345 protein-coding genes and 9 pseudogenes (1 of these 354 running past the window's edge) are annotated in these 461,373 nt (G+C 71.0%); 178 read left to right on the forward strand and 176 right to left on the reverse strand.

The features are described from left to right. From OHA11_RS00650 to OHA11_RS00680, 7 genes are all read right to left on the reverse strand, one after another. Positions 1–7,792, reverse strand: partial view of a type I polyketide synthase gene (locus OHA11_RS00650; protein WP_266490870.1) — the 5' portion only. The gene continues 7,091 nt to the left of window position 1, outside the view; 7,792 of the gene's 14,883 nt are visible here — the first part of the coding sequence; it begins with the start codon at positions 7,790–7,792; its stop codon lies off the left edge, out of view. 177 nt (positions 7,793–7,969) lie between these two features. Further along, a complete protein-coding gene (locus OHA11_RS00655; protein WP_266490872.1) occupies positions 7,970–9,169 on the reverse strand; it encodes a cytochrome P450 in 1,200 nt (399 codons plus the stop codon). A gap of 44 nt (positions 9,170–9,213) precedes the next feature. Next, a complete protein-coding gene (locus tag OHA11_RS00660) occupies positions 9,214–18,618 on the reverse strand; it encodes a type I polyketide synthase (RefSeq protein ID WP_266490874.1) in 9,405 nt (3,134 codons plus the stop codon). Between the two features lie 9 nt (positions 18,619–18,627). Continuing rightward, positions 18,628–30,750, reverse strand: a complete 12,123-nt coding sequence (locus OHA11_RS00665) for a type I polyketide synthase (RefSeq protein ID WP_266490875.1) — start codon at positions 30,748–30,750, stop codon at positions 18,628–18,630. Positions 30,751–30,853: 103 nt separating this feature from the next. Then, complete coding sequence (locus OHA11_RS00670) at positions 30,854–41,680, reverse strand: type I polyketide synthase (protein ID WP_266490876.1); 10,827 nt, start codon at positions 41,678–41,680, stop codon at positions 30,854–30,856. Positions 41,681–41,685: 5 nt separating this feature from the next. Further along, on the reverse strand, positions 41,686–50,082 hold the full coding sequence (locus OHA11_RS00675; protein ID WP_266490878.1) for a type I polyketide synthase: 8,397 nt from the start codon (positions 50,080–50,082) through the stop codon (positions 41,686–41,688). An 80-nt stretch (positions 50,083–50,162) separates the two neighbouring features. Continuing rightward, the gene (locus tag OHA11_RS00680; RefSeq protein WP_266490880.1) at positions 50,163–50,585 is read right to left on the reverse strand and encodes an NlmOI; all 423 of its coding nucleotides are present in this window, start codon (positions 50,583–50,585) and stop codon (positions 50,163–50,165) included. A 345-nt stretch (positions 50,586–50,930) separates the two neighbouring features. On the opposite strand from OHA11_RS00680, the gene OHA11_RS00685 reads away from it, so the two are divergent. Next, positions 50,931–52,142: a cytochrome P450 gene (locus OHA11_RS00685; RefSeq protein WP_266490883.1), complete on the forward strand. Its 1,212-nt coding sequence runs from the start codon at positions 50,931–50,933 to the stop codon at positions 52,140–52,142. A 143-nt stretch (positions 52,143–52,285) separates the two neighbouring features. Here the strand turns inward: OHA11_RS00685 and OHA11_RS00690 are convergent, their stop codons facing one another. From OHA11_RS00690 to OHA11_RS00720, 7 genes are all read right to left on the reverse strand, one after another. Beyond that, positions 52,286–53,509: a cytochrome P450 gene (locus OHA11_RS00690; protein ID WP_266490885.1), complete on the reverse strand. Its 1,224-nt coding sequence runs from the start codon at positions 53,507–53,509 to the stop codon at positions 52,286–52,288. A 40-nt stretch (positions 53,510–53,549) separates the two neighbouring features. After that, complete coding sequence (locus OHA11_RS00695; RefSeq protein ID WP_266490888.1) at positions 53,550–54,539, reverse strand: 3-oxoacyl-ACP synthase III family protein; 990 nt, start codon at positions 54,537–54,539, stop codon at positions 53,550–53,552. Further along, positions 54,536–55,912 (reverse strand): crotonyl-CoA carboxylase/reductase, encoded by a 1,377-nt coding sequence (ccrA, locus tag OHA11_RS00700; RefSeq protein ID WP_266490890.1) that lies wholly within the window; start codon positions 55,910–55,912, stop codon positions 54,536–54,538. Before ccrA (OHA11_RS00700) ends, OHA11_RS00695 begins: the two co-directional genes overlap by 4 nt. 63 nt (positions 55,913–55,975) lie before the next feature. Further along, on the reverse strand, positions 55,976–56,113 hold the full coding sequence (locus tag OHA11_RS00705) for a hypothetical protein (RefSeq protein ID WP_266490893.1): 138 nt from the start codon (positions 56,111–56,113) through the stop codon (positions 55,976–55,978). Positions 56,114–56,312: 199 nt separating this feature from the next. Further along, the gene (locus tag OHA11_RS00710; RefSeq protein ID WP_266490895.1) at positions 56,313–56,885 is read right to left on the reverse strand and encodes a hypothetical protein; all 573 of its coding nucleotides are present in this window, start codon (positions 56,883–56,885) and stop codon (positions 56,313–56,315) included. 121 nt (positions 56,886–57,006) lie between these two features. Further along, the gene (locus tag OHA11_RS00715; protein WP_266490900.1) at positions 57,007–57,720 is read right to left on the reverse strand and encodes a hypothetical protein; all 714 of its coding nucleotides are present in this window, start codon (positions 57,718–57,720) and stop codon (positions 57,007–57,009) included. A 54-nt stretch (positions 57,721–57,774) separates the two neighbouring features. Continuing rightward, on the reverse strand, positions 57,775–58,845 hold the full coding sequence (locus OHA11_RS00720) for a protein kinase family protein (protein WP_266490902.1): 1,071 nt from the start codon (positions 58,843–58,845) through the stop codon (positions 57,775–57,777). 252 nt (positions 58,846–59,097) lie between these two features. On the opposite strand from OHA11_RS00720, the gene OHA11_RS00725 reads away from it, so the two are divergent. Beyond that, positions 59,098–60,753 carry a serine/threonine-protein kinase gene (locus tag OHA11_RS00725; protein ID WP_266490905.1) on the forward strand — a complete coding sequence of 552 codons (1,656 nt, stop codon included), beginning with the start codon at positions 59,098–59,100 and terminating at the stop codon, positions 60,751–60,753. 39 nt (positions 60,754–60,792) lie between these two features. On the opposite strand, the gene OHA11_RS00730 is transcribed toward OHA11_RS00725, so the two are convergent. Further along, complete coding sequence (locus OHA11_RS00730) at positions 60,793–61,473, reverse strand: hypothetical protein (protein WP_266490906.1); 681 nt, start codon at positions 61,471–61,473, stop codon at positions 60,793–60,795. A gap of 220 nt (positions 61,474–61,693) precedes the next feature. Between OHA11_RS00730 and OHA11_RS00735 the strand changes: the two genes are divergently transcribed. Together OHA11_RS00735 and OHA11_RS00740 are read left to right on the forward strand one after the other, a co-directional pair. After that, positions 61,694–62,242: a YciI family protein gene (locus OHA11_RS00735; RefSeq protein ID WP_266506840.1), complete on the forward strand. Its 549-nt coding sequence runs from the start codon at positions 61,694–61,696 to the stop codon at positions 62,240–62,242. A gap of 200 nt (positions 62,243–62,442) precedes the next feature. Further along, on the forward strand, positions 62,443–63,111 hold the full coding sequence (locus tag OHA11_RS00740; protein ID WP_266490908.1) for a hypothetical protein: 669 nt from the start codon (positions 62,443–62,445) through the stop codon (positions 63,109–63,111). A 33-nt stretch (positions 63,112–63,144) separates the two neighbouring features. On the opposite strand, the gene OHA11_RS00745 is transcribed toward OHA11_RS00740, so the two are convergent. Further along, on the reverse strand, positions 63,145–63,711 hold the full coding sequence (locus OHA11_RS00745; RefSeq protein ID WP_266490911.1) for a nucleoside deaminase: 567 nt from the start codon (positions 63,709–63,711) through the stop codon (positions 63,145–63,147). Positions 63,712–63,805: 94 nt separating this feature from the next. On the opposite strand from OHA11_RS00745, the gene OHA11_RS00750 reads away from it, so the two are divergent. After that, positions 63,806–64,783: an antibiotic biosynthesis monooxygenase gene (locus OHA11_RS00750; protein ID WP_266490914.1), complete on the forward strand. Its 978-nt coding sequence runs from the start codon at positions 63,806–63,808 to the stop codon at positions 64,781–64,783. 28 nt (positions 64,784–64,811) lie between these two features. Then, positions 64,812–66,176, forward strand: coding sequence for an FAD-binding oxidoreductase (locus OHA11_RS00755; protein ID WP_266490915.1), 1,365 nt, complete (start codon positions 64,812–64,814; stop codon positions 66,174–66,176). On the opposite strand, the gene OHA11_RS00760 is transcribed toward OHA11_RS00755, so the two are convergent. Then, positions 66,161–67,687, reverse strand: a complete 1,527-nt coding sequence (locus OHA11_RS00760) for an FAD-binding oxidoreductase (RefSeq protein ID WP_266490918.1) — start codon at positions 67,685–67,687, stop codon at positions 66,161–66,163. The genes OHA11_RS00755 and OHA11_RS00760 overlap by 16 nt on opposite strands. A 385-nt stretch (positions 67,688–68,072) precedes the next feature. Between OHA11_RS00760 and OHA11_RS00765 the strand changes: the two genes are divergently transcribed. Continuing rightward, positions 68,073–68,459: a hypothetical protein gene (locus tag OHA11_RS00765; RefSeq protein ID WP_266490920.1), complete on the forward strand. Its 387-nt coding sequence runs from the start codon at positions 68,073–68,075 to the stop codon at positions 68,457–68,459. Here OHA11_RS00765 and OHA11_RS00770 read toward each other — a convergent pair. Then, on the reverse strand, positions 68,443–68,904 hold the full coding sequence (locus OHA11_RS00770) for a hypothetical protein (protein ID WP_266490922.1): 462 nt from the start codon (positions 68,902–68,904) through the stop codon (positions 68,443–68,445). The genes OHA11_RS00765 and OHA11_RS00770 overlap by 17 nt on opposite strands. A 412-nt stretch (positions 68,905–69,316) precedes the next feature. On the opposite strand from OHA11_RS00770, the gene OHA11_RS00775 reads away from it, so the two are divergent. Further along, positions 69,317–70,453 carry a sorbosone dehydrogenase family protein gene (locus OHA11_RS00775; protein WP_266490925.1) on the forward strand — a complete coding sequence of 379 codons (1,137 nt, stop codon included), beginning with the start codon at positions 69,317–69,319 and terminating at the stop codon, positions 70,451–70,453. A gap of 57 nt (positions 70,454–70,510) precedes the next feature. Here OHA11_RS00775 and OHA11_RS00780 read toward each other — a convergent pair whose 3' ends face one another. Next, a complete protein-coding gene (locus OHA11_RS00780) occupies positions 70,511–70,879 on the reverse strand; it encodes a hypothetical protein (protein WP_266490927.1) in 369 nt (122 codons plus the stop codon). Between the two features lie 268 nt (positions 70,880–71,147). On the opposite strand from OHA11_RS00780, the gene OHA11_RS00785 reads away from it, so the two are divergent. The 3 genes from OHA11_RS00785 to helR all read left to right on the forward strand — a co-directional run bounded on the left by OHA11_RS00785 (position 71,148) and on the right by helR (position 75,777). Then, positions 71,148–72,536 carry a glycoside hydrolase family 43 protein gene (locus OHA11_RS00785; RefSeq protein ID WP_266490929.1) on the forward strand — a complete coding sequence of 463 codons (1,389 nt, stop codon included), beginning with the start codon at positions 71,148–71,150 and terminating at the stop codon, positions 72,534–72,536. Between the two features lie 350 nt (positions 72,537–72,886). Then, positions 72,887–73,453, forward strand: a complete 567-nt coding sequence (locus tag OHA11_RS00790; RefSeq protein ID WP_266490932.1) for a glycosyltransferase — start codon at positions 72,887–72,889, stop codon at positions 73,451–73,453. Positions 73,454–73,575: 122 nt separating this feature from the next. Beyond that, entirely contained in the window at positions 73,576–75,777 is a 2,202-nt protein-coding gene (helR, locus tag OHA11_RS00795; RefSeq protein ID WP_266490935.1) for an RNA polymerase recycling motor ATPase HelR, read from the forward strand. A gap of 124 nt (positions 75,778–75,901) precedes the next feature. Here the strand turns inward: helR and OHA11_RS00800 are convergent, their stop codons facing one another. The 6 genes from OHA11_RS00800 to OHA11_RS00825 form a co-directional block, all read right to left on the reverse strand. After that, complete coding sequence (locus tag OHA11_RS00800) at positions 75,902–76,327, reverse strand: VOC family protein (RefSeq protein ID WP_266490938.1); 426 nt, start codon at positions 76,325–76,327, stop codon at positions 75,902–75,904. Between the two features lie 433 nt (positions 76,328–76,760). After that, complete coding sequence (locus OHA11_RS00805) at positions 76,761–77,771, reverse strand: YdcF family protein (RefSeq protein WP_266490940.1); 1,011 nt, start codon at positions 77,769–77,771, stop codon at positions 76,761–76,763. 74 nt (positions 77,772–77,845) lie between these two features. After that, the gene (locus OHA11_RS00810; RefSeq protein WP_266490942.1) at positions 77,846–79,069 is read right to left on the reverse strand and encodes an ABC transporter permease; all 1,224 of its coding nucleotides are present in this window, start codon (positions 79,067–79,069) and stop codon (positions 77,846–77,848) included. Next, positions 79,066–80,052 (reverse strand): ABC transporter ATP-binding protein, encoded by a 987-nt coding sequence (locus OHA11_RS00815; protein ID WP_266506842.1) that lies wholly within the window; start codon positions 80,050–80,052, stop codon positions 79,066–79,068. The genes OHA11_RS00810 and OHA11_RS00815 overlap by 4 nt, the downstream gene beginning before the upstream one ends. A gap of 613 nt (positions 80,053–80,665) precedes the next feature. Then, the gene (locus OHA11_RS00820) at positions 80,666–81,505 is read right to left on the reverse strand and encodes a hypothetical protein (protein ID WP_266490944.1); all 840 of its coding nucleotides are present in this window, start codon (positions 81,503–81,505) and stop codon (positions 80,666–80,668) included. Positions 81,506–81,783: 278 nt separating this feature from the next. Next, a complete protein-coding gene (locus tag OHA11_RS00825) occupies positions 81,784–82,395 on the reverse strand; it encodes a snapalysin family zinc-dependent metalloprotease (RefSeq protein ID WP_266490947.1) in 612 nt (203 codons plus the stop codon). Between the two features lie 305 nt (positions 82,396–82,700). Between OHA11_RS00825 and mgrA the strand changes: the two genes are divergently transcribed. Continuing rightward, complete coding sequence (mgrA, locus tag OHA11_RS00830) at positions 82,701–83,744, forward strand: L-glyceraldehyde 3-phosphate reductase (protein WP_266490948.1); 1,044 nt, start codon at positions 82,701–82,703, stop codon at positions 83,742–83,744. A gap of 24 nt (positions 83,745–83,768) precedes the next feature. Here the strand turns inward: mgrA and OHA11_RS00835 are convergent, their stop codons facing one another. The 3 genes from OHA11_RS00835 to OHA11_RS00845 all read right to left on the reverse strand — a co-directional run bounded on the left by OHA11_RS00835 (position 83,769) and on the right by OHA11_RS00845 (position 88,092). Then, on the reverse strand, positions 83,769–84,191 hold the full coding sequence (locus OHA11_RS00835) for a VOC family protein (RefSeq protein ID WP_266490951.1): 423 nt from the start codon (positions 84,189–84,191) through the stop codon (positions 83,769–83,771). Between the two features lie 154 nt (positions 84,192–84,345). Further along, on the reverse strand, positions 84,346–86,997 hold the full coding sequence (locus tag OHA11_RS00840) for a M4 family metallopeptidase (RefSeq protein ID WP_266490953.1): 2,652 nt from the start codon (positions 86,995–86,997) through the stop codon (positions 84,346–84,348). 420 nt (positions 86,998–87,417) lie between these two features. Continuing rightward, positions 87,418–88,092: a maleylpyruvate isomerase N-terminal domain-containing protein gene (locus OHA11_RS00845; protein ID WP_266490954.1), complete on the reverse strand. Its 675-nt coding sequence runs from the start codon at positions 88,090–88,092 to the stop codon at positions 87,418–87,420. 135 nt (positions 88,093–88,227) lie between these two features. Between OHA11_RS00845 and OHA11_RS00850 the strand changes: the two genes are divergently transcribed. The 3 genes from OHA11_RS00850 (at position 88,228) to argG (ending at position 91,234) form a co-directional block, all read left to right on the forward strand. Next, complete coding sequence (locus OHA11_RS00850) at positions 88,228–88,806, forward strand: AAA family ATPase (RefSeq protein ID WP_266490955.1); 579 nt, start codon at positions 88,228–88,230, stop codon at positions 88,804–88,806. Between the two features lie 342 nt (positions 88,807–89,148). Next, a complete protein-coding gene (locus tag OHA11_RS00855; protein WP_266490957.1) occupies positions 89,149–89,721 on the forward strand; it encodes a hypothetical protein in 573 nt (190 codons plus the stop codon). Between the two features lie 58 nt (positions 89,722–89,779). Further along, positions 89,780–91,234: an argininosuccinate synthase gene (argG, locus tag OHA11_RS00860; protein WP_266490959.1), complete on the forward strand. Its 1,455-nt coding sequence runs from the start codon at positions 89,780–89,782 to the stop codon at positions 91,232–91,234. A gap of 77 nt (positions 91,235–91,311) precedes the next feature. Here argG and OHA11_RS00865 read toward each other — a convergent pair whose 3' ends face one another. Next, complete coding sequence (locus tag OHA11_RS00865; protein WP_266490961.1) at positions 91,312–93,306, reverse strand: hypothetical protein; 1,995 nt, start codon at positions 93,304–93,306, stop codon at positions 91,312–91,314. A gap of 242 nt (positions 93,307–93,548) precedes the next feature. Between OHA11_RS00865 and OHA11_RS00870 the strand changes: the two genes are divergently transcribed. The 4 genes from OHA11_RS00870 to OHA11_RS00885 all read left to right on the forward strand — a co-directional run bounded on the left by OHA11_RS00870 (position 93,549) and on the right by OHA11_RS00885 (position 98,695). Next, positions 93,549–94,547 (forward strand): LacI family DNA-binding transcriptional regulator, encoded by a 999-nt coding sequence (locus OHA11_RS00870; protein WP_266490962.1) that lies wholly within the window; start codon positions 93,549–93,551, stop codon positions 94,545–94,547. Between the two features lie 262 nt (positions 94,548–94,809). Next, positions 94,810–96,573 carry a glycosyl hydrolase family 28-related protein gene (locus OHA11_RS00875; protein WP_266490963.1) on the forward strand — a complete coding sequence of 588 codons (1,764 nt, stop codon included), beginning with the start codon at positions 94,810–94,812 and terminating at the stop codon, positions 96,571–96,573. Positions 96,574–96,644: 71 nt separating this feature from the next. Then, complete coding sequence (locus tag OHA11_RS00880; protein ID WP_266490964.1) at positions 96,645–97,274, forward strand: BlaI/MecI/CopY family transcriptional regulator; 630 nt, start codon at positions 96,645–96,647, stop codon at positions 97,272–97,274. A 482-nt stretch (positions 97,275–97,756) separates the two neighbouring features. Continuing rightward, positions 97,757–98,695 carry a TauD/TfdA family dioxygenase gene (locus OHA11_RS00885; protein ID WP_266490965.1) on the forward strand — a complete coding sequence of 313 codons (939 nt, stop codon included), beginning with the start codon at positions 97,757–97,759 and terminating at the stop codon, positions 98,693–98,695. A gap of 68 nt (positions 98,696–98,763) precedes the next feature. Here the strand turns inward: OHA11_RS00885 and OHA11_RS00890 are convergent, their stop codons facing one another. From OHA11_RS00890 to OHA11_RS00900, 3 genes are all read right to left on the reverse strand, one after another. Continuing rightward, positions 98,764–99,327, reverse strand: a complete 564-nt coding sequence (locus OHA11_RS00890) for a cysteine hydrolase family protein (protein ID WP_266490967.1) — start codon at positions 99,325–99,327, stop codon at positions 98,764–98,766. A gap of 97 nt (positions 99,328–99,424) precedes the next feature. Then, positions 99,425–101,476: an NAD(+) synthase gene (locus OHA11_RS00895; RefSeq protein WP_266490969.1), complete on the reverse strand. Its 2,052-nt coding sequence runs from the start codon at positions 101,474–101,476 to the stop codon at positions 99,425–99,427. A gap of 104 nt (positions 101,477–101,580) precedes the next feature. Further along, entirely contained in the window at positions 101,581–102,018 is a 438-nt protein-coding gene (locus OHA11_RS00900) for an Lrp/AsnC family transcriptional regulator (protein ID WP_266506844.1), read from the reverse strand. 150 nt (positions 102,019–102,168) lie between these two features. Here OHA11_RS00900 and OHA11_RS00905 point away from each other — a divergent pair, with 150 nt between their 5' ends. Further along, a complete protein-coding gene (locus OHA11_RS00905; protein WP_266490971.1) occupies positions 102,169–102,420 on the forward strand; it encodes a hypothetical protein in 252 nt (83 codons plus the stop codon). Between the two features lie 45 nt (positions 102,421–102,465). Here OHA11_RS00905 and OHA11_RS00910 read toward each other — a convergent pair whose 3' ends face one another. Then, positions 102,466–103,281 (reverse strand): SAM-dependent methyltransferase, encoded by an 816-nt coding sequence (locus OHA11_RS00910; protein ID WP_266490973.1) that lies wholly within the window; start codon positions 103,279–103,281, stop codon positions 102,466–102,468. Positions 103,282–103,438: 157 nt separating this feature from the next. Then, positions 103,439–103,999 carry an NUDIX domain-containing protein gene (locus tag OHA11_RS00915; protein WP_266490975.1) on the reverse strand — a complete coding sequence of 187 codons (561 nt, stop codon included), beginning with the start codon at positions 103,997–103,999 and terminating at the stop codon, positions 103,439–103,441. A 213-nt stretch (positions 104,000–104,212) separates the two neighbouring features. Here OHA11_RS00915 and OHA11_RS00920 point away from each other — a divergent pair, with 213 nt between their 5' ends. Then, entirely contained in the window at positions 104,213–104,719 is a 507-nt protein-coding gene (locus OHA11_RS00920; RefSeq protein ID WP_266490984.1) for an SRPBCC family protein, read from the forward strand. A gap of 20 nt (positions 104,720–104,739) precedes the next feature. Here OHA11_RS00920 and OHA11_RS00925 read toward each other — a convergent pair whose 3' ends face one another. Further along, complete coding sequence (locus tag OHA11_RS00925; protein WP_266490986.1) at positions 104,740–106,455, reverse strand: IlvD/Edd family dehydratase; 1,716 nt, start codon at positions 106,453–106,455, stop codon at positions 104,740–104,742. A 47-nt stretch (positions 106,456–106,502) separates the two neighbouring features. Between OHA11_RS00925 and OHA11_RS00930 the strand changes: the two genes are divergently transcribed. Both OHA11_RS00930 and OHA11_RS00935 read left to right on the forward strand, forming a co-directional pair. After that, on the forward strand, positions 106,503–107,351 hold the full coding sequence (locus tag OHA11_RS00930) for an IclR family transcriptional regulator (protein WP_266490988.1): 849 nt from the start codon (positions 106,503–106,505) through the stop codon (positions 107,349–107,351). Beyond that, positions 107,348–108,382, forward strand: coding sequence for a zinc-binding dehydrogenase (locus OHA11_RS00935; protein ID WP_266490992.1), 1,035 nt, complete (start codon positions 107,348–107,350; stop codon positions 108,380–108,382). Before OHA11_RS00930 ends, OHA11_RS00935 begins: the two co-directional genes overlap by 4 nt. Before the next feature lie 24 nt (positions 108,383–108,406). Here OHA11_RS00935 and OHA11_RS00940 read toward each other — a convergent pair. Beyond that, positions 108,407–108,685, reverse strand: a pseudogene (locus tag OHA11_RS00940) (substrate-binding domain-containing protein); the annotation flags it as partial. Between the two features lies 1 nt (position 108,686). Here OHA11_RS00940 and OHA11_RS00945 point away from each other — a divergent pair. Continuing rightward, positions 108,687–108,902, forward strand: coding sequence for a Gfo/Idh/MocA family oxidoreductase (locus tag OHA11_RS00945; RefSeq protein WP_266506846.1), 216 nt, complete (start codon positions 108,687–108,689; stop codon positions 108,900–108,902). A gap of 103 nt (positions 108,903–109,005) precedes the next feature. Here the strand turns inward: OHA11_RS00945 and OHA11_RS00950 are convergent, their stop codons facing one another. Both OHA11_RS00950 and nac read right to left on the reverse strand, forming a co-directional pair. After that, positions 109,006–110,025 (reverse strand): D-glycerate dehydrogenase, encoded by a 1,020-nt coding sequence (locus OHA11_RS00950; RefSeq protein ID WP_266490994.1) that lies wholly within the window; start codon positions 110,023–110,025, stop codon positions 109,006–109,008. Positions 110,026–110,174: 149 nt separating this feature from the next. Further along, positions 110,175–111,104: a nitrogen assimilation transcriptional regulator NAC gene (gene nac / locus OHA11_RS00955; protein ID WP_266490997.1), complete on the reverse strand. Its 930-nt coding sequence runs from the start codon at positions 111,102–111,104 to the stop codon at positions 110,175–110,177. A 322-nt stretch (positions 111,105–111,426) separates the two neighbouring features. On the opposite strand from nac, the gene OHA11_RS00960 reads away from it, so the two are divergent. The 12 genes from OHA11_RS00960 to OHA11_RS01015 all read left to right on the forward strand — a co-directional run bounded on the left by OHA11_RS00960 (position 111,427) and on the right by OHA11_RS01015 (position 121,587). Beyond that, on the forward strand, positions 111,427–112,209 hold the full coding sequence (locus OHA11_RS00960) for a LamB/YcsF family protein (protein WP_266490999.1): 783 nt from the start codon (positions 111,427–111,429) through the stop codon (positions 112,207–112,209). 1 nt (position 112,210) lies between these two features. Then, entirely contained in the window at positions 112,211–112,948 is a 738-nt protein-coding gene (locus OHA11_RS00965; protein WP_266491000.1) for an allophanate hydrolase subunit 1, read from the forward strand. Then, entirely contained in the window at positions 112,941–113,960 is a 1,020-nt protein-coding gene (locus OHA11_RS00970) for a biotin-dependent carboxyltransferase family protein (protein WP_266491003.1), read from the forward strand. The genes OHA11_RS00965 and OHA11_RS00970 overlap by 8 nt, the downstream gene beginning before the upstream one ends. A gap of 24 nt (positions 113,961–113,984) precedes the next feature. Next, positions 113,985–115,301 (forward strand): MFS transporter, encoded by a 1,317-nt coding sequence (locus tag OHA11_RS00975; RefSeq protein WP_266491007.1) that lies wholly within the window; start codon positions 113,985–113,987, stop codon positions 115,299–115,301. 75 nt (positions 115,302–115,376) lie between these two features. Continuing rightward, positions 115,377–116,120: an SDR family oxidoreductase gene (locus OHA11_RS00980; protein ID WP_266491009.1), complete on the forward strand. Its 744-nt coding sequence runs from the start codon at positions 115,377–115,379 to the stop codon at positions 116,118–116,120. Position 116,121: 1 nt separating this feature from the next. After that, a complete protein-coding gene (locus OHA11_RS00985; RefSeq protein WP_266491010.1) occupies positions 116,122–117,357 on the forward strand; it encodes an aspartate transaminase in 1,236 nt (411 codons plus the stop codon). A 49-nt stretch (positions 117,358–117,406) separates the two neighbouring features. Further along, the gene (locus OHA11_RS00990; RefSeq protein WP_266491012.1) at positions 117,407–118,081 is read left to right on the forward strand and encodes a 4-carboxy-4-hydroxy-2-oxoadipate aldolase/oxaloacetate decarboxylase; all 675 of its coding nucleotides are present in this window, start codon (positions 117,407–117,409) and stop codon (positions 118,079–118,081) included. A gap of 291 nt (positions 118,082–118,372) precedes the next feature. Continuing rightward, positions 118,373–118,894, forward strand: coding sequence for a DUF5994 family protein (locus tag OHA11_RS00995; protein ID WP_266491014.1), 522 nt, complete (start codon positions 118,373–118,375; stop codon positions 118,892–118,894). A 284-nt stretch (positions 118,895–119,178) separates the two neighbouring features. Beyond that, a complete protein-coding gene (locus tag OHA11_RS01000) occupies positions 119,179–119,346 on the forward strand; it encodes a hypothetical protein (protein ID WP_266491016.1) in 168 nt (55 codons plus the stop codon). 73 nt (positions 119,347–119,419) lie between these two features. Beyond that, a complete protein-coding gene (locus tag OHA11_RS01005; RefSeq protein ID WP_266491019.1) occupies positions 119,420–120,016 on the forward strand; it encodes a hypothetical protein in 597 nt (198 codons plus the stop codon). After that, on the forward strand, positions 120,013–120,792 hold the full coding sequence (locus OHA11_RS01010; RefSeq protein WP_266491021.1) for an ANTAR domain-containing protein: 780 nt from the start codon (positions 120,013–120,015) through the stop codon (positions 120,790–120,792). The genes OHA11_RS01005 and OHA11_RS01010 overlap by 4 nt, the downstream gene beginning before the upstream one ends. Positions 120,793–120,870: 78 nt before the next feature. Then, positions 120,871–121,587 (forward strand): GAF and ANTAR domain-containing protein, encoded by a 717-nt coding sequence (locus OHA11_RS01015; protein ID WP_266491024.1) that lies wholly within the window; start codon positions 120,871–120,873, stop codon positions 121,585–121,587. A 51-nt stretch (positions 121,588–121,638) separates the two neighbouring features. Here the strand turns inward: OHA11_RS01015 and OHA11_RS01020 are convergent, their stop codons facing one another. Next, positions 121,639–122,457 (reverse strand): SigB/SigF/SigG family RNA polymerase sigma factor, encoded by an 819-nt coding sequence (locus tag OHA11_RS01020; protein WP_266491026.1) that lies wholly within the window; start codon positions 122,455–122,457, stop codon positions 121,639–121,641. Between the two features lie 481 nt (positions 122,458–122,938). Between OHA11_RS01020 and OHA11_RS01025 the strand changes: the two genes are divergently transcribed. The 3 genes from OHA11_RS01025 (at position 122,939) to OHA11_RS01035 (ending at position 125,907) form a co-directional block, all read left to right on the forward strand. Next, positions 122,939–123,538 (forward strand): hypothetical protein, encoded by a 600-nt coding sequence (locus OHA11_RS01025; RefSeq protein WP_266491028.1) that lies wholly within the window; start codon positions 122,939–122,941, stop codon positions 123,536–123,538. A gap of 151 nt (positions 123,539–123,689) precedes the next feature. After that, entirely contained in the window at positions 123,690–124,268 is a 579-nt protein-coding gene (locus tag OHA11_RS01030) for an IS607 family transposase (RefSeq protein ID WP_266491030.1), read from the forward strand. Next, positions 124,261–125,907 (forward strand): transposase, encoded by a 1,647-nt coding sequence (locus tag OHA11_RS01035; RefSeq protein WP_266491033.1) that lies wholly within the window; start codon positions 124,261–124,263, stop codon positions 125,905–125,907. The genes OHA11_RS01030 and OHA11_RS01035 overlap by 8 nt, the downstream gene beginning before the upstream one ends. Before the next feature lie 121 nt (positions 125,908–126,028). Here the strand turns inward: OHA11_RS01035 and OHA11_RS01040 are convergent, their stop codons facing one another. Next, positions 126,029–126,340, reverse strand: a complete 312-nt coding sequence (locus tag OHA11_RS01040; RefSeq protein ID WP_266491034.1) for an ANTAR domain-containing protein — start codon at positions 126,338–126,340, stop codon at positions 126,029–126,031. Between the two features lie 504 nt (positions 126,341–126,844). Here OHA11_RS01040 and OHA11_RS01045 point away from each other — a divergent pair. After that, on the forward strand, positions 126,845–127,201 hold the full coding sequence (locus OHA11_RS01045; RefSeq protein ID WP_266491035.1) for a PRC-barrel domain-containing protein: 357 nt from the start codon (positions 126,845–126,847) through the stop codon (positions 127,199–127,201). 81 nt (positions 127,202–127,282) lie between these two features. After that, positions 127,283–127,453, forward strand: coding sequence for a hypothetical protein (locus tag OHA11_RS01050; RefSeq protein ID WP_266491038.1), 171 nt, complete (start codon positions 127,283–127,285; stop codon positions 127,451–127,453). Between the two features lie 76 nt (positions 127,454–127,529). On the opposite strand, the gene OHA11_RS01055 is transcribed toward OHA11_RS01050, so the two are convergent. The 3 genes from OHA11_RS01055 to OHA11_RS01065 form a co-directional block, all read right to left on the reverse strand. Continuing rightward, the gene (locus OHA11_RS01055) at positions 127,530–128,261 is read right to left on the reverse strand and encodes a TAXI family TRAP transporter solute-binding subunit (protein WP_323186501.1); all 732 of its coding nucleotides are present in this window, start codon (positions 128,259–128,261) and stop codon (positions 127,530–127,532) included. 358 nt (positions 128,262–128,619) lie between these two features. Next, complete coding sequence (locus tag OHA11_RS01060; protein ID WP_266491039.1) at positions 128,620–130,032, reverse strand: HAMP domain-containing sensor histidine kinase; 1,413 nt, start codon at positions 130,030–130,032, stop codon at positions 128,620–128,622. A gap of 11 nt (positions 130,033–130,043) precedes the next feature. Continuing rightward, positions 130,044–130,340 (reverse strand): winged helix-turn-helix domain-containing protein, encoded by a 297-nt coding sequence (locus OHA11_RS01065; protein WP_266506848.1) that lies wholly within the window; start codon positions 130,338–130,340, stop codon positions 130,044–130,046. On the opposite strand from OHA11_RS01065, the pseudogene OHA11_RS01070 reads away from it, so the two are divergent. Continuing rightward, positions 130,270–131,079: pseudogene (locus tag OHA11_RS01070) on the forward strand (amidohydrolase family protein); the annotation flags it as partial. The gene OHA11_RS01065 and the pseudogene OHA11_RS01070 overlap by 71 nt on opposite strands. Position 131,080: 1 nt before the next feature. Beyond that, positions 131,081–132,371, forward strand: a pseudogene (locus OHA11_RS01075) (MFS transporter); the annotation flags it as partial. A gap of 63 nt (positions 132,372–132,434) precedes the next feature. On the opposite strand, the gene OHA11_RS01080 reads toward OHA11_RS01075, so the two are convergent. Both OHA11_RS01080 and OHA11_RS01085 read right to left on the reverse strand, forming a co-directional pair. Continuing rightward, positions 132,435–133,562 carry a substrate-binding domain-containing protein gene (locus tag OHA11_RS01080; protein WP_266491040.1) on the reverse strand — a complete coding sequence of 376 codons (1,128 nt, stop codon included), beginning with the start codon at positions 133,560–133,562 and terminating at the stop codon, positions 132,435–132,437. Further along, positions 133,559–136,108: a SpoIIE family protein phosphatase gene (locus OHA11_RS01085; RefSeq protein ID WP_266491042.1), complete on the reverse strand. Its 2,550-nt coding sequence runs from the start codon at positions 136,106–136,108 to the stop codon at positions 133,559–133,561. Before OHA11_RS01085 ends, OHA11_RS01080 begins: the two co-directional genes overlap by 4 nt. Positions 136,109–136,448: 340 nt before the next feature. Between OHA11_RS01085 and OHA11_RS01090 the strand changes: the two are divergent. The 4 genes and pseudogenes from OHA11_RS01090 to OHA11_RS01105 form a co-directional block, all read left to right on the forward strand. After that, positions 136,449–136,631 (forward strand): annotated as a pseudogene (locus OHA11_RS01090) (sugar ABC transporter permease); the annotation flags it as partial. Between the two features lie 227 nt (positions 136,632–136,858). Then, entirely contained in the window at positions 136,859–139,129 is a 2,271-nt protein-coding gene (locus OHA11_RS01095; protein WP_266491043.1) for a PQQ-binding-like beta-propeller repeat protein, read from the forward strand. Between the two features lie 212 nt (positions 139,130–139,341). Then, on the forward strand, positions 139,342–140,040 hold the full coding sequence (locus OHA11_RS01100) for a response regulator transcription factor (protein ID WP_266491045.1): 699 nt from the start codon (positions 139,342–139,344) through the stop codon (positions 140,038–140,040). 209 nt (positions 140,041–140,249) lie between these two features. Then, positions 140,250–142,823 (forward strand): SpoIIE family protein phosphatase, encoded by a 2,574-nt coding sequence (locus tag OHA11_RS01105; RefSeq protein WP_266491048.1) that lies wholly within the window; start codon positions 140,250–140,252, stop codon positions 142,821–142,823. A 68-nt stretch (positions 142,824–142,891) separates the two neighbouring features. Here OHA11_RS01105 and OHA11_RS01110 read toward each other — a convergent pair whose 3' ends face one another. The 4 genes from OHA11_RS01110 to OHA11_RS01125 form a co-directional block, all read right to left on the reverse strand. After that, on the reverse strand, positions 142,892–143,647 hold the full coding sequence (locus OHA11_RS01110; RefSeq protein ID WP_266491051.1) for a YqjF family protein: 756 nt from the start codon (positions 143,645–143,647) through the stop codon (positions 142,892–142,894). Positions 143,648–143,784: 137 nt separating this feature from the next. After that, positions 143,785–144,216, reverse strand: a complete 432-nt coding sequence (locus OHA11_RS01115; protein ID WP_266491055.1) for a hypothetical protein — start codon at positions 144,214–144,216, stop codon at positions 143,785–143,787. A gap of 99 nt (positions 144,217–144,315) precedes the next feature. After that, the gene (locus OHA11_RS01120) at positions 144,316–145,809 is read right to left on the reverse strand and encodes a DEAD/DEAH box helicase (protein ID WP_266491056.1); all 1,494 of its coding nucleotides are present in this window, start codon (positions 145,807–145,809) and stop codon (positions 144,316–144,318) included. Positions 145,810–146,021: 212 nt separating this feature from the next. Continuing rightward, positions 146,022–146,225, reverse strand: a complete 204-nt coding sequence (locus OHA11_RS01125; protein WP_055614959.1) for a cold-shock protein — start codon at positions 146,223–146,225, stop codon at positions 146,022–146,024. Positions 146,226–146,558: 333 nt separating this feature from the next. Between OHA11_RS01125 and OHA11_RS01130 the strand changes: the two genes are divergently transcribed. Both OHA11_RS01130 and OHA11_RS01135 read left to right on the forward strand, forming a co-directional pair. Then, the gene (locus OHA11_RS01130) at positions 146,559–147,650 is read left to right on the forward strand and encodes a dihydrodipicolinate reductase (protein WP_266491058.1); all 1,092 of its coding nucleotides are present in this window, start codon (positions 146,559–146,561) and stop codon (positions 147,648–147,650) included. Positions 147,651–147,743: 93 nt separating this feature from the next. Next, positions 147,744–148,223, forward strand: a complete 480-nt coding sequence (locus OHA11_RS01135; RefSeq protein ID WP_266491060.1) for a carboxymuconolactone decarboxylase family protein — start codon at positions 147,744–147,746, stop codon at positions 148,221–148,223. A gap of 63 nt (positions 148,224–148,286) precedes the next feature. Here the strand turns inward: OHA11_RS01135 and OHA11_RS01140 are convergent, their stop codons facing one another. Further along, entirely contained in the window at positions 148,287–149,252 is a 966-nt protein-coding gene (locus OHA11_RS01140) for a YihY/virulence factor BrkB family protein (protein WP_266491062.1), read from the reverse strand. Positions 149,253–149,626: 374 nt separating this feature from the next. Here OHA11_RS01140 and OHA11_RS01145 point away from each other — a divergent pair, with 374 nt between their 5' ends. After that, a complete protein-coding gene (locus OHA11_RS01145; RefSeq protein WP_266491063.1) occupies positions 149,627–150,088 on the forward strand; it encodes an ATP-binding protein in 462 nt (153 codons plus the stop codon). Between the two features lie 13 nt (positions 150,089–150,101). Here the strand turns inward: OHA11_RS01145 and OHA11_RS01150 are convergent, their stop codons facing one another. Beyond that, positions 150,102–150,533: a PPOX class F420-dependent oxidoreductase gene (locus OHA11_RS01150; protein ID WP_266491064.1), complete on the reverse strand. Its 432-nt coding sequence runs from the start codon at positions 150,531–150,533 to the stop codon at positions 150,102–150,104. 238 nt (positions 150,534–150,771) lie between these two features. Here OHA11_RS01150 and OHA11_RS01155 point away from each other — a divergent pair, with 238 nt between their 5' ends. After that, positions 150,772–151,476, forward strand: coding sequence for a GAF and ANTAR domain-containing protein (locus tag OHA11_RS01155; protein ID WP_266491065.1), 705 nt, complete (start codon positions 150,772–150,774; stop codon positions 151,474–151,476). A gap of 69 nt (positions 151,477–151,545) precedes the next feature. Here OHA11_RS01155 and OHA11_RS01160 read toward each other — a convergent pair whose 3' ends face one another. From OHA11_RS01160 to OHA11_RS01170, 3 genes and pseudogenes are all read right to left on the reverse strand, one after another. Continuing rightward, the gene (locus OHA11_RS01160) at positions 151,546–153,210 is read right to left on the reverse strand and encodes a cellulase family glycosylhydrolase (protein WP_266506850.1); all 1,665 of its coding nucleotides are present in this window, start codon (positions 153,208–153,210) and stop codon (positions 151,546–151,548) included. Between the two features lie 220 nt (positions 153,211–153,430). Continuing rightward, positions 153,431–153,999, reverse strand: a pseudogene (locus OHA11_RS01165) (serine hydrolase domain-containing protein); the annotation flags it as partial. Positions 154,000–154,096: 97 nt separating this feature from the next. Beyond that, entirely contained in the window at positions 154,097–154,618 is a 522-nt protein-coding gene (locus tag OHA11_RS01170; RefSeq protein WP_266506852.1) for a DUF5990 family protein, read from the reverse strand. A gap of 148 nt (positions 154,619–154,766) precedes the next feature. Between OHA11_RS01170 and OHA11_RS01175 the strand changes: the two genes are divergently transcribed. Next, on the forward strand, positions 154,767–155,177 hold the full coding sequence (locus OHA11_RS01175; RefSeq protein ID WP_266491067.1) for a hypothetical protein: 411 nt from the start codon (positions 154,767–154,769) through the stop codon (positions 155,175–155,177). A gap of 118 nt (positions 155,178–155,295) precedes the next feature. Here OHA11_RS01175 and OHA11_RS01180 read toward each other — a convergent pair whose 3' ends face one another. The 3 genes from OHA11_RS01180 to OHA11_RS01190 are packed head-to-tail and all read right to left on the reverse strand — an operon-like array spanning position 155,296 to position 158,164. Next, positions 155,296–156,738, reverse strand: a complete 1,443-nt coding sequence (locus OHA11_RS01180; RefSeq protein WP_266506854.1) for an NAD-dependent succinate-semialdehyde dehydrogenase — start codon at positions 156,736–156,738, stop codon at positions 155,296–155,298. Between the two features lie 5 nt (positions 156,739–156,743). Next, positions 156,744–156,908, reverse strand: coding sequence for a hypothetical protein (locus tag OHA11_RS01185; RefSeq protein ID WP_266491069.1), 165 nt, complete (start codon positions 156,906–156,908; stop codon positions 156,744–156,746). Further along, positions 156,905–158,164 carry an aspartate aminotransferase family protein gene (locus OHA11_RS01190; RefSeq protein ID WP_266491072.1) on the reverse strand — a complete coding sequence of 420 codons (1,260 nt, stop codon included), beginning with the start codon at positions 158,162–158,164 and terminating at the stop codon, positions 156,905–156,907. Before OHA11_RS01190 ends, OHA11_RS01185 begins: the two co-directional genes overlap by 4 nt. 279 nt (positions 158,165–158,443) lie before the next feature. On the opposite strand from OHA11_RS01190, the gene OHA11_RS01195 reads away from it, so the two are divergent. After that, positions 158,444–160,153, forward strand: a complete 1,710-nt coding sequence (locus OHA11_RS01195) for a PucR family transcriptional regulator (RefSeq protein WP_266491074.1) — start codon at positions 158,444–158,446, stop codon at positions 160,151–160,153. Positions 160,154–160,160: 7 nt separating this feature from the next. Here the strand turns inward: OHA11_RS01195 and OHA11_RS01200 are convergent, their stop codons facing one another. From OHA11_RS01200 to OHA11_RS01215, 4 genes are read right to left on the reverse strand one after another with little or no spacing between them, the layout of a single operon-like run. Continuing rightward, on the reverse strand, positions 160,161–161,303 hold the full coding sequence (locus tag OHA11_RS01200; protein ID WP_266491076.1) for an XdhC/CoxI family protein: 1,143 nt from the start codon (positions 161,301–161,303) through the stop codon (positions 160,161–160,163). Then, positions 161,296–163,422: a xanthine dehydrogenase family protein molybdopterin-binding subunit gene (locus OHA11_RS01205; RefSeq protein ID WP_266491077.1), complete on the reverse strand. Its 2,127-nt coding sequence runs from the start codon at positions 163,420–163,422 to the stop codon at positions 161,296–161,298. The genes OHA11_RS01200 and OHA11_RS01205 overlap by 8 nt, the downstream gene beginning before the upstream one ends. Further along, entirely contained in the window at positions 163,419–164,411 is a 993-nt protein-coding gene (locus OHA11_RS01210; RefSeq protein WP_266491079.1) for a xanthine dehydrogenase family protein subunit M, read from the reverse strand. The genes OHA11_RS01205 and OHA11_RS01210 overlap by 4 nt, the downstream gene beginning before the upstream one ends. Beyond that, entirely contained in the window at positions 164,408–165,013 is a 606-nt protein-coding gene (locus OHA11_RS01215) for a 2Fe-2S iron-sulfur cluster-binding protein (protein ID WP_266491081.1), read from the reverse strand. The genes OHA11_RS01210 and OHA11_RS01215 overlap by 4 nt, the downstream gene beginning before the upstream one ends. Positions 165,014–165,241: 228 nt before the next feature. Here OHA11_RS01215 and OHA11_RS01220 point away from each other — a divergent pair, with 228 nt between their 5' ends. Both OHA11_RS01220 and OHA11_RS01225 read left to right on the forward strand, forming a co-directional pair. Next, positions 165,242–165,832: a TetR/AcrR family transcriptional regulator gene (locus OHA11_RS01220; protein WP_266491083.1), complete on the forward strand. Its 591-nt coding sequence runs from the start codon at positions 165,242–165,244 to the stop codon at positions 165,830–165,832. A 179-nt stretch (positions 165,833–166,011) separates the two neighbouring features. Next, positions 166,012–167,466 carry a glyceraldehyde-3-phosphate dehydrogenase gene (locus OHA11_RS01225; RefSeq protein WP_266491085.1) on the forward strand — a complete coding sequence of 485 codons (1,455 nt, stop codon included), beginning with the start codon at positions 166,012–166,014 and terminating at the stop codon, positions 167,464–167,466. A 625-nt stretch (positions 167,467–168,091) separates the two neighbouring features. Here OHA11_RS01225 and OHA11_RS01230 read toward each other — a convergent pair. Further along, entirely contained in the window at positions 168,092–169,291 is a 1,200-nt protein-coding gene (locus OHA11_RS01230) for a caspase family protein (RefSeq protein WP_266491086.1), read from the reverse strand. Beyond that, positions 169,288–169,689 carry a hypothetical protein gene (locus tag OHA11_RS01235; protein WP_266491091.1) on the reverse strand — a complete coding sequence of 134 codons (402 nt, stop codon included), beginning with the start codon at positions 169,687–169,689 and terminating at the stop codon, positions 169,288–169,290. The genes OHA11_RS01230 and OHA11_RS01235 overlap by 4 nt, the downstream gene beginning before the upstream one ends. Positions 169,690–170,496: 807 nt before the next feature. Here OHA11_RS01235 and OHA11_RS01240 point away from each other — a divergent pair. After that, a complete protein-coding gene (locus OHA11_RS01240) occupies positions 170,497–170,991 on the forward strand; it encodes a lamin tail domain-containing protein (protein WP_266491092.1) in 495 nt (164 codons plus the stop codon). A gap of 51 nt (positions 170,992–171,042) precedes the next feature. On the opposite strand, the gene OHA11_RS01245 is transcribed toward OHA11_RS01240, so the two are convergent. Continuing rightward, positions 171,043–171,846, reverse strand: a complete 804-nt coding sequence (locus OHA11_RS01245; RefSeq protein WP_266491093.1) for an SDR family oxidoreductase — start codon at positions 171,844–171,846, stop codon at positions 171,043–171,045. Between the two features lie 364 nt (positions 171,847–172,210). After that, a complete protein-coding gene (locus OHA11_RS01250; RefSeq protein WP_266491097.1) occupies positions 172,211–173,143 on the reverse strand; it encodes a zinc-binding dehydrogenase in 933 nt (310 codons plus the stop codon). 3 nt (positions 173,144–173,146) lie between these two features. Between OHA11_RS01250 and OHA11_RS01255 the strand changes: the two genes are divergently transcribed. After that, positions 173,147–173,320, forward strand: a complete 174-nt coding sequence (locus OHA11_RS01255) for a hypothetical protein (RefSeq protein WP_266491099.1) — start codon at positions 173,147–173,149, stop codon at positions 173,318–173,320. A 65-nt stretch (positions 173,321–173,385) separates the two neighbouring features. Beyond that, a complete protein-coding gene (locus OHA11_RS01260; protein WP_266491100.1) occupies positions 173,386–173,997 on the forward strand; it encodes a TetR/AcrR family transcriptional regulator in 612 nt (203 codons plus the stop codon). Positions 173,998–174,002: 5 nt separating this feature from the next. Here OHA11_RS01260 and OHA11_RS01265 read toward each other — a convergent pair whose 3' ends face one another. Together OHA11_RS01265 and OHA11_RS01270 are read right to left on the reverse strand one after the other, a co-directional pair. Then, entirely contained in the window at positions 174,003–174,884 is an 882-nt protein-coding gene (locus tag OHA11_RS01265; protein ID WP_266491103.1) for an NAD(P)H-binding protein, read from the reverse strand. Further along, the gene (locus tag OHA11_RS01270) at positions 174,881–175,261 is read right to left on the reverse strand and encodes a nuclear transport factor 2 family protein (RefSeq protein WP_266491104.1); all 381 of its coding nucleotides are present in this window, start codon (positions 175,259–175,261) and stop codon (positions 174,881–174,883) included. The genes OHA11_RS01265 and OHA11_RS01270 overlap by 4 nt, the downstream gene beginning before the upstream one ends. On the opposite strand from OHA11_RS01270, the gene OHA11_RS01275 reads away from it, so the two are divergent. Next, the gene (locus OHA11_RS01275) at positions 175,155–175,733 is read left to right on the forward strand and encodes a TetR/AcrR family transcriptional regulator (protein WP_266491106.1); all 579 of its coding nucleotides are present in this window, start codon (positions 175,155–175,157) and stop codon (positions 175,731–175,733) included. The genes OHA11_RS01270 and OHA11_RS01275 overlap by 107 nt on opposite strands. 107 nt (positions 175,734–175,840) lie before the next feature. Here the strand turns inward: OHA11_RS01275 and OHA11_RS01280 are convergent, their stop codons facing one another. The 3 genes from OHA11_RS01280 to OHA11_RS01290 form a co-directional block, all read right to left on the reverse strand. After that, positions 175,841–177,958, reverse strand: coding sequence for a DUF1996 domain-containing protein (locus tag OHA11_RS01280; protein WP_266491107.1), 2,118 nt, complete (start codon positions 177,956–177,958; stop codon positions 175,841–175,843). Between the two features lie 357 nt (positions 177,959–178,315). Further along, a complete protein-coding gene (locus tag OHA11_RS01285) occupies positions 178,316–179,521 on the reverse strand; it encodes a cytochrome P450 (RefSeq protein ID WP_266491109.1) in 1,206 nt (401 codons plus the stop codon). Between the two features lie 154 nt (positions 179,522–179,675). Further along, positions 179,676–179,918: a DUF6296 family protein gene (locus tag OHA11_RS01290; RefSeq protein ID WP_266491111.1), complete on the reverse strand. Its 243-nt coding sequence runs from the start codon at positions 179,916–179,918 to the stop codon at positions 179,676–179,678. Positions 179,919–180,167: 249 nt separating this feature from the next. Here OHA11_RS01290 and OHA11_RS01295 point away from each other — a divergent pair, with 249 nt between their 5' ends. Next, positions 180,168–182,972, forward strand: a complete 2,805-nt coding sequence (locus OHA11_RS01295; protein ID WP_266491113.1) for a SpoIIE family protein phosphatase — start codon at positions 180,168–180,170, stop codon at positions 182,970–182,972. Between the two features lie 18 nt (positions 182,973–182,990). On the opposite strand, the gene OHA11_RS01300 is transcribed toward OHA11_RS01295, so the two are convergent. Both OHA11_RS01300 and OHA11_RS01305 read right to left on the reverse strand, forming a co-directional pair. After that, positions 182,991–184,661, reverse strand: coding sequence for an MFS transporter (locus OHA11_RS01300; protein ID WP_266491115.1), 1,671 nt, complete (start codon positions 184,659–184,661; stop codon positions 182,991–182,993). A 126-nt stretch (positions 184,662–184,787) separates the two neighbouring features. Further along, positions 184,788–185,576, reverse strand: coding sequence for a PaaX family transcriptional regulator C-terminal domain-containing protein (locus tag OHA11_RS01305; protein WP_266491116.1), 789 nt, complete (start codon positions 185,574–185,576; stop codon positions 184,788–184,790). 150 nt (positions 185,577–185,726) lie between these two features. Between OHA11_RS01305 and OHA11_RS01310 the strand changes: the two genes are divergently transcribed. Beyond that, positions 185,727–187,388, forward strand: a complete 1,662-nt coding sequence (locus OHA11_RS01310; protein ID WP_266491119.1) for an acyl-CoA dehydrogenase family protein — start codon at positions 185,727–185,729, stop codon at positions 187,386–187,388. Between the two features lie 417 nt (positions 187,389–187,805). Next, the gene (locus OHA11_RS01315) at positions 187,806–188,015 is read left to right on the forward strand and encodes a heavy-metal-associated domain-containing protein (protein WP_266491121.1); all 210 of its coding nucleotides are present in this window, start codon (positions 187,806–187,808) and stop codon (positions 188,013–188,015) included. A gap of 68 nt (positions 188,016–188,083) precedes the next feature. Here OHA11_RS01315 and OHA11_RS01320 read toward each other — a convergent pair whose 3' ends face one another. Then, positions 188,084–189,553, reverse strand: coding sequence for an FAD-binding protein (locus OHA11_RS01320; RefSeq protein WP_266491122.1), 1,470 nt, complete (start codon positions 189,551–189,553; stop codon positions 188,084–188,086). A 192-nt stretch (positions 189,554–189,745) separates the two neighbouring features. Next, positions 189,746–190,756, reverse strand: a complete 1,011-nt coding sequence (locus OHA11_RS01325; protein ID WP_266491124.1) for a LacI family DNA-binding transcriptional regulator — start codon at positions 190,754–190,756, stop codon at positions 189,746–189,748. Positions 190,757–190,867: 111 nt separating this feature from the next. Here OHA11_RS01325 and OHA11_RS01330 point away from each other — a divergent pair, with 111 nt between their 5' ends. Then, entirely contained in the window at positions 190,868–192,022 is a 1,155-nt protein-coding gene (locus OHA11_RS01330; RefSeq protein WP_266506856.1) for a Gfo/Idh/MocA family protein, read from the forward strand. A 16-nt stretch (positions 192,023–192,038) separates the two neighbouring features. Here OHA11_RS01330 and OHA11_RS01335 read toward each other — a convergent pair whose 3' ends face one another. Continuing rightward, positions 192,039–193,466 carry a carotenoid oxygenase family protein gene (locus OHA11_RS01335; protein ID WP_266491125.1) on the reverse strand — a complete coding sequence of 476 codons (1,428 nt, stop codon included), beginning with the start codon at positions 193,464–193,466 and terminating at the stop codon, positions 192,039–192,041. Positions 193,467–193,546: 80 nt separating this feature from the next. Between OHA11_RS01335 and OHA11_RS01340 the strand changes: the two genes are divergently transcribed. The 7 genes from OHA11_RS01340 (at position 193,547) to OHA11_RS01370 (ending at position 200,176) form a co-directional block, all read left to right on the forward strand. Continuing rightward, positions 193,547–194,065, forward strand: coding sequence for a PadR family transcriptional regulator (locus OHA11_RS01340; RefSeq protein ID WP_266491127.1), 519 nt, complete (start codon positions 193,547–193,549; stop codon positions 194,063–194,065). A 66-nt stretch (positions 194,066–194,131) separates the two neighbouring features. Continuing rightward, positions 194,132–194,521: a signal peptidase I gene (locus tag OHA11_RS01345; protein ID WP_266491129.1), complete on the forward strand. Its 390-nt coding sequence runs from the start codon at positions 194,132–194,134 to the stop codon at positions 194,519–194,521. A 12-nt stretch (positions 194,522–194,533) separates the two neighbouring features. After that, on the forward strand, positions 194,534–195,259 hold the full coding sequence (locus OHA11_RS01350; protein ID WP_266491131.1) for a formylglycine-generating enzyme family protein: 726 nt from the start codon (positions 194,534–194,536) through the stop codon (positions 195,257–195,259). A gap of 254 nt (positions 195,260–195,513) precedes the next feature. Next, on the forward strand, positions 195,514–196,887 hold the full coding sequence (locus OHA11_RS01355) for a cytochrome P450 (protein WP_266491132.1): 1,374 nt from the start codon (positions 195,514–195,516) through the stop codon (positions 196,885–196,887). A 144-nt stretch (positions 196,888–197,031) separates the two neighbouring features. Then, positions 197,032–198,435, forward strand: coding sequence for a Si-specific NAD(P)(+) transhydrogenase (gene sthA / locus OHA11_RS01360; protein WP_266491133.1), 1,404 nt, complete (start codon positions 197,032–197,034; stop codon positions 198,433–198,435). Positions 198,436–198,588: 153 nt separating this feature from the next. Continuing rightward, a complete protein-coding gene (locus tag OHA11_RS01365; protein ID WP_266491134.1) occupies positions 198,589–199,209 on the forward strand; it encodes an L-threonylcarbamoyladenylate synthase in 621 nt (206 codons plus the stop codon). A 199-nt stretch (positions 199,210–199,408) separates the two neighbouring features. Further along, the gene (locus tag OHA11_RS01370; protein ID WP_266491136.1) at positions 199,409–200,176 is read left to right on the forward strand and encodes a sulfite exporter TauE/SafE family protein; all 768 of its coding nucleotides are present in this window, start codon (positions 199,409–199,411) and stop codon (positions 200,174–200,176) included. Positions 200,177–200,221: 45 nt separating this feature from the next. Here OHA11_RS01370 and OHA11_RS01375 read toward each other — a convergent pair whose 3' ends face one another. After that, the gene (locus tag OHA11_RS01375) at positions 200,222–200,905 is read right to left on the reverse strand and encodes an NUDIX domain-containing protein (RefSeq protein ID WP_266506858.1); all 684 of its coding nucleotides are present in this window, start codon (positions 200,903–200,905) and stop codon (positions 200,222–200,224) included. Between the two features lie 476 nt (positions 200,906–201,381). Here OHA11_RS01375 and OHA11_RS01380 point away from each other — a divergent pair, with 476 nt between their 5' ends. From OHA11_RS01380 to OHA11_RS01400, 5 genes are all read left to right on the forward strand, one after another. Further along, on the forward strand, positions 201,382–203,445 hold the full coding sequence (locus OHA11_RS01380) for a discoidin domain-containing protein (protein ID WP_266491138.1): 2,064 nt from the start codon (positions 201,382–201,384) through the stop codon (positions 203,443–203,445). 26 nt (positions 203,446–203,471) lie between these two features. After that, positions 203,472–204,158: a TetR/AcrR family transcriptional regulator gene (locus OHA11_RS01385; protein ID WP_266491140.1), complete on the forward strand. Its 687-nt coding sequence runs from the start codon at positions 203,472–203,474 to the stop codon at positions 204,156–204,158. A gap of 326 nt (positions 204,159–204,484) precedes the next feature. Next, positions 204,485–205,885: a cytochrome P450 gene (locus OHA11_RS01390; protein WP_266491142.1), complete on the forward strand. Its 1,401-nt coding sequence runs from the start codon at positions 204,485–204,487 to the stop codon at positions 205,883–205,885. Beyond that, positions 205,860–206,873, forward strand: coding sequence for a (-)-alpha-amorphene synthase (locus tag OHA11_RS01395; protein ID WP_266491144.1), 1,014 nt, complete (start codon positions 205,860–205,862; stop codon positions 206,871–206,873). The genes OHA11_RS01390 and OHA11_RS01395 overlap by 26 nt, the downstream gene beginning before the upstream one ends. 169 nt (positions 206,874–207,042) lie before the next feature. After that, positions 207,043–209,952 (forward strand): AAA family ATPase, encoded by a 2,910-nt coding sequence (locus OHA11_RS01400; RefSeq protein ID WP_266491149.1) that lies wholly within the window; start codon positions 207,043–207,045, stop codon positions 209,950–209,952. A 42-nt stretch (positions 209,953–209,994) separates the two neighbouring features. On the opposite strand, the gene OHA11_RS01405 is transcribed toward OHA11_RS01400, so the two are convergent. The 6 genes from OHA11_RS01405 to OHA11_RS01430 all read right to left on the reverse strand — a co-directional run bounded on the left by OHA11_RS01405 (position 209,995) and on the right by OHA11_RS01430 (position 215,646). Further along, positions 209,995–211,047: an alpha/beta hydrolase family protein gene (locus OHA11_RS01405; RefSeq protein ID WP_266491150.1), complete on the reverse strand. Its 1,053-nt coding sequence runs from the start codon at positions 211,045–211,047 to the stop codon at positions 209,995–209,997. Between the two features lie 16 nt (positions 211,048–211,063). Then, entirely contained in the window at positions 211,064–211,837 is a 774-nt protein-coding gene (locus OHA11_RS01410; RefSeq protein ID WP_266491152.1) for an ABC transporter permease subunit, read from the reverse strand. Further along, positions 211,837–212,769, reverse strand: a complete 933-nt coding sequence (locus OHA11_RS01415; protein ID WP_266491154.1) for an ATP-binding cassette domain-containing protein — start codon at positions 212,767–212,769, stop codon at positions 211,837–211,839. The genes OHA11_RS01410 and OHA11_RS01415 overlap by 1 nt, the downstream gene beginning before the upstream one ends. A gap of 76 nt (positions 212,770–212,845) precedes the next feature. Beyond that, positions 212,846–213,514, reverse strand: a complete 669-nt coding sequence (locus tag OHA11_RS01420) for a response regulator transcription factor (RefSeq protein WP_266491155.1) — start codon at positions 213,512–213,514, stop codon at positions 212,846–212,848. Continuing rightward, complete coding sequence (locus OHA11_RS01425; RefSeq protein ID WP_266491156.1) at positions 213,511–214,791, reverse strand: sensor histidine kinase; 1,281 nt, start codon at positions 214,789–214,791, stop codon at positions 213,511–213,513. Before OHA11_RS01425 ends, OHA11_RS01420 begins: the two co-directional genes overlap by 4 nt. 72 nt (positions 214,792–214,863) lie before the next feature. Beyond that, positions 214,864–215,646 (reverse strand): LysR substrate-binding domain-containing protein, encoded by a 783-nt coding sequence (locus OHA11_RS01430; protein WP_266491157.1) that lies wholly within the window; start codon positions 215,644–215,646, stop codon positions 214,864–214,866. Between the two features lie 37 nt (positions 215,647–215,683). Here OHA11_RS01430 and OHA11_RS01435 point away from each other — a divergent pair, with 37 nt between their 5' ends. The 3 genes from OHA11_RS01435 (at position 215,684) to OHA11_RS01445 (ending at position 218,050) form a co-directional block, all read left to right on the forward strand. Next, the gene (locus OHA11_RS01435; RefSeq protein WP_266491159.1) at positions 215,684–216,109 is read left to right on the forward strand and encodes a DUF5997 family protein; all 426 of its coding nucleotides are present in this window, start codon (positions 215,684–215,686) and stop codon (positions 216,107–216,109) included. A gap of 62 nt (positions 216,110–216,171) precedes the next feature. After that, complete coding sequence (locus OHA11_RS01440; RefSeq protein ID WP_266491161.1) at positions 216,172–216,882, forward strand: AAA family ATPase; 711 nt, start codon at positions 216,172–216,174, stop codon at positions 216,880–216,882. 139 nt (positions 216,883–217,021) lie between these two features. Beyond that, positions 217,022–218,050, forward strand: coding sequence for an LLM class flavin-dependent oxidoreductase (locus OHA11_RS01445; RefSeq protein WP_266491163.1), 1,029 nt, complete (start codon positions 217,022–217,024; stop codon positions 218,048–218,050). A gap of 17 nt (positions 218,051–218,067) precedes the next feature. Here the strand turns inward: OHA11_RS01445 and OHA11_RS01450 are convergent, their stop codons facing one another. Then, positions 218,068–218,376 (reverse strand): GNAT family N-acetyltransferase, encoded by a 309-nt coding sequence (locus tag OHA11_RS01450; protein ID WP_266491165.1) that lies wholly within the window; start codon positions 218,374–218,376, stop codon positions 218,068–218,070. Between the two features lie 131 nt (positions 218,377–218,507). Continuing rightward, complete coding sequence (locus OHA11_RS01455) at positions 218,508–219,305, reverse strand: VOC family protein (protein WP_266491178.1); 798 nt, start codon at positions 219,303–219,305, stop codon at positions 218,508–218,510. 364 nt (positions 219,306–219,669) lie between these two features. On the opposite strand from OHA11_RS01455, the gene OHA11_RS01460 reads away from it, so the two are divergent. The 3 genes from OHA11_RS01460 (at position 219,670) to OHA11_RS01470 (ending at position 222,618) form a co-directional block, all read left to right on the forward strand. Next, on the forward strand, positions 219,670–220,344 hold the full coding sequence (locus OHA11_RS01460; protein ID WP_266491179.1) for a response regulator transcription factor: 675 nt from the start codon (positions 219,670–219,672) through the stop codon (positions 220,342–220,344). A 9-nt stretch (positions 220,345–220,353) separates the two neighbouring features. Then, entirely contained in the window at positions 220,354–222,060 is a 1,707-nt protein-coding gene (locus OHA11_RS01465) for an ATP-binding protein (RefSeq protein WP_266491180.1), read from the forward strand. Positions 222,061–222,396: 336 nt separating this feature from the next. Continuing rightward, positions 222,397–222,618 carry a hypothetical protein gene (locus tag OHA11_RS01470; protein ID WP_266491182.1) on the forward strand — a complete coding sequence of 74 codons (222 nt, stop codon included), beginning with the start codon at positions 222,397–222,399 and terminating at the stop codon, positions 222,616–222,618. A 24-nt stretch (positions 222,619–222,642) separates the two neighbouring features. Here the strand turns inward: OHA11_RS01470 and OHA11_RS01475 are convergent, their stop codons facing one another. The 4 genes from OHA11_RS01475 to OHA11_RS01490 form a co-directional block, all read right to left on the reverse strand. Then, entirely contained in the window at positions 222,643–222,825 is a 183-nt protein-coding gene (locus OHA11_RS01475) for a hypothetical protein (RefSeq protein ID WP_266491185.1), read from the reverse strand. 83 nt (positions 222,826–222,908) lie between these two features. Beyond that, entirely contained in the window at positions 222,909–224,789 is a 1,881-nt protein-coding gene (locus OHA11_RS01480) for a cell wall metabolism sensor histidine kinase WalK (protein WP_266491186.1), read from the reverse strand. Next, complete coding sequence (locus tag OHA11_RS01485) at positions 224,786–225,484, reverse strand: response regulator transcription factor (protein WP_266491187.1); 699 nt, start codon at positions 225,482–225,484, stop codon at positions 224,786–224,788. The genes OHA11_RS01480 and OHA11_RS01485 overlap by 4 nt, the downstream gene beginning before the upstream one ends. 110 nt (positions 225,485–225,594) lie before the next feature. Continuing rightward, complete coding sequence (locus OHA11_RS01490) at positions 225,595–226,353, reverse strand: L,D-transpeptidase family protein (protein WP_266491189.1); 759 nt, start codon at positions 226,351–226,353, stop codon at positions 225,595–225,597. A gap of 474 nt (positions 226,354–226,827) precedes the next feature. Between OHA11_RS01490 and OHA11_RS01495 the strand changes: the two genes are divergently transcribed. From OHA11_RS01495 to OHA11_RS01505, 3 genes are all read left to right on the forward strand, one after another. Further along, the gene (locus tag OHA11_RS01495) at positions 226,828–228,126 is read left to right on the forward strand and encodes an endo-1,4-beta-xylanase (RefSeq protein ID WP_266506860.1); all 1,299 of its coding nucleotides are present in this window, start codon (positions 226,828–226,830) and stop codon (positions 228,124–228,126) included. Positions 228,127–228,433: 307 nt separating this feature from the next. Continuing rightward, complete coding sequence (locus OHA11_RS01500) at positions 228,434–229,585, forward strand: S1 family peptidase (protein WP_266506862.1); 1,152 nt, start codon at positions 228,434–228,436, stop codon at positions 229,583–229,585. A 272-nt stretch (positions 229,586–229,857) separates the two neighbouring features. Next, positions 229,858–232,305, forward strand: a complete 2,448-nt coding sequence (locus OHA11_RS01505; protein WP_266491190.1) for a GH92 family glycosyl hydrolase — start codon at positions 229,858–229,860, stop codon at positions 232,303–232,305. 61 nt (positions 232,306–232,366) lie between these two features. Here the strand turns inward: OHA11_RS01505 and OHA11_RS01510 are convergent, their stop codons facing one another. Continuing rightward, positions 232,367–233,194: a DUF1206 domain-containing protein gene (locus OHA11_RS01510; RefSeq protein ID WP_266491191.1), complete on the reverse strand. Its 828-nt coding sequence runs from the start codon at positions 233,192–233,194 to the stop codon at positions 232,367–232,369. 181 nt (positions 233,195–233,375) lie between these two features. On the opposite strand from OHA11_RS01510, the gene OHA11_RS01515 reads away from it, so the two are divergent. From OHA11_RS01515 to OHA11_RS01535, 5 genes are all read left to right on the forward strand, one after another. After that, complete coding sequence (locus OHA11_RS01515; RefSeq protein WP_266491192.1) at positions 233,376–235,052, forward strand: FAD-dependent oxidoreductase; 1,677 nt, start codon at positions 233,376–233,378, stop codon at positions 235,050–235,052. After that, a complete protein-coding gene (locus tag OHA11_RS01520; protein WP_266491193.1) occupies positions 235,049–236,497 on the forward strand; it encodes an ATP-binding protein in 1,449 nt (482 codons plus the stop codon). The genes OHA11_RS01515 and OHA11_RS01520 overlap by 4 nt, the downstream gene beginning before the upstream one ends. Further along, positions 236,494–236,844: a UBP-type zinc finger domain-containing protein gene (locus tag OHA11_RS01525; RefSeq protein ID WP_266491194.1), complete on the forward strand. Its 351-nt coding sequence runs from the start codon at positions 236,494–236,496 to the stop codon at positions 236,842–236,844. Before OHA11_RS01520 ends, OHA11_RS01525 begins: the two co-directional genes overlap by 4 nt. Before the next feature lie 148 nt (positions 236,845–236,992). After that, a complete protein-coding gene (locus OHA11_RS01530; protein ID WP_266491196.1) occupies positions 236,993–237,670 on the forward strand; it encodes a hypothetical protein in 678 nt (225 codons plus the stop codon). A gap of 138 nt (positions 237,671–237,808) precedes the next feature. Next, positions 237,809–240,862: a helix-turn-helix transcriptional regulator gene (locus OHA11_RS01535; RefSeq protein WP_266491198.1), complete on the forward strand. Its 3,054-nt coding sequence runs from the start codon at positions 237,809–237,811 to the stop codon at positions 240,860–240,862. Positions 240,863–240,941: 79 nt separating this feature from the next. Here OHA11_RS01535 and OHA11_RS01540 read toward each other — a convergent pair whose 3' ends face one another. The 4 genes from OHA11_RS01540 to OHA11_RS01555 form a co-directional block, all read right to left on the reverse strand. Beyond that, positions 240,942–241,781 carry an ABC transporter ATP-binding protein gene (locus tag OHA11_RS01540; RefSeq protein WP_266491200.1) on the reverse strand — a complete coding sequence of 280 codons (840 nt, stop codon included), beginning with the start codon at positions 241,779–241,781 and terminating at the stop codon, positions 240,942–240,944. Between the two features lie 49 nt (positions 241,782–241,830). Next, complete coding sequence (locus OHA11_RS01545; protein ID WP_266491201.1) at positions 241,831–242,613, reverse strand: ABC transporter permease; 783 nt, start codon at positions 242,611–242,613, stop codon at positions 241,831–241,833. Next, positions 242,610–243,368 (reverse strand): ABC transporter permease, encoded by a 759-nt coding sequence (locus tag OHA11_RS01550; RefSeq protein ID WP_266506864.1) that lies wholly within the window; start codon positions 243,366–243,368, stop codon positions 242,610–242,612. The genes OHA11_RS01545 and OHA11_RS01550 overlap by 4 nt, the downstream gene beginning before the upstream one ends. A 101-nt stretch (positions 243,369–243,469) precedes the next feature. Further along, complete coding sequence (locus OHA11_RS01555) at positions 243,470–244,447, reverse strand: ABC transporter substrate-binding protein (protein WP_266491204.1); 978 nt, start codon at positions 244,445–244,447, stop codon at positions 243,470–243,472. A gap of 350 nt (positions 244,448–244,797) precedes the next feature. On the opposite strand from OHA11_RS01555, the gene OHA11_RS01560 reads away from it, so the two are divergent. Together OHA11_RS01560 and OHA11_RS01565 are read left to right on the forward strand one after the other, a co-directional pair. After that, a complete protein-coding gene (locus OHA11_RS01560) occupies positions 244,798–245,688 on the forward strand; it encodes a PaaX family transcriptional regulator C-terminal domain-containing protein (RefSeq protein WP_266491206.1) in 891 nt (296 codons plus the stop codon). A 171-nt stretch (positions 245,689–245,859) separates the two neighbouring features. Then, positions 245,860–246,213 carry a hypothetical protein gene (locus OHA11_RS01565; RefSeq protein ID WP_266491208.1) on the forward strand — a complete coding sequence of 118 codons (354 nt, stop codon included), beginning with the start codon at positions 245,860–245,862 and terminating at the stop codon, positions 246,211–246,213. A gap of 104 nt (positions 246,214–246,317) precedes the next feature. Here OHA11_RS01565 and OHA11_RS01570 read toward each other — a convergent pair whose 3' ends face one another. Then, positions 246,318–247,097, reverse strand: a complete 780-nt coding sequence (locus tag OHA11_RS01570) for a DUF6624 domain-containing protein (protein ID WP_323186502.1) — start codon at positions 247,095–247,097, stop codon at positions 246,318–246,320. Next, complete coding sequence (locus OHA11_RS01575; protein WP_266491210.1) at positions 247,094–247,654, reverse strand: ATP-binding protein; 561 nt, start codon at positions 247,652–247,654, stop codon at positions 247,094–247,096. The genes OHA11_RS01570 and OHA11_RS01575 overlap by 4 nt, the downstream gene beginning before the upstream one ends. 153 nt (positions 247,655–247,807) lie before the next feature. On the opposite strand from OHA11_RS01575, the gene OHA11_RS01580 reads away from it, so the two are divergent. After that, positions 247,808–248,638: an SDR family NAD(P)-dependent oxidoreductase gene (locus OHA11_RS01580; RefSeq protein ID WP_266506868.1), complete on the forward strand. Its 831-nt coding sequence runs from the start codon at positions 247,808–247,810 to the stop codon at positions 248,636–248,638. A 35-nt stretch (positions 248,639–248,673) separates the two neighbouring features. Here OHA11_RS01580 and OHA11_RS01585 read toward each other — a convergent pair whose 3' ends face one another. Next, complete coding sequence (locus OHA11_RS01585) at positions 248,674–250,098, reverse strand: hypothetical protein (RefSeq protein WP_266491212.1); 1,425 nt, start codon at positions 250,096–250,098, stop codon at positions 248,674–248,676. Positions 250,099–250,343: 245 nt separating this feature from the next. Here OHA11_RS01585 and OHA11_RS01590 point away from each other — a divergent pair, with 245 nt between their 5' ends. From OHA11_RS01590 to OHA11_RS01605, 4 genes are all read left to right on the forward strand, one after another. Continuing rightward, a complete protein-coding gene (locus tag OHA11_RS01590; protein WP_266491215.1) occupies positions 250,344–251,210 on the forward strand; it encodes a helix-turn-helix transcriptional regulator in 867 nt (288 codons plus the stop codon). A gap of 3 nt (positions 251,211–251,213) precedes the next feature. After that, entirely contained in the window at positions 251,214–251,459 is a 246-nt protein-coding gene (locus OHA11_RS01595) for a DUF397 domain-containing protein (protein ID WP_266491216.1), read from the forward strand. 240 nt (positions 251,460–251,699) lie between these two features. Next, a complete protein-coding gene (locus OHA11_RS01600; protein ID WP_266491218.1) occupies positions 251,700–252,215 on the forward strand; it encodes a hypothetical protein in 516 nt (171 codons plus the stop codon). Between the two features lie 35 nt (positions 252,216–252,250). Further along, positions 252,251–253,060 carry an SAM-dependent methyltransferase gene (locus OHA11_RS01605; RefSeq protein ID WP_266491221.1) on the forward strand — a complete coding sequence of 270 codons (810 nt, stop codon included), beginning with the start codon at positions 252,251–252,253 and terminating at the stop codon, positions 253,058–253,060. An 86-nt stretch (positions 253,061–253,146) separates the two neighbouring features. On the opposite strand, the gene OHA11_RS01610 is transcribed toward OHA11_RS01605, so the two are convergent. The 3 genes from OHA11_RS01610 to OHA11_RS01620 form a co-directional block, all read right to left on the reverse strand. Beyond that, on the reverse strand, positions 253,147–254,544 hold the full coding sequence (locus tag OHA11_RS01610) for an FAD-binding oxidoreductase (RefSeq protein WP_266491223.1): 1,398 nt from the start codon (positions 254,542–254,544) through the stop codon (positions 253,147–253,149). Between the two features lie 116 nt (positions 254,545–254,660). Further along, the gene (locus OHA11_RS01615) at positions 254,661–257,261 is read right to left on the reverse strand and encodes an AAA family ATPase (protein WP_266491225.1); all 2,601 of its coding nucleotides are present in this window, start codon (positions 257,259–257,261) and stop codon (positions 254,661–254,663) included. A gap of 113 nt (positions 257,262–257,374) precedes the next feature. Then, positions 257,375–258,334, reverse strand: coding sequence for a chlorophyllase (locus tag OHA11_RS01620; protein WP_266491227.1), 960 nt, complete (start codon positions 258,332–258,334; stop codon positions 257,375–257,377). A 165-nt stretch (positions 258,335–258,499) separates the two neighbouring features. Here OHA11_RS01620 and OHA11_RS01625 point away from each other — a divergent pair, with 165 nt between their 5' ends. After that, positions 258,500–259,096, forward strand: coding sequence for a TetR/AcrR family transcriptional regulator (locus OHA11_RS01625; protein WP_266491229.1), 597 nt, complete (start codon positions 258,500–258,502; stop codon positions 259,094–259,096). 150 nt (positions 259,097–259,246) lie between these two features. After that, on the forward strand, positions 259,247–262,522 hold the full coding sequence (locus tag OHA11_RS01630) for a family 78 glycoside hydrolase catalytic domain (protein ID WP_266491231.1): 3,276 nt from the start codon (positions 259,247–259,249) through the stop codon (positions 262,520–262,522). Between the two features lie 64 nt (positions 262,523–262,586). Here OHA11_RS01630 and OHA11_RS01635 read toward each other — a convergent pair whose 3' ends face one another. Then, complete coding sequence (locus tag OHA11_RS01635; RefSeq protein ID WP_266491234.1) at positions 262,587–263,324, reverse strand: peptidoglycan-binding protein; 738 nt, start codon at positions 263,322–263,324, stop codon at positions 262,587–262,589. 179 nt (positions 263,325–263,503) lie between these two features. Next, entirely contained in the window at positions 263,504–264,250 is a 747-nt protein-coding gene (locus tag OHA11_RS01640; RefSeq protein WP_266491235.1) for a cyclopropane-fatty-acyl-phospholipid synthase family protein, read from the reverse strand. A gap of 381 nt (positions 264,251–264,631) precedes the next feature. On the opposite strand from OHA11_RS01640, the gene OHA11_RS01645 reads away from it, so the two are divergent. From OHA11_RS01645 to OHA11_RS01695, 11 genes are all read left to right on the forward strand, one after another. After that, complete coding sequence (locus OHA11_RS01645; RefSeq protein ID WP_266491237.1) at positions 264,632–265,888, forward strand: ATP-grasp domain-containing protein; 1,257 nt, start codon at positions 264,632–264,634, stop codon at positions 265,886–265,888. Continuing rightward, entirely contained in the window at positions 265,885–266,928 is a 1,044-nt protein-coding gene (locus tag OHA11_RS01650) for a DUF364 domain-containing protein (protein ID WP_266491239.1), read from the forward strand. Before OHA11_RS01645 ends, OHA11_RS01650 begins: the two co-directional genes overlap by 4 nt. Then, positions 266,925–268,010, forward strand: a complete 1,086-nt coding sequence (locus tag OHA11_RS01655; RefSeq protein WP_323186503.1) for a pyridoxal-phosphate dependent enzyme — start codon at positions 266,925–266,927, stop codon at positions 268,008–268,010. The genes OHA11_RS01650 and OHA11_RS01655 overlap by 4 nt, the downstream gene beginning before the upstream one ends. Beyond that, positions 268,007–269,107, forward strand: coding sequence for a mandelate racemase/muconate lactonizing enzyme family protein (locus tag OHA11_RS01660; protein WP_266491242.1), 1,101 nt, complete (start codon positions 268,007–268,009; stop codon positions 269,105–269,107). Before OHA11_RS01655 ends, OHA11_RS01660 begins: the two co-directional genes overlap by 4 nt. Then, positions 269,091–270,341 (forward strand): MFS transporter, encoded by a 1,251-nt coding sequence (locus tag OHA11_RS01665; RefSeq protein WP_266491244.1) that lies wholly within the window; start codon positions 269,091–269,093, stop codon positions 270,339–270,341. Before OHA11_RS01660 ends, OHA11_RS01665 begins: the two co-directional genes overlap by 17 nt. Then, entirely contained in the window at positions 270,338–271,117 is a 780-nt protein-coding gene (locus tag OHA11_RS01670; protein WP_266491246.1) for a class I SAM-dependent methyltransferase, read from the forward strand. Before OHA11_RS01665 ends, OHA11_RS01670 begins: the two co-directional genes overlap by 4 nt. A gap of 69 nt (positions 271,118–271,186) precedes the next feature. Then, positions 271,187–272,776, forward strand: coding sequence for an ABC transporter substrate-binding protein (locus OHA11_RS01675; protein WP_266491248.1), 1,590 nt, complete (start codon positions 271,187–271,189; stop codon positions 272,774–272,776). Then, positions 272,773–273,726: an ABC transporter permease gene (locus OHA11_RS01680; protein WP_266491250.1), complete on the forward strand. Its 954-nt coding sequence runs from the start codon at positions 272,773–272,775 to the stop codon at positions 273,724–273,726. The genes OHA11_RS01675 and OHA11_RS01680 overlap by 4 nt, the downstream gene beginning before the upstream one ends. Next, positions 273,723–274,595, forward strand: a complete 873-nt coding sequence (locus OHA11_RS01685) for an ABC transporter permease (protein ID WP_266491251.1) — start codon at positions 273,723–273,725, stop codon at positions 274,593–274,595. Before OHA11_RS01680 ends, OHA11_RS01685 begins: the two co-directional genes overlap by 4 nt. Continuing rightward, positions 274,592–276,190 carry an ABC transporter ATP-binding protein gene (locus OHA11_RS01690; RefSeq protein WP_266491252.1) on the forward strand — a complete coding sequence of 533 codons (1,599 nt, stop codon included), beginning with the start codon at positions 274,592–274,594 and terminating at the stop codon, positions 276,188–276,190. Before OHA11_RS01685 ends, OHA11_RS01690 begins: the two co-directional genes overlap by 4 nt. 120 nt (positions 276,191–276,310) lie before the next feature. Next, positions 276,311–276,487, forward strand: a complete 177-nt coding sequence (locus tag OHA11_RS01695; RefSeq protein ID WP_266491254.1) for a hypothetical protein — start codon at positions 276,311–276,313, stop codon at positions 276,485–276,487. Positions 276,488–276,516: 29 nt separating this feature from the next. On the opposite strand, the gene OHA11_RS01700 is transcribed toward OHA11_RS01695, so the two are convergent. Together OHA11_RS01700 and OHA11_RS01705 are read right to left on the reverse strand one after the other, a co-directional pair. Beyond that, positions 276,517–277,029 (reverse strand): hypothetical protein, encoded by a 513-nt coding sequence (locus tag OHA11_RS01700; RefSeq protein WP_266491256.1) that lies wholly within the window; start codon positions 277,027–277,029, stop codon positions 276,517–276,519. Positions 277,030–277,238: 209 nt separating this feature from the next. Continuing rightward, positions 277,239–279,458 carry a hypothetical protein gene (locus tag OHA11_RS01705; RefSeq protein ID WP_266491258.1) on the reverse strand — a complete coding sequence of 740 codons (2,220 nt, stop codon included), beginning with the start codon at positions 279,456–279,458 and terminating at the stop codon, positions 277,239–277,241. Between the two features lie 274 nt (positions 279,459–279,732). On the opposite strand from OHA11_RS01705, the gene OHA11_RS01710 reads away from it, so the two are divergent. Both OHA11_RS01710 and OHA11_RS01715 read left to right on the forward strand, forming a co-directional pair. Continuing rightward, on the forward strand, positions 279,733–280,545 hold the full coding sequence (locus OHA11_RS01710; RefSeq protein ID WP_266491260.1) for an SAM-dependent methyltransferase: 813 nt from the start codon (positions 279,733–279,735) through the stop codon (positions 280,543–280,545). Between the two features lie 305 nt (positions 280,546–280,850). After that, a complete protein-coding gene (locus tag OHA11_RS01715) occupies positions 280,851–281,588 on the forward strand; it encodes a DUF4142 domain-containing protein (protein WP_266491263.1) in 738 nt (245 codons plus the stop codon). A gap of 1 nt (position 281,589) precedes the next feature. On the opposite strand, the gene OHA11_RS01720 is transcribed toward OHA11_RS01715, so the two are convergent. Beyond that, the gene (locus OHA11_RS01720; RefSeq protein ID WP_266491265.1) at positions 281,590–282,096 is read right to left on the reverse strand and encodes a VOC family protein; all 507 of its coding nucleotides are present in this window, start codon (positions 282,094–282,096) and stop codon (positions 281,590–281,592) included. A gap of 170 nt (positions 282,097–282,266) precedes the next feature. Here OHA11_RS01720 and OHA11_RS01725 point away from each other — a divergent pair, with 170 nt between their 5' ends. Both OHA11_RS01725 and OHA11_RS01730 read left to right on the forward strand, forming a co-directional pair. Beyond that, complete coding sequence (locus OHA11_RS01725) at positions 282,267–283,283, forward strand: zinc-binding alcohol dehydrogenase family protein (RefSeq protein ID WP_266506872.1); 1,017 nt, start codon at positions 282,267–282,269, stop codon at positions 283,281–283,283. A gap of 39 nt (positions 283,284–283,322) precedes the next feature. Beyond that, positions 283,323–283,793 carry an N-acetyltransferase gene (locus OHA11_RS01730; protein ID WP_266491267.1) on the forward strand — a complete coding sequence of 157 codons (471 nt, stop codon included), beginning with the start codon at positions 283,323–283,325 and terminating at the stop codon, positions 283,791–283,793. On the opposite strand, the gene OHA11_RS01735 is transcribed toward OHA11_RS01730, so the two are convergent. Beyond that, positions 283,779–284,165, reverse strand: a complete 387-nt coding sequence (locus OHA11_RS01735) for a PPOX class F420-dependent oxidoreductase (RefSeq protein ID WP_266491269.1) — start codon at positions 284,163–284,165, stop codon at positions 283,779–283,781. The genes OHA11_RS01730 and OHA11_RS01735 overlap by 15 nt on opposite strands. Before the next feature lie 164 nt (positions 284,166–284,329). Here OHA11_RS01735 and OHA11_RS01740 point away from each other — a divergent pair, with 164 nt between their 5' ends. The 4 genes and pseudogenes from OHA11_RS01740 to OHA11_RS01755 all read left to right on the forward strand — a co-directional run bounded on the left by OHA11_RS01740 (position 284,330) and on the right by OHA11_RS01755 (position 287,235). Beyond that, positions 284,330–285,007, forward strand: coding sequence for a hypothetical protein (locus OHA11_RS01740; protein WP_266491271.1), 678 nt, complete (start codon positions 284,330–284,332; stop codon positions 285,005–285,007). A 32-nt stretch (positions 285,008–285,039) separates the two neighbouring features. Continuing rightward, positions 285,040–285,543 (forward strand): annotated as a pseudogene (locus OHA11_RS01745) (sortase); the annotation flags it as partial. Between the two features lie 250 nt (positions 285,544–285,793). Beyond that, positions 285,794–286,675, forward strand: coding sequence for an oxidoreductase (locus OHA11_RS01750; protein ID WP_266491272.1), 882 nt, complete (start codon positions 285,794–285,796; stop codon positions 286,673–286,675). Positions 286,676–286,695: 20 nt separating this feature from the next. Further along, positions 286,696–287,235 (forward strand): hypothetical protein, encoded by a 540-nt coding sequence (locus OHA11_RS01755; RefSeq protein ID WP_266491275.1) that lies wholly within the window; start codon positions 286,696–286,698, stop codon positions 287,233–287,235. Here OHA11_RS01755 and OHA11_RS01760 read toward each other — a convergent pair. Beyond that, complete coding sequence (locus OHA11_RS01760; RefSeq protein WP_266491277.1) at positions 287,225–288,217, reverse strand: alpha/beta fold hydrolase; 993 nt, start codon at positions 288,215–288,217, stop codon at positions 287,225–287,227. The genes OHA11_RS01755 and OHA11_RS01760 overlap by 11 nt on opposite strands. 285 nt (positions 288,218–288,502) lie before the next feature. Between OHA11_RS01760 and OHA11_RS01765 the strand changes: the two genes are divergently transcribed. Continuing rightward, entirely contained in the window at positions 288,503–289,900 is a 1,398-nt protein-coding gene (locus OHA11_RS01765; protein WP_266491278.1) for a S1 family peptidase, read from the forward strand. A gap of 203 nt (positions 289,901–290,103) precedes the next feature. Continuing rightward, entirely contained in the window at positions 290,104–291,360 is a 1,257-nt protein-coding gene (locus OHA11_RS01770; RefSeq protein ID WP_266491280.1) for a damage-control phosphatase ARMT1 family protein, read from the forward strand. A gap of 49 nt (positions 291,361–291,409) precedes the next feature. Here the strand turns inward: OHA11_RS01770 and OHA11_RS01775 are convergent, their stop codons facing one another. Together OHA11_RS01775 and OHA11_RS01780 are read right to left on the reverse strand one after the other, a co-directional pair. Next, positions 291,410–292,798, reverse strand: coding sequence for an MFS transporter (locus OHA11_RS01775; protein WP_266491281.1), 1,389 nt, complete (start codon positions 292,796–292,798; stop codon positions 291,410–291,412). Beyond that, positions 292,795–293,409 carry a TetR/AcrR family transcriptional regulator gene (locus OHA11_RS01780; protein WP_266491283.1) on the reverse strand — a complete coding sequence of 205 codons (615 nt, stop codon included), beginning with the start codon at positions 293,407–293,409 and terminating at the stop codon, positions 292,795–292,797. The genes OHA11_RS01775 and OHA11_RS01780 overlap by 4 nt, the downstream gene beginning before the upstream one ends. Positions 293,410–293,525: 116 nt before the next feature. Here OHA11_RS01780 and OHA11_RS01785 point away from each other — a divergent pair, with 116 nt between their 5' ends. From OHA11_RS01785 to OHA11_RS01795, 3 genes are all read left to right on the forward strand, one after another. Continuing rightward, positions 293,526–293,933, forward strand: a complete 408-nt coding sequence (locus OHA11_RS01785; protein ID WP_266491285.1) for a hypothetical protein — start codon at positions 293,526–293,528, stop codon at positions 293,931–293,933. A gap of 89 nt (positions 293,934–294,022) precedes the next feature. Further along, positions 294,023–294,679: a DUF3105 domain-containing protein gene (locus OHA11_RS01790; protein WP_266491286.1), complete on the forward strand. Its 657-nt coding sequence runs from the start codon at positions 294,023–294,025 to the stop codon at positions 294,677–294,679. 154 nt (positions 294,680–294,833) lie between these two features. Beyond that, positions 294,834–295,568 carry an ankyrin repeat domain-containing protein gene (locus tag OHA11_RS01795; RefSeq protein WP_266491287.1) on the forward strand — a complete coding sequence of 245 codons (735 nt, stop codon included), beginning with the start codon at positions 294,834–294,836 and terminating at the stop codon, positions 295,566–295,568. 116 nt (positions 295,569–295,684) lie between these two features. Here OHA11_RS01795 and OHA11_RS01800 read toward each other — a convergent pair whose 3' ends face one another. Next, the gene (locus tag OHA11_RS01800) at positions 295,685–297,019 is read right to left on the reverse strand and encodes a helix-turn-helix domain-containing protein (protein ID WP_266491288.1); all 1,335 of its coding nucleotides are present in this window, start codon (positions 297,017–297,019) and stop codon (positions 295,685–295,687) included. 136 nt (positions 297,020–297,155) lie between these two features. After that, positions 297,156–298,232, reverse strand: coding sequence for an IS630 family transposase (locus OHA11_RS01805; RefSeq protein ID WP_266491290.1), 1,077 nt, complete (start codon positions 298,230–298,232; stop codon positions 297,156–297,158). 500 nt (positions 298,233–298,732) lie between these two features. Between OHA11_RS01805 and OHA11_RS01810 the strand changes: the two genes are divergently transcribed. From OHA11_RS01810 to OHA11_RS01820, 3 genes are all read left to right on the forward strand, one after another. After that, positions 298,733–299,890: a helix-turn-helix domain-containing protein gene (locus tag OHA11_RS01810; protein ID WP_266491292.1), complete on the forward strand. Its 1,158-nt coding sequence runs from the start codon at positions 298,733–298,735 to the stop codon at positions 299,888–299,890. Between the two features lie 71 nt (positions 299,891–299,961). Next, positions 299,962–300,840, forward strand: coding sequence for a dienelactone hydrolase family protein (locus OHA11_RS01815; protein ID WP_266491295.1), 879 nt, complete (start codon positions 299,962–299,964; stop codon positions 300,838–300,840). A 249-nt stretch (positions 300,841–301,089) separates the two neighbouring features. Continuing rightward, positions 301,090–302,466: a S9 family peptidase gene (locus OHA11_RS01820; RefSeq protein ID WP_266491297.1), complete on the forward strand. Its 1,377-nt coding sequence runs from the start codon at positions 301,090–301,092 to the stop codon at positions 302,464–302,466. Positions 302,467–302,595: 129 nt separating this feature from the next. Here OHA11_RS01820 and OHA11_RS01825 read toward each other — a convergent pair whose 3' ends face one another. Next, positions 302,596–302,790, reverse strand: coding sequence for an antitoxin (locus OHA11_RS01825; protein WP_266491299.1), 195 nt, complete (start codon positions 302,788–302,790; stop codon positions 302,596–302,598). A gap of 110 nt (positions 302,791–302,900) precedes the next feature. Further along, complete coding sequence (locus OHA11_RS01830) at positions 302,901–303,620, reverse strand: ribonuclease H (RefSeq protein ID WP_266491301.1); 720 nt, start codon at positions 303,618–303,620, stop codon at positions 302,901–302,903. A 135-nt stretch (positions 303,621–303,755) separates the two neighbouring features. On the opposite strand from OHA11_RS01830, the gene OHA11_RS01835 reads away from it, so the two are divergent. The 5 genes from OHA11_RS01835 to OHA11_RS01855 all read left to right on the forward strand — a co-directional run bounded on the left by OHA11_RS01835 (position 303,756) and on the right by OHA11_RS01855 (position 307,417). After that, complete coding sequence (locus OHA11_RS01835) at positions 303,756–304,679, forward strand: MurR/RpiR family transcriptional regulator (RefSeq protein WP_266491304.1); 924 nt, start codon at positions 303,756–303,758, stop codon at positions 304,677–304,679. A gap of 308 nt (positions 304,680–304,987) precedes the next feature. Further along, entirely contained in the window at positions 304,988–305,377 is a 390-nt protein-coding gene (locus OHA11_RS01840; protein ID WP_266491305.1) for a hypothetical protein, read from the forward strand. Between the two features lie 189 nt (positions 305,378–305,566). Next, positions 305,567–306,304: a TetR family transcriptional regulator gene (locus OHA11_RS01845; RefSeq protein ID WP_266506874.1), complete on the forward strand. Its 738-nt coding sequence runs from the start codon at positions 305,567–305,569 to the stop codon at positions 306,302–306,304. Positions 306,305–306,435: 131 nt separating this feature from the next. Then, positions 306,436–306,819 (forward strand): Zn-ribbon domain-containing OB-fold protein, encoded by a 384-nt coding sequence (locus OHA11_RS01850; RefSeq protein WP_266506876.1) that lies wholly within the window; start codon positions 306,436–306,438, stop codon positions 306,817–306,819. Positions 306,820–306,907: 88 nt separating this feature from the next. Further along, on the forward strand, positions 306,908–307,417 hold the full coding sequence (locus OHA11_RS01855; protein ID WP_266491307.1) for a DinB family protein: 510 nt from the start codon (positions 306,908–306,910) through the stop codon (positions 307,415–307,417). Between the two features lie 102 nt (positions 307,418–307,519). Here OHA11_RS01855 and OHA11_RS01860 read toward each other — a convergent pair whose 3' ends face one another. The 7 genes from OHA11_RS01860 to OHA11_RS01890 form a co-directional block, all read right to left on the reverse strand. Beyond that, a complete protein-coding gene (locus tag OHA11_RS01860) occupies positions 307,520–308,626 on the reverse strand; it encodes a class I SAM-dependent methyltransferase (protein WP_266491309.1) in 1,107 nt (368 codons plus the stop codon). Next, positions 308,623–309,906: a glycosyltransferase gene (locus tag OHA11_RS01865; protein ID WP_266491312.1), complete on the reverse strand. Its 1,284-nt coding sequence runs from the start codon at positions 309,904–309,906 to the stop codon at positions 308,623–308,625. Before OHA11_RS01865 ends, OHA11_RS01860 begins: the two co-directional genes overlap by 4 nt. Further along, positions 309,903–310,811: an alpha/beta fold hydrolase gene (locus OHA11_RS01870; RefSeq protein WP_266491314.1), complete on the reverse strand. Its 909-nt coding sequence runs from the start codon at positions 310,809–310,811 to the stop codon at positions 309,903–309,905. Before OHA11_RS01870 ends, OHA11_RS01865 begins: the two co-directional genes overlap by 4 nt. Positions 310,812–310,814: 3 nt before the next feature. After that, positions 310,815–311,153: an acyl carrier protein gene (locus OHA11_RS01875; protein WP_266491316.1), complete on the reverse strand. Its 339-nt coding sequence runs from the start codon at positions 311,151–311,153 to the stop codon at positions 310,815–310,817. Next, positions 311,150–316,144, reverse strand: a complete 4,995-nt coding sequence (locus OHA11_RS01880) for a type I polyketide synthase (protein ID WP_266491318.1) — start codon at positions 316,142–316,144, stop codon at positions 311,150–311,152. Before OHA11_RS01880 ends, OHA11_RS01875 begins: the two co-directional genes overlap by 4 nt. Before the next feature lies 1 nt (position 316,145). Further along, positions 316,146–323,360, reverse strand: coding sequence for a type I polyketide synthase (locus OHA11_RS01885; RefSeq protein ID WP_266491321.1), 7,215 nt, complete (start codon positions 323,358–323,360; stop codon positions 316,146–316,148). Positions 323,361–323,916: 556 nt separating this feature from the next. Further along, a complete protein-coding gene (locus tag OHA11_RS01890) occupies positions 323,917–324,138 on the reverse strand; it encodes a hypothetical protein (RefSeq protein ID WP_266491322.1) in 222 nt (73 codons plus the stop codon). 430 nt (positions 324,139–324,568) lie between these two features. Here OHA11_RS01890 and OHA11_RS01895 point away from each other — a divergent pair, with 430 nt between their 5' ends. Beyond that, entirely contained in the window at positions 324,569–324,940 is a 372-nt protein-coding gene (locus tag OHA11_RS01895; RefSeq protein WP_266491325.1) for a nuclear transport factor 2 family protein, read from the forward strand. Positions 324,941–325,274: 334 nt separating this feature from the next. On the opposite strand, the gene OHA11_RS01900 is transcribed toward OHA11_RS01895, so the two are convergent. Both OHA11_RS01900 and OHA11_RS01905 read right to left on the reverse strand, forming a co-directional pair. Beyond that, complete coding sequence (locus tag OHA11_RS01900) at positions 325,275–326,714, reverse strand: M6 family metalloprotease domain-containing protein (RefSeq protein ID WP_266491327.1); 1,440 nt, start codon at positions 326,712–326,714, stop codon at positions 325,275–325,277. 187 nt (positions 326,715–326,901) lie between these two features. Further along, entirely contained in the window at positions 326,902–327,564 is a 663-nt protein-coding gene (locus tag OHA11_RS01905) for a TetR/AcrR family transcriptional regulator (protein WP_266491328.1), read from the reverse strand. Positions 327,565–327,720: 156 nt separating this feature from the next. Here OHA11_RS01905 and OHA11_RS01910 point away from each other — a divergent pair, with 156 nt between their 5' ends. Then, positions 327,721–328,971, forward strand: coding sequence for a YncE family protein (locus OHA11_RS01910; RefSeq protein ID WP_266491329.1), 1,251 nt, complete (start codon positions 327,721–327,723; stop codon positions 328,969–328,971). Positions 328,972–329,106: 135 nt separating this feature from the next. Here the strand turns inward: OHA11_RS01910 and OHA11_RS01915 are convergent, their stop codons facing one another. Both OHA11_RS01915 and OHA11_RS01920 read right to left on the reverse strand, forming a co-directional pair. Further along, positions 329,107–330,966: a cellulase family glycosylhydrolase gene (locus OHA11_RS01915; protein ID WP_266491331.1), complete on the reverse strand. Its 1,860-nt coding sequence runs from the start codon at positions 330,964–330,966 to the stop codon at positions 329,107–329,109. Between the two features lie 87 nt (positions 330,967–331,053). Then, positions 331,054–333,021, reverse strand: coding sequence for a translation factor GTPase family protein (locus tag OHA11_RS01920; RefSeq protein WP_266491333.1), 1,968 nt, complete (start codon positions 333,019–333,021; stop codon positions 331,054–331,056). Between the two features lie 350 nt (positions 333,022–333,371). On the opposite strand from OHA11_RS01920, the gene OHA11_RS01925 reads away from it, so the two are divergent. Next, entirely contained in the window at positions 333,372–334,475 is a 1,104-nt protein-coding gene (locus tag OHA11_RS01925; RefSeq protein WP_266491334.1) for an XdhC family protein, read from the forward strand. A 28-nt stretch (positions 334,476–334,503) separates the two neighbouring features. Here OHA11_RS01925 and OHA11_RS01930 read toward each other — a convergent pair whose 3' ends face one another. From OHA11_RS01930 to OHA11_RS01950, 5 genes are all read right to left on the reverse strand, one after another. Further along, complete coding sequence (locus OHA11_RS01930; RefSeq protein ID WP_266491336.1) at positions 334,504–335,442, reverse strand: aminoglycoside phosphotransferase family protein; 939 nt, start codon at positions 335,440–335,442, stop codon at positions 334,504–334,506. A gap of 87 nt (positions 335,443–335,529) precedes the next feature. Next, complete coding sequence (locus tag OHA11_RS01935; protein ID WP_266491337.1) at positions 335,530–336,045, reverse strand: metallophosphoesterase; 516 nt, start codon at positions 336,043–336,045, stop codon at positions 335,530–335,532. A 253-nt stretch (positions 336,046–336,298) separates the two neighbouring features. Continuing rightward, on the reverse strand, positions 336,299–338,800 hold the full coding sequence (locus tag OHA11_RS01940) for a SpoIIE family protein phosphatase (protein ID WP_266491339.1): 2,502 nt from the start codon (positions 338,798–338,800) through the stop codon (positions 336,299–336,301). A gap of 112 nt (positions 338,801–338,912) precedes the next feature. Beyond that, entirely contained in the window at positions 338,913–342,464 is a 3,552-nt protein-coding gene (locus tag OHA11_RS01945) for an AAA family ATPase (RefSeq protein WP_266491341.1), read from the reverse strand. After that, positions 342,457–342,846 carry a hypothetical protein gene (locus tag OHA11_RS01950; protein ID WP_266491342.1) on the reverse strand — a complete coding sequence of 130 codons (390 nt, stop codon included), beginning with the start codon at positions 342,844–342,846 and terminating at the stop codon, positions 342,457–342,459. Before OHA11_RS01950 ends, OHA11_RS01945 begins: the two co-directional genes overlap by 8 nt. 278 nt (positions 342,847–343,124) lie before the next feature. On the opposite strand from OHA11_RS01950, the gene OHA11_RS01955 reads away from it, so the two are divergent. Further along, entirely contained in the window at positions 343,125–345,293 is a 2,169-nt protein-coding gene (locus OHA11_RS01955) for a SpoIIE family protein phosphatase (protein WP_266491344.1), read from the forward strand. Between the two features lie 187 nt (positions 345,294–345,480). Here OHA11_RS01955 and OHA11_RS01960 read toward each other — a convergent pair whose 3' ends face one another. Beyond that, positions 345,481–346,818 (reverse strand): S1 family peptidase, encoded by a 1,338-nt coding sequence (locus tag OHA11_RS01960; RefSeq protein ID WP_266491346.1) that lies wholly within the window; start codon positions 346,816–346,818, stop codon positions 345,481–345,483. A 424-nt stretch (positions 346,819–347,242) separates the two neighbouring features. Here OHA11_RS01960 and OHA11_RS01965 point away from each other — a divergent pair, with 424 nt between their 5' ends. The 5 genes from OHA11_RS01965 to OHA11_RS01985 all read left to right on the forward strand — a co-directional run bounded on the left by OHA11_RS01965 (position 347,243) and on the right by OHA11_RS01985 (position 354,769). Further along, a complete protein-coding gene (locus tag OHA11_RS01965) occupies positions 347,243–347,938 on the forward strand; it encodes a type 1 glutamine amidotransferase domain-containing protein (RefSeq protein WP_266491347.1) in 696 nt (231 codons plus the stop codon). A 531-nt stretch (positions 347,939–348,469) separates the two neighbouring features. Beyond that, positions 348,470–348,685, forward strand: coding sequence for a type A2 lantipeptide (locus OHA11_RS01970; protein ID WP_266491349.1), 216 nt, complete (start codon positions 348,470–348,472; stop codon positions 348,683–348,685). Positions 348,686–348,802: 117 nt separating this feature from the next. Beyond that, the gene (locus OHA11_RS01975; RefSeq protein ID WP_266491351.1) at positions 348,803–349,609 is read left to right on the forward strand and encodes an HlyD family efflux transporter periplasmic adaptor subunit; all 807 of its coding nucleotides are present in this window, start codon (positions 348,803–348,805) and stop codon (positions 349,607–349,609) included. 47 nt (positions 349,610–349,656) lie between these two features. Continuing rightward, positions 349,657–351,873 (forward strand): NHLP family bacteriocin export ABC transporter peptidase/permease/ATPase subunit, encoded by a 2,217-nt coding sequence (locus tag OHA11_RS01980; protein ID WP_266506878.1) that lies wholly within the window; start codon positions 349,657–349,659, stop codon positions 351,871–351,873. A gap of 127 nt (positions 351,874–352,000) precedes the next feature. After that, on the forward strand, positions 352,001–354,769 hold the full coding sequence (locus tag OHA11_RS01985; protein WP_266506880.1) for an NHLP bacteriocin export ABC transporter permease/ATPase subunit: 2,769 nt from the start codon (positions 352,001–352,003) through the stop codon (positions 354,767–354,769). Positions 354,770–354,794: 25 nt separating this feature from the next. Here the strand turns inward: OHA11_RS01985 and OHA11_RS01990 are convergent, their stop codons facing one another. The 3 genes from OHA11_RS01990 to OHA11_RS02000 all read right to left on the reverse strand — a co-directional run bounded on the left by OHA11_RS01990 (position 354,795) and on the right by OHA11_RS02000 (position 356,686). After that, complete coding sequence (locus OHA11_RS01990; protein ID WP_266491352.1) at positions 354,795–355,325, reverse strand: SRPBCC family protein; 531 nt, start codon at positions 355,323–355,325, stop codon at positions 354,795–354,797. Between the two features lie 6 nt (positions 355,326–355,331). Then, positions 355,332–355,775: a helix-turn-helix transcriptional regulator gene (locus OHA11_RS01995; protein ID WP_266491353.1), complete on the reverse strand. Its 444-nt coding sequence runs from the start codon at positions 355,773–355,775 to the stop codon at positions 355,332–355,334. A 77-nt stretch (positions 355,776–355,852) separates the two neighbouring features. Then, positions 355,853–356,686 carry an alpha/beta fold hydrolase gene (locus OHA11_RS02000; RefSeq protein WP_266491355.1) on the reverse strand — a complete coding sequence of 278 codons (834 nt, stop codon included), beginning with the start codon at positions 356,684–356,686 and terminating at the stop codon, positions 355,853–355,855. Positions 356,687–356,811: 125 nt separating this feature from the next. On the opposite strand from OHA11_RS02000, the gene OHA11_RS02005 reads away from it, so the two are divergent. Next, positions 356,812–358,320 (forward strand): MFS transporter, encoded by a 1,509-nt coding sequence (locus OHA11_RS02005; RefSeq protein ID WP_266491357.1) that lies wholly within the window; start codon positions 356,812–356,814, stop codon positions 358,318–358,320. Between the two features lie 158 nt (positions 358,321–358,478). Here OHA11_RS02005 and OHA11_RS02010 read toward each other — a convergent pair. From OHA11_RS02010 to OHA11_RS02020, 3 genes and pseudogenes are all read right to left on the reverse strand, one after another. Then, positions 358,479–359,723 (reverse strand): annotated as a pseudogene (locus OHA11_RS02010) (ABC transporter permease subunit); the annotation flags it as partial. Positions 359,724–359,863: 140 nt separating this feature from the next. Then, positions 359,864–360,397: a GNAT family N-acetyltransferase gene (locus tag OHA11_RS02015; protein WP_266491359.1), complete on the reverse strand. Its 534-nt coding sequence runs from the start codon at positions 360,395–360,397 to the stop codon at positions 359,864–359,866. A gap of 66 nt (positions 360,398–360,463) precedes the next feature. Further along, a complete protein-coding gene (locus OHA11_RS02020) occupies positions 360,464–360,916 on the reverse strand; it encodes a hypothetical protein (protein ID WP_266491362.1) in 453 nt (150 codons plus the stop codon). Positions 360,917–361,210: 294 nt separating this feature from the next. On the opposite strand from OHA11_RS02020, the gene OHA11_RS02025 reads away from it, so the two are divergent. Continuing rightward, positions 361,211–361,663, forward strand: a complete 453-nt coding sequence (locus tag OHA11_RS02025; protein ID WP_266491364.1) for an STAS domain-containing protein — start codon at positions 361,211–361,213, stop codon at positions 361,661–361,663. A gap of 28 nt (positions 361,664–361,691) precedes the next feature. Here the strand turns inward: OHA11_RS02025 and OHA11_RS02030 are convergent, their stop codons facing one another. Next, positions 361,692–362,120, reverse strand: coding sequence for a MerR family transcriptional regulator (locus tag OHA11_RS02030; protein WP_266491365.1), 429 nt, complete (start codon positions 362,118–362,120; stop codon positions 361,692–361,694). Positions 362,121–362,359: 239 nt separating this feature from the next. Beyond that, positions 362,360–362,791 carry a subtilase-type protease inhibitor gene (locus OHA11_RS02035; protein WP_266491367.1) on the reverse strand — a complete coding sequence of 144 codons (432 nt, stop codon included), beginning with the start codon at positions 362,789–362,791 and terminating at the stop codon, positions 362,360–362,362. A 309-nt stretch (positions 362,792–363,100) separates the two neighbouring features. Here OHA11_RS02035 and OHA11_RS02040 point away from each other — a divergent pair, with 309 nt between their 5' ends. The 4 genes from OHA11_RS02040 (at position 363,101) to OHA11_RS02055 (ending at position 368,076) form a co-directional block, all read left to right on the forward strand. After that, complete coding sequence (locus OHA11_RS02040) at positions 363,101–363,727, forward strand: hypothetical protein (RefSeq protein WP_266491369.1); 627 nt, start codon at positions 363,101–363,103, stop codon at positions 363,725–363,727. A 308-nt stretch (positions 363,728–364,035) separates the two neighbouring features. Further along, positions 364,036–365,619, forward strand: a complete 1,584-nt coding sequence (locus OHA11_RS02045) for a cytosine permease (protein ID WP_266491371.1) — start codon at positions 364,036–364,038, stop codon at positions 365,617–365,619. A 99-nt stretch (positions 365,620–365,718) separates the two neighbouring features. Next, entirely contained in the window at positions 365,719–366,720 is a 1,002-nt protein-coding gene (locus OHA11_RS02050) for a hypothetical protein (protein ID WP_266491373.1), read from the forward strand. 186 nt (positions 366,721–366,906) lie between these two features. Beyond that, on the forward strand, positions 366,907–368,076 hold the full coding sequence (locus OHA11_RS02055; protein ID WP_266506882.1) for a lactate 2-monooxygenase: 1,170 nt from the start codon (positions 366,907–366,909) through the stop codon (positions 368,074–368,076). 35 nt (positions 368,077–368,111) lie between these two features. Here the strand turns inward: OHA11_RS02055 and OHA11_RS02060 are convergent, their stop codons facing one another. The 3 genes from OHA11_RS02060 to OHA11_RS02070 all read right to left on the reverse strand — a co-directional run bounded on the left by OHA11_RS02060 (position 368,112) and on the right by OHA11_RS02070 (position 371,227). Then, the gene (locus OHA11_RS02060; RefSeq protein ID WP_266491375.1) at positions 368,112–369,989 is read right to left on the reverse strand and encodes an RICIN domain-containing protein; all 1,878 of its coding nucleotides are present in this window, start codon (positions 369,987–369,989) and stop codon (positions 368,112–368,114) included. A 611-nt stretch (positions 369,990–370,600) separates the two neighbouring features. Continuing rightward, positions 370,601–370,978, reverse strand: coding sequence for a hypothetical protein (locus OHA11_RS02065; RefSeq protein ID WP_055617647.1), 378 nt, complete (start codon positions 370,976–370,978; stop codon positions 370,601–370,603). A gap of 3 nt (positions 370,979–370,981) precedes the next feature. Further along, positions 370,982–371,227, reverse strand: coding sequence for a hypothetical protein (locus OHA11_RS02070; RefSeq protein ID WP_266491385.1), 246 nt, complete (start codon positions 371,225–371,227; stop codon positions 370,982–370,984). A 197-nt stretch (positions 371,228–371,424) separates the two neighbouring features. Between OHA11_RS02070 and sigJ the strand changes: the two genes are divergently transcribed. Further along, a complete protein-coding gene (sigJ, locus tag OHA11_RS02075; protein WP_266491387.1) occupies positions 371,425–372,384 on the forward strand; it encodes an RNA polymerase sigma factor SigJ in 960 nt (319 codons plus the stop codon). Then, positions 372,381–374,153, forward strand: a complete 1,773-nt coding sequence (locus OHA11_RS02080) for a cytochrome bc complex cytochrome b subunit (RefSeq protein WP_266491389.1) — start codon at positions 372,381–372,383, stop codon at positions 374,151–374,153. The genes sigJ and OHA11_RS02080 overlap by 4 nt, the downstream gene beginning before the upstream one ends. On the opposite strand, the gene OHA11_RS02085 is transcribed toward OHA11_RS02080, so the two are convergent. Beyond that, on the reverse strand, positions 374,125–377,253 hold the full coding sequence (locus tag OHA11_RS02085; RefSeq protein ID WP_266491392.1) for a glycoside hydrolase family 2 TIM barrel-domain containing protein: 3,129 nt from the start codon (positions 377,251–377,253) through the stop codon (positions 374,125–374,127). The two genes, OHA11_RS02080 and OHA11_RS02085, sit on opposite strands and share 29 nt — an antisense overlap. 268 nt (positions 377,254–377,521) lie before the next feature. On the opposite strand from OHA11_RS02085, the gene OHA11_RS02090 reads away from it, so the two are divergent. Continuing rightward, positions 377,522–379,933: a SpoIIE family protein phosphatase gene (locus OHA11_RS02090; RefSeq protein WP_266491399.1), complete on the forward strand. Its 2,412-nt coding sequence runs from the start codon at positions 377,522–377,524 to the stop codon at positions 379,931–379,933. Between the two features lie 119 nt (positions 379,934–380,052). Here OHA11_RS02090 and OHA11_RS02095 read toward each other — a convergent pair whose 3' ends face one another. Further along, positions 380,053–382,581 carry a ricin-type beta-trefoil lectin domain protein gene (locus OHA11_RS02095; RefSeq protein ID WP_323186505.1) on the reverse strand — a complete coding sequence of 843 codons (2,529 nt, stop codon included), beginning with the start codon at positions 382,579–382,581 and terminating at the stop codon, positions 380,053–380,055. A 405-nt stretch (positions 382,582–382,986) separates the two neighbouring features. Between OHA11_RS02095 and OHA11_RS02105 the strand changes: the two are divergent. After that, positions 382,987–384,261 (forward strand): annotated as a pseudogene (locus OHA11_RS02105) (SLC13 family permease). Positions 384,262–384,473: 212 nt separating this feature from the next. Next, positions 384,474–386,357, forward strand: coding sequence for a glycoside hydrolase family 9 protein (locus OHA11_RS02110; protein ID WP_266491401.1), 1,884 nt, complete (start codon positions 384,474–384,476; stop codon positions 386,355–386,357). Positions 386,358–386,363: 6 nt separating this feature from the next. Here OHA11_RS02110 and OHA11_RS02115 read toward each other — a convergent pair whose 3' ends face one another. Continuing rightward, positions 386,364–387,266: a helix-turn-helix domain-containing protein gene (locus OHA11_RS02115; protein ID WP_266491403.1), complete on the reverse strand. Its 903-nt coding sequence runs from the start codon at positions 387,264–387,266 to the stop codon at positions 386,364–386,366. A gap of 64 nt (positions 387,267–387,330) precedes the next feature. Here OHA11_RS02115 and OHA11_RS02120 point away from each other — a divergent pair, with 64 nt between their 5' ends. After that, on the forward strand, positions 387,331–388,194 hold the full coding sequence (locus OHA11_RS02120; RefSeq protein ID WP_266491404.1) for a phytanoyl-CoA dioxygenase family protein: 864 nt from the start codon (positions 387,331–387,333) through the stop codon (positions 388,192–388,194). Between the two features lie 21 nt (positions 388,195–388,215). On the opposite strand, the gene OHA11_RS02125 is transcribed toward OHA11_RS02120, so the two are convergent. Both OHA11_RS02125 and OHA11_RS02130 read right to left on the reverse strand, forming a co-directional pair. After that, a complete protein-coding gene (locus OHA11_RS02125) occupies positions 388,216–388,863 on the reverse strand; it encodes an HAD-IA family hydrolase (protein WP_266491406.1) in 648 nt (215 codons plus the stop codon). Beyond that, positions 388,860–389,891 carry an NAD(P)-dependent oxidoreductase gene (locus OHA11_RS02130; RefSeq protein ID WP_266491408.1) on the reverse strand — a complete coding sequence of 344 codons (1,032 nt, stop codon included), beginning with the start codon at positions 389,889–389,891 and terminating at the stop codon, positions 388,860–388,862. The genes OHA11_RS02125 and OHA11_RS02130 overlap by 4 nt, the downstream gene beginning before the upstream one ends. A 280-nt stretch (positions 389,892–390,171) precedes the next feature. Between OHA11_RS02130 and OHA11_RS02135 the strand changes: the two genes are divergently transcribed. The 5 genes from OHA11_RS02135 (at position 390,172) to OHA11_RS02155 (ending at position 395,797) form a co-directional block, all read left to right on the forward strand. Continuing rightward, positions 390,172–391,095: an endo alpha-1,4 polygalactosaminidase gene (locus OHA11_RS02135; protein WP_266491409.1), complete on the forward strand. Its 924-nt coding sequence runs from the start codon at positions 390,172–390,174 to the stop codon at positions 391,093–391,095. Positions 391,096–391,107: 12 nt separating this feature from the next. Then, positions 391,108–392,430, forward strand: coding sequence for an ABC transporter substrate-binding protein (locus OHA11_RS02140; RefSeq protein ID WP_266491411.1), 1,323 nt, complete (start codon positions 391,108–391,110; stop codon positions 392,428–392,430). Positions 392,431–392,548: 118 nt separating this feature from the next. After that, the gene (locus tag OHA11_RS02145) at positions 392,549–393,517 is read left to right on the forward strand and encodes a carbohydrate ABC transporter permease (protein ID WP_266491412.1); all 969 of its coding nucleotides are present in this window, start codon (positions 392,549–392,551) and stop codon (positions 393,515–393,517) included. 86 nt (positions 393,518–393,603) lie between these two features. Next, positions 393,604–394,407 (forward strand): carbohydrate ABC transporter permease, encoded by an 804-nt coding sequence (locus OHA11_RS02150; RefSeq protein ID WP_266506886.1) that lies wholly within the window; start codon positions 393,604–393,606, stop codon positions 394,405–394,407. A 79-nt stretch (positions 394,408–394,486) separates the two neighbouring features. Continuing rightward, a complete protein-coding gene (locus OHA11_RS02155) occupies positions 394,487–395,797 on the forward strand; it encodes an alpha-glucosidase/alpha-galactosidase (protein WP_266491413.1) in 1,311 nt (436 codons plus the stop codon). A 31-nt stretch (positions 395,798–395,828) separates the two neighbouring features. Here OHA11_RS02155 and OHA11_RS02160 read toward each other — a convergent pair whose 3' ends face one another. Beyond that, complete coding sequence (locus tag OHA11_RS02160; protein ID WP_266491415.1) at positions 395,829–396,344, reverse strand: flavoprotein; 516 nt, start codon at positions 396,342–396,344, stop codon at positions 395,829–395,831. A 41-nt stretch (positions 396,345–396,385) separates the two neighbouring features. Then, positions 396,386–396,844 carry a nuclear transport factor 2 family protein gene (locus OHA11_RS02165; RefSeq protein ID WP_266491416.1) on the reverse strand — a complete coding sequence of 153 codons (459 nt, stop codon included), beginning with the start codon at positions 396,842–396,844 and terminating at the stop codon, positions 396,386–396,388. Positions 396,845–397,007: 163 nt separating this feature from the next. On the opposite strand from OHA11_RS02165, the gene OHA11_RS02170 reads away from it, so the two are divergent. The 3 genes from OHA11_RS02170 to OHA11_RS02180 all read left to right on the forward strand — a co-directional run bounded on the left by OHA11_RS02170 (position 397,008) and on the right by OHA11_RS02180 (position 399,072). Then, the gene (locus OHA11_RS02170; RefSeq protein WP_266491418.1) at positions 397,008–397,577 is read left to right on the forward strand and encodes a TetR/AcrR family transcriptional regulator; all 570 of its coding nucleotides are present in this window, start codon (positions 397,008–397,010) and stop codon (positions 397,575–397,577) included. A 265-nt stretch (positions 397,578–397,842) separates the two neighbouring features. Beyond that, complete coding sequence (locus OHA11_RS02175) at positions 397,843–398,475, forward strand: LysE/ArgO family amino acid transporter (RefSeq protein ID WP_266491419.1); 633 nt, start codon at positions 397,843–397,845, stop codon at positions 398,473–398,475. Between the two features lie 120 nt (positions 398,476–398,595). Then, positions 398,596–399,072 (forward strand): carboxymuconolactone decarboxylase family protein, encoded by a 477-nt coding sequence (locus OHA11_RS02180; protein WP_266491421.1) that lies wholly within the window; start codon positions 398,596–398,598, stop codon positions 399,070–399,072. Positions 399,073–399,081: 9 nt separating this feature from the next. On the opposite strand, the gene OHA11_RS02185 is transcribed toward OHA11_RS02180, so the two are convergent. Then, the gene (locus OHA11_RS02185) at positions 399,082–399,516 is read right to left on the reverse strand and encodes a nuclear transport factor 2 family protein (protein WP_266491423.1); all 435 of its coding nucleotides are present in this window, start codon (positions 399,514–399,516) and stop codon (positions 399,082–399,084) included. A gap of 203 nt (positions 399,517–399,719) precedes the next feature. Between OHA11_RS02185 and OHA11_RS02190 the strand changes: the two genes are divergently transcribed. Then, complete coding sequence (locus OHA11_RS02190) at positions 399,720–400,166, forward strand: nitroreductase family deazaflavin-dependent oxidoreductase (RefSeq protein ID WP_266506888.1); 447 nt, start codon at positions 399,720–399,722, stop codon at positions 400,164–400,166. A 441-nt stretch (positions 400,167–400,607) separates the two neighbouring features. Here the strand turns inward: OHA11_RS02190 and OHA11_RS02195 are convergent. Beyond that, a pseudogene (locus tag OHA11_RS02195) lies at positions 400,608–400,736 on the reverse strand (IS5/IS1182 family transposase); the annotation flags it as partial. A gap of 62 nt (positions 400,737–400,798) precedes the next feature. Between OHA11_RS02195 and OHA11_RS02200 the strand changes: the two are divergent. The 3 genes from OHA11_RS02200 to OHA11_RS02210 all read left to right on the forward strand — a co-directional run bounded on the left by OHA11_RS02200 (position 400,799) and on the right by OHA11_RS02210 (position 403,848). Continuing rightward, the gene (locus OHA11_RS02200; RefSeq protein ID WP_266491424.1) at positions 400,799–401,173 is read left to right on the forward strand and encodes a hypothetical protein; all 375 of its coding nucleotides are present in this window, start codon (positions 400,799–400,801) and stop codon (positions 401,171–401,173) included. 422 nt (positions 401,174–401,595) lie between these two features. Beyond that, complete coding sequence (locus OHA11_RS02205; RefSeq protein ID WP_266491426.1) at positions 401,596–402,456, forward strand: SAM-dependent methyltransferase; 861 nt, start codon at positions 401,596–401,598, stop codon at positions 402,454–402,456. 33 nt (positions 402,457–402,489) lie between these two features. Next, positions 402,490–403,848: an NAD(P)/FAD-dependent oxidoreductase gene (locus OHA11_RS02210; protein ID WP_266491428.1), complete on the forward strand. Its 1,359-nt coding sequence runs from the start codon at positions 402,490–402,492 to the stop codon at positions 403,846–403,848. 52 nt (positions 403,849–403,900) lie between these two features. On the opposite strand, the gene OHA11_RS02215 is transcribed toward OHA11_RS02210, so the two are convergent. From OHA11_RS02215 to OHA11_RS02245, 7 genes are all read right to left on the reverse strand, one after another. Then, positions 403,901–404,770, reverse strand: coding sequence for a LuxR C-terminal-related transcriptional regulator (locus tag OHA11_RS02215; RefSeq protein WP_266491429.1), 870 nt, complete (start codon positions 404,768–404,770; stop codon positions 403,901–403,903). A gap of 222 nt (positions 404,771–404,992) precedes the next feature. Beyond that, positions 404,993–411,787, reverse strand: a complete 6,795-nt coding sequence (locus tag OHA11_RS02220; protein ID WP_266491430.1) for a beta-ketoacyl synthase N-terminal-like domain-containing protein — start codon at positions 411,785–411,787, stop codon at positions 404,993–404,995. A gap of 8 nt (positions 411,788–411,795) precedes the next feature. Further along, on the reverse strand, positions 411,796–417,900 hold the full coding sequence (locus OHA11_RS02225; protein ID WP_266491432.1) for a type I polyketide synthase: 6,105 nt from the start codon (positions 417,898–417,900) through the stop codon (positions 411,796–411,798). 49 nt (positions 417,901–417,949) lie between these two features. Then, positions 417,950–419,608, reverse strand: a complete 1,659-nt coding sequence (locus OHA11_RS02230) for a PfaD family polyunsaturated fatty acid/polyketide biosynthesis protein (protein WP_266491435.1) — start codon at positions 419,606–419,608, stop codon at positions 417,950–417,952. A 375-nt stretch (positions 419,609–419,983) separates the two neighbouring features. After that, entirely contained in the window at positions 419,984–420,484 is a 501-nt protein-coding gene (locus tag OHA11_RS02235; protein ID WP_266491437.1) for a nuclear transport factor 2 family protein, read from the reverse strand. 450 nt (positions 420,485–420,934) lie between these two features. Next, positions 420,935–421,831 (reverse strand): hypothetical protein, encoded by an 897-nt coding sequence (locus tag OHA11_RS02240; RefSeq protein WP_266491439.1) that lies wholly within the window; start codon positions 421,829–421,831, stop codon positions 420,935–420,937. Continuing rightward, positions 421,828–423,057: an acyl-CoA dehydrogenase family protein gene (locus tag OHA11_RS02245; protein WP_266491440.1), complete on the reverse strand. Its 1,230-nt coding sequence runs from the start codon at positions 423,055–423,057 to the stop codon at positions 421,828–421,830. Before OHA11_RS02245 ends, OHA11_RS02240 begins: the two co-directional genes overlap by 4 nt. A 413-nt stretch (positions 423,058–423,470) precedes the next feature. Between OHA11_RS02245 and OHA11_RS02250 the strand changes: the two genes are divergently transcribed. Both OHA11_RS02250 and OHA11_RS02255 read left to right on the forward strand, forming a co-directional pair. Continuing rightward, a complete protein-coding gene (locus tag OHA11_RS02250; RefSeq protein WP_266491442.1) occupies positions 423,471–424,337 on the forward strand; it encodes a LuxR C-terminal-related transcriptional regulator in 867 nt (288 codons plus the stop codon). A gap of 206 nt (positions 424,338–424,543) precedes the next feature. Next, positions 424,544–425,011: a peroxiredoxin gene (locus OHA11_RS02255; RefSeq protein ID WP_323186506.1), complete on the forward strand. Its 468-nt coding sequence runs from the start codon at positions 424,544–424,546 to the stop codon at positions 425,009–425,011. A 19-nt stretch (positions 425,012–425,030) separates the two neighbouring features. Here the strand turns inward: OHA11_RS02255 and OHA11_RS02260 are convergent, their stop codons facing one another. Next, on the reverse strand, positions 425,031–425,423 hold the full coding sequence (locus tag OHA11_RS02260; protein ID WP_266491444.1) for a VOC family protein: 393 nt from the start codon (positions 425,421–425,423) through the stop codon (positions 425,031–425,033). Between the two features lie 383 nt (positions 425,424–425,806). On the opposite strand from OHA11_RS02260, the gene OHA11_RS02265 reads away from it, so the two are divergent. Beyond that, entirely contained in the window at positions 425,807–426,838 is a 1,032-nt protein-coding gene (locus tag OHA11_RS02265) for a 7-epi-alpha-eudesmol synthase (RefSeq protein ID WP_266491446.1), read from the forward strand. A gap of 62 nt (positions 426,839–426,900) precedes the next feature. On the opposite strand, the gene OHA11_RS02270 is transcribed toward OHA11_RS02265, so the two are convergent. From OHA11_RS02270 to OHA11_RS02310, 9 genes are all read right to left on the reverse strand, one after another. Beyond that, on the reverse strand, positions 426,901–428,157 hold the full coding sequence (locus tag OHA11_RS02270; RefSeq protein ID WP_266491447.1) for a cytochrome P450: 1,257 nt from the start codon (positions 428,155–428,157) through the stop codon (positions 426,901–426,903). Then, complete coding sequence (locus OHA11_RS02275) at positions 428,154–428,774, reverse strand: ATP/GTP-binding protein (protein WP_266491448.1); 621 nt, start codon at positions 428,772–428,774, stop codon at positions 428,154–428,156. The genes OHA11_RS02270 and OHA11_RS02275 overlap by 4 nt, the downstream gene beginning before the upstream one ends. Continuing rightward, the gene (locus tag OHA11_RS02280; protein WP_266491449.1) at positions 428,755–429,126 is read right to left on the reverse strand and encodes a DUF742 domain-containing protein; all 372 of its coding nucleotides are present in this window, start codon (positions 429,124–429,126) and stop codon (positions 428,755–428,757) included. Before OHA11_RS02280 ends, OHA11_RS02275 begins: the two co-directional genes overlap by 20 nt. Further along, entirely contained in the window at positions 429,123–429,533 is a 411-nt protein-coding gene (locus tag OHA11_RS02285) for a roadblock/LC7 domain-containing protein (protein WP_055611716.1), read from the reverse strand. The genes OHA11_RS02280 and OHA11_RS02285 overlap by 4 nt, the downstream gene beginning before the upstream one ends. Positions 429,534–429,538: 5 nt before the next feature. Then, entirely contained in the window at positions 429,539–431,170 is a 1,632-nt protein-coding gene (locus OHA11_RS02290) for an ATP-binding protein (RefSeq protein WP_266491452.1), read from the reverse strand. 400 nt (positions 431,171–431,570) lie between these two features. Then, positions 431,571–432,875 carry a crotonyl-CoA carboxylase/reductase gene (ccrA, locus tag OHA11_RS02295; RefSeq protein ID WP_266491454.1) on the reverse strand — a complete coding sequence of 435 codons (1,305 nt, stop codon included), beginning with the start codon at positions 432,873–432,875 and terminating at the stop codon, positions 431,571–431,573. 60 nt (positions 432,876–432,935) lie between these two features. Then, entirely contained in the window at positions 432,936–433,883 is a 948-nt protein-coding gene (locus tag OHA11_RS02300; RefSeq protein WP_266491456.1) for an alpha/beta hydrolase family protein, read from the reverse strand. 73 nt (positions 433,884–433,956) lie between these two features. Continuing rightward, entirely contained in the window at positions 433,957–438,180 is a 4,224-nt protein-coding gene (locus OHA11_RS02305) for a beta-ketoacyl synthase N-terminal-like domain-containing protein (RefSeq protein ID WP_266491457.1), read from the reverse strand. Then, the gene (locus OHA11_RS02310) at positions 438,177–439,907 is read right to left on the reverse strand and encodes a fatty acyl-AMP ligase (protein ID WP_266491459.1); all 1,731 of its coding nucleotides are present in this window, start codon (positions 439,905–439,907) and stop codon (positions 438,177–438,179) included. The genes OHA11_RS02305 and OHA11_RS02310 overlap by 4 nt, the downstream gene beginning before the upstream one ends. Before the next feature lie 240 nt (positions 439,908–440,147). Between OHA11_RS02310 and OHA11_RS02315 the strand changes: the two genes are divergently transcribed. From OHA11_RS02315 to OHA11_RS02330, 4 genes are all read left to right on the forward strand, one after another. Further along, positions 440,148–441,581: an MFS transporter gene (locus OHA11_RS02315; RefSeq protein WP_266491460.1), complete on the forward strand. Its 1,434-nt coding sequence runs from the start codon at positions 440,148–440,150 to the stop codon at positions 441,579–441,581. Positions 441,582–441,683: 102 nt separating this feature from the next. Then, on the forward strand, positions 441,684–442,937 hold the full coding sequence (locus OHA11_RS02320; protein WP_266491461.1) for a CdaR family transcriptional regulator: 1,254 nt from the start codon (positions 441,684–441,686) through the stop codon (positions 442,935–442,937). Positions 442,938–443,049: 112 nt separating this feature from the next. Next, positions 443,050–443,412 (forward strand): DUF1304 domain-containing protein, encoded by a 363-nt coding sequence (locus OHA11_RS02325; protein WP_266491462.1) that lies wholly within the window; start codon positions 443,050–443,052, stop codon positions 443,410–443,412. Continuing rightward, positions 443,409–443,975, forward strand: coding sequence for a TetR/AcrR family transcriptional regulator (locus OHA11_RS02330; RefSeq protein WP_266491464.1), 567 nt, complete (start codon positions 443,409–443,411; stop codon positions 443,973–443,975). The genes OHA11_RS02325 and OHA11_RS02330 overlap by 4 nt, the downstream gene beginning before the upstream one ends. A 49-nt stretch (positions 443,976–444,024) precedes the next feature. On the opposite strand, the gene OHA11_RS02335 is transcribed toward OHA11_RS02330, so the two are convergent. Continuing rightward, on the reverse strand, positions 444,025–445,050 hold the full coding sequence (locus OHA11_RS02335) for a GlxA family transcriptional regulator (protein ID WP_266491465.1): 1,026 nt from the start codon (positions 445,048–445,050) through the stop codon (positions 444,025–444,027). Between the two features lie 70 nt (positions 445,051–445,120). Here OHA11_RS02335 and OHA11_RS02340 point away from each other — a divergent pair, with 70 nt between their 5' ends. Continuing rightward, a complete protein-coding gene (locus tag OHA11_RS02340; protein ID WP_266491467.1) occupies positions 445,121–446,071 on the forward strand; it encodes an NADP-dependent oxidoreductase in 951 nt (316 codons plus the stop codon). Positions 446,072–446,210: 139 nt separating this feature from the next. On the opposite strand, the gene OHA11_RS02345 is transcribed toward OHA11_RS02340, so the two are convergent. Continuing rightward, positions 446,211–447,320 (reverse strand): NAD(P)-dependent alcohol dehydrogenase, encoded by a 1,110-nt coding sequence (locus tag OHA11_RS02345; RefSeq protein WP_266491470.1) that lies wholly within the window; start codon positions 447,318–447,320, stop codon positions 446,211–446,213. Positions 447,321–447,411: 91 nt separating this feature from the next. Beyond that, positions 447,412–448,869, reverse strand: a complete 1,458-nt coding sequence (locus OHA11_RS02350; protein ID WP_266491472.1) for an aldehyde dehydrogenase — start codon at positions 448,867–448,869, stop codon at positions 447,412–447,414. A gap of 105 nt (positions 448,870–448,974) precedes the next feature. On the opposite strand from OHA11_RS02350, the gene OHA11_RS02355 reads away from it, so the two are divergent. Together OHA11_RS02355 and OHA11_RS02360 are read left to right on the forward strand one after the other, a co-directional pair. Further along, a complete protein-coding gene (locus tag OHA11_RS02355) occupies positions 448,975–449,403 on the forward strand; it encodes a MarR family winged helix-turn-helix transcriptional regulator (RefSeq protein ID WP_266491475.1) in 429 nt (142 codons plus the stop codon). A gap of 187 nt (positions 449,404–449,590) precedes the next feature. Next, the gene (locus OHA11_RS02360) at positions 449,591–449,971 is read left to right on the forward strand and encodes an anti-sigma factor antagonist (RefSeq protein WP_266491476.1); all 381 of its coding nucleotides are present in this window, start codon (positions 449,591–449,593) and stop codon (positions 449,969–449,971) included. Positions 449,972–450,016: 45 nt separating this feature from the next. Here the strand turns inward: OHA11_RS02360 and tuf are convergent, their stop codons facing one another. Further along, positions 450,017–451,210 carry an elongation factor Tu gene (tuf, locus tag OHA11_RS02365; RefSeq protein WP_266491477.1) on the reverse strand — a complete coding sequence of 398 codons (1,194 nt, stop codon included), beginning with the start codon at positions 451,208–451,210 and terminating at the stop codon, positions 450,017–450,019. A gap of 273 nt (positions 451,211–451,483) precedes the next feature. On the opposite strand from tuf, the gene OHA11_RS02370 reads away from it, so the two are divergent. The 3 genes from OHA11_RS02370 to OHA11_RS02380 all read left to right on the forward strand — a co-directional run bounded on the left by OHA11_RS02370 (position 451,484) and on the right by OHA11_RS02380 (position 454,419). Then, entirely contained in the window at positions 451,484–452,131 is a 648-nt protein-coding gene (locus tag OHA11_RS02370; RefSeq protein WP_266491478.1) for a DUF4230 domain-containing protein, read from the forward strand. 231 nt (positions 452,132–452,362) lie between these two features. Further along, on the forward strand, positions 452,363–452,974 hold the full coding sequence (locus tag OHA11_RS02375) for a VanZ family protein (protein ID WP_266491479.1): 612 nt from the start codon (positions 452,363–452,365) through the stop codon (positions 452,972–452,974). A 176-nt stretch (positions 452,975–453,150) separates the two neighbouring features. Continuing rightward, positions 453,151–454,419, forward strand: a complete 1,269-nt coding sequence (locus OHA11_RS02380; protein WP_266491480.1) for a ricin-type beta-trefoil lectin domain protein — start codon at positions 453,151–453,153, stop codon at positions 454,417–454,419. A gap of 179 nt (positions 454,420–454,598) precedes the next feature. On the opposite strand, the gene OHA11_RS02385 is transcribed toward OHA11_RS02380, so the two are convergent. The 4 genes from OHA11_RS02385 to OHA11_RS02400 all read right to left on the reverse strand — a co-directional run bounded on the left by OHA11_RS02385 (position 454,599) and on the right by OHA11_RS02400 (position 456,845). Then, positions 454,599–454,970: a peptidase inhibitor family I36 protein gene (locus OHA11_RS02385; RefSeq protein WP_266506891.1), complete on the reverse strand. Its 372-nt coding sequence runs from the start codon at positions 454,968–454,970 to the stop codon at positions 454,599–454,601. A gap of 2 nt (positions 454,971–454,972) precedes the next feature. After that, positions 454,973–455,845 (reverse strand): hypothetical protein, encoded by an 873-nt coding sequence (locus OHA11_RS02390; RefSeq protein ID WP_266491481.1) that lies wholly within the window; start codon positions 455,843–455,845, stop codon positions 454,973–454,975. Positions 455,846–455,848: 3 nt separating this feature from the next. Continuing rightward, positions 455,849–456,223 carry a hypothetical protein gene (locus OHA11_RS02395; protein WP_266491482.1) on the reverse strand — a complete coding sequence of 125 codons (375 nt, stop codon included), beginning with the start codon at positions 456,221–456,223 and terminating at the stop codon, positions 455,849–455,851. Between the two features lie 385 nt (positions 456,224–456,608). Then, a complete protein-coding gene (locus tag OHA11_RS02400) occupies positions 456,609–456,845 on the reverse strand; it encodes a hypothetical protein (protein ID WP_266491483.1) in 237 nt (78 codons plus the stop codon). Positions 456,846–457,024: 179 nt separating this feature from the next. Between OHA11_RS02400 and OHA11_RS02405 the strand changes: the two genes are divergently transcribed. Together OHA11_RS02405 and OHA11_RS02410 are read left to right on the forward strand one after the other, a co-directional pair. Next, a complete protein-coding gene (locus OHA11_RS02405) occupies positions 457,025–458,062 on the forward strand; it encodes a PHP domain-containing protein (RefSeq protein ID WP_266506892.1) in 1,038 nt (345 codons plus the stop codon). A 427-nt stretch (positions 458,063–458,489) separates the two neighbouring features. Continuing rightward, positions 458,490–459,449, forward strand: coding sequence for an SDR family NAD(P)-dependent oxidoreductase (locus OHA11_RS02410; protein ID WP_266491484.1), 960 nt, complete (start codon positions 458,490–458,492; stop codon positions 459,447–459,449). Between the two features lie 87 nt (positions 459,450–459,536). On the opposite strand, the gene OHA11_RS02415 is transcribed toward OHA11_RS02410, so the two are convergent. Both OHA11_RS02415 and OHA11_RS02420 read right to left on the reverse strand, forming a co-directional pair. Beyond that, the gene (locus tag OHA11_RS02415) at positions 459,537–459,803 is read right to left on the reverse strand and encodes a hypothetical protein (RefSeq protein WP_266491486.1); all 267 of its coding nucleotides are present in this window, start codon (positions 459,801–459,803) and stop codon (positions 459,537–459,539) included. Positions 459,804–459,978: 175 nt separating this feature from the next. Further along, a complete protein-coding gene (locus OHA11_RS02420) occupies positions 459,979–461,271 on the reverse strand; it encodes an ROK family transcriptional regulator (protein ID WP_266491488.1) in 1,293 nt (430 codons plus the stop codon). Positions 461,272–461,373: the final 102 nt, after the last annotated feature.

Genomic DNA, 461,373 nt, shown 5'->3' on the forward strand with positions numbered 1-461,373 from the left:
CGTCGAGGACGGCGGCGAGGGTGTCGCGGTCGGTGACGTCACAGGCCGCGAACGACACCTCCGCACCCAACGCCCTGATTTCCTCGGCGAGTTCGGCCGCACCCGGGGCCGCGCCGCCGCGCCGACCCAACAGCAGCAGATGCTCGGCGCCCTCGGCGGCCAGCCTGCGCGCGAGGTGGGCGGCGATACCGCCGGTGCCGCCGGTGATCAGGACGGTGCCGTGCGGCTGCCACCGTCGCACCGGTACGCGCTCGGTGAGCGGCGCCCGCACCAGTCGGCGCGCGTAGGCGGCCGGGCCCCGGACGGCCAGCTGGTCCTCTCCCCCGGCCGCCCCGGCCAGCAGGGCCGTCAGCGAGGCCGCCGCACCGTCGCTCCACTCGGCCGGCAGGTCGATCAGGCCGCCCCACCGGTCGGGTTGCTCCAGGCCGACGACCTGGCCGAGCCCCCACAGCCGGGTCGCCTCGGCCCGTACGGCGTCCCCGCTCGACACGGAGGCACCGCCCCGCGTCAGCCACCACAGCGGCGCCCGCATCCCGGCCGCGTCCAGCTCGCGAACCACACCGAGCGCCTCCACGGCGGTTGTCGGCAGGCACACGACACCGTCGTACGTGCCCTCGCGCACCGCGTCGGCCACGTCGACCTCGGCACCGGCCGCGCGCAGCGCCTCGGCGACCTCGCGGCCGTCGCCCTCCGGGTCGACCAGCAGCCAGCGCCCGTCTAGCGCCGGGTTCCCGGTCTGCGTGAGCCGACGCCAGGTCACGCGGTAGCGCCAGGCGTCGACCGGGCGGCCGACCCCGGCGGTCGGGGGCATCTCCATCCAGTAGTGCTTGTGCTGGAAGGCGTACGTGGGCAGGTCGACGTCGTCTGCGTCCGGCAGGCAGGGGGTCCAGTCGACGGGGGCGCCGTGGACGTATGCCTCGCCGAGTGACAACAGCAGCCGCTGCGGGCCGCCTTCACCGCGGCGCAGGGTGCCGGTGACGGCGATCTGGCGGCCGTGGTCCTCGGCGGTTTCCTGGACGGCGCTGGTGAGGACCGGGTGGGGGGTGACCTCGACGAACAGGGTGTGTCCCTGTTCCAGCAGGGCCCGGGTGGTCTGCTCGAACTCGACCGGTTGGCGCAGGTTGCGGAACCAGTAGTCGGCGTCCAACCCCACAGTCTCCAGCCGGCCGGCGGTGACGCAGGAGTAGAACGCCACCCGGGACGGCTTCGGGGCAACGTCCTTGAGCAGATCCGCCAACTCCTGGCGTACGGCGTCGACATGGGCGGAGTGGGAGGCGTAGTCCACGGCGATCCGCCGGGCACGCACCCCGTCCTCCTCGGCCCACGCCAACAACTCGTCCAGCGCCCCGGGTTCACCCGCGACGACGACCGCCGACGGCCCGTTGACCGCCGCCAGATCGATCCGGCCGTCCCAGCGCTTGAGTTCCTCACGGACGAGGCCGGCGGGGAGCTGCACGGAGACCATGCCGCCCTGGCCCGAAAGCGCCAGGATCGCCCTCGACCGCAACGCCACCACCCGGGCACCGTCTTCCAGAGACAGTGCCCCGGCGACCACGGCCGCCGCGATCTCACCCTGCGAATGGCCGACGACAGCGGCCGGTTCGACGCCGTACGACCGCCACACCTCCGCCAACGACACCATCACCGCCCACAACACGGGCTGAACGACATCCACCCGCTCCAACTCACCCTGCAGGACGTCCTTCAACGACCAGTCGACGTACGCCGACAGCGCCTGCTCACACTCGGCCATGCGTGCCGCGAACACCGGGGAGGAATCGAGGAGTTCAAGCGCCATCCCCGCCCACTGCGAGCCCTGACCCGGGAACACGAACACCACACCACCAGTCCCCGCACGCCCCCGCACAACTCCCGGATCAGCCGAACCGTCCGCGACGGCAGCAACCCCGCGCTCCAACGCCTCCCGGTCCCCACCGACCACCACCGCCCGGCACTCCAACCCCGCCCGCGACACAGCGAGAGACGCGGCGACGGCGTCGTGAGACATTGCCTGATGCCCCATCAAGTAGCGGGAGAGCACAGTGGCTTGAGCCCGGAGTGCGGACTCCGTGTGACCGGAGAGAATCCAAGGAAGCGGGCCGGTGAGCGGATCGGGGCGAGGGTCTGCCTCGGGAGCCTGTTCCAGGATGACGTGGGCGTTGGTGCCGCTGATGCCGAACGACGAGACACCTGCCCGGCGCGGGCGCCCGGTCTCGGGCCACTCCCGCGCCTGAGTCAGCAGCTCCACCGCACCCGCCGACCAGTCGACTTGGCCGCTCGGCGCGTCGACGTGCAGGGTCTGCGGCAGGACCCCTTCCCGCAGCGCGAGGACGGTCTTGATCACGCCGGCCACTCCGGACACGGCCTGGGTGTGGCCGATGTTGGACTTCAACGAGCCGAGATGCAGCGGACGTTCACGGTTTTGGCCGTACGTGGCGAGCAAGGCCTGCGCCTCGATCGGGTCCCCGAGCCGCGTCCCGGTGCCGTGCGCCTCGACCGCGTCGACCTCGTCGGGGGTGAGCCCGGCGTTGGTGAGGGCCTGGGCGATGACCCGTTGCTGGGAGGGTCCGTTGGGGGCGCTGAGTCCGTTCGAGGCGCCGTCCTGGTTGATGGCCGAGCCACGTACGACGGCCAGTACCTGGTGCCCGTTGCGGCGGGCGTCCGACTGCCGTTCCACGACTAGGAAGGCGACACCCTCCGACCATCCGGTGCCGTCGGCCGCGTCGGCGAAGGCCTTGCAGCGGCCGTCGGAGGCGAGGCCGCCCTGGCGGTCGAACTCGTCGAAGGCGCCCGGGGTGGGCATGACGGCGACGCCGCCCACGAGGGCGAGGTCGCACTCGCCCCGGGTGAGGGCCTGTCCGGCGAGGTGCAGGGAGACCAGGGAGGACGAGCAGGCGGTGTCGACGGTGAGCGCGGGCCCTTCCAGGCCGAGGACGTAGGCGATCCGGCCGGACATGACGCTGCCGCTGTTGCCGGTGAGGAGGTAGCCGCCGGCCTCGCCGCCGTCGCCGAGGAGCGCGCCGTATCCGGTGGGGGTGCCGCCGACGAAGACGCCGGTGCGGGAGCCACGTAAGAACGCCGGGTCGAGCCCGGCGCGCTCCAGCGCCTCCCAGGAGACCTCCAGGAGCTGGCGCTGCTGAGGGTCCATGGCGAGGGCCTCGCGCGGGGAGATACCGAAGAACTCGGCATCGAAGCCCGTCGCGCCGGCCAGGAAACCGCCCTGGAGGCCGCCGGTGTCGCCCCAGGCGTCCCAGCCCCGGTCGTCGGGGGCGCCGCCGATCGCGTCGCGGCCCTCGGCGACGAGCCGCCACAGGTCGTCGGGGTTCGTCACACCGCCGGGGAGACGGCAGGCCATGCCGACGACGACGAGCGGGTCGTCGGCGTCGGCCTGCCGGACGGCGACGGTGCCGGCCAGCGGGTCGGCGCCGCCGTACAGCTCGTGGCCGAGGTGGGTGGCGAGGGCGGCGGGGTTGGGGTGGTCGAAGACGAGGGTCGCGGGGAGTTTCAGGCCGGTCGCGGTGTTCAGCCGGTCGCGCAGCTCGGTCGCGGTGAGCGAGTCGAAGCCGAGGTCGTTGAAGGCGCGCAGGTCGGAGACCTCGGCTGTGTCGGTGTGGCCGAGGACCGCGGCGGCCCGGGTGCGGACGAGGTCCAGCAGGGCGGCTCGACGCTCGCTCTCGGTGAGCCGGCCGAGCCGGGCGCGCAGACTGTCGTCGGACGGTCCCTCGGGGGCGTCGTCTGTTGCGCGCAGGGCCTCCGCCGCCTCGGGGATGTCCTCGATGAGCGGGCGGCGTCGGGCACCGGCGTAGACGGGGGCGAAACGGGACCAGTCGGTGTCGGTGACGGTCAGGGTCGGCTCGTCGTGCTCGACGGCCTCGCGCATGACGGCGAGGGCGAGCGCGGGGTCCAGCAGGGCGAGGCCCATCCGGGCGAGGGACTGTTCGTCGAGGTCGGCGCCCATGCCGCCGCCGCCCCAGATGCCCCAGGCCAGCGAGGTGGCCGGGCGCCCCGCGGCGTGCCGGGCCTCGGCGAGGCCGTCGAGGTAGGCGTTGGCGGCGGCGTAGGCACCCTGGGAGCCGCCGCCCCAGGCGGCGGCGCCGGAGGAGAACAGGACGAAGGCGTCCAGGTCCAGGTGTGCGGTCAGTTCGTCGAGGTGGCGGGCGCCGGTCGCCTTGCCGGTGAGGACCTCGTCCAGCTCCTCGGGGGTCAGGTCGCGCACCTTGGTGTAGCGGACGACTCCGGCCGCGTGGACGACGGCGGTGAGCGGGTGTTCCTCGGGGATGTCGGCCAAGGTCGCGGCGAGGGCGTCCCGGTCACCGGTGTCGCACGCGGCGAACGTCACCGACGCGCCCAACGCCTCAAGTTCCCTGCCGAGTTCGGCCGCGCCCGGTGCGGCGGCGCCGCGCCTGCTGGTGAGGAGCAGGTGGCGGGCTCCCTCGGTGGCGGCCCAGCGGGCCACGTTGGCACCGACGCCTCCGGTGCCGCCGGTGATCAGGACGGTGCCGCGCGGCTGCCAGCGCCGAGCGGGGGTACCTCCCGGCAGCGGGGCGCGCATCAGGCGACGGGCGAAGACCCCGGTGGTGCGTACGGCGAGCTGGTCCTCGCCTCCGGTGCCGCCCGCGAGGACGGCCGCGAGCGCGGCACCCGTGCCGCCGTCCCACAGGGCGGGCAGGTCGATCAGGCCGCCCCACCAGCCCGGCTCCTCCAGGCCGACGACCTGGCCGAGCCCCCACAGGCGGGTGGCGTCGGGCCGTACGGTGTCGCCGGGGGTGACGGCCACGGCGTGCCGGGTCAGCCACCACAGCGGGACCTTGGTGCCGGAGGCTCGCAGGTCCTGGACGAGGGCGACGGCGTCGGCGGGGCCCTGCGGCAGCGCCACGACGCCCGCGTAGTCGCCCGCCGCGCCGCGCGCGTCCGGCGCGGTCTCCACCTCGGCGCCCGCGTCCCGCAGGGCCTGGGCCACGGCCGACGTGTCCTCGGTGTCGGGCGTGACGAGGAGCCATCTGCCGGTCAGCTCCGTGCTGTCCGGCGCGGTCGGCCGCCAGGCGATGCGGTAGCGCCGCGCATCCTCCGGCCGGCTCCCGGCCGGGCTTCCCGGGCGCGGCCAGTACCGCCGGTGCTGGAAGGCGTACGTCGGCAGCGGCACCGGCCGCCCGCCGCCCCCGAGGACGGTGGCCCAGTCGACGCCCACGCCATGGACGTACGCCTGCCCGAGGGCCGCGGTCAGCGCCTCCCGTTCCCCTCGGTCCCGGCGCAGTGCCGGGACGGTCACGAGGTCGGGGACGGTGTCCCGTACGGTCGTCAGCAGCGAGCCGTCCGGACCGACTTCGAGCACGGTGGAGACGCCCTGTCCGGCCACGGCCCGGACTCCGTCGGCGAAGCGGACGGCGGCGCGGACGTGGCGTGCCCAGTACTCGGGGGTGGTCAGTTCCTCGCCCGCGATCTCACCGGTGATGTTGGAGACGACGGGGATGACCGGCTCGGCGTACGTCACTTCGGCGAGGACGCGCGCGAAGTCGGCCGGCATCGGGTCCATCAGTCCCGAGTGGAAGGCATGGCTGACGTTGAGTCGTTTCACTCGGCGGCCCCGGGCGGCGAACCCGTCGGCTGTTGCCTTCACGGCGTCTTCCTCACCGGAAAGCACCACCGCGCGGGGGCCGTTGACTGCTGCGAGCCATACGCCGGGGGTCTCCTGCACCTCCGTCTCCTCCGCCTCTACGGCCCACATGGCCCCGCCGGACGGCAGGGCCTGCATCAGGCGCCCACGCGCCGCCACGACCCGGCAGGCGTCCTCCAGTGACCACACCCCGGCGACGTACGCGGCCACCAACTCGCCCAGGGAGTGCCCGAAGACGACGTCGGCGTGGATGCCCCACGACTCCAGCAGGCGGTACAGCGCGACCTCGACCGCGAACAACGCGGGCTGTGCCAACCCGGTCTCCGCCAACTCCTCGGCCGTGCCTTCGAATACGGATTGCTTCAGCTCCAACCCGTCGAAAGCGGCGCACACTTCATCGAAGGCGGCGGCGAACACTTCGTACGCCTCGTACAACTCCCGCCCCATGCCGACCCGTTGTGAGCCCTGGCCGGAGAAGGCGACGGCCACTCCCCCGCCGGTGACGGTTCCCTGGACGAGGGCTGTGGTGTCCTCGGCGTCGGTCAGGGCCTTCAGGCCCCGGGTGAGAGCGGGGAGGTCGGTGGCGGTGAGGACGGCGCGGTGGTCGAGGGGGGTGCGGGTGGTGGCGAGGGCGTGGGCGAGGTCGGGGAGGGTGGGGGCGGGGGCGGGGTGCTCGGCGAGGTGGGTGAGGAGGCGGGCGGCCTGGGCGCGGAGCGCCTCGGGGGTGCGGGCGGTGAGGGTGACGGGGACGGCGGGGAACGTGCGGGCGGTCCGCGAGGGCTCCGGGTCAGGTACCGGGTCGGGTTCCCGGTCGGGTTCCGGGGCTTGTTCGAGGATGACGTGGGCGTTGGTGCCGCTGATGCCGAAGGAGGACACGCCCGCGCGGCGCGGGCGGCCGGTCTGGGGCCAGGGCTGTTCCTCGGTCAGGACGCGGACGGCGCCGGCGGTCCAGTCGACCTGGCGGGTGGGCTCGTCGACGTGGAGGGTGCGGGGCAGGACGCCCTCGCGTATCGCCATGATCATTTTGATGACGCCGGCGATGCCCGCCGCGAACTGGGTGTGGCCGAGGTTGGACTTGATGGAGCCGATCCACAACGGCCGCTCCTGCGGGCGGCCTCGGCCGTAGGTGGCGAGCAGTGCCTGGGCCTCGATGGGGTCGCCGAGCTTGGTGCCGGTGCCATGGGCCTCGACGGCGTCGACCTCGTCGGCCTGGAGCCCGGCGCCGGCCAGCGCGTCGCTGATGACCCGCTGCTGGGAAGGGCCGTTGGGGGCGGTGAGCCCGTTGGAGGCACCGTCCTGGTTGACGGCACTCCCCCGGACCACCGCCAGTACGTGATGCCCGTTGCGGCGGGCGTCCGAGAGCCGCTCCACGACGAGCACTCCGGCGCCCTCGCCCCAGCCGGTGCCGTCGGCGGCGTCGGCGAACGCCTTGCAGCGGCCGTCGGAGGCGGAGCCGCCCTGGCTGTCGAACTCGCCGTAGATGGCCGGGGTGGTCATGACGAGGACGCCGCCGACGAGGGCCAGGTCGCACTCCCCGGCGCGCAGGGAGCGGGCGGCGAGGTGGAGGGCGACCAGGGAGGAGGAGCAGGCGGTGTCGACGGTGAGGGCGGGGCCTTCGAGGCCGAGGGTGTAGGCGATGCGGCCGGAGAGGATACTGGCGGGCAGGCCGGTGATGGCGTAGCCGTCGGTGTCGTCGGGCGAGCCGGCGAGGAGGGCTCCGTATTCCTGGGGGGCGCCGCCGACGAAGACGCCGGTGCGGGAGCCGCGCAAGGACGCCGGGTCGAGCCCGGCGCGCTCCAGTGCCTCCCAGGAGACCTCCAGGAGTTGGCGCTGCTGGGGGTCCATGGCGAGAGCCTCGCGGGGCGAGATACGGAAGAAGCCGGAGTCGAAGTCGGCGGCGGAGGGCAGGAAGGCGCCCTGGTGGCCGGGGTCGTAGGAGGGCAGGTGCTGCCAGCCCCGGTCGGCGGGCGGTCCGGTCATGGCGTCGCGGCCTTCGGCGACCAGCCGCCACAGCGACTCGGGGCCTTCGACGCCGCCGGGGAAGCGGCAGCCGATGCCGACGACGGCGAGGGGTTCGGTGGCGGCGGAGGTGAGCTGCTGGTTGCTGCGGCGCAGCCGCTCGTTCTCCAGCAGCGCCGTGCGCAACGCGTCGATGGCCTCGTCGAGGGACGTGTTCATAGCCTTGTGGCTCCCTGGGTTCTGCCGCCCGGTGGTGCCGCCGGGGTACGAAGCGGACGGTCCGGTGCCTGATCGGACGCTATGGCCGCGATGGAGTGGTGTAACCCCCAGAAGAGGTCCGCCCGCCACCCCTATGGGCGGGGCGGAACCTCTAGGGGTGGGGGGCGACCTGCTGGATCACCAGGCCACGGGGAGCGCGAGGGCGCCGTGGACCATGTTGTAGCCGCGGAAGGCGATCTCGCCTCGTGGAACGGCGAGCCGGATGCCGGGGAAGCGGCGCAGCAGGGCGGTGAAGCCGACCTTCATCTCGATCAGGGTCATGGCGGCGCCCGGGCAGCGGTGCAGTCCGTGGCCGAAGCCGAGCTGCCGGCCCTGGGGGCGGGTCAGGTCGAGGCGGTCGGGGTCGGGGTAGTGGGCGGGGTCACGGTTGGCGGCGGCCAGGGCGGGGACGACGTACTCGCCCTTCTTGATGGTGACGCCGCCCAGTTCGATGTCCTCGGTGGCGGTCCGGCCGCCGGTGGCGGAGATGACGCTGAGGTAGCGCATCAGTTCCTCGACTGCGGTGTCGAGGACTTGGGGGTCGTCGCGCAGCAGGGCGAGCTGGTCGGGGTGGTCGAAGAGTGCGAGGAGGCCGAGGCCGAGGGTGTTGGCGACGGTGTCGAAGCCCGCGGTGAGGTGCATGTTGGCGATGCCGACGATCTCCGCGTCGGAGAGGTCGTCGCCGTGGTCGCGGGCGAGCATGCCGATCATGCCGTCGCCGGGTTCGTCGCGCTGGGCGGTGACGACGTCGAGCATGAACCGATGGGCGGCGGCGACGAGTTCCCTCGCCTCCTCGGCGGTGGCGGCGAGCCCGGGGGCCTGTTCGCTGATCCGCAGGTAGGTGTCGCGCTGTTCGTCGCTGAGGCCGAGGAGTTCGCAGATGGCGAGCAGCGGGAAGGGCGAGGCGAACGCGGTCATGAGGTCGGTGCCGGGGCCGCCGCGCTCCAGGGTGTCCAGGCAGTGCTCGGCGATCTTCTCCAGGCGGGGGACGATGTCCCGCATCCGGCGGGCGGTGAAGCTGCCGGCGACGGTGCGGCGCAGCCGGGTGTGGTGGGGCGGGTCCATGTTGACGAAGCTGCCCGGGGACACTTCGAGTCCGGTGTCGTCGACGCCGGGGAGCATGAGGGTGAGGGGGGTGAGGGCGCTGCTGAGCCGGGGGTCGTTGAGGACCTGGCGGACGTCGTCGTAGCGGGTGACGACCCAGATGTCGCGGCCGTCGATCATGCGGTACTTGGTGACGGGCTCCTGGCGCTGGGCGCGGCGCAGGTCGGCGCCGGGGTCGAAGGGGCAGAGGTCGTCCCGCTGGTAGGGCAGGGGGGTTTCCATCTCCAGGGGCATGGTGTGCTCCGTGATTGCCGTGGGGGGCAGGTGGGTCGGGTGGGTCAGCGGATTCCGAACTCGTCCCCGATGAGGCTGAGGAGTTCCGCGGTGCTGGCGCTGCTGAGGTCGCCGTCGGTGTCGGCGGCGCCGTCGGCGGGGGCTTCGAGCCGGGTGAGCAGGGCCCTTAGGCGTACGGCGAGTGAGGCGGTGCGGGCGGGGTCCTCGGCGGGGGTGTGCAGGGCCGCTTCGAGGGATTCCAGGGCGAGTTGGGCCGGGTCGGGGGCCTGTGCGGAGGCGAGGTCGAGTTCCTGGAAGAGGAGGTCGGCGAGGGCGGTGGGGGTGGGGTGGTCGAAGACGAGGGTGGCGGGGAGTTTGAGGCCGGTGAGGGTGGCGAGCCGGTTGCGCAGGTCGACGGACATGAGGGAGTCGAAGCCGAGGCTCTGGAAGGGTTTTCCGGGCGGTACGGCGCTGCCGGCGGCGAGTCCGGCGGCGGTGGCGGTCTCGGCGCGGACCAGGTCGACGAGGGCGGTGGCGCGGTCGGTGTCGGACAGCGGCAGGAGCCGTTCGCGCAGTCCGCCGGCCGGGATTGCGGGTCCTGTCGTGCCGCGGGGGGCGAGGCCGCGCAGCAGGACGGGGGTGGTGGGGGCATCGGTGTCGAGGACGGAGACGTCCAGGCGGACGGGGACGGTGGCGCCGGCGCCGGTGGTGACGGCGGCGTCCATCAGGGCCATGCCCTCGCGGGGGTCGAGCTGACGCAGGCCGATGCGGGCGATGCGCTTGAGGTCGCTCTCGCTGACGTTCGCGGTCATGCCGTCGCCGCGCTGCCAGGGGCCCCAGGCGAGGGCGGTGGCGGGCAGGCCGCCTGCGGCGCGGCGGGTGCACAGGGCGTCGGCGAAGGCGTTGGCCGCCGCGTAGTTGGCCTGTCCGGCGCCGCCCATGACGCCGGCGAGGGAGGTGAAGACGACGAACCGGTCGAGGTCGAGTCCTGCGGTCAGCTCGTCGAGGTGTTCGAGCGCCGCGGTCTTGACCGGCAGGACCGCGTCGACGTGCTCGGGGGTGAGGGCGGTGAGGGTGGCGTCGGCGACGGTGCCCGCGGTGTGGACGACGGCCCGCAGGTCGGGGGCGGTGTCCAGGAGGGCGGCGAGCGCGGCGCGGTCGGTGAGGTCGCAGGCGGCGGCCCGTACGGTGGCGCCCTGGGCGTCGAGTTCGGCGATCAGGTCGGTCATGCCGGGGGCGTCCGCGCCGCGCCGCGCGGCAAGCAGCAGGCTCCGGACGCCGTGCCGGGTGACGAGGTGGCGGGCGACGAGGCGGCCGAGGGTGCCGGTGGCGCCGGTGACCAGGACGGTGCCCTCGGTGGGCCACAGGGGCTCCGGGGCGGTCTCGGGCGGGGCGAGCCGGGCCAGCCGGGGGACGAGGACCTGGTCGTCGCGCAGGGCGATCTGGTCCTCGCCGAGGGCGATGGCCCGCCCCAGTGCCTGGCGCAGCCCGATGGTGGCGCCGGGCAGCCGGTCGACGAGCAGCACGCTCCCGGGGTTCTCCAGTTGGGCGGAGCGGGCGAGCCCCCACACGGCGGCGCCCGCCGGGTCGGCCACGGTGTCCTCCCCGGTGACCGCGCCGGAGGTGCACAGCACCAGCTGGGTGCCGGACAGGGTCGGGTCGGCGGCCCACTCCTGGAGGAGGGCCAGGATGGTGTGGACGGCGTCCCGGGTCGCGGCGGCGGTCGGCGCGGCGGGGGCCAGCGGGACGACGGCGAGGGCGGGCAGGGTGCTTTCGGCGCGCAACGCGGCGAGATCCGCGAGGTGTTCGACATCGTCCCCGAGCAACTCGGCCAGGCCGGGCATGGGTTCACCGAGGACGGCGATCCGGCCGAGCAGTGGCCCGGTGCCGGCCGGGGCCTGGGCGAGCGGCGTCCACTCGGTGCGCAACAGCCATTCGGGGCGCAGCCGCACGGTGTCGAGCTGTTCCGTGGAGGTGGCCCGCATGTGCAGGGCGGTGACGGTGAGGACGGGGCGCCCGTCGGTGTCGGCGAGGTCGACGGAGACCTTGTCCTCGGCCTCGTCGCGGATGTGGACCCGCAGGGCGGTGGCGTCCTGGGCGTGCCGGGTGACGCCGCGCCAGGCGAACGGCAGCAGGGGGCCGCTCGCGGAGGTGGCGGTGGGGCGGAAGCCGAGCGCGTGCATCGCGGCGTCGAGCAGCGCGGGGTGGACGGCGAAGCCGCCGCCGGCCGGTTCGGGCAGCCGTACCTCGGCGAAGACCTCGCTGCCGCGCCGCCACCCGGTGGTCAGGCCCTGGAAGGCGGGGCCGTAGGTGAAGCCGTGGTCGACGAGGTCGGCGTAGTAGGTGGACAGGTCGATGGCCTCGGCGTCGGCCGGGGGCCAGGCGGCGGGCGGCGTGCCCGGCCGCGGGGGTGCCTCGGTGAGGAGGGTGCCTTCGGCGTGGGCGGTCCAGGGGCCGTCGTCCTCGGTGCGGGAGTGCACGGTGACGGTGCGCGCTCCGGTCTCCTCGGGGCCCACGGTGACCTGGAGGCGGACGGGGGTGCCGTCGGGCACCGGGAGCGGGGCGGCGAGGGTGAGTTCGTCGAGGTGGTGGGAGCCGAGGAGCAGGCCGGCCCACAGGGCCAGCTCGACGAAGCCGGTGCCCGGGAACAGCGCGGTCTCCAGGACGGCGTGGTCGGCGAGCCAGGGGTGGGTGGTCGTGGACAGCTCGCCGGTGAACAGGGTGTGCCCGTCGGCGGTGGTGACGCGGGCGCCGAGCAGCGGGTGTCCGGCGCCGTCGAGGCCGAGGGAGGCCAGGTCGCCGGTGTGGGCGGGGCGGGGCTCGGGCCAGTAGCGGGCGTGTTGGAAGGGGTAGGTGGGCAGGGTGACAGTGCGGGCGCCGCTGCCGGTGAACAGGGCGGCCCGGTCGAGGTCCTGGCCCGCGAGGTGGACCCGGGCCACGGCCGTGGCGAGCGCCTGGTTCTGGGGTGTGTCCCGGCGCTGGGCGGGGACGCACACGCCGCCGTCGTCGAGGCAGCTCTGGGCCATGCCGGTCAGGACGCCGTCGGGGCCCGCCTCCAGCAGGACGGTGACGCCCTCGGCGGCGAGATGGGTCACGCCGTCGGCGAACCGGACCGCCTCGCGGACGTGCCGGACCCAGTACTCCGGGGAGCACGCCTGCTCGGGCGTGAGCGGGACGCCGGTAAGGTTGGAGACGACCGGGATACGCGGCGGGCACAGGTCGAGTCCGGCGACGACCGCCGCGAACTCCTCCAGCATCGGTTCCATCAGCGGTGAGTGGAAGGCGTGGCCGACTGTCAGGACCCGGGTGCGCGCGCCGTCCTCGGCGAACTTCTCGCGCAGGGCGGCCAGTTCGGTGGAGGGCCCGGACAGGACGACCGAGCCGGGTGCGTTGACGGCGGCGACGGTGACGTCCGTGCGGCCGTCGAGCACGGCCAGGGCCCGCTCCTCGTCGACGGAGACAGCCAGCATGCCGCCCCCTTCCGGGAGTCGCTGCATGAGCCGGCCACGCGCCGCGATCAGCGTGCACGCGTCCGGCAGGGACAGCACGTCGGCGACGTGCGCGGCGGTGATCTCGCCGACGGAGTGGCCCAGCAGGAAGCCAGGGCGTACGCCCCAGCTCTCCAGGAGGCGGTACAGGGCGGTCTCGAAGGCGAACAGGGCTGGCTGGGTGAACTCGGTGCGGTGGACCGTGTCGTCGTCCTCGGAGGCGAACACCACGTCGGCGAGCGGGCGTGGCAGCAGCGGGTCCAGGTGCAGACAGACCGCGTCGAAGGTCTCGGCGAACACCGGGTGGGCCGCGTACAACTCGCGTCCCATTCCCGGGTGTTGGGCGCCCTGTCCGGTGAACAGCAGCGCGAGTCCGCCTTCGCGGGCGGTGTCTCGCAGGAGCCCGGCGGGCAGTTCGCCGTTCGCGAGCGCGGTCAGCGCCGCCTCGGTCTCGGCACGGTCGTGGACGACTGTCCCCGCGCGGTGTTCCAGGGCGGCGCGGGTGGTGGCCAGCGAGTGGGTCAGGTCGGCGGTGGTGAGCGCCGGGTCGGCGGCGAGCCGGTCCAGCAAGCGGCCGGCCTGACCGCGCAGGGCGTTCTCGTCCTGGGCGGAGAGGAAGAGGGGCCAGGGGCGGGGGGCGGTCTCCTCCTGAGTCGCGGGGAGCTGCTCGGTCGGCGCCTGTTCCAGCAGGATGTGGGCGTTGGTCCCGCTGATCCCGAACGACGACACCCCGGCGCGGCGCGGTCGTCCCGTCTCGGGCCAGGGCCGCTGCTCGGTGAGGAGTTCGACGGATCCCTCCGTCCAGTCGATCTCCGGGGACGGCTCGGCGGCGTGGAGAGTCCTGGGGAGTTCGCCGTGGTGCAGGGCGAGGACGGTCTTGATGACGCCGCCGACGCCGGCCGCCGACATCGTATGACCGATGTTGGACTTCAACGAGCCGAGATACAGCGGGTGTTCACGCCCTTGGCCGTACGTCGCGAGCAGCGCGTGCGCCTCGATGGGGTCGCCGAGCTTCGTACCGGTGCCGTGCGCCTCGACGGCGTCGACGTCCTGCGATCGGAGCCCCGCGTCCGCCAACGCATCCTGGATCACCCGCTGCTGAGCCATCCCGTTGGGCGCTGTGAGCCCGTTGGAGGCACCGTCCTGGTTGATCGCGGAACCGCGTACGACAGCCAGCACGCGATGCCCGTTGCGTTCGGCCTCGGAGAGCCGCTCGACAAGGAGCACGCCCACGCCCTCCGACCAGCCGATGCCGTCGGCGGAGGCGGCGAACGCCTTGCAGCGGCCGTCGGCGGCGAGGCCGCCCTGGCGTTCGAAGTCGGCGAAGAGCGCGGCGTCCGGCATGACGCACACCCCGCCGGTCAGCGCCAGGTCGCACTCCCCCCGGCGCAGCGCCTGGGCCGCGTCGTGCAGCGCGACCAGGGAGGAGGAACAGGCGGTGTCGACGGTGACGGCAGGGCCCTCCAGGCCGAGGACGTAGGAGACGCGGCCGGTGATGACGCTGGTGGCGCTGCCGGTGACGGTGTAGCCCGCGAGTGCCTCCGAACCGGGCGGGAAGAGCAGGGAGTAGCCGAGTCCGGCGGCGCCGACGTAGACGCCGGTGCGGGTGCCGCGCAGGGCCGTCGGGTCGATGCCGGCGCGCTCGACCGCCTCCCAGGAGGTCTCCAGGAGCAGCCGTTGCTGAGGGTCCATGGTGAGGGCCTCGCGCGGGGTGATCCCGAAGAACGCGGCGTCGAAGCCGGCGACGTCGTCGAGGAAGCCGCCGCGCGCCGAGTCCTGGGCCCGCCAGCCGCGGTCGCGGGGCAGTCCGGTGATGCCGTCGCGGCCCTCGGTGAGCAGGTCCCACAGGTCCTCGGGGCCTTCGACGCCGCCGGGGAAGCGGCAGGCCATGCCGACGATCGCGATCGGCTCGTCGGCGGTGGTCCGGCGCCGCGCGGGTGCCGGTGCCGCGGGCTGTGCGTCCTGCGTGTCCTGCGTGTCGGGGAACAGTTCGGTGTACAGGGCCTGTACGAGTTGACGGGGCGAGGGGTGGTCGAAGACGAGGGAGACGGGGAGCCGCATGCCGCCGGCGGCGGCGAGCCGGTTGCGGAAGTCGACGGCGGTGAGGGAGTCGAAGCCCAGTTCCTTGAACGGCCGGGAGGACTGGACGGTCTCCGTGTCCTCGTGGCCGAGGGCGGCTGCCGCGGTGTCGCGGACCAGCCGGAGCAGGACCCCGGTGCGCTCGGTCTCGGTCAGCGGCAGCAGGCGTCCGCGCAGCGTCCCGGCGTCGGCGTCGTCGCCCGGTCCCGCCGCGGCGACCGTACGGCGCCGGGCGGGCCGGGGCGCCGCGGTGGGCTCCAGCCGGTCGAGGCGTTCGGCGGGCGGGGTGCCGTCGAGCAGCCCGGCCGGGCTCGCGGGGCGCAGCAGGAGGGCGTCGGCGGTGGCGACGGGTGCTCCGGTGGCGTCGGCGAGGAGCACGGAGACGGTGCTCGCGCCGGTGCGGGTGAGGCGGACCCTCAGGCGAGTGGCGCCGGTGGCGTGGACTTCGACGCCGCTCCAGGAGAACGGGACCGCCGGGTCGCCGTCGAGGGCCTGGAGGGCGTGCAGGGCGGCTTCGGCGAGCGCCGGGTGGAGGGCGAAGCGGGCGGCTTCGGGGCCCTGGCCCGCCGGCAGGGCGACTTCGGCGTAGGACTCGGTGCCGGTGCGCCACAGGGCGGTCAGCAGGCGGCGTTCGGGGCCGTAGGAGAAGCCGGCGGCGGCCAGGTCGTCGTAGAGCCCGGTCACGTCGGCGGGTTCGGCGCCGGGCGGGGGCCAGGCGGTGAGGTTCTCGGCGGGGGCGCCGGTCTCGGGGACGAGGGTGCCGGAGGCGTGCAGCAGCCAGGGGCCGTCCTCGTCGGGGGCGGCGGCCGTGGAGTGGACGGTGAAGGAGCGGCGGGCGCCCTCGTCGGCGCCGACCCGGATCTGGAGGGCGACGGTGCTGTCCGGGGGGAGGGTGAGCGGGGTGTGCAGGGTGAGTTCCTCGACGCGGCCGTGGCCGAAGGGGTCTCCGGCCGCGACGGCGAGTTCGACGAACGCGGTGCCGGGCAGGACGGGCCGGTCGCCGAGGGCGTAGCCGTCGAGCCAGGGGTGGTCGGGCGCGGAGATCCGGCCGGTGAGGACGGCGCCGTCGGCGTCGGCGAGCCGGACGAAGGCGCCCAGCAGGGGGTGGCTGAGAGCGCCCATGCCCGCGGTGGTGACGTCGGCGGTGCGGCGGCGGCCCTCGGGCCAGTGCCGGCGCCGCTGGAAGGGGTAGGTGGGCAGTTCGGGGAGGTCGCCGGGGCGGGCGGGGACGTCGGCGAAGACGCGGGCCCAGCGGGGGTCGGCGCCGCCGGTCCAGGCCTGGGCGAGGGCGGTGCGCAGCCGGGCCGGTCCGCCCTCGCCGCGGCGCAGGGTGCCGGTGACCGCGGCGTCGTGCTCCTCGGCCTCCACGCACTGCTGGACGGAGGTGACGAGGACGGGGTGCGGGCTGGGCTCGACGAACAGCCGGTGCCCGTCGGCGAGCAGGGCCCGCACGGCGTCGGCGAACCGCACCGGCTCCCGCATGTTGCGGCACCAGTAGGCGGCGTCGAGGCGGGCCGTGTCGAGGGGGCCGCCAGTGACGGTGGAGTAGAACGGCACCGGGCTGCTGCGCGGAGTCAACTGGGCGAGGTCCGCCATCAGTTGCTCGCGCAGGGCCTCGACGAACGGAGAGTGTCCCGGGCTGGCGGCGCCGGGGATGCGGCGGGCCTGTACGTCGTCGGCCGCGCAGGCGGTCACGAAGGCGTCGCAGGCGTCGGGGTCGCCGGTCAGGGCGACGGAGGCGGGTCCGTTGACGGCGGCGATCCACAGCCGGTCGGCCCACGGGGCGAGCCGTTCGCGGACCTGGTCCTCGGGCAGCAGCACGGAGGCCATGCCGCCGCTGACGGTGAGCGTGCGCAGGGCGCGGCTGCGCAGGACGACGACGCGTACGGCGTCCTCCAGGCCGAGCCCGCCCGCGAGGTGGGCGGCGGCGATCTCGCCCTGCGAGTGACCGACCACGGCGTCGGGCGTGACGCCGTACGCCTCCCAGGTGCGGGCGAGCGACACCATGACGGTGAACAGCACCGGCTGGATGACGTCGATGCGGTCGGGGTCGGCGTCCCGGGGTTCGCCGCGCAGGACGGACAGCACGTCCCAGTCGACGAGTTCCCGCACGGCAGCCGCGCAGGCGTGGGCGCTTTCCGCGAACACCGGTTCGGTGTCGAGGAGTTCGCGGGCCATGCCGAGCCACTGGGAGCCCTGGCCGGGCAGCACGAACGCGGTCCGGCCGGTCACCGCCGTGCCCTCGGTCACGGTGTCGTGCGGGCGGCCCTCGGCGAGCGCGGTCAGCCCGACGAGCAGGGTGTCCCGGTCGGCGGCCAGGACGGCGGCCCGGCGGCCGAGGGGGGTACGGCCGAGCGCGAGGGAGCGGGAGACGGTGTCGGCCGGGAGGGCGGGGTTGGCGGTGAGGTGGCTCAGCAGGCGGCCGGCCTGTGCGCGCAGGGCGGTGGCGCTCTTGGCGGAGAGGAGGGCGGGCAGCACCCCGGGGGTGCCGTCGGGGGCGTCCGGTGCGGCCTCCTCGCGCGGCGCCTGTTCCAGGATCACGTGCGCGTTGGTCCCGCTCACTCCGAACGACGAGACGCCCGCCCGGCGCGGTCCGGCCTCGTCGGACCAGGGCCGGGCCTCGGCGAGCAGTCGTACGGTGCCGGCGGACCAGTCGACGAACGGGGTCGGCTCGTCGGCGTGGAGCGTGCGGGGCAGGCTGCCCCGGCGGATGGCCTGGACCATCTTGATGATGCCGCCGACGCCCGCGGCGGCCTGGGTGTGCCCGATGTTGGACTTCAACGAGCCCAGCCACAGCGGCCGTCCGGCGGGGCGCGCGGTGCCGTAGGCGGCGAGCAGTGCGTCGGCTTCGATGGGGTCGCCCAGCCTGGTACCGGTGCCGTGTGCCTCGACGGCGTCGATGTCGGCGGGGGTCAGGCCCGCGTCGGCGAGGGCGTCGCGGATGACCCGCTGCTGGGAGGGACCGTTGGGGGCGCTCAGCCCGTTGGAGGCGCCGTCCTGGTTGACGGCCGTCCCCCGTACGACGGCCAGCACCGGATGCCCGAGGCGCCGGGCGTCGGAGAGCCGCTCGACGACGAGGACACCGACGCCCTCGCTCCAGCCGGCCCCGTCGGCGGCGGCGCCGAACGCCTTGCACCGGCCGTCGGGCGCCAGGGAGCCCTGCCGGGAGAGCATGACGTGCACGTCGGGCGTCGACATGACGGTGACGCCGCCGGCCAGCGCGAGATCGCACTCCCCCGCGCGCAGTGAGCGCACGGCCAGGTGCAGGGCGACGAGCGAGGAGGAGCAGGCCGTGTCGACCGTGACGGCCGGGCCCTCCAGGCCGAGGACGTAGGAGAGCCGCCCGGACAGCACGCTGTTGGAGACGCCGGTGGAGCCGTGGCCGTCGATGCCGCCCTCGACGGCGGTCAGCAGGCCGGCGTAGTCCTGCTGGGAGACGCCCGCGAACACGCCGGTACGGCTGCCCTTGAGGGCGCGGGTGTCGAGCCCGGCCCGCTCCAGGGCCTCCCAGGAGCTTTCGAGCAGCAGCCGCTGCTGGGGGTCCATGGAGTGGGCCTCGCGCGGCGAGATGCCGAAGAACGCGGCGTCGAAGGCGGCGATGTCGTCGAGGAAGCCGCCCTCGCGGACGTAGCAGGTGCCTTCCTTGGCGGGGTCGGGGTCGTAGAGGGACGCAAGGTCCCAGCCCCGGTCGGTGGGGAAGCCGGCGATGGCGTCGCGGCCCTCGTCGACGAGCCGCCACAGGTCGTCGGGGCTCGCCACCCCGCCGGGGTAGCGGCAGGCCATGCCGACGACGGCGATCGGTTCCCGGGCAGCCGACTCCAGCTCGCCCAGCCGCCCCCGCGTCCGGTGCAGTTCCGCGGCGACCTGCTTGAGGTAGTCGCGGAGTTCGTTGTCCTCAGCCATGCGAACCGTTCACTCCTTGCCGAGTTCGGTGCGGATGAAGTCCAGGAGCTCGTCGTCCGAGGCGGCGGCGAGCCGGGTGTCGACGTCGGCCTCGACCGGTGCCGGACCGGCCGCCCCGGCCTCGGCCAGGGCCCGCAGCCGTGCGGCGAACCGGGGCCGTTCGGGGTCGCCCGCGTCCAGTTCGGCGAACGCCGACTCCAACTGGCCGAGGAGGACGGGCAGTTCGGGCCGGGTGGCCTCGGTTCCCGTGCCGAGCCGCCGGTCGAGTTCCGCGGCGAGCGCGGTGGGGGTCGGGTGGTCGAAGACCAGGGCGGCGGGCAGCGCCAACCCGGTGGCCGCGGCGAGGGTGTTACGCAGCTCCACCGCGGTCAGCGAGTCGAACCCGACCTCGCGAAAGGCGCGATTCGGGTCGACGCCGTCGGCCGAGGGATGGTCGAGGACGGCGGCGGCGCGGGAGCGCACCAGGTCCAGCAGGGCGCGGAAGCGGTCCGCCGGGGCGAGGGCGGCGAGCCCGGTGCCGGGGACCGGGTCGACGACCGTACGGGCCGGTGCGGCACCGGCCGGGACCAGGTCGCGCAGGGCCGCGGGCAGTGTGCCGGCCTCGGCGCGCGCCCGCAGGGCGGTCCGGTCGGTGCGCATCGGCAGCAGGACGGCGTCCCGGGCCGCCCACGCCTGGTCGAACAGGTTCAGGCCCTGTGCGGCGTCCAGGGGCAGGACACCCGCCTTGGCCATGCGCCTGCGGTCGAGTTCGCCGATCCGGGCGCCCATACCGCCGCCGGTGCCCCACAGGCCCCACGCGAGCGAGGTGGCGGGCAGTCCGGCACTGCGGCGGGTACGGGCGAGGGCGTCCAGGACGGCGTTGGCCGCCGCGTAGTTGGCCTGGCCCGCGCCGCCCAGGGTGCCGACGGCCGAGGAGAACAGGACGAACCGGTCCAGGTCCAGACCCCGGGTCAGCTCGTGCAGGTGGTGGGCCGCGTCCGCCTTGGCGCGCAGCACGGTGTCGATCCGCTCGGCGGTGAGCGAGGTGAGGACACCGTCGTCGGTGACCCCGGCCGTGTGGACGACGCCGGTCAGCGGACGGTCGTCCGGGATGCCGTTGATCAGGGCGGCGAGCGCGTCCCGGTCCCCGGCGTCGCAGGCCGCGAACACCGGCCGGGCTCCAGCCTGTTCGAGGTCGGTGGCGAGTTCGTCGGCGCCCGGCGCGGTGGCGCCGCTGCGGCTGACCAGCAGCAGGTCCCGTATGCCGTGGACGCTCGCCAGATGCCGGGCGACGAGCGCGCCCAGCTCACCGGTCGCCCCGGTGATCAGCACGGTGCCGGACGCGCGCGCCTCGACGGCCGGTTCCGGGTCCGCCACGGTGAGCCGCAGCACGTGCGGCCGGCCCTGGCGGACGGCGAGTTGGGACTCGCCGCCCTGGTGGGCGGTGGCGATGGCGGACGCCAGCTCGGGCGCGTCCACGGTGTCGTCGTCGAGGTCGATCAGGAGCAGCCGGTCGGCGTGCTCGGCCTGCGCGGACAGCGCGAGCCCCCAGGCGGCGGCCCGCGCGGGCCCCCCGGTGGTGGCCCCGCCGGTCACCGTGATGACACGAGCCGCCGAGAGCCGCTCGTCGGTGAGGACGGCTTGCAGCAGCGCGAGCGCGTCGTGCGCGGAACGCCGTACCGCTTCCGGGCCGTCAGTGCCGGGTGCGGTCTCCAGTGCGAGGACGATCAACTCGGCGCCCTCCGCGACGGATTCGGGCCCCGCGTGCGCCGTACCTCCCAGCGCTTCGGCGAGGATCCCGGCCCGCCCTTCGGGCCTCCCGACGACCGCCCAGTGCGCGCCGGTCGCGGGCTTCTGCGGCTCGACCGGGCGCCACTCGGGCGCGTACAGCTCGGGGGTGTCGGGGGCGGCGGCGTGGCGGGTGGTCTCCAGCCAGTACGGCACGTGCTGGAAGGCGTACGTCGGCAGCTGGGCGCGGCGGGCTCCGGGCAGCAGCGCCGCCCAGTCGACGACGACACCGCGCACGTGCAGCCGCCCGAGCGCGACGGCCAGGCTCCGCGTCTCCTCCCGCCCGGTGCGCAGCGCGCCCAGGGCGAGCACGCCGGGGGCGGTGTCCTCGACGAGGGTGACGAGGGAACCGTCCGGGCCGAGTTCGAGGACGGTCGTGACGTCCTGGTCCCGCACGGTCCTGACCCCGTCGGCGAAGCGGACGGCGGCGCGGACGTGGCGTACCCAGTACTCGGGGGTGGCCAGCTCCTCCCCCGCGATCTCGCCGGTGACGTTCGAGACGACCGGGATCACCGGCGCCTCGTACGCCACGTCGCCCAGTACCTGGGCGAAGTCGTCCAGCATCGGGTCCATCAGTCCCGAGTGGAACGCGTGGCTCACCTTGAGCTGCTTCACCCGGCGGCCCTGAGCCGCGAACCCGTCCGCGACCTCCTTGACGGCGACCTCCTCACCGGAAAGCACCAACGCACGGGGGCCGTTGACAGCCGCGAGCCAGACACCGGGGGTGTCGGTCAGTTCGGACTCCTCCGCCTCCACGGCCCACATGGCACCGCCGGACGGCAACTCCTGCATGAGTCGGCCGCGTGCGGCTACGACCCGGCAGGCGTCCTCCAGCGACCACACCCCCGCGACGAAAGCGGCCACCAACTCGCCCAGGGAATGCCCGAGTACGACGTCGGGACGCACTCCCCAGGACTCCAGCAGCCGGTACAGCGCGACCTCGACCGCGAACAACGCGGGCTGGGCGAGACCGGTCTCCGCCAACTCCTCAGCCGTGCCGTCGAACACCGCCTCCCTCAGCGCCAACCCCTCAAAAGCGGCGCACACTTCATCGAACGCGGCGGCAAACACCCCGTACGCCTCGTACAACTCCCGCCCCATCCCCACCCGTTGCGACCCCTGACCCGAGAACACCACCGCGAGCCCCCCGTCCGCCGGGGTGTCGGTGACGGTGGGGCCGTCGGTGGCGAGGGCGGCGAGGGCCTGGTGGAGGCCGTCCCGGTCGGTGGCGGCGAGGACGGTGGCGGTGGGCAGGACGGCGCGGGTGGTGGCGAGGGAGCGGGCCAGGTCGCCGGGGGTCAACTGTGGGTGGACCGTGAGGTGTTCGGCGTGGCGGGCGGCCTGGGCGCGCAGGGCGGTGTGGTCCCAGGCGGACAGCACGATCGGTACAACACCGGCGGGAGGATGCTCGGTTGGGGCCTCGGCCTCCGGCTCCGTCTGCTCCCCCTGTTCCGCCTGTTCCGCCTGTTCCGCCTGTTCCAGGATGACGTGGGCGTTCGTCCCGCTGATACCGAAGGAGGAGACGCCCGCGCGGCGGGGTCGTCCCGTCTCCGGCCAGGGCTGGTTCTCGGTGAGCAGTTCGACGGAGCCGGCGGACCAGTCCACCTCCGGGGTGGGCTCGTCGATGTGCAGGGTCTTCGGCAGGAGGCCTTCGCGCAGGGCGAGGACGGTTTTGATGATCCCGCCGACGCCCGCGGCGGCCTGGGTGTGGCCGATGTTGGACTTCAACGAGCCGAGCAGCAAGGGCCGTTCGCGGTTCTGGCCGTAGGTCTCCAGGAGCGCCTGGGCCTCGATGGGGTCGCCGAGCCTGGTTCCGGTGCCGTGCGCCTCGACGGCGTCGACCTCGTCGGGGGCGAGCCCGGCGCCGGCCAGCGCGTCGTGGATGACACGTTGCTGGGAGGGGCCGTTGGGCGCGGTGAGACCGTTGGAGGCGCCGTCCTGGTTGATCGCGCTGCCGCGTACGACGGCCAGCACCGCGTGGCCGTTGCGGTGGGCGTCCGAGAGGCGCTCGACGACGAGCATGCCCGCGCCCTCGGCGAGGGCGAAGCCGTCTGCGGCGGTGGCGAACGCCTTGCTGCGGCCGTCGCGGGCGAGGGCCTGCTGGCGGCTGAAGCCGACGAAGGAGGAGGGTTCGGACATGACAGCCGCGCCGCCCGCGAGGGCCAGGTCGCACTCCCCGGCGCGCAGCGCCTGCACGGCGAGGTGCAGCGCGACCAGGGAGGAGGAGCAGGCGGTGTCGACGGTGACCGCCGGGCCCTGGAGGCCGAGGGTGTAAGAGATGCGGCCGGAAGCGACACTGGCAGCGGCGCCGGTGGCGAAGTAGCCCTCGACGTCGCCGACGGCGTCCAACAGACGTGTGGTGTGGCCCTGTTCGCTGATGCCGACGTAGACGCCGGTGCGGGAGCCGCGCAAGGTGGTCGGGACGATCCCGGCGCGCTCCAGGGCCTCCCAGGAGGTCTCCAGGAGGAGTCGCTGCTGGGGGTCCATGGAGAGGGCCTCGCGCGGCGAGATCCCGAAGAATCCGGCGTCGAAGAGGGCCGCGTCGTGCAGGAAGCCGCCCTGGTCGACGTAGCTGGAGTCGGCGGTGGCCTCGTCGGGGTCGTACAGCCGGTGCAGGGGCCAGCCCCGGTCGGCGGGGAAGCCGCTGACGAGGTCGGCGCCCTCGGTGACCGCCCGCCACAGCTCCTCGGGGGAGCCGATGCCGCCGGGGAAGCGGCAGCTCATGGCGACGACGGCGATGGGTTCGTCGCGGTCGGCGGCGCGGACCACGACTGGGGCCGCCGGGCGGTCCTGGGCACCGAAGAGCCTCTCGCCGAGGTAGGCGGCGAGGGCGGTCGCGGTGGGCTGGTCGAAGACGAGCGTGGAGGGCAGCCGGACGCCGGTCGCGGTGGCGAGCCGGTTGCGCAGGTCGACAGCGGTCAGGGAGTCGAAGCCGAGGTCGCGGAAGGCCCGTTTGGGGTCGACGGCGTCCGCGCCCGCGTGGCCGAGGACTCCGGCGGCGTGTTCGCGGACGAGGTCGCGCAGGGCGCGGGTACGGGCGCCCTGGTCGAGTCCGGCGAGGGTGCGGGCCAGTTCGGAGGCGGGGGCGGCGGCTCCGGCGGGCTGCTCGTCCTCGGACCGCGGGCGGGCCTCGGGGAGTTCGTCGAGGAGGTGGCTGGGGCGGCTGGTGGTGAAGACCTCGGCGAAGCGGGGCCAGTCGACGTCGGCGAGGAGCACGGAGACATCACCGTCGGCGAGGACGGTGCGCAGTCCGGCGACGGCCGTCTCGGGCTCGATGACGGGCAGGCCGGTCAGCCGCAGCTGGTCGTAGATGGTGTCGGAGACCATGCCGCCACCCGCCCAGGGACCCCAGGCGACGGAGAGCGTGGGGACGCCGTCGGCGCTGCGACGCTCGGCGCGGGCGTCGAGGACAGCGTTGCCCGCGGCGTAGACGCCGTGGTCGGCGGCGCCCCAGACGGCGGTGACGGAGGAGAAGTAGACGACGGCGTCCAACTGGGCCGGATCGAGGGCGGCTTCGACGTTGTCGATGCCGGTGACCTTGGCGGCCAGCACGGCGGTGAGGTCCTCGAACGGCGCCTCGGCGACGGGTCCGCCGACGCCGACTCCGGCCGCGTGGACGACGGCCCGGATCAGGTCGCCGTCGCGTTGGAGGTCGTCCAGGGTGGCGGCGACGGCGGCCCGGTCGGCGGTGTCGCAGGCGACGAGGGTGACCTTCGTGCCCGACTCCTCCAGTTCGGCGGCGAGTTCGGTGGCACCCGGCGCCTCGGGCCCCCGGCGGCTGAGCAGGATCAGGTGCTCGGCGCCGTCCTCCGCGAGCCAGCGGGCGATGTGCGTACCGAGGGCGCCGGTGCCGCCGGTGACCAGGACGGTGCCGTTCGGGCGCCAGCCGGGGTTGGGGTGGGCGGGCGGCCCGGTGTGGACCAGGCGGCGGGCGAGGACGCCGGCGGGGCGCAGGGCGACCTGGTCCTCACCGTCGACTCCGGCGAGGACGGTGAGGAGCTGGTCGACGGTGGCCGCGTCGAGGGCGGTCGGCAGGTCGATCAACCCGCCCCACTGGTGGGGCAGTTCGACGGCGGCGCAGCGGCCGAGCGCCCATACGGCGGCCTGCGCAGGGTCGGCGGGCCCGGCGTCGTCGGCGGTGCCCTGGGCGCCCTGGGTGAGGCACCACAGGGGCGCGGTGACGCCTGCTCTCACGAGCCCCTGGAAGAGGGCGAGCGTGGTGGCGAGGCCGGTCGGGACGTCGGGGCTCGCCGGGTGCGGGGTCGTGTCGGCGCCGGTCAGCGTGACCACGGCGGTCGGGGCGGCTTCGCGGATCCGGTCGGCGAGGGTGTCGGGAGTGTCGTACGGCGAGACGCTCAACACGACGGCGTGCTCGGCGCGTTCGCGGACGGCGCCGGCGACCTCGCTGAGCGCGGTCGTCTCCGGCACGGCGATCAGCCAGGTGCCCGGCAGGGTGGCGGGGGCGGCCGGGGTGGTGAGGGGGCGCCAGTCGACGGCGTAGCGCCAGGCGTCGATGGTGTCGCGCTCGCGTCGGCCCTGCCGCCAGCCGGCGAGCGCGGGCAGGACGGCCGTCAGGGCGCCGCTGTCGGGCAGGTCGAGCACGGTGGCCAGCGCTCCGGCGTCCTGGGCGTCGACGGCCCGCCAGAAGTCGTCGTGCGCCGGGTCGGCCGTTCCGGTGCCCGTGGGCAGGGTCTGTGGCCAGATGCGGGTGTGCTGGAAGGCGTAGGTGGGCAGGTCGACCGGTCGCGCGGGGCCTTCGGGGTAGGCGGGCGTCCAGTCGACGGGGACGCCGCCGACGCAGAGTTCGGCCAGGGAGGCGAGCATCCGGGCCGGTCCGCCCTCGTCGCGGCGCAGCGTGCCGGTGACGAGGGGTTCGACGTCGGCGTGCTCGGCGGTCTCGGTGAGCGGGGCGGTCAGCACCGGGTGAGGGCTGATCTCGACGAAGACGTGGTGTCCCGCCGTGAGAAGCCCGCTGACGGTCGGTTCGAGGCGGACGGTGGAGCGCAGGTTGCGGTACCAGTACTCGGCGTCCAGTCCGGCCGTGTCGAACAGCCCGGCCTCGACAGTGGAGTGGAACGGCACGGTGGCCGTCGTGGGCGTGATCCCGTGCAGCGCGGAGACGACCGCGTCCCGGATCTCCTCGACGTGCGCCGAGTGGGAGGCGTAGTCCACGTCCACCCTGCGGGCCCGTCCACCGCACGCGGTGACCTCGGCGAGCAGCTCCTCCGTGTCGGCGGGGGCACCCGCGACGACCACCGACGAGGGCCCGTTGACGGCGGCGATGTCGACGCGCCCGTCGGCCACGGCCTTCAGGGCCCGCGTCTCGTCGGCGGACATCTGGACGGAGACCATGGCACCCCGTCCGGAGAGCGCGAGGATGGCCTGCGAGCGCAGGGCGACCACGCGTGCGCCGTCCCGCAGGGTCAGCGCGCCCGCGACGACGGCCGCCGCGATCTCCCCCTGCGAGTGCCCGACGACGGCGGCCGGTTCGACCCCGTAGGACCGCCAGACCTCGGCGAGCGACACCATCACGGCCCACAACACGGGCTGGACTACGTCGACCCGCTCCAACTCGCCGTGCAGGACGTCCTTCAGCGACCAGTCGACGTACGCCGACAGCGCCCGCTCACACTCGGCCATCCGTGCCGCGAACACCGGGGAGGAGTCGAGGAGTTCAAGCGCCATCCCCGTCCACTGCGACCCCTGACCCGGGAACACGAACACCGGTCCGCGCCCGGTCGGCTGGGCACAACCCGTGGTGACGGCCGGGGCGGTGGCGGTGCCGTCGGCCAAGGCGCGTACGGCGGCGAGGAGTTCGGCGCGGTCGCGGCCGACGGCGACGGCGCGGTGTTCGAAGAGGGTACGGCTCGACAGCAGGGCCCGGCCGACGTCGGTCGCGGTGCCGGGGCTGGTGTCGAGGTGGTCGGCGAGGCGGGCGGCCTGGGCGCGCAGGGCCTCGGGGGTGCGGGCGGACAGCAGCCAGGGGCGCGGGGCCGGTTCCTCGTCCGGGGTCTCGGCGGGGGTGTCGGCGGGGATCTCGGCGGGGGGTGCTTCGGGGGCCTGTTCGAGGATGACGTGGGCGTTGGTGCCGCTCATGCCGAAGGAGGAGACGCCCGCGCGGCGCGGTCGGCCGGTCTCGGGCCAGGGCTGGTTCTCGGCAAGTAGTTCGACGGAGCCGGTGGTCCAGTCGACCTGCCGGGTGGGCCGGTCGGCGTGGAGTGTGCGGGGCAGGACGCCCGCGCGCAGGGCGAGGACGGTCTTGATGACGCCGCCGACTCCGGCCGCCGCCATGGTGTGCCCGATGTTGGACTTCAACGAGCCGAGATACAGCGGGTGTTCGCGCTCCTGCCCGTAGGTCGCGAGCACGGCCTGGGCCTCGATCGGGTCGCCGAGCCGGGTGCCGGTGCCGTGGGCCTCGACGGCGTCGACCTCGTCGGGCCTGAGGCCGGCGTTGGCGAGGGCCTGGGCGATGACGCGCTGCTGAGCGGGACCGCTGGGGGCGGTGAGCCCGTTGGAGGCGCCGTCCTGGTTGATCGCGGAGCCCCGGACCACGGCCAGCACCGGGTGCCCGTTGCGGCGGGCGTCGGAGAGGCGTTCGACGACGAGGACGCCGACGCCCTCGCCCCAGCCGGTGCCGTCGGCGTCGTCGGAGAAGGCCTTGCAGCGGCCGTCGGAGGCGAGGCCGCCCTGGCGGGCGAACTCCAGGAAGCCGCCCATGGTGTTCATGACGGTGACACCGCCCGCGAGCGCCAGGTCGCACTCCCCCGCGCGCAGTGCCTGCCCGGCGAGGTGCAGGGCGACGAGCGACGACGAGCAGGCGGTGTCGACGGAGAGGGCGGGGCCCTCCAGGCCGAGGAGGTAGGAGACCCGGCCGGAGACGACGCTGCCGGCCGTGCCGGTCATGACGTGGCCCTCGGTCTCGGGGGACGCGGCCAGCACCCCGGCGTAGTCGGAGCCCGCGGTGCCGGAGAAGACACCGGTTCGGGAGCCGCGCAGGGCGGCCGGATCGAGCCCGGCGCTCTCCAGGGCCTCCCAGGTGGTCTCCAGGAGTTGGCGCTGCTGGGGGTCCATGGCGAGGGCCTCGCGCGGGGAGATTCCGAAGAACCCGGCGTCGAACTCGGCCGCGTCGTGCAGGAATCCGCCCACTGTCGGGGCACCCGCGTCGATGCGGCGCAGGGCGGCGGTGTCCCAGCCGCGGTCGCGGGGGAAGGGGGTGATGCCGTCGACGCCGTCGGTGACCAGCCGCCACAGCGACTCGGGTCCGGTGACGCCGCCGGGGAAGCGGCAGGCCATGCCGACGACGGCGAGGGGCTCGTCGAGGAGTGTGGCGCGGGTGACGGCGGGCAGTGCGTCCGCGTCGCCGTTGAGGAAGGCGAGGACGGCTTCCGGGGTGGGGTGGTCGAAGACCAGGGTGGCGGGCAGGGCGCGCCCGGTCTCCTCGGCGAGGAGGTCGCGGAAGCGGACGGCGGACAGGGAGTCGAAGCCCAGCTCGTCGAAGGAGCGGTCGGCCGGTACGGCGTCGGCGCCCGCGTGTCCGAGGACGGCCGCGGCGGCGCCGCGCACGAGGTCGAGATCGGCTCCTTGGACGCGTGAGGCGGCCGGGCGGGGCGCGTTGAGGAGGGGGGCGGCGGGCAGCAGGCTCGCGGAGCCCGGGGTGGCGGGCAGCCAGTAGTGCTCGCGCTGGAAGGGATAGGTGGGCAGGGTGGCCCTGAGGTACGGGTCGGTGCCGGTGCCGAGGACGGCGACCCAGTCGACGGGGGCGCCCTGGATGTGGAGGCCGGCGAGGGCGGTGAGCAGGGCGGTCGGTTCGGCGTGGTCGCGGGGCAGCGCGGGCACGCAGACCGGGCCGCCCTCGGGCAGGCAGTCGCGGGCCAGGACGCTGAGCGCGCCGCCGGGCCCGATCTCCAGGCAGGCGGTGACGCCCTCGGCGGCGAGGGCGCGCACCCCGTCGTGGAAGCGGACGGCCTCCCGGACGTGCCGTACCCAGTACTCGGCGGTCCGCAGCTCCTCCCCCGCCAGTTCTCCGGAGACGTTGGAGACGACGGGGATCGCCGGGGCATGGTAGGTGAGCCCCTCGGCGATCCGCCGGAACTCGGCCAGCATCGGTTCCATGAGCGGCGAGTGGAAGGCGTGGCTGACCTTGAGGCGGCGGATGCGCAGCCCGCGTTCCGCGCACAGGGCGGCGGTCGCGTCGATGGCGGTCGCGGGGCCCGAAAGGACGGTGGCACGCGGCCCGTTGACGGCGGCCACGGCGAGCTGTCCGCCGGTCCCGGCCGCCTCCAGCAGCTCGGGCACCTCGTCCTCGGGCATCTCGACGGCGAGCATCGCGCCGCCCTCGGGCAGCGCCTGCATGAGCGTGGCGCGGGCGGCGACCAGGGTGCAGGAGTCGTCGAGGGAGAGCACCCCGGCGGTGTGCGCGGCGGCGAGTTCGCCGACGGAGTGGCCGAGCAGCAGATCGGGGGCGATCCCCCAGTGCTCCAGGAGCCGGAAGAGCGCGACCTCCACGGCGAACAGGGCGGTCTGCGTGTGGGCGGTGCGCCCGAGCAGTTCGTCGGATTCCAGCGCCTCGGCCAGGGGCCGCTCCAGCAGCGGGTCGAGGCGGGCGCGTACGGCGTCGAAGGCCTCGGCGAACACGGTGTGGGCGGCGTACAACTCGCGGCCCATGCGGGCGCGTTGGGCGCCCTGGCCCGTGAAGAGGAAGGCGAGTTTGCCGTGCGGGCGGGCCGTGCCGCGTACGGCGTGGGCGTGCGGGCGGCCCTGGGCGAGGGCGTCGAGGCCGGCGTGCAGCTCTTCGGGCGTGGTGGCGGTGACGGCGGCGCGGTGCGGGAAACGGGCGGCGGCCGGGGCGAGAGCGCGGGCCAGGGCGGGCGTGGCGGGGGCGTGGTCGCGGAGGAGGGCGGCGTGGTCGCGGAGGGCTTCGGGGGTGCGGGCGGACAGCAGGAGCGCGGTGGGGCGGCCGTCCGTCTCGGGGGCGGGGACCTGTTCGGCGTCCGGGACCTGTTCGGCGTCCGGGGCCTGTTCGAGGATGACGTGAGCGTTGGTCCCGCTGATGCCGAACGACGACACGCCCGCGCGGCGCGGACGGCCGGTCTCGGGCCAGGGCTGGTTCTCGGCCAGCAGTTCGACGGCACCGGTACTCCAGTCGACCTCGGTGGTCGGAGTCTCCAGGTGCAGGGTCTTCGCGAGGACACCGGCCCGCAGTGCCATGACGGTCTTGATGACGCCGCCGATGCCCGACACGGCCTGCGTGTGCCCGATGTTGGACTTCAACGAACCGAGATACAGCGGGTGTTCACGGTCCTGCCCGTAGGTCGCGAGCAGCGCCTGCGCCTCCACGGGGTCGCCGAGCCTCGTGCCCGTCCCGTGCGCCTCGACGGCGTCGATCTGACCGGGGCTGAGCCCCGCGTCGGTGAGGGCGGCGCGGATGACGCGTTCCTGGGCGGGGCCGTTGGGCGCGGTGAGGCCGTTGGAGGCGCCGTCCTGATTGACGGCGCTGCCCCGGATCACGGCGAGGACGGGCCGACCCTCGCGTACGGCGTCGGAGAGCCGGACCAGCACCAGCACTCCGGCGCCCTCGCCCCAGCCGGTTCCGTCGGCGGTGTCGGCGAACGACTTGCAACGTCCGTCGCCCGCGAGGCCGCCCTGGAGAAGGAACTCCTCGTACAGTCCCGGCGCGGCCATCACCGCGGCGCCGCCGACCAGCGCGAAGGAGCACTCGTGGGCGCGCAGCGCGCGGGTGGCGAGGTGCAGGGCGACCAGGGAGGACGAGCAGGCGGTGTCGACGGTGAGGGCGGGGCCCTCCAGGCCGTAGTGGTAGGAGAGGCGGCCGGAGGCGACGCTGCTGGTGGTGCCGGTGAGGATATGGCCGCGTACCTCGCCGAGAGCGACCTCGCCGTGCGGACCGTACTTCTGGTCGGTCAGGCCGACGAACACCCCGCCGTCGGTGCCCTTGAGGTCCGCCGGATCGAGTCCGGCGCGCTCGACGGCCTCCCAGGAGGTCTCCAGGAGCAGCCGCTGCTGGGGGTCCATGGCGAGGGCCTCGCGCGGGGAGATCCCGAAGAACGAGGCGTCGAACTCGCCGGCGTCGTAGAGGAATCCGCCTTCGAGGCGGACTCCGGCGTCGGCGAGGGCGCGGGTGTGCCAGCCACGGTCCTCCGGGAACGGGCCGATGGCGTCCCGGCCTTCGCGCACCAGGTCCCACAGAGCCTCGGGGGTGTCGGCCCCGCCGGGGAAGCGGCAGGCCATCGCCACGACGGCCACCGGTTCCTGGCGGTCTGACTCCAGTTCGCTCAGCCGGTTGCGGGTGCGCTGGAGGTCGGCGGTCACCCGCTTGAGGTAGTCAACAACCTTCTCGTCGTTCGCCACGGGTTCTCCGATGGGCCGCTTCGGTACAGGGGCAGGGGGTCGGGGCCGGGGGTCGAGGGTCGAGGCCGGGGGTCGGGGCCGGGGCCGGGGGTCGGGGTGCCGGTCAGGTGAGGTCGCCGAACTCGTTGTCGATGAAGGCGAGGAGTTCGTCGGCGCCGGCCTCGTTCAGAGCCGTCCCGTGCCCGTCCCCGTCCCTGTCGGCGGTGGTCGCGGTGAGCCGGGTGAGGATGCGGCGCAGTCGCTGGGCGGTCTCGGTGTGGGCCGGGTCGTCGGGGGTGAGCGCCTCGGCGGCCGTCTCCAGCCGGTCGAGGTCGCGGCGCAGTCGCTCGGCCGGGTCGGTCCCGGCGGGCAGCAGCAGCCGCAGCAGATGCTCGGCGAGTGCCATCGGTGAGGGGTGGTCGAAGACCAGGGTGGCGGGGACGGTGAGTCCGGTGGCCGCCGTGAGCCGGTTGCGCAGCTCGACGGCGGTCAGGGAGTCGAAGCCCTGGTCCTTGAAGGCCTGTTCGGGGTCGATGTCACCGGCGTGGGCGTGCCCGAGGACCTGGGCGGTGCGGTCGACGACGAGCGCGAGCAGCCGCGCCGACTGTTCTTCGGCGGGCAGCGCGGCGAGGGTCGTGCGCAGATCGCCGGTGTCGGCGGTACGGCGGGACGCGGCCCGGCGTGGGGGCTGCCCGAGGAGCGCGGTGAGCAGTGCGGGGGCGGGCTGCTCGCGGTGACGGGCGCGCAGCGCTGGCAGGTCCAACGGGGCGGCGGTGACCGCCGGTTCGGGCCCGGCGAGCGCGGCGTCGAACAGTGCGAGCCCTTGGGCGGTGGTCAGCGGCCGGGTGCCGGTGCGACGCAGCCGTTCGCGGTCCCGCTCGCCGAGGGCGGCCGTCATCCCGCTGGCCTCCTCCCACAGGCCCCAGGCGATGGCCGTGGCGGGCCTGCCCTCACCGGCGCGTTCGGCGGCGAGCGCGTCCAGAGCGGCGTTGGCGGCGCAGTAGTTGGCCTGTCCGGCGGCGCCGAAAGTGGCGGACGCGGAGGAGAACAGGGCGAAGAACGCCAGGTCGAGGTCTGCCGTCAGCTCGTGCAGATGGCGGGCGCCGTACGCCTTGGCATGCAGGACGCCGTCGATCCGCTCGGGCGTGAGGGCGGTGAGGACCCCGTCGTCGGTGACGCCCGCGCAGTGGACGACGCCGGTGAGCCCGTCGATCCCGTCCAGCAGGGCGGCCACGGCGTCCCGGTCCCCGGTGTCGCAGGCGGCGACGCGGACCTCGGCACCGGCGGCGGTCAGCTCGGCCAGCAGCTCCGCGGCGCCCCCGGCGGCGGTTCCGGAGCGCGAGGTCAGCACGAGCCGCCGTACTCCGTGCCGTTGGACGAGGTGGCGGGCGACGTGAGCGCCGAGGGTGCCGGTGCCGCCGGTGACCAGGACGGTGTCCAGGGCGGGGTCGGGGGCGGGGTCCGGGGCGGGGTCCGGGGCGGCTGGCAGGGTGAGGACGGCCTTGCCGACCAGGCGGGCTTGCGCGACGGCTCGGAAGGCCTCCGGAGCCTGCCGGACGTCCCAGGCGATGACCGGGGGCGGGGTGAGTTCGCCAGCCGTGAACAGAGGGTGCAGGTGGTCAAGGATCTCGCGGATGCGGTCGGGGCCCGCGTCCCCCAGGTCGAAGGCCCGGTAGACGACGCCCGGGTGCTCGGTGGCCACTTGGCCGGGGTCGCGCAGATCGGTCTTGCCGATCTCCACGAACTGTCCGCCGTGTGGGAGGAGTCGGAGGGAGGCGTCGGTGAACTCGCCTGTCAGGCAGTTGAGTACGACGTCCATGCCGGCGCCGTCGGTGGCGGTGAGGAAGGTGTCGTGGAAGTCGAGGGTGCGGGAGTCGGCGATGTGGGCGTCGTCGAGTCCGGCGGCGCGCAGCGCGTCCCACTTGCCGCGTGAAGCGGTCGCGAATACCTCCGCACCCAGATGCCGGGCCAGCTGGACGGCGGCCGTACCGACCCCGCCCGCCCCGGCGTGGACCAACACCCGCTGCCCGGACCGCAGTCGGCCCAGATCGACCAGCCCGTAGTACGCGGTGAGGTGGACGACCGGCGCGGCGGCGGCCTGGGCGAGACTCCAGCCGGCCGGCACCGGGGTCAAGAGCCGCTCTTCGGTGACCGCTTGGGGGGCGAAGGCGCCGTCGAGCATGCCGGTCACCCGGTCGCCGGGTGCGAAGCGGGTGACGCCGGGGCCGGTCTCCAGAACCACTCCGGCGCCCTCTATGCCGAGGTCGGCCGCGCCCGGGTACAGGTCGAGGGCGATGAGAGTGTCCCGGAAGTTGACGCCGGCGGCCCGTACAGCGATCCGCACCTCGCCCGGGGCCAGTTCATGCCCGGTCTGCGGGTCGGGGACGAGCGCGAGGTCACCGAACGAGCCACGCGGGACACAGTCCAGCCGCCACCGCCCGGCCGGGGTCTCCAGCGCCTCCACGCGGACGACCCGCTCCAACCGGCGTCCGTACAGGCTGCCCTGACGAACCGCCAGATCGGGTTCACCGACCGCCAGCAGCGCGTCGACCGGCAGCTCCCCGGCATCCGCGTCCACGAGCACGATCCGGCCCGGGTGCTCGGCCTGCGCCGCGCGCACCAGCCCGGCGGCAGCGGCGTGCGCGGCGTCCGGCGCGGCGGGGGCGGACTCGGTCAGCAGCCCGGCGGCCGGGACGGTGGCGGCCCGCCGGGTCACGAACAGCAGCGGTGCGTCGGTGGCTCGCTCGTCGGCAAGCCACTCCTGGAGCAGTTCCAGGACGCGCCCGGTGACAGTGCCGAGATCGCCGTCGGGGCACTCGGCGACCACGACATCGGCCGTCTTCTGGGGCACTCCCTCGGGTACGGCCAGCGCGGCCCAGCCCACCCGGTACAACACGTCCTCGTCGGCGCCGGTCGGCGCGGGCAGCCGCTCGGGGCTCGTCTCGCGCAGGACGAGACCGCGCACGGTGACCACCGGCGCGCCCGCCGCGTCCACGGCGGTCAGCGCGACCGTCCCGTCGGCGGCCCGGGTGATCCGGGCGTGCACGGCGTCGGCTCCGGCCGCGTGGATACGTACCCCGGTCCAGGCGAACGGCAGCCGGGGTGCGCCACCCGGTGGCAGGTCGACGCCGAGGGCGTGCAGGACGGCGTCCAGCAGCGCCGGGTGCAGGGCGAACCGGTTCGCGGCGGGCCGCTCGTCCTCCGGCAGCTCCGCCTCGGCGTACAGGGTGCCGTCCGGGGCCCGCAGCACCGTTCGCAGCCCCTGGAAGGCGGGCCCGTAGTCGAACCCGGCGTCGATCAGACCGGGGTAGAAACCGTCGAGCGACACGGACTCGACGCCGCTCTCCGGCCGGTCAAAAACCTCTCCGGCGCTGTCGTCGGCCGGGACGAGTAAGCCCTCCGCGTACCGGGTCCAGGGCAGGGTGTCGTCGTCGGCGACCGCGCGGGAGTACACGGCGACCGCGCGCCGCCCGTCCTCGTCCGGCTCGGCCACGGTGAGCCGGAGGTCGGCCGCCGCCTCGGCGGTGAGGGCAAGCGGGGTGGCGAGGGTCAGCTCGGCCAGCTCCGGGCAGCCCAGCCGCTCACCGGCCCAGCAGACGAGGTCGACGAAGCCGGTGCCGGGCAGCAGGGCGGTGCCCAGCACTCCGTGGTCGGCGATCCAGGGGTGCGTGGCCCGCGAGATCCGCCCGGTGGCGATCACCGCGCCACCGTCGGGCGAGGTGATCCAGGTGCGCAGCAGCGGGTGGTCGACGGCACCGACCCCGGCCGCCGCCAGCGCCCCGGCCGGTATTTCGGCGTGGGCGGGCCAGTAGCGGCGGTGCTGAAAGGCATACGTGGGCAGATCGGCCCGGCGGGCGCCCGTACCGGCGAACACCGCGCGCCAGTCCACGGCCACGCCCTGGACGTACGCCTCCCCCAGCGCGCCCAGCAGCGCCTCCGGCTCGCTGCGGTCCCGGCGCAGCACGGGCACCGCCGCCAGCCCCGGCTCGGTCTCCTGCACGAGCGCCAACAGCGAGCCGTCGGGCCCCAGTTCGAGGACGGTCCCGATGTCCTGTGCCCGGACGGCCCGGACCCCGTCGGCGAACCGGACCGCGGCGCGGACGTGCCGTACCCAGTACTCGGGGGTGGCCAGCTCCTCCCCCGCCACGTCACCCGTGACGTTCGAGACGACCGGGATCAACGGCGCCGCGAAGGACACCCCGGCGAGCACTTGGGCGAAGTCGTCCAGTATCGGGTCCATCAGTCCCGAGTGGAACGCGTGGCTCACCTTGAGCTGCTTCACCCGGCGGCCCTGAGCCGCGAACCCGTCCGCGACCTCCTTGACGGCGACCTCCTCACCGGAAAGCACCAGCGCACGGGGCCCGTTGACAGCCGCGAGCCAGACACCGGGGGTCTCCGACAACTCGGACTCCTCCGCCTCCACGGCCCACATCACTCCACCGGACGGCAGGGCCTGCATCAGCCGACCGCGCGCCGTCACAACCCGGCAGGCATCCGCCAGGGACCAGACGCCGGCGACATGAGCGGCCACCAACTCGCCCAGGGAATGCCCGAGTACGACGTCGGGACGCACTCCCCAGGACTCCAGCAGCCGGTACAGCGCGACCTCGACCGCGAACAACGCGGGCTGGGCGAGACCGGTCTCCGCCAACTCCTCAGCCGTGCCGTCGAACACCGCCTCCCTCAGCGCCAACCCCTCAAAAGCGGCGCACACTTCATCGAACGCGGCGGCGAACACCCCGTACGCCTCGTACAACTCCCGCCCCATCCCCACCCGTTGCGACCCCTGACCCGAGAACACCACCGCGAGTCCCCCGTCCGTGGCGGTGGTCACGGTGTCCGTGGCAGTGGCCAGGGTGTCGAGGGCGGCGCGCAAGTGCGCGGGGTCGGTGGTGAGGAGGGCGGCGCGGTGGTCGAGGGCGGCGCGGTGGGCGGCGAGGGTCAGGCCGAGGTCGGGCAGGGCGGGCGCGTCGCGGGCGTCGAGGGCGGCGCGCAGCCGGGCGGCCTGCGCCCGCAGGGCGGGGGCGCTGCGGGCCGACAGCAGGACCGGTACGGCGGGGAGCGTGCGGGTGGCCTCGGGCTCCGCGTCGGATGCGGGGGCCTGCTCCAGGATGACGTGGGCGTTGGTGCCGCTGATGCCGAACGCCGAGACGGCCGCACGGCGCGGTCGGCCGGTCTCGGGCCAGGGCTGCCGCTCGGTCAGGAGCGTGACGGCGCCGGAGGCCCAGTCGACCTGGCTGCTCGGCTCGTCGATGTGCAGGGTCTTCGGCAGGACACCCTCGCGCAGGGCGAGGACGGTCTTGATGACCCCGGCGACCCCGGCGGCGGCCTGGGTGTGCCCGATGTTCGACTTCAACGAGCCGAGATACAGCGGGTGTTCACGGTCCTGCCCGTAGGCGGCCAGGACCGCCTGGGCCTCGATCGGGTCGCCGAGCCGGGTGCCCGTCCCGTGGGCTTCGACCGCGTCGACCTCGTCGGGGGCGAGGCCCGCGTTGGCGAGGGCCCGGCTGATGACGCGCTGCTGGGCGGGGCCGTTGGGCGCGGTGAGGCCGTTGGAGGCGCCGTCCTGGTTGATCGCGGAGCCTCGTACGACGGCCAGCACACGGTGTCCGTTACGCCGGGCCGCCGACAGCCGCTCGACGACGAGGACGCCGACGCCCTCGCCCCAGCCGGTGCCGTCGGCGGCGTCGGCGAAGGACTTGCAGCGGCCGTCGGCGGCGAGGCCGCCCTGGCGGGTGAAGGACTCGAAGGCGGTCGTGGTGGCCATGACGGCGGCGCCGCCCACGAGGGCCAGATCGCATTCGCCCTCGCCCAGCGCGCGGACCGCGCTGTGCAGGGCGACCAGGGAGGAGGAGCAGGCGGTGTCGAAGGTGACCGCCGGTCCCTCCAGGCCGAGGACGTAGGAGATCCGGCCGGAGGCGACGCTGCCGACCGAGCCGGTCAGGGCGTAGTCCTTGCCCTCCTCGGTGGTGAGGGCGAGGGAGGCGTAGTCGAAGTTGCCCGCGCCGACGTAGACGCCGGTGCGGGAGCCGCGCAGGGCGAGCGGGTCGATGCCGCTGCGTTCGAGGGCCTCCCAGGAGGTCTCCAGGAGCAGCCGCTGCTGGGGGTCCATGGCGAGGGCCTCTCGCGGGGAGATGCCGAAGAACGCTGCGTCGAAGTCGGCGAGGCCGGGCAGGAAGCCTCCCCTCGATGTGGCGACGTCGAGAGCGGCGGGCCAGCCCCGGTCGGTGGGGAAGGCGCCGATTCCGTCGCGGCCTTCGGCGACCAGCCGCCACAGGTCCTCGGGGTTTTCGACGCCGCCGGGGAAGCGGCAGGCCATGCCGACGACGGCGACGAGGTCGTCGTCGCCCGGGTCCGGACGGGCGGCACGGGTCTCGGAGGCCGGGGCGGGCGGAGTGGTGGCGAGCAGGTGGGTGCGGAGGGCGGTGGCGACGGCGGCCGGGGTGGGGTGGTCGAAGGCGAGGGTGCTGGGCAGGGTCAGGCCGGTGGCGGTGGCGAGCCGGTTGCGCAGGTCGACGGCGGTGACGGAGTCGAGGCCGAGGTCGCGGAAGGCGCCGGTGGCAGTGACCGCGTGGAGGTCGGGGTGGCCGAGGGCGGCGGCAGCGGCGGTGCGCACGAGGTCGAGGAGGTGCCGGTCACGGTCGCGGTCGGTGAGGGGTGCCAGCTTCTCGGCGAGCGTAGGGCCGTCGGCCGAGGCCTGGGACGGTGCCGGGGCCGGGACCTGGGCGGTTTCGGGGATGTCGTCGAGGAGGGGGCGTCGGCGGGCCGCCGAGTAACCGGCGGCGAACGTCGGCCAGTCCATGGCGGTGACGGTGAGGGTGGTCTCGTCGGCGCCGACCGCGTCGAAGAGGGCGGTGAGGGCGGTGTCCGGGTCCATGCTCCGCAGGCCGACCCGGTCGAAGAGGCGCTGGGCGACGGCGTCGACCATGCCGCCGCCCGCCCAGCTGCCCCAGGCGACGGACGTGGCGGTGAGACCCCGCGCGCGGCGGTCGGCGGCGAGGGCGTCGAGGTGGGCGTTGGCGGCCGCGTAGGCGGCCTGGCGGGCGCCGCCCCAGACGGCGGCGCCGGAGGAGAACAGGACGAAGGCATCCAGGTCCAGGTGCGCGGTCAGCTCGTCGAGGTGGCGGGCGCCGTCGGTCTTGCCCGCGGCGGCCTCGGTCAGGCCGTCGGGTGTGGTGTCGTCGAGCCGGGTCAGGGCGGTGACACCGGCGGTGTGCACGACCGCGTGGGGCGGGTGCTCGGCGATGACGGCGGCGAGGGCGTCCCGGTCGCCCGCGTCGCAGGCGGCGATCGTCACCTCGGCGCCCAGGGCCCGCAGTTCGGCGGCGAGGTCAGCCGCTCCGGGCGCTTCGGGGCCGCGTCGGCTGGTGAGGACGAGGTGCTGGGCACCGTCGCTCGCGAGTCTGCGGGCGACGCGGGCGCCGAGGGCTCCGGTGCCGCCGGTGACCAGGACGGTGCCCCGGGGGGACCAGGCGGTGCCGGTGGGGCGAGGGGTGCGGGTCAGCCGCCGGACCAGCGGGCCGGTGGCGCGCAGGGCCCACTCCTGTTCGTCGCCGGGGGCGGCGAGGACGGCGGCCAGGGCGGCGGCGGTACGGGCGTCCAGGTCGCGGGGCAGGTCGACGAGCCCGCCCCACCCGTCGGCCCACTCCAGCCCGGCGACCCGGCCAAGGCCCCACACCTGGGCCTGTTCGGGTACGGCGCCCTCGGTGTCGGCGGTGGCGACGGCGCCCTGGGTGAGGGTCCACAGGGGGGCGTCCGTGTTCAGGGTACGCAGAGCCTGGACGGCGGTGAGGGTGGTGACGGTGCCGATGGGGACCGTGGGGTGATCGGGGTGAGGGCGGGTGTCGAGGGCGAGGAGGGAGACGACGCCGGTCGCGTCCGCGAAGAGAGCGGCGTCGGCGTCCTGGGGCACCGTCGGGCGGCGTACTTCGAGGGCGCCGTGTGCGGTGAGGACCTCGGCGGTCCAGTCGGCGGCGGCGCAGTCCTCGGGTGCGAGGAGGACCCAGGTGCCGGTGAGCGGACCGGCGGTGAGCGGGGCGGGCTTCCAAGTGACCATGTACCGCAGGGCGTCGGTGGCGGCGCGCTCGCGGGTACGGGTGCGCCAGGTCGCGAGGGCGCGGACGGCTCCGTCGAGGCCGTCGTCGTGCGGGACGCCGAGCTGCCGGCCGACGGCTTCGGTGTCGCCGCGGTCCACGGTCCGCCAGAGTTCGGCGGTGGCGGGGTCCTCGGCGGGGGCCGGGGCGGGGCGGTCCAGCCAGTGGCGGGTTCGCTGGAAGGCGTGGGTGGGCAGTTCGGTGCGGCGGGCGCCGGTCCCGGCGAAGAGGGCGGTGAAGTCGACGGGGGCGCCGTGTACGTGGGCTTCGGCGAGCGCCTCGGTGAACCGGCGGGGGCCGTCGGTGTCCCGGCGCAGGGTGCCGATCACGGCGGCGGGTGCCTCGGCGGTGTCCAGGGTGTCCTGGAGGGCGTGGGTGAGCACCGGGTGGGGGCTGGCCTCGATGAAGAGGGTGTGGCCGTCGGCGAGGAGGGCGTGGGTGGCCTCTTCGAAGCGGACGGTGTGGCGCAGGTTGCGGTACCAGTAGCCGGCGTCGAGGTGGGTGGTGTCGGCGCGGCCCGGCGTGACGGTGGAGTAGAAGGCGGTCGTGGCCCGGTGCGGGGTGACCGGGGCGAGGAGGGTGCGCAGTTCGTCCTCTACGGCGGTGACGTGGGCGGAGTGGGAGGCGTAGTCGACGGCGACTCGGCGGGCGCGGACTCCGTCGCGTTCGCAGGCGGCGAGAAGTGCGTCGAGGGCGTCGTCGTCCCCGGCGACGACCGTGGCGGCGGGGCCGTTGAGGGCGGCGACGTCGATCCGGCCTGGCCATTCGGCGAGGCGGGCGCGTACGGCGTCGCCCGGTTCGGCGACGGAGACCATGCCGCCGCGCCCGGACAGCGCGGTCAGGGTCCGTGACCGCAGGGCGGCGACGCGGGCGCCGTCCGCCAAGGACAGTGCCCCGGCGACGACGGCCGCCGCGATCTCTCCCTGGGAGTGCCCGACGACGGCGTCGGGGCGGACTCCGCAGGCGGCCCACAGTTCGGCGAGGGAGACCATCACCGCCCACAGGACGGGCTGGACGACGTCGACGCGGGTGAGCAGGCCGGCGGCGTCCTCGGCGCGCAGGACGTCGGTGAGCCGCCAGTCGACGAAGGCCGACAGGGCCTCCTCGCACTCGGCCATGCGGCGGGCGAAGACCGGGGAGGAGTCGAGGAGGTCGACGGCCATCCCGGCCCACTGCGAGCCCTGGCCGGGGAAGACGAGCACGGTGCGGGCAGGTCCGGCCGGGGTGCTGCCGTGGACCGTTCCGGCGGGCGCGGTGCCGTCGGCGAGCTGGTCGAGCAGCGGGGTCAGGGCCGCCAGGTCGGGGGCGAGGGCGACCGCGCGGTGCGGGAGGTGGGCGCGGGCGGTGGCGAGGGTCCAGGCGAGGTCGGCGGGCGGGGTTGCCTCGGAGAGGTGCCGGTGGAGGGCGCGGGCCTGGGCGGGGAGCGCGGCCGGAGTGCGGGCGCTCAGCGGGAACGGCAGCAGGGGCGGGGCGGTGAAGACGGGCGTCCCGGGGGCGTCCGGGGCGCCGGGGACCGTCGTATCGGCCGGGGCCTGTTCGACGATGACGTGGGCGTTCGTACCGCTGATGCCGAACGACGACACACCCGCGCGGCGCGGCCGGTCCGCCTCCGGCCAGGGCTGTGGCTCGGTGAGCAGCCGGATGCCGCCTGAGGACCAGTCGACCTCGCCGGTGGGCTCGTCGGCGTGCAGGGTCTTCGGCAGGAGGCCCTCGCGCAGGGCGAGGACGGTCTTGATGACCCCGGCGACTCCGGCGGCGGCCTGGGTGTGCCCGATGTTCGACTTCAACGAGCCGAGGTACAGCGGGCGTTCACGGTCCTGCCCGTAGACGGCGTGCAGCGCCTCGGCCTCGATGGGGTCGCCGAGCCGGGTGCCGGTGCCGTGCGCCTCGACCACGTCGACGTCCGCCGGGCCGATCCCGGCGTCGGCGAGGGCGGCGCGCAGGACGCGTTCCTGGGCGGGGCCGCTGGGGGCGCTCAGCCCGTTGGAGGCGCCGTCCTGGTTGACGGCCGTGCCACGTACGACGGCCAGCACCGGGTGCCCGTTGCGGCGGGCATCGGAGAGCCGCTCGACGAGTATCAGGGCCGCGCCCTCGGACCAGCCGGTGCCGTCCGCTCCGGCGCCGAAGGCCTTGCAGCGCCCGTCGGCGGCGAGGCCGCCCTGGCGCTGGAAGCTGAGGAAGGTCCCGGGGGTGGACAGCACGCAGACGCCGCCGACGAGGGCGAGGGAGCAGTCGCCCCGGCGCAGGGACTGGGCGGCCAGGTGCAGGGCGACCAGGGAGGAGGAGCAGGCGGTGTCGACCGTAACGGCCGGTCCGTCGAAGTCAAAGGTGTAGGCGATGCGGCCGGAGGCGACGCTGGCGGTGGTGCCGGTCAGGACGTGTCCGCCGACGTCGCCCTCGGCCTCGTCGAGGCGGGGGCCGTAGTCCTGGGCGACGAGCCCGGTGAAGACTCCGGTGTGCCGGGCGGCCGGGGAGCGGGGGTCGAGTCCGGCGTGCTCGAAGGCCTCCCAGGCGGTCTCCAGCAGGAGCCGCTGCTGCGGGTCCATGGCGGCGGCTTCGCGCGGCGAGATGCCGAAGAAGGCGGGGTCGAAGGAGGCGATGTCCGGGAGGAAGCCGCCGGGGTAGGAGTCGTCCCATCCGCGCCGCTCCGGGACCGGTCCGATGGCGTCGCGGCCCTCGGCGAGCAGTCGCCACAGCTCACGCGGCGAGTCGGCGCCGCCGGGCAGCCGACACGCGAGGCCGACGATCGCGAGGCGCTCGCGGGCGTCTTCCTCCAGCCGGTGCAGCCGTCCCCGCGTCTCGTGCAGCTCCGCGGTGACACGCTTGAGGTAGTCGACCAACCTCTCGGCTTCCGACATGTCCGTCATTCCTTGCCTTCCCGGCTGTTGGCTGTGAGGTCCTGGCCGGTGCCCTGGCCGGTGCCCTGGCCGAATTCCTGGTCGATGAAGGAGAAGATCTCGTCGACGCTCGCCGCCGCGAGCGCCTCGCGGACCCCGTCCGTTCCCTCCGTTCCCTCCGTTCCCTGCGCTCCCTCCGTGGTCCGGTGTCCGGCCGGGGTGAGGGTGGCGGCCCGCTCCTCGCAGCGGGTGAGCAGCAGGCGCAGCCGGTCGGAGGCGGCGGCCAGGTCGGCGGGTTCGGCGGACGCGGTGACGAGGCCGTCCAGCACCTCCAGCGCGTCGGTGAACGTGCCTTCGCCGGCCGCGGGGGCCAGGCTGTCGCGGAGGTGACGGGCGACGGCCAGCGGTGTGGGGTGGTTGAAGAGGAGTCCGGCGGGCATGCGCCGGCCGGCCGCCGTGGTGAGGCGGTTGCGGAGCTCGACGCCCATGAGGGAGTCGAAGCCGAGCTCCTTGAAGGTGCGCCCGGCCTCGACATGCCGACCGTCGCGGTGGCCCAGGACGGCGGCGGCGTGGCCGCGCACCTGTTCAAGGAGCAGGGCCTCCTGCTCCGGCGGGGACTTCCGGGTGAGCTGCCGGGCCAGGTCGGGGGCCTGTTCGGCGGTCGGGGACCGGTCGTCGGCCGTACGCCAGGCGGTGCCCGCCAGTTCGCGGTGGAGCGGCGACGCGGCGCCTTCGTGGGCGGCGTGCCGGATGTCGGGCAGGGACAGCGCGAGCGGCAGCAGCAGCGGGGCGACCGGGGCGCGCAGGGCGCTGTCGAGAAGGGCGAGGCCGTGTTCGGCGGTGAGCGGGAGGAGTCCGCCGCGCCGCATCCGCTCCAGGTCGGTGGCGGTGAGCTTGCTGGTCATCCCGCCGGTGGGCGCCCAGGGTCCCCAGGCGAGGGAGACGGCGGGCAGCCCCTGGACGCGGCGGTGGTGGGCCAGGGCGTCGAGGAAGGTGTTGGCGGCGGCGTAACCGCCTTGCCCGGCCGCGCCGGTGACACCGGAGACGGAGGAGAACAGTACGAACGCGGCGAGATTCTGGCCAATCGTCAGTTCGTGCAGGTGCCAGGCCGCGTCCGCCTTGGGCCGCAGCACCCGGTCGAGGTCGGCGGGGTCGATCGCCTCGACGACGGCGTCGTGGACGACTCCGGCGGTGTGGACGACGGCGGTCAGCGGATGCTCCGCCGGTACGGCGGCCAGGGCGGCGGCCAGCGCGTCACGGTCGGCGGTGTCGCAGGCGACGACGGTGAGCCGTACGTCGCCGGAGAGGCCGAGTTCGGCGGCGAGCGCGTCGGCGTCCCCGCCGCTGCGGCTGAGCAGCAACAGATGCCGCATGCCGTGCCGTTCGGCGAGGTGCCGGGTGACGAGGCGGCCGAGGCCGCCGGTGCCGCCGGTGATCAGGACGGTGCCGTCGGGGTCGAGGGCGACAGCGGGCTTCTGAGTGGCGGCGGGACGCGTCAGGCGCGGGGCGTGCAATCTGCCTGCGCGGACGGCGAGTTGGGGCTCGCCGGTGGCGTAGGCGGCGGGCAGCGCGGCGGCGGAGGCCGGGTCGTCGTCCAGGTCCACCAGGACGAAACGGCCGGGGTGTTCGGTCTGCGCGGACCTCAACAGGCCCCACACCGGCGCCTGTTCGGGGGCGCAGGGCCCGCCGTCGGGGGCGACCGCCCGCCGGGTGACGACGACCAACCGGGTGTCGGCACGGCGTTCGTCAGCGAGCCACGTCCGGGCGACGGCCAGTGCGCGGTGGGCCGCGCCTCGGGCGCCGTCCGCCCCGGTGGCACCCGGCTCGGCGCCGCAGCCGACGACCACGACGCCCGCGTCCGGCACACCCAGGTCCGGGTGGTGCACGGCACCGGGCAGGGCGTGCGGGGGCAGCGGCTCTCCGACGACCGCCCAGCGCGCGTCGGCCGTGGCATGCGGCGCCGCGACGGGCCGCCAGTGGAGGGTGTACGGCCGGTCGGCGCCGTACGGTCCACAGGCCGCGTCGGCATCGGCCAGGGGGCGCGGGGTGAGGGCGCCGACCGTGGCGACAGTACGGCCCTCGGGGTCGGTCAGGCGGATCCCGTCCGGGGTGATCAGCGCGCGCAGGGCGCCGGTCGGGCCCGTCGGCACGGTGACGTCCCGGTACTCGGCGCCGAGAGCAGGCGGCTTGTCGTCAGCTGTGTCGCCGACGGTTTCGTCAGCCGTGTCGTCGGCCGTGTCGTCGGCCGCGAGAAGCTGTTGGACGCTGTCCAGCAGGGCTGGGTGGAGGGTGAACCCCTCGTCCGGTACGGCGAGTTCGGCGCCGGTGACGTCGGCGTGCCGCCAGGCCGTGCGCAGGGCTCGGTAGGCGGGGCCGTACAGGGTGCCCGTGGCGGCGAGTCGGTCGTAGGGGCTGTCGGTGTCGAGCGGTTTGGCGTCCCGCGGTTCCCAAGACCCGTTCTGAGCCGGGGTTCTGGCCTCGGCGTCGGAGGCCAGGGTGCCCTCCGCGTGCTGGGTCCACGGAACGTCGCCGGGGGCCGGCCGAGTGTGGACGGTCAGCGTGCGCCGGCCGTCCGCCTCGGGGGCGCCCACCAGAACCTGGACGTCCAACGTGGTGTCCGCCGGGAGGTCGAGCGGTGCGGTGGGCCGCAGTTCGGCGACCCTGGTGGCGCCGGTCTCGCGGGCGGCGGTGAGGGCGAGATCGAGCAGGACGGCGTCCGGGACCAGGGCCCGGCCGCGCACGGTGCGGTCGGCGAGCCAGGCGTGGGTGGTGTGAGCGATCCGCCCGGTCAGCAGGGTCTGTCCGCCCGCGACCGTGGTGAGCGCGGTGAGCACCGGGTGGGTGAGCGCGGTCCCGCCGGTCGTCACCCCGGTCGCCGACGAGTGCGGGGCCAGCCAGTAACGGCGGCGCCGGAAGGCGTAGGTGGGCACGGTCGCGGGGTCGGCCGGGGGGTGCCCGGCGAAGACGGCGGCCCAGTCGGGGCTGTGCCCGGCGAGGTGCAGTCGGGCGAGCGCGCCGACTGCGGCGTCCGGCTCGGCGTGGTCACGGCGCAGCACCGGGATGGCAGCCGTCTCGCCCTCGAAGGCCTCCCGGACCATCGCCGTGAGGACACCGTCCGGGCCCAGCTCCACGAACCGGGTGACACCGAGCGCGCGCAGCCGCCGTACTCCGTCGTGGAACCGGACCGTGCCGCGCACGTGCCGCACCCAGGTGTCGGGGTCGCACAGCTCCTTTGGGGTCGCCTCCGCGCCAGTGAGGTCGCTGATCACGGAGAGCGTCGGTGGCCGGTAGTCGACGCCGGCGGCGACCTCCGCGAAGTCGGCCAGCATGGGCTCCATATGGGGCGAGTGGAAGGCGTGCGAGACCCGCAGCTCGCGGGTGCGCCGGCCGCGCTCCTTCCAGCGGGCGGCGAGGCCGCGTACGGCGTCGGCGTCGCCGGAGACCACCACGGAGCGGGGGCCGTTGACCGCGGCGAGCGTGAACTCACCGCCATGCCCGGCGAGTTCGGGCAGCAGCTCCTCCTCGGTGGCTTCCACGGCGGCCATGGCGCCGGTCCCGGGCAGGGCCTGCATGAGCCGTCCCCGGGCGGTGACCAGGGCGCAGGCGTCGGGCAGGGAGAGCACCCCGGCGACATGCGCGGCGGCCAGCTCGCCCACGGAGTGGCCCAGCAGGTGGTCGGGGACGATCCCCCAGTGCTCCAGCAGCCGGAAGAGAGCGACTTCGAGGGCGAACAGCGCCGGTTGGGCGTACCGCGTCTGGTCCAGCAGCCCGGACTCGTCGGCCAGCACCATCCGCAGGGGGTACGGCAGTCGCGGGTCGAGGTGTGCGGCGACCTCGTCGAGCGCGGCCCGGAACGCGGGCTGGGCGGCGTCCAACTCCAGTCCCATGCACGGACGTTGGCTTCCCTGTCCGGTGAACAGGAAGGCGGTGCGGCCCTCTTCGGCGATCGCGCGGGGTGCCGTCGGGGTCGAGTCGCCTTCGGCGAGGGCGGCCAGGTCGGCGTGGAGCCGCTCACGGTCGCCGGTGAGGACGGCCGCGCGGTACGGGAGGGCGGCGCGGGCGGTCGCCAGGGAGTGGCCGAGCGCGGTGAGGGGGGTGTCGTCCGTGAGGCGGGCGCGCAGGCGGGCGGCCTGGGCGCTGAGTGCCTCGGGGGTGGCGGCGGACAGGAGGAGGGGGACGGGGGCGGCGGTTTCGGGTGCGGCGGGGGGAAGTCGGGAGGCGGGGGCCTGTTCGAGGACGACGTGGGCGTTGGTGCCGCTGATGCCGAAGGAGGACACGCCCGCGCGGCGCGGGCGCCCGGTCTCCGGCCAGGCTCGGGGTGCGGTCAGCAGGTCGACCGCGCCGGAGGACCAGTCGACGTACGGGGACGGCTCGTCGGCGTGGAGGGTCTTCGGCAGCTCTCCGTGGTGCAGGGCGAGGACGGTCTTGATGACCCCCGCGACTCCGGCCGCCGCCTGGGCGTGTCCGATGTTGGACTTCAACGAGCCGAGATACAGCGGGCGTTCACGCCCTTGGCCGTACGTCGCGAGCAGCGCGTGCGCCTCGATGGGGTCGCCGAGCTTCGTACCGGTGCCGTGCGCCTCGACGGCGTCGACGTCCTGCGATCGGAGCCCCGCGTCCGCCAACGCGTCCTGGATCACCCGCTGTTGAGCCATCCCGTTGGGCGCTGTGAGCCCGTTGGAGGCACCGTCCTGGTTGATCGCGGAACCGCGTACGACGGCCAGCACGCGATGCCCGTTGCGCCGTGCGTCGGAGAGCCGCTCGACAAGGAGCACGCCCACGCCCTCCGACCAGCCGGTGCCGTCGGCCGAGGCGCCGAATGCCTTGCAGCGCCCGTCCGGTGAGAGTCCGCCCTGTCGGGAGAACTCGCGGAACAGTCCGGGGGCGGCCATCACGGTCACGCCCGCGACAAGGGCGCGGGTGGACTCGCCCCGGCGCACCGACTCGGCCGCCAGGTGCAGGGCGACCAGGGAGGACGAGCAGGCGGTGTCGACGGTGACGGACGGGCCCTCGCAGCCGAAGACGTAGGACAGGCGGCCCGACAGGACGCTCGCCGTGGTCCCGGTGAGCAGGTGTCCGCGCAGGTCGTCGGGGGCGTCGTACAGGCGGGGGCCGTACTCCTGGTTCATGGCGCCGACGTAGACGCCGGTGCGGGAGCCGCGCAGGGCGGTGGGGGCGATCCCGGCACGTTCCAGGGCCTCCCAGGCGGTCTCCAGGAGCAGCCGCTGCTGCGGGTCCATGGCGAGCGCCTCGCGCGGGGAGATGCCGAAGAGGTCGGCGTCGAAGTCGGCGGCGTCGGCGAGGAATCCGCCCCGGTGGCCCTCGGCGGACCAGCCCCGGTCCGCGGGCGGGGCGGTGACGGCGTCGAGGCCGTCACCGAGGGCCCGCCACAGCTGTTCGGGTCCATCGATGCCGCCGGGCAGCTGGCAGGCCATGCCGACGATCACGACGGGGTCCTCGGCGCCGGTGCGCACAACAGGCCTCGACCGGCGTGCCTCTGAGGATTCATCAGCGAGGTGACGGGCCAGCGCGGCCGGTGTCGGGTGGTCGAAGAGCAGGGTGGTCGGCAGGGTCCGGCCGGTGGCCGCGGTGAGCCTGCCGCGCAGTTCCAGCGCGAGGTGGGAGTCGAACCCGAGGTCCTTGAAGGTGAGTTCGGGTACGACGTCGGCGGTGCCGGGGTGACCGAGGACGGCGGCGGCCTCGGCGCGGACGAGGTCCAGGGTGTCGACCGGGGTCTTCGGGCGGACGACGGGCTCGGGCGCGGCGGCGCTCGTCGTCGGCGGCTCTTCGGCGGCCCCGGTCGGCGCGAGCCAGTGGCGGCGGCGCTGGAAGGGGTAGGTGGGCAACTCGACGTGCGCGTAGGGGCCGTGAAGGGTCCGGGTCCAGTCGACCGGGGTGCCGTGGACGTACGCCTGGGCGAGGGAGGCGGCCATGCGGTCGGGGCCGCCGTGGTCGCGGCGGAGGGTGGGCACGACGACGGGCCGGGCGCCCGCGGCCTCGGCGGTCGCGGCGATGGCGGGGGCGAGCACCGGGTGGGGGCTGATCTCGATGAAGGTGGTGTGCCCGGCCTCGGTGAGGGCGGTGACGGCGGGCGCGAAGGAGACGGGTTCACGCAGGTTGCGGTACCAGTAGTCGCCGTCCGGAACCGGGTCGACGGCACCGGGGGCGACCGTCGAGTGGAAGGAGATCGCGAAGGGGCGCGGGGTGACGTCGGCGAGGGCGGTGCGCAGGGGGTCGCGGATGGCCTCGACGTGGGAGGAGTGGGAGGCGTAGTCGACGGCGACGCGGCGGGCGCGGACCTCGTCGGCGGCGCAGGAGGCGAGGAGCGCGTCGAGGCCGTCGGTGGAGCCCGCGACGATCACCGAGTCGGGGCCGTTGACGGCGGCGACCTGGATGGCGCCGCCGAGCGCGTCGATCCGGGCGGCGACCGCCTCGGCGGGCTCGGTCACTGCGACCATGCCGCCGTGCCCGGACAGTTGGCGGCCGATGAGTTCGGCGCGGCGTACGGCGACCTTGGCGCCGTCCTCCAGGGAGAGTGCCCCGGCGACGCAGGCGGCGGCGACCTCGCCCTGGGAGTGTCCGACGACGGCGGCGGGCTCGACGCCGTACGCCCGCCAGACCTCCGCCAGCGAGACCATGACGGCCCACAGCACGGGCTGGAGCACGTCGACGCGGTCTAGGTCGGGGGCGCCGGGGGTCTGGCGGACGACGTCGGTCGGGTTCCAGTCGACGCAGGCGGTGAGAGCGCGGGCGCAGCGGTCCCAGGCGGCGGCGAAGGCGGGCTCGGTGTCGAGGAGTCCGGCGGCCATGCCGGGCCATTGGGAGCCCTGGCCGGGGAAGACGAAGACCGGTCCGGGGCCGGACTCGCCGGGGGCCGCGGTGGTGACGACAGCGGGCGAGGGACGGCCCTGGGCGAGCGCGGCGAGGGCCTCGCGGCGTCCTTCGGCGTCGGGGGCGAGGACCACCGCACGGTGGGTGAAGGCGGTGCGGGTGGTGAGCAACGCGTGGGCGACGGCGGCGGGTTCGGCGTCGGGGTCGGCGTCGAGCAGCTGCCGGGCCTGGTCGGCGAGGGCCTCGGGGGTGCGGCCGGACAGGACCCAGGGCGCGGTGGCGGGCCCGGCCGGGGCGTCCTGCGCCCGCTGTTCCCAAGAGGCGAGCACCACATGGCAGTTGGTGCCGCCGAGGCCGAAGGAGCTGACGCCGGCCAGCCGGGTGCCGTCCTCGGCTGGCCAGGGTTCGGTGGTGCGCTGGACGGTGAGGCCGAGGTCAGCCAGCGGGATGTCCGGGTGCGGGGTGTCGTGGTGGAGGGTGGGGGCGTACCGGCCGTCGCGCAGGCACAGCAGGGTCTTGATGAGGCCGGCGATGCCCGCCGCGCCTTCCAGGTGGCCGATGTTGGTCTTGACCGAGCCGACGCGCAGCGGCCGGTCCGCGGGGCGTCCGGCGCCCAGGGCGGCGCCGAGCGCGGCGGCCTCGACCGGGTCGCCGGTGGGGGTGCCGGTGCCGTGGAGTTCGACGTACTGGATGTCATGGGGGGCGACGCCCGCGCGCCGGCACGCGGCTTGGATCACCTCACGCTGGGCGGCGGCGTCGGGGGCGGTGAGGGCGGTGCCGCCGCCGTCGTTGTTGACGGCGCTGCCGCGGATGACGCCGTGCACCCGGTCGCCGTCGGCGAGGGCGCTCTCCAGCGGCTTGAGGACGACGAGACCACCGCCCTCGCCGCGGACGTAGCCGTTGGCGCGGGCGTCGAAGGTACGGCAGTGGCCGTCCGGGGAGAGTGCGCCCAGACGGTGCACGGCGAGGGTGCTGTCGGGTGCCAGCACGAGGTTGACGCCGCCGACCAGAGCGAGTTCGCACTCTCCGCGGCGCAGGCTCTCGGTGGCGAGGTGGACGGCGACCAGGGAGGAGGACTGGCCGGAGTCGACGGTCAGGCTGGGGCCGGTGAGGCCGAGGGAGTAGGAGAGACGGTTGGCGAGCAGGGAGCGCTGCCGGCCGGTGAAGGTGTGCGCGGTGACGGCGTCGGGTCCCTGACGCTGGGTGAGGCGGGCCCAGTCGTCGGCGAGGGCACCCACGAAGACACCGGCGGCGGTGCCGGCGAGTGCGGCGGGCAGGGTGCCGGCGTGTTCGAGGGCCTCCCAGCCGAGTTCGAGCAGCAGGCGCTGCTGGGGGTCGAGGGCGGCCGCCTCGCGGGGCGAGATGCCGAAGAAGGGCGCGTCGAAGATGTCGACGTGGTCGAGGAAGCCGCCGCGCGTGGGGATGCCGGGGTCGTCGGGCAGGATGTCGCGGCGGTCGGCGGGTACGTCGGTGACGGCGTCGCCACCGCGGGCGAGCAGTGCGGCGAATTCCTGCGGGGTGCCGGCGCCCGGCAGTCGGCAGGCGATGCCGACGACGGCGATCGCCTGGGTCTCCTCGAACGCTCCCGGCATCCGGGGGCCTCCCTGGGACGGGGCCCGGCGGTGGTCCCGGGTCCGGTGGGCTGTGGGGCGGGTGGGCCGGCGCCGGCGGGTCAGCGGCGGAATCGCACGATGTCCCCGGGGACGAGGTCCTCGCCGATGTAGACGTAGCCCTTCTTGAGGACGGAGCCGTCCTCGTCGATCTCGTAGTCGTCGACGAAGCGGTGGCGCCCGCCGAAGACGGAGCTGTCGCCGGTGATCCGGAAGTGGCCGTCCTCCCAGCCGGGGCTGGTGAAGGTGCCGTGGTGGCCCCAGTCGTCGTAGTAGAAGGAGACGAAGTGGCCCTCGATGTCACTCCAGCCGATCAGCCAGACGGCGGTGATGCCGGGGACGGGGATGTACTGGGTGATCTCGTGGAACCGGCCGTCGGCCAGGGCCTTGCCGGAGGAGGTGGCCCGACCGGTGGTGACCTGCTCGGTGGTCAGGTTCGTGTATTCCAGCCGGAATTCACCGAGGAGGAAATCGAGCTGCTTCATTTCCTCTGCTATTTCGTTCCGCTCCGGAAAGACGACATCTCCGCCGGCGGCGGGAACGGATTCCGGCGCGGTGTGGTCCATGGACTGAACAGACTGGTCGCTCATGAGTGAACTCCGAGGAAGTAAAGGGCAGCTGGAAAAAAGGGGCCGCTCCCGCCGTCCGGGACACGATCCACAAGCTATCGAACCGAGCGGTTGTCCAGGCAAGCCCGGACCGGCCGGTTAGGGGTGCCCGGGGTGCTTTTCCGGGGCCCCTTTAGGGGTGTCCGGTCCGGTCGGCACGTGGTTAATCTGGCCGCCGACGGGACGGGCTCACCGTCCGGTTCCCCTCCGAGGAGCAAGACGATGACCATCGAACAGCAGGATTCCGCCGGGCAATCCCAGGACGACTTTCCCTCGCTGCTTGCCTGGCTTTCTCAAAACCGCGCCGAACAACCAGTGCTCGCCGACGACGTGTTTCCCGGGCTCTGGCATCTGTTCCGCTATGCCGATGTGGAACGGGTGCTGTCCGACCCGGCGACATACTCCAGTGACATGTCGGCGATCATTCCGACGCATCCGGACACGGCCTGGATGGCGAAGGGGAATGTCGTCGGCATCGACCCGCCGATGCACCGCAGGCTCAAATCCCTGGTCAGCAAGGCGTTCACGCCGAAGCTGGTGGCCGGTCTCGAGCCGCGTATCACGGAGTTGACGACGGAGCTGCTCGACCAGGTGGCCGGGCGGGACGGCTTCGACCTGGTGGAGGCCGTCACGCATCCGCTGCCGGTGTTCGTGATCGCGGAGCTGCTGGGCATCCCGGTGGCGGACCGGTCGCTGTTCGAGAAGTGGGCGCTGAACTTCATCGCGGCCAACGGCGGCGCCGAGAGCGCGCTGCCGAGCGAGGAGAACGTGCTGGCGTTCGTGGAGACGGCCCGGGAGATGCGGGCGTACATGCTGGAGCATGTCCAGGACCGGCGCAGCACACCCCGCGACGATCTGATCGGTCAGCTGGTGAGCGCCCGCACCGAGGACGGGCAGCTCGACGACGACGAGATCATCGGCTTCGCCGGCACGCTGCTGATGGCGGGTCACATCACCACGACCGCCGTGCTCGGCAGCACGGTCCTGTGCCTGGACGAGAACCCGGCCGCGTTCGCCGAGGTGCGCCAGGACCGTTCGCTGATCCCGGCGGCGGTCGAGGAGGCGGTGCGACTGCGGCCGGCGTTCTCCCGGCTGGTGCGGATGACGACGGCCGAGTCGGAGTTCGCGGGGCGGACGATACCGGCCGGGCAGGTCCTCACCATGTGGACGGTGTCGGCCAACCGCGACCCGGAGCGCTTCGACTCCCCCGACACCTTCGACCTCCACCGCGACAAGTCCCGCCACCTGGGCTTCGGCCAGGGCCTCCACTTCTGCATGGGCGCCCCGCTGGCCCGCCTGGAGGGCCGCGTCGTCCTCAACCTCCTCCTGGACCGCTTCCCGAAACTGGCCGTCGCCCAGACCCCGGACGCGGTGGCGTACCACCACCCGAAGAACGTCGTGGGCCCCCGCCGCCTCCTCGTCACGACCACCTGACACGCGTTCCTCGTACGTACCTGGCGCCAAGCCCGCTTCCTCCGCGGGCCGGCGCCTTCGCGCGCTGTCTGCTTCCCGCACGCCCCCTCCCCGCATGACGACGCCCGCCGAAGCGCATCGGCGGGCGTCGGTGTCGGGGTCGGCTACCAGGCGGCGGGCATGCGGCCGATCTCCGGGTGCCAGGAGGGGTGCGGGTAGATGTCCTGGGAGGACTCGGTGAGGCGGAGGCCGGGGAGGCGGGTCAGGAGGGTGGCGTAGGCGACCTGGAGGCCGACCTTGGTGAGGTTGGCGCCGAGGCAGTGGTGGACTCCGGAGCCGAAGGCCAGGTGGCTGCGGCCCTCGCGCGTGAGGTCGAGGCGGTCGGGATCGGGGTATTCGGCGGGGTCACGGTTGGCGGCGGCACCGGCGACGACGACGCCCTCTCCCGCGCGGATCAGGCGCCCGCCGATCTCGACGTCCTCCAGTGCGACCCGCGGCATCAGGTCCAGCGGGCTCACCAGCCGGGTCAGCTCCTCCACGGCGGCGGGCAGAAGTCGCGGAGCGTCCCGTACGGCAGCGAGTTCGGCGGGCTGTTCCAGCAGCCTCAGCAACCCGATGGTGATCATCGCCTTCACGGGTGACTGCCCGGCGACGAAGATGACGAAGCAGAGTTTGACCAGCTCGTCCTTACTGAGTTTGCCGGTCTTCACATACTTCTCGACGACCCGGCTGACGGGATCGTCACCGGGCTGCGCCAGCTTGTCGTCGACGAACTTCTGAAAGTACTGCTGGAGCGCGACGATCTGATGGGCGATCTCCTGCCCGACGTCGCCGGTGTCGGTGGCCGAGCCGGAGGCCTTCTCCCGGACCTCGCGGCTGCTGACGAGCCATGCCTGGAGGTCGGCGTAGTCCATGCCGAGCGCCCAGCAGGTGATGGTGCCCGCGAACGGCTCGGCGAAGTCGGCCACCAGATCGGCGGTGTTCCCGCCGGCGGTCATGGCGTCGAGGAGTTCATCGGCGTGCTTCTGCATCGCCGGCCGCAGGTCCTCCGCCCGGCGCAGGGTGAACTCGCTGACGATCGCCCTGCGCTGCGCGGTGTGCAGCGGCGGGTCCAGGGTGTTCAGCAGCGGGAAGGCACGGAACCCTTCGAGGACTTCTGCGTAGATGGGGTATCCGGCGTGGGTGATGTCGGAGCTGAACCGGCTGTCGTGCAGGACGGCGCGGGCCTGCTCGTACTCGGTGATCACCCAGACACGTCCGCCGTGGTAGAGGCGGGCCGCCGCGGGGCCGTCGGCGGCCCGCAGGTCGTCGTACTCCTCGGGCGGCCGATAGGGGCACTTCCTCAGCCGGGGAAAGGACTCGTCCACGGTGGTCTCGGCAGGGGGCATAGGGGTTCCTTCAGGTGCGGAGAAACGAGGAGAGGCGGCGTCAGGCCGCCCAGCGCAGCAGACAGAGCCCGGCCGCCATGCCCGCTCCGAACCCGGCGAGCAGCAGCAGTTCGCCGTCGGCGATCAGGCCGTCGCGGGCCGCCTCGTCGAGGGCGACGGGCACCGAGGCGGCGCCCATGTTGCCGTACTTGACCAGCGGGGTGTGGGTACGGGCGCCGGTCAGGCCGCAGCGTTCGACGAGTTCCCCGAGGAGGACTCCGTTGGCCTGGTGGGGGACGAAGTGGTCGACCTGGGAGATCGTGGTGCCGGTGCGCTCCAGCAGCGGGGCGATCATGGGCGGCACATTGGTCATGACGAAGTCGGCGACGCCCCGGCCGGCCATGCGCAGGGAGTGGCCGCCGCCGTCGACGGTGTCGTGGGAGGCGGGGACCCGGCTGCCGCCGCCCTCGATCCAGATCAGCTCGTGGGCGTCGCCGCGCCCGGCGAGTTCGGTGCCGAGGATGCCGTAGGGCTCGGGGACCTCGCCGATGACGGCGGCTCCGGCGGCGTCGCCGAGGAGGACGGCGGTGCCGCGGTCGTCGTAGTCGAGGAAGCGGGAGTAGAGGTCGGCGCCGATGACCAGGGCGAGGGTGCCGGGGCGCTGGGCGACGAGGGCGCGGGCGATGTCGAGGGCGTAGACGAAGCCGGCGCAGGCGATGTTGATGTCGAAGCAGACCGCGCGGGTCGCGCCGAGGGAGTTCTGCACCAGGGAGGAGGTCGGGGGCAGCGGGGCGTCGCCGGTGGAGGTGGCCACGATCAGGTGGTCGACGCGGTCGGCGCTGACGCCCGCTCGCTCCAGGGCGGCGGTGGCGGCGTTGCGGGCGAGGTCGGAGGTGGCCTCGTGGGGGGCGGCGTAGCGGCGGCCGCGGATGAGGGTGCGGCGGCCGATCCACTCGGCGGTGATGTTCGGGACGCGGCGCGCGATCTCCTCGTTGGTGATCTCCTCCTTGGGCAGGTAGGAGCCGGTGCCGAGGATGCCGATGGCGGTCATGCGGTCACCGCCAGGGCGCCGGGCCCGGGGGTGGCGAAGGGGCGCAGCGGGTTGAGCCGCTCCTCGCCGATGCGGGCGCGCAGTTCGGGGTCGGTGACGCCGAGTCCGGGTTCGGGGGCCAGGCAGAGTACGCCGACCTTGCCGATGTGCTCGTTGAGCTGGACGAGCCGGGTGGCCTCGCCGACCTCGTCGAGGGGATAGAGGGTGGAGAGGGCGGGCATGACGCGGCCCTGGCCGAACAGGCGGGCGCACTCCCACTGTTCGTGGAGGTTGGCGACGTGGCTGCCGAGGATGCGTTTGAGTTTCATCCACAGGTACCGGTTGTCGTAGCGGTGCCGGTAACCGGTGCTGGAGCCGCAGGTGATGACGGTGCCGCCGCGCCGGACGGCGAGGACGGACATGCCGAAGGTGGCCTGGCCGACGTGGTCGACGACGATGTGCGGGTCCTCGCCTGTGGCGTCGCGGATGGCGCGGCCGAGCCTCTTGCCGTCGGTGATGGCCTGGGCGACCTCGTCGTCGCTGTCGCCGTCCCACTCGCCGAGTCCGAGTTCGCTGCGGTCGATGACGACGTCGCAGCCGAGGGCCCGCAGGGCCTCGGCCTTGCGGGCGGAGCCGACGACACCGACCGGTGTGCCGCCGCCGTTCTTGACGAACTGCACGGCGTAGGCGCCGGTACCGCCGGTGGCACCCCAGATGAGGACGATGTCGCCCTGCTTCATCCGGGCGCCCCGGTCGGAGACGAGCATCCGGTAGGAGGTGCCGGCGCAGGCGGGCACGGAGGCGGCTTCTTCCCACGTCAGATGGGCGGGCTTGGGGATGAGCTGGCTCGCGCGGGCGAGGCAGTAGTGGGCGATGCCGCCGTAGTTGGTCTCGTAGCCCCAGGCGAGCTGGTGCTCGCCGAGCATGCCGTCGCTCTGGGTGATGGCTTCCTGTTCATCGATGACGGCCGCGTTGACGAGGACGTGGTCGCCGGTCTTCCAGTGGCGTACGGCGGAGCCGGTGCGGACGACGACACCGGCCGCGTCGGAGCCGAGCACGTGGAAGGGCTGGTCGTGGCGTTCGGCCCAGCCGCCCTGTCTGCCGTACGAGCCGAGGAAGCGGAAGGTGGACAGGGGTTCGAAGGTGGCGGACCACACGGTGTTGTAGTTGATCGAGCTGGCCATGACGGCGACGAGAACCTCGTCGGGCGCGAGCTCGGGCATGGGGACGGGGCCGACCCGGAGGGTCTTGCGTACGTCCTTGTCCGCCACACCCTGGAAGACATCCACGTCCTCGACGCGCAGATGCGCTGCCGTGAACTCCTCCGGCAGAGCCGCGCGTTCGAGGTCCTGCGGGCTCGCACCCGCGAGGACCGCATCGGTGACAGAGGCCATGAATCCCTTCCTTCGGACAGGGGTTGATCGGTCACGGCTTTGGTTGATGCCCGTCCGCGGATTTCACTGTGCGATGGCCGTGCGGTTTTCCCCGCGATATACGACGACTTCTTCGCCGTCGATGTCGGCGAACTCACCGCCGTGCACGAGGTGTTCGCACACGCCGTGCACGAGGCGTTCACACCCCGCTCCCCTTTGCATCAATGCTCCTGTCCCCAAGGCGGAATCTAGGACAGGGAAATCCGCGAATTCATTTCCGAGGGAGACATATTTCCTACCGATGAGGTTTGCAGGGCCACCCGCGCCGGACAACCCCTATTCACGGGAGTGCCTCCAACAGGGGTGCCCTGCCCTCGACCCCAGACATGACGCGTACCGACTGCGCGAGTTCCCGCCGAACTCACGCCGCCGGTCGGATGCGGATGATGGCGGCCCCGTCAGCGACGCCGACAGTCTGCAGGCTCATTTTGTTGATGACTGCCTTGTCGCCCGGGTGACAGGTCCAAGACGCGTAGGCGGAGGAGTTCGCCGCCGGGCCGGTGAAACTGGACTCGCACCCACCGTCGCTGGAGAACTCCGGCTGGAGCAGCGGGGCGGCCATCGTGACCGTCTTGGCGTTGATCCCGGTCACCGCCAACGGGCCGAGGCCGAATCGGGCCGGCAGCGGCACCGTGGCCGAGACGGTCACTCGGATCTCGCAGGTGCCGTCCGCGCACGCCCGGGAATTGTCACCATCCGCCGGTGGCGCCGGTGGAGGTGTGGGTGACGCGGTGGGGCTCGTGGGAGTGCTGGAGACCGAGGGAGTGGCGGGGGCCTTGGGCGGGGCCGAAGTCGGCGTGGCGGTGCGGTCGGTGGCCGGCTCGATCGATGAGCACGACGCGACGGCCGCCGTCACGGCCACGGAGAGGAGGACGCGGGTGAGCAGGATGCGGGTGAGCAGGCGGGGACGGGTAACTGACGGCGCGTGGGTCATGCGGGTATTCAACGGGGAGTGTGCAGGGACCGGTCCCGGCTCCGGATGACCCGGCGGGTTCCCGGGCCGTTGGCGGCAGTGGATCGGTCCTGGTTACCGTGTATGAACGGGGAGTTGAGGCTTACTCGATCTCCCGGAAAGAGGGACCGCCCTGCGCGAGGAAGACCTTTTCGTTCACCCAGCGAGGCGCATCACCGCCGGTATCGAGATACTGGCATTCGTACCCGGTGTCATCGTCGACCGTGACGGTCTTGAGGGACGGGATCCGGTCGCAGCGCATTTCCTTCGCGCTCTTGTGACGCAGCTCCCAGTACCGGCCGTAGACCGTTTTGGCGAGCAGCACGCCCGAGTCAGGAGGATAGATCTGGTAGTGGATGAGCTGGACGGGCCCTCCGCCGGCAACGTCTTCGACCCAGACGTCCCACGGCAGTTTCACACCCCGGTAGGTGACCGTGCACACCGTCTTCTGCCCGGTCTTCACCATGACCTGGCCGCCCTCGCATCCAGCGCTGACCTTGGCGCGGATTCCCGCCATGAGGAGAGTCTTCTCCTGCACCTCACCCAGCACCCTCTCGGTGAACGGCGCATCGGAGCCCGGCTTCGGCGGCAGGCCCATCTCCGAACGGCTGGTGTCGGTGTCCATGAGCTCCGGTTCGGCCGCGCCGACTTCGACCGGCAGCCTTTCGGCCGTCGCGGTGGTGCCGGGAGCGGGGCCGTTGTCCTCGTCGGCTTCCGGCCAGAACGCCCTCCCAATTCCCAGTACCGCCAGGCACGCGACGACCACCACGAATGCCCGCTCGAAGCGGTTGAGACCATCGAAGTAGCGCGGAATCACCGGCCCAGCCTATGAGTCCGGCCGGGGACCGGTCCCAGCGGCGTTCGGGGACACTCAGTTGTCACGCGACTCGAAGATCTGGTGGATCGCCGCCAGCGGGTACGCAGTCTCTCGACTCCCGTTCTGCAGCTTCAAGTAGAAGTCCGTCACGACTGCGGCGAGCGGTGCGTGACGGGCAAGGGCGCTCGTAGCCTCCGGCGGACCCACAGAAGGCCCCACCCCTTCGGCGCATGCGCGAATGGCCGCCATCCGTTCCGTCCGCTCGTACCCGTACAGGTCCGTGATCAGCCAGTTCACCAAGTAGCTGAGCGTGTACGCGCGATCGTACGTTCGATGCCTCTCGTAGAAGTCGACCTCAGCGGGGGTCAAGTCGAAGCTGGACGACAGAGACAGGCCGTAGTCGGCGAAGTAGAGGCGGCGGCCGTCAGTCAGGATGTTCTGGAAGTGGGCGTCGAAGTGCAGAAGGCCGCGGGCGTTCATGAACGAGGTGCCCGCCTCCAGTTCCTTCTCCACCAGGGCACAGGCCCGGCCGACCGCCTCGTCACCGGTCCGTACCTGTTCGGTGAGCCACTCGTGCAGGGTCTGCGGGATGTACTCCAGGAACAGGACGAGGCTTGCCGGGGACTTACCGATGGCCTCGATACGACGACGTACCTCCGGCGCGCCTCCCCACTTGGCTACGACCCGATCCACGTCTGCCAGCTCCTCCGGAAGAGCCGGTGCCGGGTCCGGCAGAACCCGCGAGTGATACGTCAGCGGAAACCCCTGGTACTGCCCTGAGAGCACCCAGTTGGTGGTCATGGTGTGGACGGCGGCCTCCCGCCACGCCCCGAAACCGGGCCCGTCGACTCCGTATTGACAGAAGACAGGCAGTCCGAACACGTTGGCCGTGGACCGGACGTGTTCAGGTCGAAGCTCCACCTCAGTCACCGGGACCCGCTTCACGAAGACCGGCGTACCTCCGACCTCCAGCAGCGCCGACCTCCCACCGATACCGGAACCGAGCGGTGCGGCAGAGTCCACGAGCTCGCCCAATTCTCGATCACTGCGCAGGGCCAGGGATGTGGAAACGGCGCTGTAGGCAGCCAACCGCTCGTCGGGCAGCATCCCAGCACCGTCGGTCATGGCCTGCATCCGGATGTCTACCTCGCTTCTCGTGGCCGACCACTCGCGCGTCCCGGCGTCCTCAAGTCAACAGCCGCTGCCGAAGGGCAGCTTGACCGCACCGTACGCGAACGTCGACGCCAAGAAACGACCCGGCCTCGCAGCATCGACACCGCACAACCGAACAGTGCGATCGCGCATGATTGAACACTCACCGGCATCGCCTTCGTACTGATGGTCAAGGTGCAAGCCACGTGTCAGTGAAGGATCAGCATGGCAGAAGCGCAGACCTCCACAACCGAGTTGATCGCCGGGAGATATCGACCGCTCCAGATCGTGCACCGAGAGGAATTCCGGGTCGGCTGGCACGGTCAGGACATGGCATCCGGCCGATTGGTGTTCCTGGCGGAAGCCCGGCTTCCCGCGATCCTCCGTGAGGAGACGTCGGGGCAGACCACGGCCCGGGTACTGCGGGAGACCGCGAACTTGGAAGCCTCCGCGCCTGGCCGGGTGGCCACCGTCCTTGACGTCACCGAGCAGGACGGTCGGCTGTGGACCGTCATGGAACCGATCGATGGCCAGTCCCTGAGTGAACTCCTCGACCTCAGCGGACCGTTCAACCAGCCCCGGGTGGTCCGTATCGGCCTGGAGATCCTCGATGTGCTCGCGGCCGCGCACCGGTTGGGTGTTATACACGGCGACCTCGGTCCCGACCAGGTCTTCGTCAAGACGGATGGCAGCGTGGTGGTCACGGGGTTCGGGCTGAGCGGAGCGGACAGGTCCTTGAGGGCGAACGCACCCTCGTACGCCTCTCCGGAACAGATCCGCGGTGAGGCGATCGATCCCTCGACGGATCTGTGGGCCCTGGGAGCGCTCCTGCACACCATGGTCGAGGGTCGTCCGCCCGCTTCGAACCCGGGTTACGTCGAAGGCGTTTCGTTCTCCCCGGAAGGCATCGTGGGAGACCGGACACGGGGAGAAGCGGACAGATCCTGGACGGGCGAGCTGTCCACCGGTCGACTGCGCCAGACCATTCACGGCCTGCTCCGCGAAGACCCGAGGGAACGGCTCACCGAACCGGTACTGCGCAGGGCGCTGGCCCGGATGGTCAGCGAGGACTCGGCCGAACCGCCGCACGTGTTCGGGCTGCGCGGCATTTACGGGACCGTGCCGGGGGCGGAACGGATGTGGCGCAGGAAGCGGCCCATCATCCTCGCGATTGCCTGTTCGGTACTGGCCGTCGTAGCCGTCCCGGTCGTACTCACCGTGAACAGCGGATCGGCCTCGGACGCGTCCGACGCAGCCGGCCCGGCAGCCACCGCGTCCGGCTCCGCTGCCGCGCCGGTTCCTGCGCCTCCCACCCAGGTTCGCCCCTCCGCGGACCCGACCGGCGGCGCTTCGTCCGGAACCTCGGACCCCGCCGTGCCCGCCGTCCCCTCCTCCAGCGTCTCCGCAGAAGCGACGGCGCCGCCCGCCACCAAGCGTTACGTCGCGCCGGAAGGGTTCTCGGTCGAACTGCCCTCGGGATGGCGGCGCCTCAAGGACACCGGGCGGCCGGACAACGCGTTCAGCGTCACGTTCGGTGCCTCGGGCGACCCACGCACACTGAGGATCACCTTCGGCAGCGTCGCCTCATCCGACCCCGTCACCGTCTGGCGCATCGCCGAACCCCAACTGCGGCGCCTCAACCCCGGCTTCGACCGCATCGGCGACATCCAGCGAGTGGACCAACCCGGTGGGCGGGCAGCCGACCTGGAATGGTTCGCCAAGGGTGACACCGCCCGCACGCGTACGCTGGCCCGCGCCCTCCTCGTCGACACCAACCTCGGCTACTCGATCAGGTGGACAACCCCGGCCGCCGACTGGAACGCTCCCGCCAACCAACAAACCCTCGACACCATTCTGAACTCCTTTCGCGCTACGCGATGAACGGTCAGAAAGCGCCGACTCATGGTCGCGGTACTCGCATCAAGGCGCAGTGAACGCCTCACCCGTCACGTCGCGTTCCAGGCTTGTGCCCTGGAAGCCGTACGTGCCGATGTCCGCGATTTTGACCAGGACGCAGTAGCGGTCGACCGATTCGAGGGTGTCGGTCAGTTGGCGATGGTTCCTTTTGAGGAAGTGGATCGCGGCCTGGTTGGCCAGGGAGCTCTGACCGCAGATCAGCACGACGGGGCGGCTCGCCTGGGGTGGTACGAACTTGGCCACCAGCGCGTACTCCACCTCGTTCCGACGGAAGGGGTAGCGTCGGCCGCCCACGACGAAGGCCACCGAATCGGGGCCCGGACCGTGCGGCAGGATGCTGACACCTGGCAGGTGGGCTGCGAGATGGCCGCCCGTGCGGAGGTTGGCATCACCGAGCGGGCCGCCGACGCAGAACTCGGTGCGGTCGTCGTTACTGCCGCGGAAGTCGTCGCTGGACTCTGTGTCGACGTCACAGCCGAGCTGCCCGGCCAGGGTCGCGATCTCGATCATGGCGCGGATCTCCTGGTGCGGCGCGACCCCCCGTGCGTTGTGCTTGTTGCCGATGACGATGAAACAGCTCTCCCCCGGAACAAGGCCGAAGAAGTCCGCCTTGCCCCGCAGTCGGCGGGCGCGCTTGCCACGCTCCCAGAGCCAGACGAACCCACCACCGATGAGGCTGGTCACGAGACCGACCAGCACATTGACGACTACGGAAAAGATCGCCGCCCCCTCGCGCCCCCACCGCGCACAGTAGCTCTGTGCGCCTCGAACGCTTGATCCTCCACGACGGACCCGGCAGGTGACAACCGGATCCGGCCCGACCGCATGCACACCCGTCGGCACACCCACCGGCACATGGTCCTCGAACACTGTTCTCAGGCGCCCGATGGTGAAGAGTGTGGGCATGGAGTTCTTCTGCTACCACCGCGATCGGCCCGGTTCCGTGGCGCTGCGTCACGAGTTGCTGGAGGAGCACTGGTCCTACATGGACCGCTTCGGGAAGGAGATGATCGCCCGCGGTCCCACCCTCACCGAGGGCGGCGTGCCCACCGGCAGCGTGCACATCGTGGACTTGCCGGACCTTGCCGCCGCCCGCGCGTTCGCCTTCGACGAGCCCGGCTACCAGGCCGGCGTATACCGGGACGTGCTGCTGCGCCGGTGGCGCAACATGCTGGGGCGCACCATGTGGGACTTCCCCGGTGGCGCCTCCGATGGCAACCGGTACCTCGTCATCGGCCTTGGCTCGGGGCAGGGCGCCGACCTCGCCGTGCCGCCCGACCGGGACGAGTTGATCGCGTACGGGCCGCTGCTGTCCGACGACGGCACCACCTGGCTCGGTACGGCGGTGCTGCTCCGGGCACCGGACCCGGACACGGCACGCGCCGTACTGACCACAGGTGCGTACGCCGACATCGAGGTCCACAACTGGCAGTTCGGCGGACGGTCGTCCTGAGTCGTCACGAGTCCTCATGGTGCCGAAGATCGCGAGGCCCCCCGGTAATGCCGTCGCGTCACAAGGGGCCCTCGACACAAGGGAGTTGGGGCCTCACCATGGTGCCCCATCGTGGTGCCGACGCGTGAGGCACGCCGAATTGGGGGGTGGCTGTGGGGTACGAAGGACTGCCGCGCGAGTACCGGATGAGACGGGCGCGGATGCACATGTTTCTCTGGGTGATCATCCTGGGCACGCTGAGCCTGTTCCTGCCCATGTGGGCCGCCGACGACTTACCCGCCTCGTTCCGATACCCCTTCCTCGCGGCGTGGGTGGCTCTCATGGGCTGGCTCTTCTACGCCACCCTGCGCTGCTCCACCACCGTGGACATCAAAGCGATCCACGCACGGGGCATGGGCAAGCGCCGACGGCTGGCCTGGGAGGACATTCAGGACATCAAGGCTGAGGCCAACCCGGCCTCTGCGATGCAGAGCGGTGCGGCCAACGTGCTCGTGCACGCCTACGGCCGGGACGGCTCCAAGGTGCTGCTCCCCTTCGTCGACGATCTTCACGTGAACGTCGAGCGCGAACTCGGGCTGCTGCTCGAGGCATGGGAGGAACTGCGCGGCGAGGACTGGGCACCCGACCCGCGGGCCGCCGTGCTCATCGACCGGCGCGACGCGCGCCAGGCGGCCCTCATGATGGGATTCGCCGCGGTGATGATGGCGTTCATCCCGCTGACCGTACTGATGCTGCTGCCCCTCTTCGTCGACCTGCCGAAGTGGCTGGAGTCGGTCCTGCATCCGCTCCTGGTCATGGGCGTCGGAGCACCATTGATCTTCGTGCTGACCGCGATCTCCTCGTACCGCAACCGTCGCCCCAGCGGCTGACGGGACACAGCCGGAAGCCAGGGGTCGAGCGACTCAGTAGGGGTGCCGGTCCGGCTTGTGTGCCCAGGTTTCGTAGGCCTGGGCGCCGAGTTCGGGGTGGATCTGCTCGACGTGGATCCGGCGCTGGTCGAGGGGCTTTTGGAAGTCCTCGTACTGGAAGGCGTCGTCGAAGCCGATCTCGCGGGTGGCCTTCAGATCGCAGCTGTAGTAGACGTTGTCGATCCGCGACCAGTAGATGGCACTCATGCACATGGGGCAGGGGGCACCGCTGATATAGATCGAACAACCCTGGAGCATCCGGGCCCGCTCCGCCACCGGGTCGGGAGACCCTTCGGGGCGCGGCACATATTCGAGCGTGCTCTCGTTCTGGTGTTCCGGCGATATCGAGGGAGCCTCGGGATTCAGTCGCTGCACGGCCTTGCGTATGGTCTCCACTTCGGCGTGCGCGGTGGGGTCGCCGGTGAGCAGAACACGGTTCTGACCCCGGGCCACTATTTCGTCGTCCCGAGTGATCACGGCACCGAACGGACCGCCCCAGCCTTCTTCGACGGATTCAGTGGCGAGCCGTACGGCCTCGGCCAGGAACTCCTTGTGACTCATGTCGGGCCTCCACTCGTCGGGCCTCCACTCGGCACCGCCGAGGAAAATTAAGCCCGTTTGTCCGATAAGTCCTCTCTGAACTAGACTACTCCGCATGGGTGCCCGTGCAATCCGCGCCCCGGCCGGCGACGGTGCGACCGTCGTGACCTCCCAGAAAGTACGGGAAGGCCGCGATGACGAGTACCAGCGCTGGCAGCAGCGGACCAACCAGACCGTGCGCGCATTCGCCGGATTCGAGGGGACCGAAATGTATCCCCCGGGCGTCGGTGACGAGCGCGAATGGGTGGTGGTCTTCCGGTTTTCCCGTATCGACCTGCTGACCGACTGGCTGGAGTCCGGCGAGCGCCGGGAACTGCTTGCCCAGGGCCGTCCGCTGTTCGACGGGACGCCGACCCAGGAGGTCCTTGTCGGCGGTGCGCCGCCACCCGCCAAGGAGGAAGCCGTCACCGCAGTCATCTCCCACAATGTACGGCCCGGCCGGGAGGAGGACTTCATACGGTGGCAGGACAAGGCCCTCAGGGCTCAGGAGAGGTACGCGGGTTTCATGGGGACGGAGTTGTTCAAGCCGGTCGAAGGAATTCAGGATAACTGGGTCGTTGTCTTCCGCTTCGACACCCATGAACACCTCGACGATTGGCTCGCGTCCGGTGCCCGCGAAAAGCTCCTTGAGGAGGGCCAGGATTACTTCTCCTCCTACGATGTGCGCAAGGTGGGGTCGGCGTTCAGCGGTTGGTTCCGCTTCGGGGAAGGGGCCGATGAGGCGGCCCCGCCCAACTGGAAACAGGCCATGACCGTGGTGCTGGCGCTATATCCCACCGTGATGGTCCTGAATCTGACGGTGGGTTATGAGCTGGACAACATCGGATGGCCCGGATATATCGGCCTGTTCATCGGAAATGTGCTGAGCGTTTCCATCCTGACCTGGCTGCTGATGCCCCTGGTGAACCGTGCCCTCGCCTTCTGGCTGGTGCCCGGACGGGCGCGTACCGCGCGGATCCATGTGGCCGGGGCGGTCCTCGTGATGTTGTGCTGGGCCCTGTGCATCCTGGTTTTCGGGCTGACCACCGGCTGAGGAGCCCGTGGTGACGGAGAGGTCGAGGATGATCGGAGAAATCGAGGGGGAAATCGTCCGGCGGGGCGACGCCGCCTATGACAGCACCTGGTCGGCCATGCTGTGGAACAACCTCAAGCCGCAGCGTTTTCCCGACCTGATCGTCCGGGTCGCCTCGGACCGCGATGTTCCGGCGGCCATCCGTCTGGCCCGCTCGGAGGGTCTCCGCGTCGCCATTCGCTCCCATGGGCACAGCTGGTGCGGCTCACCGTTGCGCGACGGTGGCATGCTCATCGACCTCTCCGCGCTCAGCGGGTGCGAGATCGACCCGGCCTCGCGCACCGCGAGCGTGCAACCCGCGCTCACCGGGCGCGAGTTCGTCGCCGCGCTCGCTCCGTACGGCCTCGCCTTCCCTGCCGGGCACTGTGGCCCCGTCGCCCTGGGCGGCTACCTCCTCAGCGGTGGCCTCGGCTGGAACTCCGGCCTCCTCGGCCCGGCTGCCGCCGGCGTGCGGGCGGTCGAGGTGGTCACGGCGGACGGCGACCACGTCAGCTGCAGCCTGCGAGAGAACCCCGACCTCTTCTGGGCCGCGCGCGGTGCGGGACCCGGCTTCTTCGCGGTCGCCACCCGCTTCCATGTGACGCTGCACGACCTTCCCACGGCGGTCGCCGAGACCACGTACACCTTTCCCCTCGCCGAGGTCGAACCGGTGACCCGCTGGGCCACCGAAGCAGCCCGGCGGCTTCCGGCGAATGTCGAGGCGTCCTTCATGCTCGCGACCGCCTCCCCGGACATCACGGCGGCATCACCGCGGCCCAAGGTGATCAGCTTCACCGGCACCGCCTTCGCCCGTACGCGTGACGAGGCCGTGCGCTGCCTGGAGCCGCTGCGGGCCTGTCCGTTCGCCGAACGCGCCCTGTTCCGGCGGGTGGACGAGCCGAAGACCTTCGAGGATCTGTACGGCACGTCATCCGGCTTCTGGCCCCAAGAGCACCGCAACGGGGTGGACACTCTGTGGTCGGACACCGGGTACGAGACCCTGCTGCCCGTGCTCGCCGCCTCGCTCGCCCAGGCTCCGTCCGAGCAGTCGCTCGTCCTCGCTGCCTTGTGGCCCGCCTCGCGGGACCGCTCCCTCTCGCGCGACATGGCCTTCTCGGTGCTGGGCGAGACCTATGTCGCCCCCTTCGCGATCTGGGACGACCCGGCGGCGGACGCCGCCAACACCCGTTGGCTCCGGGACACCATGCGTGCCGTCGAGCCGTACGGAACCGGCCATTACATCGCCGAAGCCGACCTCACCGCCGACGCCTCCCGGGCGCGGAGGTCGTACGCCCCGGAGGACTGGGAGCGGCTACGGGCGCTGAAGGCGGCGTACGACCCGCAGAACGTCTTTCACACCTACCTCACGCCATGATGGGCCGGACGGCCAACAGCCTGCCCGTACCGGAACAGGCCTGCGGGGTCGATCCGGCGCTTGACGTCGACCAGGCGGTCGTAGTTGGCGCCGTAGTAGGCGTGCCGCCAGTCGTGCAGGTCCGGGTCGGGGAAGTTGACGTACGCGGCGTCGGTGTCGAGGCGGCGGCGCAGCATGTGGTGGGCGGCGCGGGTCTGCTCCAGCAGGCCGAGCACTTCGGCGGGGCGGGTGGCCGGCTTCCAGTGGGTGCCGATGTCGATGACGAAGGTGGCTTCCCGGTGGGGGTAGGCCGTTTCGTCCGGCCGTCGTGTCGCGGTGTCGCCGCCCATGGCGAACAGGGTCACGTAGCCGGTGCCGCGGCTCGGTCCCGGACGCCAGTTGCGCGTCCAGTCGGCGACGGCCGCCACGGTGTCCGGACTCGGCCACCGGGTGGGGACGAGGGACTTGGAGGCGTAGGCCTCTTTCGGGCCGGGGGTTTCCATCAGGAAGTCCTGCGCGGACCAGAAGCCGCGTTCCTCGATGACCGCGTGGGCGGGCCGCAGGCGCAGCAGGGCGGCGAACCGGCGGGACAGTGCGTCCCGGCCGCCGAGCCGCTGTCCGAGCAGGGCGAGGGTGGCGGTGCCGTCGCCGGTGTGCTTGAAGCCGATGCGTACGTCGAAGTCGTTGTCGCGGTCGGCGTCGAGGATGTGCCGCAACTCCTCCAGCACGTCGACGGCCGTGTGCAGGGGGTAGGTGAGCTGGAAGACGGTGGCGCGCAGTCGGTCCACGGGTACGGCGGCGAAGGTGAACGCGGTGTTGATGCCGAAGTTGCCGCCCGCTCCGCCGCGGCAGGCCCAGAACAGGTCCGGGTTCTCGTCGTCGGCCGCCCGGACGAGGGCGCCGTCGGCCAGTACGAGGCGGGTCTCGGTGAGCCGGTCACAGGTCAGGCCCCATTTACGGTCGTTGAAACCGAGGCCGCCGCCGAGGGTCAGGCCCGCCACGCCCACCTCGGGGCAACGCCCGCCGGGGAAGTACAGGTTCGCGGCGCGGGCGGCATACACGTCGGAGTTGGTGGCGCCCCCGCCGAGCCGCAGCTGTTGCTCCCGCGGCACGACCTGATTCATCGCGCGCAGGCTGATCACCAGGCCCGGGGTGGTGGAGTAGCCGGCGTAGTTGTGGCCGCCGGAGCGGGGAGCGAACGGCACTCGGTGTTTCGCGCACCACCGCACCGCCGCCTGCACGTCGCTCTCCGTCGCGCAGGCGAGGATCCCTGCCGGACGCACGGATGCGTAGCGCTGGTTGTCGACCGTCGCGCGGGCCGCGTACTCCGGCTGCCCCGGTCGGTACAACCGGGCGGCCGGGCTCAGGCTCCTGGCCAGCTCGCGCCACGCGGCGGGCTCCGCTCCCCCGGCGACGGGCGCCCGGCCGGCAGCGGCGGCGGCCGACCCGTTTCCGCCGCTCAGCGCGATCGCGGCCCCGGCGGCCACGAAAGCCGCTCCGGTACGCAGGACATGTCGTCGGCCGGTCTGCACAGGTACGCCCCTTCACACTTGGTGTCCGGATGCCGGAGCCCCGGGAGCCGCACGCACGCGATGCGCGAGATTCCCGGCCCAGCAGGGCTCACGATGGAGAAAGGCGGGGGTGGGAAGGGGGCCTGACACCCCGGGACGATCAACCTTCATGCGAACGGGCGACTGGCGGTCGGGTCCCTGGAGTTGTGATCAACTCCTGGGTTTCGTTCCCGTCCGGGGGCGGGATCCGGTAGAACGCTTGAGCGTGACTCGCGGCCGGTATGGCGTGCGCTGTCGGTGTGCGCTGTTCAGCGTGCGCACACCGACAGGGCGAACACCCAGGAGGGTGTGCACTCGGCCGCGGCACCGTGCCAGGTCTGTACGCACCGGCCAACGGAGGGTCGTCATGAGCGAGTCCGAGCTGAAGCGCGTCCTGCACCCCCATCTGCGCAAGGAGACACTGAAGGTGGCCCTGTCGGGGTACCTCGGTGCCGGTTTCCGGCGTGCCGTCCTCGGAGTGACCGATCGCCGGGTACTCCTGGTCAAGAGCGCCTATTGGTCGGTCCGCGACAAAGGCCTCCTGTGGGCGGACCCGCTCGACGAGGTGTCGCTGGCCGACAGACCGCTCGAGTTCTACGTGAACGGTGCCTACACCGGCAACACGTACGTTCGCATACGTCGCGCGGACGGCAGCACCTTCCGTCTCAACCCCCGTACGAACTTCATCGGCGGGAGTGACGGCACCCGGCGCAGCGTGGAAACCCTGTACTCATCGGTCAAGGGTCGTTTCTGATCACGTCTGCCCCGTCGTTCGCCGCGGTGCCGACGCCCGCGGTGCCGACGCCCGCGGTGACGCGGCGGTAGGCGGCGCGGGCATGGGCGAGGCGGGCGGCCGCGGTGCCGATGAGGGCCGCGGCGAGCAGGCAGGTGAGCCAGAACGTGTCGCGGTGCCCGGCCCAACTGAGGGTGCCCGCGGGCGGGATGGCAAAGCCGTTGAGGAACAGCCAGCACAGCGCGGCCGTTCCGGGGGCCGCGGTGAAGCGTGCGCGCCCGCCCAGCAGAGCCGCAAGCAGGGACAGCGCCGTCAGTGCGAATGCGGGCCGGTCGGTGCCGACGAGCGCGTTGAGGAGTGCCACGAGCAACAGGGCGCCGCCGAAGGCCGCGGCCCACACCAGCGGGGTGGCGACCGGCCGAGGGACGGGCCTTGCCCCGGCGCTCAGTGACACCCACTCGATCACGCTGACGGTTCCTTCCAGTCCTCCGGGGTACCGGCGGAGAGGTGTGCCGGCCCTTCCGGTGGCCGAGCGCGCGGCCCCGGGACGCGGATTCTCCCATGCGGCCCTCGACGGCGGTCCCGTTCGCCGAGTCCGGTCACTCGCTCTCGCCGAGTCCGGGCGCTGGCCAGGTTGCCACCAACGGCCACGCGAAGACATACCCGAACCGGACAGGAGTGGCGCCTCCCGTCGGCAGAACAGAGGTCGATGGATGGAGCATTGGTCTACGCCAACCGTCCCTGTCCCAGTACTCTCATGAGTGCCAGTGGCACACAAACCCCCCACCCCGGTTGCGTGCTGGCGCGGGCGATGCCCATGGAACCCTGCCCCGAGCAGCCGGGTGACCTCACTATTCGCCGCCTCTAGGAGGGTCACGGTGAAAGTTCGCACCCGAAGCTCGGCCATCATCGGCACCATCTGCCTCGTTGCTTCCCTCGTCTTGACCACGGCGTCCGCGGACGAGCCGGCCGCCCCACGTCAGGCGGCGAAGGTCACGCTCAAGGAAGTGGCCAAAGCCCAGAATCCGATCGCCGGCGCCGCCGGGCCCGGTGACACGGTCTGGATAGCCGAACGCGCGGGCACCGTACGGGTCCTGGACCACCGGGGACTCAGCAAACCCGTCCTCGACATCTCCGCCGACACCACCACCGACGGCGAACGCGGCCTGCTGGGCATCGCGTTCGACAAGAAGTTCAGGCACTTCTACATCTCGTTCACGAACCTCGAAGGCACCAGCACCGTGGACGAGTTCACCGTGCGGCACGGCAGGATCCAGCCGGCCACCCGGCGCACCGTCCTCGCCCAGACGCAGCCGTACTCGAACCACAACGGCGGCGACATCAGGTTCGGCCCCGACGGCTACCTCTACATCGCGCTCGGCGACGGCGGCGCGGGCGGCGACCCGCACGGCAACGGGCAGAACCTCGACACGCTCCTCGGCAAGCTGCTGCGGATCGACCCACTCGGCGGCAAGCCGTACGCGATCCCGCCGGACAACCCGTTCGTGAACGACCCGAACGCGAGGGACGAGATCTGGGCGTACGGGCTGCGCAATCCGTGGCGGTTCTCCTTCGACGCGGGCACGGGCGACCTGCTGATCGGCGACGTCGGCCAGAGCGACTGGGAGGAGATCGACTGGGCGTCGGCAGACAGCAAGGGCGGTGAGAACTACGGCTGGTCCTCGATGGAGGGCAGCCATCCCTTCCGGGGCGGCACGGAGCCCGCGAACCACGTGCCGCCGATCCACGAGTACGACCGCAGCGGGCTGGGCTGCTCGGTGACCGGCGGATACGTCTACCGCGGCAAGGCGATCCCGGCCCTCAAGGGACAGTACGTGTTCAGCGACTACTGCGACGGCACCCTCCGCGCTCTGCGGATCAAGAACGGGAAGGTGACCGGCGAGAGCGACCTCGGAGTCAACGGCGGCGAGGTCGTCTCGTTCGTACAGGACGGCGACGGCGAGCTGTACGCGCTCAACATCGGCGGCAGCATCTCCCGCATCGACCCGGCGTAGCCGCTACTGCCGGCAGTTCGCGACTGACGTCGGGCTCCGCGCAGGCGGAGCCCGACGTCACTCGCGCCAGTCGAGCTGCTGCTCAGGGACTCCGACGGAGCGCCCGTAGTCCCGGGCTTCGCGACGGCCTTCGGCCTCCCCTCGTGGATAGCGGAAGACCTTGTCGGCAAAGATCACGAACGTGTCGTGCGAGGTGTGGAAGTCGGCATACCAACCTCCCGTTGACGAGAGGCAGGACGCCAGCTGATCCGCGAGTCGCTGGGCTTCGAGCTCCTCGGCGGCGAAGTCCAGCAGCGTCCAGAGCCGTGGCTGCTCCTCCCCTCGGTTGGTCATCTCGACCCGTGTCAGCCTGGTGATCCGCAGTGGGATCCCGGTCAGCTGAGCCCCCACCCGCAGGCTTTCGGCGATCAGCACACCCTCGAGCATCTGAACCTCCTTGGTGTCGGTGTGGTGAGACCAACTGCCTTTCTTTGGGTGCTTGTTGGGCACCCGCAGGGCCCCGGCGGCACAGAATCACCACAGCCACGACAGATTGATTGACGCGCACCGTGCGGCGCTCTACCTTCTGATCGACTTTCCGAACCTTGTTCGAAATGTCGGCCAACTCGCTTGCGTGGCTGCGTAGTTCACGTCCCCGGCATCACACACGCCCGCAGCCGCTCACTCCATTCCCGCACGCCGCCTGGAGACCACGATGAGCGCCAGACCCCAGCCGTCCCGCCGTCTCTTCCTCGGTATGGCCGCGACCACTCCCCTCGCCATGTCCGGTGTACTGACCCTCGGTGCAGGTACCGCCCACGCGGCCGACTCGGCCTATGTGATGTGCTACTTCACCGAGTCGACCAGTCTCGGCGAGGGCACCGACTACGGCCTCCACCTCGCCGTCAGCACCGACTCACTCAACTGGACACCGCTCAACCAGAACAACCCCGTGGCCACCCCCACCGCGGGCGCCCTCGGCCTGCGCGATCCGTTCCTCATGCGCAAGCAGGACGGTACCTTCGTCGTCATCGCGACCGACCTCAAGGGAACCGACTGGGCCTACAACAGCCAGTACATCCACGTCTGGGACTCCGCCGACCTGCGCACCCTCACCGGCTACCGCCGCCTCAAGCTCCACGACATGACCACCCACAGCTGGGCGCCCGAGGCGTTCTGGGACGCCGGCCGGGGCCAGTACGCGGTCATCTACTCCTCGGTCAACTCCAGCGGCCACAACGTGATCATGGTGAACTACACCAGCGACTTCGTCACCGCCTCCGCCCCGCAGGTCTTCTTCGACCCCGGCTACGACGTCATCGACGGCAACATGGCGGTCGGCGTCAACGGCGTCAACTACCTCTACTTCAAGAAGAACCAGACACTCGTGGCGGCGCGCTCCACCTCCCTCACACCGGGCAGCTTCACCGAGTTCAGCGCCGGCGTCGCGCACGGCGGCACCGAGGCCCCGACCGTGTTCAAGTCGCTGACCTCGAACACCTGGTACCTGTGGGGAGATACGTACACGCCGAACGGCGTCTTCTACGCCTGGCAGTCCACCAACCTGGCCGCGGGCACCTGGACCGCGCTCGACCAGAAGACCTACACCCAGCCGGTCAACTCCAAGCACTGCGGCATCGCGACGATCACCACGGCCGAGTACAACAACCTGCTCGCCAAGTGGGGCGCCCCCGCCTGGAACCGGCTCAAGTCGTACAACTACCCGGCCCGTTACGTGCGCCACGCCAACTACGCCGCCCGCATCGACGAGTACCCCTTCGACCTGTACACCGACTCGCAGTGGAAGCTGGTCCCGGGCCTGGCCGACAGCTCCGCGGTCTCGTTCCAGTCGGTGAACTACCCGACCCGCTACCTGCGGCACTACAACTACGCGCTCCAACTCGACGTCAACGACGGCACGTCGACGTTCGCGGGCGACGCCACCTTCTACCGCATGGCAGGCCTCGCGGACGCCTCCTGGTCGTCGTTCCGCTCGTACAACAACCCCACCCGCTACATCCGCCACGCCAACTACGTGCTGCGCATCGACCCGATCTCCACGTCCACCGAACAGCAGGACGCGACATTCCGCGTCGGCTATTGACCCCGGGAGACCGGACACCGAGCCGCCCCAAAGACAGCGGTCCGTCAGCGGCAGAAAGTGGTCCGTGAGCGACGGACGGAGAAGGGAAAGAGGAGTACCCACTCCTTTCCACTCTCAACGTATAGCGCACGGGGGGCCTTGCGGCAAGGCCCCCTTCGTGCCGCAGAATCACCGGCCGAGGCCAGAATCTGCGGAAAACGGGAGTCGCGAAGTGCGTGTGTTGTTGTCTACGTATGGGTCGCGCGGGGATGTCCAACCGCTGGCGGGACTCGCGGCGCAGTTGCGAGCTCTCGACGCTGAGGTGCGGGTGTGCGCACCGCCGGACGAGGAGTTCGCGAAGCTGCTGGCCGGTGTCGGCGCGGAGTTCGTTCCGTTCGGCCGGCCTGACGGACAAACGGGGGCTGGTGTTCCTGGAGGCAGGCGCACCACCGCTGTACGTGGGCTTCGGCAGCATGCCCATGCGGGCCGCCACGGACGCCGCCCGGGTGGCCGTCGAGGCGATCCGGGCGCAGGGCCGCCGCGTACTCGTCGGGCGCGGCTGGGCCGACCTGACGATCGACGAGGGCGACGACTGCTTCGCCGTCGGCGAGGTCAACCACCAGGCGCTGTTCCGCCGGGTGGCCGCCGTCGTGCACCACGGTGGCGCGGGCACCACGACGGCGGCCGCCGTGGCCGGCCCGCCCCAGGTGGTCGTACCGCAGATGGTGGACCAGCCGTACTGGGCCGCGCGGGTCGCCGAGTTGGGCATCGGCGCGGCACACGACGGTCCGACTCCGACCTTCGAGTCCCTGTCGGCCGCCCTCAAGACAGCCCTGGCCCCCGAGATCCACGCACGGGCGGCCACCGTGGCCGGCATGGTCCGCACCGACGGGGCGACGGTGGCCGCGGAGCTGCTGCTCGACGAGGTCAGCCGGTAAAGGCCGCCCGTATCCGCGTGAACCACGCCGGATCGAGTCCCGGGCCACCGGATTCGTCACGCCGGTCCAGACCTCTTGCCGCACGCCATGGTCGCAAGCGACCTCACATCGGAGCTGCTTACGTGAATCCTCTGACCACCAGCGCGTTCGACCTTCCCGACCGTCTCTCCCCCAAGGCCGACCCGACACTGATCGCGGGCGATGAGCGGCACTTCGCCGCCATCGCGGAGTGCCTGGAACAGTCGATCGCCGAGCTGACCGACCGCCTTGACGCCGCGCGCAAAGGGCCCGGCGGCATCGGCCGGCAGGCGATGGACCGGGACATGGAGATCCACCGGCTGACCGCTCGCCTGCGCACGCTGCGCCGCTTCGGCCTGGACCTGTGCCTCGGGCACATGGTCGGCCAGGCCGACGCGGACACCCCCGACAGCCTCGATGGTCCCGACAACTCCGACAATCCCGAGCCCGTGTACGTCGGACGGCTCGGCCTCACCGACAGCACCGGTCGTCGGCTGCTGCTCGACTGGCGCTCCCCCGCCGCCGAGCCGTTCTTCGGAGCCACCCACGGCAACCCGATGGGTCTGGCGAGCCGCCGCAGGTACCGCTGGACCGACGGTCGGATCAGCGACTACTGGGACGAGGTGTTCACCTCGGACGGGTTCGCCGGGCATGCCGCGCTCGACGACCAGTCCGCCTTCATCGCCAGCCTGGGCAGCAACCGGTCGCCACGGATGCGTGACGTCCTCGGCACCATCCAGGCCGACCAGGACGCCATCATCCGCGCGGGATCCCGCGGCGCCCTCGTCGTCGACGGCGGTCCCGGTACGGGGAAGACGGTCGTCGCCCTGCACCGCTCCGCCTACCTCCTGTACTCCGACCCGCGCTTGGGTCACCGCCGGGGCGGCGTGCTGTTCGTCGGCCCGCACCAGCCCTACCTGGCCTACGTCGCCGATGTCCTCCCCAGCCTCGGGGAAGAGGGCGTGCAGACCTGCACCCTGCGCAATCTCGTCGCCGAGGGAGCTGCGGCAGCGGTCGAGGCCGACGCGGACGTGGCCCGCCTGAAGTCGTCCGCGGACCTGGTGAAGGCGATCGAGACGGCCGTCAGGTTCTACGAGGAGCCGCCCACCAAGGGGATGACGGTCACGACCCACTGGTCCGACATCTGGCTGAGCGCCGACGACTGGGCCGTGGCGTTCGAAGCGGCACCCGGTGCTCCGCACAACGAGGCGCGCGACCAGATCTGGGAAGAACTGGTCACGATCCTGATCGACAAGCACGACGACGACGGCGAGGCCTCGCCCGCACTGCTCCGCAGGTCACTGCTGCAGAACAGGGAACTGCTCACGGCCTTCAACCGCGCGTGGCCACTGCTCGAAGCGGCCGACCTCGTCGGAGACCTGTGGTCGGTACCCGCCTACCTGCGGAAGTGCGCTCCCTGGCTCGGCACCGATGACGTACGGAAGCTGCAACGCGAGGATGCCCAGGCCTGGACGGTGTCCGATCTGCCGCTCCTGGACGCGGCACGGCAGCGGCTCGGCGACCCGGAGGCGTCACGGCGCAAGCGTCGGCACGAAGCCGCCGTCGCCGCCGAACGGGCGGGCAGGGCCGACGTCATCGACATTCTGCTGCGGGACTCCGAGATCGACGAGAGCCAAGGCGCGATGGGGATGCTGCGCGGACGGGATCTACAGGACAGCTTGATCGATGACACCGCAATGCCCACCGCCGAACCCGACCTCCTCGCCGGCCCGTTCGCGCACATCGTCGTCGACGAGGCTCAGGAACTGACCGACGCGGAGTGGCAGATGCTGCTGCTCCGGTGCCCGTCCCGGAGCTTCACCATCGTCGGGGATCGTGCCCAGGCCAGGCACGGGTTCACGGAGTCGTGGCGGGAACGGCTGGAGCGGGTCGGGTTCGACCGGATCAGCCTGGCCTCCCTGAGCATCAACTACCGGACGCCGGAAGAAATCATGGCGGAAGCCGAGCCCGTCATCCGGGCCGTGCTCCCGGACGCCAACGTGCCGACCTCCATCCGCAGCAGCGACGTCCCCGTCGTCCATGGACCTGTCTCGGATCTGGACTCGATCCTCGACGCCTGGCTCACCGCACATGCCGACGGGATCGCCTGCGTCATCGGCGACCCCTCGTTCCGGACGACGTCCCGTGTCCGGTCGCTGGCCCCGGAACTGTCGAAGGGCCTCGAGTTCGACCTCGTCGTCCTCATCGACCCGGAGACCTTCGGCACGGGCATCGAAGGAGCGGTCGACCGCTATGTCGCGATGACCCGAGCGACGCAGCAACTCGTCATCCTCACGAGCTCCTGACGCCCGCCCGTTGACACCGTGCCCGTGCGCGCCTCGATGGACATGGCCCGGGTGGCCATCGGGGTGATCCGCACACACCCTGAGCATGTTCGGGTGGGCCATGTGTACGGCTCCGGTGTACGGCTCAGAGGACAGGCTGGCCGATGCCCAGCAGGTTCCCCTCGCTGTCACGGAACCAGGCACCGCGTTCGCCCCGTGCGCCCTTGCTCGGGTAGTTCCCCTCCACCTCGGCGATCCCGTCCCTGGTGCGGAATCCAGGAACGTCGACCTCCTCGAACACCACGCCGCGCCGCTTGAGTTCCGGCACGAGTGTCTCGATGTCGTCGACCTCCCACGCCATCTGAGTGAAGGTGCCGGACGAAGCTCCTGTCGACGCGAACACGACGAAGTCCACGCCCCCGCACCGATACAGCAGCCCGCCGGGTCGCTCGTCCACGGGCTCCAGTCCGAGCTGCTCGGAGTAGAAACGCCGCGCCCGCTCCAGGTCCTGGGCGGGAAGCCTGGTGGCCGCGCGTGCCCGAGCCAAAGTGTTCGTGTCGTGTGCGTTCATATCTCCACTGTGCCGTGCCCAGTGGCCGGACGGCCGGAGGCAACAGCCGCGAGCCGGAGACGGCCGCTGGCTGGAGACGGCCGCCGGCCGGGGACGGTGGCGGCAAGCCCGCCATGGCTCGCAGTCAGCGGCACGCGCCGGGTGCGGGTCTCCGCTCGCGGTGCCCGCCTGGCGCTTACTCCACGGCAACGGGGTATACGGACTGTGCACGCGTCCGCGTCACCGACCTCGCCGTAGGAGGAGAGCTGTGCCCGGGATGCTCGAAAAGATCAAACGGTTCGCCAGGAGCCCTCAGGGCCGGCGCACCATCGAACAGGTTCGTCGCGCCTCCGCCGATCCACGGCGACGGGCCCAGGCCCAGCGGTGGCTGGGCAAGTTGCGTCGGCGAGGCTGACGTTGGAGAGGTCGCTCGGACGGTCGTCATGTCGGGTGCTCAGGTTGCCACCACGCCGAGAGCCAGCCCAAGCAGGCCGAGCGCCAGACAGATACCCAGGTTGATCACCTTGTGGGACAGGAAGACCGCGATGAACTCGCGGATCGTCGCGCCGGGCCAGAAGTACGCGGCGGTGGGCGCGCCGGCCACATGGCCTCTGACACCGGTGCGGCGGGCCAGGAGCGCGGCCCGGAAGACATGGAAGTTGCTGGTGACGACGAGGCAGCGGTAGTCCGGCTTGAGTTCCTCCATGATCGCCTTGCTGAACCGCAGGTTCTCCTCGGTGGTGCGGGAGCGGTCCTCACGTTGGATCCGGTCCGTGGGGACACCGCGTTCGACGAGGTAGTTCGCCATCGCGTGGGCCTCGGGCAGAGCCTCGTCGGGACCCTGGCCGCCGGAGGTGACCAGCACCGGGGCGTTGCCGCGCGCTGTCTGCGCCTCATACACCCCGTGTCCCCGGTCCAGCCTGTTCGCCAACAGACGTGGCACCCGGGAGCCGCCGATGAGACCGGAGCCGAGGACGATCACGAAGTCCACGTTCCGCCGGACCGGCAGCCGCCCGTAGAGGAACGCGTAGCCGAGGAAACAGAGGAAGAGGAAGGAGACGTAACCGACCATCGGTATCACGGCGCCCGAAATGCGGACGAGGATCGGCGAGGTGGTGAGGACGGTCACGACGAGCAGCGCGATAAGGCCGAGGATCGCCAGCCCGGTCAGGAACGAGAGCAGGTTGGCTGGGCGCCTGCCCTCTTTGCGGATCATCTGCACACCGTTCGCGAGCAGGAAGAACGCCAACGCACAGGCCCCCAGGCCGAGGAGCGCGCAGGCGCCCACCACCGTGATCGCCAAGGAAATCGGCGAATTCTCCGGGTCTACCGACGTCACGACCGCGTAGATCGGCAGGAGGGTGACGGCGATGCCGAGAAGGATGGCGTTGCTGAAGCGGCGGGGGTCGTACAGGACGCTGACGCAGAAGATCACAAAGAACAGTGCCGCGGTGCTGGCGAGCATCGCTCGGACTCCCTGGGAAACTCGACGAGGCTTCGCCACCTCGGCATCGGAACTGCGCTGGAATGCCTGCGAACCTACGTGTACGCGGCGGCCCGGCTGGAGGGTCGAGCGTGTACGAGGGGCAGGGCTTCGGTACCCGGATTTCCGGGCGTTCGCTCCCCGGATCGTGGGTGATGTGTCTCCGGCACCCTCGGTCCGGCCCGGGTTGCCAGGCGAGTACGCGCGGGTGATGGGCCGACTGGGGCGCGCCGGGGTGACCGGCGCGTGGGGATCAGACGATGCGCTTGCGGGCTCGGATGAGGACGAAGACCGCCACGGCCGCGGTCAGGGCGAAGAGGATCGAGGCCCCGAACCACTGCATGCTGCTCATCTGCGGCATGGGCAGGTACTCCAACCGACCAGCCCACGAGGTCGTACTTCTGAACGCAGGCCTTCTCCGACAACTCGAGCTTCGCGCACGTGCCCCAGCCGTGGGTCTGCCCGGAGGCCGAGAGGAACCACCGGTCGACCTCGTAGGCGCCTTCAGGCAGCGCCACGGCCGCGTCATCGGCTATTCCCTTGCGGGTGTTGATCGTGATGATCTGGCCGAGGTTCAGCCGCTCGTAGGCCCAGACCACCTGGACGACGACGGCGAAGCCGAACGTGACGACCATGGAGATCAGGGTGCGGCGCAGGAGCATGCCGATCGCCACGCCGCCCACAACGGTGAAGAGTGCCAGCGCGACAGGCACGGGTCCGGTGTTGTTGAACGCGTAGACCTCGGTCCAGCCCAGAATCGTGTTCTGCTCCTTGACCGGTTCCCACCACCAGCCGAACGCGGCGGACAGCGCCGCCGTGCACACGATCACCACCAGGGCAGTGATCCCCAGCTTGGTGGCCAGCCAGCGACTGGGCCGGACGGACTGGGAGCCGACGAGTTTGGCGGTGCCGCTCTCCAGGTCGCCGGCGAGCAGCGGGGCCCCCAGGAAGACGCCGAGCAGGATGGGGATGAAGCCGAGGCCGTAGGACACCATTTGGAACCGGGTGGCGTACGCCTGCGCGGCCAGTGCCCACTTGTCGGGCGACCCGTCGGGCCAGCCGGTGGCGGTGAGGCTGTCCACCAGGCCGGAGCGCTCATAGGTGATCAACGCCACGGTGAAGACGGTGGCGGCGATGATGGTCCAGTAGCCGGCCCGGTGCTGGCGCCAGATGAGCCAGGTCAGGCCCCTGAGCCGGAGACCGCGGGCGGCCGTGGAGGGCGCCGGGGGCGTGGCGGGCCTGTCGGGCCCGACGGCGGAGGTCATGGTCAGGTTGCTCATGCCGCCACCGTTCGCGAGCCGTTGGAGCCGGGCGTCCGCGCCGGGACGTGGGCCTCGCGGGTGATCAGCGGAGGCGCGTCAGGGCACCGCAGATAGGAGAGCAGGAGATCCTCCAGGTTCGGGGTGACGGTCTGCCACGGGCCGACCACCGGGCCGTTGGGACGTACGAGGGCGGTGGCCTCGCGTCCGTTCGTGCAGTATTCGACGACGGTGTGGCCGGCGAGTTCCGCCGGAGCGCCCTGGGCGGGGCCCTGCGACCAGTTGTTGCCCTGGCCGCCCTCGACGACTCCGTTCACCTGCACGTGGGCCCGCAGGATTTCGTCCACGCCGCCGGCCAGGCGCAGTCCGCCCGAGGACATGACGAGGAGGAAGTCGCAGACGTTCTCCAGCTCGCTGAGCATGTGGGAGGACAGCAGCACCGTGGTGCCGTTCTGGGTGGCCTCGGCCATCAGCGTGTTCATGAGCTCGTGGCGTACCAACGGGTCGAGGTCGGACATCGGCTCGTCGAGCACCAGCAGGTCGGGGCGCTTGCCGAAGGCGAGGGCGAAGGCGACCCGGGTGCGCTGTCCGCCGGACAGGGTGCCGACCTTCGCCTTCATGGGCACGTTGCCCGCGCGGACGAGGTTCTCGGCGGCCTCCTGGTCCCAGCCGGGGTTCAGTTCACGGCCCATGCGCAGCGTCTCGGCCACGGTGAAGCGGCGGAACATCGGCTTCTCCTGGGCGAGGAAGGCGACCCGGTGAATGGCCTCCGTGGATTCCGGAGCCGCGCCGAACACCTTGAGGGTGCCGTCCGTCGGCTGCAGGAGATTGACGGCGATGTTCATCAGCGTCGTCTTTCCCGCGCCGTTGGGGCCCACGAGCCCGCAGATCCGGCCGGCCGGCAGCCGGAAGGAGCAGTCCCGCAGGGCCCAGCCCCGGCGGTACTTCATGCCCACTCCGTACGCCTCTATCGCCGACTCCACGGCCGGACCCCCGAAGTCCATGGCATCCCTGGCGTTACTCACTGGTACCTCTCGTTTCTCGACTCGAACGCCGCGATGTCCGCGAGCAGGTGTGCATGGGCGCGGCCGAGCGGTTCTCATGGGGACGCCGGCAGCGGGCACATAGCCAGGCGGGACAAGAGCCCGATCGGGCTTGGCCGGCCGTGCCAGGCGTGAAGGCTGTCGTGGATCAGGAACCCCATCGGGGCGCCGATTCCACAAGAGCCACACGGTTCAGCGCGTCACCGCCCGGTCGCAAGCGCGCCGCCGCCCGGTCAAGCGGCACCGCAGGACCTGTCCGGTCGGCGGCTCGTGGGGCTACGTCAGCTCCAGGACCGCGGCGACGCACCACTCGACGGATGCCTCACCGGCACCGGCGGCGAGCCCGGCCTGGACAATGCGTTCATTCGTGCTCAGCTCCACAACGGACGGTGAAGAGCGCCTCAGCGCCCGGACGCCATCAGCGTGGCCCGGGGAACTGCTCGACTGACAGACCATTTGTTGTTCACCCGTGCCCAAAAAATTGGGCTTCCCCTCATGGACTGATCACTTCTGGCTCGACGAGATGCGCAGTCCACTAAGGGAGAAACGCAATCCATTGACCGCCACTGGAGTACTAATGCTCCCCGCCGTTCAGGAGGTCGGCATAGCCGCGGGTCTGTTCGGACGCGCTGCGGTGCCAGTCGGCCTGCGTGCGGTGTTCCTCCGACAGGGACGGCTCGGCGGTGACGAGTTCCTCGTAGACGTCTGCGATCTCGTCGTGCACCGTCGCGAGGGCGAGCCGGTTGGTGCGCACCGCATCCGCGTGCCCGCGGTAGGCGGCGAGCATCTCGAGGGCGTCGCCGCCGACCGCCGAGGGCGCCGCGGGGCCCCGGGCGTGCAGCGCGCTGTACTGGTCGTTCAGCCTGTCGGCCTGCCCGTCCAGGTCCGTACGGCGGGCGTGCAGGACCGAGCCCCGGGTGCGCAGGCTGGCCTCGTACGCGTGCGAGCCGGGGTAGCGGACCGCGTCCAGGCCGGACGTGATCGCGTGCGGGCGGTCCGGGCGCAGCCTGGCGTACCGGGCATCGGCCTCCGCCGCCACTTCGAGCGTCTTCAGGTCCGGCGGCAGGGCACTGCGCCCGATGGCCGCCCAGGCGTGGACGTCGGCGTACCACTTCTCGTGGGCGGACTGCCGGGTGATGCCCGCGGTCTCGCCGATCTGATTCCAGGTGGTGCCGCGTTCGCGTTCGGCGACCACCGCCTCGCGCAGCACGTCCTCCGCGCGGCGCTGCAGTTGCAGGGCCGCGCGGAGCAGATCGCCGGGCGCGGGATCCGGCGCGACCGGCACGGCATCGAGGGCGGCGTCGACCAGCTGACGGAGGGTCAGAGCAAGGGCGACGCGTGACTCGTCACGGGGGGACAGCCGGTGGAACTCCGCTGAGGGCGGCGCGGAAGAGGCGTCGGCAGGATCGGTCATGCTGCAGGCTAACCCTGACCTCCGGCTCACGTCAGGGATAGCCTGACACACGTCGTCATCGCCGAACTCGCCGCCCCGAACTCGCCAACGGGCTGCGGCCGTTGCGACGGTACGTGTGGCGGTCGCCGCACCGGGCCGGCCCGGATCACCTCCGGATGTACGAGGTGACCAGACATTCCTCGCGGTGGCGGCACAGTGCACGAACTCCAAGTGGCCGCACGCGTCGCACCAGCGCGTGCGGCCACTCTTCCCGACGTCCTGACGTCCGGAGCCGTGCGTCAGTCGACGATCACGACATTGCTCCGCGCCACCTCGCTCCGCGCCGCCTCGTCGGTCCGGCTGAGCTCGGCGCCGAAGTTGTCCTCGACCTCCGCCTTCTCCACCGCGTCCGGGTAGGGGTTCTTGCACGAGGTTCCCGCGGTGGAACCGGACATCAGACTCGTGCAGGGTCCGGGCTTAATGTCCGGCAGGCCGAGGATGTGACCCAGTTCGTGGGCCGAGATGCGGATCGTGTCGTGGCCCTCGACAACGGCCTGTCGTCCGATGTAAACGGTTCCGTTGCCCAGCGTGGTGGGCAGGGCCCGGGGCCAGCCGTTGTCCGCCAGGATCCGGATGTTGGCGCGTTGCCCGGCCGCGACCGGGCGCAGTTCGACGGCGTCGACGCTCTCGTTCCAGACCGCCGCACCACGGTCGACCGCGGCCTTGAACTCCGCGGAAGCGCTGGCGTCGTAGGTGACGACACGGGCGGCGACGGCGCGGTCCGCGACCGCGGAAGGAGCGACCGTCGAGGAAGCGGTCGCCGAGGGAGCGGCCACGGCCTGGCCACCCATCAGGGATAGGGTCACCGCCAGGACGGCAGCGACACCGATCGTCGGCTTACGGACGTGCATGGTCGACCTCCTTGTGGGGGGAAGGTAGTCGTGTACATGACATTCTCTGGCTCCCTGCCCAGCGGGGACAGGCGCGAATCCGTCAATCCGGCCCCGGATCAATGCCCCGGGTCGATGCCCCGGGTTGATGTCCAGGGCCGATGTCCCTCCCGATTCGGAAGCGACACCACTTATTCAGAAGCGGCACCGCTGAATCCCATTGCGGGGCACTGTTGGACTTCAGGATCCGACGGCGGCAGTGTGGCAAGCGGATCCGCTCCGTCCCGATGGGACACTCCCGTACCGCACCACCCGGAGACCACTCGATGAGCCACGTCACGAATCCTGACCGCTACAACGGCACCATGCGCTACCGGCGCACCGGGCGTTCGGGGCTCGACCTGCCCGTCCTGTCCCTGGGCTACTGGCACAACTTCGGAGACGACCGGTCCTTCGAAAGCCAACGCGAGATCGCTCTGCGCGCCTTCGACCTCGGCATCACCCACCACGACCTGGCGAACAACTACGGTCCGCCCTACGGCGCCGCGGAGACCAACTTCGGGCGGCTGATGAAGCAGGATCTCGCGCCGTACCGGGACGAGTTGGTGGTCTCCACCAAGGCCGGCTGGGACATGTGGCCCGGCCCCTACGGCCAGGGCGGCGGCTCCCGCAAGTACATGCTCGCCTCGCTCGACCAGTCGCTGCGTCGCACGGGCCTGGAGTACGTGGACATCTTCTACTCCCACCGACTCGACGCCGACACTCCCCTTGAGGAGACGATGGGGGCGCTCGACACCGCCGTCCGGCAGGGCAAGGCCCTGTACGTCGGTATCTCCTCCTACGATGCCGAACGCAGCCGCGAGGCTGCCGCCATCCTCCGGGACCTTGGCACTCCTCTGCTCATTCACCAGCCGTCGTACAGCATGCTCAACCGCTGGGTCGAGACCGATGGCCTGCTCGACGCCGCGGAGCAGGAGGGCTTCGGAGTCATCGGCTTCACCGCCCTCGCCCAGGGACTGCTGACCGGGCGTTACCTCGACGGCGTACCGCAGGACTCACGAGCGGCGCAGGGGACGTCCTTCGACACCACCTGGCTGTCGGACGACATGCTGCGCAGGCTGCGCGCCCTCAACGACATCGCGGCCCGTCGGGGTCAGAGCCTGGCTCAGATGGCCCTCACCTGGGCCCTGCGGGACAAGCGGGTCACCTCGCTCGTCATCGGCGCGTCCCGCACCGAGCAGCTGGACCAGAACGTCGCCGCACTGGAGAGCCCCGACTTCAGCAGCGAGGAACTGGCCGAGATCGACAAGTACGCCACCGACGGCGGCGTCGACCTGTGGCGGGACGCCCGCCTGGGCAACCTCGGATAGCCGGGGCGCCGGGCGGCCGTCCGCCTAGTGCCGGTCCTCCGCCTGGTCGTCGAGTTCGGTGAAGAGCGTCAGTTGAAGAGCGCCCGGTGCTTCGAGCCGGGAGTTCAGTGAGTTCCAGGGGGTGCGTGTCGGCTCGGCGATCACCTGGGCTCCGGCAGCGGCCAGCTTCGACGTGGCGGCGACGGAGTCGTCGACCTGGAAGGCGACCCGGATGTGCCCTGCCACGCGTCGCCCGACCTCGACATCGTCGATGAAGGCGGCGTGGTGGGGATCCGTCAGCTCCAAGGTGGCTCGGCCGGCATCGAGGATGGTGACCCGTCCGTCGGCGGAGGCGAACGCGCCGCGTTCGGGCAGACCGAGGACGTCTCGGTAGAAGTGCAGCGCCGCGTCGTAGTCGTCTGCCGTGACCACCAGGCGGAGTTCGCGGACAGCGGGTTCGTCGGGCATGTCGGCTCCTTGAGGATCTCGGGCTTCCGGCCGAGGGGGCCCACGGCCACCGGCGGAGGGCGCCCGCGCGGCGGTCATGGCGCGGGAGTGGCCGGTGGCCCGCCGGGTGAGACACCCGGCGGGCCACCGGTCACTCCCCCGCTGCTCTGTGCGGTCAGTCGCACCGGCCCGTCGTGCGCGTACGGGTCACCAGGTCGGTGACGCCGGTCGTCCCGTCCAGCCACACCACCTGGCTGCCCGCCACCGCGGCGGCCGACGCCTGCTCGCCGCGGTTGCAGGAGACCCGGCCCTTGCGAGTACCGGGCGCCTCGGGCGAGCCGTCCGCCACGAACTGGTACAGCTTGGGAATCGATTCGTTCCGGAACTCGGTGTCGGGGAGATACGTGCCGACCGTCACCGCATCCTCGGAAACCGTCACATCGTACGCGTTCAGCGCATCGGGCCCGGTCTGCGGGCTGAGGTCCACCACGCCGGAACCGTCGAGCGCGGCACGGCGCAGGGCCGTCCGGTCCGCTGCCGTTCCCTCGTCGAGGAGCCAGAAGACGTGCGTGCCGTTGATGGCCGTCGGGCCGAGGCTCGTGCTGTCGGCGGCCGCCTGGATCTCCTTGCTCTCGCCGGTCGCGACGTCGACGACTCGCGTGGTCAGCGCGTACTCGGCGCGCACCCGCCGCCTCTCCTGATAGGCCACCTTGCCGTTGCTCACCGACGAGGAGTACGCCCGGTGGTAGGTTCCGCCGCCGATCGTGACCTTGTTCGTCGGGTCCTTCAGGCTGAGGTACGCCACTCCCGGACGCCCGCCGTAGTTCTGGTAGTCGAAGGCCACGACGTCACCGTCGACGTCCACCGAACTGCCGACCGCTCTGCCGTGCCACAGCACCTTCACGGGACCGCCCGCGAGCGGCCTGGCGAGGAGGTCGACGCCGTCGGTGCCGTGTGCCTGCCACACCACTGTCTTGCCGTCGGTCGCCGGATTGACGTGGTAACGGCCGTCGTTGGGGCTCATCAGCTTGAGCTGTCCCTCGCCGTCAGCACGTCCGGCCCAGACCGAGTACGGTTCCGAGCCGTCCTCGTTGGACTTGGCCGCGGCCCACCAGCCGCCGCCCGCGCCCAGGTTCGTACGGGCGGTGTTGACCCGGTCGAGGAGCGGGTCGGAGTCCACGCCGAGGGCGAGTTCCCAGCCGGGCACGATTCCGTGGGCGGTGAAGGCGCGTTGCAGTGCCTTCCGGCCGGCCGCCGGGATCGCCAGGTCCTCGGCTGCCGCGAGCACGGCGGCCCGTCCCTCGGTGAAGCCGTCGAGCGGAGTGAGGTACTGGGTCAGCGCCTTGTAGACGATCCGGTCGGTGACCTCGGCGCCCAGGTCCTCGCGGGCGTCCCAGAGCGCGCCGCCGAAGATGGTCGAGTTGAGGTGGACACCGCCGTTGTCGGTGGCGAAGCCGACGCCGAGGAACGACTTGGCCGTGTTCCGCCCGTCGTTGAGGTCGCGCAGCGCGCACTCTCGGGGGGTCTTCGTCCGGCAGAGCCGCTCACCGAGGAGACCCGCGTCCGGGTCGGTGTCCGGAACGTCATGGACATCGTTCTCGATCGCATTGCCGAAGTAGTCCGCGATGGCCTCGTTCATGGCACCGGACTGGCCCGCGTAGACGAGGTTCGCGGAGTGCTCGATCACGCCGTGCGTCATCTCGTGGCCGACGACGTCCACGCCCGCGGAGAGCGGGCGGTACTCGGCGTCGCCGGTGCCGTACACCATCTTCTGGCCGTCCCAGAAGGCGTTGACGTACGGCTGCCCGTAGTCAGTGACGCCCACGAGGGAGTTGATGGTCATGCCGCGGCCGTCGAGGCTGTTCCGGCCGTGCTTGTTCTTGAAGTAGTCGTAGACCTGTCCGGCCGCCCAGTGCGCGTCCACGGCTCCCGATTCGGTGGCCTCCGCGCCGAACGCGGGGGTCGGCGAGCCGAACTCCTGGATGCCCTCGGGCCACTGCCCGCCCACGTCACTGGCCCACTTGCCGCGCGCGTCCCAGGTGGACAGGACGTTGTCGGCGAAATCGTCGCCGGGTATGCGGGTGCGGTCGCGCAGCACATACGCACCACGGTTCTCGTCGAGCTCCACTTCGAGGTCGACGGCCGTGCCGTCGAGCCGGATGCCTGAGCCCTTCTCCGCAGCCCGAGCCCGCTTCGGCGCCGGGCCCGCCGCCGGCTTCCCGGCTGCCGGGCCGGGCGCGCCGAACGTCTTGATACCGCTGTACTGGAGGACCGGATATCCGGCGCGGGCGTCGATGTAGACCTCGCGTTGTACGGGTTCGCCGCTCGCCGGATCGGTGCCGCGCGCGGTGACCCACTGGGTGAGGACGCCCGCCCCGGTGGGCAGGACGACGAGTCCGCGGGCGGTGCCGGTGAGCGGGGACTCGTCCTCGTCCCCTTCCCGCGGCGGCTTCGCGGCGAAGTGCTTCGCGTTGAGATCGGCGAGCACGGCATCGACGGCACGCTCGACGGCGAGTTCCTCGCCGACCTCGGCCGTCGTGCCGGTGCGCAGTTCGGTGAAGTACTTGCCCGAGGTGCCGGTGACGACCCGCTCCCCGTCCTTCTTCTCCATACGGACGACGTACTGGCCGCCCAGGACGGGCACGCCCCGGTGCCGCTGCTGGAGCCTGACGGTCTCCTGGCCGTCCGCGGCAGTGGTCCCGGCAGGTACGAGATCGCGCTGCGCGTCCGCGATGCGGTACCGGCTCTGCCGGTCGTCCAGGTAGGTGCGGGCCGCGCCCGCCGCGCTGCCGGTCGACGGTGCGTGCTCGCGGATGCCGCGCACCATCGCCGGTGTCCGCGTCTCTTGACCCGGAATCACCTCGCCCGGGCTCGGTGGTCGCGGCGCCCCTGCCGTCGCGGCCTCGGCAGGAACCGCCGAGACGACGAGTGCGGCGACACCGAACAGCGCCGCCGCACCCGTTGACCCACCCCACTGTGCTCTGGACCTGCCCCTGCGGCCTCTGACTCCTCTGACTCCTCTGGAGTGCTGCACGCTCTCCCGACCCCCTCGCCGACCATGCCGGTGGCCGAGCGCCCCCAGCAAAGGGCCATCGAAGCCGCGATACGGCACCCCATCAATGGGGCAGGGGTGCCCACAGGTGACTTCCGGCCGGTTCGCGCCGTACGTCCGTCCATGCGCCCGATCCGTCGACCGTGTCGTCGGCGTCCGGGTGCGGGTGCGGGTAGGGGTACGGGTACGGGACGACTATCCGAGGATGAGCGGAAGTTTCGCGGCCAGTTCGGCCAGTTCGGCCAGCTCGCCCAGTTCGGCCTGCTCCGCGTCCGTCGGGGCACGCCGTCCGGTGCCGACCAGCAGCGCGTCCTTGTCGGAGATCGACACGGGGAACGCGGACCCGGCGATCTTCTCCAGCATCTCGCGGGACCTGGCGAGCCCCTCTGCCGGCACTTCCGCCGCGTCCGGCAGGTGCGCCACCAGATCGAGATGGTGCAGCGTCCACTCCAGGACGTACGCGGAGAGGTAGTCGCCCGCGGTGAGGACCTCGTCGCGGGTGCCGACCCGCAGGCCCGGGTCTGCAAGTTCGGCGGCGCGGCCGGCGGCGGCACCGACGTCGTCCAGGTGGAACTTGAGCAGCCACGGCTCCTCGTACGCGGCGGCCAGCCGGACGGTCAGCGCGTCGAGCGGATCGTCGCCGGTCGGCGGTGTTTCGGCGACATCCCAGTAGGTCACCGCGTCGCGCGTCGGTTCCGCTTCGATGGGGGTCACGAGGGTGATCAGGACGTCCTGGGCATCGATGACGAGATGGCACACCAGGTCCCGAACCAGCCAGCCGGTACAGCCGGACGGCCGGGCGAAGTCCTCGTCCCGGAGTTCGGCAACCGCCGTGCGCAAGGCCGTCCACGAGTGTGAGAAGAGATCCACCTCGGCAAGGTAGTGCGATACCGCGATGACGGCCAAACGCATTTCGCGCCGGGAGGCGGCTCTTCTCGGAGTCCCGGAATCGAGACCACGCTGTCCGGGCCGGCGTCGAGGTCGATATCGGTAGGGTTTTTCCCGATGACGACGATCCCCTCCCCCACACAACTGGTGGTGCTGCGCGGCAACAGCGCGAGCGGCAAGAGCTCGGTGGCCGCCGGCTTGCGTGAACGGTATGGGCGGGGCATCGCCGTGGTCAGCCAGGACACCCTCCGCCGAGACGTGCTGCGCGAGCGTGACATCCCGGGCGGCGCGAACATCGGCCTGATCGACCTGACCGTCCGGCACGCCCTGGACCACGGCTTCCACACGGTGCTGGAAGGCATCCTGTACGCCGCGCACTACGGCGAGATGCTGGCTCGGCTCCTGGCCGACCACCCGAACCGCACCCACTGCTTCTATCTGGACGTCCCCTTCGAGGAGACCCTCGCCCGGCACACCACCAAACCGATCGCCCACGTGGTCGGCGAGAGTCAACTGCGCGACTGGTACCGGCCCCTGGACCTCCTGCCGGACCACGTCGAAACCGTGGTTCCCGCAGGCAGCTCCCTCACCGAAACCGTGGATCTGATCATGCACCGGTCCGGCCTCGCCGCACCCGAGAGTGCCCCAACTCACAAGGCACCCGGACCCCGTCACGGAACAAGCGGAGACAACTGACCGTTCATGCATATGTGGCTGCGGAGGGGACAGTGTCCCCGGGCCTCACCCTCCGCCCATGGGGACGATCGTTCGGCTGAAGCCCCATGGAGCATCCCGCCGAGAGGCGACCGCCCTCCGCATGCCACCACCCACGGCCCCGGCTGGTCTCCCCCGTCCAGCCGGGGCCTTCTCCTGTGCGCGGTACGCCCGCCCCTGGCGCGGTGACGCGGCGCACCCCTCCGGTCTGATCCCGCGCCCCTTCCTCCTTCCTCCTCCCTCCTCTCACCGCCGCTGGCGGCGGAGCGGCTGCCGTGACAGGGTCGGCGTGCTCGTGAACAGGTCGTTGGTGAGGGGAAGTTCGTGGACAAGCAGGTCTGGGACACGCTGGTCGAGTCGATGAAGAACGCGTACACCGGGGGCCTGGGCGAAGGGGCGGTGCCTCGCCCGGTCATCATGCCGCTGGTGCGCGGTGAACTCGTCGGCCTGATCCGGGTACGCCCCACCAGCGTCGGCCGGGACGCGCAGACCGGCATCGCCCAGCTCTCCAACATCGCCGCGGCGGCGGGCGCCGACGAGGTCGTGCTCGTCTGGGAGACCCAGGACGTCGCCACCGCGTGCCAACTGCCGGTCACCGGTCCGGCGCCCTGCCTGAACATGGTGCACGCCACGAAGGACGGTCACGTACTCCACCAACTCCCCTACTCCGTAGAGCCTTTGTCCGACTCCCCCGAGGGCCAGGTGTCGGCCGCGCCCCGCTGGCTACCCGCGCCTGAGCCGCGGCCGGGCGGCGAGCTGGTGCCGCCGATCCGGGCCGCCGTCGATTTCTCCTTCACTCCGCTGGAGATCGACCACCCGTCCCCCTTCGGCGTCACCGTCCTCCTGATGGAAGAGGACGGCTACAGCATCCGCCTCACGGACACGTTCACCCCCTGAGAGAGGACCGACCAGAAGGGGCTTTGTATGATCATGCGGAATCGTGCATACTCTTCCTATGTCTAAGGTCCTCACCTCCCTGCCCACCGGCGAGCGCGTCGGCATCGCCTTCTCGGGCGGACTCGACACCTCCGTCGCGGTCGCCTGGATGCGCGACAAGGGTGCCGTCCCCTGCACCTACACCGCCGACATCGGCCAGTACGACGAGCCCGACATCGCCTCGGTGCCCGGCCGCGCCCAGGCCTACGGCGCCGAGATCGCGCGCCTGGTCGACTGCCGTGCGGCACTGGTCGAGGAGGGCCTGGCCGCGCTCACCTGCGGGGCGTTCCACATCCGCTCGGGCGGCCGCGCCTACTTCAACACCACGCCGCTCGGCCGCGCCGTCACGGGCACCCTTCTGGTCCGGGCGATGCTGGAGGACGACGTACAGATCTGGGGCGACGGCTCGACCTTCAAGGGCAACGACATCGAGCGGTTCTACCGCTACGGCCTGCTCGCCAACCCGCATCTGCGGATCTACAAGCCCTGGCTGGACGCGGACTTCGTGACCGAGCTCGGCGGCCGCAAGGAAATGTCGGAGTGGCTGCTCGCCCACGACCTGCCCTATCGGGACAGCACGGAGAAGGCGTACTCCACCGACGCCAACATCTGGGGTGCCACCCACGAGGCCAAGACGCTGGAGCACCTGGACACGGGCGTGGAGACCGTCGAGCCGATCATGGGCGTACGGTTCTGGGACGCCGCCGTGGAGATCCTCACCGAGGACGTGACGATCGGCTTCGACCAGGGCCGCCCGGTGACGATCAACGGCAAGGAGTTCGACTCCCCCGTCGACCTGGTGATGGAGGCCAACGCCATCGGCGGCCGCCACGGCATGGGCATGTCGGACCAGATCGAGAACCGGATCATCGAGGCCAAGAGCCGCGGCATCTACGAGGCGCCCGGCATGGCTCTCCTGCACGCGGCGTACGAGCGTCTCGTGAACGCGATCCACAACGAGGACACCCTCGCCCAGTACTACAACGAGGGTCGGCGCCTCGGCCGGCTGATGTATGAGGGCCGCTGGCTGGACCCGCAGGCGCTGATGGTGCGCGAGTCCCTGCAGCGCTGGGTCGGCGCGGCCGTCACCGGCGAGGTCACCCTGCGGCTGCGGCGCGGTGAGGACTACTCGATCCTCGACACCACGGGCCCGGCGTTCAGCTACCACCCGGACAAGCTGTCGATGGAGCGTACGGAGGACTCGGCGTTCGGCCCGGTGGACCGGATCGGCCAGCTCACCATGCGCAACCTCGACATCGCCGACTCGCGCGCCAAGCTGGAGCAGTACGCCGGGCTCGGCCTGATCGGCACCGACAGCCCCGCCATCGGCGCCGACCAGGCCGCCGCGACCGGGCTCATCGGCACCATGACGGAGCTGCCGGAGGGCGGCGCCGAGGCCATCGCCTCCCGCGGCGAGGTCTCCGAGGAGGACGAGATGCTGGACCGCGCCGCGATGGAGTCCGGCACGGACTGACCTCCACTCGCCACGGGTGCCAGGCGTATCGGCGGGGTGCGAACGGCTCGGCGCGGACCAGCAGATCAGCGTTCGCGTCAGTCGGTCACCCGCACCACCGCCGTCGCCCCCGCCCGCACCGTCGGCGTCGCGTACGTGTACGTCACGCCGCCGACGGTCTTGGTGCGCACGCGCTGTGGGACACCGTTGACCGTGATCTTCTTGTGGACCCCGGGGAAGCGTGCCTCCCAGCTGTAGGCGCCCTTGCGCGCATTGTTCGTCAGCGTGGACTTCGTCGCGCCGTCGTGCCGCACGGTGATCGTGCCCGTGCCGATGGGTACGTCCGCCGCCTGGAGCCACTTCATGCCGGACGGCAGCCGCGACTGTGTGGTCACCGTGCGGTTCGCCGCGTCCGGTGCGATGCCCATCAGCCCCTCGACGGTCTGGCTGACGAGGGTGAACGACACCTCGGGGTAGTCGCCGTTGGGGCCCTGGCTGGAGTTGATGTGCTGGATTTCCCGCTGGCCGTAGATCTTCTTCATCCACGTCCAGGCGGTGTCGTTGCGGTTGCTCTTGAAGAACATGTCGGGCAGGTACGTCGTCGACTCGATGTTGGGTGACCCCTCCGGCCCCAACTCCTGCTCCTGGATGTAGTCGAGATAGGCGTCGTTGCGCGGGCCGGGATCGAGGATCTGCTTCATCGGCACGAACACGCTGTTCTCCTTGCCCCAGCCGGTGACCGGGGTGTTGGACGTGGTGTACGCGCGGACCATGTCGGCCCCGCTTCCGCTGCCGCTCCATTCGTCGTTGAAGTACGCCTTCAGCTCGGCGGCACGCCGGTCGTACGTCCTGGCCAGCGCGGTGTCGCCCTTGCCGCGGGCGAGCGTGGCCAGCGCGAGATACGCCTGGTACTGCGAGGCGATGCCGTCCCCTGCCTCGGCCAGGCCGTCGCCGTCCTGCTCGTTGTAGCTGGCGGCGCCGGCGAAGATGCCGTTGCCCGTGCCCTCGGCGACCTTGACCTCGCCGTTGGGCTTGGCGGAGTTGTGCAGGTCGATGAACTCCTCGGTGGCATGCCGGTAGAAGTCCCACAGCACCGGGTCGTCCACGTATCTCCGGTCGCCGGTCCACAGGTATGCCTGGGCCGCCTTCTCGACGAGTTCGAAGACGGCCGGTACCTCACGCACGTAGTTGTCCGGGCTCTTGTAGTCGATGCTCAGGTAGGTCTTGGCATCGAAGTTCAGGGCCCACACCGGAAAGTACTTGTGCTCGGCGGTCGCCGACGCCGCGTACGAGCGGAGCATCGTCCTGTTCTCGGTGTCGAGGCCGAGGAGGTGGGCGCCGGCGAGCTGGTGGGTCATGTCGCGGGAGTAGTAGGCGCTGCGGTTGGCGTATCCGGCCCAGTAGGCGGACGTGTACTGCGCGGTGCCGGTGCCGCCGGTCTGGTACTCGTCGACGTTGATCGGGCCCGTCGTGCCGGGCAGCTGCGCCCAGCTGTTGGCCTTCTTCTTGGCCCAGCCGAACATCTCGGCGGCCTCGGGGGCGGACGAGGTGACCTTGGGGTCGGCGGACGCGGCCGGGGAGATCATCAGGTCGTCCGCGTTGACCCAGGCGGTGCCGGAGCCGAAGGCGATCTCCAGTCGGTCGCCGGTCCTCAGCGCGACACGGCTGATGGTGTACCGGGCGTACGAGCGGCGCTCCGGCAGGGTGATCGTCTCGACGGTCTCGCCGTTGCGCCGGACCGTGTACGTGCCGCCGGTACCGGCGCTCCCGATCCACGCGGAGAAGTCGTAACTGCCGTTCCGGGGCGCGACGATGGTCAGCTGGGCGCTCTTGCCGGCTCCGGCGTCGAGGTAGAGGAAGCGGTTGCCGCCGTGGACGTTGCCGGTGCCGACCCCGGTGCCCGGGCCGAAGGTCCAGCCCGTGCCGCCGTTCTCGAACCCCGGGTCGGGCAGTGCGAGTTGGGGTCGGGCGGCGGTGGCGGTGCCCGACGCGGGAGCCCCGCCGCCTCCTGGTGCCGCCGCGGCCGACAGTGCGGGGGCCATCGGCGTGAGCAGAGCAACAGCGGTGAGCAGCATGAGCCTTGAGGGCTTCATCGGGTCTCCCGGGTCTTCAGTCACGGCGAGCGGGCTGTCGGGCGAGCGGTGGCGGAAAGCTAACAGGGGCCGAAGAGGCGATTCAATGGTCATGCGCAAGAAACATGGAAGACACGCAGACCTGCTGCTAAATTGAGCGGAATATCAAGCTGAAAGTTTTCGGCGATATCTTGCAAGTTTGATCGGCCGGCCTCGCGGGCGTCCTGCGGGCCGGTGGCACCAGGGGTGACGGAGGGAACCGTATGAAGGTCGGCATCACCGAGGTCGCGGTCCGGGCACGGGTGAGCGAGGCCACCGTCAGCCGCGTCATCAACCGGCGCCAGGGCGTGTCGCGCAAGACCCGCGAGGCGGTCGAGCAGGCGATGGCCGACCTGGGGTACGAGCGGCAGACGCGGGGTCAACTCATCGCGGTCATCACCGAGTTGGTGTCCAACCCGTTCTTCGCCGACGTCTGCGAACGCATCGAGTCCACCCTCGCTCCGCACGGCCTGAAGACGGTCCTGTGCCCGTGCTTCCCCGGCGGAGTACAGGAGTTGGACTTCGTGACCTCCCTGGCCGACCGGGGCGTCGCCGCCGTCGTCTTCCTCTCGGCCAGCAACACGCTCGAGGGCGCGGACCCGCAGGCGTACGAACTCCTGCGCTCCCGCAGGATCCCGTTCGTCGGGGTCAACGGCCAGTTCGAGGGCGTGAGCGAGGCGCCGGTCTTCTCCACCGACGACCTGCTCGCCGCCGAACTCGCCGTCGACCATCTCCACCGGCTCGGTCACCGCCGTATCGGCATGGCGTCGGGCCCGGTCGGCAACCGCCCGGCCGACCGCCGCGTCAGCGGCTTCGTCGCCTCGCTCGCCAAACGCGGCGTCGAGGACCCGGAGCAGTGGGTGGTCCGGCAGTCCTACACCGTCGAGGGCGGCCAGTCCGCCGCGATCTCGCTCCTCGGCCGCGGCGCCACGGCCGTCGTCGCCGCCAGCGACTACATGGCACTGGGCGCGATCCGCGGCGCACGCCGTCAGGGGTACGACGTCCCGGGTGACGTGTCGGTCGTCGGCTACGACGGCGCCACGATCATGGACTTCGTCGACCCTCCGCTGACCACGGTCCGTCAGCCGGCCGACCGCCTGGCCTCGGAGGTGGCCCGCAGCATCCTCGCCCTGGTCGGCAACCGCGACGTCCCCGTCGGTGAACTCCTCTTCGATCCCGAGCTGGTGATCCGCGCGAGCACGGCGGCGCCGAGGACGAAGTGAGGCGTCGGCCTCGATGCCGGCCTTCGGTGTCCGCTGCGACTGCTTGTCCAAACCATTGACCTAGACATCGGATCTATGGACACTCGGCTCGGGGATCCGACCGGGAAACTGGTGGCAAATCCGCCTATTCATTGGGTGTTTCGTGACTCATGGACACACCGGAGGGGCTATGCCAAAGTCTCGGTTCGTGTTTCTCGGGTTGGCACTCGCATTGCTCGGAGGTGCCGCCAGTCCTGTCACCGCGGCGCCAGGAGCGAGGCCGGTGGTGGTCGACGTGGACGACTACGGAGCCGACCCCACGGGCCGGACGGACTCCACGCCCGCCGTCACCGCGGCGCTGCGGCACGCGAAGAAGGTCCACCGGCCGGTCAGGATCGCCTTCTCGAAGGGCACCTACCAGCTCTACCCCGAGCGGGCCGAGACGCGTGAGCTGTACGTGTCCAACACCGTCGGCGCCGACCAGCGTTACCGGGACAAGAAGATCGGGCTGCTCGTCGAGGACATGCACGACGTCACCATCGACGGCGGCGGAGCCAAGTTCGTCTACCACGGCCTTCAGACGGCGTTCGCGTCGATCCGCTCGACCGACGTGACCTTCACGAACTTCTCCTTCGACTACGCGGCCCCCCAGGTCATCGACGCGACCGTCGCCACCACCGGTGTCACCGACGGGCACGCCCACCGCGTCCTGAAGATCCCCGCCGGCAGCCCGTACCGGGTGAACGGCACGCACATCACCTGGCTCGGCGAGACCAGTCCGGCCACCGGACAGCCGTACTGGTCAGGTGTCGACGGGCTCCAGTACACCCAGATCCACGACCCCAGGGCGGGGCGGACCTGGCGCGCGGACAACCCGCTGTTCAACGACGTCGCCGCGGTCACCGATCTCGGCGGACGCCGGATCCGGATCGACTACACCACCGCGGCACGGCCTGCGGACGCCGGGCTCGTCTACCAGATGCGCCTCATCGAGCGAACGGAACCGGGGGCGTTCATCTGGCAGTCCAAGAACGTCACGATGCGCTCGATGAACGCCCACTACCTCCAGACCTTCGGCGTGGTGGGGCAGTTCAGCGAAAACATCTCCATCGACAGGGTGAACTTCGCACCCGATCCGAGGTCCGGCCGGTCGACTTCCTCCTTCGCGGACTTCCTGCAGATGTCCGGCGTCAAGGGGAAGGTCTCGATCACCCGGAGCCTCTTCGACGGGCCGCACGACGACCCGATCAACATCCACGGCACCTACCTGGAGGTCGTCGGGAAACCCGGGCCGTCCACTCTCACCCTCGCCTACCAACACCCGCAGACCGCTGGATTCCCGCAGTTCGCCCCGGGCGACCGGGTCGAGTTCACCACCAAGCGCACGATGACACCGCCGGCGAACACGCACGCGAAGGTCACCGCGGTCGACGGGCCCAGCGGGATGGACCATTCGAAGCCCCTGACCACGATGGCCGTCACCTTCGACCGGCCGATTCCCGCCGGGGTCGAGATCGGCGGCACGGTCGTCGAGAACATCACGGCCACCCCGTCGGTCGTCATCTCCGGCAACGTGTTCCGCAACGTGCCGACCCGCGGCATTCTGGTCACCACCCGCAAACCCGTCCTGATCAGCGGTAACCGGTTCGACGGAATGTCCATGGCCAGCATCTACGTCTCCGCCGACGCCTACCAGTGGTACGAGTCCGGGCCGGTCGCCGACCTCACGATCCGTGGGAACTCGTTCACGCGGCCCAGCGGTCCGGTCATCTTCGTGGAGCCGACCAATCAGGTCATCGACCCGGCTGCCCCGGTGCACCGCGACATCTCGGTCGAGCACAACTCCTTCGACATCGGTGACGTCACCGTAGTCAATGCGAAGAGCGTCGGCGGATTCGCCTTTACGGGCAACACCGTCCGGCGGCTGGACGGATCGCATCACCCGCCGTACACCTCCCCTCTGTTCGTCTTCCACGGCAGTTCAGGCATCCGGGTAGCACACAACCGCTACCACAAGGGCCTGAACACCTCCGTGGTCACGGACTGAACTGATGGCATGGATGATGCAGGTACCATCCGGCCACGGCACCACACAATGCAGGAGGAGGGGTAGCTGCCATGTCCGAAGTCGAGTCAGCGACCACGGAACTCAAGTCGCAGTACGCCGCTCAGGTGGCTGCGGACCTTGAGCGCAACACCAAGGAACAGGAACGCATCGGCGCCGAAGTAGCCGCGCTTCAGGAGCAGTTGCATGCCCTGCAGCACGACCAGGCCCTGCTGGTGAACCTGCGGCGGACGCTGGACACCGAGAGTCCCGCACAAGCCGGCCCGGGCGAGGAGGAAGGTGTCACTGCCGCGCCTTCGCTGCCGCGGCAGGCCTCGGCCGAGACCAAGTCGGGCAGGCGCAGGAAAGCCACTGCCGCGAAGCCCAAGAAGGCGGCAGCCGAAAACCGCGACGCGAAGGCTTCCCCGGCCGCCGCGAAGCAGCCCACCCTCGTCGAGCTCATTCACAGCCACCTGGGCCAGCAGTCCGAGCCACGCTCCTCCGCGGAAATCACCGCCTCGCTCACCCAGGACCACCCGGACCGCGACATCAAGCCCAAGGTCGTGCGCACCACGGTGGAAGGGCTCGTCGCCAAGGGCCGCGTCAACCGCACCAAGCAGGGCTCAGCCGTGTTCTACACGGCGACCGGGACTCCGCCTGAGGCCGCCACCGCCGCGGAGCAGCAGGACCCGGCCACCGTCTGAGAAAACAAGCAAGAGACAAGCAAGTGACAGGCAAGAGACGGGAAAAGAGCAGGGAGCCCGCACGGCGGCGGCCGGAAGCGGCCGCCGCACGGCAAACCCCAGTCACCGCGAACACCACACCGTGGCGCACAACAGGCCGGCCCACGATGCCCGGTTGACAGTACACAGCGGGACTTACACACTCATCGGCATGACCAGGCACCGGTTCGACACGACGGGGCCGCTGCGTGTCCCGGATCGGACCGGGTGCGAGCGCTCAGGCCGCTAGCGGGCTGCCGCCGAGCCGTGTGCTCGCTGCGCGCCCCAGCCCAGGCCGTGCCGGTCTTCCTTCCTCATGGTGCGGACGACTCCCGGTGCACGTGCACCGCGTCGCTGAACTCCCGCGTGCACAGCACTCCGTTCCCGGCAGACGAGAGCGAAGCACGTATCCGGAAGTACGTATCCGGAAGTACGTATCAAGTACGTATGAGGAGAGGGATTCCATGACTGTCATGAACGCCGGGCCACAGCCCACCCTGCGCGAGGCCCGCGTACCCGAGGGCGGGATGTACGAGGGCGCGCGTGTCCTGCGCCGCCTGCCCGAGGGGTGGGAGGAGCGCCCGTACGAGCGGTTCGAGCTCGTGCCGCTGGGGCGTACGATCGGGGCGGAGATACGGAACCTCAGTCTCGCGCGGCCGTTGGGCGACGCGGTGCGCGACGAGGTGAACCGGGCGCTGCTGGAGTGGAAGGTGCTGTTCTTCCGCGGGCAGCGGCTGACATCCGCGCAGCAGCGTGAATTCGCCGGACAGTGGGGGGAGTTGGAAACCAACCCGCTGCTCGCCCAGGGTTCCAGCGAGGAGGTCGTCCGCTTCGACCGTGTCAGCGGATCCACGCCCACCTTCGAGAACGTCTGGCACGCCGACGTGACCTTCCGGGAGCGGCCCGCGCTCGGTGCCGTGCTGCAACTGCACGAGGTCCCGCCGTTCGGCGGAGACACCATGTGGGCGGACATGGCCGCCGCGTACGACAATCTGCCGCAGGAGGTCAAGGACCGCGTCGACGGGGCCACCGCCGTGCACGACTTCATCCCCGGCTTCGCCCGCTTCTACCCGCCCGAGCGGCTCGTACCGCTCCAGGACGTCTTTCCGCCCGTGGAGCATCCGGTGGTGCGCACCCACCCCGAGACGGGGCGGCGACTGCTCTTCGTCAACACCTCGTTCACCACCCGGATCACCGGCATGGACCGCGAGGAGAGCGACCGGCTGCTGCGCTACCTCACGCAGCAGGCCCATGTGCCGGAGTACCAGGTGCGGTTCCGGTGGCAGCCGGGCGACGTCGCGTTCTGGGACAACCGTGCCACCCAGCACTACGCGGTGAACGACTACGCGCCGCACCACCGGGTGGCGGAGCGGGTCGCCATCGCCGGCGACCGGCCCTTCTGACCCGCACGCGGGTGATCCGGCCGTCCTGACCCGCACGCGAGGGTCGGGACGGCCTCCCGCTGTCTACTTCATTGCGGTGCGATGGCGTCGAGCCAGTCCTTGACCGCCATGACATCCGCCCACTGCGGGAACAGCCTCTCGGTGAGGAACCGGTGCACCTCGGGGTCGGTGTCGAGGCAGCCGTCCGACAGGACGGTGAGGCCGAAGTCCAGGTCGTTGGCCTGGCACAGGGTGTACAGCACCACAGCACTGGTGGCGATGCCAGTGAGCACAAGGCTGTCGATGCCGCGAGCCCTGAGCACCACGTCGAGGTCGCTGCCCGAGAACGCGCTCCCCCGCCGCTTGGTGACCACGATGTCGCCCTCCTGAGGCGCGACATCGTGGTGGATCTCCGTGCCCGGGTCTCCCTCGGTGAAGAGGCCCGCGTCCACGGCGGCGTTGAGCGCCCTGTTGCGCGGGCCGACTTCCGGATGGCCCGGCCGCAACTCGATGACCACGTAGATCACGGGGATGCCCGCCGCGTGGGCGCCGTCGATCGCCTGGCGCAGGCGCGGCAGATATCCGGAGCCGTCGTCGGCGATGTCGACGATTACCCGTTGGACGTCCATCACGAGGAGAGCGGTGTTCGCCATGCTTGCGGCCCCTTCTGTTCTTCAGTGGAATCAAGAGAGTGACGTCTGGGCAGTCGACCGAGTCATGACCGTCTCATGGTGGGGGGCCGAGGTCCGTCTACTTGCCTTCCTGTTCCCCCGGCACGTCCCAGCGGGCGAGGTCTCTCAGCCAGACTCCCGCCGTGCTGTCGGAAGGGGCGCGCCAGTCGCCGCGAGGTGACAGGGAACCACCGGCCAGGACCTTCGGCCCGTTCGGCATGGCCGAGCGCTTGAACTGCGCGAACCCGAAGAACCGGCGGCAGAAGATCTCCAGCCAGTGCCGGATCTCCGGCAGGTCGTACGCCCCGCGCTTGGCCTCGGGGAATCCCGGCGGCCATACGCCGGCGTCCCGGTCATGCCAGGCGTGCCAGGCCAGAAACCCGATCTTCGACGGCCGGAAGCCGTGCCGCAGTACGTGGAAGAGGGTGAAGTCGTGCAGCGCGTACGGGCCGATCTTGGACTCGGTGGACTGCAGTTCCTCTCCCGGCACGAGCTCCGGGCTGATCTCCGTGTCGAGGATCGCGGCCAGCGTCTCGTTGGTCTCCTCCTGGAACTGGCCGCTGCTGATGACCCATCGGATCAGGTGCTGGATGAGTGTCTTCGGCACACCGGAGTTGACGTTGTAGTGGCTCATCTGGTCGCCGACGCCGTAGGTGCACCAGCCGAGCGCGAGTTCGGACAGGTCGCCGGTGCCGAGCACGATGCCGCCGCGCTGGTTGGCCAACCGGAACAGGTAGTCGGTTCGCAGCCCCGCCTGTACGTTCTCGAAGGTCACGTCGTACACCGGCTCACCGGACGAGAACGGGTGCCCGATCTCCTGGAGCATGAGTCGGGCCGTCGGCGTGATGTCCAGTTCGGCCGCGGTGACGCCGAGCGAACGCATGAGCTTGTGCGCGTTGCTCTTCGTACCCTCGCTCGTCGCGAACCCGGGCAGCGTGAAGGCCAGGATGTCGCTGCGCGGACGGCCCGCGCGGTCCATGGCCCGGGCGGCGACGATCAGCGCGTGTGTGGAGTCGAGGCCGCCCGACACGCCGATGACGACCTTCGGGCCGCCGATCGCCGCCAGTCGCTGCTGCAGAGCCGTGACCTGGATGTTGTATGCCTCGTAGCAGTCCTGGGCGAGGCGGGTGGGGTCGGCGGGCACGAACGGGAAGCGCTCGACCCGGCGACGCAGTCCGAGGTCGGTCGCGGGCGGGTCGAGCCGGAACGACACGGACCGGAAGCCGCTGGTACGCGCGGCGTGGGCGCGGCGGTTGTCGTCGAACGTGCCCATCCGGTGGCGGGCCTGGCGCAACAGATCGAGGTCGATGTCGGCCACCGCGTACTGGTCGTCGAGCGGGAACCGGTCGGTCTCTGCCAGCAGTTCACCGTTCTCGTAGATCATGGTCTGGCCGTCCCAGGACAGGTCGGTGGACGACTCTCCCAGTCCGGCCGCCGCGTAGACGTAGGCGGCGAGACAGCGCGCGGACGCCGCGCGGCACAGCAGCCGCCGGTCGTCGGCCCGCCCGACCGTGATGGGGCTGCCCGAGAGGTTGAGGAGGACGGTCGCTCCGGCGAGTGCCGCTTCCGCGCTCGGGGGCACTGGCACCCACATGTCCTCGCAGATCTCGGCGTGCAGCACCAGGCCGGGGACGTCCTCCGCCGCGAAGAGCAGGTCCGCGCCGAACGGCACGGTTTCGCCGCCGATCCGGATCGTCCCGCCGCGCTCGTCGTCGCCCGCGGCGATCTGCCGCCGCTCGTAGAACTCGCGGTAGTTCGGCAGGTAGGATTTGGGCGCCACACCGAGGATCCGCCCGCGGTGCACCATTACCGCGCAGTTGTAGATGCGGTGGCGATGGCGCAGCGGGGCGCCGACGACGAGCACGGTCAGCAGGTCCGCCGACCCGGCCACCACGGTCTGGAGCGCCGCCTCGACCTCGTCGAGCAGCGCGTCCTGCAGCAGGAGGTCCTCGATCGAGTAGCCGGACAGGCACAATTCGGGGAACACGGCAACGGCGACCCCCTCCTGCGCGCATCGGCGGCCTTGCCTCAGGACCGCCTCGGCGTTCGCGGGCGGGTCGGCGATGGCCGCGTGGCCGGTGCACGCGGCGATCCGCGCGAAGCCATGCTGATAGATCGACCAGAGATTCACGATTTTGAAGCGCCTTTCCCAGCAAGCAGTTTCACGATGGGTGCCTCCCGGCTCCCGACAGCCATCCACCAACGACCATCAACCATCAGATCAGCCCAGCAACATCAGTCGGCGCGGACGGGCCGTTCGAAGAACGTCTCCAGGACGACCGTCGCCTGCGTCCCGCTCACGCCCTCGATCGCGTAGAGCCGCCGCAGGACGTCCTGCAACTGCTCCGTGGTGGCCGTCCGCACCTTGACGAGGACGGGGGCCGTGCCCGCGATGACATGGGCTTCCTGAATCTCGGGGATGGCGGCGAAGGATTCGGTCGCCGCCCCCATCCAGGCCGACGAGTCGACCATGACGAAGGCGAGTAAGCCCCGCCCGAGGGCGGCCGGGTCGACCTCCACGGTCGTGCGGCGGATGACGCCGCGTTCACGGAGCTTACGTACGCGATCATGAGCCGCGCCGGCCGACAGGCCGACCGCCTTGCCGAGCGCCGCGTAGGCCTGCGCGGCGTCGCGCTGAAGCTCCACGATCAGCGCCCTGTCGACGTCGTCCACGATCCCGTTGGCCATCCCCATGGCGCCACCATATCCAGTTCGGCCATTTCGGGCTCACGGCGAATGGCATTCACCGCTTGGAGAGAGGGGTCGGCCAGGTCCGGCGAGTTGCTCCGGGCTGCGGTTGACGCGCGGCGCACGTCGGCGGCGATGTACGCGGTCGCACCCTCGTGGCTGCCGACGAGCAGGGCGTCGGCGTGGGCCGGCACGATCCAGCACGATGGAGTCGCTGTCGACCTGGACGATCCGGTTCTCGGGAGCGACGCCCTGCGCGACCTCGTTCCGGTCGTCGTCAACGCTCTTGCCCGGATACCCGACACGGGCGAGTACTGGTCCGCCGGCACGACGTCCTCCTCCCCCTACCCACCGGCCCAAGCGCACATGGAGCATTTCGCCCCCTGAGGCACACCCGCTCACCCGCTCACCCGCGATCACGGTGACACGGTGTCACGGCTTGCGAGCGAGGCCGCCGTGTTCGCCGATGGGTTCCGGGGAGGCGGAGGTGGGCTCCGGGCGCCAGAGGGGAACGGAGACGACCCCGGGGTCGATGAGGTCGAGACCGTCGAAGTACGCGGTGATCTCGTCGGCCGTACGCAGGTTGTACGGGACGGCGCCGCTTTCGTTGTAGGCGTCCTGGGCCTGTTCGAAGACCGGGTCGATGCCCCGCGAACCGTCGTTGATGGAGAGGAAACTGCCGGACGGCAGCGCGTCCATCAGGCGGGTGACGATGGAGCGTGCCTGGTCGTGGTCGGCAACGTGGCCCAGGATGTTGCTGAGGACGAGGGCGGTGGGGCGGGTGAGGTCCAGCGTCTCGACGGCGGCCGCCAGGATGCGATCCGTGTCCAGCACGTCGGCGTCCACAAAGGCGGTGGCCCCCTCCGGGGTGGGGTGGAGCAGGTCGCGCGCGTGAGCAATGACCAGCGGGTCGTTGTCGACGTAGACGATCCTGGACTCCGGCGCGATGCGCTGGGCGACCTCATGGGTGTTGTCGGCGGTCGGCAGCCCGGTTCCGACGTCCAGGAACTGCCGGATACCCGCCTCGGCGACCAGGTACGTGATGTTGCGACGCAGGAAGGCACGGCTGCTGCGGGCGATGGTCACGATGCCGGGAAAGACGGCGGTGTACGCGTCACCGGCCTCCTTGTCCACGGGGTAGTTGTCCGTGCCACCCAGCCAGTAGTTCCAGATCCGCGCGGAGTGCGGCACCGAAGTGTCGATCTCCTGATGCGCCGTGGGTCCGGGCGTCGTCGCATGGTCGGTCATGGGTACGGTCCGTCCCTCAGCCGAGTCCTGAATCACTCACCGCACAAGGTACGTCCCAACGACCCTTTCGCGTAGGCCAGTTCACGTTTCCGGCAGGTCCGAGCAGCGGGTTTGCGGTGCAACTTCCGGTCTGGGCGAGGCCGTTGAGCATGCCGCGTCAGGTTCTTCTGGTGAGGGGCCGGCCCCAGGCAGCCATGAGTTTGCGGGTGAACCTGTGCATGTGGGGGTCGAGAGTGTCCTCGGGTTCGGCGAGAACCTGCGGCAGCGACAACCACTTGATCGCCTCGAACTCGTCCTCGTCGAACGAGGTGATGGTGCCGGCATCGGCCTGCAGGACGTACCAGAGGGACACGTCGGTGTGCCGGCCCTGCCCGCGTGTTTGCGTGATGGTCAGGAAGAACGGCTCCACGCCGAATACCGCCGACGGGACGGCCTCGATGCGCAGTTCCTCCCGGCACTCACGCACCACTGTGTCCCACGGGTCTTCCATCGGCTCGACGTGACCGCCACTGGGAAGCCACAGGCCGGCCTTCCGGTGAGCGACCAACAGGATTTCGCCGTGCTTCTCGTCCAGAACCACGAAGTAGCTGACCAGGTGGATCGCCGGGACATCGGGCTTCCGCACCCGATACAGCGGAGCCCCGCCGACGATCCACGCCGCTGCCTCGGCGAGGTGAGCCCGCTCCTGCTCGTCCCAGGGACGAACACTCTCCAGCAAGTTCCTGAGCCGTGCACGTTGAGGCTCGTCACACTCGTCTGAAGCACCAGTGGCATTCACCGTGCTCATGATGCCAAGTGGCTCTGACGTCTCGCTGTTTCAAGCCGGATGGGGTTTCCTCTGGTTGACCGAGACAGAGGTCCGTCGCACCCGCAGAGAGGGGGGTGCATGCGTCTCGCGGCACCGCACAGAGAACGTACGGAGGACACCCCCATGAAACCCACACCCAGCGCCCGGCTCACATCCACCGCCGACGGCCACGACCTGATCGTGACCCGCAGCTTCCGGGCGCCCATCGGCGACGTCTGGGCCAGTGTCACCGAACCGGAGCGCACGGCACTCTGGTTCGGCCCCTGGGAAGGAGACGCCGCGCCCGGTCGGACCGTCCGGGTCCGGATGGCGTACGAGGAAGGTGAGGCCTGGACCGAGGTGCGCATCGACGCCTGCGAGCCTCCCCGGCGCCTCGCCGTCTCCACGTCCGACGACGCGGGCGACTGGCACATGGAACTGCGGTTGTCCGAGTCGGCCGGGACGACGGAACTCCAGTTGGTCCATCACCTCACGACCACGAAGGGGATCGGCGAGATCGGACCGGGCTGGGAGTACTACCTCGACATGCTCGTCGCCTCACGCGACGGCACCCGAGCCCCGAGCTTCGACGACTACTACCCCGCCCAACAGGCTCACTTCGAATCCCTGGCCGATCAACAACCTTTGTGAGCCAGTGAGGCGGGCGTCCGTCAGTGTGATTCCCGGCTTACCTCCGAACCGCTGGAGCCGACGAGGAAGTCCAGGTCGGCGCCGGTGTCGGCCTGGAGGACGTGGTCGACGTACAGGCGTTCCCAGCCGCGTCGGGGGTTCGCGAAGCCCGTGACGGTGGCCTTGGTGGGGGTCCTGCGGGCCAGTTCGTCGGCCGGGACGTCGAGGTCGATGCGGCGGGCCGGGACGTCGAGGGTGATGTGGTCCCCCGTACGCGCGAGGGCGAGCGGGCCGCCGGCCGCGGCCTCCGGTGCCACATGCAGGACGACGGTGCCGTACGCCGTGCCGCTCATGCGGCCGTCGCAGACGCGGACCATGTCACGCACGCCCTGTTCGAGGAGCTTCTTCGGCAGGGGCATGTTGGCCACTTCGGGCATGCCCGGGTACCCCTTGGGACCGCAGCCGCGCAGTACGAGGACCGAGTCGGCGTCGACGTCGAGATCGGGGTCGTCGATGCGGGCGTGGAAGTCCTCGATCGAGTCGAAGACGACCGCCCGGCCGCGATGGCGCAGCAGGTGCGCGGAGGCCGCGGCGGGTTTGATGAGCGCGCCGTCCGGGGCGAGGTTGCCGCGGAGGACGGCGATGCCGCCCTCGGCGACCAGCGGTTCGGCGCGGGTGCGGATGACTTCGGCGTCCCAGATCGGCGCGTCGTCGAGACGGTCCACCAGCGGTTCGCCGGTGACCGTGAGCGCGTCCGGGTCGAGCAGGTCGCGGACCTCGCGCAGGACGGCGAGCAGGCCTCCGGCGCGGTGGAAGTCCTCCATGAGGAAGCGGCCGGCCGGCTGGAGGTCCACCAGGACCGGCACCCGGGAGCCGATGCGGTCGAAGTCGTCGAGGGACAGGTCGACTCCCAACCGCCCGGCGATCGCCAGGAGATGGACGACCGCGTTCGTCGAGCCGCCGATCGCGGCCAGCGCGACGATGGCGTTCTGGAACGACGCGTGGGTCAGGAAGCTCCCCGGTCGTCGGTCGGCAGCGACCATGTCCACCGCCAGTCGGCCGGTGCCGTGCGCGGCCTCCAGCAGTCGGCTGTCGGGGGCGGGAGTGCCGGCCACACCGGGCACGACCGTGCCGAGGGCCTCGGCCACCAACGCCATGGTGGAGGCGGTGCCCATCGTGTTGCAGTGCCCGCGGCTGCGGATCATCGCCGACTCGGAGCGGGTGAACTGCTCCTGGGAGAGCGTGCCGGCCCTGACCTCCTCCGACAGCCGCCATACGTCCGTGCCGCAGCCCAGGGGCGTACCGCGGAAGGTGCCGGTCAGCATCGGGCCGCCGGGCACGACGACGGCGGGCAGGTCCACCGAGGCCGCGGCCATCAGCAGCGACGGGATCGTCTTGTCGCAGCCTCCCAACAGGACGACGCCGTCGATCGGGTTGGCCCGCAGCATCTCCTCCGTGGCCATCGCCGCCATGTTGCGCCAGAGCATCGCCGTGGGCCGCACCTGTGTCTCGCCCAGCGACACCACGGGCAGGTCGAGCGGGATGCCGCCCGCCTCGTAGACCCCGTTGCGGACGGCGGCGGCCACCTCGTTCAGATGCGCGTTGCAGGGGGTCAGGTCCGAGGCGGTGTTGGCGATGGCGATCTGCGGGCGGCCGGTGAAGGCGTCGCCGGGCACGCCGCGGCGCATCCACGCCCGGTGGATGTAGGCGTTGCGGTCCTGACCCGCGTACCACTGGGTGCTGCGGAGCGTCACCATTGAGCTCCTTCCGATAATCGACACATCGGTCTAATCTGTGGAACCTCATGAAGGGTACGCAGGCGTTCGAGGGATCGACAGTCCCCGGCGAGGACGGCTCAACAGGCGCTGACAGCAACCGACTTGTGGGGTCGGACCGGGTACTCGCCGTCCTCAAGGAACTCGCCCGGTACGCCGACGGGGTGGGCCTGGAGGAGCTGACGCGGGTGATCGGCAGCCCCAAGCCGACCGTGCACCGGGCGCTCGGTGCCCTGCGCCGGGCCGGGCTGGCCGACCAGGACGCCCGCGGCCGGTATGTGCTCGGCGACGAGTTCCTCCGCATGGCCTTCGCCCACCACGAGGCCCGCCCCGAGCACGTCCGTATCCGGCCCGCGCTCGCCGCGCTGGCCCAGCGGTTCGGCGAGACCGCGCACTACGCGGTCCTCGACGGCCGCGAGGTCGTCTACCGAGCCAAGGTCGACCCGCCCACCGGCGCGGTCCGCTTGACCTCGACGGTGGGCGGCCGCAACCCGGCGCACACCACCGCCGTCGGAAAGCTGCTGCTCGCCCACCAGTTGGACACACTCGACGACGTCGAGGCGTGGATCGGCGGGATACCCCTGATACGCCGCACTCCGCGGACCCTGTACACGGCCGCCGCCCTGCACCGCGAACTCCGCGTCACCCGCGAGCGCGGTTACGGCCTCGACGACCAGGAGAACGAAACCGGTGTCAACTGCCTGGCCCTGCCCGTGTACGCGACCTCGCCGACGACTCCCTCCGGCGCTCTGAGCATCAGCGCGCTGGCGTACCGGACGCCCCTGGCATCCCTGGTCGACGCACTCGACGAGATCCGTGCCGTACTCGCGCCGCTGGGAAAGCCGCTGGGAGAGCCGATGGGAGAGCCGCGCCGATGAAGGACCCGCTTCTCATGCGCGCCTTCGTACTGACCGGCCCCGGGAAGTACGCGGTCCAGGAGGTACCGGCGCCGGTGGCCGTTCCCGGCGAGGTCGTCGTCGATGTCGAGCGGGTCGGCGTGTGCGGAACCGACGTCGAGTTCTTCACCGGTGCGATGGCCTATCTCCACCAGGGCCACTCCACCTACCCGACGCGGATCGGGCACGAGTGGGCCGGTCGCGTGGCCGCGGTCGGCGACGGCGTCGATCCCGCCTGGATCGGCAGGCGGGTCATGGGCGACACCATGCTCGGCTGCGGCCGCTGCCGCCGTTGCCGCCGGGGTCACCAGCACGTGTGCGAGCAGCGCCAGGAGGTCGGCATCCGCGGGCCTCGGCCCGGCGCTCTGGCGGAGCAACTCGCGGTACCCGCCTCCTCGTTGCACGTGCTGCCCGACTCCGTCGACGCCGTACTCGGCGCACTGGTGGAGCCGGGCGGCAACGCCCTGCGCGCCGCGGAGGCCGCCGCCCTGCGGTCCGGCGACCGGGCGTTGGTGCTGGGCCCGGGGACCATAGGGCTGCTGGTAGCGATGTTCGCGCGCGCCGCCGGTGCGGAGGTGCACCTGATGGGCCGCACCGAAGAGTCACTCGCCTTCGCCCGTACGCTCGGCTTCACACATGTGTCGACGGAGGAGTCCGTGCCGGACCTGCCGTTCGACGCGGTGATCGATGCCTCCAACTCCGCCCATCTGCCCGGCCTGGCCCTGGAGCTGGTGGAGCCGGCGGGCCGCGTCGTGTACGTGGGACTCGCCGGTGAGCCCAGCCTGATCGACACCCGCACCCTCGCCCTCAAGGACGTCACGGCGGTCGGCGTCCTGTCCGCCTCCCCAGGCCTCGCCGCCACCATCCGCGCCTACGCCGACGGCTCCGTCGATCCCAGGCCGCTCGTCGCCGCGACGGTGGGCCTGGACCAGGTCGGTGAGGTCCTGGCCGGCATCCGCCCGGCCCATGCCGGGCCGGGTCCCAAGATCCATGTCGATCCCCGGCTGAGCTGAGCCGGGCAACGACACCCGTCGGGCGGGCTCAGCCGTGGTGCCGCGTACCACCAGGTGCGGGGCCAGTACGACCTCGCGGGGCTCGGTGCGGCCCTGGTCGAGGCGTTCGACGGCGGCGGCCACCGCGTGCCGCGCCTGCTCGCGGGCGCTCTGACTGACGGTGGTCAGGTTGAAGCAGCTCAGCCGGGAGGAGGTGTCGTCGTCGTAGCCGACCACCGACACATCACCCGGGACAGCGACACCGGCGCGGGACAGCGCGGCGAGGACGCCGATGGCGCACTGGTCGTTGAAGGCGACGACGGCCATGGGCCTGCCGCCGGTCCGGCCGGCCGCGATCGCCGATGCCAACGTGGCACTCGGCGAGGACGCCGCCCGCCGCTACGGGTTCGAGAAGGCGCTTCCGAGCTGGGAGGCCGTCGCCGAGGACCCGGCCATCGGCGCCGTCAGCATCATCGTGGGCAACGCGCTGCACCGCCCCATCGCGGAGGCGCTGGTCGCGGCGGGCAAGCACGTGCTGTGAATCGAGCACGAGGACGCGGCTACTCCCAGGCCGAAGGCCTCGCCCTGGCCGCGAAGAACCCGCACAGCGCCGCTGCCGCGCTCTGACCCACTCGCGGGCCGCGTTACCTGGCCCCGCTCCCGCCGTCCGGGAGCGGGGCCGTGCCCTGTCCCGGGGTGGCCGGGCTGCCCGGCAGCGGCGTACGTGCCGGGGCTCCGGCGAGTACGTCCTGGATGTTGTCCACGGCCAGGTCCACCATCGCGGCCCGTGTGGCCTCGGTGGCCGAACCGATGTGCGGGAGCGTGATCATGTGGGGCTCGGCGACCAGCGGGGAGAGTTCGTGTCCCATGGGCTCGCGCTCGAAGACGTCGAGACCGGCCGAGTGGATGACGCCGTCGCGCAGGGCACGCAGCAGGGCGTCCTCGTCGATGACGCCACCGCGCGAGGTGCTGACGAGGGTGGCGGTGGGCTTCATGGCCGCCAGTTCGGCGGCGCCGATGAGGTGACGTGTCCCCGGGGTCAGTGGCACGTGCAGCGAGACCACGTCGGCCTCGGCGAGGAGGGTGGGCAGGTCCACCGAGGTGGAGAGCGTGTCGTCGGGGGCGTACGGGTCGTGGTGCAGGACCCGCATGCCGAAGCCCTGGGAGCGGCGTGCCACCGCTCGTCCGATCTGGCCGTAGCCGATCAGGCCGAGCGTGGCACCGTGCACGTCCAGGCCCAGAAAGTCGTTCATCCGGAACAGATCCCACCGACCGGCGGCCAGGGTGTCGCGGGCGGCGCCGAGTCGCCTGCGGGCCATGAGGATGAGCGAGAAGGTGAGGTCTGCGGTGGTCTCGGCGAGGACGCCGGGCGTGTGGGTGACCACGACGCCGCGTTCGGCGGCCGCGTCCCGGTCGACCGCGTCGTAGCCCATGCTCGCCAGCGCCACGACCCGCAGCGTGGGCCCGGCCGCGTCCAGCAGGTCGGCGTCCACCCGGTCGTTGCCGAGGGCCAGGATCCCGCTGACGCCCTTCGCGAGTACCGCCAGATCCGCCGGATCGGGCTTGCCCGTGCCCGTCCAGCCCACGACCTCGGCCTGGGCCGCCAGGCGTGCGAGGCCCCCGCCGGGAAGGTCGGCCCGGGTGCTGAGCACGTGCTGCTTCATCTGTTTCTCCCGTGCTTGATCCGCGTTCACGAAATCGGTGACATTGATTCGTGAGACGCTAGTCAGCGCATTCCGGGGCAACAAATAGGCACTTTGCGTGACGTCATCGAAAATCGAGATGCACTCGGATGTGCTATCCGGCAGATGTACTATCCGGAGCGCTCCACGGAGGCGTTGTCCTCACTGAATTCCGTGATCAATTCATGGAACAGGTCGTGCACGGCGTGTGCGGGTTCCGACAGCGGCTGGTGGTCGGAGGTGCACAGGGACAGTTTCACCGTGATCGCCGGATTGATGATCCGCCGTACCACGAGATTTCGTACGTCGAGGGTCGCGCGCGCCGCGGACCAGGGCAGGACCGTCGCGCCGACGTCGGCGCCCACCGCGCTGATCAGGGTCAGGACCGACTCGATCTCGCCGACGACCCTGGGTTCGAGCGAGGCCTGCTGGAACGCGGCGTCGACGACCTGCCTGATGGTGTGGATGCGGCTGGGCAGCAGCAGCGGGACACCGGCCAGCTCTTCGAGGGAGACGTCGCCGTCCCCGGAAGGTACGGATCCGCCCGGTGCGGCGATCAGGAACAGGTCCTCGGAGCGCAGCGGCTCGAACTGCACGCCCCGCAACGGCCCGGCCCCGTAGATGAACGCCATGTCCATCCGGCCGGTCATGATCGCCTCGCTGATCACGCCGCCGAAGTTCTCGTTGATGTGCAGCAGGATCTCGGGGTAGCGCTCGCGCACGCTCCTGAGCAGCGGCAGCGCGAGTGCGGCGCCCATGCTGTAGGGGGCGAGCCCCACCGAGACACTGCCGGCGGGCTCCCGTCCGGAGACGTCGACCGCCGCCTGGGCGAGGTCGATCTGGCGCAGGATGAGCTGCGCGTGCCGGTACAGCGCGCGGCCCGCCTCGGTCGGGGCCACGCCTCGTTTGCTGCGGATCAGCAGCTGCTGCTTGAACTGGGCCTCCAGGGCCGAGAGCTGCTGGCTGAGCGCGGGCTGAGCGATGTGCAGGATGTCGGCCGCACGCGTGATGCTCCCGGCATCCACGATCTTCACGAACGAGTAGAGACGCCTGGTGTCCATGTGCGGCCTTCCAGCGGGGGCGGAGCCTCATGGTAGGCGCGGGGCCGTCCGGCGGACCTTGGCGCGTGTGCTCCACGTCATAGCCAACGGCGATCGCGTCACGCACAACGCGTATTTGCCGCCCCTTCCCGTTCGGACTACGTTCACCGAAACGCGATTTCCAGGTCGCTCGACCGCACGGGTCGCATAACTCGTAGAAAACTGTAACGGCCCCGTTAATTCCCCTTTTCAGGCGGCGCACGGGCCCCGTCCAAAGAACGCCGGAACGACGCCGTGACAACAATGCGGCGCCGCCGTTCGCTTCTTCTGTCCGGAGGATGTCATGACGCACAGGGTTGATCTCGTGGCCGACCTCGGTGAGGGGTTCGGCGCCTACACCATGGGCGACGACGAGGCCCTCCTCGATGTGCTGACATCGGCGAACATCGCGTGCGGATTCCACGCGGGCGATCCACGCATCATGGACGCCACCGTCCGCCACTGTGTGCGGCGCGGCGTGGCCGTGGGCGCCCACCCGAGCTTTCCCGATCTCGTCGGGTTCGGCCGCCGCGCGATGGATCTGACGCCGGACGAGGTCCGCACCGACGTGCTCTACCAGGTCGGTGCGCTCCATGCCTTCGCGGTGGCGCACGGCACCCGCGTACGGCATGTGGCGCCGCACGGGCGACTGGGCAACCTGGTCGCGACCCGGCCCGACTACGCGGCGGCCGTGGCCGACGCGGTCGCCTCGCTCGACCCGTCGCTGATCGTGCTGGCCCAGGACGGCGAGCTCGCCGACGCCGCCCGCGCCCGCGGTCTGCGGGTGGGCATCGTCGGGATCGCCGACCGCGCCTACCGCGACGACGGCACGCTGGTGCCGAGGAGCGAGCCCGGCGCGGTCATCCACGAGGAGAAGGACATCGCCGAGCGGACGATCCGCATGGTGACCGAGGGCGTCATACGCAGCGTCGGCGGCCGTGACATCCCGGTCGACTGCGACACCGTGCTGCTGCACGGCGACACCCCGGGCGCGATCTCCCTCGCCCACCGCGTGCGCAAGGAACTGCTCGCCGCCGGCGTCGAGATCACAGCCCTGGCCGACGTGCTCGACGGCAAGGCGGCCTGACGTGGACGGCAGCGCGGACACCGTGGAAGGCAGCGTCGTGATCGTGGACTGCGGCGATTCGGCCGTCGTGGCCAAGGCCGTCGGCATGGACGCCGAGCGAAGCTGGCGGGTCGTGCACGCCCTGGCCGACGCGTTCGACGCGGTACGGCTCGACGGGGTGCACGGCATCGTCCCCACCTACGACTCGCTGCTCGTCGAGTTCGACTGCGCCGACACCGATCACACGACGGTACGGCGCGTCCTGCGGCACGAGGCCGACCGGCTCGGGGAGGGTCCGGTGCCGTCGGCCAAGGCCCGGCGTTTCGTCGTCCCGGTGGTGTACGGCGGCGAATTCGGCCCTGATCTGCCCGTGGTCGCCGAGCAGTTGGAGCTGAGTGAGCGGGAGGTGGTGGAACTGCACTCCGGTGCGGACCTCACCGTCCGCTGCCTCGGCGCACCGGCCGGCGCTCCGATGATGGACGGCCCGGCGTTCCCCCGCCCGGTACCGAGGCTGGCCTCACCGCGGACGCGGGTGCTGCCCGGGTCGATCGCGGTGGCCGGGCGGCAGGCAGTGATCTGCCCCATGCCGTCCCCCGGCGGCTGGCCCCTGCTCGGCCGCACGCCCCTGCGCGTCCTGGAGGACCTCGACGCCGACCCGCTGACGGCGTACCGGCCCGGCGACACCTTCCGCTTCGTACCCATATCGCCCGAGCAGTGGGACGACCACGCCGGCCGCTCCCTGGCGGTGTCGCATGGCTGACACCCTGACCATCCACCGGGCCGGTCTGGCGACCGTGCAGGATCTGGGCCGGTTCGGGCGTTCCCGCTACGGCCTGCCGGTGAACGGCGCGCTCGACCAGCACTCCGCCCGCGTCGCCAACGTGCTCTGCGGCAACGCCCAGGGGGCGCCGCTGGTCGAGATCACTGCTCTGGACTTCAGCTGCACGCCGTCGACCGACGTACTCGTCGCGGTGACCGGTGCGGCGGCGGACGTGACCGTCGACGGCGTCGTACGACCGCAGTGGGAACCCCTCTCCGTACGGTCCGGCGAGACGATCCGCATCAGCGGTATCCGGCACGGCATCCGGGTCTACCTGGCCGTGCTCGGTTCGTTCAACACCCCGTACCTGCAAGGCAGTTGTGCGCCCGACACGATCCTCGGCTTCGGCCGCTCACTGAGTGACGGGGACGAGCTCGGCCTCCAGCGGCACTGCCCGCCCGTCGACCACCCCGAGTACCGCATCCCGCTGTTCCGGCTGCGCGCACCCGTGCCCCGCTTCCCCATGACCCGCCTCCCGTCGCCGTGGACCATCGACGTGACCGACGGCCCCGACCTCGCCGAGTTCGGTGACACGGCCGACCGGCTGTTCCGGTCGGAGTTCACCGTCAGCCCGCAGAGCAACCACATCGGGCTGCGGATGGCCGGTGACGTGCCCCGGCGCGTCGCGACCGGCGAGGTGCTCTCGCGCGGCGTCCCCGTCGGCGCCGTCGAGGTCCCCGCGGGCGACGAACTGCTCGTCCTGCACCGGGGCCGCGGCGTCACCGCCGGCTATCCGGTACTGGCCGTCGTGACCGCGACCGGCCTGTCCACCCTCGGCCAGGTCGGACCGGGCCAGTCCGTCCGCTTCCGCCGCCGGACCGTCGCGGAGGCCGTGGCCGCCCACCGCGCCCAGCGAAACGCCGTCCAGGCCCTCCAAAACCGCGTGGGCACCGTCTTCGACGCCCTGCGCATCCCCACCAGCCCCGCACGCACCGTCCCCGTCTCCCCGTAACCTGCCAACAGACAGGAGAACAACATGAGTACCGTGGCCGCTCAGCCGGTGCCCAACACCGTCGATTCGAGAACCGCGCGCAAAGTCACCCTCGCCGGGTGCGTCGGCATCTTCGCCGAGCTCTACGACAACGGAATCTTCGGCTTCATGGCGGGCACCCTGGCCGTCGTGTTCTTCCCGAACACGGACAACGCGACCGCCGTCCAGTTCGTCTTCCTCGGCTACGCCGTCTCGTTCTTCTTCCGGCCCCTCGGCGCGATCATCTGCGGCCACCTCGGCGACCGCATCGGCCGACAGCGCATGCTGGTCTTCGTCATCATGCTGATCAGCGTGGCGACCGCGGCGATCGGCGTCCTGCCGACGTACGCGAGCATCGGCATCGCGGCTCCCGCCCTGCTCATCCTGTTGCGCGTCGCACAGGGCTTCTCGGTCGGCGGCGAGGCCTCCGGCGCGATGAGCTTCCTCGCCGAACACGCCCCCGAGGGCAAGCGCGGCCTGTACACGAGTTACGCCCAGATCGCCTCGTTCCTCTCCCTGCTCACCGGAACGCTGATCGCCGCCGCCATGACCAGCGGCCTCGGCCAGGACCGCATGGAGTCATGGGGCTGGCGCATCCCGTTCCTGCTCGCCGTCCCGCTCGGCATCACCGGCATCTACATCCGCAAGCGGATCAGCGACACCCCCAACTTCAACCGCCTCAAGGAGGCCGGCGGCCTGTCGAAGAACCCGCTCAAGGAAGCCTTCTCGTCTGCCGAACACCGCCGCGCGATGCTGCTCGCCCTGTTCATCCCGCTCATGAACGGCTCCGGCTACTACGTCCTGTTCAGCTACATGCCGACCTTCATGAACACCGAGCTCAACTTCAGCAAGGTGCAGGGCCTGCTCGTCACCGCGACCAGCCTGGTGGCCATCTCGATCGCCATCCCGTACATGGGCAGCCTCTCCGACCGCATCGGCCGCAAGAAGGTCCTCGCGGGCGCCGCCGTCGCCATGGCCATCGCCGGTATTCCCTGTTACCTGCTCATCGGCACCGGCAGCGTCCCGCTCGCCATCCTGGGCGCCTGCATCATGGCGGTCATCTTCGCCGGGCACACCGGCGTCATCCACATCCTGCTCGTCGAGCTGTTCCCCACCCGGGTGCGCTACTCCGCCTACGGGCTCGGCTACAACGTCTCCGCGGCCCTCTTCGGCGGCACCGCTCCCCTGCTGATGACGTACCTCATCAACAAGACCGGCAACGTCAACATGCCCGCCTTCTACGCGGTCATCACCGCACTCGGCACGCTCATCGCCGTGTCCCGGGTCAAGGACAGGGCACACCTGCCGCTGCGCGACGCGTAACCGGCCGCCGATCACCTGCACCCCCCACCTCTCTCCCACCCCCCACCTCTCCAGGATCTCTAGGAGCGCACCCACATGCCCTTTTCCGACTACAAGACCGCCCTGGTGACAGGAGCCTCGACCGGAATCGGGGCGGTGGTCGTCGAGCGGCTGGCCAAGCAGGGACTCGAAGTCCACGCCGTCGCCCGTAACGCCGAGCGGCTCGACGACCTCGCGCGGCGTACGGGCTGCACCCCGCACGCCGTCGACATCACCGACACCGCCGCCCTCACCGAGACCCTCCGGGGCCTCAAGGTCGACGTCCTGGTCAACAACGCCGGGGTCTCCCGCACCGGGAACATCCTCTCCGCCGACGAGTTCGCCGTGGACGAGCAGATCGCGGTCAACCTCCAGGCCGTACTGCACCTCGTACGCCTGATCATGCCCGGGATGGTCGAGCGCGACCTCGGGCACATCGTCAACGTCAGCTCCATCGCCGGCGTCTACAACTTCGGCGGGAACACCGTCTACCACGCCACCAAGGCGGCCGTGCACACGCTCTCCCGGCAGCTGCGCGTCGACGGATACGGCCGCCGGATCCGGGTCACCGAGATCTGCCCCGGCCGGGTGGAGACGGAGATCTTCGGACGGCTCCTCGGCGACATGGAAGAGGCCCAGAAGCAGTTCTACGACGGCTACGAGTCGCTCAAGCCGGAGGACATCGCGGACGCCATCGAGTTCGCCGTCGACTCGCCGCGCCACGTGAACATCGGCCACATCGAGATCCTGCCGACGTTCCAGGTGCCAGGTGGCCTCAACTTCGAGAGGCGGACCGACTGACATGGCGACCTCCACGACTCCCACGACGACCGCCCGGCGCGTCCAGCGCATCAAGCCGTCGCCGAGCACCGCGGCCGCCCAGCGCGTGCGGGAACTGAAGGCACAGGGACTCGCCATCCTGGACCTCACCGTGGGCGAGCCCGACTTCGACACCCCCGACCATGTGAAGGCCGCCGCGTTCGAGGCGATCCGGCGGGGCGACACGAAGTACACCCCGGTCAACGGCACGCCCCAACTGCGGGCCGCCATCGCACAGAAGCTGGAGCAGCGGCACGGACTGCGCTACTCCTCGGACCGGATCGCCGTCGGCGGCGGAGCCAAGCAGGTCATCTTCCTCGCGCTGATGGCCACCCTCGACACCGGCGACGAGGTGATCATCCCCGCTCCGTACTGGGTGTCGTATCCGGACATGGTCCTCGCCAACGACGGCACACCGGTCGTCGTGCCCTGCCCGGAGACGGACGCCTTCAAGCTGACTCCCCGGCAGCTGGAATCGGCGATCACCGACCGGACGCGCTGGGTGATCCTCAACGCTCCCAGCAACCCCACGGGAGCCGCCTACACGGTCGACGAACTCCGCGCCCTGGCCGACGTGTTGCTCGCCCACCCGCACGTCCAGGTGCTGACCGACGAGATCTACGACGAGATCTGGTACGAGCCGGGCCAGGTCCCCAGCCTCGCCGCCGTCGAACCACGCCTGACCGACCGGGTGTTCCTCACCAACGGCGTCTCCAAGACGTACGCGATGACCGGCTGGCGGATCGGCTACGGCGCCGGCTCCGCCTCGCTGGTGGCGGCGGTCAACACCCTCCAGTCGCAGATCTCGTCGTGCCCGTCGTCGATCAGCCAGGCCGCCGCGGTCGCCGCGCTCACCGGCGACCAGGCCTTCGTCCACGAGTGCGTCGCCGTCTACCGCAGCCGCCGCGACCTGACGGTGAAGCTGGTCAACGACATCCCGAGCCTGTCCTGCACCCCGCCCGACGGCGGCTTCTACGCCTTCGTCAACTGCGCGGACGTACTCGGGAAGTGGACGCCCTCGGGGGAAGTGATCCGCTCGGACGAGGACTTCGCCCGCTACCTCCTGGAGTCCCAGCAGGTGGCGGTCATCCATGGTGCCGCGTACGGGGCCCCGGGCTACTTCCGGATCTCCTTCGCGACCTCGACCGACGTCCTCACCGAGGCCTGCGAGCGCGTCGGCCGCGCCTGCGCGGACCTGTCCCCGGCCGACCCCTCCTAGAAGACCCGCCCGCACCCGCCCGCCCCTCCTGATGACTCGAAGGAGCGTCATGATCCGCGTCAGCACGAAGTTCGACCGGCCCGACCCGGCCCTGGTCGAGCAGCTGAGCAAGTACTCCGCCGCCACGATCCACGAGGCACAGGGCCGCCTGGGCGCCCTCGACTCGACCATCAAGCCGGTCGACCACACCATGTCCCTGTGCGGTCCCGCGTTCACCGTGCGGTGCGCTCCGCGGGACAACATCATGCTCCAGGTCGCCATCGCGCACGCCCAGCCCGGCGACGTCATCGTCGTCTCCGCCGGCGCGTACGCCGAGGCGGGCTCCTTCGGGGACGTACTGGCCAACGCCTGTGTGGCCAAGGGCCTGGGCGGCCTCGTCACCGACACCGGCGTCCGGGACACCCAGGAACTTCGCGAGCTCGGCTTCCCGGTCTTCTCCCACAGCGTCTGCATGAAGGGCACCGTCAAGGAGACCGTGGGACCGATGGCCGAACCGGTGCTGATCGGCGGCGAGATCATCCATCCGGGAGACGTGGTGCGCGCCGACGCCGACGGCGTGGTCGTGGTACGGCGCGACGACGTCGCGGAGGTCATCGGCAAGTCCCAGGAACGGGTCGAGGCCGAGGACGCCTACATCGCCGCATACCGCTCCGGGAAGAGCGTCATCGAGGTCAGCCGACTCGCCGCCGTGCTCGAAGCGAAGGGCCTCGTCATCGACGAGTAGGCGCTCGACGCGTAGGTCCACGTCCGCGTTCGAAGTCGTCGAGCCCGCGCGCCGTCGCGCCGTCGCGCCGTCGACCGGAGGTGCACATCGTTGACGGCGATGTGCACCTCGACGACTTCCGGGCCCGTCGTCCGTTCACACCACCGTGCCTGGGCGCAATCCGTACGACTTGTCAGAGGAGTAGGCTGGGGTTACCGAGAGTATTTCGCGCACCGGCCTCCATGCTCGTGTCGTTTTCGGCGATTGACTACGCCGAGCCGGTTCCGACCGGTCCGGAGCAGGGTTCGCATCATGACTGCGACCGATTCGTTCGCGCCGACACTCGAAGACCGGCCCTCTCCTCCGGCACTGCGCATATCACTGGCTCCCAGCGGTTCCGCACCGGCTCTGCTGGACGGCGCCTGGTGGCCGCGCTCCCGCGACCTCGGGGCGGAACTTCCTTCACTGACCGCCGTACTCGATGCGCTGTGGGGGCGGATCACCAGAGTGACAGTGAATCCCGCACTCTGGCCGACCGTCCCGCGCAAGGTGCCCGTCGAAGGGCACGTCGTGAAGGTGGGGTCGTTCATGACCCAGCAGGACCCCCACCAGATGCTGCTCCTCTCCTACCGCGTGGGCCGCTGGGACCTGCTGGTGATCCCTCCGCAGACGAGTCCCGTCTCGGCCGCCTGGCTGATGGCCGCCGCGAGCGATCCACTGCGCACGTCGACCGCGAGCGAGCTGATGGCGGAGGCGGCGCGCCTGCGCACGGTGACGGAGACCGACCGTGCCGTGGAGGCGGTCTGGGACTCCGAAGGAGGCCATGAGGCGTGAGTGCGGAAGGTACTCGGTCGCGCCGGAACGAGCAGTCGCGGCGATCGCCGAGACCAAGGCAGGCGGGGCAGGCGGGCGGCTCCGGCCACGGAGCCGGGCCCGGACAACGGAAGTGAGTCACCGCGCTCCCCGCCTCGATGGCCATGGCCGTACCGGACGACACAACCCGCAGCCCAGGACCCCGGCCGCCGCACCAGAGCTGACAGGCCGGGGTCTTCCCGTGCCGTGTGTCTCCCGGACCGCTCGGGTCCGGGGACACCATCGACATGAGGAATGTGAGAACCATGGGCGTTCTGATCACCGTGCAGGTGGCGTACTCCGCGGCCGGGCCGGCCCTGCTCGCCATGAGCCTGCGCAACGTCCAGCAGTACGCGAAGCGTGTGGCACTCCCCGAACTGGCCGTCCCTGCCCCGGCGGACTCCGACTCCGGCTCGTCACATGCCCTCAGCTGACCCCCGCCCGCTCCCGGGCAGTCGTCGGGTCGGTGCGAGCCTGCGTGGCGGCGCGTCGTCCACGACGGACGCGGTGCGCTTGCGTCGAGTAAATCGCCGGTCGGCGCAGGACCTGGGCGAGGAGCTGGCGGATCTGTACGTGGCCTCCCACGGGCCGTCACCTCGTGAGGCGTACCGCCGTCCCGGCCGCCAGGACTTCCTGAACCGTCTCACCGGCGACATCCGTCAGCCGGGGTTCGCCATGGCCGTCGCGGAGACGGACCACCTGGTGGGATGCGCCTTCGGCTTCCCGGTGCGCGGCGACGCCTTCTGGTGGCTCGGGTTCGACGGTGCCCTGCCGCGCGGTATCGAGCAACTCGCCGAGTCCGGCCGTGTCTTCGCGGTCACCGACATCCTGGTGCGCCCCCACCCGCGCGACCGGGACGTGGCCCGCCGGTTGCAGGAACGGCTGCTGACCGACCACCGGGCGTCACTCGGCGCCACCTTGGTGGACCAGGCCGATCACCCCGCCCTCGCCGCGCTCCACTCCTGGGGTTGGCAGGACGCGGGAGAGGTCTGGCGGTCCATCAGCGCCACGGCGCTCCGGGTGCTGGTCCTTCCCATCGGGGAACAAACCGGTGAGGGGCTGGAGGGCCTTGTCGACGACGCCCGGACGCGGTCGCCCGGGTGAGGCCCGACAGCCGGTCCGCCCGGATCCAGGTGCTGGTCGCCGAGCAGGCGGCCCGACGCGGCGCGCGAGTCGGCGTGGTGGACGTGTGTACCGCGGCCGTGGCCGCCCTGCCGGTCGGCGGAGCCGGACTGTCCGCGATGTCCCCGACCGCGGCAAGCCATCCGCTGTGCAGCACCGACGACATCAGCGAGCAACTGGAGGAGCTCCAGCTCACCCTGGGCGAAGGGCCCTGTGTGGACGCCTTCGTACGAGGTTCCGCCGTCCTGACGCCCGATCTGCTCATCGGTGAACTGCAGGAACACTGGGCCGTGTTCGCCGATGCGGCTCTGGAAGCCGGAGCGCGCGCTCTCTTCGCGCTCCCCCTGCAGATGGGGGCGATCAGCCCGGGAGTTCTGGACCTGTACGCCGACGTGCCGACCGTGCTCGACGCCGAGCAACTGGCCGACGCGCTGGCGTTCGCCGATCTCGCGACACTGCTTCTGCTCGACACGCAGATCGTCGAGGCGGACGCCACGAGTGGCGGACCGGCGCCGGAGCCCGGCTTCGAGGACCTGCGCCCCTACAGGGCGGAGATCGACCAGGCCAGCGGCATCCTCACCGTCCAACTCGGCGTCGGCATCGACGAAGCGTTCATCCGGCTCCGCGCCCACGCCTATGTGCGGGGACTCCGGCTCGCCGACGTGGCCGCCGACGTGGTGGCCCACCGGCTCCGTTTCACCCCCGACGCGGAACCCGACGCGACTGACCAAACCGACGAGACCGACGAGAGCGCCTGACACACCGGTGCCAACCGACGAACGTGCCGCACTTCCCGCCCCCTCCCGGCGGGACCAGCCTCAAACAAGGGTGTCACGATGAATCAGCAGCTCCTGGCCAAGACCTTCGTCGAGCTCGCCGACAACCTGGTCGCCGACTTCGACCTCATCGACTTCCTGCGCCTGCTCACCGACCGCTGCGTCGGCATGCTCGGCGCAGGCGCCGCCGGGGTGCTGCTCGCCGACCGCGACGGCAAACTCCGCGTCATGGCCGCCTCCGACGAACAGGTACGCCTGCTGGAGCTCTTCCAGCTCCAGAACGACGAGGGCCCCTGTCTGGAATGCTTCCGCACCGGCACGCCGGTGATCGTCCCCGACCTGACCCGGGAGGTCGACCGCTGGCCACGCTTCGTCACGGCGGCCCACCGCAGCGGATTCGGCGCCGTCCAGGCCCTTCCGATGCGCCTGCGCGACGAGGTCGTCGGCGCCCTGAACCTCTTCCGCGCCACCCCTGGCCCCTTCGACCCCGCCGCCACCCTCATCGCCCAGGCCCTCGCCGATGTCGCCACCATCAGCCTCCTCCAACAACGCACCACCCACCGCAGCACCGTCCTCAACGAACAACTCCAGACGGCGTTGAACAGCCGGGTACTGATCGAACAGGCCAAGGGCAAACTCGCCGAACGCCAGAACATCGACATGGAACAGGCCTTCACCGCGCTGCGCGGCTACGCCCGCTCCCACAACCGTCGCCTCGCCGATGTCGCGCGCGCCTTCATCAACGACTCCGAGTCCCTCGCCGGTCTCGGCGCCTGACCACCGAGGCCCTCCCCCGGCCCCGGCGTCGCCCGTGCACGCGGAACGTCGTCACGACGCCCTCCTCAGATCGTGGACCTCGGCCCACACCTGATCGCGCAGGCCGGCGCAGATGCGGGTGATCAGACGGGAGACATGCATCTGGGAGAGGCCGAGCTGCAGGGCGATGCGCTGCTGGGTCATCTCGCAGAAGAACCTCATGTAGAGGATCTGTCGTTCGCGTTCGGGCAGCGCCTGCAGGAGCGGTCGGAGCGCCTCGCGGTTGACGATCCGGTCAAAGCCGGGCTCCACGCCACCGAGGGTGTCGGTCAAGGGGTAGCTGTCCGCGGAGTGGCCCGGCAGGGCGTCCATGGACAGGACGGTGTATGCCTCCAGGGCTCCTTGGCCCAGTCGTACCTCCGCCTCGGTGAGGCCGGTGTGCGCCGCGATCTCATGGGCCGAGGGTTCGCGGCCGTTGAGCGAAGCGCACTCGTTGCCGGCGGAGCGGACCCGGCTGCGAAGCTCCTGTACGCGACGCGGTACGTGCACAACCCACAGGTCGTCGCGGAAGTGCCGCTTCACCTCGCCGAGGATCGTCGGTATGGCGAAGCTCGGAAAGGCGGTGCCGAGGTCCGTGTCGAAGCGGGACACCGCTTTGACCAGGCCCAGCTGGGCGACCTGCTTGAGATCCTCGAAGGACTCGCCGCGATGACGGAACCGCCGGGCAAGTCGTTCGGCCATCGGACCCCAGGCGCACACGACCTCCTGCTGCAGCGCCGACCTCTCCGGGCCGTTCGGTAAGGCCGCGATACGGCGGAACACGGCGTCGGTGTCCGGGGCGTCATCGTAGACACGTCTGCTCGGCCGGTTCGGCGTGCGTGTGTTCGGCATGGGCATGTGTCTCCCTCATCGGTGGCATCGCTCACCGTGGGAGCCGCCGGACCCCAGCACACTGGGGAGCAGCGACAGCTGCCCCCACGGGCGTGCCTCCGGTCCGAAGCACGTCCGACGGGTTCCCGGGCAGCCCGCCTTTCAAACGGTTCTCCGGCCGAAGAGTCCTCCGGCACACACCTGCGGCGGCCCAGCCGTCGCCCGGATCGTCGCCGCGTCCCCCACGTGCCCCGACAAAGCCGGTCGGCGTGTTCATCGTTCATCGTCCGGCTGCCACCGCCACAGTGGCCCCGTGCTCCCAACAGGCCCCGGCGCGGCGCCGATCCGGGGCTATGCTGCTGAGCACGCGTCCCAGACCCCGGCGGTGCACCACCAGTTGGCAACGATGCCTGTCCCACACGTCTCCCAGTGTCTGGAACCGAGGCGCCCCATGCGCACCCCGCCGCAATCACACGATCCCGAAGTCTCTGAGCCGTCCGCCATGGACACGGTGCGGTTGCGCCGGCTGAACCGCTGGCAGGCCGAGGGCCTGCGGGAGGACCTGGCGGATCTGTACGTGGAGTCCTCCGCAGCCTCGCCCGGTGAGGAGTTCCGCGACCGGCAGAAGTTCCTGAGCCGTCTGGAGGGCGACGTACAACTGCCGGGATTCGACATGCTGGTCGCCGAGGCACGGTCCCTGACCGGCTGCGCCTTCGGATGCCCCGTGCCGCGCGACGGCTCCTGGTGGCAGGGGTTCCACGGACCGCTGCCGCAGAACCTGGAGCAACTCACCGCGTCCGGACATGTCTTCGCGATCCTCGACACCCTCGTCCACCCCCACCAGCACGCCCACGGGCTCGCCCGCCGACTGCAGGAGCGCCTGCTCGGAGATCACCAGGCTTACCTCGGCGTGACCTTGGTGGATCGGTCCGATCGTTCGACCTGTGCGGCCTTCACGAACTGGGGCTGGCAGGAGGCCGGACAGATCCACCGGCTGCCCGGCCCAACAGCCCTACAGGTACTGGTTCTTCCCCTCGGAGAACGTACGTCGGAGCATCCGGACGGCCTCGCCCACAACGACCGGACCCAACGGCCCGAATAGCCGCCCGTCGCGCCGGACCTGCCTCTCCCGCACCCCGACAGCCTCTGACCGGACCGAACCGGGCCAAGGAGTCGTGGGGGTAACCAACTGTTGGTGATTGAGTGTTCATAAGTGTCTTTTACGGGTCATGAGTGTTGTATGATCTTGGCTTATGAACCTGACGGAATGGGCGCGGGCGCAGGGGATTGCTCCCCGGACTGCGTACCGCTGGTTCCGTGAGGGCACCTTGCCGGTCCCTGCGGAACGAGTCGGACCACGCACGATCCTGGTGAACATGGATGCGAATGCATCACCGTCTGTGACGGGTGGTGTCGGACTGTATGCTCGCGTGTCCTCGCACGACCAGAAGGCCGACCTGGAACGCCAGACCGCGCGGCTCACCCGGTGGGCGACGCAGGCCGGTCACCGGGTGGTGCGGGTGGAGTCCGAGATCGGATCGGGGATGAACGGCTCGCGCATCAAGGCCCGCCGGCTGCTGGCCGATCCGGATGTGACGGCCGTGGTGGTGGAGCACAAAGACCGGCTCGGCCGCATGAACGTGGAACTGGTCGAGGCCGCGCTGTCCGCGACCGGCCGCCGCCTGGTCGTCCTCGATGAGGGTGAGGTGGAAGACGACCTCGTACGCGACATGGTGGAGGTGCTGACCTCGTTCTGTGCCCGCCTCTACGGCCGCCACTCCGCGAAGAACCGGGCACAGAAGGCACTGGAAGCGGCGGCCAGAAATGGGTAGGCCGAAGAAGCCGGTGCGGGCCATCGAGGCGCCGTTCGTGGCCCTTGGCCCCTCCGGTGTCGCCATCCGCGACCGCCTCAAGTGCCTGACCGCCGAGGACGAGAAGGTGCTGCGCCTCGTGGGTGAGCACCAGGGCCGTCTGGCCTCCCGCGACCTCAGGACACGCTGCGCGGACGGACACGAGCACTCCGGCCAGACGTGGGCGGCGCGGAAGCGGGAGCTGACGAAAGAGTCGTCCTCCCGGATCGCCGGGGCGATCACGAAGGCCACCCACGATCAGTGGGCACTCGCTCGCCGCTGCCAGGCCGCGCACGTCCAGAACCTCGAAGCCGGAATCCGCACGCTGCGGCACCGGCTGTCCCTCCCCCTGACGGAGAAAGGCTCGAAGCGGGCTCCGGGCGGCTACCGGTCGAAGAAAGAGTGGCACGCCAAGTCCCGCCGCCTGGCCGCTTTGGAGGCCCGCCACGATGCCGCTGTCTGCGACTGGGAGACGGGGCGGGTGCGAGTCGTGCGCGGCGGGAAACGCCTCGCCAACACCCGCCACCATCTCGCGAAGGCCCGGCTCACCGAGGCCGAGTGGCGCAAGCGATGGGAGGCGGAGCGCTGGTTTTTGGCCGCTGACGGCGAGTCGGGCAAACGCTTCGGAAACGAAACGATCCGCGTCGCCCCCGACGGCGGAGTATCCATCAAGCTGCCCGCACCGCTCGCGCACCACGCGAACGCCCCGCACGGCCGGTACGTCCTGACATCGAAGGTGACGTTCGCGCACCGGGGCCAGGAGTGGGCCGACCGTATCGAGGGCAACCGGGCCGTGGCCTACCGCATCCACCTCGACACAGACCGCGGACGCTGGTACATCACCGCGTCCTGGCAACGCCCCGTCGTCCAGACGGTTCCCCTTCACACGGCCCGCGCGAACGGCATGATCGGCGTGGACACCAACGCCGACCACTTCGCCGCCTACCAGCTCGACACCCACGGCAACCCGACCGGCGAGCCCCGCCGCTTCCACTACGACCTGTCCGGCACCGCGAATCACCGGGACGCGCAGATCCGGCACGCCATCACCCAGGTCCTGCACTGGGCCAAGCGCGTGGGCGCCGCGGCCATCGGCCTGGAAAACCTCGATTTCACCTCCGAGAAGACCCGCGAGAAGCACGGCCGCAAGAAGCAGTTCCGTCAGCTCATCACCGGCATCCCCACCGGGAAACTCAAGGCACGCCTTGTCTCGATGGCCGCCGAGCTCGGTCTGTCGATCGTGGCCGTCGACCCGGCGTACACCTCCCAGTGGGGAGGCCAGCACTGGCAGAAGCCGCTGGCCACCCCCCGACGCAAAATGACTCGCCATGACGCGGCATCGGTCGCGATCGGCAGGCGCGCCCTCGGATACCCGGTCCGGCGACGGACGGCACCGCCCCCACCGCACCAGAGCGATGCTGTGGGGCATCGGACCGTCCAGGCCAGACCAGGCACCCGAGGACGCGAGGAAACCCGCCACCTCGTCACGGAGCGTGCACACGATGCACGTGACCGAACGGGGACACACCAGGGAACGCGGGAGACCAGTGCATCCAAAACCGTTCGGGATGCGCGCAGTACCAGGACGTGGGTCCAAGACTCACTCCTGATCACTGACTAGGAACGGTGTTTGGGATCCGTCGACAAGGCTACTCAGCAGGGGCGTCCGACGGCCGGCCCGGACGAAGGCACCGGAGAGTTGAACTCACAGCTCCCGGTGCCATCCGCTGGAGCGCACGCCGTCACCTCCGGTCCGCCGCGTGCAGGCGCCGCAGGGCGCGGCGAAGCTCCCGCTGTATCTCTTCCGGGAGCGTCTCGTCCTCCGTCGTGGCGACCAGGGCCGCGGCCACGTCCCGGAGCTTGATGTTGCAGTGCTGCGACACACCCACGAGCACATCCCAGCCCCTCTCGCTGGAGCATGGCGCCAGAGCCATCACCATGCCGCGCGCCTGGTCGATCACCGCACGCGTCACCAGCGCCCGCTCCAACTGCTCGTTCCTGGCACGCAGTTCGACGACCTCGGCCAGCAGAGCCGCATCCCTCGCCACAGCCACAGCCGCAGCCTCAGCCTCAGCCGCCAACATCCGCTGTTCTTCGCGGTGCGTGGTCACCTGACGCACGGCGCGTACCTCACAACGCATCGCCCTGTCCCGACGCAGCCGACCTCGGCCTTGCCGATGATGAGGCCGAGAAGCAGGACGAACACGGTGGGCCTCCCGGGAGCGGAAAGGGGACATCGCTGCCGGGGACTGAGGCGTCACTCAACAGCGTAGTCCTGCCCAGAGGTTGCGGATACCGTGCGACGTCAGCAGGTACTGCCGTCAACAGCTGGCTACTTGACATCTGAACCCGCTTGTCGTCACCCGGCTCCGGCACGGCCGATGCTCCGCGAGGGGGGCAATGATCCGCTGGCCGTCGCGTCGCGCGCATCGCACGACAGGCAGGTACACATTCGCTTGCCTGCCCGGGCGACCGGCTGTGCATGTCCGACGCACACGGACAGTAGTAAAATCAGGACAGCCGACGCCGGCAGGCGCCTCGCCCAGAGGGGAGACGGCATGATCCAGACGGCCGATATCCGAGAATGGCGCAACGAGGACGTCGTCGATCCGAAGGGCCACAGGATCGGCGCGCTGGAAGCGGTGTATGTGGACACCGCCACCGACGAACCGGCCGTGGCCACCGTCCGGACCGGACTGCCCACCCGGCACCGTCTGGTCTTCGTCCCCCTCGACGAAACGACCCTCGGGCCGGGCTATCTCAAGGTCTCCTACGCCAAGAGCCTGGTGAAAAAGGCGCCTGCCATCGGGACGGACGACATTCTGCCCGCCGAGCAGGAGGAAGAGATCTTCCGCTACTACGGCAAGGACTACCAACCGGGCGCCGACGGCGAACGGCAACTCGCACGGCGCTGAGGCGCTCAGACGCCGAGTCGCTGAGACGCCGAGTCGCTGAGACACCGAGACGGCAGTCCGCTCGAAGGAGGTGTGCGGGCGATGGTGCTCTTCCTGCTGCTCGTCCTCGCCGCCATGATCCTGGGAATCATCGGCGTGGCAGCCGATGGCCTGGGCTATCTGCTGGTGATCGGCATCCTGGTCCTGGCGGCCGATATCACCTTTGCCTCCGTACGGTGGTCCCGGCGAGCCAGGCAGCGTCCCGTTCGCTGACGGGACCAACGGGAACTGACGGGACTCACAGGACTCACAGGACTCACAGGACTCACGGGACTCACGGGGTGGCCGATCAGCCGTGCAGCGAGCGGTACGCCGCGACCGCCCCGGGATGCAGTCCGATGCCGCCCGTACCGATCAGGCTGCGCACGTCGAGAAACTGCGTGCCGACGGCATTGTCGGGAACGAGCGCCGTCGCGCGGAGCACCAGCAGGCGAGTGAGCGCGTCGGCCACGCCACGGGCGAGGTCGGGGCGGCACACCAACAGGTTGGACACTCCGATGGTGGCGACACCGTCCGCCGCCCGGTACGCACCGTGCGGCAGTGTCACCTCTTCCAGGCCGGAGCCGGCCAGGCCGTCGCGGCCACCGAGACCGCCGAGCCGGGGCAGCAGACCGGCCAGGGGCAGGAACCGCAGGCCGAACCGGTCGTCGAGATCGGAGAGGGCCGGCAGCGGTACGCCGCCCGCGACGAGCAGCGCGTCGACCGAGCCCGACCGCAGGGCGCCTGCCGCGGCGGCCAGCGGCAGATGACGTACCGGGACGTCGGTGCCGGGCGAAAGGCCCGCGGCGTGCAGGATCCGCTCGCCGAGTACGGCCGCGCCCGATCCGGCCGCACCGAGCGAGACGGCGTGTCCGGCCAGATCGGAGACGGCACGCACGGGCGAGTCGGCGCGGACGGCGAACTGGAGGTAGGTCCCGTAGACCCTGCCGATCGCGCGCAGAGGCACCGGGCGCGGGAAGAGGGCGGTGCCCGCGGCGGCCCGTGCGGTGTCGGTGAGGACGAGCGCGAGGTCGGCACGCAAGGCGGTACGGCGGTCGGGAGGAGCGGTACGCGAGTCCGCAGGGGCTGTACGGCGGTCGGCAGGAGCGATGGGGTAGTCGGCAGCGCTGTGGCTGTCAGCAGGAGCCGTCCGGCAGTCGGCAGGGCGGCTCACGGAGCACCGCCCTGGGCGCGTCGAGAGGCGGCGCGGATGCGCGGGCTCCGCGATGCGGTGGTTTCGCCGGGCCCCGGGGCGACGCGCATGGGTACGGGCCGACGAGCGCCGCGCATGGGCGCGGGACACACCACGCGCACCGATACGGGCCGACCAGCCGCGCGCATGGGTACGGGCCCACGAGGAACGCGCATGCGTGCGGGCCCACGATCGGCGGCCCGGCCGTTCACGGCGCGCCGCCGTCGAAAAGCGCGCGCGGCACGATCGCTCTGGCCCGCAGCCCCCGCGGTCGCGACGGCTCCAGCTCCAGTCGGCCTCCCCGACCCGCCAGCAGTTGTTCGGCGATGGCGAGGCCCAGCCCCGTACCCGCCGTGCCGTCCTGTCGTTGTCGGCCCGCGCGCCAGAACCTGGTGGTGGCCAGGGGGAGTTCCTGGGTGTCCAGCCCCGGGCCGTCGTCCGTCACCGTGAGGACCGCGAGCGGGCCTTCGGTGGTGCAGCACAACGAGATCTCGGCTCCCCGGCCCGCGTACTTGATGGCGTTGTCCAGGAGAATGTCCGTGATCTGGGCGAGTTCGCGGTCCGTGCCGACGGCCATGACCGGGGCATCGGCGGCCTGAGTGGTGAGGCGGGCTCCGGCGCGGCTGGCGACCGGCTCCCACAGGCGGTACTGGGCGGCCGCGACCGCCGCCGCGTCGCAGTGGCCGTCCGAGCCGTCGGTCACCGTCAGTTCCCCGGCCCGGTGTTCCGCGGTGGCGAGGGCCAGCATGTCGTCGAGGAGGGTCTCCAGACGGTCGAGCTCGGTGGTGACTCCGGTGTACGTGCGGTCGGCCGACGCGGGCAGATGGGTGTGCAGGGCGTCGACCCGCACTCTGAGCGCCGCCATCGGGTTGCGCATCTGGTGCGAGGTGTCGGCGACGAGCCGGCGTTGCTGCTCCAGGGCCGCCGTGACGGTACGCGCCATGCGGTTGAACCCGGAAGCCAGCTGGCGCAGTTCGGGCGGGCCACCGGCCCTCGTCCGGTCGGGTGGGAGTCCTGCCGCGAGTCGGCCGACGGCACGGTCGAGGCGACGCAGCGGGCTGACCACCCAGTCCGTCGCGGCCCGGGCGAGGACCGTACAGGCGACGGCGACCAGCGCCGTTCCGGCGCGAACCGCGGCCCAGCGCCGGGTGATGTCGTCCGCGGCGGTGCCCACCGAGGCCCGCAGCACGACGGCCCCGGAGACCTGGGTCCCGGTGCCCGCGGGCTCGGCGAACATCCGGTGCCCACACGACCAGGGACGCAGCGCGCCCGCGGGGTGCGCGGTCTGGTTGCGCAGGGCCGCGTCGAGCAGCCGGGCGACGGCGGGGTCGGCGGCCCGCATACCGCCCGTCTCGACGACAGGGCCCCGGCGCGTGTCGGTGACCACGAGCGACTCCCCGTACAGCTGGGTGTAGCGGCGCGCTTCGGCGGCGACGGCCGAGGTGTCGCCGGTCGCCGTGGCCTGGTCCATGAGGGACGCGAAGCGGTCGAGGTCGGCGCTGCGGGCGAGAACCAGCTGCTGGGTGCGGTCGGAGGCGGTGAACAGCAGCAGCGGAACGGCGAACGCGGCCACCGCGAGCACGGCGAAGACCAGCAGTGCGGCCTGGACCCGGGTGCGCACGCGTCGGCTCCTCAGTCCCCGAGGTTCCCGAGGTTCCCGACGCTCCCGAGGCCCCCGAAGCGGTAGCCGAAGCCCCGGATCGTGGTGAGCAGTTCGGGGCGGCGCAGCTTGGCGCGCAGCTGGGTGAGGTGGACGTCGAGGGAGCGGGACACGGTCTGGTAGGCGTCGCCCCACACCTCGTCCAGGAGCTGCTGGCGGCTGACCGCCGTGCCCGCCCGCCCGGCCAGTACGGCGAGGATGTCGAACTCCTTGGTGGTCAGCTCGGCCTCCACGCCGCCGACCAGGACCCTGCGTGCGTCGAGGTCCACCTCGCCCAAGACCCCCGGCTGGCTGGACTGGTACCAGCACCCGTCCGAGCCGACGTTCCGGCTTCCGCCGGGGACCGTCGACGTCCACTGTCATGTCTTCGGCCCGCAGGCGGAGTTCCCCTTCGCACCGGAACGGAAGTACACGCCCTGCGACGGCGGCAAGGCCGAACTGTTCGCGCTCCGCGACCACTTGGGCGTCGCCCGCAACGTCATCGTGCAGGCCACCTGCCACGGGGCGGACAACTCCGCCATGGTGGATGCCGTCCGGACGGCCGACGGCAGGGCACGTGGCGTCGCGACCGTCCGTCCGGACATCAGCGAGGCCGAGCTGCTCCAACTCGACGCGGCGGGTGTGCGCGGAGTGCGCTTCAACTTCGTACGGCGTCTGGTCGACGCCTCGCCCGAGGACGCCCTGCGCACGATCGCGAAGAAGGTCGCCCCGCTGGGCTGGCACATCGTCCTCTACTTCGAGGGCGCCGACCTGCCCGAACTGGAGGGCTTCTTCGGTTCGTTGCCCACTCCGCTGGTGGTGGACCACCTGGGGCGGCCGGACGTGACCCAGCCGGTGGACGGGCCGCGGTTCACCCGGTTCCTGCGCTTCGTCGACGACAACGACGTCTGGGTGAAGGTGACCTGCCCCGAACGCCTCAGCGTGACCGGACCCGCGGCCCTGGACGGCGAACGGCACGCCTACACCGACGTCGTTCCCTTCGGCCGCCGCGTCGTGGAGGAGTTCCCGTCTGGCCGTCGCCTTCGCCTACTTCTTCGAGTTCGCGGACATCAACAGCTTCGCCACCACCGCACCGAAACTGATCGACCTGTGGGGCGTGACGGTCGACCAGGTCGCCTACGTCACGTCCTTGTCGTTCGTCGGCATGTTCATCGGGGCCATCGTCGCCGGGGCCATCGCCGACCGGTGGGGCCGCAAGCGGGCGCTGCTGTGGACGACGCTGTTCTTCGGCGTCTTCTCGTTCGCGGCGGCGTTCTCCTGGGATCTCGTGTCCCTCGGCGTTTTCCGCGTCCTGACCTCGGCGGGTCTGTCGGCGATGACCGTCGTGGGAGTCGTCTACATCAACGAGATGTATCCGTCGGCGATCCGCGGCAAGTACCAGGCGTACGCCATCGTCATCGGCATCTGCGGCACGCCCGTCACCAACCTCATCGCCAGCGCGGTCGTGCCGCTCACCGACTGATCGTGGCGGCTGGTCTACATCTGGGGTTCCCTGGGCATCCTGCTCATCCTGTTCACCCGGCATCTCAAGGAGTCACCCCGCTGGCTGGAAAGCCGGGGAGACCACGCCGAGGCGGACGCGGTCCTCCGGGAGATCGAGGCGAGCGTCGCCGCGGAGAAGGGCCCCCTTCCCGAGCCCGCTCCCCCCCGTCACCGAGACGCCGTCGGCCAAGGCCCCGCTGCGCCTGCTCCTCCAGAAGAAGTACCTGTTCCCGACCCTGCTGCTGACGGTGCTGTGGATGACGCAGACCATCGGCTTCTTCGGGTATTCGAGCTGGGCGCCCACCCTCCTGGCCAAGGAGGGATTCAGCGTCGAGAAGTCCGTCTTCTACGTGGCTCTGACCACGGTCGGTGCCCCGCTCGGCTGCTTTCTGGCGTCCCTCGTCACCGACCGGTTCGAGCGCAAGTGGTGTCTGGTCGCCTTCGGTCTCGTGATCGCGGTGTGCGGCCTGTTGTACGGGCTCACCTTCAACCCGGCCCTCATCATCGTCTTCGGCTTCCTGGTGAATCTCTTCGAGCGTGGCTACCCGGCACTCGCCTATGCCTACTCGCCCGAACTCTTCGACACACGGAGTCGCTCGCTGGGCACGAGCGTCTCGTACGGCCTCGGCAGGCTGTCGAACGCCGCCGGTCCACTGATCGTCGCGGCCCTCTACAACGGCCACGGGTATCAGAGCGTCTTCTACTTCATCGCCGGCACCTGGCTGGTCGGCGCGATCGCCCTGGCTCTCTTCGGTCCCCTGACACGCTCGGCACGCCTTGCCAGAACGGAACGGCAAGACGCGGGCGCCCCTGCCTGAGCCGGGCCGCCCCGGATCCCGGTCGTCCCCCTATCGGGAGAGTCCGTTCCGGGGAGAGTCCGGTTACCGGGAAAGTCCGGCCTGGTCGCAGGCGGGCCGGAGGTCCCGGATGCAGATCTGGTCGATCGTGTACACGCCCTCCTCGACGAGCGTCTCCTTGATGGTGTCGGCCGTCACCGCGCTCGGCGTCAGCAGCACGGACGGGATGTCCTTGGTCGTGGGACTGTCGGTCGTCGTCGTGGCGATGTCGGCGAGATCCTCTCCGCTCCCGAGGGCGACGGCCATGGCGGCGGCCGCGTCGGCTTCGGCCGGGAACGGCTTGTACACCGTCATGTACTGCTCGCCCTTGATGATGCGCCGCACAGCGGCGAGGTCGGCGTCCTGGCCGGTGACGGGAGGAAGTTTCCTGACACCGGCGCTCTTGAAGGCGGAGATGACGCCCGCGGCGATGGAGTCGTTGGCCGCCAGGACGCCGTCGATCCGGTCGGGGCCCAGGGCCGCGATGGCGGCGGACATGTTGTTGTGGGCGTTCTCCGCCCTCCAGTCCAGGGTGTCGTACGACCGGCTGATCTTCACCTTGCCCGCGATGACGGAGAGGGCGCCCCGCTTGTACCAGGCCGCGTTGGGGCTGGTCGGATCGCCGTTCATCATGACGACGTCACGGCCGTGAACCGTGTCGTGCATGCCGTCCGTATCGTCCCTGCCGACCCTGTCGTCCCTGTCATCCATGGCCTTCAGGAGGGCCTCGCCCTGGAGCCTGCCGACCTGACCGCCGTCGACCGTGACGAAGCCCGAGATCGGCCCCTCGGCGAGCCGGTCGTAGGCGACGACCGGGACATCCGCCTGGCGCGCCTCCTGGATCGAGGAGCGGAGCGCCCTGGTGTCGGCGGCGTCGAGGATGAGGACCTCGACCCCTTTGGTGATCATGGACATCATCTGTTGCCGCTGCCTCGACGCGTCGTTCTCGGCGTTGGCGTACTCCATGGTGCAGCGGGGGCACAGCTCCTTGAGTCGCTTCTCGATGAGCGGCTTGTCGGAGTGCTCCCAGCGGGGGACCGCGCGGCTCGGGAGCAGCAGACCGACCGTGAAGCTGTCCGAGCCCGCCTCGCCGTCTCCTCCGCAGGCGGCCATGGACATCGTCATCAGTCCCGCGACGAGCGCCGCGACGACATACCGCGTACGAGCCCTCATGGCACACCGCCTCGTTCCGTCCCGGGCCCCGGGTCCGCGGGAGTCGGTTCGCGTGATGGCACGACGATCTCGCTCCACACCTGCTTGCCGCCGGCCACCGGCATCGAGCCGAAGGACTCCGACATCGCTTCTGCGAGAAGCAGGCCCCGGCCGCCGGTGGACTCCCAGTCCACGATCACCGGCTTGGCGGGCGCACGCGGCGAGGAGTCGCTCACACGGACGCGTACCCGGTCCCCGCGGAGCATCAGGTCGAGGCGTACCGGTCCCTGCGTGTGCACCAGGGCGTTGGTGACCAGTTCGGACACGACCAGGAGCACGGAGTCGGCCACTTCTTCGACGCCCCATCCGCGCAGCGTGCGACCGGTGAAGCGGCGGGCGTGCATGACGGCGTCGGGCAGCCGCCACACCACCCAGCCGGCTCGGATGGGCCGGGTCTTCATGCCGTCGTAGCGCAGCAGCAACAGCGCCACGTCGTCCTCGCGATGGCCTGCGTCGCCGAGCAGTTCGTCGGCCATCCGCCCCGGATCCGCCGGATCGGCCGCGGCGAGCGCGCCGCGCGTCCGCCGCATGCCCTCGTCCAGCGGCAGGTCGGCGGCCTCGACCAGACCGTCGGTGACCAGGGCGAGCACCGTGCCGGGGGCCAGCACGACCGTGGTCATGGGGAACTCCGCCTCCGCGAGAATGCCCAGCGGGAGCCCTCCCTCGACCTGCACCTCCTCGGTCCTGCCGTCGGGATGGCGGATGAGCGGCGCGAGGTGCCCGGCCCGGACGAACAGGGTGTTGCCCTCCTCCAGGTCCAGTTCGACGTAGCAGCAGGTGGCGAACAGGTCGGTCTCCATGCCGACGAGGAGCCGGTTGGCGTGGGAGACGACCACGTCGGGCGGGTGACCCTCCACCGCGTAGGCCCTGACCGCGGTACGCATCTGGCCCATGATCGTCGCGGCTCCGGCGCTGTGTCCCTGTACGTCGCCGATGACGAGCGCGACCCGGTCCTCGGAGAGGGCGATGACGTCGTACCAGTCACCGCCGACCTGCAGCCCACGCCGTGCGGGCAGGTAGCGGGCGACGGCCGTCCCTCCGGGGAGTTCGGGGAGGCGCCGGGGCAGCAGGCTGCGCTGCAGCATCGTCGCGAGTTCCTGCTCGGCGTCGTGCGCGTGCGCGCGATTGAGGGCCTGTCCGACCAGGGCCGCGGTGGCGGTCAGGAGGGACCGCTCCTCGGGGACGAACTCGTGGGGCCGGTCCCAGCCGACGAGGCACAGGCCGGCGACCCGGCCCTTGGCCGGCAGCGGCAGGACGGCCAGACCTCCGGCGCCGACGCCCGCGAGGCCGGGTTCGAGGGCTGTGCCGGCGGACCACAGGTTCATCCGGCCGTCCCGCATGGCCGTCCGCAGGGTGGGCAGGGCGCTGACCGGTGCGTCGGGCCATTCCGAGCGCCACTCGGAGCGCCAGGTCTGCGGCCAGGCGTCGGGCTGCGGCGGGTCGAGCACGGTGACCATGAGCCGGTCGTCCCGCAGCTCGGCGAGCGCCACCCGGTCGGCGCCGAGCGGCTCGCGGAGGGCGGTGACCACGACTCGGCTGACGTCGCGGACCGTTGCCGCGTCGTCGAGTGCGGCGGTCAGCCACTGGATCCTGGACACCTCGTCGGCGCTCTGCCGGAGGACCGAGGTCGCCGTCACCATGCCCAGCACCTGCTCCGGGCGGTCGTCGGTGCCCGGGACCACCCGGCAACTCAGGCTCAGCCAGCGCATTCCGCCGGTGGGGCGGCGGACACGGAACTCCAGCTCCCGGCGGCCGAACGCCTGCGTGGACGGCTCCAGGACCGAGATCAGCGCGTGCATGTCCTCCGGGAGCGCGTGCGCGAGCAGGGTGTCCACCTTGCCGTCGAAGTCACCCGGTGTGATGCCGACCAGGTCGAGCAGGGTCTGGTCCGCCTCGATCAGGCCGGTGTCCGGCACCAGGAGGAACGATCCGACGCGCAGACTCCACAGGGCGGGACCCAGCAACGACGACGGCGCGGGTCGGCCGTCCCCGGTCCGGAGCAGGCCGGCGATCGCGTCGGCGTACCGCTCCAGGAAGCGCCGCTGCTCGGCCTCGAAGGCGTCCGCGGAGGCTCCCACGACGACGAGGCAGCCCAGCCGTCCGCCCTCCGTGCCGACCGGCAGCGCGGCGAGCGACGCCGCTGCCCGTGGCGAGGTCGGCCGGCCCTCGGAGTAGGGGGTGAGTGCCGCGGGATCCAGCCACAGCGGCCGGTCGGTGCGGAAGGCGTGCGCCGCGGGTGAGTCGCCGGTCAGGGACAGCCGCTCCGGCGGCGCGTACGCGGAAGTGTCGTGTCCGGCCGTTTCCACCAACCGGAGCTCTTCGTTTCCGGCGTCGGGCACATAGACCGCTGCCAGCGCCACTCCGGCGAACGTCAAGGGCCGGTCGCTCGCGGCGACTTCCGGCACCGGTGGCGGTGAGCCGGTGTCCGCGGCGCCGGCTTCGGATGCCCGCGGATCGGATGCCCGCAACTCCGAGACTCCGGCGCGGGCACGGCCCTCGTGATCCATGTCCGCGACCTACCTCCCGTCCATGCGGCAGGTGCCGCTGGGTTGAGATCGGGCGCCCACCTACCCAGGGTCGCATATGCGGGCCAACCGGACAGATCCGCTCAGCCCCCATCCGTGGTCGTGGACCCTTCTCGGGGAGACCCGTACCGGCTGCGAGAGAGTGCGAGAGAGGTTGCCTCGGCGCCCGCCGTACGGTCGCTCTCACGGGGTGCCCCGCGCCGGAGACGGGTGGCCCCAACCGCTGCGTTCGCAGATCATCACGGCCGGTGCCAGACTGACGACGTGGTCGTCCTGCCACGTCCGCGGTACGTTCCCGGCGGACATTCGGCGTCGGCGTCCTGGCCGTCCGTCCACCAGGTCCGCGGTGCTCGGCATGCTGATCATCCAGTCGGTCGCCTCGGGCATGGCGATCACGGACACCCCCACCGCCGTCCAGTTCGTCATCACGGGCGGAGTGCTCTTCGCCGCGGTGCTCATCGACTCACCGTCGCGACGCTCACAGGAGGCACACGGGCGGGCCTGACGCGGGCGCGGCCGTGCGTCATGGCTACCTGGCTCCCCGGCTACCTGAAAGACCGCCTCGAAGACCGTCCGGACGGTATATCTGAAACGTCAAGCAATGGCCATTGGTTGCTCTGTTGCGTACCCCAACAGTCCCTTCAGCCTCTAGTCTCGCTCTCAAGTCCTTTCGAACGATGACCAGTTGAGTTGAGGGCAATGGAGCCACTTCGTCCCACGGATCCGGAAAACGTGGGGCCGTACCGTCCCGTCGCGCGGCTCGGCGCCGGGGGAATGGGGGAGGTCTTCCTCGCCAGGGACGATCAGCAGCGGGCCGTGGCCGTCAAGGTCATCCGGCCGGAGCTGGCCGCGAGCAAGGACTTCCGGATCCGCTTCCGGCGAGAGGTGGACGCGGCGCGGGCGGTGAGCGGCAGATACACGGCGACCGTCGTGGACGCCGACCCGGAGGGCCCGGTCCCCTGGCTCGCCACCGCGCACATACTCGGTCCGACGCTGGCCGACGCGGTCGAGGAGTACGGACCGCTGCCGCCGCAGTCGGTCCTGGCCCTCGGGGCCGGGCTCGCCGAGGCGCTGATCGCCGTGCACTCCGCGGGGCTGGTGCACCGCGACCTCAAACCGTCCAATGTGCTGCTCTCCCCCGAGGGACCGCGGGTCATCGACTTCGGCATCGTCCGCGCCACCGACGGCTACGAACTGACCCTGTCCGGTGTGCTGCTCGGCTCCCCGAGATACATGTGCCCCGAGCACGCCACGGGTGCCCAGATGGGCCCGGAGGGTGACGTCTTCTGTCTCGGCTCGGTCCTGGCCTTCGCCGCCACCGGGAACGCGCCCTTCGACGGCGCGTCGGCGGCCACCCTGCTGTACAAGGTGGTGCACGGCACGCCGGATCTGACCGGGGTCCCCTATCCGCTGGACACGATCATCGGGCTCTGTCTCGACAAGTCCCCGACGGCCCGCCCCACTCCGGACCGGTTGTCGGCGGCGTGCGCGCCCGGTGGTGCCGACACCTTGAACTGGGACGGCTGGCTGCCGGAACCCGTGGCCGCCTCGGCCGCACGGCAGGCCGCCGACCTCATGCACCTGGAGCTGGAGTTCGAGTCGAGGGACGACGTCATCGAGTGGGAGCCCGCCCGCGCCACCTCCGGCTTCAAGGTCGCCGGCGGCGTCCGCACCGACCCGCGCCCGGCCGTTCGGCACGCCGTCACGGATCGCCCGAGCCCCCGCCGCGTCGTCTTCCCGGAAGAGCGGACACCCAGTTCGCAGCCCCGGAAGACGCCCGAACCGGGCACGCACCGCGCACAGCGGCCGACCCTGCCGCGCCCATCCCGCCGTACGGTCCTCGCGGCCGCCGCGCTCGGCACCGTCACCCTGGGTTCCGGCGTCGCCGCACTGCTCGGCGGACCGAAGAACCGGCCGCGATCGGCCCCGAAGCCGGCCGGTCCGGCTCCGAAACCTCTGTGGGTCTACCGGGGCGACCCGCTCGTCGAGGCACCGGCGGTCTTCTACAAGGGCACCGCCCTGCTGAAGTCGCAGTCGGGCGCACTGTTCTGCCTCGGCCTCGCCGACGGAACCCGTCCCCGGTGGACCTATCGGGGCATCAGCCAGTCCCCCACTCCGCCCCTCCTCGCCTCGGACGGCGTCATCGCGCTCGGCACCGGCTCGACCGTCCTGGGCGTCGACCCGGTCACCGGCACCGAGCGGTTCTCCCTGGACTTCGGAACGGACTTCCGGTTCGACACGCTGCTCGGCGGGTTGGGCAACAAGGTCGCCATCGCCGGTCTGCGATTCAACCGCGAGGACACCCCGGACGGGTCGCAGGGGGCCGCCACCTCCACGAACGTCGTCCTCAACACCGATCTCCGGGCGCGCCTGGCCGATGTCATCCCCCTCAGCAAGGAGGACATCGGCCTCGATCTCAAACCCGTCGTCGTCACCGGCCACTTCATCTACATGGACGGGCTGCACCGCCTCACCGCCCGTGGCACCACCAGCCGCGCGGACGTGCTGTGGCGCCAGCCCACGAAGTCCGACTCCGACGCGCGGTCGGCCCCGGTGGTTCTCGGCAAGAACGTCTTCGCCGTCGACAGCGAACTCATCGCCGTGGACGTGCAGTCCGGTGCGCTGCGCTGGCGGGCGAAGGAGGAGAAGGGCGGATTCGCCTCCGTCGCCGCCGCGGCCGGGACGGTGTACTGCACCACCAGGAACCCGCACGGCGTCCAGGCGTTCGACGCCGTCGACGGCACCCGGCGCTGGTTCCGCGAGACCCCGCCGCTGGATCTGGGCAACGCCCTCGTCGCGGGCGACGGCATGGTGTTCGTCACGGCCGCACGCAACCGGGACGGGTTCTACGCGATCGACGCCCAAAAGGGCGAGCTGCTCTGGAACTTCACCGACGGCCAGGACGCCGGCATCAACGACTGGCAGCTCTCCTGCGACCGCGAAGGACCGCTGATCGCCCAGCACTTCGACAAGGTGTACGCCCTCCCGATGCCTCGACCCTGAAGGCTCCGGGACGGCCCGCCGAATGCGGCGGGCCGGGACACCTTGAGGCTCACCGGCGAGACGTGACCCAGACCACAACGGAAACGGTACCGTCTCGATAGTGGCAGGACTACGCTGAGCATCGAGGTGAACGAAACCGTTTCGTTCAGAGATTCGCGTACGTCCTCGGCGAGGACGCCCACCGTCGTCCCTCCCCATGGAGAACGCCTGCCATGACCTCCGTACTCATCGTCAACGACCAGTCCCTGCAGCGCCTCGGTCTGCGGATGCTGCTGGCCGCAGAGCCCGATCTGACGGTCGTCGGCGAGGCGGCGTCCGGAGCCGAGGCCGTCCGTATCAGCGCCGAGCTCAACCCCGACGTCGTTCTGCTGGACAGCAACATCTCCGACGCGGACGGCATCGAGGCCATCCGCCGCATCGCGCACCCCTCCCCCTTCCCTCAGGTTCCCGGACTCTCCAGAGCAGGAGGGCCGCGCCCGCGCGTACTGGCCCTGACGCCCGTCAACCACGAGGGGTACGCCCACGCCGCCCTGCGCGCCGGGGCCGCCGGATTCCTTCTCCAGCACACCACCCCCGACGAACTCACCGCGGCCATCCGCATCGTGGCCGCCGGAGACGCCGTCATCACTCCCAGCCTGACGCGCACACTCATCGACACCGTCCGCCGGGAGCGTCCTGCCCGCCGTCCCGAAGGGGACATCGGGCTGGGCACTCTCACCGGGCGCGAACGCGACGTCCTCACCGCCGTCGCCTCCGGCTGGTCCAACACCGAGATCGCCGAGCGGCTGTCCATCGCTCCGACCACGGTCAAGTCCCATGTCAGTCACATCCTCGCCAAGATCGGCGCCCACGCCCGCGTCCAGGCGGTGGTCTTCGCCTACGAGTCCGGCCTGGTCCGACCGGCGGCCTGAGGACGCTCGGGCGGCGCCCGTGCCGCCTCCCACCTGCGACGCCGGGGAATCCGGCACATCCCGGATGTGGTCCGACAGCCGGATCCCGCCGCAGGCACCGGTACCCCTTCGAATTCACACGGAGTTCCCCGCCCGGGTGCAGGCAGGGGGCCTCGTGGCGCATTCTTGCTGTGTCAGCCACTCGGCGGCGCACGGACGAGGTAGGGCCGATGACTGGGAGAGCCGAGCACGACACCCGGACGCCCGGACGCCTGGCCGCGCTGCTGACGGAGACCACGGCCGAGGCGATCAGCGCGGCCGACGGCTTCGCCGGGGGCGTGTACCTGCGCTCCAGCACGCCCGGACTGCTGCGGCTGGCCCTGCTCTCGGGACTGCCCGGGCCGCTGTTCCGCGCCTGGTGGCGACTGCACGTCGACAGCCGGTTCCCGGTCGCGGACGCCTACCGGCTGAGCGTCCAGGTGGTGCTCCCGGACGCCACGGAGACGATGCGCCGCTTCCCCCAGTTCGCGGCGGGTCTGCCGTTCCCGTTCGGGTCCGTGTACGTGCCCGTCGTGGGAGCGTCCACGGTCTACGGCGTGCTGACCCTCCTGCGCCCCTCGGCGTCGGACGCCACCGAGGTACTGCCCGCCGTTGACCGTATGGCACAGCTGGCCGAGGATCTGGGCGCGGCTCTGCTGCACCTGGAGGACAGCGAGGGGACCCCGGTCGTCTGGGACGACGAACCGCTGTGCGTGCGGCCACCGGCCGCGGGCCCTCCCGCCGCCCCCATCGGGCGTTTCACCTGGGATCCGACCACGGACGTCGTGACCGCCGACGACCGGCTGCATGCGCTGCTCGGGGTGGCGCCGGGACAGTCCGCCGACACCCCGCAGGCGCTCGCGGACGCCGTGGCCGCCGCCGACGCCCACCAGATCCTGGCCGCCCTGCGCGAGACGGCCGCGGGAAGGCCGCCGCCTCTGCCGCTGCATGTGCACTCCGTCGACGGCACCCTGCGGCTGCTGGAGCTCTGGACCCCGCACGACACGTCCGCACCGCCCGGAACGCACCCGGTCCGCGGTATCGTCCTCGATCCGGAGAGCGGCTGGGTGGGCGACAGGGCGGCCGACCTGCTCCCGGAGGGCGTGTTCTGCCTGGACCGGCTGGGCGTGGTCGTCTACGCGAATCCACGGGCGGCGGAGCTCCTGGGCCGACCGCGGGCCCAGCTGCTGGGCCGCCCCCTGTCGGAGAGCGTGCCGTGGCTGGACCGACCCGCCTACGAGGACCATCTGCGGGAAGCCCTGCTGTCACCGCATCCGGTGCATTACCACGTCCTACGGCCTCCCGAGCCTCCTCGGCCTTCCCAGCCCGAGGAGAAGCCTCTCGTGGAGCCCCACGGAGGTGACTGGCTCGCGCTCTCCGTCTATTCCGGTCCCGACATCCTGACCTGCAAGATCATTCCGGCCGACCGTGTGACGGGCCCGCCCTCCGAGTCGGCGTCCCCACCCGGGGCACACGCACCGGACGACGCGCCGCCGGCCGACGGGTCCTCGGCCGCGGTCACCTCCATGGCTCCGCTGTACCGCCCGATCGTCCTCGCGATCGCGCTGACCGAGGCGGTCACCGCCCATCAGGTGTCCGCGGTCGTGATGCAGGAACTGCTGCCGGCCTTCGGCGGCCGTCGGCTCGCCATCTACCTGCTGCAGGAGCGGCACCTGTATCTGGCCTGGGAATCGGGCTTCCCCCAGGGGTTCCTCGCGCCCTTCGACGGTGTCGGACTCGACACCCGGCTGCCCGGCGTGGAAACCCTCACGACCGGTCGGCCGCTCTTCTTCGAGTCGATGCAGCAACTGACGGCCGCCTATCCCGGCATCCCGCTCGACGCGACGGAGGGCGCCCGCGCGTTCCTGCCCCTCATCGCCTCCGGACGCCCTGTCGGCTCCTGCATTCTGGGCTTCGACCGCCCCCGCGGCTTCAGCACCGAGGAACGCACGGTGCTCACCGCCCTCGCCGGACTGATCGCCCACGCCATGGAGAAGGCACAGCGCTACGACACCGAGGCCGCGCTCGCCCGCGGGCTCCAGCACGCTCTCCTCCCTCGGCGCCTGTCGGGCCACCCGCAGGTGGAGACCGTCGGGCGCTATCTGCCGGGCACGCAGGGAATGGACGTGGGAGGGGACTGGTACGACGTCGTCGAGTCCGGGGACGGCCTCGCTCTGGTCATCGGCGACGTCCAGGGCCACGGTGTCCAGGCCGCCGCCACCATGGGCCAACTCCGCAGCGCCGTAAGAGCCTTCGCGCTCGGCGACCATCCGCCCGACGAGGTCCTCAGCGGCACCAACCATCTCCTGATCGACCTCGATCCCGGCCTGTTCGCCAGTTGCTGCTACATCCGGCTGGACCCCGTCACCGGCTTGGCCCGATTCGCCCGCGCCGGTCATCCGCCGCCGATCCTCCGCTACCCGGACGGCCGTACCCACATCCTGGACATCCCCGGCGGTGTCGTGCTCGGCGTCGACCCGCACGCCCAGTACCCCGTGACGGAGGTGCAGCTGGAGCCCGACGCCATCCTCGCGCTCTACACGGACGGACTGGTCGAGCGGCCCGGCGGCGACATCGACGAGGGCATCACCGCGCTGCGCGTGGCCTTGGCCCGGGCCGGTTCCCCCGCTGTCCGCCGCGGCGGCCGTTCACTGACCGCCGTCGCCGACCGGCTCACCGCCACGGCCCGGCATGTCGCCGACCGCCCCGACGACATCGCCCTGCTGCTCACGGCACGCCGCCCGATGCCGCATGGCCGCGGCTGAACGACGGCACCCCGGTCGGCACTCCCCCGTACGGGACAAGGCCGTGCGAGACCCGGCCGTGCGGGGGCTCACCCGCGCGGAGGAGTGATCGGCCGCCCCAGACGTACGGGCACCCCCGGCGAGTACAGCACGCTCACCGGCTCCCCGGCCGGCGTCGGCAGCCCGGCCGACTCGACGAGGTTCTCCTCGCACGCGACCAGCGTCGCCCGGTGCAGCGGCCAGCGCGGATGGTCGTTCGGCAGGAAACCGGCATCGCCGAAGAACGGATTGTGCATGCCCCACCGGGCGGTCAGGAAGTGCTCCAGCACGGTCGGCTCGGCTATGCGCTCCCCGGGCCTGACGACGAGCCGGCTGTACGCGCCGCGCGGTCCCGGCACCCGCCGCGCGCTGGTGTAGCCGACGGTGTCCTCTCCGGTCCGCACGGACATGCGTGACCACACGTACGGCAGCCGGAACGCGAGGCGCCCCATGAGCACGGGCACGAGCCGGGACGCGTCCATGGAGCGGAAGACCACACCGCGCCGACCGTGCGCGTCCACCGAGTACAGGCGCACGTTGGTCTCCGGGAAGGAGCCGAAGTACGGCACTCCCGGCAGACGCAGCCAGCCCACCCGGTGCATCCGGAACGCGACCAGCCCGACGAAGGTGACGCCGTCCACGGTGTCGGGAACGGTGCCGTCCGGCAGCAGTCCCGCCACGGCCGCCGGATCCACGGCCCAGTGCACGAAGGTGAGGTCCAGCCACTGCTGGGTGAGCAGGGGGCGGCCGAGCGCGACCGGGGCGTCGGGCGTGATCGGTTCCGGCACGGACGAGGTGATCGACACGCGCGCCAGCATCGCAGGACTCGGCCCGCGGTACGGCGAAAATCCCTGCCGTGTGACGAGTCCCGCACCGGTACGCACCCTCCACGGGCGTGGACGGCGCCACCGGCCCCGGACGGGCCCGGGGCCGCGGCGCGGGGTCAGACGTCGGTGGGCAGGCCGCTCACCTCTGCGATGCCGCGCAGTTCCTCGTCCTGCCGGTGGCGTTCGCCGATGAAGTCGGCGATCTCCCTGCACCGGGCCGGATCGGCCGCGGTACCGGAATCCGTGACGACCCTGACGGGTCCGACCTCGTCGGTCTCGATCTCGACGATCTGGTTGTCCAGGCGCCCCGTGACGGCGACCGCCACGACGAGGGACGCCTCGTCACGGATCTCCTGCGAGACGCTGTCACCGTCCGCGCCGTCCAGACTCAACTCGATCGGCCCAGCGCGTTGCTCCTGCATCGCCTCCAGCACTGGCTCGACCATTCGGAGCAGCATGGCGTAGTCCGCCGGGGACATACGCACACGCAGCAGGTCGAGGTAGAGGTCCACGGGCCTGCCTTCGGGCGGAATCTCTGATTCGCTCATGGGACTCGACTTCCCCGATGTGGGCAACATGATCGCATCTGGGCCCAAAATGGTGGATCTCAGCGCTCGCCGCCACTCGGGGACCGGCCCACACCCTGCCTATGCGCCGCGGCGCACCCGGGCGGCTTTGCGCGCCTCGGCCGTCTGGCGGGCCTCGGCGGTCCGGCGGGACTCCCCGCCGGCGCGTCCCGGGCGGGTGCCCATGCCGCGGAAGGGGGCGCCGCCGCGCTGGGGCCGCTCCGTGACCGGCGCGCTTCCGTTGACGGGGATGCCGGAGGGCGTGCGGGCACCGGTGATGCGGCTGAGCTCGGCCTCGCCCGAGCGGACCTGGGTGATCTGCGGCCTGATGCGGGCGTCGGACATCAGACGGGTCATGTCGCGGCGCTGATTGGGCAGCACCAGCGTGACGACGCTGCCGGACTCCCCGGCGCGGGCCGTACGGCCGCCGCGGTGCAGGTAGTCCTTGTGGTCGGCGGGCGGGTCCACATTGACGACGAGGTCGAGGTCGTCGATGTGGATGCCTCGGGCCGCGACGTTGGTCGCCACCAGCACCGTGACCTGGCCGTTCTTGAACTGGGCCAGAGTGCGGGTGCGCTGGGGCTGCGACTTGCCGCCGTGCAGCGCCGCGGCCTTCACACCGCTGCCCAGCAGGTGCCGGGTGAACTGGTCCACGGCGTGCTTGGTGTCCAGGAACATCAGCACCCGGCCGTCGCGGGCGGCGATCTCCGTGGCGGTGGCGTGCTTGTCGGCGCCGTGCACGTACAGCACGTGATGCTCCATCGTGGTGACCGTGCCCGCCGACGGGTCGACCGAGTGGACCACCGGGTCGTGGAGATAGCGGCGGACCAGGAGGTCGATGTTGCGGTCCAGGGTCGCCGAGAACAGCAGCCGCTGGCCGTCGGGCCGTACCTGGTCGAGCAGCTCGGTGACCTGGGGCATGAAGCCCATGTCCGCCATCTGGTCCGCCTCGTCCAGGACGGTGATCTCCACCCGGTCCAGGCGGCAGTCCTTGCGCTCCACGAGATCCATGAGCCGGCCCGGAGTCGCGACGACGACCTCGGCACCGGCCCGCAGCGCGCCGGCCTGCCGGCCGATCGACATACCGCCGACCACGGTGGCCAGCCGCAGCTTCAGCAACCGGGCGTACGGAGTCAGCGCGTCGGTGACCTGCTGGGCCAGCTCACGCGTGGGAACCAGGACCATCACCAGGGGTTTCCTGGACTCGGCACGGCGCCCGGCCATGCGTACGAGGAGTGCCAGGCCGAAGGCGAGGGTCTTGCCCGAGCCGGTGCGCCCGCGGCCCAGGACGTCACGGCCCGCGAGGGAGTTCGGCAGTGTGGCGGCCTGGATCGGGAACGGCTCGGTCACACCCAGGCCGGTGAGCGCTTCCAGCAACTCGGCCGGGAGGCCCAGTTCACTGAAGGACGCCACCGCGGGCAGGCCCGGGGTGATGGTGACCGGGGGCGTGAACTCCCCCTGCACCGGTGAGGGACGGCGTCCATTGCCGCCCGACCGGGTGACGGGTCGCCCCTGCCGCTGCGGGCGGGGGCGGCCCTTGGAAAAACCATCGTTCGTGCGAGCTGATCGGTTCACGAAGAACCTTCCTCGATAGGGCACGTATCGAGGAATTCTCGGCGTACGGAAGCCGAACGAATTGCAAGAACGAGCCGAATGTAAGACCAGAGCAAACCGGCCGTACCGATGTGAAACATGAAAACAGTGCGAGCCAGGGACCAGCCCTGGAAAATCAGCAAACTGGGGCCCCACCGTGAGGTGGGACCCCAGCTGCTTCAAACGCTTCGACGTCAGGCGGGCGTGATGTTCTCCGCCTGCGGGCCCTTCTGGCCCTGCGTGATGTCGAAGTTCACCTTCTGGCCCTCCTGGAGCTCACGAAAGCCCTGGGTGGCGATGTTCGAGTAGTGGGCGAAGACGTCCGGTCCGCCGCCCTCCTGCTCGATGAAGCCGAAGCCCTTTTCCGAGTTGAACCACTTGACGGTTCCAGTAGCCATGTCATTTACCCTTCGGGGCAGTACCCGGGGGTCCGCACCGTGTGGACCCCTGCGTAGCCGCAATGAACCCGTCCGGAAAGAGCGCCGGAAATACAAAAATGCCTGACGATATCAAATCGCCTGAGGCACTTGAAGTGTGCGGGAACTACAATTGCAACTGGATCAAGAGTATCACGGCGGGCCCAGCTGGCAACGGCACACCCACCCCTTTCGGAACACCCCTTGACAAGAGATCGCGAGCTCATCCTGCGAGAGGCCGCGGACGGGGAGGTCAGCACAGGAGTCCGGTACCGGACTCTGGAAACTGACGGTCCGTCAAGTTACGCTCCGGGCATGATTCCCACGGTGGTCTGGGGTACCGGCAACGTCGGCCGCGCGGCCATCCGCGCGGTCGAGGCTCATCCCGCGCTCGAACTCACGGCCGTGCTCGTCCACAGCCCCGAGAAGGTCGGCCGCGACGCGGGCGAACTCGGCGGCCTCGACCGCGGCCTGGGGATCGCGGCGACGAGCGACATCGACGCGGTACTGGGCAACGGCCCCCGGGCCGTCGTGTATGCCGCATCCGGCGATCTCCGGCCCGACGAGGCCCTGGCCGACATCGGCGCGGCGGTCCGGGCGGGTGCCGTGGTCGTCACCCCGGCGCTGTATCCGCTCTACGACCAGCGGAACGCCCCTCCCGAGTTCCGCGAGCCCGTGCTCTCCGCCATCGCGGACGGCGGAGGATCACTGTTCGTGTCCGGCGTCGACCCCGGCTGGGGCAACGACGTACTGCCCCTGCTGATGAGCGGACTCGGTACGGTCGTCGACGCCGTCCGCTGCCAGGAGATCTTCGACTACTCCACGTACGAGCAGGAGGAGTCCGTACGGAACCTGGTCGGTATGGGGCACCCGATGGACTACGAGCCCCTGATGCTCGCCCCGTCCGTCCCGACCATGGTGTGGGGCGGGCAGATACGGCTGATGGCGAGGGCCCTCGGCGTCGAACTCGACGAGATCCGCGAGACCATGCACCGACGCGCGCTCGACACCACGGTGAGCACCCGGACGATGGGCGAGTTCGCGGCCGGCACCCAGGGTGCGGTGCGGTTCGAGGTGCAGGGCTTCGTCCAGGGTGAACCCCGCCTCGTCATCGAGCACATCACCCGGATCCATCCGTCCTGCGCGCCCGACTGGCCGTCGCCGCCCGGCGGCGACGGGGCGCACCGCGTGATCATCGAGGGCCGTCCGCGTATCGAGATCACCGTCGAGTCGACCGACGAGGGCGAGAACCGGTCGGCCGGCGGGAACGCCACCGCGGTCGGCCGGCTGGTCGGCGCGATCGACTGGCTCGTGGATGCCGAGCCCGGACTCTACGACGCCCTCGACGTCCCCCTGCGCCCGGCGGTCGGAAGGCTGGGAAGACTCGGAAAGCTCGGAAACGAGTGACGCCGATACCGCTCCCCGCGTCGGCACTCGCGAGGGCGCGCCTCCTGCCCCGACCGAGGCCGGGAACGCAGCCGAAGAAGTAAGGAGTTCCGGATGAACGTCGACATCCCCGAGGGCAAGGACCCGATCGAGTACGTGTGGGGCGAGATGGTCCCGGGTATCGGGCCCGCCGCCGCGAACTTCTCGCTGTCCGTCTACTCCCATACGACCCTGGGGCTACGCGAGTTCGAGGCCGCGCGGCTGCGGATCGCGCAGATCAACGGCTGTCTCTTCTGCCTCGACTGGCGGACGGAGCGGGACGGACACAAGGTCGAGGACGGGTTCGCCGACGCGGTGGTGGGGTGGCGTACGACCGACGCCTTCGACGAGCGCACGCGCCTGGCCGCCGAGTACGCGGAGCGGTACGCACTGGATCACCATGGCCTCGACGAGGAGTTCTGGGGCCGGATGGCCGCCCACTACAACCAGACCGAGATCGTGGAGTTGACCATGAGCCTCGGCTCCTGGCTGGCCTTCGGGCGGCTCAACCATGTGCTGGGGCTGGACACCGTGTGCGTACTGCCGGGGCATTGAGGTGCCTGACTGGCCTGTCGGGCACGCGGGCCGGCGTCAGGGACCGGGGTCAAGGTCCGGCGTTCAGGGGCCGGGGCCCGGGTCCGGTTTCACGGCGTCGGTGATTCCGGCGCGGGCCGCTTCGAGCTGGGCGGCGAAGGCGACACCGAGGAACAGCGCGATGCCGGTGAGATTCGCCCACAGCAGCAGGGCGACGAAGGCCGTGAGCGGTCCGTACACGGCGCCGAAGGACCCGCTCCTGGCGACGTAGAGAGCCAGCAGCCAGGTGGCCGCGACCCACAGCACCAGGTGGACCGCCGAGCCGAAGGCGAGCCAGGTGTAGCCCGGCTGGTCCCTGCGGGGAGACCAGCGGAAGATCACCGCCGAGGCCACCCAGACGAACGCCACGCCCAGCGGCACGTCCAGCGGCCCCCACCAGTCGAGGCTGTCCCGCGACCAGCCGAGGGCCTGCACCACCGACTCCCCCACCGCGTCGCCCGCGACCAGGACGAGGAAACCGAGGACCATCGGCATGCCCGCGGCGAGGGCGAGCAGCAGGGACCGGCCGTACTTGGCCAGGAACGGGCGGTCGCGCTCGATCCCGTAGATACGGTTGGCGCCCCTTTCGACCTGGGCCATCGCCGAGGCCAGATTGAGCAGGGAGAGGGCCAGGCCCAGCCACATCGCCACGGCGCCCCAACTCCCGGAGCCGGCGCTGCGCTGTGTCTCGGCCAGGGCGTCCTCGACCAGGTCCGCGCTGGCGCCGGGCACGATCCGGCTGAGGGTGAGTTCGATGATCCGGCCGACGCTCTCGGTGTGGACGGTGGTGGCGACGCCCACCAGAGCGATGGTGAAGGGCACCAGGCCCAGGACGACTTGGAAGGCGAGCGAGCGTGCGTTGGTGAAACCGTCGGCGTAGCGGAAGCGGGAGAACGCGTCCACGAGCAGGTGACGGCCTCCGTAGTGCCGCAGGGCGGTGAGTGCCTCGTCGCCGGAGAGTTCCTCCCCGATCATGTCCCGCGTCTGCGGGACGTGCACAGCGGTCCCCATCGCCCACGTCTCCTCATGTCATTCGTCCGGCCACCGTTCGGCCACGGACCGCGAGCGGGCCCGTCGTACCGTCTCCCCGGTCGAAGAGAAGCCGGCCACCGGACCTGCGATATTCGGTGACTCCTTGTGATATTCCGGTGACTCCTTTCCGCGGAAGGACGGACGCGGTCCTTCGGAGGAGCCCCTGCCGTACCCGCGGAATTCTCGACCCCGACCGTGTTTGGACGGGCTTTGCCCGGTCAGCCGTAATAGTAGATCGCGCCGCCGAAGCAGTGCGGAGCGGCCATTCCGCAGGGCCCGCCGCGTGCTCTCGCCGCCGGCCCGCTTCCCTTCAGGTCTTTTCAGGCAAGGGTTTTCAGGCAAAGGAGCGAAGAATGTACGGGGAGCACCGGACGCACCCCATCGACATCGACACGGTGACGGTCCCGGACCGGCCTCAGGTACGGGGACCGCGCAGTCCGGCCGAGGTGCGCGAGGCGGTGAGGCACGCCTTCGAAGGCGCACGACGATCTCGCCCGCGCGACACCGCGGGCGGTGACGAGGCCGTCGGCGACGCCCTGCTCGTCGCCTCGGAGCTCACCACCAACGCGATGCTGCACGGCGGCGGTGTCACCCGGTTCGAGGTGACGCTCGACGACCGGGACGTACGCCTGTCGGTGAGCGACCGCAGCCAGGAACTGCCCAGATCGGTACGGCGCGTCGACGAGCAGGGGTTCATACCCGCCGGGGGCCACGGCTGGCCGATCGTCTGCCGCCTCTCCCGTGACATCACGATCTCGGAGCTCGACGCCGGAGGAAAGCGCATCACCGCCGTCGTACCGCTCGCGCCCCGGTAGGCCGCCCGCGCGGTCAGCGGATCTTGGCTCCGTACACGTGGGTGACCGTCATCGTCATGAGCACCCTGCGGTCGGACACCATCACCGACCGGTACTCGTCCCAGTCCGGGTGCTCCCCGGCGGCGAGGCGGTAGTAGTCCACCAGCGCATCGACCTCGGGACCGTGCGGGTCGGTCGACGGCCCGGTGAGGTTCGCCGTGCCCTCGGCCGTCGCCCATGACCCGCCGTCGGGGCTGGTGACCTCCAGGGCCGCTCGCGGGTCCCGGCGCAGATTCGCCGTCTTGGCTCGTCCCTCGGTCATCGAAACGTAGAGGACACCGGCCTCCCGGTCGTAGAAGGGCATGACGGGCGACAGCTGGGGGCGGCCGTCCGACTTGATCGTCGCGAGAACGCCGAGGCGGCTCTCCGCGAGCAGCGTGCGTGGGTCGAATGAGGTGGCGGTCATGTCCAGGGCCAAGTCTGGACAGCATGCCGGGTATTCCCGGCGAGGCCGGGCCGACGGCCGGTGTGCCGGAGTCGGCCCCGGCGTGATCGCGCGCCGGTGGACGCGTCGAGCCGGCACCGGGCTCACGTCAAGACCTCACGGCGCGCCAGGCACGCCCGGGTGGCAAGATGGGCCCCGGTGGAGCGACGCTGTCGCTTCGAGACGTAGGCGGGTGGCGCATCACGTAGGCAGGTGGCGCATGTCGCGGGAGCCGAGCGAGGTCTGGGAGCAGTTCGCCGTCGCCCTGGCGGAGATGGCTCGGGATCTGCTCGCCCAGGACTCGGCGCAGGGGACCTTGGACCGCATCGTGGAGCATGCGACGGTTCTGATCAACGGATGCGACGACGCGGGCATTCTCACCGTGCGGCGGGGTGAGGTGCATGCGCTGGCGGCGACCAGCGATCTCGTGCGGCGCGCGGACCGGATCCAGCAGGATCTGAGGGAAGGTCCCTGCTTCGACGCCGTGACGGACCGTCAGCAGGTGTACACCATCCAGGACTTGCGCCAACCCCATGAGCAGTGGCCGCGCTTCGCCCCTGAACTGAGCAAACTGGGCATGGGCAGCGCGATGGGCTTTCTCCTCTTCACCGAGGACGACGATCTCGGCGCCCTCAACGTGTACTCCCGGCAGCCGGGCACCTTCGGCGAGGCCGCCGAGCGTGCCGGCTGGATCCTCGCCTCGCACGCGGCCGTGGCCTTCTCCGCGGCCCGTACGCATCAGCAGCTCGACCACGCTCTGGAGACCCGTCACGAGATCGGCGAGGCCATGGGCATCCTCATGGAACGCCACGGACTGACCGAGGACACGGCCTTCAGGGTCCTCAAGAAGGCATCGCAGGACCACAACATCAAGCTGCGCGAGATCGCCCGCCGGATCTGCGAGACCGGCGAGAAGCCGGGCTGACGGCCTTGGCCGGGAGACGCGACCAGCCTCCGTCGGCCAAGGCGAGCGTGGGTCGGGTCGATTGGTGGGTCAAGTGGCGGCGCAGGGCGTGCCGTTGAGGGTGAACACGGCTGGAGTGGAGTTGGTGGTGCCCTTGCTGCCGATGAAGCCGACCGTGACCGAGCCGGCGGCGGGGATGGTGAAGGTGTACGAGGCCGGGGTGACGCTCACCGCGCCGCCGTTCTGGGTGGGGGTCCCGCCCCACATGTTGGTGACGGTCTGGCCGTTGGCGAAGGCGAAGCCGAGCGTCCAGCCGCTGATGGCGGTGGTACCGGTGTTGCGGATGCCGATCTCGCCCTGGAAACCGCCCGGCCACTCGCCGACGACGCGGTAGCCGACCGAGCAGCCCACACCGGGAGTACCGCCGCCCTCGTCGGTGGTGACGTTCACCGTGGCCGAACGGGCCGAGCGGTTACCGGCGGCGTCGCGGGCGTAGACGGCGAAGGTGTACGTCGTGTCGGCGGTCAGGCCGGTCACGGCGACCGAGTTGGTGGTGGAGGCGGCGACCGTGGTCTCGGAGCCGCCACCGACGCGGACGACGTCGTAGCCGGTGACGCCGACGTTGTCGGTGGCGGCGGTCCACGTGAGGGTGAGGGAGGTGGCCGCAACGGCGGAGGCGGTCGGGGTTCCGGGGGCGGTCGGGGCCTGAGTGTCGCCCGGGTTGCCGCCGCCGAAGACGGTCGCTTCCCGGGAGGTCTGGGCGATGCCGTTGACGCCGTTGAAGATGCGCTGCCCCCAGGGGCTGAGCTGTCGGGGATCGAAGCCGATCGCCAGGTCGAGGATCGGGTCGGTGTTGCCGCTCCAGGACCAGGCCAGGTAGCCGAGCTTCAACTGCTGCGCGGCCGCCATCATGGTGTTCTCGTCCGGGTCGCCCCACTGGTCGGGGGGTCCGCCGAACTCGCCGATGAGGATGGGCAGTCCGGCGTCGACGAAGGCGTTCAGGTAGTCGGTGATCTCCTGGGCGGTGTCGTAGACGCTGTACATGTGGATCGAGAAGATCAGGTTGCCGGTGGGGTCGGCGTCGTAGACAGACCGGGCGTTGGCTCGCATGACGCCTTGCCAGTCCTGACCCCAGTTGGGCGCGTCCACCATGATCGTGTGCTCGAACCCCGCGGTGCGCAGCTTCTTGATCGCGGCGATCGTGGGATCGGTCCAGCCGGCCGGATCGGTGTTGCCCCAGGGCTCGTTGCCGATGTTGACGATGACGTAGTTCTCTTCGCCGACGAGTACGTCCTTGAGTCCGATCCAGTAGTCGGCCGCGTGGTCGAGCGTGCCGGCCGCGGCATCCTCGCCGTATCCGGTGGTGTCGTGCACCTCCAGGACGCAGATGAGCCGGTTGGCCTTGCACTGGCCGATGACGCCGGCCACGTCCGCGGGGCTGTTCCTGCTCCAGCGGTGGCCGTCGGAGAGGACGACGCGGACGGTGTTGGCGCCGAGCGCCTTGATGTCGGCCAGCGACTGCGTCTCGCCCGGGTACCAGGTGTGGGCGTGGTTGACGCCGCGCATGACGAATTCGTTGCCGTTGCCTTCGAGCAGGCGGCCGTCGCTGATGTGGAGGCCGGCGGCGAGGGCGCCGGCCGGCTGGGGCTGGGCCGTCGCCGGACCAGGGACACCTAGAGCGACGAGCCCGAGGAGCCCGAGGAGGGTGAACAGTCGGGTCAGCAGGGCGGCGACGCGGGTCGTCCGAACCGTGATTCTCGTCGTGCTTCGTGTGGTGCTTCTTGTTGTTCTCACTGCGACTCCAGAGAGTGAGCGCCAAGAAACCTGAGCGACAGACGAAATATGGGAGCGCTCCCATACAGGCACTACGACAGGGGCATGTCAATACATCGGACGTCATGGCAGAGGAGGGGCGGCCTCGTCCTGGCCAACTAGGCCGCCCCTCCTCCTTGCGGTCACCCCATGCGCAGCAGCATCCCTGCGGGAGGCTGGTGTCGTGCAGGCCCAGGGGCCGGTAGACGATCTCGCGGAGCAGTTCCTCGTAGCGTCTGCCCGTCACGGCTTCGGCCATGAGGGCGACGGCGATGTTGTCCGAGTTCGAGTAGAGGTACTGGGAGCCGGGGCGGAACAGCAGACGCTCGTCACGGACGAAGTCGAGCAGGCGTCGCGAGTCGAAGTGACGACAGGGCCTAGCAGGCGCAGGAACTCCGGATCCCGGCTGTGGTCGGGCAGTCCGCTGGTGTGCTGCAGCAACTGCCGCAGCGTCACCGCCGCCCTGGCCCGTGGCAGGCGAGGCGGTCTCTTACCGATGGTGTCGTCCAGCTTCAGGGCGCCGCGCTGGACGAGACGCAGTGCCACGGCGCCGCTGTATGCCTTGCTCGCGCCGGCGGTCCGGGTGTGGTCGCGGGTTTCGATCGGTCTGCGGGTCGTCAGGTCGGCGACTCCGGCGCGCAGCACGCGGCGTTCGTCCCCGTCCTGCAGGAGGACCACCACTCCCGGCGGGCCCCCCGGAGCGGTGACCAGCCGGTCGAGTTGTAGCTGCAGGGGGTCCGGGGGGCCGTCGCCGGGGTTCGGGGTGGCCCGTGCCGCGGACCAAGCCGCGGTGTCCGTGTCGGGCGCGGACCGCGCCGCGGTGTTCGTGTCAGGCCCCCTCGGCCGGTTCGGCGGTCCATGTGACGTGTGGGGGTTCGACCCGTGCGCACAGGGGGCCGCCCCCTTCATCGGTCAGCCCGAGGCGTGCCACCAGCAGGCCGTCGCGAGCGGCCGCGGCGAGCACCTCGTCGGGGACGACGTCGAGCATGAGCTTGGCGCGGCGGAACATCGAGAAGACGCCGGACTCGTCGACCGTGCCCCACGACAGGTAGATGAACCGGCGGCCCAGACGGTCCTGCACGTAGGGGCCTTTGACGTCGGTGCCGGTCGGCGAGGTGACCGCGGTGCACTCCAGGGTCCAGGTCGCCGACGCGGCATCGCCGGGCTGCGGTTCGAGGAGTTCGGCCGGACGGTCACGGCGTTGGACAGCGACATGGATGTTGGCGTACGCCGGGGCGTTGCCGTCGGCAGAGACAGCGGCACGGGCAGGGGCAGAGGTCGCGGCAGGAGCGGGGCAGGTACGGCCGGGCAGGTCTACCGCGTCGATTCGGATGCGCATGCCGGTCATCATCCCGTCGTCGTCCAGCACCTGGTGCATTGAAAACCTCCGCGCGGTGGCGCACCCTGGGCGAACTGCTTCGACGGGGCAGGCAGAATTTCGGCTGTGCAGGCGGAGAGAGAAACTGTGCAGGCAAAAAAAGGAAGAGGGGAAGCGCCGAATGCAGCAGCCTGAGGATCAGCTCCTCGCGGACGCCCTCGGCAGTATCAACCCCGGTGGGAAGTTCGCCTCCCGGTTCCTCAGGAACGACATCAGCGAGTTCGACCGCGAGCTGCCGCTCGGTTTCGATCCCGCCCTCGAACGCGTCCGCACGATGCTCTTCGGGGTGGCCAATGGCGTGCACCCGGAGCTGGTGGCAGCGGCAACGGACCGCGTGACACTGCGTGTTCTGACGAGAGGCGGAGCCCTCAACATGAACCCGGTGGTGATCACCGTGAACGTGACTCGTGGCGGCGAGCGGACCACCACCCTCCATGTACGGGCGATCGCGAAGGAGGGCCTGATCAAGCAGCGGGCGGGGCAGAAGACGGCCGAGTGGATCGCCGTACTACTGGACGACGCAACCGGCTGAAGCCCATGAACGGCGTACGCAGGGGCAGCGGCACGCACCGGTGCGGCGGCGTACACCGGTGCAGCGGCGTACAGCAGTGCGCGCCCGCGCCGGAACCGCCGGCCGGGCGCGCAGTAGGTCACTTCACCGGCATCGCAAGATACTGGTACTCCAGGAACTCGTCGATCCCCACCCGGCCGCCCTCCCGGCCCAGGCCCGACTGCTTGACGCCGCCGAAGGGCGCGGCCGGGTTGGACACGAGCCCCGTGTTGAGGCCGACCATGCCGACCTCCAGCCGCTCGCTGACCCGCAGCGACCGGTCCAGGCCCCCGGTGAAGACGTAGCCGACGAGACCCCACGGTGTGTCGTTCGCCGCGCGGATCACCTCGTCCTCGTCGTCGAAGGTGAGGATCGCCGCCACCGGGCCGAAGATCTCCGTCTCCATCAGCCGACTGCCCGGGTCCACACCGGCCAGCACGGTCGGCGGGTAGAAACGGCCGGGGCCTTCCGGAGTGGCGCCGCCGACCAGCACCCGGGCGCCTCGCCCGACGGCGTCGGCGACCAGGTCCTCGACCTTGGCGCGGCCGGCGTCGTCGATCAACGGGCCCACGTCCACGCCTTCCTGGGTGCCGGGGCCCACGACGAGCGCCCCCATGCGTGCGGCGAGGCGCTCCGCGAACTCGTCCGCGACGGAGCTGTGCACGAAGAAGCGGTTGGCCGCCGTGCACGCCTCGCCCATGTTGCGCATCTTGGCGGTCATCGCACCGTCCACCGCGGCGTCCAGATCGGCGTCGTCGAAGACGATGAACGGGGCGTTGCCGCCCAGCTCCATCGAGGCGCGTACGACGGTGTCGGCACACTGGGCGAGCAGGATCCGCCCCACCTGCGTGGAGCCGGTGAAGGACAGCTTGCGGATGCGACCGCCTCTCAGGAGCGGCTCGACGACCTTGTCGGCCCGTGAGGTGGTGACGACGTTCAGCACGCCGTCCGGCAGACCCGCCTCCCGGAGGATCGCGGCCAGCGCGAGGCTGGACAGCGGGGTCTGCGGGGCGGGCTTGAACACCATCGTGCAGCCCGCCGCGATCGCGGGTCCGATCTTGCGGGTGCCCATGGCCAGCGGGAAGTTCCACGGCGTGATCAGCAGACAGGGACCGACGGGGCGGCGCGTCAGCAGCATCCGGTTGCGGCCGTCGGGCAGGGTGCCGTAGCCGCCCCCGTCGACGCGGACCGCCTCCTCGGAGAACCAGCGGAAGAACTCGGCCGCGTACGCCACCTCGCCGCGGGCCTCGGCCAGCGGCTTGCCCATCTCGGAGGTCATCAGCAGAGCGAGTTCGTCGGTGCGGGCGATGATGATCTCGTACGCGCGGCGCAGGATCTCACTGCGCGCGCGAGGTGCCGTACGGGCCCAGTCCTCCTGTGCCGCGACGGCGGCGTCCTCGGCGAGCCGGGCGTCCTTAGGCCCCGCGTCGGCGACGCGGCAGAGGATCTCGCCGGTCGCCGGGTCGTCCACGGGCATGGTGGCACCGGCTTCGGCGTCCAGCCACTTGCCGCCGAGGAACAGCTGTTTCGGTACGTCGTTCAGAATGCTCACGGTGTGTCTCCGGGCCGGTCGGCGTGGGAAGAGGGACGGGCTGGGGCGGCGGGGTCGAGCGGGGACAGGGGCACGGTGTCGTCGTGCGCCGACGCTCCGGTCCCGCGAGGCGGCAGCGGCGCCGCCTCGCCGCCCGCGATGGGCTCCGGACCACCGCTCATGGCGCCGGGATCCCGGTTTCCACGGCTGCGGACCAGGCCCGTAGCCCCTCGTCGATCGCCGTCTCGTCGACGACGAGCGCCGGGATCATCCGCACGACCTGGTTCCAGGCCCCGCACAGCAGCAGGAGCAACCCCTCGTCCACCGCCGCCCGTTGCACCCGTGCGGCGGTCCCGGGGTCCGGCTGTCCGTCCTCGGTCACGAACTCGGTCCCGAGCATCAGGCCGAGTCCTCGTACGTCCCCGATGCCGGGGGTGTTCGCGGCGACCGCCTCAAGGCCGGCCCGCAGCCGTGCTCCCATCGCGTCGGCGTTCTCGACGAGTTTCTCGTCGCGTACGACGTCGAGCGTGGCGCAGGCCGCGGCGCACGCGACGGCGTTGGCGCCGTACGTGCCGCCCTGCGAGCCCGGCCACGCCTTGCGCATCAGTTCCTCGGGGGCGGCGATGCCCGACAGCGGGAAGCCGCTGGCCAGCCCCTTGGCCGTGACCAGGATGTCCGGGGCGACGCCGAAGTGGTCGTGGCCCCAGAACCGGCCGGTGCGGCCCACTCCCGTCTGCACCTCGTCCAGGATCAGCAGGAAACCGTGGCGGTCCGCCCGCTCGCGCAGCCCTTCGAGGAAGGCCCGGTTCGCGGGCACGTATCCGCCCTCGCCGAGCACCGGCTCGACGATGACGGCGGCCGTGTCGTCGGGCGAGGAGATCGTCTGGAGCGTGTAGTCGAGTTCCTGGAGTGCGAAGCGGGTCGCGGTCTCCTCGTCCCAGCCGTACCGGTATGCCGTCGGGAAGGGAGTGACGACCACCCCGCTCATCAGCGGCGAGAAACCTGAACGGAAGCGGGTGCCGGAGGTGGTCATGGCGGCGGCGGCCACGGTCCGGCCGTGGAAACCGCCGTGGCAGACCAGGACGTTCGGCCGGCCGGTGGCCTGCCGGGCCAGGCGCAGCGCCGCCTCCACCGCCTCGCTGCCGGAGTTGGTGAAGAACAGGCTGTCCAGGCCTGCCGGAAGCACCTCGCCGAGCTTGTCGACCAGCTGCCGCAGCGGCTGGTGCATGACCGTCGTGTACTGGCCGTGGATGAGCGTGCCGACCTGTTCCTGAGCGGCGGCGACGACCCTGGGGTGGCAGTGGCCGGTGCTGGTGACGCCGATGCCGGCGGTGAAGTCGAGATAGCGGCGGCCGTCCTCCCCGTACAGGTGGACGCCCTCGCCCCGGACCGCCACCACGGGCGTGGCCTGGCGAAGGTGCGGCGACAGTGTGGTCATGTTCGTCTCCCGGCGCTGTGTCGGATGTCGCGCTGCTCGCGCGATCGCTTCTCGCTGGGTCGTTTCGAGCTCGGCTTCTTGAGTTCGGCGTCCTGAGCCTTTCCAGGGAGCCGGACGGCGACAACGTCTGATCTGTCCGCCGCGGGCATGGCATTTGGACGTTGTGTCAACCGCCCGGGGCGGGGCACGTCGTCAACGACCCGGTCAACGGCCGTCGGGCCGATCTTGCGCAGGTGGCGGGTGCTTGTCAGAGTGGCCGGGCACGTATGGAGGGGCACCGTGAGTGAGGAACACCGGACAGCCGGACCGCCGCACGGGAACGAGCCGGAGGCGGCGACCGGCCATCCCCTCACCGTGGGCGACGTGTTGGGGCTTCCGGTGCTGGCCGCGGGACAGCCCCGAGTCGTCACCGGCGAGTCCGGTCTCGACCGCCGGGTCCAGTGGGTGCACATCACCGAGCTCACGGACCCCGCCTCGTTCCTGAAGGGCGGGGAGCTCGTGCTCACCACCGGTATGCCGCTGCCGGAGCAGCCCACCGAGGTACGGCGGTACGTGGACGAGCTCGCCGACGTCGGCGCGGCGGCCCTCGTCATCGAACTGGTCCGCCGGTACCACCGCCCGCCCGAGGCGCTGGTGCACGCCTGCCGGACCCGTGGTCTGCCGCTCGTCACCCTGTCCAAGGACGTCAACTTCCTTGACGTCACCCAGGTCGTCCACGCGCTAATCGTCGGCAGGCAGATGGACGCGATGCGCAGGACCCAGCAGATCCACGAGGCGTTCACCGCGCTGACGCTGCGCGGCGCCGCTCCGGAGGAGGTGGTGCGGGCGGCCTCGGAGACGAGCGGCCACACCGTCGTGCTGGAGAACCTGGTTCATCAGGCGGTGATCTGCGAACCCTCGGGCCGTACCGTGGAAGAGGCGCTCAGCGAGTGGGAGCAGCGCTCCCGGGCAACCCCTCCCTGCGACCACACGGATGTACTCGGCCCCGAACACTGGCTCGTGGCACCGGTGGAGTACCGCGGTGAACCCTGGGGGCGCGTCATCATGCTGCCTGCCCAGTCCCCCCAGTCACCCCAATCCCGTACGCCGTCCCCAGCCCGTACCCCGTCGTTCGGCCCCGAGGATGTCGCCGTACTGGAACGGACGGCGATGACGCTGACCATCGCCCGGCTCATCCACCCCACGACCTGGGAACGAAGCGCGCACCGCAACGCCCTGCGGGACATAGCCGAGCAGCGCCACCGCTCCCCCGACGAGGCCCGGACCCGCGCCGCCGCGCTGGGTCTGCCCACCGAGGACTGCCGCTTCCTGGCCGTCCTGGTCGAAACCCGCGCCCATGAGGACGACGGGCAGCTGGAAGCCCTGCTGGCCGGGGAACTGCGGACGGCGACCGTGCCCGCGCTCGTGGGCGAACTGGCCCCGGGACGCGTCGGCGTACTGCTGTCCCTGCGTCCCGCGCAGGCCTGGCGGCCCATGATCGAGGAGCTCGGCCGCACCGCGCTGAACCTGGACCCGCGGGCCGTCGTGAGCGTCGGCTCCGAGGTCACCGATCTCTCCCGCGCGTCCCGTTCCTTCCGCGAGGCGGCCCGTGTCGCGGAAGCGGCACTGCCGCGCTCCTCCGAGACATGCTTCTCCGACACACGCTTCTCCGACAAGTGCTTCTACGAGCTGTCCGACATCGGCCTGCGGCACCTGGTGTACGCCCTGCGTCAGGACCCGCGTGTCCAGAGCTATGCCGAGCGGCAACTCGCCCAGCTCATCGACCACGACAGCCGGCACGGCACCAGCCTGCTGACGACGCTGCGCCACTACCTGGACGCCGCCGGGAACAAGACCACCGCCGCCCGCCGCGGCGAGCTGTCGCGGCAGACTCTCTACCAGCGTCTGCGCGCGATCGAGCGCCTTCTCGGCCGCGACCTCGAATCCGGCGAGCACCGCACCGAGTTGCACGTGGCGCTCATCGCGCTCGACGTGTCACGCCTCGGCTGACGTCCCGTCAGGCAGCCACCGCGGCGCCCCGTTCCGCCCCCTCTCGGTGGATCGGCGTGTCCGAGCCGGTCAGCGGTACGCCCGTGCCGCCCCGCCGGGCCGCGACGATCTCCGCCGCGATGGACAGGGCGGTCTCCTCGGGCGTACGGGCGCCGAGGTCGAGCCCGATCGGTGACCTGAGGCGGGCCAACTCCCCTTCGGTCAGCCCTACTTCACGCAACCGCCGCTCGCGGTCCGCGTGGGTGCGGCGCGAGCCCATCGCGCCGACGAACGCGACCGGCAGCCGCAGAGCCGCCGTCAGCAGGGGGATGTCGAACTTGGCGTCGTGGGTGAGTACGCACAGGACCGTGCGGGCGTCGGTCGTGGTGCGCCGGAGGTAGCGGTGCGGCCAGTCGACGACGATGTCGTCGGCGTCGGGGAAGCGGGCCCGGGTGGCGAAGACGGGTCGGGCGTCGCACACGCTCACCTCGTAGCCGAGGAACTTGCCCGCGCGAACGAGCGCCGCGGCGAAGTCGATCGCGCCGAAGACGATCATGCGGGGCGGTGGCACGTTCGACTCGACCAGCAGCGTGAGGCCGCCGGGGCAGTGGGAGCCGTCCTCCGACAGGTCGACCGTGCCGGTGCGACCGGCGTCCAGCATGGCCCGCGCCTGGGCCGCCGCCGTCCGGTCCAGCTCGGGGTGACCGCCGAATCCGCCTTCGTACGAGCCGTCGGGCCGCACGAGCAGCGCCTGGCCCAGGAGTTCGGCGGGCCCCCGGGCGATCCGTGCGAGGGCCGTCGGCTCTCCCCGGGCGGCAGCCGACAGGGCCGACCGGAACACCGTCCGGGCGGGTGCTGTCGCGGCGACCGGAGTGACCAGGATGTCGATCACCCCGCCACAGGTCAGTCCGACGGCGAAGGCGTCCTCGTCGCTGTAGCCGAACCGTTCCAGGACGGTCTCACGGTCTGCCAACGCCTGTTGGCACAGCTCGTACACCGCTCCTTCCACACAGCCGCCGGAGACCGAGCCGATGACCGTGCCCGCGCTGTCGACGGCGAGTGCGGCGCCGGGGCCGCGCGGGGCGCTGCCGCCCACGGCCACGACGGTGGCGACGGCGAAGTCCCGGCCCTCCTCCGCCCAGGCCCGCAGCTCCTCGGTGATGTCAAGCATCCGCGCCTGCCATGAGGACACGGTCGGGCCGGATGGGCAGATGCCGGTGGCGTACACCTGTCGCGTGCCAGACCGCGTTGGCGATCGCCGCCGCCGCGCCCACGATGCCGACCTCGCCGATGCCCTTGATGCCGACCGGGTCGTCCGGATCCTGGTCGTCGATCCAGTCCGCCTCGATTGCCGGGATGTCGGCGTGTGCGGCCACGTGGTAGCCGGCGAGGTCGGCGCCGTAGTGGCCGCCGCTGTTGCGGTCCCGTACGGCCTCCTCGTGCAGGGCCATCGAGATGCCCCAGGTCATTCCGCCGACGAACTGGTTGCGGGCGGTGAGGGGGTTGACGATCCGGCCTGCCGCGAAGATGCCGAGCATGCGACGCACCCGTATCTCGCCGGTGGCCGGGTCCACGGCGACTTCGGCGAACTGCGCGCCGAAGGAGTGCCGTTCGGCCTGCGCGAGGGCGCCGACGGCCTCGGTGGTGTCGGACCGCACGGTGATTCCCTCGGGCGGGACGGTGGTGCCGAGGGCGAGCCGCTCCCGCAGTTCCGCGGCGGCGGCCATGACCGCCCAGGCCCAGGAGCGAGTGCCCATCGAACCGCCGGCGATGAACGCGAACCCCAGGTCGCTGTCCCCGATGTGTACGCGCACGCGGTCCGGCGCCGTCTCCAGCCCGTCGGCGGCGACCAGGGTGAGCGCGGTCCGGGCTCCGGTGCCGATGTCCGTCGCGTTGATCCGCACGGTGAAGGTGCCGTCCGCCTCCGCGGTGATCGCCGCCGTGGACGGTGCGGCACCGGCGGGGAAGGACGCGCCCGCCGTGCCGGAGCCGAGCAGCCAGCGCCCGTCGCGGCGCAGTCCGGGGCGCGGGTCACGCGCCTCCCAGCCGAACCTGCGGGCACCTACCTGGAAGCAGGCGATCAGCTTGCGGCCGCTGAACGGGAGCCCGGAGACCGGCCCCCGCTCGGGCTCGTTGCGGGCGCGCAGTTCGATGGGGTCGAGGCCGCACTTCTCGGCGAGTTCGTCGAACGCCGACTCCAGCGCGAACGAACCCGGTGCCTCGCCCGGCGCGCGCATCCATGTCGGCGTCGGCACGTCGAGTCGGACGACCCGGTTGGCGGTGTGGTGCGCGTCGGCGCCGTACATCGTGCGGGCCGGCAGGGCGGCCGTCTCGACGAACTCGTGCACGGTCGAGGTGAGGCTCAGCGAGCTGTGTTCCAGTGCGCGCAGTCGGCCGTCGGTGTCGGCGCCGAGCCTGAGGCGCTGCCGTGTGGGGCTGCGGTAGCCGGCGAGCGAGAACATCTGACGGCGCGTCATGACCACGCGAACCGGGCGCTGCAGAACGGTCGCGGCCATCACGGCCGCCACCTGGTGGGCTCGGACGCCCTTGCTGCCGAAGCCACCGCCGACGTGCTCGGACCGTACCCGTACCGAGGCGGGGTCGAGCGAGAACAGGTTGGCGAGTTCACTGGCGACCCAGAAGGTGCCCTGGTTGGAGTCGACGACCTCCAGGCGCCCGCCGTCCCACAGGGCCGTCGCCGCGTGCGGCTCCATCGGGTTGTGGTGTTCCTCCGGGGTGGTGTACTCGGCGTCCAGCACGACGGCGGACGCCGCGAGTTCCGCGTCCAGATCCCCCTGCTCGATCACGGCCGGTCCGTGGCTGTCGAGCGCGTACGCGTCCGGGTGTTCGGCGGCGAAGTCGACGTCGTGCGGCTCCTGTTCGTAGTGCACGACCAGCGCTTCGGCTGCCTCCCTGGCCTGTTCGGAGGTGTCGGCGACGACCAGGGCGACCGGCCAGCCCATGTGCGGCACCCGGTCCCGCTGGAACACGGCCGCGGTCGGGTCCGGCGTCCCGAGCAGGCCCACGTACTCCGTGTCGAGCCGCGGGGCGTTCTGGTGGTGCAGGACGGCGAGCACACCCGGCAGGGCGAGCACGGCATCGGCGTCCACCGAGCGGACGCGCCCCCGGGCGACGGTCGACAACACCAGCCAGCCGTGGGCGAGTTCGGCGAAGGGGATCTCTCCGGCGTAGCGGGCCGCTCCGGTGACCTTGTCGCGGCCGTCCACGCGGGTGTGCGCGGTGCCGACGGCGCCCTGCACCACCCTGGTTCCGGTCGTGGCCGTGGTCATCGGGCGGCCTCCTCGGCGAGTGCGGTCAGCTCTGCCACCACGAGGTTGCGCATGAGTGTCACCTTGTATCCGTTGTGCGGCAGCGGCCGGGCGGCCGCGAGTTCGGCGTCCGCGGCGGCGGCGAACGTCTCGGTGTCGGCCACCGCCCCGGTCAGTACGCGTTCGGCCGCCCGGGCCCGCCACGGCCTGGAGGCCACCGCCCCGAAGGCCAGGCGCACCTCGCGTACGACGCCGTCCCGGACGTCGAGTGCGGCGGCGATCGAGCCGATCGCGAAGGCGTACGAGGCGCGCTCGCGCACCTTCCGGTAGCGCGAGTGGGCGGCGACCGGGGCGGGCGGCAGGGTGACGCCGGTGATCAGCGCCCCCGGCGGCAGCGCGGTCTCCAGGTGCGGGGTGTCGTCCACGGGCAGGTAGAACTCGGTGAGCGGCAACTCGCCCGGCCCGTCGGCCGTTTCGTACGTGACGACGGCGTCGAAGGCCGTCAGTGCCACGCCCATGTCGGAGGGGTGGGTGGCCACGCAGTGCTCGGAGGTGCCCAGGATCGCGTGGTTGTGGTGCTCGCCCTCGACGGCGGGGCAACCGCTGCCGGGCACACGCTTGTTGCAGGGCTTGCTCACGTCCGCGAAGTAGCCGCAGCGGGTGCGCTGGAGCAGGTTCCCGCCGACGGTGGCCATGTTGCGCAGCTGCCCGGACGCGCCGGCCAGCACGGCCTGGGTCAACGCCGGGTAGCGGCGGCGGACTTCGGGGTGCGCTGCGAGGTCGCTGTTGGTGACGGTCGCGCCGATGCGCAGGCCGCCGTCGTTCGTCGACTCGACGGTGTCCAGCGGGAGTTGGCGTACGTCGACCAGCCGGGCGGGCCGTTCGACGCCGGTCTTCATCAGGTCGACGAGGTTCGTGCCGCCGCCCAGGAAGCGCGCCTCGGGATCTGCGTCGAGCAGGGCGACCGCGCCGGAGACGTCGTACACCCGCTGATATCCGAACTCCCTCATGCCGCCACCCCGGTCCTCGTGATGCCTTTGATGTCTTTGGTCTCCGTGACGTCCTCGGTCCGCGGGGTGTCCGCCTCGGCGGCGGCCGCCCGGGCGACGGCCTCGACGATCGACACGTACGCGCCGCAGCGGCACAGGTTGCCGCTCATCCGCTCCCGGATCTCGTCGGCGCTCAGCGGTGGTGGTCCGGCTTCGGGCCGGACGTCGTCGGTGACGGCGCTCGGCCAGCCCGCGGCGTGCTCCTCGATCACCGCGACGGCGGAACAGATCTGGCCCGGCGTGCAGTAGCCGCACTGGAAGCCGTCCAGGTCGAGGAACGCCTGCTGCACCGGGTGCAGTTGGTCGCCCGTGGCCAGGCCCTCGACGGTGGTGATCTCGCGCCCCTCGGCCGCCACCGCGAGTTGCAGACAGGAGACCGTCCGGCGGCCGTCGAGCAGGACGGTGCAGGCGCCACACTGGCCCTGGTCGCAGCCCTTCTTGGTGCCGGTCAGATCGAGGCGCTCGCGCAGCGCGTCGAGCAGGGTCGTGCGGTGGTCGACGGACAGCGTGTACTTCTCGCCGTTGATGTTCAGGGTGACGGCGCTGGTCGTCGATGGGGCCATGGTCAGCCTTCTTTCACAGATCCGGAACACGTCGCGGGGGGCGGTCCGGCGGGCAGAAGAGTCGGAAAGGGAACGCTCGGGACGACAGGTCACCGGCGGCCCAAGCCGGCCATGTCCACCGCTACGATGGACACAACCGGACAGTTGTCCGTTCGCCGGGAAACGTAACGGACAGTTGTCCGGTTAAGCAAGGGCCGAGATTCGGACACGAATCCGCGAGGAGGACGAGTGCAGGAGAAGGCGCAGGAGAAGAAGGACGCGCCGCTGCGCTCGGACGCGCAGCGAAATCGCGAGCGCATCCTGGAGGTGGCACTGGCCGAGCTGACGCGCTGCGCGGACGCTCCGCTCAGCGTGATCGCCAAGAAGGCGGGCGTCGGGCAGGGCACGTTCTACCGCAACTTCCCCAATCGCGAGGCACTCGTCCTGGAGATCTACCGCCACGAGATTCAGCAGGTCGCCGACAGCGCGGCCCAGTTGCTTCAGACCCTGGAACCCGACCGGGCCCTGCGCGAGTGGATGGACCACCTCGCCCGGTTCGCCATGGCCAAGGTCGGCCTGGCGGACGCGATCCAGCAGGTCACCAGCGCGCCGGGGGCTCAGGCGAAACCGGGATACGCCCCGGTCACCGAAGCGGCCGAACTCCTGCTCCGCGCGAACGAGGCGGCCGGCACCATTCGCCCGGGAGTCACCGCGGACGACTTCATCCTCGCCATCGGCGGCCTCTGGCAGGTCGATCCCCGCGGGGAGTGGCAACCGCGGGTCGCCCGCCTCCTGGACCTCGTCATGGACGGACTGCGCGCGGGAGCACGCGGGCGCTGAGCCCCATCCCCGAGCCCCATCCCCGAGCGCCGACACCGAGCGCCGCCCCCGCCCGACCACCACGAGCGATCACCCAACCACCACGAGCGATCACGCCCTCCGCTCAGCCGGTACCGCCGACGTGATCAAAAAGGCAGCGGTTTAGCATATGAGCGCCGCCTAGCTCGAAAGATAAACCTGTGACTGTCAATGACGACTCGTTCACCAACTGGAAGACCCGCGAGGAGATCGCGGAGTCGATGATCCCCCTCATCGGGAAGCTGCACCGGGAGCGCGACGTCACCGTCCTGCTGCACAGCCGCTCCTTGGTGAACAAGTCGGTGGTCAGCATCCTCAAGACCCACCGATTCGCCCGGCAGATAGCCGGCGAGGAGCTCTCGGTCACCGAGACCCTGCCGTTCCTGCAGGCCCTCACCGCTCTTGATCTCGGTCCTTCGCAGATCGACCTCGGCATGCTCGCCGCGAACTACAAGGCCGACGACCGCGGTCTGTCCGTGCGGGAGTTCACCGCCGAGGCCGTGGCCGGCGCGACGGGCGCCAACAAGATCGAGGCCCGTGAGGCGCGCGACGTCGTGCTCTACGGATTCGGCCGCATCGGCCGCCTCGTCGCCCGCCTGCTCATCGAGAAGACCGGCTCCGGGAACGGCCTGCGGCTGCGCGCCGTCGTCGTCCGCCGGGGCGGCGAGCGGGCCGCCGAGGATCTCGTGAAGCGGGCCTCGCTGCTGCGCCGCGACTCCATCCACGGTCAGTTCCAGGGCACGATCACCGTCGACGAGGCGAACAGCACGATCATCGCCAACGGCAACGAGATCAAGGTGATCTACGCGGGCGACCCGTCGGAGGTCGACTACACGGCGTACGGCATCAAAGACGCCATCCTCATCGACAACACCGGTAAGTGGCGCGACCGCGAGGGCCTGTCGGGGCACCTGCGTCCCGGCATCGACAAGGTCGTCCTGACCGCACCCGGCAAGGGCGATGTCCCCAACATCGTGCACGGCGTCAACCACGACACGATCAAGCCCGACGAGCAGATCCTGTCCTGCGCGTCCTGCACCACCAACGCGATCGTGCCGCCGCTGAAGGCGATGGCGGACGAGTACGGCGTGCTGCGCGGCCACGTGGAGACCGTCCACTCGTTCACCAACGACCAGAACCTGCTGGACAATTACCACAAGGCGGACCGCCGCGGCCGTTCGGCGCCGCTCAACATGGTGATCACCGAGACGGGCGCCGCCTCCGCCGTCGCCAAGGCGCTGCCCGACCTCAAGGCACCGATCACCGGCAGCTCGATCCGCGTCCCCGTGCCAGATGTCTCGATCGCGATCCTCAGTCTGCGGCTCGGGCGCGAGACCACCCGCGAGGAGGTCCTCGACCACCTCCGCAACGTGTCGCTGACCTCGCCACTCAAGCGCCAGATCGACTTCACCAGCGCTCCCGACGCGGTCTCCAACGACTTCATCGGCTCGCGCCACGCCTCGATCATCGACGCCGGAGCCACCAAGGTCGACGGCGACAACGCGATCCTCTACCTCTGGTACGACAACGAGTTCGGCTACTCCTGCCAGGTCATCCGCGTCGTCCAGCACGTCTCCGGAGTGGAGTACCCGACCTACCCGGCCCCGGCGGTCTGATCCCGATCTAGGATCCGCGACTTCGTTAGCAATGAAGGCGGTTCGTTAGCAGTGGATTAGCAAATCCGCGATCCAGTTGACACTGACTACGTTCAGCATCAAGCGCAGCTGCCCCCCTGGCTGACGAATCGAACCGACCAGCTAGTGCGGGTATAAAATGGGCCAAGCGCGACTATCGATGTATTCACCACGGCCAAGAGTTTGCTCCGACCTCAAGTCAACGTACAACTGATCCCAAACGGAACGGTCCATGTTGACAGAACAAGGGGTAATCAGCACCTGCTCCCTCACGTGTGGTGGAATATCGCGAGGGCCGTCTGTCATATAGCCAACGAGTCGCCAGATGCGTTTCGTGCCAAAAAGCCCGGTCTCAACCAGCCTTACATACCAGGCTTCTGGCCAGACACCACGTAGCCATGGGAACTCCTCATGACGAGAGCTCGGTTCTGGCACTGGGCCCCGCGGCCACGCGGCATACGATAACGTCTGGCACGGGTCTTTGCGCACTTGGAGAAATTCGCTTCCCGCCTCGATTGTGTACGGCTCAGCTCCCTTCGACCGGGCCTCTAATCGCCACAACAGCCGCCCGGCCATGTCAAGTGCCGCCACGTCACGGTCGTTCATGCTAAGTCTCCCTACGGGCGCGTGTCCGGAACTTATTAGCTTCCCTCTTCGCCGCAACCGCTTCCATGACTCTATTAGCGTCGACGAGTGCCTCGGCAAGTCGATCTAGCGCCCGTATCAGCTCGTCCAGAAAACCGTCAGGGTCGGATGCATTCAGATGGAGGTAGCGGACCACCACCTCGGAATGAAGGACGGGCCCTGTTCCCCTTTCCAAAGTATCTACGGCCACAGCTCTCGCCAAACTCGGATCCAATGGATCTTTCAGCTTGGGTACCTTGTGCACCAGCCAGCTCGGATTCCGCTCATCATAGGTGGGGGCTTGATTTACGCGAGAGCCGCTACTGCGAGACAGGGGAATTCCACGCCGAAGACGGAGAGCATCAAAGGGCGACAGTTCCCCCTGGGTCGACTCTTCTATGGCGATCGAGTGAGCAGCCCCTTTTTCACTTCCCGAGTGCGCGATATTCTTAGCAATCGATAGTAGGCCAGAGGTGTTCTGGGCAAATCGCTCTGGTCTCGGTAGTCCACGCAGCTCCATCCTCCTGCGAGCAGTCAGCCACAGTTCATCCAAAGTGACAGTCGGACCTGCTCCCGCTATCCCTTCCTCCAAGAGCGATATCAACTCGCCCGTAAACTTGGGATACGACTCCCCCTCAAGGGCCAGGGACACCTTATTTGCAGCCGCTGAAGTCAATACATAGCTGCCCTCAATCTCCACATCGGCGAGGTCGGAAAATGAGACGGTATCTGAGCGGCCCCCGCTCATCGCGCCAGCAAGGCCGCTGAAGCAGCAGTCGAGTATCACCACTCGGCGCTTTATGCGATTCCCTGCATAAAGCGCCCGTTTTACGTCGTCATATTTTATTCCTCCAATGTAGGGATGGTCGCGGTCCGCCTCCTTCAAGGCCAGATAGAGATGCTGGCCTCCTGTATCGCGTTGGCCGTGTCCGGCGAAATATACGAGCAGGGTGTCAGTCGCTGCCAAAGAGGCATTTTTGATAGCGGTGAGCACGTCTCTCCCACCTGCCTCGGAATCCAGCATCGTGATGTTACTCGATGCAAGTTGCCAGCTTAGTGGCGACTGCAATACTTCAGCTAGGCGTAGTACCCCTGACTTCACAGGCCCCAGTGGCGTGAGGTTTTGATAAGAGTCGATACCTATCAGGACCGCATGACTTCCCTCACGACTGGGAAAGCTCACGCGTCCTCCGGTGGAGTGCTCGGCTCTTCCTCCTGTGACTCAAGGGCTTGGATGAGACGCGCCGCGGTCTCCGCGGAGTCATCATCAATCGTAATCCTGGCCCGCCCCCGCTCGATGACAATTGGCGTACTTCGCTGTTGCGAGGGGAGGGTGGATCGCCATGCCCTATGCGCGTACGCCAGACTGGCAATTGAAAATCCAGCACCAGACAACAATTGGATGTAGTCCAGCAAGCCGGCATCCATATTTCCAGCGGCCGAGCGTCTGGCCTTGACGATCTCGACGTGGCCTCCCACATCTCGATCCTTCAGGAGCCAATCAGCGAGGGTCTCCAAGACTTCGTGGTCCGCTTCGCGATCGCCGCTGGCTGCCCGCACTTTGATGTGTTCCCGAGTCACAGGATCCCCTTGCCATGAAGTCACACCAATCGTTCCCGGCGCTCAGCACTCTATCTGCTGCGGGGGGAGGGCAGATGGGTGATTCCTGCGACCTGCGCGGCGAAGCTTCGCCTGGAGACATGCTGACGCCCCCAGGATGCAGTGCAAGGTTGCTTCCGTTGGCTGATCTTGGGCGGGAGAAGGGTGCCGTCGCCTACACCCGATCCTCCAACGGCTCGCGGGCAGCGCTGTAACCGCAGGTCCGTATGGTGACTCCGGCCGGAGCGGTTCGACTCCTTCGCGGTGGGCGAGCGGACGGCTCTTTCTCCCTCACAACTCCGGCGCAAGACCATTGGAGTCCAGGCCGACCTGGCTCGCGAGGCCATCCGGCCCCAGGCCCCGGGCGATGAGCGCCCGCGCCCCCAACGCAGCACCTCCACGCAGCTCCGGCCCAGCGATTCACCCACCAGCCGCGCCGTCCACACCATCCGGACGGCATCAACGAGGAGCTACAGAAGACTCTTCAGGAGGGGGACACTGCGAGCAAGGGCGCTAGCTACTCACGGTGACTACCGCAATGATGCTCCGCGCTCGGATTGAGCAGTCTCGACCGACACAGCGTTGCTCATCTGGTCCGGATTTCAGCGTTCCCGCAGGAACCAGTGTCAAGGATCATGAGGAACCTACACCCAACGGACCCCCTCCCGGCCACTTGCGCGCACTTATCACGTTTCCATGAAGGAATGCGCGATAAATACCAACACGACACAAGTCGTTCACAGTGTGGCTAGGCTCCAGGGCCTCACAGTGATCTGGAGGGGGACTCTCTTGCGCAAGCACCCTGTCATAGCCGTGTCCGTCACAGCCGGTGCGCTGGCTGTTCTCGTCGCCGCCCCGGCCCAGGCGGCCGAGTACACGTCGGCCTTGAAGGTCGCGGGCGTCCAGTACGACGCGCCCGGCAGCGATTCCAACAGATGCGCCACCGGCAACACCCACAAGGAATACCTGACCATCAAGAACTACTCGTCCTCGGCGACCGTGAACCTCAAGGGCTACGTCGTCAAGGACAAGACCGGCAACCGCTTCGCGTTCACCGCGAACCACTACCTCCAGCCCGGTGACTCCGTGAAGTTGCGCGGCGGAAACGGCAACGACTCCGACAGCGGCAACGTCGTCTACCGCGACAACTGCAACTTCATGTGGAACAACGACGCCGACACCATCTACGTATACAAGCCCTCGGGCAGTCGCGCGGACGTGCACAGCTACACGAAGCGGACCAACGACCGCGACGGCAACGGCTACATCGGCTACCACGGCTGACAGCACGCGGTTCGTCGGACGCCTGGCCGACCCGGCGTCCGACGGGATCCGTCAGCGCTTGGCGCTCGCCTCCTTGTTCGCCGACGCGCCCCGGCTCATGGCGAGTACGGCGTCGCGGCGGCTCAGCGCGCCGAACGGCGAACCACCGGTCGGGTTCTCACTGCCGTGGATCCAGGTGGGGCCGTCTGCGAGGTGGGCGAGCGCCTCCTCCGCGACCTCGCCGGGGTCGGCGAGCTCACCGCCGTACGACTCGCCGTCGGCCTCGCGCATCCGGCGGTGGGAAGGGGTGTCGGTCCTGCCGAGCACGAGCCCCAGGACGTCCACGCCACTGCTCCGCCACTCCGCCCACAGGCTTTCGGCGAGGATGAGATCGAACGCCTTGCTGGCGCCGTAGGTCGCGAGCGTGGCCCCACCGGCCCAGGCCGCGCCCGAGGTCACCAGCACCACGGCCCCTCGCCCCCGCGCCACCATCGGGGGGCCGAACCGGTAGGCCGCTTCCAGGACGGCGGTGCAGTTCCGGTGGACCAACTCCAGGTGGGTATCGAGGTCCTTGTCGAGGAACGCGGCACTGCGGGTGTCGGCACCGGCGTTGTAGACGAGGAGTCCGACCTCCAGGTCCGAGGTGAGTTGTTCGAGTTCCGCCAGGGCGCCCGCGGCACTGAGGTCGAGCCCGACCGTACGGACCTCGACACCGTGCCGGGCCCGGATCTCGTCCGCGGCCGCCTCCAGTACGGGGACCCGTCGCGCGACCAGTACGACGTTGATGCCCCGGGCGGCCATCCCGTGCGCGAACGCGACACCGACTCCGTCGGACCCGCCCGCGACGATGCCCCAGGGGCCGTATGCGCTGTCCACAGTTGCCCTCACCTTTCGACTGACCAGATGGTCACTTGGCTGCATGGTCTTCTGACTGGCCGGCCGTCTGAATGCCTGGTCACCGATCTACGCGGGCGTACGGTCTGCCGTGGGCGGCGCCAGCATCTCGCGGGGTCCGGGGGGCCGTCGAGGTTGGCGTTGATCCGCTCGGCGATGCGCCAGCCCTGCGCGGTGCGCGCCCAACGCCAGGTGTTCGCGGAGACCTGGAAGACCCAGAAGCGGCCGGCGTCGATCTCACTCATGTGGGCCCTCTCTGAAGTCCGCGGTCCGCGCGGGGAGTTGGCTGGGCGGTCTGCTGCGGGGTGTCCACTCAGGGGTCCGCGGTTCGTGCTCCGTGGTCCACTCAGGGCACGACGATGATGCGGGCCGGCCCGTCCGCGTCCCGTGCGGCATCGAGCGCGTCGGGCACCTCGTCGAGCCCGACGGTTCTGCCGAGCATCGGCCCGACGTCGAGGCTGCCGGAGCAGCCCGCCTGGAACGCCTCGTCCCAGTGGTCCATCGACGGGCCGCCGCCGAACTGGATGTTGAGACCCTTCCGCTTGGCGGTCAGGGTGTGCAGGTGGTCCCCCTCCGGCGGACCGCCCACGGAGAAGATCCGAGTACCGCGCTCGCATCCCTTGATGATCGAGTCGAGGACGCCCGGGACACCGACGCACTCGAACACGACGCACCCCGGCAGGCCGGACATCGTCGCCATCATGTCCTTCGTCGGCTCGGCCGGTGCGCGGGCCACGTCACGCCATGCCCGGTACGGCGAGATCGCGGCCGGGTCGATGACCACGTCGGCCCCCATGGCCAGTGCCGTCCCGCGTCGCGAGGCCACGAAGTCGGCCGCCACGACGGGTCCCGCCCCAAGACGCTTGAGCTGCGCGATCACCGACAGGGCGACCGCGCCGCAGCCGATGACCAACGGCACCTCCTTGGCCGTGACCTGGGCGCGTGACGCGGTCGACCAGCCCACCGAGATCGCGTCGGCGACACAGACGACCTCACTGGGGAGGTCGGAGACCACGACCCGGGCAATGGCCTCGGTCAGCAGCAGGTACTCGCCGAACCCGCCGGGCGACTCCGGATTCTGCCCGATGATCCTGCGGCCGGCGGCGGTGGACAGCACCGGCAGCGAACTCACCCGCGTACCGACGGGGATACGGCGCTCGGTGCCGGGGCCGTGGTCGACGACCTCGGCGCAGTACTCGTGGCCCATGACGATGTCGACATCCTGGTCGTACGTCGACATCCCGCTGTCATCGTCGGCGCCCGCCTCCGGATGATCCATGAAATGGAGGTCCGACGCGCAGATCCCGCACGCGAGCGAGCGGACGAGAAGCTGACCCGGTCCAGGAACCGGATCAGCGATGATCCGCGCCTCGACCGTCCCGCCTCGCAGTACCGCAGCCCGCATCAGGTTCTCCCCTTCGAGAAGACGGTTCTCGTCTCCGCGAGGGGACTGTAGCGACGCCGGGTGAGTTATAGAAGACCGTCTCCTATAAATAGGCCAGGCTCGCTACGATCGGCGACATGACCGAGACCCGCCGCAGTCCGGGGCGCCCTCGCGACACGAGCATCGACGAGCGGGCCCTCGCGGCGACGCGTGAACTGCTCGTCCGGCGCGGCTTCGAGGCCACGACGATCCAGGCCGTCGCGCAGCACTCCGGCGTGCACGCGTCCGCCATCTACCGTCGCTGGCCGTCACGGATCGAACTGATCGAGGAAGCCACGTTCCCGGGACTGAACCCACTGAGCGTCCGGCCGACGGGGGATCTCCGTCGCGATGTACGCCGATTCATCCGCGTCTATCTGGCGGCCTTCAACGCGCCCGCGGCGCGGGCTGCCGCGGTCGGCCTCCTGGCTCACCACCACACGTCGCGGCGTCCCCGTCCACCGGAGTTGGATCTGCGTGTGTCGGCACGGCCGCAGTTCCAGGACATCCTGCGCGCCGCGCCGCCCGGCTGCGTCGACCCCGCCGTGGACCCGGACGACGTCTTCGACATGCTCCTGGGTGCCGTGCTAGCGCGTACCCTCCTGTCCGCCGTCACGACACGACAGCGCCCCGTGGAGCGCACCGTCGAGATGGTGCTCCGGCTGCTCCGGCCACTCGACGGCGGTGAAACCGCGAAGCCGGGCGCCTGACCGGTCTACCGTCCATTGAGTTTCCACTCCCGTTCGGCCACCGCCCGGAAGCTGTGCGGCGGGCGGCCGGTGAGGCGCTGGACGGTGCCGGTGGTGCGGTCCTCGGCTCCCCCGGCGATGGAACGGTCCATGTCGGCCAGCATCGTGGCGAACTCCAGCGGAATGAACGCCGCGAGGCGGTCACGCAGTTGTTCGTGCGCCAAGGAATGGTGGACCACGGGCCGGCCGGTGACTTCCGTGACGATCGCCGCGATGTCGTCGTAGGCGAGTGCCTCCGGCCCCGTCAGGATCAGTTCGGCATTGGGCGCGCGGTCGTCGGTGAGGGCGCGCACGGCGACGGCGGCGATGTCATCGGCGTCGACGAAGCCGACACGGCCGGCCCCGGCCGCCGTCAGGATGGTGCCGTCCGTACGGATGCTGTCGGCGTGGGCGTGCGCGCCGGTGAAGTTCTGCATGAACCAGGAGGGCCGCAGCACCGCCCACTCGTCGAACAGACCGGGCAGGGCCTGGTGCACGGCCCCTACCGCCGGGCCGCCCTCGGGGATGGCGGAGGAGCTGAGAAGCACCGCGCGGTGCACGTCGGTGGCACGAGCCCGCCGGAGAAAGGGCAGCATGACCGCGGCGGGGTCGGAGTCGCCCACGGGCGGGATGAGGTAGACGCGGTCGACTCCGTCGAGGGCGTCGGCATGGGTGGCGGGGTCGCCCCAGTCGAATCGGACCGCTTCCGCGCCCGGTACCGGGGTGGCGCGACGGCCGGCGGCCTTGACCCGGTGACCGGCGGCGATCAGCTGCGCGGCGGTACGGCTGCCGGTGGTGCCGCTCGCGCCGATGACGAGAGTGGTGCCGGTGATGGTGACGCTGGGGACGGTGGTGCTGGGAACGGTCATCGGGTGCCGCTCGCGGTGACGTCGAAGCCGGGTTGCTGGACTGCGAGGGGGTTCCAGTAGTCGCGGTAGGAGGTGATGAGACCCTCCTGGACGGTCACGACGGCGATGTAGGTCACGTCAAAGGGGCTGCCGGTCTCCACGAGGCGGCCCACCCCTCGCATCTCGACCACGATGACCTCGGGGTCGACGGTCTGGTGAATCCGTACGTCGGGGAAGTCGTGCACGTCGACGTGGTCGGGATAGTGGCGCATATAGGCGGCGATGGCCTCCTTGCCGTCCAGCCGACCACGCAAGGACGCGGCCCGTAACCGGGCTGCCGTACTCGCGGCCGCCGACACGCTCTTCAGCGAGTGCGAGAGCCCCGAGGAGGTCACCATGGCCGACATCGCGGCGGCGGCCGGCGTCGGCAAGGGAACGCTCTTCCGCGCGTTCGGCGACCGCACCGGACTGATCCGCGCGCTGTACGCGGCGCGACTCACGCCGATCGCGAGCGACATCGAGGAGGGCCCGCCGCCACTGGGGCACGACGCTCCGCCACTTCAGCGCGTACCCGCCCTGCTCGACGCGGTCCTGTGCTTCAAGCTCGACAACCGCCATCTCGCCCTGGCCCTGGAGGGAACGAGCAGTGACGGCCCCTATCAGGCGGAGCACTACGAGCGATGGCACACGATGCTCCAGACCGTCCTGGAGCGGATTCCCGGCCTGACCGACAGCGACTTCACCGCGCACGCGCTGCTCGCCGTCACCCGAGCCGACCTCGTCGAACACCTCGCCGGCCGGGAGGGCGTGCCCCGAGAGGAGATGCGGAGGCAACTGGCGACCTTCACCGCCAAGATCCTCGGTCAATAGGCGAGGAGCCGACCAGGTTTCCCCGGCCGGCTCCTCGATGCCGTTGCTGAGCTACGGCGTTGCTGCGCTACGACGCTGTGCCGTCAATGCGCTGTGGCGCTACCTCGTCACCTCGACTTGTTGTTGATACGACGGAGCAGTACGAAGCCTGCGAGCAGGAGCATCGCTCCGGCCGCGGCCGGCCACAGCTGTGTGCCGGTGTCGGCGAGTCCGCCCGAGGTCGCCTGCGGTACGAGCACCGAGGCGCCCGACGGTTCGGGGCCGGGCACGGCACCGCCGAGATCGCTGTCGGAGCCGCCCGTCACCGCGCCCGGATCACTCTGGCCGGCCGACGGGGACGATACGGCCTTGGGCACCGTGGCACCGCTGTCCTGGTCCGCGCCGTCCGCGTCGTCCGCGGGATCGGGAGCCTGCGTGCTGTCGGTGGAGGGCTTCTCCGTGTTCTCGCCACCGTTGTCCGCGCCGTTGTCCGCGGGGTTCTCGTTCTCGTTGTTCCCGCCGGACGGGGCAGTGGCCGTGGGCGACGGGGTGTTCTCGTCACCGTTGCCGTTGCCGTTGTCCGCGGGGTCGTCGTCCCCGTTGTTCCCGGCGGGCGGCGTCTCGGGCGTCGGCGACGGTGAGTTGTCGCCCGGCTCCTCGCCCGCGCCGTCGGCGGCGTCGCACTTCCGGCCGCCGTTGATGCAGTCCACCATCTCGCCCATCAGGTCCTCGTCGAAGACGTTGATGAAGTCGCCGTGATCGGTGACCGGCTTGTGCAGGTTCTCCGGGAAGGAGTCGACCGCGAACAGCGGGGTCGCGCGACCGCCGTCGTTGAGGCTGGGCGCGTCGACGTCGTAGACGATGCGCTGCACGAGCTGCGGGATGGCCTTGAAGCCGTTCGCGCAGACGCCGTTGGCGTCGGCGAACGCCACGTGGGTGCGGTGGTTGGCGCTGTCGATGTTGTTGCCGTCCCAGCAGCTCTGGAACTTGAAGGTGCGGACCACGTCACTGCCCTGGGGGCAGAGCGGGTACTTGTCCTTCAGCTGCCGGTCCTCGAACCCGGTGCAGCTCCATGAGGCGTTGGCGTTGGCGGTGCCGTTGACGAAGGCCTTGGCGTCACCGGTGATGATGCGCAGCAGCTTCGGCATCTCGGTGACCTTGCTCTGCGGGTTGCCCACGAAGGTCATGGTCACCTGCTTGGGCGTGACGATCTCGCCGGAGTTGCCCTCGACGCCGCCGCCGGGAGAGGCCGCGTCCTGTTCCTGGGTGCCGTTCTGCAGGCGGAGCACGGGCCAGAAGTAGGAGGACTTGTCGCCCTGGTTCTCGCAGGTCGTCTTGCCGTTCGCCAGGTCCTGGTCACTCGCGAAGGCGTTGTTCGCCTGGTTGCCGACGTAGTCGTGGAAGTGGTGGGCGCCGTTGGTGACACCCGGGGCCACGATCACGTTGTCGGAGTTGAACAGCCCGTTGGCGTTCACACCGCAGGCGGTGCTGAAGGTGCCGCGGGAGGAGTTGCCCTGGCTGCGAGCCTTCTGCGCGTTGGGCTGGACGGTGGTGATGTCCGCGTAGTCAGCGGCCACGGGGCCGTTGCCGCCCTGACCGCCGTTGCCGCCCTGGCCGTTGCCCTGCTGGTTGCCCTGGCCCTGACCGTTGTCCTGGTTCTGGCCTTCGCCCTGGCCGCCGTTGTCCTGGTTCTGACCGTCCTGGTCGGCGCCGTCCTGCTGACCGTCGCCGCCCTGGTCGCCGTTCTGCTCGTCGCCGCCGCCCTGGTCGGTCTGGTTGCCGGAGGCGCGGAGTATGCAGGCCGCGAAGGCTTCGAGACCTTGCGGACGGTCGCCCACGCGGTCGACGGCGATCGCGATCCGCTCGATCGTCGCGGCTCGCTTCTCCTTCAGCGGATTCATGATCGCGTTCTCCGCGAAGGCGGCATCCTGCTGGATGGCCTGCGTCGACTGCTGCAGCCGCTGGTACGCCTCGGCGATCTGCTTGTCCAGGAGGGCGAGTTCCTTGTCGACCTCCGCCTTCGCCTCGTCGGGCACCGCCGTCAGCTGGCTGCCCACGTCGGGGCAGTCGATCGTGGCGGCTCCCGAGGCAAGGAGCTGGTTGGCCTGGTTCTGACCCGATCCGCCCTCGGAGGCCGTCGCGTAGACGTTCGCCGCTACCAGCCCACCTCCCCCCAGCATCAGCGCGACCGCCCCAATGGTCGCGCGGCGTGCGCCTGTTGGGCGTCTGCGCGTGTTGCGTCTCAAGGATCTACTCCTACGCTCTTGTTGCCGGAGCCGACATGGAAATCCCCCGCCCTATACGGAGGGGAGGACCCGAGTGTTCAAACGTCTCGCGGATTCATAGCAACCTCTCATGAACCAGCCTCACCCGAAGACTCCATCCGGCTTTTCGCTCCTCGTCCGCCCCGTCGTCCGGCAGGTGTGCGGGGCCGGTGAAATGACGGAGAGATGCGGGCGCCCCCGGAGTGACGAGGACCCTACCCCAGCGAAAGGAACGGAGGACGCGCCACCGCATACGTACCGATAGTGGACCGCGTCCGTACCGGTAGCGGCCGGACCGGGCAACGGCGGCCCGGCCACTACGAGTTACCGGCGCACCGGCTACCAGCGCACGGGGATTTCGCGTGCGCCCCTGATCAACAGCCCCGGCATCCAGGGCAGTTCGTTCTCGTACGCGTCCAGCGCCAGGTCCGGGCAGCGTTCCAGGAGGGAGCGGATCGCGATGCGTCCCTCCAGCCGGGCCAGTGGGGCGCCCAGGCAGTGGTGCAGGCCGTGGCCGAAGGCGACGTGGCCGCGGGCGTCCCGGCGGATGTCGAACCGGTCGGCGTGCTGAAAGCGCTCGGCATCGCGGTCGGCGTCGGCCATGGCGATCAGGACGGTGGACCCCGCGGGGATGGTCACCCCGCCCATCTCCACGTCCTCCAGTGCCAGTCGGTCCGTACAGGTCTCCACCGGGCCGTCGTAGCGGAGCATTTCCTCGATCGCCCCGTCGAGCAGGCCGAAGTCGGCGCGCAGGTCGGCCAGTTGGCCGGGGTGCGCGAACAGGGCGCGCATTCCGTTGCCGATCAGGTTGACCGTGGTCTCGTGGCCGGCGATGAGCAACAGCACGCACATGCCGATGAGTTCGTCGGACGAGAGCCGGTCACCGCCCTCGTCCACGGTGTGGATCATCCCGCTCAGCAGATCCTGGCCGGGCTCGGCCCGCTTGGCCGCGACGAGTTCGCCGAGGTACGCGGGCATCTCCTGGTAGGCGCGCGCCTCCGCCTCCGGACTCGTACGGGCCACCATCTCGTTGGACCAGCCGCGGAAGGCGTCCCGGTCGAGGTCGGGTACGCCGAGCAGTTCGCAGATGACGGTCATGGGCAGCGGGAAGGCGAAGGACGCCACCAGGTCGGCCTGCCGTCCCTCCCCCGTCAGCATCGCGTCCAGCAACTGGTCGGCGATCTGCTGGACCCGGGGGGCCAGAGCCTCCATACGGCGCGGGGTGAACTCCCTGGCCACCAGCCGCCGCAGCCGGGTGTGGTCCGGCGGGTCCGACATCAGCATGTGGGCGAGCGCGGGCTGGCCCTCCTCCGTGTTGACGATCTGGGCGATGTTCCCGGACTTGTGCCAGTCCCGGCTGAGCCGCGGGTCGGTGAAGGCGGCACGGCACGCGTCGTAGCCGACGACGAGCCACACCTCCTCGCCGTCGGGGTCGAGCACCCGGTGCACGGGCCCTGCCGCACGGAGCTCGGCATAGACGGGGTAGGGATCGCGGGTGAAGTCCTCTCCGAGTTGTTTCAGGTCGACAACAGGCCCTGTCGGCATACCTTTTCCCCCTATTGATCGGTCCACGGCACGCTAACCGCGCCGGTGCCGCCGGGCCAACGGTTCTTCCGGCCAGGCGGCACCGGCCGACCGGACCGGGGGGTTCGGCTGACGACCTCGTGCGCGGTTGGCGGTTGGCCGTGGCACGAGGTCGCTAGGACTGCCGGAGTGGTTCGGCGGACGGTGGGACAGGCGACTGGTAGCCGCCGCTGGCCAGCATCCGTACCTCTCCCGCCGGGCTGATCTCGGCGCGGAGAATACCGGTGGGATCGCAGTAGACCGGGTTTCCGCCCGGGCCCAGGGTGTCGGTGCGTTCGACGATCACCTCGTCCGTGATCGCGCCGATGCCCGACCCTTCGTGGGTGAAGGTCAGCCGGTAGCTGTCCGGGGTATGCATGACGACCTCCCGCGCTCGAGGCATGTACGCACGCAAACGGCCCCTCCTCCATGATGCGGCGAGATCGCGCCGACGGCAGCCTCGGACGGCCGGGAGTCGGCAGCGCCCAGTCCTCGGCCGTCATCCACGGCCCCGCACAGCTGAGCCACACATTCCGCCATTGGTCTGAACCACTCCGGACCGGCTCGCCACCTGCCCCGCGGTGTGACCCCCTCGCCTCCCGGCGCCCGGCAGTGTAGACATGGGCTTATGGTCCGACTCTTGGGTCGATCCTGGCCTCAGTCGACTCCCCGCCTCAAAGGCCTGCGCGCGCGGCGCAGGCCTGACCGCCCTCGCCGAGCGCATGCGCGGCGAGCACGGCAGACGCCGCGCCACCCGGTCGAGCCGCGGGGGGCCCACGACGGCGGGCACCGACGCGGCCCCTCGGCGGGGCTGCGGTCGGCGCTGGGCGGGCGCAGTGTCGCGGGCCAGGTGTTCGTCCTGCAAGTGGTGATCGTGCTGCTGCTGGTCGTGGCCGCGGTGGTGGCCCTGGTTCTCCAGGTACGGCACGACAGCTCGGAGGAGGCCCGGAACCGTTCCCTGGCCGTCGCCGAGACGTTCGCCAACGCTCCCGGCACCCGCGAGGCCCTGAGTGCCCCCGATCCCACCGCGGTGCTTCAGCCGCGGGCCGAGGCCGCCCGTAAGCAGTCCAAGGTCGACTTCATCGTGGTGATGAACACCGACGGGATCCGCTACACCCACCCCAAGCCCGACCGGATCGGCAAGATGTTCGTCGGAACCCTCGAACCGGCGCTGGAGGGCCGCTCCTTCACCGAGAACATCATCGGAACCATCGGGCCGCTGGTGCAGGCCGTGGTTCCCGTCAAGGCGGACGACGGCAAGGTCGTGGGCCTGGTGTCGGCGGGCATCACGACCGAGAACGTCGGCGGTGTCGCGGACCGGCAGCTGCCGCTCCTCCTGACCGCCGCGGCCGCGGCACTCGCCCTGGCCCTGGGCGGGACAGCCCTGGTCAGCAGACGGCTGCTGCGCCAGACGCACGGCCTGGGCCCGTTCGAGATGACCCGGATGTACGAGCACCATGACGCGGTGCTGCACTCCGTCCGGGAGGGAGTGCTCATCGCCGGCGGCGAGGGGCGGCTGCTGCTCGCCAACGACGAGGCGCACCGGCTGCTGGATCTTCCCGGGGACGCCGAGGGACGGCATGTGCTCGACCTCGGCCTGGACGCGGACACAGCCGGTCTACTGGCCTCGGGGCGCGTCGCCACGGACGAGGTGCACCTGGTCGGAGACCGGCTGCTGGCCATCAACCAGCGGCCCACGGACCTCCAGGGCGGCCCGGCCGGCAGCGTCGCGACGCTCCGCGACTCGACCGAGCTGCGCGCCCTGTCCGGAAAGGCCGAATTGGCACGGGAGCATCTCAGGCTCCTGTACGACGCCGGGGTCGGCATCGGTACGGGCCTGGACGTGACCCGTACGGCCGAGGAACTGGCGGAGGTGGCGGTCCCGCGGTTCGCGGACTTCGTCACCGTGGACCTGGCCGACGCCGTGCTGAACGGCGAGGAACCGGAGGCGGGCACCGATCTGCGCCGTACGGCGTTCAGCGGTATCCGCAAGGACGCCCCTCTCTACCCGGTGGGCGAGCGGATCAGGTTCGTCGCCTCCACGCCCCAGGCCCGCAGCATCGGCACGGGCGAGGCCGTGGTCGAGCCGCACCTGCGGGAGGCTCCGGGGTGGCTCGCGCAGGATCTGGAGCGTACGGCGCAGGTCGTGGAGTACGGAATCCACTCGCTGATCATCGTTCCGGTGCGGGTGGGGCACCTGGCGATGGGCGTGGTGAACTTCTGGCGGCTGGAGAAGCCCGAGCCCTTCGACGAGGAGGAGCTTGCCCTCGCCGAGGAGCTGGTCGCCCGCGCCGCGGTCTCCATCGACAACGCACGCCGCTACACACGCGAGCACACCATGGCCGTGACGCTCCAGCGCAGTCTGCTGCCGCGCAATCTGCCCGAGCAGAGCGCCCTTGACATCGCCTACCGCTACCTGCCCGCGCAGGCGGGGGTGGGCGGGGACTGGTTCGACGTACTGCCGCTGTCCGGTGCCCGCGTCGCGGTCGTCGTGGGCGATGTCGTCGGCCACGGACTGCACGCCGCGGCGACGATGGGCCGGCTGCGGACGGCGGTGCACAACTTCTCCGCCCTCGACCTGCCGCCCGACGAACTGCTCGGACTCCTCGACGAGTTGGTCGGCCGCATCGACCAGGACGAGGCGGCGGAGGACAGCAGTGCCGCGATCACCGGCGCCACCTGCCTGTACGCCGTCTACGACCCGACCTCCCGGCAGTGCACCGTCGCCCGGGCCGGTCACCCGCCGCCCGCCGTGGTCCGCCCCGACGGCAGCGTCGAGTTCCCCGAGGTGCCCGCCGGTCCGCCGCTCGGCGTGGGCGGCCTCCCGTTCGAGACAGCCGAGCTCAAGCTGGATGAGGGCAGCCGTCTCGTTCTCTACACGGACGGGCTCGTCGAGGACCGGGAGCGGGACATCGACGTCGGCCTGGAGATGCTGCGTACGGCCCTCGCCGGAGCCGACCGGACGCCGGAGGACACCTGCCAGGGCGTTCTCAACGCCCTCCTCCCCGACCGGCCCAGCGACGACATCGCCCTGATCGTCGCCGGCACCCGTGCCCTCGGAGCCGACCGCGTCGCCGAGTGGCAGGTGCCGTCCGACCCGGCGGCCGTCGGTGAGGTACGCGCGTCCGTCACCCGGCAGTTGACGGAGTGGGACCTGGACGATCTGGCGTTCGCCACGGAGCTGATGCTCAGCGAGCTGGTCACCAACGCGATCCGGTACGGCAACGGGCCCATCCAGGTCCGTATGCTGCGCGACCGCGTCCTGATCTGCGAGGTCTTCGACGGCAGCAGCACCTCACCGCACCTGCGGTACGCGGCCAGCACGGACGAGGGCGGACGCGGCCTGTTCCTCGTCGCACAACTCGCCGAACGCTGGGGCACCCGCTACACACCGGCCGGCAAGGTCATCTGGACCGAACAGCCACTGCCCTGAGGCACAGCGGCGGAACGCTCAGCCGCGGAACGGAGGATCGTCGCCGGTCTCCGGCCAGCTGTCCGAGGTGTCCGACACCGGCTCGCTCGCGTCGACCGGGCTCTCCCGTACGTCCCCGGCCTCCGCGGCGTCCCCGGCGGGTACGGTCGCCAGGGCGCCGTTTCCCTGGAGTCGCTCCAGGTCGGCGGGGCGTACCTGGATGACGATCAGGGCGATCAGGGCCGCCACGACCGCGAAGATCGCCGCGACGACGAACGCGCTCGAAATGCCCGAGGTCAGCACCTGGTCGCTCCAGGGCGGCGGGAGTTCGCCGGTTCTGCGGAATTCGAGGCGCTGGGCCGGGGTCGCCTCGGCCATGAACTCGCGGACCTGATCGGTGGCCTCGTTGCGGCTGGCCGTACCGAAGACGGTCACCAGCACCGACAGGCCGAGCGAACCGCCCACCTGCTGGGTGGCGTTGAGGATCCCGGAGGCCGCTCCCGCTTCCTGCGACTCGACTCCCGAGACCGCCATCAGCGTCAGCGACACGAAGTTGAGCCCCATGCCGAAGCCGAAGACCAGCATGGGGCCGAGGATGCTGCCCGCGTACGTGCTGTCGACGTCGGTCAGGGTCAGCCAGCCGAGTCCGATGGCGGACAGGACCGCGCCCACCGTCATGAACGGCTTGGGCCCCCACCTGGGCAGCAGTTGTGAGGCGAACCCCGCGCCTATGGCGATGATCGCGCTCACCGGCAGGAAGGCGAGACCGGCTTCGAGCGGGCTGAAGCCCAGGATGTTCTGCACGAAGAGCGTCAGGAAGAAGAACATCCCGAACATCGCCGCGGCCAGACTCAGCATGATCGCGTAGACGCCCGCCCGGTTGCGGTCGCGGAACATCCACAGGGGCGTGATGGGCTGTCTCGACCGGCGCTCGATGGTGATGAACGCGGCGAGAAGTACGACGGCCGCCGCGAAGGCCGCGAGGGTGAGGCTGTCGCTCCAGCCGTCCTCCGAGGCGCGGATGAATCCGTAGACGAGCAGCACCATGCCCGCGGTGGAGGTGAGTGCGCCGAGGATGTCGAAGTGGCCCGGATGGCGCTCGGACTCCCGGATGTAGCGGGGCGTCGCCAGCACGATCAGCAGGCCGATGGGCACGTTGACGAAGAGGACCCAGCGCCAGTCGAGCCACTCCACGAGCAGTCCGCCCGCCAGCAGGCCGATCGCGCTGCCGCCGGCCGAGACCGCGGCGAACACGCCGAACGCCCTGTTCCGCTCGGGCCCTTCCTCGAACGTCGTGGTGATCAGCGACAGGGCCGTCGGAGACGCGATGGCACCGCCGACGCCCTGCAGCGAGCGAGCGGCGAGCAACTGCCAGGACTCCTGCGAGAGTCCGCCGAGCAGCGAGGCCACCACGAAGAGAAGGACGCCGAACATGAAGACGCGTCGACGGCCGAGGATGTCACCGAGCCGCCCGCCGAGCAGGAGCAGACCGCCGAAGGTCAGCGTGTAGGCGTTGATCACCCAGGACAGGTTCTCGGTCGAGAAGCCGAGAGAACTCTGGATGTGCGGGAGGGCGATGTTCACGATGGTGATGTCGAGAACCACCATCAGCTGGCACGAGGCAATGACAAGGAGCGCCATCCCTCTGCCGCGGCCCCGCTCCGGGGACTTGGCAGTTTCCGAGGGTGGTGTCGTGTGAGCGCCCGTCATGGGTTTGCCCTGCGTGTCCGACGTCGGAGAGGCCGACGTTCGCTGTACCGACGTTAGCCCTGACCGCCGGACCCCACCAATCGATCTTTCCGTCGCCCCGGCAGCGGGGAGGCATGGTGCGTACCGTCACTCGTCGGCGGCGGAACCCTTCCCAGGCGCCGGTTCACATCGCAGCGCCTCGGTCACCTCTCGCTGGTAATCGGTGTAGACGGCGCGCAGGGCCGGTGCCGGCCAGGGGGTGGGGAGGAGTTCGTCCGGCAGGACGGGGTCGGTGACCAGGTGGCGGACGATGGCCGTGAAGGTGGCGAAGCGGTCGGCCGGGCGTTCAAGGCGGGCCACGCGGGCCAGGAGCGCACCCGCGGTGTCGGCCCAGTCGTCGAGCGGCCACAGGCTCGCGGCCAGGGCGCGGGCGGGCTGTTCGGGCCGCGCGGTGAAACGCTGGGTGAGTTCCGTCAGGTGCGCCGGCCATGAGCGTCGTAGGTTGGCCGGCCGGAGCCATACGCCTTCGCGCAGTTCCGCCAGCCGCAGGCGGGACAACTCGGCGCGCAGCTCGGCTCGTTCGGCGGGCCCGCGCCCGGTCGCGGTGACGACGACGGTTTCCCACGATCCGTCCCAGGCCCTGGTCCTCGGGTGCACGGCGTCGTCCTGGCGGCGCTGCCGCTCCAGCAGTCGTTCGCTGAGGCGATAGACCCCGTCGGCACGATGCAGGTCACCCCCCGCCACCATCCGGCTGAGCGCGGCCCGCAGTGTGGAGTCGGCGATGCCGAAGGGTTCGACGCTGCGGACCAGGTCCCGTACCGGAAGCTCCGGCGGATGCACGCCGAGCAGCAGGCTCAGCACGACCGACCGCGCGGACAGCGGGCGCGGTTCGATGTCGGTGGGCGACTGGGAGGCGTTCGTCCGCGTGGAGCGCATGGACCGCATTGTGCCCGGTCAGGCGGGACGGAACGTGGCCGCGGCCCTGCCACGTACTCGTTCGGCACCGCCGCGTGGGCGGTGAGCGCGCTCCAGAAGCGTCGTGTTACGTGATTGCCGCAGTCGCAGGAATAGTGCAACACTGACCGCATGGTCCCGATACTCGCGCCCGAGCACTCCGCCACGCACGACGTCACGAACCAGGCCCCGCCCCTCACTCCGTACGACGCCTCCGACGACGCGGCCCTGCTGGAGGGGCTCCGCCGCGAAGGTGCCGGCTGGGCCGAGGAGGACGTACGCCGTCTGGGGCGCGTGGCCGGCGGCGAGGAGGCCCAGCTCTGGGGCGAGCAGGCCAACCGCCACGCGCCCGAGCTGCGTACGCACGACCGCTACGGCAACCGGATCGACGAGGTCGAGTTCCACCCGAGCTGGCACCGGCTGATGGGAGTGGCGGTGGCCGAGGGCCTGGCCGCCTCGCCCTGGGCGGACGACAGGTCCGGCGCCCATGTCGCCCGTACCGCCGGCGGACTGGTGTGGGGCCACACGGAGGCCGGGCACGGCTGCCCCACCTCGATGACGTACGCGGCCGTGCCCGCTCTGCGGCGGCAGCCCGAGCTGGCCGCGGTCTACGAACCCCTGCTGGTCAGCCGGGTCTACGATCCGGGACTGCGCGTCCCGGCCGAGAAGCGCGGGCTGCTGGCGGGCATGGGGATGACGGAGAAGCAGGGCGGCTCGGACGTCCGTACCAACACCACGGCCGCCGCGCCGACGGCCGAGCCGGGCGTGTACACGCTGCATGGCCACAAGTGGTTCACGTCGGCGCCGATGTGCGATGTGTTCCTGGTCCTCGCCCAGGCGCCCGGCGGTCTCTCCTGCTTCCTCGTGCCGCGGATCCTGCCGGACGGCACCCGCAACACGTTCCGTATCCAGCGGCTCAAGGACAAGCTCGGCAACCGGTCCAACGCCTCCTCGGAGCCGGAGTTCGACAACACCGTCGCCTGGCTGGTCGGCCCCGAGGGGCAGGGCGTGAAGACGATCATCGAGATGGTCAACTGCACGCGTCTGGACTGCGTGATGATGAGCGCGACGCTGATGCGCAAGACCCTCGTGGAGGCGGGCCACCACACGAGGCACCGCGGCGCCTTCGGCGCGCTGCTGATCGACCAGCCCCTCATGCGCAACGTACTGGCCGATCTGGCGCTGGAGTCCGAGGCCGCCACGACGCTCACCCTGCGGCTCGCGGGAGCCGCGGACCGCGCGGTCCGCGGCGACGCGCAGGAGACGGCGTTCCGCAGGATCGCCACCGCCGTCGGCAAGTACTGGGTGACCAAGCGCGGCCCGGCCTTCACCGCCGAAGCCCTGGAGTGCCTCGGCGGCAACGGCTATGTGGAGGAGTCGGGCATGCCCCGCCACTACCGCGAGGCGCCCCTGCTCTCCATCTGGGAGGGGTCGGGCAACGTCAACGCCCTCGATGTGCTGCGTGCCCTCGGCCGGGCACCCGACGCCGCCGAGGCCCTGTTCGCGGAACTCGGCCTGGCACACGGGGCCGACGCCCGGCTCGACGCGGCCGTGCTCCGGCTCAAGGACCAGCTGTCCGACCTGGAAGGCGTCCAGACGGGCGCCCGTCGACTGGTCGAGCTGATGGCGCTGGCCCTTCAGGGCTCCCTCCTGGTCCGCCACGCCCCGCCCGCCGTCGCCGACGCCTTCTGCGCGACCCGGCTCGGCGGTGACTGGGGGTACGCCTTCGGCACGCTCCCCGCCTCCGCCGACCTGGGCGCGATCCTCAACCGCGCCCTGCCGGAGGCCGGTTGACCCCGGCCCGGTGGTGCTCGACGTTCGGCGGGCCGGGTCACCCGGTCCGGCGCCGGGGCACGGACGCGGCGCGGCCTGGGCGGGCGCAGCCGCGAGCAGCCCGACCCCGGTGAGCAGGATGGTGGCCGCCCCCGCGACGGCCGCCGATCCGGCTCGGGAGCTCAAAGGCCGTGATGTCAACATCGGTTCCTCCGTTCGATGGTCACGGTCACCGACCCTGGCATCCCACGGGAACGGACACATCCTGTGATGTCTCAGGGTGCTTGTGGGGCCTGTTCGGCGGGTGCGGGTGGGACAGTCCGATCGGCCTCCCTGTGAGTCGCCCGCGGCGCTGAACACCTCCGTCGGCGGACGCGTATGTGATTCCGGAGCGGCTCCCACAGCGTGCGTACGCGCGTCGGGAAGAGACGAGGGATCATGACTGAACAGCGCTATCACGTCATCGGCATGACCTGCGGCCGCTGTGCCGACGCTCTTGAGAGCAAGCTCGGCGGGGTGTTCGGTGTGGACCGGGTGGGTGTCGACCTCGACACCGGTTCGGTGACCGTGGCGGGCGAGGCGCTCGACGGTTCGAAGGTGTGCGCCGCGATCACCGAGGCGGGTTTCGAGGTCGCCGCCGTACTCTGAGCCGAACTCCAGGCCGTACTCCAACAACCGGCCGGGCGACCGGCCCGGTCAGAAGATGTTCTGTCCCATCAGAAGATGCCCTGCCCGGGGACGAGGATCCCGCGCGGGTCGTAGGTCTTCTTCGCGGCGGCGAACCGCGGCCAGGCGGGCCCGAAGTGCCGTCGCCAGTCGGCACGGTCGAAGGGCACGGAGCCGACCGGGTACCGGGTGCCGCCGGCCGCGCGGACGAGGTCGTACGCGGAGCGGTTGGCCGCCAGGAGTCGCCGGACCGTCGCCGCATCGTCGGGAGCGGCACTGCGCAGGACCGCCAGCAGGTACGGCACCGGGTCGTCGGGCATGCGCGGCAGCGGGGTCCGGAGGCGCTCGCGCACCAGTGGGTACAGCAGCACCACACCGCCCGGACCGACATCGTCCGGAGTGAGCGCGTCCAGGATCCCGTCGGCCGCCTCGGCCACTTTCCGGCCGGGCACGAGCAGGTTGAGCCATGGATGGGCGTACGACCACAGCCCCGCTTCCTTGAGAGCGGCGACGGCGGGAGCGAGCCGGTCGAGGAAGTCGTAGTACGCGAGGTCCGTGATCTCCGCGCCGGACGGATCGTGCCGCAGACCTCGCAGGAGGGCGGTGTCGTCGGGGGCGTCCCCCACGGGAGGTCCGTAGGCGACGGCCTCGATGAGGTACCCACGGAAGGCACCCGTGGCATCCGGAACGATCTGCCCCTCGACGTAGGAGAACCGTCGGTCGCGGACGAGCAGACGCTGGTCGTCGACGAAGGTCCGCAGGTCGTCGTACGGCAGGAGGTAGTGGCGTACGGTCTCGGGCGCGCGGACCAGTCGTACGGTCGCGCCGACGATGACGGCGCACTGGCCGAGGCCGCCGAGCACGGCGTGGAACAGATCGCGGTGGCGGACCGGGGAGCAGCGCAGCAACTCCCCCGCGCCGGTGACGACTTCCAGCTCCAGGACGTTGTCGACCTGCGCGCCGTGCCGGTGGGTCTGGCCGCCGAGGCCGCCGACGGACAGCGTTCCGCCGACGGAGAGTTCGAGGTAGTCGGTGAAGACAGGCGGCGTCAGGCCGTGGGCGAGCGTGGCCTTGGCGACGTCGCTCCACTTCGCGCCGGCTCCGACGCGCACGCTGGTGCCGCCGGGTGCGAGAGGCTGGATGCCGGTGAGCGGGGCGGTCTCGATGACCAGGCCGCCGTCGACCTGTGCCTGACCGTTCGTGCCGTGGCCCTGCCCACGCGGGGCGACCCGGATCCCGCGCCGATCGCAGAACCGCACCATCGTCACGACGTCGGCGACGGAGCCCGGCCGCAGCACCGCGGCCGGTCGGCGGTGCACGATGTGGCCGAAGTCGTCGGCGGCGGCGTTCAACGAGCCCTCGTCGGTGTGGAGGGTTCCGTCAAGGTCGGGGATGCCGTGCAGCGGGCGGTCGGAGGCGGTCACCGCCCAGCTCCGCGCGAAGGGGTCGAAGCCGATCACCGCGGTTCCGGCGGCGGCCAGGCCACGCAGCACGGAACGTCGGGGCGGTCTGCGGGACATGCGCTCCTCCAGGGGAAGGACCCGATGAACCGGTCAGCAGCCGCCCACTGTAGAACCGTTGAAGCGCGAGGACACGGCCCCGCGCCGGTGCTCCCCGGAGTTCGGTCGGACCGGGCGCTCACCCGCACCGTCGAAGCTCGTGGCGCGACGTGGCGGGTGTGTGGCGGGTATGGCGGGTATGGCGCGCGTGGCTCAGGCGCGGCTCTCGCGCGGCGCGGCCGTCGTGCCCCGTACCTCCAGCGCCGGTGTACTGAGCACGACCTCGCCGGGACGGGCGGGGTCGGCGATGCGGTCGAGCAGGCACTGTGCGGCGCGGCGGCCGACGTCGTGACCGGCGTTGTCCACGGTGGTCAACCACAGGTGGCGCAGCCGCGCGAGGTATGTGTTGTCGTAGCCGACGAGGGAGAGGTCGCGTGGCACCTGGAGGCCGAGCTCCTCGGCGGCCGACAGTGCGCCGACACAGGCGATGTCGTTGAAGGCGAAGACGGCGGTGGGCCGTTCGGGGGCGCTGAGCAGTCGGACCGTGGCGCGGTAGCCGCCTTCCTCGGTCAGGTCGCCCTGTTCCACGACGGCCGTGTCGGCCAGTCCGTGTTCGCGCATGACCGTCTCGAAGCTGCGGCGGCGCAGTTCGCCGACCATCCCCTGTCCCGTGATGTGGGCGATGTGCCGGTGGCCGAGCGCGATGAGGTGCTCGGTGGCGAGCCGGGCGCCGTGCGCGTCGTCGCCCGCGACGAGGTCGACGTGGGGCAGTACGGGTTCGCGGGCGCCCGCGACGACGGTGGGCACCCGCGTGGCCGCCGTGCTCAGCGCCTCGGGGCCCGGCAGCGTGCCGACGGCGATCAGGCCGTCGACCCGCAGGTCCGTGAAGGTGCGGGTGAGGTCCTCGCCGAGGCGCAGGTTGAGGTGGCCGTCGGCCAGCAGCATGCGCAGGCCGTGGGCGTGCAGGAGGGAATTGAGGCCGTCGAGCAGTTCCACGAACCAGGGGTTGCGCATGTCGTTCAGGAGCACGCCGACCGTCCGCGTGCGGCGCTCGCTGAGGCTGCGCGCGGCGGCGTTGGGTCGGTAGCCGAGTTCCTCGACAGCGGCCAGCACGGCCTGCCGTTTCTCGGGGCGCACCTGGCCCGAGCCGCGCAGCACGAGCGAGACCAGGGACTTCGACACTCCGGCCCGTTCGGCGACGTCGCGGATCGTCGGTGGTCTCATGTTGTGGACCGTTCCACAGGGATCACTGGGTTGTCAAAGGGGTTGACACGTGCTGTTACGGGCTTCAGGGTGGGCCAGAAGGGTCATGGACCGGTCCAAAGAAGGGCAGTCATCGTGAGTACGCTCGGCGTCGCCGTCGTGGGGTTCGGCTGGATGGGGCGGGTGCACACCCAGGCGTACGCCCGTGTGCCGCACCACTTCCCTCAGCTGCCCGTGCGGCCCGAACTGGTCGCCGTCGCCGATGAGGTGCCCGGCCGGGCCGCGGAGGCCGCCCGGCAGTACGGCTTCGCCACGGCGGTCCGGGACTGGCGGGAGGTCGTCGCCGACCCGCGGGTCCGGGCGGTGAGCATCGCCGCGCCGAACTTCCTGCACCGCGAGATCGGCGTCGCCATGGCCGAGGCGGGCAAGCACATCTGGATCGAGAAGCCGGTGGGCCTCACCGCCGCGGACGCGCGCGCCGTGGCCGGCGCCGTCGCGAAGGCGGGCGTGCAGGGCACGGTCGGCTTCAACTATCGCAACGCCCCTGCCGTGGCGGCGGCCCGCGACCTGATCGCCGCCGGCGAGATCGGCACGGTCACACACGTCCGTATCCGCCTCTTCAGTGACTACGCGGCCCACCCCGAGGGCGCCCTGACCTGGCGGTACGAGCGTGAGCGCGGCGGCAGCGGCGTGCTGGGCGACCTCGCCTCGCACGGTGTGGACCTGGCCCGCTACCTGCTCGGCGAGATCGCGTCGCTGGCCGCCGACACGGCCGTCTTCGTCCCCGAGCGCGCCCGTCCCACGGGCGCCACCTCGGGCCACGCCCGCTCCGCGGGCGGCGAGCTCGGCCCGGTGGAGAACGAGGACTACGTGTCCTGCCTGCTGCGCTTCGCCTCCGGCGCCCGCGGTGTCCTGGAGGCCTGCCGGGTCTCGGTCGGCGAGCAGAACAACTACGGCTTCGAGATCCACGGCACCAAGGGCGCGGTCTCCTGGGACTTCCGCCGCATGGGCGAACTGAGCGTCAGCCGGGGCACGGCGTACCAGGACCAGCCGGTCAGCACGGTGTACGTGGGCCCCGGGCACGGCGAGTACGCCGCCTTCCAGCCGGGCTCGGCCAACAGCATGGGATACGACGACCTCAAGGTCATCGAGGCCTACAACTTCCTGCGCTCCATCACCGAGGGCACCGCACACGGCGCCACGGTCGAGGACGCCGTCCACAGCGCGTCCGCTCTGGACGCCATGTCCCGCTCAGCCGAGAGCGGCACCTGGGCGAGTCCCGCGTAAGGGCTGAGTCCCGCACCTACGAGGTGTGCCGGGTGAACAGCCCGTGGAAGCCGAAAGGCACGGCGTGCGGCACGTCCGCACGCGCCAGCACCTCGTACGTGCGGGCGTCCAGCACCAGCAGGAACGACGAGCCCCGCGCCGAGTCGAGAACCACCGACAGCACGACGCCGTCGTCCTCGCCCTCCGCGCCGGGCGCGGCCGTCGGTGCCGCCACGAAGACCGGCTCGCCCGGATAACAGCCCTCCTCGGACCACGTGAGTACACGGCCCGTCGTCACGTCGAGTTTCACGAGTTGGTTGATGAAGTCGTCGCCGCTGCGATCGCGGGCGCCCACACCGTACGCGTAGCGGTAGTCGACGCCGTTGTGCCGCTCGTACGCGATGCGCGGCAGCTCCAGAGACTCCTCCGACAGCCGCCGCACGCCGACCTCACCACTGCCGAGACCGATCCGGTAGCGGGTGGGCCGGGCGAGCGGGATCGTGCCGCCCGCGCGCAGCCGGTCCAGGTACAGCGCGTCGATGACGGAGGCGTCCTCGTACGAGCAGATGTCGAGGACGATGTCGTCGCCGTCGTCGAAGGCGTTGATGTGGTGGAACGCGAAGAACGCCGGCCCGTCGTACACACCGCGCACCGTCCCGTCACGCAGGTCCATGACCGTGAAGCGGGTGCCGCGCTCCGGCTCCCAGTGGTAGTTCTCGATGAACGGCCGGCCGCTGAGCACGATGCTCAGCGGGTTCACCACGAGCGGGAACTCCGTGAGGACCGCGTACCTGGCGGTGATCGCGAAGCTGTGCATGTAGGAGGGGCGGGCGACCCGGCGGCTGCCGATCAGCTCGCGGGCCGTGCCGGAGGCCTTCTGCCGGTAGACGCGGTACTCGCTGACGCGCGAGAAGTGCAGCAGGTAGTTGACCAGGTCACCGGTGGTGGGGTCCTGGTGTGGGTGGGCCGTGGTCAACTGACCGCTCAGCTCGTCCTCGTAGCCGACCACTCCCGCGGTCGCGAGTGTGTCCCGGTCGAAGGCGACCGGCATCGGCGTCTCGGTCAGCGCGACGAAGCGGTCCCCGAAGCGCGTGACGTTGACGTTCGCGTTCGCGGTGGGCCGGCGCGAGAAGCGTGTGAAGAAACGGGCGAACAGCGAGCGGCACGGGTCGGTGGCGAACTCGGGGTAGGCGATCCTCCCCGACTCGACGGCCCGGTGGGCCGGGGTGTCGAGGAACCTGTTGGCGTACAAGACCTTCCCGCCGCCGAGGGTGAAGCGGTGCAGCATCGCCTGTCCGTCGAACCAGTGCCGCAGGGAGCGTTCCCCCACGTCATAGCGCGCGGGGCCGTTCCGCAGCAGGCTCCCGTCCAGCCAGTCGGGCAGCGTCCCCTTGACCGGAAGCTCCTCGACGGCGACCTCGTCGTGCAACCCGTGAAATCCGGCCGCAAATCCCGGTGTACTCATCGTCGCCTCCCGATATGCCACAGTGGACTGTGCTCTTCAATGGCACACCGTCCACAGTGGAATGTCAAGGGAAGAACGGGATGGCCGACCTCAACCCCACCGCGGCTTCGCTGCTCGGCTTCCTGCATGCCGGGGAAGCCAGCGGATACGAGCTGGTGAACACCGCCCAGCAGCTCATCGGCGACTTCTGGACCCTCACCAGGAGCCAGGTCTATCGCGAGCTCGCGACCCTCGCCGACCGCGGGCTCGTCGAGGCCGGGCCGGCCGGCCCACGGTCGCGGCAGCCCTACCGGCTCACCGACGAGGGCCGGGCCGCCTTCGCCGCGTGGCTCGCCGAGCCGCCGGGCACCGAACAGATCCGCTACCCGCTGCTGCTCACCATCGCCTTCGGCTCCGCCCTGGAGCGCGACCGGCTCGCGGAGTTCATCGCCGCGCACCGCGCCGACCACGAGAAACGGCTCGCGGACTACCGGGAGAAGGAGGCCGCGGGCTGCCCCGACCGCTTCACGGAGGCCACGCTGGCCTTCGGCATCCGCTACGAGGAGGCCGTACTGGCCTGGATGGACGAGTTGCCCGCGATCCTGGACGGCGGCCGGTAGGCCTCGTCCTGCGCGGACCGCCCGCGGCACGGCACCAAACGCGGGCAACTGCTAGCGTCCGGGCGCGTGAACGACAGTGTGTATGTGGGAAACGCGGGCAAGGACGCGGCGCTGGACCGGGGATGGCTGCTCGGGCACTTCAAGGACGCCGACGATCCGCGCCACAGCGAGGCCCTGGAGATCAAGTGGGGCGTCCATCCCCGGGGCGACGAGCGGTCGCAGTGGGTCGAGGGCGAGGAACGTACGGCCCTCCAGGTCCTGGTGAGCGGCCGCTTCCGCGTGGACTTCCCCGGACGCAGCGTCACGTTGCGGCAGCAGGGTGACTATGTGGTGTGGGGGCCCGGAGTGGACCACTCATGGTTCGCGGAGGAGGAGTCGGTCGTACTGACCGTCCGCTGGCCGTCCGTACCCGGCTACGCGGTCCCGGAGCCGGAGCCGGACCGAGACCCTCAGTAGGATGGCCCGCTCATGGATTCAAGCACGGTGAACGTGGACTCAAGCACGGTGAACGAGATGATCGCCGTCCCGCCGGGGCAGGTGACGCTGTCGGACCGGCGGACGCAGCGCAGTTGGTCGGTCGACCTCGCCCCCTACCGGCTCGGCGCGTTTCCTGTCACACAGGCGGTGTACGCGCGGATCACGGGTGCGCGGCCGAGCAGCGCCGAGGGCGACCGGCTACCCGTGGAGGGCGTGTCCTGGTGGGACGCGGTCCGGTTCTGCAACGCCCTGTCCCGGCACGAGGGGTTCACCCCCGCCTACCGCCTCCACACCGACGGCGTCGAAGGTGCCGAAAACCTCGAAGGCGTCGAGGCCATCGAGTGGGACCCGTCCGCGGACGGGTACCGGCTGCCCACCGAGGCCGAGTGGGAGCACGCCTGCCGTGCCGGGACCACCGGGCCGCGGCACGGGCCGCTCGACGAGATCGCCTGGTACCGCGGAAACTCGGACGAACGCATCCACGACGTGGGCGGCAAGCAGCCCAACCCTTGGGGCTTCCACGACATGCTCGGCAACGTCTGGGACTGGTGCTGGGACGTCTACGACGCCGAGGTCTACGGGACCTACCGGGTCCTGCGCGGCGGTGGCTGGTTCGACGAGCACTGGAGCTGCCGCGCCTCCGCACGGCGCCGCAGCCACCCGAGCTATCAGGTCGATGACGTGGGGTTCCGCGTCGCGCGCTCCGTCGCGCACTGATCCGCCCAACGGGACTGGGCGTTAATCGGACACGTCGACCGCGGCCCGCCGGACCGCGGTCGACACCGGCAGCCTGCTGGCCCCACACACAAACTTCACAGTAAATCACCTGTTCGGACACGCCTTGGCTGCATCGCCGACACATCCGGCTGCGCGGACCTGTACGTGGCAAACGCCACCCAAAACGCACGATTACTCCCTGGCGCGATATGGGCAGTGATAACAGGCCACCATCGCGAAGGGACTGAACCGCCGTGCCCACCACAGCGCCTCCCCCGATACCCAAGGCAGCGGGATCCCTCCCACTGCTCGGCCACGCGATACCACTCATGCGCGACAACCTGGCCTTCATCGCCTCTCTGCGCGACTACGGGCCGCTCGTCGAGATCCGACTCCAGCCCCAGCAGCCGACGATCATCATCAACGACCCCGCACTCATCCGCACCATGCTGGTCGACGTCGCCCCCACCCTCGACAAGGGCCGCTTCTTCGAAAAAATGGGCCAGTTGCTCGGCGACAGCGTGGTCACCGCCGCGGGCTCCGAACACGTCCGCAAGCGCCGCCAGCTCCAGCCGGCGTTCCGGCACACCGAGATCACCCGGTACGTCGACCTGATGCGCGACCAGGTCACCACCACCGTGAACCGGTGGGTACCGGGCCAGGTCCTGGACGTGCGCGAGGTGATGGTCAAACTTTCCCTTGACATGCTCGCAACAACCATCTTCTCCGGCAGCATCGACGAGCAGGCCTTCCACCGACTGCGCCGCGACCTGTCGGTCGTCATGAACGGCGTCGGCACCCGGATCATGCTGCCCGACTGGGCGGAACGGCTGCCGTTACCCGCCAACCGGCGCTTCAACACGGCCCGGGACGCCGTCCGCGCCACCATCGGCCACGCCGTCGACGAACTGCGCGCCGACGGCCGCGACACCGGCGACATGCTCTCCATGCTCCTCAAGGCGCAGGACGAGGAAACCGGTCAGCCGCTCACCCCGCACCAGATCTGCTCCGAGATCCTCACCCTCGCGGTGGCCGGTACGGAGACCACCGCCTCCGTGCTGTCCTGGGTGCTGTACGAACTCGCCCGCGACCGGGAGATCGACGAGCGCGTCCAGGCCGAACTCCACGACGTCCTCGGCGAGCGGCCGGTCACCTTCGACGACCTGAGGCACCTGCCCTACCTGGGCCGCGTCATCACCGAGGCCCTGCGGCTGCACCACACGGGATGGCTCGTCACCCGCCGGACGCTCCAGCCGACCCGCATCGGGCAGTGGGAGATCCCGGCCGGCACCGAGCTGGCGTACTGCCAGCACGCCCTGCACCGCGACCCCGACCTCTTCCCCGACCCCCTGACCTTCGACCCGGACCGATGGCTGGACGACAGCCTGTCGCCGCTCGCCGACGGTGCGTTCCTGCCTTTCGGCGCCGGCAAGCACAAGTGCATCGGCGACCGTTTCGCGCAGGCCGAGCTCACCACCGCGATCGCCACGTTGACCCGGTCCTGGCGGCTCGACCTGGTCCCGGGGCAGGCCGTCCGCCCGGTGGCCCGGGCCACCGTACGGCCCAGCACGCTCAAGATGGCCGTCCGTCCCCGCGAACGGGCACATCAACCGGCCGCCGGAGCGTGAGCCGGGGGTGCGCCACCGACCCCGCGACGGCCCTCCGGTCCGGTCCGTCGCACAGCGCGCGTGGCGCCACCCAGCCCGATGCGGACCGAACTGGCACCCGTACACCCTTTCGGGCGAGAGGCTCGGACTGACAGACTTCGGAGGGTGCGCGACTTCGACTTGCTCGTCATAGGATCCGGCCCGGGCGGCCAGAAGGCCGCCATCGCCGCGGCCAAGCTCGGCCGCCGGGTCGCCGTCGTCGACCGCCCCGACATGGTCGGCGGGGTCTCCATCCACACCGGGACCATCCCCTCGAAAACTCTGCGCGAGGCGGTCCTCTATCTCACCGGTCTCACCCAGCGCGATCTGTACGGCCAGAGTTACCGCCTCAAGGAGGACATCACCGTCGCCGACCTGACCGCGCGCACCCAGCACGTGGTCAGCCGCGAGGTCGACGTCATCCGCAACCAGCTCTCCCGCAACCACGTCTCCCTCTTCGCCGGCACCGGCCGCTTCGTCGACGACCACACCGTCGGGCTGCAAGAAGTGACCGGCCACGAACGCCTGTTGACCGCTGACACCATCGTCATCGCCACCGGGACCCGCCCGGCCAGGCCCGCCACCGTCGAGTTCGACGAGCGGACGATCCTGGACTCCGACAACGTTCTCAACCTGGAGCGGGTCCCCCGTTCCATGGTCATCGTCGGGGCCGGCGTGATCGGCATGGAGTACGCCTCCATGTTCGCCGCCCTCGGCAGCAAGATCACCGTGGTCGAGCAGCGGCCCGGCATGCTCGACTTCTGCGACGTCGAGGTGATCGAGTCGCTCAAGTACCACCTGCGCGACCTCGCCGTCACGTTCCGCTTCGGCGAGACCGTCGCCGCGGTCGAACGGCACCCCAGGGGCACCCTCACCGTCCTGGAGAGCGGCAAGAAGATTCCCGCCGACGCCGTCATGTACTCCGCCGGCCGGCAAGGGCTCACCGACGACCTCGACCTGGACAAGGCCGGGCTGTCCGCCGACCGGCGCGGGAGGATCACGGTCGACGAGCACTACCGCACCGAGGTGCCGCACATCTACGCCGTCGGCGATGTCATCGGCTTCCCGGCGCTGGCCGCGACCTCGATGGAACAGGGGCGTACGGCCGCGTACCACGCCTGCGGCGAACCGGTGAACCGGATGCACGACCTCCAGCCGATCGGCATCTACACCATTCCGGAGATCAGTTTCATCGGGAAGACCGAGGACCAACTGACCGAGGAATGCGTGCCGTTCGAGGTCGGCGTCTCCCGCTACCGCGAACTGGCCCGGGGCCAGATCATCGGCGACTCGCACGGCATGCTCAAGCTGCTCGTCTCCCCCGACGACCGGAAACTGCTCGGCGTGCACTGCTTCGGTACGGGCGCAACCGAGCTGATCCACATCGGGCAGTCGGTGATGGGCTGCGGCGGGACCGTCGACTACCTGGTCGACGCCGTGTTCAACTACCCGACGCTCGCGGAGTCGTACAAGGTCGCCGCCCTGGACGCGACCAACAAGATCCGGCAGATCGACCGCCTCAGGGACTGACGCCCCTGCACGCCGAACCGCTCACGGCGCTGGTGAGCCCCGCTCACCAGCGCCGGACGGACACCCGCACAGAGCCTCCGTACCGGACCTGCGCACCGGACCTGCGCACTGGGTCTGGGTCGACCCCACGGTCCGAGAGCATAAGCTCGGCACGTGGCCAAGTACTTCGACGTTCATCCCGAAAATCCTCAGCAGCGGACGATCAGCCAGGTCGCCGACTCCATCCGCGCGGGCGCGCTCGTCGTGTACCCCACGGACTCCTGCTTCGCACTGGGCTGTCAGCTGGGCAGCCGTGACGGCATCGACCGGATCCGGTCGATCCGTCGGCTCGACGACCGTCACCACTTCACGCTCGTGTGCCAGAACTTCGCGCAGCTCGGCCAGTTCGTGCACATCGACAACGACGTGTTCCGCGCCATCAAGGCGTCGACGCCCGGCAGCTACACCTTCATCCTGCCCGCGACCAGGGAGGTGCCGCGCAAGCTGCTCCACCCGAAGAAGAAGACGGTCGGCGTCCGTATCCCCGACCACGCGGTCGCCCAGGCCCTGCTGGCCGAACTCGGCGAGCCGCTGCTGTCCAGCACCCTGCTCCTGCCCGACGAGGAGGAGCCGATGACCCAGGGCTGGGAGATCAAGGAACAGCTCGACCACGTCGTCGACGCGGTGATCGACTCCGGGGACTGCGGCACCGAGCCGACCACCGTCATCGACTTCTCCAGCGGCGAGGCCGAGATCGTACGCAAGGGAGCGGGCGACACGGCCCGGTTCGAGTGATACGCGGCTCAGCGGCGCGGCCGACGGTGGAACCGCGCCGAGCATCGATCCGGGTGGGAGCAGCCGGGACACTTCGGCCGTTGCCGAAGCGTTGGCCGCCTAGCGTCAGCTCCATGAACATCTCCCGGTACCTCATCCGCCGTGCTGTCCCGGCCGTCCGGCCGGTCACGGTCAGCGATCGCGCCGGGCGGGGCGCCGCGTGACGCCACTGGAGGGTCTCGCCGTGTTCGCCGCCGGTGTGGGCGCGGGCGGCATCAATACCGTCGTCGGTTCGGGAACACTCATCACCTTCCCGGTACTGCTCGCCACCGGTCTGCCGCCCGTCACCGCCACGGTGTCCAACGCGCTCGGACTGATCCCCGGCAACATCAGCGGAGCCTTCGGCTACCGGGAGGAACTGCGCGGCCAGCGCCGGCGCGTCCTGAAACTGAGCGTCGGTTCCCTGCTGGGAGGGCTGACGGGCGCCACGCTGCTGCTGGCCCTGCCCGCGGCGGCGTTCGAGAGGATCGTGCCGGTCATGGTCGGCCTCGCCCTCGTACTGGTCGCGTTCCAGCCCCTGATCGGCAGGTACCTGCGGGACCGCCGCGCACGGACCGGCGTCCCGGCCCGCGGTGACGGCGGTCCCCTGCTGTTCACCGGCCTGACGCTCGCCAGCGTCTACGGCGGCTACTTCGCCGCCGCGCAGGGAATCATCTACGTGGCTCTGATGGGGACGCTCCTGGACGAACCGCTGCAGCGCCTCACGGCCGTCAAGAACGTCCTCGTCGCCGTCGTCAACACAGCGGCCGCGGCCTTCTTTCTCTTCGTCGCGGACTTCGACTGGACAGCCGTCGCACTGATCGCCTGCGGTTCCGCACTGGGCGGCCAGTTCGGGGCCAAGGTGGGCCGCCGCTTCAGCCCCGCCGTCCTGCGAGCCCTCATCGTGGTGGTCGGCACCGTCGCGATCGTCCAGCTGCTGCTCCGCTGACCCCGACCGCCGCCCCGGGCGCGGCGGCCCGCGCGCCCGGGCGGACTACTCGGCGGCGGACGCGCCCTTCCCGCTGAACGGCCCTTCCAGCGCCGCCCACTGCAACAGCATGATGGTCTTCGCGTCGGCGATCTCGCCGGTACGGATCATGCCCAGAGCCTGCCGGAAGGGCAGTTCGACGATCTCGATGTCCTCGCCCTCCTCGTCGAGGCCGCCGCCCTCGTGGGTGCGGGTGGCCGGTCCGTACGAGGCGGCGTAGAAGGTCACGCGCTCGGTGACCGATCCCGGGCTCATGTAGACGTCGAAGACCCGCTGGACCTCGCCGACCGTGTGTCCGGTCTCCTCGATGACCTCGCGTCGTACGGCGACCTCGGGGTGCTCGTCCTCCTCGTCCAGCAGTCCGCCCGGCGTCTCGACGAGCATCCCGTCCGGGTGGCCGTTGACGTACACGGGGTAGCGGAACTGCCGGGTGAGCAGCACGGTTTCGCGGTCTTCGTCGTAGAGCAGGATGGTGGCGCCGTTGCCGCGGTCGTGCGTTTCGCGCTCCTGGGTGGACCAGGTGCCGTCGGCGTGCTGGAAGTCGAAGGTCGTGGTGCGCTCCACGTACCAGTGGCAGGACAGCAGTGTCACGTCCCGCACCTTGACGCGATGGTTTCCCGTCAGGTCCAGGCCGACCTGGTCGAGTCCGGTTCGGCCCCTGCGGTCGGGGGTGTCGATGCCGGCGGTCATCGTGCGCCTGCCGGGGAGAAGGCGCGAGTGGCGCTGGAGGTGGACGTACCGGTGCAGGTACAGGTGCATGTGCAGGTGGAACAAGTGGTCATGCCCTGCTTCTACCATCCGGGTCCGGTCCGTGTCAGGCAGGTCAGGGACGCGTGGACGCACCGGTGGTCAACCGGAGCGACATTCGACCGCTCGTCGTGGGTGAAAGTCCGTACCCGGCAGTAAGCCCCCTCCTCGGTCGGAGACGTTAGGACCGGACCAACGGGTCGTCAAGATGCCTACACGTACCGGACTGTTCACCGTTCAGGCCTGGCGCGGCGGTCGGCAAGCTCTATCAGGTCATCCGTCCCGGACTCTTGACTCCGTTCACCGCAGTCGCGATTCTCGATCCACCGTTTGCACGAGTCATGACAACCAGCCGTGGGGCGTCAATCCCCGCTGTCCGGGTCATCGACCGCGCCGTCCGCCGACCGAAGACGTGGGTGATGACCGTGACTCAACAGCCGATCCACAGGCGCAGACCAGCTGCGGTTCTGACGTTGCTCCTGCTCGTACTGGCCGCGACGCTCGGGCCCACGCCCAGTTCCGCGGCGGAGACCGACTGGTGGAATCCGGTCGCGCGGCCCGCGGCGGACTCCCGGATCGGTGTCACGGGTGAGCCCTTCAAGGGGACCAACGCCCAGGGCGAGGTACGCGGGTTCGTCGACGCGCACAACCACATCATGGCCAACGAGGCCTTCGGCGGCCGGCTCATCTGCGGCAAGCCGTTCTCCGAGGCGGGGGTCGCCGACGCGCTCAAGGACTGCCCCGAGCACTATCCCGACGGCTCGCTCGCGATCTTCGACTACATCACCAACGGCGGCGACGGCAAGCACGACCCCGACGGGTGGCCCACGTTCAAGGACTGGCCCGCCTACGACTCGATGACGCACCAGCAGAACTACTACGCCTGGGTGGAGCGGGCCTGGCGCGGCGGACAGCGCGTCCTCGTCAACGACCTCGTCACCAACGGCGTGATCTGCTCGGTCTACCCCTTCAAGGACCGCAGCTGCGACGAGATGACCTCCATCCGCCTCCAGGCGAAGCTGACGTACGACATGCAGGACTACATCGACAAGATGTACGGCGGCACGGGCAAGGGCTGGTTCCGGATCGTCACCGACAGCGCCCAGGCCCGCGAGGTCGTCGAACAGGGCAAGCTGGCCGTCGTCCTGGGCGTCGAGACGTCCGAGCCGTTCGGCTGCAAGCAGATCCTGGACATCGCGCAGTGCGACAAGGACGACATCGACGCCGGTCTGGACGAGTTGTACGACCTGGGCGTACGCAGCATGTTCCTCTGCCACAAGTTCGACAACGCGCTCTGCGGGGTCCGTTACGACGAGGGCGGTCTCGGGACGGCCATCAACGTCGGCCAGTTCCTGTCGACCGGCACCTTCTGGCAGACGGAGAAGTGCACGGGCCCGCAGCACGACAACCCCATCGGGGGTGCGGCGGCGCCGAGCGCCGAGGAGGAGCTGCCCGCCGGGGTCGAGGTCCCGTCGTACGACGAGGACGCCCAGTGCAACAAACGCGGGCTCACCGAGCTGGGCGAGTACGCCGTGCGCGGCATGATGCAACGCAAGATGATGCTGGAGATCGACCACATGGGCGTCAAGGCCACCGGCCGCGTCCTCGACATCTTCGAGTCGGAGTCCTACCCCGGTGTGCTCTCCTCGCACAGCTGGATGGACCTCAACTGGACCGAGCGCGTCTACGGTCTCGGCGGCTTCATCGCCCAGTACATGCACGGATCCGAGGAGTTCGGCACGGAGGCGGACCGCACGAAGGCGCTGCGCGACAAGTACGACGTCGGGTACGGCTACGGCACCGACATGAACGGCGTCGGCGGCTGGCCGGCCCCGCGCGGAGCGGACACCTCGAACCCCGTGACGTACCCCTTCCGCAGCGTCGACGGCGGCTCGGTCATCGACAAACAGACGACCGGCGAGCGCACGTGGAACCTGAACACCGACGGCGCCGCGCACTACGGGCTCGTCCCGGACTGGATCGAGGACATCCGGCTCACCAGCGGCCAGGACGTCGTGGACGACCTCTTCCGGGGCGCCGAGTCCTACCTCGACACCTGGGGTTCTTCCGAGCGGCACAAGGCCGGGGTGAACCTGGCCAAGGGCTCGTCCGCGTCGGCCAGTTCGTCGGAGTCGAACCCCTTCACCAGCTACGCCCCGGGCCGGGCCGTGGACGGTGACGCGGACACCCGTTGGGCGAGCGACTGGAGCGACGACCAGTGGCTCCGGATCGACCTCGGCTCCACGAGCACGGTCAAGCGCGTCACCCTCGCATGGGAGCGCGCCTACGGGAAGTCGTACCGCGTCGAGGTCTCCACCGACGGCACCACCTGGCAGTCCGTCTGGTCCACGACCACCGGTGACGGCGGTCTGGACACGGCCCAGTTCAGCGGCGTACCGGCCCGCTATGTACGGATCCACGGGCTGGACCGGGGCACCGATTGGGGATACTCCCTTCACGAGGTGGGCGTCTACAGCAGTTGACGCCCGCTGGAACGAAGGGAACACCCATGGCACGGATGCCGTCGGCCGAACGGCGTCGGCAGCTCACCGAGGCGGCCATCCGCGCGATGACCCGGGACGGCGTCTCCAAGACGACGACCCGGTCCATCGCCGCGGAGGCCGACCTCTCCCTGAGCGTCTTCCATTACTGCTTCGACTCCAAGCAGGCCCTGATCGAGTCCGTGATCACAACGATCACCGAGCACTCCACCACGGTGGTGAGGGAAGCGATCAGGCCGAAGGCCACCCTTCGGGAGACCGTCCGGGCCGGTTTCCAGGCCTACTGGGACCATGTGTCCGCGCATCCCGGTGAGCACATGCTCACGTACGAGCTGACGCAGTACGCTCTGCGCCAGCCCGGGTTCGAGCACCTGGCGCGACGGCAGTACCAGCTGTACTGCGACACCTACACCGAACTCGTCGAACAGCTCGGCCGCAGCATGGACTTCGAACTCCGCGTCCCGGTCCTCGTGCTGGCCCGCTACCTGGCCGCGATGACCGACGGGCTGACGCTGAACTTCCTCGTCCTCGGCGACGACGCGGCCTGGGCGGACATCCTCGACATGATCACCGACCACGTCGCGGGCCTCGTCCGTGACACGGACGACGACCTCACGGGCCTCGACGGCCTCACGGACCGCAACACCCCCGCGTCAGGATCCGGGCCCGCCGGTTCCCCTTTTTTCGTCCCCTGATGTGACCTTTCACAAAAGTCCACTTGAGTGACGAAAGGGAATTCCATAGATGCAGAATGCATCAAAAAATGTTTCACCCAACGCCTCTTTGTGCTCCTGTGCGCCCCCATGGAAAGTGGATCTGGGGGGCCGATGACAGTTGGACTGGGCAGGACATGATTCAAGCACCGAGCCGGTGGCACGTTCACCGATTTACGTGAGTCGACTGAGGCAGGTGGTATTCCATGAGCGACGCCATGCCCACACCGGATCGACTATGGACTGTGGGCACTGCGCCAGGCATATTCCCAGCCGCCAGCCACGGTATCGCTTTGTTCCGTCGGCCGTTGGCTTTTCTGAATTCTCTGCCCGCCCGAGGCGATCTGGTCGAGATACGCCTGGGTCCGATGCGGGCCTGGGTGGCATGCCACCCGGAACTGGTCCACCGGATGCTCATGGATCCGCGCACCTTCGACAAGGGAGGTTCGCAGTACGACAGGCTCCGGGCCCTGATGGGTGACGGCGTGGTCACCTGCCGCCAGCCGGCACATCGACGGCAGCGCACATTGCTCCAACCGGACTTCCGCGCGTCCCGCGTCGCCGACTACACGGAACTGATGGGCGAGGAAGCGGAGTCGGTGTGCCGCACGTGGCGTGCGGGGCAGAGGATCGACGTCAGCGCCGCGATGATGGCCCTGACGACAAGGGTGACCAGCCGCGTCCTCTTCTCCGACTCGCTCGACGCCGCCACGGCCGCCCAGCTGCGGAACTCCCTCGGCACCATCGTCCGCGGCCTGTTCGTCCGCACGGTCGTGCCGGTCGACGCCCCGTTCCGTGTCCCCACACCGGCGAACCGCCGCTATCGGCGTGAGGTCGACCGTCTGCACGGGATCATCGACTCGGTCATCGCGGCACGGCGCCGGGGCACTCCTCGCGACGATCTGTTGGGGACCCTGCTGGCCGCGGCGCGCGACGGGGGCGAAGACTCCCGCGCGGGGGGCGAGGACACGGCGGTCACCGAACAGGAAGTCCACGACCAGCTCATCACACTCCTGCTCACCGGCGTGGAGACCACCGCGCTCTGCATGGCCTCCGCCCTCAGTCTCCTGGCACAGCATCCGGAGACCGAGCGCCGCCTGCACTCCGAGGTCGACACCGTGCTCGCCGGGCGGCGACGGCCGGACCTCGACGACCTGCCGCGTCTCACCTACACCCGCTCCGCCGTCACCGAGACGCTGCGCCACTCCCCACCGGGCTGGCTCTTCACCCGCGTCACGACCAGAGAGACGGAATTCGCCGGGTGCCGTCTCCCCGAGGGCGCCACCGTCCTCTACAGCCCCTACCTCCTGCACCACGATCCCGCGTCGTTCCCCGACCCCGAACTGTTCCTGCCCGAGCGCTGGTTGCCGGGGTCGGAACGGGCCACGGCCGCATCGCACCGCGCGATGCTTCCGTTCGCCACGGGCAGCCGCAAATGCCTCGGTGACGCGTTCGCCATGGCGGAGGCCACGGTGGCCGTCGCGACCATCGCCGGCCGCTGGCGGCTGCGCCACCCGCCCGGACCGGTCGAACCACCGCGCCCCGCGGTGACATTCGGCCCGAGGTCGCTGCCGATGATCTGCGAACCACGTTCAGTCGATCCGGTCGGCACACCGCCTCTTTCCCGTTCCCGCACTCCCCGAGCCACGGTGACATCCCACGTACAGGACCCCCGGACAGCAGGTGACCACGGTGTCGACAACGCATGAGGAAATCACGTTTACCGGGCAAGGAGAAATTCGCGCCGACAGTCTGAAGGACCTGATCGACGCCACTCTCTACATGCCGTTTCCCTTCCTGAGCAATCGCCATCAATCAGAATCGGCGGCAGGCGTCGACACCTGGCTGCGGACAATGGGGCTGACCGACGACCCGGCGGTGACAGCCATGATCGCCAAGACTCGCCCGGCCGAACTCGCGGCCTACAACAGCCCGACCGTGGACTGCGACATCCTTCAGATCGTGGCCAACCAAATCGCCTACCAGTTCATCTTCGACGACCTGGCGGAAGAGGTCGGCCGACTGCGGCCGGGCCACCTCCTGCCCATGCTCAGCGAGAGCATCGGAATCCTGCGCGACGGCCAACCACCCAGCACCCCCCTCGGCGCGGCACTGGCCGACCTCTACCGCCAGGTCCAGGAACGGTGCACACCCGCACAAGCGGCGCGATGGTCCTGGAACAGCCGTGAGTACGTACACGGCTTGCTGTACGAGGCGGTGGCGCAGACGCACACTCCGCCTGTGCGGATGGGGTTGTGCAACTCGATACGGTCGCTCACCGCGGGAGTCGAGCCCTTCTACCCGCTGTGCGAGGCCGCGCAGTCTCACGAACTGGCCCCCGAAGAAATCCACCACCCCGTCATGCGGCGTTTGGGACGGCTGTCGGCCGACGCCGCCGTGTGGATACCAGACCTCTTCTCCGCGGTGAAGGAGCAACGGGCGGGCGAAATGATCAACCTGGCCCTTGCCTACCAGCGGGCGTACCAATGTTCCCTGCCGGAGGCCGTCACGCACGCCATCCGACAGATCAACAGCACGATCAGCGAGTTCGAGACACTCTACGAGGAGATCAAACCGGAGCTGAGTCCGGCCGGCGTCGGCTATGTGGAGGGCATGGCGGGCTGGATCCGCGGGTGTTACTACTGGTCACGCACTGTGCCGCGCTACGCGGACGCGACAGCGTCCGCCCTCTGCTGAGAGCAGACCAACCCCACTACGTTACCTGAAGAGAGGGCGCCCAAACCGATCCGGCGCATGATTCGCCCGTCTCTGTGTACTCATTGCTCAATACGACCACCCGATGTCCACAAGGGCGTACGCTCAGCGCTTGCCTTCCGAGGATCAACGACAGGAAGCGGTAGGGCATATGGCGCATGAGCTGAGGCAACCGATCACCGAGACCCATCTGTTGCTGGAGCGCCATCGGGAACTCCGCGCGATCGACGCCACGTTGGCCGACCTCAGCGATGCGGGAGACGGTGTGCCGCGACCGCGGCACACCGGGCTGCTCGCCTTCACCGGCTCGGCCGGGTTGGGGAAGACGGCACTCATGGCAAAGGTGCGTTCCAAAGCCGTGGCACGCGGATTCACTGTGCTCTCGGGCAAGGGCGGCGAGAAGGAACAGGAGCTGGCCTTCCGCTTGGTACGCCAGCTCGTGCAGCCCGCCCTCGCGGCGATGGACGAGCCCGAGCGTCGGGCCTTCCTTGGTAGTTGGTACGACATCGTCGCCACCGCGCTGGGTCTGGAGGCGACGGGCACTGCCCGGGTGCCGGATCCGACCGGGGTGCGCGACGGCCTCGACTGGGTCATGACGCGCCTCGCCGTGATGAAGGCGCCCGTCGTCCTGCTCCTGGACGACATGCACTGGGCCGATGTCGAGTCCCTGAACTGGCTCGCCTCCTTCGCCCCGCGGGCCGAAGACCTCCCGCTCCTGATCGTCGTCGCCTACCGGCCCGACGAACTGCCGCACGAGGCGGCGGCCTTCCGCACATTTGTCGAACGCCACCGGCATCGCCCCTACTCCCTGTCGCCGCTCACCACCGAGGGCGTGGCACGGATCGTCAGGGACGAGGTGGGCAGGGGAGCCGAGGACGAGTTCTGCGACGAATGCTGGTCGGCCACCGGCGGAAGCCCGTTCGAAACGGTCGAACTCGCCATCCGGCTCCGCGAGCACCATCTCAAGGGCACACAGAGCGACTTGCCCACGATGCGTGACCTCGCCTCGGCGGTCAAAGGACCCGGGCTGCTCGATCGCCTGCACCGGCTCGGTGGGACCACCGTCCGCTTCGCGTGGGTCGCGGCCGTCCTCGGTACGTCCATCTCGCCAGAGCTCGCCGCCACCATCGCGGTGGTCGGCAGCGAGGAAGCCGCCGAGGCGACCGAGAGGCTGCGCACCGCTCGGATCCTGGCGGACGCCCCAGGTCACGGAGGCGGCCTGGAGTTCATGCATCCCCTGATCGCCACAGCGGTCTACCGGGACATCCCCGCAAGTCTGCGGGTGGGCCTGCACAACAGGGCGGCGGAGGCCGTCAGCGCGGCGGGGTTCGGCCCCACCGCCGCTGCCCGGCACCTGCTGGAGGTGCCGTGCGAGGGCAGGCCCGAGGCAGTCGAATGCCTTCGGGAGGCCGCCCGCGAGTACCTTCGTGCCGGGGCTCCGGAGGCTGCCCGACGCGTCCTGACCCGGGCTCTGCAGGAGCCGCCCCTTCTGGAAGACCGCGCGGCGCTCCTCCACGAACTCGCGTGCTCGACCTTCCTGATCGAACCCGCGGCCACCGTCAGCCATCTCCGGGCAGCTCTCGCGGAGCCCGGAGTCGACCCCGATCTGCGCGCCTCCATCGTCTACCGGCTGACCCAGGCGCTGGCCCACCTCGACCGAGTGGCCGAGGCGGCAGCCGTGGCCGCCGACGAGGCGCAGCAGACGCCCAATCCGCGTATCCGACTGCGCATGCAGGCCGATCACTTCGTATGGAGCGCGTTCCGCACCGACGAGCCCGACTCGCCCGCCCGCTCGCGCATGCTGGCACGGCTGGCCGAGCGGCTGACCGGCCGTGGTCTGGAGGAGCGATACATCCTGGGCCTACGGTCCTGGGACGCCATGATGCGCGGTGAGCCGCGGCAGACCGTCCTCGAATACGCAGAGGAGGCTCTGCGGGGCGGGTTGAGCTGGACCGACGAGAACCGTGGCTTCGAGGTACCCGTTTCGGTCGCCATGGTTTTCGCCTACTGCGACCAGCCACGCCGGGCCGAAGAGCTGTTCACCAAGGGTCTGGCGGACTGCGAGACCAAGGGGTGGCGTGGTTCCCATCTGGCTCTGGGCCAGACCCTCCTCGGCTACATCCGCTACCGTCGCGGCTGCCTTGTCGAGGCGGAGAACCTGGTGCGGGAGGGCCTGCGCACCGCCGACCGCGTTGAAGGAGCGGTGCCCGCCCAGTGGTTCGCCATCGGCATCCTCATCCAGACCCTCCTCGCCCGTGGGCGGACCGAGGACGCGCGTCGGCTCGCCGACTCGTACAACTACGGCGACGTGGTCCCGAACGCCGTCATCTACCCGGACCCCCGCACGGTGTACGCCGAACTGCTCCTGGCCGAAGGCCGGCACAGCGAGGCCGAGCAGCTGTTGTCCGCGGTCGGGGAATGGCTGGAGTCACGGTCCTGGCACAACCCGACCTGGTGCCCCTGGCAGCTGAACCTCGCGTCCGCCGTCGCTCCCACCGATCCCGACCGGGCGATCCATCTCGCCCAGGACGCCGTCAAGCGGGCCCGTGACTTCGGCGCGGCCTCCGCGATCGGCCAGGCGCTCCATACCGAGGCCGAGGTGACCGGCGGAACGGCGGCCCTCGACCTGTACGCGGAGGCCGTCGAGCATCTCGAACGGTCACCCGCCTCGTACGAACTGGCCCGTGCGCAGGTCGGCCACGGCGCCGCGCTGTCCCGGAACGGCAGGCTGCAAGAGGCCGCGGACCGTCTCTACCAAGGTCAGGAAGGCGCCGTCCACTGCGGTGCCGAGGCCCTGGCAACCCGCGCCCGGGAAGAACTCGCGGCAGCCGGACTGCGCCCGCTGCCCCTGCGGTACGCGCAGACGGACACGCTCACCGCCCAGGAACGCAGGGCCGCCGAGATGACGGCCCAGGGGCACCCCGCAGCGGTGGTCGCGAAGGCCCTGCGTCTCACCGAACAAGGCGTGACGCGACTGCTCTCCTCCGTCTACCGCAAGATCGGCACCGACACCGCGGGCCTCGCCAAAGCCCTGGAGACCTATCCCCGCCCCCGACCGTGACCTGGCAGTCCAGCCGTCCGGCCATCCATCAGTCCAGCCGGCCTAAATCCTGTTGGTCCCCAGAGCGCGGAGCAGCATGGGCAGCGAGCGGTACAGCTCGCGTTTCCAGTACGGAGGCGCGTGCGTACCGGCGTAGAAGTGGGTGGTCACCGGAGTTCCGACGGAGGCCAGGCGGGTGGCCAGGGACTGGGACTGGCGTTGCATGAGGGTCTCCGTGGGGGAGATCGCGTCCTCGGGGAACGGGTCGGCAGGGTCCTCCAGGCCCGGGACCTCCGGGTCCGGTGGTGTGCCGGGCGGGTCGAGGACGCCTGCCGTGCCGTCGCCGCTGGAGAGGTGGACCGGGATGGTGCGCAGCCGGTCGGCCAGGTAATAGGGGTCGTGCGCCTGCCAGTTGGCCCGTTGGGCGACCGGGTCGCCCCACACCGCCGTCCAGTCCAGGCCCAGGTACGTCATCCCGGCCCGGACCGCGTGCGGATGCTCCAGTGGATGCACGAATCCGCTGAAGCTCGCCACCGCCCGGAACAGACCCGGGTGGCGTGCCGCGTAGGAGAGGGCACCGAACCCGCCCTGCGACTCCCCGGCGGCCGCACGACGGGGGCCCGCTCCGTAGTGGCGTTCCAGCAGCGGGCGGACTTCCCGCAGGTGGAACGTCTCCACGGCGGGCGGGCCGCCCTTCCCACCGTTGAACCAGTCGGTGTAGAAGCCGAACAACGGCATCTCCGGCATCACGACCAGTACGTCCCGCAGGTGGGGCAGGTCCTGGAGGCGAGCGTCGTAGTCCTCGGTCCACGCCTTGTGGTTACCGTCGCCGCCGACGAGTAGATAGAGCGTCGGCCAGGTCTGGCCGGGCCGTCGCCGCTCCCAGCCGTCCGGCGTCAGCAGCCGGACCTTCGCTGTGCGGCCCAGCGCGGGCGAGTCCACTGTGATGTCGACCTGGCGCTCACCCACCTCCTCCTCGGCGATGACCCTGGCGCCGTGCGGGGCGGCGGCAGTCGCTTCCGCACCCATGACGGACACTGCCGCCAGCAGCAGGAGATCGGCGATCACCAAGGCGAGCAGCACGCGTAGGCGTGAAGTGCTCCAGGGCATGAGCATTCCTCCGTTCCTGTCTTCAGACGTCGCGGCCGCGCAGGGCCCCGGTCGCGAGCAGGAGCAGCGCCGCCGTGTAACCCGCCACCAGGAGCAGGGACGGCCAGGGGCCGAGGCTGCCGACCGTTTCCGCGGTCGCGTCCGAGGTCTGGATCAGCTTCTCCAAGGCGCTCGTCGGGGAGACGCCCGCGATCCAGCGCTGGGCGTCGCCGAAGAGCGGGCCCAGGAGGGAGGGCAGGAGCAGCAGGCCGATGACCGTGCTGACGGCTCCCGCGGAGTGGCGTACGAGGGTGCCGACCGCGAGGCCGAGCAGCCCGGCGACGGCGAAGGAGGCGGCGATGCCGAACAGGGCCGGCAGCGGCTCGCCCTGGGCGTACTTGCCGTTCTCCAGCATCGCGCCACCGATCAGGTAGGCGAGCGTGCAGGAGACCAGCGCCAGGACGTACATCAGGGCCGCGATCAGGGCGGCCTTCGCGGCGAGCACGGTGGCGCGGCGCGGGTTGGCGGCGAAAGTGGTGCGGACGGTGCCGCTGCCGTACTCGCCCGTGATCAGCAGGGCACCGACGACCGCGGCCAGCATCTGAGCGGGGACGGAGGCGGTGAGACTGCCGCCGAGCACCGTGTCGTCCGGTTGCAGGCTCCCGGTCGCCGCGACGAACACCGCACCCAGCACGGGCACGACGGCGGTCGCGACGGTCGTCCAGACCGTGGAGCGCACGCTGTGGAACTTGATCCACTCATGGGCCAGGGCCTGCGGGAAGCCTGCCCGGGCGGTGGTGAGCGTCGTGGGCGCCATCAGACCGTCTCCTTCCGGCTGCTCCGGACCGCGCTCGTCCGGTACTCGGCCGCGTCCTGGGACAGGACCGTGTAGACCTCCTCCAACGAGGAGTGGGCGGGGGTGAGTTCATGGATCGCGAGACCGTGGTCGCGGGCGAGGTCACCGATGGCCGCGGCGTCCGGACCGTCCACCCGCCAGCCGCCCCGCGCGTCGAGCCGGACGTCGGCGCCCTTCGCCTCCAGGAGGCCCCGCAGCTTCTCGGGTTCCGGGGAGCGGACGAGCGTATGGGCGCGGGAGTTGGTCTCGATGAAGGCGCGCATCGTGGTGTCGGCGAGGAGCCTGCCGCGTCCGATCACGATCAGATGGTCGGCGGTCAGCTCCATCTCGCTCATCAGATGGCTGGAGAGGAAGACCGTACGGCCCTGTGCGGCAAGGGACTTCATCAGACCGCGGATCCAGCGGATGCCCTCGGTGTCCAGCCCGTTCACCGGCTCGTCGAGGATCAGCGCCTCCGGGTCACCGAGCAACGCGGCGGCGATGCCGAGCCGTTGGCCCATGCCGAGCGAGAAGCCGCTGAACCGGCGGCCCGAGACCTCGGTCAGACCGGTCAGGTCCAGCACCTCGTCGACGCGGCGGCGCGGGATGCGGTTGCTCGCCGCGAGCCCGGCCAGATGCCGGTACGCCGAACGGCCGCCGTGCGCGCCCTTCGCGTCCAGCAGCGAGCCGACGGCGCACAGGGGCGCCGCCAACTCGGCGTAGGACTTCCCGCCGACCGTGACCGTGCCCGAGGTGGGCGTGTCCAGGCCGAGGATCAGTCGCATGGTGGTGGATTTGCCTGCGCCGTTCGGGCCGAGGAAGCCGGTCACCCGGCCGGGCCGGACCGTGAAGGACAGCTGGTCCACGGCGGTCTTGTCGCCGTACTTCTTGGTGAGTTCGCGTGCCTCGATCATGTCTTCGACGGTAGGGAACGGCGACGCCCCGGACATCCGCCGCCGGGAGTCGGCCGCTACTCCCGCGGGAGTACCCTCACCGCTCCCCCGCACGGACGAGGCCGGTCTCGTACGCCAGCACCACCAACTGCGCCCGGTCCCGCGCTCCCAGCTTGGTCATCGCCCGGCTGACGTGGGTCTTCGCGGTCAACGGGCTCATGATCAGCTGTCGGCCGATCTCCTCATTGCTGAGCCCTGCCGCGACCAGGGCCATCACCTCGCGCTCCCGGTCGGTGAGCACGGCCAGCCGCTCGGAGCCGGCCGCCTCCGGGGCCCTCAGCCGGGCGAACTCCTCGACGACCGACCGTGTGACCGCCGGTGCGAGGAGGCCCTGTCCGGCCGCGACCGTACGGATCGCCGCGCGCAGCCCGTCCGGCTCGATGTCCTTCAGCAGAAAGCCCGCGGCACCGTGCCGCAGCGCCTCGAAGACGTACGCGTCGACCTGGTAGGTGGTGAGCATGACGACGCGTACGCCGTCGAGGGTGCGGTCGGCGGCGATGCGACGAGTGGCCTCGATGCCGTCGACACCGGGCATCCGGATGTCCATCAGCACCACGTCGGGCCGCGTCAGCCGCACCGCCTGGACGGCCTGCGTCCCGTCGGCCGCCTCCGCGACCACCACCAGGTCGTCGGTCAGGTCCAGCAGGGCCCGGAAACCGGCGCGCACGACGGTCTGGTCGTCGGCGAGCACCACGCGCACGGTCACGGCTGCCCGCCACGGAGTGCCTCGGCCGGACGTATGACCGGGAGCACGGCCCGTACCCGGAAGCCGCCGCCGGACACCGGTCCGTACTCGATGCTGCCACCCACCGCGGCGGCCCGCTCCCGCATGCCGACGAGTCCGAAGCCTCCGGGCGCGATGTGCGACGGTGGTCCGATCCGCAAGGGTGAGCCCGTCTCCGACGGTGGGCCGGTCCGCGACGGTGGGGCGCTCTCCGGGGGTGGGCCGGTTTCCGAGGGTGGGCCGTCGTCCGCGATCTCCACCGACAGCCGGTCGCCCTGCCGGGTGACCGAGACCGCCGCGTGCCGGGAGCCGGAGTGCTTGGCCACGTTGGTCAGCGCTTCCTGCACGATGCGGTAGGCCGCGAGCTCGACCATCGGCGAGAGGCCGTCCGCCGTGCCGACCTGGCGCAGCGCCGCGTCCACGCCGCTGTCGGTGAACCGGTCGACCAGTTCGGGCAGTTGGGCAAGTCCGGGAGCGGGCGTCGTGGTTTCGCGGTCGTGGTCGCGCAGCACGGTGACGGTGGCCCGCAGTTCTCCCACCGCTTCCTTGCCCGAGTCGCGTACCTGTCGCATCGCCTGCCGGGAGACCTCGGGCCGGGTGTCGAGTGCGTCGAGGGCGACTCCGGCCTGCACCGCCATCGCGGTCACCGTGTGCGCGACGATGTCGTGCAGTTCGCGGGCGATGCGCAGGCGCTCCTCGTGCACCCGGCGCGCCGCCTCCCGCTCCCGCTCCTCCTCGGCGCGAGTGGCCCGGGCCGCGTACTCGTCCATCAACTGCCGCCGCGTACGGATGACTTCGCCGAGCAGCAGGGGCACCAGCGGCCAGATCATCTCCAGCAACGGCAGCCCCTGCGGGTTGGCCACGTCACGCCCCACCCTCAGCGCGACCGCGCCCGAGACGAGGGAGGCGACGAGCCCGGTCCACAGCGTGCGCCGCCGGTCGCCCAGCACCGCGACGGTGTACAGGGCGACGATCACGGGCAGGTTGAGCAGCTCCCCGATGTGCCCGTACAGCGCCCAGCCCGCGCAGGCGGCGCCCGTGACGACCGCGACCGGCACCGGCCACCGGCGCCGGCCCAGCAGCGCGATCAGGGAGACCGCGAGCAGCAGCCAGGTGATCCCGTCCGCCTGCCGGTAGTCGGGGTCGTTGGACGCGGCGTCGGACGCCGTGAACAGCCCGACCACGGCGACCACCAGCAGATCCGTGGTCAGCGGCGACAGTGATCGCGCGCGCTCCATCAGGCCGTCGATGCTCGTCACGTCATCACCGTAGGGGCCTGATCACGCCGGCGCATACGCCCACGGGAGTAGTCCGCCGACCGGCCCCGGCCGCTAGGACCGGCGGCGGGGTTTTCCGCGCTTCGTTCCCTTGGGGGCGCCGGATCCGGTGCGTGGGCTCTTGCCGGTCGGCTTACCCGTTGCCCTGCCCGCGGCGGGCTTCCGACGCGCTGCGCCTTTGTCCGCTTTATCGGAGCCCTTGCTCTTCGGCTGCGACTGGGCCGTGGAACGGCCCCGGGTGCTGTTGACGGTCCGGCCGCGGACGATGCCGATGAAGTCCTCCACCAGGTCCGTGGTCCGGTCCTCCGGCCAGGACAGGGCGACGCGGGACTCGGGGGCGTCGGTGACCGGCCGGTATGTGAGGTCCTTGCGGTGGTGGAGGCGGGCGAGCGACTGCGGGACCACCAGGAGTCCCACCCCGGCCGCCACCAGTTCGATCGCGTCCTCCGTCGTCGCGGGGCGCTCGATCGCGGGGCGACCCGGCGGGTGCTCCCAGTCGAGGGTGTCGTCGAGGGGGTGCAGCACGATGTCGTCGGCCAGGTCCTCGGCGGTCACCTCGTCGACGGCCGCCACGACGTGGTCGTTCGGGACCACGACCACCGTCGTCTCGGTGTAGAGGGGGATCGCGCTGAGGTCCGTACCGTCGACCGGCAGCCGTACGAATCCGGCGTCGGCGTCGCCGCCCCGCAGCACGGCGAAGGCTTCGGCGACGGACACCGCGAGGAGGGTGAGGGGGACGTCGGGCAGCCGCTCGTTCCAGATCCGCACCCACTTGCTGGGCGTCACTCCCGGGACATACGCGAGCCGGAACGAAGGGGATTCTTCCGAGCCTGTCACCTGGCCAGGTTACCCGGCGTGGTCGGCGGTGGTTCACATGCTCGATACCCTGGGCAGCATGACGTCGCACCAGAACACCCAGACGATGAAGCCCGCGACCGCGGCCAAGAAGCTGGGTGTGTACCTCGAGGCCACCCCCGCCGAGTTCCAGGAGGGAGTCGTCTCGCGCTCCGAGCTGACCGCCCTGCAGGCCGATCCCCCTCAGTGGCTCCAGGACCTGCGAAGCAACGGCCCGCACCCCCGTCCGGTGGTCGCGGCGAAGCTCGGCGTCTCCATCGCGGGGCTCGCGCGCGGCGGTGTCACGGAGGCTCTCACCACGGAGCAGATCGAGGCCCTGAAGAACGAGCTTCCCGAGTGGCTCCAGAAGGAGCGCGCCACCCAGGCCGAGGTCCGCAAGGAAGCGGTCCGCATCAAGGAGAAGAACGCGGAGCGCGACGACAAGGACGATCAGCCGCGTCAGTAGCGGTCTTCGGGCCGCCCCGGCGCTCCTCGAACCGCCGCGGCGCGCTGTGGAAGACTCGATCCGTGATCATCGAACGTGCGTACGCACACATGGCTTCGTACGACGACACCGCGTGGCCCTGGTCCGTGCCCTGTGTGCGCGGGCTACTCGCGGACGGGGTGCGGTTCACGGCACCGGTGACCTTTGTCGTGGGTGAGAACGGCTCGGGCAAGTCGACCCTGGTCGAGGCGCTGGCCGAGGGCTTCGGTCTGGACTCCTGGGGCGGCTCGCACGACTGGCGGTACGCGAGTCCCCGGGCCAAGTCGGTACTCGGCGAGCGGATCCGCTTCGACGCGGCGGCAGCACGCGGGCGCCGCATGCTCGGCAGCTGGTCGGCCCGCAAGGGGTTCTTCCTGCGGGCGGAGACGGCGATGGACGCGCTGGACCGGGAAGGGCTCGCGCCGGATTCGGTCAGTCACGGCGAGGGCTTCCTCGCGGCGTTCCGCGGGAAGTTCCTGGAGCCCGGGCTGTATGTGCTGGACGAGCCGGAGGCGGCGCTGTCGTTCGGCTCCTGCCTCGAACTGCTAGGCCATTTCGACCAGTTGACGAAACAGGGCGGGCAGGTCATCTGTGCCACGCACTCGCCGCTGCTGACCGCGCTGCCCGGTGCGGACATCATCGAGGTCGGCGACCACGGGATGCGCCGGGTGGCCTGGCAGGACCTCGCCCTCGTCGACCACTGGCGCCGCTACCTCGCCGACCCGCAGGCCTATCTCCGACACATCCTCGACTGAGGACGACCCGTGACCGAGGGGCAACCCCCGCGAACGCCCCCGCAAGCGCCCCGCGAGCGCCGCCCTCAGTGATCGCCTGCCAGAATGGCGATCACCGTCGGCGTTCGACAGAACCCGCCCCGGACGATGGAGGAGCCCCGTGCCGCTGCCCTCACAACCGTTGCGCAAGCTGGGCTTCTTGACCATCGGGCTGTTCGACGAGGCCGACCCCGGCAAGGGCCACGAGTCGACGCTGGAGATCATCCAGCTCGGTGAGCGACTGGGCTTCGACAGCGCGTGGCTGCGCCACCGCCATCTCCAGTTCGGCATCTCCTCCCCCGTGGCCGTCCTGGCCGCGGCCTCGCAGCGCACCACCCGTATCGAACTCGGTACCGCGGTCATCCCGTTGGGCTGGGAGAACCCGCTGCGGCTGGCGGAGGACCTGGCCACGGTCGACATCCTGTCCGGCGGCCGGCTCAATCCCGGCATCAGCGTCGGCCCGCCGATGCACTACGACCAGGTCAAGCAGGCGCTGTATCCGGACACCGCCGACGCGGAGGACTTCGGGTACGACCGGGTGGCGCGGCTGCTGGACTTCGTACGCGGCAAGCCCGCCACCGACTTCAGCGGCGTCGAGGGCTTCGAGGTGTTCTCGGACCGGGTCCAGCCGCACGCTCCCGGTCTGGGCCGCCGCCTCTGGTACGGCGGCGGAAGCCTGCGGTCGGCCCAGTGGGCGGGTGAGCACGCGATGAACTTCCTGACCAGCAGCGTCGTCAAGGCGGAGGAGTCCGAGGACTTCGCCGAGGTCCAGCTGTCCCACGTACGCGCCTTCCGCGCCCATCACCCCGACGGCGACCGCGCCCGCGTGTCCCAGGGGCTCGTCGTCATCCCCACCGACAGCGCCTCGCCGCGGCAGCGCGCGAAGTACGAGGCGTACGCGGAGAAGCGGCTGCCTCGGACCGCCTCGCCGCAGGGGCCGGCCCGCCTGATGTTCGCGCCCGACCTCGTCGGCACCTCCGCCGAGATCGCCGAACGGCTCTACGCGCACGCGGCGTTCAGGGAGATCGACGAGGTGGCGTTCGCGCTGCCCTTCACCTTCGAGCACGACGACTACGTCCAGATCCTCACCGACATCGCCACCCGGCTCGGCCCGGCACTCGGCTGGCAGGCGTCGACTCAGCCCGGCTAGAGGGCTCGTCGGCGGTGTCAGTCACTCACCTTGCTGCGTGCCTGGTACAGCAGATCTCCGTACGCGGGGTGGCGGGCGATCCAGCCCGCGTAGAAGGGGCAGGTGGCCAGCACCCGCAGGCCCGCGGCACGCGCCTCGTCCAGGGAGGCCCGGACCAGCGCGGACCCGACGCCCTTGCCCTCTGACTCCGGGCTCACCTCGGTGTGGACGAACGCGATCAGTTCCTCGGTACGGATGTACTCCGCGAAACCGGCGACCGCCGGCGCTCCGTCGATCCGGGCCTCGTAGCGACGCGCCCCGGGCACGTCTCTGACCTCGATCGCCATGTCTCCTCCTCGAACCCCGTTGAGCCGGTGCACGAGACTAACTCACCGTGGCCAGAACCCGTACCGGGGCCGGCGGGCCGTCCTGAGGACGGGCCCGCCCTCGCCCACGTGGCCCGGGTACGCGCCCGCGTTCAGGACACGTCGGACAGCTTCGGCATCTCGCCCTCGGTCGTGGAGACGTCGATCACGGAGAACGACGCACCCTGGGGATCGCTCAGCGCCGCGAACCGCCCGAAGGGGCTGGTCATCGGGCCGAACCGCAGGATCGCGCCGCGTTCGGTCGCCCTCGCCACGGCCGCGTCGCAGTCCTCGACGGTGAAGTAGACGTTGACGTAGGACGGCACCTCGGGCGGGAACTCCTCCGTCATCTTCATCCGGCCCAGGACCGTCTCCTCGCCGACGTTGAAGATCCTGAAGTCGATCGCGTCGTCCTCCATCTGCTGCGCCCGGTAAGGGAAGAGCGCGGCGAAGAAGGCGTCCGCCTTCTCGGGCTCCCTGGTGAAGACCTCCGCCCAGCAGTAGGCACCGGGCACGGCCTTCGCCTCGAAGCCCTCGTGCGCGCCGGCCTCCCACACACCGAAGACGGCGCCGCTCGGCTCCTGGGCCAGCGCCATGGTGCCGAAGTCGCCGACCTTCATCGGTTCCATCAGGACCTGGCCGCCGTTGGCGCGGACCTTCTCGGCGGTGGCGGCGGCATCCGGCGACGCGAAGTACAGACACCAGGCCGACTGTCCCTCGGCTCCGGGCATCGGCGGCACGACGGCGGCCACCGCCTTGCCGTCCGCATAGGCCTGCGTGTAGTTCCCGTACTCCGACGAGGCCTCGCCGAACGTCCACCCCAGCACGTCACCGTAGAAACTCTTGGCACCCTCGACATCGCTGAACATCGCGTCGGCCCAGCACGGTGTTCCCTCAGGTTGTACGGCCATGACACTGACTCCCTCGTCATTGAAGGCTCTGACTTGTCACGCTAGCCAGCCGCCGCCCGACGCGCGCGGCGAATGCCCCGAAATACGTGCTGTAAGTCAGTTTCGCCACTTGGCGGCCGCACTCAGGGCGACCGGTGGTGACCGACGATGACCAGTGATGACCAGTGATGACCGATGTTCCGACACGGGCTGGTGCGGCGTCTTACGCTCCCCGCGCCGCACGCGCCCGCGCCGGAACTCCCCCGGGCGGCTCCCCCTTGAACCGTGGGTGCTTACTGTTCTACCTTCGCCACATGGTCGGGGCATCAACGCCCGCTCACCAGCGACACAACGTGCGGGCGGCAGTTGGGCCGGGTGATGACGAGTGCGTCCACACCTCGCGTTGATCGAGGACGATCCCGACTTCGCACTGATGTGCCGTACCTATCTGGAGCGCGAGGGTTTCACCGTCACATGGGCCATGGACGCCCGGGCCGGCAAGGCCGTCATGTACGACGGCGGCATCGATCTCGTCGTCCTCGATCTGGGACTTCCCGACGGCAGCGGTCTTGAGCTGTTGCGGGCGCTGCGCTCCACCAGTCGACTTCCGGTCATCGTCGTCAGCGGTCGCGGCGACGAGACGGACCGGGTGGCGGGCCTGGAGATCGGCGCCGACGACTATCTCGTCAAGCCGTTCTCACAGCGCGAACTCGTGGCCCGTATCGGTGCCGTGCTGCGCCGCTCCCAGCCGCCCGAGCTGCCCACCGTCCTCGACGTCGGGACGCTGCGCGTCGACACCGCCGCACGTCAGGCGCGCGGGGCGGGTGTCCCGCTGCACCTGCGCCCCAAGGAGTACGCCCTCCTGGAGGTCCTCGTGCGCTCCCCCGGGCGGGTCTTCTCCGCCGGGCAACTGCTGGAGCTGATCTGGGGAGCGTCCTGGCAGCAGCCCGCGACGGTCATCGAGCACGTGTACCGGCTGCGCGGCAAACTCTCCCGCCTCCCGGCGCCCGCACCGAGGATCACCACGGTGCGAGGCTATGGATACCGACTCGATCCGTGAGGGCCGCCCATGTCCACGAGCCGTCCGTCCGACGTACCGCATCCCGCCCCTCATCCCGCCCCGGATTTCCGGCGCCTGTTCGACTCCACGCTCTCCCCGCTGCTCGTCCTCACCCCCGACTTCACGATCGTCGAGGTCAACCGCGCCTATCTGACGGCCACGGGCACGCGGCGGAGCATCGTCGGACGCCCCATATTCGATGTGTTCCCCGACAACCCCGACGACCCGTCGGCCGACGGCGTCACCAACCTGCGCCGCTCCCTGGAGACGGTGGTGAGCACGAGCCGCACGGACACCATGGCGCTGCAGCGGTACGACATCCCGACAGACGCGACGGACGCGACAGACGCGAAGGCCGGCTTCGTCGAGCGCTACTGGAGCCCGGTCAACACACCGGTCCTGGACGCCGACGGCCGGGTGACCCACATCATCCACCGGGTCGAGGACGTCACCGAGTTCGTACGGCTGCGCCGGGCCGGGCACGAGCGGGCGCGGGCGGCCGCCGAGGCGCAGATGCGCGCGGAGGGCATGGAGATCGATCTGTTCGTCCGCGCGCGGGAGATCCGGGAGGTCAACGAGCAGTTGCGCCGGGTGAACGGCGAACTCGACGCCGCTGGGCGGGAGTTGCAGGAGGAGCAGCGGGCCAAGGACCGGTTCATCGCGACGCTCTCGCACGAGCTGCGCAATCCGCTGGCAGCCGCGACCGCGGCGACCGAGCTGCTGGCGCTCGACCTGCCGGGCGGCCATCCGGCGCTCTCCGTCCTGGAGCGGCAGCTCGGCATTCTGGCCCGGATGAGCAACGACCTGCTGGACGGCACGCGCGCGGTGACCGGGCGGCTGGATCTGGTGCGCGAGCGGGTGGATCTGCGGTCGGTCGTCGAGAGCGCCTGCGCCGACATGTGTGGGCTGTTCGGCCATGAGGGACGGGCCCTCGACGTCCGGCTGCCCGACGGACCGGTGCTCGTCGACGGTGACCGGCTGCGGCTGGCCCAGGTACTGACGAACCTCCTGTCGAACGCGCTCAAGTACACACTGCCGGGCGGCCGTACGGACGTGTGCCTGTCGTCCTTGGACGGGCAGGCCGAGATCACGGTCGGAGACGACGGGATCGGTTTTGAACCCGGGCAGGCCGAGGAACTGTTCGGGGTGTTCATGCGGGCGGCTCCCACCGGGCCGCGCACTCCCGAGGGGCTCGGCCTCGGGCTCGCGGTGGCCCGGACGGTCGTCGAACTCCACGACGGCCGGATCTCCGCGCACAGCGACGGGCCGGGCAAGGGCGCCTCGTTCCGCGCGCTGCTGCCGACGGCCACGGCGGACGCGGCCCAGCCGGCCCGCCCCGCTGCCGCCGCGCGTGCGCAGCGGCAGTTGGTCGTCCTGATCGTCGAGGACAACACGGACCTCGCCGCGACCTACCGCTCCCTGCTGGAGCGCCAGGGGCATCACGTCACGGTCGTCCACACGGGCACGGACGCCGTCACGGCCACCGAGGCCCACCTCTTCGACGTCGTACTGTGCGATCTCGGGCTGCCCGACATGGACGGCTATACGGTCGCCCGCGCCGTACGGTCCCGTCCGCACGGCGCCGGGGTCCGCCTCGTCGCGGTCTCCGGCTTCAGCCGGGACACCGACCGTACGCTCGCCCACGAGGCCGGCTTCGACGCCCACCTGGCCAAGCCACTGCCGCTCGCGGATCTGCTGGACCTCCTGGAGCGCTGACCCGTCGGGGTACGGCGGCCCGGCCCGGCCCGCCGTACCCCGACGGCGGTATGGACCGGACCCCCGGGAGTCGGCGCTTGTGCTGACGGAGAGCGCAGGTCGGCGGCCTGGTGGCCGCTGGCTGGACCTTACGGTCGGTGTGTGATCGGTTGCGGTGGGCCACCGGGTTTCACGCGGTGGGGTGCAGAGACAGCCGTCCGACGGGGTGCGCCGCTGTGCCGCGCACCCCGTCGGGGCGACAACCGGTCAGGACGCCGACAGCCGGTCGGAGCGCCCAGGCCCGGATCTGCGAGGCGTTCGGGCTGTCGAAAGCGCTTCGGCGGGTACACGTACGCCATGACCGATGTCGTGGACTCCGACGAACTCCTGCGCCGAATCCGGCGCGCTCGGACCTGGGCCGCCCGGGAGGCGGAAACGTGGCAGGCGCGGAGCGACGACCTCAGGCAGCGCGATCCCGACGGCTCACGCGACGCCGAGATGCGGGGGCACGCCTACGAGGCCGTACGCAAAGTGCTGGACGAGATCCTGACCCCGGGTGTGCACGCCGCGGACGACTGAATCGCGGCGGGACAGGGACGACGCTCAGCCACCCGCGGGACACCGACCGTCCGATCGCGCGGGCCGCTCCCGATTCCGGGCGCGCTGGGTCTCCTCGGCGGACTGTGCGGGAATCGACCGACCGGTACGCGGGACGTACGTGCCGCCGATGAGGCGGCGCAGAGGCGTCACGCGGGACCTGACCTCCGGGTGCTTGGTGGTGTTCATGGGGTCACAGTGCGCCATCGGTGCCGGAGCAACCAGATCACTGTTGTGTGCAGGACCGCGGATCCTGGTACCGGAACCACCAGTCAGCGGATGCCTGGCAGCCTCAGCGTGAAGACCGACCCGGTGCCGGGTTCGCTGGTGACCGCCACGGTACCGCCGTGGGCCGTGATGAGCTGACGCACGATCGACAGACCCAGGCCGCTGCCGCCGGTGCGCCGACTGCGGGACTTCTCCGCCCGCCAGAACCGTTCGAAGACCCTGGGCAGATCCTCCGGGGCGATACCGCTGCCGGTGTCGGCCACTTCGAAGAGGACCGCGTCGTCGTCGCGGCGGACGGAGAGCGTGACCGTGCCGTCGGCGGGCGTGTGGCGTATCGCGTTGGAGACCAGGTTGCCCAGCACCTGCCGCATACGGACCGGATCCGCGTCGAGCCACAGCGTGCCGCCCGAACCGGTCGAACCGTCGGAGCGGTTCGCATCGTCCGAGCCGGCCGAACCGTTCGAGCTCTTTGAGCCGTTGACGGCCGTGCTCAGGCGGACTCCCGCCGTCTCGGCCCCCACCCGGTGCGCCGCGACGGTCTGTTCGAGCAGTTCGTCGGCGCGGACCGGCTCGCGGTGCAGCCTGAGCGTGCCCGCGTCGGCGTCCGCGAGGTCCTGGAGGTCGTCGATGACCCGCTGGAGCACGATCGCCTCGTCGTGGAGGGAGGCGAGCAGCTCGTGGTCGGGGGCGACGACGCCGTCGCGGGTCACCTCCAGCCAGCCGCGGATGTTGGTGAGCGGCGTGCGCAGTTCATGGGCGATGTCGGCGACCATCGCCTTGCGCTGCGCCTCCATTCGTTCGCGGCGCTCGGTCAGGTCGTTGAACGCGACGGCCAGGATGCCCGTCTCGTCCTGGGTGGTCACGGGCACGCGTACGTGCTGTTCCGGTGGCTGCTGGGCGGCGTGCGTCAGCGCGCGCAGCGGCCGTACGAGCCGGGTGGCGACCAGCGCGGTCACGGCCACCGTGAGGGCGAGGACGAGGCCGGCGACGCCCGTGACCTTGGCCTTGTTGGCGGCGGACATGTCGAAGTGCGGGGCGGCGCTGTCGCCGCGGCCGAGGAACAGTTCGGCGGCCGGGGCGACGTAGGGATCCAGTTGCCGACGTCGGGCGCGGTCGACGCACTGCTCCGCCTTCTTGTTCTGGTCGGCTATCTGCTCGTCCGTCGCGCCGAGGTACTTCGTCGGCAGGGGCTTGACCTTGAGGCCGGCCGTGACGGTGAAGGGTGCGGGGAGTGTCAGGTCGACACCGTCCAGGCAGCCCTTGGCGTACGTGGTGAGTTCCGCCAGGGCCTTCTCCTCCGTCGCGGTAGGGGTGTTGAGCAGGCCGTCGGCGCACGGCGTCGGTACCGCGCCTCCGTCCACAGTTCCCCCCTCGTCGGTGAGGACGGAGCGGCCGCTGGGCAGTTGCGTGATGCTGGTGTCGACGTAGTTCTCCGAGAAGCAGTGCCGGCGTTTCTCGGCCAGCTGACGCACGCGCTTGCGCTCCGCGGGCGGCAGCAGGTACGGACCCACCGCGCGCGGATCGATGCCGGTGCGCTGTGCTCCGGGCTCGGTGAAGGTGTCGGTGTGCAGGGGATCCACCACGGCAGCGGCCCTGGGCGGCAGGGCCGTGTTCCGGGTTTCGGAGTCCGCGATCGGCGTGCGGTCCTGGGTCGTCAGAGCGATGCGCCGCCCTGACCTGTCCGACATCGCGCGGACGGTCTTCTCGACGCCGGACCAGTCACGATGGGTGGCCGCGTAACCGCTCAACTGCCGGAGGATGTCCATGTCCTCGGCCAATACCTGCCCCTGCTCCTCCTGGATCGCCCGGGTCGTGGTCTGCACCGCCAGCCAGGCCGTCGCCGCCACGGAACACATGGCGATCAGCACGGACGTGATCAGCAGCCGGACCAGCAGCCGCTTGCGCAGCGGTATCGCGCCGGTCATCCGCGGTCCCCGCTGAGCTTGTATCCCACGCCGAAGACGGTCAGCAGCCGCACAGGTCTGCGCGGATCCGCCTCCAGCTTCTTGCGCAGGTTCATGATGTGCACGTCGACGGCCCGCTCGGTCGAGGACCGGTCGATGCCCCGGGTGCGGTGCAGCAGCTGCTGCCGGGAGAAGACCCGCTCCGGCTCGGCGACCATGGCCAGCAGGATCTCGTACTCGGCCGGAGTGCAGTCCACCGGCGCTCCGTCGCACGCGACCTCGTGCCGTACCGGGTCCACGGTGATCCCGGCGGCCCGTACGACCGGGTCCTCGCGTTGTCCGGCGGCCTGGCGCCCGCTGCGGCGCAGGACGGTGCGGATGCGGGCCATCAGTTCGCGCGGGCTGTACGGCTTGGTCATGTAGTCGTCCGCGCCGAGTTCGAGACCGAGCAGGACGTCCGCTTCCGTGGAGCGCGCGGTGAGCATGAGGACGGGGATGTCCTCGTCCCGGCGCAGCGCCCGGCAGACGCCGAAGCCGTCGATCACCGGGAGCATCAGGTCGAGGACGACGAGGTCGGGGCGGCGCTGCCGGACCGCGTCAAGGGCGGCCCGGCCGTCGTGGACCACGGTGGCGGTGTGGCCCTCGCTCAGCAGGGAGCGGCGTATCAGTTCCGCCTGTTTCTCGTCGTCCTCGGCAACCATCACATGTGCGCACACGGGCCTGATGCTAAGCGGCCGAGGCCGTGGTGGGACCGGGCGTGAGGGGCTTCCCACACCCTGACACGTTCCTCACAACCACCTGCTTCCGCTCTGGTCAGGTGTGCGGCTCAGCGTCTGAGCGCGGCCGCGTCGCCCATGACGATCACGGGATCGCGGTCGGGGTCGAGGGCGCGCAGGAGTGCCTTCATGTGTTCCTTCCGGAGGCTGACGCAGCCGTGGGTGGGTCCCTCGTGGTCGACGTGCAGCCAGATGCCGCCGCCCCGGTCCGCCCCGAGAGGGCGGGTCCAGTCCAGCGGTGTCGTGCCGGCCTTGCGGTTGTAGTTGATGGCGATCACGTAGTCGAACGAGCCGGCGAGGGGCTCTCCCTCGAAGCCCTTGCCACCGATGGTGAAGGCACTGGACTGGTCGTACGGGAGGCTCGCGCCCGGGTCGGGGAGCAGGCCGCCCGCGTCGGTGAGCGCGTAGACGCCGATGGGTGAGCGGAGGTCCTCCAGCACGTGGTGGTCGGTCCAGCCCTTGAGGGCGTTGTGCGCGGGCCAACTTGCCCCGGCCTGCCAGCCGGACTCCGTGCGCTCGTACAACACCACCGTGGAGATCGGTGAGTTCTTGCCCCGGCCCGTCACCACCACGGCCTGGCGGGTCTTCTGGGGGACCTGGGCCAAGGTCTTCGGGCCCAGGCCGGGCAGTTGCTGTGGGGCCACGTCCATGGAGACGCGGGGTGCACCCGTGCTGCCCCCTTGCGGTGTCGCACCGGGCTGCTGATCCGCTGTCGTCATCGCTCCGCCTCCGCCGCAGCCGGCGAGGAGGAGTGCAGCGGCCAGGACGGCGACAGGGCGGCGCACGGCACCGTGTGTGGGTGTGATCATGCGTCGACCTTGACCGGCACATTTGAGGAACTTGTCAGGTCGGTTCGATCGGTGACGCAGAAGTCGTGGATGAGGTGGATGGCGCGGAAGTCGCGGAGGGAGCAGCCCGGCGGAATCACTCGGGTGTCCTCCTTGCAGGGCGACAAGTTCTTCGCGGACCCACATCCTGCCTATGCCCGGCTCCAGGAACAGCTTCCGGTGTGGCAAATGGAGGAACCGAACCGTTCGCGTGCCGGCGGCGTCCGTTGCTTCGAAACATTCGGCCCGGCCATCTTGAGCCATCCAGAATCCGCTCCGGTACGGGGCGTTGACGCTGCCCGGGGTCAGCCGTACGGTCTGCGCAGCCATTCGGAAACATGCTCGAAACTTTCGGCGAAGACAGAAAGGGACGACATGATCAGCCGCACATTCACAGATCCCGCGGCCGCGCCTGCGCTCCGGCCGTCGCGTGCCCGAAGAGCCCTGGTGATCGGTATGGCGGGCCTGCTCGCCGCGGCCGGCGTCACCACGCTCGCGGGGACGGCCGAGGCCGCCGGCACGCTCGGCGCCGCGGCGGCGGAGAAGGGCCGGTACTTCGGCGCCGCGGTCGCGGCCAACCACCTGGGCGAGGCCCCGTACGCCGCGACGCTCAACACGGAGTTCAGCTCGGTGACTCCGGAGAACGAGATGAAGTGGGACGCGGTCGAAAGGACCCGCAACTCCTTCACCTACGGCGCCGCCGACCAGATCGTCAGCCACGCCCAGAGCAGGGGCATGAAGGTCCGCGGGCACACCCTCGTGTGGCACTCGCAACTGCCCGGCTGGGTCGGCGGACTCGGTGCCGCCGACCTCAGGACGGCGATGAACCACCACATCACCCAGGTCATGCAGCACTACAAGGGCAGGATTCACTCCTGGGACGTCGTCAACGAGGCCTTCCAGGACGGCAGTAGCGGTGCCCGGCGCAGTTCACCCTTCCAGGACAAGCTCGGCAACGGCTTCATCGAGGAGTCGTTCCGCACCGCCCGCGCCGCCGATCCCGCGGCCAAGCTCTGCTACAACGACTACAACACGGACGGGGTCAACGCGAAGAGCAACGCCGTCTACAACCTGGTGCGGGACTTCAAGGCGCGCGGTGTGCCCATCGACTGCGTGGGCTTCCAGTCCCACTTCAACAGCGCGTCCCCGGTGCCCGGCGACTACCGCGCGAACCTGCAGCGCTTCGCCGACCTCGGTGTCGACGTACAGATCACCGAGCTCGACATCGAGGGCTCCGGCACGGCTCAGGCGACCAGCTACACCAACGTGGTCAACGCCTGTCTGGGCGTGTCCCGTTGTACCGGCATCACCGTCTGGGGAGTCACGGACAAGTACTCGTGGCGGGCCAGTGGCACTCCCCTGCTGTTCGACAACAACTACGCCAAGAAGGCCGCCTACCACGCCGTGCTCACCGCGCTCGGCGGGACCGGCTCGGGCGGCGGTGGTGGCGCCGCCTGCACCGTGACGTACAGCAGGACCGACGACTGGAGCGACCGCTTCAACGGCGAGGTGACCGTGACCGCGGGCGGTTCGGCGATCAGCGCCTGGGCGGTGGCCGTCACGGTGACCTCCCCGCAGAAGGTCTCCGCGACCTGGAACGGCACGCCCAGCTGGGACTCCAGCGGCAACGTCATGACCATGAAGCCGAACGGCAACGGGAGTCTGGCGGCCGGAGCGTCGACGAGCTTCGGGTTCACCGTCATGAAGAACGGCAACTCCTCGGCCCCCTCGGTCGGTTCCTGTTCCGCGTCCTGAGCGAGCCCCGCACAGCCCGGAGTTCGGCGGCGGACAACGCATGGCGCGGCGACTGCGACCGTCGCGCCATGCCCACCCGTCCCGGCGTGCGCACGGAGTCCACGAGCACCCGGCACCCCTCCGGTGGATCCGCCGACGCGCCCGTCGACACACCCGCCGAGAGAGCACGACAGTTGGTATGTACCTGACCATGAAGTGCCGCTAGGCTCTGCTCCGCCATGAAATGAGAGCGCTCTCACAGTTCAGCTGTTCCTCCCCCACCTTGCTGGAACAACGAAGGGCTACTGCCTTGAGACGCACCACGACCATGCGCACCGGCCTTGCCGCCCTCCTTCTCGTCGGCGGCACCTGGGCGACCGTCGCCGCCGGACCCGCCTCGGCCGCCGACGCCCCCGAACCCGCCCGTTCCTCCGGCGCTCCGGCCTCCGCCGCGCTCCTCGACGCCATGCAACGCGACTTCGGCCTGACGAAGAGCCAGGCCGAGGCTCGGCTCGCCGCCGAGAAGACCGCGACGGCCGTCGAGCCGACGGCGCGGCGCGCGGCGGGAGCCGCGTACGGCGGCTCCTGGTTCGACGCCGAGAGCGGGAAGTTGACCGTCGCCGTCACGGCCGGCGCCTCCGACGCCGCCGTCGATTCCGTACGGGAGACCGGCGCGAGTGTCCGTACCGTCAAGTACAGCGCGCGACAGCTCGACGCGGCCAAGGCCCGCATCGACAAGCTGGACGCGCCCGAGGGTGTCAGCAGCTGGCACGTCGACGCCAAGGCCAGCTCGGTCGTCGTGGCCGTCGCCGCCGCGCAGCGTGCCGACAACGACGTCCAGAAGTTCCTTTCGAAGGCCCGTGCGGCGGGTCCCGTCACCGTCGAAGAGGCTGCCAAGGCGCCCGAGACCTTCGCCGCCGGGACGGTCGGCGGCGACCCCTTCTACACCGGCAACGTCCGCTGTTCCATCGGGTTCTCGGTGCACGGCGGCTTCGTCACCGCGGGGCACTGCGGCGGGGCGGGCCAGAGCGTCAGCGGCTGGGACCGCTCCTACATAGGAAACATCCAGGGCTCCTCGTTCCCGGACAACGACTACGCCTGGGTCAACGTCGGAAGCGGCTGGTGGACCGTGCCGGTCGTGCTCGGCTGGGGCACCGTTTCGGACCAACTGGTCCGCGGATCCGCCGAGGCGCCCGTCGGTGCCTCCATCTGCCGGTCGGGGTCGACCACGCACTGGCACTGCGGCACGGTGCTCGGCAAGAACGAGACCGTCAACTACAGCCAGGGCGCGGTGCATCAGATGACCGGAACCAGCGTCTGCGCGCAGCCGGGCGACTCCGGCGGCTCGTTCATCAGCGGCGACCAGGCGCAGGGGGTCACCTCCGGCGGCTATGGCGACTGCACCAGCGGTGGTCGGACCTGGTTCCAGCCCATCAACGAGATCCTCAACCGGTACGGCCTCACGCTCCACACGGCCTGATCCGGCGGGCTGCGCGGTACGGCTGTTCCACGGTACGCCTCGACGGGCTCCGTCACCGGCCAGGTGACGGAGCCCTTTGCCGTCCGCCCGGGCCACCCCGCCCACCACCTGGGGGCCGAAGAGCCCTTGATTCACCGCCCGTTCACCGAGCCTGCCACCTCCGTCGGTGCACCCCGCGTCCCAACGACCTACGCTCGGCGGCACTTCACGGGACCGGTCCCCCGACGGGCAGCCGGGCCCCGTTGCCCGTCACCGACGGAAGGTTCCGTTACATGCTCCACAGATCCACCGCTGTGGCGCGGAGGTTCGGCAGGAGAGCCGCCGTCCTCGCGCTGACCACCGCGCTCGCCGCCGCACTGCCCGGCCCGGTCTCCTCGGCGGCCGACGTCGCCGAGGCCCCGGCGCGGCCCACCGCGTTCGTCGACCCGCTCATCGGCTCGACGAACGGCGGCAACACCTACCCGGGTGCCACCCTCCCGTACGGCATGATCGCCTGGTCGCCGACCAGTACCCGGGGCGACCAGACCAGCACGGGCGCCGCCAACGGCTACGAGTACAACGCGACCCGGCTGCGCGGGCTGAGCCTCACCCACGTCAACGGCGCGGGCTGCAACCCGGGGGCCGCCGGCGACGTACCGATCATGCCGTTCGTCGGGGACGTCACGTCGTCGCCCTCGGCCGACACCACGGACTCCGTCTACGCCGCGAACTTCTCACACGCCGACGAGCGGGCTGTACCGGGCCGCTACTCCGTGGGGCTCGACTCCGGTGCCCGCGCCGATCTCGCCGTCTCCCGGCGCGCCGGCGTCGCGGACTTCACGTTCCCCGCCGACAAGCCCGCCAACCTGCTCTTCCGGGTCTCCAACTCGCTCAATGGCAGCGAGGACGCCCACGTCGAGATCGACCGGGCCAAGCGCAAGGTGAGCGGCTGGGTACTGACCGGCGCGTTCTGCGGGCGGCGCGCCAACGGCGGCGTCAACAACCGCAAGAGCTACTACCGGCTCTACTTCAGCGCCTCGTTCGACCGCGCGTTCTCCTCTGCGGGTACGTGGAAGGACGGCGCCCTCTCCCCCGGTGCCGTCTCGGGCGGAGGCGGCGAGGGGTACGCCACCGGTGCGGACCGCGCGGGCCGCGGCTCCGGAGGCTGGGTCGGCTTCGACACCGCGTCCGACAACGATGTCCGCATGCGGCTGGGCATCTCGTACGTGAGTCTCGCCGGTGCCGAAACCAACCTCCGCCAGGAGATCGCGCCGCGGACGAGTGTCGACGAGGTGGCGGCGGCCGGGAGCCGGGCCTGGGACCGCGAGCTGCGTTCCGTACGCGTCGGGGGTGGCAGTACGGCCCAGCGCACCGCCTTCTACACCGCGCTCTACCACTCGCTGATGCAGCCGAACCTGGTCAGCGACACCGACGGCCGTTATCCGGGCATGGACGGCAAGCCGCATCGCGTGGAGCACGGGCAGGGGGCGCAGTACAGCAACTTCTCCGGCTGGGACCAGTACCGGGCGCAGATACAGCTGCTCGCCCTGCTCAAGCCGCGGATCGCCGGGGACTTCGCCCAGTCCCTCCACAACTTCGCACGGCAGAACGGTGGGGTGTGGGACCGCTGGGTGCACATCAACGGCCCCACCCACGTGATGACCGGCGATCCGACGGCGGCCACACTCGCCACCTTCTACGCCATGGGGGTCCGCAACTTCGACTACCGCGGCGCCTTCGACTCCCTGGCCCGCCAGGCCACCGTGCCGCACCCCGACGGGCTCTCCGACGCGGGCTGCCCCGGCCAGTGCACGGGCCAACGGCCCAACCTCGCCCAGTACTTGACCTCCCAGTACGCGGCGCAGGACGTCTGCCACTGCTGGGGCGGTGCCGCCGAGACCCTGGAGGACTCGGTCGCCGACGACGCACTCGGCCGCTGGGCGAAGCTGCTGGGCCTCAATGAGCAGGCCGCCGCCTTCACCGCGCGGGGCGGCTGGTGGCGCAACGTCTTCAACCCGGGAGCCACCGACGGGGCGGGCACCAACGGCTACATCCAGGCCCGCAATCTCGACGGTTCATGGGTCACTCCGTTCAGCCCGGGCAGCGATCGCGGTTTCGCCCAGGGCACCAGCGCCACGTACACGTGGATGGTGCCGCAGGACGTGCAGGGGCTCGCCGAGGCGATGGGCGGACGCGAGTCGGCCGCACGTCGGCTGGACGGCTTCTTCCACAAGCCCGACGGTTCCTGGTCGGTGAAGGGTGGTGACGCTCTGCGGTACGACCCGACCAACGAGCCCGGCATTCACGCCCCTTGGCTCTACAACGCGCTCGGTCAGCCGTGGAAGACCCAGGAGACGGTCCGGCAGATCCTCGACACCGTGTACGGCACCGGACCTGCCGGGCTGCCCGGCAACGACGACCTCGGCACCATGTCCGCCTGGTACGTCTTCTCGGCGCTCGGCCTCTATCCGCAGACCCCGGGCAGCGCCAACCTGCTCCTTGGCGCCCCGCTCTTCCCGCACGCCGTGGTCGACCGGCGGGGTGGCGGTGACATCGTCATCGACGCGCCCACCGCCGACGCCGACCATCCGTACGTCAGTGGTGTCCGGCTCAACGGCCGTGCGTACGACCGTTCCTGGACGGATGCCCGCTTCCTGCGGAACGGTGGAACGCTCTCCTTCGGCCTCGCGCGGCAGCCGGACACCGGCTGGGCGACCGCGCCCGAAGGACTGCCCCGCTGACACGGCACGGGTGGTGCCCCGGGTCCGGTCGGACCCGGGGCACCACCCGTGCAGACGCCCGTCAGACCTTGCGGTACCTGGCCATGGCGAACGAGAACAGTCCGAAGAGCAACAGACCGACGGCTATGAGCACCAGCAGCCACGGCCCCGCCGGGGTCTCGGTGAACGAGCGCAGAGTGTCGTCCACGCCCTTGGCCCTGTCCGGTTCGTACTCCTCGGCGGCCCGGAGCGCGAAGCCTCCGGCGACGGCGAACACCAGACCGCGGGCCACACCGCCGCCGACGCCCGTCACGTCGACCGTCCGGCGCACCCGGTGCGACATCTCACCGAGCCTCATGTGCTTGTGGTACTTCCGGCGCGCGGCCTGCACCACCATCCAGACACCCGCGCAGAGGATCGCCGCGCCGGCCGCGGCCACGAGCCACTGCCCGGCGGGCAGGTCCATGGCTCTGGCCGTCGCGTCCCGGGACTTGCCGTCGCTCGATCCACTCCCGGCGGAACCGGCGGCGAAGGAGAGCGCGGAGTAGGCGACCAAGCCGTAGAACACGGCTCGTGCGGCCGACGCCAGCCTCTTCTTCCCCTTGTGGCCGTCGGGGCCCGCCGCGCCGAAGACCGCCTCGGACAGCCGCCAGAGCGCCATACCGACCAGCCCGATGCCGAGCGCCCAGAGCACGGCCTCACCGAAGGGCTTCCCGGCGACCTCCTGGAGTGCGCCCCCCTGATCCGCCTGCTTGCCGCTGCCGCCGAAGGCGATCTGCAGCGCCAGCAGGCCCACCAGCAGGTAGATGACACCGCGCGCGGTGAATCCTGCCCGGGCCGCGCCCTCGATCGCCGGGGCAGCCTTGCGTTTCCCCGCCCGGCCGCCTCGCGTCAACGTGCTTGCGTTCATCATTGCCTCCCGCTCTCGCAGGTGCCCCTGCCCGGCCGTACGACACCCGGGCGGGCGCCGCCCGTGCGGTACCTCCCGGTTTCGGAGCGAAGCGGGACGATCGAACATACGATGGGCATGCACCGGGGCGGCATGGCAGTCGGGCCGCACCGGGACGCCGACCGCTCGGGGTGGGAGACGCATGGCACAGGGCACGGACGCGGCACGGACCGTCATCCTGACCGTGGACGACGATCCGGGGGTTTCGCGTGCCGTGGCCCGTGACCTGCGGCGTCGTTATGGCGAGGAGTACCGGATCGTGCGCGCCGAGTCGGGCGAGAGCGCCCTCGACGCGCTGCGGGAGCTGAAGCTGCGCGGTGATCTCGTCGCGGTGATCCTGGCGGACTACCGGATGCCCCAGATGAACGGCATCGAGTTCCTGGAGCAGGCCCTGGACGTGTACCCGGGCGCGCGGCGCGTGCTGCTGACCGCGTACGCGGACACGAACGCCGCCATCGACGCGATCAACGTCGTCGACCTCGACCACTACCTCCTCAAGCCCTGGGACCCGCCCGAGGAGAAGCTCTATCCCGTCCTGGACGAGCTCCTGGACGCCTGGCGGACCTCCGACCACCGGGCGGTGCCGATCACGAAGGTCGTCGGGCACCGCTGGTCGGCCCGCTCGTCGGACGTACGGGAGTTCCTGGCCCGCAACCAGGTGCCGTACCGCTGGTACTCGTCGGACGAGCCGGAGGGCAAGCGGCTGCTGGCCTGCGCGGATCAGGACGGTGAGCGGCTGCCGCTCGTGGTCACCGCGGACGGGGCCGTGCTGGTCGAGCCCGACGACCCCGAGCTGGCCGCCCAGGTGGGGCTGGCCACGACACCGGCCGAGGACTTCTACGACCTCATCGTCATCGGCGGCGGACCCGCCGGGCTCGGCTCGGCGGTGTACGGGGCTTCGGAGGGACTGCGGACCGTGCTGGTGGAGCGCTCCGCGACCGGCGGGCAGGCGGGCCAGAGCTCACGGATCGAGAACTACCTCGGCTTCCCGGACGGCGTGTCCGGGGCCCAGCTCACCGACCGGGCCCGGCGTCAGGCGTCGAAGTTCGGCGCCGAGATCCTGACCGCGCGCGAGGTGACGGGGCTGGAGGTCAACGGTTCCTCGCGGACCGTGCGGTTCTCCGACGGTTCCGCGATCTCCGCGCACTGCGTGATCCTGGCGACCGGTGTGTCGTACCGGCAGCTGCAGGCGCCGGGCACGGATGGCCTGACCGGGTGCGGCGTGTACTACGGCTCGGCGCTGACCGAGGCGGCCTCGTGCCAGGGGCACGACGTGTACATCGTCGGCGGCGCGAACTCCGCAGGCCAGGCTGCGATGTTCCTGTCCAGGGGCGCGAAGTCGGTCACCCTGCTCGTGCGCGGCTCCTCCCTGTCCGCGTCGATGTCGCACTACCTGATCGGGCAGATCGAGGGTGCGCCGAACATCAACGTCCGTACGGGGACGGTCGTCGAGGCGGCGCACGGCTCCGACCACCTGGAACAGCTCACCCTGTGCGACGTCGCGAGCGGGCACACCGAACTCGTCGACGCGCAGTGGATGTTCGTGTTCATCGGCGCGGCCCCGCTGACCGACTGGCTGGACGGCACCGTGCTGAGGGACGAACGCGGGTTCATCGTCGCCGGACCCGACCTGGCCGTCGGCGGACAGCCGCCGCCCGACTGGGAGCTGGACCGGGCGCCGTACCATCTGGAGACGAACGTGCCCGGAGTGTTCGTGGCGGGTGACGCCCGCGCCGAGTCCGCCAAGCGGGTCGCCTCCGCCGTCGGAGAGGGAGCCATGGCCGTGATGCTCGTCCACCGGTATCTGGAGCAGTCGTGAGCGGGCAGCCGATGCCGTGCGACGCGGCCGAGCTCGGCACACTCTTCCTGTTCGAGAAGCTGGACGCCGAACAGCTGGGACGGCTGTGCCAGGAAGGGCGCGTGGAGAAGTTCGAGCCCGGCTTCGTGTACCAGGAGGGCGAACCGGCCACCTGCTTCTTCGTGCTCCTCGAAGGCACGGTCGTGATGTCGCGCCGGGTCGGCGGCGACGACGTGGAGATCAGCCGCACGTCCCAGCGCGGGGTGTACGCGGGTGCCATGCAGGCCTATCTGGCCGCCTCGGACGACGCGAGCTACAAGGGCTCCCTGCGGGTCACCGTGCCCTCCCGGTTCTTCATCCTGCCCGCGGAGACGTTCAACGCGGTCCTGCGGGAGTGGTTCCCCATGGCCGTGCACCTGCTGGAAGGACTGTTCTTCGGCAGCCAGAACACCCAGCGGACCATCGGGCAGCGCGAGCGGCTCCTGGCACTGGGCTCGCTGTCGGCCGGGCTGACGCACGAGCTCAACAACCCGGCCGCGGCGGCCGTACGGGCCACGTCCGCGCTGCGGGACCGGGTGGCCGGGATGCGGCACAAGCTCGGCCTGATAGCGACGGGCTCGTACGCGCGCGCCGCGCTGGAGCAGCTCGTCGAGATCCAGGAGCGCACCGCCGAACAGGTCGCCAAGTCCACGCCCTTGAGCCCGCTCGAAGCCTCCGACCGGGAGGACGCGCTCGCCGACTGGCTCGACGACCGCGGCATCGCGGGCGGCTGGCAGCTCGCGCCGACGTTCGTGCAGGCGGGCCTCGACACCGACTGGCTGGACCAGGTCGCGGCGACCGTGGACGAGGGGACGCTCGAAGGCGCGATCAGGTGGCTCAACTACACGGTGGAAACCGAGCTGTTGATGAACGAGATCGAGGACTCCACGACCCGGGTCTCGAATCTCGTGAACGCGGCCAAGCAGTACTCCCAGCTCGACCGCGCGCCCTACCAGGTCGCCGATGTGCACGAACTCCTGGACAGCACACTGATGATGCTCGCCGGGAAGATCGGCCCCGGCATCAGGATCGTCAAGGAGTACGACCGTACGCTGCCCAGGATCCCCGCCTACCCGAGCGAGTTGAACCAGGTGTGGACGAACCTCATCGACAACGCGGCCTCCGCGATGGGCGGCGAGGGTGTACTGACCGTACGCACCGCGCTCGAACGGGAGCGGCTGCTCGTCGAGTTCCGTGACACCGGGCCCGGCGTGCCCGAGGAGATCCGCGGCCGGATCTTCGACCCGTTCTTCACCACGAAGCCCGTGGGCGAGGGCACCGGACTCGGGCTCGACATCTCCTGGCGCATCGTCGTGAACAAGCACCACGGGCATCTGGAGGTGCACTCGGAACCCGGCGACACCCGTTTCCAGGTCTTCCTCCCGCTCACCGCCGCCGAACCCGACGCCCCTGAGGAGGCCTCATGACGACGCCGGACGGAATCGACCCCAGCGTCCCGCCGAGCGGCGCGGGGTGCGTCGAGTGCGATGCGGCGGGCGGCTGGTGGTTCCATCTGCGGCGCTGTGCGCAGTGCGGTCACGTGGGCTGCTGCGACGACTCCCCCGCCAAGCACGCCACCGCCCATCACCAGGCCACCGGCCATCCGTTCATCCGCAGCTTCGAGCCGGGCGAGCGCTGGTTCTGGAACTTCGAGACGTCCGAGCTGTACGAGTCCGGTCCGGACCTCGCCCCGCCGCTCGCCCACCCGGCGGACCAGCCCACGCCCGGACCCGCGGGACGGGTTCCGGCGAACTGGGCGGACACGCTGCGCTGACGTGGCCGCGCTGCGCTGAGGCGGACACCCACCCTGCGCTGAGGTGGGCGCGGACGCTGTGCTGAGGCGGGCGCGGCCTTCGCGGCCACCCTCCCGCTCGCCTGCCCCGCCCCGGCCGAGGGGAGCGCACGGGTGCCAGACTGCGGCCATGACCGCGCACCTCGTCTCCGTCATCGGGAGCAGCCCCGGAGTCGGCAAGTCCACCCTGTGCCGGGCCCTGGCCGACTGGCTGGCCGGGCTCGGCGCGTCGGTCGACCACTTCGAGGAGGCCGACATCCTCGCCCGGCCCGCGTTCCGGCCGGTTGCCGAGGAGTTCGCGGACGGGACCTCCGACGTCCGGCCCGAGACCCTCGTCGAGTCAACGCGCGCCTACGTAGAGGAGTCCCTCGCGGCGGGCAGGGACTACCTGGTGACGGACGCGCTCCTGCCCTTCGTTCCGTCCCTCGTGGCGTGGGGCCACGACGAGAGCACCCTCGTCCGGGTCGTGAAGGAGCTGACCCGCGCGGTGCTGCCTGCCGAGGTCACCGTGGTGTACGTCCACGACGACCCGGCCACCGCACTGCGCCGGGCCGTGGAGCGTGAGGAGGCCGACTGGGAGGACTGGTACGTCGGGAAGCTCGCCGGCTCCCCCGGCACCCGGGCGGTTCACGATCTCCCGTCGGCCGCCGCTCACCTTCGCTTCGAGGCGGAGCTGACCCGTCGGCTTCTCGCGGACACTCCGTGGCGCGTACTCACCGTGGACGCGGGAACACTCGGCGCGCAGGAGTCCTTCGCCTACGTCCAGCACTGTGTGACGGAGTCGCTGAGGCTGCCGAAGCGGCGGTGAAGGCACCGAACGGCCACTGTCGGCCGCGGTGAACGGCCGTTGTCGGACGCGGCGAGCGACCCCGCCGACGGCCTGGCCCGCGCCGGTCGTCGGCGTTCGGCCGGTGGCCGTGTCAGTGGTGCGTGCCAGGATGGATGTGTGCCGACCACCTCATTCACCACGCCGTTCATCGGCCGCGAGGACGAACTCGCCCGCCTGACCCGAGTCCTGGACCGGGCCCGGGCCGGTGAGCCGCGTGCCGTGCTCGTCGCGGGGGACGCGGGCGTCGGCAAGACCCGGGTGCTGGCCGAGGCCGCGGGGCATGCCACCGAGTCCGGCACGACCGTCGTCACAGGTCACTGTGTCGACCTCGGTGACGTGGGCCTGCCGTACCTGCCGTTCACCGAGATCCTGGGCGTGCTCGCCGCCGACGAGCGGTTCTCCGCCGCCCTGGCCGCGCACCCGGTGGTCGACCGCCTGCTCGGCGACGGCAGCGGCGGTGCGAGAGGCGCGGGCGGACGGCTGCAGTTGTTCGAGGGCATGGCGGGTCTGCTGGCCGATCTCGCCGAGACCGCTCCGCTGCTGCTGGTCCTGGAGGACCTGCACTGGGCGGACCAGTCCTCCCGCGACCTGCTGCGCTTCCTGCTCAGCCGCGGGATCCTCCAGTCCCGGGTCCGCTCAAGAGGAGGGCACGCGGTCGCGGATGGCCCGCCCGGTCAGCGGCTCGCGGTGTTCGCCTCGTACCGCGCCGACGATCTGCACCGCAGACACCCGCTGCGCCCCCTGCTCGCCGAGCTCGTCCGGCTGCCCGTCGTCGAGCGGCTCGAACTGCGGCCTATGCCCGACGGCGAGGTGGCACGCCTCGTCCGTGCCCAGCAGGTCGCCCCTCTGCCCGATGCCACCGTCCGCCGAATCGTCGAGCGCGCCGAAGGCAACGCGTTCTACGCGGAGGAGTTGCTCGCCGCCACCTCCGAGACCATGCCCGGGGCGGCGTCCGCCGTGCCGAGCGGGCTGGCCGACGTGCTGCTCATCCGCTTCGAGCAACTCGGGGCGACCGCCCAGCAGGTGCTGCGCACGGCAGCCGTCGCGGGGCGCCGCGTCGAGCACGATCTGCTGCGTGACACCGTCCAACTGCCCGAGGAGGAGCTGGAGTCGGCCCTGCGCGAGGCCGTCGGGCGGCAACTCCTCGTCCCCGGTGACGACGACACGTACTCCTTCCGGCATGCCCTGATCCGCGAGGCCGTCTACGCCGACCTGCTGCCGGGTGAACGGGTTCGGCTGCACAGGGCGTTCGCCGGAGTGCTGGCCGGGCGCGGCCACCGGGCCGAGAGCGCGGCGGAGCGCGCCCACCACTCCCGGGAGAGCCACGACCTGGCCGACGCGCTGGCCGCGTCGTTGGAGGCCGCCGACCACGCGGGCCGCGTCCGGGCGCCCGCCGAGGAGCTGCGGCATCTGGAAGCCGCGCTCGACCTGTGGTCGGCGGTGCCGCCCGACGCGCGGCCCGAAGGCTTCGACACGGTCACCTTGACGCTGCGCGCCTCCGCGGCCGCCGCGCACGCCGGTGAGACCCACCGGGCCGTCTCGCTGACGCGGTCCGCGCTCGCGAGAGTCGGCGACGACGAGGACTCCGAACTGGCCGCCCGGGTCCGCTACACGCTCGCGGGCAACCTCATGCGCATCGACAACCTCGCGGCCGCGTTCACGTACAGCAACGAAGCGCTCGCGATGATCCCCGCCGATCCTCCGTCGCGCACCTGGGTGTGGGCCGCGGCCACGCATGTCATGGCGGCGACGTACATGGGCGAGGACGAGGCCGCCCACCGCGTGGCCCGCAAGGCCCTGCGCATCGCCGAGGAACTCGACGTGTCCGACGCGCAGGCCGATCTGCTGATCTCCCTGGTCAGCCTGGAAGGGGGCAGCCGACGTACCCCCGAGGGGCGGGCTAGGCTGCGGGACGCACGTGAGCTGGCCCGCCGCGCGGGCAACGCCTCCGTCGAGATGCGCGCGCTCTTCAACCTCTCCATCGGCTCGCACGAATCCGGTGACCTGGACGAATGCCTGACCTGGCTCACCGAGGGGCTGGAGCGGGCGGGCCGCGCCGGGCTCCTCTCGTCTCCGTACCCGGTGGAGATGCGCTATCTGCGCTCCCTGATGCTGTACACCCTGGGCCAGTGGGACGAGTGCCTCCGAGCCGCGGAGACCGAGCTCGACGGGCTGCCGACGGCGGGCAGGTACGCGATCGGGCCCGCCCTGTCCGTGGCCCTGGCGCGCGGTGACCAGCATGCCGTCGAGCGGGCCCGGGCCCTGCTCGACGGGCCGTTCGACTGGATGGCCACGCTCGTCGCGGGCCTCCTCCTGACCGACGCCGCGGTACTGCGACACGACGCGGAGGAGGCCCTCGAACAGTTCCGTACGACGCTTGCCGCTCTCATCGACGACGCCGGCACCACGCCCCATGTGGCCGTACGGCTCGCGGCCCTCGCCCTGACCGCCATCGGGGACGCGGTCGTGGAGTCCCGACGGACCGGCGACGAGGAAGGTGCCGACCGCTGGACGGAGACCGGGACGGAGTTGATGGAGCTGGCCCGGATCACGGCGAACAAGGGCGAGGACGATACGCCGCAGGGCCCCGAGGGACTGGCGTGGCTGGCACGCGCCGAGGCGGAGCGGGCGCGGGCCTGTGCCCAACCGGACGGCGGACCTGAGGGCGAACCGGACGTCGAGCGGGGCGTTGAACGGAGCGCCGAACGGAGCGTCGAGGCCTGGAAGAAGGCCGTCGTGGCGTTCGGCTACGGGGACGTCTATGAGCAGGCCCGCTGTCAACTGCGGCTGGCGGAGGCCCTGTTGGTGGCGGAGCGGCGCGACGAGGCCGCCGAGCACGCGCGGGCCGCGCGCGACACGGCCGTCCGGCTGGGCGCCGTGCCCCTGCGCGACGAGGTCGAGCAGCTGATCCGCCGGGGCCGCCTCGCGGAGACCGCGTCCACGGCCGGCCGGGCACCGATGCTGACGGCACGCGAGAACGACGTCCTGTTGCTTCTTTCGCGCGGCCGCACCAACCGCCAGATCGGCGAGGAACTGTTCATCAGCGGCAAGACGGCGAGCGTCCACGTCTCCAACATCCTCGCCAAACTGGGCGCCGCCAGCCGTACGGAGGCGGTGGCGATCGCCTACCGCGAGGGGTTGGTCGAGTCGGAGCCGTCCGCTTCGGGCTGATCGCCGAAGAGGCATCGGCACCGGCGAGGCGCCGTCTGCCGCCGGGGCGGCGCCTCGCTCACCGCCCGCCGCCGGACGCTCAGGACTCGGTCTTCTGGAGCACGGGCTCGATCGCCCGGTCCGCGGCCACCGGGCCCGGGGCCGTGTCCCCGTGGTGGTGCTTGGCCCGCTGGATCTGCTCATAGACGTGTGCGCGCAGTTCGGCGAAGCGCGTGCTGGAGCGGGTGTGCAACTGGTCGCGCTCGTCGGGGAGATCGATGGTGAGGTCCTCCTGCACGACGGTCGGGGACTTGGAGAGGATCAGGGTGCGCTGCCCCAGGTAGACGGCCTCGTCGATGTCGTGGGTGACGAACAGGACGGTGACGCCCAGGTCGCGCCACAACTGCCGGATGAGGTCCTCCAGTTCGGCACGTGTCTGCGCGTCGACCGCCGCGAACGGCTCGTCCATCAGCAGCACCTTCGGCTCGTACGCGACGGCGCGGGCGATGGCGACCCGCTGCTGCATACCGCCGGAGAGCTGCCAGGGGTAGGCCTGGTGGGCGTCGGCGAGGCCGACCACTTCGAGGGCGTGGTCCACCAACTCCCGTTCGCGCGCCTTGCCGAGCTTCTTGCGGCGCAGCGGCAGGGCGACGTTGTCGCGCACGTTCATCCAGGCGAACAGGGAGCGGCCGTACTCCTGGAAGACGACCGCCATGCCGGGCGGTGGCCCGGCGACCGGGCGGCCGTCAAGACGCACCTCGCCCCGGGTGGGGGCGAGCAGGCCCGCCATGCACTTCAGCAGCGTGGTCTTGCCGCAGCCCGACGGCCCGACCAGACACACGAGTTCGCCTTCGGCTATGTGAAAGGTGAGGTTGCGCAGCGCCTCGACGTTGCGGTGCCGACCGGTGTAGATCTTCTGCAGGTCTTGTACGTCGAGCATCGACGTCTCCTTGTCAGGCGTTGCGTCAGGGATTGCGTCGGGGGGTGCGTCAGGGATTGCGCTGCGCGCGGCGCAGACCGTGGTACCAGGCCAGGGCGCGGTTCTCGGCAAACCGGAAGAGCAGGGCCAGGAGGAAGCCGAGGATGCCGAGCAGCAGGACGCCGCTCCACATCTCGGGGATGGCGAAGGAGCGTTGGAACTGGACGATGGTGAAGCCCAGGCCGTTGCTGGCGGCGAACATCTCGCTGATGACCATGAGGATGATCCCGATCGACAGGGCCTGGCGCATGCCCGTGACGATCTGCGGGCTCGCGGCGCGCAGCACCAGATGCCGCAGGCGCGCGGCGCCGGTGATGCCGTAGGAGCGGCAGGTGTCGCCGAGCACCTCGTCCACCGCGCGAACGCCTTCGACGGTGTTGAGCAGGATCGGCCACACGCAGCCGCTGACGATGACGAGCACCTTCATGGTGTCGCCGATGCCCGCGAACAGCATGATCACCGGGACGAGCACGGGCGGCGGGATGGCCCGGAAGAGTTCGAGGACCGGTTCCAGGACGTCCCGTACGGCCCGCCGGGTGCCGACGACCAGGCCGAGCCCCACTCCGAGGGCCACGGCGAGGAGGTAGCCGGCCACGAGGCGCAGCAGGCTCGGGACCACGTCCGACAGCAGCCGTTCCGCCGTCCAGACCTTCCCGAAGCTCTCCAGGATGGTGGCCAGGGGCGGGAAGTAGAAGTCGGTGCTTCCTGCGGTGGCGAACCACCACACGGTGAAGAGGACCGCGGGCAGGCCCAGTACCAGCAGCCCGCGGCGCAGGACGGAGAGGGCGGTCATGCGGTCACCTCCGTGCGTACGGACTGGTGCCAGTGCAGTGCCCGTCGTTCGACCGCTCGTGCCGCGAGGTTGACGGCGACGCCGAGCAGGCCGGTGACCAGGACGAGGGCGTAGACCTCCGGTACGGCGCCGGACACCTGCGCGACGGCGATCTCGTGGCCGAGTCCCGGGGCGCCGATGACGAGTTCGGCGGTGATGGTGAGGATCAGCGCCACGGTGGCGGCGAGCCGTACGCCCGTCATCACGTACGGCAGCGCGGTGGGCCACAGGACGTGGCGGACCCGGCCCCAGGTGCCGAACCGATAGCTGCGGGCGGTGTCCTCGGCGACCGGGTCGACGTCCTGCATGCCGGCCAGGACCTGGACGATCACCTGCCAGAAGGAGGCGTACACCACGAGCAGCAACTTGGACCTGAGGTCGGTGCCGTAGAGCAGGACGGCGACGGGGATCAGTGCCACGGACGGGATGGGGCGCAGGAACTCGATGGTGGAGGCGGTCACCGCGCGCAGTACGGGTACGGAGCCGATGACCACTCCGGCGGCGACGCCCGCCACGACGGCGACGGCCAGCCCCAGGACCCAGCCGGTCAGGGTGTCGCCGAGCGCGGTCCAGAACGTGGGCTCGGCGAGCAGGCTCCCCAGGGTGCGGACGGTTTCCGAGGCGGGCGGCAGGTAGTCGGGCGACACCAGGCCGGTGTGCGGCAGCACTTCGAGTACCGCGACCAGTCCGGCGAGACCCGCGAGGCCGCGCAGCATCGCGACCGGGACCGGACCGCGCCGGGCGGGTGCCTCGGCCCCGCCGGGACCGGAGTCGGTCCCGGCGGGCTCCGCCAGTACAGGGGTGAGACCGGGGCTGGTCATGAGAACAGCGCGTTCAGGTCGGGCTTCTTGTCGCCGAAGATGCCGTCCTCCTCGCCGAGGACGGCCAGCTTCTCCAGGGAGGCCATGTCGATCTCCGCCGGCCAGCTGGGCAGGATGAGCTTCTCCAGCACATCGCCGCTGATCTTGGTGTAGGAGGTGAGGATCTGGCGCGCCTCGTCGGGGTGCTCGGAGGCGTAGGTCAGCGATTCGGCCATCGCCTCGCTGAACTTCTTCACGAGTTCCGGGTTCTCCTGCATCACCTTGGCCGAGGTGAAGTACGTGGCCACGGTCAGCTTCGGGTCGGTCTCGGCGAACGGGGAGGCGATGACGCGGGCACCCTGTGCCTTGGCGATCGTCGTCGCGGGCTCGCCCATCCAGGCCGCGTCCACCTGATCGCCGTCCAGGGCGGCCGGCATCTGGTCGAACGGCATCTCGACGAACTTGACCTTGGACGGGTCGCCGCCAGCCTTGCGGACCGACTCGCGGACTGTCAGGACCCCGATGTTCTGCAGGGTGTTCACCGCCACCGTCTGCCCGGCGAGGCCCTTGGGCGACTTGATCGAGCTGTCCTTCTTGACGGCGACGCCGGTGACGTCGGCCCCGAGCTTTCCGTTGCTGGCCGCGCCGTTGGCCACCGACTTGACCGGCACGCCCTTGGTCTGGGCGATCATCAGCGAGGTGGTGTTGCTGAAGCCGAACTGGAACTGGCCGCTCACCACTCCGGGGATGATCGCCGCGCCGCCCTGGGCGCTCTCCATCTTCAGCTTGATGCCCCGGCTGCTGAAGAAGCCCTTCTTGTCGCCCAGATAGAGCGGTGCGACATCGACGATCGGGATGATGCCGACCTTGACCTCCGTGGTCCCGCCTCCGCCGGAGGACGCCGAAACGCCGCTCGAAGAGGACGAGGACCCGCATCCGGCCGCGCCTACGACCATGACCACGGCTATGGCTAGCCCGAATATGCGCCTTTGCATGGGCTCCTCCTGACGGAAACACCTCTGGTGGCGTGCACACCTCACGGTGACCGCGACCGTGACCGGACAGGCCGAGCGGGTCGAGCCGGTCGAGCGGAGAACCGCGAGCTCCGGGAACGCGTCGGAAGTCGACGCCGAACCGGCTTCGGTAGCCGGCCCGGCCTCGGGCGCTCCCGGAGCCGCAGCCGCCGGACGCGCGGAGTGCCGACGACGAGACAGCGGAGCGGGGAGTAGATCCGCGGCTTCGTCACGGCCTTCCGGCCCGTCCGGACGTTGTGCACTTTCTTGACGGCCGCAATCTACACATCTATCTTCGCGTTGTCAGTACTCCGGACAAGGGAGGTTGCACAGTGGACGGCCGTACCCTCTCCCACGTGCACGACGAGGCTCCACAGGCGGCCGTGGACGTCCCCGAAGGACCGCAGCTGCGCCCGCAGTCGCTGATGTTCGCCTTCTTCGGCGGGCATGTCCTGGAGGAAGGGCCCCTGTGCGTGTACTCCGGCAGCGTCATCGACGTACTGGCCCGCGCCGGGGTCGGCGAACAGGCGGTGCGGTCCACCCTGACCCGCATGGTCAACCGCGGTCTGCTGCGACGTCAGCGGGAGGGGCGCCGGATGTACTTCGGCCTGACCCCGCAAGCGACGGAGATCCTCTGGAACGGCAGGAAACGGCTCAGGGACACCGGCGCCGTCAACGACGACTGGGACGGCACCTGGACGCTGCTGGGCTTCTCACTGCCGGAGTCCTGCCAGCGCCAGCGGCACGACCTGCGCTCCCGGCTCACCTGGTCGGGCTTCGGCCCCCTGTACAGCGGGCTGTGGATCGCGCCCGGCGACCTCGACGTGTCCGAACTCGTCTCCGAACTCGGACTCACGGCCCACGTCAAGATCTTCCACGCCACGGCCGACGAGGCCACCGACATCGGCCTGATGATCCGCGACACCTGGGACCTGGACGGCGTCGGCGCCCGGTACGCCGACTTCGACAAGCGCTGGACCGACGGGCCCAGCTCCGGGCCCAGCTCCGGTTCCGGCGATCCGCTCGGGACCCAGCTGCGCCTGACCAGCGAGTGGCTCCGGATCATCCGTACGGACCCGCGGCTGCCCGCCCGGCACCTCCCCGCCGCCTGGCCCGCCCGGTCGGCCCACGACACCTTCCACCGCATCGCGGAACAGACCGAGGAGCCCGCCCTCCGGATCGCCGCCGACCTCATGGAGACCGCACCGCTGCGGCCGTCCTGACCCGGCGAACGCCGGCGATCGCCCACGGCACCTGGCGGTGCGGCTGCGAGGTCGGGTGGATGGCGGTGTGATGGAGACAGGCCCACGCGGGGCCGGGCCGCCGTTTGTGGCACGGACGACCGGTTACACGAACGGGACGGCGCGCATCCGTACGAGAAGAGGAGGCTGGTCATGACGCCTGGCACGCATCTCGCCCTGACGCTCACCCTCAGCGGCGGCACGGCCGCCGACGCGCGGGCGGTCGTCCACACCCTCGAATCCGCCTTCGGAGCGGCGGAGGACCTGCCCGGGGACGGAGGCGCCACGGTCCACACAGCGGCGTTCGACAACGACGTGCCGGTCGGTGCCGGTGTCACGCCACCGGCCGCACCACGGCTCTCCGCCCCCGTGACCGTCACCCTGCAAGGCAGCCCGGAGGCGGTGCGCCGGGCCGACGAGACCTTGACCGCCGTGTTCACCGTGCGCGAGGAGGGGATGGTCTCCGGCGACCAGGAACAGGAATGGCAACTGCGGCTGGAGCCGTAGCCGCCGCTGGACCACTCGTCCGCTCGTCCACCCGTCCGCTCGCCCACTGAGCCGTAGAGCCGCCCGGCCCTTGAGCGGTACGCCCGCACACCGAGCCGTGGCCCTCACCTGCCGAGGCGCAGCGCCCGCATCTGCTCGTCGAGCGGGCACAGCCCGACGTCCTCGCGCCGCTCGTCGAGCGTCCGGGGCTGACGGACCGGATACGGGCACAAGGTCGCGGGGTCGACCCGGGTCCCGTAGAACTGCGGCTGGCCGAGTTCGACGGCGCAGTGGTCGGCGATGTACGCGTGGTGCGGCGCGGGACAGCGTCCGTCCGCCGTGGCCTGGGCGATCAGGTCGCGGCACGCGAGCTGGAAGTCGAGGTCCGGAGCGTGCAGGAGGATCATCAGCGCAGCCGTCGAGGCGGGCGCGCCGACGAGGTCGGCGGTCGGCCAGGCATGTCGCTCGACGATGGTCTTCAGCGCTTCGGCGTTGCCCTTTCGGCACTCGGCGACACGGCGACGCGCGACCTGCGGGGGACTGCGGTGCGCCTCCCTCGTCACTCGCTGGTCCTCGTCCGCTCTGCGGACCAGTTCGCGGGCGAGGGCGGCCGCGAGCGCCGGGACCACGACCGGACGCCCTTCCCGCACCTCGTCCAGCTCGTCGCGCATCTCGTCGTGCGTGCGCCCCGCGCCGCCCTCCCCCGCCGTGTCATGCGTGCGCCCCGCGTGCGCGTCCCGGCCCGGGTCCGCCGGGGCAGGCCCCAGGGCAGGCGGGTCACCCGGCTCACCCACCTGCCCCGTACGCCCCGCACGCCCTTCCTGCCCCGGAGTGGGGACGACCCCCGTACGCCCCTCCCGCGCCGTGGCGTGCGCGACGTGACCCGGCGTGCCGGAACCGCTCATGACACCCCCTGAATTTCCAATGAGAACCACACCCGCTTCCCCGTTTCTCCCGGCGCGGGTGGTGCGATGCCCCAGTCGTCGACCAGCGCGGCCACGATGGCGAGCCCGCGTCCGGACTCCTCGGCGACGTCCGCCGTGCGGTGGCGCGGCAGGTCGGGCGAGCGGTCGGCGACCGTCACCCGCACTTCGTGGTCCGTGCACTCGACGGTGACGGTGACCATGTCACCGGCGTCGGGGCTGCCGTACTTGACGGCGTTGGCGAACAGTTCGTCCGTGGCCAGGACGGCGTTGTCGAGCCGCTCGGCCGGCAGACGCAGGTACGACAGCTGTTCGGCGACCGTGCGCCGCACGCCCGAAGCGCGCGACGCCTGCGCGGGGACCACGATGCGAAGGAGCCGGGGCCCGCTCACGGCGAGGGGGGCGGCCGGAGCCGCGGGCCCGACCGGAACGGTCTGGGCCGCCTCACCGGCCCAGGGCCCGCCGACGGGGGCGTCCTGGTCCACGCCGTGCGTCAGCGACGGCGACGGCCGACGGCGGTGCGCCCTGGATGCCGTCATCGTGCCTCCTTCATGTGCAGCACGGGTGGGGGACGGTCTCGGTGGCTGCTCGTGCAGCCAACCGGCCGGAGCGGCGGGAGACCAGGGGGTGCGGGGGTTGTCCGGTTGCGGGCGCGTAGTGGTTTGGCATGTATGTTCGATCGCGTGAGCAATGTGGGCGAAGGCCGGGCGGTCGACAGCGGGCAGGGTGCCCGCGGCTGGCCCGGCGTGAGCGGCAAGCGGGTGCTGGTCACCGGCGGCACCCGCGGGCTCGGCGAGCAGATCGTGCGACTGCTGGCCGCCGAGGGCGCCCGGGTGGCGACGTGCGCGCGTACGGCACGGGACCTGAAGGCGCTGAGAGGGACGCTGAGCTTGGATGCCGTGGCGCCCGACCGGCTGTTCACCCGAGCTCTCGATGTCACCGAACCGAAGCGGCTGGAAGCCTTTGTCGCCGCCACGGCGAAACGTTTCGGCGGCCTGGATGGGGTGGTGGCCTGTGCGGGCGGTTCTCGTGGGCGCGGCCTCGAAGGGTCGGACGCGGAGGACTGGGCCGCGACCTGGGAACTGAACGTCGGACACACCGCGCGGCTGGTACGGGCCGCCGTCCCCCATCTGCGGACGGCGGGCGGTGGCTCGGTCGTGGTCATCTCGTCGATCTCGGGCTGGAAGCCGGGCCCGAACGCGCAGTACGGAACCGCGAAGTCCGCGCAGATCCATCTGGCCGCCTCCCTGGCCCGCGAGCTCGGCCCGGACGGGATCCGGGTGAACGCCGTCTCGCCGGGATCGATGCTCATCCCGGGCCGCCGCTGGGACCGGATGCGCAGAGAAGAACCCGATGCCTTCGCCGCGTTCACGGCGGCCGAACTGCCGGGCGGGGAGCCGGTCGCGCCGCAGGAGGTGGCGCGCGTGGTGGCATTCCTGCTGTCGGACTGGTCGAGCGGCATCTCCGGGGCCAATCTGCCCGTGGACCGCGCCCAGAACGCGCCCTCCCCCGACGGCTACTGAGCCGCCGGACGGGCCGGTCGCGCCTGGGCCGATGGTCATGCCACCGCCCCCAGCACCGGTCGGGACCTGCGCTCGAACTCCTGGACCAGCGGCTCGTGGCGGCGGGACTCCAGCCTCCTGCGGAAGTCGCGCAGGGCCTGGATGGACCGCTCGCTGTGCATCGCGCTGAGGGTGTCGAGCGCCTCGGTCGCCGTGCCGATGGCCTCGTCGAGGCGGTTCTGCTGGAGGTGCGCGGTCGCCAGTACGGAACGGCTGATGGCCTGGCGCCTGCGCCGGTCGGCGTTGGCGTCGACGGACTCACCGGCGGTGCGCTCCGCCTGCGCGGCGAGGCCGAGGTCGCGGAAGCACAGGGCGGACTCGGCCTGCAGATAGTGGTGGTCGAGGAAGCTCACCCACGCGGACTCCTGCGCGGCTCCCCGGCTCGCGTCCAGTTGCTGTTCCGCGAGCTTCAGGGCCTCGGCCGTCTCGCCGGAGCGGCCCCGTGCCGCGTGTCCGCGCGCCGACATGGCGTACAGGCGCATCAGGCCGAGCGGGCTGCCCGAGTCCTTCGCGGTCGCGATGCCCGCCCTGGCCAGTGCCACGCCCTCGTCCGGGCGGCCGAGGCTGGTGGCGAGGTGGGAGAGACCGGCCAGGATCTGGCCGCCCAGCACGCGGTCGCGGCCCTCGGCGCAGAGCCGCAGCGCCTGGGTCATATAGCGCTGTGCGAGTCCGTACTCCCCCGCGTCGTACGAACTCCAGCCGGCCATCGCGGCGAGGCGGGCGGCCGCGGCGTACAGCAGTCGCTGCTGGTGCGGGGGGGTGCCTCGGCGCTGGAGCAGGGGCACGACCTCGGTGCACAGGTAGTGCACGATGCTGGTGCGCACTCCCCCGCCGCCGAAGTGGTTGTCCATCTGGTCGAACATGCCGATCATGGCGTGCACCTGCTCGACGGGCCCGCCGTCGGTGACCGGCGCGAGCCGAGCGGCGTCGTTGTTCCCGGCGTGCTCCACCATCCAGAGCAGCCACTCGCGCTGAGGGTTCGTCAGGGCGCCCGCGACGAAGGGGACCGCGCCGAGGAGGCTGCGGCGGGAGATGTCGGTGGAACCCAGTTCGGCCAAGGTGTGCAAGGTGTCTGCCAGGTCTTCGCGGTACACAAGTGCCCTGCCGGCGACCGGGCGTTGCTGGTCGGGGGGCAGGAAGCCGAGGTCCGTGGGCGAGACGGCGTGGCCGAGTCGCTCGGACAGCACGGCGGCGATCAACTCCGGCGTGTTTGCCCGGGGTTGCTGGCCGTTCAGCCAGCGGGTGACCGACGCCTTGTCGTAGTTCGAGTCCGCACCCTGTCTGCGCCCCAGTTCGTTGACCCGCAGGGCGAGCGAGGCGTAGGAGCAGCCGGCGTCTCTGAGGGCGGCCGCCAGTGCCTTGTTGGCCCCGGCGGGCCCCTTGCTCGGGCTCCTCGATTGTCCGTCGGTCACGCTGGCCATCCAGGTCTCGCATCGCGGTGCTGCGGTCCGCCCTTCCTGCCAGGGCGTCAACTCCACGGCGGCGGTGCGCTGTTGTGCGCCGTAGCCGCCGGACTGTGCGGCAGGTCACTCGGTCACTATGATGGCCGACACGCACAACCCGCAACAAGCGTTCTGATAATTTCAGAACGATCCGCATCGCTCTGTCTGTGCCGCCGACGCCGTGGCACACTGCACGCTGTGACGGCCGTTCCGGGAGGTAGGACGTGAGCGACAACCGCTCGGGCGGCAGCGCACCGACCGTCCTGCGGATGGTTCTCGGCAAGCGGCTCCGACATCTGCGGGAACAGGCCGGAGTCTCCTTCGAGGACGCGGCGCGGGCCATCGAGGTCACTCCTCTGACGGTCCGCCGGATCGAAAAGGCCGAGGTCGGCCTCCGTATCCCCTACGTCAGGGAGTTGCTGCACACCTACGGAGTTCCGGACTCCGAGATAGACGACTTCCTCGCCATGGCCAGGGAGGCAAACCAGCCCGGCTGGTGGTACTCGTACCGTGACGTGCTGCCGGAGTGGTTCAGCGCCTACGTGAGCCTGGAGAGCGAAGCCAGCGTCATCCGTCTCTACGAACCCCACTACGTCCCGGGCCTGTTACAGACGCACGACTACGCGGCAGCGCTCATGCACATCGGCTTTCCGAACGAGACGAAGGAGGACATCGACCGCCGCGTCGCCCTGCGCCTCAAGCGCCAGGACCTGCTCGCGAAATCCAGCGCGCCTGCCGTCTGGGCCATCCTGGACGAGACGGTGCTGCGCCGTCCGGTGGGCGGGGCCGAGGTGATGCGGGCCCAGATCGACCGGCTGAACGAGGTCCTGGACATGCCGAAGGTCCGGATCCAGATCCTGCGCTACTCCGTGGGAGCCCACCCGGGCGCGTTCGGCCCGTTCCACCACTTCCGCTTCGGCTTCTCCGAACTTCCCGATGTCGTCTACACCGAGAGCCTCGTCGGCTCGGTCTACGTCGACCGGCCGGCCGACGTCGTGACGTACCTCGAAGTAATGGACCGGATGTCCGTGCAGGCGGAGCCGGTCACTCGGACCAGGGCCATCCTGGCTGAACTGCGTAAGGAGTTGTGAGCCATGAGTTCCATGGAGCCCACCTACAGCGGCATGCCCGCCATCGATCTGGGAACCGAGGGCTGGGAGAAGCCCTGGAGCGGCACCAACGGCGGCAGCTGCGTCGAGGCCAAGCGACTGCCCGACGGCAGCGTCGCGTTCCGCCAGTCCAAGGACCCGGACGGGCCCGCCCTGATCTACACCCGGGACGAGATGATCTCGTTCCTGGAGGGCGCGAAGTCCGGCCAGGCCGACTTCCTCGTCGCCTGACACCCGCGTCGCCCGGCACCGCGCCCAACTCCCGCGTCACGAGCCCGCGTTCGGACACCACGGCACACCCCGACGCCACCACTCGCCCGGACGCCACCGTTCGCCCGGGCCGGGCAGCGCCACTACGCCCGCACAACCGTCCACCACTACGGCCGCACAACCGGACAACCCGCACGCGCACTCCCGCCGTGCGGGTCGCCCGGCCACACTGAGCGAGTCGGTCGTCCTGGAGGGAGTGGCATGCGCACGCTCCATGAGGCCCTCGGCCGGTGCCGGACACTGGTCGTCGAGGGCCCCGACGGCATCGACCGAAGCGGACTGCTCGCCGAACTGGTCCGCAACGGATTCATGATCAGGCGCTCACGGGGCCATCTGCACCATGTGGACCCGACGCGTCCGTACCGCGAACTCCTCGCCGCGCCCGGCCGCCTGGCGGTCGACGGCGGCATCATCCACGAACTGGTCTACGGGCCACTGCGCCGCGGGCACTCCCGGGTGACCTGGATCCAGGCGCTCGACTTCGCCGAGTCCGTGGCCGAACGGGACGGCGCCCTGCTCCATGTGACGGACTCGGGACGAGAGACGGGCACGGAGAGCGCCGATGCGGCCGACGCCTACCTCCGTGCGGTCCGCACCCTCGCCCAGCACGTCCCCGTCGTCACTCTCGATATCGCCGGCCCCGGCCCGCCCCTACGCGCGTCCACCGCCACGCCTCCTCAACTGGGGCGATGCAAACGGAAGTTGACGGTAGGTTAGTGACAGACCGCGTGACGCACGGCAGGAGACCTCCCATGGCAGACGGCCAATCCACTCCCGACCAAGACGCTTTGTCCAAGATCGACACCACGGTGCCGCACTCGGCCCGCATCTGGAACTACTGGATGGGCGGCAAGGACAACTACGAGGTCGACCGGGAGGCGGGCGACGCCTACCGCGAGATCGCGCCGAACATCGAGACGATGGCCCGCGCCTCCCGCGGCTATCTGATCCGTACCGTGACCTTCGTCGCCGGAGAGCTGGGCATCCGCCAGTTCCTCGACATCGGCACGGGCCTTCCCACGTACGACAACACCCACCAGGTCGCCCAGCGCGTGGCGCCCGAGTCGCGGATCGTCTACGTGGACAACGACCCGCTGGTACTGCGGCACGCCCAGGCACTGCTCACCAGCACCCCCGAGGGCGTCACGGACTACATCGACGCGGACCTGCACGAGCCCGAGAAGATCATCGAGGCCGCGGGCAAGATCCTGGACTTCGACAAGCCCGTCGCGCTGATGCTGATGGGCATCCTGGGCCACATCCAGGACTACGAGGAGGCCCAGTCGATCGTCCGCCGCCTCCAGGCCGCCCTGCCGTCGGGCAGTTACTTCGTGCACTACGACAGCACCGACACCGACGCCGAACTGAAGCGTGCCCAGGAGGGCTACGACGACACCGGCGCCGTCCCGTACGTGCTGCGCAGCCCACGGCAGATCTCCGTCTACTACGACGGCCTGGAACTGCTGGATCCCGGCATCGTCTCCTGTCCGCTGTGGCGCCCCGAGCCGGGCACCACTCCGGAACCGACGGACGTGTACGGGGGCATCGCCCGCAAGCCCTGAGCCCTGCGCCCTGCGCCCTGCGCCCATCGTCGGCCCTGACGCCCCCCGTTGGCGCCAGGGCCGGTCTCGGGTGCGGGTCCGGCCGGTCAGGGCCGCGCGGCCGGCTGAATGTTCTGGTTGAGCCGGAACAGGTTGGCCGGGTCGTACTCGGCCTTGATCCGGGCCAGCCGGGCGTAGTTGTCGCGGTAGCTGGCCCGTACGCGCTCCTGGCCCTCGTCCATCATCATGTTCACGTAGGCGCCGCCCGCCGAGTACGGGTGGAGGGCCTCGAAGTAGTCGACGGTCCACCGCTTGATGTCGTCGGCGTTGGCCGGGTCGGGGTCCACGCCCGCGTAGACGGACGCCCAGCGTGCGTCACGGTAGCTCCAGGCGGTGTCGGTCGGCGCGTGGTCGTGGACGGCGCCGTCGATCGGGTACAGGTGCATCGTCGACTTCATGGTCGGCAGTTCGGCGCCGAACTTGGCGTGCAGGTCGATGGCTTCGGCGGGGATCTCGTTGACGAAGTCGGCACGCCAGTACCACTGGTCGCCGGGCGGGTAGAGGCCGTCGAAGGCACCCTGGATCGCGGGGTGCGGCATCGGCGCGGGGCCGTGCAGCATCGGCTGCGGCAGGGCGTCGAGCAGCGGTGCCATCGCGCGGGCCGCGGCGTCCGTGTCCTCTCCGGCATAACACCAGACGACACCGCAGGCCTTGCGCCCATGGAGTTCCTCGGGGAACGGCGGGGCGGGCGGGACGGCGCCGATCAGGAAGAATCCGTTCAGTTCGCGCGGCGCGTGCGGAATGAAGTCGCGGTAGGCGGCGAGGACTTCGGCGCACTGCTCGACGGGCCAGAACGTCGGGCCGGCGACGACCGTGCTCACCTCGTGCAGCCGGAACCGGAACGAGGTGACGACTCCGAAGTTGCCGCCTCCGCCACGGATCGCCCAGAACAGATCGGGGTTCTCGTCGGCGCTCGCGCGCACGTACCGGCCGTCCGCCAGGACGAGTTCGGCCTCCAGCAGGTTGTCGACGGTCAGCCCGCACTTGCGGGAGAGATGGCCGAGGCCGCCGCCGAGCGTGAGGCCCCCGACACCGGTCGTGGAGATGATGCCGCTCGGGGTGGCCAGACCGTGCGCGTTGGTGGCCTGGTCCACCTCGCCCCAGACGCAGCCGCCGCCGACGCGGACCGTCCTGGCCGCCGGGTCGACCTCGATGTCCTTGAGCGGGGACAGGTCGACGACCACGCCGCCGTCGCAGGTCCCGAGTCCCGCGCCGTGGTGCCCGCCACCGCGTACGGCGAGCGGAAGGTCGTGGGCGCGGGCGAAGCCGATGGCGTGCGTGACGTCCTCGGCGCTCGTACAGCGCGCCACCAGGGCGGGCCGACGGTCGATCATCGCGTTGTAGACGGGACGGGCCTCGTCGTAGGCGGAGTCGTCCGGCCCGATCAACTCCCCCTTGAACTGGGTGAGTTCCTGCCGGGCCGCCTGTGCTGGTGTGACGGACATGTGCATCCCCCGATCCTGGGACCCGGCTTCCGGGCCCCTTCCATGCGCCCGTTTCTAGTCCCGTCCCCCGTGCGCGGATATCCGTGCCGACCACTCACCTCGGCGTCGGCGGCTACCTAGGTCTCACCTCCGGGCATCAGCCCCAGCTCCGTGGCGCGGGCGGCGGCCTGTCTGCGGGTGCGCGCGCCGAGTTTGTCCAGTACGGCGGAGACGTGGTTGTCGACCGTGCGGACCGACAGCACGAGCCGCTCGGCGATCTCGGGGTTGGTCAGTCCCTGGGCCAGCAGCCTCATCACCTGGAGCTGACGCTCGGTGAGGCCCGCGGGGTTGTCCCGCGTCGCGGGCAGCGGGCCGCGCGGAATGTGCCGCACACCGAGCCGCCGCAGTTCGCCGCGGACCAGGCGTCCCAACGGCTCCGCGCCGAGCGCGTCCAGACCGGCGAGGGCCGTGAGTTTGTCGTCCGGGTCCGTGCTCTCGGCGAGGGCGGCGGCGTGCTCGTACGGGCAGCCGGCCGCGCGCCAGATCTCGGCCGCCTCGCGCCAGCGTCCGGCCGTCTGGAGCGCGTACGGATGGTCCGAGCCGTCCGCCGGTACGCGGCGCCCGGCCTTGCTGAGCCAGTGGCCGAGTTCGGCGCGGTGCGGTACGGCGGACAGGCGGCACGCCTGCTCGAAGACCTCGTCGGCGGCCTCGACCATCGCCTGGTGATCGCCGCGGAGCCAGGCGGCCTCGGCGCGGGCCGCCGCGACCGGGCCGGTGCGCTGCAGTTCGCGGGTGCGGACGGCGATCTCCCAGGCCTGGTCGAGCAGTTCGTCGCCGCCGCTCCGGCCACGGCGGACGCGTACCCGGGCCAGCACGGTCAGGGCGGGACTCCGGGCGGGTACGGACTCGTGGGTGCCGAGCTCGGCGTGCCGCTCCGCGTCGTCCCAGGCTCCGGCGGCGAACCGGCGCAGCGCCATCGCGACATGGAGATAGCTGAGGAAGCCGAGGTGTTCCGCCCGGTCGGCCAGCGCCATGCCGGGGGCGAGGAAGCGGTCGGCCTCGGTGTACTCGAGCCGTTCGAGCAGCGTCCAGATGAGGTTGGCGTACGAGCGGCAGGCGTGCTCGACCTCGCCCGCGGCCAGTGCGACCTTCAGGCTCTCCTCCAACTGGGCGCGGCCCAGCGGGTCGCCGGCGCGCCAGCGGGCGGTGCCGACGTTGTTGAGGGCGTGCGCGAGGATCGCGTTGTCGCCGGTGCGGCGGGCCAGGACGATGGCGCGCTCGCCGAAGTCGATGGCCTGGGCGGTGCGTTCGCCCAGCATGTGGAGCTGGGAGGTGTTGCTGAGGGCGAGCGCGAGCAGCCGGTCGTCGCCCGCGTCCTCCAGTACGGCGATGGCCTCGCGCGCGGCACGCTGGGCCTCGTCGGCGTCGCCCGCCCACCAGTGGATACGGGACAGCCAGCGCAGGTCGGCGCCGAGCGCCCGGGTGTCGCCGAGGAACCGGCGCAGGGTGACCGCGTCCCGCTCGGCGTCGACGGCGGCCGCGGAATCGGCGATGGTGTAGCTCTCGACGGCGTACCGCTCCAGCAGATCGGCCAGTTCGGCGGCTTCGAACCGGTCGCGCTGTCGCAGGACGAGCCGCAGGTGGGCCGCAGCCTCGCGGTGTGCGCCGGCGCCCGCGGCGTCCCGGGCGGCATCGGGGCCGTAGCGTGCGACGGCCTCCTGGTCGCCGGCTTCCGCCGCGTGGTGGACGACGCGGGACGGGTCGGAGCCGGGCTTCGCGACGAGCGCGGCCAGGACGTGGCGGTTGAGTTCGATGCGCCGCGCGGCGGGCAGCGAGTCGGCGACGGCCCGGCGGATCAACTCGTGCCGGAATCCGGCCCGTTCGGGTGTCACGGTCAGCAGTCCGCGCTGTTCGGCGGCGGCCAGCTCTGCCACTCCGTCCGTGAACAGCGCGTCGACGAGGGGCCGTTCGACCGCTGAGGGCACCACGGCGAGCTGTTCCAGGGCGTCCCGGGTGTGGTCGTCCAGGCCGCGCAGCCGGGCCAGGACGGCGTCGACCACGGTCGGCGGAACGTCGCCGGTGCCGCCGGCCGCCACCACCTCGGCGACGAAGAACGGGTTGCCCGAGGTCACCTCGTACACCTCCGCCGGGTCCAGGCGGCTCACCGCGCTCAGTGTGCGCACGGCGTCCGGGGAGAGCCGGGACAGCGGCAGGCGGTGCACGCGTTCGGCGCGGGAGACCTGGCCGAGGAGGTGGTGCAGTGGGTGGCGGCGGTCCAGTTCGTCGTCGCGGTAGGTGAGGACCAGGAGCGCCGGGAGGCGTTCCACCCGGTGCACAAGAAACCGCAGCGCGTCGAGCGAGGCCTCGTCGGCCCAGTGCACGTCCTCGACGACGAGGACGGCCGGGTGCGGGGCGGCGGTCAGCTCCATGCGCAGGGCGTCGTACACCCGGGACCGGTCGCCGCCCACCGCGAGGGCCCTTGCCAGTTCGGCACCGACGCTGCCGACGAGGTCGCGGAACGGGCCGAGCGGCCGTCGCGTCGCCAGGTCGTCGCACTCCCCCACCAGGACACGGGCCTTCGCGGGGAGCACGGCCGGCATGGCCCTCAGCAGGCTCGACTTGCCGATGCCCGCCTCACCGAAGACGAGCGCGACCGACCCGGCTCCATCGGCCGCGTCCCGCGCGGCGGCGGCCAGTCGGTCCAGCTCGTGGTCTCGTTCGAGGATCCCCCCATCCACGCTGCGATTCTGGCACGCGTTCGCCTCGAAGACGGTGCCTCGGCGGGCGTAGTTGGATTCGGCTGGGGCGTAGGTGGATTCAGTTGGGGGCGTAGGTGGATTCGGCTGACGGCCTACTTGGATTCGATCCGGCCGAGCGGATCGGGGCCGGCCGTCAGCGCGTCGCACGCCGCCTGCCAGGCAGGATCCCCGGGGTAGAGCTCGGTGCGGAGGTAGGCCCAGGTGAGCCGCTGGATCGCGGCCACTCGCTCGGGGTTCTCGTCCGTGGTCTCGGCGACGTCGTATCCGGAGACCCCGCCGAGCCCGTGCTCCGCGTCGAACAGGGTGAGCAGGGACTTGGGGCCCGGGGAGAGGACGTACGGATCTGCGTGCCAGTCCGCGCCCGCGACCGTCAGGTGGGCAGAGGTGTCCTTGTCACCGGCGACCACGAGGGTGGGCGTCGTCATCCCGGAGAAGTCCGTGGTCAGGAGGAAGGGGAAGCTCTCGGCCACGGACTCGGTGAGGGCATCGCCGCCCCTGCCGGGCGCGGCGAGCAGGACACCCGCCTTGATGCGGGGCTCGGCCAGGTTCACTTCCATTCCGTCGTGCGGATCTGCGAGCCGGGCGCCGAGCAGCAGGCTCGCGGTGTGTCCGCCCATCGAGTGCCCGGCCACCGCGACCCTGCTCCGGTCCAGGCGCCCGAGGAGCTGCGGGACGGCGGCCTCGATCTCGTCGAGCCGGTCGAGTATGTGCTTCATGTCCTCGGCCCGTGATCGCCAGAACAGGGGCGCTCCGGGGGTGGCGGGATCCAGGCTCAGTGTCGTGGAGCTCAGATGGGTGGGCTGGATCACGACGAAGCCGTGCGCCGCCCAGAAGTGGGCGAGGGGGGCGTAGCCGTTCAGCGAGGAGAGGTGGTTCGAGTAGCCCTGACCGTGCGAGAGGAGGATGACGGGCAAGTCGCTCCCGGTCACGGGGGCGGAGACCCGTACCTCCAGGTCCACGGCTCGGCCGGGGGCCGGGAGCACTACGGGAGCGACCGAGAGGACGGGCGTGGGCGGAGTGAGAGTGTCGGCCGGGTACGTGGATGCACTCATGATGCGTATTTCCCTTCGATGGCCTCTGCCGCCGGTCTCGTTCGGCCGGCGGCGGGCAAGGCGGACAGGAGCGTCCGGCTTCGACTACGCTTAAGCGGAGCGCCGTTCCGATTAATATACGGAGCAGCGTTCCGCTTAGTCAACGGCCGTCGACAGGAGAGCGTGGTGCCCCCTACAAGCCAGCCCGGGGAAGGGCGGGCCCGGAGCAAGCGGGCCGACGCGCTACGCAACCAGCAGACGCTGCTCACCGCCGCCGCCGAGGTGTTCGTCACCTCCGGCATCGATGCGCCGATCCGTGAGATCGCGGCCAGAGCGGGCGTCGGGATGGGGACGATCTACCGCCACTTCCCGACCCGGGCGGATCTCGTCGTCGCCGTCTACCGCCACCAGGTCGAGGCATGCGCCGAGGCCGGCCCGAGCCTGCTGGCCGGCGCCGACTCCCCGCTCGCGGCGCTGCGCCAGTGGGTCGACCTCTTCGTCGACTTCCTGGTCACCAAGCACGGACTCGCCAACGCGATGCAGTCGGACACCAGCGGCTTCGACGCGCTGCACTCCTACTTCCTCGACCGCCTGGTGCCCGTCTGCGCGCAGTTGCTCGACGCCGCGGTCGACGCCGAAGAAATCAGGCCCGGCACACAGGCCTACGAACTGATGCGCGGCATCGGCAACCTCTGCATCGGGCGGGACAGCGACCCCCGCTACGACCCTCGCCGCCTGGTCGAACTGCTCCTTCGTGGACTGCAGCGACCGCAGCCCCTCTAAATCCTGTAGTCGATGCACGCCTCTTGATGCTCAACAGTTTCGCTGCATAGGATCGTTCACAGTCGATTGAATCGTTTCAAACGACGTCGTGCTCGCCGCTTCGACACCCGCATCCATGCACGACGCACGTACGCAAGCAAGGGGCCACAGATGACCAAGGGTTGGAATCGCCGCGTCTTCCTCCGCACCTCCGTCGCCGGAGTGGGCGCCTCCGCCGCTCTCGGCTCCGGGGCCGTCACGACCGCCGCCGCGTCGGCGGGGACGGCCGCCGACGCCTCGCCGAGCGGCCGACTGCGCGTCGAGCGCACAACTGTCGAGTACGCCGAGACGCTGCTCGGCACCGAGGTCGAAAAGCCCAGACTCACCTGGGAACTGGCCGCCGAGGGCCGTGGCGCCCGGCAGAGCGCGTACCAGGTGAGAGTGGCGCTGAGCGAGAAGGCGCTGCTTCAGGGGCGGCGCATGGTCTGGGACTCCGGGCGGGTCGCGTCGGACCGTACCGTCGGCGTCGTGTACGCGGGCCCCGCCCTGCTGCCGCGCACCCGCTACCACTGGCAGGTCAGGGTCTGGGACGGCGAGAACCGACCGTCGGCGTGGAGTGCTCCGCGCTGGTGGGAGATGACGTTCCCGAAGGACGCCTGGGAGGGCTTCTGGATCGGTGCGGACGCCCCGCCGAAGCCGCCGACGTTCGACAGCGCTTCCTGGATCTGGTCGGCCGGTTCGAACTCCGGCGGCGCGCCCGTCGGGTCCCGCTGGTTCCGTGGCGCGTTCACGCCGCCCGCGGGCGCGGAGATCCGCAAGGCCACGCTGCTCGCCACGGCCGACGACGACTTCATCCTGTATCTCGACGGCGGGCAGGTGGTGGACCAGCCCGAGGAGACCGATGCCTGGCGGAAGGGCCATCTCGTCGACGTCACCGAGCAGGTGCGTGCGGCCGGGTCCGGACCGATCGTGGTCGCCGCGCGGGCGACGAACCGAGGCGGCTCCGACAATCCCGCGGGTCTGCTCGTACGGCTCATCGTGGAGACCGGAACGGACACGGTCGAACTGGTCACGGGTAAGGGGTGGCGCTCCGCCGAGACCGAGCAGGACGGCTGGCATCGGCCGGAGTTCGACGACGGTGCGTGGCCCGAAGCGGCCGTGCTCGCGCCGTACGGGCAGGGTCCTTGGGGCACAGGCGTGTCGCTGTCGTCATCCGAGCTGCCGGCGCCGCTGCTGCGACGCGAGTTCTCCGTCTCGAAGCCGGTGGCACGCGCTCGCCTCTACATCAGCGGCCTCGCCTACTACGACGCGGAGATCAACGGCGAACGTGTCGGCCGCCAGGTCCTCGACCCGGGCTTCACCGACTACGACGAGACAGTGCTGTACGCGGTGCACGACGTGACGGATCACCTCCGGCGGGGCACCAACGCGATCGGCGTGACCCTCGGCCGAGGCTTCTTCGGCATGAAGACATTCAACGTGTGGCACTGGGACAATCCGCCGTGGCACGGCGAGCCGCGGCTCCTCGGCCAGTTGGAGATCGACCACCCGGACGGTTCCCGCACCACGGTCGCCACGGACGACCGGTGGCGGATCACCGAGGGCCCGACCCTCTCCAACTCCCTGTACGCGGGCGAGACCTACGACGCGCGCAAGGCACCCGCAGCCTGGAGCCGCCCCGGATTCGACGACAGCGGCTGGCAGAAGGTCCAGCGCCAGGAAGCCCCGAAGGGCACCCTGCACGCGCAGCCGCACGACCCCATCGAGATCACCGATACCGTACGCCCGGACTCCATCAAGGAGTTGAGCGAGGGCGTGTACGTCGTCGACATGGGCCGCACGATGGCCGGCTGGACGCGGCTGACCGTGCGGGCCGACGCCGGGACGACAGTGCGGCTGATCCACGGGGAGAAGCTGAAGTCCGACGGGAGCGTCCACGCCGAGACCGGGCACGTACCGGGCCGGTTCCAGACCGACGAGTACGTGTGCGCGGGCGGCGGCGCCGACGAGGTGTGGGAGCCCAAGTTCTCGTACAAGGGCTTCCGTTACGTGCAGATCAGCGGACTGCCCGCCAAGCCGAAGCCGTCGCAGGTGGTGGGCCGTGTCGTCCACACACGCGTGGCGTCGACGGGCACCTTCGCCTGCTCCGAGCCGTTCTACGAGCGGCTGGAGAAGGCGATGCGGCGCACGGTCCTCAACAACCTGCACGGCATTCCGACGGACACGCCGATGTACGAGAAGAACGGCTGGACCGGTGACGCGCAGCTGGGCGCACCCGTCATGACGTACGCGCTCGGGGCGCACCGCTTCCTGTCGAAGTGGCTCGGTGACCTGAAGGACAGTCAGAATGCCGCGGGGCAGCTGCCGGTGATCGTGCCGAGCGGCGGCTGGGGCTACAACGAGCTCGCGCCGGCGCCGGAGTGGACGACGGTGTACCCCTTCCTGCTGCGGGAGATGTACCGCGTCTACGGGGACGAGCGTCTGGCCCGCGACCACTGGGCGCCGCTGACCCGCTACCTGGACTGGGAGCTCGCCCGGCTCCAGGACGGACTCGCGGTGACCGCCCTGGGCGACTTCCTGCCGCCGGGCTACGGCGGCAACCCGCCCGAGGACACCCGGCTGACCGCGACGGCGTATCTGCACCGGGCACTCGTCGGCACCGCGGAACTGGCGGATCTGCTGCGCGAAGCCGAGGTGGCGGACCGCTACCGCAAGGCCGCCGCCTCGCTCAAGGAGGCGTTCAACACGGCCTTCCTGGGCCCGGACGGCCACTACCGCACGGCGAAGGACCCCGAATACCGGCAGACCAACAACTGCATTCCGCTCGCCTTCGGGCTGGTCCCGCCGGGCGCCCGCGCCACGGTCGTCGACTCGCTCCTCGCCGACATCAAGCAGCGCGGCAACCATCTCAACACCGGCGCGCTGGGGACGAGCGTGCTGCTGCGGCAGTTGTCCGCGCAGGGGCACCCCGAGGTGGCCCACGCGATCGCCATGCAGCGCACGTACCCGAGTTGGGGTTACTGGTTCGAGAACGGCGCCGACACCATGTGGGAGATGTGGCCGCTCGACTCCCGTTCCCGGTCCCACTACTTCCAGGGCACGGTCGTGCAGTGGCTGTACGAGAACGTGGCCGGGCTGCGCCCCGGGGACGCGGGCTACCGGACCTTCACGGTCCGCCCCGACGGCGGCACGGGCGTGGACTGGGCCCGTACCTCGATACACACGGTGCGTGGTGAGGCTTCGGCGGCGTGGTCGGTCGTGGGCGGTTCGACACGGCTGTCGGTGCGGGTGCCGGTCGGTTCGACGGCCGAGGTGTACGTGCCGGCGCCGAGCCGCCCGGCCGTGAAGGCACCGGGCGGGGCGAAGTTCGTGCGCGTGGAGCCGGGGTTCGTGGTGTACGAAGTGGCCCACGGCGGCTGGGAGTTCGTGGCGCGGGCCGCCGGGTGAGGTGACGCGTAGGCGGTGAGGCGTGGGCGTGAGGCGGCGGGAACGGCGATCGCCGATCGGCTTTCTAGGACGCCGTGCGGGATTCGAGGTCGGTTCGGGTGTCGTTGCCGTAGACGCCTGATTCGTCGCCGCGGATGCCGTACCAGAGCTGGAAACGGGCCACCGCCGCGGTCAGTGTGGCGTCGTAGACGCCGCTGGCCGTGCCGCCCTCGTACACGTTGGGGATACGGAGCAGCCGTTCCTGAAGGTCGCTCACCTCGGGGCCGCTGGCACCCTCTCGGAGGGTGCCGGCGCCGTCGGGGTCGGCGGCGGGCTGGGACGGCGACGGGGCTGACGATGCGGCCGGGGGCGGCGCCTCCGCTGTGTCGTCGGTGGCGCTTCTGTCCCAGGTGAGCAGAAGAGCCGCGCTGAATCCCGCCAGGGCGGCGGCCACCGCGGCGATGGCGACGGCCGCGCGGCGGAACAAGGACGTGCGGCCACCGTGCGCCGTCGTACGGGCGACTCGGCGGCCGTGTGTGTCGTGCGGGTCGCCCGGGTAGTGGCCGTCGTCGCTCGCGAAGTCCGCGATGACGGGCGGCAGTTCCTGGGTGTCGTCCTCCGCCGTCCGGGGCAGGGCGGCGGAGGACTGCGTTCCCTGGACCGCGACCGCGATGACCTCGTATCCGTCGTCCGAGTCGCGTTCTCTCTCCTGGGCCTGGCGCACCAGCTCCGACAGGGCTCCTGACCGGCGGCGGCGCATGACGTGGGTCGGTTCCAACGCCGACCGGTTCGGCGGCAGTTCGGGGTCGTACGGTGTCGACAACCTGCTCTCCCTCCGGGCGCTACTGATCCGGGCGCTACTGAGCAGTGGTACGGGTACCCCCGCCCGGAAGTTCAACAGCGGCCCACCGAGTTGACCGGTGATCGGCGTGCGCGGAGGCTCACCGGGCGAGCCCCGCCGCCCGAAGGACGTGAGCGGCGGCGGAGCCCACCCGGTGCCTGTCAGCGGTTCATCAACGCGAAGACTCCCCAGCCCAGGTACTCACGCTGGTACCGGACGTGCCGCACGGGTCCGGTGGCGAGATCCTCGCGCATCTCGTCCGCCATCTCGTCATCGGGATGGGTGTCCAGCCAGCGCCGGGTGGCCAGCCACTGCGCGGCCACGTACCGGTCCCAGCTGTCCTGGTCGGCGAGGACCATCTCCACCACGTCGCAGCCGAGCCGGCCGAAGAGTTCGAGCAGCTCGGGGAGCGGGCGGAAGTCGTCCTTCGTGGTGGCGAAGCAGCCTTCGATGGTGGCCTGGTCCTGGGGCTCGCGGCGCCAGTACGGCTCGCCGATCAGCATGATCCCGCCCGGGGCGAGGCTCCGGCGGAGCAGTTCGAGGGTGCCGGTCGCGCCGTCACCGATCCAGGTGGCGCCGATGCACGCGGCGATGCCGACGGGTTCGTCGGCGACGTGGCCGGTCGCGTCCCCGTGCCGGAAGGCTACCCGTTCGGCGACTCCGAGCTCCGCCGCCCGAGTCCGGGCCTTGGCGAGGAACTCGGTACTGATGTCCACTCCGGTGCCGGTCACCTGGTGGTCGCGCGCCCAGGTGCACAGCATCTCGCCGCTGCCGCAGGCGAGGTCGAGCATGCTCGTCCCGGGTGCCAGGTCGAGGGCCCGGCCCAGGGTGGCCAGCTTCTCGCTGGTGAACGGGTTGTGAATGCGGTGTCCGCTCTCGCGGATGGTGAAGCTACGTGGCAGATCCACTTCTGGGATTCCTTCGGTCCGAGGAGGTCGTGGTGGCTGGAGTGCGCAGCCCGCCGTACGTGGCCGCGCTCGTCTGGACCGTCATCTCCCGCACCCCACTCTGTAAGGACCCACGCTCGGACCGCCAAGGGCCGGCCGAACAACCAACCAAGGACCAGCCCAAGGACCAGCCCAAGGACCAGCCCTCGGACCGGCCGAGGCTAAAACCGCGCACCCGGCCCCGTCCACCGGTTTTTTGCCGCGACGGCAACAAGGCGGGGCAATCAGATGACAATGAAAATGATTGTCGATAACGTGTGCGTCGGTCACGCCGTCCGCGCCCCGCCATGGGGTGCCCCCGGCGTGCCCGGAACGTCAACCGGCGTGCGCGAAAGGGGAGTTGTGGCTCATCTGTTGGTGGTCGAAAGCTGGGTCGGGTCGATGAGCAGACTGCTGCCACGGGCGATCCGGGAGGGCGGGCACGAGTTCACGTTCCTCACCCGCGATCTGCACCACTACCTGCGCTCCGCTCCGGAGGGCACGGCCCACCCCCTGCTCGCGGCCCGCAATGTACTGACCGCCGACACGAACGACGTCGACGCCCTGCTTCCGGAGGCGGAACGTCTGCACGGGGCGCTCGCCTTCGACGGGGTGGTGACGTCCTGCGACTACTACCTGCCGACCGTGGCGCGGATCGCCGCCCGGCTGGGGCTTCCCGGTCCGACGCCCGAGTCGGTGGAGAACGCCTGCCGCAAGGACACGACCCGCCGCGTCCTCGGCGAGGCGGGTGTCCCCGGCCCGCGCTTCGCCGTCTGCGCCGACCGGGCCGAGGCGGAGGAGGCCGCACGGGAACTCGGCTTCCCGCTGGTGGTCAAGCCGGTCGATCTGTGCGCGGGCATGTATGTGCGGCGCGTGGACGGCGAACGTGAGCTGGCGGACGCCTGTCGGGCGATCTCGGGCTTCCCGGTGAACGCCCGCGGTCAGGTCCGGGCGCCCGTCCTCCTGCTCGAAGAACTCCTCGACGGGCCCGAAGTCAGCGTGGAGACCGTGTCGTTCGACGGTACGACCCACGTCGTGGGCGTGACCGACAAGAGCGTCGGCGGAGCGCCCGCCTTCATCGAGACCGGCCACATGTTCCCGGCAGCGCTCGCGCGCGCCGACATGGAGGCCGCCCAGGACACCGCGACGCAGGCGATCAAGGCGCTCGGTCTCGACTCCGTGGTCGCCCACACCGAGATCAAGCTGACCGCCACCGGTCCGCGTGTCGTCGAGGTGAACCCCCGCCCGGCGGGAAACCGCATCACCGAGCTGATCCGGCACGTCACCGGACTCGACCTGGCCGCGGCCTGCGTCGACGTGGCTCTCGGCCACGCCCCCGACCTGCGCCGGAACGACACCGGACTGCGCAGCGCCGCCGTCGGCTTCCTCGTCCCGGACGCCACGGGGACGCTGGAGGCGATCGAGGGATCCGAGCAAGTGCGGGGCGCCCAGGGTGTGTTGGAGGTCCAGCTCGCCGAACCTGGCCGGGCGGTCAACGCCGCGGGCAGCAACAACGAGTACCTCGGTCATGTCATGGCGGGCGACGCCGAGGGCCTCGGCGCACGGGCCCTCGTCGAGTCACTGCTGTCCGTGTTGCGACCGCGGGTGACGGCCCGATGAGCGCGGCGACCGACACCGGGGCAACGGCTCCCGCCGTCCAGGAACAGGAAAGGGCACCCTCGACCTCGTACGGCACCTCGACACCGGCCCCGGATCCATCCGGCACCTCGGCCCCGGATCCGTACAGCACCACGACACCGGATCCGTACAGCACCACGACACCGGCCTCGTACGACGACCTCGTGAGCCGCGCCCTGGCCGGAGAACTCGGGCCGGACCCCCGCACCCTGCGCATCGCCGTGGCCTTCACCACGAGTCAGGTCGTACGTCATGACGGGCGCCACGGCGGATATCGCAACGAGGTGCTCAGCCTGCGCCTCGACCGGGCCGTCGGTTCGTGTGCGGTCGAGCCGGGTGCGCTGTCCGGCGGCGCGGTGGACGACTGCGCCGGCGCGGACGTGGCGCGGCTGCTGAAGCATCCGTTGCCGCCGGTCAGGGTGGCGGCACTCGACGCCTATCTGATGCATGTCACCCCGCACACACCGGAGAACGGGGCGCTCCCCCACCCGGTCCCCGCCGGGAACTCCCTGGAGAAGTCCCGCACGCGGGCGCGGGCCGTCGTCGAGCTGCTGGAGGTGCGGCCGGGACAGACCGTGCTCGTCGTCGGAGTCGTCAACTCCCTTCTGGAGGCGCTCCGTTCACGCGGCGTCCCGTACATACCGTGCGATCTCAAGGGTGGCCGGACGGAATGGGGCGAGCCGATCGTCACCGACGCGATCGCCGAACTCGACCGCTGCGACGCCGTGTTGGCGTCCGGCATGACGCTCGGTAACGGGTCCTTCGAGCCGTTGCGGGAGCATGCCCTGCGCACCGACACGCAGTTGGTGATGTTCGCGCAGACGGGCAGTGCCGTCCTGCCGCGCTTCCTCGGTGCCGGAGTGAGCGCGGTGTGTGCGGAGCCGTACCCCTTCTTCTGGCTGGACGGCGGTCCCGGCGTCATCCACCGCTACGGACACGGGCGCCGGTCCGGCTACCGACCTGGCCAACTGTCCGGCCTCCCGTCCGGGCATCGCGACGACTGTACGGGGGACGCGCTGTGACGACGGCCGCGCCGCGTCCCCTCACCGCCAACCCCGAGCTCCTCGCCCTGCTCGGCCGCACGCCGCTGGCCCGGGTGACCACCGATCTGCCCTGCCCCCAGCCCGGTTTCTGGGCCAAGCTCGAAGGGCTCGGCGCCGGTGGCATGAAGGCGCGGGCCGCCGTGTCCATGCTGCTCGGCGCCCGGGAGCGGGGTGAACTGCGGTCCGGCGCACCAGTGGTGGAGTCCACCTCGGGAACGCTGGGAATCGGTCTCGCCTTCGCCGGGCAGGCACTCGGCCATCCCATCGTGCTGGTCGGCGACACCGAACTGGAGCCGTCCATGCGGCAGTTGCTGCGCGCATACGGGATCCGCCTCGAACTCGTCGACCGTCCGGCGGCCGTGGGCGGCTGGCAGGCGGCGCGGCTGGCCCGGCTGCGGGAACTGCTCGCGGTGCTCCCGGACGCGTACTGGCCCGACCAGTACAACAACCCGGACAACATCGCCGGTTACGCGTCGCTCGCCGCCGAACTCGCCACCCAGCTCGACCACTTGGACGTACTGGTGTGCAGTGTCGGCACGGGCGGTCACAGTGCCGGGGTGGTGGGGCCGCTGCGCAGGCACTGGCCCGGGCTGCGGCTGATCGGGGTGGACGCCACCGGCTCCACCATCTTCGGGCAACCTGCCAGGCCCCGCCTGATGCGCGGCCTGGGCAGCAGCATCCATCCGCGCAACGTGGCCTACGAAGCCTTCGACGAGGTGCACTGGGTCGGCCCGGCCGAGTCCGCGGACGCCTGCCGGCGCCTCGCGCGCGGGAGTTTCGTCAGCGGCGGCTGGAGCACGGGAGCCGTCGCGCTCGTCTCCGCCTGGGCCGCCCGCGTCCATCCCGGGGCCGTCGTCGCCACCGTCTTTCCCGACGGGCCGCACCGCTATCTCGGCACGGTCTACGACGACGACTTCACGGCTGCGCACGGCCTCGACCCGGCCGGCGCCGCCACCCGGCCCGTCGAGATCCCGCATCCACGTGCCGTCGAGGCCACCGGCTGGGTCCGCTGCGCCACGGTCACCGACCCCCTGCACACCCCCTTGGAGGGGAGCCCGTGAAGGCCACCCTGCGTACCGCGCGGCTCACGCTCACCGAGCCGCTGCGCATATCCCGGTCGACGATGACCGCCCGCGACGCCGTCTGGCTGACGGTCGAGCACGAGGGCCTCAGCGGCCACGGGGAGGCCGTCACCAGCGTCTACTACGGCCTCGACTCGGCAGTACTGGAACGGCAGTTGTACGAGGCCGGCCTGGATCTGGGCCGCTTCGGCGACCCCGAGAGTGCGCTGCGCGAGGGGCCCGCGGGCGACCGGCCGCCCGCGGTGACGGCGGCCGTCGAAGCCGCGTTGCTCGACCTGTGCGGCAAGCGGTCCGGCCTCCCCGTGCACCGGCTGCTCGACGCGAAGAGCGCCCGGACCGCTTGGACCGCTCCGGGCGCTCGGACCACTCCGAGCCCTCCGAGCCCTCCGAGCGCCCGGACCGCCCGCACCATCGGTATCGTCCCCGTCGAGCGCGCCGCCGCGCAGGCCCGCTCGCTCGCGGACAGCGGCTTCACCGTCATCAAGGTCAAGGCGGGCACACCGGATCCCGAGGACGACCTCGACCGCGTGCGCGCCATCGCGTCCGCCGCGCCCCGGGCCCGGCTGCTCCTCGACCCCAATGGCGCCTGGACGTTCACCGAAGCCCTGCAACTGCTCCCCCCTTACGCGGAGTTGGGCGTCGAGGCCGTCGAACAGCCCCTCGCGGCCGGTGATCCGGAGTCCCTGGCACGGCTCGCCGAGCGTTCACCGCTGCCCCTGATCGCCGACGAGGACGCCGTCACGTACGAGGACGTACGCCGTCTCGCGGGCCGGGTGCACGGCGTGAACGTCAAGCTCGCCAAGTGCGGCGGTCCCCACGCGGCCCTGCGGATCGCCGAGTTGATCGAGGGCAGCGGCACCGAGCTGATGCTCGGCTGTCTCACCGCGAGCACGCTCGGCCTGGCTCCCGCCGTGCATCTCGCCGACCGCGCCCGCTGGGCCGACCTCGACGGCCATCTGCTGCTCGCCGACGACCCGTGGACCGGTATCGGGGGCGCCGACGGTGTCGTACGGGCAAATGACCTCCCCGGGCTCGGCGTACGGGAGAGGCGGGTGGGCCGTGAAGACGCTGCATGAGATACGTGGCTTCTCGCCCGCGATCCGGCTGCTCCTGGTCAACCAGCTCGGCGTCAACACCGGTTTCTATCTGCTCATCCCCTATCTGGCCACGCATCTCGGCGAGGACCTGGGCATGTCGGCGGCCGTCGTCGGGATCGTGCTCGGGGTGCGCAATCTCAGCCAGCAGGGGCTGTTCCTCATCGGTGGATCGGCCGCGGACCGGCTCGGAGCACGCGGCGTGATCATCGCCGGGTGCGCGGTACGTACCGTCGGCTTCGCGCTGTTCGCGCTCGGGGACGGGCTCGCGGTACTGCTGGCCGCGTCCGTGCTGAGCGGGCTCGCGGGGGCGCTGTTCAACCCGGCCGTGCGGGCCTACCTCGCGCAGGAGGCCGGTGAGCGCAAGGCGGAGGCGTTCGCGCTGTTCAACGTGTTCGCGACCACGGGTGCGCTGATCGGGCCGTTGCTCGGCAGTGTCCTGCTGCTGGTCGACTTCCGGGCCTCCGCGCTCACGGCCGCGGGGATCTTCGCGGTGCTGACGGTGGCTCAGGCGCTGGTGCTGCCCTCGCGGGCGGTGCCTCCGAGCTCCGGCGGTGTGCTCGCGGACTGGCGTGAGGTGGTGGGCAACCGCGCGTTCCTGGCTTTCTCGTGCGCCATGGTCGGCATGTTCACGCTGGAGAACCAGCTGTACTTGCTGCTGCCCGAGGGCGCCCGCCGTGCCACGGGCTGGGACGGCGCGGCCGGACTCGTCTTCGTCGTCGGCACGCTCGCCAATCTCGCTCTGCAGATGCGGCTGACACGGGCGTTGAAGGCGCGCGGCCGACAGGTCATCGGTGTCGGGCTCGCGCTGATGGGGCTCGCGTTCGTGCCGCCGATGCTGGTGTCGGGTGCCTCGCCGGAGGTGTGGCACGCCGCACCCGTCCTCGTCGGCGTCCTGTTCCTCTACGTCGGTGTCATGGTCGCCCAGCCCTTCGTGATGGAGCTGATCCCCGGCTTCGGGCGGCCGGAGCTGACCGGCACGTACTTCGGGATCTTCTACATGGTGTCCGGGATCGCGGCGGCGGTGGGCAACACGGTCGTCGGCTGGGCCATGGACACCGGTGACGACCGGAGCGCGGCCTGGCTGCCGTGGGCCTGCTGTCTGGTCTTCGGGCTGGTGTCGGCGGGCGCGGTCACCTGGCTGCGCCGCCGCGGGGCGCTGCCCGAGCTGCCGGTGCCCAGGTCCCGGTCCGAGCCCGTGGAGGCGACGGCATGACGAGCGGGAATCTGCTGACCGACAACCCGGAGCTGTACGAGGCCCGGTTCCCCGATCCCGAACGACTGGCCGGGCGGTGGGCCGAGGACTGCCTGCGGCGGTACGCGGCCGGTGCGAGGGTCCTCGACCTGGGCTGCGGCACCGGTCGGGACGCGGCCCAACTGCACGCGTCCGGGCGGACGGTCGTCGGGGCCGACCTCTCCGAGGCGATGCTGGCGTACGCCCGCGACCGGCATCCGGGTCCGGAGTACGTCCACGCCGATCTGCGGGACTTCTCGCTCGGGGAGTTCGACGCGGTGGTGTCTCTGGACAGTTCGCTGCTGTACTGCCACACCAATGACGACCTCGACGGCTTCCTCGCCTCCTGCCGCCGGGGCCTGGCACCGGGCGGGCTGCTCGTCGCCGAGATGCGCAACGGCGCCTACTTCCTCGGCCGCGACGGCCTGTTGAACACGCCGAGGCCCAACTCCTTTGCCTGGCACGGGACTTCGTACCGGTCGACAACCACGCTTCACGTCGACCGCACCGCGCAACTCCTGCGGCGTACCCGTGTATGGACCGCCGACGACGGCTCGGCTCCCGTCGAACAGCGGTCGGCCTGGCGGCTGCTCCTGCCGCAGGAACTGCGTCACTTCCTGACCTCCCACGGCTTCACCGTGCTCGCGCTGCACGACGGCCCGGGGCCGCGAACCGAACCGCCGTGGCAGGAAGGCGACCTGCCCGGGACGGCGGCCGAAGCCGACCGGCTGCACGTGGTGGCCCGGCTCGACGCCTGATCGCACCGCACACCGCTGCCTCATCCACCCCTCCCCACCTCACTCACCTCACACAGCAAGGACATCGTCATGCGGGAATACCCCGGCCTCCGTCGCAGAGGCTTCCTCGCCGCCGCCTCAGGAGTGGGCGCCCTCGCCCTCGTCGGCTGCGGCGGCTCGGACAATGAATCGGGCAACGACTCCGGCTCGGGTACGGGCGGCGGGAGCGACGGAAAGCCCCGGCGCGGCGGGCGGCTGCGGGCCGCCTTCGCGGGCGGTGGCGCGAGCGAGACGCTCGATCCGCATCTGGCCAACCTCTTCGCCGACGCGGCCCGCGCCAAGGCACTCTTCGACAAGCTCGCCGACTACGGCGACGATCTCTCCGCCCAGCCACGCCTGGCCTCCGGCTGGGAGCCGAACGCGGGCCTGGACCGCTGGCGGGTCACCCTGCGGAAGGCGGACTTCCACGACGGGAAGCCCGTCACCGCCGAGGATGTGCTGTTCAGCTACCGCCGGATCGCCGACCCCGAGAAGGCGTTCCGTGCCAGGGCGTCCCTCGAACCCATCGACCTGAAGGCGAGCCGGGCCGTCGGCGAACGGACCATGGAATTCGTCCTCAAGCGGCCGATCGCCGAATTCCCCAACGTCCTGGCCGCGTTCGGCGCATACATCGTGCCCGACGGGACGTCGGATGCCGACTTCGACAAGAAGCCGGTCGGCTCCGGGCCGTTCCGTTTCGTGTCGTTCGCGCCGGGCCGCTCGGCGGTCTTCCGCCGCAACGACGCCTACTGGGACGGCGCCCCGCACCTCGACGAGCTGGAGTTCGTCGTCGCCAACGAGGAGTCCGCGCGGGTCAACGCGCTGCTCGGCGGGCAGGTCGAGTACGCCCATGAGCTCAACCCGACGACCGCACGCGCCCACGAGGGCAAGGGCCGGATCCAGATCGTACGGTTGCGGAACAGCGCCATGCAGGCCTTCGCCATGAAGACGGACCGGGCCCCCTTCGACGACAAGCGGGTCCGGGAGGCGTTCTTCCTGATCGCCGACCGGCAGGAGCTGATCGACGGCGCACTGTCCGGGGCGGGCGTGGTCGGCAACGATCTGTTCGGCAAGGGGTACGAGTACTACGCGGAAGGTCTGCCGCAGCGTCGGCAGGACCTCGACCGGGCCCGCTCCCTCCTGAAGAAGGCGGGCGCGGAGAAGCTGAAGGTCACGCTGGACACGTCGGCGGTCGCGGCCGGTTTCACCGAGGCGGCCGGCATCTTCCGCGACCAGGCCGCCAAGGCCGGAGTCACCGTCGACGTGAAGATGGGCAGCAAGGACTCGTACTGGGCGGACATCCTCGATTCCGGGACCCTGTGCTGCTACCGCTCGGGGGCCATGCCCATCGAGTCGCACATCTCGCAGCGGCTGCTCACCGACTCCACCACCAACGCCACCCAGTGGCACCACAAGGACTTCGACGCGCTCTACCACCAGGCGCAGTCCACGAAGGACGAGACGGAACGCACCGCCGTGTTCGGGCGGATGCAGCGCAGGCTGTACGCCGAGGGCGGCTTCCTGGTGTGGGGGTTCGCCGACTGGATCATCGGAACGGGCCGTGCTGTCAAGGGAGTTGAGCGGTCAGCGCCCGCGAACTCACTGGACTGGGCGCGGTTCGACAAGGTCTGGCTGGCGTGAGCGGACTGGGCTCGTGGGCCGCCCGGCGGCTGCTGCTCGGAGGTGCGCAGACCGTGGCCGTGGTGCTGCTGGTCTTCGTACTCACCGAGGCGCTGCCGGGCGACGCGGCGGTGGCCCTGGTCGGCGACCAGCCGGATCCGGCGCGGATCGCCGCCGTCCGCGAGGCGCTGGACCTGGACCGCCCCGCGTACGAGCGGCTCGCCGACTGGGCAACTGGCCTGCTACACGCAGACTTTGGGGACTCACTGACATCCGGGCGGCCCGTCTCCTCGTACATATCCGACGCCTTCGGGCCCACCCTGCTCCTCGCCGGTCTCACGGTCGCGTTGCTGGTCCCGGTCGGGTTCGGGCTCGGAGTGCTGGCCGCGCGGTTCGAGGGGCGGTTCGTGGACCGGCTGGTCAGTTCGGTGACGCTCGGGGTGTACGCGGTACCGGAGTTCGCGTTCGGGGTGCTGCTGGTGACGGTCTTCGCGCTGCGGCTCGACTGGCTGCCACCGACGGCGGTCGGTTACGGCACGGATCTGCTCGGGCATCCGGCCGCGCTCGTGCTGCCGGTGCTCGTCCTGCTGTCGCGGCCGGTGTGCTCGCTGTCCCGGCTGGTGCGCGCCGGGATGATCGACGCGCTCGCCTCGCCGTACGTCGCACAGGCCCGCCGGTACGGGATCCCGGGCGCCCGGGTGCGATACGCGCACGCGCTGCCGAACGCGATGGCACCGGCAGCACAACAACTCGCCCGCACCGTCGACTGGTTGTTGTGCGGGGTGATCGTGGTGGAGGCACTGTTCGTGATTCCCGGGCTGGGGACCGTACTGATGAACGCCGTCGCCGAGCGGGATGTGCCGGTGGTGCAGGGGCTGGCGGTGGTCTTCGGGGTGATCACCGTGGTGCTGAACCTGGGGGCCGATCTCGTCGCGCACCGGTTCGCGCCACGGGCGGAGGTGGCCGCGTGAGAGGACGGACGAAGTGGCTGCCGTCGGGGCGCTTCGCGCTCGCGGCCGCTCTCGTTTGCGTACCGCTGGTCCTGGTTCTGTTCGGGCCGCTGTTCGCGGGTGAACCCGGGCCGCGGGCCACGTCGTTCACGCTCGGCGGCGGGCACTGGCTCGGCACGGACTTCGTGGGGCGTGACGTGTGGCGACAGGTGCTGCTCGGCGGCCGACCCGTGGTGGTCGTGGCGCTCGCGGCGACGACGCTGGCGTATCTGGTGGCGCTGCCGGTCGGGCTGATCAGCGCACTCACTCACCGAACTTGGTTGGAGGAGGTGCTGATGCGACCGTTGGACGTGCTCCTCGCCGTGCCGTCGCTGCTGATGATCCTGCTGGTCGCGTCGGTGTTCTCGCCCGGGGCGGGTGGTCTCGCTCTGCTGGTGGCGCTCGTCAATATCCCGGACGCGGCGCGCATCGTGCGCGCCGCGGCGGCTGATGTGGCCTCGCGTCCGGCGGTGGAGGCGCTGCGGATGCAGGGCGAGTCGTGGTGGCGCATCGCCGTCGGACATGTCGGCCGGTCGATCCTGCGGCCGCTCGCCGCCGACGCGGGGGTACGGCTGACAGGCGCCCTCTATCTGGTGGCCACGGCCGCCTTCCTGGGCATCGGAGTGGCCCCGGACGCGGCCGACTGGGCGGTGATGGTGGACCGCAACCGTACGGGGCTGTTCGTGCAGCCGTGGGCCGTGGTGGTCCCGGCACTGCTGATCGTGACGCTGACGATGGGGTGCAATCTGCTGTTCGACGCGCTGCTGCTCAGCACCGAACGGGCTGACGTTCGGAACGGCGTTCGCCATGGGGTTCGTGCTCGTGACCATGTGAAGGAGCCACGTCCGTGAGCGAGTCGACCGCGGTCGCGGAGATCGAGGAGCTGACCGTCGAGGTCGGCGGGCGGCGCATCGTCGACGGGGTGAGCCTGCGGGTTCTGCCGGGAAAGGTGACCGCGCTGGTCGGTGCCTCCGGCAGCGGGAAGACGACGACAGGGCGTGCGCTGCTCGGCGAGTTCCCGTCGGGCGCGCGGGTGACGGGCTCCGTACGGTTGGAAGGCTCCGTACGGGTGAACGGCCTCGCACGAGTGGACGAGGCCTTGGTCGGTTATGTCCCGCAGCATCCGGCGGCGGTGCTCAACCCCGCGCGGCGGGTGGGTGCGCTGCTGTTCGACATCGCGCGCGGCCATGTGCGCGAACTGCCCCGCCGTGCTCGTCGGGCCGCGGCGCGCGAGCATGTCCTGCGGGCCTTGGACATGGCTCAACTACCGGACGGATCACGCCTGTTGAGACACTTCCCGCATCAGCTCTCGGGCGGGCAGCAGCAGCGTGTCGTCCTCGCACAGGCCCTGCTTCTCGGCGCGCGGGTCGTCGTCGCGGACGAGCCCACCACCGGGCAGGACGCGCTGACGAAGCGACGCGTGGTGGACGAGCTGGCGGCGGTCGCCGCGCGGGGTATCGGCATCGTCCTGCTCAGCCACGACCTGGAGACCGTACGCGCACTCGCCGACGAGGTACTGGTCATGCGGGACGGCCGGGTCGTGGAGTCCGGGCCCACGGAACGGGTGTGGCTCGCGCCCTCTCATCCGTGGACGCGTGAACTCCTCGCGGACCGGCCGACGTTGACGGGCGAGGCACCGGAAAGGTCGGACTCGCACACCGTGCTGCGGGTCCGCGGTCTCCGTGCCCGGCACCGCGGCGTCGAGGTGCTGCATGCCCCGGAACTCGCCCTGCGGTCCGGCGAGTGCGTCGCTGTCCTCGGCCGCTCGGGCAGCGGAAAGACGACACTGGCCCGCTGCATTGCCGGGCTCCACCGCACGTACGAAGGAGAGGTGCTGCTCGACGAGGTCCCGCTGCCGCCCAGTCTGCGCGACCGTACGCGCGGTCAACTGGCCGCCGTGCAGTACGTGTTCCAGGACGCGCGGGCCTCCTTCGACGAACGTCGGCCGGTGTTCGACCAGGTGGCCCGTACGGCGGTACGGCTGCGTGGGGTGCCTCCCCAGGCGGCGCGAGCGGAGGCGTCAGCCGTGCTCAACAGCCTCGGCCTGGCGGACGAGTTGGCGGCCCGGTCCCCTGCCGGGCTCTCCGGTGGTGAACTCCAACGGGCCGCGCTGGCACGGGCCCTGCTCGCCCGGCCGCGGGTCCTGGTGTGCGACGAGATCACCTCCGGGCTCGACACGGTCACCCGCCGGGGCATCCTCGACCTGCTCGCCGGGCTGCTGCGCGACCGCGGCGACCTGTCCCTCGTACTGATCACGCACGACCTGGACACGGCCCGACTCGCCGCCAGGATCGCGGTGTTGGACGCCGGAGAGGTGGTCGAGCAAGGGGCGGCCCAGGACATCCTGACGGCGCCCGCGCATCCATTCACCGTGTCATTGCTGGAGAAGCGATCGATGGAGAAGCGATGTGCGGAGAGACGATTGGTGGAGAAGCGGCGGGGTTAGCTCGTACCAGGAGTCAGATCCAGCCCTGTTCCCACGCATGCCGTCCGCGGAACGCCGTACGGCCCGGCCTCCTTCGGGATCCAGGCGGCGGGGGCGGTCGTCTTCGCCGCGCTCGCACTCGTGGGACTCGCGGTCGATCCGGACCTGGGCCGCTGTCTCGTGGCGGCCGGCTGGTTCTTCCACGGCGTCTGGGACTTCGTCCATCTGAGGCTCGACAAGGTCGTCGCCCGGTCGTTCGCCGAGTGGTGCGCAGTGGTGGACGTCCTGATCGCCGTCCACCTGCTCTTCCTGGTGTGACCGCTCCTCAGCGAAGGTGCACGCGCTCCTCAGCGGAAGTCCACGTCCAGTGGAGCGGCCGTGACCGTCGTACGAGGCACCCGCGCGACGAGTGCCAGAAGTTCCTCCCGCTCGCTGCCCACGGGCAGGCCGAAGCCGCCCAGCCACTCCTCCGGCCGGGCGGCTTCGGTGCTGAGCGTGAGGGTGTAGCGGCAGCGGCCGGGACGCTCGGGGACGTAGTGGGCGAACGTCATGAGCGGCAGGCAGCCGGGGCCGGCGGTCGGGTCGAAGGACTCGCCGGGGGCCAGTCTCCGCAGGTCGCCGGGCCTGAGCGGTCCGACGAGGGGATCCTCGGCCGGGGCGGGCCGCGCGACGACACTGCCGTCCTCGACGCATGTAACGGTGGGCAGATAGCGCGGACAGCGCAGTCCGTTCTCGGAGCCGTCGAGCACGCCCGCGATCCAGAGGTCCCGGGAACCCGTGTTGCGGATCTCCACCCGGACGGGGGCGGGGCGGCCGACGGGCTGGGGGCCGCTCGGCCCGTACAGGACGAGGTCGAGCATGCGACAGCTCCTTCCCGGGCCGTGGCCGACGCCGTTGTCCGGGCGGGCCCGGTCGCGATGCTGCCACAGTCACCCGGCAAGGGCACCGGCACGAGCACGGGCAGGAGCACCGGCAACCGACCACCGGTGCCGACACCGGCACCGGCACCGGGAGGGCGCTCACGGGCAGAGGGGTCGCCCGTGAGTGCCCTCCCGGACAGCGGCCGCGGTCAGTCGCCGAACTCGGCGGTGAGGCGGGCCTTCGTGGTGTCGACCTGGTCGCGTACGGCGTCCACGACGTACGGCTTGAACGCGGGGGTGTCGAAGTGCCGCATCAGCCGGTCGAGCGTGGAGTTGGCCTCTTCGAGGTCGCCCTGGCGGGCGTAGGCGCGGGCGAGGCGGCGGGTGGCCAGGTTGAGCGTCAGGTTGTCGACGCCCTTGCCCTGTTCGGAGACCTTGACGACCTGGGCGAGCTGCTCGATGCCGGACTTGGGGTCCGGGGGCCGTACGGTCAGCTCGGTCTTGTCCGGGCTCAGGCTCTTGAATTCGTGCTCGAAGTTGAGCCCCTTGGCGAGGCGCGCGTACACCGCGAACGGGTGCGTGCCGTGCCGTTCGATGATCTCCTGGAGGGCGTCGTTGCCGGACCGCAGCGACGGTGAGTCGGAGCCGCGCAGGGCGAGGATCTTGCCCTGCTCCTCGCCCATCATCAGCTCGGCGAGCTGGGTGTCGCTCTGGCTGACGGGGTGCCTGACGTTGAGCCGCAGCACCGGCGAGACGATCCGGGAACCGTCCGACGCCAGATAGGCGGCGCGCAGCTGGTAGGTGCCCGGCTGCTGGAAGTAGTGCCCGTCGCGGCCGTAGCCGATGTAGGCGCTGCTGTAGATCGCGGGCCGGCCGGCGTCCAGGCGGACGGTCTGGTCCTGGTCGACACAGCGGCGCAGCAGCGGCCGGTAGAGCACGGTGCGGCCGGAGGGCTGGCGGATGGCGATGTTGACGAGTTCGTCGTCGGGGTGGAGGTGGTTGTGCGTGGAGCGCCCGCGCAGGTCGGTCGTCTCCAACTTCAGCTCCACGACGACGGGTTCGCCGAAGGAGAAGCCGTCCTTGTCGGCGCGCAGATCCAGCCGAAGTCCGGACTCGTCGGTGAGCGGCTCGTCGAAGAGTTCGGGTTCGATGTCGGCGGCGCCGGTGGCGAAGGCGTTGGCGCCCATGATGACGTTCCGGTAGAAGCCGTGCCGCAGATGGATCTGCTCGTTGTCGGTGAACTGGAAGGGGAAGGCTCCCCAGTAGGCTGCCGCTCCGCCGTTCCCGTTCAACGGCTGGTAGTTCTGCGGGTAGTTCATCCAGGACAGGTCGGCGAAGCCGTTGTTGCCGCCGAGCGGGGCCGGGGGTTGGGCCAGGTTCTTCTGCCAGGAGTGCAGCAGGTTGAAGGAGTGGCCGAGTTCGTGCACGTACGTGCGCAGCATGGCGCGTTGCGCTTCAGGGTCGGTGCCCTGGACGAGGTCGTAGAAGATCGCGCAGCCCTGTCGCTGGAAGGCGTCGGACGCGTCGAACATGATGCCGCGCACGCCCGCCGTGCCTTCGTAGCTGCTGGCGACCAGGAGCCACAGTTTCCATTGCGGGGCATTGCGCCACAGGCTGAAGTTGGTCTCCATCGCGGCGTGCAGTTCGGTGTTGGTCCAGCCGTTCTGGCTGTTCGCGATGGTGTTCGCGGTGCCGGAGACGAGCAGTTCGATACCGGCCTCGGCGTAGGCCCGGGGCACGGTGAGGACACGGGCCGGGCTGTTGGCGGGCTGCGGGAGTGATCCCGTGTCGTACGCGAGGAAGGGCACGGCCCCGGTCACGGAGTCCTGCTCCCACTCGACGGTGCGGAAGTACGGAGAGACGTACGGGCAGACGTAGGTGGCGCCCAACTGGCCCGGCGGGCGCAGGAATTCCACGGTCGCGGCGCCGGGCCGCTGGGTGATCCTGCTGCGCGGGATGGTGATCCGTACGATCACGTGGGCGGTCTTCCAGGTGTACTCGGCGACTCCCGTGACGACGACCCTGGTCGCGGTCCACGCCACGGTGGGCGCGTCCACGATGAAGGAGCCGAAGTAGGTCTTCGTACCGCCGGCCGTGCTGAAGAAGTCTCCGCTGGCCTTCCGCAGGACCTTCGGTCCGCCGGGCACGCTGTCGACGTCCACGCGGAGGTCGAGTTCGTAGCCGCCGCTGTTGCCGCGGTAACGGCCGCGGGTGGGGCGGTGGATGGGCGCGGGGGCGCCGGGCTCGACGTGCACCGCGGCTGCTGCCCCGACTGTCAGTTGTTCTGCTGTCCCGCTCACTTCGGTAGTGCTCTGACCCGAGATCGCGTCCTGGCCGTTGTCCCCCTCGTCGGGAACGGATGCGTCGGCCAAGGGCGCCGCCGAGAAGTCGGCCGTCCCCGTTGTCGGGTCTCCACTGGCTGTTGACATGGCGAAAAGTCCTCCGCTCGCCTGAGTTGCGCCGTTCAGTGGGTGGCGTCCGGTCGACGCCACCCCGGGTCCCGGCCGGCCGGGAGGACTGGTGCGTGCACGTTGGCACCGCGCTGTGACCGCGTCAACGATCCTTTCCGTTGTCCCGCAGAAATACGACGGAACTCGTGTGGCCTGCGCACCTGGTGCTGGCCGGATCCCGTCCGGCAGCCGGGGCGACGGCTTTACGTTGTGTCGTGAAACCGACGATGGCGCATGTTGAGGAGGCTGTTCCGTGACGCACGATTCGTCCGCACCGGCGGGCCCGTGGTCGAAGATCGACACATCGGTGCCGCATTCGGCCCGGATCTGGAACTACTGGCTGGGCGGGAAGGACAACTACCCCGTCGACCAGGAGGTGGGCGACGCGTTCCGTGAGTCCTTTCCGGGCATCGAGGAACTCGCGCGGGGCTCCCGGGCCTTCCTCGGCCGGGCCGTGCGCCACCTGGCGGACAAGGAAGGGGTCCGGCAGTTTCTGGACGTCGGTACCGGACTGCCCACCGTCGACAACACGCATCAGACGGCCCAGCGGGTGGCCCCCGAGGCACGGATCGTCTACGTCGACAACGACCCGCTGGTGCTGGCCCACGCCCGGGCGCTGCTGACCAGCACCCCGCAGGGGGTGACCGACTACATCGACGCGGACCTGCACGATCCCGACGCGATCCTGCGCCAGGCGGCCAGGACGCTGGACCTGACCCGGCCGGTGGCGCTCACCCTGATGCAGGTCAGCGGGCACATAGCCGACTACGACGAGGCACGGTCCATCGTGAACCGGCTGCTGGAGGCCCTGCCGTCCGGCAGCTTCCTGGCGTTCAACGACAGCGTGGACACCCACAAGGACAACGCGGAGGCCACCCGGCGCTACAACGAGAGCGGCGCCGCCCCGTACTTCCTCCGCAGCCCGGAACAACTGGCCGGTTTCTTCGAGGGTCTTGAGCTGCTGGAGCCCGGCGTGGTCCCGCTGGCGGAGTGGCGTCCCGACCCGGGCGCCCCCGCGATCCCGGTCGAGGTGATCGCCCTCGGCGGTGTCGGCCGCAAGCCCTGATATCCGGCCAATCCCCGTTACCCGTACGCCTGTTACCCGTACGCCCGCTACCTGTACCCATAGCGGCGCCCACGGCGGCTGCCGCAGCCGCGCCTGCGCCCGGATGTCGGGCGGGCCGGTCCGGAACCTCGTCGGGCGGGCCGGTCCGGAGCTCCCTCCATGGCTGAGTCTTTGCCGCGGCCAAAGGATCTCCTGACCGGCCCCAGCCGTACTCCCGGGCATCCGCACCCGCTCACCGCGGGGGCGACCACAGCGTTCCCGGAGCACTCCACTCCGGGGGCGGATGTCCTGGGCCAGGAGGAGCCATGCGTATGTCCCGGAACGCGGCGGGAACGGTCTTCGTCGTGAGCAGCCTGACGCTGACCCTCGCCGCGCTCGCCTATCCCGCGATGCTCGGGGTGCAGAACGCGTCGAGTTCCCCGTCACGCGTCATCGCCCACACGCCGACCGGCCCGCTCACGGAGGCGGACCGCGATTTCGTCGTCAAGGTGCGCTCCGCCGGGCTCTGGGAGTTCCCCTCCGGCGAGCTGGCCCTGACGAAGGGCACGACCCAGCCCGTCAGAACGGCGGGCGAGCATCTGATCTCGGGCCACGCCGCGCTCGACGCCGAGTGCCGGCTGATCGCTCCCCGGCTGGGGATCACCCTGCCCAACCAGGCGTCCCCGCAGCAGCAGGGTTTCGTGGCAACGCTGACCGCGGACCACGGCAAGCAGTTCGACACCGATCTCGCCAACATCCTGCGGGTGACCCACGGCCAGATCTTCCCGGCAGTCGCGAAGATCCGGGCCACGACCGAGAACTCCCTGGTCCGTGAACTGGCCGACCAGGCCAACGACACCGTTCTGGACCACATCTCCGTCCTGGAGAAGACCGGGCTGGTCGACTTCGACTCGGTCCTCTTCCAGGAGACGACCCCTCCGAAGCTGCCCGCCGGCGACGTCACTCCGCCCGCGCCCCCTCGGGGAGCGCCGGTCGTCGCTCTCACCCCGCCCGCGAACAGCTCCGCGACACCTACGCCCACCCCGTCACCGACGGTGGGGTAGGTCAGCGCACGGTCGTGCCGTACATCTCGCCGAGCGGATCCGCGAGCAGCTCGACGCGGGTGCCGTCGGGGTCACGGAAGTAGATCGAGGTACCGCTCTCCTCCTGGTAGTCCACCCCGGCCGCGTCGAGCCGGTCGCGCAGGCGGCGCCAGTTGTCGGGTTCGACGGAGATGGCCAGGTGGTGGAGGCCGCCGAGGACTTCCGCGTACGGGCCGAGGCCGAGGCCGGGGAAGTCGAAGAAGGCGAGCAGGTTCCCGTGCCCGATGTCGAAGAAGAAGTGGGTCGAGCCCTTGTAGTCGCGGTTCTCGAACATCTCCGTGAGCGGGAACTCCAGCAGTTCCTGGTAGAAGCGCACCGTCCGCTCGACATCGCCGGAGAGCAGTGCGACATGGTGCACGCCCCGGGCCGAACTGGGTCCCCTGTCCGGGGCCAGATAGGCGTCCCTGATCCGTGCCCTCTCGGTTTCGATCGCCGTCAGGTCCAAGGGGTTCTCCTCCTGGCTCGACACGTACGCGCACACTCCTCACACAATGGAAGGGGACGTCGGCCGCGACGACCGGGGCCGGCGCGTCACCGGCATCACCGAAACGGTTTGCCGTTCAACCACTGGTCACTCTAGGCATCCCCTCCGTCCGGTCAAGGCCGCGGAGCCGGAGGAACGGAGACGACATGACCACGATGTACGCCTGGGAGGTGGCCGAGCCGGGACCGATCGAGCAGGACCCGTTGCGGCGTGTCGAGAAGCCGGTCCCCGTGCCCGGGCCTGACGAACTTCTCGTCCGCGTCCGCGCCTGCGGCGTCTGCCGCACCGATCTGCACGTCAGCGAGGGTGACCTGCCGGTGCGCCGGCCGCGGGTGACACCCGGCCACGAGGTCGTCGGGCGGGTGGCGGCCAGGGGCGCCGCCGCGACCGGATTCGCCGTCGGCGACCGGGTCGGGGTGGCCTGGCTGAGCCGTACCGACGGCACCTGCGGGTACTGCGTGCGCGGGGCGGAGAACCTCTGCCCGGACTCGCGCTACACGGGCTGGGACACCGACGGCGGCTACGCCCAGTACACGACGGTGCCCGCCGCCTTCGCCCACCCGCTGCCCGGCGACCTCGACGACGTCGCCCTGGCTCCGCTGCTGTGCGCGGGCATCATCGGCTACCGCGCCCTGCGCCGCGCCGCGCTGCCTCCCGGCGGACGCCTCGGCCTGTACGGGTTCGGCGGCAGCGCCCACCTCTGCGCCCAGCTGGCCCTGGCCCAGGGCGCGACCGTCCACGTACTGACCCGGGACCCGGCCGCCCGACGCCTCGCCCTCGCTCTGGGAGCCGCCTCGGCGTCCGGGGCGTACGACGCGCCTCCGGAACCCCTGGACAGCGCCATCCTCTTCGCCCCGGTCGGCGATCTCGTACCGGTCGCGCTGCGCGCCCTGGACCGCGGTGGCGTGCTCTCGATCGCGGGCATCCACCTCAGCGAGATCCCGCCGCTCGCCTACGAGCGCGAGCTGTTCTACGAGAAGGAGGTGCGCAGTGTCACCTCCAACACCCGTAAGGACGCCCGCGACTTCCTGGCCCTCGCGGCCCGCCACGGTATCCGCGCGACCACCCACACCTACCCGATGTCCCAGGCCCCGCGGTCGCTCCGGGATCTCAAGGCGGGCCGCTTCGACGGGGCGGCCGTGCTGGTCGATGATGGCGGGTCGTGGGACTGACCCCGCCGGCGCCGCCCCCAGGACGAACGGACTCACACCATGGACCTGCTTCCCTTCAGCACCGCGTACGCGACGACCGTGGCGACCTGGCCGGTGTCCGCCGTGGAGGTCTCGATGTGGTGCGGGCGGGCGGAGTTCCCCATGGCCTGGCAGACCGTCGCGGACTGGCAGGGGGAGCCGGACGTGACGGCTCACCTGCTCATGGAGGGCGAACGGCCCGTCGCGTACGGGGAGTTGTGGTTCGACGCCGAGGAGGACGAGGTGGAGCTGGCCCGGATCATCGTGGCGCCCGAGGTGCGCGGGCGTGGCCTCGGACGTGTGCTGGTCCGGGGGCTCCTCGGCGAGGCCGACCGCTCCGGGCACTCGGACGTGTTCATGCGGGTGCACCCGGACAACGACGCGGCCCTGCGCTGCTATCGGGGCGCCGGGTTCGTCCCCGTCGGCCCGGAGCTGGCCGAGGCCTGGAACGCCGTACAGCCCGTCGACTACGTCTGGCTACGGCACCAGTGACACCCGGATGCCGATCGTCCCCTTCTTCCCGCGGCGCAGTCGGCTGCCGAGCAGGGTGAGCCGGCCGAGGATGCCGTATTTGCGGACGATGAGCCCGCGATAGTGCTCGGTGACGTCCTGGTCGCAGACCTCGGCGGTGGCGGGGATCTGTTCGCCGGTCGGCTTGCCGCGGACGTCGCAGGGGCCGACGAGAACGTCGGCGCGGTTGCGGATCCGCTTCACCTTCCAGGAGTCCGTGGGCGTCCACACTCCTAGCGTGTCGCCGTCGCGGACCACCCACACCGGGGTCGCGACCGGCGTGCCGTTCTTCCGGTAGCTGGTGACCAGCAGGTACGAGCCGGCACCGAGCCGCTCCAGGGTTGTCTTGTCCACGCGGTGAGTCTAGGCGCGGGCGGGCCCGGCGGGGCCCTGGGCCGGACGAGCGCTCCCTGACGGCTCGTCAGCGATGCGCCGGGCTTTCGGGCACGGGATGTGAGAGGGAGTCGGAGAGGAGTCGATTCGTACGACAATCAATCAGTCCGCCCGGAGGACCTCGCATGTCTGTCTCGCCACTCCCCCGCACCGGCCGCACCGCCCGAGTCACGCGCGCCACCCGCGTCGTCCGCGCTCGTACCGCCCGCTCCCGCACAGGAGCCGTCGGCCTCACGGCGCTCGCCCTCGCCGGAACCGCCCTCCTCGGCGCCCCGGCCGCCCTCGCCGCCCCCGGTGACAACGGCGACGTCAGGATCCACGCGGACACGACGGCCGCCACCGACCAGCGCGACAACCCGAAGGTCTGCCAGTTCTATCTCGCGGCCTTCGACTTCGACCGAGGTCGGGGGGTCACCTGGATCATCGAGCCCGAGCCGGCGAACCGGGGCAGCGCCACGCTCACCGGCACCCTGGCGCTGCCCACCGGTACCGGCCGGACGAGCGGTCTGCTGGCCCTGCCCGACGGTCAGTACAAGCTCACCTGGCAGATCACGGATACCAACGGCACGGGAAACAAGGTGTTCGAGGTCGACTGCAAAAAGACCTCGCCCGCGGGCGGACCCGAGGGCGTGGCACCCGGCGGTCCCGACGGCGGCGTGCCCGCGGGCGGCGGAGGTCTCACCGAGTCGCCGAGCGTGTCGGCGGTCAGCGCCGCGGCGGCGGTCGGCCTGGTCGGTGTGTCGGGCTTCGTCTACGTCCGGATGCTGCGCCGCCGGCCCGATGGCCGCGCGCCTACCGTCTGACGAGGACGGTCGCGCTGGCCCTCTTCCTGGTGATGGGCGGCATCTGGTGGGCCGAGGACGACGGCCGCCCCGCGGGTCCGGCCGCCGGGCCCGGGGACACCGAGGCATCCTCGGGGCCCTCCGCCGCCGTGCCACCGGAGCCCCGGCGCGGCCACGTCGCCGTGCCGCCTGCCGCCCACCGCCCGAGCCCGGCGCCCCAACCGCTCCCGCGGTCCAGGGCGACGGTCCTGAGCATCCCGTACCTCGGTCTGGAGGCCCCGGTCGTCGGACTGCGCCTGGACCGGAAACGGCGGCTCACCACTCCGCCGGTGGACAGCCCCGAACTGGCCGGCTGGTACGAGGACGGCCCCTCGCCCGGAGAGCCGGGCACCGCCGTGGTGGTCGGCCTCCGGGACACCGCCACCGTGCCCGCCGTCTTCGCCGGCCTGAACGGACTGACGCCCGGCCGGCTCGTCGAGGCGCGCCGCGCCGACGGCCGCACCGCCGTCTACACGGTGGATGCAGTGCGCACGTACGACAAGGAGCGCTTCCCCAGTCAGGAGGTGTACGACGCCGGAGGGCGTCCCGAGCTGCGGCTGATCACCTGCGCGGGGCGTACGACCGGGGGACCGGGGGACCGGCTGCCGGAGCAACCTCGTCGTCTTCGCGCATCTGGCACGGACGCGGGGGCCCGCGCGCCCCGGCCGGTGACCGTACCGACTCGGACGTTCCACGAACACAGCCTCCGCGCACATCACTTCTGGCCCTCCGCCCCCACGGTCCGATCCCCCGTGTCAGACTCCGACGATGAGCTCGGAGACGATCAACGCGGCGGCAGCGGGGACTTGGCGGCTCGGCGACCTCACGGTCAACCGGCTCGGTTTCGGGACCATGCGGCTGACCGGAAGCGGCGCTTTCGACCAGGGCACCCCGAGCGACCGTGAACGGTCACTCGGCGTGCTCCGGCGCGCTCTGGAACTGGGTGTCAACCACATCGACACCGCCGCCTTCTACTTCTCGTCCCTGCGCTCGGCCAACGAGCTGGTCAACTCGGCGCTGGCCCCGTATCCGGACGACCTGGTCATCGTCACCAAGGTCGGTCCCGGGCGCGATCCGTCGGGCGCGTGGCTGCCCTGGGCCAGGCCCGAGCAGCTGCGCGGACAGGTGGAGGAGAACCTGCGCCAGCTCGGCCGCGACCACCTCGACGTGGTCAACCTGCGGACGCACGGGCGCCATTCGATCGCCGAGCACTTCGGCGCACTGGCCGCACTGCGCGAGGCCGGGCTCGTCCGCCACCTCGGGGTGTCCGATGTCGACCCCGAGCAGCTCGCCGAGGCACAGGCCATCGCGCCGGTGGTCTGCGTCCAGAACCGGTACGCCCTCGACACGCGTACCGAGAGCGACGAGGTCCTGCGGATCTGCGGTGAACAGGGCATCGCCTTCGTGCCGTTCTTCGCGATAGTGGGCTCAGGCGGCAGCAAGGGCGCCTCCGGCGCCCAGGACGCCGAGGTTCTCGCCGTGGCACGGGCCCACGGCGTGACCCCCGCGCAGATCCGGCTGGCCTGGACACTGCACCGCGGTGCGCACGTCCTGGCCATCCCGGGCACCGGCGATCCGGACCATCTCGTGCAGAACGTGGCCGCGGGCGCGATCCGTCTGTCGGACGACGAACTCGCCCGGCTCGTCTGAGAGCTGGGGATCTCTTCGCGATGGGTGACAGCACTCTGTGGGTGGCCGCGCTGACGGCCGGGACCGCCGTGCTCGCGAGCTGGGTGACCAGCCGCGGCACCTACCGGGCCGCCCGCATCCAGGCGGACGCGGCCGCCGCGTCCGTACAGGCGGACCGGCTCCGGGCGGCCCGGCGGGCGGCGTACGTCGACGTCATCGAGCAGGCCCAGCGCATGGGCGACCTCTACTGGAAGGTGTCCGACGCCGGTCAGCTCAGCGACCCGGACGAGCGGCTCGCCGCGCTCAAGGACCTGCGGGTACGGCTCCGTGGCGAGTACGCCGTGCTGCGTCAACGGGTCTGGGTGGCCGACCTGGAGGGCCCCTCCGCGGTCGCCTCGGCCGCGGACCGGGTCCGCCGCGCGACGAGCGACAACTGGCGGGCGCTCGGCGCGATGATCGCGGGCGAGGAGGACGCGGGCCGACGGTTCAACGACTGCTACGCCCCGTTCTGGGAGTCGGTCGTGAACTTCGTCGACATCGCCCGCACGGCCCTGCACGAGACACGTACGTCTACCCCTTGAGGGATCCCAGCCAGGTGGTCAGCAGCCGGTTGACCTCGTCGGGGCGTTCCTGCTGCACCCAGTGGCCGCAGCCCTCGACGAGGTGCGAGGAGACCAGGCCGGGGAGTGTGGTGGGGAACGCGTCGATGGCGTCCGCCAACCAGGCGATGGAGGCGTCGAGTTCGCCCGCGACGAACAGCGACGGCTGGGTGATCGGGGCGCCTTCCCACTTGGCGAGGTACTCCCAGTCCTGGTCCATGCTGCGGTAGCGGTTGAGCGCGCCCGTGAGTCCGGTGCGCTCGAACTCGCCGACGCAGAAGTCGAGTTCCTCGTCCGAGAGCCAGGACGGCCGGTCCCGCACGAACCGGTCGGAGAGCTTTCCGCCCGGCGGGACGAAGAAGACACCGGCGTCTTTCGACTCCGGCATGGTGTCGGCCGACAGCGTGGCGTAGAAGCCCGTCAGCCAGCCCCGTACGTCCCGCTCGATCTCCGCCTCCGCCCGGCCCGGCTCCTGGAAGTAGCGGACGTAGAACTCCTCGTCCCCGCCGATCATGGCGAAGGCGTCGGTCGGCCGGATGCCGCCCCGCGGCGCGTACGGCACGCCGAGCAGCCCCACCGCGGAGAAGACATCGGGCCGGAGCAGCGCGGAGTCGGCGGCGATGGTCGAGCCCCAGTCGTGGCCGACGATGACGGCGGTCTCCTCGCCGAGGGCACGGACCACCGCCACGTTGTCCTCGACATGGGTCCCGATGCGGTACGCCTCCACCGCGTGAGGCGCGGAGGAGCGCCCGTAGCCGCGTACGTCGATGGCCACCGCGCGGTAGCCCGCCGCGGCGAGCGCGGGGAGCTGGTGGCGCCACGAGTACCAGAGCTCGGGAAAGCCGTGCACCAGCAGGACCAGGGGGCCGGTGCCCTGCTCCACCAGGTGGATACGGCCATCGGGGACGTCCACCACTCGGTGCTGGGCGTCGCCCGGTGTGAAGGGGTTGGCGGCCTGCGGCATGCTTCCTCCTCGGTTGGGTTCCACTGCTGCCGATCTTCGCGCCGCGTACCCCGGAGGGACGAAGGACATTGCTGTTTCGGCAACAGCGCTCCGGCACTCTCCCTCGGCGTGGTCGGGGGCGGCAGGGATTGCAAGGGACTACAGGCGGGTTCTGGCCGACTCCGAACACTCGGACTGACCGCTGAACCATCCCGCGCGACGGCACGTACTGGAGGAGGGCGTTCACCTCACGGGGAATGCCCACAGCATTGACGCTGTGTCAGGACAGTCGCACGGGAGCCGTGGATGAGGCATGCACGACGGAACGTTCAGCGGATCGCACGGTTCGCCGCCATCGGCGGACTGGTGAGCGGAGGGCTGATGGTCTCGCATGCCGTGGCCAGCGAGACGTCGGACGAGTCCCAGGCTCCGAACGCCGAGACCCGGGCCGCCCGGACCGGCCAGGAACTGGTCTCCGACCTGGGTACGTCGCGTACGGCCGGCAGCTGGATCGACGCGAAGGGGCGCCCGGTCGTCGCGGTGACCGACGAGAAGGCGGCGACCGCCGTACGTGACGCGGGCGCCGTCGCCAAGGTCGTCCCCTACGCCATGAACGATCTCCGCTCCACCACCGCGGCCCTCAAGGACGCTCCCCGGGTGGCCGGTACGTCGTGGTCGATGGACTACGCGTCCAACCAGGTGGTGGTCCGCGCCGACACCACGGTCTCCGCCGCCGAGTGGGACCGGATCGCCAAGGTCGCCGAGAGCCTCGGCAAGACCGTCCGCATGGAGCGCACGGAGGGCACGTTCACCCCGCGGCTGAACGGCGCGGCCCCGCTCTTCGGGGGCAGCGGACGCTGTTCGGCGGGGTTCAACGTGACCAACGGCCAGGCCAACTTCATTCTCACGGCCGGCCACTGCGGCCCGGTGGGCACGACGTGGTTCGCGGACCAGCAGGGCAGCGAGCAGGTCGGAGCGACCGTGACCGGCTCGTTCCCCGGCGGCGACTTCTCGCTCGTCCAGTACGGCCCCGGCACCGTGCTGAGCGGCGCCGACATCGTGGCCGTGGGCAACGGCCAGGGCATACGGATCGTCGGCGCGGCCGACCCCGCCGTAGGACAGAAGGTGTTCCGCAGCGGCAGCACGACCGGGCTCCAGTCCGGCGAGGTGACGGGACTGAACGCCACGGTGAACTACCCGCAGGGCACGGTCACCGGGCTCATCGAGACCACGGTGTGCGCCGAGCCGGGCGACAGCGGCGGCCCGATGTTCGCCGACGGGCTGGCCCTGGGCGTCACCTCGGGCGGCAACGGGGACTGCCAGAAGGGCGGTACAACGTTCTTCCAGCCGGTCACCAAGGCACTGGACTCGCTCGGTGTGACGCTGGCCAGCGACCCCGCGGGCAACCAGGCGACACCCTCCGCCGGGAACACGGGCAGCGCCAACAGCGGTTCGGGCGCGGCGGTCCCGCCGGGCACGTCCTCGGCCGCCCCCGGCGCGGTCCTGCCCGGGGCGGGGGGCTCGGGGTCCGGGGGGCAGACCGACAGCGTGGCCTCGGCGCTGGAGCGGGTCGCGGACTTCAAGAGTCTCGGTCCCGGGCTGTTCGTCATCGCGGGCAGTCTGGTCGCGCTGGTGGCCCTCCGCATCCGCTCGGAGCGAGGGCGCAGGCGCTACCGCAACGAGTATTCGCAGAGCTGGGGCTGACGACGCCGACGGCGGCGGCGCGACCGGGCCGGAGGCCGAGTGCGCTCTCACCCGTCGCGGCCAGGCAGTGCCCTAGCCACTGAGGCCAGGCAGCGGCCCGGCAGCGGTCGCTTTCCGCTGACGGGCCGTCCCGACTCCCGGCCCCCGGGAAGCGCGGACGGTTTGCTGGGGGAAGGACTACCGGGGGACGGTTTACTGGGGGAATGACGCGCCCCAGTCACAGCCCCGGCCGAGCCCCCACCGACGCCGACGCCGCCACCACTCCCGCCGGCGCCGCCGCTTCGGCTCTCGCTTCCGCTTCCGCCGAAGACCGTGCCCCCGTCATCGTCGGCACCCCCGGCTCCTTCGCGCGGAGCGTGCTGGACGAGCGGCACCCGGCCCTCATCGAGCGCGTACGGCGGGCCACTCCGTATCCGCCCGAGCAGCAGCGCGCGCTGGACGCCCTCCTGGAGGAGATCAGCGAGGGGGTCATCGAGCCGCTCGACGAGGACGAGCCCGGCTCCGAGCGGTGGCGGGACGAGCCCTACTACGGGCAGCGCTGGCCGGACGTGCCGTTCCTGTGGGCGGAGAGTTTCTTCTACCGCAGGCTCCTCGCCGCCCTGCGCCACTTCACGCCGGGCCCCTGGCAGGGCATCGACCCCTTCGCCCCCTTCAAGAACGCCGAACTCACGAGCTCCAAGGTCGACGACGAACTGGCCGCGCTCGACCGCCTGCCCGGACTCCCGGCGGACGAACAGGACCGCACCCTGCTGCTCTCCTCCCTCTGGGGCAACCGGGCCGATCTCGGCTTCCAACTGTCCGCGGGCGCCGAGGGGTTGGGCGAGCGGGTGACGGGCCTCGTCGTCGACGACTCCCCCGCGATCCTGGAGACCCTCGAAGCCGGCGAGCCCGGAAAGGTCTGTCTGGTCGCCGACAACGCCGGTCCCGAGCTGCTTCCCGATCTCGTCCTCGTCGACCACCTCCTGGCCACGCGGCGGGCGGCCACCGTCGTACTGCATCTCAAGCCGTACCCGTACTACGTCTCCGACGCCACCACCACCGACGCTCTCGCCTGCCTCGACCGGATGAGCGGGGCGTCCGGACACGCGGCGGAGATCGGCGAGCGGCTGCGGCAGGCGGTCCGCGACGGCAGCCTCATCCTGCGCACCCACCCGTTCTCCTGCGCACCGCATCCCTATGAGCGGATGCCGGCCGACCTCCGGGAGGACTTCGCGTCCGCCGCGCTCACCGTCATGAAGGGCGACCTCAACTACCGCCGTCTGGTGGGCGACCGCCACTGGCCGGCCACGACACCGTTCGCCGAGGCCACGGCGTACTTCCCGGGCCCGGTGGCGGCGCTGCGGACGCTCAAGTCGGACGTCGTGACCGGACTCGCGCCCCGGACGCTGAAGGAGCTGGACGCGGGCGAGGAGGCCTGGCGCACGAGCGGGACGCACGCCCTGATCCAGTTCGGGCCTTGAGCGTTCCGGTTGCGGCGGGCAGCCCTTTCCAGCCGTACGCCGGGCCGTTCTACGGGTGACTCCCTGTGCTCCTGGCGCCCAGGCCCTCGGGATCCGGGCGCCTGTCCCCCGCCGAGACGGGCAGTCTGGTGCCCAGGAGGGCGCCGAGCGCGGCGACGGCGGCGAGGACGGCCAGCGCGGTTCCTCGCGCGAAGACGCCGGCCGGTGCGAGCGTCGTGGCCACGGCCACCCCGAGGGTCGGGCCGACGTTCATCGCGGTCTGCTGGAGTCCGCCGGAGACTCCCGCCGACCGTACGGACGCCTCCCGTACGACGACCGCCGTCGCCGTGACCATCACCGGGACGAAGCCGGCGCCCAGCAGCAGGAAGCAGCCGCCGATCGCCACGGAGCCCGATGTCTCGTCGAGGCGGGACATCAGCAGGGTGGCCAGGGCCACAAGTGCCATGCCCGCCACAGTCGTTCGGCGCGGGCCGTAACGGCGGAGCAGCACGGCCGAGACCGGTGCGCCGATCACCATGGCCGCCGCGAGCGGCAGCGCGTGCAGGCTGCTGCGAAGGGGGTCCAGGCCGAGCACCTCCTGGAGGTAGTAGGTGCCGAGGAACAGCGCGCCGCACAGCACCGCCGACACGGTGAGCAGCACACCGAGTGCCGAAGTGACCGTGGTCGAGCGGAACACGTCGGGTGGCACCAATGGCTCTGCCGTACGCCGCTCATGGCGGACGAAGGCGACACCCGCGGCCGCCGTGCAGAGGAGTCCGAGCGCGGTCGCGGCCGTCCAGCCGGTTTCCGGCAGACCGACGAGGGTGTGGACCAGACACACCAGTGTCACGCCCAGGAGACCCGCGCCGGGCAGGTCGAGGTGGACGTCCGAGGTCACCGCCGGTGCCCGCGCCACCAGCGCGAGCACGCCCGCCCCGAGCGCCGGGACCACGCTCAGGAAGAAGACCGACCGCCAGCCGAAGTGAGCGACCAACGCCCCGCCGAGCAGCGGGCCGAGCGCGGCGGCGGCCCCGATGGCACTCGTACGCAGGGCTATCGGCATACCGAGGCGGTCGGACGGATAGGCGGCGCGCAGCATTCCCAGCGTCGCCGGTTGCAGCAGGGCGCCGAAAACCCCCTGGCCGACGCGCAGGCCGATGACCCAGCCCACGCCCGGTGCCAGGCCGATCGCCGCCGAGGTGACGGCGAAGCCCAGGACCCCCAGGGCGAAGATCCGCCGGTGGCCGTAGCGGTCGCCGAGGCGTCCGGCGAAGACGAGCAGGCTCGCGACGGCGATGAGATAGCCGGTACTGGTCCACTGGACCTGGACGAACGAGGCATCGAGGTCGCGTTGCAGGCTGGGCTGCGCGACGGTCAGCACGGTCCCGTCGAGGGCGACCAGCGCGGCCCCGGTGATGCCGGCGGTGAGCGCGAGGCGCTGGTGGCTCGTCGGGTTCACCGCGACTCCGGCCCGAGGTGGGCGTCCAGGGCGGCTCGTACGAGGGGTTCGACGCCGTCGGCCCCTGTGGCGAGCTGGAGGCTGCCCCAGCCCCACAGTTGGGCGATGCCGTGCAGGTTCGCCCAGAGAGCGCCCGCGACGTCGGGTGCCCGGACGTCGGGGCGTACGCGACTCACCAGGTCCACAAGGGAGTTGAACAGCGGCAGACTGGTCTCGCGCAGGCCAAGGCTGTTGCTCTCCAGCAGATCGTGACGGAACATCAGCTCGTACATCCCGCGGTGGGACAGCGCGAAGTCGACGTAGATCCGGGCCAGCGCGGCGAGTTGGGCACGCGGGTTCTCCTCACCGCCGCTCGGCTCGTTGTCGCTGCCCGGTTCCTTGCCGTCCCGCAGTTGCTCGGCGACCTCGGCCCCCAGTTCGGCGAAACCCTCTCGCGCGATCGCGGAGAGCAGCTCCAGGTGGGTCGGGAAGTAGCGACGCGGGGCGCCGTGCGAGACACCCGCCCTGCGGGCGATCTCCCGCAGAGACAGGGCCTGCGCCCCTTCCTGGGTCACCAGATCCACACCCACGGCCACCAGACGGGCGCGAAGTCCCGCTTCCCGTTCGCTCATAGACACTGTCTACCAGCCGCGAGTAGACAGTGTCTACCGGGGAGGTGGGGGCGCCTCCCCCACTCATCAGCGGGGTCCTCGAAACGCTGTCGCGGGCACCGCATACCATCTCCGTGATGAGCAGCCGGACACCACAGCGACCGCACCGCGTCACGCGGGACACGGTGCTGTGCCCTGCTCTCGCGTCCCTCGCCGTGCTGCTCACGGTGTTGGTGATGTGTCTCGGATACATGCCGTCGCACGGCGGGGCGGCTTCGGCCGCCGATCCGGAGACGGTCACCCATCCCCTGGTCACCGTCTCCGTCGCCGAGGAGCGGCTGGGCTCCCCCGCCGAGCACGACCAGTGCTGCGGCCTGCCCACCCGGGAGTCGCGAGCCGTACTGCCCGTGGGAGCGCATCCCCTGCCCGCGGTTCTGCCGCGTATGCCGGTCGTGGCGCGACCTGTCGGGATGTCGCACGTCCCCGTCCTGCCGCCCGCGCGGGGCGCTCCCGATCTCCATGTCCTCCAGGTGCAGCGGATCTAGACCGGCGTCCGTACCCACGACGTCCGTCCGACCCCTCACCCACCGCCGCCCGAAGAAGCCGACGCGGCGGGGACAAGGAACGCGTTCCCATGAGCAAGACCAGCAAGAAGTCGGCCGCCACCGCGCGCAAGGCACGCGTCGAGGAGATGCGGCGCGCCGAGAAGGCCCGCGAGCGCAGAAACCGCATCCTCACGATCTCGATCAGTGCGGCCATCGTCGCCGGGCTGGTCGCCTTCGGCGCCTACGGCCTGAACAAGGCGAACGACAAGGACGAGCAGCAGCAGGCGGCCGCGAAGAAGCCCGTGAAGGGCGAGAAGTCCTGGAACGCGAAGAAGCTGACGCAGAACCATGTCGCGAAGGCCGTGTCGTACCCGATGAACCCGCCGGTCGGCGGCGACCACAACCAGGCGTGGATGACCTGTGACGGCTCGGTCTACACGAAGGCGATAGCGAACGAGAACGCGGTGCACTCGCTGGAGCACGGCGCGGTCTGGGTGACGTACAACGACAAGGCGGCGGACGCCGACGTGAAGGCTCTCGCCGACAAGGTCACCAAGACTCCGTACACGCTGATGAGCCCGGTGAAGGACCAGGCCGGGGCCATCATGCTGTCGGCCTGGGGCAAGCAGCTGACCGTGGACAAGGCGTCCGATCCGCGGGTCCAGCAGTTCCTCACGAAGTACGTGCAGGGCGCGCAGACCCCGGAGCCGGGGGCCGCGTGCACGAACGGGATCGACGCGTCCTGACCGTGTGGCGCCGGGCTCATTCGTGAGCCCGGCGCCACACCGCGCCCCATCGCGCCCCATCGCACCGCCCATCTCTGGCAGGCTCACCTCACGCGCATGGTTCCGACCCCTAGCGGGACGCCCCCGACAGGACGTCCCGAGCAGGAGGCGTGAGATGGAGACGCTCGACTCGCAGGATCCCCTCGCCGTCGCGGTGACCGAGGCGATCCGCGGCGGTGACCTGCCGGGGCTCCTGCAGTGCCTCGCCGAACATCCCGGCCTGGCCGACACGCGGATCGTGCGGCGCGGCGCGGGAGCGGGGACGCGCGGCCTGCTGCACATCGTCGCGGACTGGCCCGGCCACTTCCCCAACGGTCCCGCGGTCGTCGCCACCCTCGTGGCGGCGGGCGCCGACCCCAACGCCCGCTTCGAGGGCGCCCATTCCGAGACCCCGCTGCACTGGGCGGCCAGCAGCAACGACGTGCCCGTGCTCGACGCCCTCGTCGAGGCGGGCGCCGACATCGAGGCCATGGGTGCGGTGATCGGCGGCGGCACCCCGCTCGCCGACGCGCGCGGCTTCGGCCAGTGGCGGGCGGCGTACCGGCTGGTCGAACTGGGCGCTCGTACGACGCTTCAGGACGCCGCGACACTCGGTCTGCTGGACCGGGTGAAGGAGGTCGTCGAGGGCCCCGAACCGCCGGACCGCGACGCCGTCACCCGTGCCTTCTGGGGCGCCTGCCACGGCGGCCAACTGGCCGCCGCTGACTACCTGTTGGCGCGGGGCGCCGATCTCGACTGGATCGGCTACGACAAGAAGACCCCCCTCGACATCGCACGGTCGGCCGACGCGGACGGGGTGGTCCAGTGGCTGCGGGAGCGGGGCGCGAAGGGCCGCGCCGAACTGCCCTGACCGTTCGGGACACCGGAAGGACGACCGGCCGCTCGCCGAACGGACGGCGGCGGTACGGGACCCTCGCGTCGCTCGGTGCCCAGGCCCGCGCCTGCGCTTACGCCGCCCCCATCCCCCTACGCCTGCTTCGGCCTGCTCGGCGTGTGCGCGCCAGGCGTGTGCGCGCCAGGTCCGCCACTCGCCTCGATCGCCCTGGCCCGCCATCTGACCGCGCCGTCGTCCCCGGTGCCGGGGGACAGCAGCCGGGTCAGTACGAGCATGGTCTCCAGGTGGCGTTCGGGGTTCGGGCAGGTGCCGTCGGTGAGCTGGGTGATCTGGCGGAGGCGGTAGCGGACCGTCTGTTCGTGGACGTGCAGGCGGTCCGCCGTGAGGACGGCGTTGTCGCCGCAGCGGAGATACACCAGCAGGGTTTCGAGGAGCGGTTCGCGGCGGCGGGACGGGAGTTCGAGGAGCGGCCCGAGGAGTTCGGCCGCGGCGGCTTCGAGGAGGTCGCCCGACCGGAAGGCGGTGAGGACGGCCACGTGGTCGACGCAGCGCAGCGGTGTGCCGGCGGGCAGCGCCCCGCGCTCGACGAGGTCCAGGCCGCGCCGCGCCCATCGCAGCGACACCGTGCCCCGGTCGGCGGGCACCACAGGACCGAGGACCGCACCCTTGGTCTTCGGCAGCCAACGCGGGCCGGGGGTCCGGGGGTTGGGCAGGATGAGGTAGGGCCCGGCGGGGCTGCGGTCGGCGAGTACCTCGGGCGGCAGGACGTGTGTCTGCGGGTGGTCGCCCGGTGGCAGGGCGAGGACGGCGAGCTTGCCGGGCAGCCGCCAGTCGGCCGCCGCCGCCAGCTCGGCGAGCGGCCGGGCCCGCTCGTCGGGCTCGGCGACCAGGGCGTCCCGCAGCCGGTCGCGCTGTACGTCGAGCGGGGCACGGTGGCTCTCCTCGGCGTAGCCGCGTGTCGCGGCCGCGATGGCCGTCCCGATCAGGGTGAACGTGTCCTCGGTGAGCGTCGCGAGCAGGGGCGCGGGCCAGTGGAGGCGGTACGCGTCCTTGATGAGCCGGCGGCACGCCACCCGCCCCGCCAGGTCGAGGGCGTCCCGCAGCGCGTCGAGGGGGCAGCCCAGGCGGCCGTGCCGCGCGCCGATGCGTTCGTACAGGGCGATGATCTCGGCGGTGGCGGCCGGGCCGGGCCGGCCGGTGTCGTGGAGCGAGACGAAGCAGTTGACCGTGCGGTCGATGATCTGGCGCACCGAGTAGCCGTACGTGCCGTCGACGATGTGCGTGTAGTGCGGCAGGCCGGTGCGGACGGCTTCCTCCATCTCGTCGATGGCGGCAGGCATGTGCCGCAGCAGCATCCGGCACAACTCGCCCGGGAGCGGCGCGGCGTCCTGTGGGTACGGGGCCTTCGAGCGCGCGGCCCGTTCGTGCGTGTGCGTGCGCGCGGCCCGTTCATGCGTGGGGGTCAAGGTGCCTCCCGTGGATTCCCGTGGGGCTGGGCAAGTTTCCGGGACGCCTGTGACGTACGTCAGATTCCGCGCGGGGACCGGCGGCGAAAGTGTCACCCGGCTTACACTCCCGTCCACGACGACTCACTGTTCCGTGCTAGTGTCCTGCGCCAGAGATCCGTCGGCAGAAGCGGGCGAGGGAGTCGAGGATCTCTTCGGCGGTCTTGGTCCAGATGAACGGCTTGGGGTCTTGGTTCCAGTCTTTGACCCAGGCGCGGATGTCGGCTTCGAGGGCCTGGACGTTCTTGTGTGCGCCGCGGCGGATCATTTGGTGGGCGAGGTAGCCGAACCACCGCTCGACCTGGTTGATCCAGGAAGAGCCGGTAGGGGTGAAGTGCAGCTCGAACCGCGGGTGCTTGGCCAGCCATGTCTTGATCGCCGGGGTCTTGTGGGTGCCGTAGTTGTCCACGATCAAGTGGATCTGCAGGTGAGCGGGCACCTCCTTGTCGATCCGGATGAGGAACTTCTTGAACTCCACGGCCCGGTGCCGGCGGTGCAGGGCCGTGATGACCTCGCCGGTGGCGACATCGAAGGCGGCGAACAGAGTGGTCAGGCCGTTGCGGACGTAGTCGTGGGTGCGCCGCTCGGGCATGCCCGGCATTATCGGCAGCACCGGCTGGGACCGGTCCAGGGCCTGGATCTGCGACTTCTCGTCCACCGAGAGCACCACCGCACCCTCGGGCGGGTTGAAGTACAGGCCCACGACGTCGTAGACCTTCTCCACGAACAGCGGGTCTGTCGACAGCTTGAAGGTGTCCGCGAGATGCGGCTTGAGCTGGAACTGGCGCCAGATCCGGCCCACGGTCGACTTCGACAGGCCGCTGTGCTGGGCCATCGATTTCCTGGACCAGTGGGTGGCGTTCTTCGGCAGCTGTTCCAGCGTGGTGACCACTACCGCTTCCACCTGGTCGACGCCGATGGTGGGCGGCCGGCCCGGCCTGGGCTCGTCGACCAGACCGTCCAGCCGCTCGGCGAGAAACCGGCGCCGCCACTTGCGGACCGTGTCCGCGGCCACCCGCAACTCCCGGGCGACCGCGACAATCGGCGGTACTTCCGGCCCCGCACACGCCAGGACAATCCGAGCCCGCAGCGCCAGGGCCTGGGCCGATGTCGCCCGACGTGTCCACCGCTCCAACTCCGCCCGCTCCTCCCCGGACAGCAGCAACGGCTCCAATTTGGGACCCCGACGAGGAACTGACGCACCAGCAGTAGTAGTCACACAACTACTAACGATCAACTACTGGCGCAGGACACTAGGTCCTGTCGTCAAATTCCCGTCGTCGCCCGAAGGGCGGCCTCGCGGCGTCAGGTGCGTGCTCTCGGTGCGCCGGGCGTAGACCCTCGTACTGGACGTACTTGGGGCTACGCCCGGTGCGGCGAGTGGGGGCACCTCCCACGCCCTTAAGGCAGTGGGGGAGCGTGCATGGCGTCGCGAGGCAGACGGGAGTTGGCGACAGGACCTAGGCCCTGTCGCCAACTCCCGTCGTCCGCCCGGAGGGCGGGCCCTTCGGCGTCATGGGGGTCCCCCTGGTCGAGCGAGGCGGAGAGTTCGCAGCAGCGTGCTCTCGGCGTGCCGGGCGCGAGCGTGCGCCTGGCCTCGCAGAGCTGGGGGCACCTCCCGGCCGAAGGCTGGGGGAGGGAGTTCGACTACTGGGCCTATCAAGGGAGTTGGACGTGTCAGCTGTCGATCCGCTCTTATCCAGGCGCCCGTGGCACGATCTGCCTCCGGCGCTCGCCCCGCTGCTCCGGGCCCGGATTCCGGAGCTCACCACGGAGATGGTGCAGGCCATACGCAGAGAGGTGCGCGGCTACCGGCAGCCGATCGGCTCCGCCGTCGCCCACGACCTCGCCGAGGCGGTCCGGCTGGCCGCGACGCAGTTCACCGAGCTGGTGGAGGAGCCGGACGCGCCGCAGCAGCACTATGTGCCGCGTTTCAAGCGGCTGGGCAGACTGGAGTATCTGAACGGGCGCGGTATGGACGGTCTGCAGGCCGCGTACCGGATCGGCGCCCGGGTGGCGTGCCGCCGCTACATGGACGTCGCCCGGGAGGCGGCGTTCTCCGGTGAGATCGCCGTCCCGCTGAGCGAGGCCGTGCTCACGCACATCCACGCGATGGCCGAGGAGTCGGTGGCGGGCTTCGAGGAGGCGCGGGCCGGGGCGGCCGACGAGGTGCTGCGTACCCGGCGGCTGCTCGCCGCGCGGCTGCTGGAGCGCCACCCGGATCCGCTCGCGGAACCGCTCCCCGACCTCGCCCGCAGGGCCGCCTGGCCGCTGCCGGAACGGGTGCGGTGCGCGGTGCTGCCCGCCTCCGCCGACCTGACCGCGGTCGACGAGGACGTACTGCGGGTGAGCCGGGGCGGTGAGCTGCATCTGGTGGCGTCCGACGACAGGCAGTTGGCCGACCTCCTGGACGGGTCCGGAGTCGCGGTGGGTCCGAGCGTGCTGCTGAACGAGGCGTGGGTCTCGCTGCACTGCGCCCGGCTGGGGCGGCGCCTCGGGCGACTCAGGGCCGAGGACCATCTCTGCGAACTGCATCTCCTGCACGGCTCGCCGATCGGAACTCTCCTGACCGACCAGGTACTTGAGCCGTTGCGCGCCCTGCCACCGGGCAAGGCCGAGCGGCTCACGGACACTCTCGACGCGCTGCTCACCTCCGGCGGACGGACGGCTCCGGAGGTCGCCGCCACGCTGGGCATCCATCCGCAGACCGCCCGCAACCGGCTGCGGCAGCTCGCCGCCCTGTACGGCGACAGGCTCGACGACCCGGCCTTCCGGTTCGACGCGCAGCTCGCACTGCGCAGCAGGTCGATGCGCCGCTCCTTGCTGCCCTGACAAACTTCCGTACGGAGTTCAGCAGTTGAGCGAGAAGCGGTACTGACTATTGTTCAGCATGCTCTGGCCGCATGAGACATGCCAGCACCCGCACAGCGAAACGCCTCGGCCTCCTCTCCGGCGCCGCCGTTCTTGCGGTGGGCGCGAGCCTCCTTCCCCAGGAGGCCCAGGCCGGGCCGGGAGACTTCCAACGGGGCCCCGACCCCACCGAACAGTCCATCACCGCCGAGCGTGGCCCGTTCGCCACGGCGCAGACCACGGTCGACGGCCCGACCTTCAAACAGGGCACCGCCTACTACCCCACCGACACCAGCCAGGGCACGTTCGGAGCCGTGGTCGTCAGCCCCGGCTTCGTGACCCCGGAGGCACTGATCAGCTGGTACGGCCCCCGCCTCGCCTCCCAGGGCTTCGTCGTCCTGACCCTGGAGACCAACTCGGGCTTCGACCAGCCCGACGACCGCGCCACCCAGATGCTCAACGCGCTCGACCACCTCGTCCAGTCCAGCTCCGTACGGACCCGTATCGACCCCAACCGCCTTGCCGTGATGGGTCATTCGATGGGCGGGGGCGGCTCGCTCAAGGCGTCCGAGTCGCGCCCCTCGCTCAAGGCGGCCGTACCGCTGATGCCGTGGAGCAACGACAAGACCTGGCAGACCGACCGGGTTCCCACGATGATCATCGGTGCCGAGAACGACGTCATCGCCTCACCGGCCTCGCACGCGGAGGTGTTCTACAACAGCCTCACCGCCGCGCCGGAGAAGGCGTACGTGGAGCTCCGGGGCGCCGACCACAACGTGGCGCTCAGCTCCAACGCGACGATCGCGAAGTACAGCATCGCCTGGCTGAAGCGGTTCGTCGACGAGGACGTGCGGTACGAGCAGTTCCTCTGCCCGGCGCCCGTGCCCAACACGCAGATCAGCGAGTACCGGAACACCTGCCCCACGGGATAGGCCCCGAGGGGAGATGGCCGCGCGGTCCGTACACGGACCGCGCGGCTTGCCATGCCCGGGACCGAGGACGCGCGGCCCACCCGCCCCCCGAAGTTATGTTGCGCAGATTATTGACCACCGATGCAATCATGCCTAGCTTCACAGTGCCCGCCCCGTCACAGGGAGCCCGTTGTGCTCATGCCGCGCCAACTGCCGCAGGAATACCCCCAGTTACGCCGCCCCGCCCTCCACCACTGAAGGGATCCCCTCGTGAATCGCCGACTCCTCCTCTCGGTCGCCGTCCTGCTGACGGTGACCGCGGCCCCGGCTCATGCCGCCACCGCAGAGGACGTCCACGTCGAGGGCACACTCGCCTCCGGCGCGACGTACGTCATGGACGTCCCCGCCGACTGGAACGGCACCGTGCTCCTGTTCAGCCACGGCTTCCGGCCGAACGGCGCGCCCAACCCGGCCCAGAACGTCACCGACCCCGCCACCCGTGAGCTCCTCCTCAAGGACGGCTACGCGCTGGCCGGTTCCTCGTACGCCACCACGGGCTGGGCGGTGGAGCACGCGGTGCCGGACCAGTTGGCGACGCTCGACGCGTTCACCGAGCGGTTCGGAGCGGCCCGGCGGACCCTCGCCTGGGGGCAGTCGTACGGCGGGTTCGTCACCACGAGGATCGCCGAGCACCACGGCGACCGGATCGACGGATCGCTGTCCGTCTGCGGGCTGGTCCACGGCGGGGTCGCCAACTGGAACAACACGCTCGATCCGGTCTTCGCCCTCAAGACCCTCCTGGCGCCCGACGCCTCGATCCCCCTGGCCGGCTTCCGGGACCAGGCCGCCGCCACGACCGCCGCCGCCACGCTGTCCGGTGTCGTCACCGCGGCCCAGAACACCGCGGACGGCCGTGCGCGTATCGCCCTCGCGGCGGCCCTGCACAACATCCCCGGCTGGAACGACCCCGCCCAGCCCCGCCCGGCGCCCGACGACTGGAACGCCCAGCAGGCCAACCAGTACACGGCCGTCCGGGGCCTCCTCGCGACCGCGGCGTTCAGCTGGCGCCAGGACACGGAGGCACTGGCGGGCGGCAACTCGTCCTGGAACACGGGGGTCGACTACACGAAACTGCTGCGCAAGTCCTCGGCCTACAGGGAGGTCAAGGGTCTCTACAAGGCCGCCGGGCGCTCGCTGAAGACCGATCTCAGGGCGCTCAACACCGCCCCGCGCGTCAAGGCCGACAAGAACGCGGTCGACTGGATGAGCCGGACCAGTGCCTTCACCGGACGGCTGACGAAGCCTCAGCTCACCCTCCACACCACCGGCGACGCCCTCGTCCCCGTACAGACCGAGAGCGCCTACCTGCGCGCCGCCACAGCCGCCGGTTCGCGCCCGCTGCTGCGCCAGGCATACGTCGACAACGCGGGCCACTGCGCGTTCAGTCCCGCCGAACAAGTCGCCGCCCTGGACACGCTGGACCACCGGGTCGACACGGGCCGCTGGGGCGACACGGGGGCCGACGCCCTCAACTCACGGGCGGCGCAGGCCGATCCGACGACACCGGCCCGCTACACCGCGTACCGCCCCACCCAGTACCTGCGCCCCTACGACCTGGCCCACCCGGGCGACGCGTACCGGCCCTGACGCGTCCCGCCCGGCGGGGCACCGACCACTTGGGGCCATGAACACCACGGGGCCGGTCCCCTCAGGGGACCGGCCCGTAGCGGCGGCGAGGCAGGCCCTTCGCCGCCGGTATGCGAGCGCCGTGTCCAGTCAGGACTGCGGCGGCCGGTCCTGGTCCGGGTTCGAACCGAACTGGTCCTTGAGCTTGTCCTGGCCGCTGTCGACCTGACCGCTGTACTTGCCCTCGGTCTTCTCGTCGACGAAGTCTCCGGTCTTGTCGACACCCTTGTTGGCCTGGTCCGGGTGGCCCTTCAGCATGCCCTTGATCTTGTCCATAACGGACATGAGACATCCTCCTGATCAGATCACCCCCACGCATCCAGGGTCACCGCAGGTGGCGGATTCCGCATCCGGACGGGAAACCCACCGGTCAAGGGCCGGGAACCAGCGCTTTCCTAAGCCTCGGTGCGGCACTCCGGGTGGCCCCAGCCGTCGGCGTTCTTCGCGATGGTCTCGCCCGCGGCGTACGCCCGGCCGCAGCGGCAGCGGCCGGGGAACTTCGCCTTGAGCGTGCGCGAGGACGCGGACGATGACGAGGACGACGACCCGGCGGACGAGGACGAGGCGCGCTTGCGTGGCGCCGCCGCACTCTTGGCCGTCTTCTTGGCCGTCTTCTTGGCCGCGGGCGACTTCGGCGGCTCCGGAGAGCCCTGGTCGCTCCCCGCCGGTTCCTGGACGAAGGCCGCCTGGCTGGCGGCCCGGTCCGCGAAGTCGTTGAGCGGATCGCCGTCCACCTGGTGCGCGGGCACGTACCGGAACTCGACCGAGCGGCCGCCGAGCAGTTCGTCGATCCGTACGACGAGTTCCTGGTTGGCCACCGGCTTGCCCGCCGCCGTCTTCCAGCCCTTGCGCTTCCAGCCCGGAAGCCAGGTCGTGACGGCCTTCATGGCGTACTGGGAGTCCATCCGGATCTCCAGCGGCACATCCGGGTCCACGGCCGTCAACAGCCGCTCCAGCGCGGTCAGTTCGGCGACGTTGTTGGTCGCCGTGCCCAGCGGGCCTGCCTCCCACTCGGTGGGAGTGCCCGTTCCGTCGGCGATGACCCAGGCCCAGCCGGCGGGACCCGGGTTTCCCTTCGATGCCCCGTCGCATGCGGCGATTACGCGTTCACCCATGGGTCGATCATGCCAGGCTGCGGGATCCCTCCGGGACGGCGGGTACTGACCGCCGAGCCCTCCTTTCTGTGAGCGCCGAGCCCTCCTATGTGTGAGCTATGTTGAACCCGAGTGGGACACGAAGGAGGCGCACCGGTGCCATCGCCGCAGCAGGCCCGCGCGCAGGCGTCTGCGATCAGTTCGGGGAAACCGGTCCCGGAGGAGGAGGCCGCTCCCACCACACGGCTGCGGGCCCTGTTCGACGGCCCCCGGCTCTCTCCCGGGCAGCGCCGCATCGCCCAGTACCTGATCGAGCACATCACCGAGGCCGCGTTCCTGTCGATCACGGATCTCGCGGAGCGGGTGGGGGTGAGCCAGCCGTCGGTGACCCGCTTCGCCACGGCCGTGGGCTTCAGCGGCTATCCCGCGCTGCGCGAGCGCCTGCAGTCGATCGCGCTCAGCAAGCTCGCCAGCACGCCCGACGCGGCCGAAGAGGCCCGGCCGAACGAACTGCAGGCCGCCGTCGACGCCGAGATCGACAACCTGGAGAACCTGCGCCGCGACTTCGCGGACCCGGAGCAGGTCATCGAGACCGGCCGCGCGCTGTCACGTTCGACCCCGCTCACCATCCTCGGGCTGCGGATCTCCGGCTCGCTGGCCGAATACTTCGCGTACGCCGCCCGCCGTGTCCACCCCGATGTCCGGCTGGTCACGCGGGGCGGCAGCGTCGCGTACGACGCCCTGCTCCAGTCGCGCGAGGCGGGCGGCACGTGGGTGCTGGCCTTCACCATGCCCCGGCACGCGCACGAGACGCTGACGGCCATGCGGGTCGCCCGGCGGGCCGGGCTGAGCGTCGCACTTGTCACCGATCTGGGGCTCGGGCCGCTGGCCGACGAGGCCGACGTCGTCTTCGCCACCGGCACCGGTTCGCGCCTCGTCTTCGACTCCTACGCGGCGCCCGTCGTACTGTCCGCCGCCCTGCTCCAGGCCATGACCGACGCCGATCCCGAACGTACGCAGGCCCGCCTGGAGGACTACGAACAGGTCGCGGACGAGCACGCCTTCTTCCTCAAGGACTGACCTCGGAGTCCGGCCTCAGGGACGGGCCTATCCGGCATGCGGTGACCCGTGTCCGCATACCGTGATTCAGGCTACCCTCACATGAATTTTTACATACCCTTGCGTACCAGACGGTATATATGAATACTTCTCGCTGATCGGGATCCGGTGGGGTTCCGGTCGGCCCGGGAACGGCGCTCCCTTCTCGCATCGGCCCCGGGCGCATGGAACGGGCACCGCTCGAGCACGCCCGTGGCGGCCCCGGTCAATCCCCTGGGCCGGGGCCGCCAAGAAGGACCCGAATCACCCGCAGGCCACCCTCGGAAGCGATGTCCATGTCCCTGACGTACTCCCCCATCAGCACGGATTGGCCCTGCCAGGTCAAGACGCCCGGCAACCGGGACTGGGAACGCTCGGCGGCCAAGTGGCTGCGAGAGCTGGTGCCCGCCCGCTACGCCAGCTATCCGCTGCTGATCCGTCAGCCGGTGCTGCTCGCCCGTCACGCGCAGATCCAGCTCCAGCACGAGATCCGGGTGGTGCGCACCGCGCTGCACAGCGCCCGGGCCGAACTGCCCGCCCTGGGGATGCCGGAGACCGTCATCGAGAACGCGATCAAGCTGTACGCGGCCGAGCTCACACAGTTGAACCACATCGCCCGAGGCGTACGCGTCGTCTCCCAGGCCCTGGTGGAGAGCCACAACGCGCGGCACGGCCACTGACAGGAGACCCGGTCCCTACTCGTCGGCGCCTCGAACCGGCTCGTACCCGGCCCCGCCAGGGATGGCACTCAGTTCCCCGGCCGGAGCACACCGAGTGCCATTTCCGCCTCCTCCGGTGCTAGGTTCCCCACCATGAGCGAGGCACTCCGCCCTGACCAGGCGGCCGACGCGACGCCCCCGAAACCGCCGATGCGGGACTCGCTCGTCGCGGCCGCGTTCCAGTTGTTCCTGGAGCGCGGGTACGAGCAGACCACCGTGGACGACGTCGTGGCCCTCGCGGGGGTCGGACGGCGGTCCTTCTTCCGCTACTTCCCGTCCAAGGAGGACGTGGTCTTCCCGGACCACGAGCGCTGCCTGGCGGAGATGAACGACTTCCTCGCCAGCGGCGACGGCAACGGCGACGGCAACGGCGAGGACGGGGACGCGGACGACCCGGTGGCCCGGGTCTGCGACGCCGCGCGCGTCGTACTGCGCATGTACGCCGAGAACCCGACGTTCTCCGTCCAGCGCTACCGCCTCACCAAGAAGGTCCCAGGACTGCGGACGTACGAACTCTCGGTGGTCTGGCAGTACGAGCAGGCGCTCGCCGCGTATCTGCGCGGGCGCTTCACGGGGCGTGACGGGACGCTGCGGGCCGACGTGATCGCCGCGGCCGTGGTCGCCGCCCACAACAACGGGCTGCGGTCCTGGCTGCGCTCGGGCGGCCGGAGCGACGCGACCGCGGAGGTGGACCACGCGCTCGCCCTCGTCCAGCGGGCCTTCGGCCCGGACTCGGACCCGGGCGCCGAACCGGCGCGAGAGCCGACCGACGAGTCGGCGAAGGAGTCGGCGGCGGACGACGTGGTCGTCGTCATCTCCAGGCGCGGTGTACCGATGTGGCGGGTCGTCCAGCAGGTCGAGACGGCCCTCGGTCGAGATCTCGACTAGTTGAGGGTACTGAGTGCCTTTACGCGTGACACTGCGTGCCATATTCTGGGGTCGTGCGCGGTGCTCCGCGCACTTCTTCAGATTCCGGCCCAGCGCAGGGAGATGGCATCGTGTTCCACCGAGGAAGCGGGATCACGGCGGGCGTACTCGACCCGGAGACGACGACCACCGGCTCGGCCGAGGAAGGGCTGCTCTACCAGCGCTGCCGCTGGTGCGGGACCGCCATGTTCCACCGGCTGCTCTGCCCGGTCTGCGCGGGCAGCGACCTGCGGACGCAACGCAGCGCGGGCCTGGGCGTCATCCGCCACGCGACCGTCGTCCAGCGCAACACTCCGGGCGCGCGCAATGTGTCGCTCGTCGAGATGGCAGAGGGTTTCACCGTCCGGGGCCGGGTCTCGGGACCGCTCATAGCGATCCGTACCGGCGACCGCGTCCAGCTCACCACGGCGTCGGACCCGGTCCGCCGCGAACCGGTGTTCAAGCTCTGCGAGGAGCCCTACTCCGGCTGGCACTGACCGGCTCGCTCACTGGCGCGACGCGCGCGGCGGGTCCGCGGGGGACACTGGGCAGGGACAGGAACCCGCGGAGAGCGTGGAGGAGCCCATGCACGCCAAGGACGTTCTGGTCGACGCGTTCGGTCGCATCCGGGAAGAGGTGCACGCCGTCGTCGACGACCTCTCCCCCGACGAGCTCAACGCCCGCGTCGACGACCGGACCAACTCGATCACCTGGCTGGTCTGGCATCTCACCCGCGTCCAGGACGACCACATCGCCGACGCTTTCGGCCTGAAACAGATCTGGCTGTCACAGGACTGGCCGGACCGCTTCGCCCTGGGCCTGCCCGACCGGGACACGGGCTACGGACACACACCGCAAAAGGTCGCCAAGGTCCACGTGGACTCGGGTGACCTGCTGCTCGGCTACCACGACGCCGTCCACGAGCAGACGCTGGCCGCCCTGCGCGACCTGCGCGCCGACGACCTGGACCGGGTCGTCGACGCGAACTGGTCCCCGCCCGTCACCCTGGGCGTCCGCCTGATCAGCGTCCTCTCCGACGACCTGCAGCACGTGGGCCAAGCCGCGTTCGTACGGGGAATGCTGGAGAACCGTTGAGGACGGCCGTTCCGTAGGCACGCCGACACCACCCGCTCGGTCGTCGCGTCAGCCGCGTCGGCTGCCTCAGTCGCGTCGGCTGCGTCAGTCGCGTCGGCTGCGTCAGTCGCGGCGCGCCAGGAGCCGGTAGGCGTTCGACAGACCCAGCCGGTGCGACAGAGGTTTGATCACGAACCGGTCCAGCAGGGTGCTCAGGATCAGGACGGGCACACCGGCGATGAGCAGCGCCGTGCGCAGCGTCCGCTGCCAACGGTTCGGCGGGTGCGGCAGCCACGGCAGGTCCTCGCGTGGAGTGGCCGTGTCGAGGGCCAGCCAGACGCCGGCGAGGAGGTCGACCGGGTCGTGCGGCTCGGCATGCTGTTCCGCCACCACTGTGAAGCCGAGCTCGGTCAGTCTGCTCCGCATGTTCTCGACCGGAACGAGGTGCAGGTGCTGCGGCTGGAGCCAGGGCAGCCACCAGCGGCCGAGGAGGCGGGCGAATCGGCTGTCGGGGTCGGGGACCTCGATGAGCAGATGGCCGCCGGGACGTATCACCTGGTGCGCGGCCTCCAGTTCGCGACTGGGCTCCGTGCTGTGCTCCAGGTAGTGGAACATGCTCACCACGTCGTACGCGCCGGTGAGTTCCCCGGCCAGGTCGGGAAAGCTGCCGCGGTAGCCCCGCTCCACCCGTCCGGCACGCTCGGCGAGTTCGGCGCCGTCGGTGAAGTCGAGCCCGTCGAAGGTCGTGGCGGGGTAAACAGTCCGTGCCGACTCGCAGAAGTGGCCATGGCCGGTGCCGACGTCCAGCCAGTTCTTGGGGGTCGCGGCGAACGGCAGCAGGGATTCCGCGCGCTGCCGGTACATCGCGGTCCGGCCCCCGAAGGTGTTGCCGAGCTGCTTCTCCCCCAGGCCGTCGTAGAAGTCGCGGTAGTAGAACTCCAGCCCCTCGGCGCTCAGTCGAGGGTTTTGGAAGGTGTGCCGGCAGTCCTGGCAGCGGTCGAGGACGAAGTGGCCCGGCTTGTGCTGAATCACGTCGGTGGTGCGCAGACGCGTCTTCAGCCGTGCCGAGCCGCACCAGGGGCAGTCGGCGCGCGGGGGTTCGAAGAACCGGTCCAGGCCACGCGCCAGGTCGGCCTGGTAGCCGGGGCGCAGCGCGGCGACCTGCTCGGTGCGACTACTGGGCGTCGGCTCGCCGTCGGTCTGTTGTGGTGCGTGCTCTTCGTCGCTCATGGGGCCTCCTTGGAGGGTGCGCCGGCGGCCAGTTCTTCGAGGTGAGTGGCTGCCGCGGGGGCACCACCCGCGCTGCGGAACGCGGTACGGATCCGCTCGGCGGCGGCGCGGTAGCCGGGTTCGTGGAGTACGGCGTCGATCGCCGCGCCCAGCTTGGGCGCGGTGACCCGCCCGAACCTGACACGGATGCCCGCTCCCGCGTCGGTGACCTGCCCGGCCACGACGGGCTGGTCGTCGCGGATGGGGGCCACCACGAGGGGGACGCCGTGCCACAGCGCCTCGCACACGGTGTTGTGCCCGGCGTGGCAGACGACCGCGTCGACCCGTTCGAGGAGCGGGAGTTGGGGGACGGAGGAACGGATCAGTACGTCCTTGTCGTCCCTGTCGCCCTCGTCGCCCTTGTCGTCCAGGTCCGCATGCGCGCCGAGCACGTTCGCGGGGTCGACGATCACCGCCTGCACCCGGTCCGCACGGCCGCGGAGGGCATCGCGGCACTCGGCGAGGAAGCGGGCCCCGACATCGGTGTTGGCGGTGCCGAGGGTCACGAGCACCGTGGCACGGGCGGGGTCGAGCCAGCTCCAGGGGAAGTCGGCCGCGGCCGGCCGAGGCGCCATCGAGGGCCCGACCCAGCGGATCCGGTCACCCGCCCCGGCCCCCGACCCTGCCTCCGCGCCTGCACCTGCACCTGCACCTGCGCCTGCACCTGCGCCGACCAACTCCGGTGTGCTGAACGCGAGTACCAGGTGCGGGGAGAACCGCGGATCGGCCGTGCCCGACGGGTCACCGATACGGCCACGCAGTCCATGGAGCAGCGCGTCGAGCCAGTCCGCGACCTTGGGCATACCCGCCAGCGCGTCGGCGAAGGTGAATTCGGCCGAGGTGGTGGACGAGGTGGCCCACGGCACGCGCAGCCGCTCGGCGATCAGCCCTCCGGCGAAGGCCTGCTGATCGGCGACGACGGCATCGGGGCCGAACTCCTGGACGGCCACCCGTACTCCGGGGGCCATCGCCTCGGCCAGTGGCACCAGGAACCATTCCCACAGGAACTTCAGCGCCTCCGGCCCCCGGAGCTCCGGGGGCCGCACTCCGTCCTCCCCTGTCAGGGCCGGTCCCGCGCACGGGAACACCACCGCATCCTCCCCCGCGAGCCGCCGGACGAGTCCGGGATCGGCACACGCCCAGGCCACTTGGTGTCCCCGCGCGGTGAGTTCCGCCGCCACGCCCACCGTCGGGTTGATGTGGCCGACCAGCGGCGGAACGACGAACAGGAAGCGGCTCACGGGGCCTCAGCCCTCACGAGCGAGGCCACGCCCCGCTCGGCCGCGCCCTGTTCGACCACGCCCCGCTCGACCACGCCCTGCTCGCCCACGCCCTGCTCAGCCGCGCCCCGCTCGTCCGTCTCCCCCTGGATCATGGAGAGGATGTGGCCGCCGACCGTTCCCGGCGCCTCGACGAGCACGGAGTGCTCGTGCCCCGGCACCACGACGGTCCGGCAGTCGGGCAACAGCGACTCCAGCCACGGTGCCCGCTCGACGAGCGCCGACTCGGCACCGTAGACGGCGAGCACCGGACAGCGTACGGACCGGATCTGGTCCTCGGTCAGCACCTGGCTGACCGGAATGTCCCGAGCGAGGGTGGTCTCGCGGGCCAGGCGGGCCGCGCCCTTCGCCAGGCGGGCGGTGTTCTGGCTGCGGTTGGCGGTGATCCAGGCCAGCGCGGCGGCCTCGTTGTGCGCCAGCTCGGTCAGCACCTGCCGCAGCACCCCGTCCATGGTCGCCGCCCATCCCGCGGTCGCCGGCTCCGATTCGATCAAGGAGACGCCTGCCGCCCGCTCCGGGTGGCGGGCGGCGTAGCCGAAGGCGACGGACCCGCCGAAGGAGTTGCCGACCAGATGGACCGGTCCTGTCACCTCCAGTCGGTCGAGCAGCGCCGCCAGGTCGTCGAGGTGGTCGTCGAGGCGGTAGCCGCTCTCCGGGCGCTCGCTGCGGCCGTGGCCGCGCAGGTCGTACATGATCACGTCGATGCCGGACACCGCGAACACGGGTGCCAGGGTGAAGTAGTAGCTGGCCAGGCTGTCGGTGAGCAGACCGTGGACGAGAACCGCGGTCGCGGTGACGGGACGCCCTACCTTGGGGGTCATCCGCTGGACGTGCAGCCGGACGTCGCCGGTGTCGACTATTGCCATGACTCAGACCGCCTCCGCCGCTTCGAGGCTCCGCACGACGTACTCGACGAGCCGGCCGACGGTGAGTTCGATGATCTCGTCGAACTCCATGCCGGCCAGGAACTCTGCGAAGTTGACCTGATCCCCGTACCGCTCCCCCAGGAGACCCGCCAGGGTCACGAGGTCGATGCTCTCCAGTTCCAGATCGCGGTTGAACGTGGTCTCCATGCGGACCTCGACGTCGTCGAGGCCGTACTCGTCGAGGAGGTTCGCGAGCATGCCGGTGAGGTCGGCGAGGACCGACTCCTCGTCCGCGCGCACGGGGTCGGCCTCGGTCGCACCGGTCGGCTGACTCGGGTTCATCGATCGCTCTCCTCTTGGTCCCTCGGGCCGGTCGTCCAGGCCACGACGTAGTCCCTGTCCGGCAGTCCCGGCGGGTTGCCGGTCCGCTCGCAGTGCACGATGTACGCGCGTTCGAGGCGCCCCGAGACCACCAGTCTGTCCCCGGCGTTTCCGGTGTCTGCAGCATCCCCGGCATCCCCGGCATCCCCGGCATCCCCGGTATCTCCGGCATCTCCGGCATCCCCGGCCGTCGCTTCGCGCACGGTGAAGTCCCGTGGCCGTCCGTCGAAGCCCGTGCCCTCCGCCTTGGCGACCGCTTCCTTGGCCGCCCAGAACCGGGTGAACCACAGCGCCTCCGATTCGCCGGTGGTGGCGCATCGGGCGCGCAGCAGCCGCAACTCGTCCTCGCCGAGGGCGACGGCGAGGGTCTGCGCGTCCCGCTCGACGACCTCTTCGATGTCGATGCCGGGCCCCGGTCCGGGCGTGTGCGGCCGTACGATCGCGACCCCGGCCTCCGCGCGGTGGGCCAGCGAGATGTCCAGCCGCGGCAGCGTCCGGCCGTGCAGCCCCGTGACGTACGGGCGGCCCGACTCGTCGTTGCGCACCCGGATCTCGGCCGGGAAGACCGGTCCTTCGCCGTGGTCCCACAGCCACTGCCGTACGGCGTCCTTGGCGGCGATCCGGCCGAGCAGCCACTGCCTGCGCCCCCGGGGAGCGTGCCGCTCGTACTCCGAACGCTCGGCGCCGCTGAGGGAGTTGCGCATGATCAGGTCACGCGAGGCGAGGTCCGGCCAGCGCTCATGGAGCAGGGACCAGCCGCCGGGCCGCGCCTGCGAGAGGGTGTTGCGCTCGGGGAACCGCTCTACGGGCTTGGTCTGCGGGTCGTTGTCGAAACGGCGGTCCTGCCAGCCAGTGAGCTCCGCCCACACCTCGCCCGCGACGACCAGTTGGACGTCGGCTTCGAGGACGGTGTCGGTGAGGGAGGTGATCCTCACCAGGCAGTCCACGTCGGTCCCGGGGCGCGGGTGCGTCCCGTAGAACCGCATGTGCCGCATCTGGACGGGGAACACGACGGTCCGTTCCGTCCCGGTCGCCATGATCCAGTAGCCGAGGAGCTGGCCCACGTTGTCGAGCAGGGCGCCGGGGGCCGACGGCGTGGTGAGCACGCCTCGTACGTGCATGTCGCCGATCGCGGTGAGTTCGGTGACCCCTTGGAAAGCGGGTCCGTGGAACATCCAGCGCTCGGCGTAGAGCTGGGCCGCGGTGTGTTCGGGGGCTCGTTCGGAGTCGGGGTCCGCTCGCCACGGGGTGGGGGGTGGCACCGGGAAGCGGGCCGCGAGCTCGACCACCGCACGTGCCCGCGGTCCGAAGCAGACCGCGAGGCGGCCGGGGCCGTCGGGGACGGCCGTGACCGGTACCTCGACGGCCGGTGTGGCGGTGAGCCACTGGTCGAACCGGGCCCCGTGCACGGCGACCGCCCGCAAGCCGGGGGCCGCGTCCTCGGCCGCCTCCATGATGTGGTGAACGATCGTGGTCGCGGGGACGACCGGCCAACGGTCGGCCACATCGGGCCAGCCGGGCCGCTGCGGGAAGAAACAGTGGTCGAGGAGGTACGGCATCGCTTCCGGGGATACGCGTACGGCGGTGCGCCATACCTGGGCGGCGGGGGTCGGCTTGGGGGCGGGGGGCAGCTTGGGGGCGAGGGGCGCGGATGTGCGGTGAGGAGCCGTCGGAACGGGGGCTTGAGCGGGAGCAGGCGCCACGGCCGGGCCGGAGTGACGGCTGCTGCCTGCCGTGATCAGTGCGGCGGCCGTGTCGGCCGTGTCCCGTAACAGCGCGCTCAGTTCGGCGGCGACCGGCATGTGCGCGGCGAGCGCGTCCAGGGGCGACGGGCCCGTGGCGACCGCCGCGGGGACGGCTTCGCTCGGGGCCGGTGTGCCGCGCAGCTCGGCGCGCAGTTGTATGAGGGCCGGGCCGTGTAGCGAGACGAGCGCTCCGCCGAGGTCGAGGCGGACGGTCGACCGGTTCACGCGTACGGGGCGCACCGAGTCGGCGGGCCCTGCGGTACGGGCGGAGGGACCGCCGGAAGGAGCAGTGGCAAGTGTGGTGGAAGGAGCAGCGGAGGGAGCGGCGGAACGGGCAGTCGGCGGCAGCGCCGGAGCGACCGCCGCGCCCACGGTCCACAGCGCCGTCGCCACCCGGCTGAGCTGGGCGAGGCCGGTGCGGTGGGGCGAGTTGGCCGCCACGACCAGGTGGTCGCGCCCGTTCAGCGTGTCGCCGATGAGTGAGCCGAGCTGCCCGGTGCCGACCTGGACGAAGGCGCGATGGCCCGCCGCGTACATGGCCTCGATCAACTGCTGGAAGCGGACCGGCTCCAGCAGATGCCTGACGAACAGCTCGCGTACGGCGGCCTCGCCGACGGGGAACGGCGCCGCGCTCGTTCCCGACCACAGGGGCACGGTCGGCGGATACAGCCGGAACTGGTTCGCCGCTTCCTCGATGGGCGCGAGGTAGGGCTTCAGCATCGGAGTGTGGAAGCCGGACCGGAAGGGCAGCACCTGGCTGAGTACGCCCCGGGCGCGGAAGGAGCGTACGAACTCCTCCACCGCGTCCCGCGGTCCGCACACCATCGACTGGTTCGGCGCGTTGTCGTGGGAGAGGACGATTCCGGCGTCCGTCCACCCGTCGTCGAGGGCCTCCAGGACGCGCCCGGCGGGGGCGCCGAGAGCGGCGAAGGACAGGCCCGGGACGGTCAGCGCGTCGGGGTCGAACGACGCCATGAAGTCGCTCACTTCGGCCCCGTCGTACATCCCGGCGGCCGCCATCGCCGTCCACTCGCCGACGCTGTGCCCGGCCACCGCGTCCGGGACGACGCCCATGCGGCGCAGCGCGCCGTCGAGCAGCCGACCGACGCCGACGACACCGAATCCGTGCCGGCCCACGTCCGAGACCCGCTCCTTCTCGGCGTTCGGGGTGGGTCCCGGGACGCGGGGAAGGCCGAAGTGGGCGGCGACGTCGTCGACATGGGGCTCGAAGTCGCCTTCGAGCCCCGGGAAGACGAAGGCCAGCTTGCCGCTCGTGTTCTCGTCCCCACCGCCGCCGCCGAGCAGCGGAGTCGGCGTGAACCAGAGGTCGCTGCGGCCGTGCCAGGCGCGTCCCTTGGCGACCGCCCGGCGGGCCAGGGCGAGCCGCTTGGCGGTCGGGGCGACGATGCCGAGCCGGGCTCGGCCCGCGTCCGGATGTGTCCGGCCGGTGTCGAGACCGGCCGCGAGGAGAGCCGAGTCGTCGGCCTCCAGCAGTGCGGCGAGGTCCTCGGGGCTGTCGGCGGCGAGCAGGAGCACCTGCTCCGACTCGACGACGGAAGCGGTCGCGGCAGTCCCGGAAAGGGCCGGGGGCGCGGGCTCGGGCACAGGCAGGGATGGGGACTCGGGCACGGGCACAGGCAGGGATGGGGACTCGGGCACAGGCAGGGGCGGGGAAGCGGTAGTCGCGTACTGGGTGGCCGGTATGCCAGGCGCCTGCTCCAGTACGACATGGGCGTTGATCCCGCCGAAGCCGAACGCGTTGACGGCTGCCCGGCGCACCGGCCGCCCGGGACCGGTCTCCCAGGGCGTCGCCGTCTCCAGCGGACGGAACCGGGTGGCCGCGAGCGCGGGGTGCGGGTCGTCGCAGTGGAGCGTCGGCAGGAGCATCCCATGGTGGACGGCGAGGGCCGCCTTCACCAGACCGGCCACTCCGGCGGCGGGCATGGTGTGGCCGATCATCGACTTCACCGAGCCGATCACCGCGGGGTCACCGTCCGTGCCGGGACCGAACACCTCGGCCAGGGTGGCCAGTTCGGCCGCGTCACCGGCCGGGGTCGCGGTGCCGTGGGCCTCCAGGAGACCGATGGATCCGGGCTGGGCGGGGTCGAGGCCCGCGGCGTGCCAGGCCTGGCGTACGGCGTGGGCCTGGCCGCCGGGGTCGGGGTTGACGAGACCGGCGGCGCGGCCGTCGCTCGCCACGCCGGTGCCCCGGATGACCGCGTAGATCCGGTCGCCGTCGCGTTCGGCGTCGGCCAGTCGCTTGAGTGCCACCACGCCGGTGCCCTCGCCGATCAGGATGCCGTCGGCGCCGCGGTGGAAGGGGCGGATCCGCTGGCTCGGGGAGAGCGCGCGGAGTTGGGAGAAGACGCTCCACAGGGTGATGTCGTGGCAGTGGTGCACTCCCCCGGCGAGCATCAAGTCGCAGCGTCCGGAGGCGAGTTCGCGCACCGCCTGGTCGACGGCGACCAGCGAGGACGCGCAGGCGGCGTCCACGGTGTAGGCGGGGCCGCGCAGGTCGAGACGGTTGGCGACGCGCGAGGCCGCGAGGTTGGGCACCAGGCCGATGGCCGACTCGGGGCTGTCGGGCCCGAGTCGCTCGGTGAACGCCGCGCGGACCCGGTCGAGTTGGCCGGCGTCCAGGTCGGGCAGCAACTCGCCGAGCGTACGGACGAGTTGACCGGCGGTGCGGACCCGCTGGTCGAGGCGGACCAGGCCGGGGGTGAGGTAGCCGCCCCGGCCGAGGACGACGCCGATGCGGTGCCGGTCGGGCAGCCGGTCCTCGCCGCCCGCGTCGGCGAGGGCGGCGGCGGCCACGTTCAGCGCGATGAGCTGGTCGGGTTCGGTGCCGGGCACCGAGTTCGGCATGATCCCGAACCGGGTGACCTCCACGTCGGCGAGTTCGTCGACGAAGCCGCCGCGCCGGCAGTACACCTGGTCGGCGACGGCCGGCCCGCTCGCGGAATCGGGGCGGTAGTAGTCGGCGTCCCACCGCCCGTCGGGTACGTCGGTGATGGCGTCCGTGCCCGCCAGCAGGTTCCGCCAGTACGCGTCGAGGTCTGCGGCACCGGGCAGCAGCACCGCCATCCCCACGATGGCGACGGGAGACGGAAGTTGACGCTCCCTCAGTTGATCCCGGCCCAGTTGATCCCGGCCCAGTTGATCCCGGCTCAGTTGGTCCCGATCGGCTTGATCCGTCAGGTCGTTCATGTCACCAGCCCGACGAGGTGTAGACGACGGCTCCGGCGGACTCGTCGCCCCAGGCGAGTTCACGGAGCAGCGCCGCGGTGCCCTCCTCCGGGTCGATCAGCTTGATCCCGCGCCTGGCGTACTCGCGGCCGAGTTCCGGGGTCACCATTCCGGTGTGGCCGCCGGTCGGCGCCCACGGTCCCCAGTGCACGGTCAGGGCACGGTGACCGGTGCGGGCGGCCCAGTCGGCGCCGAGGCTCTGCAGGGCGTCGTTGGCGGCCGCGTAGTCGACCTGGCCTCGGTTGCCGAGGACGGCCGAGATGCTGCCGAACAGGACGGCGAACGCAGGACCGTTCGGGAACTCCGCCAGCGCTGCCAGCAGGGTCTCCGCGCCGCTCGTCTTCGTGTCGTACACGCGCTGGAACGACTCGGCGGTCTTGTCGGCGATCAGGCGGTCCTCGATCACTCCGGCCGCGTAGACGACGCCGTCGAGCCGGCCGTGCTCGGCGTGGATCTCCTTCACCGCCTGGAGCGCGGCGTCCGGCTCCCGGAAGTCCACGGAGTGGTAGCGGGCCGTGCTGCCGAGCGCGGTGAGTTCGGCCAGGGTGGCGGTGATCTCCCGCTGGGCCAGGACGAGTTCGGCTTCGCGGTTGATGTCGGCGGGCGTCACGCCGCTGCCCGCGCGGGCAGCCAGTGCCGTACGCAGCGCCGCGCGGTCAGCGGCGGCGGCGATGGCCGGATCCTCGGGGCCGGTCGGCGCCGGGGTCCTGCCGAGCAGTTCGATACGGCACCGGGAGGCCGCGGCGAGCGCGGCGGCGAAGGTCGCGGTGATGCCGCGTGCCCCGCCGACCAACAGCACCACGGAGTCCCGGTCGAGGCCGATGGCGGCGGCCTCGGCGGCGCCGTCACCCGCGGGTCCGGCGCCGGTGGTACCGAGGGCGCCCAGCGGGGTCTCGACGAGGTCCAGCCCATGGCGACCGGCCGCCGTGCGCAGGACGACCGGGGCCGGGTCGGACGCGAGCAGCTCGTCGACCAGCGCGTCGGCGACGGCGGCGGGCGTGGTGTCGTCGAGGTCGACGATCCGCGCGACGGTCTCGGGATACTCGCGTGCGACGGTACGGAAGAGACCGTGGAGCCCTGCCGACCGGAGGCCCGGGGAGTCCCCGTCGGCGGGCCGGGCGGCGAGCAGCCAGCGCGGGCCCCGGCGCAGGGCGGCCTGGAACACAGGAAACGCGTCGGGCAGCACCGGTATCGCGGAATCGGTGAGGGAGTCGAGGTACAGCACCCCGTCGACCTGGCCGTCCGCCTCGGTGAGCAGATGGTCCCGGCCCAGGAACACCGTGTCGGCTCCGTGCGCCGCGAGCCGCGAGCGGACCTCCCGGGACACGCCCTGGCTCTCGTCGCCGAGGAGGACAAACCGCTTTCCGGCCAGTACGGCCGACGGGTCCAGCGAGCCGTCGCCGTCCTGCCGCTCCAGAAGCACCGGCCGGAGCTGGAAGCGCTTCGGGGCCTCGCCGCCAACTTCCATCAGCTCCGGCGTCCGGGTCTGCCCGACCGCTGTGCCGTTCGGCGACCCCTCCGGCTGTCCGGCCGTCATCGGAGTCGCAGTCGGAGACGTACTCGGAGGCGTACTCGGAGGCGTACTCGGAGGCGTACTCGGCGTCGTAGTGCCGGGCGGTTCGGCGGGTCCCGCGAGGCGCGCGGCGAGCCAGCCCGTCACCGCTGCGGCCGTACGGGCCTTCGCGAGGTCCTCCAGCTCCGCGTCGTCCAGCCCGGCGATGTCCACACCGCCCCCGGCTCCCAGGCGCTTGGCCAGTTCACCGGCGATCTCGGCCCGCTTGATGGAGTCGATGCTGAGGTCGGCCTCCAGGTCGAGATCGGGCTCGATCATGTCCACGGGATAGCCGGTGCGCTCGCTGATGATGTCCAGCACGACCGACAGGACGTCCGCTTCCGTGACCGCCGTCGGGACCGCTTGCGTGACCGCCTCAGGGGCGGGCGTCCCTGCGGTGGCGAGCGCGGGTGCCAACTCCGGCCGCGGAACCTGCTGTTGGGCCACGGGAAGCTCAGCGGCCGGTGCGGCCTGCTGGTGGGGGCCGACCACGGCGGGCGCCGCGGGCGCGGGAATCCACTGCCCCGGCGCGGCGCCGAAGTAGGTCAGCAGCACGTCGCGCTGGGCGGCCACCATCTCGCGGCTGGTGCGCAGGAAATCGGCGATCAGCGCGTCCTTGTCGGCCGGGACGCCGGCCGCGTGGTTCGTGTGGTTCGAGTGGCTCGTCGTCACTGTCGTCTCCACAACGCGTCGGGCCGGTGCGAGGGCACCGGGGAGGAGTTCTCCGGCGGCGGTACGGACCAGTTGCCCGTCGACCGTCCATCCGGGCCGTTTGGGCTCCGGCGTCCGGGTCGCGTCGACGGCGTCGCGTCCCTGGAACAGCCATCCGGTGCGTACCGGCAGCCCCGCCACGGCCAGTTGGGCGAGTGCGTCGAGCCAGCCGCGCAGTCCGCTGTCGTGGCGCGGCTCGCACGCGACGGTGCGGTGCGGGCGGTCGCCGAGGATGTGCGTGACCAGCCGGGTGAGTACGGAGCCGGGGCCGGCCTCGACGAAGATCCTCGCCCCGTCCTCGTACATGGCCTCGATCTGTGCGACGAATCCGACGGGGGCGCCGATCTGGGCGGCGAGTTCCGCACGGATCTCGTCGGCACGGTCGCCATATGGAGCCGCTGTGCGGTTGGACCACACCGGGAACTCGGGCGAACGTATGGTCCGGTTCGCGAGTGCCTCGGCGAACCGCTCCCCACCGGCGGCCACGAGCGGGCTGTGGAAGGCGCAGGCGACGGGGATGGGATCGGCACCGTATCCCGCCGCGCGCAGCAGCGGCACAGCGGTGGCCATCGCCTCTGTCGGTCCTGAAATCACCGTCTGCCGGGGCGAGTTGAGGTTGGCGACGACGACCGATTCGGGGGCGCCCGTCTCGCGCAGGGCCCGTGAGACGTCTTCGGCACCGGCCGCGACGGCCGCCATGGTTCCCGGGTCCTCGCCGACGGCCGAGAGGATCGCCGCCGCCCGCTCGGCGCTCAGTTCCAGCAGCGCTTCCGGGGTGATCGCGCCCGCCGCACAGAGGGCGACCAGTTCGCCGTAGCTGTGTCCGGCCGCCATGTCGGGTCGTACACCGGCCGCGCTGAGCAGTGCGTGGGCGGCGAGTCCGGCGACGCCCAGCGCGGGCTGGGCGACCCGGGTGTCGGTGATCCCGGCCCGCTGGCGGTCCCGGGCGGCCGTGTCGAAGGCGGCAGGCGGGTACAGCGCGTCGGCGTGGTCGCGGCCGAGGTGCAGGTAGTGCTGGAGCTCGGGGAAGGCGATGAACACGTCCGCGAGCATCCCGGGCCGCTGGCTGCCCTGGCCCGGGAAGAGGAACGCGACCTTGCCGTCGGCCGCCGTCGGTCGACGCGGGCCGGACGGCACCTGCTCCGCGTCCGCCCCCGCCTGCTCACTTCCGTCGGCCCCGGCCCGTCCGGCGTCCGCGAGGTGGATGCCTCCGGCCGGATCGTGCTCACCCGCCAGAGCCCGGCGCAGCTGACCGATCAGTCCGTCCACGTCGGTGGCCACGACGGCCACCTGGACCGGTTCGTGGCGGGCGTCGGCGCGACGGGACGCGCTCAGTGCGAGGTCGCGCAGGCGCCACGGGCGGCCGTCGGTCTCGGCGGCCTTGAGTACGTCCTCGATGGTTCGCCGGGTCGCCGCGGGATCCGTACCGCGGAAGGTGAACAGCTCGGCGGGCCAGCTGTCCAGACCGTGGGCGGGTGGTTCGGCGGCCGTGTGGGCGCTGAGCACCACATGGAAGTTGGTCCCGCCGAAGCCGAACGCGCTGAGTCCGGCGACGCGTTCCTCGGCCGGGGCCGCCCAGGGCCGTGGCCGCGCGTGGAAGACGAACGGGCTGCTCTCCTCCTGCCACGCGGGGTTCGGCCGCTTCATGTGCAGGGTGGGCGGTTTGACTCCCGTGTGCAGGGACAGCACGGTCTTGATCAGACCCGCGAGACCGGCGGCGCACTTGGTGTGCCCGATCTGCGACTTGACCGAACCGAGCGCGCAGCCGCCCGCCTTGGCCCCGGCCTCGGTGAACACCTCGCTGAGGATGGTGAGTTCGGTACGGTCGCCGACCACGGTGCCCGTGCCATGGGCCTCGACCAGGCCGACGTCGGCCGGTGAGATCCCCGCGTTGCGGTAGGCCCGCTCCAGTGCGGCGCGCTGGCCCTCGGGGCGGGGCGCGGTGAGGCCGAGTGAGCGGCCGTCGCTGGAGCTGCCGACTCCCTTGATCACTCCGTAGATCCGGTCGCCGTCGCGTTCGGCGTCCGCGAGCCGCTTGAGCACGACACAGGCGATGCCCTCGCCCAGGGCTATCCCGTCCGCCGAGCTGTCGAAGGCCCGCGACCGGCCGGTCGGGGAGAGGGCGTGCACGGAGGAGAAGAGGGCGTAGTCGTTGATGCCGTTGTGCAGGTCGGCACCCCCGCACAGGACGACGTCGCTCGTACCGCCGACGAGTTCCTTGCACGCCACGTCGACGGCGGCCAGTGACGACGCGCAGGCCGCGTCGACGGTGTAGTTGGCGCCGCCCAGGTCCAGCCGGTTGGCGATCCGCCCCGAGATGACGTTGGCGAGCATGCCGGGGAAGGAGTCCTCGGTGAGCCGGGGCAGTTGCTCGTCCAGACCTCCCGGCACCTCCCCGTAGTAGGAGGGCAGCACAGCTCGCAGGGTGGCGGCGTTGGACAGGTCGCTGCCCGCTTCGGCGCCGAAGACCACGGAGGTCCGCGACCGGTCGAAGCCCCGGCCCCGCTCCCCGTACCCGGCGTCCTCCAGTGCCCGCCGCGCGGCTTCGAGCGCCAGCAGCTGTACGGGCTCGATGCTGCCCAGCGATGTCGGCGGGATGCCGTAGCGCAGCGGGTCGAAGGGGATCCGCGGCAGGAAGCCGCCCCACTTCGACGGGGTGGCGCCGTCCGCGTCCTGCGAATAGTGCACGGCGGGGTCCCAGCGGTCGGCGGGGACCTCACCGACGCCGTCGTGGCCGCTGAGGATGTTCGCCCAGAAGGCGGCCAGGTCGGGGGCCTGCGGGAACATGCAGGCCATGCCGACCACGGCCACGTCCAGCGGCTCGGGCGCCGCGGACTCCTCGGCCGTGTCCATCTCCAGGCGTTCCCGGAGCAGAGCCGCGCGTGCGGCGAGTAAGCCCGCCGCGCCGGTGGTGACGGAGCCGTGCAGCGCGCTGATCGTGGTGGTGGCGGAGCGCAGCACGGCCACTTCCCCGGCCATGAACATGCCCTCGGAGAGCTGGCGTTCCTCGGCCACGGCCGTCAGTTCGCCGGCGGTGTCCCGCTCGATCCCCTTGCTGGCGATCCGCAGCCGGCCGACGTTGAGCCGTTCCAGTTCCTCCCAGATCCGCCGCTCGGGCACGCCGCGCTCGCGCAGCTCCGCCTCGAACTCCCGGTAGTTCTCGCTGAACGGGCTGGGCACACAGCGGGTGGCGTGGCCGGGCGCGGTCTCCAGCAGTGCGGTGCGGGTGGCGGCCACGACCTGCTGCTGGAAGAGCGGCTGGACGGCCCCGCACTCCACCGCTTCGTCGGTGAACAGGTAGGCGGTCCCCATGAGGACGCCGACGGCGGCGCCGCGCGCGATCAGGGGCGCGGCGAGCGCGGCGACCATCGCGGACGAGCGCTCGTCGTGGACGCCGCCCGCGAAGAACACCTCGACGCGTTCGGCCGTTTCGGCGTCCGCTCCGGCCAAGAAGTCTTCCAGCACGGCGAGTTGGGCCTCCCACAGGGGGAAGCTCGCGCGCGGTCCGACGTGGCCGCCGCATTCGGAGCCCTCGAAGACGAAGCGGCGGGCGCCGGCGTCGAGGAACTGGCGGAGCAGTCCCGGCGAGGGCACGTGCAGGAAGGTGCTGATCCCGGCCCGCTCCAGCGCCTCGGCCTGGGACGGTCGGCCGCCCGCGATGATCGCGTGCGTGGGCCGCATCTCCCGTACGGCTTCGAGCTGGGCGTTTCTGGTCTCCTCGGGGGCGAAGCCGAGCACGCCGACACCCCAGGGCCGTCCGGCCGCGGCGGCGCGGGTCTCCTCCAGGACCGCCCGCGTCTGCTCACCGCTCGCGAGGGCCAGCGCGATGAAGGGCAGGGCGCCGTCCGCGGCGACGGCCGCGGCGAACCGTGCCTGGTCGCTGACCCGGGTCATCGGCCCCTGGGCGACGGGTATGCGCGTGCCGAGCGCGCGGCTCATCGGGGACCCTGAACGCAGTGCCCCGGCCGGCCCGTCATCGCGTACGGCGTCCTGTACGGAGGTGGTCAGGGCGCGGACCGTCCGGCCGGCGTCGCCCCAGCGCTCGGCGAAGCGGGCGGCGAGGAAGCCGTCCTGACCGACCGGCAGGAGCTGGGCACGCGGGTCCTGGGCACCGAGCATCTCCGCCACGAGCGCTGGATCGTCGGCCGGGACGCGCGGGGCGTCCGGGCCCCTGCGGTGCAGCACCCGGTGCCCGCCCACCACGACGGTCTCCGAGCCGTCCATGGACCGCAGCGCCGCGGCCGCCGGTTCCGGCAGCCTCGCCTCGGCGAGCAGGGCCAGCTGGCTGTCCAGGACCACTCCGGCCGCCCCGCCGACCACGGCGGCCGCCGCCGTACGGAGGCCGATGCCGCCGCAGGCCCAGACGGGGAGGTCCACGCCGGGCTCGGCGAGCAGGTGCTGGAGCAGGACGAAGGTGCTGAGCTCCCCGGTCCGGCCGCCGCTCTCGCTGCCCCGGGCGATCAGGCCGTGTGCTCCGGCCCGGACCGCGGCCAGAGCCTGCTCCAGGTCCGTCACCTCCACCAGGACCCGGTACGTCGCGGTGACCTCGTCGATCTGCCATCGCGAATCCGCGCCGAGGACGACGGTATGGAGGCCGCCGCCGTCTTGCATTCCCGGCTTTCCGCTCTTCTTGCCAGGCGCGAATTCTCCGGGTTCGAGTTTCCCGGGAGCGAGTTCTCCGGGAGCGAGTTCTCCGGGAGCGATCCGGCAGTGCGCTCCGACGCGTACTCCGAACGGTCCGGGCGCCCAGCGCCGGAGGACGGCGAGCGCCTCTCTGGCTCTTCGGTCACCGATTCCCAGGTCCAGTACCCCGAGTCCGCCTGCACGGCTGACGGCGGCGGCAAGCCTGGCTTCGGGTTCACCGAACGGGGTGATTCCGATGATCATGTCCTCGGCGCGCACAGCAGACGTCATGATTCTCCGAATAATCGGTGAGACTGCACGGTGGGGAGTTGCCTGGAGACGACGAATTGGCCCACGCGGACATACACCGTTTAAGCGGCATCCTGAAAACTCTCACACGCAAACCAACCGGTCGGAAACTAGCGCCTCAGTTACCCACCGGTCAACATCGCAACTACCTGCCGCTACGCCGTGGAATCGATTCGGCCATACCCCGTCGGACCTCAAGAACCGAAAACCCGGCCAATTCCAATCAGTCACTACGCTAGCCGGACGACAGCGCCGCAAGCCGACCAAAGCAGCCATCGGATTCATCCCGGCATCGCCGGCGTGAAACACGGACGGCAGCGCGACGCCGCTTTGTAAAATTCACATGTCCGCACCGACGGCCCTCATCGAGCCGCACACGGCACGCCCGCACGTGGCGCGTTGTCGAGAAACAACATCCCTGGACATCCGCCTGTCACTGGGTGCGCCTCCGGTTCATTTCCGGAGTTTTCTCTTTCGCCCGCCGCACTCCCCGAATCGCCGGCCGGACTTTACCCCGCGGCAACCAAGATACGTTTCTTCAGCCGCCCGGTTCCGGTCCCCAGTAGGACGGTCCTCCACCGCGCCACTCGATGAGCGGTGACGCCGCGACCTCGTTGTCGTCGAACTCCAGGCCCGCGCGGCGCAGGAACTCGACGACGTCCAGGAGGTTCATGGCGACGCCGATCGACTCGCCGTGGACCGTCACGCGCCGACCGCCCGTCTCCTGCGGCGGATGCACGACTACGGGATGTTCCGACATGCCCTCAGCCTCTCACCCGGACCGCACACGCGCGCATCCGGGAGGGGTCTGCCATGGTCATGAAAGTTGAACACGCCAAGACCGCACGCGGCGTGTGCCTCGAGAGGAGGCACACGCCGATGGACCGGGCCGTTCGGTCTCACGGCGAGCGAGTCGAGCATCGCGACGGGGTTCAGCTTTCCCGTCTCCGGAGTGGCGGCAGCGCTCGCGGACGGTACGGCAAGGCCCGTGATGGCGATTGCGAGGCCAACGGCGGCGGCGATACGTCGTGTTGAGATCATGCCTGTCCGCGGGCGGCGGGCCGCCCGCGGACACGGACCCGCTGCGCTTGCCGTGGCCGCCGCGGCGGAGGAGGCTCGAAGGGGAGGCCCTCAGCGGCCCGCTCCGTACCGGCCGCGGCCTTCGTCAGTGGTCCACAAGGAGGTCCATCATGGGCACTGCGGCAAGTCCCGGCTTCGACACCGAAACGCTGCGCCGGGGCATCGAAGGCCAGAACGCGTCGGCACTGCTGTCGCTGTACGCCGACGACGCCGAGATGCGCGTCGTCGACCGCAACACGCAGCCCAGCCACCCCAAGGTCATGCACGGCCGCGAGCAGATCAGCGCGATGCTCGACGACGTCTACAGCCGCGACATGACGCACAAGCTGGAGCAGTGCGTGATCCAGGGCGACCATGTCGCCTTCACCGAGTCCTGCCAGTACGCGGACGGCGTCAGGGTGCTCGCCAGCTCCATGGTGTCGCTGCGCGACGGCAAGATCGTCGACCAGACGGTGCTGCAGGCATGGGACGACCAAGACTAGGCAGGGGCATGCCGAGGGTCCGGATCACGACTCGTCTGACCTGGACCTTCTCGGCTCGGACGCGTCCGGCTCGGCCTCTTCGGCCGCGACCGGCCTTCGGACCAGGTCGGCGAGCGTCCGTTTCTCTCCTGCTGTCAGCACTGAGAACAGCACGCTCTCGCCATGCTCGTCACAGGCCGCGTGCCACTCGAAGGCGTCGTATCCCTCCGCGGTGAGTCGTGCGTGGAGGCGTATCGCGCGGTTCCCCGCGGCCCTTACGAGGCGCGGGGTTCCGTACGCGGGCTCGCCGCATCGCAGTGTCACCGGGATCGGAAGCCGGCCCGGTGACGGCCTCCTACGCCACGGTGACGTGGACCGTCATCTCGTCGGCCCCAGGGGTGCCGACCGTCTCGATGGTGACCCCCGTCCAGGTGCCCTGGGGCAGGTTCAGTGCCGGATTCGTCTTCTCGCCGATCGTGGTGTTGTCCTTGAACGGGTACAGGTCGTCGCTGTCGCCGCGGTTGCCGCGGCCGAACATCCGGGAGAGGTCGCCGCGGCCGTCCGCCTGGATGAGCTCGATGGCCAGGTTCTGTTCGTCGTTGACGTTGTCGATCGACTCGTCGACGACGTAGACGGCGATCCCCTCGTCGGGCAGGAAGGCGTCCTGGCCGCGACGGCGACGGTACTCGACAAGGATGTACTGGCTGTCGGACATGGTCGCGGGGTTCTGGATGAAGACCGCCTCGCCGTCCTCGGCGGCGGGCCGCAGTCTGATGTCCCGGGTGGTCTTGTTCACCACCTGGGGCTCGGACCAGCCGTGGAACATCCGCAGCATGGCGGTCGGGAAGGTCGGGGTCAGACCGCCGTTGCCCCATGAACCGCCCGCCATCAGGCAGTAGTTGCCGAGTCCGGCCGAGCGCGTCAGCTGCTGCTGGCCGGTGTCGTAGTAGTCGGCCCAGCGTGCCGCGAGGTGGCCCCATTCGTGGGCGCAGACGCCGACGGCACAGTCCTCGGGGACGGTCAGGAAGGTGCGCGCGGACAGGCCCGGACCGACGTCGACGCCGCCGGGGATCGTCCACTTGAGGCTCCACAGGTCACCGCGCCGGGTCGTCTGCTCGGCGCCGCGTCCGGCGTGGATGACGAACAGGGCGGTGACCGCTCCCTCGTCGAGCGCGTCGAAGGAGGTGAAGTCGACTCCGGCGTCACGGGCCGCCAGTACGGCGTCACGCGCCAACCCCTGTGAGTTGCGCGGGAAGTTGGCGTTCATGCCCGAGTTGCCGTCGGCATAGAAGGAGAGCGGCTGCGGCATACGGAACCAGCCGTGCACCGCTCCCTGGACGTCGATGCCGGTGCTCGGTGACGTGTCGAAGGCGCTGACGTCACGGTAGAACGAGCGCATGCTGCCGGTCGGGAACTCGTCGAGGCCGAAGAGCATGCTGTCGTAGTGGCCGGGGCCGTGGTCGCCCTCGTGCGGCTGGTCCGGGAAGTCGACGAGCAGCACCAACGTCCTGATGGTTCCCCGGAGTTGGGCCGTCGGCCGGGTGATGAGCTGCTTGTCGGTACTGGGGCCCGGGTCGACGGCTCCGTCGTCGAGGCCGACGAGGTTCTCACCCCGTCGTCCCGCGCGCCAGACGGTGTAGTACTCCTCGAACGTCATGTTCCTGGGCAGGCGGCGTTCCTTGCGCAGTTCGAGATAGCGGGCGTACAGCTGCGCGAGCGCCTGGGGCGCCAGCGGTACGGGACAGGCGGCGGCACAGTCGTGAACTGGTCGTACAGGGCTGAGCGAATGGCGCATCAGGCACCCCCTTCAGGGGACGAACCCCTCTTGCCGGACACGGAGGATCCAGAAAAATCAGGCCATACGAAGACCGTATGCCTTCTCATAGTTGGCGGCGGCTTTTCTGTCAATGTCCGGGTACGGAGCGGAACTTGGGCTCCCGCGAGCGGCGGTCACCGATCCCGGACCGTTCCCCCACCGGAGCCTACGTGCCCTCCGGCCGCCACCCCGGCGGTCGCAGGATCCCCAGCAGCAGCGCGACCAGTTCGTCCACGACCTCGTCGAGACTCGCGTCGACCCAGCCCGAACTCCAGTCGTGCAGCAGTCCGTTGACACTGCCGATGAACGCGGCCGCGGCGACCCGGTAGTCGCGGGGCACCGCCTCGCCCCGTTCCGCGGCGGCCGCGGCCTCGGCACGGATGAAGTCGACCCAGCGGGAGCGGCGGGCCAACCGCTGTCGCTCGAGGCGCGGGCTGACGCCAATGATCTCTACGAAGGTGATGCGCAGGCGACGCGGGTCTCCGGTGACGTTGGCGGCGTACGCGCGGAAGGCCGCCGTGGCGCGCTCCGCGATCGGCAGTCCGTCCGCCTCCGCGAGGCCGGTCAGGGCCGCCTCCTCCGCCCAGTCGTTCACCTGGAGATGGAGGGCGGCCAGCACGTCCTCCAGGGTGCGGAACTCCTCGTAGAACTGGCGAGTGGACAGCCCGGCGGCCTCGCTCAGGGCGGCGACGGTGGTCGCGCGGTAGCCGGGGGTGCCCCCGAAGAGCTGAAGTCCGGCGTCCAGGAATCTCCGGCGCCGCTCGGACTTCCGCTCCTCGGCGGACTTGCCGCCGTACCGGCCGGTCGGCGCTCTGAGCCTGCCCGCCACTGAACCTCCCTGATCGGTCCGATGGCCAATCTTGTCCTGTCCGGAGTCTTGTGGAGAGCGGGCCTCGCTCCTTACTTTCCAGTAGGTCAAATCTGAACTTGCGCGTCTTCAGATTCTCCGCCTTGTCATGCTTCCTGCAAATAGGAGAGATCGGTCATGTCTGCCTTCAGAGCCCGGCACGCCTGGTCCATCGCGGCCGCCCTCGTCCTGACCGTCACCGCACCGGCCACCGCGTCCGGCGCACCCACCGCCTCCGCGGATCTGCGGGAGGTGATGTTCGTCGGCAACAACTGGGACGGCACCGCCGATGTCATCGGGTCCAGCGGTGACTTCGCGAAGGTCGGCCGGATCAACGTCATCCCGGACAAGGACGCGCGGATGGCGGAGATCAACGCCGATCCGATCAAGTGGATCGCGTTCATGACCATCCGCAACAGTGTGGGCGAGGGTCACGACCAGTTCGTCGACGACATGTACTCCACCCCCGACGGCAGGTCGATGGTGGTCTCCCGGCCCAGCTTCGCCGACGTGGTCTCGATCGACCTGGCCTCGGGCGACATCAACTGGCGCTTCCCCGTGTCCGGTTACCGCGCCGACCACATGGCAGTCTCCCCCGACGGCACTCGCGTCGCCGTCTCGGCCTCCACGTCCAACACCGTGCACGTGCTGGACATCAACACCGGCAAGCAGGCGGGCTCGTTCGGCACGGGCGACAAACCGCACGAGAACATCTTCACCAGCGACGGCAAGTACATCTGGAACATGGCGATCGGCGACGTCAACACCGCGACCGACGCCCCGTGGCTGGACTGGACGAAGGGCGACCGCAAGATCACGGTCGTCGACGCGACCACGTTCAAGCAGGTCAAGATCATCGACATGCGGGAGCGGCTCGACGCGATCGGCCTCACCGACTACTCCGACGCGGTCCGCCCGGCCACCTTCAGCCCGGACGAGTCGAAGCTGTACTTCCAGGTGTCGTTCTTCAACGGCTTCTTCGAGTACGACATCGCCACGGACCGGATCACCCGAACCAAGACTCTGCCGATGAACCCCGCGACCAGCACCGACCGCACCACCTGGGTCAACGACTCGCGCCACCACGGCATCTCGATGAAGCCCGACGGCACGAAGATCTGCGTCGCGGGCACGATGGACGACTACGCGACCGTCGTCGACCGCGCCACCCTCCAGGAGGGCCCGCTCGTCACCGCCTCCAAGCCCTACTGGGCGACCGTCAGCGGTGACGGCAAGTCCTGCGTCGTCTCCGAGAGCGGCGCCGACCAGGTCACCGCGATCGACTTCACCACCGGCAAAAAGACGGTGTCCGTACCGGTCGGCGACCACCCACAGCGCGTGCGACTGGCCCACGTCCCTGCCAACTGGACGGGGACGACAGCCGACTGACGTGCTCCGCCCGGCTTACCGCCGAGTGGACCCGTCGCATTCGGCCTGCGGTTCCCCGCGCCCCCAAGGGGCGCGAGGAACTGCGCGACCAGCCACAACAAACCCGCAGTCGACACATCGACCCCAGCGGAGCCCTCAGCTGAACTCCGAGGCCATCCAAGAAGACAGCTCCGTCCGAGCCGCGCTGAGCACCGCGGCGGACGGGGCGGTCGCGCCATTGGTGACCAGGGCATAGTGCAACGTGCCCGAATCGGCCGCGGTGAGCAGCAGCCGTCGACTCCCGGTGCCGCCCGGCTCGGCCGCGGTGGCGATCGGGGTCGTGCGGGTGTACACCGGCGGCCCGAAGGCCGTTCCGAGGTCGGAGACCACCGTGGTCGCCGCGTTCGGGAAGGACGCCGGGAGGTGCAGTTCCGTCGGCTCGGTGCTGCCGTCGGAGCGCCACACCTGCAGCGCGTACTGCCCGGAACCCACGAGCTGCGCGACGTTCGGCAGGGAGCTTGGCACCGGGTTCCACGTCAGTGTGGTGGAGCCGTCGCGTGAGCGGTCCTCGTAGGTGAAGGCCAGCGAGCGGCCCGCGGTGGCGCTCGGGTAGACGCGGTCGAGCATCCGCGCGTCCTGGCGCAGCACGGCCTGGCCCGAGTCGTCGAGGCGTACCGCGGACAGGTCCTCGCCGTTCCAGCCGTCGCCCTCGATCTGGACCTTGTCGGGGTTGTCGTTCATCAGCTCGTTGTGGCGGCCGTTGTAGATGTCCCACTGCCACTGGGAGCCGGAGAGGACGGGGCCCGAACTCGCCGGGTCCGCCCACCAGTTCGCTCCCTTCACCCGGGAGTCGAGGGCCTGGTACATCGCCTTGTAGACCGTCGGCGCCTTGTCGGAGACGGAGCCGGTGAGCGGGTGGCCGAACTCGCTGATGATCGCCGTCGTCCCGGTTGCCGTGGCCCGGTCGCGGACGGTGCCGAAGTCGCCGACGTACTGGCCGTCCTCCGCCTTGCCCCACATGAAGACGCCGGAGATGGCCTTCTGGTCGTAGAAGTGGGTGTTGAAGACGTAGCGCGACCCGAGGGTCGCGTCGAGCAGTCCGCCCTCCTGCTTCTGGAAGTCGATGTTGGCGTTCCAGAAGAGGTTCGGCTCGACGAAGGCCGGCTTGGACTGCCAGCCCGCCGCGTCCATCCGGGCGCGGAACTTGACGTAGAACGGCCACAGCACGTTCTGCTCCCACGCCCGGCTGGTCTGGCCCGAGTCGTAGATGCCCGCGTGCGGTTCGTTCCACGGGTCGAAGCCGACGACGCCCGCGAACTGGGTCGCGGTGAGGTTCTGCCGCACGTACGTCATCGTCTTCTGTGCGGTGTCGAGGAAGGCGTCCTGGAGCCCGTACGCGTTGTGCCAGAAGTCGTACGACGCCTCCGTCACGGCCGCGTTCGAGGTGATGTTCTGACCCCAGAAGGGGCAGATGCCGCAGTACTCGTCCGGGTAGTCACCGGCGTCCACGGCCCACTTGGGGGCGCCGTCGCCGGTGTACCAGCTGTCCGAGTCGAACAGCCAGCGGGAGTAGAGGTCCTGGTGGAAGTCGGGGTACACGCGGATCCCGGCGTCCAGGAACGCGCGTATCTGGGCGGTGGCCGCGGCCAGATAGGCCGAGTCCACCTGGCCGCGCACGGGCTCCGCGTACGCCCAGGAGAGCAGGAAGCGGACCGAGTTGCCGCCGCCGAGCGACCTCAGCGCGGTCGCGGACTTCTTGGCGTCCGCGACCGAGGCGAAGGGAAGGCCGTTGTTCTCCTTGAGTTTCGTCTCGCCGGAGACGTTGTAGCCGCGCAGCACGACCTCGCGGCCGAGCCCGTCGGTGAAGCGGCCGTTCTGGACCGTGAGAGTGGCCGCGGCGGCCGGGTCGAACCACAGGTCGTCGGGGAGGGCGGCGGCGGGCTGGGCTCCGGTGGTCGTCAGGAGACCAGTGAGGAGTACGAGGACGCCGAGCAGAGGCGCACGGAACTTCGACATGTTCACAACAGTCCCGTGCACGTCTCTGGCCCGTCAATACTCCTGACTTGAGAGTAAGTCACCTTTCTCACAAGGGGGTTGTGGCAGTCACCCGCTGATTCGCCGGGTGACGTTGAGTAGGTACTCCTTGCGGTTGAGCGGGTTGTGATCGGTTCGCGGCCGCTCCGGGACCGTGCCCCGCGCGACCGGCGCGTAGTGGTCGAAGGCGGACTCCAGCTCGCCCTCCCCGCTGGTCACTCCCGGTAGCTGCTGCTCCAGTCCGTGCACCTGGGCCGCGGGGATCGTGCCCTCCAGCACGCAGGACGTGTCCCGCGTCTCCGTCGACCGCGGCACGGCCCGGAGCCTGGCGAGGACCGGGAGGAGCGCGCCCAGCGAGTCCGCCGGGGCTTCGACGCGGAAACGGTGCATCGGCTCGTACACCTGGGTGCCGGCCTGTCGCAGCGCGTCCATCAGCACGAGGGGGGTGAGGCCGCGGAAGTCCGCCCCCGTGCTCGACATGCTCTTGTCGAAGCCCTGGTGCGCGTGGCTCTGCCGGGGCGAGTAGCCGGAGTGCGTCATGGTGACCGTGCAGTCGGTGACCCGCCAGCCGTGGACTCCCTGGTCCAGGGCCTCCCGCACGGTGTCCTCGACGGCCTTGAAGAAGGCGTACGGCATCGCGCCGAGCTCGACCTCCAGCCGGAACCCCACGCCGGAGCCGACCGGCGCCGGGTCGACGCGCAGCCCGACCGTGGCGAGGAACGGGTTGGGGTCCTTGCCGTTGAACTCGACCGCCGCGCCGCTGCCGACGGGCCGCTCGACGCAGATCGTCGTCGTCTCGCGGAAGCCGACGTCGAGGCCGAACTCGTCGGCGAGGGTCACCTGGATGACCTCCTTCTGCACCTCGCCGTAGAGGGACACGGAGATCTCCCGCCGCCGCTCGTCCTGACGGAGGTCGATCAGCGGGTCCTGCTCGGCGAGTTGGGTGAGTGCGGTGTGCAGGGCGCCCTTGTCGGCGGGGCGGCACGGCACGACGACCGTTTCGAGGGTCGGCGGAGCGAAGAAGTGCTCGTACGACGGGCGCGGTACGCCGATGCTGTCGCCGATCCTGATGCCGTCGAGGCCCCACAGCTTGCCGATCCGGCCGGCGGGCAGCGGGCCCTCCCGGACGTCCGAGCCGTGTTCGAAGACACGGACCGCGGTGACCTTGCCCTCCTCGCTGTCTCCGAAGGTCACCCGGTCCCGGGTGCGGACCGCCCCCGAGAACATCCGCGCGTACGCGACCCGCTCCCCCGCCCGGCCCCGCTCGACCTTGAACACCGTGCCGGAGACCGGTCCGTCGACATCGCTCTCGGCTGCGGGCAGCAGGTCCCTGATGCCGGCGATCAGCGCGTCCACGCCCGCGCCCGTCATGGCGGAGCCGAAGAACACCGGGTGCACGCGTGCCTGCCGGGTCTGGTCCGCGAGGGCCGCGCGGAGCAGGCCGTTCGACACGCCGTTCTCGACGTACGCGGTGAGCAGCCGGTCGTCGTGGTCGGCCAGGACATCGAGCGCGACCGGAGCGAGCCCCGGAATGACACGGGCCTCGGGCGTTCCCAGTCCCACGGTCCGGCCCATCGGGACCACGGCCGGGGCGAGGCGCTCGGTGACGGCCCGGAGCACCGCCTCGTCCCGCGCGCCCCGGCGGTCGATCTTGTTGACGAAGACGAGGGTGGGTACGCGCAGCCGTCGCAGCGTCCGCATCAGGACACGCGTCTGCGCCTGGACGCCTTCCACGGCCGAGATCACGAGCACCGCGCCGTCGAGCACGCTCAGCACCCGCTCCACCTCGGCGATGAAGTCCGGGTGACCGGGTGTGTCGATCAGGTTGACCGTCACGTCGTCGATCTCGAACGAGACGACGGCGGACTTGATGGTGATACCGCGCTGTCGCTCCAGCGCGAGGGAGTCGGTCTGGGTGCTGCCGGCGTCGACGCTGCCGATCTCGTCGATGATCCCGACGGTGTGCAGCAGCCGCTCGGTCAGGCTTGTCTTACCGGCGTCTACGTGCGCCAGAATTCCCAGGTTCAGCGTGTGCACCGCTTGTCATGTCCTTTGAAGAGAGAGGGATTCCTTCCTGGGTGGACACGAACGGTGCGCGCATTGCTGCTCCTTGATTCCGGTGGGCCGAGCTCCGTGGCTGATCGCGCTCAGTGCAGCAGGCGGCGGCACCCGCGAGCAACGCATTAACGTTCAACAAATGCCTGCCGCGACACTCGCCGCTCCCCCGGACACAGTCCTAGAGTGACGTCCATCACGTGTCCGACGGCTGGGAGCGTGGCGATCCGGAGCCGCTCGCGGCCCGGATGCGACGCTTGCACCGGCCGGCGCACCTGGTGCTCCGGGCCTGGCCGCGCTGGAACGTCCGGCGGTGGTGAGAGGAGCGGGCGATGCGTGAGATCCTCCCGGCGCTCGGCCGGTGGTACGCGGAGGGCTCGCCCTTCGGGCTCGCCACGGTCGTCACCGTCAGCCGGAGCGCGCCACGGGATCCGGGCGCCTCCATGGCCGTCGGGCCCGGTGACGAGGTCGTGGGCAGTGTGTCCGGCGGCTGTGTCGAGGGCGCGGTGTTCGAGCTCGCCCAGGAAGTGGTGGAGTCCGGCGAGGCCCGACTGGAGACCTTCGGGTACAGCGACGAGGACGCGTTCGCCGTCGGCCTCACCTGCGGCGGCGAGATCACCCTCCTCGTCCGGCCCGTCACGGCCGCCCTCGACCCGTCCTTCGGGGCGGTCGCGGAGTCGGTGGCCGCGGGCCGCCCGGTGACCGTCGCGACGGTGATCGCCGGCCCGGCGCCGCGCGGCGCGACCCTCGCCGTCTGGGCGGACGAGGTGTCCGGCACGCTCGGCACGACGGGCCTGGACGTGGCGGTGACCGCCGACGCGCGGGGCGAACTGGCCCTGGGCGTCACCGGGCAGCGGCACTACGGCCCGCGCGGCGAGCGGCGCGAGGACGCCGTGACGGTCTTCCTGCACTCCTTCGCTCCCCCGCCGCGCATGCTGGTCTTCGGGGCGATCGACTACGCGGCGGCGGTGGCCCGCATCGGCGCCTTCCTCGGCTACCGGGTCACCGTGTGCGACGCCCGTCCCGTCTTCGCCACTCCGAAACGCTTCCCGGAGGGCGTGGAGGTCGTCGTGGAGTGGCCCCACAGGTATCTCCAGAGCACGGAGACCGACGAACGGACGGTGATCTGCGTCCTCACCCACGACCCCAAGTTCGACGTGCCGCTCCTGGAGGAGGCGCTGCGCCGCCCGGCCGCGTACATCGGGGCGATGGGCAGCCGGCGTACGCACGACGACCGGATGAAACGGCTGCGGGACGGCGGACTCGGCGAGGCCGAACTGACCCGGCTGCGCTCGCCCGTCGGCCTCGACCTCGGAGCGCGTACGCCCGAGGAGGTGGCCGTGTCCGTCGCCGCCGAGATCGTCGCGCTGCGCTGGGGCGGCAGCGGCGCCCCGCTGACGGCGACGGCCGGGGAGATCCACCCGCGGCGGCGATGACGAGGCATGGCCAGGTGACCCGCGCCGGTCAGGTCTCAGCGCGGAAGTCGGCGATGATCGCTTCGAGGTGGCGCAGGGCCGTGGTGACTCGGGCCGGGTCCTTCTGGAAGAAGGGGTCGTCGAGCACGGGCAGTGATCCGGCGAGCGCCCAGCCGCGCCCGCGCGCCCAGGTCGCGTCGTCGACGCCGAGCGCCTCCCGGAACGTGCCGCGGGCCGCGTCGGGCAGGAACATCCACGCGGGCAGCACGTCGACGGCGGGGTCGCCGACGCCCAGCGTGCCGAAGTCGATGATCGCGCTGAGGTGGCCGTCGACGGACAGCAGGTTGCCGGTCGCGAGGTCGCCGTGGAACCAGACCGGCGCCCCGTCCCAGGCCGGTGCCGCCAGCGCCGCCTCCCACACGGCCGTCACCGCGTCGGTGTCCACCGTGCCCTTCAGCTTGGCGATCTTCGGCCGGACCAGGGCGTCGGCGGCCAGCGAGTCGCGTTCGTCGCCCACGGGTACCCCGCGGAACGCGTTGCTCCACTGCGGGCCGGGACCGTCGGTGGCGTCGATCTTCCGCAACGCCGTGATGAACTCGGCCAGTTGTCCGGCCGCCCGCACCGGATCGGCGAGCCCCTCGGTGGTCGCCGTCTCGCCCTCCAGCCACCGGTAGACCGACCAGGGGAAGGGATAGCCCTCCCCCGGCTCACCCATCGCGAGCGGTTCGGACACCGTCAGCGGCAGCTGCGGAGCGAGCAGCGGCAGCCAGCGGTGTTCCCGCTCCACCTGCCCGACCCAGCGCGGGTAGCGGGGCAGCCGTACGGACAGGGCGTTGCCCAGCCGGAACGTCGCGTTGTCCATCCCGGGCCGGGGAACCGGCGAGATCGGGAGTTCGGCCCACTGGGGAAACTGGACGGCGAGCAGGCGGCGGACGAGATCGGCGTCGATGGTCACGTCGTCGTGAGCGTGCGGGTCACCGGATGACAAGGGTCAACTCCTGGGTGCGGACCGGGAAGCGGCCGCCCCATCCCATCCGCCGGAACTCCCATCGTCCACTGGTTTTCCGCCGGACCGTCAGCCGTCCGCCGGTGTGCGGAGCGGCAGCCGGTGGAGTCGTACCTCGGTGAGCTCGCCGTCCGTGACCGTCGCGGTCATGTACGTGCAGTGCGGCTGGCGGCGGCGGTCGGTGGGTGAGCCGGGGTTCAGGAGGCGCAGGCCCGTCGGGGCCGTGGTGTCCCAGGGGATGTGGCTGTGGCCGAAGACCAGGACGTCGAGGTCGGGAAAGCGGGCGGCGCACCGCGGTTCGCGGCCCTGGGCATCGCCGGTCTCGTGGACGACTCCCACGCGCAGGCCGTCCAGGTCGGCCCGGGCGACCTCGGGAAGGCGGGCCCTCAGCTCGGGGCCGTCGTTGTTGCCGTACACGCCGATGAGCCGGTTCGAGCGGCTCTCCAGGAGGTCGAGGGTGGCGGTGTCCACCCAGTCACCGGCGTGGATCACGACGTCGGCGCGCGGGAGTTCGGCGAGCAGCGGCGCGGGGAGTTCCCTGGCGCGCTTGGGGAGGTGAGTGTCGGACATCAGGAGGAGGCGCACGCCGGTCAGCCTAGGGCCCTTCTGATGGATCTCCGTGGAAGAAGGAGCGGCGTCTGGTGCGTGCGATCGCAAGGCGCCGGAGCGCCCTCGATGGGGGTCCCCCCGCTCATGGGGGTCCCCCCGCTCGAGCGAAGCCGAGAGTGGGGGAGAAGCCGAGAGTGGGGGAGGAGCCACGTGGGCGTTTCGGCAACGCGGCTGGGGGTCCCCCCTCTGGGGGAGTGCGTGCCAGACGCCGCGACGCCGCGGAGATCCATCAGAAGGGCCCTAGGGCGGGTGGTCCGGTCGTGGGCTGCTCGGTCGGGCGCGGTTCGGTCAGGGCGATCTCGGCCCATACCTGTTTGCCGCCGCTGACCGGGACCGTTCCCCAGGTCGCGGAGAGGGCCTCGACGAGGAGGATGCCGCGGCCGCCCGTGGCCTCCCAGCCGATGCTGGTGGGCTTGATGGGCGAACGCGGTGAGGCGTCGGCGACCGCGACGCGCAGGCGGTCGTTGATGAGGGTGAGGTCGAAGCGGACCTGGCCGTCGGTGTGCACGAGGGCGTTGGTGACCAGTTCGGAGACGATCAGGAGGATGGCGTCGTACTCCCGCGTAAGGCCCCACTCGCGCAGGGTGCGCCGGGTGAAGCGGCGGGCCTGGCGGACGGCCTCGGGTACGCGCCACACCGTCCAGCTCTCGCGCAGCGGCCGCAGGTCCAGGCCGTCGTAGCGCATGAGAAGCAGGGCCACGTCGTCGCCGCGGTTGGCGTCCGCGAGGAGGGCGTCGGCGACGAGTCCGAGGTGGGCGGGGTCGGCGGCGGCCAGCGCGTCGGACAGCCGGTCGAGGCCGTCCTCCAGGTCGAGCTCGGCGGACTCGACCAGGCCGTCGGTGGTGAGGGCCACGACGGTGCCCGGCCGCAGCGGCAGCGGACTCATCGGGAAGTCGGCCTGCGTGATCACGCCGAGCGGCGGTCCGCCCTCGGTGACGACGATCTCGGTGGTGCCGTCCGGGTGGCGCAGGACGGGCGGCAGGTGACCGGCGCGTACGCACCAGGCCGTGCCCTCCGCCATGTCGACGTCGACGTAGCAGCAGGTGGCGAAGAGGTCGGTCTCCATGTCCATGAGCAGCCGGTTGGCGTGCGAGACGACCACGTCCGGAGGGTGGCCCTCGACGGCGTAGGCGCGGAGCGCGGTGCGCATCTGGCCCATGAGGGTGGCGGCCTGGGCGTTGTGCCCCTGGACGTCGCCGATGACGAGGGCGACGTGGTTGTCGGGCAGCGGGATCACGTCGTACCAGTCGCCGCCGACCTCCAGGCCCGCCGTGGTGGGCAGATAGCGGGCCACGGCCTCCGCGCCCGCCAGCGGCGGCAGCCTGCGCGGGAGGAGGGTGCGCTGGAGCATGCCGACGAGTTCGTGTTCGGCGTCGAAGGAGTGGGCGCGCATCAGGGCCTGTCCGGCGAGGCCGGCGGAGGCGGTGAGCAGGGCGCGTTCGTCGGGGCCGAAGTCGTGCGGGGTGTCCCAGCCGATGAGGCAGGCGCCGGCCATGCGGCCACCGCCGGCCGGGAGCGGCAGGATGGCGAGGCCGCCGGGGCCGACCTCGGCGAGCGCGGCCTCCAGCGGGGTGCCGGCGGGCCAGATCGCCGCGCGGCCCTCGCGCAGGGCGGCCGCCAGGGTCGGCATGGTGCGTACGGGCGCGTCGGGCCATTCCGAGCGCCACTCGCTGCGCCACACCTCGGGCCAGGCCTCCGGCTCCGGCGGGTCCAGGACGGTGACGACGAGGCGGTCGCCCTCCAGCTCGGCCAGGGCCATCCGGTCGGCCATCAGGGGCCGGCGCAGGGCGGTGACGACGGCCTGGCTGACGTCGCGGACGGTGCCCGCGGTGGCGAGGGCGGCGGCCAGGCGCTGGACGCGGGCCACCTCGTTGCCGCCGGAGCGGAGCTTCGAGGCGTCGGCGACGGTGCCCACCAGGTGAGAGGGGCGTCCGTCGGCGGCGGGCAGCAGCCGGGCGCGGAGCCTGAGCCACTTCTGTTCGCCGGAGGGCTGGAGGATGCGGAACTCCAGCTCGCGCTCGCCGATGGACGACTGGTCGGCCTCCACCACGGACATCAGCGAGGGCAGGTCCTCCGGCACGGTCATCCCCAGCAGGGTCTCGACCTTGCCGTCGAACTCGTCGGGGGCGAGCCCGAACAGCTCCAGCATCTCGTCGTCGACCTCGACGCGCCCGGTGTCCATGGCCAGGCTGAACGAGCTGCTGGGCAGGTCGTCCGTGTGCCCGGTGTCGGCGGAGGGCGGGAAGGAGACGGCCTGGGCGAACAGTTCGAGGCAGGCGCGCCCCTCCGTGTCGAAGCCGCCCGGGCTCTCGCTCACGGCGACCAGGCAGCCGCCGCCGCGCGGGTCCGGCGGCAGCGGCAGGACGGCCAGCCAGAAGTCGCCCGCGGGCATCCGGCGGGCGCCGGGGCGCACGGCGAGCTCCTCGGGGCTGAGCCACAGGGGCCGGCCGAGCCGGTACGCGTCCGCAGCGGGCGAGCCGCCGGAGAGCGGGTAGCTGTCCCGTATCCCGTAGAGGGACCGGGGTACGCCCGCCGACTCGATCAGGCAGAGCTGGTCGCCGCTGTCACCCGGTGCGTACACGGTGGCGAGCGTCGCATGGCCGAACACGAGTGCCTGTTCGAGCACGCTCCGTAGTCGTTCGGGGGATCCGATGTCCGCGTGGAGCGTCTTGAGGGCAAGTTCGGCACGCAGCGTTCTCTTTCTGGGTTCCGCAGCGCCCTCACCGACCACGTCCGTATTACAGCGCTTCCGGGACGGCGGCGCAGCCCCTGTGACCGTTCGGATGCAGGTCACGGGTCGGCCGGGAGCCCCGCGGCGGGGCTCCCGGCCGACCCTGCGCTCTCTAGGAGCACGGTGCGTGGAACGGTACGTCCGGCATCAGTTTGCGCCAGCGGTCCCGGTCGACGGCGGTGCCCACCACGTCGCAGATGTGCCGTGTCGCCCGGTCGACGTCCAGGTCCCAGAGGCGGATCGTGTCGTTTCCGCTCGACACGAGGGTGCTCCCGCTGGGTGAGAAGGCGGCGGTGATGGCGCCCAGCGTGTGGCCGGTGAGCGTGGCCGTACGCCGTTCGGAGGGGATGTCCCAGAGCTGGATCGTCCCGTCCGAGTTCGCGACGGCCAGGGAGGTGCCCTTGGCGTCCACGGCGATTCCGTAGACCGTTCCCGCCGTGATGTCGAGCTTCGCGCGCTTGCGCCGCGTACCGACGTCCCACACCTGGACCGTCCCGTCGTTGTTGCCCGTGATCAGGGTGCGGCCGTCCGGGGTGTAGGCGACGTCGAACGTCATGCCGGCGTGATTGTCGAGGACGGCCAGGGCGCGCCCGGACCGCGCGTCCCACAGGCGCAGGGTGCTGTCCTCGCCCACCGAGGCGATCGTCCGGCCGTCCGGGCTGAACTTCACCCCGAACGCCGCGCCCTCGTGGCCCTTCAGGGTCATGCGGGTGCGGAACTCGTCGGTGTCCCACACCGTCACGTTGCCCATGCCGTCGGCGGCGGCCAGGCCGCGCCCGTCGGGGCTGAAGTGGACGGCCTGCGCCTTGCGTTTCGGGCTGGTCGTGTCGAGCACCGCGACGGAACGGCGCGACGCGGTGTCCCACACCCGCACCTTCCCGGCGGGTCCGGCGGAGGCCAGCAGCCCGTCGTCGGGGCTGAAGGCGAGGCCCCAGGTCAGCTCCCCGGCATCGGGCAGCGACGCGATGTGCCGCTGGGTCTTCAGGTCCCACAGGTCGACGGAGTCGTCGTGGTCGTTGTAGGCCGCGATCCACCGGCCGTGGTGGCTGACCGCGACGCGGTACTTCTCGGTGTCGGGGCGCAGTGTCAGGACGGAGGTGTCGGTGGACCAGAGGCGTACCGTGCGGTCGACGCCGCCGGTGGCGATCCTCGTACCGTCCCGGCTGAACGCGACGGTGAGCACGGCGTCGGCGTGGCCGGTGAACTCGGTGACGTACTGCCCGTCCTCGACGGTCCAGATCTCGGTGTCCCCGGTGTCGTTTCCCACGGCGATCAGTCGGCTGTCCGGGCTGAAGACGACCGAGCGGACCTGGGCGGGGTTGGAGTCCACGTCGCTGAGCAGCCGTCGCCGGGCGACGTCCCAGAGTTTCACCGCACCGTCCGTGCCACCGGAGGCGACCGACGCTCCGGAGGGTGCGAAGGCGACGGTGGTCACGCTGTTCCCGTGTCCTTCGAGTACGGCGAGGGCCTCGCGCTTGCGCGTGTCCCACAGGCGTACGGTCTTGTCGTCTCCGCCGCTGACCAGGGTCCGGCTGTCCGGGCTGAAGGCGAGGGCCAGTACGCCGCCGTTGTCGACGCCTTTCCCGTGGCCTGCCAGCCGTGCGAGGCGCGAGTTGGTGTCCGGTGCCCAGAGCGCGATGGTGGCGTCCCGGCTCCCGACGGCCAGCCGCTTCCCGTCCGGCGAGAACGCCACCGCCGTGACGGGTCCCTCGTTGCCGGTCAAGGCGGCGACAACCCGATGTGCGGCGGCGTTCCACAGGCGCACCGTCCCGTCCGCGCCGCCCGTCGCCACGTGGCGTCCGTCCGGCGAGGAGGCCACGGACGCGACGGCGGCCCGGTGTCCGGTCAGGACGGCGACCCGGCGACGCGTGGACACGTCCCACAGCCGTACGGTCCGGTCCGCGGCGGCGGTCGCGAGGAGCTTTCCGTCCGGCGAGAACGCCGCGGACGTGACGCTCCCCCGGTGGCCCGGAAGCACTCCGGCCAGTCGTTGGCCCTGGGCGCTGAGCAGCGCGCCGCGTGCCTCGGTCGTAAGCCCCTGACGGAACGCCTCGGCGGCCAGCAGCATGGAGGCGTCCGGTTCCGCGAAACCGGGTTCCAGTGCCAGGCCGACCGCGCCGGCGGGCTGTTGGATCGCCGCCCGCAGCTCGGGCACGCTCATCGGTCCGACGACGACCTGGCCGCCCTCCAGCGCCTCACGCAGCTCCGCGATACGGGCGCACTGGTCGTAGAAGTCGGACCGTACGCACAGGACCACCAGGGACGGGGGCTCCTGTCCGGGCGCCGGGGAGGCCGCGGCGGTGCACAGCGCCCGGACGAAGGCCTCCCGTTCGCTCTCGGACTCGCACTGGGTGAACAGTTCCTCGAACTGGTCCACGAGGAGCACCATGCGGGCGCCGGTGACCGCTCCGCCGCCCCTGGCCCGCATGGTGTCCCGCAGGACGGCCGCGAGGGCCGACGGATCCTCGGTCAGCCGGCCGGCCAGGCCCTCGCGAGAGTCTCCGGTCACCGTGGACAGCGCCGTGGCCAGGGACCGTACGGGGGTGGCCGTGGGTGTCAGCAGTACGTGCGGCCAGGTGCGGGCGCCCGGAACGGGTACCGCGCCCGACACCAGGGCGGGCAGCAGGCCCGCGCGCAGCAGCGACGACTTGCCCGACCCGGACGGACCGAGCACGAACAGCGGCCCGGTCCGCTCCATCCGTTCGCCCAGGCGCTCGGCCAGTGCCGAGGTCAGCGCCTCACGCCCGCGGTACCACTGGCTGTTGCCCGCGCCGAAGGACGCCAGTCCCGGGTAGGGGCAGACGCCGGACAGCGCGTGCGGCTGCCGCGAGTCGTCGTCCGCGGGCCTGTGGCCGTTGACCCGCTGCGGGGGAACGTAGGCGGGGTTGGGCGCGAGGACGAGGTCTTCCGCCCAGTCGCTCACCTGCTGGCTGGGGCGCGGGAAGCCCCGTTCGCGCAGCCGGCGGTCCAGGCCCCGGTAGAGGTGCCGCAGGGTCAGGTAGGCGGGGGCGTCCGGCTCTCCTTCGCGGAGCAGCCGGATGAGTTCGCCGCTGAAGGCCGTGTGCGGTTGTCCGGGTGGTGCCAGCGCGCGGTCCTCGCCGCCCGTCGAGGTCAGTACGTAGGCGCCGTGCACCCGCGCCAGCTGGGCGGCATCGCTCTGCGTGCCCTCCTCGGCCGCGGAGCCCAGTGTGCCGATCGCCCGGCCCGAGTAGCAGCAGTCGAGCACCACCACGATCGACCGGGCGGGGCTGGACAGCAGGCAGTCCCGCACGCCGGCGTAGGCGAAGGCCGTGTGGGAGAGGCGGTTGGCGCGCCGGTCGGTGAACCGCGTGGCCAGGTGGAGGTCTCCGCCGGGACTGACGAGGCCGTGGCCCACGTAGTAGACGAAGAGAACGTCCTCGGCCTGTTCGGCCTGGTCCGCGAGGCTGAGTCCCAGTTCCCGGGAGTCGGCCGGGTCGCGGACGACGACGAGGTTCCGCTCGGCCAGACCGCACCGCTCCACGAGCAGCTGTCCGAGATCCGTGAGCGTGCTCGCGACCGCCGGTACCGAGGGAAGCCCGGAGCCGTCGGGATGGGAACCCGTGCCGATGAGCAGTGCGCGGCTCCCGGGAGAGGCCAGCGCGGGCAGCAGCAGCCGTCCGGGGCGCTCGGAGAGGTCACTCATCGCACTGCCCCCGCAGCTCGGGAGTGCGGCTGAGGCTCTCCGCCAACTCGGCGACCAAGGCCTGCAGTTCCTCCGTGTCCGCCGTCCGGTACCTGCTGGTGGACACCTCGACGGTGATGCCGGTCGTGGTGGTGAGCGAGCACGTGAGGTCGATTCCGCGCTGGCGTATCCATCCGACGAGAGCGGCGACGAGGGCCGCTATGCCTCCTTGGGCAACGGCTATGAGGACCTCCTCCACTACGGGGCCCAGCGTCCCTTCCTCCGGAGGCGGTTCGACCGTTCGCACCCTTCCCCTCAGCTCCCGTTCCGCGGTGAGCCACAGGGCCAGCGAACGTAGCTGGCCGGACTGGTTGAGGCCGTCGAGACGCACGCTCACATCCATGGGGTCCCCCATTCGCGCCGTGATCGGCGCACCGCCATTGGCAGAGTCCTTTGATGGTGCCAGCGGTTCACGCCATAGGCGCCGGTCAATCTCCAATTGACTACCTGTGAGGCAAATGCGGCGGTCTGAGGGATCGCCGTGACCGGGACCGTCCGAAAGCGACCGAACCTGACTCGACCGTGCGTTCCTCACGGCCACCTCAGCCCGCTCGCCGTGCGGAAATCGTCCTCCCGGGGGAGCCTTGTCACCTGGGCTCCTTCGCGTGTCCGAGGGAGGAGGTGGTCGGCGTGTCCGAATGGCAGGCGTCCGGGCAGGAACAGGACGCCGCCCCGCCGCCGGTCGGCCGCCCCCTGCTGTCGCTGACGCTCGCCGCGCTCATGGACGACGTGCACGCGCACTCGGGCGCGGTGTATCTGCTCACTCCCGGCGAGCCGGTCCTTGAGATGGCGGTGATGGCCGGGCTGCCCAGGGCGTTCGCGGCGCCCTGGGAGCGGGTGGGCCTGAGCGCGCCGATCCCGGTGGCGGAGGCGGCACGCGGACGGCGGCTGGTCTGGGTGGGCGGCGAGGAGGACATGGCCCGCCGCTATCCGCGGATCGCCGTGGTCCTGCCGTACCCGTTCGCGCTGGCCGCGCTGCCGGTGGCGACGAACCGGGCCACGTACGGGGCGGTCTTCGTGACCTGGCCCGGCACGCACCCGGCGGAGTTGTCCGACCGGGAGCGGGACCATCTCACCGCCGCCTGCGACCGGCTCGCGCTGCGCCTGGAGCGGGCCGTCGAGGAGGGCAGGCCGATCCATCCCGAGCCTGATCTGCTGGCCCCGGCGTCGGTGACGACCGTGGCCGGAACCCTGGGCACGGTGGAGGCCGCGCGGATGGTGGCACGGCTGCCGTACGGGCTGTGCGCGCTCGATCTGCACGGCCGGGTCACCTTCTCCAACACGGCGGCGGGCGAGCTGCTCGGCCTGCCGGTCAGCGGGCTGCTGGGCACCCAGCTGTGGGCGTCCGTGCCGTGGCTCAACGATCCGGTCTACGAGGACCGGTACCGGGCCGCGCTGCTCAGCCAGCAGGAGACGTCGTTCGTGGCGCTCCGGCCGCCCTCGGAGTGGCTGTCGTTCCGGCTGTATCCCAGTACGAACGGGCTGAGCGTGCGCATCACCCGGGCGCGGGCCGCGGCGCGGGAGGGCCGTACGAGGTTCCGGCACGGCGACACCGGCACCCGCCTCGTCACCATCTCGCAGGTGCTGAGCCTGGCCGGGGCACTCACCGAGGCGGTGGGTGTGCAGGACGTGGTGCAGCTGGTCGCGGACGAGATCGCGCCCGCCGTCGGCAGCCAGGCGCTGGTGCTCCTCGGCTCCCAGGCGGGCCGGCTGCACGTCCTCGGGCACCGCGGCTATCCGGATCCGCAGGTCGTGGAGCGCTTCAACGGGATGCCGCTGACCGAGCAGACTCCCGGGGCGCACGCCCTGCTCAGCGGTGTGCCCGCGTTCTTCGACTCCCGGCAGCAGCGGGAGCGCCTCTATCCGGCCGCGGACCCCGCGCCCGGTGGCATGGCGGCCTGGGCGTATCTGCCGCTCATCGCGTCCGGGCGGCCGGTGGGCACCTGTGTCCTCGCGTACGCCGAACCGCATTCCTTCCCGGCCGACGAGCGTGCCGTGCTGACCAGCCTCAGCGGACTGATCGCGCAGGCGCTGGAACGGGCCCGCCTCTACGACGCCAAGCACCAGCTGGCGCACGGACTGCAGGCCGCGCTGCTGCCGCACTCACTGCCGTCGCTGCCCGGCATCGAGGCGGCCGCCCGCTATCTGCCCGCGACACAGGGCATGGAGATCGGTGGCGACTTCTACGACCTGGTGCCGACGGGCGGCGAGGGCGCGGCAGGCGGCCAAGCCGCGGCGGTGATCGGGGACGTGCAGGGCCACAACGTCACCGCGGCCGGTCTGATGGGGCAGATCCGTACCGCCGTACGTGCGTACACGACCGTCGGCCAGCCGCCCGGGGAGGTCATGAGCAGCACCAACCGGCTGCTGATCGACCTGGGCACGGAACTCTTCGCGAGCTGTGTCTATCTGCGTCTGGATCCGGCGAACGGTCAGGTCGTGATGGCCCGGGCGGGGCATCCGCCGCCCCTGCTGAGGAAGCCGGACGGGAAGGTACGGGTGCTCGACCTGGCCGGTGGTCCCCTGCTCGGCATCGACGTGGCGGCCGCCTATCCGACGACCGACGTCGCGCTGCCGCCCGGGTCGCTGCTCGCCCTCTACACCGACGGGCTGATCGAGTCCCCGGGCGTCGACATCGAGGACGCGCTGGCCGGGCTCGCACAGCGGCTCACCGAGATCGGCGACCGACCGCTGGACGAGGTGGCCGACCACCTCGTGGAGCACAGCGGGACGGCCGAGCAGCGGGTGGACGACGTGGCACTGCTGCTGCTCCGCGCCCGGGCCGACTGACGGGACCGTGACGGGGCGCCGGTCAGGGGCGCAGGGCCGCCCTGCTTCCTTCATGCGGCTCCGCACGCGCACGCGGAATGGCCCGGTCCCCGCCGGAGGACCGGGCCACTTCAAGCGGCACCGTTACTGACGTACGTTCAGGTCACTGCACTGGTTGTTCGTGAGGGCCCGATCGTCGTCCACGCCGTCACTGGTTGTTGTTCAGCCCCGAGTTGTCGGCCACCCCGTCACCGTTCTGGTCCTCGACCTGGCCGTTCTGGTTCTGGTCCTCGACCTGGCCGTTCTGGTCGACGTCGCCGCCGACCTGCTCCTCGCCGCCGACGTCCTGGCCACCGACCGCGTCGCCGCCGGCTCCGGCCTCTTCGCCCGCACCGGCTTCCTCACCGGCACCGGCTTCTTCGCCGGCGCCCGCGTCGGCCGCTCCGAGCGTCGCGCCGACCGCGGCCAGCGCGGTGGTCACCGGCTGGAAGAAGGTCTCGCCGCCGACGGTGCAGTCGCCGCTGCCGCCCGAGGTCAGGCCGATCGCGCTGCCGTCCGCGGTGAACAGGGAGCCGCCGCTGTCGCCGGGCTCGGCGCAGACGTTGGTCTGGATGAGGCCGGTGACCGTGCCCTCCGGGTAGTTCACGGTGGCGTTGAGGCCGGTGACCTCACCGTCGTTGAGACCGGTGGTGCTGCCCATGCGGATGACGGTCTGGCCTACCGCGGCCTCCGCGGCCTGGAGGATCTCCACGGACTGCTGGCCGGTGTTCACCGTGCTGGGTGCCTCGGTCGCCGGGTCGTCGTACTTGACGAGGGCGAAGTCGCCCGCACCGGGGAACGTGGCGGCCTCGACCGTACCGATCGGCGCGCCGGCCTCGGAGTCCGACCACTCGGCCGCGGCGACACCGCAGTGACCCGCCGTCAGGAAGGCCGGGGAACCGTCGTCGGCGACGACGTTGAAACCGAGCGAGCAGCGTGCACCGCCGCCGAAGATGGCGTCGCCGCCCTCGACGAAGGTCTTGAACGTGCCGGCGGACTTCTTGATGGTCGCCATGCCCGAGCCGAGGCTCTGGACGGTCGACTCCACCTGGTCCCACTTTGCGCCCGTGACGGTGCTGTCGGCGGTGACCTGGATCTTGTTCGTCCTGGGGTCGACGGCCCACGCGGTTCCGGGGACGGTCGCCTTGGCCTTCAGTGTCTGCGAGGCCGACGTGAGTTCAGCCGTGCTGTTCTCGACCTCACGGACGACCGCGCCCGCCTTCTCCGCCTGGAGGACGACGTTGTTGTTGTCGCCCACGACGTTGATGATGAGCTGCTGCTTGCCGGAGTCGTAGTAACCACCGGCATAGGCCTCACCGAGCAGTTCGGCCAGTTGCGAGGCGAGGTCCGACGCGTCCGCGGCCTTCAGCGTTCTGGGGGCGGCACCTTCCGTCGCATCGGTCTGGGACGCCATCGCGTTGGGCAGGATGAGTGCCGCCGCGCCGAGCGCCACCACGCTTCCTGCGGCAATGACGGCCTTGCGCTTGGGTATCCGCTTGTGACTCAACTTCTTGACCTCCTGGGGACTGGGGGGTCCGAGCCGCCGACTGGCGGCTGACTGCGGGCGCCTGGATGGCTGTAGGTACGCAAGCGGCCCGTGTGGCGTTCAACGTCTTTTCTCAACTTCCTTTGCGAAAGCGTGAATCAGCCATCCCCGGTGCTCCGGCGACGACGGCCGGGAGCCATGGCCGCATGACGCTGACCATCGCCGATGCGGACACGGCGGCGGTGATCGCGGCCCGCGCGAGCACAGTGTTCGCGCCACTGGACCGGGCTCCGGAATGAATTTCGGCGGGCGAAGCCGCCCGGAAAGGCGCTACTCGGACTCTTGGGAGCCATTCGGGTCCATTCCCGTGATGCCATGGGAAATCCGATGCCTTCCCGTGGATCTCCTAGGGGATCTCTGTGTCCCGTCGGACTACCGTCGAGCCATGTCAACGATTCTTTTCGTAGTGACCGGTGCCGACTTCTGGACTCTCGCCGACGGCACCAAGCACCCGACCGGATTCTGGGCCGAGGAGGCCGTCGCCCCGTACGAGGCGTTCAAGGCGGCGGGGCACGAGGTCGTCGTGGCCACCCCGGGCGGCGTCGCACCGACCGTGGACAAGGGCAGCCTGGCGCCCGAGTTCAACGGCGGCCAGGAGGGCGCCGACAAGGTCGCCGCCGCCCTCGCCTCGTTCGCCGAGCTGCGGCGGCCCATCCGTCTGGAGGACGTGGACCTGGACGCGTACGCGGCCGTCTTCTACCCCGGCGGCCACGGCCCCATGGAGGACCTGGCCGTCAACGCCGACTCGGGCCGGCTCCTCACCCTCGCCCTGGAGTCCGGCAAGCCGCTCGGTGTCGTCTGCCACGCCCCGGCCGCGCTGCTGGCCGCCACGAAGGAGGACGGCGGCAACGCCTTCGCGGGCTACCGCCTGACCGGCTTCACCAACACCGAGGAGACCCAGGCCGGGCTGGCGGACAAGGCCAAGTGGCTGCTCCAGGACCGGCTGGTGGAGATCGGCGCGGACTTCCAGGAGGGCGAGCCGTGGGCTCCGTACGTGGTCGTCGACCGCAATCTGGTCACCGGTCAGAACCCGGCCTCCGCCGCACCGCTCGCGGCCGAGCTCCTGAAGAAGCTCGCCTGACACCACTCCAGTAACACTCGCCTGACGCCACTCCCATAACACTCGCCTGACGCCACTCCCGTAACAGAGGCCATCGGCTTGCACTCCGCCACCGCGCGGTAACAGCCCGTTCGAGTGAGGGAGCGGAATCCCGGCTTCAGCAAATCTGCACACCGAATACGCACGCGGGTCACGGCGCGCGGCGAATCCACACAGTGGATCGTCGCGTGCCGTGTCTTTGTCGAGGTGTGCCCGATTCGGGATCGCGGTCCTCGTAGCCGAATTGTGAATCCCCCCGGGGACATGTGAAGAAGTCGCCACCGAGGCGTGCGCATGCCTGCACGGTTGGGTCGATCCAGCTCTCAAATGCCCTGATCACATGGGTCGTTGATTGGATGCGTGGCGCGGCACCGTGCTTTGATCCATTGCACCGCGGGGGTTGTTGGAAGGTTCCCGGTTTCAGGGTTCCGGACGCCCGCGGTCGCGGCGTCCATCTGTCCCCAGAGGGGCCGCTCCCCCCTTGTGAATTTCAATAGGAAGGGAAGTTCCATCATGAACTCCACCCCCCAGGTCGCGACCGTCGAGATCTCCGACGCTGAGCTCGACAACGTCTCCGGTGGCCTCTCGGTCAACGCGCTCGGCACCGTCACGGGCATCGTCGACGGCATCGCCCCGGTTTCCGGCCTGGTCGACACCGTCGTTGGCACCGTTGAGGGCACGACCGGCCTGAACACCACCCCGGTCACCGGCCTGGTCGCCGGTATCTGATCACCTCTGTGATCGCATAGCGCACCCTGAGTCCCGGAACCGCTTCCCGGTTCCGGGACTTACGGATGCCGTAGTCCGGAAGTTCGGATCTCTTTTTCTCGCAGGTGAGGGAAGACCGTGCAGTTCCGCCAACAGGCCCTCGCCAAGCTGCAGTCGCCGGAGGAGCTCGACCTCCCGGTGCGCTTCGCCCGCCCCCAGGGCTGGCTCGTGCTGTTCGTGACGGTGGTCGTCATGGCGGCCGCGTCGGTCTGGGCCGTGACGGGCTCCGTGGCGTCCACGGTGACCGCGCCCGCCATCCTCACGCACGGGCAGGGCAGTTACCTCCTGCAGAGCCCGGTGTCCGGCCAGGTCACCGCGGTCCTCGCCGAGCAGGGCGAACGGGTCGCCGCGAACGCACCCGTCCTCAAGGTCCGTACGGAGAAGGGCGAAACGGTCGTACGCGCGGTCGCCGCCGGCCGGGTCACCGGGCTCGCCGCCACCATCGGCGCGATCATCAGCACGGGCACGAACGTGGCCGCCGTGGAGAAGGTCGCGGACGCCGACGACCCGCTGTACGCGACGGTGTACGTGTCCGCCGAGAACGCCGCCTCGATTCCCTCGGACGCGGCCGTGGACCTCACCGTCCAGTCCGCGCCGACCCAGCAGTACGGGGTCCTGCGCGGCCATGTGAAGTCGGTCGACCGGGCCGCCCAGTCGCAACAGCAGATCGCCGCCTTCCTCGGTGACAGCCAACTGGGCGAGCAGTTCACGAAGAAGGGCAGGCCGGTGGCCGTACTCGTCCGGCTCGACCGTTCGTCGGGCACCAAGTCCGGCTACAAGTGGTCGTCCGCGGACGGGCCGCCGTTCCGGTTGAGCTCCATGACCACGGCGTCCGGCTCGATCCGTCTGGACGACCAGCGTCCGGTCGACTGGCTGCTGCCGTGAGCGCGCCCCAGGAGACCACGGCCACCGCGGCAGGCCGGGAAGCACAACTGCCGCCCCCCGTACGGGGCCGCCGCCGCGCCACTCCGCCCAAGCGCACCGTCCCCAAGGGCCGGGTCAAGACCGTGCGTACGCCCACCGTCCTCCAGATGGAGGCCGTGGAGTGCGGCGCCGCCTCGCTCGCGATGGTGCTCGGGCACTACGGCCGGCACATCCCGTTGGAGGAGCTGCGCATCGCCTGCGGTGTCTCGCGCGACGGCTCCCGGGCCAGCAACCTGCTGAAGGCGGCGCGGAGTTACGGCCTGACGGCCAAGGGCATGCAGATGGACACGGCCGCGCTCGCCGAGGTGCGCGCTCCGGCGATCCTGTTCTGGGAGTTCAACCACTACGTCGTCTACGACGGCATGGGGCGCCGCTTCGGCCGGCGCGGCGTGCACATCAACGATCCCGGCAAGGGCCGCCGTTTCGTGCCCATGGAGGACTTCGACACCAGCTTCACCGGCGTCGTCCTGGTCCTGGAGCCGGGTCCGGACTTCAGGAAGGGCGGCCGCAAGCCCGGTGTCATGGGCGCCATGCCGGCCCGGCTGCGCGGCACGTCGGGCACGATGCCCGCCGCCGTCCTGGCGAGCCTGCTGCTGGTCGTGGTCGGGGCGGCGGTGCCCGCGCTCAGCCGTACGTACATCGACATGTTCCTGATCGGCGGGCAGACCTCGCTGCTCGGGGTGCTGTTCGCGTCGATGGGCGCGACGGTGCTGCTGACGGTCGTGCTGACCTGGCTGCAGCAGACGAACCTGCTGCGCGGCCGCATCATCTCGTCCACGCTCAGCAGCGCGAAGTTCCTCCGGCATCTGATGCGGCTGCCGGTCACCTTCTTCTCCCAGCGCAGCCCGGCCGACCTGGTGCAGCGCCTCCAGTCCAACGACGCGGTGGCCGAGACCCTGGCCCGGGACCTGGCCGCGGCGGGCGTGGACGCGGTGGTCGTCGTCCTCTACGCCGTGCTGCTCTACACCTACGATCCGCAGCTCACGGCCGTGGGCATCGGGGTCGCGCTGCTCAACATCGTGGCGATGCGGGTGGTGATCCGGCTGCGCGCGACGCGTACGGCCAAGCTGCGCGCCGACAGCGCGCGGCTGACCAACACGGCGTACACGGGCCTCCAGTTGATCGAGACGATGAAGGCGACCGGCGGCGAGGAGGGCTACTTCCGCAAGTGGGCCGGGCAGCACGCCACCACGCTGGAGGAGCAGCAGCGGCTCGGCGTGCCGAGTGCCTGGCTTGGTGTGGTCGCGCCGACGCTCGCGACGCTCAACAGCGCGCTGATCCTGTGGATCGGCGGTATGCGGGCCGTGGAGGGGCACATATCCGTCGGACTGCTGGTCGCGTTCCAGGCGCTGGTGACCCGCTTCACCGCGCCGATCACGCGGCTCAACGGCGTCGCGGGCCGCATCCAGGACTTCGCCGCCGACGTGGCCCGCCTGAAGGACGTGGAGAACTTCGCGGCCGACCCGCTCTACTCGCGCCGCGGCGGGGGCGACAGCACCCGCAGGCTGCACGGCCATGTGGAGCTGGAGAACATCACGTTCGGCTACAGCCCCCTCGACAAGCCGCTGCTGTCCGGCTTCTCGCTGACGGTCGGCCCGGGTCAGCAGGTCGCCCTGGTCGGCGGCTCGGGCAGCGGCAAGTCGACGGTGTCCAGGCTCATTTCGGGGCTCTACGCGCCCTGGGAGGGCGTGATCCGTATCGACGACCAGCGTCTGGACGACATCCCGCGCGGCGCGCTGGCGGCCTCCGTCTCCTTCGTCGACCAGGACGTGTTCCTCTTCGAGGGCACGGTCCGCGACAACATCGCGCTGTGGGACCCGTCGGTCCCGGACGACGCCGTGGTCGCCGCGCTGGAGGACGCGGCCCTGTACGACGTGGTGATGCGCCGCCCGGGCGGTATCCAGAGCCGGGTCGAGCAGGACGGGCGGAACTTCTCCGGCGGTCAGCGCCAACGCCTGGAGATCGCACGGGCATTGGTGCGCAGGCCCAGCATCCTCGTGCTCGACGAGGTGACGAGCGCCCTGGACGCGGAGACCGAGCAGCTCGTCATGGACAACCTGCGCAAGCGCGGCTGTGCCTGCGTGGTGATCGCACACCGGCTCAGCACCGTGCGCGACAGCGACGAGATCGTGGTGCTCCAGCACGGCACGATCGTGGAACGCGGGCGTCACGACGCCCTGGTGGCGGCCGGCGGCGCGTACGCCGAGCTGGTCAGGGAGCGATGAGATGACGTCCGCGTATCCGCAGAACCAGCAGAACCCACTGGACCAGCAGAACTCGCAGCACCAACCGAACGAGCAGCAGCAACAGCCCGCCACCGAGGGCGACTACGTGCTCGGCGCGCTCGGCGGCATGGGCACCCCGGTCGACGGCTCCGGCCTCACCCGTCTGGATCTCGAAGGGCCGCACGTGCTGTGGCTGGTCGCGTCCGGCGCCATGGACCTGTTCGCGGTCGACGCCGCCCAGCAGGGCCACTGGCACCACCTCGGCCGCCTGGAAGCGGGCTCGCTGCTGCTGGGCCCGGTCGCGGGACCCCAGCACACGCTGGTCGGCAGGCCGCTGCGCGCGTGCGTACTGCGCCGGATCGAGCTGCGCGAGCTGTACCAGCCCCCGCAGACCGAGACCTGGACGTACGACGCGTACGGCAACCCCCAGTACGTTCCCCCGGCCACGAGCCCCCTGGAGTACGCCCTCTCGCTCGGCGTCGGCCGCGGCCTGGCCATCCTCTTCGAGGCACCGCTGGCCACGGAGCGGGATGCGGTGCTGACGGACGACGACGTGCTGTGGATGCAGGTGCCGCCGGGGAGCGTGCAGTACGGCTCCATGTACGGCGCCGAGGCCGCGGCGGACCTGCTGGTGGACCCGGCGATGTGGCAGGCGATGGTCGACCAGCAGTACCGGCTGCTGGCCACCCTCGACCGCTGGATCGAGCAGCTGGAGCGCACGCACGAGAACCGTACGGCCGCGGGCATCAAGGCGGGCGAGGCGGTCCGCGCGCAGGCCGACCGGACGCTCATCGCCTCCATGTCCAAGCGCTCGGGATCGGGTCCCGGCGCGGCGGACGCCGATGCCACGTACGCCGCCTGCAAGCTCGTCGCACACGCGGCCGGGATCACGCTCGCGGACCCGGCACAGGGCGGCGCGGAGAGCGACCGGCTCGACCCCGTCGAACAGATCGCGCTCGCCTCCCGGGTCCGGGTGCGTGCCGTACGCCTCGACGGGCGCTGGTGGCGCGACAACATCGGGCCGCTCGTCGGGCACCGGGTCGCGTCCGGCGCCCCGGCCGCGCTCCTGTGGCGGCGCGGCGGATACGTGGCGGTGCATCCGTCGAGCGGTCGTGAGACGCCGGTCGAGAAGGCCAACGCGGCGGAGTTCGAACCGCGGGCCGTCATGTTCTACCGGCCGCTGCCCGAACGCCGGCTGAGTCCGCTGCGGCTGCTGCGGTTCAGTCTCCAGGGCACCGGCGGGGACATGCGCAACCTCGCGATCAGCGGTCTGGTGACGGTGGCCCTCGGGGCGCTGGTGCCGATCGCGACCGGCAAGGTGCTCGGCGAGTTCGTGCCGAAGGCCCAGGAGAGCCTGATCGTCCAGTTCTGCCTGGCCATCATGATCGCCAGTGTGGTGTCGGCGGCCTTCATGCTGATGCAGAACCTCACCATGCTGCGGCTGGAGGGCCGTATCGAGGCCACGCTCCAACCGGCCGTGTGGGACAGGCTGTTGCGGCTGCCGACGAAGTTCTTCACCTCGCGCTCCACCGGTGAACTGGCCAGTGCGGCCATGGGGATCAGCGCGATCCGCCGACTGATGGCGGGCGTCGGCCCCGTGGTGGTCCAGTCGCTCACGGTCGGCGCGATGAACCTCGCGCTGCTCTTCTGGTACAGCGTCCCGATGGCGCTCGCCGCGATCGGCATGCTCACCGTCATCGCCGGGGTCTTCCTCGGTCTCGGCCTGTGGCAGGTGCGCTGGCAGCGCCGCCTGGTCGTCCTGAGCAACAAGCTCAACAACCAGGCGTTCCAGACCCTGCGCGGTCTGCCCAAGCTGCGGGTCGCGGCGGCGGAGAACTACGCGTACGCCGCCTGGGCGGGCGAGTTCGCGCGCAGCCGTGAACTCCAGCAGCGCGTGGGGCGGATCAAGAACCTCACGACCGTGCTGAGCGCGGTGTATCTGCCGCTCTGCTCGCTCATCATGTTCATGTTGCTGGCGGGCCCCGCGCGCGGTTCGCTGTCGGCCGCCGCCTTCCTGACGTTCAACACCTCGATGACCATGCTGCTGACCTCGGTGACCCAGTTGACGGGCTCCTTCGTGTCGATGGTCTCCGCGCTGCCGATGTTCGAGGAGATCAGGCCGGTCCTCGACGCGACGCCCGAGGTGCGGGTCGCGAGCACACGCCCCGCCGAACTGTCCGGCGCCATGGAGGCGAAGAAGCTCTCCTTCCGGTACACCGACGACGGGCCGCTCGTCCTGGACGACGTGTCCTTCGCGATCCGGCCGGGCGAGTTCGTGGCCATCGTCGGCCCCAGCGGCTGCGGCAAGTCCACCTTGCTGCGGCTGCTCATCGGCTTCGACAAGCCGGTCTCGGGCAGCGTCCTGTACGACGGCCAGGACCTGGCCGCCCTCGACCAGTCGGCCGTACGCCGTCAGTGCGGTGTGGTGCTCCAGCACGCGCAGCCGTTCACCGGGTCGATCCTGGACGTCATCTGCGGCACCGAGCCCTACACGCCCGAGGAGGCGATGGCGGCCGCCGAGATGGCCGGCCTCGCCAAGGACATCAGGCGCATGCCGATGGGCCTGCACACCATCGTCTCCGGCAGCGGCGCCGTGTCCGGCGGCCAGCGCCAGCGTCTGATGATCGCCCAGGCGCTGATCCGGCGTCCGCGCATCCTCTTCTTCGACGAGGCGACCAGCGCCCTCGACAACGAGACCCAGCGCACGGTCATCGAGAGCACCCGCGCTCTCAACGCCACGCGCGTGGTGATCGCACACCGCCTGTCCACCGTCATGGACGCGGACCGCGTCATCGTGATGGAGGACGGCCGGGTCGCCCAGCAGGGCCCGCCCGCACAGCTGTTGGCGGACACGGGCGGGCGGCTGCACGAGCTGGTGCGGCGCCAGATGCAGTAGCCGGACGCGGCAGGAGCGGCCGAAGTCAGGTGTCCAGACCCGGGACCCGGGCTCCCGAGGGGACGCCTGCCTCCACGTACGCCCGGTAGACCTCCTGCCAGGGCGCACCGGCACCGGCGTGCGGGCCGTCCGGGGACTCTCCCCGGGCGTGCGCGTCGAGGGCGACGAGGCACACGTCCCAGCCGGCGCCGTTGCGGGCTGCCGTGTTCTCGGCCTCCAGGACGTTGGTGAGGGTGAAGCGGGTGCGCTTCTCGTCCAACTCCTCCAGATCGAAGCGCAGTTCGTCACCGCCCCAGCTGAAGGAGAGGTGGCGGGGCGGGTCGACCGCGAGGACGCGACCCGTGGAGTCCGCCATGTTCGGGTCGCCGCCGAACCTGATCGTGCCGCCCTCACGCAGCTCGATCTCGACGCGGGACGGGAACCAGTGGGCCAGTTCGTCGGGCTCGGTGACGAACTCCCAGACGCGGTCGACGGGGTGGTCGTAGGTACGGGTGAACCGGACGGCGGGTCGGCCGTCGTCCAGGGCGAGGTAGGTGCCGGTGGCTTCCGTGGACATGGTGAATCAGTCCTTCGGGGAGTTCGGGGAGGAGGTTGGGGGTTCTTCGTCCGACGGCTCCCCCGCCGTCGAGGTCTCCGGGGCCGTGCCCAGCACTGTCGCCGCGGCCCGCCCTGTAGCCGTCGCTCGCGCCGTCGCCGTCACCGTCTCGTCCAGGCGTCGGCCCAGCGCGTCCAGGCTTGTGCTCCAGAGTTTGCGGTACGGGGCCAGCCACGCGTCGAGCTCCGCGATCGGCGCCGGTTCGAGCGCGTAGACGCGGCGCTGCGCGTCCTGCCGTACCCGCACCAGACCGGCGTCCCGCAGCACCTTCAGGTGCTTGGACGTGCTCGGCTGGCTCAGACCGCACGCCTCGACGATCTCACCGACGGGCCGCGGCCGCTCCAGGAGGAGCGCGACGATGGCCCGCCGGTGCGGGTCGGCGAGTGCGGTCCAGAGGGAGGCGTCGGACATGACTCCAATATGCCTCCACGGTTATATGCCAGTCAAGGCATGAATGATCGACTGGGGAACGCAGCCGGGCGGCGACCTCAGCCGAGCCAGCCCCGGGGCACCTCACCGCCCCGCGTCCACATCTGCGTCGCCAGGGCTCGTACGGCCGCCGCGAAGCCCGCGGGGCGCGGCAGGAACTCCATGTGGATGCCGGGGAACTCCACCCACGGCACCCCGATCCTGCGGGCGATCTCGACCGAGGGCCGCGCGTAGTACGTACCGCGGTCGGCCGAGCCCGCCCCGAGGACGATCGGGAAGGAGGCCGCGGAGAGGGCGGCCCCGTCCGGCAGGAAGGCGGCGAAGCCCGGCCACTCGCGGCCGAAGAGGTGGTCGCCGTTGCCGAGGAACCGCTTCCAGAGGTCTTCGGGCCACAGGTACGTGCCCTCGCCGCGCACGGTCTGCGCGAAGAGGCGGCCCGCCGCCGGGGCGCCGCCCCGCACATAGGCCTCGGCCACCTCGGCGAAGAAGTCGCGCGCCGGGTCGCCGTCGGGCAGGACGTTCACGGCGGGCGGCTCGTGGGCGATCAGCCCGGCGACCGCTTCCGGGTGGCGGGCGGCCAGCGTCAGGCCGATGATCGCGCCTCCGCTGTTGCCGAACACCAGGGCGCGGCCGTCCGCCAGGCCGTCGATGAGCGCGCGGGCGTCGGTGGCCTGTTGGGCCAGATCCATGGGCGCGTCACCCTGGCCGGTGCTGCGGGAGTTGCCCCGTCGGTCGTACGTGATCACGGTGAAGGCGTCGGCCAGCTCGTCGGCGATGCCCGTGAAATACCCGGCGTCTCCCCCGGCCCCGCTGATCAGCAGCAGCGCGGGCCCTTCGCCGCATACCTCGTAGTACAGCTCGGCCCCGTCAACCTCGAACATGCCCCTGCGCATGTGAGCCCTCTCTCACTAGCGAAACTTTGCCGTTTCGATAAAAGTGGTCTAGCCTCTAGGCGTACGAAACGGTTTCGTTTACGTACTCGTCATGTCGAGCGAGCCTTCCCTGGAGTGGTGCTCCGATGTCCCAGACTCAGACTCTTTCCGAAGGTGCCGGTAAGGGCACAGCCAACGCACCGAGCGCGCCGTCATCGGCGAAGCGCTGGTGGATTCTCGCGATCGTGGCGATCGCACAGGTGATGGTGGTGCTGGACGCGACCATCGTGAACATCGCGCTGCCGTCGGCGCAGGCGGACCTCGGCTTCTCCGACGGCAACCGCCAGTGGATCGTCACCGCGTACGCGCTGGCCTTCGCCTCACTGCTTCTGCTGGGCGGCCGGTTGGCCGACCTCTTCGGGCGAAAGCCCGCGTTCCTCGTGGGTGTCGCGGGCTTCGCCGGGGCCTCCGTACTCGGCGGCGCGGCGAACAGCTTCGGGATGCTGGTCACCGCGCGTGCCCTCCAGGGCGTCTTCGGCGCGCTCCTCGCACCCGCCGCGCTCTCGCTCCTGAACACGACCTTCACCGACGCCAAGGAGCGCGCCAAGGCGTTCAGCGTGTACGGCGCGATCGCCGGTGCGGGCGGTGCGCTCGGGCTGCTGCTCGGCGGTGTGCTGACGGACGCGCTGGACTGGCGCTGGACCCTGTACGTCAACCTCGTCTTCGCCGTGATCGCCTTCGTGGGCGGCTGGATGCTGCTGAGCAACCACCGTGACGCCGCGAACTCCAAGCTGGACCTGCCGGGCGCGCTGCTGGTCTCCGCCGGTCTCTTCGCCCTCGTCTACGGCTTCTCCAACGCCGAGACGCACGACTGGAGTTCCCCCGAGACCTGGGGCTTCCTGGTAGCGGGCGGGCTGCTCCTGGCGGCCTTCACCTGGTGGCAGACCCGTGCCGCGCACCCGCTGCTGCCTATGCGCGTCCTGCTCGACCGGAGCCGCGGAGCCTCGTATCTCGCCCTGCTCGTGACCGGTGCGGGCATGTTCGGGGTCTTCCTCTTCCTCACCTACTACCTGCAGCTGAACCTGGGCTTCAGCCCGACCAAGACCGGTCTGGCCTTCCTTCCGATGATGGCTGCCCTGATGGTCATGGCCCAGCTCTCCACCACGAAGCTGGTACCGCGCATCGGGCCGAAGGCAGTCATCCCGGCGGGCTTCGCCATCGCCGCGCTCGCCATGGCCTGGCTGACCGGTATCGGGGTCGACTCCAGCTACACGACCGACGTTCTGCCGCAGCTGCTCCTGATCGGCGTGGGCCTCGGCATGGTGATGCCGCCCGCGATGTCCCTGGCCACGAACGGGATCGCGCCGGAGGACGCCGGTGTCGCCTCCGCGACGGTCAACGCCATGCAGCAGGTGGGCGGTTCCATCGGCACCGCCCTGCTCAACACGCTCGCCGCGAGCGCCGCGACCAACTACCTGGCCGGCAAGGACGCCACCAACAAGCTGGTCCAGGCCGAGGCGACGATCGAGAGCTACACCACCGCCTTCTGGTGGTCGGCGGGCTTCTTCGCGGTGGGCGCCGTGATCGCCTTCCTGCTCTACCGCCGTGGGGTTCCGGAGCAGGACGCTCAGGCCGCGCCGGTCGTCCACATGTGACCACCCACCGAAAGCGGAGGGGCCGCCGTCTGCAGGGAGACGGCGGCCCCTCTTTCATGGCGTTCCTCAGGTCGTCGGCTCGGCTCGGTGGTGCCGGGGCAGCAGGGCGACCGCCGCCACGGGAAGCACGGCGAGAACCAGCCAGGGCACGGCCGGGGTCAGGCCCGTATGCGCATGGTGGTTGGGGTGCGCTGGGCGAACTCGCCCGCCGCCTCCCGTTCCGCCGTCTTCTCTCCCGGCCCCGCCATCGGCTCGATCCCGCCAGCGCCTCGGCGTCGTGCGCGCCGCGGCCCCGGCCACCGCACCCCGCGCCCGCCTGTGACCGCCACCGCGCCCAGCAGGGCGAGGGCGGTGGCGGGTGCCAGTACCGCCCACGGGGCCCGTTCCGCGTACGGCTGGTTCTCGGACAGGAGCAGGCCCCACTCCGGGGACGGCGGTTGCGCGCCGAGGCAGAGGAAGCCCAGGGCCGCGAGGGCCAGGGCGACGCCGGGCAGGCGTAGCAGTGCGTGGCGTACGACCGGAGGCAGGACGGCCGGGAGGAGTTCGTGGCGGAGCAACTGGAAGGGGCCCGCGCCCAGGGCCCGGGTCGCCGTCAAGTGCGTGGTGGCGAGCTCCTGTTGGAGCAGGGCCGAGGTGTGGGCCGCGAGCGGTGCCCACGCCACCGCGGTCACCGCGAGGGCGGGGGTGAACGGACCGCTGCCCGCGACGCCCGTGGCGAGGAGGGCCGCCAGGACGGGCGGTACGGAGTTGACCGTGTCGACCAGCGGGCCGGAGAGCCGTGGCAGCAGGCCCAGCAGAACGCCGAGGAGCAGGGCTGCCGCGCTCACGGCGACGGCCAGGGCCAGGGTGCTCAACGCACCGTGGCCGACCCGGGCCAGCACATCGCGCCCAAGCGCGTCCGTGCCGAACGGGTGTGCCCAGGAAGGGGATTGGAGCCGCGCCGTGGTGTCCAGTCGCAAGGGGTCCCGGGTGAGGCCCAGCGCGACGACCGCGAGCAGCAGTCCGCCGTACAGCAGGGGCAGGGTCGTGGGCCGGGGCGGTGTCGGGCGGTGCAAAGAAGAGAGAGCGCCGTCGCGCAGGGCCGGGCCTATCAGGAGTCGTGCCGTGAGCCTGGTCAGGCCTCCGGCGGCCGCCGCCAGCAGGACGAGCGCGAGGGTGCCTGCCTGGAGGACGGGCAGGTCCTGGGCCACCGCGGCCTGGAGGGTCAGCCGGCCGAGCCCGGGGATGTCGAAGACCTGCTCCACGGCGACCGCGCCGCCGGTCAGGCCGACGACGAACAGCCCGAAGTTCGGCAGCAGTCCGGGCACGCAGCGGCGCAGCACCTGCCGGGCGATGCTCCGGCCCGGGACCCCGCGCGCGGCGGCCGCCAGAGCCCACTGCTCGGCGAAAGCGCCTGGCAGCAGGCCGGCGACGAACCGGCGACGGCGCGGCAGGGAGCGCATGGTCTCTGTTCTTTGCGTGGGGGGCTCGTTGCATGGGGGACGTGCGGGGAATGGTTTCTTCACTTGGTGCGGACGACGCACGCGAAGCGGGTCCCTCAAGGTCAGGGCAGGGGCACTTCGAAGTGCACGATCCGCTGCCCGCCGCCGGGTTCCTCGCGCTCGTCGTGGACCACCTTGCCGAGGGACCGCCAGAACGCCTCGGCGCCGGGTCCCGCCGGGTCGGTGTGCAGATAGGCGGCGCGGTAGCCGCCGTCCGCCGCCGCGAAGTCGAGGAGTTCGCCGACCAGCCGCCGGGCCAGGCCCTGCCGCCGACCCTCGCGGCGCACGTACACACGGCGCAGCTGGGCGGTGCCCCCGGAGGGGTAGCGCTGGGCGAGGCGGCACGGGTTGGGCGGATGGGCCGGGCCGCGGGAGTCGAGTGCGGCGGTCGCGACCACCGTGCCGTCCCGCTCGTCGAGGGCGACCAGCAGGGTGTGCCGGTCGGGCGCGAGGTAGAAGGCGTCCAGGTCGATGATGTCCCGGTGCCAGCGCGGTACGTACCCGGTGCCGAAGTCCCGGTAGACGGTGTCGAGCATCACGGACCGCGCGCCGTCGAGATCGTCGGGGGTCGCCGTTCTTATGCAGTAGTCGCGCACTTGCGCATCACATGCATTAAGCCTGAACGGATCCGTCCGGAGTAAGGCCGTTCCGATCCGACCGCTCTAGGTGGCGTCCACTCGCCGCCACGAGCCCTTCCACACGACCCACACATGGCCGTCGGGCCCGTGGTGCACGTTCAGTCCGTCGACGACGGCGAGCAGGGGCAGGTTCCTGGCGCCGGCCTGGTCGCAGGAGTCGAGTGAGACCTTGACGTCGTCGGTGGCCGCGACGGTGATGCCGGTGAGGTCCGCCGTGAGCACGATCCGGCACGTGTCGGCGGCGCTGCGCGCCAGCAGGCATTTGCTCGCGGAGCGGCCGGCGTCGAGAACCGGGGCGACGAAGGACGGCGGGGCATCGATCACCCGCGTCACCTCCACGGCTGCCGCCTCGGCGGCGCACTCACCGTCCGCGCGGGCGAAATGAGCGGTGAACTCCATCTCCCGCACCGGCTCCATGGGGCCGCGCTCGGTCAGCAGTGACGGCCCGCCCGACGGAGTGTGTACCGGCGTTCCCACCGCCAACCCTCCTTGGTCAGACAGTTCATGGACCAGCTCATGGACGAGCCCATGGACAGATGCATGAACAACAGTGCGGCCGAGATCCGCGGCAGCACGGCGACCCTACGTCCGCAACAGACCCTTGCACAGGCCGTGTTGAGTAAACACAAAGACCAAAAGTCAACCGCTGCTACTGAAATTCACCGAGTCGGGTGAACTAGATCTTGCGGACGCCGCGGCATGGATGGTTCCGGCGCGGTTGGGGTAACTACCGAGATCCAGCACGCCCTCCCCTGCAGAGGTGGAGCCGACATGTCGCCGGAATTTCATGACCAGGCCCCCGGACTCCCCGAGCGCGGCACGGCGGAGCCCGGAGTCCCCACGGCGAATCCGTATGCCCACAGCTATCCGAGCGGCGGGTTCACCGTCGTCGAGGTGCGGGGCGAGATCGACATGGCGACGGCCGACGCACTGACCGAGCATCTGGACGCGGCGACCTCGGCCCCGGCCCCCCGGGTCCTGGTCGACCTCCGCCGGGTCGCCTTCATCGACTGCTCCGGGCTGCGCGTGCTGTGCCGGGCCGACCGCCGGGCGAAGGAACGGGGCGGCTCCCTGCGCCTCGTCTCCGACCAGCCGCGCATCCACCGGTTGCTCCGCGCCTCGGGGCTCCTCAACCGCTTCCCGCCCCTGCCGACGCTTCCGTCTCCGTCGCTTCCGCCCCCGTCCCGCCCGGAGAGCGAACCACCGTCCTTCGCACCGCGCTGACCCACACCCGGCAGCACGCGGAGAACGCTCAAAGCGTCTTCGTGAACCGCTGAAGGTACGCGTGGAGAGCGGCCGAGCCCTCCAGCCCGCTCCCGCTCCCGCTCCGGCTCCGGCTCCGGCTCCGCAGATGCAACGCGCGCTCCCGTCCCGCCAGTTCGGCCCGTACGCGCTCGGGGCTGCCGGTGGTGCGCAGTTCGGCCAGGACCGATTCGATGGTGGAGAACGGGTGGTGACCGCGCCGCGACAGGGCGACGATCCGCGCCATCCGCGCCTCGAACGCGGAGTAGCGGCGGTACCCCGTCCCCTTCTCCCGCGTGGGCCGCAGCAGGCCGCGGACCTCCCACAGGCGCAGTACGGGGGTCTGTACGCCGATGGCGTCGGCGACCTCACCGATGCGCATCCCGCCACGGCCGACCTGAAGCCCGGTGACGGGTCGGCCGTATACGACTCGGATCACCGTGAGGTGGGGGCATGGAGCATCATCACTCCGGAATGACAGCGGATTGACACCGGTTATGACCGGGATGACTCCGGACTGGCGCCGGAATGACGCCGGGGTCGGCGGAGACGGCCCCACTCCGTCTCCGCCGACCCCTGTTGCGAGATCGCGTGGCACTCCGCGACGGGACTCGCACTCCCCATCCGCATCTGCGGGCCTCCGTCGACGCACTCGGGGGACCGCGCGACCCCGGTCTCTCAGAACGTGAAGACGGTCACCCCGTAGGAGTTCTTCACGCACTCGTTGGCGAAGGTGTTTTCGAAGGACACCCGCTTGCCCTGCCAGACTCCGTCGACCGTGACGACGACGGGATCGTATTCGCGGGTGCAGTTGGCCACGGATCTGCCGAGCAGGGCGCCGAAGTTTCCTCCGGTGGCCCCGAGTTCCGCGCAGGCCGACGCCGCGGCCGGGTGGGTTCCCGAGGCGGTCGGCGCACAGCTCAGGGTGACCGCGCGTTCGGGAGCGACGTCGGCCGCGAGCTCGCCGTGGCCCATGGTGAGCACCAGGGAGGAGGGGGCGTAGAGGGAGTTCGGCGAGGGGGTGGCGGCGAGGGCGTTCCCGGTGAGAGGTCCGCAGACGGCGGTGGCCGTCAGAGTCATCGTCGCTGCCCAGCGCGCGGTGTTCGGCATTGTGTGCATCCTTCCGCTCGGTTGGTTGCCGAACCGGCTCGGTCGAGTGCCGGTTCGGCGAGCGCGAGTCTGCCGAGTCCGCGACGGAAACACACGTCGACCCCACGCGTTTCAGTAACCTTGCGTATTGAATCAGTGGCGTGAAGTTACGGAATTCGAACACGTCGACCCCGAAACTGAGCGGACTCTCCGTGCCCGAGCGGACACGCTGGCCGGATCTGCACTGCTCAGCAATGGGCCTGAAACATTCCGCTTCCAGCTGAGTCCCGAACCCTTGCATCCCGGCGGCATGCGAGTAATCGTCATTACATGATTACAGCCGAACAGCACGAGAAATTGCGCGGCTGGTTCGCCGGCCGCCTGCCCGACGATCTCTTCGAGAGCCTCGGCGAGGTCACGGTGGACCGCGAGGAGATCACCGTCATCGGCCGCATTCCCGAACCCCGGCTCGCCGAGAACGCCTCGGACGCCGAGCGGAAGGCGGCCGTCGGCTCCCGGATCCAGGAGTTCCGCGAGCGCACCCGCGACGCACGGGTCGCCGTGGCCCGCGAGGCCGAGCACCGCTTCGACAAGAAGGTCTCGTGGGGTGTGGAGTGCGGTGACGAGCGCGCCCTGTTCACACACGTCGCGGCACCCGTCATGACCCGGCTGCGGCAGCCCCAGCGGCAGGTCCTCGACACCCTGATCGCCGCCGGTGTCGCCCGCAGCCGCAGCGAGGCGCTCGCCTGGTGCGTACGCCTCGTCGAGCGCCACGCGGACGACTGGCTCACGGAGCTGCGGGACTCGCTGGAGCATGTGCGGCGGGTCCGCGCGCAGGGGCCCGACGGCCCGGAGCCCCAGGACAACTCGCCGTCCGACACCTCACCGTCCGACACCACGTCAGACACGTCGGCCGAGGCGACAGCCGAGACTCCGGACGACAAGCCCACCACCTAGCCAGCCCACCGACAGTCCACGCCCAAGCGGGCCCACCGCCAAGCCCACCACGAAGCCCACCGACAGCTGACACGCGACAGGCCACGGTGTCGCATTCGTCCACTCACAACCACAAAGATGGATGGTCCATCCACTGGTGCGGTTCTCTGCCCGGCCCTTAGCGTCGGCAGACCACCGCACCATGGGACGGCTTCCCCGCGCTCCGCACACCCTTGTGACAGCGACACGCCGTCCGGCCAGCCGCGTCACCACGCGCTCCCCCGCCCTGCCGCCCCTCCGGGGTGCCGGTCCTTCGCTGGAGCCCCTCCTTGTCCCAGAACTCCCCCGCCACGCCGCCGCCCTCGCTCACGGAGGTCGAGCCGTACGGCGTCGAGCGGATCCCCGACGCGGACCGGTCCGCGAGCCCGCTCGACCTCTTCCGGCTCGCCTTCGGCGGCGCGAACACCTTCTCCACCTGTGTGCTCGGGGCCTTCCCCATTCTCTTCGGCCTGTCCTTCTGGCAGGGGCTCGCGGCGACGCTCCTCGGGGTGGTCGCGGGCGCGCTGATCCTGTGTCCGATGGCCGTCTTCGGTCCGGTCAACGGCACGAACAACGCCGTCTCCTCCTCCGCCCACCTGGGCGTGCACGGCCGGGTCGTCGGTTCGTTCCTGCCGCTGCTCACGGCGGTCGCGTTCTTCTCCATCTCGGTGTGGAGCTCGGGTGACGCCCTGGTCGGCGGCGCCCACCGCCTCTTCGGCCTGCCGCGCGGCGACCTCTCGTACGTCGTCGCGTACGGGCTGTTCGCCGTGCTGGTGCTCGCGGTGTGCGTGTACGGGTTCCGGTTCATGCTGTTCGTCAACAAGGTCGCGGTGACCTCGGCGACCCTGCTGTTCCTGCTCGGCGCGGTGGCCTTCGCCGGGGACTTCGACCCCTCGTACGCGGGGATCTTCACGGCGTCGGCCGACGCGGCGACGCGGGATCTGTTCTGGCCGTCGTTCATCGGCTCCGCGCTGATCGTGCTGTCGAACCCGGTGTCCTTCGGCGCGTTCCTCGGTGACTGGTCGCGCTACATCCCGGCGAGCACGCCGCGCCGCAGGGTGATCGGCGCCGCGTTCCTGTCGCAGATCTCGACCCTGCTGCCGTTCGTTTTCGGCCTGGCGACGGCGAGCATCATCGCGGCCCAGGCACCGGAGTACGTCGACCCCGCGGCCCCGGACTTCGTGGGCGGGCTGCTGGCCATCTCGCCGAGCTGGTTCTTCCTGCCGGTGTGTCTGCTCGCGCTGATCGGCGGCATGGCGACGGGCACGACCGCGCTGTACGGGACCGGGCTCGACTTCTCGTCCGTGTTCCCCCGGCTGTCCCGGGTCCAGGCGACGGTGCTGGTGGGCGTGCTGTCCATCGCGTTCATCTTCGTCGGGCGCTTCGGCTTCGACCTCGTACAGAGCATCTCGACGTTCGCCACGATGATCATCACGTGTACGACGCCCTGGATGGTCGTGATGATGCTGGGCTTCCTCACCCGGCGTGGCTGGTACGACCCCGACGCGCTGCAGGTCTTCAACCGGCGTCAGCGGGGCGGCCGATACTGGTTCACGCACGGCTGGAACTGGCGCGGGATGACCGCCTGGTGGGTCTCCGCCGTGATCGGCGTCCTCTTCACGAACATCCCCGGCCAGTTCGTGGGCCCGCTCGGTGACCTGGCCGACGGGGTCGACATCGGCCTGCCGCTCTCCCTCGCTGTCTCGGCCGTGCTGTTCCTGTCGCTGCTGTGGTTCTTCCCCGAACCGCGAGCGGTGTACGGGCCCGAGGGCGCCCGACTGGTCCGTACCGTCGACGTACCGGTGCCGCCGATCACCGGTCCGGGGAGCGAGGCGGACGGGAAGCGACCGGTGCCGGCGGCCGAGGGCACCTGACGAGTTCTGAAGGCTTCTGACGACTTCGAAGGGCGAAAACCGGCCAGCTCGCTCCGCAGGGGCTCTCCGGGGAGCGGTGCCTTCATAGACTGCCCCGCCATGGAAGAGATCTACGAGCTGGGCGCGATCACGTGTCCGTCCGGTGAGTTGGTGGTCCTCGACGGTGGTCACCTGGGCATGTGGAGCGGGGAGCGGTCGCCTGCGGAGGTGGACCCGGGGGCGTTCGGCGTCCATGATCCGGTGGTCGCCGCCGATGTGAGCGGGGCGAGCGACCTCGTGATCGCCGGTCCCGACGCCGACACCGCGGCCCACTCCTTCGGCCGGCAGCCCGGCCGGATGCTCCACGACATCCCGGCGTCCTCAGTCGCGCGGCTGCGTGCGCTCTTCGACGCGCACTGCCGGGAACACGACTTCGACGCCCAACTGGAGGCCTGCGCCGAGCGGGTACCGCACCGGGAGCGGGTACGGCGCTGCGTGGCCCGGGGCGGCGGCTGCTTCCTGATGCACGGGGTGCCGGTCGTGGCGCTCGGCGGCCTGCCCCGCGACCGGGCGCTGCCGGTGCTGGCGTCCGGGGCCGGCATCGTGGTCCCGGTGGACCCAGCCCCGGCCGCCAAGAGCGTGGAGCTCGGCGACATCCGTGTCGACTGGGCCCGGCTGCTCTTCGGGGACGCCGACGCGCTGAACGCCTGGCAGCACGACGAGCCCGTGGACGGACTGGCCGACGTCGCGTTCTGGGGCGCCGCCGAGGAGGAGGCGGCCGCCGAGTTCGCGGCTCCCGCGCTCGGTGAGCCGGGCGAGGACGGGGTCAGGGGCTGGACGGGACTGACCGTGCCGGAGGCGATGCGCCGGGCCGGCGCCCTGTCCGACTGGAAGGACGCCGACCCGCGGCGGCGGTTGATGGTCGACTTCCGCCCGCACTCCCACCACTGGCAGGTCATGCGCCAGGTCCGCGCCTCCGCGGTCGAGACCGGAACCGTCGAGGTCGGCGGCGCGCACGTGCTGTGCACGATGACCGGCCAGGGCGACGGCCACTTCCCCGTGTCGGCGGACCTCGGCCCGGCGGGCGAACTGGTCGCCGTGCGCGTGTCGTTCACGAGCTGAGTCCGGCTCGTCCACCGCCTGAGCCCGACGCTCCCGGCGATCTTCGCGTCGGCGGTGGACGGATCTTGTCCCGCTCGTCAGGATCGTCGCAGGAACAGCGTCGTGTCAGTGGAAACAGGGCATGGTCTCCGGCGCGAACGGCACGGTCTCAGCGGCGAGGCCAAGGGCGAGAGGCGGGACGTACGGATGACGAAGCACTGGGCGGACTTCCAGTACGAGATCTATCTGAACGGCATGACGGGCGCGGTGCCGCGCCTGCCCACCGATCTGACCCGGCTGGAGGAGCTGACCGAGCGGCGGCTCGGGCCCGGTCCGGTCGGCTATGTGGCGGGCAGCGCGGGCAACGGCAGTACGGCGCGGGCGAACCGGGCCGCGCTCGACCGGCGCCGGATCGTGCCGCGCATGCTGCGCGATGTGCACGAACGCGACCTGTCCGTCGAGGTGTTGGGGCGTGCGCTGCCCGCTCCCCTCGCGCTCGCGCCGGTCGGTGTCCTGTCGCTCATGCACCCGGACGCCGAGTCGGCCGCCGCCCGGGCCGCCGCGGCGCAGGGCGTGCCGTACATCCTGTCGTCGGCGTCCAGCACGCCGATGGAGCAGGTCGCGGAGGCGATGGGCGACGGGGAGCGCTGGTTCCAGCTGTACTGGGCCAAGGACCGCGAGGTCACGAAGAGTTTCCTGAACCGGGCGAAGGCGGCCGGATTCAGCACGCTGTTCGTCACGCTGGACACACCTCTGCTGGCGTGGCGGCCGCGCGATCTGGACCAGGCGTATCTGCCGTTCCTGCACGGCGTCGGCACGGCCAACTACTTCTCGGACCCGGCGTTCCAGGCGGGTCTGGCCAAGCCGGTGCACAAGGACCCGAACGCGGCGGTCATGCACTTCGTCGGGATGTTCGCGGATCCCGGTAAGACCTGGCCCGACCTGGAGTTCCTGCGCGCGAACTGGGACGGTCCCATCGTGCTCAAGGGCATCCTGCATCCGGACGACGCCCGCCGGGCCGTCACCGCCGGGATGGACGGGGTGGTCGTCTCCAACCACGGCGGCCGCCAGGTGGCCGGTGCCGTCGGTGCCGCCGACGCGCTGCCCCGGGTGGTCGAGGCGGCCGGTGACCGGCTGACCGTCCTCTTCGACAGCGGGATCCGCACGGGCGACGACATCTTCAAGGCACTCGCGCTCGGCGCCGAGGCGGTGCTCGTCGGACGTCCGTACGCGTACGGGCTCGCCCTCGACGGTCAGGCGGGCGTGGAGCACGTCATCCGCTGTCTGCTCGCCGAACTCGACCTCACCCTCGCGCTGTCCGGTCATGCGGACCCGACGAGCCTCGGCCCCGACGACCTCGCCGAGGAGACCCCATGACCCGCGAGACCCGCCTGTCGTCTCCTCGGAGCTGATCAGAGACCGAGGTCCGAGACCGCCTCCGCCAGGATGAGGGGCACTTGCGCGCCGAGCCTCGGGGTGGGGTTGTCGACCGTCGTGACGCGGCGCTCCGCGTACGGTCCGGACGCGGTGGCGGTCGGCTCCGGCTCTCCGTCCCGCTCAGCGGCCGTCGGCTCCACCTCGCACGGGGCCTCGGCACAGTCGGAGCCAGAGCCCGAGCCCGAACCTGAGCCCGAGTCGGCGAGCGGCGGGTCGGTGACCGGCCGTCCGGACGACGGCGCGCCCGTTCCGGCGATCGACAGCGACTCGGGGCTGGCCGTCGTGGCGTCGGTCAGCCAGCGTTGTTCGTCCGACCTGTCGCGGATCTTCGCCACGATCTCCGCGTCCCGGTCCTGGGAGGAGGGGGCTACGGCGAGCCCCTCCTGCCAGCGGGGCAGCAACTCGCCCTGGACGGTGAGGTCGTAGCGCACGTCGTCGCCGCGCTCGTCGGACGCGGCGGCGCAGCGGCCCAGGACGATGACGCCGGCGTCCACGTGGGAGTCCAGGCACAGTTCCGGTTCGGCGACGCTGCGCAGGAGTCCGTCCTCCTCGTACGACCACTGCTGTGTCCGGGCCGTGGAGCACGTCTCCAGTCTGGTGCCGACACCGGGCCTGGCCTTGCCGTCCTTGATGTCGAGGCAGAGGTCCGCCGCGAGGTTGCGCAGCCGGGTCTGTCCGGGGGGCGTCGGCAGGCCCGCCGAGCCGGGCGGGGACGAGGACTTGGCGGGCGGGGTCGGTCCACCGGGCCGCGGGGCGATGCTGCTCGACCCGCCGGCGGAGGCCGAGGGGTCCGCGTCGCCGTCCTCGGGCGACCACAGACTGGCGACCAGGACGGTCGCGAGGAGCGCGACCGAGACGAGGCCCGCCCCCGTGAGGAGCGCCTTCGAGTGCCGGGGACCCGGCGAGGAGTGCCGCCCCTGCCGGGACGAGCCGGGTGAGAGCTGGGACAGCAGCCGGGAGCGGGCGCCGCCGCCCGGACGTCTGCCGCCGTAGCGGCCGGGACGGACACCCGAGTGGCCTCGGCTCGGCCGCGACTCCAGATAGCGGCGGGCGCCCCAGCCGAGCACCGCCTCGGCGAGCAGACCGCCCACCCCGCCCTCGAAATGACTCAGTTGCTCGGCCGCGTAACGGCAGAAGCGGCACTCCAGCAGATGTTGTTGCACATCGGGGAGCAAGGCACCGCCGCGCCGAATCGGGACGTCAAGGAGGCGGTTGTAGTAGCGGCAGTCTTTGTTCGGCGCGAGTTCACGATGGGCCCGTACGCAGCCCTGCCTGAATTTGTCCCGGGCCTGCTCCAGGGCCGCCGACGCGGTGTCGGTATCCACGCCCAACAGACCGGCCGGTACGGATATGGGCTCGGCCTCGACCTCGGTGTGCCACAGCACGCACTGGGCAAGTCCCGGGAGGGACTGGAAAGAACGCTCCGCGAGCTTGCGATTTTCCGGCGTCATGGACTTCGTCACGCGCATACCGCGACCCCCGGCGGGTTTCCGGAGATCCGGCAGCACCTCGGATATCCGGTCCTCCGCCGACCACGCCTTGATGATGTCCCGTACGGCCACCAGGAGCTGGGGGCGCAGAGCGACGGCGGACCCGGCGCGCCGCAGGCGTTCCAGCACCTGTTGGAACGCGGCCGCGGTGACCATGGAAGCGACGTTCGCCGAGGAAGCGAGGCAGATGACCGCGTAGTCGTGCGTCGGCTGCCAGTGTCTCGCGAGGAGCAGCGCGACGGAGTGAGTGAGTTCCCCCTCCGGCTGCGCTCTCAGGAGGGCGGCGAGGCTCTCGTCGGATTCCCCGGGAGCGGGTCCGGAACCGGGCGGATACGGGGGACGAGGCGGACGGGGGGTGTGCACTGAGCGGTTTCCTTCCAAGGCACAAGGTGGCACACAGAAGTTCTGACCGCCGAAAAGGAGCTCCTGGTAGGTGCATGCCTTTTGGGCTTGACGCACGGAAAGCGGCCGGGACGTCGACCACTCGACGTCCGTCTGCCGTGAACCTTTTGGGCCCCACGGCACGAGGAAATCCCGAGCAGCGAATCAGACCTGACCAATGGCCATGTACGAGGAAGTTCACCCTTGCACAAAACTCTCACACACAACAAGGCACTTGAGACACTTCGGCAACATCCGCACATTGAAGGAAAGTCAGCCCCCTCGTCGGCCAACTCGCCTCGGCCGCGGGGAATTTAGAAATGGCAATCGTTGCCATGCGCCCCGTGTGAACCGCACGCACGCGCCGGCGCCCCTCGCACGCTCCCCGCGGGCGAAAGCACGTAGTCCACTGGTACCGGCCCTCCTCGGAGGCCCCGCGCGGGACGGCGGCTCTCCCACGCGAAGCAGGCCGCCGACCCCGATCCTCCCGCCCTCGGTCGGCGGCCCCGAGGGCGGGTCGACGCGTCCCGGACGCGCGGATCACGCGGGACGGCACACGGATCCGCCACGGGGCGGCTCAGCTCTCCGGCGGTTCAGATCTGCCAGGAACGCAGGCGGTCGGCCGCCGCGAAGACGTCCACCTTGCCGGAGATCAGGTCGCGGGCGAGGTCCACGAGTGCGCCGTACGGCGGATCGATCCCGACACCGCTCACGAACATGTACGAGACCGCCGTCGCGCAGGCGAAACGGGCGTTGGCGGACGGCAGCGGCTTCAGCAGAGCCAGGGTGTGCAGCAGCGCGGCGGCGCGCCAGGCCGGGTCCGAGTCCACACCGAGCCGCGGCGGATCCACTCGGTGCCGGGCGACGGCGGCCACGAGCACCGAGAAGTCGTTGACGGTCGGCTGGTCGGGCAGCACCTCTTCGTGGCGCTGGAGCAGCCAGGGCACGTCGATATGGATGACGGGGGCCATGGGTCAGGCGGCCCGCCCCTCGCCCCTGTTGGGCGGTTCGTCGTCGGGGAAGGCCGCGGCGAACTCGTCCGCGTGCGCGGCGAAGAACCGGCGGAAGACGTCCGCGCCTTCCTGTAGCGCTCGGTGCCGCACGATGTCGGCCGCGGCCGCCTCACGAACCAGGGCTTTCATCGACGTACCGCGCTCCTTGGCGATCTGCCGCAGATCCTCGAGCTCGCGCTCGCTGAATTCCACGTTGAGAGCAGGCATGCCCTCACGGTACCGCGCGGGTACTTACTCGTAAATACAGGCAGGTCAGGAGCCACACACAACGGTACCGACCGAGCGCGGCCCGCAATGCTCCGGCGCACCCCCTTTGAGACCTGCGTCACATCCCACCCGTCGGCTGTCACATTCCGGGCCCCTACGGCCCTCGCATGAGTGAGCGCGCTACGGGAGGCACACGCATGTCCGAAAGTCCGGCACCGGAGACCGACGAGGCAGTGAACACGGCGACCCGGCTGTTCATGGACCACCGCGAGCTGCTGTTCGCGATCGTCTACAACATGCTCGGCGGCGTCGCGGACACCGAGGACGTACTCCAGGACACCTGGCTGTCCTGGTCCGGCAGCCGTGACAGGTCGCCGGAGCGGGAGATCGACAACCCGCGCGCGTACCTCGTACGGATCGCGGTGAACCACGCGCTGAGGCGACGGGCCGTGATCAGCCGCCGGCGCGAGACGTACATCGGCCCCTGGCTGCCCGAACCGCTCGTGGCCGCGCCCGCCGAGGGGGCGGACGCGGACGCCGCCGACCGCGTGCTGCGCGGCGAGTCCGTGTCGATGGCGATGCTCGTCGTCCTGGAGTCGCTGTCCCCGCTGGAGCGGGCGGTGTTCGTCCTCCACGAGGTGTTCGGGTACGCCCACACCGAGATCGCCGAGGTCATCGACCGCAGCCCCGCGGCTGTCCGGCAGCTCGCGCATCGCGCCCGCCGGCACGTGCACGCCCGCCGCCCGCTGTACGAGGCGCATCCGCGGGTGCGGAGGGCGGCGACCGAGCGGTTCGTCGAGGCCGCGCTCGGCGGGGACATCGGCGCGCTGATGGAGATCCTCGCGCCGGACGTGACGGTGTGGTCCGACGGCGGCGGCAAGCGTCGTCCGGCGGGGCTGCGCCCGGTGCACGGACGGGACAAGGCCATCCGCCTCCTCACCTCCTACGCCGGACGGGGCGAACCTCAAGGGCTGGACATCCGCTACCGGCGCGTCAACGGCGACGACTCCGCGGTGCTCTTCGCGGGCGAGTCGCCGTACGCGGTCGTGGTCATGGACCTCACTCCCGAGGGCGACCGGGTGTCCGGCCTCTACATCGTCTCCAACCCCGACAAGCTCGCGCACGTGCACCTGGGAGAGAAGGAGGGGGACGCGTGACCACCACCGAACGGCAGGCGGCGAAGGCGTCCTCCGGCCAGCGTGTCGCCGACTGGTTCGACGGCCGCCTCGGCACCCACAGCCTCGGCAGGAAGTACCTGCGCAAGGTCTTCCCGGACCACTGGTCGTTCCTGCTCGGGGAGATCTGCCTCTACAGCTTCGTCATCCTGATCCTGACCGGTGTCTATCTGACGCTGTTCTTCCATCCGTCGATGAACGAGGTGACCTATCACGGCAGTTACGTGCCGCTGAACGGCGTCCGGATGTCGGAGGCGTACGCCTCGACGCTGGACATCAGCTTCGACGTACGGGGCGGTCTGCTGATCCGGCAGATCCACCACTGGGCGGCGCTGATCTTCATCGCCGGGATGCTCATGCACATGATGCGGCACTTCTTCACGGGCTCGTTCCGCAAGCCCCGTGAGGTCAACTGGCTGTTCGGCTGGACGCTGTTGTTCCTCGGACTCTTCGAGGGTCTCTTCGGCTACTCGCTGCCGGACGATCTGTTGTCCGGCACCGGAATGCGGTTCGTGGACGGCGCGACCCTGTCCGTGCCGATCGTCGGAACGTATCTGTCGTTCTTCCTGTTCGGCGGCGAGTTCCCCGGGCACGACATCATCGCGCGCTTCTACTCGCTGCACATTCTGGTGATTCCCGGGATCATGGCAGCCCTGGTGGTCGCGCATCTGATCCTCGTCGTCTACCACAAGCACACCCAGTTCCCCGGGCCGGGAAAGACCGAACGGAACGTCGTGGGCGCGCCGTTCATGCCGGTCTACCTGGCGAAGGCGGGCGGTTTCTTCTTCCTGGTGTTCGGAGTGATCGCGTTCATCTCGGCGATCGCGTCGATCAACCCGGTCTGGTCGTACGGCCCCTACCGCGCCGACCAGGTGTCCACGGGTGCCCAGCCGGACTGGTATCTGGGCTTCGCGGAGGGCCTGGTGCGCATCATGCCGGGCTGGGAGATCACCATGGCCGGGCACACGCTGGTCCTCGGCGTACTGATCCCGATCGTCGTCTTCCCGCTCCTCCTGATCTTCATCGGCGCCTATCCGTTCCTGGAGTCCTGGATCACCGGTGACAAGCGCGAGCACCACCTGCTGGACCGTCCGCGCAACCGGCCGGTCCGTACGGCCATCGGCACGGCGTGGATCAGCGTCTATCTCATCCTGCTGGCGGGCGGCGGCAACGACATCGTGGCCACCCGCTTCCATCTGTCGATCAACACGGTCACCTGGGCCATCCGCATCGCGCTTTTCGTCGTCCCGGTGATCGTCTTCGTCGCGACCCGGCGCATCTGCCTCGCGCTCCAACGCCGGGACCGCGAACTGGTGTTGCACGGCCGCGAGACCGGCGTGATCAAACGGCTCCCGCACGGCGAGTACGTCGAACTGCACCGCCCCCTCTCCCCCGCCGAACTGCACACCCTCACCCAGCACGAGCAGCCCCGGCCGCTCGAACCGGGCCCGGCCGAGGACGCGAACGGCGTGCCGAACCCGAATGGCCGGGGGCCGATCCGGCGCCTGCGGGCCCGCCTCTCGCGCACGCTGTATGGCGACGATGCCCAGGTGGCGAAGCCGACGGCCGAGGAGTACGAGGAGGCCCACCGGCTCGGCACAGACCTGGTCGGCGAACGGCAGGTCGAAGAACGGCAGATGGGCGAACTTCGGGCGGGCGAAGGACAGATGAGTGAGCGTCAGGTGAGTGAACGGGTGAGTGAACGGGTGAGTGAGCGTCAGGTCAGCGAGGCGGGATCTCCAGACGGCTGATCCGCAGGGCGCCCCGGACCTCGCCCGGATGGCGGCTCCTCATGGTGATCCGGAGCCCGCTGCCGCGCACCGCGTCGAAGGTGATCACCGTCGGTGCGTCGGACGCGGTGGCCCAGTCGACATCGGCCCCCTTCGCCGGCCGGTAGCGGTGACCGTCCCAGAAGGCGACCTCCACCGCGACGGGCAGGGAGTGCGTGGCGTCGGCCGTGAAGGAGACCTCGACCCGGTCGAAGGTGCGCGTACGGCCCCATGCGACGGACACCCAGTCCTCCTCGCGGGCTCCGTCGAAGGCGGGCAGCAGGGCCGTGGCCGCCTTGCGGAACGCGTTGGACCAGCCGGTGGCCGGGGCTCCGTCGAGCATCGCGGCGGGCAGCGTGTCCGGACGGCCCGAGTAACTGGCGTCCGCCAGAGGGTAGTTGGGTGCGCCCGGTCCCGGGTCGGGGGCGAAGTCGGCTGCCGGGGTGCGGACTTTCGGGCGCGCGGCGGTGGTGCGTACGGTCACGGTCGCCGTCCGCAGTCCCGCCGAGCGGGCCCGGAGCGTGAGCCTGCCGTCCTCGGTGCCGGAGCGGACGATCGCCAGGGCCTTGCCGTGGAAGGCCGTGCGGGTGCTCGCCTGGTAGCGCTCGGCGCTCTCCTGGCGCCCGTTGTCGAGGCCGGCCAGCGATCCGCCGTCGACATCGAAGGCGATGGAGTGGTCGGCACCCGGCACCACCACACCACGGGCGTCGACCACCTCCGCGGTCACGAAGCACAGCGAACGGCCGTCGGCGACAAGGGACCTGCGGTCGGGCGTGAGGCGCAGCGCGTGCGGTTGCCCCGCGGTGCGCAGCACATCGGTGGCCACGGTCCTGCCGTCCCGCCGGGCCACCGCCGTCAGCTCGCCCGGCGCGAACGGCACCTTCCAGGTGAGGTGGAGCTTGCCCGCGCTGCCGTTCGGACTGGTGTAACTCCCGGGCCAGGGACCGCCGGTGACGGTCTTGTCGTCACCCGTCGCCTCGGTGGTCTCCAGGTACGTACGCCCGTCGGTGGTCTTCTTCTCGTCGAACTTCCTGGTGCCGAGGGACTTTCCGTCGAGGAAGAGCTCGACCGTGTCCACGTTGGAGTACGCCCAGAGGTCGACCATGTCGCCCGGGTGGTGGTCGGTCCAGTTCTCCGGGAGCAGGTGGACCATGGGTTCGTCGGTCCACTGGCTCTTGAAGAGGTGGTACGTGTCCTTCGGGAAGCCGGCCGTGTCCACCGCGCCGAAGAAGGACGCCTTGACCGGGAACACGTCGTATGGTGTCGGCTCCCCGATGTAGTCGATCCCCGACCACAGGAACTCGCCCGTGAACCACTTCCGGTCCCGGTCCTTCTTCAGCCCGTACTCGCCGCTCATCGTCCAGGAGGCGAGGTTGTTGTCGTACGAGGAGGTCGCGCGGCGGCCGGGGGTGTGGTTCTCGCCCGTGTTGAGGCGCTCCGGTTCCTGGTACGTCCCGCGGGTGGAGGTCTCGGACGAGGACTCCGACTCGAAGAGGAAGAGGCGCGGATAGCGGGCGTGCAGGGCGTCGACCGAGGCGGCGGTGTTGTAGTTGAGGCCGAGTCCGTCGATCTTGGCGAGCATCAGATCGGCCGGTGAGCCGACAGCGGGCAGGCCGCGGTACTTGTCGGAGCCGATCACGATCGGCCGGGTCGGATCGAGTCGCCGTACGTCGTCGATGAGCCGGTCGGCGATGGCGAGGCCGGCGGTCGACGTCGAGTCGGGGATCTCATTGCCGATGGACCACATGATGACGGCGGGCGAGTTGCGTGCGGCCAGCACCATCTCGCCGATGTCGGCGTCGCTGTGCGCGTCGAAGAACCGCCCGTAGTCGTACGGGTTCTTGCCGCGCCGCCAGCAGTCGAAGGCCTCCACCATCATCACGATGCCGAGCCGCTCACAGGCCGCGATCACCTCGGGAGCGGGCGGATTGTGCGAGGTGCGCAGGGCGTTGACACCCATGCTGCGCATGATTCTCAACTGGCGTTCCACGGCGTCCGCGTTGACGGCCGCACCGAGGGCGCCCAGGTCGTGGTGGAGGTTGACGCCACGGAGTTTGAGGTAACGGCCGTTCAGGGTCAGGCCGTTGTCTGCGTCGACGGTGAAGTGGCGGATACCGAAGGGGGTTTCGTAGGTGTCGGCCGTGCGGCCGTCGACCCGGAGTTCCGTCTTCAGGGTGTAGAGCGTGGGCGTGTCGATGTCCCACGTCCGCGGATCCCGGACGGTGAGGTCGTGCGTGGCGGTCGCAGCGCCGGGTGGCGAAGCCGGGTCCGCGCCGACGGTGACCGTGGACGTCTCGCGGGCCACCGTACGGCCGCGCGGGTCGACGACCGCCGATCTCACCTCGACCCGTCTCGCCTCGCCCGACGCGTTCACGACGCTGGTCCGCGCCCGTACCAGCGCCCGGTCCGTGCCGATCTCCGGTGTCGTCACCTGGGTGCCCCAGCGCTGGACGTGCACCGGGTCGGTGACGACGAGACGGGCCTCGCGGTGGATCCCGCTGCCCGAGTACCAGCGGCTGCTGGGGAGTCGGTTGCGGACCTCGACCGCGACGACGTTCGCGGTGGTGCCGTCCGTGTGCAGCAGATCCGTGAGATCGAGGGCGAACCCCGTGTAACCGTACGGGTGTTGGCCGACGAGGCGGCCATTGCAGTAGACGGACGAGTCCATGTACACGCCGTCGAACTCGACGGAGACCCGCATGTCCGCGTACGCCTTCGGCAGGGTGAAGGCGATGCGGTACCAGCCGAGGCCGCCGGGGAAGAATCCGGTGCCGCTGGTCGTACCGTGCTCCGTGGTGGGGCTGAGCTCGATGCTCCAGTCGTGCGGGACAGTGATCCGGCGCCATGCCGAGTCGTCGTAGCCGGGCTCCGCGGCCCGGGCGTACACGCCGGTGGGGTCGGCGAGGCCCGCCGGGTCGACGAGCGCGAAGCGCCAGCCGTCGCGGAGCGGAACGGTCCGCCCTGCGGTGGCGGCCCGGGCACGGAGGGCGGTTTCCTCGGCCGCCCACGCGTCGGAGGTGCCCGCGAGGACCACGGGAGCCGCCGTACCGGCGATCAGTACGGACCTGCGAGTCACCGTCATGGCGTTTTCCCTTTCGTAAGGGCTCACGTCTGCTCACAACTACTCGCGACCGAACAGATTCTGACAGTGCGACAGGTGCGGCCGTCAAGACTCCGGTAAGCGCTTCCCGTCCCGGGCGTCACATCGGCCCGAATCCCACGGTGGCGAGGGGCCCGGCAGAGGCCGGATGCGGAAGCCGGTGTGCCATGTGCGCAGGCCCCCGACACACTAGGCTGAGACGCAAGTGGCGAGCCTGTTCGCTGTGAGTGTGCGCAATGGAGTGGCGGCGATGACGAGCCACAACGAAGCCTCGGACGACAGCCCGGGGTACCCGTTCGACGAGACCGCCACGGCGCGGGCCGTCATAGACGGCGACGGCATCCTCGTCGAATGGAACGAGGGCGCTCGGCGCCTGCTCGGCCATGCCTCCGCCGAGGTCGTGGGCCGGCCCGCGGCGAACCTGCTGGCCCCGGACGCCGGAGCCGTACGCCCCCCGCCGGCCGGCCACCGCTGGAACGACACCCTCGCGCTGCGGCACCGGGACGGCCGGACCCTCCACGTATGGCTGCTCGCGCACCGACGGCGTCCCGAGCTCGGCGACCACAGCGGCTGGCTCGTCGTGACCCCGCTGGACAACGGCGGGCCGCCGGTTGAGGACGACGTCCTCGCCGGCCGGTTCCTGGACCAGTCACCCTGCGCCACCGCGATCTTCGACGAGCGGCTGCGGCTGCGCCGGGTCAACGCGGTGATGGCCGAGTCGATGGCCCTCCCGGAGGAGCGCATCCGCGGGCTGCGCCTCCCCGAGATCGGCGGCATGCCGCAGAACGAGGAGCTTGAACGCCACATGGTCCAGGTGCTCCTGACCGGGCGGCGCGACGATGTGGAGACGTACCTGGGCTCCCGGGACGGGGCCCGCGCGCGGGCATGGCTGGCCCGGCTGGCGCCGCTCACAGACGCCGAGGGCCGGGTCCTCGGCGTCTGTCTGTCCGCCCATGACTTCAGCCAGCAGTACCTCGCCCGGGAGCGCCTCCAGATCGTGAACGAGGCGAGCGTCCGTATCGGCTCCACGCTCGACGTCACCCGTACGGCCCAGGAGCTGGCCGACGTCTGCGTGCCCGCGCTCGCCGACTTCATCAGCATCGACCTCCTGGACCCGCCGGAACGCGGCGGCGAGCCGTACAGCGGACCGGTGCCCGCCCCCGTGAGCCTGCGCCGCGCCGCCCACCGGTCGGTGAACCCCGGCAATCCGGAGGCCGTGGTCAAACTGGGCCAGGTCGACGTCTACCCCGCGTCCTCACCCCAGGCCGACTCCCTGGTGGCCGGCCGGACCATCGTGGCCACGGATCCCGCGAGCACGCTGGCGGACTGGCTCGCCTGGGATCCGGCCCGCCGCGAGCGCGTCAAGGAGCTCGGCATCCACACGACGATGGCCGTTCCGATCCAGGCCCGCGGGGCGACGCTGGGCGTCGCCGTCTTCACCCGGTTCCGACGCCCCGCCCCCTTCACGGACGACGACGTCCTGCTGGCGGAGGAGGTCACGGCCAGGGCGGCCGTCTGTATCGACAACGCCCGCCGTTTCTCCCGCGAGCGCGAGACCGCGATCGCCCTGCAGCGCAGTCTGCTGCCCCGGACGCTGCCGCGGACGGCCGCCGTCGAGGCGGCCTCGCGCTATCTGCCCGCGGCACGGGCCGGAGTCGGCGGCGACTGGTTCGACGTGATCCCGCTGTCGGGGATGCGTGTCGCCATGGTCGTCGGGGACGTCGTCGGCCACGGGGTCCAGGCCTCCGCCACCATGGGACGGCTGCGGACCGCCGTCCGCACGCTCGCCGACATCGACCTGGCACCGGACGAACTGCTGACCCACCTCGACGACCTCGTTGTCCGGCTCTCCGAGGAGGCGGGCAGCGAGGGAACCACCGGCGAGGTGGGGGCCACCTGCCTGTACGCCGTCTACGACCCGGTCACCCGCGTCTGCACGCTCGCCCGGGCGGGCCATCCGCCACCGCTGATGCTGCCGCCGGACAGCTCACCCGAGGAGATCGACGTACCGTCGGGGCCTCCGCTGGGCGTGGGCGGGCTGCCGTTCGAGTCGATCGAGCTCAGGCTCCCCGAGGACACCGTGCTCGCCCTCTACACCGACGGTCTGCTCGAGAGCCCCGACCGTGACCCGGACGAGAGTCGCGCGGTGCTGAGCCAGGCGCTGGCGCGCGGCTCGGGCTCCCTCGACGAGACCTGCCACGACATCCTCCAGTCGCTGCTCCCGCCGACCGGCGCGTCCGACGACGTGGCGCTGCTGCTCGCCCGGACGAAGGGGCTGCCGACCTCGCAAGTGGCGACCTGGGACATCCCCGCCGATCCCGCCCTCGTCGGCCCGATCCGCAAGCAGGCCGTCCAGCAACTGGACACCTGGGAACTGAGCGAGGCGGCGTTCACGACCGAGCTGGTGGTGAGTGAACTCGTCACCAACGCCATCCGGTACGGCGAGCGCCCCATACGGCTGCGGCTGATCCACGACGACACCACCCTGATCTTCGAGGTGTCGGACTCCAGCCACACCGCGCCGCACCTGCGTCGCGCCAAGACGTTCGACGAGGGCGGCCGCGGTCTGCTTCTGGTCGCCCAGCTCACCCAGCGCTGGGGCAGCCGTCACACCCCCGAGGGCAAGACGATCTGGGCGGAGCTGGCACTGGGCGAGGACTGATCCCGGCCAGGACTAACAAGGACCGATGGGGGCTGGCCAGGGCTGATGACGCTTGAGCGGGTGCGTCAGCTGTCCTGACAGACCGTCGGGTGCACCGCCTGTTCCGACGGACCGTCGTGTCACCGGCCGCCGTCTCCGTGACCTCCCCCGCCACCTCCGTCACCGTCGCCGTCGTGGCCGTCCCAGCCTCCGCCGCCGTACCCGTCGTGGCCGCCGTCGTAGCCGCCTCCTCCGTAGCCGCCGGACCCGCAGTAGTAGCCGAAGCACCAGCTGGGAGCGGGTGCGGGTGTCGTGGGCCGGGGAGTCGGGGGCGCCTGGGAAGGCGTGGGAGACGCCGACGTGGGGGTGGGATCCGGGCTCGGGACGGGTTGCGGCTTCGCCGTGTCGCTGTTCGTGTACGACGTGATCCACTCCATTTGGAGCGAGTCGACCGAGGTGTCGATCTCCCAGCGCTGGGCCTTGCCTTCGTTACGGGTCTTGAGGACCAGCCCCGTCTCCTCCTCCCCCGAAACGGGTGCCAGCGCGAGATTCGGTCGCCCCAGGGGCACGAGGTTTCCCTCAAGGGTGAGGTCGTAGTGGACGGACACCCGACCCTTCTCGCCGTCGCACGGGCCGAGCCTGACGGAGGAGGCGAGCCGGGAGTCGAGGCACAGATCCTTGTCGGCCAGGCTGCGCAGCAGGCCGTCGCTCTCGTACGACCACTGCTGGCGCTCCGAGGAACTACAGGTGGCGAGGACGACCTCCGCGCCCGCGGCCGCCCTGCCGTCGGCGATCCCGAGGCAGTCGCCGCTCCCGACGTTGCGGAGCCGCCCACCGACAGTGCCGGTATCCGCGCCGCCGGTGCCGATCCTGGTCGGCCCGGCATCGGGTTCCGCCGACGCCGCTCCGGTATCCGAGGCGGACGTCTGCCCCGCGTCGCCGCCACCGGACCACAGAGCCAACGGCACGAGCACGCATCCGCTTACGACGAGTACGGCCAGGGCGAGGTTGCGTCGACGCGGGGAGCGCCTGCCGGGCTCGCCCGGGCGGGTGTCCGGATGCGGGGGAAGCCGCACGGCGTGACGCGGACCCGCGTCGGTGAATGAGGCTGCGGCCGGCACCCGGCCGACGGCCCGATGGGAGCCGACAGCCGGGTCGTGTGCCGTACCCGTCTGGGAGCCGACGCCCTGGTCATGGCCCGTACCCACTGGGGAACCGGTAGCCAGGTGAGACCCGGTCACCGGGTCCGGATCGGTACTCGGGCCAACACCGACACCAGCACCAGCACCAGCACCAGCACCAGCACCAGGGCGGGCGCTACCAGCCGGGTGGGTTCCGGTGTCCGAGCGAGCGTCGGAGCCCGGGCGGGAGCCCGTGCCCGAGGGGGCGACACCCTGCCGAGGACTGGGACCCCAGACGGAATCGGCGTCCGAGTCGAGCTCGGCGTCCAACGGACGGCCGGTACCCGGCGGTCGACCGGAGCCCGGACCAGACCAGGAACCGGTACCCGACTGAAGCCCAGTGCCGGGACCGGGCCCGAACCCGGCGCCTGGCTGATACCCGAAGCCCGAACCGGAGCCTGTGCCGGTGCCCGGCCGATGCCCCACGCCCGTGCCCGGCTGATATCCCGAGCCCGGACCCGAACCGGAGCCTGCACCCGGCTGATGCCCCGTACCCGGACCCGAACCGGAACCGGCGCCCGGCTGGTACCCCGTGCCCGGCGCCGAACCCGAACCTGCGCCCGGTCGCTGCCCAATGCCCGTCCGATGTCCCGCGCCATCGCCCGCCCACGGAGCCACCGACACCACAGGACCCGACCCCGTCTCCACCCTCCGGGCCCGGCGGCCAGGCCTGGAATCGAGGTACCGCTGGGCCGCCCACCCGAGTACGCCTTCGGCCAGGAGACCGGCGAGGCGGCCGTCCGACTGGTTCAGCTGGTCGGCCGTGGACTGGCAGTGCAAGCAGCCGGCCATGTGCTGCCGCAGGTCGGGGCAGATCCTGCCGCCGGGCCGGAGCGAGACGTCCAGCAGTCGGCTGTAGCGGCGGCACTCCTCGTCCGGGGCGAGTTCGCGATGGTGCTCCAGGCAGTTCTGGCGCAACAGTTGCCTCGCTCGTTCCAGCGCGGCGTAGGCGTCCTCCACGTCGAGTCCGAGCAGGCGGGCCGGTACCGCGAGTTCCTCGGCCTCGACCTCCGCATGCCACAGAACGCAGCGGGCGGACTCCGGCAGCCGGTGGAACGCGCGGGAAACGAGCCGTCTGTTCTCCGGCGGGAGAAGCCGTGCCGTGGCCCGGACCTTGTCGTACGGGTCGGACCGCAACTCGGGATGGAGCAGCTCCCGGCGTTTGTCCGCGTCCCATTCGCCCGCTATTCGGCGTACGGTGACCAGCAGTTGCGGTCGCCACGCCGACTTCGGTCCGGTATGCCGCACAGATTCGCCGAAGAGCCGGGTGAATGCGGCGGTGGTGAGCATTCCGGCGTACTGTGCACCGTTCGTGCACAGCCGGGCGTACGAGAACACGGGTACCCAGTGCCGGGAGAGCAGTTCCCCGGCGGGATACTGAGCGGGCTTCTTGCCCGCGCCCCGCTTCAGATCTGCCGTGAGCCGTTCGTCCGCCACATCGAACAGACTTCCGGATGTGGCGGAATTCGACGGGGTCGCGTCACTCACGTGCACTTTCCTCCAAAGCCCCAAAGCCCCTGCAGAAATAGTCCATACCAGGCGGTATGGAATGTGCCTGCACGTTGACGGGTGCACCTTTGCACAACGTACCGCTCCGGAACAAGAGAAAGCCACCAACCCCCTTTCCACCCCGCCCCTTTGGCCGAGACAAGGTGCCAACACGAGCCCAGGGCAAAGCGATTCAGAATGGCAAACTCTCAAGTTACCTGAGGTAAGTACCGATTTGACATCCGTGGAGAAGGGGCAGCGCCCGACTATTCGTTGGAATACGCAACCCAAGAGCGGGGAGGGCTGACTCGATGGCGAGACCGGCGATCCACCCCGGTTCACTCTCGCAACAGGCCGTCTGATTCGATCAAACGGAACCGACAATCACTTCCCGAAGGACAAACCCTGAGTTCCACCCTGGCCACAGCCCTTTCCGCCGTTCTCCTCGTGGCGGTTCTTGCCTGTGCCGTGATCCGCCCCTTCGGCCTGCCGGAGGCCACCGTGGCGGTCCCGGCCGCCGGCGTGGTGATCGCGACCGGCGCGATCCCTCTCGACCACGCGCGCGCCGAGGCCGAGCTGCTCGGACCCGTCGTGGGCTTCCTGGCCGCGGTGCTCGTACTCGCCAAGCTCTGCGACGACGAGGGGCTCTTCCAGGCCTGCGGCGCCTGACTGGCCCGTACGTCCAAGGGGCGGCCGCAACGGCTGCTGGCCGCCAACTTCCTTCTCGCCTCGGTGATCACGGCCGTGCTGAGCCTGGACGCCACCGTCGTCCTGCTCACTCCGGTGGTGTTCGCGACCGTGGCCCGGCTCGGCGCCCGCCCCAAGCCCCACGTGTACGCCACCGCCCATCTCTCGAACACCGCGTCGCTGCTGCTGCCCGTCTCCAACCTCACCAACCTGCTGGCGTTCACGGCCAGCGGCCTGAGCTTCACCCGGTTCGCCGTGCTGATGGGCCCCGCGTGGGCCGTCGCCATCACCGCCGAGTACCTGGTCTTCCGGCGATTCTTCGCCAACGACCTGAAGGGCGACACCCCGGAGACGACCACGGTCGAGCCCGTCGAGCCTGTCAAGCCCGTCGAGCTGCCCGTGTTCGCGCTGGCCACGGTCGCCTGCACCCTCGCGGGCTTCGTCGTGGCGTCCGCGATCGGCATCGAACCTGCCTGGGCGGCGCTGGCCGGGGCGCTCGTCCTGGCCGGCCGGGCACTGGTCCGCGGGCACACCACACCGCTCGCCGTCGTGCGCGCCACCTCGCCGGGCTTCCTCGCCTTCGTCCTGGCGCTCGGGATCGTGGTGCGTGCCGTGGTCGACAACGGCCTCGCGGACACGCTCGGCCAGCTGGTCCCCGACTCGGCGAGCCTTCCGGCACTGCTCGGCATCGCGGCCCTCGCCGCCGTCCTGGCAAACCTCATCAACAACCTGCCCGCGGTCCTGGTGTTGCTCCCCCTGGCCGCCGTGGCGGGCCCCGGCCCGATCCTCGCCGTACTGCTCGGCGTGAACATCGGCCCCAATCTCACCTACGCCGGATCACTGGCCACACTGCTGTGGCGGCGCATCGTGCATCAGCACGAACACGACGTCGATCTCGGCGAGTTCACCCGTCTCGGCCTGATCACCGTGCCCGCCGCCCTGATCCCGGCCGTGGTGGCCCTGTGGCTCTCGCTGCGGGTTTTCGGAGGCTGACGCCCCCACCTCACCTCGATGGGGTCGGCGGTCACGCCCCGTCCAGGCGTGCGCGCGGTCCGCCCGGTTCGCACGCCCGCCCCGTTCACGTCCGGAGCATTGACGGTGTGACATGGCCATGCAATGCTCCATTCTGGGAGCGCTCCCACCCCATTCCGTCGTCCCCACGAGACGGTATCCATGGACCCGTTCCAGACACCGGGAGGCGCTCCATGCTCACGTTCCCGCACGTGCACCGCCGCCCCACGAGACGCCGTACGAGAAAACGCACGACGACCGCCCTGCTGACGGCTGCCCTGCTCTGCGGCGGGCTGGCTCTCGCGCCAGGTGCGACCGGGCTGCCGTCGACCGTGCTGCCGTCCGTGGCGGACCCGGCCGCCACCGCGACGACACCCGTTCGGGTCAACCAGGCGGGCTATCTGCCGGACGGTCCCAAGCGCGCCACGGTGGTCACCTCTGCCGCCCGGCCGCTGACCTGGCAGTTGCGCAGCGCGTCGGGCGCCGTGACCGCCTCCGGCCGGACCGTCGTACACGGCGCGGACGCGGCATCGGGCGAGGCGACCCACACCGTGGACTTCTCCGCGTACCGGAGGTCGGGCTCGGGGTTCGTCCTCGTGGTGGACGGGCAGAACAGCGCGCCCTTCGACATCCGCGCGGACCTCTACGACAGCCTGCGCTCGGACGCGATGGCGTTCTTCTACCACCAGCGCAGCGGCACACCGATCGAGGCCTCGCTGGTGGGTCCCGCCTATGCGCGACCGGCCGCGCACATCGGCGTCGCCCCGAACCAGGGCGACACGAACGTGCCCTGTCAGGCGGGGGTGTGCGACTACACCCAGGACGTGCGGGGCGGCTGGTACGACGCGGGCGACCACGGCAAGTACGTCGTCAACGGCGGGATCTCCGCCTGGCTGCTCGTCGACTCCTTCGCGCGGGCCGAGCGGGCGGGGACCGAGTCCGCGCTCGGTGACTCGACCCTGCGGATCTCCGAGCGCGGCAACGGGGTCCCGGACGTGCTGGACGAGGCACGCTGGGAGCTCGACTTCCTGATGCGGATGCAGGTGCCGGACGGCAAACCGTACGCCGGTATGGCCTTCCACAAGATCCACGACGCGGCCTGGACGGGCATCCCGACCCGCCCCGAACTGGACTCCCAGCCGCGCGAGTTGCACCGCCCGTCCACCGCGGCCACGCTCAACCTCGCCGCCACGGCGGCGCAGTGCGCGCGTGTCTTCAGGCCGTACGACTCCGCGTACGCGAAGCGGTGTCTGCGCGTGGCCCGCACGGCGTGGACCGCGGCGAAGGCCAACCCCGCGCTGTACGCCCCGGAGTCGGACAGCACGGGCGGCGGCCCCTACAACGACACCCAGGTCACGGACGACTTCTACTGGGCGGCGACCGAGCTGTACGCGGCGACCGGGGAGCGTGCCTACCGGAACGCGGTCACCTCCTCGCCCTGGCACACCTCGTCCGGCGCGCTCACGCCGACCGGCTTCAACTGGGCCGACACCGCGGCGCTCGGCCGACTGACCCTGGCGACCGTGCCGAACGGGCTGCCCGCCTCCGACATCAGGCGCGTGCGCGCGTCCGTGACCGCCGCGGCCGACGGACACCTCGCCATGATGGCGGGCCAGGGCTACGCGGTGCCCATCCCCGCGAACGGGTACGTGTGGGGTTCCAACAGCCAGGTCACCAACAACGCGATCGTCATGGCCACCGCCTACGCGCTGACCGGCCGACAGCGGTACCGCGCCGGGGTGTTGGAGTCGATGGACTACCTGCTGGGCCGCAACACCCTCAACCTCTCCTATGTCACCGGCTACGGCGACACGTACGCCCGCAACCAGCACCACCGGTTCTGGGCGAACCAGTACGACGCCTCGCTGCCGAACCCGCCGGCGGGTTCCCTCGCGGGCGGCCCCAACAGCGGTCTGCAGGACCCGGTGGCGCAGGAGCACCTGCCCGGGTGCTCCCCCGCGGCCTGCTACATCGACGACATCGGCTCGTACTCCACCAACGAGGTGACGGTCAACTGGAACGCCCCGCTGGCCTGGCTGGCGGCCTTCGCCGCCGAGCGCTGCCCGCCGCGCGACTAACGGTCGTCAGCGGCGGAGCCCGGCCCGGTACGCGCCGGGCGGGGCGCCGTAGCGCTGCCGGAAGACGCGGTTGAAGTGGAACGGGCTGCTGAAGCCGGAGGCCGCGGCGACCCGTTCCACCGGCAGGTCGGTGGCTTCCAGAAGCCGCGCGGCGTGCAGCAGGCGGGCGGCCAGCAGTGCCCGCATCGGGGACCGGCCGAGCTGCTGGGTGAAGAGGTGCGCGAAGCGGGATGCCGAGAGCGAGACCCCCGCGGCCAGGGATTCCACGGTGTGCGGGGCGCCCGGGTCGGCCGCGATGAGCGCCTCGGCCTGCCGGATCCGTACGTCGAGGCCGGACCGGTTCGGTTCCCCTCGTGCCGTGGCGGTGGCGAGGAGGACGACCGACTCCAGCGAGCAGAGGGCGAGCTCGCGGGCGGTGGTTCCGTGGGCCACGGCGACGCGGCCGTCCTCGGGCTCGTCCTCCGGTGGCGGCCCCTCACCGGTCCACCGGGCGTCCGCGAGCATCCGCCGGAACGCCGACTCCAGTCGTGCCCGCACGCCGTCCGGGACCGGTGTGACGGCATACAGCCGGTCCCCGAGCGCGTACGGCCGCAGCCAGTCCGTCCAGGTCGGCCGTGCCTGGCAGTGCGCCCACCAGAACGCCCAGTGCCGCGCGCCCCGTGCGACCGCGTAGTGGTGGGGCACGTCCGGGCCGAGGACGACGAGGTCCCTCGCGCCCGCATCCGTCTCCGCTGCTCCCTGGGCCAGCCGGCCCTCACCGCCGGTGGTCCAGATGAAGAGCCAGCTGTCGGCGCCCCCCGGCCGGCTGACGCTGTAGCCGGGATGCTGGTCGAAGCGGCCGACCGTCACCAGGCCGGGCGGCGGGGACGGGGCAGCAGGCTCGGGCAACTGGTCAGCACGCACAGGCATCCTCCCGGAAGGCGCTCCTGCCTAGCGTGGGGCATACGGGACACCGACGCGAAGGGACCGCCGCATGACAGTCACGGGCAGGGGCACGAAAGCGGACGCGGGCGCGGAGGCGCTCACGGGCCCGGGCGCGGGCGCGGGCGGGGACGTCGTCCGGCGTTTCGAGGAGGACGGCTTCACTGTGGCGCGCGGGCTGTTCGGCTCGGGCGAGATCGACGCGCTGTGCGCCGAGTTCGACGTGCTGCACGCCGGCGGACCGGTTCCCGGGCACTTCGAACCCCGCGCGACCGGGACGACGGGCCCGGCGGACCCGCTGCACGCCTACCCCCGGGTCATGAACCCGCACCGCGTCAACGACCTGGCCCTGCGCCACCTCCTCGAACCCAGGCTGCGGGACATCCTCGAACTCCTCCTGGGCGAGGAGGTGTTGGCGGCGCAGAGCATGTTCTACTTCAAGCCACCGGGCGCCCGCGGGCAGGCACTGCACCAGGACAACTTCTATCTGCGGGTGGAGCCGGGTACGTGTGTGGCGGCCTGGGTCGCCTGCGATGTGATCGACAGGGAGAACGGCGGCCTTGAAGTGGTCCCCGGCACCCACCGCATGGACGTGTTCTGCCCCGAGGAGGCCGACGAGGGGCTGTCGTTCGCCCGCGAGTACGTACCGCCGCCGCCCGGACTGTCCGCCGTGCCGGTCGACATGGAGCCGGGGGACGTCCTGTTCTTCAACGGCAGCCTGGTGCACGGCTCCCAGCCCAACCGCACCACCGACCGCTTCCGCCGCTCGTACATCGGCCACTACGTGGGCCGCTCCGCGGAGCGCATCGGCCGCTTCTACCCCACCCTGTCGATGAGCGGGGAGCCCGTCCCGCTGCGGGAGAGCGAGGGCGCGGGCCCGTGCGGCACGGAGTTCGAACCGACGGGCCCGCACTGAAGCCGCCGCCAGACACGCGCTTCAGGAGCGCAGCAACTCCGCAGCGCCCAGGTCGAGTACGCCGTCGTGCCAGGTCAGCCCGCGCAGATCGCGTACGACGACGGGGGCGCCGGTGTCCAGGCCGCGCGGCCCGACGCCGATGACGTACGCCCCGGCCGCGGCCCCCGCCTCGGCACCGGCGGCGCTGTCCTCGAAGACGACCGTGCGCGCCGGGTCCGCGCCCAGCTTTCCGGCGGCGGCCAGATAGCCGTCGGGGGCGGGTTTGCCGTGGCTGACGTCGTCCGCGGTGATGAGCACGGGCGGCAGGGGCAGCCCCGCGGCGGCGATACGGGCCCGGGCGAGCGCGGTGACTCCGGAGGTCACCACGGCCCAACTGCCCCGCGGCAGGCTCGTCAGCAGGCCGAGGGCGCCGGGCAGCGCGGTCGTGGTGGCCGCCGCCTCGATCTCCAGGCGGTCGATCTCGGCGAGGGCGGCGGTCCGTTCCCCGGGGTCGGGCACCAGCAGCGCCACGGTGTCGGCGGAGCGCCTGCCATGGACCATGGCGGTGACCTTGTCGGCGGACAGGCCACGGGCGCGGGCCCACTGGCTCCATGCCTGGTCGACGCCCAGGTCGGAGTCGACCAGTACGCCGTCGTTGTCGAACAGGAGGCCCTCGCAGGGGATGTTCACGGCCTCGCCTTTCGGATGACAGGACGGTTGCGGTAGCGGCCGACGAGTTCGCGTGCGGCGGCCTGCATACGGGTCGGCGGCAGCCCCTGGGCCAGCAGGGTCAGGTCGTCGACGACCATGTCACCGATGGTCAGGAACGCCTCCGGGATGCCGCCCGCACGGTGGGCGGAGAGGACCAGTCCCTCCAGTTCGCGGGCCTGGGCGTCGGCGGCGACGGGTTCGTCGGGCCAGACGTCGACGCCCGCGAGCAGTCGGCCCTCGGCGACCCGCGCGAGCAGCGCCGGGAAGTCCACGACGGGGGCCCGGCTGACCAGTACGAGCCGGGCGCCGTCGGGCAGCAGTCCCAGTTCACGTTCGCCGAGCAGATGACGGCTGTCGTCCGTGACGGTCGCAAGGACGAAGACGAACCGGCTGCGGGACAGGGTCTCGTCGAGAGTGGCCGGAACGAGACCCTGCTCGCGCAGGACGGCGGCCGGCAGCCAGGGGTCGTAGACACGGAGGGTGGGGCGGAAGGGCGCGAGGAGCGGGTGGAGGCTGCGGCCGAGGTTCCCGAAGCCGATCAGGCCGACGTCCGCGCCGCGCAGCAGTACGGCGTCGGCGTTGCCGTCGGCCACGTACCGTTCCCGTCCGGCGCGGAAGGCGCGGTCCTCGCGGCTGATGCCGCGGGCCAGGTCGAGCGCGAGCCCGAGCGCGTACTCGGCGACGGCCTGGGCGTAGGCGGGTCCGCAGCCCAGGACGTGGATGCCGCGCCGGAAGCACACCTCGTAGTCGACGTTCGGGAAGAAGTTGCCCTCGACGTTCAGCAGGGCCTTCAACTCCCCTGCCCTGGCGAGACGTTCGGCCGGGAGATCGGGCTGGCCGACGACGGCGAAGGCGTCGGGCAGTGCCTTGTCGAGGGCTTCCTCGGTGTCCGGTTCGACGACGGTGAAGTGGTCGTGGAGCCGCGTCAGCGCGTCCGGGGTGAAGACGCGTTCCTTGGGGTGCGGGTCGGTCAGCAGGATCACGAGCGGCTTGTGCGGGGTGCTCACAACTCTCCTTGCGTCCGTCACGGTTCTCCTCGTACCCGTACGGCACGGGCGCCGTACGGGTACAGCACGGGCGTCGGCCTCACGAAACGGTAACCGGGGCGCGGCCGAGGCGGACTTGACGCGCGGGTTTTCGCACGCTTTGATCCTGGCGTGCCGAGGCGCAGCCCGGCACGCAGAGGTACGCCCAGCCGGTAGCGGACAAGGTTCTCAGTCCGGCCAAAGTCGCCAGGACCGTCACGAGGTCCGAGGCGGGGTCGTACTCGCGATTGATGGAGCGGACATGCCCGTCAAGCGTGGCGCCCGCGCGGGAGTGCTCAGGGCGGCCGCTGCCCTGATCGTCCTCGCGGCACTGGCTTCCTGTACGGCGGATTCGGACGGCAAGACCCCAGACGGCAGGGCTCCGGACGGCACGGCTCCGGACGAGTCCACGCACACGAAGCCGAGCCCGAAGCCAAGCCCGAAGCCGAGCACGAGCCCGAGTACGAGCCCGAAGGCCGTTCGGCTGCCTCCCGTGCACGCGGGTTTCGACTACCAGATCGGCGGCTCCTATCCGCCACCGGCCGGCGTCCGTATCGTCGCCCGCGACCGCGAGGCCGAACCCGCGCCCGGTCTCTACAACATCTGTTACGTCAACGCCTTCCAGGCCCAGCCCGACGAGCGGGACGACTGGCCCGCCGACCTGCTGCTCCGCGACAAGAAGGGCAGGGTCGTCGTCGACGGCGACTGGGACGAGGCGCTGCTCGACATCGGCACACCCGCCAAGCGACAGCGCGTCGCGGACCGGATCAACGAGTGGATCGACGGCTGCGCGGACCGGGGCTACGACGCCGTCGAGCCGGACAACTTCGACAGCTTCACCCGCTCCCGCGGGCTGCTCAGCGCGGACGACGCCACCGCCTTCATCAAGCTGCTGTCGGACCACGCGCACGCCCGGGGCCTGGCCATCGGGCAGAAGAACACTGTGGAGCTGGCCGGTCAACGAGACCGCACGGGGCTCGACTTCGCGGTGGCGGAGGAGTGCGGCGAGTACGACGAGTGCGGTGAGTACGCCGAGGCGTTCGACGACCGGGTCGTCGTGGTCGAGTACACCGACAACGGCCTCAGGAAGGCCCGTTCGGGCTTCGGTGACCGGCTGAGCATCGTGCGCCGGGATGTGCTGGTGTCGACGCCGGACAGCGCCGACTACGTCCGCAAGACCCGCTGACGGAGGCTCCCGATGGCTCGAACCCGAGGTGCGTTGTGCCCTGTTGAGCGCCGTGGCCTGCTCAAGGGGGCCGCCGCGATCGCCGCCGCGCCGTTGCTGGGCGCCTGCGCGGGCGGCGGGTCCGACGGTGTGGGTGCCGACGGAAAAGTGACGGTGGAACTGTGGCACGGCCAGGTCGACACGGCGAGGGAGGCCGTGCGGGCGCTGGTCTCGGAATTCAACCGGACGCATCCGAAGATCCGGGTGGACGCCGGTGGCGGCGGGGTCCTGGCCGACGCGATGCTGCAGAAGGTGACGGCCGCGCTGGCCTCCGGCTCGTATCCGGACATCGCGTTCGTCTTCGGCTCCGACCTCGCCAGCATCGCCCGCAGCCCCCGCGTCGTCGACCTGACCGACGAGATGCGCGGCGGCCCCACGCCCTGGAAGAGCTTCTGGGCGCCGGTGCGCGAGGCGGTCTCCGTGAACGGCAGAGTGCGGGCCGCGCCCGCCATGCTCGACTCGCTGGCCGTCGTCTACAACAGGAAGCTGTTCCGGCGCGCGGGCGTCCCCTTCCCTGAGGCGGGCTGGACGTGGGCCGAATTCACCGATACGGCAGGGCAGTTGACGGACAGCGGCCGAGGCGTCTTCGGTACGGGCTGGCCCGGTACCGGTGACGAGGACACCGTCTGGCGGCTGTGGCCGATGATCTGGGACCTCGGCGGGGATGTCGTCGCCGACGACGGCAGGCGCATCGGCTTCGCCGACCAGGGCGTCCGGGCCCTCGACACCCTGCGGCAGCTGGTCCGGGACAAGAGCGTGTACGTCGATCCGAAGCCCGGCAGCGAGCAGATGTACCAGGTGTTCCTGGGCGGCCGGATGGCGATGGTGGCGACCGGGCCCTGGCAGCTGCCGGACATCGTGGACGCCGGGATGGACTACGGCGTCGTACCGCTGCCGTCCTACAGCGGGCGGCCGATGACGATCTCGGGCCCCGACACCTGGACCATCTTCGACAACGGTTCCGCGCGCTCGCGGGCGGCCGTGGAGTTCGTCCGGTGGATGACACGGCCGGAGCAGGACACCCGGTGGGACATCCGGGCCGGGAGCCTGCCCCTCAGCTCCGGGACCGAGCGGCGCCCGCAGTGGCGGCAGCACGCCCAACGGACCACGGGGCTCAGGGTGTTCACCGAGGCGCTGAGCTCCGCCCGGGTCCGGCCCGTCCATGCCGTGTACCCGCAGATCTCCCAGGCACTGGGCGAGGCGATCGTCTCCGTCCTGCTCGGCGAGGACTCCCCCGCCAAGGCCCTGCGCCGCTGCGCCGACAAGGCCGACGCGGCGCTGCTGATCCCACGCTGATCCCACGCTGATCCCCCGATCGCCGCTCGCTGATCGAGCGTTGCTCCGTCGCTTATCGCTCGTCGCTCGCGAACTGAACCTGTGCTGATCCCGCGCTGTTCCAAGGGAGGAAGGCCGCATGACATCACTGCCCCGCGCCATCACCCTCGCGCCGCAGTCCCAGCCACGGGCCCCGGCCGCTCCACGGCGTGCCGCACGACGGCGCGCCCGGCGGGAGAGGGCCACCGCCTGGGCGTTCGTCGGACCGTCGGCCCTCGTCATCCTGGGCCTGGGCATCGTCCCGGTCGCCTGGTCGCTGCTGCTGTCGTTCCGGGCCGACGACCTGGTCACACCGGGCCGCTGGGTGGGCCTCGACAACTACCGGGCGCTGGCCCAGGACCCCAACTTCCATACGGCGGTGGGCAATACGCTGCTGTACGCGGCGCTGTTCGTCCCGCTGAGCCTGTTCGGAGGTCTGGCCCTCGCGCTCGCCCTGAACCGGCGTATCCGGTTCATCGGCCTCTACCGGACCCTGCTCTTCATCCCGTTCGTGGTGTCCGCGGCCGCGCAGGGCGTGCTGTTCTCCTTCATCCTCGACCCGGAGTTCGGCGCGGCCAACTCGCTGCTCCACCAGCTCGGTATCTCGCCCCAGGGCTTCCTGACGGACCCCGACCAGGCCATCTACCTGCTGGTCCTGATCTCGCTGTGGAGCGGTGTCGGCTTCTGCGTGGTCGTCTATCTCGCCGCGCTGCAGGACGTACCGCGCGAACTCGTCGAGGCCGCCCGCATCGACGGGGCCGGCCGCTGGCGCGTCCTGCGGCACGTCACCCTCCCGGCCCTCGCCCCCGTCACGGTCTTCCTGCTGCTGTGGCAGCTGATTCTCGCGCTCCAGGTCTTCGACCTCGTGTACGTGACCACGAAGGGCGGCCCGCTCGGCTCCACCACCGTGATCGTGTACTTCGTCTGGCAGCAGGCGTTCCAGATGTTCACGGCCGGATACGGGGCCGCGGCCGCGTACGTCCTCGCGCTGGCCCTGCTGGTCGCGGGAGTGGCCCTGCGTGTTGTCCGGCGCAGGCAGGGACGCGGCATGGAAGGAGCCCTCCGATGAGCGCGCACCCGATGAACGCGGGCAAGGTGAAGCCGCGCGAAGTGAACACACGCAAGGTGACCACGCGACGGGTGCGCGCACGCAGGGTGAGCCCCTGGCATCTGCTGCTCGCTCCGCTGGCGCTGGTCTTCGCGCTGCCGCTGGTGTGGCTGCTGCTGAGCTCGGTGATGACGAACGCGGAGATCAACCGGTTTCCGCCCGCGCTGTGGCCCGACGGCATCGATCTGGGCGGCTACCGGTATGTGCTGGGCAACGCGATGTTCCCGCGCTGGTTCGCGAACTCGCTGATCGTCGCGTCGGTCGCCGTGGTGTCGAATCTGCTGTTCGGGGCGCTCGGCGGCTACGCGTTCGCGCGGATGCGGTTCGCGGGGTCGCGGGTGCTGCTCGGGCTGATGCTGGCGACCATGGTCATCCCGTTCCAGCTGACGATGATCCCGACCTTCCTCGTGATGAAGTGGCTCGGCCTGATCGACACGCTGGGTGCGCTGATCGTGCCGTCGCTGGTGACGCCCTTCGCCGTGTTCCTGTTCCGGCAGTTCTTCCTGACACTGCCGAGGGAGATGGAGGAGGCCGCCTGGATCGACGGGTGTTCACGGCTGCGGGTGCTGTTCTCGATCGTGCTGCCGCTGGCCCGGCCCGCCCTCGCGACGGTCGCGGTACTGACGTTCCTCACCACGTGGAACGACCTGTCCTGGCCGCTCATCGCGATCAACCACGACACGCAGTACACGCTCCAGCTGGGCCTGACGACCTTTCAGGGACAGCACCACACACGGTGGTCGGCGGTGATGGCGGGCAACGTCATCACGGTCCTGCCGGTCCTCGTGGCGTTCCTGCTGGCGCAGCGGACGTTCGTCCAGTCACTCACGTCGAGCGGCCTCAAGGGGTGACGCGGCTGTCGTACGACCCTGCCGTGGCCGCCACCGAACCCGCCGAGGCCCACGTCCACACCAACCTGGAGAGCCGCGCATGACCGAGGTAAAGATCGCCTTCGTGGGAGCCGGCAGCGTGGTGTTCACGCAGGGGCTCCTGGCCGACCTGTTCGGCTTCCCCGAGCTGGGGCACGTCCGGATCGCCCTGCACGACATCGACGGGGAGCGGCTGGCCACGGCGGAGGGGGCCGCCCGCCACATCGCGGACGAACGCGGCGCCAAACCGACGATCTCCGCGCACCCCGACCGGCGCGGTGCCCTCGAAGGTGCCGACTTCGTCGTCAACACCGTCCAGGTCGGCATGAACGAGGCCACCCGCACCGACTTCGCCGTCCCGGCCCGCCACGGCGTGCGTCAGACCATCGGCGACACACTCGGCATCGGTGGCATCTTCCGCGCCCTGCGTACCTTCCCGGTGCTGCGCGGCCTCGCCGAGGACATGGCCGAACTCTGCCCGGACGCCCTGCTGTTGAACTACACCAACCCGATGGCGATGAACGTCCTGTACCTGTCCCGGATCGCACCGGCACTGCGTGTGACCGGCCTGTGCCACTCGGTGTACTGGACGATGCACGACCTCTCGCGCCTGGTGGGCGTGCCCTTCGACGAGGTCTCCTATCTGGCCGCCGGCGTGAACCACCAGGCCTGGGTGCTGCGCTTCGAGCGCGACGGCCGCGACCTCCACCCGCTCCTCGACGCCGCGATCGCCCGGGATCCGCAGCTCCTGCGCCGCGTACGGGTCGACATGTACCGCAGGCTGGGCCACTACCCCACCGAGACCAGCGAGCACTCCGCCGAGTACGTCCCCTGGTATCTGCGCCACGACACCGAGATCGAGCGTCTCCGGCTGCCGGTCGGCGCGTATCTGGGGATCATCGAGGAGAACACCGCCGACTACGAGCGCACCCGCGAGGCCCTCGCCGCGGACACTCCGCTGCCCGTCGAGGGCACGATGGAGTACGCGCCCCAGGTCATCCACAGTGTCGTCACGGGGACCCCGCGTACGATCTACGGGAACGTGCCGAACCGCGGGCTCATCGACAACCTGCCCGCCGACTCCGTGGTCGAAGTCCCCTGCCTGGCCGACGCGTTGGGCGTCCAGCCGACCCGTGTCGGGTCACTGCCCCCGCAGTGCGCGGCGCTCAACAGCGCGTACGTCTCCGTCACCGACCTGGTCGTCCGCGCGGCCACGGACGGCGAACCGCGGCACATCCGTCATGCCGCGATGGCCGACCCCGCGACGGCGGCGGCCCTTCCGGTGGAGCGGATCTGGGACCTGTGCGACGACCTCGTACGGGCTCACCGGAAGCTGTTGCAGCCGGAGTTGCGGGAGGAGTTGGGGCACTGACTCCCGCCCCGCGCTCCCGACCCGAACCGGGTCACCGTTCCAGGAGGTCCAGGGCCTGTTCCCAGCGGAACCCCCGCTCCGCCGGGCCGCCGAAGGCGTGTTCGCCGAACCGGACACCCATCCCGCGCAGTCGCTCCAGGCTGTCCCGATACGCGGGGTGGGCGGTCAACGCCTCGCTCACACAGGGCAGTACGGAGATCGGCACCCCCATCCCGTACGCCTCGCAGAGTGTGCCGAGGGCGAGGGTGTCGGCGATCCCGGCGGCCCATTTGTTGATGGTGTTGAAGGTCGCGGGGGCCACGGTGACGGCGTCCGGGTCGGGGAAGGGGCGCGGGTCGCCGGGGGAACGCCACGCGGACCGGATCTGCCTGCCCGTCCGCGACTCGACCGCCGCGATGTCGAAGAAGCCTGTCGCGATCGGGGTCGCGATGACCCCGACATCCCAGTTCCGCTCCTGCGCCAGGGTGATCAACTCGTCGATCCGCTCGGCGACTCCGGCGGCACAGACGACGACGTAGAGGAAGGGCTTACGGGCCTGTTCGGTCACCCGGGAACCCTACTGAACGCGCTCGGCCCCTATGGGACGCCCTATTGGAGTGGGAAGGAGTCGCCTCGCTCCGCGTCCGACCGCGGGCCGTGGATCCGGCGGTCCTTCTCCTCGATCGGTACGTCATTGATGCTCGCCTCGCGCCGGGTCATCAGGCCGTGCTCGTCGAACTCCCACAGCTCGTTGCCGTAGGAGCGCCACCACCGGCCGTCGGCGTCGCGGCACTCGTACTGGAAGCGGACGGCGATGCGGTTGCCGTCGAAGGCCCAGAGGTCCTTGCGCAGGGCGTACTCCTGCTCGCGCCGCCACTTGTCGGTGAGCAGCCCGACGATCTCGGCTCGGCCGGTGACGAAGGTGTCGCGGTTGCGCCAGACCGAGTCCTGCGAGTACGCGAGCGAGACCTTGTGGGGATCGCGGGTGTTCCACGCGTCCTCGGCCGCCTGGACCTTCTGGGCCGCGGTCTCCCGGGTGAAGGGCGGCAGGGGCGGGCGGTCGGTCATGACGACTTCCTCTCGATGGCGATGCAGCTCAATGGCGGCGCGACTCAACGGCGGTGGGGCTCAACGGCGGTGCGACGAGCGGGAGAACGTGCGTTCTCCAGCGTGGCTGCTAACGTAGAGAACGGTGGTTCTCCCGTCAAGACATCAAGGAGCGGGCCGGTACATGGACAGCGTGGTCGCCAGGGAACAGGCCCTGGACGCGGCGGAAACCCTGTTCTACGGGCGGGGCATACAGTCCGTCGGCATGGACGACATCCGCGGCACTTCGGGGGTCTCGCTCAAGCGGCTCTACCAGCTGTTTCCCGCCAAGGAACACCTGGTCGTGGCCTACCTGGAGCGGCGCGACATCCGCTGGCGGCAGCGGCTGGCCGACCACGTGGCCGGACACGAGGATCCGCGGAGCCGCATCCTCGCGGTCTTCGACTGGCTGGGTGAGTGGTTCCGCGAGCCCGATTTCCGGGGCTGCGCGTGGATCAACTCGTACGGGGAGCTCGGCGCGACGTCGGAGCGGGTCACCGCCCAGGTCCGGGCCCACAAGCGGGCTTTCAAGGACTACCTGACCGGTCTCATGAGCGACGCCGGACTGCCCACGGCCCTGGCCGGCCAGCTGTATCTGCTGGCGGAGGGGGCCATGGTCACCGCCGCGATCGAGGGGAGCGCGGAGCCCGCCGCGCAGGCGGGGCAGGCGGCTCGGATGCTGGTGGCGGGGCACGGCGGCGCCGTCGGCCACTGACTTTCGACCTCTGGGTGATTCGTCCGACTGCGGGCGGCAGCAGACCTCGCGGGTACCACCGCCCTTCCCACCCGGGTCCCACCCGGGCCCGGGTGCGTCGCGCATTCTCGTACGCGACAAATGAGTTGCCTCGACTGCCGTCCCGACGTCAGCATCTGCCCATGACCACCACCGAAGCCCTTCTGCCGCTGATCTCCGCCGCCGCTCGTCCGGTGCGGGTCCAGCAGCAGTCCGGCCGACCGCGGAGGCTCTCGCTTCCGCGGACGTGACCGCCGCGCTCGTCGCGGGGCTTCTCGCGGGATATGGCATCGCCATTCCCGTCGGAGCGGTCGCGACCTACCTCGTCTCCCTCACCGCCCGTACGTCCCTGCGGATCGGCGCGAGCGCCGCGCTCGGCGTGGCGACGGCCGACGGGCTCTACGCCCTGCTGGCCGCGCTCGGCGGCTCCGCACTCGCCACCGCTCTCCAGCCCGTACTGGCCCCGCTGCGCTGGGCCTCGGCACTCGTGCTCGTCGCCCTCGCCCTACGAGGCGGACTCACCGCACTCCGCCAGTACCGCGCGCGACGGCTCGCCACCCGCTCCGACCGGACGCCGGTGAGCCCCGGCCGCGCCTACCTGACCCTGCTGGGCGTCACGATGCTGAACCCCACCACCGTCGTGTACTTCGCCGCCCTGGTCCTCGGCAGCAGTGCCGGTGCCGCCGTCGGCCCCCTGGAACAGGGCGTGTTCGTCCTCGCCGCCTTCGCCGCGTCGGCCAGTTGGCAGCTGCTGCTCGCGGGCGGCGGCGCGCTGCTGGGCCGCGCGCTGACGGGTCGGTGGGGGCAGCTGGTGACCGCGCTGGTGTCCAGCGCCGTGATCCTGGCACTGGCGGTACGCATGCTCGTGGCGCCGCGGTGACGGGCCGCGCCGCATGCCTGCCTGCCTGCCATCCGAGGAGTTACCCGAAGAGTCGTACGGAGGTCCGTCACACTTCCGCGCCGCGCTCCGTCAGTGCGATGACAGACGCTTTCGGAACTCATGAGGAGCAACATCGTGCAGGCACGGATGAAGAACCTGACGACGATCCTTCCCGACGCGGCACCGGCCGTCCAGGGGCTGATCAAGGCGGCCGGCGAAGGAGGGCTGCCCCAGGAGACGCTTGAGCTCGTGCACCTGCGGGCCAGCCAGATCAACGGCTGCAGCGCCTGCGTCTACGCGGGCAGCCAGAGCGCCCACAAGGCGGGGCTGAGCGACAAGCGTCTGTGGTCGGTGTCGGCCTGGCGCGAGGCGCCCTTCTACTCGGACGCCGAGCGCGCCGCCCTGGCCCTGGCCGAGGCGATGACCCGGCTCGGCGACCGCTCCGGCGACGCCGTACCGGACGAGCTGTGGGACGAGGTCGCCGACCACTACAACGAGCGGCAGCTCGCCTCGCTCATCCTGTGGATCGCCACGACCAACCTCTTCAACCGCATCAACGCCACGGTCCAGGAGCCCGCCGGCACCACGTGGGGCTAGGCCCTGTCGTCAAATTCCCGTCGTCGCCCGGAAGGCGCGGGCCACCGCGAGGCTGTCCTCGTACACGTGGTGGCGTACGACCAGGCCGTTCTCGACGGTGAGGTGGAGGGCGAACCGGGCGCGGTAGGCGCGCCCGGTCGGCTTCGCCGTCTGGCGGATCTCGCCGAGGACGACCGCCTCGTCGCCGTCGACGAGGATGCGCTCGATCTCGGTGGCCGCCTGCCCGGGAATATGGAACTCGGCCAGGAGGCGGTAGTGGTCGGCCGCGTCGGCACGGGTGGACCGCGCCCGGATCCAGGGGGTGTCCGCCCGCCCGTGCTCGTCCTGCGGCCAGTCGAGCTTCCAGTCGGCCCCGTCGGCGTACAGTTCGGCGATCCGCTCGGGGGTGTCCTGGCCGATGCGGCGCAGGAGTTCCTCGACGACGGTGCGGGTCGTGGCGGTCATGGGGCTCCCTGTCTCGACGAACCGACATGGCTCTCCGCCCCGTCCGGAGCGATGAGCCCCATACTGCCGACCCGCAGGACACCCGGCGATTACCCACCAGGTAAGCGGGAGCGGCGCGTGGGAGGGATGAAATCCCTGCGGTGGCCGTGTTGAGTCGTGTGTCGGCACGAGTCGCACGAATGACGATCGATGGGATGGATTTCATGCCTCTTAAGGGTGAGTACGAGCCCAGCCCCACCCAGTGGGTACGCGATCAGGTCGAGCTGTACGAAAGCTCCGGCGGGACCGAGGGAACGACGTTGCGGGACACGGGGTTGCCCGTGATCGTACTGACCACCCTGGGCGGCAAGAGCGGGAAGATCCGCAAGACGCCGCTCATGCGCGTGGAGCACGACGGCACCTACGCCGCCGTCGCCTCTGTGGGCGGTGCGCCCAAGCACCCCGTCTGGTACCACAACGTCGTCTCCGATCCCCACGTGGAACTCCAGGACGGCCCGACGCGCCAGGACATGACGGCACGGGAAGTGACCGGCGAGGAGAAGGCCCAGTGGTGGGAGCGGGCGGTCGCCGCGTTTCCGCCGTACGCCGACTACCAGAAGAAGACCGACCGCGAGATCCCGGTCTTCGTCCTGGAGCCGGCCGCCGGGTAGTGAGCGGCGCCGGGACATGACCATGGCGGGGGCCATTTCGGGGCACTGCCCCAGTGCGGGCCGCCGTCCGGGGGTGCCGCCATCCCGGTGCGGGTAACCCTCCCGGTGTGAGTCGCCCTCCCGGTGTGAGTCGCCCACCAGTCGCGGGGTTGCCGACCTGCCGGTTTGGAGTCCGCGGTCGCGGAATCACGGGCTCCTGCGACGGCTCCGGAACTCGCTCGAAAAAAGTTCGCATGATTCCCGGCCCGCCGGGCACCCGACGCTCGGGCCCCGCCGCGCTCCCCCGTCGCGGCGGGGCCGCCGCTGTGTGTGCCTGGACTGGAACCGGTGTGCCCCGGCGCATGCGGCGCGGTGGGCGGTGACGGCGTCCGTCACGTCGAGGCGGCGGTACCTGTCGAAGCCGTAGCCCCGGTCGGCGTACAAGCGCAGCGGCTTACCGTGAACGATGCCCGCCAGTGCGACCCGATCCGGCACGGGGAGCCGCCCGGGATGGCGGTGCCGTCGTGGGCGCACCGGTAACAGCGGGGCTGTCCGGTCCCAGAGATCGTCGGGGACAAGGTTCACGCTCACGAGGCCGAAGCCTGCCAGAGAACCCAGTTGAGCACTCCGAGGCGGATCGTGATACTCGCCGAATGACCAACACCGGGGACAAGGCCATTGAGCAGGGATGGGATGAACCCTGGTACCGCGTCCGCACAGATCGGTTCGAGGCATCATTCCTGCCCAGCGCCGGCGAGGATCTGGATGCCGTCTGCAACGTCGACGTAGAGGTACGGCTGACAGCAGACGGCTCCCGCTGGAGCGCGACCGTGTTCACTCTCGCCGAGGTCGCGCGTCTGATGAAGAGGTGGTCCCGGACAGGCAAGGAGTTGGGCGGCCGCTACTTCTGGTGTACTGACGGTCTGATAGTCCGGGATCCCGGCATCCACAACATGACACAGGTACTCGCCGGCCTGCTCGACGCCGGGCACTTCACACAGGTTCTTCAGCGACTCGACGACGAATAGCCGGCGCCCCCCCATTCTGAAACGATCAGTTGTGCAGGTAGATGTTGGACAGGATCGGGGAGGCGGCTCCGGACCCCCGACAGAGTCGCTCATTTGACACCAAGCTGGTGACGATCCACGCCCCCATCCCGGAGGCCGCGGAGGAGCCCGACCACCCGGGCAAGATCGAACACCCCCAGCTACGAGGCGATCGTCGCGGAGACCGTCCCCCGCGGCCCTGAGTAGTCCCCCTCAGCTGGGGGTGGCGAGAACACGCGGATTCCCTTCATGGTGAGTGCCGTTACTCGCGCTTCCCGAGCGCTCGTCCCCGGTAGTCCCCGGCCGGAAAAAGGGACTGTCGCGCGGCGAATGGGCGGAGCCCGCGCAGCACCACACCACCACACCTCAGGCAGAGCTGCCTGGTTAGCGAGCGGAGTTGGCGGATGAACATGTCGACGGACACCTCGTCCAGGGCAGAAGAGACCGGTTCTTCCCGGGAGACCGTCCCCGAAACCGACCCGGGTTCCGCTGTCGATCCGGATTCACCCAATGTCGCGCGGATCTATGACTACTTCCTCGGCGGCCAGGTCAACTACCCCGCCGACCGCGCCGCCGCCGACCGGATAGCCGCCGAGATGCCGCAGACACCACTGACAGCGCGCGCCATGCGGCGCTGGCTGACCCGGACGGTACGGTCCATGGTGGTCGACGAGGGGATCACCCAGTTCCTCGACCTGGGGGCCGGGCTGCCCACTCAGGAGAACGTGCATCAGGTGGCCGCCCGCCACACACCCGAGGCCAGGGTCGTCTACGTGGACACCGATCCCGTGGTCCTGGCCCACGGCCGGCAACTCCTCGATGGCACCGGATCGGTGCTGATCCTCGGGGACGTCATGGAGATGGCAGCCGTCCTGGAACACCCCCGGGTGGTGGAGCTCCTCGACTTCGCCAGGCCCCTGGGCGTCCTGATCTCCGGCGTACTCCATTTCCTGCCGGACGCGGCGGACCCCCACAGCCAGATCGCCCTGTTGCGTGACCGGCTGGCTCCGGGAAGCTGCCTCGCCGTCAACTCACTGGTGTCGGATCACGACCGGGACCGCGCCGAGCGCCTGATGATGCTCTACCGGGGAGAGACCGGAAAGGGAGAGTTGCGCAGCGCGGCCGAAGTGGCCCGCTTCTTCGGGGACTTCATCGTCCAGCCCCCGGGCCTGGTCCCGCTGGACGACTGGCGTCCGGACGCCCCGGTGCCGCCCGCCGACGACCCGGGCCGCCTGGTGTGGGGCGGGATGGCGAGCAATCGCTGACGTGCCGGAGCGATGAGGGAGAGGTGGATACGTATGCCCCGGGAAGCGGTGGTGATCGGTGGCGGACTCGCCGGGATGCTGACGGTACGGGCGCTGCTGGGGCACGCGGACACGGTGACCGTCATCGAACGGGACCGTTACCCGGACGGTCCCCGGTTCCGCAAGGGCGTACCGCAGGCACGGCACCCGCACGTCCTCCTCAGCGGCGGTCGGCGTGCCCTGGAGGAATTACTGCCCGGCACCGGCGCCGCCTTCGCCGAGGCCGGGGCACACCGCCTCGAACTCCCTCGGGACCTGCTGATCCGGTACGGCAACGGCTGGCAGCACCGATTCCACGAGGGGCGGCACGCGCTGCTGAGTTGCAGCCGCCCACTGCTGGATCATGTTGTACGAGACCGAGTACTGCGCGCGGCGGCCTCCACTGCCACCAGGGTGGAGGTCGTTCAGGCCGCTGAGGCGACCGGCCTGCTCGGCACCGCCGATCGGGTCACCGGAGTGCGCTTCCGTGTCCGCGACGGCGGCCGGGGCGAGCGGGAGCTGCCCGCAGAGCTGGTCGTCGACGCCTCCGGGCGTGGCTCGCGCGCGCCCGAGTGGCTGGTCGCGCTCGGTCGGTCGGCACCGCGCCAGGAAACGGTGGACACCGGTCTCGGCTATGCCAGCCGAAGGCTCACGCTGGCCTCGCCGCCGACCGCCGGGGTCTACATCAACCCTGCGCCCGGCACCCCGCGGGGCGGCTCACTGCTTCCTCTGGAAGGCGGCGACTGGCTCCTGATGCTCTACGGATGGCGCCGTCACCGGCCTCCCACCGACGAGGACGGGTTCCTGGACTTCCTGGCGTCGCTCGCGCACCCCTACATCCATGACTCGGTGAAGGAAGCACAGCCGCGTTCCGCGATTCACGGCTTCCACAACACGGCCAACCGCCGCCTCCACTACAGCGACCCCGGGGGCGTCCCGGAGGGGTTCGTGGCGGTGGCGGACGCGGCATGCAGCTTCAACCCCGTGTATGGACAGGGGATGTCCGTGGTGGCCCTCGGCGCGCTCGCACTGCGCGACACGCTGGCTCGTGGCGGCCTGCGCCCGGGACTGGCGGGCACAGCCCAACGCGCCGTCAGCCGTGCCGCCGACGCTGCCTGGCTGATCGCCGTCAGCACCGACCGTCCGCACGCCGGCTCGGCCACGCTCGCCGATCGCGTGCGCATCCGGTACCTGTCCCGGCTGATCGCCCGCTCTGTCACCGACCCCGTGGTCGGCGCGGCCTATCGCGATGTCTCCTCGCTCACCGCGCCACCCGCCCGGCTGATCGCCCCGTGCGTCGTCCTGCGTGCCCTCCTCCGCCCGTGCCGTCCCGGCCTGCCGGTCCCGCCGCCGGAGGCGGAGCACGGGACATGAGTCCCGGGCAGCCCCGCCTCGGCGCCGTCGGCCGCTGGAGCAGTGGTTCGGCTCAGGGAAGCAGGCCGAGGCCACGGGCGGTGACAACCGCGTCAAGACGCGAGTGGCATCCGAGCCGGTGCATCGCGCTGCGCAGATAGCTCTTCACCGTCTCGATCCGCAGGCCGAGTTGGGCCGCGATGTCGCTGTTGGTCCAGCCCAGCGCGACGCACGACAGGACGTCGAGCTCTCTGGAGGACAGTGCCGGTGCGGACGAGAACGGGGAGAAACCGCCGATGGCCGCGGCCAGCTTTTCGCATACGGCACCGACCTGGTCGTGGACATCGATGTCAGTGACCTGCTGTGCGAGAATCCGCAGCTCGGCATAGGCTCCGCGGACCGTTTCAACCCGGGGCGACGTTGTCGGGTCGGCGCCGTCGGGTGGTACCAACTCGTTTTCCAGTCTGGCGAGGCAGCGGGTCACCTCGTCCTGTACCGCCAGGCTCTGTTCCAAGTGGCGGATGGTATCGGTGAGGGCGCCGACAGTTCGCTCGCCCAGCGGAACGGCCTGGCGAATCGCGCCGTACAACACCGCCCGTACCGTCCGGTTCACCACCACAGGAGCTGCCACCATGGCACGCAGGCCCTCCGCGGCGACCACCCGGTCGTACTGGTGGCTGATCCCGCTCGTGGCCACGTAGTCGTTGACCATGAGCGGGCGCCGCAGAGCCAGCGCCTTGCCTCCGAGGCCCAGACCGAACCCGACGGTCAACCCGTTTGGCATTCCTCTTGCGCTGCCGACCCTCTTGGTGATCTTCACCTGGCGTCCGTCCGACACCACACCACCGAAGGCGAGATCCACTCCGGTGGCCTTGAGTAAGTCCGTGAGGGCACGGCTGATCTGCCGGTCTTCGGCGGTGGGTGGCGGCGGGTTCGGGTTCACGGGGCCTCCTCGAAGCGCTGGGGTATGTAACGCCCCGCTCTCGTCCGAGGACTCCCCGGCCATGTCGGTGCCGGGCGGATTCGCCCTGTAGGGACCGGTACCTCCCGGCGGGAAAGGCAGGAGATATCCCGTTGGCACTCACGATGGAAGAAGACGAGCGGGTGCTGCTACCCCTAAATAGCGGGTGCTGCTACCCCTAGATGAGGGTCGTACGGACCTGGGTCAGTCGTCCTCGGACAACCGGAGTCCCAGTCCCGTCACGTGGTAGATACGGGTACCGTCGGCCCACAGCCAGGCCTCGGCGATGGCATGGGGCCCGTGTTCGGTGCCGCCTGTTTCGGTGATCTCCAATTCGATGACGATCTTCTTGTTGCGTGGGGTGACCTGCCCTCGGTACTTCCAGGTGAGCGGATGGCCCGGAAGCGCCGGCTCGAAGCGCGGTCGCCGCAGGCCGGCGCCCAGGCCGCTCTCCAGGGCGTAGAACTGGAGGAGCTGGTACATGGCCTGCACGCCGAGCGATCCGGGCTGGACCGGGTCCTGGAAGAAGTGGGCCTTGAAGAACCACTCGCCGGGGTCCACGTCCTTTTCCGCCCGTAGCCGTCCGAGCCCTGCCCGTCCGCCGTCCGGCCAATAGCCGGTCACCCTGTCGAGCATCAGCAGCATGGGTCCCGGCAGACGGAGCGGCCCGTCGAAGTACTTCTCCGGGTGTGCGGCGAGATCGACGGAGAACGAGGACGGCCGGGCCATCGCCTGTCGCTCGTCGTCGGCCGGCGGCAGCCCCGCCTGATGCTCGAACGCCGCCGGAGGGAAGAAGCCGAACACCGTGGTGAGCGTGAACACCGGCTCGCCATCGGCGAAGCACTCGACCTCGAACGTCTCGATGATCATGTCGCCGCTGTGCGCGATGTCGCGCAGCCGGGTCCGGGTGCGCAGTACCCGGGTGCCGGGGCCGATCTCCCCCAGGACCGTCCCCGTGCCGTCGAGGTTGCGGAACAGCAGGTCGGCGTCATTGCCGAGGGCGCTGCCGATGTACGAGGCGAGCCAGCCGCTGGCCTGGAGCACGACCTCCATGAGTACCCCGAGCGGCATGGCGGGGAAGCCGTTCTGCTCGAAGTACCAGACGTGCTCCGGCACGTCGTACTCGACCTCGACCGCGCTGCCGGTCCGCGGGACCCAGACCGGGCCTTCGACGGCGACAACGCGGCTCATGAAGTGGAACGGCGGCCCGGGGAGCCTGGCGAGTCGGCGGGCGCTGTCGAAGGGGGCGTAGGCGGCGCCGAACGCCTCGCTGGGCTTGCCCCACGCGCAGGCGAGCATCGCGGGGTAGTCGTAGCGGAAGCCCTGGACCTCGGCCACCGCCGAGGTCTCGCGGTGTTCGTCCAGGCCCGCCAGCACGGGCAGCGGCACCGGCTCACCGGTGGGCTGCACAGTGGCGGGGCCGAGCTGCCGCCAGTGGGTCAGCGGCCAGTCCGGGACCAGGCGCAGCCGGACGCCGCGGGCGTGGAACGCCTTGACACCGTCGACGGTGCAGAGCACGTCGGCCAGCAGTTCCGGTTCGGGTCCCGTGGACAGCCCGGACACGAAGACCTCGTAGGTCAGCAGTCGGCTGCTGGGCGTGACCTGACCTCGGCAGAGCATGGGGATGGGATTGCCGGGAGCCGGTTCGAAGCGCCAGCCGTCGCGATCGACGGTGCATCCGGTGGCGGCGAGGTAGAAGGCCATGGCCTGCAGGCATCCCTCGAACATCAGGGTCCCCGGCATGCACGGGTCGTTGGTGAAGTGGCTCTCGAAGAACCAGTCGTCGGGCGCGATGGGCGTCTCGGCCCGCAGATGGCCGCGCCCCCAGGGCCCGCCCATGGGGTCGAAGACGGGCACCCGGTGCAGCAGCCGCATCCGGTGGTCTCCGGTCCGGGGCGGGCGCACATGGGTACGGGTGAGTTCCCAACCCGGACCGAAACAGTCGACGGGACGCCCTTCGGCGAATGCCTGTACGGCTTCCGGGCCGAAGCTCCGGGCCGGGGAGGCGACGGGGGGCGGGTCGAGCGGGAGGGACGGGGCGGGGGCCTCGGACTCCGGGGCCCACAGCACACCGCTGGTGCGGGCCAGTTCGGCGTCGGTGAAGAACCCCGCCTGGCCGTCCCGCATGGTCAGCCGGAGCTCGTCACCGACGTAGCAGTCGTAGTGGAAGAAGAACAGCCGCACTCCGTCGTGCTCGCCGTGGCCGTCGATACGGATCTCGTACCTCAGGGTGTCGCCCGGTTCGGGCGGACTGCCGTGGTAGGTCAGTTCGCAGCCCAGTAGGCGGTAGACGCGCTCGCCCCGGTTGAGGCGGTCGACGCCGAGCCAGCTGATGAGCAGGAGATCGGCCTGGCCGGCCTCGACCATGATGCCGGCCGGCATGCGTCCGCACGGGTCGAGGTACCAACTGTCGAGGCGGACATCGGTCTCGGTCCAGATGGTGCCGGTGCCCATGGAATTCGGCTCGGCGTCGATCCCGGTGACGCGGTCCGCCAGCAGCATCGGCGGCGCGGGCATACGGGTCTGCCGCAGATACCGGTCCTGAGGGGCGAATGGGGGGCCGAACACGGCGGAGACCGGTCCGGTGGCCAGGTTCTCCAGATCGGCCCGGGTGAAGGCCGGTCCGCGCGGCCCGGACGGCCGGGGCCGCTGCGGTGCGGCAGGCTCCGGGCCGGTGGCCCTGACGTCCGGAGCTGTTGGTGGTGCTGTCGGTGCCGGTTGCCGCTCCGGCGCCATGGCCGGCGCCGCGGACACACTCCCGGCAGGCGGGGGCGATGCCGCGGTCGGCCCGGGGGGAGCCACAGCCGAGGGCACGGCGACCGCGGGGATGGCGCTCTGCCGTGACCCGGCCGGGCCGTGGGCCGGAGCCGGAGCGGGCGTGGCCGCCGGAGGCATGGAAGCGCCGGGAAGGGCAGCCGGGCGGCGCGTGGCCAGGAACTCCGCCGCGCGCTGACGCGACGCCAGGAACTCTTCGTGAACCTGCGAGTGGACCGTGAGGAAGTACCGGTGGACCTGGGCCACTTGGTGCTGCCGCTCCACGACCGCGCCCGCGTGGGCCGCCTGGCCGGTTCCGTCGGCGAGGAGCGGCGTGGCGCCCGGTTCCGATACGGCGACCGGTTGTCCGGCGGTGATGCTGTCCGCCGTAGTGGACCTGCCGAGAACCCCCTGGCCGGGAGCGGTGGCCAGGTCGACCGGGGCGGACGGCCCCGCCGCTGTCCGCGCGGCGCCCACCAGGGCTGTGGAGTACGTCGGCGTGTCGGCGTACGGTTCGGCCGGTCCGGGCAGCCGGGGTGCCGGGGCCATGACCTCGTAGGACGTGTCAGGGCCCGGCAGCCGTACGGGGGCGGGGTGGGCCGGAAGGGTGATCCGGCGGCCGGGCGGCCGCTGCTCCGGCCATGCGGTGGCCAGGTGGTCGCAGAGTGCGTCGGCGTCCGCCGGCACCCCGGCGGCGACAAGCTCCGCGGTGGCGTGGAGGAGCTGGGTGATGCCCCGGCCGACAGGGGCGTCCAGGGACACCACGACGTGTTCCCGGTCGCCCAGCACACGGCCGATCCATGCGGCGCACAGGGCGCGGGGGCCGTGCTCGACGAAGACCCGGACGCCGTCCGCCCAGGCCTGCTCGACGGTGCGTGCGAAGTCGATGGGGCCCAGAGCCTGATCGGTCACGGCGTCGGCGGCCGAGTCGTCGCTCGCGCGGTACCACCGGGCGGTGGCGCAGGTGTAGAAGCGCACTCCCACGTCCGTGGTGGGCAGATGGTGCAGGTGCCACCATTCGGACCGGATCTCCTCCAGTTCGGGCACATGCGCGGCGACCTGGTAGGGGATGCGCAGCACTCTCTTGCTCCCGAGCCGCTCCAGGACCCGTCGGCAGCCGGTCGCCTCGCCGCCGAACACGCATGAGCCGGGAGCGTTGACGACCATGAGATGGACGGCCGGTTCGTCGGCGAGCGCGGCCCGCACCCGCTCGACGGCTTCCTCGACCTGGTAGCTCGCCCATTCGGTGCCTTCCACGCCCGCCTGTCGCCAGGCGCGGCGCGGCACTGTCAACTCGCCGACGACGCCATGGGCGAACAGCTCGGACCGCCGGGCCCCGGCCGCCAGGCCGGTGACGTCCCGCCAGGCACCCAGCGCGGCCAGCGCGCTGGACTCGCCCGAGGAGTAGCCCAGCGCCGCCTGCGGTTCGATCCCCAGCAGCGTCCGGGTGATCCGTGCGTGGAGCTGACCGAGGACGGAGGCGCCCCAGATCTCCTGCAGCGGGTGACGGGCCGGCGGCAGATCCCCGCCTTCGTGGGCCCAGCCCACGAGTCCGTGCAGCGGGCCGCTACGCTCCTCGACGCCGTCGAGCAGGTCGGGGAACGCGAGCATCAGGTCACGGCCCATGCCCGGGTACGCCATCGAGCCGCCGGAGAAGACGAAGGCCACGTCCCCTCGCACCGGCTGGTCCCGGAAGGCCACGCCGTCCGGCCGTACGCCGTCGCCGACGAGCCACGTCCTGGCTGCCTCCCTACGGGCGGCGAGGTCCTCGGGCCCCGAGGCGACAACGGCAAGCCGCGCGGGTCCGCCGCGTGATTCCCGGCCCGCCGCCACGGCGTGCGCAACCTCGGCGCGGTCGCTTCCCGAGTACACGTGGATACGCCGCGCCGGCCCGTCGGCATACGGGGCACGGTCTGCCGGGCGCAACCGCACACGCTGGGCGGGGCTTCCCAGCGGCTTGACTCCGGCCCGAGCGGTCCGCGGGCGGAGCGAGGGCCGGGCCGGGCCGCCGGACCGAGGGAGGGCCCGGTGGTGCAACGCCAGCACCGAGGAAACCACGGCGAGCAGTCCGCCGGCGGCGTGGGCGCGGCCGAACAGGTCGCACGGGTCGAAGTGGTCCGGCGCGGCCCCGGCATCCGGCGCGTCGCCCACGGTCCATTCCGCCGTGTCCGGTTGGTCCGGCTCTTCCGCCGGGTCGAGGACGGCCATGACGGTGTCGCCATCGGCACGGGCGTCGGCCAGCCGCTTGAGGACGAGCACGATCGCCGCGTCCCCGGCCGGGACCTCCCGGCCGAGTTCGGCCAGCGCCGCGCGGTGCACGGGCTCGTGGGAGAGATCCACCGCGCCGACCAGGACGGCGTCGGTGTCACCGTCGCGCAGGGCCTGGGCGCCGAGTTCGAGGGCCACCAGACCGGACGCCTCCTCCGCGCTCACCGTGAAGCCGGGGCCCGCCAGGTCGAGTTGGGCGCTGATCCGGTTGGCCACCATATTGGGCATAGTTCCCACGACGGCGGACGCGGACTGGGGCGCCTGGACGGCGTCGCGCAGCGCCTGTACACGTTCCGGCCCGGGGCGGGTGTCCCCGCCCAGCAGTTCAGGGATCCGCCAGCGAGTCACGTACCGGGCCACCTCGGGATCGCAGCCCATGCCGACGAGCACCATGGTCCGTTCCCCGGGCAGCCGGGTCCGCGAGGCGGCTTCTCGTGCCGCTTCGAGGACGAGCAGCTGCTGGGCATGGCTGTGCTCCAGGTCCAGCGGCGGGAACCGCAGCCCGTCCAGTGCCACCTCGACAGTGCCGCGGGCCGTGTCACACCGGGCACCGCCCAGCAGCGCCTGCCGTAGCTCGTACAGGTCCTGGCCGTCGGCGACCCGGGCACCGACGGCCACGACGGCCACCGGCTCGGTCGCGGCACGCGGCGGCGCCGGGACAGCCGGAGCACCGCAGGCGTCGCCGGTCCAGGCGTCGACGATCAGGTGGGCGTTGTTGCCGCCGAAGCCGAAGGCGCTGACCGCCGCGCGGCGCGCCCCCGGCCATTCCTCGGGTTCCTGGAGCAGCCGCAGGGGCGTTCCGGCGATGGCTTCGAGCGGCTCCTCGGCGCCGAGCGTCGGGGGCCGGATTCCGGCCCGGAGCGCGCCGAGCACCTTCAGCAGTCCGGCCGCGCCCGCCGCGGTGATCAGGTGGCCCACATTGGACTTGACCGATCCGGCCGGCAGGTCGCGCGCCCCGGCGAACACCCGGGCCGCGCTGCGCACCTCCACCGCGTCGCCGACCGGGGTGCCGGTGGCGTGGCATTCCAGCAGGCCGACGCTCTGCGGCGGCACGCCGGCCGCCTCGTAGGCCTGGCGCATGGCCCGCTCCTGGCCCTCCGCCGAGGGGACCAGCAGCCCGCTGCCGCGCCCGTCGTTGGACAGGCCCACGCCGCGGATCACCCCGAAGATCTGCGTCCCGGCGCTGATCGCGTCGTCCAGGCGCATCAGGGCGACGAAGCCGGCTCCCTCGGCGGGGACCAGCCCGTCGGCCTGCCGGTGGAAGGGCCGGCTCCTTCCGCTGCGGCTCATCGCGGACAGGCCGCAGAAGCTGACGTGGAGGAAGAGGTCGTCCGCGCGGTTCACCCCGCCTGCCACCATCACATCGGCCCGGCGTTCCTGCAGCTTCCGGCAGGCGATTCCCACCGCGTACAGCGAGGAGGCGCAGGCCGCGTCCAGGGCGAAGCCGCCCAGCCCGAGGCCGAGATGCCGCGCGGCGAGGTGGGCCGGCAGGCCCGACATGAAGCGATTGCGGGGATCCGGCGCCGGTCCCGTGACCGGGCCGAGGCCTGGCGCCGCAGGGAAGTCCTGGGCCCCCAGCCAGATGTGCTCGGCGTAGGCCGCCATGCCGGTGGTGGGAAAGGACAGGTTTCCGAGCACCAGCCCGGTGCGGTGCAGCAGGCGTTCCTGCCCCGCTTCGCTCAGTGCCGTACGGGCGCCGTCCAGCGTCCAGTGGAACACCGGGTCCAGCGAGGGGTCCAGACCGTCGGCGGCGTTCCGGTAGTGCTTGACGTATCCGCCGACTCGGGTCCATGTCCGGTCAGTACAGTCATCGGCAGGCTCACCGACGGCCCATGTGTCGGGCAGCCGCCAACGGCCCTCCGGCACCTCGGTCAGGCTTGTCCGGCTGTTGAGGGCGTTGTCCCAGAAGGTGTCGGGGTCCGGGGCGTCCGGCAGGACACAGCCCCGCCCCACCACAGCGATCGGTTCGAAGCGCATGGGCGGCCTCACTTCCGGGCCGCCTTCCGGCCCGCGGCACTGTGTTGTGGGGTACGGGTGGGGGCCGGCCCGTGGGCGGCCGAGGTGTCCGGGCGTTGGACCAGGGCCACGCCCAGGAGTTCCGAGTGCACCGATCCGTCCGGTTCCAGCAGGACGATGTCGCAGGAGGCCTCGAACTCCCCCGCGCTTTCCCGGGCGAGCACCAGGCACCGGGCGTCCTCCGCGACCGGGCCGCGTGCCTCGGTGCGGATCTCCGCCGCGCCCATGGGGAGGAAGGCGGCGCCCCGCGCGTGCTCGGCCCATTTCAGGGCGAGTTGAAGGCCGGCGTCGAGGGCGGCCGGGTCCTGCTGCCAGGCCCGGCCGGGCCAGCCCAGGGTGCGGACGCCGGTCACCCCGGCTTCGGCACCGGCGGCGGAGATCCCCTCCAGCGACGTCATCGACTGGAACGCGGGTCCGTGGAACAGCACATGTCCGTCGTAGATCTCCGCCGTCGGCCGGCCGCCGATATCCACGGGGGCCTGCCAGGCACGGCTGGGTACCGGCGGTGCCGCCAGGGCTTCGACCGTCGTCCTGTAGTGCGGCTGCGAGGAACTGCCGGTGAGTTCCAGGCGGAGCAGCGACTTCCCCTCGTCGGGGCGCTGCAGTCCCCGGACCATGAGCCGGTCTCCCCGGTCGGGGAAGGCGGCGAGCTCTATCCGGCTGAGCACTTCGAGGTCCCGCAGTACGAATCCGGGCGCGTCGGGCCGCCAGATCCGCGCCGCGCCGAGGAACCACTCCATGACCAGTGCCATGGGCGCCACCGGGGAACCGGCGATGGCGTGGTCCGCCAGGTACGGGTGGGAGCGGACGCTCACCATGATGTCTCCGGACACCGTGGTCCCGGCGGGGCTTCCCAGAGAGGCGGCAGCGTCACCAGCGGTGAGGGTGACCCTTACCGGGCCGGGGCCGGCGTTCAGCTCCCTGACGAAGGCCCGCGCGCCCACGTCGGGGTCGATGAGCGCCACCCCCTGGGACCGGAAGTGCTCACGCAGTTCCGGTCCCACCATGCCGCCGTCCCATGGGCCCCAGGCGATCGACTTCACCAGGCAGCGCGGACGGTCGGCGGCGACGGTGGACGCGACCTGTGCGAGCACCTCGTTCGCCATGGCGTAGTCGCCCTGGCCGGTGTTGCCGAAGCGCCCGGCCACGGAGGAGAACACACACACCAGGTCGAGCGGATCGTCCGCCGTCGCGGCGAGCAGCGCCCGCAGGCCCTCGACCTTGGTGTCGAAGACATCGGCGAACTGCGCGTCGGTCTTGTCGGCCAGCCGGCTGTCCGCGAGTATCCCGGCACCGTGGACGATGCCGCTGATGGGCCCGAAGTCCTTGCGTGCCTCGTCGAGGCCCCGGGCCAGGGCCTCCGCGTCCCGGGTGTCCACGGACAGATAGCGCACCCGGGCGCCGGATGCCGTGATGGCGTCGAGGGTCGCCCTGATCTCGCGGACGGCCAGTACTCGCGCTGCCAAGGTGCCGATCTCGGCCGGGCCGGGTGCCTTCCCGCCCTTGCTCTGCTTGCGGGCCTGGGCGGTGAGCAGGCTCCTGAGCTCCTTCTCGCTCTTGGCCTCGCTCAACCCGGGCGCCTCGGCGGTCAGTTCGGTACGGCCGATGAGCACGATGGACGGCAGGTGGGCCTCGGCCAGGGCGCGTAGCGCCAGTGCCGTCACGCCCCGGGCGCCGCCGGTCGCCACGATCACGGAATCCGGCCCCAACGGCCCGGAACCCCCCGGTTCGTCCCCGGGTGTGTCCCACAGCGCCTGGCGTGTGCCGTCGGCGGGCAACCCGATGTCGGATGACGACCCGCCCTGGAGCAGTTCGGTGGCGATGACCTCGGCCAGGGCATCGGCGTCGTGATGTCCGCGTTCGCAGTCGACCGCCTTGACCCGGGCCTCGGGCCACTCCTTCGCCGCGGTCCTGGCGAGGGCCGCCGGTCCGCCGAGCCAGGCACGGTGCCCGTGGCCGCCGCCGAGGCCGAAATCGCCCCCGGTGTCCTGAACGGTGACGAACACCCCGCCCCGCGCGCCCATGTGCCGTGCGGCGGAGCGGGCAACCCGGAACGCCTCACGGTTGACCGCTGCCGCGTCGCCCGGCGAGGGTGCAGGGCGAAGGCTGGCGAGCAGCACCACGCCGCGGGTTTCCGCACCGGGCTCCGCGGCGACGGTGGCCCGGATGCCGTGACCGCACAGCTTCTCCACCAGGCGCTGCGCCACCCCGGTCCCCTCGTCGGTGACAATGACCGGCCCGTCCCGCAGACCCGCCAGCTCCAGCCCCGGCAGGGGTGCGGGCCGCATGGACGTAATGGCTCGGACGAGCCGCGTCGCGGGGTCGTCTTTCTTGCTCGGCGGCTCGGGGGTCGGCGGGGGTTCGGTGACGAGGGGCGCTGTGCTGGGTTCGGGGGTCGGGTTTTCGGCTTCGCGCAGCTTGTCGGTGATGTGTTGCAGGGTGCGTAGCAGCGTGAGTTCGTTGGCGTCCACCTGGGCGAGGGCGGGTATTCGTTCACGCAGGACGGACAGGATTTGTACGCGCTTGATCGAGTCGATGCCGAGGTCGGCTTCCAGATCCATCTGTGGTTCGAGGATGTCGATCGGGAACCCTGTTTTGTCCGAGACGACTTCGAACAGCACCGACTCCACCGTCACACGGGCGGGGGGTACTTCCGTCGGCACCGCGTCGACTCCGTTCGCGGCGGCGGCCGTCTCGTCGACCGGCGGAGGGCTTTGTTCCTGCGGAAGGTGGGCCAGGACCGAAGACGGCTCGGCGAGGGGGCTCTCCGCCCATGGCGGTGCCGCCTGCGGTGCGGGCTCCGGCAGCGGCAGGGCCACTGACGGAACCGGCATAGCGGCAGGCGCCGGGGCGGCCACGCCGGCCAGGCCGAGGGACGACGCCTCGGTGGTCCTCAGGAACATCAGATGGGCCTCGGCCATGGTCCGCTGGAACTCGGCGTGCGCTTCGGCGGCCTGACGCTGCGTCTCCTGGAATGCCTGCAGCCAGGGATCGGTCGTCGGCACAGCCGCGAAGGGGGCATCGCCCAGGGTGTGGACGGTGGTCGCGCCGGAGGCCGGGGCGAGCTGACGGACGCCGAGGGAGGAGCCGGGAGCCATGGCCGCAGGGGGCGTGGGTACGGCCGGTGATGTTGCTTGGGGCGTGGCGGCCTCCATCGACCCGGACGCCGCCATGGCGACCGGTCCCTCGTCGGTGGCAACGGGCTGCGGCAGCGCCTTCCCCCCGCCCGGAGGAGGATAGTGGCTACCGTGATTGGCACCGGAAATCCGCACGGCCATCCGGGGGCGTTGTTTCCGGGGTTTCCGGGTTTCCTCTGCGCCGGCCCGGTAGGGCGACCAGAGCGATTCCAGATCCATGCTGACGCCCGCGACCGCCAGTGTCCCGAGGGCCTGTTGAAACGCCGTGACACCGCTGAGGCCGCTGTGGTCCAGGCTCACTGCCAGGTGTTCGCGGTCACCCAGGATCTCCCCCACCAGCCCGGTGAGGGTGGCCCCCGCCCCGACTTCGACGAAGGTACGTACCCCCGACTTGTACATCCGCTCGATCTCGTCGGTGAAGCGCACCGGCGACAGAAGATGCTCGGCGAGGCGTTCGCGGACCAGTCCGGTGTCCTGCGGGTACGGCTCCGCGTCGGCGTTGCCGTACACGTCGATTTTCGGCGGTTGGAGGTCCAGACCGTTCAGGAATTCCGCGAAGGGCCGGCCCGCACCGCTCATGAGAGGGCTGTGGAAGGCTCCCGCCGCCCGCAGCCGCCGGGTGGTGACGCCCTGTCCGGTGAGCCGGCGTTCCAGGTCGGCGACGGCGTCGGTACGCCCGGAGAGGACGACCTGACCGGGGGAGTTGTCATTGGCGAGCCACACCGCGTCGTCGAAGCCGTCGAGCAGTCGGACGATGTCCTCGCGGGGCGTGCCGACTACGGCGAGCATGGCGCCCGGCTCCGAGGAGGCATCGCGCATCAGTTCCCCCCGCTTGCGCGCGAGGCGTAACAGGCAGCCCTCGTCCATCACCCCGGCCGCGTGCAGTGCGACCAGTTCCCCGAAGCTGTGCCCGCCGACGCAGTCGGGTTCGACACCCGCCGCACGCAGCGCGGCCAGCAGCGCGGTGCTCTGCACGGCCAGCGCCGGCTGAGCCCACTCGGTCCGGGTGAGCAGGGCTTGCTGCGCCGCCCGGTCCTCTTCCGTGAACGCCGGGACGGGGAACACCACCCGGTGCAGGGGGAGCTCGTCGTCGAGGGCCAGCTCTGCCGCACGGTCCCACACCTCCCGGGCCTGCGGCAGGTGCATGGCGAGGTCGGCCCCCATGCCGGTGTACTGGCTGCCCTGGCCGGAGAAGAGCAGCGCCAGCCGTCCGGGCATGGCGGGACCGGCGCCGTGGGAGATACCGAGCGCGGCGGTCAACGGCCGGTCCGAGCGGGCCCGGACCAGCGCCGTCGCCTGGTCCAGCCGGGCCGCGAGGTCCTCCGGGTCCGAGGCGGTCAGGGCGAGCCGGTGGGGGTCGGACGGGCGGAAGGACCGCTGTGTGTTCGCGGCCTCCACGGCGAAGGGCCGTACGCCGGCTGCCGCTTCCTCTGTCCGCCGCAGGAGTTCCTCGGGCGAGGAGCCGCTGAAGAGCAGCAGTTCGGTGGGCGCGGTCCGGGCCAGGGGTGCCGGGCAGGCCGGTGAACCCGGTGCGGCCACGTACTCCTCCAGGGTGAGGTGGAAGTTGGTGCCGCCGAAACCGAAACTGGACACCGACGCGCGCCGGGGCTGCGACGGCGGCTTCACCCAGGGGCGGGCCCGGGTGTTGAGGTACAGCGGGCTGCTTTCCAGCTCCAGGGCGGGGTTGGGCCGGTCCACCTTGATGGTCGGAGGCAGGATCTTGTGCTGAAGCGCCAGTACGGCCTTGAGCAGGCCGACGGCGCCCGCGGCCGACTTGGTGTGCCCGATCTGTGACTTCACCGAGCCAAGTGCGCACCACTGGGGGTCCGCGCGGCCGGACTCCTCGAACACGGTCCGCAGCGCGGTGAATTCCGCGGCGTCGCCCGCCGTGGTCCCGGTGCCGTGCGCCTCCACCAGCTCGACGGAGTCCGGACCGTAGCCCGCGGACTCGTAGGCCCTGCGCAGGGCTCGGGCCTGTCCCGCGGGCAGCGGGGTGTAGATGGCGCTTCCCCTGCCGTCGGACGAGCTGCCGATGCCGCGCAGGACGGCGTAGATCCGGTCGCCGTCCCGTTCCGCGTCGGCAAGGCGTTTGAGTACGAACATCACCAGTGCCTCGCCGAGCATCGTGCCGTCGGCGGCGTCGGAGAACGGCCTGCAGTCGCCCTTCTGGGACAGCGCCGGAGTCTTGCTGAAGCACATGTACATGAGGATGTCGTTGAGGGTGTCGACACCTCCGGTGACCATCAGGTCCGCCGTGCCGACCGCGAGTTCGTTGACGGCGGCGGTGACCGCCGCGAGCGAGCTGCCGCAGGCCGCGTCGGCGGTGAAGTTGGTCCCGTGCAGGTCGAACCGGCTGGCGATCCGGCCGGCGACGACATTGCTCAGCACACCGGGGAAAGTGGCTTCCTGCCAGGGCACGTAGTGGGCGGCGATCCGGTCGCAGACAGCCTGCGCCCGGTCCTCGGGGACGCCGCTCTCCCGCAGGGACTTCAGCCACACCGGGCGCTGCATCCGGTTGCTCATGGTGTGGAGGAGTTCGAGGGCCGCCGTACCCAGGATGACGCCCGTCCGTTCCCCGTCGAATGCCGCAGGGTCGTCGAGGCCGGCGTCGGCCAGCACCCGTTCGGCCACGGCCAGGGAGAGAAGCTGGGTCGTGTCGGTGGCCGGGAGCGCGTTGGGGGGAATCCCGTAGGCCGCCGGGTCGAAGTCGATCGCGGGAAGGAACGCCCCCCGCCGGGCGTAGGTCCGGTCCGGGGCGGACGGGTCGGGGTCGTAGTAGTCGTCGATGAGCCAGTGGTCATCGGGTACGTCGGTGATCAGGTCCTGGCCGGTGAGGACGGTCCGCCAGAAGCCTTCGGCGTCGGACGCACCCGGTGCCAGCGCGGCGATTCCGACGATGGCGATGGGGACCTGGGGTGGGCGTGGTGATCCGGTCATGGTGGCTCTCCGTTTGCAGTATTCGGGTCCTGTCTGCGGGGGCGGGGGGTCAGGCCAGCGGCCGGGGGCGGTAGGAGAAAGCAGCGGCAGGCAGCGGGACGCCGCAGCTGCGCAGCTGGTGCGCGCGGGTGATCACGGCTGCCCCTTCGAGGAGGTTGAGCGCGATCTGGACCACGGAGCGGTTCTCGGAACGGGCCAGGAAACTGTCCCTTGTCCAGCGGTTGAACGCCCCCATGGCCGGGCCGCACCAGATCTGGTAGTCGGTGCGCCGGCCCGTCTCGCCGGTGATCGCCCAGCGGCTGGACTGGCCCAGGTAGGAGCGGAAGAGCAGCGCCATACGGTGCTTCGGATCCCGCTCCGCCCGGTCGAGCTGTCCGGGGTCGCGGTCCTGCCAGTACCGCCGGGTGCTGCTCCACGACTCTTCGATCGTTCCGCGCAGGACATCCCGCTCCAGCCTGGTCCGGGTCTCCGGGGGGATCCCCTCCAGGGACTCGCAGGAGCGGTACACCTCGTAGAGCTGGTTGGCACGGGCGGCGAACATCGTCCCCCGGCGCAGAACCTGCAACTTGACGCCCAGCTCGAACATGTCGGAGGAAGGCGCCATGGTCACGTCCGCGACGTCGGCCTGGCCGAGCAGGCCCTTGCCCTCGTCGGACAGCCCCGCCTCGGTGGACACCTGGTTGATCGAGCCGGTGACCACGTACGCCGCGCCCATGGCGAACGCCGAGGCCACCGCCTCCGGGGTACCCAGGCCGCCGGCCGCCCCGACGCGGAGCGGCACGCGGTAGCCGAAGCGCGCGGTGAGTTGGGTGCGCATCGCCAGGAGCACCGGCAGCAGCACGGCCAGCGGACGGTTGTCGGTGTGGCCGCCGCTGTCGGCCTCGACCGTGATGTCCGCGGCGACCGGGACGTGTGCGGCGAGGTCTGCTTCCCGCTCGGTGATCTCGCCGCGTTCGAGCAGCGTTCGCAGGATCTGCGGCGGGGCCGGGGACATGAACTGCTCGGCCACTTCGGGGCGCGACACCTTCGCGAACATCCGGGTACGCCGGACGATTTCGCCGGACGGGTCGGTCGACAGCCCCGAGACGGAGCAGCGAACCACTGCCGGAGTGAGGGACATGTACGCGGAGGCAGAGACGGCGGGAACGCCCCGGGTGACAAGGAGCCCGGCCACTCTTTCCTCCAGGCCGGGCTCCTGCGGGGAGTGGATGAGGTTGACCCCCCAGTTGCGGCGGTCACCGAGCCGCTGCTGGAGTTCCGCCACGGCCTGCTCGACATGGCGGTGGTCCAGCCCGCCGGCTCCGAAGAAGCCGACCATGCCGGCCTGCGCCAGAACGACCACCATGCGGGTGGTCGCGATGCCGTTGGCCATCTCGCCGCCGACGTAGGGGAAGCGGGCTCCGTGGCCCGTGCCGAAGGAGAGGTCGCCCAGCCACTCCGGGTACTGCGGCGGCAGCGTGCCCAGGATCCGGTGCAGGCCGTCGGTGTCGAGCCGGGACCGCGCGGATTCGGTGCCCGGGGCGAGCCCCATGCGTCCGGTCGACCGTTCCTGGACGATGTGCGCGGGCTCCCTGATCCGCTGCGCTCGGTGCACGAGCGCCTCGTCGGAGAACGCCGGGGCCCACTCGGCGCTGCCGCTGTCGTCCGTCTGTGCGCCGCGGACGCCGGTGGGCGTCCCGGTTCCGAGGATCACGCTCTCTGCGGCCATGTCGGCCTCCTTCGCCGGTGCGCAGGTTCGTTCCGCCGCGGGCGCGGTCGGCGGCGCCCGAGTACGGTGATGTCGGGTGGCCCGCGCCGCCGGTTCCGGGCGGCCTGGGACCTGTCCGACAGTCGTGGACGGCCTCTTCGCCGCCGTAGTGACATCAGCCGCCCCCGGCCTCCGGCCGGGTGGGGGTCCCGGCCGGAGGCTGGGGCAAGCCCCCAGCGCGACGGGCGGCACCTCGCGGCGTTGCCGGCTGCATCCGACAGGCCGCTGACGCGGCCGGGCCCGAATAGAGCCACCGTGCAAGCGTCTCGGCGCCTTGCGATGCTCTCCCGCATCACCGAACGACGCCTGGACCGCCCATGATCCGCAGAACAGGCCTTAGGGGCTGTTGAGGGAAGACAGAACGCGTTCCTCGACCCAGTCGACGGTCACTTCACGGCGGGTGAAGCGCCAGCGTCCCTCCGCACGACTGAAGGAGTCCTGGTAGCGGACCGCCCGTACGAGCAGCCGCTCGGCCCCGTCGCCCGGGTAGATCTCGTGCGCCAGGCAGTAGGTCTCTCCGGTGGCGCGGTCGCCGGACAGCCGGACGATCTGGTTGCCCACGAAATGCGTCGTGATGACGCAGCGCTCCAGCACGCTCAATGCGCCCGCCCAGCCATCATGCGCGCCGAAGGTCAGCGGCGGGCGATCGACCCGGTGCCGGCGCCTGATGACGAGAAGCCCGTCGTCGCTGAAGAGTGATGAGAGCAGCGTGGCCATCCGCCGGTCCACGGCCTGCGCGTAGGTGTCGACAAGCTGGCGAAGCTCAAGCCGGTCCCGCACTTCCTGCCAGGGGCCGCTTGCGTTGTCCGCTTCGCTCGAAATGTTCAGGTCTGTCATGTGCTCCGCCAAGGGGGTGTGGCCGAAGTCCTATGTGGTCGCCGGGCCCGGCGAGGTGCCGCGTGCCCTGGTAGTGGTGGCGCTCGTACTGGGCGGCACATGCCGTGATCCGGCACACTGCGGATGACTGTGCCGGGGCGGGGGCGGCGAGCGGCACACATTGCCGAACGCGTGCCACGCCGCCGAGGAGATCGGCCGGGCAGGGTCTGGGCCGTGTCCTGCCGATCATGGACGGTCAAGGCGTCGTCTGGTGCGGTTCATCGAAGGTGCCGGAGCGCCTGCAACAGTGGCTCCATGCGGCCCGGCCGCGCCGGGGGCACGCCCCGCGGTAGCCGGTGGGGCCCCCAACCTCCGGCCGGGGCCCCCACCCCCGGCCGAAGACTGGGGGCGGAGAGGACCCGCTGCGGAGCAGCTCATGTCACCGCAGCCGGCACGGCGGCGAAGGGCCGTTCATGGTCGGCCGGACACAGCCTGGCCACCCAAGTCCCGCGGGGGTACCGGCAGGGGTAGCGCCAGCCTGTTGATGATGCGCTCACTGAGTGGCTGGAGCAGCTCGTACAGCCGACGGGTTCCGGCCTCGCCGAGGGACCGCCATGGAGCCGAAGCGAGCCGGTCGGTGAGGTCCTCCACCGCTGTCCGGGCGGCACAGCCATCGTCGGTGAGCGCTCCCGCGGAGTCCAGCAGCCCGCGGTCGCGCAGGCGCCGCTCGCCCTCTGCCCACTCCTCGTCGGTCCATCCGCGGCGGCCCTGAATGTTCTCGCGTTCCTCGCCCCCCGCCGCGGTGATGGTCACGAGCGCCTCGACGCCGTCGAACTCGGCGTGGGTCAGGGCAGCGACATGCCCGTCGCCGCGGTGCTCCCGCAGAGTGGTCGCCGCCTGCCACAGCGCCAGGTGGGGTTCGGCGGGGAGTTCCAGGGCGGCGTTCGCGGCGCCGAGCGGACGGCCGGAGGGTGCGCACGCGGAGGCGGCTGTCGCCGCGAGGCCCGCCGCTTCGGCGAGCTCCGCTCCGGCGACCGCGTCGCCCAGCAGCTCACGCAGTGCAGCGTCGGCCCCGGCCAGCCTGGCGGCCAGCGCCTCTTGCGGCGGCGCGATGTTCCAGACGGCCGGAATCACGCGAGCGACCATGCTCGGCTTGAAGTGGTAGAAGGCAGCGGTGACGACAGGTTCCGGGACGGGTCCGAGCGGAGCCGTACGGGCGGCGAAGTAGCAGCGCCAGAGGCCGGTCAGCCCGATCTCCCGGAGCGCCACGTGTACTTGGGGCGCGTAGTACAGCACCACGTGGTACGGCTCCAGCACCTCGTACATGGCCCGGGCCCGGGACCGCGCCGCCACGGCGACCGCGGTCATCGCCCGACACCTTCGAGGAGCGCCGCGCCCGCTGTGTCCGCAGGGCCGGGGGCGGATACGACGGGGAAGCGCAGCAGGCCCGAGGTCCCGCGCTTGTCGATCTCATTGGCGATCACGATCCGCTGGACCTCCGAGGTGCCCATCCAGATCCGGTCGACCCGGGCATCGCGGTAGAGGCGTTCCACCGGGTTGTCCCGAATGAACCCGCGTCCGCCGAAGATCTGGACCGCGCGGTCGGCCACCCGCCCGACGGCCTCGGTGGCCGACACTTTCGCCATGGCCACCTTGGCGTTCAGGGTCTTCAGGACGCCGCCTTGGTCGATCTCCCATGCCAGCCGGTACACCAGAGTGCGGTTGAGCACGATGTCGGTCGCGCTGTCCGCGAGCATCGCCTGGATCATCTGGTGCTGGATGATCGGCTTTCCGCCCTGTACCCGTTCGCGCGCCCAGTCCGAGGCGAGGCCGAGAGCGCGCTCGGCGGCGCCGACGGCGTGCGCCGCGACCAGGACCCGTTCCTCGAAGAAGGTCGCCTGGACGAGTTCGAGTCCGCCGCCCACGTCTCCCAGCACGGCATCCGGGCCGACCTCGACTCCGTCGAGGGCGAAGTGGGGATGCTCGTAGGCGAAGTTGTGCGTGTAGCGGGGATTCTCCAGTAGCCGGACACCAGGGGCGTCCTTGTCGACGAAGAACATCGTCGGAGCCCGGTCGGGCTGGACGATCGCGAGCACGATCAGATAGTCCGCCACGTCTCCCAGGGTGACGAACCACTTCTCTCCGCTGATGCGGTACCCGCCGTGTGTCCGCTCCGCCACGGTCGCGATGCGCCGGGGATCGGACCCCGCGTCCGGCTCGGTGATCGCCCTGGCCCCGAACCGGTCGCCGCGGATCTCCGGGATCAGATAGCGCTCCCGCTGCTTGGGAGTGCACGCGGTCACCGCCGCCGCGGTCGGCCTCCACACCGCGGCCCACAGGCCGTTGGTGAGGGCGCCCAGCTCTTCCTCCACCACGACCTGCTCGGTCCAGCTCAACCCCGCACCTCCCCACTCGACAGGGGCGTTCATCGCCTGGAGACCACTGGACAGCACGGTCTGCCGGAGGACCTCCCGGCTCTCCGCGGACAGTCCGTTGTTGGCTTCGCACTCTTCCTCGTAAGCCATGATTTTCTTGGCCAGGTCGACGGCGCGTTCTTTGAGCTCGACCAGGTGTGGCGGGAACGAGAATTCCATAGGGAATGCCTCTCTGGCGTGCCGGTGCGCTTGCGCACGGCGGCTCCCGGCCCGCAGGCCGTGAACGGGGGAAAGAGTCGGGGAGGGGGAATCAGATGGGGGGCGTTCCCGCGGGGATGCCTCAGTGCGGGAACGGTCGAATACAGCCGGTCTTACTGCCGCGTGGATCCGGGCGACTCCTGGCTGGCACTCACCTTGACGGAGCGCGGCTCGGCGCTGCTACCCCCACGTGAGGGTGGGGCGGGATACCACTGCGGCTGCCGTCGCGCCCCAGGTGACACGGAACGTGACCGATTGGCGAACAGTGCGTGCGGGCGGCAGGAGTGACACGTGTCGATAAGGAGTTTAATCTGGATTGCCAGGGAGCCCAGCTGTACGGCCAAGAGGCATTGGTGTCCACGGAGGTTGATCCTGTGAAGGCATCGAAGGAACGCACGGAAGAGAAGGCGGCGACCCGTGCGACAGTGCTGGCCGTGCGCAAGGCGAGCAGTCTGCCGGTCGCCTTTATGGCCTGGGCCATCGATTCCCAGCAGCACTTACGGGTGACCGAATGGAGCGGGGCAAGAAGAGTCCCGGAAAACCGTACGCCCACCATCGCGAAGGGGGCCGGCCTCGGCGGCAAGGTGCTTATGAACGCGCGTCCGGCAGCCGTGAGCGACTACCTGTCATCGCGCTCGATCAGCCACGAGTACGACTTCTACGTCAAGGCGGAAGGGCTGCGGGCTTTGGTGGCCGTTCCCGTCATCGTGGGCAGTACGGTCCGGGGCGTGCTCTACGGAGTCACGCATGAACAGGTCCGTCTGGGAAACCGCGTGCTGTCGGCGGTTGTGGAGGCGGGGCGCCAGCTGGAGCAGTCCCTGGCGGTCCAGGACCAGGCGGACGTTCTCATCTCGCAGGCCCGGGCCGTGACAGCCGGCAGGTATCCACGCTCCAACGTGGCCTGGGGAGAGCTGCGCGCGGCTCACGCCGAATTGCTGAACCTGGCCGACAGAGTGGATGACATCCACCTCAAGGAGCGCCTGCATACGGTGTGTTCCAAGCTGGCTTCGGCCCACAGTCCCGGGCAGAGCTCGCCGGGGTTGCCGGCGGTGTTGACCCCCCGCGAAGTGGATGTGCTGGCTGGGGCCGCGGCCGGCCGTACCAACCCCGAGATCGCGGACCAACTCGGCCTCAGTCTGGAAACCGTGAAGAGCTATCTGCGCTCGGTGATGCGCAAGCTCGGGACCAGCACCCGGCTGGAGGCGGTCGCCGCCGCCCGCCGCGCCGGGCTGTTGCCCTGACCAAGCGGAACGACGGAGCGCGGCCTGGCGATGACACCCTCTCCGCGGTACCAGACACCCGGGTTCGGGGACACCGTCGGCCTCGACCACATCAAGCGGCGTCCAGCGGCAAAGGGGGGCCGCGACCGACTCCCGTACCGTCCAGTACGGTTGGCTCCACGCAGGCACTCAGGTGGGTCGGGTGGCCGGGAGTCAGGGGAGCGATCGTGACGAACCAGATTGAAGTCGGCGACACCGTCGAGGACTTCGAGCTTCTCGACGAGACCGGCACGTCACGGAAGCTCTCCGAACTGCTGGGCGAGGGGCCGGTCGTGCTGTTCTTCTATCCCGCGGCGCTGAGCGCCGGCTGCACCGCCGAGGCATGCCACTTCCGCGATCTGGCCGCCGAGTTCACCGCCGTCGGTGCGCGTCCGGTGGGGATCAGCGGTGACACGGTCGAGCGTCAGCGGGAGTTCGTCGGGAAGCACACCCTCGGGTTCCCGCTGCTGTCCGATCCGGAGGGCCTGATCCGCGAGCGGTTCGGCGTGAAGCGGGGCTTCTCGCTGGCGCCCACGAAGCGGGTCACCTTCGTGATCTCCGAGGACCGGAAGATCCTTGACGTGGTGCGCAGCGAGTTCAAGATGAGCGCGCACGCGGACCGCGCCCTGACGGCCCTGCGCGCGCACAGCGGCTGAACAGGGAAGCCCTGTTCGCTCAGCCCTGCTTGGGCGCGGTGGTCCGGTTGCAGCGCAGGGTGAAGGAGTGGCCGGCCGGGTCGGCGTACCCCCGCTCCTCGAACGGGCCGGACGGGTCCTTGGACTCCAGCGGCCGGCCGCCCAGCCCGATGACCTTGCGCTCGGCCTCGTCCAGGTCCTCGACGAGGAAGTCGAGGTGGGCCAGCAGGGAGTTCTCGGCGCGCGGCCAGCTCGGCGGAATGGCGTTCACATCCCGCCGGAACGCCATCCGGATACCGCCGGCGCCCTTGATCTCCACGCGGTTCGCCGTCGCGTCCGTCTCCTCGGCGCCCAGGAACTCCTTGTAGAACGCGGCGAGCTTCTCGGGCTCGGCACAGTCCAACACCACGAAGCCCGCCCCTACCAGTGCCATGTTTCCTCCGTACGCCGACCGGCCGACCACGAGCGGCGCTCCGCCCGCGGCTCCACGGGGACCGGGTACCCCGCCCGCGGGAATCAGTCGGTCGCCCGCCCACGACCTGGGCCGGCAGAGCCCGGCCCGTTCGGCCCGTCGGAGGCGAACGCGCTCATTCGGCCACCGAGGCCGACCGTTCGCCGAGGTCACGGAGTGGTGTAACGCAGGTCACGGTCAAGTCATCGGCGTCGCGGCATAGATCATTTACGATCAGGGCAGTCTCGTAGCGCAATTCGAGTCAACTTTCGCCTCGGGAAGTGCAGTTCGAGTCAGCGGACGTCGATTCCGATGTCCGCACGCAGGGAGGGGGGCCCTGTAGACCGTCTCAAGAGAGGACGCGAATGCCGCAGGACGTCAGGTTCGATCTCCCCTTCACGACCCCCGTCAGCGACCATCTCGAGTACGCCCGTGCCCGCCATCTGCGCTGGGTGTGGGACAAGGGCCTGGTACGCAGCAAAGCCGGTTTCGAAGAGTACCGATCCTGGGATCTGCCTCAGGCGGCAGCCCGAACCTATCCCCACGCTTCGGCGGACGACATGGTCGTCCTGATGAACTGGTTCTCACTGGCCTTCCTTTTCGATGACCAGTTCGACTCAAGTAGGCCGGATCGCGCCGACCGTATAGCGGAGGTCGCGCGGGAGCTCATCGCCACCCCCTTGCGGCCCGCGGGCACCACTCCCCGAGTGGCCTGCCCGATCACCATGGCCTGGGCGGAGGTCTGGGCCCACCTTTCGGATGGCATGTCTCTGACATGGCGTACGCGGTTCGCGGCCTCCTGGGGCCGCTTTCTCGTGGCGCACACCGAGGAGGTCGACCTGGCCGCCCGCGGCCTGGCCGGCACGCTCGACCTTCAGGAGTACGCCGAGTTCCGCCGCCGTACGGTCGGTATCCACCACAGCATCGACGCCGGTGAGCGCAGTCGAGGCTTCGAGGTGCCCGCCGAGGTGCAGGCACATCCGCTGATGGAGAGGATGCGGGACCTGGCCGCCGACACCATAGGTTTCATGAACGACATCCACTCCTTCGAGCGCGAGAAACGCCGAGGGGACGGCCACAACCTGATAGCCGTCCTGCACCGCGAGCGCGGCTACGGCTGGCAGGAGGCCGCCGACGAGGCGGCCAAGATGACCACCGACTGTCTCGCCGAATACCTCGAACTGGAGGCACAGGTCCCGCAGATGTGCGACGAACTCGGCCTGGACGACGACGACCGCGCGAAGGTCCGGATGGGTGTCGAGGCCATCCAGCACTGGATCAACGGCAACTACGAGTGGGCACTGACCTCGGGCCGGTACGCGGCGGACAAGGAAAGCCCCGCCGCCAAGGCCGAGTTGGCGGGCAAGGGCTCCCTGGACGATCTGCTCACCGTCTGAATGAACGTACGGCCTTGCCCGGTCGGCCTCCTGAGGGGGGGCCGACCGAGCAGGTCAGCGGTCTACGAGGGGCTGAACTCGACCGGCAGCCCGTCCAGCCGCGCCTCCCACGTGGAGGCCGTGGACGTGAGCTCGTCCGCGGTCACCGCGAGCCGCAGCCCCGACAGCCGGTGCAGCAGGACCTCGACGGCCGTCTCGATGATGGCCTGGCCGATGTTCTGCCCGGGGCACTCGTGCGGCCCCCCGCTGAACGCGAGATGCGACTGGTTGCCGTGCACGGAGATGCCGATGTCGGGCCGGATCTCCGGGTCGACGTTGCCCGCGGTCAGGCCGAGGACGAGCAGGTCGCCCTCCTGGACGCGGTGCCCGCCGAGTTCGAGGTCGGAGGTCGCGAACCGGCCCGGCAGGACGGCCAGTGGCGGGGTGTTCCACATGACCTCCTCCACGACGGCGGAGATGTTCAACTGCCCGCTGACCAGCCCGGAGAGCCGGTTGCTGTCGGTGAGCACCAGTTGCAGCACCCGGGCCAGCAGGTTGCTGGTGGTGGTGTGCGCGGTGATCAGTACCAGACGCAGGTGGTTGAGGATCTCGTCGTCGTCGAGGTCGGCCTGGTGCTCCAGCAGGCCGGTGGTGAAGTCGGACCCGGGCTCCGCCCTCTTGCGCTCGGCGAGTTCACCGAGGATCTGCATGATGCGGTCGTTGTGGACCAGGGCCTCGGCGCCGCCCTTGATCACCTGCGCGGACGACTCGGCCAGCCGCCGCCCCTCGCTCTCCGCGAGCCCGAACACCCTGGTCAGTACGAGCATCGGCAGGTATTCGGCGTACTCGGCCACCAGGTCGGCGCTGCCCCGGTCCGCGAACGCGTCGATCTGCTTGTTGGCGAAGTGGGTGACATGGCGGCGGATGCCACGGCCCGAGACGGCCTGCAGGTTGTCGGTGACCGCGCCGCGCAGTCTGCGGTGCGGCTCACCGTCCTGGGAAACGCAGTCGGGGCGCCAGCCCACCATCTGCATCAGCGGTGAGGTGCTCTCGACTCGCCCCTCCATCCAGTCCCGCCAGATCCGCGAATCCCGGCTGAACTGGCGGGGGTTGTCGAGCACCCGCCGGTTCTCCCGGTAGCCGAGGACCAGCCACGCCGGTACGTCGCCCTCCAGCAGCACCGGCGCCACGGCCCCGTGCTGCTTGCGCAGTCGCGCGTAGATACCGATCGGGTCGATCGCCGCGTCGGGTCCGTAGAGGCGGGTGAGCCCGTCTCCCCCGCCGTGCGCGACCGGGCAGCCGCGCGGGACGTCGGGACCGTTCAAGGGCTGTTCGGTCATCGGGTCTCCAGAGCGACGGCAGAGCGTTCTTTCAGGTGACGTATCAGCGCGATGAGCACATCACGACTGGACGCCCGGTCGCGCGCGTCGCACGCCACGACCGGGGTGTGCGGGGAGATGTCGAGGGCGTCGCGGATCTCCTCGACCGGGTGGTCCTTGGAGTCGGGGAAGACGTTGAGGGCGATCACGAACGGGACGTTCTGCCGCTCCATCTCCTCGATGGCCCGGAAGCTTGAGGCCAGTCGACGTGTGTCGACCAGCACCACGGCCCCGAGCGCGCCCTTGAACAGGCCGTTCCACAGGAACCAGAACCGCTCCTGGCCCGGTGTGCCGAACAGGTAGAGCACCAGCTCGTCGTTGATGCCGATCTTGCCGAAGTCGAGGCTGACGGTGGTCTGCTGCTTGTCCGCCACCCCGATGAGGTTGTCGACGTCGGCGCTGGCCTGGGTCAGCGTCTCCTCGGTGGTGAGCGGCTTGATGTCGCTGACCGCGCGGACCATGGTGGTCTTACCGGTGCCGAACCCGCCGGCGATCATCACCTTCACCGAGCGGGCACCGGCCGGCAGGGTGCCGTCGGCAGAGTACCGGTCGGGATGGTCAAAGCCTTTCAAGTCCACTGAGTACCTCCTCAAGGAGCGCGAGGTCGGGCCCGCGACCGGCGTGCGACGCCGGGATGGGGTGACGGGCTTCAACACGTCCTGCGTCCAGCAGATCGGCCAAGAGCACCGCGAGAATGTTGAAGGGCAATCCGAGGTGGGCGCCGAGTTCGGCCACCGACAGCGGATCGCGGCAGCGCCGGAGGATCTCCTCGTGCTCGTGCTGCATACCGGGGACGGTCGCGGCACGGGAGGTGATGAGGGTCGCCACATCAAGGCTCGACGCCGAACCGCCCGGTCCGCTGCGACCGCCCGTGAGGACGTAGTAGCGCTCGAGACCGGACGGGTCCGTGGGTCGGCGGGGAGCACTCATCCAGAGTGCTCCTCCAGGCGCGGAGTGGTGCCGAGGAGCTCACCCATCCTGCGAGCCAGGTCCCTCATCTGGTGGCCGAGCAGGCCCTGGTCGAGCCCTTCCCTGGCGAGAACTCCGAGGTACGTCTCCACGCCGGCGCGCACCACGAAGAGGTGACCGCCGTCGACCTCGATCATCGCGAGGCGCAGTTGCCCGGCGTACTTGGGGAACTGCTCGGCCACGGGCTGGGCCAGTGCCTGCAGACCCGCCACCACGGCTGCGAAACGGTCCACGTCGTCGGGGTCGTCGGCGCCGTAGGAGGTGATGGCCTTGCCGTCGCTGGAGGCCACGAGGGCGAAGCGGATCTCCTGGATACTCTCGACCAGATCGCGGAGCGCCCAGCTCACGTCGGTTCCCTGTTGCGTCATGTGGACTAGTCGCTCTCTTCAGTGCGTTGCTCTGTGGACTCAACGCCGGCTGCCGGCCCTTGTCCGGCGGCCGGCTCGCGCCCGGCGGCCGGCTCACGTCCGGCCGTGGCGAAGGCGGCCAGGCCGGTGAAGGACTCGTCGGGCGGCACCGCGTGCGAGGCGGTGGCGGCGGACTCGTCTTCGCGTGCGGCCGCCCTGGGCCTCTCGGACTCGGCTCGTCGGCGGCGCCTGGGCAGCCCGCCGGGAGTGGTGTCCCCGGTCTCCTCCGGTTCGGCCTGGTCCGTTTCCTCGGCCGGGGCCGAACCGGCACCCGCCGCGGCGGCGACCTCAGCGGCCGGAGCCGTCGCCGTGACGGCGGCCGGCAACTGGCTGAAGTACTTGTGAGGTACGACGATGACCACCGAGGTACCGAGCCAGGGCGAGTCCGCGAAGGTGACCCTGATGCCGTACCGGCGGGCCAGGGCTCCCACCACGCGCAGACCGAGGTGGGCGTCCTCGGACACTCCGCCGAGGCCTGGGCCGGGGGCCAAGCCCTCCAGCGACTGGAGGGCCTCCTGCTTCTTCTCCTCGTTCAGGCCCTTGCCGGAGTCCTGGATCTCGATGCCGACGCCGTTGGGCACCTCCTTGCCGGAGACGACCACGGGCTCGGTGGGCGGCGAGTAGCGCGCCGCGTTGTCGAGGAGGTGGGCGAAGATCAGCGTGAGGTGGTCCACCATGCCGCCGTCGACGCCGAGTTCGGGCAGGTGCTGGACCTGGACGCGGTCGAAGTCCTTGATCCGGCCGATGCCGCCGCGCACCACGCTGAGCAGCCGCTGCGGTTCCTGCCACTGGCGGCCGGGCCGGTCCGAGCCGCCGAGTACGCCGATGCTCGCGGCCAGCGAGTCGGCGGGGCCGAGCTGCTGGTCCAGTTCCATCAGACCCTGGGCGACGGAGGGCAGCCTGCCGTGCTCGCCCTGCATCTCGTGCAGACGGCCGCGCAGCTTGCTGGTCAGCACGTGGATACGGCTGCCGATGCTGATGACGGCCTGCTCGGCGGAGGTGGAGCGGTCGAGCTCCTGCTCCATGCCGATGAGCGCGGTCCTGAGCACCTTGCGCAGTGCGGCCTGCAGGTCGGCGCCGACCTCGGTGGACTGGTTGACCGCGGGCAGCACGTCGTCGATGGCGTCACCGGCCCGAAGGCGCTCCAGCGCTTCGGGCAGCTGCTCCTCGGCGAGCCGGGCAACGGCCGCGAGCTGCAGGTCCAGCTGGGTCTGCCAGGCCTGCGTCTGCTCGGCGATCCGCGCCTCGAAGACCTTGGCCTGCTCGGCGAGCTGCGCGTCGTAGGTCGAGCGCTCGGCGGCGTACTTCCGCTCCAGGCCGGCCACGTGCTGCTGCCACTGCTGGGAGTGCTCGGCCTGCGCGTTCCTGAACTCACCCGCGCTGCTGCGCAGTTGGTTCTGGGAGCGGATGAGGAGCCGTGCGGAGAAGGCACTCGCCGCTGTCGCGACGACTCCGGTGACGATCACGGGTATTCGGATCTGGTCGGTTCCCACGACGGTGGCGACGACTGTTCCAGCGCCTATGGCCAGCGGCAGCAGCCACCAGCTGTACCAGGCGACCGGTGCCCGCGCCGCCGGTGGCGGAGTGGCAAGTTCCATCTGCATCCTTCGAAGCAACACGATCGAACGGGAGGGGGAGGATCTCGGGCAGCACTCGTCACGCGGTGGTGACCCCGCGACGGGCATGCGTGGGCAGCAAGTGACAACCGGTTGATGCCGCGTCAACTCGCTGTGCCTCAGGGAACCTTATCGGGTTTGATCTACTGCGGATCAACCTCCCTGGCCCGGTTCTGTGAAGCTTTGGCCACCCTCTGTCCAGGTCCTTCGAGTCGACAAATCCCTTTACCAACCACCCCAATCGCACGCAAGTGCGAGGCGGTGGGTGAATACACCATGGATTGCAGGGATATGCGCGTCTTGACCGCCCGTCCAGCCGAACGGCCCTTGGTGTCCGGCGTGGTCACGCCGGACACCAAGGGCCGAGGAAAGGTGCGGGCCGTCACACCCGACGCGTGATCCGCTCCCTCCGCTCGGGGTCCGTGACGCCGCGTCCGGGCGTGGGGGCCAGCGAGAGCACGCCGACCTTGCCCAGGTGGGCGTTGTTCTGGACCAGTCGGGCCGCCTCGGCCGTGTCGGTGAGGGGGTAGGTCTCGGTGAGCGCGGGGACGAGATGGCCAAGGTCGAGGAGGCGGCCCACGGCGGCCTGCTCGTGCAGGTTGGAGCCGTGGCTGCCGATGACGCGCTTGAGCCGCATCCATAGATACCGGTTGTCGAACTCGTGCCGGTAACCCGTACTCGAACCGCAGGTCACCACCGCTCCGCCACGGCGGACGACGAAGACCGAGACGCCGAAGGTGGCCCGGCCGACGTGCTCGAAGACGATGTGCGGATCCTCCCCCGTCGCGGCCCGGATCAGCTTGCCGAGCCGTTTGCCGACCGCGGCGGGATCGGCGGGCGCCTCGCTGCCGCCGAGGCCGATCTCCGCCCGGTCGATGACGTGGTGACAGCCCAGCCGCCGGGCGTACTCCGCCTTCCGTTCGCTGCTGACGACACCGACGGCGATCCCCCCGCCGTTGCGGACGAGTTGGACCGCGTACGCGCCGAGGCCACCCGCCGCACCCCAGATCAGCACCACGTCGCCCTGGGTCATCCGGGCACCCCGGTCACTGACGAGCATGCGGTACGCCGTGCCCGCGCACAGCGGGTTCGAGGCGGCCTCCTCCCAGCTCAAGTGGGCGGGCTTGGGCAGGAGTTGGCTGGTCCGGGCCACGGCGTAGTGGGCCAGTCCTCCGTAGTTGGTCTCGAAGCCCCACGCCAGCATGCCCGTGCCCAGCATGCCGTCGGCGTGGGTCGCCGGGTCCTCCTCGTCGACGTACACCGGGCTCACCACGACGTGGTCGCCGATCCGCCATCTGCGCACCCCCGAACCGGTGCGCACGACGACACCGGAGGCGTCCGAACCGAGCACGTGGAAGGGCTGGTCGTGCCGGACGGCCCAGCGGTCCTGCCGGCCGAGGTGTTTGAGGAAGGCGAAGGTCGGGATGGGTTCGAACATCGCCGACCAGACGGTGTTGTAGTTGATGCCGCTCGCCATGACGGCCACCAGCACCTCGTTCGGGGCGAGTTCGGGCATCGGTACCGCGCCGATGTGGATGGACTTCCGTACGTCCTTGTCGGCGACTCCGGTGAAGCTGTCCACGTCCTCCGCGCGCAGGTGGGCGGCGGTGAAGCGGTCGGGTGGGGGCAGGTGCTCAAGTTCGGTGCGAGCGGCTCCCGCGACGACGGCCTCGGCCAGGGCATCCATGGTGGTTCCTCCTTCAGGGGGTCGACTCGGGCCAGGGCTCGGTTCAGGCCGAGGCCCGGGTCAGCTCAGGCCGAGGCCCGCCGCGAGCGTGGGCCACGACGCCTTGAACTCCTGCCGCCAGTACGGCCACGCGTGCGCTCCGCCGCTGTAGAAGTGCACCTCGGCCGGGATGTCCAGGGCGTCCAGCCGTTCGGTGAACCGGTGCGCCTGGGACCAGAGCACGCCTTCGAGCACCGCGCCTTCGAGGTTGTCGAAGTCGCCGCCTGCCAGGCCGCTGCCCTGGGACACGTACAGCTTGGTGCCCTTGAGGTGGGCGGCCTGCGCGGACGGGTTGTGCCGGTTCCAGTTGTCGCGGTGGAGCAGCGGGCTGCCCCAGAGGGTCAGCGGCGGCAGTTGTTCCCGGGCGACGATCGCGTTGAGCACGGTCGGCATGCCGAAGGCCGTGGTGTCGAGGATCCCGCTGTACGAGGCTGCCGCGCCGAAGGTGCCGGGGTGCCGTGCGGCGAAGGCCAGGGCTCCGTAGCCGCCGGTGGAGACACCGGCGACGGCACGGTTCGTCCCCGCCCGGAACTTCTGCCGCAGCAATCCCATCAACTCGTCGACCTGGAACGTCTCGTAGTCCGGTGCGCCGGCGCCGCCGTAGTTCCACCAGTCGGTGGGGATGCCGGTGGGGCCGGACGACGGCATCACGGTGAGCACGTCCTGACCGGCCAGGAAGTCGACGACGTCCGTCTCCCGCGTCCAGGACGTGTAGTCGTCGTGCGCGCCCTGGAGGAGATAGAGCACGGGCCAGGTGCGGTCGGGTTGCGCGGCGTACCCGGTCGGCAGGACCACCCGCACGGGCAGGGACGCGCCGACCGTCGGGGAGGCGACCGTGAGGTCGACGGTTCGGGCGTCGAGCCACTTCTCGGCGACGACCGTGGCGCCCTCGGCCACCGCGGCAGCGGGAGCGGCCCTCGCGGGAGGAGCGTTGAGCACGACTCCCGTACCGAGCAGGGCCGTCGTCACCGCGAGAGCGGCACATCTCCGCCTATGAACCATCCGAGTCGTACGAGCCATCCGAGTCATGGGGCAAGTCCCTTCAGGAGTCCCGCAGATCGCGTGTCAGCAGTGCGGCCAGCGTGTCGACGACCGGTGGGTCGAGCAGCGACAGATGGTGGCCGGGCAACGGGACGACGGTCAGATCGGCGCAGTGCGCCTCCCAGCCGAGCGTCGCGTCGTCGCGTTCGTAGCGGGGGTCGTGGACGGTGTGCGGTGCGGGCTCGCTCGCGCGGTAGAGCAGGGTGCGGCCCGCGTACCCGCCGGGCCGGTGGCGTTCGCCGCTGCGGAGGTCCAGGTAGGAGGTGCGCTGATGTTCGAGGACGGCTTCCGGCAGCTCGACGGCGTCCCTCAGCACCTTGATGACGAGGTCGATCCGACCCGCGTCGTCGAGCCCGGCGAGTTCGTCGTACGGCAGGTCGAGCGGAGTGCGGTAGGTGCGTTCCACGTACGCGGCGAAGTCCCGGAAGTGACGCAGGGCAAGGTCGGTCGCGGCGAGGCGGGTGGGCAGGGGCAGAACCGAGTCGAGCAGGACCAGGGCACAGACTGGGCCGTGCGGCGAGAGAACCCGGACCGCCTCCTGCGCGACCAGACCGCCGTACGACCAACCGCCAAGGGCCCAGGGGCCGTTGGGCTGCGCCACTCGTACGCTCCGGGCGAACTCCGCGGCCCGTCCGGGTACGTCGTCGGGGTCGGCCTGCCGGTCGAACCCGTACACCGGGCGGTCGCCGTCGAGGCGCCGGGCCAGCCGGGCGTAGACATCGGCGGATCCGCCCGCGGCGTGGGCCAGGAAGAGGGGGGTGCCGGGGCCGGTTCCTGGGAACACGCGGAGGGAGGCGGCCGGGGCGTCGGGCCGTTTCGCGGTCCCTTCGTGTACGAGTGCGCCGGGAGCGGGGCGGCGCGGCGCGTCTTCCTCTCGTGCAAGCCGTACGAGCCGTACGGGCGTGACGGGGGCGGAATCCGCCGCTGTCACCGGTTCTCCCCCGGCCTCCGGTTCTCCCTTGGCCTCCGGTACTCGTCCGGCCCCCGCTTCTCGCCCGGGCCCCAACAGCTCGGCCACGCCTCTCAGCGTTCCCCGCCTGATCAGCACCCCTGGCTCTACGTCGACGTCGAACTCCCGCTCCACCGCGGCTCGTATCCGCACGGCCGTCAGGGAGTCCAGCCCGAGATCGGTCAACGGGGTGTCGGGGTCGAGGTGTTCGGGGCTGTAGCCCATCACCGCGGCCACGCACAGCCGAAGCCGTTCGAGACGACCGGCGGCGGGGTCGAGGGCAGCGGCCGAGGGCGGCTCTTCGGCCGGCTCCTCCCCCGCCCAGAAGCGGCGATGCCGCCAGCGGGGCGGCGGGACGTCCATGATGCGGCCCTCGGGATGCAGGCCCTCGCGCGGCCGGGCCACTCGCGCTCCATGGACGAGCAGCGTGGCCAGCGAGGTGCGGAAGGCGAGGGCGTCGTCGGTGCCGCGTCGCAGCGTGGGAACGATCAGCGCGTCCTCGGCGCCGGCGTCATGCAGGGTCTCGGTGAGCGGGTGCAACTGCGTCGCGTGCGGGGCGACTTCGACGAAGACACGGTGTCCGTCCTCGGCGGCGGCGCGCACCGCCTGTGCGAAGCGGACGGGGTTGCGCAGGTTGGCCGCCCAGTACGCCGTGTCGCAGGGCGCGGCCTCGCGGGGATCGCCGAGCGCGGTGGAGTAGCGGCGGCAGTGGGGCGCGGAGTGCTTGACCTCGCCCAGCTCCCGCGCGAACTCCGGGAGCAGCGGCTCGACTTCGGGCGAGTGCCCCGCCGCCGACACCCCCAGCGAACGGGCGAAGCCGTCGCCCTCGGTCACCCGGGCGACCAGCCCGGCCACGTCCTCGGCCGAGCCCGTGACCACACATTGCACGGGCGAGGCGTGCACGGCCACTTCCAGTGTGCCGAACTCCCTTGCCAGCAGCGGGATTTCAGCCGCCGGGAGGTCCACGACAGCCATTGCTCCGCCGGTCAGCCGGGCCAGCAGCCGGGCTCGTACGGCGACGATCCGGGCGCCGGTGGCCTCGTCCAGCGCGCCCGACACGACCGCCGCCGCGATCTCGCCCAGGGAGTGGCCGACGACGGCGTCGGGTTCGAGACCGTACGAGCGCCACAGTTCGGCGAGGGCGACCTGGACGCCGTACAGCACGGGCATGACGGTGGCGGGGGTCGAGAGGTCGGCGTCGGGTCGGAGACCGGCGCGCAGGGAGAGGCCCGCGTGTGTGCGCAGGAGCGGTTCCAGCCGGTCGATGACGGCCGCGAACACCGGTTCCGTCGCGAGGAGTTGGCTGCCCATGCCGGGCCACTGGGAGCCGTAGCCGGAGAAGACCCACACCGTCGGTCCGGGCCCGCCCTGTCGTTCTTCCCCGGTGATCAGGTGCGGGGAGGGCGCGCCCGCGGCGAGGCAGCCGAGTGCGGTGACCGTCTCGGTGCGATCCCGGACGACTAGGGCCGCGCGATGACGGCCGCGGCCGATACGCCCCGCGAGGGTGCGGGCGAGGTCGCAGTCGCGTACCCGCCGGCTGTCGGGGGTGTCCAGCCAGGCGGCGAGCTCACCGGCGTAGGCGCGGACGCGTTCCTTGGTCGGCCCGTCGAGCAGGAGGAGCGCGGGGCGCCCGGAAGGGCCATTCGCCCGGGCGGCCGGGCGGTGTTCGGCTTCGGCTTCGGCGAGGACGACATGGGCGTTCGTACCGCCGAAGCCGAAGGCCGAGACGCCCGCGGTGGCCTTGCCCGAGTAGCGGGGCCAGGGTTCGGGCGAGCCGACCACTCGCAGGCCGAGCGCGTCGAGGTCGGCGTGCGGGCCTGGGCGGGTGAAGTGCAGGTGGGCGGGGATCTCGCCGTGGTGCAGGGCGAGCACGGTCTTGATCAGGCCCGCGATACCGGCGGCCGCCTCCAGGTGGCCGAGGTTCGTCTTGGCGGAGCCGATCAGGAGGGGCTGGTCCAGGGCGCGGTCGCGGCCGAGTACGGCGCCGAGGGCACTCGCCTCGATCGGGTCGCCGAGGGCGGTGCCCGTACCGTGCGCCTCCACGTAGTCCACGGTCGTCGGGGCGGTGTGCGCCTCGGCGAGGAGGGCGCGCTGGGCTTCGGAGTTGGGGGCCGTCAGTCCGTTGGAGCGGCCGTCGGAGTTGACGGCCGTCGCACGGATCACCGCCAGGACGCGGTCGCCGTCGCGTTCGGCGTCCGGGAGCCGTTTCAGTACGACGACTCCGCAGCCCTCGCCGCGGACGATCCCGTCGGCCGCGGCGTCGAAGGCCTTGCAGCGGCCGTCCGGGGCGAGGGCGCCCGCGCGCTGGAAGCCGAGGGTGACGGCGGGGGTCAGGAGCAGGTTGACCCCGGCGGCGAGTGCCGTGTCGCTCTCGCCCGTCACCAGGCTGCGTACGGCGTGGTGCACCGCGACCAGCGACGACGAGCACGCCGTGTCGACGGACAGGCTGGGGCCGCGCAGGTCGAGGGCGTACGACAGGCGGCCCGCGGCGATGCTCATGGACGCGCCGGTGGCGGTCCAGGCGTCCACGGCGGCGAGGTCGGCGGTCGTGAGGTGCGCGTACTCGTTGCCGCTGATGCCCACGAAGACTCCGGTGCGGGTGCCCGCGAGCGCGGGCGCGGTGAGGGCCGCGTGGTCGAGGGCCTCCCGGGTGACTTCGAGGAGCATGCGGTGCTGGGGGTCCATGGCGGTGGCCTCGTGGGCGGGGATGCCGAAGAACTCGGCGTCGAAGCCGGCGATGTCGTCGAGGCCGCCGAGGAAGGCGCCGTGCCGGGTCATGTCGTCCGGCAGTCGGTCCGGGTCCCGGACGAAGGGGTCCCAGCGGCCGGGCGGAAGGGTCGTGACCGCGTCGCGGCCGTCGGTGAGGAGTTGCCAGTATTCGGCGGGGGACGTGACGGCGCCGGGGAATCGGCAGCCGATGCCGATGACGGCGACGGCGGGGGTCGGTTCGGTAGTTCGGTTGGTGCCGGTCGTCTGTGGCTGGACGCGCCCACGGGGCGGAGCCGCATTTGTCACAGCCCCGCGCCCTTGAAGGGGCGCCGTCGCCCCAAGCCGTGTCACCAGTGTGTCGATCGTCGGGGCCTCCCACAGGAGCGTGTCCGGCAGGCGTCTCCCGGCCAGTTCGCTCAGGTCGGCCGTCAGCGCCACCGCGTCTCGGGAGGTGAGTCCGGCCTCCGCCAGGGGCCTGTCGTCGGGGAGTTGGCGGGAGCTGACCCCGTACCAGTCCTGGAGTCGGCCCGCGACCAGCTCGCGGATCTCCGTGCGCGACACGTTCATCGCGGACCGAACCCGCCGCCGAGGAAGCGCGCCCGGGCTGCCGCGCGGGACACCTTGCCGCTGCTCGTGCGGGGGACGGAGCCCGGCGGTACGAGCAGCAGTGCGCCGAGGCGCAGTCCGTGACGGGCGGAGATCGCGGCGCGTACGACCCGTTCGGCGTTCCGCGTGTCATCCGGTGTCGGTTCGGTGTCCCGACGGTGCTCCGCGACCACGACGAGCTCCTCCCCCACCCCGTCCGCCCTGGTCACTCCGAACGCGGCGAGGTGGTCCCGGCGGATCAGGGCCACGGCCGTCTGTACGGTCTCCTCGATGTCCTGGGGGTAGTGGTTGCGCCCGTCCACGATGAGTACGTCCTTGAGGCGGCCGGTGACCAGGAGCCGCCCGTCGTGCAGGGCGCCGAGGTCGCCGGTGCGCAGCCAGTCCCCGGCCGCGCCGAAGCCGAAGGTCTCGGCCGTGAGCCCGGCGCGCTTCCAGTAGCCGAGCCCGATGTTGGGGCCGCGCAACCGGATCTCGCCGACCCGCCCTTCCGGCAGTACGGCGCCGTCCGCGCCGACGATCCGCAGCTCCTGCCCGACGGGCGCCCCGCACGGGACGAGCACCGCCGCTCCCTCGTCCGGCGTCTCCTCGATCCGCCCCTCCGTGAGCGCGTCGGCGCGGCAGGCGACCGCCGAGGGCGGTTCGTCGCGGGCGGTCGCGGTCACGAACACGGTGGCTTCCGCGAGGCCGTACGCGGGACAGTGCACGGCCGGGTCGAGCCCGGCGGGCCCGAATGTCGTGTGGAAGCGGTCCACCGTCCCGGCGCGCACCGGTTCGCTGCCGTTGATGAGCACCCGCACGCGGTCCAGGCGGAGTTCGTCGACGAGCCCCGGGTCGGTGCGGGCCACGCAGTAGTCGTACGCGAAGTTCGGGGCGGCGCTGACGGTGCCCTCGTACGAGCCGAGGAGGCGCAGCCAGCGGGCCGGGTCCTGGAGGAAGGCGGCGGGGTCCATGAGGACGGACGGGAAGCCGCCCACGACGGGCGCGGCGATGCTGAGGACGAGACCCATGTCGTGGAAGAGGGGCAGCCAGCCGACCGTGGTGGCGGCTTCCGGGTCGGCGATGAACGCGTCGATCGCCTGGCGGGCGTTGGCGACGACGTTGGCGTGGCTGATCATGACGCCGGCCGGGCTGCGGGTGGAGCCGGAGGTGTACTGGAGGTAGGCGATGTCGTCCGGCGCGGGCGCCGCCGACGATGCGCCCGTGTCGATGAATCCGCCGCGCTGGACGGGGAGTTGGTCGATGGGAACGACCGGGACCTCCGGCAGGCCCCGTTCGCGGACGAACTCATCCATCGCGCGGGCCGTTTCGGAGTCGCTGAGCAGACAGGCCGGTTCGCAGTCGGCCAGGACGGCCGCCAGTCTCCCTTCGTGGCCCGGGAGTTGGGGACCGAAGAGGGGTACGGCGATGACGCGGGCGTACAGGCAGCCGAGGAAGCCGGCCGCGTAGTCGAGCCCCTGGGGCAGCACGAGGGCGGCGCGTTCGCCGGGGGAGGTGACCTGGACGAGTCGGTCGGCGACGGCTCTGGCCCGGGTGTCGAGGGCGCGCCACCCGAGTGCCCGGTGCACTCCCGTGGGGGCGCTGTCGGGGAAGTCGACGTGGCTGAAGGCGCGTTGCTGCGGCCGGTGTCCGGCCCAGTGCCTCAGGTGATCCGTGAGTGAGGCGGATGCGGCGGGCCGGACGGAGGTCATGAGGGCTCCAACTGGGTTGGTGGCAGCGCGAGTTGAACGGTGGGGGTGCGTGCGTCCGCTTGGGGCGGTGCCCCAGGTTCCGCCTCCGGGCGACCGGTGGGTTAGACGACGTGCTGACAGTTCGTCCGCCGCCTCCTGTCAGTTCGCTGACAAAGGCGTGCCGTCGATTCCATGCCGTGGGCCAGAGCCCGGGCGGCTCTCTCCCGCCGACAATCCGTGCGACGGCGGAAGGAGCGTCTCGTGGGACGTGCACGGCTGTTCGCGCTGTTCTCCCTGCTCACGCTGACCGGGTTCATCACGACGCTCGACAACACGGTCATCAATGTGGCCCTGCCGACCGTGCAGCGCGAACTGGGCCTGACGGTGCCGGACTTGGAGTGGGTGGCCGCCAGTTATGTGCTCAGTTTCGGCGCGCTGCTGCTGCCCGGCGGGCGGCTGACCGATCTGTTCGGGCGCAGGTCCGTGCTGGCCGCCGGGATCATGGTCTTCACGGCGGCGTCGGCGGCGGCCGCCCTCGCGGACAGCGGGGGTGCGCTGACGGCGGCCCGTACGGTGCAGGGGGTCGGGGCCGCGTTGGTCATCCCGGCCTCGCTCGCCGTCATCGCGGTCGATCTGCCCGAGCGGCTGCGCTCGACGGCCGTTGGTCTGTGGACGGCCGCGCTGGCCGTGGCGCTGGCGCTGGGACCCGTGGTAGGTGGCTTCGTCACCCAACGGTGGGGCTGGGGCTGGGTGTTCGCGCTCAACGTCCCGTTCGGGCTGATCGCGCTGCTGCTGATGCCGGCCGTGCCCGCCCGGTCCACGCGGTCCGCTCCTCGGCGCGGCGGCCTCGATCTGCCCGGGGTACTCCTGTCGGTGCTCGCGCTCTATCTGCTCACGTACGGTCTCGTGCGGGGTCAGGAGCACGGGTTCGGTACCGCGCCCGTCCCGCTGTGCCTGGGTGTTTCGGCGGTCGCCGCCGGTGTGTTCGTCGTGGTGGAGGCCCGGACCGCGCGGCCACTCGTCGAACCGGGGCTGTTGCGCGACCGGTTCCTCACGGGCGGGATCGTCGCGCAGGTGCTGTGGGGCATCGGCGTCAACGGGGTGTTCTTCTTCACGGCGCTCTACCTCCAGCGGGTGCTCGGCTTCTCGCCGATCGGGGCGGGGCTCGCGTTTCTGCCGCTGGCGGGCGCGCTGCTGCTCGGCACGCCGGTGGCCGAGCGGGCGGCCCGTGCGCTGGGCGCCCATGTCTCGATCGCGGCGGGTCTCTGCCTGGTGGCGGTCGGCCTGCTGTACGTCTCGGGTGCGGGTGCGCGGGCCGGTTTCTGGGAACTGCAACCGGGGCTGGTGCTGATCGGCTGGGGTTCCGCCTTCACCACTCCGCTGACCGTCCGCTGTCTCGCGCGGGTTCCGGAGACCGGGATGGGGATGGCGACCGGCCTGGTGAGCGCGGCGCGCGAGGTCTCCGGGGTGTTCGGGGTGGTTCTGGTGGGCGTGGTCCTCACTCGGCGTGAAGGCTCCGAGCTGCGTTCCGGCGCCGATCCGCGCGGCGCGTTCCTGGAGGGCTACGCCCTCGGGCTCCGGCTCGCGGCGTGCTGCGTCCTCGCGGGCGCGTTCGTGACGCTGGTGACGCTGCGCCGTCGTGGACGTCATCGGCGGGTGGTGGCGCGGAGCAGGTTTCCCCTTGTCGTGAAGTGACAAGCCCCTGGTGCGGGTCTGTCAGTCACCGACGAAGCTCGGCAGAATCCGTGCGGGTATCGTCACGATGCCCTACTTCCCGTGCGCAGAAGGAGCCGCTGTGTGAGCGGATTCCGCATTCTGGAGAAGATCGAGGCGACGAACGCCACGGCGAGGGCCGAGGAGGCCCACGGCCCGTTCAAGGCGTTCCCTTCGGGTCTGCACGACCATCTCAGACCGTTCTTCGCCGACATCACGGAAGAGGTCGCACGGGCGATCAGAACCGAGATCCCGGAGTACGCGCGGCCGACGGACGACACGTACATGCAGGTCGTGCACCGGGGCGTGGAGCACGCGTTGCAGGGGTTCCTGGAGCGCATGGCCAAGCCCGACACCGACTGGGAGCCGGTGAAGGCGACGTATCAGCGCATCGGCCGGGGTGAGGCGGACGAGGGGCGCAGTCTCGACGCCTTCCAGTCGGCGCTGCGGCTCGGCGCCCGGGTGACGTGGCGTCGGATCAACGCGCTGGTCGACGCGGATCTGCTGCCGCGTCATGTGCTGGCCGCGTTCGGTGAGGCGCTGTTCCTGCACCTCGACGAGATGGCGGCCGCGACGACGGCGGGGTACACGGAGGCGCGGCTGCACGCGGCCGGCGAGTTGCAGCAGCGGCGTACGCGGCTGATCGATCTGCTGATCGTGGACCCGCCCGCGTCGGTCGCGGCGATCACCGATCTCGCGCACACCGCGCAGTGGCCGGTGCCGCGCTCGCTGGCCGTGGTCGTCATCGACCACGGGGCGCAGGCCGGGGCGGCGCAACCGCCCATCGTGCCGCCGGAGTTCCTGGCCCGGTTCGACATGCGCCCGGCCGTGCTGGTGGTGCCCGATCCGGAGGGCCCGGGCAGGGCGCGTGCCGTCGCCGGTGCGCTGCAGGGCCTGCGGGCCGTCATGGGGCCGAGCGTCGCGCTCCAGGAGGGCGCGAGGTCGCTGCGGTGGGCGACCGAGGCGCTCGCTCTGGCCCGGCGGGGTGTGCTCCCGGACACGGAGATGGTGCGCTGCCGGGACCATCTGGCCACGCTGATGCTGTTCCGCGACGAGGCGCTGGTGGAGGCGATGGCGGACCGGCATCTGCGTCCCTTGGACACGATCCGCCTGCCCCAGCGGGAGCGCCTCGCGGAGACACTCCTGAGCTGGCTGGAGTGCGGCCACAACGCGAGCGAGGTGGCCGCCCGACTGGCCGTCCATCCACAGACGGTCCGCTACCGCATGCGCCAGCTCGACGAGTTGTTCGGCGACCGGCTCCACGACCCCACCACCCAGTTCGAGATGCAGCTGGCGCTGCGGGCGCTCAAGCTCAGGAGGGCGGCCCGGGCCCGGTGAGCGTCGCGGCGACGCCCCGGGCCGCGAACGGCGTCGTCATTTTCTGGACAGGTGTCCATGTATAGTGGACACCTGTCCAGGAACTTTTTCCCCATTGAAGGAGCCCACCCCCATGCAGATACTCGCGAACGTGCTGGTCGGCCTCGTCGCCGCGCTGCACGCGTACATCATGGTTCTGGAGATGTTCCTGTGGGAGAAGAAGCCGGGGCGCGGACTGCACGGGTTCGACCCTGAGATGGCGCGGGCCACCGCGGCGCTGGGCGCCAACCAGGGGCTCTACAACGGTTTTCTCGCAGCCGGCCTCGTCTGGGGACTGGTCTCCGACGACCCCACGGGCTTCCGCGCACAGGTCTTCTTCCTGGTGTGCATCATTGTCGCGGGTGTGTACGGCACGGTCACCGCGAACCGCCGCATCCTCTTCGCGCAGGTCCTGCCCGGCGGGCTCGCCCTGGCCGCCGTCCTCCTCGCCCAGTGACCTCCGACCCCAGGGCCGAGCGCACCCGGGCCAAGCTGCGCCGGGCCCTCCTGCACGAGTGCGCCCGCCGGCCGCTCGCGGAGGTCGGCGTCGCGGCGCTGACGCGCACGGCCGGGGTCGGCCGGGCCACGTTCTATCTGCACTACGCCGATCTGGAGGCGCTGGCCGTCGACGCCTGCGCCGAGGTCGTACGGGACGCCGTGGACGCCCTGCACGCCTGGCGGGGCAGGCCCGACCCCAGGTCGGCGCCGGACGCCCTGGTCACGTTCTTCGCGGGCCTCCCCCCTCATGCCCCGCTCTACCGCGCCCTGTTGAGCCCGGGCGGCTCAGGCCCGCTCGGCCGCGTCCTGCACCGGGACCTGCGCGCCCGCAGCCTCGCCGAGCGCGAACTCGTCGGCGCGCCGGAGGCCCCCCTCATCGCCTCCGCCGTGGCCGCGACCTTCGCGGGCGTCCTCGCCGACTGGCTGCACGGGCTCGTGGAGGCCACCCCCGAGGAGATCGCCCACAAGGTGTGGCGCCTGCTCGTGGCGCTGCACGCGACCCGCTGGGACGCCGACCGGTAGGACGTCAGGCGCGGCCCATTGCCTCTTTTCGCCGTACGTTCCAGGCGGTTCAGCTCTGCCGGGCGGCCTGGAACGTACGCCGGTAAGCCTGCGGTGACACCCCGATCGCCGCGTGCAGATGCTGACGCAGCGAGGTGCCCGTGGCGAAGCCGACCTCGCCCGCGATCTGGTCCACCGGAAGATCGCTGACTTCGAGCAACTGCCGTGCGCGGACGACGCGTTGCTGGATGAGCCAGCGGCCGGGGCTCATCCCGACCTCGTCGTTGAACCGGCGGGCGAACGTCCGCAGGCTCATCCGGGCGTGGGCGGCCAGATCGGCCAGGGCCAGCGGCTCGCCGAGGCGCTCCAGCGCCCACTGCCGGGTGGCCGCGGTGCCCGCCGCAGAGGGCTCGGGCACGGGCTGCTCGATGTACTGGGCCTGACCGCCGTCCCGCCACGGCGGCACCACGCAGGACCGCGCCACCCGGTTGGCCAACTCGCTGCCGTGGTCCTTGCGCACGAGGTGCAGGCAGACGTCCACGCCGGACGCGGCTCCCGCCGAGGTGAGGAGGGAGTCCTCGTCGACGAACAGCACGTCGGCGTCCAGGTCCACGTCCGGGTGCATCTTCCGGAACAGCGGCGCCAGTTGCCAGTGCGTCGTCGCCCGGCGTCCGGCGAGCATCCCCGCCGCCGCCAGGACGAAGGCCCCCGTGCAGATGGAGACGATCCGGGCGTCCGGCCGGATGGCCCGCAGCGCGGCGCCCACCTCCTCGGGGAGACCGGCGTCGATCTGCGACAGGGCGAACGGCGGGATGACCACGGTGTCGGCCGTGCGCAACGCTTCGGGACCGTGCTCGACGGTGATCGAGAAGTCCGAGCTGCTGCGCACCGGCTGCCCGTCGACCGTGCAGGTCCGGACCTCGTACCGGCCCTCGGCCGAGCCGAAGACCCGCTTCGGGATGCCGAGTTCGAAGGGGTAGACGCCCTCCAGAGCCAGGACGACGACCCGCTCCACGGGTCCGTCGTACTCCCCGTGCCGGAGGTGCTCGGCGGGTTCGGGGCACTCCCCGCGGTGCGTTCGCAGCATGTCATGCATGGCACGATCCTATCGAACAATGGCAATCGTGCCATTTTCTCGATGGTGAGGGCCCGGCAGGCTGGAGCGCATGAGCACTGAGAACACGATGCGCGCGATCAGTCAGGACGTCCTCGGCGGTCCCGAGGTCCTCAAGGAAGTGGAACTGGAGATCCCGAGGCCCGGGCCGAGCGAGGTGCTGGTCCGGGTGCACGCCGCGGGTCTCAACCCGACCGACTGGAAGCACCGGGCGAACGGCAACTTCCTCGGGAAGCCGCCGTTCGTCCTCGGCTGGGACGTGTCCGGGGTCGTCGAGGCGATCGGCCTCGGCGTCACCCTCCACAAGCCGGGCGACGAGGTCTTCGGCATGCTGCCGTATCCGTACGGCGCCGGTGCGCACGCCGAGTACGTCACCGGTCCCGCGCGCGCCTTCGCGCACAAGCCGGCCGAGGTCGACCACACACAGGCGGGCGCGATTCCGCTGGCCGCGCTGACCGCCTGGCAGGCACTGGCCGACACGGCGGACGTCCGGCCGGGGCAACGGGTGCTGATCCACGCCGCGGCCGGCGGGGTGGGGCATCTGGCCGTGCAGATCGCCAAGGAGCGGGGGGCGTATGTGATCGGTACGGCCAGCTCGGGGAAGCACGAGTTCCTGCGGAGCCTGGGCGTCGATGAGGCGGTCGACTATCGGGAGACCGACTTCGCCGAGGCCGTGGGAGATGTTGACGTAGTGCTGGACACGGTCGGGGGCGACTATCGGTCGCGGTCGCTCAAGATCCTTCGGCCGGGCGGGCTGCTGGTGTCGATCCTGCCGTCCGGGTCGCCGGCGCTCGCCGAGGAGGCGCGGGGGCTCGGCGTGCGAGCGGCGGAGCTGCTCGTGGAGGCCGATCAGGCCGGGATGCGTGCGATCGCCGGGCTTGTCGCCGCGGGGCGGCTGCGTGCCGCGGTCGCCGAGGTGTTTCCGTTGGCCGACGCCGCGAAGGCGCATGCGCTGGGCGATACGGGGCGGACTGCGGGGAAGCTTGTTCTTCAGGTTCGGTAGGGCTGTGCCGGGCGCGGGGTGCCACAGGATGGTGTTTGGCTGCGGGCCTGTTGTGGCTCGTCGCGCCCGCGCGGCGGAAGCCGCACCATGTCACAGCCCCGCGCCCCTGAAGGGGCGCGCTGTTGTGAAGCTCTGGATATTAGGTGAACGTGAGTACCGGCTTGATCGTTTTGCCTGCGCCCATGTCCTGTACCGCCTGGGCGATGTCCTCGAACGCGTAGGTGGTGATCAGCCGGTCCAGCGGAAGTCGGCCCTCGCGGACCAGGTTCACCAGGGTCGGGATCGCGGTCTGAGTCTCCTGGTCGCCGAGTGTCAGGCCCACCAGCCGCTTGCCGCCGAGCATTCCGTTGACGTCCAGGGCGACTTCCGCACCGAACGGCGGGGCGCCGACGATCACCGCCGTACCGCGTGCCGCGAGCGCCTCCACGCCCTTGCGCAGGACGATGACGTTCCCCGTGGTCTCCACGACCCCGTCGGCGCCCGCCCCGCCGGTGATCAGCCCGACCGCGTCGACGATGTCCGCCTCATTGGCGTTCACGGTGTGGGTGGCACCCAACTCCCGTGCCAGCTCCAGCCGTTCGGTCACCTTGTCGACGGCGATCACCGTGGTCGCGGGCGTCAGCGCCGCGGCCATCACCGCCGACAGACCGACCGCACCGGCGCCGAGGACCAGGAGCGTGTCCCCCATGCGGGGCCCAAGAACGTTCCACACGGCGCCCGTTCCGGTCTGTACGCCGCAGCCCAGCGGCGCCAGGGATGCCAGCGGCAGGTCCTTGTCGACCTTGACGAGGCTGCGCTCGTCCACCAACGCCCGCTCGGCGAAGGAGGACTGGCCGAAGAAGTGACCGCCGAGCGGTGCCCCGTCCCGGCTGATGGTGGCGGAGCCGTCGGCGCGGCGACCGCCGAGGAGGTTCAGCGGCAGCCAGGTGGCGCAGTACGCCGGGTGGCCGTCACGGCAGTTGCGGCAGGAGCCGCAGGAGGTGAAGGACAGCACGACGTGGTCGCCGGGCCCGACGCCGGTGACGTCCGGGCCGACGGCCTCGACGACACCGGCTCCCTCGTGCCCGAGGACGCCGGGCAGCGGGAACGGCAGGCCGCCGCTCGCCGCCCCGAGGTCCGTGTGGCACAGGCCCGCGGCCACGATACGGACCAGGGCCTCGTGGGCGCGGGGCTCGTCGAGCTCCACGTCGGCGAGAGTGAAGGGCGCTCCCCCGGACTCGACCACGGCTGCGCGAGTGGTGGTGGACATACGGCGAACTCCCTTGGGCGAGGGTGAGGGTGGGGGTGGGGTAAGAGTCGGGCGAAGGCGAGGCTGAGGGTGCGCATGGCTGCGGGGGCGCTCAGTCCAACGAGATGACGACCGACTTGACCTTGGTGTAGGAAGCGAGCGCCTCGGGCCCGTACTCGCGGCCGAAGCCGGAGGCCTTGACCCCGCCGAAGGGCACCGCGGGGTCGAGCATCGCCCAGTCGTTCACCCACACGATGCCCGCCTGAAGCCGGTCGGCGACGCGGTGCGCGCGGGCGAGGTCGGTGGTCTGCAGGCCCGAAGCCAGGCCGTACGAGGTGGAGTTGGCGAGTTCGACGGCCTCGTCCTCGGAGTCGAAGGGCTGCACGGTGAGGACGGGGCCGAAGACCTCCTCCTGGACCACGCGGGAGTCGTTCGACAGGCCCGCGATGACCGTGGGTTTGTAGTAGTAGCCGCCGTTCAGGTCGAGGCGCTCACCGCCGCAGACGATGCGGCCGCCCTCCTTGCGGGCCAGTTCGACGTACTCCTCGACCTTCTTCAGGTGCCGCTCCCCCGCCATCGGGCCGACGACGGTCTCGGGCTCCCGGGGGTCGCCGACCGGTACGCCGGGGACGGCGTCGGCGAGGATGCCGATCACGGTGTCGTAGAGCGGGCGCGCGACGAGGAGGCGCGGGCCGCCCATGCAGAACTGGCCGGTGTTGAAGACGAACGCCTTGATGACCGCGCCGATGGCCTTCTCGACGTCGGCGTCCCCGAAGACGATGTGCGCCGCGTTGCCGCCGAGCTCCATGGTGACCGGCTTCAGGCCCTCGCCGGCGACGCTCGCCGCGTGCCGGCCGACCGCGGTCGACCCGGTGAAGGCGATCTTGTCGACGCCGGGGTTGCGCAGCAGCGCCTCGCCCGCGACCGGTCCCGTACCGGTGACGACGTTGTGGACGCCGTCCGGGACGCCCGCCTTCTGGAGCAGACCGGCCATGTAGAGGGCGCTGAGCGGGGTCTCCTCGGCGGGCTTGTGCACCACCGTGTTGCCTGCCGCGAGGGCCGGGGCGATCTTCGAACCGGAGAGGATCAGCGGGAAGTTGAAGGGCGTGATCGCGGCGACGACACCGATCGGACCGGGCTTGGTGTAGGCGAGTCCGTTGAGCGGGGTGTCGCGGGTCGCGCCGTCCAGGGTCCAGGCGAGGGAGGCGTAGTACTCGTAGTCGTTGGCCGCGTTCGTCACGTCGACGGCGTGGCACAGCGTGATCGGCTTGCCCACGTCCTGGCTCTCCAGGGCCGCGATCTCGTCGGCGTTCTCCCGGATCAGTTCGGCGACGCGGTGCAGCACGCGGCCCCGCTCGCGGCCGCTCATGGCGGCCCAGGGTCCGTTGTCGAACACCTCCCGAGCGGCGCGTACAGCCGTGTCGACGTCGGCTGCCGAGGCCTCCGCGACCGTCGTGACCACCTGACCGGTGGACGGATCGAACACGTCCGTACGCGCTCCGTCGGCCGCCTCGTGCCACTGTCCGCCGATGAACAACTGCCCGGGCCCGCTCTCGAAGGTGGTCGTCATTGCCCACTCCTCAGCCTTGATCACCAAGATTTCAATCAACAGGATTCCTGTTGGTTCGCAGTCTCATTACACACAGGTTTCCTGTCAATGGCCTAGGCTGGACGCATGGTCGTCACCAAGGCACCCCCGTCCCTCCTGTACATGGTCAAGCAGGTGGAACTCGTCGTGCGGTCCCACCTCGACGAGCTGCTGAAACCGTCGGGGATCACAGCGCTGCAGTACACCTCGCTCACCGTCCTGGAGCGGCACGACGGCCTGTCCGCGGCGCAGCTCGCACGCGACTCGTTCGTGACCGCGCAGTCCGTGGCCGACGTGATCCGGGCTCTGGAGACCCGCGGACTCGTACGGCGCGAGCGCAATCCCCGCAACCGCCGCGAGCTGCTGATCCTCCTCACCGAGTCCGGCCGCGATCTGCTCGCCCGGCACGCCGGGCCCGTGCGGGAACTGGAGGAGCGCATGGTGCGGGACCTCACGGCGCACCAGACCGACCAGTTCCGGCAGGCACTGTCGAAGGCCTGGCAGTCGCTGTCCTGAAACCGAAGGGCGACACGTCCCCTAAATCGAAGACATATGTCAATCGAACATGCTGAAATTCACTCTCACGGGGGTAACTTGCTGGATGGGGAACGCTTTGGCGGCCGCCAGCCGCACAGTGCCGCTTCTACGCTCACCGAGCGACGTCACCCTGGCCCCCGGTGACCCTGTTGGAGGTGATGTCGTCGTGCGCAACGACCCAGCGCCGTTCTCTCCTCACCTGCGTGTCCACCAGGACCGCGGGCACACCGTGCTGGAGTTCCGCGGCGAGATCGACATCATCGCGGCGCTGGACATCGTCCCGGCCCTGGACGCGGCGACGGGACACCCGGCCGCGCGAGTCGTCCTCGACCTGCGGCACATCGACTTCCTCGACTGCTCGGGCCTGCGGCTGCTGTACCGGGCCCGGCGCCGGGTCCTCGCCCAGGGCGGCCGGCTGCAACTGGTCTGCACCCACCCGCTGACCCTGCGCATCCTGCGCGTCACCGAGCTCGACAACGTGCTGCCGCCGCTGTCGAGCATGGACGAGGCCCTCGGCCAGCCCGAGGCCGCCTCGGAGTCCTTATGACCCTCCTCTCCCTTCTCGCCCCTCCCTTCTCCATCCGCCCATCGGCTACTTCAGGATCTTGGTGACCTGTCCTGCGCCGACCGTGCGGCCGCCCTCCCTGATCGCGAATTTCAGCCCTTCCTCCATCGCGATCGGCTGGATCAGCTGGACGTGCATGCTGGTGTTGTCGCCCGGCATGACCATCTCGGTGCCCTTGGGCAGGGTCACCACCCCCGTCACGTCCGTCGTGCGGAAGTAGAACTGCGGCCGGTAGTTGTGGAAGAAGGGCGTGTGCCGGCCTCCCTCGTCCTTCGACAGGATGTAGGCCCTCGCCTCGAACTCCGTGTGCGGCATCACCGATCCCGGCCTGATGACGACCTGCCCCCGCTCGACCTCCTCGCGCTTCACGCCGCGCAGGAGCAGCCCGACGTTCTCCCCGGCCCGGCCCTCGTCGAGCAGCTTGCGGAACATCTCGATGCCCGTGACCGTCGTCTTCGTCTTCTGGGCGTGGATGCCGATGATCTCGACCTCCTGGTTGACACGGAGCACCCCGCGCTCGATGCGGCCCGTGACGACCGTTCCGCGGCCGGTGATGGTGAAGACGTCCTCGATCGGCATGAGGAAGGGCTGGTCCACGTCGCGCACCGGCTCGGGCACGAACTCGTCGACGGCGGCGAGGAGTTCGAGGACGGAGGCGGCCCATTGCTCGTCGCCCTCAAGGGCCTTGAGCGCCGAGACCCGCACCACCGGGAGATCGTCGCCCGGGAACTCGTACTCCGTGAGCAGCTCGCGCACCTCCAGCTCGACGAGTTCGAGGATCTCCTCGTCGTCGACCATGTCCGTCTTGTTCAGCGCGACGACGATGTACGGAACGCCGACCTGGCGGGCCAGCAGGACGTGCTCCTTGGTCTGCGGCATCGGACCGTCGGTCGCGGCGACCACCAGGATCGCGCCGTCCATCTGCGCCGCGCCCGTGATCATGTTCTTGATGTAGTCCGCGTGCCCCGGGCAGTCGACGTGCGCATAGTGCCGCCGCTCCGTCTGGTACTCGACATGCGCGATCGAGATCGTGATGCCGCGCTGCCGCTCCTCGGGCGCCTTGTCGATCTGCTCGAACGGCGTGTACGGATTGAGGTCGGGAAACCTGTCGTGCAAGACCTTCGTCACGGCCGCCGTGAGCGTCGTCTTGCCGTGGTCGATGTGCCCGATGGTGCCGATGTTGACATGCGGCTTGGTCCGCTCGAACTTGGCCTTGGCCACTGCAAGCCCTCCTGATCACCCGGGTGATGCGAGCGTGCTCCGTCTCCTTCCGTCTATTCGGTACTGCCGTTCGTCCGTCCTGTCCACGGGCGGAAAGCCCGGTCTCGGTACGGCGTGCGACTTCCGCGGGTTCACGCCGGTGGTGCCGGGCCGCGCCCTGCGGCGCGTGAAGGCTCGTGTGACGTCTGAGGGCAGAAGTCGACCATTCGGCCAACAGCCCGGTCTGGTCAGGGAATTGAGGGGCACTAGGAAGGGTGGAAGGAGGACGGTCACATGACGACGTCCCTGAAGCGCATGCCCGGATGGGCCAAGATCCTCAGCGCGGTCGTGCTGGTTCTGGTGATACTCGGCGCCGGGCTGCAGCTGAGTCTGCTGCCCGGGCTGCGTGACGTGTTCCGCGAGGAAACGCACGACCGGACAGGCCCCACGCTCCTCAAGTCCATTCAGGACATGAGCCGTTACGACGCCGCCTCGGGCAACTTCCAGGTGGTGGTGGATCTGGAGAAGGACACCAAGTACCTGCCGGACGCGGTCCGTGGCACCCGCACCCTGTACGTGGGCGCGGGCACCGTGGACGCCTATGTCGACCTCGGGAAGATCCGCGAGAAGGATGTGACGGTCAACGCGGACCGCACATCGGCCACGCTCAAGCTCCCCCACGCCGCCCTGGGCAAGCCCGCCCTCGACCCCGACCAGTCCTACGCCGTCTCCAAGCAGCGCGGTCTGCTCGACCGGCTCGGCGATGTCTTCTCGGACAACCCGAACGACGAGCGTGCCGTCCAGCGCCTCGCCGCGCGGCACATCGGAGACGCCGCGAAGAAGACCGAGCTGACCGCCCGCGCCGAGGAGAACACCACCGGAATGCTCAAGGGGCTGCTGGGTTCCCTGGGCTTCAAGGAGGTGAAGGTGACGTACGGGTGATGAGCCCTGCTTGAGCACACCGATTGCCCCGGCAGCGCGAAGAGAAGCCGGGGCAATCGGCGGCTCAGGACTGGGAGTCCCGCAGCGGCTTCAGGACGAGCCGCCGGAGTCCGGGGCTCGCCTTGTCCGCGCTTCCGGAACGGTCGAGCAGTTGATGTAGCCGTCGGCATCTTCGGCCACTCCGGGGGTACTCGCCTTTCATCGGACGGAAGTTGAAACCCGGAGGGTTGAATGGCCCGCGCAGTGTTACGCCGCCGCACATCTCACTCCAGCGCCAAGAAACCCGGCCCTCCTACCAAGAAGTCGCGCTCCCCCGACACCAAGTCCGCCCCCGCCGCCTCGGCGCCTCCCAGCAAGAGACGTCAACTCCCCTTTGTCGTACGACTTTTGGTCATGCTCGTCGCCTTCGCGGCCATGGTGGCCTTCGCCGCCGCGCTGGCCCGGATCACGCTGCAGCCCTCGCCGGCCTCCGAGGCCCTGACGCACAGCAACCTGCATCCCGGCCGCTCCCTGCGCGCCTATCTGGACCAGCCCGAACTGCGTGACGCGTTCAGGCAGATCGGCGGCAATCTCGCCCTCGGCATCCCCTTCGGGGTGCTGTTGCCCGTACTGGTCCCCAAGGCACGCGGGATCCTGCGCGTGCTCCTGCTGACCGCGGCCGCGATGCTGCTGGTCGAACTGGTGCAGGGGGCCCTGATCACCGGGCGCGCCTTCGACATCGACGACGTCATTCTCAACACCAGTGGGGCGCTGATCGGTTACCTGCTCCTCGGCCGACGGCTGAACCGTGCGGTGCATCCACGGAAGCCCCGCGGCAAAGGCACGGAGGCGGGCAGCAACTGAGCCTGGAGGCAAGGGACTTGACGAAGTAAGGGCGAGCGTCGAGATGTGAACGAATGGTCCGTACCAAAGTCTTGACGCCCCCTTACTTCACCTCTTAAATCAAGAGGCTAAGCACGCACCCCCCACCTCAGTCGGCGCCCGTCCCCCAACGGGATCGCCGTACGGAAGGGAGAGACGTGGACTCGCCACGCCTGCTCCGCAGATGCCTCCTCGCCACCCTGTCCGCCGTGCTCCTCGCCTCCGCCGCCGTCCTGCCCGCGCAGGCCGACGCGGGGCAGGCCGCCGCCGGGCAGGCGGCTCCCGAGCCCAGGGCCGCCGCGGCCGTGACGTTCTCGGACACCTTCGACGGTGCCGCCGGTTCGGCCGTCAACTCCTCGAAATGGCAGATCGAGACCGGCGACAACGTCAACAACCACGAGCGGCAGTACTACACAGCCGGCGCCAACAACGCGGCCCTGGACGGCCAGGGCCACCTGGTGATCACGGCCCGCCGCGAGAATCCGAACAACTACCAGTGCTGGTACGGGCGTTGTGAATACACCTCGGCCCGCCTCAACACGGCGGGCAAGTTCACGACGACGTACGGCCGGGTCGAGGCCCGGCTGAAGGTGCCGCGCGGCCAGGGCATGTGGCCCGCCTTCTGGATGCTCGGCAACGACATCGGGCAGGTCGGCTGGCCCAACTCGGGCGAGATCGACATCATGGAGAACGTCGGCTTCGAGCCCTCGACGATCCACGGCACGCTGCACGGCCCCGGCTACTCCGGCTCGGGCGGCATCGGCGGCGCCTACTCGCTGCCGGGCGGACAGGCCTTCGCGGACGCCTTCCACACCTTCGCCATCGACTGGAGCCCGGACGCGATCACCTGGTCCGTGGACGGCAATGTCTACCAGCGGCGCACCCCCGCCGACCTGGGCGGCAGGCAGTGGGTGTTCAACAAGCCGTTCTTCCTGATCCTCAACCTCGCGGTGGGCGGCTACTGGCCGGGCGACCCGAACGGCTCCACCGTGTTCCCTCAGCAACTCGTCGTGGACGAGGTGAAGGTGACCACGAGCGACGGCGCCGGCGGTGCGCCGATCAGGGGGCTCGCGGGCAAGTGCATCGATGTGGCGGGCGCGAGTTCCGCCAACGGCACGCCCGTTCAGCTCTACGACTGCAACAGCAGCGCCGCCCAGCAGTGGACCGTGTCCTCCGACGGCTCGATCCGAGCGCTGGGCAAGTGCCTGGACATCACGGGCAACGGCACGACGGACGGCTCGACCGTGCAGCTCTGGGACTGCGGGGGCGGGGCCAATCAACGCTGGGTGGTCAGCGCGGCCGGTGACATCGTGAATCCACAGGCCAACAAGTGCCTGGACGTGACGGGAAACAACTCCGCCAACGGCACCCGGCTCCAGCTCTGGACGTGCAGCGGCGCGGCCAACCAGAAGTGGACCGTCGGCTGACCAGACACCAGAACGACTGACCGAGAAGAGCCCGGCCGGGACTGCCCGGCCGGGCTCAGCTCGTTCGAGCTCAGTTCGTTCACTCGGCTCGTTCGGCCCCCGGGCGCGCGGCACGCCCGATCACTCGGGCGTGCCGCTCCCCTCCTCGGATCACCCGCCGGGCGCGCGACCTGCCGCTGTCAGCAGTTCATGGCCCAGGTGTGCGAGTCGCCGCGGTCGTTGGCCACGCCGTTGTAGCCGACCTCCTGTCCAGGGGTGAGACAGATGGTCATGTCGCCGCCCTGCCCGCTGTCCTCGTACACCTGGACGTGATCCTTGATGCCGGGTCCGGAGATGCCGTGGTTGGCCCAGGAGGAGTCGGTGTCGGCGATCCAGCTCTCCCACCAGCCGTCGTCACCCGACCAGTTGGCTCGCTGGCCGGCGAAGTTCGCGTTCTCCCAGACACAGAACTCACCGCTGGGACAGTCGGCGGCACCGGCCGGCGCGGCCAGGGCCAGACCACCGGTCAGGGCGAGGACGGCCGCGGCGGCGGAGAGGGCGAAGCGCTTGATGATCACGAAGAGGTACTGCCTTTCTCTCGGTTTTCCGGAACGGTCCGCCCGGCGTACATATCCGCCGCGCGGTGCAACGCGCGGGTGCGCAGCTGCCGGTAGGTGGTCAACTGGTCGCGCCGCTCGGCGCGGACCCGGTCCAACAGGACCGGCTCCAGTCGGGCGCGCACCTCGTCGAGGCCGCTCTCGTGTGCGCAGCGCGCGGCGACGGCGGGATCGGGGCGCTCGGACCTGGGCCGGGGCCGAGGCTGGGGCTGGTGCCTGTGGTCCGGTGTGGTGCAGCGGGCCCAACGGCCTTGCGCCGCCCGGTAGTCGGGGTCGTCCTTCATACGCAGTGCGGCCTCCGCGCGGAGGTTGTTCACGACGACCTGGACACGGAACCAGCGCCGCTCGTCCCCGTACAGCTCGCGCTGCGCGGCGGCGAGGCAGCCGTCGGTGTGCGCCCTGACGGTGTATCCGGTGGCAAGCGTGACGGACAGCTCGGGACGACCACGACCGAAGAGGGCCCCTTGCAGCCGCCGATCCGCGTCGTCGGTACCGCTGCCGGTTCCGCCACGGCTTCCGTCGCGGCTTCCGTCGCGGCTTCCGTCGCGGCTTCCGTCGCGGCTTCGGTCGACGGTGCCGCTGCCGGTTCCGCTGCCGGTTCCGTTCTCCCGCCGTTCGTCGGTGGCTCGTCTCGAAGACAGCCCCCGCCCCGCCAGGCACCGTTCGACGAGAACCTGCTGAGCGGCCCTGATGAGGTCGTCCCGCTCCCTCTCGGTCCCGGGCAGCTGCCCACCCGTCCGTCCCTCGCCGGTCGACATGGCACACCCGGCCAGCGCCAGTAGCGCCAGTACCACCCAGGTGGCGGCGCCCAGCGCACGCAGCAGTCGCACGGCTCAGCCGACCTCGCAGCCCATCGTGGTGTCGGAGACTCCGTCGAGCCGGGCGCCCCAGGCCCAGTTGTCGGCCAGATCGTGCGCCCTGATCAGCCGGTAGTAGCAGGTGTTACGGGCCCAGTCGATGGCGTACACGGCGGTGTCCGCGTCCGAGCGGAAGGAGGCCGCCTTGTCGTGCAGGGACTCCGGTACATCCGTATAGCCCGGTGGTGTGTAGCACCAGGACGTGCCGTGCTGTCCGGCCCCGGTCCAGAAGCACACGGAGCCCGCGGCGGGTGCGGCAGGTGCCGCGGGCGCGGCCGTCGTGGCGGGAGCGGTGCCCAGGACGGCGACGGCGGCGAGCACGGCCGCGGGCAGGGCAAGGCGACGGAACATGACGACTCCAGTCGTACGAGGGTGGGATACGCGGAGGACAACCGGGCCGGATCTTGATCACGGTGGCCGCCAAGATCAAAGTGCCCTCGTGGGAGCGGGCCCATGCGTGGCCACGCTCACCTCCCGGTGTCTGCCGATGCGCGCGAGGGTGTCATCCGCGACGGCTCACCACGGCGCGAAATCCGCTGATCCACGCGCCCCTTGGGCATTCACCCGAACGCGCCGCCATGCGACTGGATCGACACAACCACCGACGACTTCGTACTGCGGGTCGCCGAGCGACTCGGCGACCCCGATCGCGGGCGTGACCAGCCTCCACCCACGCCCACCAGCCGCCACCAGCCCCACCGGCCCGCGGTGTACCCATGGCTCCCGAGCGGAGCGCCTAGTGGAGGTGCCAGGTGAGTTTGTCGCCGCCGACCCAGCGGACGACTTCCGGATCGTCGGCGTCGTGCACCGGGATGCCGTATGCCGCGGCGGCCATCAGGACATCCGTGAAGCTCTTGGCCTCGCCGATGACAGCGCCGTCGATCTCCACGATGCGGAAGGGCGGATTGCCGGGCTGTACGCCCAGGACCGTGATCCGCGGGTGCGAGATGTGGGGGCTTGCGATTTCAGTCATGATCCCACCGGTTCCACACGCGTGCCGCCGATAAGCCTGCCGGGGCGGCGCTGTCGGTCATCGTGGTCTTCGGCGGCGCCGGCGTGGCCGGCGTCCGTACGAGGTCGCAGTTCATGGTGGCACAAGGAGGCCCGGTCGGCTGCCGTGCGGGCGGGGGCGGGCTGCGCGAGGCTGGAGGCATGGACCCGGCCGAGGCCCTGGACCGGATCGCCTTCCTGCTGGAGCGGTCCCTGGCCCCCACGTATCGCGTACAGGCGTTCCGCACAGCGGCGGGCCTGGTCGCGGGGCTGCCCGCCGACGAGGTGGCCCGGCGGGCAGCCGACGGGTCGCTGGAGTCCCTCAAGGGCATCGGGCCGAAGACCGCGCAGGTGGCGCGCGAGGCGCTGGCCGGACAGGTGCCCGGCTACCTGGCGAAGCTGGAGCCGGAGGCCGCAGGCCCGCTGGTGCAGGGCGGCGAGCAGCTGCGGGCCCGGCTGCGCGGCGACTGCCATCTGCACTCGGACTGGTCCGACGGCGGCAGCCCCATCGAGGAGATGGGCCGCACGGCGGCGCGGCTCGGGCACGAGTGGGCGGCGCTCACCGACCACTCCCCGCGGCTCACGGTGGCGCGGGGCCTGTCCCCCGAGCGACTGCGGGAACAGCTCGCCGTCATCGCGGAACTCAACGAGCGCTGGACTCGCTTCCGGCTGCTCACCGGCATCGAGTGCGACATCCTCGACGACGGGTCGCTGGACCAGGAGCCGGAGCTGCTGGACCAGCTCGATGTCGTGGTGGTCTCCGTGCATTCCAAACTGCGGATGAACGCCGACGCGATGACGCGCCGAATGGTCGCCGCCGTACGCGATCCGCACTCCGACGTGCTGGGGCACTGCACGGGGCGGCTGGTCACCGGGCGTGGGCGGCCCGAGTCGGAGTTCGACGCGGACGCGGTCTTCGCCGCCTGTGCCGAAACGGGCACGGCGGTCGAGATCAACAGCCGCCCGGAGCGGCTCGACCCACCACGCCGACTGCTCCGCCGGGCGGTCGGGGCGGGTGTGCTGTTCTCCGTGGACACCGATGCCCACGCGCCCGGACAGCTCGACTGGCAGGCGTACGGATGCGCGCGGGCCGAGGAGTGCGGGGTGCCTCCGGAGCGGGTGGTCACGACCTGGGCCGCGGAGGAGCTTCTGGCGTGGACGCGGCACCGCGAGACACCGTCGGGCGTACGCGACCCCTGACCACCGCCCACCCACGACGGCTCCCCGCCCACGACGGCTCCCCGCCCGCGAGGGCTCATCGGTCGTGTCGGCTCCTCGGTCGTGACACACGTCACGGGAAACGCCGTGCGGACCTGGGAACACTCGCCAGTAGTTTCCCGTTAAATCATTCGTGGGTGCGGATGGAACAGTGTCCCCGGGCCTCACCTTCCGCCCACAGGGAAGATCGTTCGGCTGAAGCCCTGTGGAGCACTCCGCCGAGAGGCGACCACCATCCGTGGCCACCCACAAACGGCCCCGACCGCGATTCCCCCGTCCGGTCGGGGCCTTCCCCTTCTTCTCCCTTTCTCTGCGCCCTTCTCCCTTTTCGTGCGTCCTTCTCGCTTCCCCCGCGCCACGCCTGGTCACGTTTGACTTCGAGCGCGCTTCATTTCGTAGCGTCGTCCGTATGACCACTGCACAGCACAAGATCGGTTCGGGGTTCGGCTTCCGGAGCAGCGCGGACGACGTGCTCGACGGCATCGACCTCACGGGGAAGCTGGCGATCGTCACCGGCGGCTACTCGGGGCTCGGGCTGGAGACGACACGCGCGCTCACCAAGGCGGGTGCCCACGTCGTCGTCCCGGCGCGGCGCCGGTCGGTAGCCGAGGAGGCGGTCGGCGCCCTCGACGGGGTCGAGGTGGACGAGCTCGACCTCGGCGACCTGGACAGCGTCCGGGCCTTCGCCGAGAGGTTTCTCGCCTCGGACCGCACGGTCGACATCGTCATCGACAACGCCGGGATCATGGCCTGCCCGGAGACCCGCGTCGGCCCCGGCTGGGAGGCCCAGTTCGCGACCAACCACCTGGGCCACTTCGCTCTCGTCAACCGGCTCTGGCCGGCGATCGCGCCGGGCGGTGCCCGCGTGGTCTCCGTCTCCTCGGCCGGTCACCACAACTCCGACATCCGCTGGGACGACCCGCACTGGCGACAGGGCTACGACAAGTGGCAGGCCTACGGGCAGGCGAAGACCGCCAACGTCCTGTTCGCCGTACAACTCGACGCCCTCGGCAAGGACTTCGGCGTACGGGCCTTCGCGCTGCACCCCGGCGGCATCCTCACCCCGCTCCAGCGGCACCTCGCCAAGGAGGAGATGGTCGAGCGCGGCTGGATCGACGAGAACGGCACTCCGCTGAACCCGGAGGGCTTCAAGACCCCCGAACAGGGCGCGGCCACCCAGGTGTGGGCGGCGACCTCGCCGCAGCTGTCCGGCATGGGCGGCGTCTACTGCGAGGACTGCGACATCGCCGAGCCCACCCCGGCCGACGGCGAACGGACCGGCGTACGCGACTACGCGATCGACCCGGCATCCGCGGCCCGCCTGTGGACGCTGTCCGCGGAGCTCACCGGCGTGAACGCCTTCGCCTGAGCCGCGCCCCGGAAGGGGCACGGGGAACCACACGACCGGCCACGGTCGATCCGCGGACACATCGCATGCCCCGGCCGCGAGATGGGCTCAGGCCGGGGACTCCTCCGGCCCGGGGTGTTCTGGGTGCACGGTGCTGCTGGCGTGCTCATCACCCCGGCGTCGCGTGCCCGCCTCGTCGGTGTCGGGGACGTCCGTGTGCTGCTCCGGCGCGTCCTCGTCGGAGCCGTCGCGCCGCGCGGGGTCCGCGGGTGGGACGTCCCAGCGGTCGCCGCCCGCCTGGGCCTGCTGGTCCGGCATGTCCCGGGGAACGGGGCCTCCGTCCTCCCCGGGCCTCTTCGTCCGGTCGTCGGTCACGGCACGCTCCCTTCCTCGTCGGGCGAAACTCCTGGCCGAACGGAACCCCTGCCCGGCGCGGAACTCCTCGTCGGACGGAACCCCTCGTCCGGCGGAACCGCTTGCCGGGCAGAACCGCTTGTCGGCCCTGGTGCGGGTACCTACCGACGCGACCGGCGAAACCGCCCGGAGGACGTCAATGCGGAGCCCGTTCCTCCAGGGCCGCGCGCCATGCCGGGAGCTGGGGGTCGCCCGGTTCGGGGTCCGCGCGTCCTCCGCCGCGGGCGAAGAAGTCGGCGAGCGGGAGGATCGCCGCGCCGACCGTGACCGCGTCGGGGCCGAGGGCGCCGAGCTCGATGGTGACCCGCTCTGCGGGATGTCGCAGCGCGTACGAGGCGGCGTGTTCGCGGACGGAGGGCAGGAAGCGGGAGCCCAGCTGGAGTCCGGCCCAGCCGCCGATCAGGATGCGCTCGGGCTGGAAGAGGTTGATCAGGTCGGACAGGCCCGCGCCCAGATACTCGGCCGTCTCCTCCAGCACGGCGAGCGCCTTCGGATCGGCCGCCCCGCCGTCGGCCGGATAGGCGGCGGCGAGCATGGCGGTGAGCGCGGTCTCCTCGTCGACCCGCTTCGGCGGCCGTCCGCCCGCCTCCTCCCAGCGCTCCAGCAGGGCCTCGGCCCCGGCGTATGCCTCCAGGCAGCCGAGCGCACCGCACCGGCAGCGGCGCCCTCTGACCCGTACGGTCAGATGCCCCCACTCCACGGCCCGGCCCTGTTCCACGTCGTCCGTGACGAGGCTGGCGCCGACGCCGGAGCCGAAGAGGACCACGACCGCGTTGTCCGCGCCGCGTCCGGCGCCGAACCACATCTCGGCCTGGCCGAGCGTCTTGGCGCCGTTGTCGGTGAAGTACGGAACGGAGTCCGGAAGCCCGCAGGCGGTGCGGAGCAGGGACTCCAGCGGGACGCCCGGCCAGCCGATGGTCTGGCCGTACACCACGGCGCCCTCGGCCGGGGTGCGCTCCACTATGCCGGGCACACCGATCCCGACGCCGAGCAGTCGCTCGGGGGCGATCTCGGCGGCGGCGAGGACCTCCGTGATGCCGTCGCGGATGTGGCCGACGATGACGTCGACGTCGTACCCCTGATGCTCCAACGGCCGTTCCGTGCGGGCGAGTTCGGTGAGGGTGAGGTCGAAGAGCTCGACGCGTACGCGAGTCTCGCCGACGTCCACGCCGATCATGTGGCCGCTGGCGGGGGCGACCCGCAGCAGGGTGCGCGGGCGGCCGCCGTCGGAGTCGACGCTGCCCGCCTCCTCCACCAGACCGTCGCCGACGAGCTCCGCGACGACGTTGCTGATGGAACCGGAACTCAGTCCGGTGACCGGGCCGAGCTCGAAGCGGCTCATCGGTCCGTCGAAGTAGAGCTGTCGCAACACGGCCGTGCGATTGCCCCGCCGCAGGTCACGTACCGTACGCCCGTTCCGCGCCGCCATGTGGCTCCTTCCCGCCTGCCCCCGACCTGCAAGATACTCCTGCGCTATCTCTTGACGCGACTTTCTTCCAGGTCTTAACTCACGTCCTAAATTAAGACGTAA

Source organism: Streptomyces sp. NBC_00878 (assembly GCF_026341515.1).
In the GTDB taxonomy this organism is placed as follows: domain Bacteria; phylum Actinomycetota; class Actinomycetes; order Streptomycetales; family Streptomycetaceae; genus Streptomyces.

What these genes read in the sequence shown, in the direction of transcription:
- OHA11_RS00655 (WP_266490872.1), bottom strand. Translation starts at nt 9,169, where the DNA reads ATGCCCCTGGAGATGGAAACCCCCCTGCCCTACCAGCGGGACGACCTC.
- OHA11_RS00660 (WP_266490874.1), bottom strand. Translation starts at nt 18,618, where the DNA reads ATGGCTGAGGACAACGAACTCCGCGACTACCTCAAGCAGGTCGCCGCG.
- OHA11_RS00670 (WP_266490876.1), bottom strand. Translation starts at nt 41,680, where the DNA reads ATGTCGGAAGCCGAGAGGTTGGTCGACTACCTCAAGCGTGTCACCGCG.
- OHA11_RS00675 (WP_266490878.1), bottom strand. Translation starts at nt 50,082, where the DNA reads ATGCCGGGAGCGTTCGAGGAGACCCAGGCGATCGCCGTCGTCGGCATC.
- OHA11_RS00680 (WP_266490880.1), bottom strand. Translation starts at nt 50,585, where the DNA reads ATGAAGCAGCTCGATTTCCTCCTCGGTGAATTCCGGCTGGAATACACG.
- OHA11_RS00685 (WP_266490883.1), top strand. Translation starts at nt 50,931, where the DNA reads ATGACCATCGAACAGCAGGATTCCGCCGGGCAATCCCAGGACGACTTT.
- OHA11_RS00690 (WP_266490885.1), bottom strand. Translation starts at nt 53,509, where the DNA reads ATGCCCCCTGCCGAGACCACCGTGGACGAGTCCTTTCCCCGGCTGAGG.
- OHA11_RS00695 (WP_266490888.1), bottom strand. Translation starts at nt 54,539, where the DNA reads ATGACCGCCATCGGCATCCTCGGCACCGGCTCCTACCTGCCCAAGGAG.
- ccrA (WP_266490890.1), bottom strand. Translation starts at nt 55,912, where the DNA reads ATGGCCTCTGTCACCGATGCGGTCCTCGCGGGTGCGAGCCCGCAGGAC.
- OHA11_RS00705 (WP_266490893.1), bottom strand. Translation starts at nt 56,113, where the DNA reads ATGCAAAGGGGAGCGGGGTGTGAACGCCTCGTGCACGGCGTGTGCGAA.
- OHA11_RS00710 (WP_266490895.1), bottom strand. Translation starts at nt 56,885, where the DNA reads ATGACCCACGCGCCGTCAGTTACCCGTCCCCGCCTGCTCACCCGCATC.
- OHA11_RS00720 (WP_266490902.1), bottom strand. Translation starts at nt 58,845, where the DNA reads ATGACCGACGGTGCTGGGATGCTGCCCGACGAGCGGTTGGCTGCCTAC.
- OHA11_RS00725 (WP_266490905.1), top strand. Translation starts at nt 59,098, where the DNA reads ATGGCAGAAGCGCAGACCTCCACAACCGAGTTGATCGCCGGGAGATAT.
- OHA11_RS00735 (WP_266506840.1), top strand. Translation starts at nt 61,694, where the DNA reads ATGGAGTTCTTCTGCTACCACCGCGATCGGCCCGGTTCCGTGGCGCTG.
- OHA11_RS00740 (WP_266490908.1), top strand. Translation starts at nt 62,443, where the DNA reads ATGCACATGTTTCTCTGGGTGATCATCCTGGGCACGCTGAGCCTGTTC.
- OHA11_RS00745 (WP_266490911.1), bottom strand. Translation starts at nt 63,711, where the DNA reads ATGAGTCACAAGGAGTTCCTGGCCGAGGCCGTACGGCTCGCCACTGAA.
- OHA11_RS00750 (WP_266490914.1), top strand. Translation starts at nt 63,806, where the DNA reads ATGGGTGCCCGTGCAATCCGCGCCCCGGCCGGCGACGGTGCGACCGTC.
- OHA11_RS00755 (WP_266490915.1), top strand. Translation starts at nt 64,812, where the DNA reads ATGATCGGAGAAATCGAGGGGGAAATCGTCCGGCGGGGCGACGCCGCC.
- OHA11_RS00765 (WP_266490920.1), top strand. Translation starts at nt 68,073, where the DNA reads ATGAGCGAGTCCGAGCTGAAGCGCGTCCTGCACCCCCATCTGCGCAAG.
- OHA11_RS00780 (WP_266490927.1), bottom strand. Translation starts at nt 70,879, where the DNA reads ATGCTCGAGGGTGTGCTGATCGCCGAAAGCCTGCGGGTGGGGGCTCAG.
- OHA11_RS00785 (WP_266490929.1), top strand. Translation starts at nt 71,148, where the DNA reads ATGAGCGCCAGACCCCAGCCGTCCCGCCGTCTCTTCCTCGGTATGGCC.
- OHA11_RS00800 (WP_266490938.1), bottom strand. Translation starts at nt 76,327, where the DNA reads ATGAACGCACACGACACGAACACTTTGGCTCGGGCACGCGCGGCCACC.
- OHA11_RS00805 (WP_266490940.1), bottom strand. Translation starts at nt 77,771, where the DNA reads ATGCTCGCCAGCACCGCGGCACTGTTCTTTGTGATCTTCTGCGTCAGC.
- OHA11_RS00810 (WP_266490942.1), bottom strand. Translation starts at nt 79,069, where the DNA reads ATGAGCAACCTGACCATGACCTCCGCCGTCGGGCCCGACAGGCCCGCC.
- OHA11_RS00815 (WP_266506842.1), bottom strand. Translation starts at nt 80,052, where the DNA reads ATGGACTTCGGGGGTCCGGCCGTGGAGTCGGCGATAGAGGCGTACGGA.
- OHA11_RS00820 (WP_266490944.1), bottom strand. Translation starts at nt 81,505, where the DNA reads ATGACCGATCCTGCCGACGCCTCTTCCGCGCCGCCCTCAGCGGAGTTC.
- OHA11_RS00825 (WP_266490947.1), bottom strand. Translation starts at nt 82,395, where the DNA reads ATGCACGTCCGTAAGCCGACGATCGGTGTCGCTGCCGTCCTGGCGGTG.
- mgrA (WP_266490948.1), top strand. Translation starts at nt 82,701, where the DNA reads ATGAGCCACGTCACGAATCCTGACCGCTACAACGGCACCATGCGCTAC.
- OHA11_RS00835 (WP_266490951.1), bottom strand. Translation starts at nt 84,191, where the DNA reads ATGCCCGACGAACCCGCTGTCCGCGAACTCCGCCTGGTGGTCACGGCA.
- OHA11_RS00840 (WP_266490953.1), bottom strand. Translation starts at nt 86,997, where the DNA reads ATGGTGCGCGGCATCCGCGAGCACGCACCGTCGACCGGCAGCGCGGCG.
- OHA11_RS00850 (WP_266490955.1), top strand. Translation starts at nt 88,228, where the DNA reads ATGACGACGATCCCCTCCCCCACACAACTGGTGGTGCTGCGCGGCAAC.
- argG (WP_266490959.1), top strand. Translation starts at nt 89,780, where the DNA reads ATGTCTAAGGTCCTCACCTCCCTGCCCACCGGCGAGCGCGTCGGCATC.
- OHA11_RS00865 (WP_266490961.1), bottom strand. Translation starts at nt 93,306, where the DNA reads ATGAAGCCCTCAAGGCTCATGCTGCTCACCGCTGTTGCTCTGCTCACG.
- OHA11_RS00870 (WP_266490962.1), top strand. Translation starts at nt 93,549, where the DNA reads ATGAAGGTCGGCATCACCGAGGTCGCGGTCCGGGCACGGGTGAGCGAG.
- OHA11_RS00880 (WP_266490964.1), top strand. Translation starts at nt 96,645, where the DNA reads ATGTCCGAAGTCGAGTCAGCGACCACGGAACTCAAGTCGCAGTACGCC.
- OHA11_RS00885 (WP_266490965.1), top strand. Translation starts at nt 97,757, where the DNA reads ATGACTGTCATGAACGCCGGGCCACAGCCCACCCTGCGCGAGGCCCGC.
- OHA11_RS00890 (WP_266490967.1), bottom strand. Translation starts at nt 99,327, where the DNA reads ATGGCGAACACCGCTCTCCTCGTGATGGACGTCCAACGGGTAATCGTC.
- OHA11_RS00905 (WP_266490971.1), top strand. Translation starts at nt 102,169, where the DNA reads ATGTACGCGGTCGCACCCTCGTGGCTGCCGACGAGCAGGGCGTCGGCG.
- OHA11_RS00910 (WP_266490973.1), bottom strand. Translation starts at nt 103,281, where the DNA reads ATGACCGACCATGCGACGACGCCCGGACCCACGGCGCATCAGGAGATC.
- OHA11_RS00920 (WP_266490984.1), top strand. Translation starts at nt 104,213, where the DNA reads ATGAAACCCACACCCAGCGCCCGGCTCACATCCACCGCCGACGGCCAC.
- OHA11_RS00925 (WP_266490986.1), bottom strand. Translation starts at nt 106,455, where the DNA reads ATGGTGACGCTCCGCAGCACCCAGTGGTACGCGGGTCAGGACCGCAAC.
- OHA11_RS00930 (WP_266490988.1), top strand. Translation starts at nt 106,503, where the DNA reads ATGAAGGGTACGCAGGCGTTCGAGGGATCGACAGTCCCCGGCGAGGAC.
- OHA11_RS00935 (WP_266490992.1), top strand. Translation starts at nt 107,348, where the DNA reads ATGAAGGACCCGCTTCTCATGCGCGCCTTCGTACTGACCGGCCCCGGG.
- OHA11_RS00945 (WP_266506846.1), top strand. Translation starts at nt 108,687, where the DNA reads ATGGGCCTGCCGCCGGTCCGGCCGGCCGCGATCGCCGATGCCAACGTG.
- OHA11_RS00950 (WP_266490994.1), bottom strand. Translation starts at nt 110,025, where the DNA reads ATGAAGCAGCACGTGCTCAGCACCCGGGCCGACCTTCCCGGCGGGGGC.
- nac (WP_266490997.1), bottom strand. Translation starts at nt 111,104, where the DNA reads ATGGACACCAGGCGTCTCTACTCGTTCGTGAAGATCGTGGATGCCGGG.
- OHA11_RS00960 (WP_266490999.1), top strand. Translation starts at nt 111,427, where the DNA reads ATGACGCACAGGGTTGATCTCGTGGCCGACCTCGGTGAGGGGTTCGGC.
- OHA11_RS00970 (WP_266491003.1), top strand. Translation starts at nt 112,941, where the DNA reads ATGGCTGACACCCTGACCATCCACCGGGCCGGTCTGGCGACCGTGCAG.
- OHA11_RS00975 (WP_266491007.1), top strand. Translation starts at nt 113,985, where the DNA reads ATGAGTACCGTGGCCGCTCAGCCGGTGCCCAACACCGTCGATTCGAGA.
- OHA11_RS00980 (WP_266491009.1), top strand. Translation starts at nt 115,377, where the DNA reads ATGCCCTTTTCCGACTACAAGACCGCCCTGGTGACAGGAGCCTCGACC.
- OHA11_RS00985 (WP_266491010.1), top strand. Translation starts at nt 116,122, where the DNA reads ATGGCGACCTCCACGACTCCCACGACGACCGCCCGGCGCGTCCAGCGC.
- OHA11_RS00990 (WP_266491012.1), top strand. Translation starts at nt 117,407, where the DNA reads ATGATCCGCGTCAGCACGAAGTTCGACCGGCCCGACCCGGCCCTGGTC.
- OHA11_RS00995 (WP_266491014.1), top strand. Translation starts at nt 118,373, where the DNA reads ATGACTGCGACCGATTCGTTCGCGCCGACACTCGAAGACCGGCCCTCT.
- OHA11_RS01000 (WP_266491016.1), top strand. Translation starts at nt 119,179, where the DNA reads ATGGGCGTTCTGATCACCGTGCAGGTGGCGTACTCCGCGGCCGGGCCG.
- OHA11_RS01015 (WP_266491024.1), top strand. Translation starts at nt 120,871, where the DNA reads ATGAATCAGCAGCTCCTGGCCAAGACCTTCGTCGAGCTCGCCGACAAC.
- OHA11_RS01020 (WP_266491026.1), bottom strand. Translation starts at nt 122,457, where the DNA reads ATGCCGAACACACGCACGCCGAACCGGCCGAGCAGACGTGTCTACGAT.
- OHA11_RS01025 (WP_266491028.1), top strand. Translation starts at nt 122,939, where the DNA reads ATGGACACGGTGCGGTTGCGCCGGCTGAACCGCTGGCAGGCCGAGGGC.
- OHA11_RS01030 (WP_266491030.1), top strand. Translation starts at nt 123,690, where the DNA reads ATGAACCTGACGGAATGGGCGCGGGCGCAGGGGATTGCTCCCCGGACT.
- OHA11_RS01035 (WP_266491033.1), top strand. Translation starts at nt 124,261, where the DNA reads ATGGGTAGGCCGAAGAAGCCGGTGCGGGCCATCGAGGCGCCGTTCGTG.
- OHA11_RS01045 (WP_266491035.1), top strand. Translation starts at nt 126,845, where the DNA reads ATGATCCAGACGGCCGATATCCGAGAATGGCGCAACGAGGACGTCGTC.
- OHA11_RS01050 (WP_266491038.1), top strand. Translation starts at nt 127,283, where the DNA reads ATGGTGCTCTTCCTGCTGCTCGTCCTCGCCGCCATGATCCTGGGAATC.
- OHA11_RS01080 (WP_266491040.1), bottom strand. Translation starts at nt 133,562, where the DNA reads ATGAGGGCTCGTACGCGGTATGTCGTCGCGGCGCTCGTCGCGGGACTG.
- OHA11_RS01085 (WP_266491042.1), bottom strand. Translation starts at nt 136,108, where the DNA reads ATGGATCACGAGGGCCGTGCCCGCGCCGGAGTCTCGGAGTTGCGGGCA.
- OHA11_RS01100 (WP_266491045.1), top strand. Translation starts at nt 139,342, where the DNA reads ATGACCTCCGTACTCATCGTCAACGACCAGTCCCTGCAGCGCCTCGGT.
- OHA11_RS01105 (WP_266491048.1), top strand. Translation starts at nt 140,250, where the DNA reads ATGACTGGGAGAGCCGAGCACGACACCCGGACGCCCGGACGCCTGGCC.
- OHA11_RS01115 (WP_266491055.1), bottom strand. Translation starts at nt 144,216, where the DNA reads ATGAGCGAATCAGAGATTCCGCCCGAAGGCAGGCCCGTGGACCTCTAC.
- OHA11_RS01125 (WP_055614959.1), bottom strand. Translation starts at nt 146,225, where the DNA reads ATGGCTACTGGAACCGTCAAGTGGTTCAACTCGGAAAAGGGCTTCGGC.
- OHA11_RS01130 (WP_266491058.1), top strand. Translation starts at nt 146,559, where the DNA reads ATGATTCCCACGGTGGTCTGGGGTACCGGCAACGTCGGCCGCGCGGCC.
- OHA11_RS01135 (WP_266491060.1), top strand. Translation starts at nt 147,744, where the DNA reads ATGAACGTCGACATCCCCGAGGGCAAGGACCCGATCGAGTACGTGTGG.
- OHA11_RS01140 (WP_266491062.1), bottom strand. Translation starts at nt 149,252, where the DNA reads ATGGGGACCGCTGTGCACGTCCCGCAGACGCGGGACATGATCGGGGAG.
- OHA11_RS01145 (WP_266491063.1), top strand. Translation starts at nt 149,627, where the DNA reads ATGTACGGGGAGCACCGGACGCACCCCATCGACATCGACACGGTGACG.
- OHA11_RS01150 (WP_266491064.1), bottom strand. Translation starts at nt 150,533, where the DNA reads ATGACCGCCACCTCATTCGACCCACGCACGCTGCTCGCGGAGAGCCGC.
- OHA11_RS01155 (WP_266491065.1), top strand. Translation starts at nt 150,772, where the DNA reads ATGTCGCGGGAGCCGAGCGAGGTCTGGGAGCAGTTCGCCGTCGCCCTG.
- OHA11_RS01170 (WP_266506852.1), bottom strand. Translation starts at nt 154,618, where the DNA reads ATGATGACCGGCATGCGCATCCGAATCGACGCGGTAGACCTGCCCGGC.
- OHA11_RS01175 (WP_266491067.1), top strand. Translation starts at nt 154,767, where the DNA reads ATGCAGCAGCCTGAGGATCAGCTCCTCGCGGACGCCCTCGGCAGTATC.
- OHA11_RS01185 (WP_266491069.1), bottom strand. Translation starts at nt 156,908, where the DNA reads ATGAGCGGTGGTCCGGAGCCCATCGCGGGCGGCGAGGCGGCGCCGCTG.
- OHA11_RS01190 (WP_266491072.1), bottom strand. Translation starts at nt 158,164, where the DNA reads ATGACCACACTGTCGCCGCACCTTCGCCAGGCCACGCCCGTGGTGGCG.
- OHA11_RS01200 (WP_266491076.1), bottom strand. Translation starts at nt 161,303, where the DNA reads ATGCTTGACATCACCGAGGAGCTGCGGGCCTGGGCGGAGGAGGGCCGG.
- OHA11_RS01205 (WP_266491077.1), bottom strand. Translation starts at nt 163,422, where the DNA reads ATGACCACGGCCACGACCGGAACCAGGGTGGTGCAGGGCGCCGTCGGC.
- OHA11_RS01210 (WP_266491079.1), bottom strand. Translation starts at nt 164,411, where the DNA reads ATGAGGGAGTTCGGATATCAGCGGGTGTACGACGTCTCCGGCGCGGTC.
- OHA11_RS01215 (WP_266491081.1), bottom strand. Translation starts at nt 165,013, where the DNA reads ATGGCCCCATCGACGACCAGCGCCGTCACCCTGAACATCAACGGCGAG.
- OHA11_RS01250 (WP_266491097.1), bottom strand. Translation starts at nt 173,143, where the DNA reads ATGGATCATCCGGAGGCGGGCGCCGACGATGACAGCGGGATGTCGACG.
- OHA11_RS01255 (WP_266491099.1), top strand. Translation starts at nt 173,147, where the DNA reads ATGGAGGTCCGACGCGCAGATCCCGCACGCGAGCGAGCGGACGAGAAG.
- OHA11_RS01260 (WP_266491100.1), top strand. Translation starts at nt 173,386, where the DNA reads ATGACCGAGACCCGCCGCAGTCCGGGGCGCCCTCGCGACACGAGCATC.
- OHA11_RS01265 (WP_266491103.1), bottom strand. Translation starts at nt 174,884, where the DNA reads ATGACCGTTCCCAGCACCACCGTCCCCAGCGTCACCATCACCGGCACC.
- OHA11_RS01270 (WP_266491104.1), bottom strand. Translation starts at nt 175,261, where the DNA reads ATGGTGACCTCCTCGGGGCTCTCGCACTCGCTGAAGAGCGTGTCGGCG.
- OHA11_RS01285 (WP_266491109.1), bottom strand. Translation starts at nt 179,521, where the DNA reads ATGCCGACAGGGCCTGTTGTCGACCTGAAACAACTCGGAGAGGACTTC.
- OHA11_RS01290 (WP_266491111.1), bottom strand. Translation starts at nt 179,918, where the DNA reads ATGCATACCCCGGACAGCTACCGGCTGACCTTCACCCACGAAGGGTCG.
- OHA11_RS01295 (WP_266491113.1), top strand. Translation starts at nt 180,168, where the DNA reads ATGGTCCGACTCTTGGGTCGATCCTGGCCTCAGTCGACTCCCCGCCTC.
- OHA11_RS01300 (WP_266491115.1), bottom strand. Translation starts at nt 184,661, where the DNA reads ATGACGGGCGCTCACACGACACCACCCTCGGAAACTGCCAAGTCCCCG.
- OHA11_RS01305 (WP_266491116.1), bottom strand. Translation starts at nt 185,576, where the DNA reads ATGCGCTCCACGCGGACGAACGCCTCCCAGTCGCCCACCGACATCGAA.
- OHA11_RS01310 (WP_266491119.1), top strand. Translation starts at nt 185,727, where the DNA reads ATGGTCCCGATACTCGCGCCCGAGCACTCCGCCACGCACGACGTCACG.
- OHA11_RS01315 (WP_266491121.1), top strand. Translation starts at nt 187,806, where the DNA reads ATGACTGAACAGCGCTATCACGTCATCGGCATGACCTGCGGCCGCTGT.
- OHA11_RS01320 (WP_266491122.1), bottom strand. Translation starts at nt 189,553, where the DNA reads ATGTCCCGCAGACCGCCCCGACGTTCCGTGCTGCGTGGCCTGGCCGCC.
- OHA11_RS01325 (WP_266491124.1), bottom strand. Translation starts at nt 190,756, where the DNA reads ATGAGACCACCGACGATCCGCGACGTCGCCGAACGGGCCGGAGTGTCG.
- OHA11_RS01335 (WP_266491125.1), bottom strand. Translation starts at nt 193,466, where the DNA reads ATGAGTACACCGGGATTTGCGGCCGGATTTCACGGGTTGCACGACGAG.
- OHA11_RS01340 (WP_266491127.1), top strand. Translation starts at nt 193,547, where the DNA reads ATGGCCGACCTCAACCCCACCGCGGCTTCGCTGCTCGGCTTCCTGCAT.
- OHA11_RS01350 (WP_266491131.1), top strand. Translation starts at nt 194,534, where the DNA reads ATGGATTCAAGCACGGTGAACGTGGACTCAAGCACGGTGAACGAGATG.
- OHA11_RS01375 (WP_266506858.1), bottom strand. Translation starts at nt 200,905, where the DNA reads ATGACCGCCGGCATCGACACCCCCGACCGCAGGGGCCGAACCGGACTC.
- OHA11_RS01380 (WP_266491138.1), top strand. Translation starts at nt 201,382, where the DNA reads ATGACCGTGACTCAACAGCCGATCCACAGGCGCAGACCAGCTGCGGTT.
- OHA11_RS01385 (WP_266491140.1), top strand. Translation starts at nt 203,472, where the DNA reads ATGGCACGGATGCCGTCGGCCGAACGGCGTCGGCAGCTCACCGAGGCG.
- OHA11_RS01400 (WP_266491149.1), top strand. Translation starts at nt 207,043, where the DNA reads ATGGCGCATGAGCTGAGGCAACCGATCACCGAGACCCATCTGTTGCTG.
- OHA11_RS01405 (WP_266491150.1), bottom strand. Translation starts at nt 211,047, where the DNA reads ATGCTCATGCCCTGGAGCACTTCACGCCTACGCGTGCTGCTCGCCTTG.
- OHA11_RS01410 (WP_266491152.1), bottom strand. Translation starts at nt 211,837, where the DNA reads ATGGCGCCCACGACGCTCACCACCGCCCGGGCAGGCTTCCCGCAGGCC.
- OHA11_RS01415 (WP_266491154.1), bottom strand. Translation starts at nt 212,769, where the DNA reads ATGATCGAGGCACGCGAACTCACCAAGAAGTACGGCGACAAGACCGCC.
- OHA11_RS01435 (WP_266491159.1), top strand. Translation starts at nt 215,684, where the DNA reads ATGCTCGATACCCTGGGCAGCATGACGTCGCACCAGAACACCCAGACG.
- OHA11_RS01450 (WP_266491165.1), bottom strand. Translation starts at nt 218,376, where the DNA reads ATGGCGATCGAGGTCAGAGACGTGCCCGGGGCGCGTCGCTACGAGGCC.
- OHA11_RS01455 (WP_266491178.1), bottom strand. Translation starts at nt 219,305, where the DNA reads ATGGCCGTACAACCTGAGGGAACACCGTGCTGGGCCGACGCGATGTTC.
- OHA11_RS01465 (WP_266491180.1), top strand. Translation starts at nt 220,354, where the DNA reads ATGTCCACGAGCCGTCCGTCCGACGTACCGCATCCCGCCCCTCATCCC.
- OHA11_RS01470 (WP_266491182.1), top strand. Translation starts at nt 222,397, where the DNA reads ATGACCGATGTCGTGGACTCCGACGAACTCCTGCGCCGAATCCGGCGC.
- OHA11_RS01475 (WP_266491185.1), bottom strand. Translation starts at nt 222,825, where the DNA reads ATGAACACCACCAAGCACCCGGAGGTCAGGTCCCGCGTGACGCCTCTG.
- OHA11_RS01480 (WP_266491186.1), bottom strand. Translation starts at nt 224,789, where the DNA reads ATGACCGGCGCGATACCGCTGCGCAAGCGGCTGCTGGTCCGGCTGCTG.
- OHA11_RS01490 (WP_266491189.1), bottom strand. Translation starts at nt 226,353, where the DNA reads ATGATCACACCCACACACGGTGCCGTGCGCCGCCCTGTCGCCGTCCTG.
- OHA11_RS01495 (WP_266506860.1), top strand. Translation starts at nt 226,828, where the DNA reads ATGGCGGGCCTGCTCGCCGCGGCCGGCGTCACCACGCTCGCGGGGACG.
- OHA11_RS01500 (WP_266506862.1), top strand. Translation starts at nt 228,434, where the DNA reads ATGCGCACCGGCCTTGCCGCCCTCCTTCTCGTCGGCGGCACCTGGGCG.
- OHA11_RS01505 (WP_266491190.1), top strand. Translation starts at nt 229,858, where the DNA reads ATGCTCCACAGATCCACCGCTGTGGCGCGGAGGTTCGGCAGGAGAGCC.
- OHA11_RS01510 (WP_266491191.1), bottom strand. Translation starts at nt 233,194, where the DNA reads ATGAACGCAAGCACGTTGACGCGAGGCGGCCGGGCGGGGAAACGCAAG.
- OHA11_RS01515 (WP_266491192.1), top strand. Translation starts at nt 233,376, where the DNA reads ATGGCACAGGGCACGGACGCGGCACGGACCGTCATCCTGACCGTGGAC.
- OHA11_RS01525 (WP_266491194.1), top strand. Translation starts at nt 236,494, where the DNA reads ATGACGACGCCGGACGGAATCGACCCCAGCGTCCCGCCGAGCGGCGCG.
- OHA11_RS01530 (WP_266491196.1), top strand. Translation starts at nt 236,993, where the DNA reads ATGACCGCGCACCTCGTCTCCGTCATCGGGAGCAGCCCCGGAGTCGGC.
- OHA11_RS01540 (WP_266491200.1), bottom strand. Translation starts at nt 241,781, where the DNA reads ATGCTCGACGTACAAGACCTGCAGAAGATCTACACCGGTCGGCACCGC.
- OHA11_RS01545 (WP_266491201.1), bottom strand. Translation starts at nt 242,613, where the DNA reads ATGACCGCCCTCTCCGTCCTGCGCCGCGGGCTGCTGGTACTGGGCCTG.
- OHA11_RS01550 (WP_266506864.1), bottom strand. Translation starts at nt 243,368, where the DNA reads ATGCTGCGCGGCCTCGCGGGTCTCGCCGGACTGGTCGCGGTACTCGAA.
- OHA11_RS01555 (WP_266491204.1), bottom strand. Translation starts at nt 244,447, where the DNA reads ATGCAAAGGCGCATATTCGGGCTAGCCATAGCCGTGGTCATGGTCGTA.
- OHA11_RS01565 (WP_266491208.1), top strand. Translation starts at nt 245,860, where the DNA reads ATGACGCCTGGCACGCATCTCGCCCTGACGCTCACCCTCAGCGGCGGC.
- OHA11_RS01570 (WP_323186502.1), bottom strand. Translation starts at nt 247,097, where the DNA reads ATGAGCGGTTCCGGCACGCCGGGTCACGTCGCGCACGCCACGGCGCGG.
- OHA11_RS01575 (WP_266491210.1), bottom strand. Translation starts at nt 247,654, where the DNA reads ATGACGGCATCCAGGGCGCACCGCCGTCGGCCGTCGCCGTCGCTGACG.
- OHA11_RS01585 (WP_266491212.1), bottom strand. Translation starts at nt 250,098, where the DNA reads ATGGCCAGCGTGACCGACGGACAATCGAGGAGCCCGAGCAAGGGGCCC.
- OHA11_RS01595 (WP_266491216.1), top strand. Translation starts at nt 251,214, where the DNA reads ATGAGTTCCATGGAGCCCACCTACAGCGGCATGCCCGCCATCGATCTG.
- OHA11_RS01600 (WP_266491218.1), top strand. Translation starts at nt 251,700, where the DNA reads ATGCGCACGCTCCATGAGGCCCTCGGCCGGTGCCGGACACTGGTCGTC.
- OHA11_RS01605 (WP_266491221.1), top strand. Translation starts at nt 252,251, where the DNA reads ATGGCAGACGGCCAATCCACTCCCGACCAAGACGCTTTGTCCAAGATC.
- OHA11_RS01610 (WP_266491223.1), bottom strand. Translation starts at nt 254,544, where the DNA reads ATGTCCGTCACACCAGCACAGGCGGCCCGGCAGGAACTCACCCAGTTC.
- OHA11_RS01620 (WP_266491227.1), bottom strand. Translation starts at nt 258,334, where the DNA reads ATGAGTGCATCCACGTACCCGGCCGACACTCTCACTCCGCCCACGCCC.
- OHA11_RS01630 (WP_266491231.1), top strand. Translation starts at nt 259,247, where the DNA reads ATGACCAAGGGTTGGAATCGCCGCGTCTTCCTCCGCACCTCCGTCGCC.
- OHA11_RS01650 (WP_266491239.1), top strand. Translation starts at nt 265,885, where the DNA reads ATGAGCGCGGCGACCGACACCGGGGCAACGGCTCCCGCCGTCCAGGAA.
- OHA11_RS01670 (WP_266491246.1), top strand. Translation starts at nt 270,338, where the DNA reads ATGACGAGCGGGAATCTGCTGACCGACAACCCGGAGCTGTACGAGGCC.
- OHA11_RS01675 (WP_266491248.1), top strand. Translation starts at nt 271,187, where the DNA reads ATGCGGGAATACCCCGGCCTCCGTCGCAGAGGCTTCCTCGCCGCCGCC.
- OHA11_RS01700 (WP_266491256.1), bottom strand. Translation starts at nt 277,029, where the DNA reads ATGCTCGACCTCGTCCTGTACGGGCCGAGCGGCCCCCAGCCCGTCGGC.
- OHA11_RS01705 (WP_266491258.1), bottom strand. Translation starts at nt 279,458, where the DNA reads ATGTCAACAGCCAGTGGAGACCCGACAACGGGGACGGCCGACTTCTCG.
- OHA11_RS01715 (WP_266491263.1), top strand. Translation starts at nt 280,851, where the DNA reads ATGCGTATGTCCCGGAACGCGGCGGGAACGGTCTTCGTCGTGAGCAGC.
- OHA11_RS01725 (WP_266506872.1), top strand. Translation starts at nt 282,267, where the DNA reads ATGTACGCCTGGGAGGTGGCCGAGCCGGGACCGATCGAGCAGGACCCG.
- OHA11_RS01730 (WP_266491267.1), top strand. Translation starts at nt 283,323, where the DNA reads ATGGACCTGCTTCCCTTCAGCACCGCGTACGCGACGACCGTGGCGACC.
- OHA11_RS01740 (WP_266491271.1), top strand. Translation starts at nt 284,330, where the DNA reads ATGTCTGTCTCGCCACTCCCCCGCACCGGCCGCACCGCCCGAGTCACG.
- OHA11_RS01750 (WP_266491272.1), top strand. Translation starts at nt 285,794, where the DNA reads ATGAGCTCGGAGACGATCAACGCGGCGGCAGCGGGGACTTGGCGGCTC.
- OHA11_RS01755 (WP_266491275.1), top strand. Translation starts at nt 286,696, where the DNA reads ATGGGTGACAGCACTCTGTGGGTGGCCGCGCTGACGGCCGGGACCGCC.
- OHA11_RS01760 (WP_266491277.1), bottom strand. Translation starts at nt 288,217, where the DNA reads ATGCCGCAGGCCGCCAACCCCTTCACACCGGGCGACGCCCAGCACCGA.
- OHA11_RS01765 (WP_266491278.1), top strand. Translation starts at nt 288,503, where the DNA reads ATGAGGCATGCACGACGGAACGTTCAGCGGATCGCACGGTTCGCCGCC.
- OHA11_RS01770 (WP_266491280.1), top strand. Translation starts at nt 290,104, where the DNA reads ATGACGCGCCCCAGTCACAGCCCCGGCCGAGCCCCCACCGACGCCGAC.
- OHA11_RS01780 (WP_266491283.1), bottom strand. Translation starts at nt 293,409, where the DNA reads ATGAGCGAACGGGAAGCGGGACTTCGCGCCCGTCTGGTGGCCGTGGGT.
- OHA11_RS01785 (WP_266491285.1), top strand. Translation starts at nt 293,526, where the DNA reads ATGAGCAGCCGGACACCACAGCGACCGCACCGCGTCACGCGGGACACG.
- OHA11_RS01790 (WP_266491286.1), top strand. Translation starts at nt 294,023, where the DNA reads ATGAGCAAGACCAGCAAGAAGTCGGCCGCCACCGCGCGCAAGGCACGC.
- OHA11_RS01795 (WP_266491287.1), top strand. Translation starts at nt 294,834, where the DNA reads ATGGAGACGCTCGACTCGCAGGATCCCCTCGCCGTCGCGGTGACCGAG.
- OHA11_RS01815 (WP_266491295.1), top strand. Translation starts at nt 299,962, where the DNA reads ATGAGACATGCCAGCACCCGCACAGCGAAACGCCTCGGCCTCCTCTCC.
- OHA11_RS01825 (WP_266491299.1), bottom strand. Translation starts at nt 302,790, where the DNA reads ATGTCCGTTATGGACAAGATCAAGGGCATGCTGAAGGGCCACCCGGAC.
- OHA11_RS01830 (WP_266491301.1), bottom strand. Translation starts at nt 303,620, where the DNA reads ATGGGTGAACGCGTAATCGCCGCATGCGACGGGGCATCGAAGGGAAAC.
- OHA11_RS01840 (WP_266491305.1), top strand. Translation starts at nt 304,988, where the DNA reads ATGTCCATGTCCCTGACGTACTCCCCCATCAGCACGGATTGGCCCTGC.
- OHA11_RS01845 (WP_266506874.1), top strand. Translation starts at nt 305,567, where the DNA reads ATGCGGGACTCGCTCGTCGCGGCCGCGTTCCAGTTGTTCCTGGAGCGC.
- OHA11_RS01855 (WP_266491307.1), top strand. Translation starts at nt 306,908, where the DNA reads ATGCACGCCAAGGACGTTCTGGTCGACGCGTTCGGTCGCATCCGGGAA.
- OHA11_RS01860 (WP_266491309.1), bottom strand. Translation starts at nt 308,626, where the DNA reads ATGAGCGACGAAGAGCACGCACCACAACAGACCGACGGCGAGCCGACG.
- OHA11_RS01870 (WP_266491314.1), bottom strand. Translation starts at nt 310,811, where the DNA reads ATGGCAATAGTCGACACCGGCGACGTCCGGCTGCACGTCCAGCGGATG.
- OHA11_RS01875 (WP_266491316.1), bottom strand. Translation starts at nt 311,153, where the DNA reads ATGAACCCGAGTCAGCCGACCGGTGCGACCGAGGCCGACCCCGTGCGC.
- OHA11_RS01880 (WP_266491318.1), bottom strand. Translation starts at nt 316,144, where the DNA reads ATGAACGACCTGACGGATCAAGCCGATCGGGACCAACTGAGCCGGGAT.
- OHA11_RS01885 (WP_266491321.1), bottom strand. Translation starts at nt 323,360, where the DNA reads ATGACGTCTGCTGTGCGCGCCGAGGACATGATCATCGGAATCACCCCG.
- OHA11_RS01890 (WP_266491322.1), bottom strand. Translation starts at nt 324,138, where the DNA reads ATGTCGGAACATCCCGTAGTCGTGCATCCGCCGCAGGAGACGGGCGGT.
- OHA11_RS01895 (WP_266491325.1), top strand. Translation starts at nt 324,569, where the DNA reads ATGGGCACTGCGGCAAGTCCCGGCTTCGACACCGAAACGCTGCGCCGG.
- OHA11_RS01900 (WP_266491327.1), bottom strand. Translation starts at nt 326,714, where the DNA reads ATGCGCCATTCGCTCAGCCCTGTACGACCAGTTCACGACTGTGCCGCC.
- OHA11_RS01910 (WP_266491329.1), top strand. Translation starts at nt 327,721, where the DNA reads ATGTCTGCCTTCAGAGCCCGGCACGCCTGGTCCATCGCGGCCGCCCTC.
- OHA11_RS01915 (WP_266491331.1), bottom strand. Translation starts at nt 330,966, where the DNA reads ATGTCGAAGTTCCGTGCGCCTCTGCTCGGCGTCCTCGTACTCCTCACT.
- OHA11_RS01925 (WP_266491334.1), top strand. Translation starts at nt 333,372, where the DNA reads ATGCGTGAGATCCTCCCGGCGCTCGGCCGGTGGTACGCGGAGGGCTCG.
- OHA11_RS01945 (WP_266491341.1), bottom strand. Translation starts at nt 342,464, where the DNA reads ATGAGTGACCTCTCCGAGCGCCCCGGACGGCTGCTGCTGCCCGCGCTG.
- OHA11_RS01950 (WP_266491342.1), bottom strand. Translation starts at nt 342,846, where the DNA reads ATGGATGTGAGCGTGCGTCTCGACGGCCTCAACCAGTCCGGCCAGCTA.
- OHA11_RS01965 (WP_266491347.1), top strand. Translation starts at nt 347,243, where the DNA reads ATGTCAACGATTCTTTTCGTAGTGACCGGTGCCGACTTCTGGACTCTC.
- OHA11_RS01970 (WP_266491349.1), top strand. Translation starts at nt 348,470, where the DNA reads ATGAACTCCACCCCCCAGGTCGCGACCGTCGAGATCTCCGACGCTGAG.
- OHA11_RS01985 (WP_266506880.1), top strand. Translation starts at nt 352,001, where the DNA reads ATGGGCACCCCGGTCGACGGCTCCGGCCTCACCCGTCTGGATCTCGAA.
- OHA11_RS01990 (WP_266491352.1), bottom strand. Translation starts at nt 355,325, where the DNA reads ATGTCCACGGAAGCCACCGGCACCTACCTCGCCCTGGACGACGGCCGA.
- OHA11_RS01995 (WP_266491353.1), bottom strand. Translation starts at nt 355,775, where the DNA reads ATGTCCGACGCCTCCCTCTGGACCGCACTCGCCGACCCGCACCGGCGG.
- OHA11_RS02000 (WP_266491355.1), bottom strand. Translation starts at nt 356,686, where the DNA reads ATGCGCAGGGGCATGTTCGAGGTTGACGGGGCCGAGCTGTACTACGAG.
- OHA11_RS02005 (WP_266491357.1), top strand. Translation starts at nt 356,812, where the DNA reads ATGTCCCAGACTCAGACTCTTTCCGAAGGTGCCGGTAAGGGCACAGCC.
- OHA11_RS02025 (WP_266491364.1), top strand. Translation starts at nt 361,211, where the DNA reads ATGTCGCCGGAATTTCATGACCAGGCCCCCGGACTCCCCGAGCGCGGC.
- OHA11_RS02035 (WP_266491367.1), bottom strand. Translation starts at nt 362,791, where the DNA reads ATGCCGAACACCGCGCGCTGGGCAGCGACGATGACTCTGACGGCCACC.
- OHA11_RS02040 (WP_266491369.1), top strand. Translation starts at nt 363,101, where the DNA reads ATGATTACAGCCGAACAGCACGAGAAATTGCGCGGCTGGTTCGCCGGC.
- OHA11_RS02050 (WP_266491373.1), top strand. Translation starts at nt 365,719, where the DNA reads ATGGAAGAGATCTACGAGCTGGGCGCGATCACGTGTCCGTCCGGTGAG.
- OHA11_RS02055 (WP_266506882.1), top strand. Translation starts at nt 366,907, where the DNA reads ATGACGAAGCACTGGGCGGACTTCCAGTACGAGATCTATCTGAACGGC.
- OHA11_RS02065 (WP_055617647.1), bottom strand. Translation starts at nt 370,978, where the DNA reads ATGGCCCCCGTCATCCATATCGACGTGCCCTGGCTGCTCCAGCGCCAC.
- OHA11_RS02070 (WP_266491385.1), bottom strand. Translation starts at nt 371,227, where the DNA reads ATGCCTGCTCTCAACGTGGAATTCAGCGAGCGCGAGCTCGAGGATCTG.
- sigJ (WP_266491387.1), top strand. Translation starts at nt 371,425, where the DNA reads ATGTCCGAAAGTCCGGCACCGGAGACCGACGAGGCAGTGAACACGGCG.
- OHA11_RS02085 (WP_266491392.1), bottom strand. Translation starts at nt 377,253, where the DNA reads ATGACGGTGACTCGCAGGTCCGTACTGATCGCCGGTACGGCGGCTCCC.
- OHA11_RS02090 (WP_266491399.1), top strand. Translation starts at nt 377,522, where the DNA reads ATGACGAGCCACAACGAAGCCTCGGACGACAGCCCGGGGTACCCGTTC.
- OHA11_RS02110 (WP_266491401.1), top strand. Translation starts at nt 384,474, where the DNA reads ATGCTCACGTTCCCGCACGTGCACCGCCGCCCCACGAGACGCCGTACG.
- OHA11_RS02115 (WP_266491403.1), bottom strand. Translation starts at nt 387,266, where the DNA reads ATGCCTGTGCGTGCTGACCAGTTGCCCGAGCCTGCTGCCCCGTCCCCG.
- OHA11_RS02120 (WP_266491404.1), top strand. Translation starts at nt 387,331, where the DNA reads ATGACAGTCACGGGCAGGGGCACGAAAGCGGACGCGGGCGCGGAGGCG.
- OHA11_RS02135 (WP_266491409.1), top strand. Translation starts at nt 390,172, where the DNA reads ATGCCCGTCAAGCGTGGCGCCCGCGCGGGAGTGCTCAGGGCGGCCGCT.
- OHA11_RS02140 (WP_266491411.1), top strand. Translation starts at nt 391,108, where the DNA reads ATGGCTCGAACCCGAGGTGCGTTGTGCCCTGTTGAGCGCCGTGGCCTG.
- OHA11_RS02145 (WP_266491412.1), top strand. Translation starts at nt 392,549, where the DNA reads ATGACATCACTGCCCCGCGCCATCACCCTCGCGCCGCAGTCCCAGCCA.
- OHA11_RS02155 (WP_266491413.1), top strand. Translation starts at nt 394,487, where the DNA reads ATGACCGAGGTAAAGATCGCCTTCGTGGGAGCCGGCAGCGTGGTGTTC.
- OHA11_RS02165 (WP_266491416.1), bottom strand. Translation starts at nt 396,844, where the DNA reads ATGACCGACCGCCCGCCCCTGCCGCCCTTCACCCGGGAGACCGCGGCC.
- OHA11_RS02170 (WP_266491418.1), top strand. Translation starts at nt 397,008, where the DNA reads ATGGACAGCGTGGTCGCCAGGGAACAGGCCCTGGACGCGGCGGAAACC.
- OHA11_RS02180 (WP_266491421.1), top strand. Translation starts at nt 398,596, where the DNA reads ATGAGGAGCAACATCGTGCAGGCACGGATGAAGAACCTGACGACGATC.
- OHA11_RS02185 (WP_266491423.1), bottom strand. Translation starts at nt 399,516, where the DNA reads ATGACCGCCACGACCCGCACCGTCGTCGAGGAACTCCTGCGCCGCATC.
- OHA11_RS02190 (WP_266506888.1), top strand. Translation starts at nt 399,720, where the DNA reads ATGCCTCTTAAGGGTGAGTACGAGCCCAGCCCCACCCAGTGGGTACGC.
- OHA11_RS02200 (WP_266491424.1), top strand. Translation starts at nt 400,799, where the DNA reads ATGACCAACACCGGGGACAAGGCCATTGAGCAGGGATGGGATGAACCC.
- OHA11_RS02205 (WP_266491426.1), top strand. Translation starts at nt 401,596, where the DNA reads ATGAACATGTCGACGGACACCTCGTCCAGGGCAGAAGAGACCGGTTCT.
- OHA11_RS02210 (WP_266491428.1), top strand. Translation starts at nt 402,490, where the DNA reads ATGCCCCGGGAAGCGGTGGTGATCGGTGGCGGACTCGCCGGGATGCTG.
- OHA11_RS02220 (WP_266491430.1), bottom strand. Translation starts at nt 411,787, where the DNA reads ATGCGCTTCGAACCGATCGCTGTGGTGGGGCGGGGCTGTGTCCTGCCG.
- OHA11_RS02225 (WP_266491432.1), bottom strand. Translation starts at nt 417,900, where the DNA reads ATGACCGGATCACCACGCCCACCCCAGGTCCCCATCGCCATCGTCGGA.
- OHA11_RS02230 (WP_266491435.1), bottom strand. Translation starts at nt 419,608, where the DNA reads ATGGCCGCAGAGAGCGTGATCCTCGGAACCGGGACGCCCACCGGCGTC.
- OHA11_RS02235 (WP_266491437.1), bottom strand. Translation starts at nt 420,484, where the DNA reads ATGACAGACCTGAACATTTCGAGCGAAGCGGACAACGCAAGCGGCCCC.
- OHA11_RS02240 (WP_266491439.1), bottom strand. Translation starts at nt 421,831, where the DNA reads ATGACCGCGGTCGCCGTGGCGGCGCGGTCCCGGGCCCGGGCCATGTAC.
- OHA11_RS02245 (WP_266491440.1), bottom strand. Translation starts at nt 423,057, where the DNA reads ATGGAATTCTCGTTCCCGCCACACCTGGTCGAGCTCAAAGAACGCGCC.
- OHA11_RS02260 (WP_266491444.1), bottom strand. Translation starts at nt 425,423, where the DNA reads ATGGCACTGGTAGGGGCGGGCTTCGTGGTGTTGGACTGTGCCGAGCCC.
- OHA11_RS02265 (WP_266491446.1), top strand. Translation starts at nt 425,807, where the DNA reads ATGCCGCAGGACGTCAGGTTCGATCTCCCCTTCACGACCCCCGTCAGC.
- OHA11_RS02270 (WP_266491447.1), bottom strand. Translation starts at nt 428,157, where the DNA reads ATGACCGAACAGCCCTTGAACGGTCCCGACGTCCCGCGCGGCTGCCCG.
- OHA11_RS02280 (WP_266491449.1), bottom strand. Translation starts at nt 429,126, where the DNA reads ATGAGTGCTCCCCGCCGACCCACGGACCCGTCCGGTCTCGAGCGCTAC.
- OHA11_RS02285 (WP_055611716.1), bottom strand. Translation starts at nt 429,533, where the DNA reads ATGACGCAACAGGGAACCGACGTGAGCTGGGCGCTCCGCGATCTGGTC.
- OHA11_RS02290 (WP_266491452.1), bottom strand. Translation starts at nt 431,170, where the DNA reads ATGGAACTTGCCACTCCGCCACCGGCGGCGCGGGCACCGGTCGCCTGG.
- ccrA (WP_266491454.1), bottom strand. Translation starts at nt 432,875, where the DNA reads ATGGATGCCCTGGCCGAGGCCGTCGTCGCGGGAGCCGCTCGCACCGAA.
- OHA11_RS02305 (WP_266491457.1), bottom strand. Translation starts at nt 438,180, where the DNA reads ATGAACGTGTCGCGCACGGAGATCCGCGAGCTGGTCGCGGGCCGACTC.
- OHA11_RS02310 (WP_266491459.1), bottom strand. Translation starts at nt 439,907, where the DNA reads ATGACCTCCGTCCGGCCCGCCGCATCCGCCTCACTCACGGATCACCTG.
- OHA11_RS02325 (WP_266491462.1), top strand. Translation starts at nt 443,050, where the DNA reads ATGCAGATACTCGCGAACGTGCTGGTCGGCCTCGTCGCCGCGCTGCAC.
- OHA11_RS02335 (WP_266491465.1), bottom strand. Translation starts at nt 445,050, where the DNA reads ATGCATGACATGCTGCGAACGCACCGCGGGGAGTGCCCCGAACCCGCC.
- OHA11_RS02340 (WP_266491467.1), top strand. Translation starts at nt 445,121, where the DNA reads ATGAGCACTGAGAACACGATGCGCGCGATCAGTCAGGACGTCCTCGGC.
- OHA11_RS02345 (WP_266491470.1), bottom strand. Translation starts at nt 447,320, where the DNA reads ATGTCCACCACCACTCGCGCAGCCGTGGTCGAGTCCGGGGGAGCGCCC.
- OHA11_RS02350 (WP_266491472.1), bottom strand. Translation starts at nt 448,869, where the DNA reads ATGACGACCACCTTCGAGAGCGGGCCCGGGCAGTTGTTCATCGGCGGA.
- OHA11_RS02355 (WP_266491475.1), top strand. Translation starts at nt 448,975, where the DNA reads ATGGTCGTCACCAAGGCACCCCCGTCCCTCCTGTACATGGTCAAGCAG.
- OHA11_RS02370 (WP_266491478.1), top strand. Translation starts at nt 451,484, where the DNA reads ATGACGACGTCCCTGAAGCGCATGCCCGGATGGGCCAAGATCCTCAGC.
- OHA11_RS02375 (WP_266491479.1), top strand. Translation starts at nt 452,363, where the DNA reads ATGGCCCGCGCAGTGTTACGCCGCCGCACATCTCACTCCAGCGCCAAG.
- OHA11_RS02395 (WP_266491482.1), bottom strand. Translation starts at nt 456,223, where the DNA reads ATGTTCCGTCGCCTTGCCCTGCCCGCGGCCGTGCTCGCCGCCGTCGCC.
- OHA11_RS02400 (WP_266491483.1), bottom strand. Translation starts at nt 456,845, where the DNA reads ATGACTGAAATCGCAAGCCCCCACATCTCGCACCCGCGGATCACGGTC.
- OHA11_RS02405 (WP_266506892.1), top strand. Translation starts at nt 457,025, where the DNA reads ATGGACCCGGCCGAGGCCCTGGACCGGATCGCCTTCCTGCTGGAGCGG.
- OHA11_RS02410 (WP_266491484.1), top strand. Translation starts at nt 458,490, where the DNA reads ATGACCACTGCACAGCACAAGATCGGTTCGGGGTTCGGCTTCCGGAGC.
- OHA11_RS02420 (WP_266491488.1), bottom strand. Translation starts at nt 461,271, where the DNA reads ATGGCGGCGCGGAACGGGCGTACGGTACGTGACCTGCGGCGGGGCAAT.